Annotated in this window: 412 protein-coding genes, 3 tRNA genes, 3 pseudogenes and 2 riboswitches (2 of these 420 cut by a window edge); of the genes and pseudogenes, 206 read left to right on the forward strand and 212 right to left on the reverse strand. The window is 54.7% G+C overall.

The annotated features are described in order from the left end of the window. Both glpK and D888_RS0101890 read left to right on the forward strand, forming a co-directional pair. Positions 1-247 carry the 3' portion of a glycerol kinase GlpK gene (gene glpK, locus D888_RS0101885; protein WP_020674827.1) on the forward strand. Its footprint begins 1,247 nt before the window's first position, so 247 of the gene's 1,494 nt are visible here — the last part of the coding sequence; its start codon lies off the left edge, out of view; its stop codon occupies positions 245-247. 14 nt (positions 248-261) lie between these two features. Next, positions 262-1,053, forward strand: coding sequence for an SDR family NAD(P)-dependent oxidoreductase (locus D888_RS0101890; RefSeq protein ID WP_020674828.1), 792 nt, complete (start codon positions 262-264; stop codon positions 1,051-1,053). 61 nt (positions 1,054-1,114) lie between these two features. On the opposite strand, the gene D888_RS22800 is transcribed toward D888_RS0101890, so the two are convergent. From D888_RS22800 to proV, 9 genes are all read right to left on the reverse strand, one after another. Continuing rightward, entirely contained in the window at positions 1,115-2,134 is a 1,020-nt protein-coding gene (locus tag D888_RS22800; RefSeq protein WP_020674829.1) for an SIS domain-containing protein, read from the reverse strand. Positions 2,135-2,136: 2 nt separating this feature from the next. Further along, positions 2,137-2,973, reverse strand: coding sequence for a PIG-L deacetylase family protein (locus D888_RS0101900; protein ID WP_020674830.1), 837 nt, complete (start codon positions 2,971-2,973; stop codon positions 2,137-2,139). Next, on the reverse strand, positions 2,970-4,244 hold the full coding sequence (locus D888_RS0101905; protein ID WP_020674831.1) for a family 4 glycosyl hydrolase: 1,275 nt from the start codon (positions 4,242-4,244) through the stop codon (positions 2,970-2,972). The genes D888_RS0101900 and D888_RS0101905 overlap by 4 nt, the downstream gene beginning before the upstream one ends. Next, positions 4,232-5,122, reverse strand: a complete 891-nt coding sequence (locus tag D888_RS0101910) for a carbohydrate kinase family protein (RefSeq protein WP_020674832.1) — start codon at positions 5,120-5,122, stop codon at positions 4,232-4,234. Before D888_RS0101910 ends, D888_RS0101905 begins: the two co-directional genes overlap by 13 nt. Further along, positions 5,122-7,359: a glucosylglycerol-phosphate synthase gene (ggpS, locus tag D888_RS0101915; RefSeq protein ID WP_425402578.1), complete on the reverse strand. Its 2,238-nt coding sequence runs from the start codon at positions 7,357-7,359 to the stop codon at positions 5,122-5,124. Before ggpS ends, D888_RS0101910 begins: the two co-directional genes overlap by 1 nt. 299 nt (positions 7,360-7,658) lie before the next feature. After that, positions 7,659-8,738, reverse strand: coding sequence for a KamA family radical SAM protein (locus tag D888_RS0101920; RefSeq protein ID WP_020674834.1), 1,080 nt, complete (start codon positions 8,736-8,738; stop codon positions 7,659-7,661). Between the two features lie 75 nt (positions 8,739-8,813). Beyond that, on the reverse strand, positions 8,814-9,818 hold the full coding sequence (gene proX, locus D888_RS0101925) for a glycine betaine/L-proline ABC transporter substrate-binding protein ProX (protein WP_342666813.1): 1,005 nt from the start codon (positions 9,816-9,818) through the stop codon (positions 8,814-8,816). 55 nt (positions 9,819-9,873) lie between these two features. Next, positions 9,874-10,713, reverse strand: coding sequence for an ABC transporter permease (locus D888_RS0101930; protein WP_020674836.1), 840 nt, complete (start codon positions 10,711-10,713; stop codon positions 9,874-9,876). 23 nt (positions 10,714-10,736) lie between these two features. Then, the gene (proV, locus tag D888_RS0101935) at positions 10,737-11,963 is read right to left on the reverse strand and encodes a glycine betaine/L-proline ABC transporter ATP-binding protein ProV (RefSeq protein WP_020674837.1); all 1,227 of its coding nucleotides are present in this window, start codon (positions 11,961-11,963) and stop codon (positions 10,737-10,739) included. A gap of 550 nt (positions 11,964-12,513) precedes the next feature. Here proV and D888_RS0101940 point away from each other — a divergent pair. The 3 genes from D888_RS0101940 (at position 12,514) to D888_RS0101950 (ending at position 13,842) form a co-directional block, all read left to right on the forward strand. Then, positions 12,514-12,825, forward strand: a complete 312-nt coding sequence (locus tag D888_RS0101940; RefSeq protein WP_020674838.1) for a hypothetical protein — start codon at positions 12,514-12,516, stop codon at positions 12,823-12,825. A gap of 79 nt (positions 12,826-12,904) precedes the next feature. After that, positions 12,905-13,597: a spermidine synthase gene (locus D888_RS0101945; protein ID WP_020674839.1), complete on the forward strand. Its 693-nt coding sequence runs from the start codon at positions 12,905-12,907 to the stop codon at positions 13,595-13,597. Between the two features lie 35 nt (positions 13,598-13,632). After that, a complete protein-coding gene (locus D888_RS0101950; protein WP_020674840.1) occupies positions 13,633-13,842 on the forward strand; it encodes an RNA-binding S4 domain-containing protein in 210 nt (69 codons plus the stop codon). Positions 13,843-14,055: 213 nt separating this feature from the next. On the opposite strand, the gene D888_RS0101955 is transcribed toward D888_RS0101950, so the two are convergent. Next, positions 14,056-14,132, reverse strand: a tRNA-Met gene (locus D888_RS0101955). Positions 14,133-14,312: 180 nt separating this feature from the next. Between D888_RS0101955 and mnmH the strand changes: the two genes are divergently transcribed. Then, positions 14,313-15,350 (forward strand): tRNA 2-selenouridine(34) synthase MnmH, encoded by a 1,038-nt coding sequence (mnmH, locus tag D888_RS0101960; RefSeq protein WP_245555033.1) that lies wholly within the window; start codon positions 14,313-14,315, stop codon positions 15,348-15,350. Between the two features lie 41 nt (positions 15,351-15,391). Continuing rightward, positions 15,392-16,696 (forward strand): hypothetical protein, encoded by a 1,305-nt coding sequence (locus D888_RS0101965; RefSeq protein ID WP_020674842.1) that lies wholly within the window; start codon positions 15,392-15,394, stop codon positions 16,694-16,696. Positions 16,697-16,784: 88 nt separating this feature from the next. On the opposite strand, the gene D888_RS20430 is transcribed toward D888_RS0101965, so the two are convergent. Next, positions 16,785-17,615 carry a carboxypeptidase-like regulatory domain-containing protein gene (locus D888_RS20430; protein WP_020674843.1) on the reverse strand — a complete coding sequence of 277 codons (831 nt, stop codon included), beginning with the start codon at positions 17,613-17,615 and terminating at the stop codon, positions 16,785-16,787. A gap of 204 nt (positions 17,616-17,819) precedes the next feature. On the opposite strand from D888_RS20430, the gene D888_RS0101975 reads away from it, so the two are divergent. After that, positions 17,820-19,319, forward strand: a complete 1,500-nt coding sequence (locus tag D888_RS0101975) for a leucyl aminopeptidase (protein WP_020674844.1) — start codon at positions 17,820-17,822, stop codon at positions 19,317-19,319. A gap of 207 nt (positions 19,320-19,526) precedes the next feature. Here D888_RS0101975 and ilvN read toward each other — a convergent pair whose 3' ends face one another. Both ilvN and ilvB (D888_RS0101985) read right to left on the reverse strand, forming a co-directional pair. Beyond that, positions 19,527-19,997: an acetolactate synthase small subunit gene (gene ilvN / locus D888_RS0101980; RefSeq protein WP_020674845.1), complete on the reverse strand. Its 471-nt coding sequence runs from the start codon at positions 19,995-19,997 to the stop codon at positions 19,527-19,529. Then, the gene (gene ilvB, locus D888_RS0101985) at positions 19,994-21,745 is read right to left on the reverse strand and encodes a biosynthetic-type acetolactate synthase large subunit (protein ID WP_020674846.1); all 1,752 of its coding nucleotides are present in this window, start codon (positions 21,743-21,745) and stop codon (positions 19,994-19,996) included. Before ilvB (D888_RS0101985) ends, ilvN begins: the two co-directional genes overlap by 4 nt. 268 nt (positions 21,746-22,013) lie before the next feature. On the opposite strand from ilvB (D888_RS0101985), the gene serA reads away from it, so the two are divergent. From serA to D888_RS0102010, 5 genes are all read left to right on the forward strand, one after another. Further along, positions 22,014-23,624: a phosphoglycerate dehydrogenase gene (gene serA / locus D888_RS0101990; RefSeq protein WP_020674847.1), complete on the forward strand. Its 1,611-nt coding sequence runs from the start codon at positions 22,014-22,016 to the stop codon at positions 23,622-23,624. 45 nt (positions 23,625-23,669) lie between these two features. After that, positions 23,670-24,950 (forward strand): ATP phosphoribosyltransferase regulatory subunit, encoded by a 1,281-nt coding sequence (hisZ, locus tag D888_RS0101995; protein ID WP_020674848.1) that lies wholly within the window; start codon positions 23,670-23,672, stop codon positions 24,948-24,950. Positions 24,951-25,011: 61 nt separating this feature from the next. Beyond that, the gene (locus D888_RS0102000; RefSeq protein ID WP_020674849.1) at positions 25,012-26,304 is read left to right on the forward strand and encodes an adenylosuccinate synthase; all 1,293 of its coding nucleotides are present in this window, start codon (positions 25,012-25,014) and stop codon (positions 26,302-26,304) included. Positions 26,305-26,412: 108 nt separating this feature from the next. After that, positions 26,413-26,488 (forward strand) — tRNA-Lys (locus D888_RS0102005). Positions 26,489-26,543: 55 nt separating this feature from the next. After that, positions 26,544-26,621, forward strand: a tRNA-Glu gene (locus tag D888_RS0102010). 485 nt (positions 26,622-27,106) lie between these two features. Here the strand turns inward: D888_RS0102010 and D888_RS0102020 are convergent. The 7 genes from D888_RS0102020 to D888_RS20435 form a co-directional block, all read right to left on the reverse strand. Beyond that, positions 27,107-27,466: a hypothetical protein gene (locus D888_RS0102020; protein WP_020674851.1), complete on the reverse strand. Its 360-nt coding sequence runs from the start codon at positions 27,464-27,466 to the stop codon at positions 27,107-27,109. 389 nt (positions 27,467-27,855) lie between these two features. Next, the gene (locus D888_RS0102025; protein WP_020674852.1) at positions 27,856-28,221 is read right to left on the reverse strand and encodes a DUF488 domain-containing protein; all 366 of its coding nucleotides are present in this window, start codon (positions 28,219-28,221) and stop codon (positions 27,856-27,858) included. 16 nt (positions 28,222-28,237) lie between these two features. After that, the gene (locus D888_RS0102030; protein WP_020674853.1) at positions 28,238-28,735 is read right to left on the reverse strand and encodes a ferritin-like domain-containing protein; all 498 of its coding nucleotides are present in this window, start codon (positions 28,733-28,735) and stop codon (positions 28,238-28,240) included. An 83-nt stretch (positions 28,736-28,818) separates the two neighbouring features. After that, positions 28,819-29,076, reverse strand: coding sequence for a hypothetical protein (locus tag D888_RS0102035; RefSeq protein WP_020674854.1), 258 nt, complete (start codon positions 29,074-29,076; stop codon positions 28,819-28,821). 162 nt (positions 29,077-29,238) lie between these two features. Next, positions 29,239-29,433 (reverse strand): ferredoxin, encoded by a 195-nt coding sequence (locus D888_RS0102040; RefSeq protein WP_020674855.1) that lies wholly within the window; start codon positions 29,431-29,433, stop codon positions 29,239-29,241. A 42-nt stretch (positions 29,434-29,475) separates the two neighbouring features. Further along, a complete protein-coding gene (gene ric / locus D888_RS0102045; RefSeq protein ID WP_020674856.1) occupies positions 29,476-30,198 on the reverse strand; it encodes an iron-sulfur cluster repair di-iron protein in 723 nt (240 codons plus the stop codon). A gap of 69 nt (positions 30,199-30,267) precedes the next feature. After that, positions 30,268-30,861, reverse strand: a complete 594-nt coding sequence (locus tag D888_RS20435; RefSeq protein WP_245554991.1) for a TetR/AcrR family transcriptional regulator — start codon at positions 30,859-30,861, stop codon at positions 30,268-30,270. Positions 30,862-31,079: 218 nt separating this feature from the next. Here D888_RS20435 and D888_RS0102055 point away from each other — a divergent pair, with 218 nt between their 5' ends. Next, positions 31,080-31,556, forward strand: coding sequence for a ferritin family protein (locus D888_RS0102055; RefSeq protein WP_020674858.1), 477 nt, complete (start codon positions 31,080-31,082; stop codon positions 31,554-31,556). 110 nt (positions 31,557-31,666) lie between these two features. After that, complete coding sequence (locus tag D888_RS0102060) at positions 31,667-31,951, forward strand: GNAT family N-acetyltransferase (RefSeq protein WP_020674859.1); 285 nt, start codon at positions 31,667-31,669, stop codon at positions 31,949-31,951. 275 nt (positions 31,952-32,226) lie between these two features. Here D888_RS0102060 and D888_RS0102070 read toward each other — a convergent pair whose 3' ends face one another. Further along, entirely contained in the window at positions 32,227-32,865 is a 639-nt protein-coding gene (locus D888_RS0102070) for a YbhB/YbcL family Raf kinase inhibitor-like protein (RefSeq protein WP_020674860.1), read from the reverse strand. 873 nt (positions 32,866-33,738) lie between these two features. Here D888_RS0102070 and D888_RS0102075 point away from each other — a divergent pair. Further along, positions 33,739-34,944 (forward strand): Fic family protein, encoded by a 1,206-nt coding sequence (locus tag D888_RS0102075; protein WP_020674861.1) that lies wholly within the window; start codon positions 33,739-33,741, stop codon positions 34,942-34,944. A 118-nt stretch (positions 34,945-35,062) separates the two neighbouring features. Here D888_RS0102075 and D888_RS0102080 read toward each other — a convergent pair whose 3' ends face one another. Then, positions 35,063-35,686, reverse strand: a complete 624-nt coding sequence (locus D888_RS0102080; protein WP_020674862.1) for a glutathione S-transferase family protein — start codon at positions 35,684-35,686, stop codon at positions 35,063-35,065. 315 nt (positions 35,687-36,001) lie between these two features. Here D888_RS0102080 and D888_RS0102085 point away from each other — a divergent pair, with 315 nt between their 5' ends. Beyond that, entirely contained in the window at positions 36,002-37,162 is a 1,161-nt protein-coding gene (locus D888_RS0102085; RefSeq protein ID WP_020674863.1) for a 4Fe-4S binding protein, read from the forward strand. Positions 37,163-37,317: 155 nt separating this feature from the next. Here the strand turns inward: D888_RS0102085 and D888_RS0102090 are convergent, their stop codons facing one another. The 3 genes from D888_RS0102090 to D888_RS0102100 form a co-directional block, all read right to left on the reverse strand. After that, positions 37,318-37,704 (reverse strand): chaperone modulator CbpM, encoded by a 387-nt coding sequence (locus D888_RS0102090; RefSeq protein ID WP_020674864.1) that lies wholly within the window; start codon positions 37,702-37,704, stop codon positions 37,318-37,320. Between the two features lie 55 nt (positions 37,705-37,759). Continuing rightward, complete coding sequence (locus D888_RS0102095; protein WP_020674865.1) at positions 37,760-38,719, reverse strand: DnaJ C-terminal domain-containing protein; 960 nt, start codon at positions 38,717-38,719, stop codon at positions 37,760-37,762. Between the two features lie 78 nt (positions 38,720-38,797). Beyond that, positions 38,798-39,298 carry a nucleotide exchange factor GrpE gene (locus D888_RS0102100; RefSeq protein WP_020674866.1) on the reverse strand — a complete coding sequence of 167 codons (501 nt, stop codon included), beginning with the start codon at positions 39,296-39,298 and terminating at the stop codon, positions 38,798-38,800. Positions 39,299-39,684: 386 nt separating this feature from the next. On the opposite strand from D888_RS0102100, the gene D888_RS0102105 reads away from it, so the two are divergent. Both D888_RS0102105 and D888_RS0102110 read left to right on the forward strand, forming a co-directional pair. Then, complete coding sequence (locus D888_RS0102105; RefSeq protein ID WP_020674867.1) at positions 39,685-41,325, forward strand: ankyrin repeat domain-containing protein; 1,641 nt, start codon at positions 39,685-39,687, stop codon at positions 41,323-41,325. 16 nt (positions 41,326-41,341) lie between these two features. Continuing rightward, a complete protein-coding gene (locus D888_RS0102110; RefSeq protein WP_156826923.1) occupies positions 41,342-43,342 on the forward strand; it encodes a hypothetical protein in 2,001 nt (666 codons plus the stop codon). A 46-nt stretch (positions 43,343-43,388) separates the two neighbouring features. Here the strand turns inward: D888_RS0102110 and D888_RS24715 are convergent, their stop codons facing one another. Then, a complete protein-coding gene (locus tag D888_RS24715) occupies positions 43,389-43,511 on the reverse strand; it encodes a hypothetical protein (protein ID WP_020674869.1) in 123 nt (40 codons plus the stop codon). A 401-nt stretch (positions 43,512-43,912) separates the two neighbouring features. Between D888_RS24715 and D888_RS0102120 the strand changes: the two genes are divergently transcribed. After that, positions 43,913-44,545, forward strand: a complete 633-nt coding sequence (locus D888_RS0102120) for a hypothetical protein (protein WP_156826924.1) — start codon at positions 43,913-43,915, stop codon at positions 44,543-44,545. Between the two features lie 81 nt (positions 44,546-44,626). Beyond that, positions 44,627-44,944, forward strand: coding sequence for a hypothetical protein (locus D888_RS20440; protein WP_033423220.1), 318 nt, complete (start codon positions 44,627-44,629; stop codon positions 44,942-44,944). Between the two features lie 28 nt (positions 44,945-44,972). On the opposite strand, the gene D888_RS0102130 is transcribed toward D888_RS20440, so the two are convergent. From D888_RS0102130 to D888_RS0102160, 7 genes are all read right to left on the reverse strand, one after another. Beyond that, positions 44,973-45,692 carry an ABC transporter ATP-binding protein gene (locus tag D888_RS0102130; RefSeq protein ID WP_020674872.1) on the reverse strand — a complete coding sequence of 240 codons (720 nt, stop codon included), beginning with the start codon at positions 45,690-45,692 and terminating at the stop codon, positions 44,973-44,975. Beyond that, positions 45,689-46,627 (reverse strand): ATP-binding cassette domain-containing protein, encoded by a 939-nt coding sequence (locus tag D888_RS0102135; protein ID WP_020674873.1) that lies wholly within the window; start codon positions 46,625-46,627, stop codon positions 45,689-45,691. The genes D888_RS0102130 and D888_RS0102135 overlap by 4 nt, the downstream gene beginning before the upstream one ends. Continuing rightward, positions 46,624-47,901, reverse strand: a complete 1,278-nt coding sequence (gene livM, locus D888_RS0102140) for a high-affinity branched-chain amino acid ABC transporter permease LivM (RefSeq protein ID WP_020674874.1) — start codon at positions 47,899-47,901, stop codon at positions 46,624-46,626. Before livM ends, D888_RS0102135 begins: the two co-directional genes overlap by 4 nt. A 3-nt stretch (positions 47,902-47,904) precedes the next feature. Then, positions 47,905-48,822, reverse strand: a complete 918-nt coding sequence (locus D888_RS0102145) for an ABC transporter permease subunit (protein ID WP_020674875.1) — start codon at positions 48,820-48,822, stop codon at positions 47,905-47,907. 189 nt (positions 48,823-49,011) lie between these two features. Next, entirely contained in the window at positions 49,012-50,136 is a 1,125-nt protein-coding gene (locus D888_RS0102150) for an ABC transporter substrate-binding protein (RefSeq protein WP_026362176.1), read from the reverse strand. Positions 50,137-50,660: 524 nt separating this feature from the next. Continuing rightward, a complete protein-coding gene (locus tag D888_RS0102155; RefSeq protein ID WP_211215653.1) occupies positions 50,661-51,209 on the reverse strand; it encodes a cupin domain-containing protein in 549 nt (182 codons plus the stop codon). A 210-nt stretch (positions 51,210-51,419) separates the two neighbouring features. After that, complete coding sequence (locus D888_RS0102160; RefSeq protein WP_020674878.1) at positions 51,420-52,070, reverse strand: TetR family transcriptional regulator C-terminal domain-containing protein; 651 nt, start codon at positions 52,068-52,070, stop codon at positions 51,420-51,422. A gap of 540 nt (positions 52,071-52,610) precedes the next feature. Between D888_RS0102160 and D888_RS0102165 the strand changes: the two genes are divergently transcribed. The 8 genes from D888_RS0102165 to D888_RS0102200 all read left to right on the forward strand — a co-directional run bounded on the left by D888_RS0102165 (position 52,611) and on the right by D888_RS0102200 (position 63,887). After that, entirely contained in the window at positions 52,611-54,098 is a 1,488-nt protein-coding gene (locus D888_RS0102165) for an NCS1 family nucleobase:cation symporter-1 (protein WP_020674879.1), read from the forward strand. A 107-nt stretch (positions 54,099-54,205) separates the two neighbouring features. Beyond that, the gene (locus D888_RS0102170; protein WP_020674880.1) at positions 54,206-54,973 is read left to right on the forward strand and encodes a DUF5020 family protein; all 768 of its coding nucleotides are present in this window, start codon (positions 54,206-54,208) and stop codon (positions 54,971-54,973) included. 197 nt (positions 54,974-55,170) lie between these two features. After that, positions 55,171-56,508 carry an FAD-dependent oxidoreductase gene (locus tag D888_RS20445; protein WP_020674881.1) on the forward strand — a complete coding sequence of 446 codons (1,338 nt, stop codon included), beginning with the start codon at positions 55,171-55,173 and terminating at the stop codon, positions 56,506-56,508. Positions 56,509-56,510: 2 nt separating this feature from the next. Next, on the forward strand, positions 56,511-57,797 hold the full coding sequence (preA, locus tag D888_RS20450; protein WP_020674882.1) for an NAD-dependent dihydropyrimidine dehydrogenase subunit PreA: 1,287 nt from the start codon (positions 56,511-56,513) through the stop codon (positions 57,795-57,797). A gap of 18 nt (positions 57,798-57,815) precedes the next feature. Then, positions 57,816-59,204 (forward strand): dihydropyrimidinase, encoded by a 1,389-nt coding sequence (gene hydA / locus D888_RS0102185; protein WP_020674883.1) that lies wholly within the window; start codon positions 57,816-57,818, stop codon positions 59,202-59,204. A 315-nt stretch (positions 59,205-59,519) separates the two neighbouring features. Further along, on the forward strand, positions 59,520-61,034 hold the full coding sequence (locus tag D888_RS0102190; protein WP_020674884.1) for a CoA-acylating methylmalonate-semialdehyde dehydrogenase: 1,515 nt from the start codon (positions 59,520-59,522) through the stop codon (positions 61,032-61,034). Positions 61,035-61,263: 229 nt separating this feature from the next. Continuing rightward, on the forward strand, positions 61,264-62,499 hold the full coding sequence (locus tag D888_RS0102195; protein ID WP_020674885.1) for a Zn-dependent hydrolase: 1,236 nt from the start codon (positions 61,264-61,266) through the stop codon (positions 62,497-62,499). 38 nt (positions 62,500-62,537) lie between these two features. Next, positions 62,538-63,887, forward strand: a complete 1,350-nt coding sequence (locus D888_RS0102200) for an aminotransferase class III-fold pyridoxal phosphate-dependent enzyme (RefSeq protein ID WP_020674886.1) — start codon at positions 62,538-62,540, stop codon at positions 63,885-63,887. A gap of 170 nt (positions 63,888-64,057) precedes the next feature. Here D888_RS0102200 and D888_RS0102205 read toward each other — a convergent pair whose 3' ends face one another. Both D888_RS0102205 and D888_RS20455 read right to left on the reverse strand, forming a co-directional pair. Continuing rightward, positions 64,058-66,721: a M16 family metallopeptidase gene (locus tag D888_RS0102205; RefSeq protein WP_020674887.1), complete on the reverse strand. Its 2,664-nt coding sequence runs from the start codon at positions 66,719-66,721 to the stop codon at positions 64,058-64,060. An 88-nt stretch (positions 66,722-66,809) separates the two neighbouring features. Then, positions 66,810-68,195, reverse strand: a complete 1,386-nt coding sequence (locus tag D888_RS20455; RefSeq protein ID WP_020674888.1) for a peptidoglycan DD-metalloendopeptidase family protein — start codon at positions 68,193-68,195, stop codon at positions 66,810-66,812. 674 nt (positions 68,196-68,869) lie between these two features. Here D888_RS20455 and pdhA point away from each other — a divergent pair. The 3 genes from pdhA (at position 68,870) to D888_RS0102230 (ending at position 72,205) form a co-directional block, all read left to right on the forward strand. Next, positions 68,870-69,940: a pyruvate dehydrogenase (acetyl-transferring) E1 component subunit alpha gene (gene pdhA, locus D888_RS0102220; protein ID WP_020674890.1), complete on the forward strand. Its 1,071-nt coding sequence runs from the start codon at positions 68,870-68,872 to the stop codon at positions 69,938-69,940. Beyond that, a complete protein-coding gene (locus tag D888_RS0102225) occupies positions 69,927-70,892 on the forward strand; it encodes an alpha-ketoacid dehydrogenase subunit beta (RefSeq protein ID WP_020674891.1) in 966 nt (321 codons plus the stop codon). The genes pdhA and D888_RS0102225 overlap by 14 nt, the downstream gene beginning before the upstream one ends. Positions 70,893-70,996: 104 nt before the next feature. After that, positions 70,997-72,205, forward strand: coding sequence for a dihydrolipoamide acetyltransferase family protein (locus D888_RS0102230; RefSeq protein ID WP_020674892.1), 1,209 nt, complete (start codon positions 70,997-70,999; stop codon positions 72,203-72,205). Positions 72,206-72,220: 15 nt separating this feature from the next. On the opposite strand, the gene D888_RS0102235 is transcribed toward D888_RS0102230, so the two are convergent. The 16 genes from D888_RS0102235 to hyfB all read right to left on the reverse strand — a co-directional run bounded on the left by D888_RS0102235 (position 72,221) and on the right by hyfB (position 91,948). Then, positions 72,221-73,327, reverse strand: coding sequence for a Glu/Leu/Phe/Val family dehydrogenase (locus D888_RS0102235; RefSeq protein WP_020674893.1), 1,107 nt, complete (start codon positions 73,325-73,327; stop codon positions 72,221-72,223). A gap of 51 nt (positions 73,328-73,378) precedes the next feature. After that, positions 73,379-74,218 (reverse strand): methylated-DNA--[protein]-cysteine S-methyltransferase, encoded by an 840-nt coding sequence (locus D888_RS0102240; protein WP_020674894.1) that lies wholly within the window; start codon positions 74,216-74,218, stop codon positions 73,379-73,381. Positions 74,219-74,472: 254 nt separating this feature from the next. Next, a complete protein-coding gene (locus D888_RS0102245; RefSeq protein WP_020674895.1) occupies positions 74,473-75,225 on the reverse strand; it encodes an NADH-quinone oxidoreductase subunit B family protein in 753 nt (250 codons plus the stop codon). A gap of 11 nt (positions 75,226-75,236) precedes the next feature. Next, complete coding sequence (locus D888_RS0102250) at positions 75,237-76,757, reverse strand: hydrogenase large subunit (protein ID WP_020674896.1); 1,521 nt, start codon at positions 76,755-76,757, stop codon at positions 75,237-75,239. After that, positions 76,754-78,178 (reverse strand): proton-conducting transporter transmembrane domain-containing protein, encoded by a 1,425-nt coding sequence (locus tag D888_RS0102255; protein ID WP_020674897.1) that lies wholly within the window; start codon positions 78,176-78,178, stop codon positions 76,754-76,756. The genes D888_RS0102250 and D888_RS0102255 overlap by 4 nt, the downstream gene beginning before the upstream one ends. Positions 78,179-78,182: 4 nt before the next feature. Continuing rightward, a complete protein-coding gene (locus D888_RS0102260) occupies positions 78,183-78,821 on the reverse strand; it encodes a hypothetical protein (protein ID WP_020674898.1) in 639 nt (212 codons plus the stop codon). Positions 78,822-78,873: 52 nt separating this feature from the next. Beyond that, on the reverse strand, positions 78,874-79,788 hold the full coding sequence (locus D888_RS0102265) for a respiratory chain complex I subunit 1 family protein (protein WP_020674899.1): 915 nt from the start codon (positions 79,786-79,788) through the stop codon (positions 78,874-78,876). A gap of 13 nt (positions 79,789-79,801) precedes the next feature. Then, positions 79,802-81,769 carry a proton-conducting transporter transmembrane domain-containing protein gene (locus tag D888_RS0102270; RefSeq protein ID WP_020674900.1) on the reverse strand — a complete coding sequence of 656 codons (1,968 nt, stop codon included), beginning with the start codon at positions 81,767-81,769 and terminating at the stop codon, positions 79,802-79,804. Between the two features lies 1 nt (position 81,770). After that, on the reverse strand, positions 81,771-83,762 hold the full coding sequence (locus tag D888_RS0102275; RefSeq protein WP_020674901.1) for a proton-conducting transporter transmembrane domain-containing protein: 1,992 nt from the start codon (positions 83,760-83,762) through the stop codon (positions 81,771-81,773). A gap of 156 nt (positions 83,763-83,918) precedes the next feature. After that, the gene (locus D888_RS0102280; RefSeq protein WP_020674902.1) at positions 83,919-84,599 is read right to left on the reverse strand and encodes a PTS sugar transporter subunit IIA; all 681 of its coding nucleotides are present in this window, start codon (positions 84,597-84,599) and stop codon (positions 83,919-83,921) included. Between the two features lie 129 nt (positions 84,600-84,728). Further along, a complete protein-coding gene (locus D888_RS0102285) occupies positions 84,729-85,238 on the reverse strand; it encodes an NADH-quinone oxidoreductase subunit B family protein (protein ID WP_020674903.1) in 510 nt (169 codons plus the stop codon). Between the two features lie 15 nt (positions 85,239-85,253). After that, positions 85,254-86,858 (reverse strand): hydrogenase large subunit, encoded by a 1,605-nt coding sequence (locus D888_RS0102290; protein WP_020674904.1) that lies wholly within the window; start codon positions 86,856-86,858, stop codon positions 85,254-85,256. After that, positions 86,855-88,321 carry a hydrogenase 4 subunit F gene (locus D888_RS0102295; RefSeq protein ID WP_020674905.1) on the reverse strand — a complete coding sequence of 489 codons (1,467 nt, stop codon included), beginning with the start codon at positions 88,319-88,321 and terminating at the stop codon, positions 86,855-86,857. The genes D888_RS0102290 and D888_RS0102295 overlap by 4 nt, the downstream gene beginning before the upstream one ends. Further along, entirely contained in the window at positions 88,318-88,995 is a 678-nt protein-coding gene (locus D888_RS0102300) for a hypothetical protein (RefSeq protein ID WP_020674906.1), read from the reverse strand. Before D888_RS0102300 ends, D888_RS0102295 begins: the two co-directional genes overlap by 4 nt. Positions 88,996-89,000: 5 nt before the next feature. Then, positions 89,001-89,945 (reverse strand): respiratory chain complex I subunit 1 family protein, encoded by a 945-nt coding sequence (locus tag D888_RS0102305; RefSeq protein ID WP_020674907.1) that lies wholly within the window; start codon positions 89,943-89,945, stop codon positions 89,001-89,003. Then, complete coding sequence (gene hyfB, locus D888_RS0102310; RefSeq protein WP_020674908.1) at positions 89,942-91,948, reverse strand: hydrogenase 4 subunit B; 2,007 nt, start codon at positions 91,946-91,948, stop codon at positions 89,942-89,944. The genes D888_RS0102305 and hyfB overlap by 4 nt, the downstream gene beginning before the upstream one ends. A 175-nt stretch (positions 91,949-92,123) precedes the next feature. Here hyfB and rnhA point away from each other — a divergent pair, with 175 nt between their 5' ends. Next, positions 92,124-92,597, forward strand: a complete 474-nt coding sequence (gene rnhA / locus D888_RS20460) for a ribonuclease HI (protein ID WP_020674909.1) — start codon at positions 92,124-92,126, stop codon at positions 92,595-92,597. 77 nt (positions 92,598-92,674) lie between these two features. Here the strand turns inward: rnhA and D888_RS0102320 are convergent, their stop codons facing one another. Next, positions 92,675-93,064, reverse strand: a complete 390-nt coding sequence (locus D888_RS0102320; RefSeq protein ID WP_020674910.1) for a DUF6982 domain-containing protein — start codon at positions 93,062-93,064, stop codon at positions 92,675-92,677. Between the two features lie 317 nt (positions 93,065-93,381). On the opposite strand from D888_RS0102320, the gene D888_RS0102325 reads away from it, so the two are divergent. The 24 genes from D888_RS0102325 (at position 93,382) to D888_RS0102440 (ending at position 118,347) form a co-directional block, all read left to right on the forward strand. Then, complete coding sequence (locus D888_RS0102325; protein WP_020674911.1) at positions 93,382-93,834, forward strand: NADH-quinone oxidoreductase subunit A; 453 nt, start codon at positions 93,382-93,384, stop codon at positions 93,832-93,834. After that, positions 93,831-96,212: an NADH-quinone oxidoreductase subunit B/C/D gene (locus D888_RS0102330; protein WP_020674912.1), complete on the forward strand. Its 2,382-nt coding sequence runs from the start codon at positions 93,831-93,833 to the stop codon at positions 96,210-96,212. Before D888_RS0102325 ends, D888_RS0102330 begins: the two co-directional genes overlap by 4 nt. Positions 96,213-96,269: 57 nt before the next feature. After that, the gene (gene nuoE, locus D888_RS0102335) at positions 96,270-96,758 is read left to right on the forward strand and encodes an NADH-quinone oxidoreductase subunit NuoE (RefSeq protein WP_020674913.1); all 489 of its coding nucleotides are present in this window, start codon (positions 96,270-96,272) and stop codon (positions 96,756-96,758) included. Next, a complete protein-coding gene (nuoF, locus tag D888_RS0102340; RefSeq protein ID WP_020674914.1) occupies positions 96,755-98,026 on the forward strand; it encodes an NADH-quinone oxidoreductase subunit NuoF in 1,272 nt (423 codons plus the stop codon). The genes nuoE and nuoF overlap by 4 nt, the downstream gene beginning before the upstream one ends. A 62-nt stretch (positions 98,027-98,088) precedes the next feature. Then, positions 98,089-100,455 (forward strand): NADH-quinone oxidoreductase subunit NuoG, encoded by a 2,367-nt coding sequence (gene nuoG / locus D888_RS20465; protein WP_020674915.1) that lies wholly within the window; start codon positions 98,089-98,091, stop codon positions 100,453-100,455. Then, complete coding sequence (gene nuoH, locus D888_RS0102350; RefSeq protein ID WP_020674916.1) at positions 100,448-101,443, forward strand: NADH-quinone oxidoreductase subunit NuoH; 996 nt, start codon at positions 100,448-100,450, stop codon at positions 101,441-101,443. The genes nuoG and nuoH overlap by 8 nt, the downstream gene beginning before the upstream one ends. A 151-nt stretch (positions 101,444-101,594) precedes the next feature. Continuing rightward, positions 101,595-102,125, forward strand: a complete 531-nt coding sequence (nuoI, locus tag D888_RS0102355; protein WP_020674917.1) for an NADH-quinone oxidoreductase subunit NuoI — start codon at positions 101,595-101,597, stop codon at positions 102,123-102,125. An 86-nt stretch (positions 102,126-102,211) separates the two neighbouring features. Next, positions 102,212-102,733, forward strand: coding sequence for an NADH-quinone oxidoreductase subunit J family protein (locus D888_RS0102360; protein WP_020674918.1), 522 nt, complete (start codon positions 102,212-102,214; stop codon positions 102,731-102,733). Further along, positions 102,730-103,035 (forward strand): NADH-quinone oxidoreductase subunit NuoK, encoded by a 306-nt coding sequence (nuoK, locus tag D888_RS0102365; RefSeq protein ID WP_020674919.1) that lies wholly within the window; start codon positions 102,730-102,732, stop codon positions 103,033-103,035. The genes D888_RS0102360 and nuoK overlap by 4 nt, the downstream gene beginning before the upstream one ends. Next, a complete protein-coding gene (gene nuoL / locus D888_RS0102370; protein WP_020674920.1) occupies positions 103,035-104,891 on the forward strand; it encodes an NADH-quinone oxidoreductase subunit L in 1,857 nt (618 codons plus the stop codon). The genes nuoK and nuoL overlap by 1 nt, the downstream gene beginning before the upstream one ends. A 99-nt stretch (positions 104,892-104,990) precedes the next feature. Next, positions 104,991-106,499 carry a complex I subunit 4 family protein gene (locus tag D888_RS0102375; protein WP_020674921.1) on the forward strand — a complete coding sequence of 503 codons (1,509 nt, stop codon included), beginning with the start codon at positions 104,991-104,993 and terminating at the stop codon, positions 106,497-106,499. Then, positions 106,496-107,911, forward strand: a complete 1,416-nt coding sequence (locus D888_RS0102380; RefSeq protein ID WP_020674922.1) for an NADH-quinone oxidoreductase subunit N — start codon at positions 106,496-106,498, stop codon at positions 107,909-107,911. Before D888_RS0102375 ends, D888_RS0102380 begins: the two co-directional genes overlap by 4 nt. Beyond that, positions 107,908-109,377, forward strand: coding sequence for a sensor histidine kinase (locus tag D888_RS0102385; protein ID WP_020674923.1), 1,470 nt, complete (start codon positions 107,908-107,910; stop codon positions 109,375-109,377). The genes D888_RS0102380 and D888_RS0102385 overlap by 4 nt, the downstream gene beginning before the upstream one ends. A gap of 16 nt (positions 109,378-109,393) precedes the next feature. Next, positions 109,394-110,029 carry a glutathione S-transferase family protein gene (locus D888_RS0102390; RefSeq protein WP_020674924.1) on the forward strand — a complete coding sequence of 212 codons (636 nt, stop codon included), beginning with the start codon at positions 109,394-109,396 and terminating at the stop codon, positions 110,027-110,029. Next, positions 110,026-110,430 (forward strand): CoA-binding protein, encoded by a 405-nt coding sequence (locus D888_RS0102395; RefSeq protein ID WP_020674925.1) that lies wholly within the window; start codon positions 110,026-110,028, stop codon positions 110,428-110,430. The genes D888_RS0102390 and D888_RS0102395 overlap by 4 nt, the downstream gene beginning before the upstream one ends. A 234-nt stretch (positions 110,431-110,664) precedes the next feature. Then, on the forward strand, positions 110,665-110,808 hold the full coding sequence (locus D888_RS23875) for a hypothetical protein (RefSeq protein WP_156826925.1): 144 nt from the start codon (positions 110,665-110,667) through the stop codon (positions 110,806-110,808). Between the two features lie 24 nt (positions 110,809-110,832). Further along, on the forward strand, positions 110,833-111,924 hold the full coding sequence (locus D888_RS0102405; protein ID WP_020674927.1) for an AAA family ATPase: 1,092 nt from the start codon (positions 110,833-110,835) through the stop codon (positions 111,922-111,924). A gap of 68 nt (positions 111,925-111,992) precedes the next feature. After that, positions 111,993-113,249 carry a tetratricopeptide repeat protein gene (locus D888_RS0102410; protein ID WP_020674928.1) on the forward strand — a complete coding sequence of 419 codons (1,257 nt, stop codon included), beginning with the start codon at positions 111,993-111,995 and terminating at the stop codon, positions 113,247-113,249. Between the two features lie 269 nt (positions 113,250-113,518). After that, positions 113,519-114,640 carry an ATP-binding protein gene (locus D888_RS20470; protein WP_020674929.1) on the forward strand — a complete coding sequence of 374 codons (1,122 nt, stop codon included), beginning with the start codon at positions 113,519-113,521 and terminating at the stop codon, positions 114,638-114,640. Between the two features lie 12 nt (positions 114,641-114,652). Next, positions 114,653-115,762 (forward strand): response regulator, encoded by a 1,110-nt coding sequence (locus D888_RS22805; RefSeq protein ID WP_020674930.1) that lies wholly within the window; start codon positions 114,653-114,655, stop codon positions 115,760-115,762. A 55-nt stretch (positions 115,763-115,817) separates the two neighbouring features. Then, a complete protein-coding gene (locus tag D888_RS0102425; RefSeq protein ID WP_020674931.1) occupies positions 115,818-116,441 on the forward strand; it encodes a DUF8082 domain-containing protein in 624 nt (207 codons plus the stop codon). Positions 116,442-116,452: 11 nt separating this feature from the next. Then, entirely contained in the window at positions 116,453-116,812 is a 360-nt protein-coding gene (locus D888_RS0102430) for a roadblock/LC7 domain-containing protein (protein WP_020674932.1), read from the forward strand. 21 nt (positions 116,813-116,833) lie between these two features. Further along, positions 116,834-117,415, forward strand: a complete 582-nt coding sequence (locus D888_RS0102435; RefSeq protein ID WP_020674933.1) for a hypothetical protein — start codon at positions 116,834-116,836, stop codon at positions 117,413-117,415. Between the two features lie 38 nt (positions 117,416-117,453). Further along, complete coding sequence (locus D888_RS0102440; RefSeq protein ID WP_020674934.1) at positions 117,454-118,347, forward strand: HAMP domain-containing protein; 894 nt, start codon at positions 117,454-117,456, stop codon at positions 118,345-118,347. A 101-nt stretch (positions 118,348-118,448) separates the two neighbouring features. Here the strand turns inward: D888_RS0102440 and nikR are convergent, their stop codons facing one another. Further along, on the reverse strand, positions 118,449-118,868 hold the full coding sequence (nikR, locus tag D888_RS0102445) for a nickel-responsive transcriptional regulator NikR (protein WP_020674935.1): 420 nt from the start codon (positions 118,866-118,868) through the stop codon (positions 118,449-118,451). 331 nt (positions 118,869-119,199) lie between these two features. Between nikR and D888_RS0102450 the strand changes: the two genes are divergently transcribed. From D888_RS0102450 to D888_RS0102460, 3 genes and pseudogenes are all read left to right on the forward strand, one after another. After that, positions 119,200-121,188 carry a ribonucleoside triphosphate reductase gene (locus D888_RS0102450; protein WP_020674936.1) on the forward strand — a complete coding sequence of 663 codons (1,989 nt, stop codon included), beginning with the start codon at positions 119,200-119,202 and terminating at the stop codon, positions 121,186-121,188. 99 nt (positions 121,189-121,287) lie between these two features. Beyond that, a pseudogene (gene nrdD / locus D888_RS23880) lies at positions 121,288-121,422 on the forward strand (anaerobic ribonucleoside-triphosphate reductase); the annotation flags it as partial. Between the two features lie 5 nt (positions 121,423-121,427). Continuing rightward, on the forward strand, positions 121,428-122,120 hold the full coding sequence (locus D888_RS0102460) for an anaerobic ribonucleoside-triphosphate reductase activating protein (RefSeq protein ID WP_020674938.1): 693 nt from the start codon (positions 121,428-121,430) through the stop codon (positions 122,118-122,120). 330 nt (positions 122,121-122,450) lie between these two features. Here the strand turns inward: D888_RS0102460 and D888_RS0102465 are convergent, their stop codons facing one another. Then, positions 122,451-122,714, reverse strand: coding sequence for a hypothetical protein (locus D888_RS0102465; protein ID WP_020674939.1), 264 nt, complete (start codon positions 122,712-122,714; stop codon positions 122,451-122,453). A gap of 154 nt (positions 122,715-122,868) precedes the next feature. Continuing rightward, entirely contained in the window at positions 122,869-123,201 is a 333-nt protein-coding gene (locus D888_RS0102470; protein WP_020674940.1) for a hypothetical protein, read from the reverse strand. 190 nt (positions 123,202-123,391) lie between these two features. Here D888_RS0102470 and murI point away from each other — a divergent pair, with 190 nt between their 5' ends. The 10 genes from murI (at position 123,392) to D888_RS0102520 (ending at position 148,045) form a co-directional block, all read left to right on the forward strand. Continuing rightward, positions 123,392-124,186: a glutamate racemase gene (murI, locus tag D888_RS0102475; RefSeq protein WP_020674941.1), complete on the forward strand. Its 795-nt coding sequence runs from the start codon at positions 123,392-123,394 to the stop codon at positions 124,184-124,186. Positions 124,187-124,193: 7 nt separating this feature from the next. Further along, positions 124,194-124,811, forward strand: coding sequence for a GerMN domain-containing protein (locus D888_RS0102480; RefSeq protein WP_020674942.1), 618 nt, complete (start codon positions 124,194-124,196; stop codon positions 124,809-124,811). An 89-nt stretch (positions 124,812-124,900) separates the two neighbouring features. After that, entirely contained in the window at positions 124,901-125,446 is a 546-nt protein-coding gene (locus tag D888_RS22810) for a RomY N-terminal domain-containing regulatory protein (protein WP_156826926.1), read from the forward strand. Beyond that, a complete protein-coding gene (locus tag D888_RS20485; RefSeq protein ID WP_020674944.1) occupies positions 125,433-126,038 on the forward strand; it encodes a type II secretion system protein in 606 nt (201 codons plus the stop codon). The genes D888_RS22810 and D888_RS20485 overlap by 14 nt, the downstream gene beginning before the upstream one ends. A gap of 66 nt (positions 126,039-126,104) precedes the next feature. Next, positions 126,105-127,583: a sensor histidine kinase gene (locus tag D888_RS0102495; protein WP_020674945.1), complete on the forward strand. Its 1,479-nt coding sequence runs from the start codon at positions 126,105-126,107 to the stop codon at positions 127,581-127,583. 48 nt (positions 127,584-127,631) lie between these two features. Next, positions 127,632-129,002: a sigma-54-dependent transcriptional regulator gene (locus tag D888_RS0102500; protein ID WP_020674946.1), complete on the forward strand. Its 1,371-nt coding sequence runs from the start codon at positions 127,632-127,634 to the stop codon at positions 129,000-129,002. Between the two features lie 213 nt (positions 129,003-129,215). After that, positions 129,216-132,179 (forward strand): FG-GAP-like repeat-containing protein, encoded by a 2,964-nt coding sequence (locus D888_RS0102505; protein WP_020674947.1) that lies wholly within the window; start codon positions 129,216-129,218, stop codon positions 132,177-132,179. 58 nt (positions 132,180-132,237) lie between these two features. After that, positions 132,238-132,957, forward strand: a complete 720-nt coding sequence (locus D888_RS0102510; protein WP_169513261.1) for a cytochrome c3 family protein — start codon at positions 132,238-132,240, stop codon at positions 132,955-132,957. A 61-nt stretch (positions 132,958-133,018) separates the two neighbouring features. After that, the gene (locus D888_RS0102515; RefSeq protein WP_020674949.1) at positions 133,019-141,139 is read left to right on the forward strand and encodes a CxxxxCH/CxxCH domain c-type cytochrome; all 8,121 of its coding nucleotides are present in this window, start codon (positions 133,019-133,021) and stop codon (positions 141,137-141,139) included. Between the two features lie 246 nt (positions 141,140-141,385). Further along, a complete protein-coding gene (locus tag D888_RS0102520) occupies positions 141,386-148,045 on the forward strand; it encodes a CxxxxCH/CxxCH domain c-type cytochrome (RefSeq protein ID WP_020674950.1) in 6,660 nt (2,219 codons plus the stop codon). Between the two features lie 784 nt (positions 148,046-148,829). On the opposite strand, the gene D888_RS0102525 is transcribed toward D888_RS0102520, so the two are convergent. Next, complete coding sequence (locus tag D888_RS0102525; RefSeq protein ID WP_020674951.1) at positions 148,830-150,251, reverse strand: tetratricopeptide repeat protein; 1,422 nt, start codon at positions 150,249-150,251, stop codon at positions 148,830-148,832. Positions 150,252-150,692: 441 nt separating this feature from the next. Further along, positions 150,693-152,027: a tetratricopeptide repeat protein gene (locus D888_RS0102530; protein WP_020674952.1), complete on the reverse strand. Its 1,335-nt coding sequence runs from the start codon at positions 152,025-152,027 to the stop codon at positions 150,693-150,695. A gap of 186 nt (positions 152,028-152,213) precedes the next feature. On the opposite strand from D888_RS0102530, the gene D888_RS0102535 reads away from it, so the two are divergent. Continuing rightward, positions 152,214-153,248 carry a carboxypeptidase-like regulatory domain-containing protein gene (locus D888_RS0102535; RefSeq protein WP_020674953.1) on the forward strand — a complete coding sequence of 345 codons (1,035 nt, stop codon included), beginning with the start codon at positions 152,214-152,216 and terminating at the stop codon, positions 153,246-153,248. A 108-nt stretch (positions 153,249-153,356) separates the two neighbouring features. Here D888_RS0102535 and D888_RS0102545 read toward each other — a convergent pair whose 3' ends face one another. Next, positions 153,357-154,136 carry a hypothetical protein gene (locus D888_RS0102545; RefSeq protein WP_020674954.1) on the reverse strand — a complete coding sequence of 260 codons (780 nt, stop codon included), beginning with the start codon at positions 154,134-154,136 and terminating at the stop codon, positions 153,357-153,359. A gap of 279 nt (positions 154,137-154,415) precedes the next feature. Here D888_RS0102545 and D888_RS0102550 point away from each other — a divergent pair, with 279 nt between their 5' ends. Further along, positions 154,416-155,615 (forward strand): cytochrome c biogenesis ResB family protein, encoded by a 1,200-nt coding sequence (locus D888_RS0102550; RefSeq protein WP_020674955.1) that lies wholly within the window; start codon positions 154,416-154,418, stop codon positions 155,613-155,615. A gap of 88 nt (positions 155,616-155,703) precedes the next feature. Here D888_RS0102550 and D888_RS0102555 read toward each other — a convergent pair whose 3' ends face one another. From D888_RS0102555 to D888_RS0102590, 8 genes are all read right to left on the reverse strand, one after another. Beyond that, entirely contained in the window at positions 155,704-156,831 is a 1,128-nt protein-coding gene (locus D888_RS0102555; RefSeq protein WP_020674956.1) for a DUF362 domain-containing protein, read from the reverse strand. Between the two features lie 187 nt (positions 156,832-157,018). After that, entirely contained in the window at positions 157,019-158,176 is a 1,158-nt protein-coding gene (locus tag D888_RS22815) for a diguanylate cyclase domain-containing protein (RefSeq protein ID WP_020674957.1), read from the reverse strand. A 211-nt stretch (positions 158,177-158,387) separates the two neighbouring features. Then, positions 158,388-159,503 carry a mechanosensitive ion channel family protein gene (locus D888_RS0102565; protein WP_020674958.1) on the reverse strand — a complete coding sequence of 372 codons (1,116 nt, stop codon included), beginning with the start codon at positions 159,501-159,503 and terminating at the stop codon, positions 158,388-158,390. Positions 159,504-159,608: 105 nt separating this feature from the next. Further along, positions 159,609-160,103, reverse strand: a complete 495-nt coding sequence (locus tag D888_RS20495) for a thermonuclease family protein (protein WP_020674959.1) — start codon at positions 160,101-160,103, stop codon at positions 159,609-159,611. Continuing rightward, a complete protein-coding gene (locus D888_RS0102575; RefSeq protein WP_020674960.1) occupies positions 160,103-160,525 on the reverse strand; it encodes a hypothetical protein in 423 nt (140 codons plus the stop codon). The genes D888_RS20495 and D888_RS0102575 overlap by 1 nt, the downstream gene beginning before the upstream one ends. Before the next feature lie 102 nt (positions 160,526-160,627). Next, positions 160,628-161,446: an ATP-dependent sacrificial sulfur transferase LarE gene (gene larE, locus D888_RS0102580; protein WP_020674961.1), complete on the reverse strand. Its 819-nt coding sequence runs from the start codon at positions 161,444-161,446 to the stop codon at positions 160,628-160,630. 13 nt (positions 161,447-161,459) lie between these two features. After that, entirely contained in the window at positions 161,460-161,948 is a 489-nt protein-coding gene (locus D888_RS0102585; protein WP_020674962.1) for an RrF2 family transcriptional regulator, read from the reverse strand. 151 nt (positions 161,949-162,099) lie between these two features. Then, positions 162,100-162,840, reverse strand: coding sequence for a DUF1847 domain-containing protein (locus D888_RS0102590; RefSeq protein ID WP_020674963.1), 741 nt, complete (start codon positions 162,838-162,840; stop codon positions 162,100-162,102). Positions 162,841-163,046: 206 nt separating this feature from the next. Here D888_RS0102590 and D888_RS0102595 point away from each other — a divergent pair, with 206 nt between their 5' ends. Further along, complete coding sequence (locus D888_RS0102595; protein WP_020674964.1) at positions 163,047-163,445, forward strand: acyl-CoA thioesterase; 399 nt, start codon at positions 163,047-163,049, stop codon at positions 163,443-163,445. A gap of 88 nt (positions 163,446-163,533) precedes the next feature. On the opposite strand, the pseudogene D888_RS22820 reads toward D888_RS0102595, so the two are convergent. The 3 genes and pseudogenes from D888_RS22820 to D888_RS0102605 all read right to left on the reverse strand — a co-directional run. Further along, positions 163,534-163,923, reverse strand: a pseudogene (locus D888_RS22820) (redoxin domain-containing protein); the annotation flags it as partial. A gap of 12 nt (positions 163,924-163,935) precedes the next feature. Then, entirely contained in the window at positions 163,936-164,184 is a 249-nt protein-coding gene (locus D888_RS22825) for a thioredoxin domain-containing protein (RefSeq protein ID WP_020674966.1), read from the reverse strand. A 52-nt stretch (positions 164,185-164,236) separates the two neighbouring features. Next, positions 164,237-164,605, reverse strand: a complete 369-nt coding sequence (locus tag D888_RS0102605) for a response regulator (protein ID WP_020674967.1) — start codon at positions 164,603-164,605, stop codon at positions 164,237-164,239. 108 nt (positions 164,606-164,713) lie between these two features. Between D888_RS0102605 and D888_RS20505 the strand changes: the two genes are divergently transcribed. Next, positions 164,714-165,544, forward strand: coding sequence for a CvfB family protein (locus D888_RS20505; protein WP_020674968.1), 831 nt, complete (start codon positions 164,714-164,716; stop codon positions 165,542-165,544). A gap of 44 nt (positions 165,545-165,588) precedes the next feature. On the opposite strand, the gene pgi is transcribed toward D888_RS20505, so the two are convergent. Continuing rightward, positions 165,589-167,232, reverse strand: coding sequence for a glucose-6-phosphate isomerase (pgi, locus tag D888_RS0102615; RefSeq protein WP_020674969.1), 1,644 nt, complete (start codon positions 167,230-167,232; stop codon positions 165,589-165,591). A gap of 181 nt (positions 167,233-167,413) precedes the next feature. On the opposite strand from pgi, the gene D888_RS0102620 reads away from it, so the two are divergent. From D888_RS0102620 to D888_RS0102635, 4 genes are read left to right on the forward strand one after another with little or no spacing between them, the layout of a single operon-like run. Next, positions 167,414-168,064 (forward strand): lysophospholipid acyltransferase family protein, encoded by a 651-nt coding sequence (locus D888_RS0102620; RefSeq protein ID WP_020674970.1) that lies wholly within the window; start codon positions 167,414-167,416, stop codon positions 168,062-168,064. Then, the gene (locus tag D888_RS0102625) at positions 168,061-169,272 is read left to right on the forward strand and encodes an MFS transporter (protein WP_020674971.1); all 1,212 of its coding nucleotides are present in this window, start codon (positions 168,061-168,063) and stop codon (positions 169,270-169,272) included. The genes D888_RS0102620 and D888_RS0102625 overlap by 4 nt, the downstream gene beginning before the upstream one ends. A gap of 34 nt (positions 169,273-169,306) precedes the next feature. Beyond that, positions 169,307-170,149, forward strand: a complete 843-nt coding sequence (locus D888_RS0102630) for a nitroreductase family protein (RefSeq protein WP_020674972.1) — start codon at positions 169,307-169,309, stop codon at positions 170,147-170,149. After that, positions 170,146-170,778, forward strand: a complete 633-nt coding sequence (locus D888_RS0102635) for a LysE family translocator (RefSeq protein WP_020674973.1) — start codon at positions 170,146-170,148, stop codon at positions 170,776-170,778. Before D888_RS0102630 ends, D888_RS0102635 begins: the two co-directional genes overlap by 4 nt. Positions 170,779-170,898: 120 nt before the next feature. Here D888_RS0102635 and D888_RS0102640 read toward each other — a convergent pair whose 3' ends face one another. The 3 genes from D888_RS0102640 to D888_RS0102650 all read right to left on the reverse strand — a co-directional run bounded on the left by D888_RS0102640 (position 170,899) and on the right by D888_RS0102650 (position 172,817). After that, complete coding sequence (locus tag D888_RS0102640; RefSeq protein WP_020674974.1) at positions 170,899-171,075, reverse strand: hypothetical protein; 177 nt, start codon at positions 171,073-171,075, stop codon at positions 170,899-170,901. Positions 171,076-171,156: 81 nt separating this feature from the next. Continuing rightward, the gene (gene pdxH / locus D888_RS0102645; RefSeq protein WP_020674975.1) at positions 171,157-171,777 is read right to left on the reverse strand and encodes a pyridoxamine 5'-phosphate oxidase; all 621 of its coding nucleotides are present in this window, start codon (positions 171,775-171,777) and stop codon (positions 171,157-171,159) included. A 143-nt stretch (positions 171,778-171,920) separates the two neighbouring features. Continuing rightward, positions 171,921-172,817, reverse strand: coding sequence for a LysR family transcriptional regulator ArgP (locus D888_RS0102650; protein ID WP_020674976.1), 897 nt, complete (start codon positions 172,815-172,817; stop codon positions 171,921-171,923). 110 nt (positions 172,818-172,927) lie between these two features. On the opposite strand from D888_RS0102650, the gene D888_RS0102655 reads away from it, so the two are divergent. Then, a complete protein-coding gene (locus D888_RS0102655; protein WP_020674977.1) occupies positions 172,928-173,545 on the forward strand; it encodes a LysE/ArgO family amino acid transporter in 618 nt (205 codons plus the stop codon). Positions 173,546-173,628: 83 nt separating this feature from the next. On the opposite strand, the gene D888_RS0102660 is transcribed toward D888_RS0102655, so the two are convergent. The 13 genes from D888_RS0102660 to D888_RS0102725 form a co-directional block, all read right to left on the reverse strand. Further along, entirely contained in the window at positions 173,629-174,219 is a 591-nt protein-coding gene (locus tag D888_RS0102660; RefSeq protein WP_020674978.1) for a PASTA domain-containing protein, read from the reverse strand. 72 nt (positions 174,220-174,291) lie between these two features. Continuing rightward, the gene (locus tag D888_RS0102665) at positions 174,292-175,524 is read right to left on the reverse strand and encodes a hypothetical protein (protein WP_020674979.1); all 1,233 of its coding nucleotides are present in this window, start codon (positions 175,522-175,524) and stop codon (positions 174,292-174,294) included. Continuing rightward, positions 175,514-176,242, reverse strand: a complete 729-nt coding sequence (locus tag D888_RS0102670) for a CsgG/HfaB family protein (protein ID WP_020674980.1) — start codon at positions 176,240-176,242, stop codon at positions 175,514-175,516. Before D888_RS0102670 ends, D888_RS0102665 begins: the two co-directional genes overlap by 11 nt. Positions 176,243-176,328: 86 nt before the next feature. Continuing rightward, complete coding sequence (locus tag D888_RS22830) at positions 176,329-178,635, reverse strand: VWA domain-containing protein (RefSeq protein WP_020674981.1); 2,307 nt, start codon at positions 178,633-178,635, stop codon at positions 176,329-176,331. Positions 178,636-178,679: 44 nt separating this feature from the next. After that, a complete protein-coding gene (locus tag D888_RS0102680) occupies positions 178,680-180,515 on the reverse strand; it encodes a hypothetical protein (protein ID WP_156826928.1) in 1,836 nt (611 codons plus the stop codon). A gap of 166 nt (positions 180,516-180,681) precedes the next feature. Next, positions 180,682-181,041 (reverse strand): DUF3592 domain-containing protein, encoded by a 360-nt coding sequence (locus tag D888_RS0102685; RefSeq protein ID WP_026362180.1) that lies wholly within the window; start codon positions 181,039-181,041, stop codon positions 180,682-180,684. 98 nt (positions 181,042-181,139) lie between these two features. Beyond that, positions 181,140-181,826 (reverse strand): hypothetical protein, encoded by a 687-nt coding sequence (locus tag D888_RS22835; RefSeq protein ID WP_020674984.1) that lies wholly within the window; start codon positions 181,824-181,826, stop codon positions 181,140-181,142. 89 nt (positions 181,827-181,915) lie between these two features. Next, positions 181,916-183,031 (reverse strand): hypothetical protein, encoded by a 1,116-nt coding sequence (locus D888_RS0102695; RefSeq protein WP_020674985.1) that lies wholly within the window; start codon positions 183,029-183,031, stop codon positions 181,916-181,918. A 95-nt stretch (positions 183,032-183,126) separates the two neighbouring features. After that, positions 183,127-185,241, reverse strand: coding sequence for a DUF8200 family protein (locus D888_RS20520; protein ID WP_020674986.1), 2,115 nt, complete (start codon positions 185,239-185,241; stop codon positions 183,127-183,129). A gap of 827 nt (positions 185,242-186,068) precedes the next feature. Further along, positions 186,069-187,163 (reverse strand): DUF8200 family protein, encoded by a 1,095-nt coding sequence (locus D888_RS0102710; protein ID WP_020674988.1) that lies wholly within the window; start codon positions 187,161-187,163, stop codon positions 186,069-186,071. 63 nt (positions 187,164-187,226) lie between these two features. Continuing rightward, complete coding sequence (locus D888_RS0102715; protein WP_020674989.1) at positions 187,227-189,479, reverse strand: IPT/TIG domain-containing protein; 2,253 nt, start codon at positions 189,477-189,479, stop codon at positions 187,227-187,229. A gap of 29 nt (positions 189,480-189,508) precedes the next feature. Next, complete coding sequence (locus D888_RS0102720; protein ID WP_020674990.1) at positions 189,509-190,306, reverse strand: hypothetical protein; 798 nt, start codon at positions 190,304-190,306, stop codon at positions 189,509-189,511. 43 nt (positions 190,307-190,349) lie between these two features. After that, positions 190,350-190,964: a hypothetical protein gene (locus tag D888_RS0102725; RefSeq protein WP_020674991.1), complete on the reverse strand. Its 615-nt coding sequence runs from the start codon at positions 190,962-190,964 to the stop codon at positions 190,350-190,352. A 420-nt stretch (positions 190,965-191,384) separates the two neighbouring features. On the opposite strand from D888_RS0102725, the gene D888_RS23885 reads away from it, so the two are divergent. Next, positions 191,385-191,549 carry a helix-turn-helix domain-containing protein gene (locus D888_RS23885; RefSeq protein WP_020674992.1) on the forward strand — a complete coding sequence of 55 codons (165 nt, stop codon included), beginning with the start codon at positions 191,385-191,387 and terminating at the stop codon, positions 191,547-191,549. Positions 191,550-191,588: 39 nt separating this feature from the next. Continuing rightward, positions 191,589-193,346 carry an ATP-binding response regulator gene (locus tag D888_RS20525; RefSeq protein ID WP_020674993.1) on the forward strand — a complete coding sequence of 586 codons (1,758 nt, stop codon included), beginning with the start codon at positions 191,589-191,591 and terminating at the stop codon, positions 193,344-193,346. Here the strand turns inward: D888_RS20525 and D888_RS0102740 are convergent. The 4 genes from D888_RS0102740 to D888_RS0102755 form a co-directional block, all read right to left on the reverse strand. After that, positions 193,334-193,984 carry a response regulator gene (locus tag D888_RS0102740; RefSeq protein ID WP_020674994.1) on the reverse strand — a complete coding sequence of 217 codons (651 nt, stop codon included), beginning with the start codon at positions 193,982-193,984 and terminating at the stop codon, positions 193,334-193,336. The two genes, D888_RS20525 and D888_RS0102740, sit on opposite strands and share 13 nt — an antisense overlap. 522 nt (positions 193,985-194,506) lie before the next feature. Continuing rightward, entirely contained in the window at positions 194,507-194,638 is a 132-nt protein-coding gene (locus tag D888_RS24720) for a hypothetical protein (protein ID WP_281169640.1), read from the reverse strand. 227 nt (positions 194,639-194,865) lie between these two features. Further along, on the reverse strand, positions 194,866-195,642 hold the full coding sequence (locus D888_RS0102750) for a DUF2182 domain-containing protein (protein ID WP_020674996.1): 777 nt from the start codon (positions 195,640-195,642) through the stop codon (positions 194,866-194,868). Next, positions 195,639-196,235 carry a DUF1326 domain-containing protein gene (locus D888_RS0102755; RefSeq protein ID WP_211215654.1) on the reverse strand — a complete coding sequence of 199 codons (597 nt, stop codon included), beginning with the start codon at positions 196,233-196,235 and terminating at the stop codon, positions 195,639-195,641. The genes D888_RS0102750 and D888_RS0102755 overlap by 4 nt, the downstream gene beginning before the upstream one ends. A 67-nt stretch (positions 196,236-196,302) precedes the next feature. After that, positions 196,303-196,390, reverse strand: a riboswitch (cyclic di-GMP riboswitch). Between the two features lie 454 nt (positions 196,391-196,844). On the opposite strand from D888_RS0102755, the gene D888_RS20530 reads away from it, so the two are divergent. After that, positions 196,845-197,273 (forward strand): response regulator, encoded by a 429-nt coding sequence (locus tag D888_RS20530; RefSeq protein ID WP_020674998.1) that lies wholly within the window; start codon positions 196,845-196,847, stop codon positions 197,271-197,273. A 194-nt stretch (positions 197,274-197,467) separates the two neighbouring features. On the opposite strand, the gene D888_RS0102765 is transcribed toward D888_RS20530, so the two are convergent. Beyond that, positions 197,468-198,454: an NAD(P)H-quinone oxidoreductase gene (locus D888_RS0102765; protein WP_020674999.1), complete on the reverse strand. Its 987-nt coding sequence runs from the start codon at positions 198,452-198,454 to the stop codon at positions 197,468-197,470. A gap of 148 nt (positions 198,455-198,602) precedes the next feature. On the opposite strand from D888_RS0102765, the gene D888_RS24525 reads away from it, so the two are divergent. The 18 genes from D888_RS24525 (at position 198,603) to D888_RS20535 (ending at position 217,508) form a co-directional block, all read left to right on the forward strand. Further along, positions 198,603-199,211: a rubredoxin-like domain-containing protein gene (locus D888_RS24525; RefSeq protein WP_020675000.1), complete on the forward strand. Its 609-nt coding sequence runs from the start codon at positions 198,603-198,605 to the stop codon at positions 199,209-199,211. Between the two features lie 4 nt (positions 199,212-199,215). Beyond that, positions 199,216-199,884, forward strand: a complete 669-nt coding sequence (locus tag D888_RS0102775) for a nitrite/sulfite reductase domain-containing protein (protein ID WP_020675001.1) — start codon at positions 199,216-199,218, stop codon at positions 199,882-199,884. A gap of 327 nt (positions 199,885-200,211) precedes the next feature. After that, the gene (locus tag D888_RS0102780) at positions 200,212-202,131 is read left to right on the forward strand and encodes a sensor histidine kinase (protein ID WP_020675002.1); all 1,920 of its coding nucleotides are present in this window, start codon (positions 200,212-200,214) and stop codon (positions 202,129-202,131) included. Positions 202,132-202,145: 14 nt separating this feature from the next. Next, on the forward strand, positions 202,146-202,787 hold the full coding sequence (locus D888_RS0102785; RefSeq protein ID WP_020675003.1) for a response regulator: 642 nt from the start codon (positions 202,146-202,148) through the stop codon (positions 202,785-202,787). Between the two features lie 159 nt (positions 202,788-202,946). Then, positions 202,947-203,474 carry a hypothetical protein gene (locus D888_RS0102790; RefSeq protein ID WP_020675004.1) on the forward strand — a complete coding sequence of 176 codons (528 nt, stop codon included), beginning with the start codon at positions 202,947-202,949 and terminating at the stop codon, positions 203,472-203,474. Between the two features lie 394 nt (positions 203,475-203,868). Further along, complete coding sequence (locus D888_RS0102800; protein WP_020675006.1) at positions 203,869-204,276, forward strand: hypothetical protein; 408 nt, start codon at positions 203,869-203,871, stop codon at positions 204,274-204,276. A 479-nt stretch (positions 204,277-204,755) separates the two neighbouring features. Then, positions 204,756-205,649 (forward strand): hypothetical protein, encoded by an 894-nt coding sequence (locus tag D888_RS0102805; protein ID WP_020675007.1) that lies wholly within the window; start codon positions 204,756-204,758, stop codon positions 205,647-205,649. 19 nt (positions 205,650-205,668) lie between these two features. Then, positions 205,669-206,148: a hypothetical protein gene (locus tag D888_RS0102810; protein ID WP_020675008.1), complete on the forward strand. Its 480-nt coding sequence runs from the start codon at positions 205,669-205,671 to the stop codon at positions 206,146-206,148. Positions 206,149-206,218: 70 nt separating this feature from the next. Continuing rightward, positions 206,219-206,623 carry a hypothetical protein gene (locus D888_RS0102815; RefSeq protein ID WP_020675009.1) on the forward strand — a complete coding sequence of 135 codons (405 nt, stop codon included), beginning with the start codon at positions 206,219-206,221 and terminating at the stop codon, positions 206,621-206,623. A gap of 31 nt (positions 206,624-206,654) precedes the next feature. Beyond that, a complete protein-coding gene (locus D888_RS0102820) occupies positions 206,655-207,515 on the forward strand; it encodes a hypothetical protein (protein WP_156826930.1) in 861 nt (286 codons plus the stop codon). A gap of 47 nt (positions 207,516-207,562) precedes the next feature. After that, on the forward strand, positions 207,563-208,795 hold the full coding sequence (locus D888_RS0102825) for a hypothetical protein (RefSeq protein ID WP_156826931.1): 1,233 nt from the start codon (positions 207,563-207,565) through the stop codon (positions 208,793-208,795). A gap of 442 nt (positions 208,796-209,237) precedes the next feature. Continuing rightward, positions 209,238-209,753: a hypothetical protein gene (locus D888_RS0102830; RefSeq protein ID WP_020675012.1), complete on the forward strand. Its 516-nt coding sequence runs from the start codon at positions 209,238-209,240 to the stop codon at positions 209,751-209,753. Between the two features lie 216 nt (positions 209,754-209,969). Beyond that, on the forward strand, positions 209,970-210,890 hold the full coding sequence (locus D888_RS0102835; RefSeq protein ID WP_156826932.1) for an OmpA family protein: 921 nt from the start codon (positions 209,970-209,972) through the stop codon (positions 210,888-210,890). Positions 210,891-211,233: 343 nt separating this feature from the next. After that, on the forward strand, positions 211,234-213,627 hold the full coding sequence (locus D888_RS0102840; RefSeq protein ID WP_020675014.1) for an Ig-like domain-containing domain: 2,394 nt from the start codon (positions 211,234-211,236) through the stop codon (positions 213,625-213,627). Positions 213,628-214,288: 661 nt separating this feature from the next. Continuing rightward, the gene (locus tag D888_RS0102855) at positions 214,289-214,513 is read left to right on the forward strand and encodes a hypothetical protein (RefSeq protein WP_020675017.1); all 225 of its coding nucleotides are present in this window, start codon (positions 214,289-214,291) and stop codon (positions 214,511-214,513) included. A 342-nt stretch (positions 214,514-214,855) separates the two neighbouring features. After that, a complete protein-coding gene (locus tag D888_RS0102865; protein ID WP_020675019.1) occupies positions 214,856-215,509 on the forward strand; it encodes a DUF47 domain-containing protein in 654 nt (217 codons plus the stop codon). Positions 215,510-215,518: 9 nt separating this feature from the next. Beyond that, positions 215,519-216,565 carry an inorganic phosphate transporter gene (locus D888_RS0102870; RefSeq protein WP_020675020.1) on the forward strand — a complete coding sequence of 349 codons (1,047 nt, stop codon included), beginning with the start codon at positions 215,519-215,521 and terminating at the stop codon, positions 216,563-216,565. A gap of 85 nt (positions 216,566-216,650) precedes the next feature. Further along, positions 216,651-217,508 (forward strand): GGDEF domain-containing protein, encoded by an 858-nt coding sequence (locus D888_RS20535; RefSeq protein WP_020675021.1) that lies wholly within the window; start codon positions 216,651-216,653, stop codon positions 217,506-217,508. Positions 217,509-217,668: 160 nt separating this feature from the next. Here D888_RS20535 and hutH read toward each other — a convergent pair whose 3' ends face one another. From hutH to hutI, 4 genes are all read right to left on the reverse strand, one after another. Then, complete coding sequence (gene hutH, locus D888_RS0102880; protein ID WP_020675022.1) at positions 217,669-219,198, reverse strand: histidine ammonia-lyase; 1,530 nt, start codon at positions 219,196-219,198, stop codon at positions 217,669-217,671. Between the two features lie 160 nt (positions 219,199-219,358). Further along, positions 219,359-221,029 (reverse strand): urocanate hydratase, encoded by a 1,671-nt coding sequence (gene hutU / locus D888_RS0102885; RefSeq protein WP_020675023.1) that lies wholly within the window; start codon positions 221,027-221,029, stop codon positions 219,359-219,361. A gap of 16 nt (positions 221,030-221,045) precedes the next feature. Beyond that, positions 221,046-221,999 (reverse strand): formimidoylglutamase, encoded by a 954-nt coding sequence (gene hutG / locus D888_RS0102890; RefSeq protein WP_020675024.1) that lies wholly within the window; start codon positions 221,997-221,999, stop codon positions 221,046-221,048. Further along, the gene (gene hutI, locus D888_RS0102895; protein WP_020675025.1) at positions 221,992-223,230 is read right to left on the reverse strand and encodes an imidazolonepropionase; all 1,239 of its coding nucleotides are present in this window, start codon (positions 223,228-223,230) and stop codon (positions 221,992-221,994) included. The genes hutG and hutI overlap by 8 nt, the downstream gene beginning before the upstream one ends. Positions 223,231-223,490: 260 nt before the next feature. Between hutI and hutC the strand changes: the two genes are divergently transcribed. The 20 genes from hutC to D888_RS0103000 all read left to right on the forward strand — a co-directional run bounded on the left by hutC (position 223,491) and on the right by D888_RS0103000 (position 251,898). After that, on the forward strand, positions 223,491-224,219 hold the full coding sequence (hutC, locus tag D888_RS0102900) for a histidine utilization transcriptional repressor HutC (protein WP_020675026.1): 729 nt from the start codon (positions 223,491-223,493) through the stop codon (positions 224,217-224,219). Between the two features lie 69 nt (positions 224,220-224,288). Beyond that, positions 224,289-225,182 (forward strand): DMT family transporter, encoded by an 894-nt coding sequence (locus tag D888_RS0102905; protein WP_020675027.1) that lies wholly within the window; start codon positions 224,289-224,291, stop codon positions 225,180-225,182. Between the two features lie 110 nt (positions 225,183-225,292). Then, the gene (locus tag D888_RS0102910) at positions 225,293-228,001 is read left to right on the forward strand and encodes a cation-translocating P-type ATPase (RefSeq protein WP_020675028.1); all 2,709 of its coding nucleotides are present in this window, start codon (positions 225,293-225,295) and stop codon (positions 227,999-228,001) included. Positions 228,002-228,214: 213 nt separating this feature from the next. Next, positions 228,215-228,712 (forward strand): ferritin family protein, encoded by a 498-nt coding sequence (locus tag D888_RS0102915; protein WP_020675029.1) that lies wholly within the window; start codon positions 228,215-228,217, stop codon positions 228,710-228,712. Between the two features lie 254 nt (positions 228,713-228,966). After that, positions 228,967-230,208 (forward strand): ComEC/Rec2 family competence protein, encoded by a 1,242-nt coding sequence (locus D888_RS0102925; protein ID WP_156826933.1) that lies wholly within the window; start codon positions 228,967-228,969, stop codon positions 230,206-230,208. A gap of 263 nt (positions 230,209-230,471) precedes the next feature. Then, entirely contained in the window at positions 230,472-231,269 is a 798-nt protein-coding gene (locus D888_RS0102930) for a DUF748 domain-containing protein (protein ID WP_020675032.1), read from the forward strand. Positions 231,270-231,456: 187 nt separating this feature from the next. Then, the gene (locus D888_RS22840; protein ID WP_020675033.1) at positions 231,457-233,598 is read left to right on the forward strand and encodes a cache domain-containing protein; all 2,142 of its coding nucleotides are present in this window, start codon (positions 231,457-231,459) and stop codon (positions 233,596-233,598) included. Then, on the forward strand, positions 233,591-235,006 hold the full coding sequence (locus D888_RS0102940) for a sigma-54-dependent transcriptional regulator (protein ID WP_020675034.1): 1,416 nt from the start codon (positions 233,591-233,593) through the stop codon (positions 235,004-235,006). Before D888_RS22840 ends, D888_RS0102940 begins: the two co-directional genes overlap by 8 nt. 511 nt (positions 235,007-235,517) lie before the next feature. Next, a complete protein-coding gene (locus D888_RS0102945) occupies positions 235,518-236,756 on the forward strand; it encodes an ABC transporter substrate-binding protein (RefSeq protein ID WP_020675035.1) in 1,239 nt (412 codons plus the stop codon). A 121-nt stretch (positions 236,757-236,877) separates the two neighbouring features. Beyond that, complete coding sequence (locus tag D888_RS0102950) at positions 236,878-237,765, forward strand: branched-chain amino acid ABC transporter permease (RefSeq protein ID WP_020675036.1); 888 nt, start codon at positions 236,878-236,880, stop codon at positions 237,763-237,765. A gap of 98 nt (positions 237,766-237,863) precedes the next feature. Continuing rightward, positions 237,864-238,865, forward strand: coding sequence for a branched-chain amino acid ABC transporter permease (locus D888_RS0102955; protein WP_020675037.1), 1,002 nt, complete (start codon positions 237,864-237,866; stop codon positions 238,863-238,865). Positions 238,866-238,893: 28 nt separating this feature from the next. After that, complete coding sequence (locus tag D888_RS0102960) at positions 238,894-239,625, forward strand: ABC transporter ATP-binding protein (RefSeq protein WP_020675038.1); 732 nt, start codon at positions 238,894-238,896, stop codon at positions 239,623-239,625. Further along, a complete protein-coding gene (locus D888_RS0102965) occupies positions 239,606-240,316 on the forward strand; it encodes an ABC transporter ATP-binding protein (protein ID WP_020675039.1) in 711 nt (236 codons plus the stop codon). Before D888_RS0102960 ends, D888_RS0102965 begins: the two co-directional genes overlap by 20 nt. Positions 240,317-240,554: 238 nt before the next feature. Next, positions 240,555-242,294, forward strand: a complete 1,740-nt coding sequence (locus tag D888_RS0102970) for a sigma 54-interacting transcriptional regulator (protein ID WP_245554993.1) — start codon at positions 240,555-240,557, stop codon at positions 242,292-242,294. A 323-nt stretch (positions 242,295-242,617) separates the two neighbouring features. Then, positions 242,618-243,895, forward strand: coding sequence for a 4-aminobutyrate--2-oxoglutarate transaminase (gene gabT / locus D888_RS0102975; RefSeq protein WP_020675041.1), 1,278 nt, complete (start codon positions 242,618-242,620; stop codon positions 243,893-243,895). A gap of 110 nt (positions 243,896-244,005) precedes the next feature. Beyond that, on the forward strand, positions 244,006-246,999 hold the full coding sequence (locus tag D888_RS0102980; protein ID WP_020675042.1) for an NAD-glutamate dehydrogenase domain-containing protein: 2,994 nt from the start codon (positions 244,006-244,008) through the stop codon (positions 246,997-246,999). Between the two features lie 24 nt (positions 247,000-247,023). Then, positions 247,024-247,248 carry a MoaD/ThiS family protein gene (locus D888_RS0102985; RefSeq protein ID WP_020675043.1) on the forward strand — a complete coding sequence of 75 codons (225 nt, stop codon included), beginning with the start codon at positions 247,024-247,026 and terminating at the stop codon, positions 247,246-247,248. 43 nt (positions 247,249-247,291) lie between these two features. Beyond that, positions 247,292-249,142, forward strand: a complete 1,851-nt coding sequence (locus D888_RS0102990) for an aldehyde ferredoxin oxidoreductase C-terminal domain-containing protein (protein WP_020675044.1) — start codon at positions 247,292-247,294, stop codon at positions 249,140-249,142. A 561-nt stretch (positions 249,143-249,703) separates the two neighbouring features. Next, positions 249,704-250,315 (forward strand): outer membrane beta-barrel protein, encoded by a 612-nt coding sequence (locus D888_RS0102995; protein ID WP_020675045.1) that lies wholly within the window; start codon positions 249,704-249,706, stop codon positions 250,313-250,315. A 374-nt stretch (positions 250,316-250,689) separates the two neighbouring features. Next, on the forward strand, positions 250,690-251,898 hold the full coding sequence (locus D888_RS0103000; protein ID WP_020675046.1) for a zinc-binding metallopeptidase family protein: 1,209 nt from the start codon (positions 250,690-250,692) through the stop codon (positions 251,896-251,898). 401 nt (positions 251,899-252,299) lie between these two features. On the opposite strand, the gene D888_RS0103005 is transcribed toward D888_RS0103000, so the two are convergent. Beyond that, on the reverse strand, positions 252,300-252,563 hold the full coding sequence (locus D888_RS0103005) for a Txe/YoeB family addiction module toxin (RefSeq protein WP_020675047.1): 264 nt from the start codon (positions 252,561-252,563) through the stop codon (positions 252,300-252,302). After that, entirely contained in the window at positions 252,560-252,802 is a 243-nt protein-coding gene (locus D888_RS0103010; RefSeq protein WP_020675048.1) for a type II toxin-antitoxin system Phd/YefM family antitoxin, read from the reverse strand. Before D888_RS0103010 ends, D888_RS0103005 begins: the two co-directional genes overlap by 4 nt. A 209-nt stretch (positions 252,803-253,011) precedes the next feature. Here D888_RS0103010 and D888_RS0103015 point away from each other — a divergent pair, with 209 nt between their 5' ends. The 4 genes from D888_RS0103015 (at position 253,012) to D888_RS0103030 (ending at position 255,531) form a co-directional block, all read left to right on the forward strand. After that, a complete protein-coding gene (locus tag D888_RS0103015) occupies positions 253,012-253,581 on the forward strand; it encodes a recombinase family protein (RefSeq protein WP_020675049.1) in 570 nt (189 codons plus the stop codon). 197 nt (positions 253,582-253,778) lie between these two features. After that, positions 253,779-254,012 carry a type II toxin-antitoxin system ParD family antitoxin gene (locus D888_RS0103020; RefSeq protein WP_020675050.1) on the forward strand — a complete coding sequence of 78 codons (234 nt, stop codon included), beginning with the start codon at positions 253,779-253,781 and terminating at the stop codon, positions 254,010-254,012. Continuing rightward, positions 254,009-254,299, forward strand: a complete 291-nt coding sequence (locus D888_RS0103025) for a type II toxin-antitoxin system RelE/ParE family toxin (protein WP_020675051.1) — start codon at positions 254,009-254,011, stop codon at positions 254,297-254,299. Before D888_RS0103020 ends, D888_RS0103025 begins: the two co-directional genes overlap by 4 nt. A gap of 353 nt (positions 254,300-254,652) precedes the next feature. After that, entirely contained in the window at positions 254,653-255,531 is an 879-nt protein-coding gene (locus D888_RS0103030) for a homocysteine S-methyltransferase family protein (protein ID WP_020675052.1), read from the forward strand. 381 nt (positions 255,532-255,912) lie between these two features. Here the strand turns inward: D888_RS0103030 and D888_RS0103035 are convergent, their stop codons facing one another. The 3 genes from D888_RS0103035 to D888_RS20545 form a co-directional block, all read right to left on the reverse strand. After that, the gene (locus D888_RS0103035) at positions 255,913-256,497 is read right to left on the reverse strand and encodes a nitroreductase family protein (protein ID WP_020675053.1); all 585 of its coding nucleotides are present in this window, start codon (positions 256,495-256,497) and stop codon (positions 255,913-255,915) included. A gap of 418 nt (positions 256,498-256,915) precedes the next feature. Continuing rightward, positions 256,916-257,599: a DNA-3-methyladenine glycosylase I gene (locus tag D888_RS0103040; RefSeq protein WP_020675054.1), complete on the reverse strand. Its 684-nt coding sequence runs from the start codon at positions 257,597-257,599 to the stop codon at positions 256,916-256,918. A gap of 345 nt (positions 257,600-257,944) precedes the next feature. Then, positions 257,945-258,919 carry a mechanosensitive ion channel family protein gene (locus tag D888_RS20545; protein WP_020675055.1) on the reverse strand — a complete coding sequence of 325 codons (975 nt, stop codon included), beginning with the start codon at positions 258,917-258,919 and terminating at the stop codon, positions 257,945-257,947. A 690-nt stretch (positions 258,920-259,609) separates the two neighbouring features. Here D888_RS20545 and D888_RS22845 point away from each other — a divergent pair. The 12 genes and pseudogenes from D888_RS22845 (at position 259,610) to D888_RS0103105 (ending at position 274,279) form a co-directional block, all read left to right on the forward strand. Beyond that, complete coding sequence (locus D888_RS22845; RefSeq protein ID WP_020675057.1) at positions 259,610-262,900, forward strand: PAS domain S-box protein; 3,291 nt, start codon at positions 259,610-259,612, stop codon at positions 262,898-262,900. A 553-nt stretch (positions 262,901-263,453) separates the two neighbouring features. Continuing rightward, positions 263,454-263,618: pseudogene (locus D888_RS23540) on the forward strand (IS1595 family transposase); the annotation flags it as partial. Between the two features lie 22 nt (positions 263,619-263,640). Beyond that, complete coding sequence (locus tag D888_RS0103060; protein WP_020675058.1) at positions 263,641-265,233, forward strand: aldehyde dehydrogenase (NADP(+)); 1,593 nt, start codon at positions 263,641-263,643, stop codon at positions 265,231-265,233. Between the two features lie 442 nt (positions 265,234-265,675). Then, on the forward strand, positions 265,676-266,452 hold the full coding sequence (locus D888_RS22850) for an IclR family transcriptional regulator (protein WP_020675059.1): 777 nt from the start codon (positions 265,676-265,678) through the stop codon (positions 266,450-266,452). A 238-nt stretch (positions 266,453-266,690) separates the two neighbouring features. Then, entirely contained in the window at positions 266,691-268,034 is a 1,344-nt protein-coding gene (locus tag D888_RS0103070; RefSeq protein ID WP_020675060.1) for an aminotransferase family protein, read from the forward strand. Positions 268,035-268,146: 112 nt separating this feature from the next. After that, entirely contained in the window at positions 268,147-268,914 is a 768-nt protein-coding gene (locus tag D888_RS0103075; protein WP_020675061.1) for an ABC transporter substrate-binding protein, read from the forward strand. 70 nt (positions 268,915-268,984) lie between these two features. Further along, complete coding sequence (locus D888_RS0103080) at positions 268,985-270,148, forward strand: thiolase family protein (protein ID WP_020675062.1); 1,164 nt, start codon at positions 268,985-268,987, stop codon at positions 270,146-270,148. A gap of 46 nt (positions 270,149-270,194) precedes the next feature. Beyond that, the gene (locus D888_RS0103085; protein WP_020675063.1) at positions 270,195-270,851 is read left to right on the forward strand and encodes an amino acid ABC transporter permease; all 657 of its coding nucleotides are present in this window, start codon (positions 270,195-270,197) and stop codon (positions 270,849-270,851) included. A gap of 38 nt (positions 270,852-270,889) precedes the next feature. Continuing rightward, positions 270,890-271,636, forward strand: a complete 747-nt coding sequence (locus tag D888_RS0103090) for an amino acid ABC transporter ATP-binding protein (RefSeq protein WP_026362185.1) — start codon at positions 270,890-270,892, stop codon at positions 271,634-271,636. After that, positions 271,633-272,337 carry a CoA transferase subunit A gene (locus D888_RS0103095; RefSeq protein WP_020675065.1) on the forward strand — a complete coding sequence of 235 codons (705 nt, stop codon included), beginning with the start codon at positions 271,633-271,635 and terminating at the stop codon, positions 272,335-272,337. Before D888_RS0103090 ends, D888_RS0103095 begins: the two co-directional genes overlap by 4 nt. Next, a complete protein-coding gene (locus D888_RS0103100; protein ID WP_020675066.1) occupies positions 272,318-272,977 on the forward strand; it encodes a 3-oxoacid CoA-transferase subunit B in 660 nt (219 codons plus the stop codon). The genes D888_RS0103095 and D888_RS0103100 overlap by 20 nt, the downstream gene beginning before the upstream one ends. Positions 272,978-272,992: 15 nt before the next feature. Beyond that, positions 272,993-274,279: an ArgE/DapE family deacylase gene (locus D888_RS0103105; protein WP_020675067.1), complete on the forward strand. Its 1,287-nt coding sequence runs from the start codon at positions 272,993-272,995 to the stop codon at positions 274,277-274,279. Between the two features lie 46 nt (positions 274,280-274,325). On the opposite strand, the gene D888_RS20560 is transcribed toward D888_RS0103105, so the two are convergent. The 6 genes from D888_RS20560 to D888_RS0103135 all read right to left on the reverse strand — a co-directional run bounded on the left by D888_RS20560 (position 274,326) and on the right by D888_RS0103135 (position 281,183). Beyond that, on the reverse strand, positions 274,326-275,954 hold the full coding sequence (locus tag D888_RS20560; protein WP_020675068.1) for an amidohydrolase family protein: 1,629 nt from the start codon (positions 275,952-275,954) through the stop codon (positions 274,326-274,328). Further along, the gene (locus tag D888_RS0103115; RefSeq protein ID WP_020675069.1) at positions 275,951-276,988 is read right to left on the reverse strand and encodes a proline racemase family protein; all 1,038 of its coding nucleotides are present in this window, start codon (positions 276,986-276,988) and stop codon (positions 275,951-275,953) included. Before D888_RS0103115 ends, D888_RS20560 begins: the two co-directional genes overlap by 4 nt. Positions 276,989-277,105: 117 nt before the next feature. Continuing rightward, the gene (locus D888_RS0103120; RefSeq protein ID WP_020675070.1) at positions 277,106-278,206 is read right to left on the reverse strand and encodes an ABC transporter ATP-binding protein; all 1,101 of its coding nucleotides are present in this window, start codon (positions 278,204-278,206) and stop codon (positions 277,106-277,108) included. Between the two features lie 116 nt (positions 278,207-278,322). Next, entirely contained in the window at positions 278,323-279,486 is a 1,164-nt protein-coding gene (locus D888_RS0103125) for an extracellular solute-binding protein (RefSeq protein ID WP_020675071.1), read from the reverse strand. Between the two features lie 29 nt (positions 279,487-279,515). Further along, the gene (locus D888_RS0103130; RefSeq protein ID WP_020675072.1) at positions 279,516-280,313 is read right to left on the reverse strand and encodes an ABC transporter permease; all 798 of its coding nucleotides are present in this window, start codon (positions 280,311-280,313) and stop codon (positions 279,516-279,518) included. A 3-nt stretch (positions 280,314-280,316) separates the two neighbouring features. Then, positions 280,317-281,183, reverse strand: a complete 867-nt coding sequence (locus D888_RS0103135; protein ID WP_020675073.1) for an ABC transporter permease — start codon at positions 281,181-281,183, stop codon at positions 280,317-280,319. A gap of 540 nt (positions 281,184-281,723) precedes the next feature. Here D888_RS0103135 and D888_RS0103140 point away from each other — a divergent pair. The 6 genes from D888_RS0103140 to D888_RS0103165 all read left to right on the forward strand — a co-directional run bounded on the left by D888_RS0103140 (position 281,724) and on the right by D888_RS0103165 (position 290,122). After that, the gene (locus tag D888_RS0103140) at positions 281,724-282,368 is read left to right on the forward strand and encodes an FMN-binding negative transcriptional regulator (protein ID WP_020675074.1); all 645 of its coding nucleotides are present in this window, start codon (positions 281,724-281,726) and stop codon (positions 282,366-282,368) included. Positions 282,369-282,636: 268 nt separating this feature from the next. Then, a complete protein-coding gene (locus D888_RS0103145; RefSeq protein WP_020675075.1) occupies positions 282,637-285,483 on the forward strand; it encodes a type I restriction endonuclease subunit R in 2,847 nt (948 codons plus the stop codon). Next, complete coding sequence (locus D888_RS22855) at positions 285,480-287,261, forward strand: restriction endonuclease subunit S (protein ID WP_020675076.1); 1,782 nt, start codon at positions 285,480-285,482, stop codon at positions 287,259-287,261. The genes D888_RS0103145 and D888_RS22855 overlap by 4 nt, the downstream gene beginning before the upstream one ends. After that, positions 287,258-287,956 (forward strand): DUF3800 domain-containing protein, encoded by a 699-nt coding sequence (locus D888_RS0103155; protein WP_020675077.1) that lies wholly within the window; start codon positions 287,258-287,260, stop codon positions 287,954-287,956. The genes D888_RS22855 and D888_RS0103155 overlap by 4 nt, the downstream gene beginning before the upstream one ends. Before the next feature lies 1 nt (position 287,957). Next, on the forward strand, positions 287,958-288,488 hold the full coding sequence (locus D888_RS0103160; protein WP_020675078.1) for a hypothetical protein: 531 nt from the start codon (positions 287,958-287,960) through the stop codon (positions 288,486-288,488). Between the two features lie 143 nt (positions 288,489-288,631). Then, positions 288,632-290,122, forward strand: a complete 1,491-nt coding sequence (locus tag D888_RS0103165; protein WP_020675079.1) for a class I SAM-dependent DNA methyltransferase — start codon at positions 288,632-288,634, stop codon at positions 290,120-290,122. Positions 290,123-290,262: 140 nt separating this feature from the next. On the opposite strand, the gene D888_RS0103170 is transcribed toward D888_RS0103165, so the two are convergent. Then, positions 290,263-290,976, reverse strand: a complete 714-nt coding sequence (locus D888_RS0103170; RefSeq protein WP_020675080.1) for a response regulator transcription factor — start codon at positions 290,974-290,976, stop codon at positions 290,263-290,265. Next, entirely contained in the window at positions 290,973-291,932 is a 960-nt protein-coding gene (locus tag D888_RS0103175) for a sensor histidine kinase (RefSeq protein WP_020675081.1), read from the reverse strand. The genes D888_RS0103170 and D888_RS0103175 overlap by 4 nt, the downstream gene beginning before the upstream one ends. 119 nt (positions 291,933-292,051) lie before the next feature. Between D888_RS0103175 and D888_RS0103180 the strand changes: the two genes are divergently transcribed. The 4 genes from D888_RS0103180 to hemH all read left to right on the forward strand — a co-directional run bounded on the left by D888_RS0103180 (position 292,052) and on the right by hemH (position 296,628). Continuing rightward, positions 292,052-293,131, forward strand: a complete 1,080-nt coding sequence (locus tag D888_RS0103180; protein ID WP_020675082.1) for an NAD(P)H-dependent flavin oxidoreductase — start codon at positions 292,052-292,054, stop codon at positions 293,129-293,131. Between the two features lie 223 nt (positions 293,132-293,354). After that, positions 293,355-294,464: a radical SAM/SPASM domain-containing protein gene (locus D888_RS0103185; RefSeq protein ID WP_033423367.1), complete on the forward strand. Its 1,110-nt coding sequence runs from the start codon at positions 293,355-293,357 to the stop codon at positions 294,462-294,464. 65 nt (positions 294,465-294,529) lie between these two features. Then, positions 294,530-295,567, forward strand: a complete 1,038-nt coding sequence (gene hemE / locus D888_RS0103190; protein ID WP_020675084.1) for a uroporphyrinogen decarboxylase — start codon at positions 294,530-294,532, stop codon at positions 295,565-295,567. A gap of 89 nt (positions 295,568-295,656) precedes the next feature. Then, the gene (gene hemH / locus D888_RS0103195; RefSeq protein WP_020675085.1) at positions 295,657-296,628 is read left to right on the forward strand and encodes a ferrochelatase; all 972 of its coding nucleotides are present in this window, start codon (positions 295,657-295,659) and stop codon (positions 296,626-296,628) included. A gap of 265 nt (positions 296,629-296,893) precedes the next feature. Here hemH and ccsB read toward each other — a convergent pair whose 3' ends face one another. The 4 genes from ccsB to D888_RS0103220 all read right to left on the reverse strand — a co-directional run bounded on the left by ccsB (position 296,894) and on the right by D888_RS0103220 (position 300,666). Further along, positions 296,894-297,754 carry a c-type cytochrome biogenesis protein CcsB gene (gene ccsB / locus D888_RS0103205; protein WP_020675087.1) on the reverse strand — a complete coding sequence of 287 codons (861 nt, stop codon included), beginning with the start codon at positions 297,752-297,754 and terminating at the stop codon, positions 296,894-296,896. A gap of 20 nt (positions 297,755-297,774) precedes the next feature. Next, positions 297,775-299,145 carry a cytochrome c biogenesis protein ResB gene (gene resB, locus D888_RS0103210; protein WP_020675088.1) on the reverse strand — a complete coding sequence of 457 codons (1,371 nt, stop codon included), beginning with the start codon at positions 299,143-299,145 and terminating at the stop codon, positions 297,775-297,777. 101 nt (positions 299,146-299,246) lie between these two features. After that, positions 299,247-299,672 (reverse strand): hypothetical protein, encoded by a 426-nt coding sequence (locus D888_RS0103215; protein ID WP_020675089.1) that lies wholly within the window; start codon positions 299,670-299,672, stop codon positions 299,247-299,249. Positions 299,673-299,790: 118 nt separating this feature from the next. Further along, positions 299,791-300,666, reverse strand: coding sequence for a DnaJ C-terminal domain-containing protein (locus D888_RS0103220; protein WP_020675090.1), 876 nt, complete (start codon positions 300,664-300,666; stop codon positions 299,791-299,793). A gap of 230 nt (positions 300,667-300,896) precedes the next feature. Here D888_RS0103220 and hemG point away from each other — a divergent pair, with 230 nt between their 5' ends. Continuing rightward, positions 300,897-302,309 carry a protoporphyrinogen oxidase gene (hemG, locus tag D888_RS0103225; RefSeq protein WP_020675091.1) on the forward strand — a complete coding sequence of 471 codons (1,413 nt, stop codon included), beginning with the start codon at positions 300,897-300,899 and terminating at the stop codon, positions 302,307-302,309. 43 nt (positions 302,310-302,352) lie between these two features. On the opposite strand, the gene D888_RS0103230 is transcribed toward hemG, so the two are convergent. Both D888_RS0103230 and D888_RS0103235 read right to left on the reverse strand, forming a co-directional pair. After that, on the reverse strand, positions 302,353-302,811 hold the full coding sequence (locus D888_RS0103230) for a ferritin family protein (protein WP_020675092.1): 459 nt from the start codon (positions 302,809-302,811) through the stop codon (positions 302,353-302,355). Then, positions 302,798-303,058: a hypothetical protein gene (locus tag D888_RS0103235; RefSeq protein WP_156826935.1), complete on the reverse strand. Its 261-nt coding sequence runs from the start codon at positions 303,056-303,058 to the stop codon at positions 302,798-302,800. The genes D888_RS0103230 and D888_RS0103235 overlap by 14 nt, the downstream gene beginning before the upstream one ends. A gap of 211 nt (positions 303,059-303,269) precedes the next feature. Between D888_RS0103235 and D888_RS0103240 the strand changes: the two genes are divergently transcribed. The 5 genes from D888_RS0103240 (at position 303,270) to D888_RS0103265 (ending at position 306,025) form a co-directional block, all read left to right on the forward strand. Beyond that, on the forward strand, positions 303,270-303,566 hold the full coding sequence (locus D888_RS0103240; protein ID WP_020675094.1) for a DUF2288 family protein: 297 nt from the start codon (positions 303,270-303,272) through the stop codon (positions 303,564-303,566). Further along, on the forward strand, positions 303,559-304,233 hold the full coding sequence (locus D888_RS0103245) for a uracil-DNA glycosylase (protein WP_020675095.1): 675 nt from the start codon (positions 303,559-303,561) through the stop codon (positions 304,231-304,233). The genes D888_RS0103240 and D888_RS0103245 overlap by 8 nt, the downstream gene beginning before the upstream one ends. After that, positions 304,230-304,859 (forward strand): LysE family transporter, encoded by a 630-nt coding sequence (locus D888_RS0103250; protein WP_020675096.1) that lies wholly within the window; start codon positions 304,230-304,232, stop codon positions 304,857-304,859. Before D888_RS0103245 ends, D888_RS0103250 begins: the two co-directional genes overlap by 4 nt. A gap of 103 nt (positions 304,860-304,962) precedes the next feature. Continuing rightward, complete coding sequence (locus D888_RS0103255; RefSeq protein ID WP_020675097.1) at positions 304,963-305,292, forward strand: DUF6172 family protein; 330 nt, start codon at positions 304,963-304,965, stop codon at positions 305,290-305,292. A gap of 115 nt (positions 305,293-305,407) precedes the next feature. After that, a riboswitch (cyclic di-GMP riboswitch) is annotated at positions 305,408-305,496 on the forward strand. Positions 305,497-305,626: 130 nt separating this feature from the next. Continuing rightward, positions 305,627-306,025, forward strand: a complete 399-nt coding sequence (locus D888_RS0103265; RefSeq protein WP_020675099.1) for a response regulator — start codon at positions 305,627-305,629, stop codon at positions 306,023-306,025. Between the two features lie 42 nt (positions 306,026-306,067). Here D888_RS0103265 and D888_RS0103270 read toward each other — a convergent pair whose 3' ends face one another. Genes D888_RS0103270 through D888_RS0103280 form a run of 3 tightly spaced genes read right to left on the reverse strand, consistent with a single transcriptional unit; the run spans position 306,068 to position 307,444 of the window. Beyond that, the gene (locus tag D888_RS0103270; protein WP_020675100.1) at positions 306,068-306,373 is read right to left on the reverse strand and encodes a (2Fe-2S) ferredoxin domain-containing protein; all 306 of its coding nucleotides are present in this window, start codon (positions 306,371-306,373) and stop codon (positions 306,068-306,070) included. A gap of 24 nt (positions 306,374-306,397) precedes the next feature. After that, positions 306,398-306,898, reverse strand: a complete 501-nt coding sequence (def, locus tag D888_RS0103275) for a peptide deformylase (RefSeq protein ID WP_020675101.1) — start codon at positions 306,896-306,898, stop codon at positions 306,398-306,400. A gap of 6 nt (positions 306,899-306,904) precedes the next feature. Beyond that, the gene (locus D888_RS0103280) at positions 306,905-307,444 is read right to left on the reverse strand and encodes a glycine cleavage system transcriptional repressor (protein ID WP_020675102.1); all 540 of its coding nucleotides are present in this window, start codon (positions 307,442-307,444) and stop codon (positions 306,905-306,907) included. 180 nt (positions 307,445-307,624) lie between these two features. Between D888_RS0103280 and D888_RS0103285 the strand changes: the two genes are divergently transcribed. Both D888_RS0103285 and D888_RS24725 read left to right on the forward strand, forming a co-directional pair. Further along, positions 307,625-308,437, forward strand: a complete 813-nt coding sequence (locus D888_RS0103285) for a DUF547 domain-containing protein (RefSeq protein WP_020675103.1) — start codon at positions 307,625-307,627, stop codon at positions 308,435-308,437. Between the two features lie 74 nt (positions 308,438-308,511). Beyond that, positions 308,512-308,730 (forward strand): Rdx family protein, encoded by a 219-nt coding sequence (locus D888_RS24725; protein ID WP_342666792.1) that lies wholly within the window; start codon positions 308,512-308,514, stop codon positions 308,728-308,730. Between the two features lie 7 nt (positions 308,731-308,737). Here the strand turns inward: D888_RS24725 and D888_RS22860 are convergent, their stop codons facing one another. The 6 genes from D888_RS22860 to D888_RS0103315 are packed head-to-tail and all read right to left on the reverse strand — an operon-like array spanning position 308,738 to position 314,193. Next, the gene (locus tag D888_RS22860; protein WP_020675104.1) at positions 308,738-309,643 is read right to left on the reverse strand and encodes a protoheme IX farnesyltransferase; all 906 of its coding nucleotides are present in this window, start codon (positions 309,641-309,643) and stop codon (positions 308,738-308,740) included. A 13-nt stretch (positions 309,644-309,656) separates the two neighbouring features. Then, positions 309,657-310,877, reverse strand: coding sequence for a cytochrome c oxidase subunit II (gene coxB / locus D888_RS0103295; RefSeq protein WP_020675105.1), 1,221 nt, complete (start codon positions 310,875-310,877; stop codon positions 309,657-309,659). Between the two features lie 8 nt (positions 310,878-310,885). Further along, positions 310,886-311,170 carry a cytochrome C oxidase subunit IV family protein gene (locus D888_RS0103300; protein ID WP_020675106.1) on the reverse strand — a complete coding sequence of 95 codons (285 nt, stop codon included), beginning with the start codon at positions 311,168-311,170 and terminating at the stop codon, positions 310,886-310,888. An 8-nt stretch (positions 311,171-311,178) separates the two neighbouring features. After that, positions 311,179-311,778: a cytochrome c oxidase subunit 3 family protein gene (locus D888_RS0103305; RefSeq protein WP_020675107.1), complete on the reverse strand. Its 600-nt coding sequence runs from the start codon at positions 311,776-311,778 to the stop codon at positions 311,179-311,181. Further along, the gene (locus D888_RS0103310) at positions 311,768-313,393 is read right to left on the reverse strand and encodes a cytochrome c oxidase subunit I (protein ID WP_020675108.1); all 1,626 of its coding nucleotides are present in this window, start codon (positions 313,391-313,393) and stop codon (positions 311,768-311,770) included. The genes D888_RS0103305 and D888_RS0103310 overlap by 11 nt, the downstream gene beginning before the upstream one ends. Then, positions 313,390-314,193, reverse strand: a complete 804-nt coding sequence (locus tag D888_RS0103315) for an SCO family protein (protein WP_020675109.1) — start codon at positions 314,191-314,193, stop codon at positions 313,390-313,392. Before D888_RS0103315 ends, D888_RS0103310 begins: the two co-directional genes overlap by 4 nt. A 173-nt stretch (positions 314,194-314,366) precedes the next feature. On the opposite strand from D888_RS0103315, the gene D888_RS0103320 reads away from it, so the two are divergent. From D888_RS0103320 to D888_RS0103345, 6 genes are all read left to right on the forward strand, one after another. Next, positions 314,367-314,561, forward strand: a complete 195-nt coding sequence (locus D888_RS0103320) for a SlyX family protein (RefSeq protein ID WP_083928764.1) — start codon at positions 314,367-314,369, stop codon at positions 314,559-314,561. Continuing rightward, entirely contained in the window at positions 314,554-315,060 is a 507-nt protein-coding gene (locus D888_RS0103325) for a rhodanese-like domain-containing protein (RefSeq protein WP_020675111.1), read from the forward strand. Before D888_RS0103320 ends, D888_RS0103325 begins: the two co-directional genes overlap by 8 nt. Continuing rightward, entirely contained in the window at positions 315,057-315,497 is a 441-nt protein-coding gene (locus D888_RS0103330) for a MauE/DoxX family redox-associated membrane protein (protein ID WP_020675112.1), read from the forward strand. Before D888_RS0103325 ends, D888_RS0103330 begins: the two co-directional genes overlap by 4 nt. Then, positions 315,490-316,542 (forward strand): KamA family radical SAM protein, encoded by a 1,053-nt coding sequence (locus tag D888_RS0103335; protein WP_020675113.1) that lies wholly within the window; start codon positions 315,490-315,492, stop codon positions 316,540-316,542. Before D888_RS0103330 ends, D888_RS0103335 begins: the two co-directional genes overlap by 8 nt. A 75-nt stretch (positions 316,543-316,617) precedes the next feature. Next, on the forward strand, positions 316,618-317,637 hold the full coding sequence (locus tag D888_RS0103340) for a 4Fe-4S binding protein (RefSeq protein ID WP_020675114.1): 1,020 nt from the start codon (positions 316,618-316,620) through the stop codon (positions 317,635-317,637). 36 nt (positions 317,638-317,673) lie between these two features. Continuing rightward, positions 317,674-318,381, forward strand: a complete 708-nt coding sequence (locus D888_RS0103345; RefSeq protein ID WP_020675115.1) for a glutamine amidotransferase — start codon at positions 317,674-317,676, stop codon at positions 318,379-318,381. Here the strand turns inward: D888_RS0103345 and D888_RS0103350 are convergent. Continuing rightward, positions 318,363-319,394, reverse strand: a complete 1,032-nt coding sequence (locus D888_RS0103350) for a radical SAM/SPASM domain-containing protein (protein WP_020675116.1) — start codon at positions 319,392-319,394, stop codon at positions 318,363-318,365. The genes D888_RS0103345 and D888_RS0103350 overlap by 19 nt on opposite strands. Positions 319,395-319,828: 434 nt before the next feature. On the opposite strand from D888_RS0103350, the gene ilvB (D888_RS0103355) reads away from it, so the two are divergent. Continuing rightward, on the forward strand, positions 319,829-321,499 hold the full coding sequence (gene ilvB / locus D888_RS0103355; RefSeq protein ID WP_026362191.1) for a biosynthetic-type acetolactate synthase large subunit: 1,671 nt from the start codon (positions 319,829-319,831) through the stop codon (positions 321,497-321,499). Positions 321,500-321,578: 79 nt separating this feature from the next. Here ilvB (D888_RS0103355) and D888_RS20585 read toward each other — a convergent pair whose 3' ends face one another. The 4 genes from D888_RS20585 to D888_RS0103375 all read right to left on the reverse strand — a co-directional run bounded on the left by D888_RS20585 (position 321,579) and on the right by D888_RS0103375 (position 323,513). Then, positions 321,579-322,217 carry an NUDIX hydrolase gene (locus D888_RS20585; protein WP_169513262.1) on the reverse strand — a complete coding sequence of 213 codons (639 nt, stop codon included), beginning with the start codon at positions 322,215-322,217 and terminating at the stop codon, positions 321,579-321,581. Beyond that, positions 322,180-322,740, reverse strand: coding sequence for an elongation factor P (locus D888_RS0103365; protein WP_020675119.1), 561 nt, complete (start codon positions 322,738-322,740; stop codon positions 322,180-322,182). Before D888_RS0103365 ends, D888_RS20585 begins: the two co-directional genes overlap by 38 nt. 125 nt (positions 322,741-322,865) lie before the next feature. Continuing rightward, positions 322,866-323,279 carry a PaaI family thioesterase gene (locus tag D888_RS0103370; RefSeq protein ID WP_020675120.1) on the reverse strand — a complete coding sequence of 138 codons (414 nt, stop codon included), beginning with the start codon at positions 323,277-323,279 and terminating at the stop codon, positions 322,866-322,868. Positions 323,280-323,321: 42 nt separating this feature from the next. Beyond that, on the reverse strand, positions 323,322-323,513 hold the full coding sequence (locus D888_RS0103375) for a hypothetical protein (protein WP_020675121.1): 192 nt from the start codon (positions 323,511-323,513) through the stop codon (positions 323,322-323,324). A 389-nt stretch (positions 323,514-323,902) separates the two neighbouring features. On the opposite strand from D888_RS0103375, the gene D888_RS24730 reads away from it, so the two are divergent. After that, positions 323,903-324,028: a hypothetical protein gene (locus D888_RS24730; protein ID WP_281169641.1), complete on the forward strand. Its 126-nt coding sequence runs from the start codon at positions 323,903-323,905 to the stop codon at positions 324,026-324,028. 203 nt (positions 324,029-324,231) lie between these two features. On the opposite strand, the gene D888_RS0103385 is transcribed toward D888_RS24730, so the two are convergent. The 3 genes from D888_RS0103385 to D888_RS0103395 all read right to left on the reverse strand — a co-directional run bounded on the left by D888_RS0103385 (position 324,232) and on the right by D888_RS0103395 (position 327,420). Continuing rightward, positions 324,232-324,795: a LemA family protein gene (locus tag D888_RS0103385; protein ID WP_020675123.1), complete on the reverse strand. Its 564-nt coding sequence runs from the start codon at positions 324,793-324,795 to the stop codon at positions 324,232-324,234. 61 nt (positions 324,796-324,856) lie between these two features. Further along, entirely contained in the window at positions 324,857-326,824 is a 1,968-nt protein-coding gene (locus D888_RS0103390) for a GIDE domain-containing protein (RefSeq protein ID WP_083928766.1), read from the reverse strand. Positions 326,825-326,955: 131 nt separating this feature from the next. Continuing rightward, positions 326,956-327,420 (reverse strand): ferritin-like domain-containing protein, encoded by a 465-nt coding sequence (locus tag D888_RS0103395; RefSeq protein ID WP_020675125.1) that lies wholly within the window; start codon positions 327,418-327,420, stop codon positions 326,956-326,958. A gap of 665 nt (positions 327,421-328,085) precedes the next feature. Here D888_RS0103395 and D888_RS0103400 point away from each other — a divergent pair. Further along, the gene (locus D888_RS0103400) at positions 328,086-329,864 is read left to right on the forward strand and encodes a chloride channel protein (protein WP_020675126.1); all 1,779 of its coding nucleotides are present in this window, start codon (positions 328,086-328,088) and stop codon (positions 329,862-329,864) included. A 160-nt stretch (positions 329,865-330,024) separates the two neighbouring features. On the opposite strand, the gene D888_RS0103405 is transcribed toward D888_RS0103400, so the two are convergent. The 5 genes from D888_RS0103405 to D888_RS0103425 form a co-directional block, all read right to left on the reverse strand. Next, entirely contained in the window at positions 330,025-330,576 is a 552-nt protein-coding gene (locus D888_RS0103405; protein WP_020675127.1) for a DNA-3-methyladenine glycosylase I, read from the reverse strand. Between the two features lie 394 nt (positions 330,577-330,970). Further along, positions 330,971-333,241, reverse strand: a complete 2,271-nt coding sequence (locus tag D888_RS0103410) for a GspE/PulE family protein (RefSeq protein ID WP_020675128.1) — start codon at positions 333,239-333,241, stop codon at positions 330,971-330,973. 278 nt (positions 333,242-333,519) lie between these two features. Next, entirely contained in the window at positions 333,520-334,008 is a 489-nt protein-coding gene (locus D888_RS0103415) for an LEA/WHy family protein (RefSeq protein WP_020675129.1), read from the reverse strand. Positions 334,009-334,074: 66 nt separating this feature from the next. After that, positions 334,075-334,773: a polysaccharide deacetylase family protein gene (locus D888_RS0103420; protein ID WP_020675130.1), complete on the reverse strand. Its 699-nt coding sequence runs from the start codon at positions 334,771-334,773 to the stop codon at positions 334,075-334,077. Next, positions 334,770-335,279: a YehS family protein gene (locus D888_RS0103425; protein WP_020675131.1), complete on the reverse strand. Its 510-nt coding sequence runs from the start codon at positions 335,277-335,279 to the stop codon at positions 334,770-334,772. The genes D888_RS0103420 and D888_RS0103425 overlap by 4 nt, the downstream gene beginning before the upstream one ends. Before the next feature lie 349 nt (positions 335,280-335,628). Here D888_RS0103425 and D888_RS20590 point away from each other — a divergent pair, with 349 nt between their 5' ends. Next, positions 335,629-336,411, forward strand: a complete 783-nt coding sequence (locus D888_RS20590) for a L,D-transpeptidase family protein (protein ID WP_169513263.1) — start codon at positions 335,629-335,631, stop codon at positions 336,409-336,411. Between the two features lie 45 nt (positions 336,412-336,456). Here D888_RS20590 and D888_RS22865 read toward each other — a convergent pair whose 3' ends face one another. After that, positions 336,457-336,786, reverse strand: a complete 330-nt coding sequence (locus D888_RS22865; RefSeq protein WP_020675133.1) for a hypothetical protein — start codon at positions 336,784-336,786, stop codon at positions 336,457-336,459. A gap of 221 nt (positions 336,787-337,007) precedes the next feature. Between D888_RS22865 and D888_RS0103445 the strand changes: the two genes are divergently transcribed. Beyond that, complete coding sequence (locus D888_RS0103445) at positions 337,008-337,481, forward strand: hypothetical protein (protein ID WP_020675134.1); 474 nt, start codon at positions 337,008-337,010, stop codon at positions 337,479-337,481. Between the two features lie 136 nt (positions 337,482-337,617). On the opposite strand, the gene D888_RS0103450 is transcribed toward D888_RS0103445, so the two are convergent. The 3 genes from D888_RS0103450 to D888_RS0103460 all read right to left on the reverse strand — a co-directional run bounded on the left by D888_RS0103450 (position 337,618) and on the right by D888_RS0103460 (position 340,022). After that, positions 337,618-338,400 (reverse strand): amidohydrolase family protein, encoded by a 783-nt coding sequence (locus D888_RS0103450; RefSeq protein WP_020675135.1) that lies wholly within the window; start codon positions 338,398-338,400, stop codon positions 337,618-337,620. A gap of 71 nt (positions 338,401-338,471) precedes the next feature. Further along, entirely contained in the window at positions 338,472-339,119 is a 648-nt protein-coding gene (locus D888_RS0103455) for an alanyl-tRNA editing protein (protein ID WP_020675136.1), read from the reverse strand. 42 nt (positions 339,120-339,161) lie between these two features. After that, positions 339,162-340,022 carry a DMT family transporter gene (locus D888_RS0103460; protein WP_020675137.1) on the reverse strand — a complete coding sequence of 287 codons (861 nt, stop codon included), beginning with the start codon at positions 340,020-340,022 and terminating at the stop codon, positions 339,162-339,164. 206 nt (positions 340,023-340,228) lie between these two features. On the opposite strand from D888_RS0103460, the gene D888_RS0103465 reads away from it, so the two are divergent. Then, positions 340,229-340,687, forward strand: a complete 459-nt coding sequence (locus tag D888_RS0103465; RefSeq protein WP_020675138.1) for a Mur ligase domain-containing protein — start codon at positions 340,229-340,231, stop codon at positions 340,685-340,687. A gap of 590 nt (positions 340,688-341,277) precedes the next feature. Here D888_RS0103465 and D888_RS0103470 read toward each other — a convergent pair. From D888_RS0103470 to D888_RS0103540, 15 genes are all read right to left on the reverse strand, one after another. Continuing rightward, a complete protein-coding gene (locus D888_RS0103470; RefSeq protein WP_020675139.1) occupies positions 341,278-342,039 on the reverse strand; it encodes a porin family protein in 762 nt (253 codons plus the stop codon). Between the two features lie 62 nt (positions 342,040-342,101). Continuing rightward, positions 342,102-342,632 (reverse strand): phosphoribosyltransferase family protein, encoded by a 531-nt coding sequence (locus tag D888_RS0103475; RefSeq protein WP_020675140.1) that lies wholly within the window; start codon positions 342,630-342,632, stop codon positions 342,102-342,104. Beyond that, positions 342,629-343,549, reverse strand: a complete 921-nt coding sequence (locus tag D888_RS0103480) for an ABC transporter permease (protein WP_020675141.1) — start codon at positions 343,547-343,549, stop codon at positions 342,629-342,631. The genes D888_RS0103475 and D888_RS0103480 overlap by 4 nt, the downstream gene beginning before the upstream one ends. Continuing rightward, positions 343,542-344,615 carry an ABC transporter permease gene (locus tag D888_RS0103485; RefSeq protein ID WP_020675142.1) on the reverse strand — a complete coding sequence of 358 codons (1,074 nt, stop codon included), beginning with the start codon at positions 344,613-344,615 and terminating at the stop codon, positions 343,542-343,544. The genes D888_RS0103480 and D888_RS0103485 overlap by 8 nt, the downstream gene beginning before the upstream one ends. Continuing rightward, positions 344,612-346,120 (reverse strand): ABC transporter ATP-binding protein, encoded by a 1,509-nt coding sequence (locus D888_RS0103490; protein ID WP_020675143.1) that lies wholly within the window; start codon positions 346,118-346,120, stop codon positions 344,612-344,614. Before D888_RS0103490 ends, D888_RS0103485 begins: the two co-directional genes overlap by 4 nt. Positions 346,121-346,253: 133 nt before the next feature. Beyond that, positions 346,254-347,390 (reverse strand): BMP family ABC transporter substrate-binding protein, encoded by a 1,137-nt coding sequence (locus D888_RS0103495; RefSeq protein WP_020675144.1) that lies wholly within the window; start codon positions 347,388-347,390, stop codon positions 346,254-346,256. Positions 347,391-347,472: 82 nt separating this feature from the next. Continuing rightward, positions 347,473-348,777, reverse strand: coding sequence for a M23 family metallopeptidase (locus D888_RS0103500; protein ID WP_020675145.1), 1,305 nt, complete (start codon positions 348,775-348,777; stop codon positions 347,473-347,475). Between the two features lie 143 nt (positions 348,778-348,920). After that, positions 348,921-350,330: a dihydrolipoyl dehydrogenase gene (gene lpdA, locus D888_RS0103505; RefSeq protein WP_020675146.1), complete on the reverse strand. Its 1,410-nt coding sequence runs from the start codon at positions 350,328-350,330 to the stop codon at positions 348,921-348,923. A 104-nt stretch (positions 350,331-350,434) separates the two neighbouring features. After that, positions 350,435-351,688, reverse strand: coding sequence for a 2-oxoglutarate dehydrogenase complex dihydrolipoyllysine-residue succinyltransferase (odhB, locus tag D888_RS0103510; protein WP_020675147.1), 1,254 nt, complete (start codon positions 351,686-351,688; stop codon positions 350,435-350,437). 16 nt (positions 351,689-351,704) lie between these two features. Continuing rightward, positions 351,705-354,380 (reverse strand): 2-oxoglutarate dehydrogenase E1 component, encoded by a 2,676-nt coding sequence (locus D888_RS0103515; RefSeq protein WP_020675148.1) that lies wholly within the window; start codon positions 354,378-354,380, stop codon positions 351,705-351,707. 393 nt (positions 354,381-354,773) lie between these two features. Beyond that, positions 354,774-355,661: a lipoyl synthase gene (gene lipA / locus D888_RS0103520; RefSeq protein WP_020675149.1), complete on the reverse strand. Its 888-nt coding sequence runs from the start codon at positions 355,659-355,661 to the stop codon at positions 354,774-354,776. Continuing rightward, on the reverse strand, positions 355,633-356,316 hold the full coding sequence (lipB, locus tag D888_RS20600; protein ID WP_020675150.1) for a lipoyl(octanoyl) transferase LipB: 684 nt from the start codon (positions 356,314-356,316) through the stop codon (positions 355,633-355,635). The genes lipA and lipB overlap by 29 nt, the downstream gene beginning before the upstream one ends. Then, positions 356,317-356,475 (reverse strand): rubredoxin, encoded by a 159-nt coding sequence (rd, locus tag D888_RS0103530; protein ID WP_020675151.1) that lies wholly within the window; start codon positions 356,473-356,475, stop codon positions 356,317-356,319. 80 nt (positions 356,476-356,555) lie between these two features. Further along, on the reverse strand, positions 356,556-357,227 hold the full coding sequence (gene elbB, locus D888_RS0103535) for an isoprenoid biosynthesis glyoxalase ElbB (protein ID WP_020675152.1): 672 nt from the start codon (positions 357,225-357,227) through the stop codon (positions 356,556-356,558). 136 nt (positions 357,228-357,363) lie between these two features. After that, the gene (locus tag D888_RS0103540) at positions 357,364-357,957 is read right to left on the reverse strand and encodes a helix-turn-helix domain-containing protein (RefSeq protein ID WP_020675153.1); all 594 of its coding nucleotides are present in this window, start codon (positions 357,955-357,957) and stop codon (positions 357,364-357,366) included. Here D888_RS0103540 and D888_RS0103545 point away from each other — a divergent pair. From D888_RS0103545 to D888_RS0103570, 6 genes are all read left to right on the forward strand, one after another. Continuing rightward, positions 357,956-358,222, forward strand: coding sequence for a hypothetical protein (locus tag D888_RS0103545; protein WP_020675154.1), 267 nt, complete (start codon positions 357,956-357,958; stop codon positions 358,220-358,222). The two genes, D888_RS0103540 and D888_RS0103545, sit on opposite strands and share 2 nt — an antisense overlap. A gap of 41 nt (positions 358,223-358,263) precedes the next feature. Then, entirely contained in the window at positions 358,264-358,980 is a 717-nt protein-coding gene (locus D888_RS0103550) for an HAD family hydrolase (RefSeq protein WP_020675155.1), read from the forward strand. Positions 358,981-359,135: 155 nt separating this feature from the next. Beyond that, positions 359,136-359,405, forward strand: a complete 270-nt coding sequence (locus D888_RS0103555) for a hypothetical protein (protein ID WP_020675156.1) — start codon at positions 359,136-359,138, stop codon at positions 359,403-359,405. Next, positions 359,406-360,383 carry an RluA family pseudouridine synthase gene (locus tag D888_RS0103560; RefSeq protein WP_020675157.1) on the forward strand — a complete coding sequence of 326 codons (978 nt, stop codon included), beginning with the start codon at positions 359,406-359,408 and terminating at the stop codon, positions 360,381-360,383. It begins immediately after the preceding gene. A gap of 14 nt (positions 360,384-360,397) precedes the next feature. After that, entirely contained in the window at positions 360,398-361,195 is a 798-nt protein-coding gene (gene pgeF / locus D888_RS0103565) for a peptidoglycan editing factor PgeF (RefSeq protein ID WP_020675158.1), read from the forward strand. 447 nt (positions 361,196-361,642) lie between these two features. Beyond that, positions 361,643-361,936, forward strand: coding sequence for an HNH endonuclease (locus D888_RS0103570; protein ID WP_020675159.1), 294 nt, complete (start codon positions 361,643-361,645; stop codon positions 361,934-361,936). 165 nt (positions 361,937-362,101) lie between these two features. Here the strand turns inward: D888_RS0103570 and glgA are convergent, their stop codons facing one another. The 5 genes from glgA to D888_RS0103595 all read right to left on the reverse strand — a co-directional run bounded on the left by glgA (position 362,102) and on the right by D888_RS0103595 (position 372,845). Further along, a complete protein-coding gene (gene glgA, locus D888_RS22870) occupies positions 362,102-366,676 on the reverse strand; it encodes a glycogen synthase GlgA (protein ID WP_020675160.1) in 4,575 nt (1,524 codons plus the stop codon). Positions 366,677-366,686: 10 nt separating this feature from the next. Further along, complete coding sequence (locus tag D888_RS0103580; protein ID WP_020675161.1) at positions 366,687-367,727, reverse strand: galactose-1-phosphate uridylyltransferase; 1,041 nt, start codon at positions 367,725-367,727, stop codon at positions 366,687-366,689. A 78-nt stretch (positions 367,728-367,805) separates the two neighbouring features. After that, positions 367,806-369,923, reverse strand: coding sequence for a glycoside hydrolase family 57 protein (locus D888_RS0103585; RefSeq protein ID WP_020675162.1), 2,118 nt, complete (start codon positions 369,921-369,923; stop codon positions 367,806-367,808). Then, positions 369,920-372,430, reverse strand: coding sequence for a mannose-1-phosphate guanyltransferase (locus D888_RS0103590; RefSeq protein ID WP_020675163.1), 2,511 nt, complete (start codon positions 372,428-372,430; stop codon positions 369,920-369,922). The genes D888_RS0103585 and D888_RS0103590 overlap by 4 nt, the downstream gene beginning before the upstream one ends. A 55-nt stretch (positions 372,431-372,485) precedes the next feature. Beyond that, entirely contained in the window at positions 372,486-372,845 is a 360-nt protein-coding gene (locus D888_RS0103595) for a response regulator (protein WP_020675164.1), read from the reverse strand. A gap of 172 nt (positions 372,846-373,017) precedes the next feature. Here D888_RS0103595 and mnmL point away from each other — a divergent pair, with 172 nt between their 5' ends. Continuing rightward, complete coding sequence (gene mnmL, locus D888_RS0103600; protein WP_020675165.1) at positions 373,018-373,938, forward strand: tRNA modification radical SAM protein MnmL/YtqA; 921 nt, start codon at positions 373,018-373,020, stop codon at positions 373,936-373,938. A 4-nt stretch (positions 373,939-373,942) separates the two neighbouring features. Here mnmL and D888_RS0103605 read toward each other — a convergent pair whose 3' ends face one another. The 11 genes from D888_RS0103605 to D888_RS0103655 form a co-directional block, all read right to left on the reverse strand. Continuing rightward, entirely contained in the window at positions 373,943-374,287 is a 345-nt protein-coding gene (locus tag D888_RS0103605; RefSeq protein ID WP_020675166.1) for a cupin domain-containing protein, read from the reverse strand. A gap of 557 nt (positions 374,288-374,844) precedes the next feature. Further along, positions 374,845-375,804 (reverse strand): radical SAM protein, encoded by a 960-nt coding sequence (locus D888_RS0103610; RefSeq protein ID WP_020675167.1) that lies wholly within the window; start codon positions 375,802-375,804, stop codon positions 374,845-374,847. Then, positions 375,788-376,450: a ferredoxin--NADP reductase gene (locus D888_RS0103615; RefSeq protein WP_020675168.1), complete on the reverse strand. Its 663-nt coding sequence runs from the start codon at positions 376,448-376,450 to the stop codon at positions 375,788-375,790. The genes D888_RS0103610 and D888_RS0103615 overlap by 17 nt, the downstream gene beginning before the upstream one ends. A 53-nt stretch (positions 376,451-376,503) precedes the next feature. Continuing rightward, positions 376,504-377,745, reverse strand: coding sequence for a bifunctional alpha/beta hydrolase/OsmC family protein (locus tag D888_RS0103620; RefSeq protein ID WP_020675169.1), 1,242 nt, complete (start codon positions 377,743-377,745; stop codon positions 376,504-376,506). Positions 377,746-377,833: 88 nt separating this feature from the next. Continuing rightward, on the reverse strand, positions 377,834-378,088 hold the full coding sequence (grxC, locus tag D888_RS0103625; protein WP_020675170.1) for a glutaredoxin 3: 255 nt from the start codon (positions 378,086-378,088) through the stop codon (positions 377,834-377,836). A 30-nt stretch (positions 378,089-378,118) separates the two neighbouring features. After that, positions 378,119-378,967, reverse strand: coding sequence for a metallophosphoesterase family protein (locus D888_RS0103630; protein ID WP_020675171.1), 849 nt, complete (start codon positions 378,965-378,967; stop codon positions 378,119-378,121). Continuing rightward, positions 378,964-380,343, reverse strand: a complete 1,380-nt coding sequence (locus tag D888_RS0103635; RefSeq protein WP_020675172.1) for a sodium:solute symporter family transporter — start codon at positions 380,341-380,343, stop codon at positions 378,964-378,966. Before D888_RS0103635 ends, D888_RS0103630 begins: the two co-directional genes overlap by 4 nt. 28 nt (positions 380,344-380,371) lie before the next feature. Then, positions 380,372-381,193: a DUF547 domain-containing protein gene (locus D888_RS0103640; protein WP_020675173.1), complete on the reverse strand. Its 822-nt coding sequence runs from the start codon at positions 381,191-381,193 to the stop codon at positions 380,372-380,374. A 5-nt stretch (positions 381,194-381,198) separates the two neighbouring features. Then, entirely contained in the window at positions 381,199-383,340 is a 2,142-nt protein-coding gene (locus D888_RS0103645; RefSeq protein ID WP_020675174.1) for an FAD-dependent oxidoreductase, read from the reverse strand. Between the two features lie 106 nt (positions 383,341-383,446). Continuing rightward, complete coding sequence (locus D888_RS0103650; protein WP_020675175.1) at positions 383,447-383,650, reverse strand: 2-hydroxymuconate tautomerase family protein; 204 nt, start codon at positions 383,648-383,650, stop codon at positions 383,447-383,449. A 336-nt stretch (positions 383,651-383,986) separates the two neighbouring features. Next, on the reverse strand, positions 383,987-384,661 hold the full coding sequence (locus tag D888_RS0103655) for a spermidine synthase (RefSeq protein ID WP_020675176.1): 675 nt from the start codon (positions 384,659-384,661) through the stop codon (positions 383,987-383,989). Positions 384,662-384,840: 179 nt separating this feature from the next. On the opposite strand from D888_RS0103655, the gene D888_RS0103660 reads away from it, so the two are divergent. Both D888_RS0103660 and D888_RS0103665 read left to right on the forward strand, forming a co-directional pair. Then, positions 384,841-386,883, forward strand: a complete 2,043-nt coding sequence (locus D888_RS0103660) for an ATP-dependent helicase (RefSeq protein WP_026362194.1) — start codon at positions 384,841-384,843, stop codon at positions 386,881-386,883. Positions 386,884-386,921: 38 nt separating this feature from the next. Next, positions 386,922-387,305: an OsmC family protein gene (locus D888_RS0103665; RefSeq protein WP_020675178.1), complete on the forward strand. Its 384-nt coding sequence runs from the start codon at positions 386,922-386,924 to the stop codon at positions 387,303-387,305. Between the two features lie 111 nt (positions 387,306-387,416). On the opposite strand, the gene D888_RS23900 is transcribed toward D888_RS0103665, so the two are convergent. From D888_RS23900 to D888_RS23905, 4 genes are all read right to left on the reverse strand, one after another. Beyond that, positions 387,417-387,566, reverse strand: a complete 150-nt coding sequence (locus tag D888_RS23900) for a hypothetical protein (RefSeq protein WP_020675179.1) — start codon at positions 387,564-387,566, stop codon at positions 387,417-387,419. Between the two features lie 23 nt (positions 387,567-387,589). Further along, positions 387,590-388,489, reverse strand: coding sequence for an NAD(+) diphosphatase (nudC, locus tag D888_RS0103675; protein WP_020675180.1), 900 nt, complete (start codon positions 388,487-388,489; stop codon positions 387,590-387,592). Then, the gene (locus D888_RS0103680) at positions 388,486-389,016 is read right to left on the reverse strand and encodes an NUDIX hydrolase (RefSeq protein ID WP_020675181.1); all 531 of its coding nucleotides are present in this window, start codon (positions 389,014-389,016) and stop codon (positions 388,486-388,488) included. Before D888_RS0103680 ends, nudC begins: the two co-directional genes overlap by 4 nt. 108 nt (positions 389,017-389,124) lie before the next feature. Further along, positions 389,125-389,382, reverse strand: coding sequence for a hypothetical protein (locus D888_RS23905; protein WP_156826937.1), 258 nt, complete (start codon positions 389,380-389,382; stop codon positions 389,125-389,127). Between the two features lie 139 nt (positions 389,383-389,521). On the opposite strand from D888_RS23905, the gene D888_RS0103695 reads away from it, so the two are divergent. Next, complete coding sequence (locus D888_RS0103695) at positions 389,522-389,923, forward strand: response regulator (protein ID WP_020675184.1); 402 nt, start codon at positions 389,522-389,524, stop codon at positions 389,921-389,923. Between the two features lie 341 nt (positions 389,924-390,264). On the opposite strand, the gene D888_RS20610 is transcribed toward D888_RS0103695, so the two are convergent. Beyond that, complete coding sequence (locus D888_RS20610) at positions 390,265-390,579, reverse strand: cytochrome b5 domain-containing protein (RefSeq protein ID WP_020675185.1); 315 nt, start codon at positions 390,577-390,579, stop codon at positions 390,265-390,267. A 133-nt stretch (positions 390,580-390,712) separates the two neighbouring features. On the opposite strand from D888_RS20610, the gene proC reads away from it, so the two are divergent. From proC to D888_RS0103755, 12 genes are all read left to right on the forward strand, one after another. Then, positions 390,713-391,525 carry a pyrroline-5-carboxylate reductase gene (proC, locus tag D888_RS0103705; protein WP_020675186.1) on the forward strand — a complete coding sequence of 271 codons (813 nt, stop codon included), beginning with the start codon at positions 390,713-390,715 and terminating at the stop codon, positions 391,523-391,525. 147 nt (positions 391,526-391,672) lie between these two features. Continuing rightward, positions 391,673-393,076, forward strand: a complete 1,404-nt coding sequence (locus tag D888_RS0103710; RefSeq protein ID WP_020675187.1) for a sigma-54 interaction domain-containing protein — start codon at positions 391,673-391,675, stop codon at positions 393,074-393,076. A 294-nt stretch (positions 393,077-393,370) separates the two neighbouring features. Beyond that, a complete protein-coding gene (pruA, locus tag D888_RS0103715) occupies positions 393,371-395,014 on the forward strand; it encodes an L-glutamate gamma-semialdehyde dehydrogenase (protein ID WP_020675188.1) in 1,644 nt (547 codons plus the stop codon). 3 nt (positions 395,015-395,017) lie between these two features. Further along, positions 395,018-395,926 (forward strand): proline dehydrogenase family protein, encoded by a 909-nt coding sequence (locus tag D888_RS0103720; protein ID WP_020675189.1) that lies wholly within the window; start codon positions 395,018-395,020, stop codon positions 395,924-395,926. Between the two features lie 126 nt (positions 395,927-396,052). Continuing rightward, positions 396,053-397,183, forward strand: a complete 1,131-nt coding sequence (locus tag D888_RS0103725) for a branched-chain amino acid ABC transporter substrate-binding protein (RefSeq protein WP_020675190.1) — start codon at positions 396,053-396,055, stop codon at positions 397,181-397,183. Between the two features lie 177 nt (positions 397,184-397,360). Next, entirely contained in the window at positions 397,361-398,257 is an 897-nt protein-coding gene (locus tag D888_RS0103730; protein ID WP_020675191.1) for a branched-chain amino acid ABC transporter permease, read from the forward strand. After that, positions 398,257-399,213 carry a branched-chain amino acid ABC transporter permease gene (locus tag D888_RS0103735; RefSeq protein ID WP_020675192.1) on the forward strand — a complete coding sequence of 319 codons (957 nt, stop codon included), beginning with the start codon at positions 398,257-398,259 and terminating at the stop codon, positions 399,211-399,213. Before D888_RS0103730 ends, D888_RS0103735 begins: the two co-directional genes overlap by 1 nt. After that, positions 399,203-399,985 carry an ABC transporter ATP-binding protein gene (locus D888_RS0103740; protein WP_020675193.1) on the forward strand — a complete coding sequence of 261 codons (783 nt, stop codon included), beginning with the start codon at positions 399,203-399,205 and terminating at the stop codon, positions 399,983-399,985. Before D888_RS0103735 ends, D888_RS0103740 begins: the two co-directional genes overlap by 11 nt. Beyond that, on the forward strand, positions 399,975-400,697 hold the full coding sequence (locus tag D888_RS0103745; protein WP_020675194.1) for an ATP-binding cassette domain-containing protein: 723 nt from the start codon (positions 399,975-399,977) through the stop codon (positions 400,695-400,697). The genes D888_RS0103740 and D888_RS0103745 overlap by 11 nt, the downstream gene beginning before the upstream one ends. Before the next feature lie 15 nt (positions 400,698-400,712). Then, the gene (locus tag D888_RS0103750) at positions 400,713-401,522 is read left to right on the forward strand and encodes a universal stress protein (protein WP_020675195.1); all 810 of its coding nucleotides are present in this window, start codon (positions 400,713-400,715) and stop codon (positions 401,520-401,522) included. Positions 401,523-401,550: 28 nt separating this feature from the next. Further along, positions 401,551-401,691 carry a hypothetical protein gene (locus D888_RS23910; protein ID WP_156826938.1) on the forward strand — a complete coding sequence of 47 codons (141 nt, stop codon included), beginning with the start codon at positions 401,551-401,553 and terminating at the stop codon, positions 401,689-401,691. A gap of 26 nt (positions 401,692-401,717) precedes the next feature. Further along, on the forward strand, positions 401,718-402,059 hold the full coding sequence (locus D888_RS0103755) for an MGMT family protein (RefSeq protein WP_026362197.1): 342 nt from the start codon (positions 401,718-401,720) through the stop codon (positions 402,057-402,059). On the opposite strand, the gene D888_RS0103760 is transcribed toward D888_RS0103755, so the two are convergent. Beyond that, a complete protein-coding gene (locus D888_RS0103760; RefSeq protein ID WP_020675197.1) occupies positions 402,027-403,229 on the reverse strand; it encodes an MFS transporter in 1,203 nt (400 codons plus the stop codon). The genes D888_RS0103755 and D888_RS0103760 overlap by 33 nt on opposite strands. Positions 403,230-403,582: 353 nt before the next feature. Between D888_RS0103760 and D888_RS0103765 the strand changes: the two genes are divergently transcribed. Next, positions 403,583-404,341, forward strand: coding sequence for a hypothetical protein (locus D888_RS0103765; RefSeq protein WP_020675198.1), 759 nt, complete (start codon positions 403,583-403,585; stop codon positions 404,339-404,341). Between the two features lie 90 nt (positions 404,342-404,431). Here D888_RS0103765 and D888_RS23915 read toward each other — a convergent pair whose 3' ends face one another. Beyond that, positions 404,432-404,608: a hypothetical protein gene (locus D888_RS23915; protein WP_156826939.1), complete on the reverse strand. Its 177-nt coding sequence runs from the start codon at positions 404,606-404,608 to the stop codon at positions 404,432-404,434. Between the two features lie 202 nt (positions 404,609-404,810). On the opposite strand from D888_RS23915, the gene D888_RS0103770 reads away from it, so the two are divergent. After that, on the forward strand, positions 404,811-404,996 hold the full coding sequence (locus D888_RS0103770) for a hypothetical protein (protein WP_020675199.1): 186 nt from the start codon (positions 404,811-404,813) through the stop codon (positions 404,994-404,996). A 153-nt stretch (positions 404,997-405,149) separates the two neighbouring features. On the opposite strand, the gene D888_RS0103775 is transcribed toward D888_RS0103770, so the two are convergent. The 3 genes from D888_RS0103775 to D888_RS0103785 all read right to left on the reverse strand — a co-directional run bounded on the left by D888_RS0103775 (position 405,150) and on the right by D888_RS0103785 (position 409,050). After that, entirely contained in the window at positions 405,150-405,830 is a 681-nt protein-coding gene (locus D888_RS0103775; RefSeq protein WP_020675200.1) for a haloacid dehalogenase type II, read from the reverse strand. 83 nt (positions 405,831-405,913) lie between these two features. Continuing rightward, the gene (locus tag D888_RS0103780; RefSeq protein ID WP_020675201.1) at positions 405,914-407,230 is read right to left on the reverse strand and encodes an FAD-dependent oxidoreductase; all 1,317 of its coding nucleotides are present in this window, start codon (positions 407,228-407,230) and stop codon (positions 405,914-405,916) included. 248 nt (positions 407,231-407,478) lie between these two features. After that, positions 407,479-409,050 carry an acyl-CoA dehydrogenase family protein gene (locus tag D888_RS0103785; protein ID WP_020675202.1) on the reverse strand — a complete coding sequence of 524 codons (1,572 nt, stop codon included), beginning with the start codon at positions 409,048-409,050 and terminating at the stop codon, positions 407,479-407,481. A 246-nt stretch (positions 409,051-409,296) separates the two neighbouring features. On the opposite strand from D888_RS0103785, the gene D888_RS0103790 reads away from it, so the two are divergent. Both D888_RS0103790 and D888_RS0103795 read left to right on the forward strand, forming a co-directional pair. After that, entirely contained in the window at positions 409,297-409,809 is a 513-nt protein-coding gene (locus D888_RS0103790) for a glycine/sarcosine/betaine reductase selenoprotein B family protein (protein ID WP_033423381.1), read from the forward strand. An 18-nt stretch (positions 409,810-409,827) separates the two neighbouring features. Beyond that, on the forward strand, positions 409,828-410,121 hold the full coding sequence (locus D888_RS0103795; RefSeq protein ID WP_020675204.1) for a hypothetical protein: 294 nt from the start codon (positions 409,828-409,830) through the stop codon (positions 410,119-410,121). A 32-nt stretch (positions 410,122-410,153) separates the two neighbouring features. On the opposite strand, the gene D888_RS0103800 is transcribed toward D888_RS0103795, so the two are convergent. Both D888_RS0103800 and D888_RS0103805 read right to left on the reverse strand, forming a co-directional pair. Beyond that, positions 410,154-410,834 (reverse strand): IS1595 family transposase, encoded by a 681-nt coding sequence (locus tag D888_RS0103800; protein ID WP_026362199.1) that lies wholly within the window; start codon positions 410,832-410,834, stop codon positions 410,154-410,156. A 139-nt stretch (positions 410,835-410,973) separates the two neighbouring features. Continuing rightward, entirely contained in the window at positions 410,974-412,044 is a 1,071-nt protein-coding gene (locus D888_RS0103805) for a GTP pyrophosphokinase (RefSeq protein ID WP_020675206.1), read from the reverse strand. Positions 412,045-412,253: 209 nt separating this feature from the next. Here D888_RS0103805 and D888_RS0103810 point away from each other — a divergent pair, with 209 nt between their 5' ends. After that, a complete protein-coding gene (locus D888_RS0103810; RefSeq protein ID WP_020675207.1) occupies positions 412,254-413,417 on the forward strand; it encodes a radical SAM protein in 1,164 nt (387 codons plus the stop codon). A gap of 28 nt (positions 413,418-413,445) precedes the next feature. Here D888_RS0103810 and gorA read toward each other — a convergent pair whose 3' ends face one another. After that, a complete protein-coding gene (gene gorA / locus D888_RS0103815) occupies positions 413,446-414,804 on the reverse strand; it encodes a glutathione-disulfide reductase (protein WP_020675208.1) in 1,359 nt (452 codons plus the stop codon). 602 nt (positions 414,805-415,406) lie between these two features. Here gorA and hypD point away from each other — a divergent pair. From hypD to D888_RS0103840, 5 genes are read left to right on the forward strand one after another with little or no spacing between them, the layout of a single operon-like run. Then, positions 415,407-417,767 (forward strand): trans-4-hydroxy-L-proline dehydratase, encoded by a 2,361-nt coding sequence (gene hypD, locus D888_RS0103820; protein ID WP_026362200.1) that lies wholly within the window; start codon positions 415,407-415,409, stop codon positions 417,765-417,767. A 2-nt stretch (positions 417,768-417,769) separates the two neighbouring features. Continuing rightward, positions 417,770-418,678 (forward strand): glycyl-radical enzyme activating protein, encoded by a 909-nt coding sequence (locus D888_RS0103825; RefSeq protein WP_020675210.1) that lies wholly within the window; start codon positions 417,770-417,772, stop codon positions 418,676-418,678. Then, positions 418,678-419,994, forward strand: a complete 1,317-nt coding sequence (locus tag D888_RS0103830) for a hypothetical protein (RefSeq protein ID WP_020675211.1) — start codon at positions 418,678-418,680, stop codon at positions 419,992-419,994. The genes D888_RS0103825 and D888_RS0103830 overlap by 1 nt, the downstream gene beginning before the upstream one ends. Then, positions 419,994-420,905, forward strand: coding sequence for a DMT family transporter (locus tag D888_RS0103835; protein WP_020675212.1), 912 nt, complete (start codon positions 419,994-419,996; stop codon positions 420,903-420,905). Before D888_RS0103830 ends, D888_RS0103835 begins: the two co-directional genes overlap by 1 nt. After that, entirely contained in the window at positions 420,902-421,792 is an 891-nt protein-coding gene (locus tag D888_RS0103840; protein ID WP_020675213.1) for a DMT family transporter, read from the forward strand. Before D888_RS0103835 ends, D888_RS0103840 begins: the two co-directional genes overlap by 4 nt. 107 nt (positions 421,793-421,899) lie before the next feature. Here D888_RS0103840 and D888_RS0103845 read toward each other — a convergent pair whose 3' ends face one another. From D888_RS0103845 to D888_RS0103910, 14 genes are all read right to left on the reverse strand, one after another. After that, positions 421,900-422,217: a c-type cytochrome gene (locus tag D888_RS0103845; protein WP_020675214.1), complete on the reverse strand. Its 318-nt coding sequence runs from the start codon at positions 422,215-422,217 to the stop codon at positions 421,900-421,902. Positions 422,218-422,280: 63 nt separating this feature from the next. Continuing rightward, positions 422,281-423,159, reverse strand: coding sequence for a c-type heme family protein (locus tag D888_RS0103850; protein WP_156826940.1), 879 nt, complete (start codon positions 423,157-423,159; stop codon positions 422,281-422,283). Positions 423,160-423,188: 29 nt separating this feature from the next. Further along, a complete protein-coding gene (locus tag D888_RS0103855) occupies positions 423,189-423,761 on the reverse strand; it encodes a DUF8082 domain-containing protein (protein WP_020675216.1) in 573 nt (190 codons plus the stop codon). Further along, positions 423,761-424,129, reverse strand: a complete 369-nt coding sequence (locus D888_RS0103860; RefSeq protein ID WP_026362201.1) for a response regulator — start codon at positions 424,127-424,129, stop codon at positions 423,761-423,763. Before D888_RS0103860 ends, D888_RS0103855 begins: the two co-directional genes overlap by 1 nt. 799 nt (positions 424,130-424,928) lie before the next feature. After that, positions 424,929-426,233, reverse strand: a complete 1,305-nt coding sequence (locus tag D888_RS0103865; RefSeq protein WP_020675218.1) for an MATE family efflux transporter — start codon at positions 426,231-426,233, stop codon at positions 424,929-424,931. After that, a complete protein-coding gene (locus tag D888_RS0103870) occupies positions 426,230-426,862 on the reverse strand; it encodes an HAD family hydrolase (RefSeq protein ID WP_020675219.1) in 633 nt (210 codons plus the stop codon). The genes D888_RS0103865 and D888_RS0103870 overlap by 4 nt, the downstream gene beginning before the upstream one ends. Positions 426,863-426,866: 4 nt before the next feature. Further along, positions 426,867-427,556: a YggS family pyridoxal phosphate-dependent enzyme gene (locus D888_RS0103875; protein ID WP_020675220.1), complete on the reverse strand. Its 690-nt coding sequence runs from the start codon at positions 427,554-427,556 to the stop codon at positions 426,867-426,869. A 15-nt stretch (positions 427,557-427,571) separates the two neighbouring features. Beyond that, positions 427,572-428,174, reverse strand: coding sequence for a Maf family protein (locus D888_RS0103880; protein WP_020675221.1), 603 nt, complete (start codon positions 428,172-428,174; stop codon positions 427,572-427,574). After that, positions 428,174-429,514 (reverse strand): methylenetetrahydrofolate--tRNA-(uracil(54)-C(5))-methyltransferase (FADH(2)-oxidizing) TrmFO, encoded by a 1,341-nt coding sequence (gene trmFO, locus D888_RS0103885; protein ID WP_020675222.1) that lies wholly within the window; start codon positions 429,512-429,514, stop codon positions 428,174-428,176. The genes D888_RS0103880 and trmFO overlap by 1 nt, the downstream gene beginning before the upstream one ends. 86 nt (positions 429,515-429,600) lie before the next feature. Continuing rightward, positions 429,601-432,027, reverse strand: coding sequence for a type I DNA topoisomerase (gene topA / locus D888_RS0103890; RefSeq protein WP_020675223.1), 2,427 nt, complete (start codon positions 432,025-432,027; stop codon positions 429,601-429,603). A gap of 78 nt (positions 432,028-432,105) precedes the next feature. Then, complete coding sequence (locus tag D888_RS0103895) at positions 432,106-432,591, reverse strand: DUF494 family protein (protein WP_020675224.1); 486 nt, start codon at positions 432,589-432,591, stop codon at positions 432,106-432,108. Between the two features lie 71 nt (positions 432,592-432,662). Next, complete coding sequence (dprA, locus tag D888_RS0103900; protein WP_020675225.1) at positions 432,663-433,751, reverse strand: DNA-processing protein DprA; 1,089 nt, start codon at positions 433,749-433,751, stop codon at positions 432,663-432,665. A 95-nt stretch (positions 433,752-433,846) separates the two neighbouring features. Next, the gene (locus tag D888_RS0103905) at positions 433,847-434,908 is read right to left on the reverse strand and encodes a LysM peptidoglycan-binding domain-containing protein (protein ID WP_020675226.1); all 1,062 of its coding nucleotides are present in this window, start codon (positions 434,906-434,908) and stop codon (positions 433,847-433,849) included. A 34-nt stretch (positions 434,909-434,942) separates the two neighbouring features. Next, entirely contained in the window at positions 434,943-435,617 is a 675-nt protein-coding gene (locus tag D888_RS0103910; protein WP_020675227.1) for a tetratricopeptide repeat protein, read from the reverse strand. 147 nt (positions 435,618-435,764) lie between these two features. Between D888_RS0103910 and D888_RS0103915 the strand changes: the two genes are divergently transcribed. Both D888_RS0103915 and D888_RS0103920 read left to right on the forward strand, forming a co-directional pair. Continuing rightward, positions 435,765-436,985, forward strand: coding sequence for a peptidase U32 family protein (locus tag D888_RS0103915; RefSeq protein ID WP_020675228.1), 1,221 nt, complete (start codon positions 435,765-435,767; stop codon positions 436,983-436,985). 429 nt (positions 436,986-437,414) lie between these two features. Then, on the forward strand, positions 437,415-437,597 hold the full coding sequence (locus D888_RS0103920) for a hypothetical protein (RefSeq protein ID WP_020675229.1): 183 nt from the start codon (positions 437,415-437,417) through the stop codon (positions 437,595-437,597). Here the strand turns inward: D888_RS0103920 and trpS are convergent. Continuing rightward, positions 437,591-438,556 carry a tryptophan--tRNA ligase gene (gene trpS / locus D888_RS0103925; protein WP_020675230.1) on the reverse strand — a complete coding sequence of 322 codons (966 nt, stop codon included), beginning with the start codon at positions 438,554-438,556 and terminating at the stop codon, positions 437,591-437,593. The genes D888_RS0103920 and trpS overlap by 7 nt on opposite strands. Positions 438,557-438,755: 199 nt before the next feature. On the opposite strand from trpS, the gene D888_RS0103930 reads away from it, so the two are divergent. The 3 genes from D888_RS0103930 to D888_RS0103940 all read left to right on the forward strand — a co-directional run bounded on the left by D888_RS0103930 (position 438,756) and on the right by D888_RS0103940 (position 441,463). Then, positions 438,756-439,694, forward strand: coding sequence for an ABC transporter substrate-binding protein (locus tag D888_RS0103930; protein WP_020675231.1), 939 nt, complete (start codon positions 438,756-438,758; stop codon positions 439,692-439,694). A 90-nt stretch (positions 439,695-439,784) separates the two neighbouring features. After that, positions 439,785-440,672, forward strand: a complete 888-nt coding sequence (locus tag D888_RS0103935; RefSeq protein ID WP_020675232.1) for an ABC transporter permease — start codon at positions 439,785-439,787, stop codon at positions 440,670-440,672. Then, positions 440,669-441,463 carry an ABC transporter ATP-binding protein gene (locus D888_RS0103940; protein ID WP_020675233.1) on the forward strand — a complete coding sequence of 265 codons (795 nt, stop codon included), beginning with the start codon at positions 440,669-440,671 and terminating at the stop codon, positions 441,461-441,463. Before D888_RS0103935 ends, D888_RS0103940 begins: the two co-directional genes overlap by 4 nt. A 44-nt stretch (positions 441,464-441,507) precedes the next feature. On the opposite strand, the gene D888_RS0103945 is transcribed toward D888_RS0103940, so the two are convergent. The 3 genes from D888_RS0103945 to lon all read right to left on the reverse strand — a co-directional run bounded on the left by D888_RS0103945 (position 441,508) and on the right by lon (position 446,501). Then, complete coding sequence (locus D888_RS0103945; protein ID WP_020675234.1) at positions 441,508-443,589, reverse strand: monovalent cation:proton antiporter family protein; 2,082 nt, start codon at positions 443,587-443,589, stop codon at positions 441,508-441,510. Positions 443,590-443,793: 204 nt separating this feature from the next. Then, the gene (locus D888_RS0103950; RefSeq protein ID WP_020675235.1) at positions 443,794-444,024 is read right to left on the reverse strand and encodes a hypothetical protein; all 231 of its coding nucleotides are present in this window, start codon (positions 444,022-444,024) and stop codon (positions 443,794-443,796) included. Further along, entirely contained in the window at positions 444,021-446,501 is a 2,481-nt protein-coding gene (lon, locus tag D888_RS0103955; RefSeq protein ID WP_020675236.1) for an endopeptidase La, read from the reverse strand. The genes D888_RS0103950 and lon overlap by 4 nt, the downstream gene beginning before the upstream one ends. A gap of 536 nt (positions 446,502-447,037) precedes the next feature. Between lon and D888_RS0103960 the strand changes: the two genes are divergently transcribed. The 3 genes from D888_RS0103960 to D888_RS0103970 are packed head-to-tail and all read left to right on the forward strand — an operon-like array spanning position 447,038 to position 453,139. Further along, positions 447,038-448,327 (forward strand): RNA-binding protein, encoded by a 1,290-nt coding sequence (locus D888_RS0103960; protein WP_020675237.1) that lies wholly within the window; start codon positions 447,038-447,040, stop codon positions 448,325-448,327. Further along, positions 448,328-448,825 carry a hypothetical protein gene (locus D888_RS0103965; RefSeq protein ID WP_020675238.1) on the forward strand — a complete coding sequence of 166 codons (498 nt, stop codon included), beginning with the start codon at positions 448,328-448,330 and terminating at the stop codon, positions 448,823-448,825. It begins immediately after the preceding gene. A gap of 24 nt (positions 448,826-448,849) precedes the next feature. Then, positions 448,850-453,139 (forward strand): hypothetical protein, encoded by a 4,290-nt coding sequence (locus D888_RS0103970; protein WP_020675239.1) that lies wholly within the window; start codon positions 448,850-448,852, stop codon positions 453,137-453,139. Between the two features lie 253 nt (positions 453,140-453,392). On the opposite strand, the gene gspN is transcribed toward D888_RS0103970, so the two are convergent. From gspN to gspE, 10 genes are all read right to left on the reverse strand, one after another. Next, positions 453,393-454,256, reverse strand: coding sequence for a type II secretion system protein GspN (gspN, locus tag D888_RS0103975; protein WP_020675240.1), 864 nt, complete (start codon positions 454,254-454,256; stop codon positions 453,393-453,395). Next, the gene (locus tag D888_RS0103980) at positions 454,256-454,780 is read right to left on the reverse strand and encodes a hypothetical protein (RefSeq protein WP_020675241.1); all 525 of its coding nucleotides are present in this window, start codon (positions 454,778-454,780) and stop codon (positions 454,256-454,258) included. The genes gspN and D888_RS0103980 overlap by 1 nt, the downstream gene beginning before the upstream one ends. After that, a complete protein-coding gene (gspL, locus tag D888_RS0103985) occupies positions 454,781-456,139 on the reverse strand; it encodes a type II secretion system protein GspL (RefSeq protein ID WP_020675242.1) in 1,359 nt (452 codons plus the stop codon). Positions 456,140-456,144: 5 nt separating this feature from the next. Further along, the gene (gspK, locus tag D888_RS22875; RefSeq protein WP_020675243.1) at positions 456,145-457,068 is read right to left on the reverse strand and encodes a type II secretion system minor pseudopilin GspK; all 924 of its coding nucleotides are present in this window, start codon (positions 457,066-457,068) and stop codon (positions 456,145-456,147) included. A gap of 9 nt (positions 457,069-457,077) precedes the next feature. After that, the gene (locus D888_RS0103995) at positions 457,078-457,656 is read right to left on the reverse strand and encodes a prepilin-type N-terminal cleavage/methylation domain-containing protein (RefSeq protein ID WP_020675244.1); all 579 of its coding nucleotides are present in this window, start codon (positions 457,654-457,656) and stop codon (positions 457,078-457,080) included. A 5-nt stretch (positions 457,657-457,661) separates the two neighbouring features. After that, positions 457,662-458,036, reverse strand: a complete 375-nt coding sequence (locus D888_RS0104000; protein WP_020675245.1) for a type IV pilus modification PilV family protein — start codon at positions 458,034-458,036, stop codon at positions 457,662-457,664. After that, positions 458,033-458,554, reverse strand: coding sequence for a pilus assembly FimT family protein (locus tag D888_RS22880; protein WP_169513264.1), 522 nt, complete (start codon positions 458,552-458,554; stop codon positions 458,033-458,035). Before D888_RS22880 ends, D888_RS0104000 begins: the two co-directional genes overlap by 4 nt. Beyond that, a complete protein-coding gene (gene gspG, locus D888_RS0104010; RefSeq protein WP_020675247.1) occupies positions 458,523-458,972 on the reverse strand; it encodes a type II secretion system major pseudopilin GspG in 450 nt (149 codons plus the stop codon). The genes D888_RS22880 and gspG overlap by 32 nt, the downstream gene beginning before the upstream one ends. Positions 458,973-459,150: 178 nt before the next feature. Then, on the reverse strand, positions 459,151-460,365 hold the full coding sequence (gene gspF, locus D888_RS0104015; RefSeq protein WP_020675248.1) for a type II secretion system inner membrane protein GspF: 1,215 nt from the start codon (positions 460,363-460,365) through the stop codon (positions 459,151-459,153). Between the two features lie 72 nt (positions 460,366-460,437). Beyond that, a protein-coding gene (gene gspE / locus D888_RS0104020; protein WP_020675249.1) for a type II secretion system ATPase GspE crosses the window boundary here: on the reverse strand, positions 460,438-461,373 show its 3' portion. It continues 759 nt past the right edge of the window; 936 of the gene's 1,695 nt are visible here — the last part of the coding sequence; the start codon falls outside the window, past its right edge; its stop codon occupies positions 460,438-460,440.

The raw sequence follows: 461,373 nt of genomic DNA on the forward strand, positions 1-461,373 counted from the left end.
GTTTCTGCAGTTTTTGGCGAATATTCTCGATATTTCGGTCGAACGACCGCGCGTCATCGAAACAACCGCACTGGGCGCGGCTTATCTGGCGGGAGTACAGTTCGGTCTGTTCACGTCGTTGGCCGATATCAAAAAGCATTGGCAAGGTGACGCTCTGTTCACGCCGCGGCTTGCCCCCTCGGCGCGGAAAGAGCTGTTGCGCGGCTGGGAGAAGGCGATATCAAGGGTTTTGGAGGCGGAGAATTGAGCCCTGGAGGGAGTATGTCTGAACAAAATTTCGATCTGTTCCGTGCCGAACTCTCCGGCAAGGTGGTGTTGGTGACCGGCGGCGGCAGCGGCATCGGCGCGGCGATCGCCGAAGCCTTCTGGCGGCAGGGAGCCAGGGTCGCAATTCATTATCATCACAGCGATAAACAGGATATCTCAGCGCTGGCTCAAAGGATTTGTGCTGCTGGCGGCGAGGCCTTGAGCCTGCAGGCTGATTTTGGTTCAAGTCCTGAAGTTACGGCCACCGTAGCCAAGGCCATAGCGCATTTCGGGCGTCTCGATATCCTGGTCAATAACGCCGGCAGTATGATCGCCAGACGCACCCTGGAAGAGGTGGATGATGATTTTATCGAGCAGGTTTTTGCCCTCAATGCCCGTTCGGTCGTTACGGCCTGCCGCGCTGCGCTCCCCATTTTTACCCTGCAGGGGGCAGGTTGCATTATCAACGTCAGTTCCATCTCGGCGCGCACCGGCGGCAGCCCGGGGTCTTCAATCTACAGCGCCTCCAAGGCCTTTGTCAGCACCTTGACCCGCTCCCTGGCTCGCGAACTGGCGGAGCGGAACATCCGGGTCAACGCGATCTCGCCAGGCACCATCGACACCGCCTTTCACGAACTGTTTTCTAACCGTGAAAAACTCGAAAAAACGCGGGTCGGCATCCCCTTGCAGCGCCTTGGCGAGCCAAATGACTGCGCAGGGACTGCTCTCTATCTGGCCTGCCCGAGTCTGAGCGGTTATGTGACGGGTCAGGTTATCGAGATCAACGGTGGCCAATTAATGGCTTGAACAGGGTCCAATATTCAGGAACTCCATAACGAAAATGCGCGGCTTTGTGCCGCGCGAAATATCAATGCGTTTCCGTGACCTTGCGCAGTGCAGGATGTTCATCGGGGTTGATGCCGTAGTGTTCAGCCAGGGCGACGCAGGTGAGCTGTGAGATATAGGCTAAAAGTGGAGTGCGCGCCCAGCGTACCTCAGGAAACGGCATTTGCAGGTGCGCCGCTGGTGTCTGCTCACAGCCTAAACAGAGAGAAGGCACCGAACGCGCCAACAAGGCGGTGGTCACTGCCTCCTGGCTGTCCATTGGTTCATCGGCCGCTGTGAAAAGCACCACCCGGTCTTGCGGGCTGGCTACCGCAATCGGGCCGTGCAGGTATTCGGCGGTTGAATAAGCGAAAGCTGGAATGCCGACGGACTCCTGCAGCTTCAGCGCGGCATCCAGTGCCCCGGCAACCGAAGGGCCGCGTGCCAGCCAGGTGACAGTGCGGGCACCGGTTAGAAATTCGGCAAGTTTGGTGGGTACACCAGCGGCATCGATGCTCAACATGCAATCCGCCAGCTGTGCTGCCGCCACCTCAATCTCATATCCAGCCAGTGCCGCGGCGATGAAGAATTGGGCGATAACACTCTTGGTCGCAGGTACGGCGAGCTCAGGACCGCAGCCCAGGCGCAGCACATGTTGCGCAGATTTCAGCACATAGGCATCGGCCGCGTCAGCTTCTGAAATGGCGACCACCAGCGCACCCCGTTTCTTCAGCCATTCGGCGCTCGCAGCGACATCAGTTGATCTCCCCGAATAGGAAAACGCGTAGACCACGGCATCACTCCAGTCGGCATCTGGCAGAGGCTGTGTCGTAAGCCAGGGTCGAAACTCAACCGGTTGATGTCCGGTTTGCAGGGTAAACAGGTAGGCGGCAAAGGTGCAGACGTTCCCTGAACTGCCACGCCCGATCAGCACCACCCGTGGCCGATCTGCGACCAATTGGCGAATCCTGGTGGCTTCGCGCTGCCAGCGTGCGGCTTCTGCACGCAGCATTTGCGGTGCCGTGCGCGCTTCTTGAGCCATATAACTCGTTGATGTCAACATGGTCATTTCTCCTTCGAGGGGGTGGTTTCAAGCGCCTTGGCCCGCCAGTAAAACTCGCTCGGCACATTGTTATGTTGATGACCAAGGATACGGGCACGCATGCCCACGTCATCGCCAAATAAAGCGGGTATCTGACTGGGATAGTGACGGAGCACTGCCAGCTTTTCTTCGACATCAACCGGTACGGCGTAGTGCCCGGCGGGGGACCGTTGCAGACGGGCGAGTGCCTGCAGAGGGCTATCCTGGTCGCCGCGGCCGATACGCGTATCGGCCACGTAGGGGAAATCTTCGTAAAACAGCAGTATGGCCCCAGCCGCAGCCAGGCGAACCGCCACTTGCGCGCAGATCTGATGATCAACATGATGCCCGATACCCAGAGGGCTCAAGAGCAGAATTTTGCCCAGATTAAGACACAGGCGGCGCAGCACCAGATAGAGCTCCTCGCTGTGCGCCAGGTCTTCGATGCGTGGCGATATCCAGCGTTCGCGAGCACTGAGATAAATCAGTTTGCCGGTCAATGGGCTGCGACGATAAATGCCGTCGGCAAAGCCGAGATGGACGAAGTCGGTGTCAACCGAGTGCATGGCTGCGATATCTTCGCGCCGCCGGGTCTGAGAACTGACGTAACCCCGGCGGTGTGAAATCTTGCTGTTGCCCTTGCTGGTCAGAACGCGTGGGGTGGCACAACTGACACTGACCACCAGGGTTGAGACCCGATCGCGCAGGGCGTGGAGTAAGCCACCGCAGCTCAACGCGGCGTCGTCCAGGTGGGGGGATAAAATCACCACCCGCTCAAATTCACTCCAGTCAAAGCGTTCAAGTAAGGGGAGTGTCTTCATAGGGCGCTCGGCAGCAAATCCCCATAGACTTCTCGGGCACGGGCCAGCATGCTCCGGGCAATCGCCTCCTCGCCGACCAGCGGATTAGCGGCCAGCGCGGCGACCAGTGCCTGCGGGTTGCCGTTTGCCGCGGCTTGCGCGGTGAGTCGCTGGTAGCGTTCAAGCTGTGTGGCGAGGCCCGTAAAAGGGACAGGCAGATCAGGTGCCGCCAGCCGCTCGATCCCGTCGCTTGAGACCCTTACGCGCGTCTCGATGACCGTATCGGCGGCAAAAGCGAGCGTCGCCCCCTGGTTGGGCAGGTTCAGCACCAGCTCGTGGGGGGTAGGTGACGCCAGGGCCCGAATCACATTGACGGCTAAATCCCCGAATCCCGCCGAACCGCGATAGGTGCGCAGGTGCGGCGTTGCGCTTTTCCCTTCGCTCTTAAAGTGGGCATAGTACCTGTCCAGCGACGCCGCTACCACATCGCTGCGCGGTCCGACGCGCTCTGCCTGGGAGACAAAGGCTGCGGGGAACAGATAATAGGGCAGATAAGAGTTTGGCCAGTACCCGGGATTCTCCTCGGCTAAATGCCGGGAGAATTCAAAGCGCAGTTTGTGCTCTTCATCGAACTCCGGCGGTGCCACCAGCGGTGCCGACATTTCCCCTAACGGGGCACCATCAAGCAGGATATCGCTGTACCAGGTGGCGTGGTTGAGACCGTTACAGCGAAAATGATAAGGGGCCTGAGCGCCGAGCGCCTGGACGATGGCCTGCAGGTCTTCATCCGATTGATCGCAGAGACCGATCACTTTCACGCCACCCTGATCGACCAGGGCCTGGGTCACAATGTTACTCGGGTTGGTGTAGTTGAGGATGAGCGCCTGTGGCGCCAGGGCTTTCACCTTGGTCGCGACGCGTAAGGCTTCCGGTACTGAGCGCAGGGCAAAGAAGAAACCACCCGGGCCAACAGTCTCCTGGCCGGGAATGTCAAACTCCAGCGGCAGGGTTTCATCAATGCGGCGGGCCTTAAGGCCCCCTGGGCGGGTTGAGTTAAGAATCAGGTCCGCCCCTTCAATGGCCGCTTCGAGGGAGTCGGCAACCTCGACGTTAAAGACCCCGGCGTTGCGGGCCATGGCGCTGGTGAGTCGTGCGACAATCGCCAGCCGGTCGACATCGGTATCGTACAGCCGCACGGTTTTCAACGGCAATTCAGCTGCGTGCAGAATTAACGCCTGCAGCAGCCCCGGGGTGTAGGCGCTACCGCCCCCCAATATACTTAAGGTTTGCATAAAGTCCCTTCGCTTAAGTCAGCCATAATGCTGGGATCCGTGATCAGACCACCAGTTTGCTTTAGAATTCGTGCCGCCGCATCGGTACCGAGCTCTACCGCTGCCTTGGGTGTGGCACCGCGCAGCAGACCTGCAATCACACCGCCACAGAAGGCGTCGCCGGCTCCGGTTGGATCAAGGACCAGGGTTTTCACTGCCCGGTTTTGTATCGCCGTTCCCTCAAGTCCGCCGCAAACACCGTTGGCCGCGAGGGTGACCAGCACCGAATCTGCTGCACCGGCCAAACGCTGTGGTGCCGTGGCGACATCGCTACAGGCCCTCAGCGCTTCTTTCTCGTTGAGAACCAGCAGATCCCAGGCGGGGCTGTTGCGCCTGGCAAGCTGGTCCAGTCGGCCTGGGCTCCAACTGCCACTGACTGAAATTCGTGCCCCATCCCGCCGTGCTTGCGCCAGAGGCTCTTCAAGTCGATCAGCCTCTTCCAGGCCCGGCACGTGTATCCAGCGACTTTTGGGGAGCTGCTTAACCTTGGTCAGAACCTCAAACTCGCTCGTGCTCACGAAAGAGCGGTCACTTGAATTGGAGAAGACCAGCGAAATGGCCGGGTTATCGCTCGCCGCGAGTGGTTCGAGCCTGATCCCCAGACGTTTTGCCAGCAGCACCACCGCTTGATCAACGATGCCCTGTCCCAGCGGGACGCACAGGCAGACCTGCAATCCGAGGGCAGCAGCGACCGTCGCACTGTTGAGCGCTCCACCCAAGGCCAGTTGTATGCCGTCAACGAACAGCTCTTCCCCTGCGGGTGGGCGTTGGTGAGGTGGGACAAAGACCTCAAAATAGGCCATCCCGACAACGACAAGATCAGTTTCGCGTTCGGTCATCAGACGCTCCGCACGGCTTGCATAAATTTTTCACCCCAGTTCACCACGTCGTTTTCGGTGACGATGGCGGCCATCCGTTGGCAACGATAGGTCATCTCATCCGCACCCATAGTGAGTGCTTGATGGAGGGTTTTCGACATAGAGTCGGCATCGTAGGGATTGGTCAGCAGCGCCCCATGCAGTTCGACTGCTGCGCCGGCAAATTCTGAAAGAACCAGAACCCCAGGAGTTTCGGTGACGCTTTTTGTGGCGACATATTCCTTGGCCACCAGATTAAGCCCGTCTCGCAGTGGCGTGATCCAGGCAACATCGCAGGCCGCGTAGTGCGCAATGACCTCTGCGTAAGGGAGGGAGCGATAGAAATAGTGCACGGGTGTCCACTCAATGGTTGCGAAACGGCCATTGATGCGGCCAACGATCCGATCGACCTCAATTCGCAGGCTTTCATAAATCTCCATGCCGGGGGCTGCAGGCGTGATGATATTGAGCAGGGTAACGCTACCGCGCAGTTCCGGGTGATCCTCGAGCAGATGTTCGAAGGCTTGCAGTTTTTCGAGGGACCCCTTGACGTAGTCCAGCCGTTCGATCGAAACGATCCCCTTGACGCCGCCTAGCAACGCCTTGATGCTGGTGATCTTCTTCTGCACGGCGGGCTTCTTGACGATTTCTGCGATGACCCCGACATCAATCCCTACAGGATGGGCTCCCAGTGCCACGCGACGACCGGAAACCTCGATGGCCGAGGTCATTGAATCGACGCCCAGGGCGCATCCGTAGGTCACAAACGCCGGCGCGCAGGAGATTGTTTCGAGGACCTCAAGCGGTGAGTAGGAACGCACCGCATCGACGAAGTTTTCGACATAGCGAGGGATATGAAAGCCGACATAATCACACTGTAGCAGGCTGCCAATGATCTCGCGTCGCCAGGGGAGAATGTTGAATACGTCGCTGGAGGGGAAGGCGGTGTGGTGGAAAAAAGCGATACGCAGGTCCGGCCGCAGTGGCCGCAAAAACGCCGGGACCATCCACAAATTATAATCATGAATCCAGATAATCGCCCCTTCGGCGGCTTCTTGTGCCGCCTGCTCGGCGAAGATGCGGTTCACGTCAAGGTAGCGTTCCCAGTGGGCCTGATTAAATTTTGCAATGCTCGGAAAGGTGAAAATAATCGGCCAGAACGCCTCCTTCGAAAATTTCTTGTAAAAGAGATCGACATCCTCTTCTGTCAGCGCAATCCGGGCGACTTGCAGGTTCGGGTAGCGCTTGCTGTCAACCGCGACATGCTGAATGAAACCTTTGGGGGCGCGACTGGCCTGCAGCGACCAGGCCACCCACGAGCCGTGGCGCGCACCGGCAAAAAAACCGAGCAGCGTCGGAATGATGCCATTGGGACTTTTTGGCCGTTTCTGTAGAACCACCCCATCTTTAACCACCTCGTCAAATGGCGGCCGGTGATAGACCATGACCAGTTCGGCTTCGCCGCGCTCATCCATCAGGCGTTGAGCCTTGCGCGTACTTTCAATCTGGGTTCCATGGTGTGCCAGCCCGGCCAGGATTCCACCGCAACCTTGCTCCGTGGCAATATAGACGCGCGGCATTTTGCGCACCCGCTCAATCAACGCGGGTTCGGCGCCACCGACGACCACTCCGCGAAAGCCGCTGGTGTACATGGAGAGGTCGTTTAAGGTGTCACCGGCGACAACGACTGAATCCAGGTCAAAGCCTTCGCTCTCGGCAAGCTGTTGCAGTGTGGCGCCTTTATTGACGCCCCGCGGCAGGACGTCGAGATAGCGGTTTGCGGAAAAGAGCAGGTCGCAATCAAGGTCCTCAACCGCCGCGCGTAATTCGTCGCTGATCCCGCCCTCATTAACGAAAAACGAGCAGCGTCGCTCCTGGGGCACCGTTTGTCGATGCAACAGCGGAAACTTGGCGAGCTGCTGCAGGACATATTGCGAACCGGGCCAGCGGGCGGCGATGTCATGGTGGAGCGGATCGACCGGGCTCAGGTCGCCATGCATAACCGTCGCGCCGACATCAGCAATAATGTAGTCGGGCTGCGGCAGCGTCGAATCGCTGAGCAGCGGGATGATCGACTCTAAGCCGCGGCCGGAGACATAAATCAATTTCGCTCCCGCCAAACCACCACTGAACAGGTCGCGGATCCGTCGTCGCGTTTCTTGGGTTCCTGCGAGCAAGGTACCGTCAAGGTCAGTTGCCAACACCAGTTTATTGGTCATGATGAGCGGTTGCGGTTTATTGATTAAGTGCAAATTGCTTCTCCTTCTGATGGAATAGTGCGGTGAGATTCCACCGCACCCGGCATGAAGCAGGGCGCCCAGCTTGCGGGTCGTTATTCGTACATCCTGATCTGGTCTTATGATCTCGACCAGGACAACCCTTGTGTGGGCCTCCGTCGTTGCCTGAAATTTTCTGGCTAAGCTAGGTGGTTGCTGGTGTGTTTGAAAAAGACCTCGATATGCCCGGGGCGCTTGCTCCGCCTCTATCCTCAGTTAAGTTTTGGGGAAGCCCCTCCTTTTTAACTCTCCAAAATATTCGGAATTCGGGTGGTTTCCCCCTTATGGTTCGTCAGCGTGTATTCCTTGTCGTTTTTATCCGTAATCGAATAGTTCGGCATCAGCGGAATTTTGCCGATATTGGTCGCCAGCACGTACATCGGCTGGGCCAGACCGGTGGTGTGACCGCGCAGGGCGTCACGGATCAGTTCGGCTCCTTTTTCGACCGGGGTGCGAAAATGATCGATCCCCGGAGCCGCTTCGCAGTAGAACAGGTAATAGGGACGGATCCGGGTGCGCAATAGTTTCTGATGCAGCTCTTTGAAGGTCGGCACGTCATCGTTTATCCCCTTTAGCAGCACCGCCTGATTTCCGACGTTGATGCCGCAACTCATCAGGTCAAACACGGCTTTTTCAGTCTCAGCGGTAATTTCCTTGGGGTGGTTGCATTGGGTATTGATCCAGACCGGCACCTTATGAAATCCGCCGATCGCTTTTTTCAGGCCCTCGGTAATCCGTTGCGGCAGAACGATCGGCAGGCGTGAGCCGATGCGGATCATCTGAATATGGGGGATGGTGCGCAGGCTGCTGATCAGGTATCCCAATTTATCATCTGGCAGCAGCAGGGGATCGCCTCCGGTGATCAGCACGTCGCGGATCTCCTCGTGTTCGCGAATCCAGGCCAGGCCTTCTTCAACATCAAAGCGCAGCTGTAGATCCTGATCGACGACCAGCTCTTTACGGAAACAGTGACGGCAGTAGATGCCGCATTCCTGGATGACGGTAAAGGCGATACGGTCGGTGTACTGCCGTGCGATGCTGTCGGGGCGAACCTCGGTGGTATCACGGTTCTCCTTGAACATCAGGTAATCATCCATGCCGAATTCATTGACCTTTTCCTGCATCGAAGGAATCACCTGCATGCGTATCGGGCAGTTTGGATCGTCCCTGTCCATCAATGAGGCAAAATAAGGGGTGGTCCCCCATTTGGTGTTTAAAGACCGGATCGCCTCCTTTTCACCGTCAGAGACATTGATATAGGTTTCGAGTTTTTCCAGGGTGTTGACCTGATTCTGAATCTGGTGAACCCATGGTTCTTGCATTGAAACTTTCCTTTCAAAAAAAAACCGGCCGGAGGATTTTGTCCTTCGGCCGGTTTGGTTTTATCAGCGTTTTACTTAAGCGGCGTTACGCGCTGCTGCCAGCCATGCATCCCAGGTACTCTGATTCTTTTTGATCCACTCTTTTACGTGGCGCTCGATATCTTTCTGCGACTTTTCGCCGTTCTGCATCTTGGTGTTTTGCTCGTTAATGTCACCCAATGGCAGGGTAAAGACCTTAAAAAATTCTTTCGCCGCAGGGTTCTTGGCTAAAAAATTCTTGTTGGCGACTATCCGGATGTCGGCGACCACAAACCCGAGTTTGATTGGATCGCTGACCGCGCCATCGACACCACTGACGGTCAGGCGATCGACCATCGGTTTTTGCGCTTCAGTCGGGTTGATCTCGGGCACGTTGATCCACATGACATCTTTGCCGGGCTTGAATTTGAAGACGGTCCAGTTTGGTGCCCAGGTATAGAAGAATGCCGGTTTGCCAGCATTGTACCGCGCCAGAGCATCGGCCATGCTTGCCGAGTAGGCGGCTTTGATCAGGTTGATGTCATCCTCAAGGCCATAGACCTTCATGTGGTGGGCGATCGTCCCTTCACAACCCCAACCGGCGGGGCAGGCGGTTAGATCGGCTTTGCCGTCGCCGTTGGCATCAAAGGCCGCCTTGACTTCGGGGCGTTTGAAATCTGCGAGTGATTTGATATTGAATTTATCAACTTCCTTTTTCGAAACTAGGTAGCCTTGGAGCCCGCCGGCTTTAACGACATAACCTACCTTTTCGGCCTTTTCATAGAAGTTCTTCGGTAACTGACCATTGTGGACCGGGAACCAGCCGTTGGTCCAGTAGTCGAGGTCGCCCAGTGCGAGAGATTGGTAAAAAAGCGGATTGGTTAAGTCTTTGGGTTTTTCAACCTTGTAGCCAAGCTCCTTCAGGCCTTCACGTACCAGGGCTTCCTGAAAGTAGCCGGTGTTCCAGGTCGCTCTGGCCGGTTGGACCTTGACCCCCTTGCCGGGCAGTTGGTTTACCGCAAACGCGGGGATTGTAAATGACAGAAGTAACAGGACGAGCATAATTCGTTTCATGTTTTTTCCTTTTTTAGAGTGAGGTGTGAATTGAACTTATAAGTTATCTCTTACCTATACCCTGGGTGATCCGATCCAGGACCATCGCTAGCAGCACAATCGCCAGGCCGCCGATGGTGGCCAGGCCGATCTCCAGGGTGTTCAAACCTTGAACCACCGGATTTCCCAGACCTCCAGCGCCGATCAATGCGGCGATAACGACCATCGACAGGGCCATCATGATCGTCTGGTTGAGCCCGGCCATGACCGAGGGCATGGCGAGCGGGAACTGGACTTTGCGCAAGACCTGCCAGGGGGTGGCGCCAAAGGCGATCGCAGCTTCGACCAGTTCGGGGTGAACCTGGCGAATACCGAGGCTGGTCAGGCGGATGATCGGCGGCAGGGCAAACACAATGGTCGCCAGGATTCCTGAGACGGTGCCGATACTGAACAACATCACCACTGGTACCAGATAGACGAAGGGCGGGGTGGTCTGCATGACATCGAGACAGGGGCGCAGATACATCTCAAAACGGTCACTTCGACCCGCCATGATGCCGAGGGGAATCCCGACCACCGCACAGAAAACCACGGCGCAGATTACCATCGCCAGCGTGGTCATGGTGTAGTCCCAAAGCCCGAGATAACCGATCAACACGAAGGTCAAGATGGTAAAAACGGTCACTCGCTTGCCGGCATAACGCCAGGCGAGAGCAGCAAAAATCAGGATAAATACAAACGGCGGGACACTGGCGAACAGCCATTGCAGCCCTTCGAGACTTAGCTCGACCGGCGCCTTGATAATTTGAAAATATTCGCGGTAATTAAGTACAAGCCAATCGACGGCGGACTGCACCCATTCATCAAGCGGAATCAGTTGAGTGGTAAAATCAAATATATGCATTGAATTATCTCTTAAGTTTTAGGTTATTCTGCGGTTTCGGTTTCAGCCTGTTCGGTACGGTGCAGGGTGCGCAGAAACAGGTTCTTGGAGACGGCGCCCTGATATTTGCCAGTTTCATCTAAGACCGGTAACGGCCAGGGGTGGTTGGCAACTTCGGGCAGAATATCTTGCATCGAATCACTGATCCGAGCAGGGGTCACATCGGGCAGGTAAGCGCTGGCAAGAATTTGAGGATATTCCGGCCGATCGAGCAATTCCCTCAGGGAGTCCGTCGAGACGATCCCTTGAAATTGATGATTGCTATCGAGAACATAGCCGTAATCACGGTCATTTTTGATCAGGCGCTGCAAGGCGGGGCGGATTCCCTTACCGTCGGTGACGATAATTGTGACTTGGGAGTCGCTGGCGATGTCTCCGGCAGAAAGGATGTTGGTCTGATCAACGCCACGGAAGAAGGCGCGCACATAGTCATCGGCCGGATTTTGCAGAATCTCTTCCGGGGTGCCGACCTGAACTACGCGGCCCCCCTCCATAATGGCGATTCGGTCGCCGATGCGCATCGCCTCATCGAGGTCATGCGAGATAAAGACAATGGTGCGTTTGGATTTGGCCTGCAACTTCAGCAATTCATCCTGCATCTCGGTGCGGATCAGAGGATCGAGAGCCGAGAAGGCCTCGTCCATCAGCAGGATATCGGGATCAACCGCCAGTCCACGTGCCAGGCCAACCCGCTGCTGCATGCCGCCGGAGAGTTCGTTCGGCATACTTGCCGCCCAGGCTTCAAGGCCGACCTGTTCCAGCGCCTGTAAGGCGCGTGCCTCGCGGGTCGTTTTGTCGATACCGTCCATTTCCAAACCGAAAGCAGCGTTCTGCAACACGGTCATATGTGGCATCAGGGCAAAGGATTGAAACACCATGCTCATCTTCTTGCGGCGCATTTTGATCAACTGGTTATTGTCCATGCTGATGATATTTTCATCATCAATCAAAACCTCCCCGGTTGTCGGTTCAATAAGGCGGTTGAGCATGCGCACCATGGTTGACTTGCCCGACCCTGAGAGCCCCATGATGACAAAGATCTCGCCGGTATAGATTTCGAAACTGGCATCCTGCACGCCGACGGTGGTTTCGGTTTTTTTAAAAATAGCGTCTTTGTCCAGTCCTTGTTTGAGCAAGCTCATGGCTTTTTTTGGATGTGGGCCAAAAATTTTATAGAGATTTTTTACTGAAATTTTTACGCTGGGACTCAATTAATTCTCCTTGTAAAACAGGTGGTTGCCGATGGGATTTCGACCCGTATTAAGCGGCGTTACGCACATGTGGAAGTTTCCCGACCTCAACCGAATAGTGAGTGGGGTTAGACTGGATGTGGTCTGCGTTCGGTTGCAGGTTGGTTTAGGTCGGACTATTTTGTTTTTAAGAGGGCAGAGCGACCCGCGACCCGTTTCTGCAGGAACTGCGAGAATCGAGCGCTACTCTGAAAGAAATGGAGATCTGCGAAGCGTTACACGGGGTAACTTTCTTGACGATCTCCTTGCGGGAAAAGGCTGATACACCCTGGCAGGATGCCGCCTTATTCTCAGATCATGATACAACTGTTTGACGGGAAGGTCAACTTACTTGATGTTTAGTCCCTTTTGCGCGAGTTCGAATTGACAGTAAGTCCGATCTGCCCTATATAGAAGCCGATTAGATTCACTATGAACTTTTGAGAGGGAGGGACGTGTAAAACGTAGCGGGCGTAACCCGGGCGGTAGTTGTTTGTCTTCCACTGCCCATATGGCCGAAAGGATTTTGAAGATGGCCAAAAAAAGTATGATTATCACGGGCGAGTCCCTGGCCCGTCAGGGCTATTGCCGTATCAGCAAGCGTAAAAATATCGTTGCCCGAATCGATGTTGAAAACTGGGTCGAGCTTCTTGCGGCACATTTCGGAAAAACCCTCCACCAGATGTTCACCGAAATTCTGGCGAATCCCGGTTACTACGAAGATCTTTTCCGCCGTGAGTGGAGCAAGGATCAGCTGGATGTCAGTTTGACCACGGCGCGTACCGTCCCTTCGAGTTTTGGCTGTGCTGTCGGTTACGAAGAGAAGGACACCCCTTCCGCATAGGGTGTGATTCGCGCATATCACTATTAAAAGTCTGGAGTCCCTGTCTCTTCTCCCGTTGTCCTTTCCGATTGGAATCCTCATGGCTTTGCCCTGGAAGACCCTGGATCGTTTTGTCATTGAAGCAGAAGGGGTTCTTGAATTGCGCCAACGCGGCATCGGGGATTATCTGATTTCCATCGGTAATCAGGTGCTGATGAACAGTAAGGCCCAGCGTTCCGAAATCGCCCTCGGGGTTCTGGGTTGCAAGGAGTTGAAGGGCATGGCCGAACCGCGCGTGCTGGTCGGCGGTCTGGGAATGGGGATTACCTTGCGGGCCGTGCTGAATGAATTGCCGACGGGGGCTCAGGTTGTCGTCGCCGAACTGAATCCGCAGATCTGCGCCTGGTGTCTCGGTCCTCTGGCGGAATTGACCGATGATGCGGCCCGTGATCCACGCGTAACACTCGAAGTCGGTGATGTCTCAGCATTGATTCAGCGCGCGGTGCCCGGCAGTTTTGATGCGGTTATCCTCGACCTTTACCGCGGTCCCGGCCCGCAGACCGATGCGCTTAAGGATCCGATTTACGGCAGTCGGGCCATAGGCCGGACGCTTAGGGCGCTCAAGCACGGTGGCACCTTTGCCGTCTGGGGGGAGAATCCTGATCTCGGTTTCGAAAGGCGTCTTAGCGCCGCGGGCTTCAGCGTGCGTTGTGAAAGACCGGGGAAAGGTGGTTATCGCCATGCCGTCTGGGTTGCGCAGAAGAGGAATCATTCCGTCGGTGATCGCCATTAGGGTGCCGGCGCTGGTCACATATAAGAAAGAGGCTCATGGATAACTTTGATTTAAACGGGCGTGAGTTCGTGGAACTGTGTAATCTGCTTAAACTGGTCGGCTGGTGTCATAGCGGTGGGACTGCCAAGCTTGTCATTGCCGAGGGAACGGTGTCTGTTGATGGCCAGGTAGAGCTGCGTAAACGTTGTAAAATACGTTCGGGGCAGGTCGTCACATATGCCGGGCAGCAGATCTTGATCGACTAGCACAGGACCAACTGGCCTGAATATGATTCAGTTCGGTACTAGCCGAAACCAGTGGGCAACTTCAGTGTAATCCCGGGGTGCGCCGTCACTTAAGTTCATATATTTGGCTATAATTTGTACTGGACTTCGGCCTTGCCGTGATTGAATTCAGGTGGAAGACTGAGGTAGAAATTAAAAAGGGAACCCGAAAACTCGGATTCCCTTTGATTTTTTTGGTTGCGGGAGAAGGATTTGAACCTCCGACCTTCGGGTTATGAGCCCGACGAGCTACCAGACTGCTCCATCCCGCGACAACGTCAGGGAACCTACCCGATTGACTGGCAGAGGTCAACACCTAATTGGCGCCTGGGGGGATTTTCTGTCGAATGCGCGCTTCATCCTTGTCGCCATGGCAGGGTTGGTGATACAAAACGGCTCCTGAAGTAAGCAGTAAATGACCAACTTTAAAAGGATCTAAGCCTTTGCAATCCGTGATTGATCTCGAAAAAGCATTGAAGCTTCGGCAACGCGGTGCGCTGTTTGTCGACGTGCGTTCGCCGGCCGAGTTTGCCGAGGCGACCATTCCCGGGGCGATCAATGTGCCGATTTTTGACAACGAGGAGAGGGCCGAGATCGGTACGCTCTACAAGCAGACGGGGCGTAAGGATGCGCGGCGTCGCGGCATCGAAATTGTCTCGCCCAAGATTCCGCAGATTATGCAGCAGATAGAAACGGCGCGCGATCCGAATGCACCGCCGGTAGTCGTCTTCTGCTGGCGGGGAGGACAACGCTCGCTGGCGATTACGACCTTTCTCAGTCTGGCGGGGATACCAGCTCACCAGTTGGCAGGGGGGCATAAGGTCTTTCGGCGGCGGGTTATCGATTATTTTGAACAGACCGATTTCGGCCGGGTTCTGGTGGTTCGCGGCCTGACCGGGGTGGGGAAGACCCTGCTCCTCAAGCGCCTCGAAGCAGCAGCATATCCGGTGATCGATCTGGAAGGTCTGGCCAATCATCGTGGCAGCGCCTTTGGCGGCCTGGGACTGGGTGACCAGCCGGGGCAGGTCATGTTTGAAGCGCGGCTCTGGGAACGTCTGCAACAATGCCAAGGCGCCGGGTATCTGCTGACCGAAGGGGAGAGCCGGCACATTGGTCGACTGGTGGTGCCGCCCCGTTTTCACCTGGCGATGCAGCAGGAGGTCAGTCTGTGGGTCGATGCGTCCCTCGATTATCGGGTGCGAGTGATTCTCGAGGATTATCCTGCCCTGGATGATCTGACTGCGGCTTTCGAACCTCCGCTGAGGGCCTTAAAGGAACGGCTCGGAAAGCAGGCGGTTGAGGATCTGCTCGGGTTGCTTGCACAGAAAAAATGGGAGGAGCTGACCCGCCGCCTGATGGTCGACTACTACGACCCGCTCTACCTGCATACCTGTCCGCCAGCACGGGTGGAGATTCGGGTTGAGACCCTTGACGCCGGTGTCGAGGATCTTAAGCAGGCCATCCTGAGCGTTTTGGCCTCCAAGGCTTAGCTTCTCTTGCGATAGAAACCGCTGCAGGTTATTCTGCAGGGATGAAAGTCGACCCCGCTCAAAGAACCATCTCTCCCTTGTTTGTCAGCGATTTTACGGTCGATGTGAACGCGCCCTTTGAGCGGCATCTGAATCGACTCGAGGTTGAAGTCGGCGGCGAAGATTATCGGGACCTCAAGCGGGTCGAACTGGTCGAACTGCCGGATTCAGCCTTTACCTCAATGGTCGAGCTGACCGAGCGTCTGCTGAACACCACCCAGAACACTTATAACCGGCAGCTGCTGATCGCGCTTCGGGCACGCGTTTACCTCGACAAGCTGCGCTACCATGTTTATTACCGACTGCCGCAGCGGACCATCCGTTTTGTGCCGAGTTGGCGCGAGCGCGTGCTGACGCGGGTCTTCGGCAGCCTCCCGCTTTACAGTAGCGACTGGATCGCCTGCCCGGCCCTGCTCGAAGGTTTCAGCAGCCGCTACCTGGCCGACGGCGCCGGGGGGAGCCTGTTGCTGCAGTCCGACAAGCCTGATCCCGAACTGCCGCTTTTGACCGTCAGTCATGGCCCTTACGATCCGCATACTCTGGAAGTGGCGCTCTATTTTTTGCGCGAAGGACGCGCGCGCGGGGCAATCATCAATCTCGGTTTCTCCGGGCGCGAACCGCTTGCCGATCAGAACCTGCAAAAGCTCAAGGCCTGGGGGGTGCCGCTCAATCCCAGTAATATCGATGTCATCTACCCTTATGTTGACGCCGATGGCCGCCCGAACTGCTATAAGCAGGAAGAAGGGCTTTGCGCTTTTATCAGCCATTTTACAGCGCCAACCCCGGTCTTGATTGTCGATGTCCACGGCTATGTCGGGACCAGCCCTGAGGATCGTCGGGTGATTGTCGGGCTCGGAGGCCTGCCGCCTTATCCTGATCCGCATAAAATGGGTCTGCTGGAGCTTGATGGCGAACGGGTTCAGCTAACTCCCGACGGACGGCTCGGACAGGGGTTGCAGATGATTCGTGAACTCTCACCCGAGATTGTGGTGCAGTTCTGTGCCGGGAGTCATCGGGGCTTCCATCTGGAGTTGCAGGATGATCTGAGTTTGCGCGGTCGTTTTTTCGATCCGCGACAGGAGGTTGAGAGTCTGCTCCGGGGGGAAGAACGCAACTACCTGAAGGCAGAGAATGTCCGTTGGCTGCCGAGTGCCGGAGCCAATGCGTTGCAGCGGATTCAGGCGTGCAATCTCCAGCGTTGCGCCGGTTGCATGCACGTCGAAATTCCGACCCTGATCCGCCAGCGTATGGCTTTGCGCATGAAGGAGTTGGCGATCACAGATTCGCTGACAAGTTCAGGGCTCTAAGATCGGTGAGGAGTGAGGAGTGAGGAGTGAGGAGTGGCACCAAAATTTCTCGGGATCTTTCTCCTCACTCCTCACTCCCCACTGGTTTTCAGAGCGGTCGCTGATTGTTCATCTCTTTGTAGGTGCCGGTGAAGGGGGCGAGGCGGATCTTGATCCCTTCGACAAAACTATTATCTTTAATCTTTAGCTCGAGAGCCGATTCTCCACCATACTTACCGTAAGGTTCGCCTTTGTGTGGCATATCCCAGGCTTTAATGCGTGCTGCCAGAAAGTAGCTGCCACCCTTTGGCAGGTAAAGGGTGAACTCACCTTTCTGGTTGGAGAGGGTCGAGGCGTAATCAGGCAGACGTTGCAGATTGTTGTCGACGTAGGCGATGGCAAAGCCGCCAGGGAGAGGATTCCCCTGCTCGTCGAGAAGTACTCCGCGGATGCCTGTATCGGTCTTGGTGTCTGACAGGTTTTTTTTGAAAAACATCGGAGCTCTCATCTGGAGCATCTCCAGGTCCACCTGAGTCAGTTTGCCGCTGGCGACTTGTGCCAGAATCCGTTGATGGTCCGAATAGTAGTCCCCCGTAGTAATCGGGCCGTTGGCCAGGCCGCTCAGGCGTTTGCGGGCGACGACATAGTAATTGCCTGGTGGCAGCTCCATGAGGTAACGTCCTGCCGCATCGGTCGGGGCGGAGAGAAACTGAGAGGGACCGAGCAGGTTTGAAATGGTATTGGGGTAGATGTTGACGTAGGCGCCGGCCATAGGAGAGGTGTCTGCTTTGAGCCGGACCTGACCGCTGATCCCGGTTTGACCCTGTCCATCGATCATCCGGGAGATGACCTGGTCTCCTCCGGGTGTGGTGGAGATGGTCGTCGTACAGGCGGGAAGCAAGGTTAGACAAGTCAGGCAGCAGCAGAGTGCAAGGCGCATAGGTAAATCTCCCGGAGCAAAGCAAAGAGCAGGACAGCAAGAATGAAGTGAAGCCAATTGTAGCCGGGACGGAGCATTTGTCAAAGCCAGGTCAGGGCAATGCCCCCCGGGCGTGTTAAGCTTCAGGGCAAGTGTTTTTGATTGTGGCTTTTCCGGGAGTTTTGGTGCCCGGGTCATCATTTTAACCGTATCAAGGGGGTCCTTGTGACTAAAATTTCGATTAAGGCAGGCCATCCACTGAAGCAGAAGACGGCATGTCTGGTGCTTCCTGTCTATGAAGGTAAATTGAAAAAACCGCTCTTCTCTGAGCTTGACGCGTCTCTTTATGGGCGCCTGCAAAAAATTTTCCGCAGCCGGGAATTTAGTGGGAAAGCTGGCGAGGTGCTGCTGCTCCATGCTGTGGAAGGGCTGGCTTGTGAGCGCTTTCTGCTGGTTGGGCTGGGTCCAAAGAAAACCGCCAATGGCACCGCTCTGCGTAACTTTGGCAGTCTGGTGACGACCTATCTGGCCGAGCGGAGTATCGGCCGTTGCCTGATTGACACCAGCGGTTTTCAACTGGCCAGGGGCAGCGAGATGTCGGGGTTGAGCGCGCTCAGCGAAGGGGTGTTGCTGGCGGGATACAGCTTCGATGATTATCGTGAAAAAGTGGCCGACGCCATTTCCCCTCTGCAGGGCGTGACGCTGTTGATCGGGACGTCACGGGACAAAATTGCCGCTGAAACCGCGGTGAGTGATGCGCTGGTGGTGTGTCGCGGAATCTGTTGCGCCCGTGATCTGGTGAATCAGCCGGGGAACACGAAGTCACCGCTGTTTCTCGCCGAAGCGGCACAGAAAATTGCCCGGGAGCAGGGGCTGAAGTGCACCCTGCTGGATAAGGTTGAACTCGAAAAACAGGGGTTCGGTGCTCTGCTCGGTGTTGCCCAGGGGAGTTTGCGGGACCCCTATTTGATTGTCCTTGAATATCATGGCGGGACCAAGGATGAGCGGCCGGTCGCGCTGGTCGGCAAGGGGGTGGTGTTCGACGCCGGGGGGATTTCGCTGAAGCCGTCCGACAAGATGGATGAGATGAAGATGGATATGGCCGGTGGCGCGGCGGTGCTCGGGGCGATCCAGGCCGTAGCTGAACTGAAGCTGCCGGTCAACCTGGTGGCGGTCGTCCCGGCGGTGGAAAATTTACCTTCTGGCTCCGCCTATCGTCCCGGCGATATTCTGAGATCTCTGTCGGGTAAAACCATTGAAGTCATGAACACTGATGCCGAGGGCCGCCTGATTCTGGCTGACGCCCTGACCTGGGTGGGAAAATTCAATCCGCGGGTGGTGATCGATCTGGCGACCCTGACCGGAGCCTGTATCGTTGCGCTGGGGCATCATGCCAGCGCGGTGCTCGGCAATCACGAGGGCCTGATCCGTGAATTGATCAAGGCCGGCGAGCGCTGCGGGGATCGACTCTGGCAACTGCCGCTCTGGGATGAGTACAATGCGCAGATTAAGGGCGACTTCGGTGATATCAAGAATACCGGCGGACGGCCCGCAGGCACGATTACCGCCGCGGCTTTTCTTAAGCAGTTCGCCGAAAAATACACTTGGGCACACCTCGATATTGCCGGGACCGCCTGGAGTGACAAAGGCAGTCCGGGTGAGCCCAAAGGCGGCACCGGGGTCGGGGTGCGGGTGTTGGTCGAGTATCTGCGCGGGCAGTGCTGAGGCGGATGAAAAGCACCCACCTGCGGCGTTCCCCTTGCCTTTATCGCTGCGACCTCGCTTGCGCTACGCCTCGCTCTGCAGGCTGCGGGCGCCTTGCATCTGGGCATTTTTGACCCGCCTCTAATTTACCACCGACCAGAACGTGATCAGGCCCGGACTTCTTCAAGTCCGGGCCTGATCACGTTTATATGCTAAAACTTTTTCGGTTTACTTCTCCAGTGCCGCGACCCCGGTGCGTGAAATCTCGACGATATGTTCTTCACCGAGTTGGGTGACGAAGGCGTCGATACGACGGGTTGCCCCGGCAATCTGGATAATATAGGTGTCATGATTCTTGTGGTCGAGAATCTCGAAGTTGTACTCCGCTTTAAGCGCGTCTAAGGCTTCGGCATCGATTTCGAGTTTAATGATCGCCGCTTCGCGCCAGTAGCTGTGGTCGGTGTCAAGTTCCTTGGCCGAAATCACTTCGGTGAATTTTTCGAGCTGATGGATCACCTGGCTGACCTTGGCTTCATCATCTTCGCGCAGGGTAATCGTCATGCGACTGATCCCCGGTTTGCGCGATTTGCACACCGTCAGGGTGTCGACGTTGTACATTTTTTTGCGGATCAGCATCGAGACCTTCTGCAGTACGCCGGGGCGGTCGAGCAGGTAGGCGAGAATCGCGCGTCTTTTCATTTTTTGCCCCCTTTCTTCTGCAGCTCAGGTCGCTTGACGATCATGTCGTCAAAGCCACCACCGGCCGGAATCATCGGCAGAATCACTTCAGATGGATCACAGACGAATTCGATGATGATCGCGCCCTTAAGGTCGATCGCTTCCTGTAACGCGGGGACAATCTGATCGAGGGTTTCGACCTTACGGTAAGGGATACCGTAAGCGGCTGCGATCAGGCCGTAGTCCGGGCTCAGCATCGGCGTGCCGGCGTAGCGCCCGTCAAAGAAGAGCGTTTGCCACTGGCGGACCATGCCGAGATAGCCGTTGTTGAAAATTAGAATCTTAATGTCAATTTTGTGCTCCATGACGGTGCCGAGTTCCTGCATGTTCATCTGGAACCCGCCGTCGCCGCTGATCGACCAGACCCGCTCATCGGGCCGCACCAGCTTGACCCCGATTGCCATCGGCAGGGAGGCGCCCATGGTCCCGGCACCACCCGACGCAAACCAGCTGTTGGGGGTTTGATAGTTGTAGAAGCGTGCCGACATCATCTGATGCTGGCCGACGTCGGGGACCAAAATATCGCGCCCGGCCGTCAGGTCTGAAAGCTGACTGACGATGGTCTTCATAAGCAGTTTGCCATCGCTCCCCACGCCGGTAGCAATCTCTTCGCGCAGATCTTCGGCCATCACCTGCCGGAACTCGTCGATGCGGGCATGCCAGCGACGGCGCGGCTTGGCAGTCAGCATCGGGTCGTCGACCAGCACGTGCAGGGTGCGGTAGACATCGGCGTTGATGGCGACGCTGGTTTTGACGTTTTTATCGATTTCGGATGGATCAATTTCGACGTGGATGACATCGGCATTTTGCGCATATTCATTCAGCTTGCCGGTGACCCGATCATCAAAACGCATGCCGAAGGAGATCAGCAGGTCGGCTTCTTTGATGGCGCGGTTGGCTTCGACGGTGCCATGCATCCCCATCATGCCGAGGCTTAAGGGGTGATCGGCCGGCATCGCAGAGATGCCATGAAAGGTGAAGGCGACCGGAATTTTGGTTTTTTCGGCAAAGGCCTGCAAGAGCTTGCCCGCGTTGCTGCCGATGACGCCGTGGCCACAGAAGATGACCGGACGCTCGCTACGATTGATCAGTTCAATCGCCCTTTTCATCGGTTCCCGCGCCGGAGTCGGATGATAGAAGAAGCCGGGGAGGTTGGGCCGATAATTTTCAAACGAAAACTTGTAGTCCTTGCCGACCTTCTGGTTTTGAATGTCTTTGGGGATGTCCAGTAATACCGGTCCAGGCCGACCGGTGGTTGCAACGTAGAAGGCTTCGTGGACGGTCTGCTCGATCTCATCGGCGACCAGCGGCATATAGGTCTGCTTGCAGATCGGCATCATCACTCCGATCACATCACTCTCCTGAAAGGCATCGGTAGCGATCACTCCGGTGGCGACCTGACCGCTGATTGCGATCAGCGGGATCGAATCCATGTGGGCATCGGCTATACCGGTGGTCAGATTCATCGCCCCAGGTCCGGAGGTCGCCATGCAGACTCCGACCTGTGGATTGTTGGTCGAGAGCGAGGCGCGTGAGACCCCCTGCGCCATAAATGTGGCCCCCTGTTCATGTCGCGACATGACAAACTTGAAAGTGCCCAGTTTATCCATGCTGTCGAATATCGGCATGATTGCTCCGCCGGTATAACCAAAAATGTGACGCACCCCCCGTTGTTGAAGGGCCCGCAACAGCAGTTCCTTGCCAGTCATCTCAGCCTCTTTGTTCTTTCGCAAATGGATTGATAAGGTATCGGAATTTCTCCGAATAGAATGCTTACTTTATCGCTCTTAATTCATTAGAACAATGGTTTCGTGTGAAAAATATGAAAAAAGTGGAAATCAGACGCCCTTGCGGCATTTCGGCAGGCTTTCCGAGGTTTTCTGTGCGTCGGCTCAACTTGACATCATTCAACGCTGTTGTTAGATTGCGAGCTTCGGTCAAATGGCCGTTTTTCCAGTTTTGGCGGGAGTTTACGCAGTGAAAATTCTGGTTGCAGATCGACTGTCTCAGGCCGGGCTTGATATCTTCAGCGCGGCGGAAGGGGTGACTCTTGACTATCAGCCGGAGTTGAGCGAGCAGGCTTTGCTCTGTGCGGTGGCGGATGCCGATGCCCTGGTGGTTCGTAGCGGAACCCATTTGACAGCTGAAGTCTTTGAAAAAGCCAAATGTCTACGGGTGGTTGGACGGGCGGGTATTGGCGCCGAGAATGTCGACCTGGACGCGGCCAACCGGCGTGGCGTCGTGGTGATGAACACCCCCTTCGGCAGCAGCATTACCAGTGCTGAACATACCATCGCCATGCTGATGGCGCTGGCGCGACATATCCCGCAGGCCTGTGCCGCCCTGCGTGCCGGAAAATGGCAGAAGGACAGCCATCTGGGTGTCGAACTGTCGGGGAAAATGTTCGGGGTGATCGGCGCTGGCAAGATTGGTCGGTTGGTCATTGAACGGGCGCTGGGGCTCAAAATGCAGGTCCTGGTCTGTGACCCCTATCTGACAACCGAAGCGATTCAGCAGTTGGGTGGAGAGCAGGTCGAACTGCTTGATCTGTTGCGGCGCGCCGATTTTATCTCACTGCACGTTCCTCTCAATCAGGAGACTCGCGGGTTTTTAAATGCCGAACTGCTGGCGCAGACCAAGCCCGGCTGCCGGATTATCAACTGCGCTCAAGGTGGCCTGATTGATGAGGAAGCCCTGGTCGCGGCCCTGAAGAGCGGGCAGATCGTCGGCGCGGCGCTCGACGTTTTTGCCAAGGAACCGCCGTCGGCGGATCACCCCCTCCTGCAGTTTGACCAGGTTATCGCGACACCTCATCTGCGTGCCGCCAGCGCCGATGCCCAGATCAATATCGCTGTCCAGATTGCCAGACAGATTCTCGATTTTTTGCAGCGCGACCTGATCACCAATGCCTTGAATGTTCCCTCGGTGAATGCCAGTCTGTTAAAAAAAATGCGGCCCAGTTTTGAGCTGGCCGAACGGATGGGACTGTTTATGGCCCAGTATCGCAGTGGTCATTTTAAACAGGTTTCGCTTGAATATACCGGCACCATGACCACGCATCCGTTGGAACTGCTGACGGCTACCTTTTTGAAAGGACTGCTGCGCCCGGTTTTGGGAGAACAGGTCAACGATGTCAATGCTTCGCTTCTGGCCCGGGAAAATGGGATCCGGGTCAGCGAAACGCGGGTCTATTCTGCAGCGGAATTTGCCAGTTCGATCCAAGTTCGTATTGACAGTGACCAGGAGAGCCACAGTCTCAGCGGTGCGCTGTTCGGCGAGAAGGATTATCGCCTGGTCCGGATCGATGACTACATGGTCGAGGCGATCCCAGAGGGTCATCTGCTGGTAGTGCATAATGAAGATCGCCCCGGCGTCATTGCGCAGGTCAGTGGTATTCTGGCTTCTGCCGGGGTGAATATCTCCATGTTTAATCTTTCCCGGCGGCGGATCGAGGGGACTGCGGTCGCTTTGATCGGCGTCGATACGCCGGTAAGCCCTGACGTTTTACACCAGATTGATGAGGCCGAAGGCGTTCTGTTCGTGCGCCCGATTCACCTTCCGCTGGCGACCGATTGGGATAGCCTTTAACGCTCGACTTTTTACCGCGGTTGCGGTTGATGCTAATGGAAAATTATGACAAATATTGACGCGATGCCTGAATCCGCTCTGCCAAAGGGGGTGCGTGATTTCTTGCCGCTGAAGGCAGCCAAGGTCGAATATCTGCAGCAGCAGTTACGCCAGGTTATGGCTGACTGGGGATTTCACCCGGTCATCCCGCCACAGCTCGAGTTTTTTGATCTGCTCGAAAAGGGCCTGGGAAATGATCTGCAGGCCCGGGCGTTCCGGTTTGATGACCGCCAGAGTGGTCGCCTTCTGGCTTTTCCGCCTGACATTACACCGCAGATTGCACGTATCGCCGCTACCCGGATGCGTGACCTGCCGCTCCCGTTGCGCCTGTGTTATTCCGGGAAGGTGTTGCGTCATACCGAACAGCAGGCGGGGAAGGATCGTGAAATTTTCCAGGCCGGTGTCGAACTGATCGGTCTTGCTCAGGCCGAAGCCGACGCTGAAATGATCGCCATGGCGATCGAGTGCCTGCAGCGCAGCGGCGCAAGCGATTTCACTCTGGATATCGGGCAGGTTGAATTTTTCCGCGGGGTGATGGACGGGCTGGCGCTGCCGGGTGATCTGGCGCGGCGTGTCACCGGAGCCATCGGTCGTAAAGACAGTACGGAGCTGAAGGCCCTGCTCGACGAAGGGGACATTGATGAATCTGCCCGTGAGGAGGTGCTGGCCTTGACCCGCCTCTTCGGAGGGCGCGAGGTGCTGGCGCGCGCCGCCAAGCTGGTCAAAAATCCACGCTCGCAACAAGCCCTGAATACTCTGGAAGAGGTGCTGGCGCTCCTCGATCAGTACGGCCTCGCCGAATATGTCACCTTTGACCTTGGGGAGTTGCGTGGGCTCGATTATCATACCGGTATTACCTTTCAGGGTTTCCTGCAGGGGTATGGTCAGGCTGTCTGCAGTGGCGGGCGATACGATGGATTGATGGCCAATTACGGCAGTCCGGCTCCGGCGACTGGCTTCACCTTCGATCTGCTCAACCTGCTCTTTGCCCTCGACCCGATCCTCGACGCTCAGGTCGCCCCCCACACCGATCTGCTGGTCTACGCCCGGGATGGCGCCATGGCGCAGGCGCAGAAATTGACCTATCAGCTGCGGGCCGCTGGATTCAGCGCCGCGCGCGATATGATTGAACGCTCGCGAGATGAAGCGCTTGCCTATGCGCAGCTGATGAACTATCGTCAGCTGCTGGTCCTGACTGCGGCGGGGGGGCTCTCGCTGGTTGACCCGGTCACCCGGCGGGAAGAGGCACTGACTCTCGAAGAACTACTGAAACGGAAAACGCTGTAATTCCATATAACGGACCGTTGTCGCCTGAGCGACGCGGACTCAAGGAGCGAAAGAGAACACTATGGCCAACGTAGTCATTATCGGTGCCCAGTGGGGCGACGAAGGCAAGGGGAAAGTTGTCGATATTTACACCGCAGAGGCCGATGGGGTTGTGCGGTTTCAGGGGGGAAACAACGCCGGCCACACGCTGGTTGTCGGGAATGAAAAGACCGTCCTGCACCTGATCCCTTCCGGGATTCTGCATAAGGGCAAGCGCTGTGTCATCGGTAACGGTGTGGTGCTTGATCCCAAGGTTTTTCTGGTAGAGATCGAAGGGCTCAAGGCCAAAGGCTATCTGCAGGATGACAGTCAGCTGATGGTCGATGGGGCTGTTCATCTGATTATGCCGTATCATGTTGCTATCGATAAGGCACGAGAAGGTCGCAGCACTGACCGCAAAATCGGTACCACCGGTCGCGGGATTGGACCAACTTACGAAGACAAGGTCGGACGCCGTGGGATCCGCTTCGCCGATCTGCTCAAGCCAGAAGCCTTCCGCAAGCGCCTAAAGGAAGTGTTGCCCGAGAAGAATTTCTACCTGGAAAAATATCTCGGCCAACCCCCTCTGAATGAAGACGAAATTTTCAACGAATATCAGGGTTACGCCGAGAAGCTGCGCTGCTATCTTGGCAACGCCTCGGTCGAACTTGACGCAGCCATTCGCGCAGGGAAAAACCTGCTGTTCGAAGGCGCTCAGGGGAGCATGCTCGACATCGATCATGGCACCTATCCCTATGTGACTTCATCATCGACTGTTTCAGCCGGAGCCTGTACCGGCAGCGGCGTCGGCCCGACCCGGATCGATCAGGTCATCGGCATTACCAAGGCCTATGTCACCCGCGTTGGTGAGGGGCCATTCCCGACCGAACTGCTCGATGAAATGGGTGAGCAGCTAAGGACGACCGGTGCCGAGTTTGGCGCGACCACCGGCCGGCCGCGGCGCTGTGGCTGGCTCGACATTGTCGCCCTGCGCGAAGCGGTGCGGGTTAATGGCCTGACCGGCCTGGCTCTGACCAAACTGGATGTCTTGAATGACCTTGAGACGATCAGGGTGTGTACCGCCTATCGTTACGGCGACCAGCTTTTGACAAATTTCCCGAGTGACCTCGATGTGCTGCAGCAATGTACTCCGGTGCTTGAAGATGTGCCCGGCTGGCAGACCACGATTAATGAGGTCACCAGTTTTGAAGAACTTCCGCAGCAGGCGATTGATTACGTCAAACGGATCGAGGCATGGAGCGGAGTCCCTGTGGTGCTGGTTTCAGTCGGTCCTCGTCGTGACGAAACAATGCTCAGGAGTAATCCTTTCGCTTGATTTTTAGTTCGAAGATATGCATGATGTCGGAGTTCGCGGGGGTCATAAAATAAGTTCAAAAAAAGGTTGACGGACCCCAAATCATCGCGTATAAAGATGCTCCGTTACGAGCCGGTAGCTCAGTTGGTAGAGCATCTGACTTTTAATCAGATGGTCGTGGGTTCGATCCCCCCCCGGCTCACCATTTTAATAGCGTCAAATTGCGAGTACAATTCTCGCAGGGTGCTTAGTAGTTTTAAGTCCCTATCGTCTAGCCTGGCCCAGGACATCGCCCTTTCACGGCGACGACAGGGGTTCGAATCCCCTTGGGGACGCCATTAACGAACGAAGCCTCTCTGTTCACGCAGGGGGGCTTTTTTCGTTGTGTTTTGGAAGTTAGGTTGGCTCTAGGTTGGGCGCGGGTTGCCTTGGATTGACGCCAGATTGAAAGAAATAGACCCAAATCCATGTTTTGAACTGTCACTGGTGAGCTCTGAAGGGGACCCAGATTACCGTCCCTCGGGCTTGTTGTAAAATAAAATTCCGCTACCTTTTCAGGTAACGGTCAGTGGCAAAATTTATTATTTTTGTGTACAGGCAAGATCGCTTCAAAATTCTCCCTCAACGGTAAAACCTCAAAGTTCAAGGTGTCCTGGAAGTTGCTCCACCCTATATCGGGTGATACTTGCACTTGCGAAGCGCATATTCCTATTGACCCTGTATCCCAATACAGAGTGTTCAATAAATAGCGCAATACGAGAAGAGCCCATGATCTGATAATCATGGGCTCTTCCTGTGTTACTGATGGTGCAAACCGGGAATTTCAAAAAAGTTTACTCCCGATTTTTGCATTGACCGCTGGAGAGACAAATGTGGCCTCCCCACTTTCTCCCCTGGGATATTGCACGCCAAGGATGAGGATTTCAGAAAAAACCGGCCCCATTTGCTTCGGTGGGAAATTGAGCACCCCGAGCACCAGCCGCCCCCTAACCTCTTCAATGGGGTGGTTGGTGAACTGTCCGAAACATATACGCTTCCCGTACTTGCCAAAATCCACATCCATCCGATAGGTCGGCTTCGGCGTACGATGCTCGAATTCGACCTCGATGACTCGCCCGACCCGAATATCCAGAGTGGCGAGAGATTCTTCATATGTCACATCCGGCTTAAGTTCCGTTGCCATGTTTCAATCCTTTCTGGCCTTCGCCGCGACCGGGTTGGTACACGAGCAGGGAACAACGCAGGCGCATTTAACAAAAGGCAGGGGTCAAATCTCAACTTCCAACAAATCCAGTTCGCGCTCGATCTCTCTCAGGATATCCCTCAACCCTTCGTCGACCTTCAAACGTACGGCGACCCTTTTGCTTGCGCAGACACTCCGGTATCACTGATTCCGGTTCCCCCTCCTATTGGCGGTCAGTTCACTATTTCTCTCGATTTGTTGATTTTTGAGATCTGGCCCTTTATGCGAATAGATCGTCGAACTCCACATTTGTAAGGGCATGAACATGAGAAGGATCACGTTTGAGTTACTACACCTCATGGCACGTGCTATCAACGGGTCAATAGTCCCTATTTGTTTCGATCCTTATCCATCTTCTCCAGAAATTCCTTAAGCACTATGGCGTGGTTATGCCGCGCATCTCTGGCCGCATAAATTAGAGTCAATCTGGAGTGCTCTGCTCGAGAGAGCAGGTTGGTCGCCTCTTCGCCGCGGCCATTCAGTTCGTCAAGGTAGAAATGCCTGAATGCTTCCCATTTGTCCGGTTCGTGAGCGAACCACGTGCGCAGAGTGCTGCTGGGGGCAAGAGCTTTTTCCCAACCGTCAAGTCTCAGTTTCTCCTTGCTGATTCCCCGCGGCCAAAGGCGGTCGACCAGAATTCGCAACCCATCATTGTCTTCAGGCGGGTCGTAGGCTCTCTTCAGACAAATCAGCATTGGACATGCCGTTTTTTCATTCGCGGACGTAGGTGTCCATGTCGGTTTCATGAACCATCCTCATAAGACGTGCATACTCCGACTCGATCAATTCGAAATGTTGATGGGTTGAGTCAGCGTTTTTGATAAAAACCTCACGCACGGCCACATCTGAAATCTTTTCGGCCAGATTGCGTAATGCCGTCTCTAATTTAAGTTCCTTGTCCATGGCAAGTTCCATCGCTTTCCGTTCGTTGAGGCCTTCCATCAGAGCCTTTTCCAGATCAGTTAGCCAGTCGCTGTCCGGCGCGGATTCGAGTTTCATGTACTCTGCAAACTCGGGGAGATCGTCTCTCTGGTAGATGTCATAAAACGTTTTGGCGTGCTCGACTTCTTCAGCTGCCAATAATTCAAAGGTTCTGCATGCATCCAGGTTTTTCATGTGCTTTGCGCACAGCAGGTAAAAATCACGGGCGTACTTTTCTGTTTGAATAGAACGTTTGATCGCCTCTTGCACATCGACATTTTCGAACATAATAATTTCCTCTCCGCGTCCAAATTTTTAGCTTCAATTTCGACAACAAAGGACCAAGGTCTTAGACGCAATTACTGGTCAATTCAGCATTCTGTGCGGTTGAAGCACTGACCGGAGTCAGCCATATAGTCGCACTGATCCTTGGGGGACGCCTCCACCTCAAAGAGTTCGTAAATGCCCTTTGGTACTTTCCCAATAACGGCCATAATCTCTTCGCTGGTACATCCATCTTCGAAAATGAACAGGTTGTCAGTACTATCGTGGATGCCGAAGCGTTGGCCAAATTCAGCCGACCATTTGTCTTGCCAGCGGATCTTGTCCTTGATAAGAAGTCCCAACATAATCATGGCTCCTTTCAATAATTTATAGGTGAGGTTCCAGGCAGCTAACTCCGGGGTCAGACGGAGATCTTATTAGCAATCTACCAAAAAAGATCTATTCAAGCCTTCCGCATAGTTGGAGTCTGCGAGCTGGATCAAGGAACCTGCCCAAGAATCAGGGGCTCATTCCTTCCAGTGAATACATGAAACCGGGCAGGCATCGATCGCGTTGTTCTCGATCTCCTCCTCAGGAGCTCCATTCGGATCGTAGCATTCGGCCTTACCGTTTTCGGCAAACCGGAACACATCTGGAATATTGTCAATGCAGACACCGCAACTAATGCATTCATCCTGATCGACCCACGCTTGTTTAGCCATGTCATTTTCTCCTTTTTTATATGGTCGTGGCCTCGCCACCGGTTACAGTTGTTCTGCCTTCGAGAAGAGGATGTTGTTTTCGAGGTGGACATGTTTATGCAAATCATCCTCAAACTCCTTGAGTTTGCGGTAGGTGACGACAAAGGTGTTGCAGACATCCGCCGGGATCGCATAATCCCTGGCGAGATGCCGAATTCTGTGAATAGCATCGCCGATTTGCTCGTGTTCGCGGTGCAGTTTAGCCAGCTCTGACTTGATCAGGATGCTGTCCTTGGTGTCGGGATTGCTACCACTCCTGACAGCCGCTTCGGCGCGCTTGATGGCCGGGAAGAAGACCTCCTCTTCCTCCACCAGGTGTGCTGCCATATCGGCAGCAATTTTCTCGAAGATCTCTGCGATTTTAATGACCTCGGGATGATGGGCGCCATGCACCTCGGCGATCTTGTGTGCATAGGCGGCAATCTGCTCATCGTTCTCCTTGAGATAGACGTGGTGGGTATTAACGATGTAGTCGATAAGAAACGGCAGGGGCCAGGCTGTGTAGTTCTCATTTCGTTGAAGCGGTTCCTTCCTGGCTGCTTCAATTTCCTGCAGGACCTTGTCAGGGTCGAGGGCCTTCTCTTGGCAGGTGCTGGCGAGAGTCGCCTGGCCGCCGCAGCAGAAGTCGATCCCATATTTCTCGAAGATCTCTGCGGTCCGGTAATCTTCTGCGACGAACGCACCGATTGTTTTGCTGGCTTCTATAGTTTTATTGGCTTCTGTCATGGGAACGAACCTCCCGGTGTTTTTGGGTTAATGATCTCGCTTAATCATCGAACCTCCAAAAGCAGGGTCTCAGCTAGACCTGACGTTCTCAAGCATGCGCTCAATAAGAGCCCACACGTCTTCAGAGGGTTTATGACTGTTTGATGTACACGCAACCTGCGTGCGGGTATGGGACAGCGAAAGAATGGCACCAATCACAATGGACGTAGCGGCTTCAACATCGACCACGGAATCAAGGGAACCCCGCTGCTCCGCCTCCCGGATGCATTCGTGAATGAACTTACGCGACCTGATCTTGATTTTTGACAACCGCTTGGCAGCTTCAATACCAGCGGCTTGTTCCAAATGGTCAGAGAGCAGCAACCGAGAGATGCCTGGATGAGCCAGTATGGTTCGGGTCCGCTGGAGAAAAAAGTCCCGCAGGCGTTTAATCGGGTCTTCAACGCCGGAGGGGAAGTCGCTGGAGAGAATCTCTTCTATTCTCTCTATGGCATCTTCAACAATGGCCTCCATACTTTCAAAGTGCCTGAAAATGCCTCCCGAGGTCATTCCGACTGCGGTAGCGATATTCTTGGCGGTAAAAGCCCGCGCCCCTTCGAACGCAATGATATTGATCGCCACATCAATGATTTCGCGCTTGCGAACCTCAGTAGGCTTTCGCACTTGCTTCCTCTTTTCTTGAAGGTGATTATTCATACCACCAATTATAAGTAAGTAAGCATTTACTTGCAAGCCATTTATTGTTATTCTTTTGAGGCTCCAGTTGAGGTCTATTTTTCGGATTGATGCCGTGCTTTAAATTAATTGTTGGGTTGGAAGTGGTAGTGACTGCGAAGTTTTTTTTTGTTGGGAGTGCCAGCTAATCTGCTTGGAGGCTAAATATGACATATCAAGCTAATGCCTGTTTTACTTTTGATGCAGCCTGTGATTCTGCAATCGAGTTGGAGACCCAGATTTACCAAGGTTTCTTGGCAGCAATTAGAATTGTAAAAAACACGGCGGCCAAAGAAATTCTTCAGGATGCTGCAACCGTCAGGCTCGGCATTAAACAGAAACTCGAGCTGGCGGCAATCAAAGGAGGGCTTGAAGCACAGGTGGCCAAAGGTCCTGTACCAACGATGAACCTCATTATCCGTTGCTGTGACCTTCACCATTTAACTGCTGAGACGGACAATCGAAAAGCCCTGGCTTACGCAATTCAGTTATCAATAGACGCACTCAAATTTTATCGAGGAATGTCTGAAAAATGTAGTGGTGCGCCAATGGCTGAACTCTTTACAGCTCTTGCTGACGACCAAACTCAATATTTACAGCAGCTTGAAGATACTTACGAGGAGCACTTTTTGCCGGAGGGATAAACTGGAAAAATAAATCCATATACACTGCACTTATAACAATTGGATAAAATCATGACTAAGTAAATCATGATCCCACAAGGCAACGCGAATACCTGAATTTTGGAGGCAAAATGGATATCAAGATTGAAAATAATAAATCTGCAAAGCGCTTCGAAGCAATAGCGGCGGGGTATCGGGTTTTTATCGATTATGAATTAAATAATCAAACAATGACTTTGATCCATACCAAAGTTCCGTCAGAGCTTGAAGGGCAAGGTCTTGGAGGCAAAATTGTTAAAGCTGCTCTGGAATATGCAAAGAATCATGGTCTCCAGGTCATTCCTCAATGCCCCTTTGTGCTCAGTTATATAGAGCGTCATCAGGAGTATAAGACTCTCATCGAAAATGAGCATTAAAACTGATACTGAAATTCGTCTTTCGATCGCCATTCCACGCTTTATTGTCGCCAAAGGTAAGGCTGCAATTTAGTAATTTGTATTCGATTTATTGCGCAGCATAAGAAACGCCCACGATTTGCCAACCGTGGGCGTTCGGTGCTCTATAAATAGTGACAAATAAGAATGACCACCAGCGCGCGGGTTACCAAGTCGCTGTGCAATACCCTTGGCCATGGTTTCATTCGGTTTGTTGCCTTAGGCGTGCATGAGGATCCGTGACCATCTCAACGTCATCAGCCTTTGATATCAGGGTTCATTGAATAAGTCCCCATGTACGATGCACTCGCCAGAATGTGCCCCTTCATTGCCTCCAGAGCGTCTTGACCGGTGAATTCGCCCTGAAGTTTCAACGTTTCGACATCAAGGGCAAAGACCTCGAAGTTGTAGTGATGCACGATACTATCATTCCACGGCGGACAGGGACCGTCGTAACCGCCGTAGGTGCCTCCCATCTCGAGGTCCCCCGCGAACCATCCTGTGTAGTCATTCTTGCCGGTCACGCCGTGTAGGGTTCGACCTACGGGTTTGCCTCGTGGGGTGATGCCCCGACAGGCAGCACCCTCCTCAAGACCGGACACTTCGGCAGGAATATCCACCAGGACCCAATGAAAGAAGTTAACGCGCGGCAAATCGGAGGGAACCATCTTGCCTTGTTGATTTACGTCCTCCCCTGACGACGGGACGTCCGGGTCGTGACATATGATTGCAAAGGATCGCGTGCCCGCGGGCGCATGAGACCACCGAATGCCAGGGCTTATGTTGTCACTTGGAGCAAATGGGCTGTCGGTCCCCGGACGACCAAAAGCGAATTGGGCCGGTATCGCAGCACCATGAGCCCAAGAGTCAATGTGGACAGTAAATTGTGTTTTCATTGTCAGCGCTCCTCTGTTGTTGGTTTGGGTTAAATGTTAAGCAACAATCCTACAGGATTGAGCAACGAATCCCTGACTAACAAGAAACAGTTCAAGCATACAACACTATAACATTCATGCTATCACAACTTAGACGCCGGTTATTCAGCCCTGCGTCAAGGGCTGACCGTTTTCTGTGGTTCTTTTTGAGGGGCGATGGCCACTAAAGCAATAAAGTGTTAATCAGCATGCAAGTTTGACCCATTTGGAGATAAAATAGGCGCCGAAGACTGACCCACCTTGTTTTTTACTTCTGCCTGTTTGACAGGGAGTTAATAGGCATTTGTCCAACGGACCCAGTATGCCGATGGTGGGTCAAATAGGAATGCCGATTGACATATATTAACCTCGGAACAGCGGAGGGGGCTGTTCCGAGGTTAATATATGGGTGGACTTTGGTCCCCCCACCATGACTTGATCTGATATCCCGGTTGGCACGTCAAAGTGAAAGACTCGATAGGCTACTTTGGAAATGGGGGGATGACAGCTCTTATTTATCAGGGTCAATAGCCGATAGGAATATGCGCTTCGCAAGTGCAAGTATCACCCGATATAGGGTGGAGCAACTTCCAGGACACCTTGAACTGATCAGAGATTTGATGCCTGCCTTGTCGGAATCAGGCCGGTAAAACTTACGATATTCGAGACACCGAAATGGAAAAACCCCGACATACGCCCAAGCCGTTTATTCAAGGGTTAAAGCAAAAAACCAACTCGCGTTACAAACCGGACATAAAAGCGGACAGTTTGCGGGACACATTTCTGCTTATATTAACACTAACCATATGATATTGTTTCATATTAATAATTGAAGTAAGGGCAAAGAAAGCGGACATGATGAGTAGTGAGAACATAAGGGATGACGGCGAGAACATAGGCTTGTTTGAGCCATTGATGGTGAGTGAAGCTTCTTCGAAGCGCTCGGAGCTTAATGATCTGGTGCTCGACTTGGCAACGGCCTCCGCCCGTTTCGCCAGCAGTTTGCCTGCATCCATCGCCGACGCTTTGGCCGATCTGATCCGCTCAATGAATTGCTACTACAGCAACTTGATCGAAGGGCATAACACACACCCGATCGATATCGAACGGGCGCTGAATGATGACTATAGCGCCGATCGGGAAAAGCGTGATCTGCAACTCGAAGCCAAGGCGCATATCGCTGTTCAAAAATGGATCGACGAGGATGGTTTGGACGAAGGCCCGACGTCGCCGGAAATGATCATGGAAATCCACCGGCGCTTTTGTGAGTTGCTGCCGCCTGACCTGCTCTTTGTCGAAGTGCCCTCGACCGGAGAAAAGATATCTGTGGCGCCAGGCGAATTCAGGACAAGAGATGTTGAGGTTGGACACCATTTAGCGATCAGTCCGGGCTCGGTTCCGCGTTTTCTTGACCGGATGCATAGTGTCTACCGGCATACTGGCCGGATTGAGACCATTCTTGCCGCAGGGTGTGCGCACCACCGGTTACTCTGGGTTCACCCGTTTCTGGATGGGAATGGTCGTGTTGCCCGATTGATGTCCTATTCGATGCTGAAAAACGCGCTAGACACAAAAGGGCTTTGGTCAGTCGCGCGCGGTCTTGCGCGAAACGAAGCGGAATACAAACGCCACCTTGCTGCTTGTGATCAGCCTCGGCATGGTGATCGCGACGGGCGTGGCACATTGAGTGAAGCGGCGCTTGCTGACTTCACAACCTTCTTTCTGAAAATCTGCACTGATCAGATCAAATTTATGGAGGGCTTGATGAGACCTGACCGGTTGCGCTACCGCATCCTGATCTGGGCTGAAGAAGAAATACGCGCCGGAACGCTACCACCCAAATCCGATACGGTCTTGCGCGCGGTACTCATGCAAGGCTCGATCAAACGCGTGGATGTCGTTTCACTTCTCGGTGTCACAGAAAGAAGCGCGCGCCGAGTAACATCGGCGCTGCTCGAAATCGGCGCGCTTCAGTCCGAAAGCACGCGCGCACCGCTTCAACTCGCTTTTCCTGCGAAATTCGCAGGGCGGTGGATGCCGGGGCTCTTTCCGGATCAGTAAAGCGCGTCTCTAAAATTACGACTCTCGAGACACCCGCCGACCGTAACAGGGTGCTGAAAAACTCACCACCCTGCCAGGCCCAACATTATGTCGGCAGCGGAGCCGTCATTTTAGACGTCTATACAGGTTTTTTGAACTCCAGCTTTTCTTTTTCATAGGCCGCTTTAAATTCAGGCAGGGCTGCTACGTCGGCGATAAAACGTTTGACGTTTTTCCCCATCTCAATTTTTGTATCAGTAAAACCAGCATTCCAGCTTGAATATACGGCGGCCATATAATCGGCATGAGTCGGCTGGTCACCCAGAATAAACTTTCTGGATTCAAGCCGCTTGTCCAAAATCGCCCACAAGCTGGAAACGGAGTCTGCAAGCTGCTGCAGTGTTTCTGCCCTGACCTCATCACTGAGTTTGGCTTTGTAGGCAATTGCAAACATTCTGCCGTAGGCAGGGTGGAGGGTCGAATAATCAAAATTCAACCACTGATAAAACTCAGATCTAGCCTCAATGTCTACTGGCCGCATTGTATTGTTGTGTTTTTCAAGCAGATAGAGCGCTATAGCGGCGCCCTCAGTGAGGGTCCTTCCCTTTTCCGTCTTTAAAGCAGGGACCTGATTGGTCGGGACCATTTTCTGATAATCAGCGGTATCATTTCGATTGATAAGCTGGTAGGGAACTCCGAGCTTTTCAAGCAAGACAACAATTCCGGTAGAACAGCTTCCTGGGAGGGTGTAAAGCGTGTACATAAATATTTGTCCTTTCAGAAAAGATTTATCAGAGCTACGGCATCTTTCATCTTACCCCTGATTGCAATCTAAAAGGCAGTCCTGGAAGGGTTTTGATGTAAATCGACACGAGGCAGGCAGTGCAGTGGTTGAATAAAACCGGACACCAATTGAGGTGGAGTGACGACATCACAAAGGTTTGGTTTCAAGGCCGGTGGGTATACCTGGGTTGTGTATAATCTTTGCGCGCGTCATGTCATCAGATAAAGCTGGCCGGGAATAGTTGGCCACTTCAAGCCAGGCTTAAATAAGGTATGGGGAGATTATGAGATTTTTATGAAACTTTTCGGGTTAGTTTTTTCGGTAATGACATTTGTCATAGTCGCCTCGATTATTTCGGTGAATATGTGGGGGGAGAAAGAGGAAATTCCCGTTGCAGCTATTCAACTTGAAATGACATCAGCCATGACCGTCGCAGAGTTTGGTGAAACCAATACCCTCTCAAGGCAGCTCTTAAAAAAAGTTTTTACTCTGGAGTCTCCCGATCAAATGCAAAATCTGATCACCAGCTTCGGGATGTCCCCGGAGCAGATATCAAAAAAAGTAAACAAATTCCATACCCTGGAATCTGAAGACGCTACGAAGAACTGGATTAAAATACCGCTGAAATTTACCCTATGGTTTCTGTTTATGACGCTTTGCTTTTTTCTTTTGCGAAAGAAGAAGCTCAACAAGAAATCAAGAATGATTTTATATGGTCTAGGTTTTACGATTTTCGGAGTTATTTTAGGCGCAGATCCCAGCCCGATGGGTACTGTCAAAGACGCTATCGTTCTTTATTCCTCAAAAGGGGTGATTTTCAAGCCGAGGTTGATTGCTTTCGCAATTTTCACTGCGACGGTAGTTTTTGCGAATAAATTTATCTGTTCCTGGGGCTGTCAGCTTGGAACGCTTCAGGATTTTATCTTCAGACTGAACCGAAATCGTAAAGATTCTGGAAGGGGTCGTTTACCGCAGTTCAAAATCCCTTTCATCGTCAGCAACAGCATCCGCATCCTGTTTTTTATTGCGCTTATCTGGATTGCTGTTGTATGGGCCTACGATATCACCCACGAAATTGATCCTTTTAAAATTTTCAAACCGATGAAAGTCAGTGTTCCCGGATGGCTCTTTATTACGATTACGTTGATTTTCAGCCTGTTTGTTTACCGGCCCTGGTGCCATCTCTTCTGTCCCTTTGGACTCACCAGCTGGTTATTTGAAAAACTCAGTTTCTTCAGAATCAAAGTTGATTATGAGAAATGCATTTCCTGCTTCGCCTGTGAAAGTTCGTGCCCAAGCCCGGTCATGGGTACTATTCTTAGGGGAGATAAAAGCGTAATTCCGGATTGCTTTTCCTGTGGCAACTGTATTGATTCCTGCCCAACTGATGCTGTCTCATTCGCCTTCGGTAGAAATGGAAAACCTCCGGTAGGGAAGCTGAGAGGACCAGATTGATGCTGCACATTTGAATCCGGCGCAAATCTAAATAAGCTCTCAAAAAAGGGGGCAGATTTATTTTCCAGCCCTGGTCAATAAGAACGGCAAACCCCATTCTGGAGGTTGGCCGTTTCGGTGCCTGAGCATGGTTAAACAAAAGGACAACCAACAGTCTATTTTTCTCCCGCCACCTGTGCTATCCGTCGGCGAAGATCCAGAACCTCAGTTTGATATTCCTGCTCTTTCTGGTGGAGTTGCTGCTTCATTTCTTCAAGCTGACGTTCCATCGTCTTGACTCGCTCCCGGTAGCGCATGACGAAATCTATGGCCTCAAGGTCAAGCCCCATATCTTTGTGCAAGTAGCGAATGAGTTTAAGTTTGCTGACATCCGCGGCGCTCAAACCCTTTGCGCCATGCAACATCTTGCGCGCTGTGATCAGCTCTTCCTGCTCACAGCGGAGAATAAAATCCTCTGAAACCCGTGTCATGTGGGCGACAATCCGATATTCGTAATGAGCCTCAGGATCATGACAGAAAAGTGCAATCGGATATTTCTTCATAGGGTTCTCCTCGCCAGCTGCGCTGGTCTTACTTAACTGGACACGAACGCTTCGTTTAACGCAGAGACTTCCACTGCTCAAGCAGTTCCTTTTCTTTCGCGGACAGCTTTTGTGGCAGAATGGTTTCTACGGTGACATACAGATCTCCACGTTGGTCAGGATGCTTGATTTTTGGCATCCCTAACCCGCGCAACCGGAAAACCCGCCCATTGCTGGTTTCCGGCGGGATAGGCAGGTTCACCGAGCGATCGATGCCGGGAACCGAGAGCTTGCCACCCAACAACATGGTGAACAGATCTGCCGGAACCGTGATCTTGAGATCATCGTTGTCGCGCAGAAACCGTTTGTCAGGCAAAACTTCGATGGTCAGATAAAGATCCCCGGACTCCCCTCCTCCAGCACCAGCAGCTCCCTGTCCCTTGAGCCTTACCCGGGAGCCGGTTTGGACCCCGCGAGGGACCTTGACGTCAATTTTGCGACCGTTTTCCCATTCCAAAATCCGCTTGGCTCCGTGGTAGGCCTCACTGAGGCTTACCTGAAGTGAATGTTCGAGGTCCCCTCCGTGTCTCGGTCGCGCCTGCTGATAAAACTGCTGGCCGCCCCTATCTTCACGGCTTTGCTGCCGGGCTCCACCGCCGAAAAGATTCGTGAAGAAATCAGAAAATCCGCCTTCAGAGCCGAACAGCTCTTCAAACTCCTCGGGATTGACCGTTCGGTAGCCGTAGTTCTGCTTGCCGGCGGCATTCTCTCCCCAGTTGAAGTCTTCGGGTCTTCCACCGCTTTGCTGATACTGCTGCCACTGGGAACCCAGGCGGTCGTATTCTTTGCGTTTTGCAGGATCGGAAAGAACTTCGTTGGCCTCGTTGATGTCCTGAAATTTGTTGGCTGAAGCACCGTCTGAGGGGTTGACGTCAGGATGATACTTTCGTGCAAGCTTGCGGTAGGCCTTTTTGATTTCCTTAGCGTCTGCCTTACGATCTATCCCCAGAATATTGTAGTAATCCTTGAACTCCATACTCTCTCCATTCGGACGTACCCAGGCAGGTCTACCAGGTTCAACAGTTGCTCGTTGCACCAGATCTCGATTTACGCATCAACGCGCTGCGATCAGCACCTTCGCCGGACGTAACAACTTGCCACCGAGCAGATACCCCTTTTGTTCGACCCTCACGATGGTGTTGGCGGCGACACTGGGATACCGAACCACACCTATGCTTTCGTGCAAACCGGGGTCGAACGGTTGGCCCAAGGCTTCCAGCTCTTCGACTTCGTATTTGGCTAAAATTTTCCCCAGCAGGCTCCGGTTCATTTCAATCCCCTGCAGGATATTTCTGCTATCCTCTGCGTGCGAAATATGGCGCAAAGCCAGGTCAAGGCCATCAGCTACCTGTAAAATGTCTCTCAGCAGCGTTTCCTTTTGAGTTTCAACCTCCTGGGCGGAAGTGCGTGCCAGACGTTTTTTGGTGTTCTCCAGATCGGCAAGCAGGCGCAGATATCTCTCTCTCCAGACAGCCCCCTCATCCGGTGACTGTTGATCGGTTTCTGTACCCCTATCTGCGGACGTATCGGAATTTATTTGCATCTCATCGGCCATCTTCACACCTCTTTTGGTTTTACCTGAGCTGGCAGCACTAGGCGGGGAAAAGGAGTGCTTCATTGCATCGTCACCAGCATTCTCTTAAGTATACTCTCTTCCTGCTTTGGCACCTGCTTGCTGCGCTTAATACCAAACTGTGTTGCACGGAAAACATGGTAATTGCGGGCAGGTAGCTGGGCACCGATTCGAAATCAATTTTATAACAGTCTTTCCAGGGATCAATGTGTTCATATTTCCGGGGGCCAAATATTTTTTTATTTTGACTTGCCTTACGATTAGAATGAAAATAATCAAATCTTTTGACTGGAGCCGAACGACTTACCAATCTTATTGGTGTTGCCTCTAATTGACACCGGCACTTTTTCTTTTAAAGAGGAGCTTTTATGTTCACAGAAAATGCGTCAGGTTCAGTTTTGCGCTCCATGTCTTCGATGATATTTCTTTTTTTGCTCCTGACTGGCTGTGCAGGCCAACAGCAGGCGATGACAAACGCTGTGTTTAAGGGGGACCTGAGTGAGGTTGGCAGCCTTCTGCGCTCCGGCTCAGCCGCTGTTAATGCGCCAGTCGTGCTGGACAAGGTTCAGCCCGCCTGTCCCGGTCAGCCAATCCTGACTCCTCTGCAGGCCGCAGCGTGCACCGGGCAGGAGGGCATCGTGAAAATGCTTCTGGCTAACCGGGCCACCATCGACCTTGCTGCCGGTTCCGGGCAAACACCCCTGGTGCTAGCCATGGCTAACGGGCAGAGTACTGTGGTGCGTATGCTGGTTCAGGCTGGGGCCAACCTGGAAAGCGCCGATGCCGCAGGCAACACTGTCCTCATGCTCGCCGCGGCACAGGGGGACAAACCCCTCGTCGAATTTCTGTTAAAGAACGGCGCTTCTCCAAAAGCCAAAAATAAAGCAGGAGAAACGGTCCTGCTGAAAGCTTCCGACCCGGACATCGCAAAAATGTTTGTTGACCTCGGCGCGGATCCGCTAGCCATCAATGCCATGGGGGAGTCGGGTCTGCATCTGACTGCAAAGACTTGGAATGCCCATATGGCCCGGTTCTTTCTGGATCATGGCGTGGACGTAAACCTTCGAAACCGAGAGGGGTTATCTGCCCTTGATCTGGCATATGCCAACAAAGCAAGAAAGATTATTGCGGTTATTGAGCAGTGGGTTGCCCAATCTCTTGACAAGGAGCTGGAATCAGGAGACCAGGCAGCCCAGCAGGGAAGGTTTTCGGAGGCACTGCCACTTTATCTCGCAGCAGTACCCAGAGCCACAGCGGTGGGCGGCTCGATCAAGCAGGACCTGCTCGTGAAGATCGTTCGCTGCGCGGCAGCCATGTCTCCGCCGCCGGCCCTGCCTGAGAAAGCCCGTGAACATCTGGTCCGTGGTTCCTACATGCTCAAGAAGGGGCAGGACATTGGCCTGGTGGAGAAGGAGATGGCGGCCGCCCTGCGCATCGCCCCCTGGTGGGTTGAAGGTTATTTCAATCTGGGCCAGTTGCAGGCGGAACAGAAGAAGTTCGACCAGGCAGACGAGAACCTGAGGATATTTATTGCCGCCGCACCATCGGACCCCAGGGCTCAGACAGCAAAAAATCGGATTATTGAAATCGGGGTAGACAGGGAAAATGAAGCGAAAATAGGGAGCATGCAAGGTCGCTGGGTCGACGAAAAAGGGAGAGAGTTTGCTGTTTCCATAGATGGCGATAAAATGCGGATCAATGCCAGTGGTCTTGTCTTTACCCTCGTCCTCAAAAACGACATCATTTCGGGTTCTGTTGCAGGAGCCTCCTACGCCGGGGACCACCGTTGCACCTTCCCCGCACAAATTCATCCGGTGAGTGGCAAAGTGACACCGGATGCGCGCAGTATCACTCTCGAATATATCTGGTCTATCTACAAATCCAATTATCATTGTGTAAACATGATGGGGCTCCCCTCCAACTGCTGTCTGCTCTGTGATGAGGTCTGTGATTCGGTGACCGTAGGTTCTTCGAATCCAGTGACCCTGCAACTTAGACCCGCTTTTTGATAATGGCGGCGCGAGCATGAGACAACTAACAAAATTGAAGCAGACAGACCGAAAGTCAGTGTGGGCGTTCCGTCCTCTGACTTTTGGTCTGGTCGTCTTGAGTGAACTAATTTTTCCGGCAAAGGGGCACGCAGGAGTGGTTCCCGAGGCTTCTGCCCCCATGTGCATTCCTGCCCCTGGGATGCCCTGTCCCGGCGACAGCCAGGCAGTCCCGTCCAGTGGTGTGCGCAAGTCAGGCACCGCGTCGATCGAGTCAATGACGCTGAAGGAATTGCAGAACAGTATTGACCGGATGACCACCATCAACCCTGCCGCCATCCTGAAAGTACGAGACAAGCAGGTGGAGGGCGCTCAGGCGCTCCAGGAGTCTCTGCAGCGCGAGCAGCAGTCCGAAGAAAAACGTCGGGCACAGGCCGCACAGGAAGCAGAAGCCGCCCGGCTGGACGCGATTCGGGATCTCAACAAGACCCTGCAGGGAATGCCAGGGGGCGGAGGGACCGAATCGCTGGAGGTCTGGGGGGGCGCTCCCGATACCATGGCTCTCCCTTCCGGGGGGACAGCATTTTTTGGCCTTGGAGGAAGTCAAGGCGCCGCCGCTGCGCAGGACCCTTTCAATGACCCGATGGTGGTCGACCTGCGTCACCTGAAACATGCCTCTTACCTGGTGCAGGCGGTCGAGACATCAACCACGGCGGACGTGCCGGCACTGCTGGACAAAGCCCTGGCAAGCGTGACCGGAGACATCCCCAACCTTCCTGCCGGAGCGGTCGCCCCGGTTCTCGATGAGAAGGGACGTCAAAGGTTTCAAAAGGCCTATAACGATTACGCCAAAACTCACGAGGCATTGGCAAAAAGCGAGACGGCCTTAAAGCAAGCCAGAGAGTGGAAGAAGACGGGGGGACCGGAAGCAGAGGCCGCCTGGGAAAAGGCCCGGTCCGCTTTTGATAAGGCACAGAATTTGGCTTACGCGGCGAGAGAAGAAGCCGTCCGCGTCCTTAGGGCCTTGGGCACAGGCAAGGATCCGGAAACTTTCCATCCACCGATTCCCTCCATTCCTGCCGTCCATGAAGAGACCTGGATGGAGATGCAGAAACGGATGATGCAAGAGCGGGTGACAAGCGATGCCCTGACGCAGCGGACCCAAAAAGAACTCCTCGCCGTTGTTCCTCCGCTTAAGGGGGCCTTCGAGAAAATGCACGAAGTGGTCATCCTCGGTTTCGGTACAGATGCAAAAGACGCCGCAAACATGATGAAGGATGGCGTCAGTTGTTTCAGTAATGGAAAGACCTACAAAAGCATGAACGATGCTGCGGATCGAGCGAAAGCGGAAGGGAAGGAGGGTGTCGGTGGGGCTGTAGTCGTGTCCTTCGGCACCGATAAGGACGATGTGAAAGGGCTGGATTACTATGCAACTGAGTCGGGCCGGGTATTCGGGGATCATCTTTTAGATGGCGAGATATCCCTGAAAACGCCTCAGGCAAGAGAAGCCCTGGCGCAGGTTACCGGCAAGGAGGTTGACCGACTTGTCGCCCACAGCAACGGTGCGACCATCGCCGAGGCGTTGATTCGAAATGACATGATCCATGTGAATGAATTGAACATCGTCGGCGGCGACATGTCCCTGGCCAAGAAAGGTGCCTATCAGGAGCTCGTGGATTCAGGGAAAGTCAAACGAGTTGTCGTGTGGGCCAACCTGAACGACCCCGTTGTCTGGGGCACAAGCGAGGCCCCAACAGAACTGCTGTCGAGCGGCAAGGCCGTTGTTGAATCCCTGGGGAGAAAAGTCATCGGTGCGCCGAGCACCGGTGTCGATTACCACCTGATGTGGGGTGCTGACTACCGGATTCTGGCCGCGCCTAAAGGTATTTACGAAACAGCAAAACGGGACGCCGAAATGCTGATATCGCACCACTACGTCGAGTCGTCATATTTTCCTGGCATTGCGAATTATTATGGGACTAATTACACACTTCCCAAAAGGGTGGTCGACGGCAAAGATCCGCGTGATTCTAAATAACTCGAGGCGGAATACAGGGAAGGATTTTCATCAACAGCAGCATAAATCAGGGAACGTTTTCGATAAAATGACAACCCTTGCTCTCCTCCCCTCCTTCCACGTCAAACCCGTATCGATAGCCCCGGTCAGCTTCAGCACGGCACTGTTCGCGGCCTTGCGTGACAGTCATGTCCACTTTTGCTCCTGCCCACAGATTGTTGAGGCCAGGGCCGTCATCTGTTATTTTGCTATGCGTCGTCTGCGGTTCCCCGCGTCCGCCATTGGCGCTCAGCCAGGCGCTACCGCTTCAGGCGTCAGCAAAGCAACGCGGCGAGGTGAAAAACTGTATTGCGAAGATGAAGTTTTTCAGTCATTTATAGGATAATCGTTTTGGCAGGACCGTCCTCATAGGGGCGTATATATTGCCTCTCTCCCGGAGCCCTCAAGAAAAGCGCATTTTTCGATGCCATCAATTCTCGGGGCTTTAGTAGCCTTGTTCCCAAAGCAGTCACGAGATTTTGGGGACATGACCGAGATTCAATTTGTCAGCCCCGCAGAAAGTCGGGAATATTCATGTTGTCGGATAAATTTATGAAAGATTTTGAACCTGGGCTGGCCCCCTATCTCAGCATCCGTGTTTCGCTGAAATTTGCAGTTATTCTCATCCTTTTCGTCGTTTTCTATGTTTCCTTGCCGCCCAAAGAAGCCTTAGCTCAAGACGCAGTAACCCCTGTTGAAGCGGGTGAGTCGATACCTCCTGTTCAAGTGACAAAGGACTCCGGCGATTCAGCAACTTCTTCGGTTCTGAAATTCGTCTATGGCAAATCAGTTAGGGATGGCATCCTTATCTTGCCCTATGGCATTCACACCCAAACAAAATCCAAAAGCATAGCCCATAACAATTGTTTCGGACTGGTCTATAATTCTTTCTCAGTCGGAACATTTATCAACTCATTTCATGAAAGAACCTGGTATCTGGTGGCGATACGCAATCTCATTGCGTACCATGGCTTCGGACTCGATTACTTTGCGGGAGTCCTCTATGGATATAAAGGGAAACTGGCAACAGTCAGTGGAGTTCCATTTCGTAATAGTTTTCTGTTCAAACACAACTTCAATCCAATTCTTTCACTTGATACCTGGTACGAGCTTACGGACCATATTCAACTACAGGTAACTTACACACCATTGGTGGTGTTGGGTGGCATTAAATATAATTTTTAATTCTGAATTACCCCAATAACCGAGGCACTTTCTGCCGCTAAAGATGTTGTTCTTCTAATTCAGCTAGCAGAAGGCCCTGTAGTGAAAGTCTTGAAAAACTCGAACACGGTCACCAGCAAGATGGCCAGGGGGAAACCCGCAAGGAACTCTGAAGGATTTGTTAAAATCGAATTGGCTGGATGTCCGGAAGATGTTTGTTGTTTTGCAGGAGTCGACGTGTGTATCGACAACCCGATTTATCGGATTATCGATACGGCTGAACGGTTTAAAGCGGCTGTTATTATTATGGGTAAGCACAGCCAGGCAGAGTTCGAGCGCCTTTTTTTGGCAGTGTGGCGGAGAAGGTGCCGCATAAAAGCAGGACGCCCGGTGTTTCTTGTCCCGCTTTCGATTGATTAAGGTCAACTTGTTTAGAGGTTAATAGATCTTAGTGGCCACCAAGGTATGCCTTACGCACCTCGGGGTCGGCAAGGAGTTCTTCCCCCGTACCGGAAAGCCGAATCTCGCCGTTGACCATGACGTAGCCGCGATCGGCAAGTTTGAGGGCATGATTGGCATTCTGCTCTACCAGGAAAATCGTTGTGCCTCGTGATGCGATCTCTGCCAGGTTGTCGAATATCTGCTTGACGATGATTGGTGCCAAGCCCAGGCTCGGTTCATCCAGCAGCAGCAGTCGCGGACGGCCCATGAGCGCCCGGCCGATCGCCAGCATCTGCTGTTCGCCGCCGGACAGGGTTCCGGCCCGCTGATTGCGGCGTTCCTTGAGGATGGGGAACTTCGCATAATTTTCTGCCAGGTCGGTATGTGCATGTTCCATCCCGATGGGTATCGTCCCCATTAGTAGATTTTCTTCCACCGTCATTCCTGAAAAGATGCGTCGCCCTTCCGGGACCTGGCCGATACCCAGACTGGCGATCTGATGAGTCGGTACATTGGTGATATCCTGCCCCAGGTATCTGATCTGCCCGTTCGCTGGGCGGGGCTCACCAAAAATGGACATCAGCAGGGTCGATTTTCCCGCCCCGTTGGCGCCGATCAGGGTTACGATTTCACCCTCATCTACCTGCAGGGAGACTTTGCGCAACGCCTGAATCGCTCCGTAATAGGAGTCGATCTCGACGAGCTCCAGCAGAGGTTGTTCACTCATGTGGTTCTTGCCTCCTGAGCTTGGCCGCCGTCAGAAGAACCTGCGGCGGTTTGAGCGGTGGCCGAGTAGTCTTCTCCCAGATAGGCGGCAAGGACTGCGGGGTTGTTTTCGATATCATGAGGTGTCCCCTCAGCGATGATCACGCCGTGATCGAGAACGACGATCTGTTCAGAGACATCCATGACCATCCCCATGTCATGCTCGATGAGCAAAACTGTGACCTGATGCTGATCTCTGAGGACCCTGATCAGGTTGGTCAGCTCCTCGGTTTCTTTTGGGTTGAGACCTGCGGCAGGTTCGTCCAGGCAGACCAGTTGTGGTCCGGTGGCCATGGAACGGGCAATTTCCAGGCGCCGTTGGTGACCATAGGGTAGTTCACCGGCGAGACGATTGACATCCTTTTCGAGGCCTACGACTTTTAACCAGGCGTGGGCACGATCGATGGCCTCCCGTTCAGAGCGGCGAAAAGCGGGGGTCTGCAGTACACCGGAGATCGGGTTGCGAATGATCTGCGCGTGTTGGGCGACGAGCAGGTTTTCGATCGCCGTCATCTCGCGGAACAGACGGATGTTTTGAAAGGTCCGGGCTACGCCTGCCTGGGCGACCCGGTGTGAGCCGCCGAACATCTTGTAATAGAGACGGCTGGCCAGGCGGGGAGGGTTCAGAAAATCTCCGGACTGGAGCTTTTCTCCCAAAACCTGAACCAGATTGATGTCCTTATCTTCGCTGCGGTAGTGGATGCTGCCGCCGGTTGCGCGGTAAAAGCCGGTGATGCAATTGAAAACGGTGGTTTTCCCGGCGCCGTTCGGGCCGATCATTGCGGAAATCGACCCGCGCTGGATATCGAAGTTGACGTCGCTTAAGGCCAGGATGCCGCCGAATCGCATCGTCAGCCCGCGTACGCTCAGAAGCGGTGTCCCTGTCGGTGAACTCATAAGGACGCCTCCTTTATATCATAGGCTTTACGCTTGATGCGGATCAGACCACGGGGTTTCCAGAGCATCATCAAAACCATGGCAAGGCCAAACAGCAGCACCCTGTATTCAGCGAAATCCCTGAGTACTTCGGGCAGGATCGTCAGTACCAGGGCAGCGATGATGACACCGACCGTCGATCCGAGTCCGCCGAGGACCACGATGGCCAAAATCAGTGCGGATTCAAAGAAGGTGAAGGAACTGGGATTGATGAAGCCCTGATAGGTGGCGAAGAACACCCCGGCGATCCCGCCGACCATCGCTCCCATCATGAAGGCGGACAGCTTGACGGTGACATGGTTGATGCCCAGGGAGCGGCAGGCGATTTCATCCTCGCGCAGCGCCTCCCATGCTCTGCCCATCGGCATCTGTTTGAGTCGAGTCACAAACAGAATCATCAGGCAGACGACGATAAACAGCATCAGATAGATGAAGATGTATTTGTAGGTCGGACTATAGGCCATGTGAAAATATTCATGAAACGGCACGCCACCCTGGGTAGCATGACGCGTAAACTCCAAGCCGAACAGGGTGGGTGGGGGGGCAGAGGCGCCGTTGGGGCCCCCGGTAATATCCAGCAGATTGTTGAGTATCAGGCGGATAATTTCGCCGAAACCGAGGGTAACGATCGCCAGGTAGTCGCCATGCATGCGCAATACCGGAAATCCGAGCAAGGCACCGAAGAGTGCCGCGCAGAGGCCGGCGAACGGCAGCATCGTCCAGAAGCCCAGATGAAAATACTGAGCGCCCATCGCCAGACTGTAAGCTCCGACCGCGTAAAAAGCGACATAGCCCAGGTCGAGCATGCCCGCCAGGCCGACGACGATGTTCAGACCCAGACCGAGCAGGACATAGATCATGGCCAGGATGACCACGGTCAGCCAGTATTTTCCCAGGATGAAGGGAAGCACCAGTCCAACCAGAATCAGAACCGGGATCACCAGGTATTGGAACTTCCCTTTTTTCAGGCTGGAGACAGTGACCCCGGCCTCCCGTTTGCCGATCAGTTTCCCTAAATAATGCCGGCCTTTTGTGGTTTGCATAAGGTATGAGGTCAGGGCCCGTCCAACGGCGACAATTATTGCCATTATCAGCGGGCGGATCAACTCGTTTCGAACCTCGTATCCGTCAAGGATCAGTCCCGAGATGGGGCCAAAGAGGATCAGGGCGAGAAGCCCGGACCAGAAACCGTCGACCACGGCTTTGCGCACGGAGGCTTTTTGCGGCATTGTCATGGATCAGACCTTTTCAATCTCAGGTTTGCCGAGCAGACCACTGGGGCGAAAAATCAGGACAAGCACAAGGAGGGCGAAAGCAAAAACGTCCTTATAGTCGGCACTGACAAACCCGGCGAACAGACCTTCCGACATCCCGAGAACCAGGCCTCCCAGCATGGCGCCCGGCAGCGAGCCGATCCCGCCCAGAACTGCGGCAGTAAAGGCTTTGATGCCGGTTATAAAACCGATGTAAAAATCGAAGGAGCCGTAATTGAGCGTGACCAGTACTCCGGCCAGTGCCGCCATCGAGGAGCCGATGACGAATACGGTGGAAATGATGCGGTTGGTATTAATGCCCAACATCGCCGCCATCTTGCGATCCTGCTGGGTCGCCCGGCACTGGCGGCCGAGAGAGGTTTTCTGGATGATGTAGGTCAGGATCCCCATTCCCACAAATGATGCGACCACGATCATGATCTGAATGTTGGTGATCTGGACGAAGTTATTCTTTCCCCCCCAGCGGACCACACCCTCCACCAAAAGCGGAACCCCCTGATTCCTCGCACCCTGAGAGACCTGAACATAGTTCTCCAGCACCAGCGACATGCCGATCGCCGAAATCAGCGGGGCCAGGCGGGTCGATCCGCGCAGGGGGCGATAGGCGAGTCTCTCAATTACCCAGCCGTAGGCCCCGGTGATCGCCATGGCCAACAGCAGGGTCAGGATTATGGCGAAGGGCAGAGAGGTGACACCGAAGGAGAAAATGACTGCCAGGATGATCGCGGTGAGATAGGCCGAGATCATGTAAATGTCACCATGGGCAAAGTTGATCATGCCGATGATGCCGTACACCATGGTGTAGCCGATGGCGATGAGTCCGTAGATCGATCCAAGAGTCAGGCCGTTCAGAAGTTGCTGGCCAACGATGTACATATCCATTCAAAATCCTTCTGTTGGGGTATCAGAATGATGAAGCCGGTCTGCCTCTTTTGCGTCAGCGCATCGGTGACAAACCGGCTTCTGGTTTACTAATTCGTTGAACGAACTCATGCACTACCAAAACTTCCAAGCCTGCACCCAATTAAAGGTACCCCCGCCGGGGACATGGCCCGGACGGGGAGATCCCGATCAGAGTTGACGAAATTTGCCTTTGGCGTCCCACTGGTACATGACAAAGTCGGAAACTTTGAGGTCCCCTTTGCTGTCCCAGCTCTTTTCCCCAAGGACAGTATTAACGCTGTGGCTGTGCAGCCAGTCAGCCATCTTGTCGAGATCGGTGCTGTTGGTGGCTTTCATTGCAGCGGTCAGAGCCTGGATCGTCGCATAGGAGTAAAGGGTATAACCCTCAGGCTCATAGCCGCTGGCCCGGAACTTGGCGATAACATCGCGACCGGTTGTCAGAGTCAGAGGATCCTGACCAAAGGTCATGTAGACGCCGTCAACATATTTCGGGTCGCCTGCAGCAGTGACAAAATCGGAGGTGTTGATCGCATCGCCCGAGATGAATGCCGCGGTGATGCCCTGCTCGCGCAACTGACGGACTAGTGGCCCGGCTTCGGTATGGAGACCGCCGAAGAAGACGGCATCTGCTTTAACCGATTTGACCTTGGTTACCAGAGAGTTAAAATCCTTTTCCCCACGGGTCAGTCCTTCATAAAGGACCTCTTTGGCGCCCAGCTGCTTCATTCTGTCGATCATGGCGTCTGCCAGCCCCTGACCGTAGGAATCTTTATCGTGGATGACCGCCACCCGCTTGGCCTTGAGGTTATTGATAATAAAGTTGGCGGCCACGGCGCCCTGTTGGTCATCACGGCCACACATGCGGAAAACGCCCTTCATGCCTCGTTCGGTTACCTTCGGGTTGGTCGATCCTGGAGTCATGACCAGGACGTTGGCATCGGCGTAGATTGTCGATGCGGGGATTGTCGAGGATGAGCAGTAATGGCCGTCAACCGCCTGTACCTTGTCCACATCCATAAGGCGGTTGGCGACCGATACGGCCTGCTTGGGCTCACAGGCATCGTCAGCTTTGATCACTTCGACCATTTTACCGTTGACGCCCCCTGCGGCGTTGATGTCCTTTGAAGCCTGTTCGGCTCCTCTCCAGAACTGTTCCCCGAAAGCTGCGTAGCCGCCGGTATATGGCCCGGCTACGCCGATCTTGATGGTATCTGCAGCGCCAGCCGAGCCAACCATGGCCAGGCCACCAATCACTACTGCTAACAACAGGGACTTCGAAAATGAACGATTCATCATCTGCTTCTCCTTTGGTTGTTTAAAGCCATTAATGCCCCGGGGTGAAAACCGAGTTCGCTAATTTGATGAAAATTCGACTCGGCGTATTTAAGAATGTGTATTTGGAATGATTACGCCCTATGATGATACCCTGGCAATTACGGATTATCACTGGGGTAAATGAATTGCCCCCTATGCAGCAGACAGTTGGACCAGGATAACTAAGTATCTGGTGGTAAAAAGATATTCTCCAAGCTTGGAGAACCTGGCTATTCGACCCAGGAGGACCAAGCCGTTGGTACGTGTCGATCGTGCCCTGTTTGGTATGTTCATTAGCGCAAAGTAAATTCAAGCTAGCAATGTTGAAAAAAATATACAACAGAAAAATAGAACAGGGTTTGTTGGGCGGCGTAACAAGGCCGTTTAAGTTTTACTGCGGAATCAAATCCAATTTAGCAGACCGGCAAAATAAATATTATCAGGCATTTGCGCGCGTATCGAATGATTTTGATCGCGACGTGTCAGATGCTTTTGCTGCGCGCTTAGAAGGAAGGGGGGGAGCAGGCGCTTATTATTTCGCAAACCTCTGCGCCGAGATTGCGAAAGCGGTGAGGGAGACGGCTGTCAAAATAGTAAGCGTCGCCCTCGGCAAGAATGTCAATTTGCCCTCCGACAGTCAGTTCGATCTGACCCTTAATGACAACGCCTCCCTCTTCAGCCTCATGACGCAACATCTCCTCGCCGGTATCCGCTCCCACCTCAATCCGCTCATGGATAATCTGCATTAATCTCTCCTTGAGACTGGAGCCGACCTGGAGGTAGGAGAGATTTTTGTCGCCGATTTCGGTCAGTTCGCTGGCGCGGTAGATGATTTTCTCCTGGGTTGGCGCGCCGAAGGAGAAAAAATCGGTCAGGGACATGGGAAATCCGTCGAGAATTTTTTTGAGAGTGGCAATTGAGGGACTGCTGCTGTTTTGCTCGATCATGGAAATGATGCCATTGGTGACGTCGGCACGTTTTGCCAGGGCGCGTTGGGAAAACCCGTACATTTCGCGAATAGTGCGCAAGCGCTCGCCAATATTGATATCCACCTGCCAAATCTCACTTTCAAGTTTTAATAAATAAGTGCAAAAATTAAATTGTGCGCTCAAGCCAACTGGCAATATATCAGGCAGCCTGAGGTATGTATAGGATCGGTGTCTATAAAATTTGACAGCGCCGCAGCCGAACAGGGATATTTTCTACCTGATAATGGCGTCTTCTCCTTTTGAACGTAATAAATAGCATAGACAGACAGTTTCTTAACATTTCAAACCAGTCCCCTTAAGGATCACCTGAGTGATGAACTTGGCTGCGTCTTCAAAGTCGGGGAGAGTCAGTTTCTTTTTCCCCAGGATGAGTTCTATCTGGGCCGAGAAATCCGCATAGGTTTGAGTGGTCGACCAGATCATGAAAAAGAGGTGCTGCGGATCAATCTGGTCCATCTTCCCGGCGGTGATCCAGCTTTCTACCAACCTGACATCTTCTTCGAAGCGCGAGAGCAATTTCGCCCTGATCTCGGCTGAGAGATGAGAGGCGCCGTTAATGATTTCGGTTGCAAAGACCTTTGAACCGTTTGGTCGGGTTCGTGAGAGTTCAATTTTTTTTCGAATATAGCTTTCAAGCTTTGACGCCGGGTCTTGCCCGGGTTGATCAAGAAGCGCCATGCTGTCAAGCCAGAGGCCGAGAATATCTTCCAGCACTTTTTGGTACAGCAACTGCTTTGAGGCAAAATAATAAAGCATGTTCTGCTTAGACAGACCAGCCCGTTTGGCGATGGTGTCGATTGTCGCACCGTTGAAGCCGAACTGAGCAAAGACCTCCTCCGCGGCCTTCAATATCCGAGCTTCATGTTTTTTGCGACTGAGTGAGGAACGCTTTTTCTGCGGGCTCTTCGCCTGGTTGTTTTCCATCCAATATTCCCGTCGAACCTGGTGACCGGTTGCTATGCCAGTGTTTAAAAAATAATCAAACCTCAAGCAGCCACATGAGCGGCAATCAGTTGCGCTATGACACCTAGAAGCGGCGACTCAATCTGCCCGAAACAGCCTGCAAGAGGAAGGATTGTGCCATTGCCTAATTATTGACCATTTAATTGACTTTTGTGTAAAAAATTAAACAAATCCCGAAAATTGCTTGACAACACCGGGACCGTACCATATTTTTACCGCATGGTCAAAAAAACAGCGTTTGGTATTGCGTTGTAGATAATGGGAACCAAGGCAATTATCGTTTTATTCTCCTTAACTTTATAGTAGTTAGACATGAAAACATTTTTATATTTTGATTGTTTAATTCAACTTTCTTCCGGCTAGTGGGGCAGGAGGAAAGGGGCACTCACAGGGCCGGATCTTTGGGCCTTTCTGCTTGGCATTTCCTTTGCTATAGCTGAAATTTCCCTGTCCCTGGGAAATAACAAAAGCCCTTGTAAATAAAATTCAGAGGAGGAAGAAATGTCGGATCAGAGGTTGAAGCAAGCCGTGTCACATATCCAGCAATCTGGAGAGTTTGTTGAACTGGAGGCAGGTCAGGATGTCATCGATAGTCCTATGTACAATGAGGACATTGCGCCCACAAAGATCAGTCAGAGAACCTGGTCAACCTGGAACGTCGCAGCCCTGTGGGTGGGCATGGCGATCTGCGTCCCCACATATACACTGGGCGGCGTGTTAACCTCTTATTTCGGTCTGGATGTGACCGAGGCCCTGATTACAATTCTCGTCGCGAATATAATCGTGCTCATTCCCTTGACTCTCAATGCCTTCCCCGGAACAAAATTCGGTATTCCTTTCCCGGTTCTGGTTCGCTCATCTTTTGGCATTTACGGCTCCAACCTCCCGGCGATGGTGCGGGCTCTGATTGCCTGCGGCTGGTTCGGCATCCAGACCATGTTTGGTGGCATGGCTGTCCATCTGCTGCTCTCTGAATTTTCGAGCAGCTGGGCCAGCCTCGGAGGAACCGGAGAAGTTTTCGGGTTCTTTATTTTCTGGTCGCTGAATGTTCTCGTTGCGATTAGAGGATCCGAATCGATCAAATGGCTTGAGACTCTGGCGGCACCTTTGCTGCTGGCTGTCGGCATCGGCTTGATTTTCTGGGCATCTCCACAAATCGATTTCGGGCAACTGCTCTCGGCTCCTCCCAGTCGTCCTGAAGGCGCTTCCGTCTGGAAGTATTTCTTCGGGGGGCTCACCGCCATGGTCGGTTTCTGGGCGACCCTGTCGCTGAATATCCCTGATTTCAGTCGTTTTGTCCGTTCCCAGAAAGATCAGGTCATCGGCCAGGTCATCGGTTTGCCGGTAACCATGTTTCTCTTTGCGACTCTGGGCGTAGTTCTGACTGCGGCATCCACAACGCTGGTTGGCGAGACGATCTCCGATCCGATCTCTCTGATCGGAAAAATCCACAGCCCTTTCTGGGTTATTCTGTCCATGATAATGATCATCATCGCGACCATCTCGACCAATATTGCGGCAAACGTCGTTTCACCAACCAATGATTTTCAAAATGCCTTTCCCAAGTACATCAATATGAAGCGTGGCACCCTGCTGACCGGCCTGGTTGGTATTCTGCTGATGGGTTGGGAACTGCTGCGGAAGCTGCAGTGGGTCCACTCTGACGTCAGCGTCGAGAGCATGTACTCCAACTGGCTGCTCGGCTACTCAAGTCTCCTCGGGCCCATTGCCGGAATTATGATCGTCGATTACTTCATCACCCGAAAGCAGAAGCTGAATCTGATCGACATTTACAAGACCGGTGGAGAGTACCCCAATTTTAATAGCGCCGGCCTGCTCGCGTTCTTTATTCCGGTCGGATTGACCATCTTTGCTTTGTCCACTGGCAATCTGATGTGGTTCTACGATTACGGCTGGTTCACCGGCTCCGCGCTCGGCGGCATCCTTTATTGGCAGCTGACCAAGCGGGGGGTGGGACTTAATCGGTAATAAACGCAGGGTCGGAATCGACCGATCTGCGGTGTAATATGAATCCGCCGGGCATCACATTATTGCCCTTTTAATTCTTGTCAATTAAACCAAGGAGTGAGTGCGTCATGAATTACACATTTTTTCACAAAAGCCTGAGCCTGTTTACAACCGTACTTATGCTAACGACCCTTCTAATGGTATGTGGGACCACCAGCGCCTTTGCCGGGTCTGCCCAGTGGCAAACGAGCAACGTCGAGTTACTTCTGGGTAGCGGTTATAAGCTTGGGGACGACACGCGGACGACCCTGACTTTCGAGCATGCTAACGGCTGGAAGTATGGTGACAATTTCTTCTTTCTCGATGTCGTCAACCCGATGCGCGACGGGGTCCATAGTACCAACGACCTGTATGCCGAGTTCTCTCCCCGCCTGAGTCTGAGCAAGATCTCCGGCAAAAAAATTGCTTTCGGTTTTGTTAAAGATGTCCTGCTGGCAAGTACCCTGGAGATGGGGGAATATTCTCACAACTACCTTTACGGTGTTGGCTTCAGCCTCGATCTCCCAAAATTCGCCTACGCTGATATCAACATTTATGTACGCAACAACCCGAACCAGGACGGTCAAACTTATCAGATCACCCCGGTCTGGGCGCTGCCGTTTACTGTTGGTTCGGCAAAAATGCTGTTTGAGGGCTTTGCCGATATCGCCGGTTCGGAAGGAAACACCAAATTCAACATCGACTGTCAGCCGCGCCTGCTGCTCGATGTTGGCAACTTCTGGCAGGCTCCAGACAGCCTCTGGGTTGGCGTAGAGTATATGTATTGGCACAACAAGTTTGGCGTTGACGGGGCCAATGAGTCCCTTCCCCAGGCCATGGTGAAGTGGGTCTTCTAGTCTAGATAAGAACAGGGGTCAGGCCCTTGGTGGCCTGGCCCCTGTTCTTATTTCAGCGCGATAGTCCCTGACCAAACGATCCTGCCCGCCCCACTAAAGAATATCAGACAGTCTCCAGCCGGGTTCGGAAGGTCTGTTATTTCGTCCTTGACACAATTATTGAAACATATGCCAGACCGACACGAGGAGGTTCGACCGTGTACAACCCTGAAAAATTTCAACAGATGCCCGGGGGGATGTCACTTGATCAGGCCGTCGCCGAAGCGGAACGCTGTCTCCTGTGCCATGATGCGCCCTGCTCCAGGGCCTGCCCTGCGGATACCGACCCGGGCACCTTCATCCGCAAGCTGCGTTTGAAAAATGTGACCGGCGCGATCCGGACCATCAAGGAGAACAACATCCTCGGCGGGGCTTGCGGTGTGCTCTGTCCTGCAGGCCGGCTCTGCGAAAAGGAGTGCTGTGCGACCGGAATCAGCAGGCCTGTCGAGATTGCCAGAATCCAGCGATTTCTGGTGGAGCATTCCTGGGTGCGGAACCTCAAGGTTCTTGAAACCGCCGAGTCGAACGGGAAAAAGGTTGCCATCGTCGGTTCGGGGCCGGCAGGCCTGAGTTGTGCGGCCGAGTTGGCCAAGCGCGGCTGCGCGGTCACGGTCTTCGAGGCTCGCCCGGAGGCTGGCGGCGTTATCCGCTACGGAGTCCCGGCGTACCGTTACGATGTTAACTTTCTTGAACATGAACTGCAGGAAATTAAAGAGTTGGGGGTCGAATTTTGCTGTAACACCCCGATTCGTAATCCGGGCCAGGCGGAAGAGCTCCTGGCCAAAGGGTACGCCGCGGTCTTTATCGCCACCGGGCTCTGGGCGGCCACAAGCTTGAACCCTGAGAAGCAGGGTGTCGATGGACTGTTTACCTCGGTTGAGTTTTTAGCCGCCTTGCGCGCCGAATCGCTCGAGAAGATGCGAGCAAGGATCGCGGGAACCGTAGTCGCCGTCATCGGAGGTGGTTCCGTCGCCATTGACTGCGCTGAATCCGCCTTGAAACTCGGCGCCACAGACGTCTATCTGGTCTATCGCCGCTCCTTTGCGCAGATGCCTGCCGAAGAGGGCGAGAGACTTGAAACCCTCGCGTCCGGAGTGCACTTTCTGCTCCTGAACCAGCCCCTTGGTTTTGTGGTCAACCAACAGAATAAAGTCGAGGGACTGCGGTTGATTCGCACCCAATTGGCCGAAGCCCAGGGCTCAGATCGGAGAAGCCCGCAGGAGATTGCCGGTTCCGAGTGGGTGTTAAATGCCGATATAGTCATCGAGGCGATCGGGAACCAGGCAGAGGCCGATTCTCCAGCCTGGTATCCTCACGTCAAGGTGGATGCTCGGCGACTGATTCAGGCCGATGCCAAGACCAGAAAAACCTCAGTCCCTGGAATTTTCGCCGGAGGCGACATTGTTCGTGGTCCAGCGTTGGTGGTGGAAGCGGTTCAGGACGGCAAACTCGCCGCCATGGCGATTACCGATTATCTGTCGCAGAAGGAGATGTGATCATGGCCCGAAAAAAAATTGATCTGGCCGTGGATTTTTGCGGCGTCAAATTTGAAAACCCCTTTCTGCTCTCCTCTTCACCGGTTTCCAATAGCGCGGAGATGGTCGCCAAGGCTTTTGAGGCGGGCTGGAGCGGGGTCGCTTTCAAGACTCTCAATTCTGATCGCGTACCTATTGTGCACCCCTCGCCGCGCATGAACCCGTACAACTACGGCAGCAAGCGACTGGTCGGTCTGCAGAACGTGGAGCAGATTTCCGATCGTCCGTTGAAGGATAATCTGCTTGATTTTCTCTACCTGAAAAAAAACTATCCAAGCAAGGTCATCATCTCAAGCATCATGGGATTCTCGAACGAGGAGTGGGCCTATCTGGCCAAAGCATCGGAGGATAACGGCGCCGATATGCTGGAACTCAACTTCTCCTGCCCGCATATGACCGTCGAAGGGTCCGGCCACAAGGTCGGACAGGCTAACCACCTGATTGAAAAATTTACCGCAACGGTCAAAAGGGCGGTGTCGATCCCGGTTCTGGCCAAAATGACCCCGAATATCACCGACATGACCGAACCTGCGCTGTTTGCCAAACAGGGCGGAGCCGACGCGATTGCCGCCATCAATACGGTCCGGGGCATTTCCCAGATCGGGCTAGATGACTGGACCGCGCGGCCGAATGTGGCCGGCATCGGCGCGATCAGCGGAACCTCAGGGCCAACAGTCAAGCCGATCGGGTTACGTTTCATCGCCGACCTGGCCAAGTGCGAAAAACTCGGGCTGCCTCTCTCGGGGCAAGGGGGGATAGAAACCTGGATCGACGCCCTTGAATATATTCTCCTTGGCTCCACTACCGTCCAGGTCACCACCGGTATCATTCACTACGGCTATCGCATCGTCGAAGACCTGATTGAAGGCCTTTCCGATTATATGCTCGAACGCAATATCTTAAGGGTCGCTGATTTGGTTGGCAAAGCCCTGCCCACTCTGCAGGAGACGGACAAGTTTAACCTCGAGAGTCAGGGGATCGCCAGTTACGACCTCGATCGTTGCGTCGGCTGCGGCCAATGTCTGATTGTCTGCAACGACTCGGCAGGCCAGGCGCTCGAATGGGATGCCCAGACAAGGCGCCCCAAACTGATTGAGGACAAATGTCTGAGTTGTATGGTCTGCAGTTTTGTCTGCCCGGTCTCCGGACTCATTACCTATAAAAAACAGCCTTCCGGCTGGCAACGGCGAGAGACTGCCGTCATGGGCGAGGGTCTCGGGTCCGAGCTCAAGCTTGAAGCGTTCAAATAGAACTTGAAGGAGGCAAAGATGAGCTTATTGATCAAGGGAGGTCTGGTTGTCACCGCAACCGGAAGTTATGTCGCGGATGTTCTGGCCGAAAACGGCAAGATCGTCGCTATCGGGGTCGATCTCGGGAACACGGCTGATGAGGTCGTCGACGCCAGGGGGAAGTATGTCCTGCCCGGAGCGATCGATCCCCACACCCATTTGTGCATGCCCTTTATGGGAACCTATGCTCAGGATGACTATAAATCGGGAACGATCGCCGCGGCTTGCGGCGGGGTGACCACGGTGATTGATTTCCAGATCCAGCAGAAGGGGGAATCAATCCGTCAGGGGCTTAATCGCAAGATGGCCCTCGCCGAGGGCATGGTCGCGGTTGATTATTCATTGCACCCGGCAATCACCGACCCGCGTCCCGAGGTTATTGACGAGGTTAAGCAAGCGATCCTTGAGTACGGTACCCCCAGTTTCAAGATCTTCATGGTCTACGATTTCCGGGTTGACGACGCCACCATGATCAAACTGCTGGAGCGGACCCGGAAACATGGAGGACTGGTTCAGGTGCACGCCGAAAATCCGCATATCATCCAGCATATGAACGAAAAACTTGAGCATGAAGGGAAACTGGCCCCCTACTATCATGCCGTCAGCCGCCCGAATATTGCCGAGGAGGAAGCGGTGGAACGCGCCGCACGCCTGGCAGAATTTACCGGTTCGCGGCTCTATATTGTGCATCTCTCTTCGCGAGAAGGGTTGGCCAAGGTCAAGGAGTTTCGCAGTCGCGGGATCGATATCTATGCCGAAACCTGCCCGCAGTATCTGCTGCTCGACGAGGAGTGCTACAAGGAGGCAGATTTCGGCGGGGCCAAGTATGTCATGTCGCCACCGCTGCGGACCAGGGAGAGCAACGCGGCCTTGTGGGGCGGGTTGAAAGCCGGAGATGTCCAGGTTATGGCGACCGATCACTGTCCGTTTGACTTCAACGGCAAGAAAGATATGTTCGGCAAGGATGACTACAAAAAAATCCCTAACGGCGCGCCCGGGATCGAAACCCTGCTGCCGCTGCTCCACTCGGAAGGGGTCGTCACGGGTAAGATAAGTCTTGAGAAGATGGTCGATGTGCTCGCAACCAGCACCGCCCGGATTTTCGGTCTGAAAGATAAGGGTGCCATTGAGGTCGGCAAGGATGCCGATATAGTGGTGTTCGACCCGGCGCGTAAATTCACCATCGCCCAGGATAAGTTGCATATGAATGTCGACTACAATCCCTACGAAAACAGGGATGTAACCGGTATGCCGGAGGTCGTTTTTTCACGGGGACAAAGAGTCGCCGAATGGCAGAACGACCGGGTTGAATTTGTCGGTGTGCCAGGCCATGGCCGGTTTGTGAAGAGAGTTCCGCTTCGCGATTGAGCGGTTACACGCAGTTTTATCCGTAGCTACAGGAAAGCGAGATCATTTAATTTATTAAACATCAATTTTTTTTGCTCGAGGCGGACGCTAATCGCTATGGCAAGCGCATTAACCTGACTGCATCGCAACAACTGAGGCATTTAGGCTATGGGGCTTTTGCTAGAGGATGGTCGAGATAAAGACATTGTGTTTAATAAAATGATCACTTTTAGCTTGTCTAATTTTATAACCATGTTAGTGTCTAGTTCAGATGGTCGTTCAGACTTCTATTGCGACAGCATCGACCATAACAGATAACAACAGGAGGAAGAGCAGATGACCAAGGCAGCAGAACTTAAAACGATCGATCACTATATAAACGGCAAGGTCGTTGCCGGTGTCAGCGGCCGCTACGCTGACGTTTATAATCCGGCGACCGGCAAGGTCACCGGGAGAGTTGCGCTGGCGAATGCTTCAGAGGTTGCAGCAGCCATTGCCAATGCCGAAGCTGCTTATCCGGCCTGGCGGAATACCCCGCCGGCCAAGCGCGCGCAGGTGATGTATCGTCTGAAAACGTTGATGGAACAAAATTCCGACAAGATCTGTGCGCTGCTGACTGCCGAGCACGGCAAGGTGCTGAACGATGCGGCCGGCGAACTACAGCGTGGCATCGAAAATGTCGAATATGCCTGCGGTGCGCCCGAGCTGCTCAAGGGGGAGCACAGCAAAAATGTGGGGCCGTCCATTGATTCCTGGAGTGAGTTTCAGCCTCTCGGGGTTGTCGCCGGAATTACCCCGTTCAATTTTCCGGCCATGGTTCCCCTGTGGATGTGGCCGATGGCCATTGTCTGCGGCAATACCTTTGTGTTGAAGCCCTCCGAGCGCGATCCTTCCTGCATGATGTATCTGGCCGAGCTGGCACTCGAGGCCGGGTTGCCCCCCGGAGTCCTCAACGTGGTCAACGGTGACAAAGAGGCAGTTGATGTACTGCTGAGCGATGAGCGCATCATGGCGGTGAGTTTTGTCGGTTCGACGCCGATTGCCGAATATATCTACAAGACCGGCACCTCCAACGGCAAGCGCGTTCAAGCCCTGGGCGGGGCGAAGAATCACGCCATTGTCATGCCTGATGCCGATCTCGATAACGCCGTCAGCGCTTTGATGGGCGCGGCCTACGGTTCCTGCGGTGAGCGCTGTATGGCGATTCCGGTGGTTGTCGCGGTCGGCAATGAAGTCGGTGACGCCCTGGTCAAAAAATTAAAGGCGGAGCTGGCGGTCATGAAGGTTGGTCCCGGCACCGACGTCAGCAATGATATGGGCCCGCTGATCACCAAAGAACATTTTAAAAAGGTCAAGGGGTATGTTGACCTGGGCGTAACAGAAGGTGCCGAACTGGTGGTTGATGGCCGTGGTCTGGTGGTTGCCGGTCATGAAGAGGGCTATTTCCTCGGCGGCTGTCTGTTCGACAAGGTCACTCCGGGTATGAAGATTTACCGCGATGAGATCTTCGGTCCGGTGCTCTGTGTGGTGCGGGCCGAGAGCCTGCAACAGGCGATGGATTTGATCGACGCCCACGAGTATGGCAACGGGACCTGTCTCTTTACCCGCGATGGCGAGGCCGCCCGTTACTTCACCGACAATATCAAGGTCGGTATGGTCGGCATTAATGTCCCCTTGCCGGTGCCGGTCTCCTATCACAGTTTTGGTGGCTGGAAACGCTCTCTCTTTGGCGATCTTCACGCTTATGGGCCGGATGCGGTGCGCTTCTATACCAAACGTAAAACCATCACCCAGCGTTGGCCTTCCGGGGTACGTGAGACTGCGGTCTTTACCTTCCCGATCAACAGCTGAGGACCAACAGGATCCGGTCGCCGGGAGGTGGCCGGATTTTTATCAGGGTCAGGAACCGTCATGGCGTGAGTTGCCAAATGATGGCTGGGCCGGGCCGGCTAACCCCTCTCGGTTTGGTCCGGCCCGGAATTCCTTTTGGAATAAGCTTTGTCTTGCCGGGGTACTGGAAAAAATTGAACCCTGGTGACAACTCCAAGACAGGCACATTGGACAGAGGAGCAGATAACGGATGAAGAATCTCAGCATAAACGAAGACCGTCTCTGGCAGTCGTTGATGGAGATGGCCCAGCATGGCGCGACCCCCAAAGGCGGCGTCTGTCGCTTAACCCTCACTGAAGAAGACCGACAGGCCCGCGACCTCTTCGTGCGCTGGTGCACCGAAGCCGGCTGCACGGTAACAGTCGACCGCATGGGCAACATTTTTGCCCGCCGGGCAGGTCGGGACAATAACCTTCCCCCGGTCATGACCGGCAGCCATATCGATTCTCAGCCGACTGGAGGAAAATTCGACGGCATTTACGGCGTTCTGGCCGGGTTGGAGGTTATTCGCACCCTCAATGAACAGCATATCCAGACCGAAGCACCGATCGAAGCCGTGGCCTGGACCAATGAAGAGGGTTCGCGTTTTGCTCCCTGCATGATCGGTTCCGGCGTGTTCGCAGGCCTCTTCAGCCTGGAAGAGGGCTACGCCTGCAAGGATGCCGCAGGCAAAACTCTGGGCGAAGAGTTGGCTCGCATCGGCTATGCTGGCGAGCGGAAGGAGACCGGCTTCTCCGTCGGCAGTTATTTCGAAGCGCACATCGAACAAGGCCCCATCCTCGAAGACGAGCAGAAAACCATCGGCGTTCTTACCGGTGCCCTGGGCCAGAGATGGTTCGATATCACCCTGACCGGCCGCGAATCCCACGCCGGACCGACTCCGATGCATCTACGCAAGGATGCCCTGCTGGGGGCAGCGCGCATCGTAACCGAAGTTAACCGCATCGGCCTCGACCATTTGCCCAATGCCTGCGCCACCGTCGGGTCCATGCGGGTCTATCCCAACTCGCGCAACGTCATACCCGGCAGTGTCTACATGTCGGTTGATTTTCGGCATTTTGAGGTCAAAAAACTCGCAGAGATGGAGCAGGAGCTGAGAAGAGTTCTGGAGGAGATGCAACAGGAGGGCGTTCTGGAAATCGAGATCACTCCGACCGCAGAGTTTCCGACCATCTACTTTGCTCAGGAGTGTATTGATGCGGTGCGTCAGAGTGCTGAGGAGCTCGGGTATTCTCACCGTGATATTATCAGTGGCGCCGGTCACGATGCCATGTACATTGCCAGTATGGCACCGACCGGAATGATTTTTGTCCCCTGCGAAAACGGCATCAGCCATAACGAGATCGAGAATGCCAAGCCCTCGGACCTCGCTGCCGGCTGTAATGTTCTGCTCAAGACAATTCTCAAGCGCGCCGGGACCTGTTAGTTGACCTAAAAATCTTTCCTATTGAAGGAGATAAGTTGATGGAAAAAACAGCCAATGAAGCGATGACCGCCGATCAGATGGTTGAGCTCTGTAAAAAATATACGTTCTGGTCCTGGTCGGCCCAGGACGCAGTCAGCCCGATTCCGATGGTGCGTGCCGAAGGGGTTTACTTCTGGGACGCCAACGGCAAGCGCTACACCGATATGAATTCGCAGCTGATGTGCAGCAATATCGGCCATGGCGACCAGCGGGTGATCGATGCTATCAAGGGGCAGGCTCAGGAATTGGCCTATGCCGGACCGGGCGTGGCGACGCGGATTCGCGCCGAAATCGGACCGCTGCTCGCCAGACATACCCCCGGCGACCTGAACAAGTTTTTCTTTACTGTCGGCGGTGCCGAAGCCAACGAAAACGCCATCAAAATGGCCCGTCAGTTTACCGGGCGGAATAAAATTGTTGCTCGTTACCGCTCCTACCACGGTGCCAGCGCCGGGGCCATTGCTCTGACCGGTGATCCGCGCCGCTGGCCCACTGAGCCGGGGATGCCCGGGGTGATCCGCGCTTTCGATCCCTACGAGTACCGCTGTAGCTTTGGACGTGACAACTGTAGCGACTGTGGCTTGCTCTGCCTAAAGAATATGGAAGAGATCATGATGTACGAGGGCCCGCAGACAATCGCGGCGGTCTTTATCGAATCGGTCACCGGAACCAACGGCCTGATCGTGCCTCCCGATGGCTACATGCAGGGTCTGCGGGCGCTGTGCGACAAGTACGGCATCCTGCTGATCTGTGACGAGGTCATGGCCGGCCTCGGGCGCACCGGAGAATGGTTTGCCGTCGATAACTGGGGCGTGGTGCCAGATATTATCACCATGGCCAAGGGCCTCACTTCGGCCTATATGCCGCTGGGATGCGTGGCGATGAGTGAGCGCATTGCCGAATATTTCGGCAAGAATGTCTTCTATGGCGGTCTGACTTACAGCGGTCACCCCATGAGTCTGGCTGCTGCCGTCGCGACCCTGCGTGTGCTGGAGGAAGACGACCTGATCGGCAATTCCAAGCGCATGGGCAAGGTTATGGCCGAACTTCATCAGGGACTGAAGGCCCGACACCCCTCGGTCGGCGACGTCCGTTCGATCGGTCTGTTCGGAATTATCGAGCTGGTAAAAAATCGTACGACCCGCGAACCTATGGCGCCTTTTAATGGCACCAGCCCCGAGATGACTCAGCTGGGGGCCTATCTCAAGGAGCACGGCCTGGCAACCTTCATCCACTGGAACAACCTGTTCACCAATCCGCCGCTGTGTATCACCGAAGAGCAGCTGCGTGAAAGCTTCGACATTATCGATCGCGGCCTGGAGATCACCGACAAGGCGGTTGTCGGCTGAACCCTGGTGGTGCTGTGAAAATGTTGTGCTAAGCGTTCTGCGGGGCAGGCCGGATCTTTTTGATCTGTCTGCCCCGCTTTTTTGTTAGATATCAGGTAGTCCCCTCATCTTTGCTCGCTCCGAGCCTGTTCCCTAAAATTACCTTGCGCCAGGTTGATAACCAGCGGCAACTACTTGTCTGGCGCTCCGAGCACCACCTGAACCAGGGCTTCGGGACGTAACCAGTGTGCAAAGGCCTGTTTGACCTGAGCGGCGGTGGTCTTGCGGTATTGTCTGGCGGCGCGCAACGGTTCGTTCAGGGGGAGTCCTTCTGTCGCCAGGCTCAGCAGATCCCCCCCAATTTGATCAAGTCCGGCGCGGGAAAGAATTAACTGACTTAGCAGCAGGGTCTTGGCCTGCCGCAGTTCATTATCGCTCACGGGGGTGGTCTGCATCTGCTTGAGATCGCGCACCACCAGCGCGCGCGCCTTGTCGACGTTCTGCGGGTCGCAGGCGTAAAAGATGCCGAAGTTCGAGCGGGTTTTGCCGAAGTGGAACATCGCATCCACGCTGTAGACCAGACCTGCCTCTTCACGCAGGTCGTGGTAAAGACGGGTGGCGTAGAAGGCTCCGGCGAGGACGTGGGCACCAACCTCCAGGGCATAATGGTCTGCATCGGTGCGAGTCAGTCCCAGGGTCTGGGCGAGGGTGACCTGGTCCTGGACCCGACTGCGATCGACTACGCGGTGAACCGAGGGTTTATTGTCCGGGACCGCCGGCAAGTCGATCACTGGTTTCGGGCCTTTAGCGCCCCAGGAACCAAAGGCTTTGCCGATAATCTCCCCGGCTTTTGTCGGGTCGATATCGCCGACGATGACGATGGTCGTCATATCGGGGCGAAACACCTGCCGGTAGTAGGCTTTGACCGCAGCCAGATTCAACGCCTTGATGGTCGCGGGAGTCGCCTGTCTCAGTGCCGGGTCATCCGCGGGATAAAGGCCCTCGTGCAACGCGCGGTGTGAGAGGTAGCCCGGACTCTGCAGTTCGCCGGCGCGGGAACGGGCGCTCTGATCGCGCACTACCTGAAAAGCCTTCTCGGGCAGCGCGGGGTGCAGCAGGTTGTCGGCGAGCAGGGCGACCCCCTGCTCGAAATGCTCCGACAGGGTCTGTAAGGAGAAGGCCGTGCCGGCACTGGCCTCGGCGGATATATCATCAAGGGCCTTCTGATAGGACATGCGGTCGAGGTGGGTGCTGCCGTAGGCAAAGAGCTCGTCGAGAAGACCGGCCACCCCCTCCTGCCCCTTGGGAGCCTGCAGGTCCGGGTTGTTGCGGACTTCACCGTAAAGGCTGACTGTGTGGCTGATGTCGCTTGGCAGCACGATGAGACGCAGACCGTTAGGTAACAGACTCTCCGTGACCTTCAACTGCGCCGGTAAGGTTGCACTCGAAAGGCCGGCATCCTTGGCCCAGGCGGGGAGCTTAACCTTAAGCGTGCGGCTGGGAGTGAAAGATTCCCCGCCGCCGTAACCTCTGGCTGCCACGGGTTGATCGGAAGGGCGCGGTGTGAGCACGGCCGTCAAGGACGTTTCATTGCGCAGCACCGAGCGGGCGACCCGGGCGACATCGGCGGCGGTGACACGCCGGATCGCTTCGAGGTCGTCACTCGGGGATTGGCGACCCTCTATAGCCAGGGCCTGGGACCAGCTGTCGGCGAGGCCGGGAATTGAATTTTTTTCAAACTCTGCTGCGGCGAGTTCTTTGCGTTTGGCTGCTTCGATCAGGTCCGCAGGGAGGCCATTTTTGAGGTAATCGCCGATAATCCCTTGCATTTTGTCGAGCAGCGCTTCCCCGTCGGCACCGCGGGCGAAGGCCGCCATTGCGTAGGCGGTACAGGCGTCAGGCAGGGGTTCAGCGCTGAAACCAGCGTACAGCGCCTGCCCGGCGGGAACCAGGGCGTAGAGGTTGCCGCGGCGGCTGTCAAGCACATCGGCCAGCACCTGACCAGCGGCAAAATCCGGACTGTTGTAGCCGGGCAGGCGGTAGGCGACCACTGCCATGCCGTAGGGGCGGTCCGTTTCGAGGCGGATGGCGGCGGGCTTGAGAGGCTGGAGCTTCACCTGGGTGCGTAGCGGCAAAGGGCGCGCAGGGATGGCCCCGAACAGCTCCTTGACCATAGCCAGAGTTTTATGCGGATCAATCTTGCCGACGATGACCAGGATGGCATTATTGGGCCCATACCAGTCGCGGTGGAACTTGTGGAGCATGGCTCCGCTGGTCTTGTCGAAAGAGGACCGAGAGCCCAGCGCGTCGTGGGCGTAAGGGGTGCCGGAGTACAACTTGCCCAGCAGCTGGGTGTAGAAAAGGTACTCAGGATTTGAAAGGTCTTGCGCGACTTCCTGCTCGATGGCACCGCGTTCCTTGTCCCAGAGGCTGTCGCTGTCGAGCACATCCCGCATGCGCAGGGATTCCAGGTGCAGGGCGACCCCCAGATCACCAGCCGGAACGGTGAAGAAGTACTGAGTCACTGTCTGTTGCGTGTTGGCGTTGAATTCTCCACCCATGCTCGCAATGAGGCTGGCCAACTGGTCGGCAGAAAGCCCGGGACTGCCGCGAAACATCATGTGCTCCTGGGCATGGGCCATGCCGGGATAGCCCTGCGGGGCTTCGTTGGAGCCGACCAGATAGTTGATCTGGGTGGTCACGACCGGAGCAAGATCATTATGGATGATCATCACCCGCAGCCCATTAGCGAGGGTCTCGCGCAGTATCTCCTGGTTCGGTTGGGCGAAACTGGCGGGGGGAAGCAACAGCGCTGTCAGCAAGGTCGCCAGAATAGTAACTAAGGTGGTTTTCATACAAAACTCCCTGGGCTTCAGCAGAGAAATCATCTCCTCTGGTTGGACGGGTGGGGCTTCATGTCAAAAGAGGGCACTTCACGACATATTATAATGAGCGGACAGCCGGGAGAACCCCCTTCTCGACACCTGCCAGCTGTGTCCGGCCCTGAGAAGCGTTCTCCAGTAGTGCCAGGAGGGGGCGCATAAGCTTCTCGAAGCGGCCTTTTTCCCGGGGTTTGAGGCGGGCCACCGCCGGGAGATTGACTTTCAGCGGATCGCGGGGCTTGCCGTTTACCCGGATTTCGAAGTGCAGATGGGGCCCGGTGGCATCGCCTGATTGTCCTACGTAGCCGATAACCTGCCCCTGTTTGACGTGGCTCCCTACGTGAAGGTTACTGGCGAAGTGACGCAGATGGGCATAGCGGGTCGAATAGGCGCCGAAATGTTTCATTTTGACCAGATTTCCGTACCCTCCGTCCTGTCCCATAAAGGTAATGGAACCGGCCCCTGCGGCCACAACCGGTGTGTTGATATCTGCGGCCAGATCAACGCCCAGGTGCGGGCGCCACACCTGGACTACGGGGTCGAAGCGGTTTTTGGAGAAGGGAGAGCTGACCCGGGTAAAACGGACCGGGGTGCGCAGTAAAGTCGGTTGCAGGGACGCACTCTGGTCATCGTAATAACTGCTGGTTCCATCGGCAGCGGTGAAGCGAAAGGCGCGCAGCGTGCGGTCATGCAACACCAGCTCGGCGGCCACAATGGGGCCGGGCGGCAACTCCTGGTTTCCTGCCTGGCGCTTGTCGTAAACCACGGTAAAACGCGAGCCGCGGCGGATCTCTCGGCGGTAATCGACCCGCCAGTGAAAGATGTCCACGAACTCGGCCACCTGGGAACTGTTGAGTCCCGCCTGGTGTAACGCCAGGTTGAGGGTTTGGTTGATCACCTCAGAAACCGCTGTCCTCTGCAGGACAGGCTGCACCTCTTCCACCCTGGCTCGCAAGCCCCCCGGACCGGAGACAATCTGTAGTGTACGCAGCGCATCGGCGGAGTAAATCAGTTCAGCCAAGCCTCCGTCCGCGTCGACACGCAGTCGTATTTGATCCCCCGGATGAAGCACGCGCAGCATCTCCACCGCGTCACCCAGACCCAATACCCGGCTGCATTCCTCCTTGTTTATCCCGGCGCGACTGAAGAGGGCCGAGAGGCTGTCGCCGGGATGGACCCCGAAGCTTTGCCAGGGGTCGGAATCCTGCGTGGAATTGCCGTTCTGGTAGCTGTTCGGGGGAGAAACCGGCTCAAGATTCGTAAGAGTTGAATCCGGGGCCGCAATTGCTGAAAGTTCATAAAATTGACGAAGGATCCCGAATGTCATGGCCAGACCGAATATCAGGCCCAGGGCTATCAGCGAAAAACGCCAGCGGGGACTGCGCCCTTTTCTGGTCTTCGCGGTCTTTACTTCGTCGCCCAGATGTCGGCCAAAAAAATTAAACATCAAATTTACTCCCGAAATGCATAGTTTCAACCTGACGCCGCAAGGTCAGAGAAGACGTCCATTTTTTTCTCATGTTGGTGTAGAAAAACCCCAGGAACACAGAGGGCGCACAGACCTTACTCCGATATCTGGCTAACTCCGGGAGCGCATGAGATACGCAAAAAGAGTATTTTCACCGGGATAAAGGACCTGCCGATCTGTGTCTTATCAGCGGGAAAGGTTAAAAGAAGGAGGGGCGCGACTGAGCAGGAGAGCTGTGGAATTGATAACCGGAAGGGGCAGAGCCAGAAGCGCATACCTCATCATGAGAGTCTGTTGCACCAGAACGGGCAAGCTGGGTGTTGTTGGCAGGTTATCCGATTGCAGGTGAGCGAGGGCGCAAACAACGCATTCAGGATGGTCAACCTGGTCGAGATGGTGGTGAAAGCTGCAGAGAATTACGCCAAGCAGGAGAACCGGCACCAGGCTCAGCGCAAAAAAGGTATTCAGCCGCCAAATTCTGCTTTGGGGGTGAACGTGGGTAGCTGTCAGCGCATCATTCATGGTCTGCAAGTAGAGCTTATTCTCGAAGCAAAGTCAATGTCCCGGACAGGGGTTGGACGGTGGTGGCCGGACCTGGTGAGTGGTCGGTCGATGCGCGTTGACAGCGCGCCGCTCTCGGTTAAAATTCAACTATGCCAAGAGAAACGCTTGCCAATTTTTCCATCGAGCGTCTTGAGATTCTTGATCCGCGAGGCGAGGTCGATGCCAACCTGCTGCCGGACCTTACAGATCCACAGTTTCTACGTTTGTATGAGCTTTTGCTGCTGACCCGCCTGGCCGATGAAAGGGCGTTGAATTTGCAGCGCGAAGGGCGACTCGGAACCTTTCCTTCGTCACTCGGGCAGGAGGCGGCGCAGGTCGGCAGTGCCTTCGCACTTGCCCCTCAGGATTGGGTCTTCCCCTCCTTCCGCGAGCTCGGCGTCTTCCTCTGTCTCGAATCTTCCCTGCCCAACTATTATCGTTACTGGATGGGTGATGAACGCGGTCAGCTTTGCCCGCCGGAGTTGAACCTCTTCCCGATTAATATCGCCGTCGGCACTCACCTGCTGCACGCGGCCGGGGTCGCCATGGGCGCCCGTTATCGTCAGGAACCGCTGGTCGCGGTCCCCTATCTGGGTGATGGCGGCACCTCCAAGGGGGATTTTTACGAAGCCCTGAATTTTGCCGGGGTCTACCGGCTGCCGCTGGTCGCCATTTGTCAGAATAATCAGTGGGCGATTTCGGTGTCTCGCCGGGGCCAGACCGCAACTGAGACCCTGGCGCAGAAGGCATTGGCCTGCGGGATCAAGGGGATTCAGGTCGACGGCAATGATGTGCTGGCGGTCTATCAGGCGACTATCGAGGCGCTGAAGCGTGCCAGAAGCGGCGGCGGTGCAACCTTTATTGAGTGTGAAACCTACCGCATGTCCGATCACACCACCGCCGATGATGCCCGCCGCTACCGGGACTCCGCTGAACTTGAGAGTTGGCGTGAGAAGGACCCGCTCTTACGCATGCGGCGCTTTCTTGAGCATCGTGGGTTGTGGATTGAGGCCGATCAACAGGCCCAGGAGCAGGCGCTGCTGCAGCGCATCGATCAGGCGGTCGAAGCAGCCGAGGCCGTTTCTCCACCGACTGTCGAGGAGATGTTCCGCTATACCTGCCACCAACTCAGTTCGCGTCAGGAGGAACAGCTGAAGGAGTGTCGCGATGGCCGTGCTTAATTTGGTTCAGGCGATTAACCAGGGTTTGCAACAGGCTTTAATCGAGGATGATCGGGTGCTGGTTTTTGGCGAGGATGTCGCTGTCAACGGCGGGGTGTTCCGTGCGACCGAAGGGCTTTTCGAGCAGTTTGGTGACAAACGCGTCTTTGATACCCCGCTGGCCGAGTCGGGGATTGTCGGTCTGGCGGTCGGTCTGGCGGCCTACGGATTGCGGCCGGTGGCCGAGATCCAGTTTCTCGGGTTCGCCTATGCGGCCATCGACCAGATCTTTACCCATGCCGCTCGCATTCGTGCCCGTTCGCGCGGGCGTTACAGCTGTCCTTTGGTGATCCGCACCCCCTATGGCGGCGGGATCAAGGCTCCGGAGCTGCACGAGGAGAGCAGCGAGGCCTTCTTCTGCCACATGCCGGGGATCAAGGTCGTGGTCCCCTCCACCCCGAGTAATGCCAAGGGGCTGTTGCGCGCAGCTATTCTGGACCCCGATCCGGTGATTTATCTCGAGCCAACCCGTCTGTATCGTCTGCTCAAGGAAGAGGTCGCCGAAGAGGCCTATATCACTCCTCTCGGGCAGGCCCGGATTGCTCAGGCCGGGGATCAGGTGACGCTCCTGGCCTGGGGGAGCATACTCGAACGTTCGCTGAGGGCCGTCAGGGACTATCCGGTCGAAGTGATCGATCTGCAGACCCTGAGCCCCTTCGATCGGGCGACGATTCTCGCCTCGGTGGCCAAGACCGGCCGCGTGTTGATTGTGCATGAGGCGGCCAAGACCGGTGGCTTTGGCGCCGAACTCGCGGCCACCATCGCCGAGGAGGGGATCATGTCGCTCAAGGCCCCGATCCTCCGCGTGACCGGCTATGATGTGGTCATGCCGCTGCCTCTGCTGGAAGATTACAATCTCCCTTCGGAACAGCGCATCATTGACGCTGTTGAAGAGTTGCTGCGGTATTCTTAACCCTGTGAGGTGTGAGGCGTGAGGCACGAATCCCCAAACGATGGTCATTTGTTATTTCTCCTCACCCCTGACTCCTCTCTCCTCACCGATAAAAGGTATTAACGATGGTCTTCGAATTCAGATTACCAGATTTGGGGGAGGGGATCGCCGAAGCGGAGATCCGTGGCTGGCTGGTTGCAGAAGGGGCTCAGATCGAAGAACATCAGCCGGTGGTCGAGGTCGAGACCGACAAAGCGCTGGTTGAATTACCCTCCCCGCGCGCCGGGCAGGTCGTCCGTTGTCATCAGCCAAAGGGTGCCATCGTCAAGGTGGGTGAGGTCCTGTTGACCCTTGAAGAACCAGTCTCCAGTGCAGAACGGCCACCTTCCTACGGGATTGTCGGCCAACTGCCCGAGGCGGAAGATGAGAGACCGATGACGAGGGCGCCGAGCAAGGCAGCGACAACTGCAAGCTTTCTCGCCATGCCCGCGGTGCGAAAGTTGGCCCGAGACCTTGAGGTTGATTTAAAGGGGCTGAGCGGCACTGGCCCTGAGGGTTCGATCACGGCGGCTGATGTTCGCGCCGCGCAGGGTGGGCCTGCGGCCTTTGCCGTGCGCACAAGCGCAGACGAGCAGGGGGAACGCCAGGCGCAGACGGGACTGCGGCGCACGATTGCCCGCCGCCTGTTGCAATCCCAGCAGACCATGGCGTTTGTGACCAATATGGATGAGTTTGATGTCAGTCGGTTGTGGGAATTGAAACAGCGGGAACGGCCGCATCTGTTTGCACAGGATCTGCACCTGACCTTTTTGCCCTTCTTCATGAAGGCGGTTCAGCACGCCCTGCTCGAATTCCCGCGCTTTAACGCGCGACTCGATGAAGCGCGGGATGAACTGGTGCTCTTGCCCGACTGTCATCTGGGGATTGCGGTCGATACCGCCGAGGGGTTGCTGGTGCCGGTGGTGCGCGATGTCGGGCGTAAAAGCATCGTCAAGCTGGCGGCCGAGTTGCAAGGCTTGTCCGAACGTGCCCACCAGCGCAGTATTGCCCTGCACGATCTGCAGGGGAGCACCTTCACCTTGACCAACTTTGGTGCCTATGGCGGCTACTTCGCCACGCCGATCATCAACCCACCCAACGTCGCGATCCTTGGCTGCGGACGGATCTCACAGCGCCCCTGGGTTGTTGAGGGCGCGCTGGCGGCGCGCTACGTGCTGCCCCTGTCCCTGACCTTCGATCACCGTATAACTGACGGCGCCGAAGCCTGCCGCTTTTTGAGCCGCATCGGTCAATATCTGGAAGATCCTGCTTTGTTGTTTATCGAGAGTGTCTAAAAAAGAAGAGGTGAGCTATTTCCACGGATAACTCAGATTGCGCACCGTCATGGCCGCCTTGACCCTTTCAAGGGCCAGTTGTTCTGCGGCAGCCCGGGGGAGAATATCCTCCTTTTGGGCCTTGCGTAGAATCTGTTCGGTATTCTTCTGGATTTTACGGGTGATGGCGACAAAGGCCTCTTCGGCACTCTTCTGGCGGTACTCCATCGCCGCCATGATCAGACCACCGGCATTGGCAATGAAGTCGGGAACGATCCTCACCCCCTTGCGGGTCAGGGTGTCTTCGGCTTCACGGGTGATGGGGATGTTGGCTCCTTCGAGAATCAGACGCGCCTTGACCTGATGCATGTTGCTGGCGTTGATGACGTCAGGGGTGGCTGCCGGGATCAGGATATCGCAGTCGCTGGCAAATACCGCGTCCCTGACCAGATATTCCCCTTGGCCCGCATCGCGGATTTCTTCGTTGGTGAGTTTGTGTGCGATCAGCTTGTCGATTTCGAGCCCCTGCGGATCGGTCAGGGTTCCGCTCGTATCACTGACGGCGACAATGATCGCACCCTTCTCGACCAGAAACCTTGCCGCTGCGCGTCCGACGCTACCGAAACCCTGAATCGCCACGCGGGCATTTTGTAAGGGCGTTTTGAGGTGTTGACAGGCAATCTCGGCACACTCGGCAAGACCGTAGCCGGTCGCCCCCAGTTTGTCGAGCGGCAGACCGCCGATCTCCTCGGGCAGGCCGAGCACCCGGCCGATCTCCTCTTTGATCCAGACCATCATCCTTTCGTCGGAACCCATGTCGGGCGCCGGGACGTAATCCTCGACCCCCTGCATCATTCGCGCAAAAGCGCGCACCAGCTGTTCGATATTCTGCTGCTTGGGGTCAGCGATGATCCCGGCCTTGCCACCACCATGGTCGAGTCCGGCGATGGCGCTCTTCATGGTCATGGTGCGGGCCAGTCGGGCCACTTCCTGCAGGCTGACGCTGGGAGAGATGCGCACCCCGCCGATGGCGATCCCGAGGGCGATATTGTCGACCACCACCATGGCGCGCAACCCTGTTTGCGGGTCGTAGAGCTGCACCAGTCTGGCCGGGCCAAGGTCGTCAAATTCGATGGTATTCATACTTAAAAAGTTTAGCAGAAAAGAGCTGTTTGTAAAGGCCCTGCGGTCATCTCAGGGCTGGTCGGCCCGGGCGAACTCCTGCCCCAAAATAGCCAGTTTGCGCTCTTCGCCCCAGCGATAACCGCCAACCAGTCCGTCACTGCGCAACACCCGATGGCAGGGGATCAGCCAGGCGATCGGGTTAGCGCCGATGGCGCTGCCGACGGCCCGTGAGCTGTTGGGTGCGCCCATGCCACGGGCCAATTTGCCATAGCTGGTAATCTGCCCCGGCGGAATGCGCAAAAGGGCCTGCCAGACCTGAAGCTGAAAATTGGTCCCTTTTAAAAGCAGGGGCAAGGGTTTCTGATCTGACCGCTTAAGCAGCCGGAAAACCTCATCCAGGGTGGCTCTGGTGAGAAGTTTGTCCGGGGTCAGTTGGGCGTTGGGCCAATCTTGTCGCAGGCGCAGGAATGCCGCTTCTTGATCATGGTCAACAAAGCTGAGGGCGCAGATGCCGCGGGTGGTAACCCCGATCAGGCATGCACCGAAGGGGGAGGAGTGAACACCCCAGCGGATCTCAACCCCCTGACCGCCAGTTTTGAACTCACCGGGGGTGACGGCATCCACCACGACAAACAGGTCATGCAGGCGACCGCTACCGCTTAAGCCAACCTCCCAGCTGGTTTCAAGCAGGGAGGCCGAGAGCTTGAGCTGAGTTTTAGCGTACTGGCTGGTCAGGTATTGCAGAAAACGCTTGGGACTGACGCCCGCCCAGCGCTGGAAAAGACGTTGGAAATGGAAAGGGCTGAGATCAAGGTGAGCGGCAACCTCATCGAGCTCCGGCTGGTCAAACTGTCTGTCACGCATAAAACGGATGGCTTGTGCAACGCGCTGGTAGTCATCTTGGCTCATGGCTTGTCCCTTTGTTATTTTTCTTTCGAAATTAACACTGCAGGCAGGCTGCGCCAACCCGATACTTGCGCTACTGAATTCCCTCCCAAAGACCACCGCCTTGCGGATCTTGTCGCCTGATTTGAAGCGATCGTTACGTCAACTGTTGGTTAAAACAGAACGCTCATCTTTCTGAAGAGGTGCGTTGATGACGCCTGATAAAACTAACAACGGCCTGCTGTTTTAAATTCAGCAGGCCGTTGTCGGCGGCAGGTTCAACGTTTGCCGAGCAGTCTCAATAAACCATCCAGATAAGTATAGGGGTGGGGCGGACAGCCAGGGATATAGAGATCGACCGGCAGCAGATCACCGATTCCGTTGTTTACTTCTTTGAGTCCCTGAAAAGGTCCGCCAGCGATGGCACAGGCGCCGGCAGCGATCACTAATTTAGGTTCGGGGATGGCGGCGTAGGTATCGAGCAGGGCGCTCTGCATGTTTTTGGTCAACGGGCCGGTCACCATCATACCATCGGCATGGCGTGGTGAAGCGACGAACTGAATACCGAAGCGGCCCAGATCATAGCCGATGGTCCCCAGCACGTTGATATCAGCCTCGCAGGCGCCGCAACCACCGGCCGACACCTGGCGCAATTTGAGTGAGCGGCCGAAGAGTTTGAGCATCCGTTTGTTCAATTGTTCGGCCAGGCGAAAGCCCTTGTCGGTAAACAGCAGGTCATCTCGCTGGTTCACACTCAGCCGGTAATCACGCGAAAAACACATGGCTCCCTGTTCAACCGCCGGGCAATCGGCGCAGAAAAGGCAGCGCCCCAGGTCGACCTGGATTTCCCCGGGATCTTGCTTTAACGCCTCGAAGGGGCAACTCTTGCAAGCCGCGTCGATTTGGGCGGTGCTCAAATTGGCGGTTATCTTGGGTAACCCCCGAAAACGTTCCGGCATGATCGGTTCCTCTTTCGGAAATTTACCGGTCCGGTGCCCCTGGCGCAGTCTTTCACGAATAATACCCAACATAGAAAAACTCCTTAAAGGTCAAACCCGCAGTAAGAGAGGTTAAAGCTCTTGTTGCATAGCGGAAAATCCGAAATCTGTTCGCCGCGCAGGACCATTGCCAGGCCGTTCCAGTTATGAAATGAAGGGTCGACAATCTTGTAGCGCGCCAGTTTGCCCTGCTCATCCGTGAGCCCGACATGCACGATTTCACCGCGCCAGCCTTCACAGATAGAGACAGCCAGTGAATTTGGTGTCAGGGGCCCGAGGGGGGCACGGGTCTCACTGGCGACCAGCTTGTGGAGGGACTCACGGATCAGGTCATGCGAGGCGTAGATCTCGCGGCGGCGGACGTTGGCGCGGGCAAAAACATCGCCATCGGTTTCAATCACCGGGGTGTCGAATCGGACGCGGCCGCTGCCAAAGGGATGGTGCAGGCGGGCATCACGGATCAAGCCACAGGCGCGGGCGGCGACGCCGACCATGCCCAGCTCTTCGGCCGTGTCGGTCGACAGCTTGCCGACACCTTCGAACCGTGCCAGCACCGATGGAGCGTCGAAGCAGAGTTCGATGGCGCCGCGGGTTTCAGGTTCGAGGATATCCAGCCGCTTGAGGATTTTGTCGCGCAGCGCATCATCCAGCCCAAAGCCGACACCGCCCGGTCGTACCAGCCCGCGACCGAAACGACTGCCGCAAAGGTCGGCTGTGAGGTTGAGATAATCACCGCGCAGTCGGCCGCAGAAGGAGGCGGTCGGCAGGAAACCGGTGTCGCCCGCCAGGGCCCCGATATCACCGACATGATTGGCCAGGCGTTCCAGCTCCAGCGCAATGGAACGTATGCCATAGGCGCGCGGGGGGGCTTCAACTCCGGCCAGACTCTCAAGCACCTGCGCGTAGGCCTTGGTGTGACCGATACTGGTATCGCCTGCCGCGGCTTCGATCTGATAAATGCTGGAGGGGTAGGGGCCGCCAACCAGCTGTTGCTCCAGCCCGCGGTGCTGGAACCCGAGGGAAATCTCGAGGCTCAGCACCTCTTCGCCGTGGCATTGAAAGCGGAAATGCCCTGGTTCAATCACCCCGGCATGCACCGGTCCGACCGCGACTTCGTGAACCTCTTCCCCCTCAACCCGATAAAATTCCATATCACCGGGGATCGGGTGTTTTTGCGGATCCCGGCCCCAGATGTCGGCAGCCTCGACCCAGCTGTTGTGAAAGCGCACCGGTTTGAGCCAGGGGTGCCCAGCGGGGCGGATGCCGAACTGCTCGGCAATCTCACGTTCGAACAGGTGGAGCTGCGGGCAGTCCGGGGTGAAAGACGGGTAGCTGCTGCCGACGCGCGTGTGGAGCAGCGCCAGCTTTCCCTGCCAGTCGTGGGAGAGGATGGCAAAGAGATCAAGCCCTTCGCTGGTCGGCTGGCCGAAAAAGCTGGAGACTCGCGCGCCAGCGGCGATCTCTTCGAGCAATGACTCACGAAATTGGCCAAAGTCGAGACGCGGCAGCTCGCTCAAAGGGACCGATGCGCCATGCCGAAAGCGGATAATTTTAGCCCGGTTCATGGGTGCACCTCCAGTAGGTCGGCCGCCTGTTGCAGCGCGTGTTGCAAGGGGGCGGGGATGTAAACCCCGATCAGCAGAATCAACAGGATCAAGATCAGCGGTGCAATGTAGAGCATAAAACTATCCTTAAACTCCGGGGTTTTGTGCTCCGGTTCACCCTGAGTTGCCGCCAGTACGGTGGTCCCCATGCCGATAAACACGGTCGCCAGGAAGATCAGCATCACCAGACCGATGATCATGTGGCCGCTGCTGAAGACCCCGCGCAGGATGGTAAATTCACTCATAAAGGGCCCGAAGGGTGGCGACCCGGTAATGGCGAGAAATCCGGCCAGAAAAATTGGTCCGGAAATCGGCAAGGCTTTAAGCGCGCCACGCACTTCAGAGAGGCGTTTACTGGCGAAGGCCCGTTGGATATTGCCCGCTGCCAGAAACAGACCCCCTTTGGTCAGGGCATTGTTGATCAGATGCAGCATGGCGCCGAAGGTGGCGATACCGCCAATGCCGACACCGATGGCTAACAGACCCATATGTTCCACCGAAGAGTAGGCCAGCATCCGCTTGATATCAGGCTGGCGAATCATGAAGATCGAGGCCACCAGCAGCGAGAGCAGGCCCATCCCGAGCAACGCCTGACGGGCCATATCCCCTTCACCGGCGGCGGTCATCAGTTGAACACCACGCAGAATCGCAAGAAAAGCGACGCTGGTCAGACCACCGGCGAGCAGGGCGCCGACCAGGCCCGGAGCTTCGCCGTAGGCATCAGGCTTCCAGCTGTGCAGGGGTGCAAGTCCCATCTTGGTGCCAAACCCGACCAGCAGAAAGACGAACCCGGCGTGCAGCCAGGGCTTGCTGAGGGTGGTGGCGACCGTAAGCAGGGTGTCGAATTGCAGACTGACCGGCGCACCGCCACCCAAGGCGGCATAGGCGATGAACAAGATGCCGAGCATCGCCAGGGCGATCCCGACTGAGCAGATCAATAGATATTTCCAGGTTGCTTCAATCGAAAGCCGACTACGATTGTAATAGATCAACGGCGCACTGGAGATGGTCGTCGCTTCAACCGCCAGCCACATGACGCCCATGTGCCGTGCGACGACCGCCAGGGTCATGGCGCTGAGGAAGACCAGCAAGCAGGGGACCATGACTTTGTTCCCGCGATCACGGCGCAGATTCAGATACCCCACCGCGTACACGCCACAGGCGAAGAACAGCAGACTGGTCACCAGCAGCACCAGCCTCGACAGGGCGTCCAGTCCGATCCAACTGCTTTCGAGCGGGAAACGGCCGAGGCAGAGGAGCACCGACAGCAGCAGATGCAGGCCGCTGCTGAGTGGCAGCAGCCAGGAACGGGCCTGGTACCAGGGGATCGCCAGGCTGATAGCCGCTGCAATAAGAGGAAAGATAATCAGAACTACGAGCATCGTATTATTCCTTCAGGGCGGAGAGACGTTCCGTATCGAGCGAGGAAAATTCACGGTTGATCTGGTTGAGCACAATTCCCATGACGAAGACGCCGACGAGTAAGTCGAGCAACACCCCGCCTTCGACCATCAGGGGCAGGGCTTCACTTAGCAGGACACCGATAATAAAAATCCCGTTCTCGAGCATCAAATAGCCCAGCACCTGGGTGATGGCTTTGCGCCGTGTGATCAAAAGCAAAAAACCGGCAAACATGGTGGCCAGAGCGACCGGGACGTAGAGCCCGTCGTGGTGTTCAGCGACCAACGGCAGAAAATCTGCAAACAAAAAAGCGCCAGCCGTGGTCAGGGCGCCCAGGATCAAGGTTGGGACAAAGCCGATGATCGGTTCGACCTCGCGGCGGATACGGACTTCGCGGACGGCGCGCAGCAGCAGCCAGGGGATGAGAATTCCTTTGAAACAAAAAGCTCCGGCCGACAGCAGGATGGAGTGAAAACTGAGCCCGTGGGTTAAAAGCGGCAGCAGGGCCAATAATGCGCCCTGCAGCGCGACGATCCGGATACAGGCGACGAGTCGAGAGCTGCCGAGGGTAAAGAAATTAATCAGAATCACCGTCAGCAACAGGAGGTTTGTGAATTCCATCATCGGTTCTTCTCCGCCAGTATAGATATTCTGATGTTAGCGTTTTGAGAGCGTTTCATCGCAGCACCAACACCAGGGCGAAGATCGATAACAGCGAGGTTCCGATCAACATCTGCGGGATACGCGGTAAACGCAGGCGCGCCATGAACGATTCGACTACCCCGATCAGTACTGCAATCCCGGCCAGTCCGGCGAGAAAAATCAGGGCGTCAAGCGCCCACCAACCGGTTTGCCAGGGGAGTGCCAGGCGCACCAACAGGGCCCCTAAAACCATCATTTTGAGCGAGGCGCCGTAAAGAATCATGCCGAGGGCCGGGCCACTGTGATCGAGCACCATCACCTCATGAACCATGGTGAGTTCCAGGTGGGTGTTGGGATCATCGAACGGAATGCGTGAATTCTCGACCAGCATAACCACAAAGAGGCACACCAGAATCAACCCAAGTGAGGCGCCAGCCGGACTGCGCCAGGCTGCCAGCAGATGGGAGCCGAACAGGGTGTTGAGCGAAAGGCCATCGGAGATCCGGGCCAGGACCAGCAGCGCAAAAAGCACCGTCGGTTCAGCCAGACAGGAGAAAGTCACTTCACGCACCGCCCCCATCCCTTCGAAACTCGAACCGGTATCGAGCGCTGCGCTGGCGGTAAAGAAGCGTGCGAGGCCGAACAGGTAAACGAACAAAATCAGATCACCTTCAAAGCTGACCGGGGCCTGCAGCGCCCCAAAAGGTATCAGCAGCGAAGCCAGGAGCGGAACCACCAGGCCGACCACCGGACCGGTCAGGAAAACCCAGGTGGTAGTGCGACTGAAAACAAATCCCTTACGCCATAGTCGGGCGAGATCGTAGTAAAGCTGCAGCACCGGGGCACCGATACGGCCACCGAATATGGCTTTGGTCTTGGTGATAATCCCTGGCAACAGCGGGGCGAAGAGGAGCAAAAGAACGAGATGCAGAACCAGCTTGCCGATCACGATGGTTCTCCTTTCACAGCACGAATAAGGCGAGGAGCGCGATAACGGTCAGGGCGACATAAAGCAGGTAAGAGGCTATGCGTCCGTTTTGAATCAGGGCCCTTAGTTTGCGACAGAACCAGGCAATGCCTTGGCCCCCCGGGAAAAGAATACGGTCCAGAACTGCGTCGGGGGTGTGACTTTCAAAGCCGGACGCCGCAGCAAACAGGCCGGTGACCTTGCCGCCGTGACGTTCGCTCAAAAGGCCGAAATTAAACAGCTGCACGAGCATGTCAGCAAAAGAGCTGGCCGTATATTGCATGCGTGCCGTGGGAAATTGATAGCCGCAACCCCAGGTGCCGACATTGTGTGGCGCTGTGCGGCTGCGGCGCTTGAGCCAGAGGGCCAGGGCGCCGAGCAGAGCCACCAAAAGCCAGCCGATGAGACCGATGCGGCCGAGGGGCGCCAGGTTGCTCCCCAGAACTGTGCTCTCGGCGCTTCCGCTCCATTCGACAACGGCGGCGCGCAGCAGTGGAACCAGGGTGGTCGGGAGCAGCCCGATCCAGGCACAGGCGACCAACAGCAGTGCCATGGGTGCGAGCATACTGCCTGGGGCTTCATGCGCCTGGGCTGCGGCTGTGCTGCGTGGTTCACCGAGAAAGGTGATGCCGAACACCTTGACAAAGCAAGCGAGCGCTAATGCGCCGATTAGCGCCAAGGCCGGGGCTGCCAGGACAGCCATGCCCAGGGCCGAGGCGGGGTGCCTCAAGGGTTGGAAGGAGCCGAGATAGATCAGCCATTCACTGATAAATCCGTTGAATGGGGGGAGTCCACAGATCGCTACGGCCGCACCCAGAAATAAGGTCCCGGTCCAGGGTTGTGACTTGAGCAGTCCGCCATAACTGTCGATATCGCGGCTGCCGACCGCATGGATCACCGAGCCGGCACTCAAAAACAGCAGGGACTTAAACAGCCCGTGGTTGGCGACGTGGAGCAGACAACCGGCCAGACCAAGGGCCACCAGTGCCGGGACATGGTAGCTGCGACCGAGCAGGGCCAGCCCCAGACCGAGGGAAATAATGCCGATATTTTCGACGCTGTGGTAGGCGAGCAGTCGCTTGATGTCATGCTGAGCCAACGCCAGGGCAACACCCATGATCCCCGAAATGATCCCGAGCAGCAGCATGGTCCAGCCCCACCAGGGCGGAATCTCGACAAAGAAGGAGGTAAGCCGCACCAAACCATAGATACCGGTTTTGATCATGACACCGGAGAGGATCGCCGAAGCATGGCTCGGTGCAGCGGCGTGGGCACCGGGCAGCCAGATGTGCAGCGGCATTATCCCGGCCTTCATGCCGAACCCGAACAAACCGAGCAGAAACATCAGACCAGCGCTTGCGGCGGTCAGGGTTCCGGCGGCGGGGAACATCAGGGATCCTGATGCTTGATCGAGCAGGGCGAAGAGGGCGAAGAGGGCCAGAGTGCCACTGTGGGTGGCGATCAGATAGATAAATCCGGCGCGGCGGACATCCTCTTTGTGATCTTCGGTGGTGATCAGAAAATAGCCGGCCAGAGCCATCACTTCCCAGCCCATCAGAAACAGCACGCCGTTGCGGGACGACAGGAGCAGAATCATCGATCCGCTGAGCAGGCCATAAAAGAGCCGCAGTTTACGGCCGTTTGCCGGATTTTTACTCTGGGGCCAGTAGCTCAGACCATAAACGGCGCCGGTTGCGACAACCAGAAAGAGCGGCAGCAGAAAGGTGGCAGTGATTGCGTCGAGTCGCAGAGCCAAGGCCCCGCCTGGAATGGTCCAAGGCAGCTCCAGGCGCATTTCGTGGCCCGAGACCAGGAGCAGGCCGACGGCAATCACGCCACTGACACAGCCGACCAGGCTCATCAGGCAGGCCAGCCGTTCCCCGCCGGTCCCCTGTCGAGAACAGAAGAGTCCGGGCACACCGGCCAACGAAGTTAGTAAGATCGCCCCTATAAGCCAGATCAAATCATCCTCCTCCCTGTCCGCCGGCCCATAGACTCCAGGCCATAAGCACTGCGCTCGCGATGAAAATATAAACCAGGTAGATCGACAACTTCCCTTGTTGCAGCCAGCGTAGTCTCTGACAACGGTCGGCAAGGGCAACGAAAAGAGGGTTTAGTATGCGGATCAAGACGGGATCTGGGGAGGTCTGCGACAGGTGGCCTTCCTCCGGGAAAACCCCGCTGACATTCTTGACGTGTAGCTCAGGGCGCATGATTTTAGGAAGCAGGTGCCAGGCCGCAAGTTCGGAAAATCCTTCGCCGGTATACGCCATGCGCGGCGTGGGGAAGCGGAAAGCGCAGGCCCAGGTGGCCGCCTGTGCCTGTGGGCGCAAGTTTCTCAGTAAAACAAGAACTCCGGTGAAAACTCCCAGTCCGAGCAACAGCAGCAGTCCCCAGTGTCCCAGCGGAGCAACCGCCAGGGCGAGCTCAGGCCCGACCGTCACACCTGATACTTGTGCTAACGCTGGCGTCAGTAAGCGCAAGGCTCCCTGAGGATAGAGGCCGATCGTCAAACAGCCCGCAAGTAATGCCGCCATGGCGAGCAGCATCCGTGGCGCCGCCTCATGGGCATGGGCCGCCGCCGCGGTGCGCGGTTCCCCGAGCAGACAAATGCCGATCAGGCGCGAAAATGTCACCAGAGCCAGCGCACCCACCAGACCGAGCAGGCCGAAGAGCAAAAGTGGCATGAGAGCAGCAAAGCCCCCCAATGCGGAGCCCGCTTTGGCCAAACCAATATAAATCAGCCATTCACTGACCAGGCCGTTGAGGGGTGGCAAGGCTCCGATGGCCAAACTGCCCCCGATCCACAAAAGTCCGGCCAGTGGCATGCGCTTGAGCAGGCCACCCATCATGTTCATGTCACGCGTGCCGGTGGCGTGCAGCAGGGTGCCGGCGCCGAGGAACATGACCCCTTTGAAAAGCGCATGATTCCACAGGTGGAGCATGCCTCCGGCATAAGCAAAGAGCGCCAGAGTCGGATGTCCCTCGGCGGCGGCGACCAGACCAAAGCCCAAACCAAGGAACATGATGCCGATGTTTTCGACGGTTGAATAGGCCAGACAACGTTTGATGTCGCGCTGCTGCGCGGCCAGTGAAATCCCGTAGAGGGCACCGCCTGCTCCGAGCAGAGCCATCAGCCAGCCCCACCAGATCGGAGCGGGGGGGAGAAAACTGATAACCCGCAGAATGCCGTAGATACCGGTTTTGATTAATACCCCGGACATCAGGGCCGAAACATGGCTGGGGGCTGCCGGATGAGCATTAGGCAACCAGATATGAATCGGAAAGAGTCCGGCCTTGACGCCGAAACCGAACAGCGCCAGCAGATAGAGCAGCGAGGCCATGCCGAGGGGGAGTTGCGCCAAGGGTCCGAAGTCGCTGAAGTCAAGGCTGGGACAATAGCTGCCTGCCAGAATAAACATGGCGACCAGCAGCATCATGCCGAGGTGGGCGGCCAGCAGGTAGAGCCAGGCGGCCTTGCGCACCTCTTCCAGATGATGGTCCCAGGCAACCAGAAAGAAGGAGGAGATGGTCATGGCCTCCCAGGCGGCCAGAAAGAGCAGCGCATTGGCGGCGGTGGTCACCAGCAACATGGCGATGGCCATGATGTTGAAAAAGAACCAGTGCGGCGCCAGTGGCCGCTGCTGACCCTCGTGGGCCAGATAGGGCCCGGCATAGAGGGCACAACAGAGGGTAATGATAGAGATCGGCAGGACGAAAAAGGCCGCTAACGGATCGAGTCGCAGGGTGAAGGCGCCCCCGGGAACCGACCAGAGAGCGGAGTAGCTGAGCGCCTGCCCGCTGAGCAGAACCTGAAGTGCAATATAGCCTGAGATAAGGGTTGCGCTAACCGCCGAGAGGGTCCCGATCAGGGTCGCCAGCGATGATTTTCGCGCGGCGATGGAGAGCAAACTACCGACAAGTAAAATGAGTAAAGCCGTTATAAACAGGGTCATGTCTTCTGCTCAACCTCAATAAAGAGATGGCGGTACAAAAACTCACCAACTGCTGTGTTGCCGTAATTTGTCGCGCGGCTGCGACGTAAATGAGGCTGTCTTATTGCTCGATAAATAGTGCACCTCGCCTTTAAAGAGGACGGTTCTCCATCCATTTCAGTTCGTCTTGATGAAACTTTCAGCCTGGGTCAAGGCGGCAAAGATTTTTTCGCGGCTCCCTTCCTGCAGGAGAGTGTCGCGAAAGTCCGAATTGTGCAGCACAAAACTCAGGCGCGAGAGCAGGTGCAGGTGTGAGCGCAGATTCGGTGCGATAATCATAAAGAGGATCGAGACCGGTTGGCCATCGAGGGCGTGAAAATCGACCGGTTCTTCCAAAAAACAGAGTGTCACTGTCGGACGCAGGACATTCAACAGACCAGGACTGCGCGGGTGGGGTATGGCAATGCCGGAACCGGTGGCGGTTGGCGCGAGTTGTTCGCGGGTAATCAGCATCTGGGTCAGGTGACCCAGGTCGATATCTTCCGGCACCCGCAGGTGGCCCACCGCATCGGTCAAAACCTCTTCGCGGGTTTTACCTTCAACGCGGTAAAATACCCCGCCGGTTTCAAGAGCATCTGTCAGTGAGGGGAGCGGCTGGTCGTCGGCTTCGGGCTCTTCATAGGCGTCCCCCGCTACGCCTCTACGGCGTGCCGTTGCCCACTCCAATAGTTCCGCCCGGTTGAAGCGGTAGCTTTCGTGGACCTTATAGGCGGGAACGATATCCTGCTTGATCCAGCGATAGATGGTCTTTTCCGAAACCGATAGCAGCCGCGCTGCATCTTTGACATTAAGGTTCATTGTTCACCTTCTGCTATCATGTGGCCCCCTTATTGGACAATTTAGGACATTACGCTGGAAAAAATAAGCTTGTCAAGCGGGAAGTCCGGTTTTTGCGGGTTGAGAATAGTTTTTTAACGGACTGAATTTTCAACGTTCTTGCAAGAGTTCGAGGATTCCTTGTAAGAGTTGGAGCGGGGTGGGGGGGCAGCCCGGGATGACGGCATCGACCGGGAGGACGTTTTCAAGCGCCCCGCAGCTGGCGTAGGAAACGCCGAATTCTCCGCCGTTGGCTGCACATTCGCCCATGCCGACCACCAGTTTGGGTGCAGGAGTCGCTTCATAGGTGCGCAGGAGTGCGGCCTGCATATGACGCGAAACGGGACCGGTGATCAGCAGCAGATCTGCGTGGCGCGGTGAGGCGACAAAGTGGATGCCGAAGCGTTCGATATCGTAGAAACCGTTATTAACCGCATGCATCTCCAGTTCACAGCCGTTACAGCTGCCGGCATCAACCATGCGGATCGCTAGCGAACCCGCAAACTTGCGCGCAATCTCCTGTTGACAGGCGCTCCCCAGCTTTGCGACCCGCTGGTCTTCGGTTGGCAGGGGTTCGGTCAGCTGGCCGGTTTTGCGGATTTTATTGAAGATGCGGAACATAACTCAAAATTCCCTCTATAGATCGTGCCCTGAGTATGACCCATTGACCGATTTATTGCAGACCGGAAAGTCGGGCACGATGACATCGTCCATCATCTCTTCCAGCGCCAGCCAGTTGATGGCGCTGGGATCGCGGGGGGCGTAGCGCAGCACTGTTCCGTCGGCACCGAGTCTGACATAGGCCAGGGTTTCGCCGCGCCAGCCTTCGATCAGTCCCAGGCCCTGCGCCTCGCGGCCGGGAAGGGAGCAAACGGTCGCAAGCTCCCCGGCGGGAAGCTTGCGCAGTAGCTCTTCGATCAATCCTAGTGACACCAGAATTTCGTCACCACGGACCCGCACGCGGCGGGCGACGTCGCCTTCAATGTAGGCTGGAACTTCGACCTTTAAGCGGTCGTAGGGTGGATAGGGGGCGTCGCGGCGCAGATCATACTGATGGTTACTGGCGCGGCCGACGTAGCCGAGGGCGCCGAGTCTTGCGGCTTTTGCAGGGGAGAGCAGCCCGGTGTCGCGCAGACGATCCTGCAAGGAGGGATATTCGAGCAGCAGTGGCATCAGCTCTACAATTTCGATGCGCAAGGTGCCGCAGGACATGAGCTGCAGTTGAACCTGTTCGGTGTTTAAATCGCCGGCGACTCCGCCCGGCCGCAGATAATCCATCATCAGCCGGTGACCGAAGACATGGGCGTTGTCGCGCTGCCATAATTCCCGCAGGCGCGTCATCTGCACCTGGGCGAAGGCGAAGCCGACATCGTTGCAGACGGCGCCAATATCCCCCAGATGGTTGGCGATCCGTTCGCGTTCGCAGGCGATTGCTCTCAGCGCCAGAGCCCGCGCTGAGGGGGCGACCCCCAGCGCCTGTTCGACAGCCTGACAGGCCGCCCAGCTGTGGACGACTGTGCTATCGCCCGAGACCCGTCCCGCCAGGCGGATCAGCCCCGCCAGGTCACGGCCGACGGCGATCTTTTCTATTCCCTTATGCACATAACCCAGATGCTCTTCGAGACGCAGGATCCTCTCACCGACCGCCTGAAAACGGAAATGGCCCGGTTCGATGATGCCAGCGTGAACGGGACCGACCGGGATTTCGTAGACTCCGGAGCCTTCGGTGGCAGCGAAGGGGTAATCACAATCGGGCGGTGTTCGTTCGGTGGGGCGTCCGGCGCGCGGGAAATCGACGCGCAAGGGAAAGTCGCCTTCGCTCCAGGCTTGATGTCGCAGCCAGCGCCGGGGATCGGGATGCGCCAGCAACTGCACGCCCAGCATGTCCTGCAGAACCCGCTCCTGTCGTGAAGCGCCTGCAAAAAAAGGCGTTTGAGCCGGGAGCTGGGGATCCTCTTCGCTCACCTGGGTCTGCAGCAGCAGCTGGCCATCACCGCCCACAAAGAGACTGAAAATCAGGATATTTGGCGGGCAATGTTCACCCCAGCAGGTTGAAAATCGCAGTTTTTCATCCCGCGCCAGTTCGGCGGCCTTCCCCCAGTCACAGCTGGAAATCTGCAAACTGAGACAGCCGGGGTGCAGGGCTTGAGACTCGGTGCTGGCGACTCCGATGGCGCGCAGTGCCGCGGCAAATTCACGGGTTGTCCCGCTGGGGATCTGGGGCGGCTGGCGTTTACTCATAATACCCCCCGGCCGACCACCATGATTGTCGCCTGATTCAGCCAGTCGACGAGCACCCCGGGGATCGAGATGCCGAGTAATAAGACCAGCAGCAGGTGGAGAATGACGGGCCACATATTGGCCGGCACCGCGACCTGACCGGCCGGTGGCTCACCGAAAACCATTGGTTGAATGTGGCGAAACAGCCCGGTGAAGGCGATAACCAGGCCACTGAGCAGCGGGATGACCAGCCAGGGCCAGCTCTTGATGGTGGCGGTAAAGAGCAAAAACTCGCTGGTAAAAACGCCGAAGGGCGGAAACCCGGCGATCGCGACGGTTGCGATCAGCAAGCACCAGCCCACCACCGGCTGGGTCTTGATCAGGCCACGGATCCCGGCGATGCTCTGGGTTCCGGCCACATGGGCGGCATGACCGACGGTGACAAAGATAGAGGATTTGGTCAGGGAATGCACAATCATGTGCAGCAGCGCGCCGAAGGTCGCGAGCGGGCCGCCAATGCCAAAGGCAAAGGTCATCAGCCCCATATGTTCAATCGATGAATAGGCGAACATCCGTTTGACGTCGCGCTGGTGGTGCAGCAACAGACTGGCGACGCTAAAGGAGAGCAGTCCGAACCCCATCATCATCTGCCCGGCCAGATGGTTTCCCAGGGCCGGGTCGACAATCATCTTGAAACGCACCACCGCGTAGAGCGCGATATTGAGCAGCAGCCCGGAGAGGATCGCCGACATCGGGGTCGGCCCTTCGGAGTGGGCGTCGGGCAGCCAGTTGTGCAGCGGGACCAGTCCGACCTTGGTGCCGTAACCGACCAGTAAAAAGGCGAAGGCGATGGTCAGCACCGCCGGTTCCAGCTGGCCGGCATGTTCATGGAGCACACTCCAGAGCAGGGTATCATCGCTGCCGGGCAGAATCCGTTCGGCGGCAAAGTAGATCAGCACCGTACCGAATAACGCCTGCGCGATGCCGACGCCGCAGAGGATAAAATATTTCCAGCCTGCCTCGATCGATTCGGGGGTGCGATAGAGGGAGACCAGCAGCACCGTGGCCAGGGTCGCGCCCTCGATGGAGACCCAGAGGATGCCGAGGTTGTTGGTCGAAAGGGCCAGCAGCATGGTGAACAGAAAACCCTGATACATGGCGTGGTAAAGACGCATGCGGCCATCATCGACCCGGCCGATCTTGACCTCGTGCGCCATGTAGGGGCCCGAGAAGATCGAGGTCGTCAGGCCGACAAAGGCATTGAGCAGGATCAGATAGACGTTGAAGGCATCGATATAGAACAGCTTGCCGGGGCTGAGCATCGGACCCTGTTCAAATATATTGAACGCCAGTTGCAGGGCGGCGATAAAGGTGGCCATACACAACAGGGTATTGATCCACCCGGCCCGCGGCCAATGGCCGACCAGCGCCAGCAGCAGGGTCCCGATCAGTGGCAACAGCAGGCAGAGATAGAGCGCATTCATTTATCCACCTCTGTTAGGCGGTTCAGGTGATCAACGTTGAGCGAACCGATGCCGGAACGGATCTGAAAAAAGAAGATGCCGAAGAGGATCGCGGCGACCAGCACATCGAACGCCACCCCCAACTCCACCACCATCGGCATGCCGTAGGTTGAAACGACGGCGGCAAAAAAGAGTCCGTTCTCCATCGACATGAAGCCGATCACCTGGGCGACCGCTTTACGCCGGGTGATGATCATCAGCATGCCGATGAGGATGATCGCCAACGAAATGGCAATGGTGTTGCGCGTCGAGAGCAGTGACAGCTCGCGAATGGGGAGTACCACATAGTAGCTGAACAGGGTCAGGGCCCCTGCGCCGATCATAATCAGCGAGGCGCCACCGACCGTCTCAACCTCGCGCCGGATATCGAGGCGTACGACCAAACGTCGCAATTGCCAGGGGATGAAGAACACCTTGAGCGCGAGGGTCAGTCCGGCCGAAATGAACAGGTGATGACGTCCCGAACTTGTCGCCATCAGGACTGTGGCGGCAAACAGCAGCGCGCCCTGCCAGGCAAAGGTGTGAATCAGGCTGACCATGCGCGTCTGTGCTAACAGCAGAAACGAGGTGAACAGAATCAGCGCCGCCAGGGTCAGGATCAGTTGCTCGCTCAGACTTAAGGCTTCGATTCCCATACGCGTCAGCGGACCTCCAGGATGATGTGGCTCAACATGCCGAGCAGCGAGAGGATGAAGGCCAGCCCAAGGAGTTGTGGCACGCGGAACAGGCGCATTTTGGCCAACCCGGTTTCGGCTATGGCCAGGGCCAGACCGAGGAGCAGGAGTTTGACCGTCAGTATGAGCGTGGCGAAGAGGAGAGCGGCCGGGGCAAAGGTGAGCGCGACGCCCCAGGGGAGGAACAGATTTACCAGCAGCACGGCGTAGAGCATCAGCTTGAGCATGGCGCCCCATTCCATCAGCGCCAGATGCCGACCGCAGTACTCAAGGATCATCGCCTCGTGAATCATGGTCAATTCCAGATGGGTGGCCGGGTTATCGACCGGGATGCGTCCGGTCTCGGCCAGCGCCACCAGCACCAGCCCCATGGCGGCGAAGATGAAGGAGGGGTAGAGGTGAAACGGGCGCTGCAGCAGGGTGCTGATCATGCTCGAAAGATTGGTGCTCGACACACTCATCGCCAGAGTGAAAACCGCCAGCAGCATGGCGGGTTCGGCCAGGGATGAAATTGTCACTTCGCGCGAGGATCCCATCCCCCCGAACGCGGTGCCGATGTCCATCCCGGCCAGGGAGAGGAAGAAACGGCCGAGAGCAAAAAGTCCCACCAGAACAATCACATCGGCCAACGCCGAGGTTGGCAGGCCGACCGCTAGCAGCGGCACCACCGAACAGGCAACCGCCGTGACACTGAAAACAATGTAGGGGGCAATGCGGAAAATCGGCGAGGCATTCCGGGCGAGAACGATCTCTTTGCCGAAGAGTTTATTTAGGTCGCGGTACGGCTGCCAGGGTGGCGCGCCGCGGCGGTTTTGCAATTTACACTTGACCCATTTGACCCAACCGCTGAACAGCGGTGCGGCGGCGATGAAGACCCCGGTCTGGACGATTGCCAGCAACCAGCCGTTCATACCAGCACCCAGAGGATAAAGATCAGGGTGAAGAAGGAGTACGCCAGATAGACGCGGATATTCCCCCCCTGGATCATGGCCGTGCGTTTGGCGGCGCTCAGTACCAGGCTGCCGAGGGGAAGATAGATTTTCTGCCAGGCCCAATCGCCGATCTGCAACAGATAGCGTTGCGGGTGCTTGCTCGTTGCCGCTACAAGCTGTTCTTTGATCGGCCAGACGGGTCCGAAAATGCGCCGGATCGGCATGCTAAAGGCGGTTGCGGTGTATTGGGTGCGTGCGTTCAGGGTGCCGAAGCCACAGTCCCAGGCGGCGCCACGCCGCATCGGCAGGCGCCGCCGCTGGGGGTGAAACCATAACCAGGCCAGCAGCCAGGCTAACAGGAGACCCAGCAGGACCATGGGCGCACCATAAGAGGCGGTTTCAGGCGCGACCGGGGTCAGCCACAGCCAGCCGTGGGCGCTTGCTTCGGGGAGCCCTTCACCGAGCAGACTCTGGGAAATGGAGGTCAGCGCGCCGATGGTCCAGGTCGGCAGAACGCCAAACAGCAGGCAGCAGGCGGCCAGAATTATCTGGGCAAATTGCATTCCGAACGTGACTTCGTGGGCCTGCTCGGCAACAGGGTTACGCGGCAAGCCGAGGAAGACCACGCCGAAAACCTTGACAAAACAGGCCGCCGCCAATGCACCGGTTAAGGCGAGAGCAGCCGCAGCCACCGGGATCAGGGAACCGAGCACTCCGCTTTCGAGCACTGAACCCTGCAGGGCGGCCTGAAAGGTCAACCATTCCGAGACAAAGCCGTTGAAGGGGGGCAGGGCCGAAATACTGATGCAGCCGATCAGAAAGCAGCTGGCGGTGACCGGCATGCGGCGAATCAAGCCGCCCATCTGCTCCATATCATGCTGACGGCTCTGCTGCAGAATGGCACCGGCACCGAGGAACAGCAGGCTTTTGAAGAGGGCATGGTTCAGACAATGATAGAGTGCCGCGACCAGGCCCAGCGCGGCCAGGGCCGGATGACCGGTGCCAGCGAAGATCATCGAGAGCCCGAGCCCGATATAGATGATCCCGATGTTTTCAACGCTGTGATAAGCCAGCAGACGTTTGAGGTCGTGTTGCATCAGCGCATAAAGTACCCCTAACAGCGCTGATGCGGCACCGATTATCAGGGCCAGTACCCCCCAGGTCCAGTGAATCTCACCCAAAAGATCATAGGTGAAACGGATAAAACCGTAGATCGCCACCTTGAGCATCACCCCGGACATCAGCGCCGAGATATGTGAGGGCGCCACCGGATGCGCCTGAGGCAACCAGACATGTAAAGGGACGATCCCCGCTTTCATGCCGAAACCGACAAAGGCCAGCAAGAAGGCGATGGTCTGCCAACCACTTGAGAGCTGTGCCGCAGCCATGGCCGTGAAACTGAAATCGGTGCCGAATCCGGCCAGGACCCCGTAACCGAGCAGGATACACAGGCCACCGACCTGAGCCATCAACAGATAGAGAAAGGCGGCACTGCGATTTTCGACTTTGTGATGCTGGTAGGAGACCAGAAAATAACTGGAAACAGACATCAACTCCCAGCTGAACATGAAGGAGAAGGCGTCTGCCGTCAGCAATAACAAGAACATACTGGTGACAAACAGGCCACTAAAGATCGTCAGCGGCGCGAGAGGTTGTTCGGCGCTTTCGAATTCACGGGAATAGCCGGGTCCGTAGCAGGCAATAACGGCAGTGACCAGACCAACAATCACCAGGAAAAAACCGGCGAGTGGGTCGAGCTGGATTTGCGCATGCAGCCAGGGCAGCCCGACGGGAAGGGTTTCATGCAGGGGATGGGGGTGAAGGAGTGCCATCCCTCCTGCCACGAGTGCGCTTAATCCGGCCAGGCCAAGCAGAGTGAATGCCAGCAGCTTTGACAACCGCGGCCAGTGTGCCAAAAGAGGAGGGATAAATGCCGAGAGCAGCGCAAAGGTGACAGCAATCTTGGCGATAAACAGTGGCACGTCTGGACCCCCTAAATTTCAGCGATCACAACGAAAGAAGAGTGTTCCGTTGCGCCGGCAGGGTATTCTAGAACGCTATTTGAGGACTGTCAAATGTCCAGAGGCCGGGGAGTTTGCTCGCTGCCGAAGGTCTATGCTATCTTCCCGCTCAAAAAATGAAAGGGACAGACGCCGCATGGTAAAAATTTTTTCAGATGGTGCCTGCAGCGGCAACCCCGGCCCGGGGGGTTGGGGGACGTTGCTCTGCTACAATGGGCATTGCAAAGAACTCTCCGGTTTCGAGTCCGAAACGACTAATAACCGGATGGAGATGACCGGTGCGATCGAGGGGCTCAAGGCTCTCAAGCGCGCCTGCAAGGTGCGGGTGACGACCGATTCACAGTACCTGAAAAAGGGGATGACCGAATGGCTCGAGGGCTGGGTCAAGAACGGCTGGAAAAATTCTCAGCGCAAACCGGTGGCGAATCGTGATCTTTGGGAACAACTTCTTGAATTGCAAAAAATTCATGACATCGAATGGTGCTGGGTCAAGGGGCATGACGGGCATTCTGAAAACGAGCGCTGCGACGAATTGGCACGGGCAGCAATAGAGCATAATTTTAAAAGCGGGAACCCCACTGACCAGAAAACAGAAAAGCCCCACCTCTAAGAGGCAGATCCCTTCTGTCTATCCAACCATTTATATATCGCCTCGTGGGGTTTGTCTGGTCTCTCCAAGGCAACTGACTAGACAAATTTTATCGAGGTAGTGGATCCGGTCACGACAAAAATACGTATATTGTTGCTACTCGGGTCGCAGGGAGAAACAAAGAAGCCCGGGCGGTCTGGGCTGTATCCCTGAGTATAGCCGTACTGGACTTCACCGTCTTCGAATTGAACCCTCAGTTTCCTGCCGAAACCGGCCCGTTCGAGTTTGATATCTTCTTTATCGGCGTTACTGTTGCCCTCAAAAGTCTCAACAAAATAAACAGCTTTGAGAGTCTGCATGTTGATCTGTTTTGTTTCGTTCGAGCCCAGGGGTTGAAGATGGAAATGCGGTTTGTTGGGGAAAAAATCTCCTGTTTCGCCTTTGTCAATGTTTCCGTTTGAGTAGTGAACCACAACTTTATTCTTCATTTCAGTCAGGCCTCCTCTGCGATATCTCCCGCGAACGAGATTCTTATTTAGCCTAAGCCTTTGATCGATCAGAAGTACTGGATGAAAATATAACTTACCTGGTCGTTTTAATCAAAAAAAACAAAAGCAGACCGTGGTTTTGATTAATGAATACTCCATATTGATTAATTCTGGCTGCAGAGGCATCTCATTTCAAGGCACAGGATTTTTTTCCTCATACCGGCTACCCGGCGCAGTTTTTGGTGTGTTATGCTTGGCGTCGATTCGCTTAGTTGATTCTACTTGATTCGTTTATATGATCTCATCCCGGAGGGTTCATGGCGGCATCTGCTGTGGCAACGACCACCGAATCTCTGCATTCCGCGCTGCGGCCTTCGACTGAAGCGCTGGTCTCTTTGGGGCTTTATGCGCTGATTGCAGTGGCGTTGATCGGTATTCTTCTGCTGATTACGCGCTTTTTGGGTCATCGCACCGGCGGCGTCGTCAAAGGACAGCCTTATGAGTCCGCCGTGCTGCCGACGGGGGATTCTCGCCTGCGTGAGCCGGTTCCCTTCTATCTGGTCGCCATCTTCTTTATTGTCTTTGATGTTGAGGCGATCTTTGTCGTCTCCTGGGCGGTCACCTGGGATCGTCTCGGCTGGGCCGGTTTTGCTCAAATCACCTTTTTTATAGTTATTCTGTTTCTCGGCCTGCTCTATCTGTGGAAGAAGGGTGGTCTCGACTGGGGCTCCCGGTTTGTTCACGGCCGAGTCCGGGGAGGACACCAGTGAACGAAGAGTTGCCACCCAATGTTGCGCTGGCCAAACTGGATGATCTGATCAACTGGGGCCGCAAGAACAGCCTCTGGCCGATGTTCTTCGGGCTCTCCTGCTGTTTCGTCGAGATGATGACCAGCATGACTCCGCGCTTTGATCTGTCGCGCTTCGGCGCCGAAGTCCTGCGCGGCACACCGCGTGAAGCCGACCTGATGATTATCTCGGGCACCCCCTTTAAAAAGATGGGGGAAGCGATTTTGCGCCTCTATGAGCAGATGCCCAACCCCAAGTGGGTCATTGCCATGGGGAGCTGCGCCAATTCGGGCGGCATGTACGATGTTTATTCGGTGATCCAGGGGGTCAACCAGATTCTGCCGGTTGATGTTTATATCCCCGGTTGCCCCCCGCGCCCCGAGGCCTTTATTCAGGGGCTCATCACCCTGCAGGAGAAGATTGCCGCCGAAGAGCATCCGGCGCGCAAGGTTCTGGGCCTGTCTGGCGGCAGTGAAGGGACTAGCGCTCCGGTGTTGATCGACGGCGCCACCAAGAGCCGTGACCCGCGTGGTCCCGGGTATGGCCCGGCCGCGCTGCGCGGCAGTGCGCAGCAGCATCCCCATTTTGTAGGTAATCGCGATAATATGACCTGGCGGCCACCCCAACCCAAGGTCTTTTCCAACGACGATTTTGAAGAGCTTTACCATGAGATTCGTCAGCGCTTTAATGGCGAAGTGCACTACGAAGAAGAGGCGGCCGACATGCCGACCCTGCGCACCACGCCGGAACTGCTGCCGGCCTTGTTGCGCTATCTGAAAAACGAAGCCAAACCCGCCTACCGCCGCCTCGAGGATATTACCGCCATTGATGAACGTGCCCGACTCAAACGTCCGGGGCATGATTTCACCCTCATTTACCATCTGCTCAGTTTTGAGCGTCGCGGTTACCTGCGGGTGCGGGTGCCGCTGAAGAATACGCCACCCCAGGGAGTGTCGGTGGTCGATATCTGGCCGAACGCCAACTGGTACGAGCGTGAGGTCTATGACATGTTCGGCATCGACTTTCGCGGCCACCCTGATCTGCGCCGCATCCTGATGCCTGCCAGTTGGGAAGGGCACCCGTTGCGCAAGGATCACCCTTCGCGCGCGACCGAGATGGCGCCGTTTACCGTAGAAACGGCGCTCGGCATGCTGCCGGTCGACGGGGATCTGCTGGTGCCGCTCAAGGGGGCCGATGATGGTTCAATGGTACTGAATCTCGGTCCGCATCATCCTGGTACTCATGGCGTTCTGCGGCTGGTCCTGCGCCTGCACGGCGAAGAGATTTCGGATGTCGATGTCGATCTCGGTTATCATCACCGTGGGGCTGAAAAGATCGGCGAGCGTCAACACTGGGCCCAGTTTATCCCCTACACCGATCGTATCGACTATCTCTCCGGGGTGCAGAACAACCTCGCCTACCTGAACAGCCTCGAAACCCTGCTCGGGGTGCGGGTGCCGGAACGCGCCGAAGTCATTCGGGTGATGCTGTGCGAGCTGTTCCGGCTGGCGAATCATCTGGTCTGGCTGGGAACCTTCGCTCATGATGTCGGGGCGATGACCCCGGTCTTTTACTGTTTTGAATCGCGCGAAAAGATCTTCGATATTATCGAACTGGTGACCGGTGGGCGCATGCACCCCTCTTTTTTCCGTATCGGCGGCCTGCCCAAGGATCTACCTGACGGCTGGAAGCAGCGGGTCGACATTTTCACCAGCAGCTTTGAAGCGCGGATCAATGAGCTGGATAAGCTGCTCAGCGATGGTCCGATCTTCCGTGCCCGCACCGAAGGGATCGGCGCAATCAGTCTTGAGCAGGCGCTTGACTGGGGGATCAGCGGACCCAACCTGCGTGCCACCGGCTTTGAGTGGGACCTGCGGCGTGCCATGCCCTACAGCGGCTATGAGCGTTTCGATTTTGAGGTGGTGACCGAGACCGCTGGCGACAGTTACGCGCGCTACCGGGTGCGGATGGGAGAGATGCGCCAGTCGTTAAGTATTATTAAACAGGCGGCCAGCGGTATGCCGGTCGGGCGCTGGATGACCGACGATTATCGTTACGGTTATCCGCAGCGCGAGGACGGCCTCAAGGATATCGAGAGCCTCATCCATCATTTTGTTAATGTCAGCAGCGGGCCACGCGCGCCGCAGGGCGAGGTTTACCGAGCCACTGAGTCGAGCAAGGGAGAGTGCGGCTATTATCTGGTGAGTGACGGCGGGAGCAGCGCCTATCGTTGCCGCATCCGCACTCCGAGTTTCCCGCATATGCAACTTGTCCCCGAGATGAGCCGTGGCTGGCTGGTGGCGGATCTGATTACCATCCTGGGGAGTATCGATTTTGTGCTGGCCGATCTGGATCGATAGTTGGCAGAAAGACTCTTATCCTCCGCCCTGAACGATTTAGGTATATAAATTGAGACTATGAAAATACTTCTCCCCAAAAAACAGATCGAGGCCTTTCGGACCAAGGCCGAGAAGACCGAACATCGGCGTGAGCTGGTGGTCGATTTCATGCGTGAGATTCAGGATCATTACGGCTGGGTTCCGGATGAGGGGGTGGAGCTCGTGGCCGAGACCCTGGGGGTTACGACCATCGATGTCGAAGAGGTCGCAACCTTTTATGACAAGATCTACCGTCAGCCCGTCGGGCGTTATCCGATCCACATCTGTGATTCGATCTGTTGCTGGACGCGGGGTGGAGAGCAGATTGCCGCCCATCTGCAGGAGCTGCTCGGGATTGAGTTGGGAGGGACAACCGAAGATGGTCTCTTTACCCTGCTGCCGACCTGCTGCCTGGGCGGGTGCGGACGGGCGCCATCAATCATGATCGGGCGTAAGTTTCATGGCAATCTGACAGTTGAGGCGATTGATCAGCTGATTGATCAATTGCGCAAAGAGGTGGCCCGATGAGCGCAACTCCACAACTGCTGTTCAAAAACAGGGTCCCGGGAAAAACTGTTTCTTACAAGGATTATTGCAAGACCGGGGGCTATACGGCGCTTGAAAAGGCGCTGAAGGGGATGTCGCCTGCCGAGATCGTAACCCTGGTCAAGGCCTCGGGCTTGCGCGGGCGTGGCGGCGCGGGATTCTCGACTGGCCTGAAATGGTCGTTCTTTCCGGCCGATAAGCCGGCGCCCAAGTACCTGGTCTGCAACTGCGACGAGATGGAGCCGGGGACCTATAAGGATGGCGAACTCCTGGCCGCTGACCCGCATCAGCTGATCGAAGGGATGATCCTTTCAGCTTATGCGCTCAACGCAGATACCGGTTACATTTTCATCCGCTACGCCTATGATCAACAGCTGAAGAATCTTCAGCAGGCGGTTGCCGAAGCAACGGCGGCTGGCTATCTGGGTAAAAACATCTGTGGCAGCGGCTTCGATTTCGAACTGCACCTGCACGGCAGCGCCGGGCGCTATATCCTCGGTGAGGAGACCGCACTCCTGAACGGTCTTGAAGGGCAGCGTCCCAATCCACGCCTCAAGCCGCCGTTCCCGGCCCAGAGCGGACTGTTCGGCCGTCCGACCACAGTGAACAATGTCGAGACCCTGGCCAATATCCCGCACATTGTGAATGGCGGCGCCGAGTGGTTCAAGGGGCTGGCGCGTAATCATGAAGGGGCGGGGACCAAGCTCTTCGGCCTCTCCGGGCACCTGAATGTGACCGAATGCTTCGAGTTGCCGGTCGGCATCCCGTTGGGCGAATTGATCGAAGCCTATGGTGGCGGGGTCTGGCGCAACCGCAAGTTCAAGGCCTGTCTGCCGGGAGGAGCCTCGACCCCCTATCTGACAGGGGAACATCTGGATATTGCCCTCGATTTCGATCCACTGGCTGCTGTCGGGAGTCGCTTCGGGACCGCCGGGGTGACGGTGTTCGACGATCAGACCTGCATGCTGCGTGTGACCCTGAACCTGCTGCGCTTTTTCGCCCGGGAAAGTTGCGGCTGGTGTACCCCCTGTCGCGACGGCCTGCCGCTGGTCTGCTGGTTGCTGGAGAAGATCGAAAACGGCGAGGGGACCCTGGATGATTTGCAGATGTTGCGGGACCAGCAGCAACATATCAGCGGTCGGAGTTTCTGCGCTCTGGCCGATGGCGCGATGGGGCCGCTGGACGGTCTGCTGCGTCTGTTTGAGCAGGAAGTTATTGATCATATTGACAAGGGGCGCTGCCCTTTTTAGCTGAGGAGTGAGGTGTGAGGCGTGAGGCGCAGTCCTCAAGAGTCCGCCATTTAAGACAGCTTATGCCGACATTGACTATCGACAATCAGACCGTCACCGTTTCTCAGGGCGCCACTGTGCTTGATGCCGCCATCGCGCTCGGGATTATGGTGCCGCACTTTTGTTACCATCAGGTGCTTGGTGCGGTGGGGGCCTGCCGGCAGTGTGCCGTGACCATCGTTGCGGGGACTCAGAAGGGGCTGAAGATGTCCTGTCTGATACCAGCCGAGGACGGTATGGTGGTGCTGACTGGAGATGTCGAGTCGAGCGCCTATCGTGCCCAGGTCAGCGAATGGCTGATGACGAATCATCCCCATGACTGTCCGGTGTGTGATGAGGGCGGGGAGTGCCAGTTGCAGGAGATGACCATCGGCGCCGGACATGGGATCCGTCGTTATCGCGGCAACAAACGCACCTATCAAAACCAGCAGCTCGGACCGTTCATTGAGCAGGAGATGAATCGCTGCATCCAGTGTTACCGTTGCGCAAGGACCTACAAGGATTACTGCGGCGGGACAGATTTCGGCGTCATGGGTAGCCAGCAACGGATCTTTTTCGGGCGCTTCAAGGATGGCGAGCTCGAAAGTGATTTTTCTGGCAATCTGGTCGATTTCTGCCCGACCGGCGTCTTTACCGATAAGACCAATCGCTTCAAGACACGCTACTGGGATTTACAGCAGGCGGCATCGATCTGCCCCCACTGCAGTCTCGGCTGCTCAACCCTTGTGGGTGGTCGCTACCAGGAAGTGCAGAGGGTCCGTGCTGGCGACAACCGCTTGACCAACGACAGCTTTATCTGCGACCGGGCCCGGTTTGGCAGCGATTGGGTGAATCATCCCGAGCGTCCGCGCGAGGCGCGGATTGCTGGTGAGCGGGTTGACATGTCGCAGGCGCTTGCGCAGCTTGAAGAACGTTTGCTCGCCCTGAAGACTGAGCATGGTGGCCAAAGCCTGCGGCTGCTCGGATCTCCCCGCGCCTCTTTCGAAGCGAACCTGCTGCTCAAGAAACTGGCGGAACGTCTCGGTGCGCCGGCCCCCTATTATGATGCTCATCCACGTCGCGCTTTTGCCGCGCGGGTTGCGGCCAGGATACCGAGCGGTCAGCTCGCATCCTTGCAGCAGGTTCGCGCCGCCGATCTGGTGGTAGTGGTCGGTGTTGATCCCCTGGCCGAAGCGCCGGTGCTGGCGTTGGCCCTGCGCCAGGTAGTGCGTTCCGGCGGGCGGGTTGTGGTGTTCGATCCGCGGCCGGTTGAACTCCCCTGTGAATTTGAGCACTACGCGGTGACCCAGGAAAAGATTTTGCGGGCCTTGTCCGCTCCTGAGGAGCACGAAAAGCTCGAATCCCTGCGCCAGCAGATGGAAGCGGCCCAGCGACCGCTGCTGGTCGGTGGTGGTGATCTGCTGGGTGGCGAAGGATTTAAGCTGCTGCGGCGTTTCAGCGAAAGTTGTTGCGACACCCACGATTGCCTGATCTTCCCGGTGCTGCATGGTGCCAACAGCTTCGGCGGCGGTCTGCTCTCGAGTGGCGAACCGCAACGCGATCTGCTTGAAGACCTTGAAAACGGCAAGGTGCGGGGTTTGATCTGTCTTGAAAATGATCCGGCGATTGAACACTGTGAACCGGGCCGCATGCAGTTGGCCCTCGCGCGGCTTGAGCTGCTGGCGGTCTTCGACCACCTGCCGACCCACACTGTGGCTGCCGCCAGCCATTTTCTGCCGACCCGTACCCTTTATGAATGCGGCGGGACCTTCATCAACAATGAAGGTCGGATGCAGGCTTACGCCCCGCTGCTTGACCCGGGCCTGCCCCTTGAAGTGACCGGCGCCGGAAGCCATCCGCCGCGTCAATTTGAAAAGACCACTCCCGGCGGCGCCCCGGCTTCGGCGGTGCATCTGCTGCAGTTGCTGCTCAAGGACCGGCAGGATCTGTTCGGTCTGCGGCGTCAGATCGTTGCGGAGTGTTCCTGTTTGCGTGATCTGGAACGTTTGAGCCCGGGCGATAGCGGCCGCCGCATTGCCGATTGCGGTGAGCGGGTGGAGGAGAGTCGTCTCGAAATCTGGGAGCAACAGGGGGATCTGCGCCTGTTGCCGATTTCGGCGCGTTATGGCAGTGATCAACAGTCCCGCCTTAGCCAGCCGCTGGCCCCTCGCCTTCAGCAGCCCTGCTTGTGGATGCACCCGGAAGAGGCTGCCGTGCGCGGATTTGTCGAGGGGCAGCAGCTGCGCCTGCGTACCGCACTGGGACATTTCCATTTGCCGTTGCAACTCAAACCGACCATGGCGCGCAACCGCGTATTGATCCCCTGCCTGCCGGGGACGCCGCTTGAGGTCTTTACCCCGGGCGGACTATCGCTCCCCTGTCAGCTCTATGCGGAGGCCGAAGATGCCTGAGTGGCTGCTGATATCCCTGTTGATCCTGGCCAAGCTGGGGCTGATCTTCTTTGTCCTGTTGACCCTGGCGGCCTATCTGGTGCTGGCCGAGCGCAAGATCCTTGGTCGCATGCAGTTGCGCCCTGGTCCTAACCGGGTCGGCCCCTTCGGGACCATGCAGCCTCTGGCCGATGTCATCAAACTTTTGACCAAAGAAGATTTTATTCCGGATCAGGCCGATAAGTGGCTGTTTATGCTCGCACCAGGTCTGGCGGCGGTGACTGCGCTCTTAACTTTTGCCGTGGTCCCCTTCGGTCCGCCCTTGACCCTCTTCGGGCATGAGGTGCCGCTGGTGGTCTGCGATCTGAATATCGGCGTGCTCTTTTTTCTTGGACTCTCTTCGCTGGCGGTCTATGGCATGACCCTCGGCGGCTGGGCGTCGAACTCAAAATACGCCCTGCTCGGTGCGATTCGTGGATTGTCTCAGTTGATCAGCTACGAATTGTCGATGGGACTTGCCCTGGTGCCGGTGGTGATGCTGGCGCGCTCCTTCTCGCTGACCGATATCGTCATGGCCCAGGCCGATGTGCCCTTCGCTTTGGTGAATCCGCTGGCCTTTTTGATCTTCCTGATCAGTATCGTGGCCGAAAGCAAGCGGATCCCCTTCGATCTGCCCGAGGCCGAAAATGAGCTGGTGGCAGGTTTTCACACCGAGTATTCAGGGATGCGCTTCGGACTCTTTTTTGTCGGCGAGTATATCAATTTGATCATTCTCGGTTCGATGCTGACGATCTTCTTTTTAGGTGGCTGGATGGGGCCGTTTCTGCCGGGGGTGGTCTGGTTCAGCATTAAGGTGCTGCTGGTCTGTTTCTTCTTCATCTGGGTGCGCGGCACCCTGCCACGCCTGCGTTATGATCAGTTGATGCACTTCGGCTGGAAGATCCTGCTTCCCCTGTCGCTGCTCAACGTCATTCTGACCGGGGCCTTTTTACTCTGGAGGCAGGGATGATGGCGTCGCAAAAACTCACCAACTGCTGTGTTACTGTAATTGATCTCGCTGCTTCGCCGGACCCGAGTCCGCCTCATTGCTCGACAATCACGCGCCTTGCATTTGGTGCTTTTTACTTACCCATCGGTTCTGCCCTTTTTAGGAGGCTGGGATGAGTATCTGGCGCGACATCAAGGGGACAATCGAGCCCTTCTGGGTCACCCTGCGCAATATGTTCCGTCCGGTGGTGACCATAGAGTACCCGGAGGTGAGGGCCGAAATTTCTCCGCGCTATCGAGGGCGGCTGATTCTGACCCGTGACCCCGATGGTCAGGAACGTTGTGTCGCCTGCTATCTGTGCAGCGCCGCCTGCCCGGTTGATTGCATCTCAATGCAGGCCACCGAAGGTGAAAATGGCCGGCGTTACGCCGCCTGGTTCCGTATCAATTTCAGCCGCTGTATCTTCTGCGGACTCTGCACAGAAGCCTGTCCGACTCTGGCGATTCAGGTCACCGGTGATTTTGAACTGGCCAATCGCAACCCGCTGGAGACGGTGTGGGAAAAAGAAGAGTTGCTGGTTGACCATTGCGGTCAGGAACCGGGCTATAACTTCTATCATCATGCCGGGATCGGGGTAGCGGCTGCGCGCGGCTGTAACCCCGGCGAAGATAAACCGGTGAATGTTAAAGATCTATTGCCGTAAGTTGTGAGGCGAAAGGAGTGAGGGATGAAAAGCAGTGCCTCCTCACCCCTTACTTCTCACTCCTCTCGCTTTCAGAAGGTTAATAAATGGCTACCTGGCTTTTCTACATCCTTGGAGCGATCGCGGTTGCGGCGACGACGCTGGCGATCACCCGGCGCAATCCGGTCCATTCGGTCATTTATCTGGTCAACAGCTTCTTTGCGCTGGCGCTGCTCTTTTATCTGCTGGGTGCGCCCCTGGTTGCCGCCTGGGAAGTGATCATCTACGCCGGCGCGATTATGGTGCTCTTTTTGTTTATCATCATGATGCTGGAGCTCTCCCCAGGAGAACGAGCCGATCGCCAGGGTCCGGGACCGCTGCAATGGTTGCCGGTGCTGCTGCTCGGCGTTGCGCTGATCAGTTGCACCCTGCTGTTGTTTAAGCTTGACCCGGCCGCCGCGACGAACATCCCGACCTGGTACGCCTCGCCGCGGGATTTCGGTTATGCCCTGTTTCACGAATATGCTCTGGCGGTAGAAATTGTCTCTTTTCAATTGCTGTTCGCGGCCGTGGGTGCGTTTTATGTCGGGCGTGCCGGCGGACGTAAAGAGATCGGAGCTGCCCAATGATTGTACCCTTTCAACATCTTCTGGTGCTGGCCAGTATCCTCTTTTTCCTGGGGCTGATGTCTGTGCTGGTGCGGCGGAATCTGATCATGATCCTGATTGGCGTGGAGATCATGCTCAACGCGGCGGGGCTGGTGCTGGTCGGCGGCAGCGCGCTCTGGCATCAGCTGGATGGGCAGGTGCTGGTGATCTTCCTGATGGCATTGACTTCGGCCGAGGTTTCCATTTCGCTGGCGATGGTGGTTTATCTCAATCGCCGCAAACAGACCGTGGATGTGCGTGCTTTTGATGAATTGAGGGGCTGATGGATTCTCGACTGCTGTTTCTCCTGATTCTGTTGCCGCTGGCGGGTGGTGTCATCAACGCCTGTTTTGGGTGTCGTCTGCCGCGTCCGCTGGTGGCGCTGCTGGCGATTGGTGCAATTGTCGGCAGTTTTGGTGTCGCTCTGGTCTGTTTGCCGTTAGCGGCGGAGGGCACCAGGGTCACCCTCTTCACCTGGCTGGCGGGTGCCGGGCTCAAGGCCGATATCGGCCTGCTGTTTGATCCCCTCGCGGCGACCATGGTCCTTATGGTCACCGGGGTCGCGAGCCTGATTCATGTCTATGCTGCCGGCTATATGGAGCATGAGGACGACCAGGCGCGATTCTTCGCCCTGCTCAATCTGTTTGTCTGTGCCATGCTCTGCATTATCCTGGCGGATAATCTGTTGTTGCTCTTCCTCGGTTGGGAAGGGGTCGGTGTCTGCAGCTATGGTCTGATCGGCTTCTGGTACGCCAAGAGTGAGAATGCTCTGGCCGGGCGCAAGGCTTTCATCGTTACGCGGATCGGCGACCTTTTTTTTACCGTGGCGCTGCTCTGGCTGTTCTCCCTGCTCGGAACGGTTAATATCGCGGAAATCAACCTGCGTGCGACCGAACTTAATCCAGCGCTGCTCACTCCGTTGGTGCTGCTGCTCTTGGGCGGCGCCTGTGGCAAGAGCGCTCAGCTGCCGCTGATGACCTGGCTGCCTGACGCCATGGCTGGCCCGACCCCGGTTTCGGCTCTGATCCACGCAGCGACCATGGTCACGGCCGGGGTGTATCTGCTCTGCCGGCTCTTTCCGCTGGTCTCATTGTCACCGGTCGGGATGGCGGTAATCGCCAGCGTCGGGGCGCTGACCGCCCTTTACGCCGCCAGCTGTGCCGTCGCTCAGCGTGAAATCAAACGGGTCCTCGCCTATTCGACCATGAGTCAGATCGGCTATATGTTTCTTGCCGTCGGGGTCGGCAGTGTCGCCGCAGCCATCGATCACCTCCTGGTTCATGCCTTCTTCAAGGCGCTGCTCTTCATGGGCGCCGGGGCGCTGATTCATCTGGCCGGCGGGGAGAACGACATCTTCAAGATGGGCGGTCTGAAGCGGAAGAACCCGCTGCTCTTCTGGTTGTTTTTGGTCGGAATTTTATGTCTGGCCGGTGCGCCCTTAACCGGGGGATTTTTCTCCAAGGATGCCATCCTGCTCGCCGCCTTTTCCCATGGCAACGGTTTTTCCGCCTGCCTCTGGGGGATAGGGGTCTTCACCGCCGGTCTGACCTCCTTTTACAGCTTCCGGCTGCTCTATCTGGTGTTCTTCGGGGAGTATCGCGGTGAGAAGGCTGGACATAAACTCTCGCCACTCCTGGTCTGGACCCTGCCGCCCCTCGCACTGTTCGGCCTGTTCGGCGGGTTGTTGAATCTGCCGCATTTTTATGGCGGCCATGAGATGCTCAGTCACTGGTTGGGCAGCGCTGCCACGGCAGAGGTACCGCCTGCAACCGAGGTCGGGTTGCTGGTCCTGATGGGCCTGTTCTTTGTCGCCGGCTGGGTGCCCGCCCATTTGTTCTATCGCAACTTCAAGGGGGAGGCTGATACCCCCTGGCGGCGCTTTCTGCTGCAGGGATGGCGTTTTGATGCGCTCTACGAACTTATAATTCTACGCCCCTACCGTTTTACCGCACGCTTCTGTTTTATCGCCGGGGATAAGGGGTTGATTGATGGCGTGGTCGAGGGGCTCGGCCGCACCATGTTGCATTGGGGTGGTTATTTTCGTCAGCTGGCAACCGGGCAGGTTTCTTTTTATCTGCAAGGATTTGCCTGGGGCCTGCTGCTGATGCTTGGTTGGCTGCTGTTGCAAGCAGCAGTTTGAAAACAGTGAGGCGTGTGGCGGGAGGAGTGAGATGAAAAATATCTTCCTGCGCTTAACGCCTCTTGCCTCACTCCTCACGGGGTTGAATGGACGTACCGCATGGATTTAGCTGCGCTGACAGAATTACCCATATTAACCCTGATCCTCTGGCTGCCGTTGCTGGGCACCCTGCTATGCCTCCTGATGCGGCATTCGCCCGTAACCTGTCGCTGGTTAGCCCTGTTCATCACCTGCAGTGTGCTGCTCCTCACTGTCTGGCTGTTTATCGACCTGCCGATCAGCTCAGGCTGGCTGCTCCAGGAGGATCATGCCTGGATCCCGCAGTTCGGCATCCGTTACAGCCTGGCGCTGGATGGCATCTCCTTGTTGCTGATCTGCCTGACCGCCCTGTTGCAGGTCGCGGCGGTTTTGATCAGCTGGAAGCAGAAGGAACATCCGGCGCTCTTCTATGCCCTGGTGCTGGTGCTTGAGACCGGCATTATCGGGGTTTTTCTGGCGACTGATCTGATCCTGTTCTACGTCTTTTGGGAGTTGATGCTGATCCCGATGCTCTTCCTGATCGGCATCTGGGGCCATGAGAACCGGGTTTATGCGGCGCTCAAATTCTTCTTTTTCACCCTCGCTGGCAGCCTCTGCCTGCTGGTCGCGATCATCAGTCTCTATCTGATCCACGGCGGTCAGACCGGGGTCTACAGTTTCGCTGCCGATGCCCTGCGTCAAACCCAGCTCTCTTCGGGAACCGAGATGCTGCTCTACCTTGGATTTTTGCTGGCGTTTGTGGTCAAGGTGCCACTCTTCCCATTTCATACCTGGTTGCCTGATGCGCATACCGAAGCCCCGGCGGCCGGTTCGGTGGATCTCGCCGGTCTGCTGCTTAAGACCGGCATCTACGGCCTGATTCGTTTTGCTTTTCCATTTTTTCCCCATGCCGCCCGGCAAAGTCTCCCCCTTCTGGCGGGGCTGGCGCTGATCGGGATCTTTTACGCCGCCTGGATCGCCTACGCGCAGAGCGACATCAAGCGCGTGATCGCCTATTCATCGGTGGCGCATATGGGCTTTGTTATTCTGGGTCTGGCCGCCTGGAACCAGCTTGCCTGGGACGGCGCCCTGCTCCTGATGGTCAATCACGGGGTGACAACGGGGGGACTCTTTCTGTTGATTGCGATGATTCAGGATCGCACCGGTTCGCGTGATCTGCGCGTGTTGGGGGGGCTGTGGAAGACCCTGCCTTTTCTCGGCGCATTCTTTTTGCTCTTCTGTCTGGCGTCACTCGGTCTGCCTGGACTCTCGAACTTCGCCGGGGAAATACTGGTGCTGCTCGGGACCTTTGGGCGTTGGCCGCTTATGGCGGCACTGGCCGCAGCCGGGGTGATCTTCTCGGCCGCGTACATGTTGCGTGTGGTGCAGGGGACCTTGTGGGGACCGCTGGGGCAATTGTGTAAAGTCGGGGACAAGGACTGCTTGCATGCAGATCTCGATCGTCGCGAGTGGCTGCTGCTGATCCCCCTCGGGTTGCTGGTGATCTGGCTCGGGATCTATCCAACCCCGGTGCTGGAGCGGATGAGCGGTCCGATCAGTTTGCTCCTTAAGAGCGGAGGCTTGCCATGAATGGCCTCGAACTACAAGGACTGCTCCCGCAAATCCTGTTGGCACTCGGCGCAACCGCGGTGCTAATGTTCGGAGCCTGGTACCCTTCACACCGCTGGATTTTGGTCGGGGTGGGAATCTCAGTCGCGGCCGCGCTCTGTGCGGCGTTGATCACACCGGCTGTCCCCGAGGTTGCCCATCTGTACAGCACCGGCAGTTATGCCCGGTTCTTCGTTGTGGTCTGGGCGATCCTGGGGGCGCTGACCCTGCTGCTGTCGCTGCGCTACACCGAAATCCATGATCTCCCGGGGAGCGAGTATACTTCGCTGGTCCTCTTTGCGATCTGCGGTATGGGCCTGTTATCCTCGGCATCCTCCTTGCTCGGTCTATTTCTCGGGCTCGAAGCCTTTACCCTGGTGCTCTACATTCTAATCGCCTTCAAGCGCGAAGATCCACGCGGCGCCGAGGCCGGGCTGAAATATCTGGTGATGGGAGCCGTCGCGACCGCGTTTATGGCCTTTGGCATTGCGCTGATCTATGCTGCCAGCGGCAGTTTTCACCTGCCCGAAGTCTTTGCCGGCTTGCAACAACAGGCCGGTGGCATGCGCGCCCTCGGGCTTGTTGGCTGGGCGATGATGTTGGTCGCCATCGGCTTCAAGGTCTCGCTGGCCCCTTTTCACCTCTGGACGCCCGATGTCTACCAGGGGGCTCCAGCTCCTGTCACCGGCCTGCTCGCGACCGGCTCCAAGGGCGCGGTCTTCGCTGCGTTGATCCCGCTATTTGCCGCTTTGGGGCCGCTTAAGGCTGATTTGAATCTGATCCTCTGGGTGCTGGCGGCGCTGTCGATGCTGGCCGGGACCCTGGCCGCTTTACCGCAGCGCAATTTGAAGCGGATGCTCGCCTATTCTTCGGTCGTGCATATGGGGTATCTGATGATTGGACTGCTGGTCGGGGATGCCGCGGCCCAGCGCGCGCTGGTTTTTTATATCATCGCCTATACCATCGCGACCCTCGGTGCCTTCGGGGTGCTGACCTCCTTCTCGCGTGTCGATGATGAACCGCAGGATTATGCGGACTTCCGCGGGCTGGGGTATCTCCATCCCAGGCGCAGCAGCGTGCTCGCCGCCTGTCTGCTGTCCCTGGCCGGTATCCCGCCGCTGGTCGGTTTTTTTGCCAAGTTCGGTATCATCACCGCGGCCTTACGCGGCGGCTACCCCGGCCTCGCTGTCATCGCCATCATTGCTGCCCTCGTCTCGCTCTATTACTATCTGGCCCCGATTATCGTGCTCTTCATGCAGGAACGCGATGCCTCTGAGCTTCGTCGTGGTTGTCGCCAGGAGTATATCGTTCTGGCGCTCTGTTTTGCCGGTCTTTTGCTGCTCGGGGTTTACCCCGCACCCTTGCTTGAGCTGCTGGGCATGATTTTGCCATGACCAATGACATAATCCTTGAAGCGCTCAATGCACTGCTGATTGCCGGAATTATCCTCTATCAGCTTAAATGTTTACGTAAATCCGGCCTCAAAGGGACCCCGGGAACCCGGCTGATTCTGGCCGGGTTCGGGCTGATGCTTTTAGGTGCCTGTCTTGATATTACCGATGAATTCCCGCAGCTCAATCATTTTGTCGTGATCGGTGATACCCCTGTTGAGGCATTTTTCGAAAAGTTTTTCGGTTATATGCTCGGTTCCCTGCTGCTGCTGGTTGGATTTTCGCGGATGCTGCCGGTTTTTGAACAGTTGGGCGAAAAACAGCGGCTGATCGAAACTATAATTGAGACGATCCCCGCTCCTACTTTTTGCAAGGATGAGAAGGGTCGCTATCTCCATTGCAACAACGCTTTTGAGGAGTTCATCGGGGTTTCACGTGAACGGATCATCGGTCAGACGGTTTACGCGGTGGCGGCCCCTGATCTGGCTGAAATCTATCATCAGGCGGATCAGGGGCTGATTGCTGAGCTCGGGAAGCAAACCTATGAAACCCAGGTCGAGAGTTCGGATGGCGGCCGCAGGGAGGTGTTGTTTCATAAGGCGGTGTTTCACAAAGAGGATGGTTCCGCCGGCGGTCTTGTCGGGGTGATGCTCGATATCTCCGATCGTAAAAAGGTCGAAGAGGGTTTACGTCATATTGATCAGATGAAGAGCGAGTTTATCAGTACCGCGGCGCATGAACTGAGGACGCCACTCACCTCAATCAGGGGCTATACCGAACTGCTGCTGTCTGCGGATGGGACCAGGCAGTTCAGCCTTGCTCAGAAGACCGACTTTTTGCAGGAAATTTTTCAGGCGAGTGAATTACTGGGCAAACTGGTGGATGAACTGTTGGATGTGGGGCGGATTGAGCGAGGTCTGCCCCTGCCTTTAGAGATCAAGCCTCAGCGGCCCGAGGCCTTATTCCAAAAAATTGTAGATGGGTTCCGTTTGAAGCATGAGCAACAGCACCCGCTGCTGCTGGTTTCACAACTGCCAGCTGATTGTGAGGTAGCTTTTGATCAATACCGTATGCGGCAGCTTGTTGATAATCTGCTGAGTAACGCGGTGAAATATTCGCCCGAAGGGGGGACGATCAAGCTCGTTATCAGTCTGGTCGATCACTGCTTTCAGCTTGAAATTATCGATCAGGGCATCGGCATGAAGCCTGACCAGTTGGCACAAATTTTTGATAAATTTTACCGTGCCGGCGAGGAGCGCAGCAGGATAAGCGGTATGGGGATTGGAATGAGTATAGTCAAGAATATTGTCGAGAGTCATCGAGGGACGATCGAAGTTGAGAGCCGGTTGGGTGAGGGAACCTGCATTCGTGTCAAGATTCCGTTACAGATCGCCCGGGAGAAAAATGCTTCGGGGCTTTCTTCTGAGCAAGCGGTCTTAACCGCAACCCCGCCTATAGGCGCGGACTGAATTGGGAGGTCAGACCATGATAACGCTTTACGGTATGCCGCACACCCGGTCGTTCAGGGTCCTCTGGGCTCTGGAAGAGATCGGTGCTGAGTACGAATATCAACTGGTCAATCTGGGCAAAGGCGATGCGAAAACCCCTGAATTTCTGGCACTGAACCCCAGCGGAAAACTTCCGGTGTTGAAGGTCGATGACCTGGTCCTGACCGAATCCGCGGCAATCTGCTCCTACCTCGCTGATGCTCATCCCGACAAACAACTGATTCCCTCTGTAGGAACCGCCGACCGTGCGCTCTATAATCAGTGGTGCTTTTTTGTGCTGTCCGAGCTCGAGCAACCCTTATGGACGATGGGGAAACATAAGTTTGCCCTGCCGAAGGAGTATCGCGTGAGGGAGGTCCAGAAGACCGCCGGATTTGAATTTATGCGCGCGATTCGCGTTCTTGAAAAGGGGATTCTGGGACGTAACTTCATGGTCGGGGAGTATTTTACGATGGCCGACCTGCTGGTGGTTCATACCCTGAATTGGGCGCAGAGCCTTAAAATTGATCATGGCAGCAAATTGCTGGATCAGTACCTTGATCGCGTCAGGCAGAGACCGGCCTGGTCGCGAGCCCTGGCGATCGACAACGCAAGAAAGTCCGAAATGGCATGACGATGGACGAGCAGATTGAGCTGTTTTTAAGTAGTGAAGCGTTCGGCGTGGTCGGGGCGTCGAGTCGTCGGCATAAATACGGCAATAAGGTCTTGCGCTGCTACCAGCAGAACGGCCGGCGGGTCATTCCCGTCAATCCGGTTGAAAAAGAGATCGAAGGGGTCGCCGTTGTTGCCTCAGTCTCCGAGCTCCCCGCCGGGGTTCAGAGTCTGTCCTTGATTACTCCGCCCCAGGTGACTGAAAAGGTGGTTGCGCAGGCGGCTGCGAAAGGGATTAAAAATATCTGGATGCAGCCGGGCGCAGAAAGTCCTGCTTCCATCGCGTTTTGCCGGAAGCAGGGAATGAACCTGATTGCGGACGGGAGTTGCGTTTTGGTCGTGATGGGCTATCACGAGCATTGAAGTAACGACGTTAAAGCCTTAAAACGGCGTTTTTAGCAGGGCACAAGGTTTTGTTAACTCCAGCGGATAGTCGATGCCTGGGAGGGGGGGAGCGATGTGGAACCTGGGCTCTTCTCGTTTCCGCATGCCCTGGCTGGGGCTGCTTTGCTTGATCAACGACACTTTCCGGAGCAGCTGATTTTTGTTGCTCATCATCATCACAAATTTGAGGACTTGGCTGGAGGGGAGCCTGAGATGTATACTCCCTGCTCAATCATCAATCTGGCGGATGGTTTTTGTCACTATTTCAGTGCTGGCTATCCGCTTCCTGATAAAGAGATCGATCTGCCGCTTTCACGAGACGCATATATGCGCGAACGCAGTCTATTCCTCTCCTGAAGGGGCCGCCTGCCTGGAGCCCAAATGTCCAAAAAAATCTTCATCGCTGCGACCGGACAGGATTGTGGCAAAACCACCACCAGCCTCTCGTTGATTCATCTTGCCCGGAAAAAATATAAACGTGTCGGATTTATCAAGCCGTTCGGTCCTAAGCTGATCAGCTATAAAGGGCGTAAAATCGACATGGATGCCGCATTGATTTCGCATATCTACAGGTTGGATGACGATCTTGAATTCATGTCGCCGGTTGTGGTTGAAAGTCGGACAACGCGGCAGTTTCTAGACGGTGAAATAACTCATGATCAGCTGGTAATCCCCCTGGATATTGCCATTGCCGAGCTCGAGAGAAAGTGTGATTTTCTTATTATTGAAGGTGCCGGGCACGCCGGAGTCGGGGCGGTGGTGGGCCTGAGTAACGCTCTGGTTGCTGCGCGCTATCAGGCTCCGGTGCTTCTGGTAACTGGTGGCGGGGTAGGTCACGTTATTGATTCGGTTCACCTGAATCTGGCCCTGTTTCGGGAAGCCGGTGCCGAAGTCAGGGTGCTGGTTCCGAACAAATTGATCCCGGCCAAGCGCCCGGCGACCCTGAGTTATATCGAAAAGGCTTTTGCCAATTATCCTTTCAAGGTGGTTGGAGGGTTTAACTACTCACCGGTTCTGGCCAATCCGACCCTGCGTCACATCGCCAACCTGCTTGGCCTGCAGCTACACGCGACAGCTGAGCAGTCCTGGAGTATTGCTCACCACCTGCAGATGGGGGCTGCAGCCACCCAGCGAGTGGTCGATCTGTTGCAACCGTCAACTTTGCTGGTCGTCACCAGCAGTCGTGATGAATTGTTGGTCATGCTCGCCTCGCTCTACCATCTGCCGGAATTCAAGTCGAAAATCGCGGGTCTGGTTATTCCTGGACTATCACCGGTGGCCGACATCGTTCAACGTATTCTCAATGATGCCGGTATCCCCTATATGCGAACAACTGCTACGACTGCGGATGTCTTTTCCCGGATCCGCGAGGATGTCTCCAAGATTGGTCCGGACGACCACGAGAAGATCGCCCTGATTCAGCAACTTGCGGAGACAGAACTCTGCTTTGAGACGATCGACGCGCTGATTTAGGATCATCCATTTCATTTCATCATCAGGCGACTCAAACTTTTATACGTCGTCCAGGAAAGAGGTTTTTCATGGGGTTGTTCGGAACAATCTTTGGCGCCAAACCCAGCCTTGAAAAAATTCAACGCGCCCTCGCTCAGAAAAATTATGCCGAAGCCTTGCACCAGGCGGAAGATCTGCTGGCGAAAACGGGAGAGACGCCCGAATTGCTTGCCGGGATGACCGCCGCCGCTGATGGTCTCGCGCGCCTGAATCTCGATGAAGGACTGCGGTCACAGGAGGCCGGAGAGCGAATTTTAGCCACTGAGCACTTGAAATTAGCCTTGTCGCAGGCGCGTTCCCTGTCTCTTGTCGCAGAGATTGAGCGAGCCCTTAGCGCCGAACCTCAGGTAAATGCTGCGCCGGTGCGGGCCCCAGTGCCCCCCCCAACAAGTTCCCCGTCTGGATGTGACGGATGTGCCCCCGAAGTACAGTCTGTTGAGGTCGCTACGGAAGACTTGCTTGATCTGCAGTCCCAGATTGAACTGCTCGTAGCATCTTATCCTCCGGAGATGCAGCAGCGCTATCTGGGGGCCTCAAGTACTTTTTTACAGGCCTTTTTATCCATTCATAACGGAGACGAACAGCAGGCCCTCGCCTTTCTCGGCGAAGTTCCCGTCGCCGAGCGGGATGACCTTTATCTGTTTGAGTCGGGTTGTCTCAGGGCCCGCCTCGGTGAGACGGCGCAAGGGGTTGAACTGCTTCGTCAGGCGCTTGTCCTTGCCCCGGGGAGCCTGCTGGTGATCGATGCCCTGTTCCAGTTGTTGACGGAGCAGGGGGATCTGCCAGCGGCTCAGACCCTCTTGCAGGAACAACTTGAACTCGGGGCTGATTCCGCCTTCTGTCAGGCAAAAATTTGTGAAATCCACGCGGCTAATGGCGATCAGGGCGCGGCCCTGATCGCGGCGCAATCGGCCTTGGCTGAGGGCTATGCAGAGCAGGGGTTCCTGGTGCTGGCGGCGAATCTCTACGAAGGGGCCGGAGAGGTCGAGCTCGCAGAGAAATTACTTTCGTGTCTGCCCGGGGGAGGGTGTAGCGGCGGGATGAACTTAGCTCTTGCCGAATTATTGCTGCGTCAGAAGCGGGAGTTGGGAAAAGTCCTCGACGCCTTTAACGATGCTTGTCGACAGGAGCCGCAGAATCCTCGTTGGCAGTTGCGCGTGGCCCAGACCTACCTGGCCCGAAAATGGCGCAAGCAGGGAGTCGAGTTACTTCATCGCGTGGTGGGTGATCCTCGGCTGGATGATCATCTGCGCCTTGAAGCTGAACAGCTTCTGGCTGAGCTTTAAGAAGTAAAACGATATTTGGATATGACGCCTCATCTGGTTTATACAGATGAGGCGTTTTTTTTTCTTTGAAAAGCGTGTCTCCTAATTTGATATTTTACTTGAAAGCCGGTATTTCTTTGAGCCAAATTGTCTCATTGTGTGCTGTGGTTTTTCAGCCATATTCAGGGGTAGTCCTTGGGGTTGTGGATAAGACACTATCTCGAAATCTTTACTTGTAGATTATAATTTCATTCAATATAATACCGTTCTACCAACGAATGGATGGCTTTTTGACATTGATAAATTTGGATAAAAAGTTTTATGCCGGGGGGGAGCGCGTGCATCAGGATGCGGAGTTACCCTCTTCGGAAGTGATGAGTCAGACTGGAGAAATGCACCCGTCCGATTGGGATTGGAAGTACGGGCAGATCCTGGAAAATATTGATGTCGGAGTCCTGGTCCTCGATCTCGAAGAGCGCCGTGTCGATTTTCATAACTCGGGTTTCAGTGCGGTTTTTCAGGATCCGCGAATCTGTGATGATTTTGAGCGTCTTAAAGGTCTCCTGCTGGTCGACTTGAAAATGCCGGCCTCAGGACCAGCTTCAATTCTGTTGCCGTACCGGGATCGAACGCTGGGGTGTTCTGTCTATGAACTCGGGCCTCGTTACCGATGTATCTTTGTCCGTGATATCAGCGAAAAGATGCGTCTTGAATCGATCGCTCAGGCGGTCAATACCATGGACAATATCGGGTTTATTTTTTCAGGGATTCGTCATGAAATTGGTAATCCGCTTAATTCACTCAAGATGGCGTTGAGTGTGTTGCGTAACAATCTCGATACCTTCGACCGCCAGATGGTGGTTGAATATATCGATCGCGGCCTGGCAGACATCGGGCGCGTTGAGTTTCTGTTGAAGTCGATGAAAAGCTTCGCCATGTTTGAGCGGGTCGAATTGAAGGATGTCGATCTGGGAGATTTTTTGAAGCGTTTCGTCGCGCTGATCGGTCGCGAGTTCAATGAGCGCGGGATCTCTCTGGTGTTTGACAATCCCGAGGGCCTGGTCAAGGTCCGTATCGATAGCCGCGCGCTTCATCAGGCGTTACTCAATCTGCTGGCGAATGCAGCAGATGCTCTTGACGGCGTTACTGAGCCAGAAATTCATGTGTTTGCTGAGGAGAGGGATCAGTTGGTCCGGCTGGTGGTCGCCGATAACGGGAGGGGGATTTCAGAGGCACAGCGCCGCCACCTTTTTAAACCCTTCAATACCAGCAAACCGCATGGCAACGGTTTGGGACTGGTTATTACGCGCAAGCTGCTCGCCCAGATGAACGCAGATATCACAGTTGAAAGCAGTCCGGGAAATGGCACCCTTGCTATTGTCAGTTTGCCGATAAGCCACAGTCAGGCATAAGGATATATTTCTATGACGGAAGAGGCCGGCACGGAGACCGTGCTGATAGTTGATGATGAGAAGTCCTTCCTCCTTTCGCTCAAGGACGGACTCAGGGTTCACGAGTCCAAGTTCCGGGTACTGACCGCTGAAAGTGGTAAAGAGGCCATCTCCTTGTTGCGCGCACTACCGGTTGATCTGCTGATCACCGATCTCAAAATGCCTGAAGTTGATGGGTTTGAACTGTTGGCCTGGACGACGCGCGAGAAGCCGGATTTGCCGGTGATTGTGATGACCGCCTTTGGCACTTCCGAGATCGAATCACAATTGGCAGAGATCGATTCTCTCCAATATCTGGAAAAACCCCTGGCGTTAGGTGACCTTGAGAGTGCAATTTTTACGGCCCTGAAGGCCAAGGCGCGCAGCTATATCCGGGGGATCAGCCTGGCGACATTCCTCCAGTTGATGCATTTGGAAAAGAAGAGCTGCACCCTGAAAATTTCGCATATGGGAAAAGTTGGATATCTCTATTTCAGGGCAGGGATCCTGCTTGATGCGGAAACCGGAGAGCTGAAAGGTACTGCCGCCGCTTATGAGATTATGGTGTGGAATGATGCCGAGATTGAAATGGATTCACACTGTCGACGTCAGGATCAGGTTATTACGATCAGCCTTGAACATTTGTTGATCGATGCCTTTCGGCGTAAGGATGAAATGGCCCTGCCGCCTGAAATTCTCCCTACAAAGTCAATGCCTGAAGAGACTTCAGAAACATTTTCAGGGCGGGGTGAAGATGCTGAATCCTCCCCTGAAGCAGTGGCCAGGCTGAAGCTGGTGGAGGTGTTGACCCACCATGCAGGGGTCAAGGAATTCGCGCTCTTTGATCCGACCGGGTTTCTCGAAAATCGGAACGAGGGGGAGTGTCAGTTGGAAGAATTCGATCCTGCCCTTTTCCTGATGGGGGTTGAACGTCTGGACGAAACCCTGCATTTCGGCTCCTTCAGCCATATGATCATGAACACTGGCAGTCGCTGTCATTGTCTGTTGTTCAAGATTCAGCAACATCGGGTCGTTGCGCGGCTAGTCAAGGGGCAACGACCTGCTGAAGTCATGAAGCAGGTCAAACAGGCTCTCAACGCCTGATCAGGGGGCAGGACGTTCTGCCCTATTTAATTATCTAGCCAGTGGAGGAGAAAAAATGAAGCAGGCCATTGATGAGTTAAAAGCCATCCCCGGAGTGGTTGGTGCCTGCCTGTTCGGCGCCCAGGAGGGTCTGCTGCAGAGCAATCTGCCTGGAATTTTTAAACCCGAAAAACTTTCTGCAGTTGGCAAGCAGTTAACCAAGTTGTTGGTGGCAGGACGCATGAGCTTCAGCGACCTGAATGATCTGTCCCTCCATTATGATGAATCGGCGGTGATTGCACGCGAGCTGCGCAAAGGGCTGACGATTTTTGTGATCTGTGATCCTTCGTTTAACCACAACCTGTTGACGATGTCTCTCAACCTGTTGCAGGAGGAGATGAATGAACAGGGCGGTGGCGGAACACTGTTGGAGGCCACGGTGCCGGCAGATGACGCTGGCGGCGCAGCCCAGGTCGGGCCAGATCTGGACCCCTTGTTGGATGAAATCAAAGGCTTGCTGTCCAAAGTTCTCGGACCTATGGCAAGTATTATTTTCGATGAAATCCTTCAGGAATGGTCCCTTAAAGGGGCGACCGTTGATCGGCTGGGGGCCTTGATGGAGATGCTGCATCAGGAAATTGGCGACCCGGAAAAGATTGTCGCATTTAAGGCGTTAACTGCGCCGCTGTTCAAAAGTTAGGGGGTGCACCGATGGCAACAGCTAAAGACTTTGTGATGCGGATCAGTTCGATTTCAGGGGTCTCGGGATGTGTGTTGGTTCGCGAAGATGGCGAGGTTCTTGGCAGTAGTCTCGAGGATCCAGATCTCTATGCCTCTCTGATGATACCTGGGCGGAATCTGGCGCGCGATATTATGGGTAACGTGGGATTCAGTCATTGTCGTTATCTTGGTTTTAATCGGGAAGGGAAAGAGCATTTTTACCTGTTTCTGATTGATAAGTTTTTACTGGGGCTGGTTCAGGCTCCGGATTGTCATGTTCCCGACATGTTGCAGGCCGTGACGCGTCTCGTTGGTCGGGTCACCACAGGTGGGTCATCTGTAAAAGCCTAATTTTTGGCAAGGAGAAAACCAATGCGTCTGTCCGTTCTGCTGTTCCTGATCTGTTTGATGCTCCCCGTATCGGTTCAGGCGGCCACGCTCGATGCTTTTGACCAGAAGGTGAAAGTGTGGGCTGATTCCTGTCGTGATGAGATAGTTAGTCAGTTTGATCTGTTGCTGACCTCCGGCAAGCTATCGTTGCCGCAACTCTTTGATACTTTTTATATCCCGATACCCGATACTTCACCGCAAAAATTTCACACCCAGTATGATCAGTTGACTGATGGTGTGCTGCGTCCGATCATTGATAAGTATCTTGCCATGGATGCGCGGATCGTCTTTGTTGTGCCGGTCGATGTGAACGGATATCTGCCGACCCATAACAGCCGTTATTCTCGACCCCTGACCGGCGTAGGCGATACCGACACCAAGTGGAATCGCACTAAGCGGATATTCAGTGATCGGACCGGGCTGGCGGCGGCGCATAACGTAGAACCCTTTTTACTGCAACGCTACAGTCGGGATACCGGCGAGGTGATGAGTGATCTTTCTGTGCCGGTGATAGTGCAAAATCGGCACTGGGGCGCAGTTCGAATCGGATATAGGCAGAAGTAGTTTTCCATTTTTTATTTACGACAAGTCAGGAGGAACATGTGTTTAAGAAAGTAGGAATAAAAGTTGCCGTGATGGTCAATCTTGTGCTGCTGGTCGTTATGGCGGCGGGCACCTGGTACATTGTCGACCAGCAGGGGAAGAGTCTTGAAAGCCAACTGCTCGAACGGGGGCGGATTGAAGCATTGGTTGGTGCCAAATTGATCGGCAAAGTCATGGACGAAGCGATTGATAATGGAGTTTTCTCGGTCAAGGCGGCGTTTGATCAGGATTATGTACCGATTCCAGGATTTGAGCCTGCGAAGTATCACACCCAATACGATGCTTATCTGGATAAAGCGATCCTGGCGATGGAAGATGAGTTTTTGCAGGATGATTCAGTGGTTTTTGCAGTGGCCGTTGATGTAAATGGCTATTTGCCGACCCACAATACGCGCTATCAGAAGGCGATCACCGGTGACAAGCAGAAGGACCTGGTTGGCAACCGAACCAAGCGAATGTTCAACGATCCGGTTGGAATCAAGGCGGCTCGGAATCTGGAGCCTGTGCTGCAGCAGGTCTATAATCGCGATACAGGCGAGACCATGTGGGACATCTCGGCCCCGATTCGGGTCAAGGGGAAACACTGGGGCGGGTTTCGTATCGGATTTTCACTGGAAAAAACCCAGCAGGCCAAATCTGATCTGACTTTGACCCTGGGAGCGATCATGCTGGGGATTCTCCTGCTTTCTACGGTTTTGGTCTTTATTATCGTGAATGGAGCCCTGGCTCCTCTGACCCGTTTAACCCGTATTGCCGGTGACCTGGCTGATGGCCGGGTCGGTGAAAAGATTGAAAAATTGAGCCAGGACGAGATTGGGCAGCTCGCTGATGTGCTGGAGAGACTGCGCGTCAGTCTGAAAGCGGCGATGGAGCGTTTAACCCGCGTCAAATAGAAATGTTAAATACAGTTCGTCTGAAATAAAAACGAGCGGTCCTGCCATCAGCGGGGCCGCTCGTTTTTGATTAGATGCCTGCTCCTGTTTTTGTACCAGCCTTAGCCTAGATCCTGTCCCGTTGTGGTCGCGACAAGTTTGCCATGCTTGACCCCTTTGGTACCGATCAATTCATCGGCGATTCGTTTGACCTGATTTGCCTGGCCTTTGATGGCAACCACTTCAAGGCAGTGGTGGGCATCGAGGTGGATGTGCAGGGTTGAGAGAATCTCCCGGTGATGAGAGTGCTGGTGTTCCGTCAGTTTGTCAGCCAGATCGCGCGTATGATGATCGTAAACCAGGGTCACTGTGGCCACGGTTTCACGGGTCATGTCACCCCATTCCTGTTCGACCAGAGTACCGCGAATCAGATCACGAATTGCTTCGGAACGATTGCTGTACCCCTTGCTGTCTATCAGTTGGTCGAACTGCTCAAGCAGACGGGCATCGATCGAAATACCAAAGCGGGTGAGGTCGGCCATGTCGGCTCCTGTAAAAAGGTTGATTCTTGTTTCCTGTCCAATCTGTTTAACACAGCGGTGGGCGCGCGACAAGAATCTTTGTCTTTCCTTAAACTTAGGACCTCTCTTCACAGTTTACTCACAGGGAATCAACAATATATAGTAGGTGTCTTCCGAAAAAATCTCTAGATATTGTGTTTTACTTCTTTTATTTGAAATCTAAATCATGGTAGGTTTTTACCTGTTTCACGCTGGGAGGGGCTTTTTGTCTGGACTCTTCCCTTCCCTTGCTGCGTGCCCATTCTATTCACTAACCTGATCTCGAGATACTGTCACCTCTGGAGGGAGGACCATGATCGATTTTATCCGCAAACGCGACGGTCGGCTGGTTTCGTTCGAAGAAGTAAAAATCTCCCACGCCATCGTGAAAGCCGTTGAAGCGGTTGGCGGTGCCGATTTTGGCAAGGCGGCCGATATCGGGCGTCAGGTGTGCGGCATTCTGGGCGTGCTCTATAAGGATGGCCGGGTTCCGACCGTTGAAAACGTGCAGGATCTGGTTGAAAAAATCCTGATCGAAAATGGTCATGCCCAGACCGCCAAGGCTTATATCATTTACCGGAAGCAGCGTGAAGGACTGCGCGAAACGCGTGAGTTCATGAAGGAGTCGATCGAGGCAATCGACTCCTATCTGGTGCAGGAAGACTGGCGGGTGAATGAGAACGCGAACATGGGCTATTCGCTTCAGGGCCTCAATAATCATATCGCCTCCAACATCACCAGCAATTACTGGCTGAACAAGATCTATCCGCCGGATGTTGCTAAAGCGCATCGTGAAGGGGACTACCACATCCATGATCTGGGGATGCTCTCGGTCTATTGCTGTGGCTGGGATCTGAAAGACCTGCTGCTCAAAGGGTTCACCGGCGCGTATGGCAAGGTCCAGAGTGGCCCGGCGCGTCATTTCCGCACTGCGCTGGGGCAGGCGGTCAACTTCTTTTATACCTTGCAGGGCGAAGCCGCCGGGGCGCAGGCCTTCGCCAATTTTGATACCCTTCTCGCGCCCTTTATTGCTTTCGACAAGCTCGGTTTTGCCGAAGTCAAACAGTGCCTGCAGGAATTTGTGTTTAATATGAACGTGCCGACACGTGTCGGTTTTCAGACCCCCTTCACCAATATCACCATGGATATGGTGGTGCCGAAGAATATGGCCGGTGAAGCGGTTGTCCTGGGGGGGGAACTGCAAGATCGTACCTACGGTGAATTTCAGGAGGAGATGGATCTTCTGAATCGCGCCTTCTGCGAGGTGATGATGGCGGGGGATGCCTCTGGCCGTATCTTCTCCTTCCCGATTCCGACCTACAACATCACCGTCGGATTTAACTGGGACGACCCGCGATTCGAACCGATCTGGGAGATGACCGCCCGCTATGGTATCCCTTATTTCAGCAATTTTATTAACTCTGATATGGATCCCGAGGACGCGCGTTCGATGTGTTGCCGACTGCGGCTCGATAATCGTGAACTGCGGCGGCGTGGCGGCGGTTTGTTCGGTTCGAATCCGCTGACTGGATCCATCGGCGTCGTCACGATTAATCTGCCGCGTGCCGCTTACCTGACCGATAGCATGAGCGATTTTTTCGCCCGGATCGGGCGCCTGATGAAGCTGGCGTATGAATCTTTGGAGCTGAAACGCAAACAGCTCGAGCGGTTTACCGAAGAAGGCCTCTATCCCTACAGCAAGTTTTATTTAGGGGGGATTCGCGAGCGGACCGGCCGCTACTGGGATAATCACTTTTCGACCATCGGCCTGATCGGCATGAACGAAGCCTGTCTCAACCTGATCGGCGTCGGTATCGATAGCGCAGAAGGTGAGGCCCTGGCTAAGTCCACTCTTGAATTCATGCGCAAGCAGCTTGAGGCGTTTCAGGAGGAGACCGGGCATCTTTATAACCTGGAGGCGACTCCTGCCGAAGGGACCAGCTATCGCCTGGCCAGTGTTGATCGCAAACGTTTCCCTGACATTATCACCGCGGGGACCGAAGAACCATATTATACCAATTCGACTCAGTTGCCGGTCGGCTCAACCGACGATATTTTTTCTGCGTTGCAGCATCAGGATAGTCTGCAGACGCTGTATACCGGCGGTACGGTTTTTCACGGTTTTCTTGGGGAGCGCATCGAAGATTGGCGCGGCGCGCGACTGCTGGTGCGGCGTATTGCCGAAAATTTCCATCTGCCATATTTCACCCTGAGTCCAACCTTTACGATCTGCCCGGTGCATGGCTATATCGCCGGGGAACATTTCGCTTGCCCCCATCATCAGGATGGTCAGGCGGCCTGAGAATCCCTGAGATGTAACAGCTCATAAAATCAAGAGATTTATTCTCTTTCGACTCACACCTCAACCCTCAGCAATAGGGAGATACCCAGAATGTCAACCAAGTGCAGTTCAAAGACAGAAGTCTATTCGCGGGTCTGCGGTTTTTTTCGTCCGGTTCAGCAATGGAACCGCGGTAAAAAAGAAGAATTTCGCGAGCGCTCCGAATATGTTATCGCCAAGGAGCAGAAGGACTGAACGACTTGCAGATTAAAGGGTTTCAGGGGACCAGTCTGCTCGATTTTCCCGGAAGGATCTCTGCTCTGGTCTACACCGGAGGGTGCAACCTGCGGTGTGCTTTCTGCCATAACCCCGGCCTGGTCCTTGACCCTGACCAGTATCCTGATTTTCCTCTACCAGAACTGTATTCCGAGTTACAGAAGCGAAAGGTCTTTATCGATGGCGTCGTCGTATCGGGGGGCGAGCCGACCCTTGAGCGGGGGTTAAAAACGCTTTTGACCCGGATTAAGGAGTTGGGGTTGCAGGTTAAACTGGATACCAACGGTTTGCAGCCGAAAGTTCTGGCGGACCTGCTTGAGTGCGGCTTGCTTGATTATCTGGCAATCGATCTCAAAACCGCGCCGCGACGTTATTCCGAACTTCATTCTGCACCTGTAGATGTTGGAGCGCTGCTGGAGAGTTGTCAGTTGGCAATGACTTCAGCTCCCGAGTACGAGTTTCGCACGACCTGTGTCCCGGGTTTGGTGACTGACAGGGAAATTGTCGAGATGGGGGAAGTGATTCGGGGTGGCAGAAGCTGGGTGCTGCAGCAGTATGTCCCTCGTGCCCAGTTGCTGGGGAGGGCACCCGCGGAGGCTTATCCGATGGAGGTGTTCGAACATTTTCAAAAACTGGCGGCATCCTGTGTTGTTCAGGTCGTCGGGCGGGGGTGGTGATGGTGCGCGGCAAGGGCCCGGTGTTTAAAACAACAACCAGAGCAGAACACTGAAGCAGAGTGTGCCGACGACAGTCCCCGCCATGAGATACAGCAGGCCGTTGAGCGCGTTGGGATTTTTGTGCCGGGATGATGGTTGCATATTCAATCGGCCCTTTTTGGTGGAGCGGAAGTGGTCCCGTTGAGAGCCTGCAAAAGGGATACCGTCATTATTTGATGACGCCATCAAGCTGCAGAAATGCCATAAATACAGGTTGTTAAGGTTTTTAACCTGAGAAGTGGTTCGGCCATCACTCGCGAGGAGTGATGGCCGAAATCGTCATTTGGCGGATCAGGAATCGAGTTTGTGGCAAAATGTGCAGCGGAACTTGGGAGGGTGCTCTGCTGGAAATGGCATCTGGGTTGGGTTGTGACAATCCTGGCAGAATTTTTCAGCGGCTTTTTTGCCGGCCGGCCCATCCTTTTTGATCATGTCATAAAATTTCTGATGGGTATCGTCTTTGGGGATATGTTTCGTTGTCTCCGGGGGGGCCATCCACAGGATTGCCACGATAATCAGTCCACCGAGCAATACCAGAATGTCGCGTTTTTTCATGAAATCTCCTTGGGTCGTTGGGGCTGGTTGAAGTGGCTATTCTGCCCCAGGCGTTCCGTGGTGGTCAATCCGTCGGATGAATCTAATTATGTTTTTTCGGGTCAGATTTTACCTGAGTTAAGAGAGAAACCCTTAGCTGTGGGCAGGCTACTGATTATTCGGAGCGTATAAAGAGCAGGTAGATGAACAGGACGACCGAAGCGCCACCTCCTCCAACAAGAACCCAGACACCATCCCCTGAAAGTCCAGCGGTGCCGGTCCCCTGGGCCACGGCATAAGAGAGCGCGTAGATAAACCCGCCAATACCGATGATCAGGCCAGAAATGGCTTTCCAGCCGAGAAAATAAGTAATCGCGATGGCCAGCGCAAAGCCCGCCAGAACATACTGGTTCTGACCCAGATCGCCGATATTCCAGGCCGCCAGTTGTTGCATGATCCGGTCAGTGCGAAAGTTGGTCATCAGGTCAAGAAATTCCTGCCAGTTCATTTTCCCTCCCGCGCCGCAGTGTTATTGTCGCCAATGTTCGCCACTATGAACGCAATTCCGCCAGATTAACAGGTTTTTTCTTCAAGTTAAAGATGGAAGGGGGAGGAGCTAAATCTTGACTTCAAACACCGGCTTATCTACGATATTTCACTTATGCCATTTTGGGAGTCGGGCGAAAGATGAAATTCATATGAAGCAACAAGCCATCGGAGTGTTCGATTCCGGAGTCGGTGGACTGACTGTTTGTCGCGAGTTGGTTCGGCGCCTGCCTCAAGAAAGCTTCCTCTATCTTGGGGATACCGCGCGAGTTCCCTATGGGACCAAGAGCCCCGCGATGGTGACACAGTATGCTTTTGAAGCTGCAGAGTTTTTGTGTCGTCAGGGGATCAAGTTGCTGGTGGTGGCTTGCAATACCGCTTCGGCGGTGGCTTTGCCGCGGTTGCGTGAAGTTTTAAAGGTTCCGGTTGTCGGGGTGATTGAGCCGGGAGCACGTGCTGCCGTCGCCGGTGGAGGTCGGCGCGTCGGAGTGCTCGGCACTGAAGGAACCATCAATAGCCGTTCCTATGAACAGGCCCTGCATAAACTCGCGCCACAAATAGCCGTTTTTTCAGTAGCCTGCCCACTCTTTGTCCCATTGGCTGAGGAGGGTTGGGGAGACCATCTGGTCACCCGTCAGGTTGCAGAGGAATACCTTGCGCCACTCCTGGCGAAAAATATCGACACCCTGGTGCTAGGGTGCACGCATTACCCCCTGCTTGAGGCGGCTATCCGCGCCGCGGTTGGTCCGGATGTTTTGCTTGTGGACTCCGCGGCCTCAACGGCTCTTGAGGTCGCCGAACTGCTTCATAACGGGAGTATAGCTGCCGATCCGGGTTGCGGCGATCAACGTTTTTATGTAACTGATGTGCCTACCAGGTTCAAGCGGATCGGGAGTGGTTTTCTTGGGGCAGAGCTTCAATCTGTCGAACAGGTTCATATCGGTTGACAGGAATATGGTGAAATTTTCCCTGAATAAACAGCTCATTTTGATCGGCGCTCTTATCCTTGTACTGGTCCTCCTTTTGTTTGGGGTCTGGTCTGCGCGGGACAAGCAACCGGACGCGAAAGTTGTGCTTCCTCAACTCGAACCGCGTGATATTGTGCTTTATTTTGCTGATCCGACGGGGGTTGCACTCGTCTCTAAAGAACGCCAGATCCCCGGGTGTAACGATGAACGGCAATGTATCGCCCGCACCATTGAAGCCTTAACCAGAGGCTCCAAAGAATTGCCGGCGATTCTGCCACAAGGCACGCATGTAATTGGAGTAGAGATTGAAGGAGATCTGGCGCGCGTTAATTTTAGTCGTGACCTGGTCAACAAGCACCCCGGTGGGACCCTCTCAGAACTGTTGACGGTTTATGGGTTGGCAAATACCCTGACGGTCAATTTCCCCTCTTTGGAACGGTTGCAAATCCTGGTTGAGGGGCAGATTCAGGCGACATTGAAGGGACATGTCGACATCTCACGACCGATCAAGGCCGAATTTCGCTACAGCTATATCCCTGATACGCAGGAGAGTTATCCTGCTTCTGAAGGGGATAATTCGGCAGAGGCAGCAACGAAAAACTGAGGATCGATTACGTTTGGAGCGCGATGATTTATTGCGCCATATGACGGAATATGGTACTTGAGTTTTTTAAGAATTTTATGGGGACTGATATGATTGTTGGGTTCAATCACAATATTCTGTACCGAGGGGTGGGCTTTCATGTCCAGACCGAAGACGGTGGCCTCAAGAGCCCGAATCTGGTGACCCTGCTTTATCACGGTGGCACTATTATTACCTCCCAAAAGACCTCATACGCTGATATTCTCAGCGTTGATAACTTGAATCATGTGATCGAGGAGTTGGCCAAAGAACAGCACAAGGGAATGTTGCGCCGCTTGACCAAGGGAGAGTTCGATTCGCGTATTTGCGAATTTGACATTCGACTTGAGGGTGTTCAGACAGTTGAAAAAACTGAAACCTTGATCAAGGAGATCCTGACTCCCGCCCCGCTCGCCCCGTCCGTTTTGTCCGCTCCTCCGGAAACGGACGCTTCTGGACCTGAACCTTCTGAACCCGACCATGTGCCACAGCCTCTGGCTATCGAGCCCGCATTTGAACCGCTGAGTGCAGAAGATCGAAATGTTTTACCGAACCTCTCCGAGGCGCTTGACGACCTGATATTCTCCTATTTGACGGGGGGCGATGAAGCAAGATAGTCAGCCTTTTTCCGTTCATTCACTTCGCTATATCCTGCGAGGTGAAAGGGGGGTTTCGCTGGTCCTGGTTCTGGTCCTGATGGCGATTCTGGGGTTGTCGGCCGGAATCGCGGGGTCAACCTGGAGCAGTCTGACTCGCCGTGCGCGTGAAGCCGACCTTCTCTGGAAGGGTGGGCAGATCAGGACGGCGCTTGGTTCTTACTATGCCTCAACGCATGCTGAGGGTACGCCCAACATCTTCCCTTCAAAACTGGAATACCTGTTGAAAGATCCACGTTTTCTCGAAACAAAAAGGCATCTGCGCCAACTGTATCCCGATCCGATGACCGGTAAAGATTGGGTGTTGATTAAAGATGAGGGGGGGAGAATCAAGGGTGTGCGCTCCTCTCTGGCTGAAGAACCTTTCAAACAGGGCAATTTTTCCGAAGAGAATAAGAGCTTTGAAGGGCGTGGGCTGTACAGCGAATGGGAGTTTGTTTACATCCCCGAGCTCAAAACACCCACAACGACTCAGCCACCAGTTAAAAGCGAAGGGCAGTCATCGCCTGAATCTAACAAGCAGCAGGGCAACCCCGACCCACCTCAGAGTTGATTTCCCCGTTCTTGAGCTATAATGGTCCATTTTTCTGATCCGCTGTTGGCCGGGAGGGCCACCTGAATGTTTAAAAGTCTGATCAGTCGCATTATTCTCTTCAACGTTCTGTTGCTCGCCCTCGGGGTCGGGATCTTTACCCTGTTTCATCTCTATCGTGAACAGGGGCACCTGATCGGCGCGACCCGTAATCATGCCAACATGTTGCTCGGCACGATTGAGAAGTCTATCTTTAACTCAATGCGCCTGGGAAACACCTCCGAAGTTCAGGCAATTCTCGAAACTGTTGGACATGGGCACGGAATAACCGGGGTGCGTATTTTTAATTCTGAGGGGATTGTCCTTAAATCTGCAGATCCTGAAGAGATTGGTGCCCGTGTCAACAGCCAGGATCTCGAGTTGTTTAATAAAAATCTTACGGAAGGGTTTTTTCAGTTGCAGGGTGGCGCGCGCGTACTGGCCATGGTGCGCCCGATTGTCTCGGATGAACGTTGTTTCCGTTGCCATGGCGACGGGCGGCGGGTCATTGGCGTGCTCAATATGGATTTCTCCTTGTCCGAGATGAATCTTCAGTTGCGAGAAACCAGCCAGTTGTTTGTTGTTTCGACCCTGATCATCCTCGCTTTTCTGGCCGCCGGAGTTTCGGTCGTGATGAACAGATTCCTGCGCCGCCCTCTGGAGAAAATCACCCAGTGCATGGCGCAGGTTGAAGATGGCGATCTCACGGTACGCATGCAGTCCGTACAGGACGATGAAATCGGACAGCTGATGGATGGTTTTAATGCGATGGTCGGTAACCTTTCCCGTGCGCAGAATGAACTCGAAACCTATCATTATCAGCAGATGGAACGTGTTGATCGGCTTGCTTCGGTCGGAGAGATGGCCGCAGGTCTGGCTCACGAAATTAAGAACCCGCTGGCCGGGATCAGTGGCGCGATCAGCGTTTTGTCCGAAGATTATCCGGAAGGGGATCAGCGTCGTGAAATTATGCTGCAGATCCAGTCCCAGATCGGACGACTCGACAAAACGGTTAATGATCTACTCTATTTCGGTAAGCCCGGGAGTCCCGAGTTTTTATTTACCAATATCAACGACCTGATAAAGCAGACGTTCCTGTTCGTCGCGCAGCATCCGGAATCAAAAAATATCAACCGGGTTGAGGAGTTGACGCGGGATCTGCCTGCAGTCTGGATTGATCGGAAGCAGATTCAGCAGGTCATCCTCAATATTGCCCTGAATGCCGTACAGGCCATGACCGAAGGCGGCGTGCTGACAGTGGTGACAGACCAGCTGAGCCAGGAACGAAAAAACTGGGTCAGGATCCGCATCGCTGACACCGGGCCTGGTATCACACCTGAGGTCCGGGCTAAGATTTTTACTCCGTTTTTCACCACAAAGACCCAGGGCACCGGACTTGGCCTGCCAATTTGCCGGCAATTGATGGAGCAGAATGGCGGGAGTCTGGGGGTTGAAAGTGAGCTCAGCAAGGGTGCGGAGTTTACTTTGCTTTTGCCGGTGCTGGATGCTCGGCCCAGGTCGATATAGCCTTAAACGTACACATGTTCGCTGGTTGCTATGAGGAGTGCGCCCTTTATGAAAAATAAAATTCTGGTTGTCGATGACGAGCATCTCATCCGTTGGTCCCTTGAACAGAGTCTTAAAAAGCAGGGCTATGAGGTCAGTACTGCGGGTTCAGGGGAAGAGGCTCTGCGGTTAGTGCAGGAAGAGACCCCTGATCTGGTCCTGCTCGATATCCAGCTGCCGGGAATGAACGGGATGGAGGTCCTCGAAAAGATCAAGGAGCTCGAAGAAGACGTGATTGTTATCATGGTCACAGCTCTCGGGGTGCTCGAAACAGCGGTTAAGGCGATGCGGCTTGGTGCCTATGATTATATCAATAAGCCGTTTAACCTTGATGAGTTAGCTATTGTAATCAAGAAGGCTCTGGAGACCCATGAGCTCCGTCTGGAGGTCGCACAGTTGCGTGCCGTGCAGCCGAAGCGCTTCAGTATCTCCAGTATTATCGGCGCCAGTTCCGATCTGCAGCATGTATTGTCGATGGTGCGGAAAATTGCCTTGAGTGATGCCGGCACTGTCCTGATTCAGGGCGAAAGTGGCACCGGCAAGGAGTTGATCGCCAAGGCAATTCACTACGAAGGAGCTCGCGCCGATAAGCCGTTCATGGCGATCAACTGTGCCGCGGTCCCGGAAACGTTGCTGGAAAGCGAGCTGATGGGGCACGAAAAAGGCGCTTTTACCGATGCCAAGAGTCAGAAAAAAGGTCTTTTTGAGATGGCTCATGGTGGCACGGTTTTTCTGGATGAGATTGGCGACATGCCGATGGCGATTCAGGCCAAATTGCTGCGTGTTCTCGAAGATCGTACATTTCGGCGGGTCGGCGGCGTGCGAGACATTCATGTCGACATCCGGATTGTCTCGGCAACCAACTGTAACCTGCTCGAAGCGATCGAAGCGAAGGATTTTCGGAGTGATCTTTACTATCGCCTGCAGGTCATTCCGATCTTTCTGCCGCCCTTGCGCGAGCGGCGCGATGATATCCTGCTTCTTGCGCGTCACTTTATCTCAGGGTTTAATCGTGAATTCGGCAAAGATGTGAAGCGGATCTCACCTGAAGCAGAGGCCGTGCTCATTAAGTACGACTGGCCGGGGAATATCCGCGAATTACGCAATGTTATCGAGCGTGCGGTTATCCTTGAAAATGATGAAACGATGGAACTCTCGCACCTCCCCCGTGAGGTGGTCTCAAGAAGTCTCCCTGCCGGTGATGGTGGACCGCTTATCTTTAATCTCCCAACTGAGGGCATAGACATCGAAGATGTTGAGCGTGAATTGATAAAACAGGCGCTGGAGTCCTCCGATGGTAATCAGTCGAAAGCTGCGAAAAAATTGAATCTCGGTATCGATGCTTTTCGTTACCGAATGAAAAAATTTAAGTTTTTGTAAGTCTTTATAGCGATTATTGACTACTGCATACAAAGGCGCAAAAAAGCCGATGTTTTTTTGAAAACACCGGCTTTTTTGCGCCTTTGAGCTGTCTCTCAGGGTCGTCAATTTTGGCTGGTACCATCTTTGCACATAGCAGACGCCATATTGAATACATATGAGTGCCAAAGGCCAGTAAAGGCCCGCGACTCTTTATTTTCAGGAGGCATCACTATGACCCGGTCCCGTATCAATATCTGCCTGCTTGCGGTGATATCACTGTTGTTTGGAGTGATTTGGCAAGGAGCTGCTTATGCGGCAGCACCGACTTTGACAAATCTTGGGCAGATTGATCATACATTTCGTGAGGCCGCCGCTTTGGCTCTCGACGGAGCAGGCAACCTCTACGTGAGCGACATGCGGGTGCGGGCTGTTTACAAGTTTGATAAGTACGGCAAGCTGGCTGCAACCTTTCCGGTGCCGAATATTAAAGGGGAAGGGCTGGCGGTTGACGCGGGCGGGCATATTCTGGTCTCCGCCTCGTCCACGGCAACGGCAGCGGCCTACGGTGATTTTGCTGATAAGGTTTTGATTCTTGATTCGGATGGCGTACAGATCGGTGTTTTGGGTCAGGGGACTGGCGAGTTCAAGATGGCCGGTGATATCGATTTCGATGCTAACGGAAATATTTACGTAGCCGATCGTGGCGCCGGAATTATCAAGGTTTATCCTCCGACCTTCGGTGCTGGAGTGCAATTTGGCGCTCTCCATTTTGATGGCAGTATTGATCTGGCCGTTGATGCGCTAAACAACGAGATATATATCGCAAATTATAATTACGATGTGACGACAGGAGCGGGTCCTGCTCTCTATGCTTATGACGCTGGCGCAGTACAACTGAGAAGTATTCCCGCCGATACCGGATTCGGTGGCGACAGCTTGAGCCGTTTTGGAGCCATTGAGTTTGATAGCGCCGGGCGTTTTTATGTTTCCGATTTTACCCTGCACAGCATCCGGGTTCTCGATCGTCCGGCGACTCAGGTTTTAAAATACACCGATAATATTCATCAGACAGGGGCCATGGCTTTTGATGCCATTACCAATCGCCTGTTTGCCCTTGATTACAGCAGCAGGATCAACATCATCGGGATCGATGGTGGTTCCACTCCGCTTAAAGTCAATGCCCCGCCCAGCGTTCCGGTTTCGATTACGGTCGGAGAAGTCTCAAGTGCCACTCCCACCTTACGGTTCAACAACGCAATTGATGCTGACGGTGACCTGCTGAATTATGAGGTCAGGGTCGTTGATGCGGCAGGCGTTGTCGCTGCTGATTTTAATGTTGCTGAGGGTGCCGGGCAAACCAGCGCTCCAGTTAGTGTGGCTCTGGTTGAGAATGCGAGCTACACCTGGCAGGTTCAAGCGAGCGATGGTCAGGCGACCTCCGGGTGGTCTGCACCCATGTCGATCTATGTCAATGCTGTTCAGGAAGCTCCCACCGCGCCCGTTTTGACGACCTTCATTTCCGGGAATGTCGCCGGTAGCGATGCCGTGCTGACCTGGGATGCGTCTGTTGATGCTGATCCGTTCGCGACTATCTCCTACCGGGTTGAGGTCTCTGACGGGCTGAATCTGGTAGCCAGTGCTGATACGACCGCTACCAGCATCGCGGTTGCCACTTTTTCTGCCACCTTGAACCCCGATGTGACATACACCTGGAAAGTCCTGGCGGTCGACAATACGGCGCTAACGACGGCTTCTGCCAGTACGGGAAGTTTTGTTTATCAACCATCAGCGCTGCGGATTACCTCAACTGTTGATGGCGCGAAGGTCTACCTTGGTGGCCATCATGGCTACGCCGGGCGGTCTTTGGGTACAGCTCCGGTTGACGTTCGCGGCTTGCCCCAGGGTAATTATGCGGTTGTCGTTGAGGCTGCCGGCTTTGAGCCTTTTGTGCAGTCGGTTTTCCTCGCCAAAGATGCATCCCTAAACGTTCTTGCAGATTTAAGAAGTGCCAATCTGCCTGATGGTTTCGCTCAACATGATCTGAATGTTGGTGGTGTGCCCTTTCACGGAGCAGGCGTTGCCCCCATTGTTGCAGATATTGATCATGATGGAGTTTTAGATCTTCTGGTGGCTGACGGCGGCCATCTTAAATTTTATGGTGGAACGCTGGTTCAGAATCCGCAGGCAAATGACACGATTGAAGATTTAAGCCTTCCAGCCGCCGATCCTTCTGCTCCAGCAGCCTATCGCGTTGTTTTTAATCGCCCGGTACAGCAGCTTGCGTTACCGCTGATTGATGGTGCCGCGCCCTGCCTGGTCGATTGGAATAATGACGATAATTACGATCTATTGGTTGGCGCCTCTGATGGCTCGGTTAATTTGTTCCTTGGCCAGGGTGGTTTGACCTTTGCTGCTGAAGGGCAATGGTTGGTGACCACAACCTCGAGGGCTATTCCCGCCGTCGCCGATTTTGACGGCGATGGTGACAAGGACCTGATTGTCGGTTCAGGGAATGACCTTTTGCTCTTCGAAAATGTGGGCACCGATGCCGCACCGAGCCTTAATACCCAAAAAGTTTTAGCCACATTGACCGCTCCAGTCGTTCCCCTGTTTGTTGATTGGAATGCAGATGGATTACGTGAGCTCATGCTGCTGAGCCAGGGCGAAATGTTCTCCGCCGAGCTACAGAACGGTCTGGTGACGGCGCTCAAGTCTACGGGACTGAGTGTTGCTGGTGCCGAGAGCGTTTTTGCGCTGAACTTTGCCGATCGCAATTATAACGATCTGGTCTTCGGTACCTCAGCAGGTGCACTTGTCGTCGCCAACGGACAACAGGGGGCAACCGCTCCTGCCTTTATGTCCGCTCTTTTGGTTAAGCTGGCTGAAATCGAGCAGCTTGTTCTTTCCCAGGCTCCTGCCCAGGGCGTTCGGGTTGAGGCCTTAAGGCGTCTCGTATCGGCGGCCGATTATGGCATGGCTCTGCCCAAATCAATTAAACTTGTCAGCTCTTTAAAGTATGGAACACCCGCATGGGTTTCTGCTGTTGAGTTTATCGGAATGCTTGATCCCGCAGCCGCGCAAGCCGTTTCTGCCACCGCCGCTTTAAAGGCAGTTGCTGATGACGCGCGTCTCCATCAGAACTCCGACGAGAAATCAGACGACAAGTCTGATAACAAGTCTGACCATGAAGACTGAAATAACTATGTATGATTTTTGCGCGATAAAGGAAGAGTCGATGGAAAAGGTTCAGAGAATGATGAAGCAAATTCTTTTCATAGCGGTAGGCCTGGTTCTTTCAGCGGGCCCTGCGTTTGCGGGGATCGCCAATACGCCGCACAATTTGTCGACTTCTCAGCCGGACCCTACGCTTAAATTCGCTTATTCTGCGACCAATGAAGATGAAATCTGTGTCTTCTGCCACACGCCGCATGGCGGGACGCTTGATGCCCCGTTATGGAACCGCAACATGCCAGCCGCCGGCGGGTATACGCAGTATACCAGCGCGGCCTTGACCAAAGCCGGCATCGCGACCGTTCGTAACGTCAACCCTGAATCTCTGGTCTGCCTTTCCTGCCACGACGGAAGTTTGACCGTAGGTGACATCATTAACCCCTCAGGTGCCGCTCCGGACAATACCAATGCGGTGTTAAATAAAATCGTTCCCGGGTTTGGTGGAAATCCTGGTCCGCGTATCGGGGGCTCACGCTCAAATACGACGGACACCATCGACCTCAGTGACGATCACCCAATTTCATTTAGCTATACCGCTGTTGATTCGGCCAATCCCGGGACATTGAATCCGGTTGCAGGGGTCGAGGCCTTGGGGTTAACGCTGTATGGTGCGGGCAAAAATGTCGAATGTTCGACTTGTCATGACCCTCATGTCGATTATTTGGCTAACCCTGCATTGAAACCATTTCTTGCCATGTCCAATGCAAGCAGCGCCATGTGTTTAGCCTGCCATATTAAATGATCGTTTAATTTTTAATATTTAAGATCTTGCCCGTTTGGTTTGATTTCTTGGGAGTGAGCTGATGAAACTGAAGAATATGGTAACGCTACTGGTCCTTGCAGTGTTGATGGTTGCCCCGAAAATTGCCGTCGCACGATATGTCCACGATATAAAGTGTGACTATTGCCATAAACCCAGCGCGGTACTTAATGATGTGGCAACCAACGTGTGTCTGGATTGTCACGCTACCGGGAAAGGGCTCGACCCCTACAACCTCGTACGGACCGCCCCGGGGACCATTTCAGTCGGAACGGCTGTCTTTGCGGTCGGTGATGCCAGTAATGCCATGGGGCATGGCGCCGGTCCTGTGGACCAGACCTCCCACAACTGGGGGGCGTCAGATACAAACGCGGCGGCCGGTGCATCAGCCCCAGCGAACCCCTTGTTTTATGGCCGTTCCAATTATGCCGGGGCAAACGTTTCCTGTGCCCGCTGCCATGATCCGCACGGTTCCAAGGATGACGTCGGAGTCGCAAATCCGTTATTGCTGAAACTGGGTGCCAACAGTCAGGACGCAATGTGTCTTGATTGTCACCGGACCTGGAATAAAGACAGCGCTACCAACCCCAACGCCTGGTTGACCCACCCATTGGAGGCAAATTATGCCTCCTATGTTGATAACGTTAAATTCAAGCCTTTTACCCCTGACGGTGGCATGACCCTCAACGCTACTGGGGGCATGTCCTGCACCACCTGTCACGGCACCCATTATACCGATTCTGACGCGTCAACACCTGACGGCCCGGGCCTTGCCCTCAATCCAAACGGGTTCAGTAACGGGCGCATGCTCAAGGGGAACGGGAGCCTCAGCACCAACAAAAGCAGCCTCTGTCAAAGTTGTCACCTGTACAAGAGTCACGGGCCCACCGCCAAGGTTGGATGCCTCGATTGCCACAGCGGTCACTCCTATGATCCCGCCAATCCCAGTCTGCCCAACTATTTCGTTCTGCGTTCCTCCATCAATAACGTCGATCTGCCGGCTGGCAGCCCCGCCGGGGTAGGCACCGGTAATGTGACCGGTTTAAATTATAAGACCGCGACTGCCGACTGGTTCAACGCCGGCGGGACCGGTTATTGTCAGAACTGTCACACTATCCCCGTCGACGGTTCCGGTAATCATAACGGCCTGGCGTCCGGCGGTGCAGCTCAATGCTCTACCTGCCATGGTCACGCTAACACCAATGGAAGTTTTGGCGGATCCTGTAACACCTGCCACGGTTACGCTCCCAGCACAAACACCCCCGGCGGACCTACCGGTTATGCAGTTAACGGCGCCAACAACTACTCCCTCGCCGGTGCTGCTGTCTTCAAGGATGAGAGCAAAACCCCGCACGCCGCCCACGCAAGTGCTGGTGGGTACGGTTTCAGTTGTGACAAGTGTCACCCGGCCGGGTCTGCAACCGCCAGCCATGCCGGTCACAATTCCGGCAGCTTTCAAGAAGTCGATTTTGGGACCACCGCCGGTCTCGCCCGGACCAAAGGCATGGTGCCTGTCTATAACCCGGCCGGAACTGTTGGTACCGACAAGGGGACCTGCTCGGCCGTTTATTGTCACAGTAACGGTGGTGCCCGTGCCCTGGCGCCGAAGGCAGCAAATCCAGGTGCCTGGCAGAATGGAAGTACGACCTACGCCATTGCTCCGACCGCGTGTAACGCTTGTCATGGTAACGATGCAACCACGATGGGTGCTGCCGATAAGGCCAACTCACCCACCCACCTCAAGCACCTAGCCAAGGGCTACTCCTGCTCCGTGTGTCACAAGGCGACCGCCGACAGCGCGACGGCTCTTGCTGCCGGCGCAATCGGTGGCACGCACGTCAACGGCACCGCTGACGTAGTTTTTGACGGTACCAGCTTTACCCAGCTTAATACTGTGCCTGGTGTCTACGGCACTGACGGCACCTGTCAGAATCTCTACTGCCACTCCGCCGGCCCAAGTGCCACGGTCGGTGTTATCCCTGATTGGGATCTTTCAGCCACCGGCGCTTGCGGGACCTGTCACCAGGTCAACGCGACCGGCGATACCGGCGCTGCCCTTTCGGGGGCCCATAATACCCACGTGTTCAGCGCAAACGGGCCGAAGCTGGCCTGTACCACTTGCCATACCAATAACGGCAGCGGAGCTGATCATGTTAACGGCTTTGTAAGCACCGTCGCTAACCTGCAGACGGTTGTCTGCGATACCTGTCACGGTGCCACTGCTGCAGGAACCGGCGTGGATGCTGAGCCGGTATGGATCACCCCGGCCAGTGTCACTTGCCGTACCTGTCACCAGGGGACCCTGGCCAATTTCGCTATAATTGGTGGGCCGGTTGCACCCTCCAAGGATTCGTTTGACACCACAGGTCATGGTAAGGCTGGTCTGACCGGCGCGCCTGACTGTACCGGTTGTCACGACACCACCTTGGGCAAGCACTTTGATGGCATCTCCGGCGATCCACAGTTGACAGGAGGCGCGGTTGCAAACACCGCTTTTTGCCAGACCTGTCACACGAGTTCTGTCCACTATGCCAATACCAGGACTGCGGGTGGGACATCCAATGATGGTGTGGATTGCGCTACCTGTCATAATCCGCATGGTGACGGGATGGGAACCAACAGCGATGCCATGATTCTCGGCACCATTGCTGGCCACACGGTGAATAATTTCACCGATAAAACCGCCCGCGCCAGCTATTGGCAGGCTGATAACACCGGCGTCTGCCAGGTTTGTCATGACCCGAGTGAGGTCATTCACTTCAACCGGACGACCAACGAAAATGGAACGCACTTCGCCACCAGTGGCGTCTGCACCACCTGTCACAAGCATACGGATACGCCGATCTTCAAGCCCAATGCCAACAGTTGTGGCGCCTGTCATGACGCCCTGATGGCGACTGCGCCGCACTCTAAGCACGTCAACAAGCTTGGCGGCATCATCGAGACCGATCGTTCCGATTGCGTGTCCTGTCACGGTGCAGCGGTGAACAGCTACACCAACAGCGGTGGAGATATCAACCACCAGAACGGCGTCGTCAACTTCGCTACCGGGATAGCCGATGCCGGCAGCGGCTTGAACGTTTCCTGCTCTGCTGCGTGTCACAGCACCGTTACTGGTAAGGCCGCTCTCTGGTCAGATGCTTCTCTGGCCTGTACCGCCTGTCACGGCAACCCGCCGGCCGACGGTGGTGGAGACAGCCTGGCCCACAGCCGTCATATTGCCGCCGGACTGACCTGTGCTACCTGCCACGTTACAACGCCGGTCGATACCAGCCATATCACCAATACTGCCGGCGCTACCGATCTCGCGGTCCTGCAGAACATGGCCCAGGCTCTTCCCGCTGAGGCTAACGTCGTTGTTTCTACCTGGGACAACGTCAACAACACCTGCGCCAATGCGGCCTGTCACAACCCATCCGCTGATACCCATCTGGCCGATTGGGATACCAGCATCTCCAGCTGTACCCTTTGCCATGGTGACAATGCGGTTTCGCCTGCCACAACCGGAATGGTAAGTGGCAGCCACCGTCAGCATCTGGATAATGCCACCACGTTCGGTAACAACCGGACTTGTACAGATTGTCATGCGGATCCCGCCGGGAATACTGCGCATCGCAACGGAACTCTTGAGGTTCTGCCTGGGCTGACTTACAACGGCGAAGTTGCAATTCCGAGTGTGGGTGTCGGCAACTGCTCGACTTCGCAATGCCATTCCAGCAATAATAAAGGGACCTCACCCTTCTTTACTTACGCGCCTTCACCGACCTGGGGAGATAACACCGCGGCAGACAAATGTATTCTTTGTCATGCCAAGCCTCCGGTCAATGGTGATCACCAGGCTCACTGGGATGCAACCCGGCAGGCTAACGGAATGACTTGCCAGAGCTGCCATAACGGCACTGCAACCCCTGGCTTTACCATCGTTACCGGTGGCGGTAGCCACCTCAATGCCATCCCTAATGTCTCCGGATTTAACGATGTTAGCCCCGGCGGCAGCTACAACGGAACCGCCGTGACCATGACCTACACCATGGGCACGACCGGCCCTTCAAACTGCACGGCAAGTTGTCACAGTGATAAGGTTTCGCCTCGTGACTGGGCAGTTGCAAGCTCTTGTGATGCCTGTCACTCGAACCTTACAGCTGACCCGACCCATGCCAAGCACATAGATATCGCCGCAGGTATTCAGGCCGATCGCAGTGAATGTGTGCTTTGCCATGGCGCCCAGGTTAATAGTTATGCCTTGACCGGCGGCGGTGATGTGAAGCACGGCAATGGCACCGTTGATTTTGCTGCCGGCATCGCCGACGGTGGAGTCTCACCCAACCAAACCTGTACCGCCGCCTGCCATGGCTCGTCCGCTGCGGACGGGTTCTGGGGTGATACGGCGCTGAACTGTACCGCTTGCCATAACAATGGAACCAATGACAATAACATCGCCAATGCCGCACCGTTGACCGGTTCCCATCTCAAGCACGTCACGACTCAGGGTATGCAGTGCGCCGATTGTCATGGGACGCTTCCGGTTGATACCTCGCATATCAGTGGTTTGAACGCGACTGGAGCCATTTCGGCGACCGATGGTGCCAAGCTGACGGACAAGGCGACACCGATCGCCGATAACGCTACCGTCAATGACAGCCCCTTCGATAACGTTGGCAACACCTTTGACGATGTCAACAACACCTGCTCCAATACCTACTGCCACGATCCTTCCAACGCGGGCAAACTGGTGACCTGGGGCGTCGATACCGCATCCTGTACCCTCTGCCACGGTGATGGTCAGGGCGCAACCCAGATGGCGACCGGCACCCACGCCAACCATCTGAACGCCACGGCGACCTTTGGTCTTACCATCACCTGTACCAAGTGCCATCCGGACAATACCGGGAATAATGGACACTTTATCAAGACCACTGGTCCAACTACGGTTAAACAGGCGGTTCAGTTCGGCGGAACCGTTATCACCGGTGCCCAGACGAGCCCGGTTGTTAACGGCCTTTATTCCGGCGAGGTCGCGCTTCCCAATACCGCTTACGGAAGTTGCGGAACTACGGCCTGCCATAATAACGGTCAGGGCGGGGCCCCGAACAACAGCACTTACACCTGGGGTACCACCAATATCCAGAACTGTCTGCTTTGCCACAACAATATGCCGACCACAGGCGGCCATGCGACCCACCTTGATGGCAACATCAAGTACGGTCCATTTGCGAAGACTGGTGGCAGCACGAACTGTGGTCTCTGCCACGCTGCTAATGCCAACAACACCAGCATGGCTGGTCAGCCAACCCATATCAACGGCACCATCTCCTTTACAGGTGCTAAAGAAGTGACCAGCGGAGCAATCAGTGGTAACACCACCGTCACTGCCTGTGACCTCTGTCACGGTGGTGCGGCTGCGGTTAATCTCGCGGTAACCGGCGCCAAGGCGGTCTGGTCAGCGGGTGGTCCGGTCGCCTGTGAAAGCTGTCATGGTGATTATGCCCAGGCCAATGTTTCCGGTGCGCTCGCGCCGGTACGCGCCGGGGCAGCTTATGACACTAATGGCCATGGCAAGCCCGGTGTGGCCAAGGCCTGCGTTGATTGCCACAACCATGCCGGTGATCACATCGGTTACACGACCAAACGCTTGAACCTGATCAGTGGCAAGGACTTTAACCTGGTCCCGAACGACTTCTGTAATGCCTGCCATACCACGCTGACAAACTCGGCGGTGCATAATGCCAATGGCGCCTCCGGGACCAGTAACGATGCGTTGCTCTGCGTCACCTGTCATGACCAGCATGGTCAGAATGGTGGACAGGATGCCATGATCGCCTCGACGATTCAGACCCACACGGTCAGCGGCTTCACCTCACGCAGCGCCAGGGCCAGTTATGCCAACGCCGGCAATACCGGAGTCTGTCAGGTTTGCCATGATCCCAATGACCCGACGGCAACGGATGGCCTGATCAAGCACTTTAACCGCACTTCGGGCGCTGCCGAACTGGCAACTCACAACGCCGGCACCAACTGCACCGTCTGCCACAGCCACACCAGCAGCCCGATTTTCAAACCGAGCGGTTGCAACGGCTGTCATGGTGGCGGTACCGTCGGCAGCTTCGCCAGCAACTACTGGCCGGATGGCAACGATGGCGCCGCCGGTCCGAATGATGCCGGTCGCCACCTTACTCATATGAATAACCTCGCCCAGCGGGTCTACGGCATGACCGCCGTTCAGCTGCTTAGCCAGCCGACCGCCGATGCCGCCCAGAAAGCACTGTGCGAGTACTGCCATGCCGCGCTCACCAATGATAGCGACCATGGTAACAACGCCAACCTGCCAGCCGAGGTCTTTGTCGATAAAGACGGGATCCGTCACGCCAAGAGTCTGTGGGGTGCGGCAGACCCTGATGCAACATATACCGCCGGTAGCTGCTCGAATGTCGATTGTCACAACAGCAAGGTCACCGGTACCGGGACTTTCGGCTGGAAAGACGCTGGCACAACTACCTGTACCATGTGCCATACCCCAGGTGCCGCCGGTGCGAACCCGACCACCGGGTTGCATACCGTTACTCAAGCTGGTGTTACGGTCCACGACGCAACCCTCGGAGCCGGCTGTACTGAATGCCATAATGCGCTGCCAGCAATTGGCAACACCGCTGCATCTACCCACATCAACGGCAGCTTCTCGGTTGACTCTGCCGTCAACACTGCTGCCGAGCGTGGCATTAGCGTCGCTGGCAATATCACCTCTTTCACCGAAGCAGCCGTCGGTACCAGCGACTCCTGCGCCTCCAACTGTCACAGTGACGCAGGCAACTGGCAGCGTCTCTGGAGCACCGCCGCTGATTCTACCGCTACGGCCCTGGGCTCGGCCCGTTGTGATGTCTGTCACGGGCAGTTGAATAACTGGCGCGGCGGCATGAGCGTCAACCACAATCTCCCTAAAATAAATGACGGGACCCACACCGATTGTACCCAGTGTCACGTCGCGCCGAATGCGCCGTACAGTTTCGCTACCATGCATGAAAACGGTACGGTTGAAATCAACAACAACTCCGCGATGAGCTACAACACCACCGCCGGCACCTGTTCCGTGGTCGCTTGTCACGGGTCAGTAACCCCGACCCGTGGTCCGGGCGCTTCGACCATCTTCACCGAGAACCTGCTGAATGGCCCGGGTGCCAGCTGTAACTCCTGCCACCTGGCAACCGGTGGTAGTAACAACACCAATACGGTTGGGGGATATACCTTTAAAAACCGCATCGGTGCTCACGCCAAGCACGTGCTGTCGGCTGCGACGGCTTACGGCAGCACGGCGACCTCTACCAGCGCCGGCAGCTATAACTATGGTTGCGGTGTTTGTCACCCAACCAACGAAGGTGCCAATCACCAGGACGGGATCGTCGAACTGCTGCTCGATCCGACCTCCGCTCCTGGGACTATCAAAGCGCTGAATGGCGCAGCTGCCGCCTACAATGGCAGCACATGTACCGCGGTCTATTGCCACGGTGATGGCGTCACGCCCGGCACCAGTCCGAACTTCCTGACCGGTGCCTTCACCAACCCCAACGGTGATTACTGTCAGAACTGTCACGGCAACCAGCCGACCACCAGCAGTCATGCCAAGCACGTTGTCGGTATCCACTACGATGATATCTATACCGGAACCTCAGGGCTGCTGGTTGATGGTGCCGCCAGCAACGCGGGTCACGGCGATGTAACGACCGCGATCTCTATCACTTGCGCACTTTGCCATAACGCCACAGTTAACAACTGGTACAATGGCAACAACACCGCCTGCGTCAGCTGCCACGGGACCTTAGGGGCTGCCTCCAATAAAACGGTGCTCGCTTCTACCGACCTTGACAAGACCCTGCACGTTAACGGGGTCAAGGACGTGGTCTTCGCTCCGGTCGATCCGATCCGCTCCAAGGCCCAGATCCGCGAACTGACTCCGGGTGAGCCCGAGTTGAACAATAACTGGCAGCGTCTCAACGGTTACAAGGTGGGTGCCACTTCGCACGATGAGACCAAGGTCGCTGCGCCGCTCACCGCGGCCAACTGGAATGGCACCACCAAAAACTGTACCGTCGCCTGTCACAACGGCAACGTTGCAACCTGGGGCACGACAAATGTCAGCTGTAACGCTTGTCACACCCAGCTTCCCAAGTAAGGAGCGAGTTTAATGCGCAACTCGAAACCACCTGGGAAGAACACCGATAACGCTCACTGCAGGGGCAATGCCCCTGCAGTGAGCGGCTACTTCCCGCTAAGGAGAGTCACCATGGGCATGATGAAACGACTACGGGAAGTATTTATGATCCAACCTAATCGACAAGAGATTGAACATACTGTGAATATATTGAACCAAAATGAAGTGAGGACGGCTATGAAGGTTGAAATCCGGAGGAATTCAGGGATGTTCAGATTTGCACACCTGGCCTTGGTGGCCGTTTTTACGCTGATGTTTGGGGTCGCTGGTTTTGCAGGCAATGCTGAGGCTGCGACGGCCACTTATTATACCTCCGGCGATAGCGGTACTAGCGTCGCAACCGGGGTGACGACCAATTACACGGGCGGTTGTTCGGGTGGGCAAAATGGGCCGGTCCGCACCCTGATGGCGAAGACAACCAACTACTGCGGGAATTACCAGTATTCCAGTGGTAACGTTGGGTCTACTCTGCTTGAGGCGTATAGTGATACGGCATATGCAGCTGCCACTCAGGTTACTGGCGGGACCTATACGATTTACCAATATGGTGGCGGCAGTGGTCCCTGGACCGGGGGTTATCAACTTTTCTACATCACCAGCAATGGGACAAAGACCAATTTTTCTGGAGCTCAGGTTACGCAAAGTTTAGATGGTCAGGTGAGCATTAATCTGTCTGGTCAGTCCGCGGTTGTTCCTGCCGGTGCTAAGCTTGGCATCCGGGTTGTTGCTACCGCAGATAATGGCAGCGCGAATGGACCACTACTTGTCTGGGATCAATTTAACGGCAATCAGGGAACATTGACGGTTAATGAAACAGCGGCCTGCTCGGCCACCGCTCCATCCGATCTCGCCGCCAATGCGGTCAGCGGTGGCCAGGTTGATCTGACCTGGACCTACGACGGCACCAACAACGATTACTACACCGTGTTCCGCGACGGCGTGCAGATCGCGACCAACATCATCAGCGGCAGCTACAGCGACACCACGGTCTCGACCAGCACGACCTATAACTACACCGTGCGTGGTTACAGTGTGGCTTCCGCCTGCGAAAGTGGAAATTCGAATACGGCTAACGTCACGACCCCGGCCTGTACCGAAGCAACGCCTTCCATCGTCTGGACTTCCCAGAACACCGCCTCTGGTGATTTCAGCGGCGCGCCTTTCGTTACTCTGAGCAATGTCCAAAGTGCAAGCCTGCAGTACAAAGTGACCGAAACCACCGGTGGCGGCCCCGGAACGGTTTCGATTCTCGATGCCTGGCCGAATGCACCGCAGGTTTCGACGACGACCTCGACGCCGGCGACAACAAACTTTACGCCGTCAGGTACGAGTGCCGACAACCGAGTGGTGGTCATCTCGGTGGCGGCCTACACCGGTGGCACCAACACCACGACCATCAGTGTCGACTACGGCAACGGCTCCACCTGGACGCCGGCGCGGCTGATCGGCTACTCGGCGAACAACCAGCGGCGGCAGAATTGGCTGTTCTACCTGAACGAGGCTGATATCGCCGCATCTTCGGGGAATAGGATTCGTGTTTCCAATAATGTAGCCGGCAACGGATATGCGGCCTGGATCGCCACCTACGCCGGAGTCCAACAAAATTCGTCGGGGACTGGTGCTGGCTTCACGATCAACGATTTCTACGGCGAGTACCCCAACCAGGTTTCCAGTACGACCTTTACCAATTCCCTGGCGGTCGAAGCGGGGGGCTACGCCCAGTACTTTGACATGAAGAGTGTCAACGCCGAGACCACTGACAACGAAAACTATTCGAGTAATACCGTCCAGAACATCGGTGGCGCCTATGCCGACACCCACTGGAAGGCTTTTGCCACGGCGGGGACCACCCAGCCGACCTTGTCGTGGGGTGGTTCTAATGCCTACATGGGCTACGCAGGATTCACCCTGAATCCGGCGTCCAGCGGCCCGGTGGAGACCACGGTGATCAACTGGACCGCCGACCCTATCCCCGGCATGGCGAATCTGACCGATGGTAACACCTACAACCTCTATGCCCAAGGTCTGAGCGGCACCTGCGGCGTTTCTGTCTACGGCGACAGCGTATCTCAGCTTGTTGCGGACGGTACCCCGACAACTTTTGGTTGGACCTCCTGCGTTGAAACCCTTACCCTGACAGCGCCCAGCATCACCGGCCCAATCACCGGACCGGTGGTCGTGACCGCGGGTGGCACTGCCACCGGCAAGCAGGTCAGCTGGAGTGAAAACGGAGGCAGCACCTGGAGTGCCTGGGCTGCCAGCGGGGCGACCTATACGCCTACAAGCTGTACCATTGGCAACGTTATCTTCAGGGCTCAGGCCAGTGGCACCTGCGCAGTCATGACCGCCCAGTCTGCCGCCGTCGCGTTTGATACCTCGGATGCTGATCTCGCGACCCTGACCACCACCAACCCGATCACCGCCAATTCGACGGTCGTCATTCAGACCGCTGTCGGTGTAGAAACTGTTCCGGCCGGGATGACCGGCATGGCTGTTACTATTGCCGGCGCTGGAACCTGCAACGTCACCGGTGCGGCGATGAGCTGGAATGCTGGCTCCTCCCGCTGGGAATATAACTGGAACACCAGCGCCTGCGGCACAGTCACTGCGGTCACCGGCGTCAGCATCGCCGTCTCCGGGACTGACCCCGATTGCGGTAACGCGGTATCGGCACCTCTGGTCAGCGGTGTCACTATTGATAACACCTGCGTTGATGCTACTCCGTCAACTATCACTGTCCCGGCCAGCCAGTCTGTTTCCGGGGCCAGTGTCAATCTGGCATCGCTGTTCTCCAGCACCGGCAACGTCGGCAGTTTCACTTTCACCATCAACGGCTCGCCGGTGACCAGCCCCTGGAACAGCAGCGCCTTCGGCACCACTGGTCCCCAGGCGGTAACTCTGGGCGTGACCGGTACCGATCCCGACTGCGGTGGCAGCGTCGTTGGTCCGAGCACCAACAGCATCACCGTTAATAACGCCACCCCGACCGTCATCAGTTCGGCGACCGCCTCGAGTGGTGACGCTAAAATCACCGTCGCCGTCGCCTACAGCGGTGATACGAACACCAACAATAACGTTCAGGTCGAATATGGCGCTTGCGCCGGGACCTGCGATGGGACCACCTTTGGGACCAACCTGGGATTGCTCGGCCACCAGATCAGCCCCTACCTGCAGAACATCAGCGGGCTGACAAATATGCAGAAATACCAGGTGCGCGTCACCATCAGCGATGCAGACGGAGTATCACCCCAGACCGTTTATACTTTCATCGACGTGATCCCGTCTAACCCGATGCTGCATAACGCGGCCTCTACCGGCTCTACCAAGTGGGGCGGCAACTGGGGTCTGCCAGGCGGCAAGTACGGCGAGTTCACCTGTCAGACCTGTCATACCGACACCACGACCAACATCAAACGGATTAAGACCAGCATCTCTTTCCCTGACAGCAGCCTGATGCCCAACGGCCTGCCCTCCAGCCCGGTCACCCTTACCGACACCCGGGATCTCACCAGCGATTACGCTGCCGCTGCCGGTAACCATGCCACCAGTAACGGCGTCTGTGAGGTCTGTCATAGCCTGGATGAAACCAAGGTAAACGGGGTCCAGCATCACGCCTATAATATGAGCACTGCGACCGCGACCAACCAGAACCACTTTTTGCAGAAAGATTGCATGACCTGTCATAATCACAAGTCCGGCTTTTTGCCGACCGCTTGTGACGCCTGCCACGGCAACCCGCCGATAGCCAACAATACCGATGGCAGCACCAATACCGGTTTGGTTCACACCTCTGTAACCGGCAGTACCACCCCCGGTGCGCACAACCTGCACGCTGTAACCAAGGGCTTCACCTGTGACACCTGTCACAATGGTTATGTCATGCCTAACGGCGGTGACATCAACATCAGCTTCAACGCTTTCGGCACCACTACTGGAACCTACACCGGCCAGGATGGTGTCAGTTATAACGGGACCGTCGTCGCGGCCGGCAATGGCACCAAGACCTGCTCCGCCGTTTACTGTCATGGCGGCACCATCGGCGGCGGTACTCCCCCGATCTGGGACGGCACTGTTGCTTGTGGCGATTGCCATGGCGCCAGCAGCACCACTCCGCCGATCGGCGGCAGCCATGCGACCCACGCCGGGACCCTGGCATTGGCATGTACTCAGTGTCATGGTGCCACCGCCGGTGCAGCCGGTCATATGAACGGCAATGTTTCCTGGGATGTCAGCGCTTTGCCGACCCAGGTTGCTGGAACCGTCACTTACAAGACCACCGCTACCGGCAGCACCGGGGCCATTGCTCCCAGCGCCACCTACGGCAGCTGCGCCAACGTCAAGTGCCATTTCGGCAACACCCCGACCTGGGGCGGCGCTCTGCCCAACGGCTGCGCCAGCTGTCATAACAATGGCCTCGGCGAACCTTGGCCGGCCACCGGGGCACACAACGCCCACTTCACTGCCCTCGGCGTCTCATTGGCCACCCAGGTGACCAACGGTCCCGTTGTACAGGCCAAGTGCGACTATTGCCACAGTGGCAATATCCACTCCAACGGCACAGTTGAAGTCAACGTCTCCGCCACCTATCAGGACAAGTCCGGCGGTGCCAGGACATATGCCGGCAGCCAGTGCAGCAATATCAGCTGTCACGGCGGCCAGATCACCCCGGCCTGGACCGGGACCATCGATGCAAATACCCAGTGTACCCAATGCCACAAGGCAGAGAACGTTGGGACCGAATACAACAGCGCAACCACCGGTATGCACGGCATTACCGGGGTTGTCAGCGGTGAGAACCACGGCAGCGCGCTCGCCTGCACCGCCTGTCATAACGGCCAACCGGCCAACCATTTCAGCGATGCCGGTTTAGCGACCAGTGCCATGAACCGTCCGGCGGGAACCGACTTTGTCGCCGGGGTGACTCTGGGGGCCAATTCGGATCTGGATACCTGCGCCATGGCCTGTCACAAGGAAGGGGCGACGGCTCCGCGTAGCGGCAGTGCTCCCTGGGCACGATTGAATAACAAAACCTTCGCCTCCGGCGGCGGCGCAGCGGGTGACGAGTGCAAGACCTGTCACGGCACCTGGGGTAACTGGCGCGGCAACATGCTGGTCGATCATACCAAAGACTGGGATACCGACGGCACCGCCGAAGTCCAAGCCAACCACGCCGAATGTGAGACCTGTCACGGCTTCGCGCCGACCAAGACCAACGCAGCCTACAATGCGACCTGGGGCACCGGAAATCATGGCGACGGCATAATCACCATGAACGGTCCGACGCCGAATACCGGCGCCGGCTACAACCAGGCTAACTGGGGCTGCGACAACGCTTGCCACGGTAACGCCAGCACCCTGCACAACCTGTCTGATTCGAAATGGAACGTCGGTTTCGGCGACTTCGGCGCGGGCAGTTGCGACAGCTGTCACTCCGCCGGCGGCAGCGGTCCGACCGTGGTCTATCCCACAGGGAATTCCGGCTGGGCCGGAGAAACCTACGGGGCCCACCTTAAGGCGACGACCGGTGATGTGCTCTCTAATACCACCGACTGGGCGACCCAGTGTCAGAAGTGCCACGGCTTCCACAGTGGCAAGCTGGTTTCCCCGAACATCATCGCCAACAATGCCACCGTTGGCATCAACTACACCGTGCATGGTGGTATCAATCTCGGCGGTACTGCGACCACCGCAACCACCGAAGCGGAAACCTGCTGGGGCTGTCATGACAGCCAGACCCCAAAGATTTCCGAATGGCAGACTAACACCGACACCAACGGAGCCGAGCCTAACTATGATTTCGGTGGGTTGTGGACCACTGCTGCTGCCACCACGGCACGATCCAACTGGGTCGGCGCTTACTGGAAATCAGCCACCGCGATCTTTGGTTACAAGACAGGCCTGATTCAGTCGACCCATGCGGCCTCCACCAATACAGGCGCCGCCTCCGGACTCGACACTGTGGCCTCCATCCGCTGCAGCTACTGCCATGACGTCCATAACACCTACGGACCCAACGGCAAACCGTACCTGCGTGGCACCTGGATGGGTTCACCCTATCCGGAAGATGGCGCCCCGCAAAGTACTTCCACTTATACCAGTAGTACCAGCTACCGGTTCGGCGCAGTGCCGAGGGGGAACAGTGGCACCCCGCCGCGGGCCACTGGCGGTTATTTCATCGATCAGAACCGGACGGCTACATCGACCGCCACAAGTCATCTGAACGCCACCACCTGGTCACTCACCAACAACGCCGGGCTCTGCACCATGTGCCACGGCACTGATGTGAATAATCTTAACCAGTACGGCACCGCAGCGACTGACTGGGTCGGAACCGGCGGCAACGGGCATAGCAACGCGGTAATCGGTGGGACGGGGACACACGCCTCCAATATCTTTGATTTGCGCGGCGGTGTTCGCGGTAACAATGCCAACCCGGCAATGGCTTGGCAGGGTGCTTCTGACCCGGGTGACAGCGGTAGCTACGGCTTTCGTAATGGTCAGTCGAATTCGGACAACTGGGCGCCGTTACTTAACGGAGCTCCTGGGCAAATCAGACGTTACAGTAACTACAGTTGGGGGGCGTCGGTGAGTGCGACGACGATTGACAACCAGTATCACCAGTTCCCTTGTTCCAAGTGTCACAACCCGCATGCCTCGCGGCTGCCGCGCTTGATGATCACCAACTGTCTGGACACCAAGCACAATACCTGGGATGACGCCGGTGGGGTCAGGACAACCGGTAACTATGGCAGTAATAACAGCAACCGGCACAAGTCTAATCTGACCTCTGCTCAGAACTGTCACCGGTTGGGTGACCCAGCAGAAAGCGGCACTGGCGCCGGCTGGAACAAGGTGACACCTTGGTAACCGGGTGTTGAGCCTACGCTGAAGCGTTAGCGCAAAGCGTGAATGTTCAGTGGCGATTGCGTACTGAACCGCTGAGGTCAAATAGAACAAAGTAGGTCAAAGGGGCCGGATCGAATGATCCGGCCCCTTTTCGTTATGCGCAGGTACTCTTCAGTCGTGGTGGTTGAAGGGTGACTTGGCGGTTATAATCCTCTGCCGACCCTGATGGCGGTTGCGATTATAGCGGCATGGGAGTCCATCGCCGGGTCGAATATGAAGTGAGCTGCTGGCTAAATTCTGGCAGGACGAACAGAACTCACAAAAGTGCCAGTCTCCTCGGGCGAGGATAAAGATATTCTGAGCCAAATAGCCATTCAAGAGGATAGGTCGTTGATCTGACCTGTGTATGGCAGGAACACCTTATGAACCCGACGAGATTTGTCGGTCCTCCTTATGTCGGAAAGGTTTAACGTTGCGTTGATGGTTGACTGAAGTCAGCACTTGGTAGCAGGGCTACCTGGCACAGCTAAGGGTCAAAGGCGAAGCGTTGAACAGGAGCCGAAGTTTCGATAACCACAGGTGTTGCTGTAGATCGGACTGGAATGTCCGGCGTTAGGGTAAAGGGTAGCGTAATTCCCTGCCCTGGAGCGGAAATAAGTCTAATGGCTGTACCTGAGGCTTATCAACGGCACCTCCAAGGGAACGGTTCTACATGGTGTATCCAATACCGATAATCACCCGCAGGACCTTCGAAATGCAGGCTATGTGGCGGTAACAGTGATGCCTGTTATAAGGTCTGCGGTGTCTATTTATCGGGTAAAAGGGTGTCGTCGACCATCTGCTTCGGCACTTTAACCTCAGGCGCTGGCACATGTTTGGCTGAGAGAATTTTTTGGTTTTTCTGTGCTTCATCGCTTAGAGACTGAAAAAATGCGGGCATGTCGGGATAATAGATGGGCGACCAGACGAGCTTTTTCAGACGAGCGAGGATTTGAATGGTCTCTTCCGGTTTGCCGTAGGTGGACAGAATTTCAGCTCTTTTTATGTCGATGAATGGATTTTCAGGAAAGAGAGCCGCCGCTTTGTCCAGCATCTGCAGGGCGGCATCCGGACGTTTAGCCTTTAGCGCGACCTGCACCAGATCAAGGTAAGCCTGGCCGTATGCAGGATCAAGCGCCGCAGCAGCGGCCAGAGATTTCAAAGATTGGTTGCCTTGTTTAAGTTCGCGCTCACTCTGGAAGAGGGCATACTTGATCGAAGGATCATCTGGCGCTTCGGTCTGCATTTTTAGGTATTTTGCCTGAATCTCTTCGTTTTTGAAAAAATTCGCCAGATAAAGGGCTTCGGCCCGCTGTTTCCAGTCAGTGGGGATGGGCTTGGCAAGTCGCTCTGGAACTGCGAACAGCTGTTGAAGGTCAGGTGCCAGAAATCTGGTATCGAGTGGCATGCCTCCGACCAGATTGGAACTTGAGATGGTCAGGGCCAGGGTTGGCCAGCCGGGCCCTTGAAGTTTTGAGAGAATCTGAAAAATAAGCGGATAAAGGGGCGTGCCAATTTCATGGCGATAGAGTGGCGCGAAAAAGCTGAGGTCGATGTGCAGCAGGATCGGGCCACTTAATTTCGGCAATTGGCCAAGAGTAATTGTTCGAAAGGGGTGCCCATACAGCGTTCCGACAATGGCATCAGCCGTCTGCTTCAAGGTTTCAGTTTCTTTGGCGGTCATGATTCTCTGGTCGACCAGCTGTTTTTTAAAGGTGGCGAAATCGATCTTTTCCTGTGTGCCTTGAATGGGGAGTACCCAGATGACTTCTGACACCAGATCTGCCTGCAAGGCTGCTGTGACGGCTATTTGGGGGAAGAATAAGGGGTTGGCGTGTGGTCGCGAGGCTTTTTCTCTAATTTCCAGGGCAGATCCATGTAGCACCAATGTATTGGTCTGATCCTTTAGCTCAGGCGGTAATTTGGTCAGGAACGGGTTGTTGCTTAAGACCACCAGGGTTGGTCTGGAGTCTCGATACTTGCGCCAGGTCGGGATTGCTTCCGACGGGGTTTCAACCAGCACAGCATTGAGCGGATCTTTCAACAGAATGACAGGTTTGTGCGGGACATCAGGCAGAGACTGTGCTTGAATTGGTGGGACCTGGGTAACCTCGGGTAGCTTGTCCTTCTGTTGTTCACAGCCAAACAGCAGCAGGGCACAAAGGGGTAACAGTAAATATCTGAGCATCAATGAACTCCTGGTTAAGATTTCAGCTGCGCATTATAGGCGGGTTCGTCCCGGGGGTAAAGGTGTAGCCGGATCTGATCGGAGTCTGGGGCTAAAATTATTGCGGCTGAGGAGAACCTGCCAGTGGGGCGTAGCCAGGATAACTCTGGTTTGTATTTTGCAAGAACATCACTGTTGTCAGGATTTTTTGGCAAGGAGTAGAAATCTGCCGCCAAAAGAAGTAAAGTTTCAGCCAGTATTCCGTTTTATAGCCGATTGATAACGGTAGCCCCAATAACCGCAAAACAGGAGGAAGTTATGAAAAAGTACATGAAGCCTAAAGTCGTGGGTAGCAGCAACGTTCACCCCTGCTAAGGCAAAAAAGAACAGCAGCAAACGAAAAAGAAGGTCGGGTTTTCCCGACCTTCTTTTTCGTTCAGCATGAAACGTCAGGCGTTACTCTTACTTAGCCGAACTGTTTGTCGCTGATTCTGTCAGGCTGGCCGCTTTTTGCCGCAGATGGTTGGCCATCTCAGGATAATACACTGCTGACCAGGTGCGTTTCGCCAGGTCCGTGTAGATCTTCATGGCTTCGGCCGGACGTTTTAATTTCAGCAACAACTCGGCTTTCTGTAAGGGGATCAGGGGGTCTTGCGGAATGGCGGCCATCGCTTTGTCGAGCAAGGTCAGGGTTTGTTTGTCCCACTTATTTTTAAGTCCGGTTTCCGCCAGCGCCAGATATTCTTCAGCGTACCCTGGGTCCAGCTTGACGACTTTGTCGAGCTGGGCAAAAGCGGCCTGGTTCTTCCCGGATTGAATCAACAACTGATAAAGATCATACTGAACCGTTGGATCCTCGGGGGCGCTGTCGGCATTCTTTTGAATCAGCTCTTTGGCATTCTTCTCCTGAAAAAAATTCTGACTGAACATTGCATTTTTGCGGTTTATCCAGCTTTCGGGCATTTTGCCATCAAGCAGTGCTGGCTGTTTCAGCAGTCGGGCCAGATCTGAGATGAGAAACCGGGTGGCGAGGGCATAGTTACCACCCTCGTTGGAGTAGGAGAGGGTCACCGCCAGACACTGCCATTCGGAATCGCGCAAGAGCTGAACGGTCTCTTGCAGCAGGTCGTAGACAGGCGTGCTGATCTCGTTTTTGAACAGGCCCCGGAAATAACCGAGATCTACATGCAGGATGACCGGATGTTTAATCGCCGGTAGTGCCGCGAGGGGATGCATAATCCGCAAGGGGGTATGCCTGACCTCCCCGACAAGAATTCCTTCATCGACCAGATGAAGTTTTTCAGCTTCAGCAGAGGTTAAAAATCCGGCCTTGGACATCAGTTTACGAAAATTCTCCGCCTTGAAATCTGCCAGCTTCCCCTGGGCGGGGAAATACCAGACGACCTCAGAGAACAGGTGCTGGTCCAGGGCCGCGGTCAGGGTTTGACTGGGGAGCAGAAGGGGTTCGGCTCGTTGCAGGCTGTCGTGCAGCCTGAACTCAGCGGCACTCCCCTGGTTGATGAGTTTGGCGACACTTTGATGGAGTTCTGGCGGAATGGGTTCTAAAAAAGGGTGTTCGGAAAAGAGCACCAGCGCCGGTTTCTCCTGTTGATATGAACGCCAGATCTGCGGTGCCTGAGAGGGGAGCTCAAGGCGCACAGGGTCTATGCTCTGCCGCATCACCTGAGATGTCGGATGCGATCCGAGGGGCGCAACATGTCCCGGGCTGTTAGTGGCCGCCTGGGATGGACTGCCAGCGAGCAGGGCTGCCAGCAACATAAGAACCACAATCGGCATGATTATCGCTTTCGTCAGGGGAAAGGCCTTGAAGCTGCCCGCGAGATGTAGCGCGGCTTCATTCTAAACCAGTAAGCATTTCAGGTGCTATGGGAATCATTGAAATATGAGCAGGCTCCATGGTTCTCACCGGAATGGCTGTGCTAGAATCGGCACTCTTTTATCTTAACTGAACAGGGATACCTCATGCTAAAAAAATTTGGATTTTGCTGTTTGGGGATTTTGTTGTCGGCAAGCCTGGCCCAGGCGGGGCTGATTCCAGTCGCGGGAAAGGTAGCGGTTTCTGGGGAAGGCATTGCCGGGGTAGTTGTCTCTGCCTGGCCATTGGCGACGGTCAGTTTTGGTGATACTCCACCCTTCCAGTCGGCGCCATCCGATAAGGCCGGCATGTTTCAGCTGGAACTGCCATCGGGGGAGTACTATTTTCTGGCGCAGAATGATCAGTATTTCGGGTTTTATGGACGGAATCCGGTCAATGTGGCCGGCAAAGGCGTTGACGATCTGCGGATTGCGCTCCCCCTGCGCAATCCCCCCAGGGCCGAAAAACCAGCGGATTCCCTGCCGGGGGTCGTGGTCAAAACCACCACCGAAGGAAAGCCTGTTGCGGGGGTGGTGCTGATGGTTTATCCCGATTTGAATAGCCAGTTGAAGGGGATGGGCTTCGGCATGAGTCTGCCGAGTGATGCTGACGGGGTGACTGAGCTTTCTCTGGGGAGCGGAACCTATTATATCGTAGCGCGTAAGCGGCAGAGTGGCGGGATGACCGGCCCATTGAGTGCCGGCGATTATTTTGGTTACTATGCCGGGAATCCGGTGACGATCAAGGATACGCAGGTTTTGAGTCTCGGTATCGACCTGGTTGAGGTGCCACAGAAGGTTAAGCAGCAGGCAGATCACCTGTTCGGCACAACGAGCATCCGCGGGCGCGTTCAAAATGCCGTGGGTACACCGGTCGCCGGGGTGAGGGTGCTGCTCTATCCCGACGCGACCATGTTGAATCGACCGCTCTATGTGTCGCAGCCCTCGACATCCAAGGGCGAATATGTGTTGAGCTTCCCCAAGGGCGGGACGTACTTTCTGGCCGCGCGCAACAAACTGGGCGGCGCACCGGCGCCGGGTGAGCTCTATGGCCGTTACACCGGAAGTCAGGACAGCTCCATCCGGATCAGGAATGGGCAGGCGCTGGAGGGGATCAATCTGCTGGTTGAGGAGATGTGGTAAGCGCCCATACTTTAAGCAGGGTCAGGTATCGCGAACATTATCCTGAACATGCGGCCCCTTTTTTGCTGGTGGACGGCGGCCTGGTCGCCAGGCATTTTGCTCACCCCTTTAGTGCGCGGCCTCTTTGATACTGATGTCATCAATCGTGACCGTATTCCGGTCGGGTTTGCCCTCACGGAAGAAAATCAAGTGGATCATGGCGGTCTTGGGGCCGGTGGTGAAGCTGAAGGTCTGGAGCTGTTTTTCGACCTTGCCCTTGAGGCGGACACCTACCTGGGCGCCGACCTGTGACTCTTTAATCAGTGATTCGGGATACTGTTCCCCAACCCACAGAAATTTGTTGAATTCAAGGATGCCGATCCCGGCAGTTGCCCCGGCGGTCAGGTCGCAGCTGAAGGTGGTGCGGATTTCATAGCGGGTGGTCGGTTGAACGGCGATCGGGGAGAAAAAACCGACGGAGTCAATTCCTTTGATCCCTCTAAACCCGAACGAAATATTGCCGTCGGTCGCTCCTTTAGCTTTGGTTGGCCCGGATGTCCTGAGCAGGTGCTCGATAAAGGTTCGCCAGTATTGCATCCCCTCGGTGTCATTGTCTTCAGGACGATAGGCACCGGTTCGGGGAAAGAGAGAGAGCTGTGGGGCGCCCTGGAAATTTTCAAAGAGGGGTGGTCGCGGCGGGTCCTGCTGCTTGCTGTCGGTGTTTTTAACCTCTGGCGTGAGCTTTGTGGTTTCCTGCGTCGTTGCCCGGGTGGGTGGTTCGTCCGTTTTGGCCGGCACTGCTTGCGCTGCGGGGGGAGAAATGGTTTTCGTCGCCGGGAGATCGTCATTGTTTTGTGATTGGCAGGCGACAAGACTCAGCAGAAAAAGCAGGGCGACGAGGGGTTTCATGGTCGTTCTCCATTGGGGAATGGTCTTTGCGAGGTGCGTTGTTCGGTTCGGCATTGTAGGGTTTTTCCGCCAGTCATACCAGTAAAAATACGGTTCGCGGGTCCTTAAGAGGGTGACCAGCGGCTATTCTTCTGCTAGATTTACGCGTTTAATTTCGGTTTGGATCCCAGGCTTAACCGTTCGACGGTGTTGGCGGATTCAGGAATACAGGGACTAAAGATTTCGTTTACCGGCGGTGAATACGTCGGAACAAGCGAAAAATAAATAAGGCGGTTTATTGTGATTTTTTGGCGTTTTTTCAGCTCTGTCAAATTGACGATTTCCCTGCTTTTGGGGATGGCGGTGGTGGCGATCCCGGCGACGGTGATAAAGCCCGAGATGGGGCGCTATGAAGTTTTTTATCAGACCGCCTGGTTTCGTTCCCTCCTGTTTTTACTGGCCCTGAATCTGCTGGTCTGTACCATCCGCACCATCAATCGTAATCTGCGTGACCGCCCACGTTTTTATGCGCAGCTGGCGCAATTACCCGAATCGGCGCTTCGGTTGCAGACATCATCAATCGATCCGCTTCTGGTCGCTTTGACCTCCCTCGGTTTTCGGGGTGAACAGATCGGCAACCGGATCTGGGGCCGGCGTGGTCGTGCCGGACGCTGGGGCTCAACCCTGGTTCATTGCAGCCTGCTGGCGATCATGTTCGGTGCCATTCTTGGGCAGAGGGGGTTTGTCGGAACGATTAACACCTATCTTCATGACGAGAACCGTAGCTACTTTGACTGGAATCTTCAGAAGGAGAAGCCCCTCGGTTTTACTTTGCGCGTCGATCGTTTCGCCCTCGAGTATTATCCCATAACTCTCCGTTTTGACCTGGTTGACGCGGACAAAGGGACGAAGCTCGGCACCTTTACCCTGCTTGAAGGTGAGTCGATTGATCTGGCCGATAGAAAGCTGCGGGTCCAGGCCAGGCATTTCAATCCCGATGAAAAAATTCTGACCCTGGGGATTTTTCGGAACGGCAATTTTGTCGGGGATTATCTGGTGTTTCCAGGTGATGAACGATTTGGTGATTTGAAAAACCCCGGGGTTGAAGCCAGAAATGTGCAGTTTCGCGATCCGATTCTGAAACAGATGGAGAGCGATATGACCATCCTTGAAAAGGGCAAGGTGGTCAAGCAGGGAACAATCCGTGTCAATGAGCCCCTGACCTGGCGAGGGGTTTCAATTTATCAGACCGCTTACTCACGTGATAAATCGGGGAACTGGGCCACCGGGTTTCAGCTGTCGAAAGATCCGGGTGAGATGATTGTCTGGATTGCATCGGTATTACTGCTTCTGGGTTTGGCTGCGGCGTTCATCATTCCGTATCGCGCTGTAGGTATTCGCCGTTATGAGGATGACTTTTATCTGCTGCCGCTGCATGGCTTTCGCGGCGAACTGGGGCAGGAACAGCTGGCCGAAATTGCGCGTCGGCTCGATGCGTAGAGCCCTATCAGAAGCAAAGCACAACCCCCGGGGCCGCCACCCTGGGGGAGTTTCAGGGAGGATTTTCTCACCTCTCACCCCTCACCTTTCACCAGCTCTTCCCCTTCGGTTCCAACCTCTTCAGCTCGTACTGGCGCGTCCCCAGGCCGATCTTTTCACCATGTTCCAGGGTGACTTCCCAGTCGATATGCGGGTGAACACCGCGGAATTTATCGCCGCCCGGTTCGTGCCCGGTTGCGAGGGCCGTTTGGCTTAAGCCCTGGGCCTGGTTGACGAGATCAGCACAGGCCTGGTCAAGTGCGACCGGGTCAGTTGAGGCGAGAATGCCGATGTCGGGGACGATGGCTGCATCCGAATGGCCATAGCAGTCGCAGGAGGGGCTGACCTGGGTGATAAAATTGACGAAGAGGGCTTTTCCCGCTTTACCCTGCAGGGCGCCCATGGCGTATTCGGCCATTTTGCGCATGACCTTGCTGGATTCCTCGTTCCACTGAATGTGAATCGCCTTGCTCGGGCAGAGGCTGATGCAGCGGCCACAACCGGTGCAGCGCTCCACGTCGATCAGCGCGGCGTCGCTTTTGATTTCAATCGCGCCATGGGCGCAACCCGGCAGGCAGGCACCACACTGGGTGCAACCCTTCACGTTGACCACCGGCGCGACCGTTGAATGCTGCTCCAGTTTCCCTTCACGGCTCGAACATCCCATGGCCAGGTTTTTGATCGTACCGCCGAAGCCGGTCAGCTCATGGCATTTGAAATGGCTGACGGCGATCAGGTTGTCGGCTTCCAGTATTTCAACCCCGATGTCGGCGCTGGTCAAGAGTTCACCGGCAATCGCGACCCGGCGTGAAGAATGACCGCGCAAGCCGTCACAGATAATCAGCGGTGCACCGACCACCGCATAGGCGAAGCCGTTTTCAATCCCGCAACTGAGGGCAGAGACTGCCTCTTTGCGCTCACCCGGATAGAGGGTGCAGCTGTCAGTCAAAAAGGGTTTGCCACCCAGCGTACGCACCGCTTCAACAATTTTCCGGATAAAAACCGGGCGGATGTAGGCATGTCCGCCTTTCTCACCGAAATGGATCTTGATGGCGCTGAGGTCGTCGTTGCCGATGATCCTGGGGAGACCGGCGTGCTGAAGAAGTCGTTCAAGTTTAGTGAACATGTTCTCTCGATTTCCAGCACGAAAATCGGCCATCCATACAGTTTCTGACATCAGGTTTCTCCCATTTGTTGAAGTTGACCCTGACAGAATAGGCAGGCTTGCACTCTATGTCGAGGGTCTTTTTTTTGCGGAGTGGGATGGCAGGAGATCGGGCTGGTAAGTGAAAAGCATTTTGCTTGCGGTGATGCACACAAAAGGCATTCGGGCCTGATCAAAGTTTATGGGGATAGCGGGAGAGTTAATTTCTGTCCAGCGATTCGGGGCGCAGCATGCTGCAGAAGTTGTCCTGCGGGTTCTCAAATTGAATTCCCAGGCGATAGGTACAGGCCTCCGAGTTGTGGCCGACGTAGCGGATCTGGCCGATTGTTTCAAGGTTTCGTGGCCAGAAGGGGTGGCGGAAAAAAAGTTCAACGCGGGTGCCGATGGCGGGTGAACAGTCACATTTGAGGGAGAGCCCGGTATGACTGATATCGGATGAAAGGGCCGGGGTGAAGCGGTCCTGTCCGGCAAGTTTAAATTCAACAATGTTGTTGAACTGGTGACGATTGGCAACACGTGCCTCCTCGAGGCGCGGCAAAATGGCGTTACGGGTTCCTTTGGCTTCATAAAGATAACGATCTGCAGCTTCGATCAATTCTCCAACGTTGGTGCCATGTTGCGGATAGTTGGCCACGCCACCACTGATGGTGAGGTTGCAGGTGTCGAGACGGTCCTGGCCGGAGAAGGATTCGCGCGCGATGCTTTCACGGATCGTCTCCGCCAGTTGCAGGGCGTTTTCCAGATTGCAATCAGGGAGCAGAATCGCAAATTCTTCCCCGCCGTAACGCGTCGGTAGATCGAGTTCGCCCGTATGCTGACGAAGAATCTTGCCGATCTGGCGTAAGACCTGGTCTCCCTGCAGATGGCCGCAGCGATCATTGAACTGTTTAAAATGATCAAGGTCAAAGAACAGGATACTGAAAGTTTGTCCCGCCTGCTGGTTGGCGAGGTCTATGGACTGTTGCAGCTGCTGCTTGAAATAGCTCTGGTTGTAAAGCTGGGTCAAACCATCAGTTACCGCCGCGAGCCGGATGGCTTCGAGATCACGCGATTCGATGATGAGCGGGTTGGTCAGTTCGGTGGTTTTTTGGCGCAGGTAGTTGAGCAGTGTGGCTCGGAATGATTGGTTTGGGCCGCTTGTTTGATTGATGGATGCGGTCGCTTCGCGCCAATAGTGCCCGGCTTGTTTGATGGTGAAGTTTTTGCCGAACAGATAAGAGAGGGCTGCGCTGTAGACACGATCGCCGTGTTTCTTGGCGAGAGACTCAATCGCTTTGTAGATTCTGTCATCGTCTTCATTGAAGTCATAGAAAAGGTGCTGAATACCAGTTTGCATGGCAAAATTGTTCATCTGCATTTGACCTCTAGAATTCTGTCAGCAGTGACTTGTAACGCTGCTGAGGCTTGAAATAGCCGACAAAGAACGCCGTATGACGTTATTTGGGTGTTGGAGCATTGAATTGCCTGCGGCTCTCATTAGAATTAGTGGCAGATGCAAATTTATTGCCATAAACTACGTAATAATAGGCACTTAGGGTTCTTTAAATAACGAAGTCTTATGAAGCTTTTCAAGAGGCTGGTGCCGCAGTCGATGCTTTTTGGGAACGCAGATAAAGCGTGCGGCTGGGGAAAGCAATTTCCAGCCCCATCGTTTCGAGAATATCCATGATCTGCAGACAAATATCCTGGCGCGCGGCAAGGTATTCGCCCCAGACCGTGGTGCGCGTGAAACAATAGACCAGGATATCGAGACTTGAGGAACCGAAATCGGTGAAGTTGACCAGCGAAAAATCCTGATCAACTGCGGCATGTTGGCGCAGAAGGCCGCGAATGTTTTCGACTGCAGCGCGCATTTGATCCGGGGTGGTGGCATAGCTGACACCGATTGACAGCTTGATGCGGCGTTTCGGCATGCGGCTGAAGTTATCGATGGCCAGATTGGTCAGAATGCTGTTGGGGATGGTGACCAGCGTTTTGGCAAAGGTGCGGATCCGGGTCGAACGGAAACCGATCTCTTCAACTGTCCCTTCGACATCTCCGGCCTTGACCCAGTCGCCGATCTGAAAGGGGCGATCGAGAATGATCATCAGTGAGCCGAAGATATTGGAGATGCTGTCCTTGGCGGCCAGGGCGACGGCCAGGCCGCCAATCCCCAGGGAGGCCAGTACCCCGGAAATGGGGTATCCGAGGGTCTGGGCCAACATCAGACACATCATGACGACAATAAAGCAGCGTAAGCCTTTGCGAATGAAGGGGAGCAGGTGGTCATCCAGGGTCGACTCGGTCTTTTTGGTTAAATGCCCGAGCCACATATCCAGCAGGCCGATCAGGTTGAAGAGAAACCAGCCGATATTGATAATAAACAGCAGGCGGAGCAACTCATAGGCCCCCGCCGCCAGGTTGACTGGTTCTGTAGGCAAGGCAAGCACTGAGGTCGTCAGCCAGAGCCCACCGATCAAAACCAGAAAGCTGGTCGGTTGTTTGAGCTGTTCCACCAGCATGTCGTCCATCTCACCTGCCGTCCGGCGTGTAATGGAAACCAGAAATCGCGCCAGCAGTTGAGAGAAGAGGTTGCGCAACAGCAGGGCAAAAAAGAGCACGCTGCCGGCCAGCAGCATGCGCCCGAAGCTGATGCCGGCGAAACTCTGGTCCAGTAAATGGCTGAATTTGGTCAATGACTCCACGTTTTAGTCCCTTAACGATTTAAGTTCATTTTGAATTTTAAAAAAGAAAGGTTGTGGTTTGGTCTGAACTCGATATTTTTCGCCTCACGCCTCACGCCTCACGCCTCACTTCGAATTTTGCCACAATCCCAGGTGCCGGTCACGGGCGGATTGTTCGGCGCGCAGAAAATCGGCTTTACGTACAAAGTCGAAACGGCGGTAGACTGCGGCCAACCCCTTGTTAAGTAAAACCTGATTGAGCAGGCGACCATCCGGCAGAAAAACGTAAGCCAGGGTGCGGCCATAGGTATCGGTTCTCTGGTGGTCAAACTCAAGTTTGACCCTGCGGTTTCGGACTTCATGCATGTTGAATTCAAAGGCTTTATGGCCGATCTGACGCAGCGTCTCTCGCTTCAGCCGTCCCTGACGCAAATAGTAATCATCCCGTGGGGAGTCAGTTTTTTCGGGGGTGTCAATGCCGATGAGTCGAATTTTACCGATCCCTTCGACCTTGATGGTGTCGCCGTCATAGATCCAACTGACGTTCCCCCGGTAGGTTTCGGCAAGAGCACTTGTACTGCAGAGGAGGCAGAACAGCAGCAGGCTGAGCCAGCGGGTCATCAACGACCCCAGAAAATACGGGTGAAGACCCCGGTAGAAAATCCCCAGACCAGATTGGTCACGATCACTACCGCTGGTGTCAGCATTCCGAGCTCAAGCCCGGCCTGGCCTTTGCCAAGGTGAGAGGGGAACACGATAAAGAGCATGTAGAGGGTTGGCAGCAGGCTGAAGTAAAGACCTTTTCTGACCCAGTGCCGCCGGGCCCGGGACAGGCTGACGCTGAAAAAATAGGGGATAGCCCAGAGCCCACCCCAGACAAGCCGCGGATAAAGCCAGCGCGCGGTCAACTCCGGCGCCATCTGGACATTGAGTAACGAGAGGATCCCCCAGTTTCCGATCATCCAGAGGAAGAGACTGCACATCAGGCCGCCGAGCAGGCCACTGACAAAGCAGACGGCGAGCAGGGTGCTGTTTTTCTGCATGGGACCTCCGGTCAGGGGGGAAGCAAGTGAGGCGTAAAGAGTAAGGAGTGAGGGGTAGGTTCAAGTTCCTGGTTGATCTATTTCCTCACCCTTGATCCCTACTCATGAATTCTTTGGCAGAGTGGCGTTCATGCTGCCGGTGCGATAGCCTTGAAGGTCAAGGGTGACGAAGGTGAAGCCTGCCTGTTTGAAGCAATCAACCAGCCGTTCGCGCAGTTCAACGTCGAGCATCCGGCCGAGTTCCTCGGGGGCGACTTCGACCCGCGCGATTTCATTATGATAGCGGACCCGGTAGTTTTTAAATTTATTTTCGCGCAGAAAAGTTTCGCACTGATCGATTTGACGCAGTCGCTCAACGGTAATTTTTGTCCCGTAGGGGAAGCGTGACGAGAGACAGGCAAACGCCTGCTTATCCCAGGTCTTAAGGCCAAGCTGGCGACTCAACTCACGAATATCCGCTTTGGTGAGTTTGGCCTCAAGCAAAGGTGAGCGCACCTGCAATTCCTCGACGGCATCGCGGCCGGGTCGATAGTCACCGAGATCATCGAGGTTGGAGCCATCCAGTACGGTTGTGAACCCGCGCGCTTTGGCCTGCTCGAGGCAAAGACTGAAGAGCTCGAATTTGCAGTGATAGCAACGCCGTGGTGGATTGTCGGCAAACCCGGGAATCTCGAGTTCGTTGCTCTCGATCACAATCTGCTCGACCCCGATTTCGCGTGCGAGTTCACAAGCCTGCTGATATTCGAATTCGGGATAGGTTGGTGAGGTTGCCGTAAGCGCCACCAGATTTTCGGGGCCCAGGGTGTCGCAGGCGACCTTGAGCAGAAAGGTCGAGTCGACCCCACCGGAGAAGGCAATTACAACCTGGTGCATTTCACGCAGAATAGCCTGCAGGTGGAGCATCTTTTTTTGAAGTGACATTAAACGTCCGTGTTCAGATGAAGTACATAAAGCGGTGATCGAGTTCTTTTTCGAGTCCCATCTCTTTAGCCTGATCGCACAGCGACTTCAGGGACAGGGTCTCAAAGTAGTCGCCAAGAATTTTACTGGCATTGCTCCAGATATCCTGAGTGACACAGCGATTGTCGAACTGACAGGCCCCCTCACACTCTTCTTCGTTCCCTGACGTTTTGCGTAACCCTTTGACGCAATTGACCAGTTGCAATTCCCCTTCGGCGGCCAGCACGATATCCTTGACCGTGATCTCCTCCGCCGGACGAGCCAGACTGTAGCCGCCCTGAGGACCGCGCCGGCTGTTCAGGAGTCCGGCTTTTTTCAGATCCTGAAAGATTTGTTCGAGGTAGCGCGGTGAGATGTTCTGGCGCCGTGAGATGTCTTTGATTTGTGCCGGCAGGGTGCCGGTATGATAGGCCATGTCGAACATGGCGCGGACGCCGTAGCGGCTTTTGGTCGAGAGCTTCATTATTTTACCTCCATGAATATCCTTGTCCCAAAACTATAGAGAAAGCCGATCAGTAGTGTCAAGAATATTCCCCGGGCAAATACGGGATAAAGCCAGCCCGTATGGCGATAGATTGTTACTGCGCAGCACCGGGGTATAGGGTTATCATTTTTCAGTCCGTCTGCGGGAGCGCTTCGGGATTGATGACCTGCTGCTTTTGCAGGCGTTTGTAATAAAAATTTTGCCCATAAAGAACTGCTGCCGGATTATGTCCGGTCACGCGGTCCTTGGCGACCAGGGTTGACACCGGAGCTTTTGAATACTTTGCAAAGAGCATGTCGTGCCCGACACAGAGCCCGACGATCAGGTTCATATCCGTTTGTTGCTCATTCAGAACCTGAGCCTGCGCAATCGGGTTGCAGGCCGGTTCGAAGGTGCCGGGGCGGACCTTTTCATTTTCATTGAGCCCCAGTTTCAGTTTGTCGAGGCTGCCGGCTTTGCAGCAGACCGAGATTGGCTCTAACCCCTGGGCTGTCAGAATGTCGGCCAGTCGTGAACTTTCATCCAGCAGCCCGATACAGGTCGCAATGCCGATTTTGTGGTAGCCCATCAGTTTGGCCAGGGCGATCGTATCTTCCACCCGCGTCCAGCGGGCATTAACCGCGTCACTCCCTGGAACCGGTTGATAACACAGTCCTTCGACCTGCGCCGCCACGCGCGCCAGCTTTGCATCTTCACTCTCAGCGGAATACAAGGGCAAGGTCGCGTCGACAATGTCTGAATACAGAGTTGTCGGACAGTGCGCCGGTTGGCCAGGACCTTCCCCTGGTTCGCTCCAGCAATTGGTCTCACCCTGTTTTTGCCACAAAGGGTTACATTTTGTGCAGGCAGTCGCCGGTATTTTGTTCGACATTACTGGGCTCTCCATTCTCTGTTTGCGGTCTGGTTACTCGGCCAGATTAGCAGTGAAAAAATGGCCTGTCCACCACCATTCTTTATAATTCATATATGGATATATGTCATCGGGAGCAGTTTGGTCAAGATGCCGGGAGGCTTGACGCTTGCGCGTATTTCTGGTGAAGTCTGCAATATTCGAGAATTCCTGACCGGAGATTCCACATGAATAAAGTGCCGCATCGTCAATTGTTCGAAGTTCGCGACTATGAATGCGATCTGCAGGGGGTGGTGAATAATGCCGTCTATCAACATTATCTTGAGCATAGCCGCCACGAGTTTCTGAAAACTCTCGGGCTCGATTTCGCTGAACTCGCCAGGCGGCGGATCAATCTGGTGGTGGTACGGGCCGAACTTGACTATCGCCGCCCTCTGGTAAGTGGTGACAGTTTCGTGGTCTTGACCCAAATGGAGCGGATCTCAAAACTGCGGTTCGCCTTTCGCCAGCAGATAGTTCGGGAAGGTGATGGCGTTGTCATGCTGGATGGTCTGATCATCGGGACCGCAATTAATGAGCGGAACCGGCCTTTTCTGCCGTCGGAGCTTGAATTGTCGCTCGGCTAGCGCTCTCCTGATGTGCGTTCAATGAAAAAGGCAACGTCCTCCGGTTGAGGAGGCGTTGCCTTTTTCATTGATCCTGGCTGACTGTGGCTTAAGCACTCAGCTTTTTAAGGATCTCCAGCGTGTCTTCGGGTTCGGGCCGTCTGGTGTGATCCGGGTGGAGTGCCGCATCGACTACGGTCCCGTCGCGATCAATGATAAATCGGCCTGGCAGCGGCAACTCCCAGTGACTGTTACCGTTAAAGCGCTCCAGATCAATGCCTAATCCCAGATAGACATCTTTCATCGCAGCGGGTAGCTTGAAAACCATGCGGAATTGCTTGGCCAGAAGGTTGTCGGGATCAAGGAGCAAGGGGAAGGTTAACCCGAGCTTGGTGGTGAGGTTTCCGGCATATTTCTGCTGCATGGGGGAGATAGCGGCCAGGGTCGTACCGGTTTTTTTGATTTCGGGCAGAATCTTTTGCAGAGCTTCCAGCTCCGCGTTGCAGTACGGTCACCAGATGCCGCGATACCAGCTGAGGAGGAGCGGCCCTTTTTTTAATGCCTCACGGCTTGAAAATTCATTTTTGCTGGCGTCGCGCAGGACGAAGTCGGTCAGCTTCTCCCCGGCCCCCAGGGCTTGTTGGTGCAGGCCCGAGTCTTCAAGTTGCTGGCGGGATTCCTTCATGATTTTGAGAATTGCCGGATCCATTTTGGCTGCAGATGACTGGCTCATGGATGACAGCAGGGCGTTCAAACTCATTTTGACCTCCTGTGATGGGGGATACAAAGTTTATCGCTCAAGTATAGCAATGTTAAAGGTAATTGCGTACCATCTGTACCAGATTTCCGGGTGTAAATGGTTTGGTGACTATGCCGTCGGCGCCCGCCTCAGCGGCGAGAAGTTGCAGCTCAGCGTGAGATTTTGAGGACATAAGCAGGATCGGGATATCCCGGCTGCGGCTTTTACTCTTGAGGGTTTTGATCTTGTGATCGCCGTTCATCAACGGCATCATGTAGTCGATGATAATCAGATCCGGCGGGTTGCTGCCATAGATGATATGATTCGAGAAAATCGGGCTGTCCACGGTCGAGACCTGGTAGCCTGCGGCGCTTAAAAAGTCATTGGCCATGGCGAGGATCAGATGATCATCATCAATGACGACGATATGCTTTGGTCTCAAGGGGCCCCTCCTTGTTAAAATGACTGACTCGCTTGAAAGTACTTGCAGCCGGGTTTCAATTCAAGCAGAATCATCGACTTTGTTGCGAAGAGACGGGATTGAACATCGATGAAACCGAAAAAATTGCCCCTGGGTAAAATTATCACTGTGACCGTTGAGCGCGTCGAAGATAAGGGCGCATGGTTGAAGAGTCCCGACGAGCGGTTTTTGCTCCCGAAGCGTGAAATCCATCAGGCCCTTGTGGTTGGCGAGGCGCTGTCGGTTTTTATCTATCGTGATGAAGAAGGGGATATTCAGACAACCCTGAAGCTGCCCCTGGCCGAAGTTGGTGATTTTGCCTCATTGCGGGTAAAAAAAATCCTGCCTGAAGGGGTGATGTTCGATCTGGGGCGCGGGTTTGAACTGCCGGTCGCGATCGATGAAATTCCGTTTCGGGCGCGTGAGAATGAACGGACTCTGGTGCGGGTCGAGCTGGATGATGATGGGATGCTGTGTGGCTCATGCCGCATCACCGATTTTCTGGAGACGCCTCAAGAGTTGAAGGTTGGACAACAGGTTGAACTCATGGTCTGGCGCACAACGGATCTCGGGGTTAAGATGATTATCGACGGCCGTTTTGAAGGCCTGCTCTACGTCGACGATAGACTCAAGTACCAGGCAGGTCAGCGCCTGGTCGGTTTTGTGGCGCGGCTGCGTGAGGATGGCAAGATTGACCTGAGCCTGAACCCGGGTGGACGCGTCGGGATTGATATCGGGCGTGACAAGATTCTGCAGGCGCTGGAAGTGAGCGGCTTTCTTCCCTTGAACGACGACAGCGCGCCCGAAGATATTCAGCGGCTGCTCGGCTTGAGTAAAAAACAGTTCAAACGCGCGCTCGGTGGGCTGTACAAGGAGAAGAAGGTGGAATTGCTGCAGACGGGCATTCGCTTGACTAAATAAGCTCAAAAAAAAGTCGCCGGACGGACTCCGGCGACTTTGTGCTGTTATCCGCGCAATTCACGAATCCGCGCAATTAATCCGGAGGTCGAACAGTCATGCTGACCGACTGCGCCATCCCCCGTCAGCTCCGGTAAAATCTTTTTGGCGAGCTGCTTCCCCAACTCCACTCCCCACTGATCAAACGGGTTGGTCCCCCAGATGTTCGCCTGTACAAAGATTTTGTGTTCATAGAGCGCAATCAGCATGCCGAGGGTTTTGGGATCGAGCCGGGGGTATAAAAAGGTGTTGCTCGGCCGATTACCGGGGAAAACCTTGTGCGGCAAAAGCGCTTCGATCTCGGTTGCGGACAGACCATCAGCCGTCATTTCGGCTCGCGCTTCTGCGGCGGTCTTGCCCATCATCAGGGCTTCACTCTGCGCCAGCACATTGGAGAGCAGGATCGCCTGATGCTCGCCCAGCGGGTTCTGACTGTTGGCTGCGACCAGAAAGTCGCAGGGGATCAGGCGTGTCCCCTGATGAATCAGCTGGTAAAAGGCGTGCTGACCGTTGGTGCCCGGTTCCCCCCAGATGATCGGGCCGGTCGCATAATCGACCGCTCTGCCTTCCAGGGTCACCCTCTTGCCGTTGCTCTCCATGTCGGCCTGCTGCAGGTAGGCCGGGAAGCGATGCAGGTACTGATCGTAAGGGAGAATCGCCTGAGTCTCGGCGCCGAGGAAGTTGTTGTTCCACAGCCCGATCAGGCCCATCATCACCGGGATATTCTCCCCCCAGGCGGCGCTGCGAAAGTGTTCATCGACCAGGTGTGCGCCCGCGAGCAGCTCCTCAAAGTTTTTCATGCCGATCGTCAGCACGATCGACAGGCCGATTGCACTCCACAAGGAGTACCGTCCGCCGACCCAATCCCAGAATTCAAACATATTGGCGGGGTCGATGCCGAACGCGATCACCTTGGCGCGGTTGGTCGAAAGCGCGACAAAGTGCCGCGCGATATGCTGCTCATCCTGGGCCCGGGCCAGAAACCAGTCGCGCGCCGAATGGGCGTTAGTCAGGGTCTCCTGGGTGGTGAAGGTTTTCGAGGCGATGAGAAAGAGGCTGGTCTCGGGATTGAGTGTTTTAAGGATTTCGCATAGCTGACTGGCGTCAACATTCGAGACGAAATGGCTGCGTAGCTCGTTACTGGCATAGGGCTTGAGCGCCTCGGTCACCATCAACGGCCCCAGGTCCGACCCGCCGATGCCGATATTGACGACATCGGTGATCGGGCGCCCCGTGTACCCGCGCCAGCTACCGTTTCGAACCCGATCCGAGAAATCCGCCATCTGGCGCAGAACCGTCCTGATTTGAGGCATGACATCCTGCCCATCAACATAAACCGGCTTATCGCCGCGATTACGCAGGGCAGTATGCAGTGCCGCGCGCCCTTCGGTGAGATTGATCCGCTCCCCCGAAAACAGGGCATCAATGTTTCGGCGCAGTCCTGTCTGGTCTGCCAATTGGGTCAGGCGTTCAATTGTCTCAGCGGTGACGAAATTTTTAGAAAAGTCGAAAAGCAGATCGTTCAGCTGCAATGAAAACTGTTCAAAACGGTGCGGGTCAGCAGCAAACAGTTCGCGCATTGAGGTCGAAGCGAGTTGCCGTTGTTGCTTGTCGAGGGCCTGCCAGGCCGGAAGATGCGTCAGGTTAGGCATGGATTCTCCTGTCAATAGAAAGCCGAAGGTTAACAGATTATCGCGCGAGGGATGGATTATTTACAATAAAGCGCAAAATTCTCGAACTTTCATAATCCCGGTCCCAACAAGTATATTCCTCTGGGAGGATTTGTTCGGTTATACTGCCCGAAGTTTTTGGATAATCGAAAGGGCCTAGTTAGTGAATATATCACTCATCCGTCGTCTATGGGCACTGCTCGCGGCCTATGTCTTTGGTTTTTATGCCTCCCTGCTGAATCGATTTTCGGCCAGTGGCGTTGAAAACATTCCGTCACATGGCGGGGTGCTGATCGCTTCAAATCACATCTCCGGCTTTGAAACCATTTGCCTCCCCTGGATATTGTTGCGCGCCTTCCCCTTGCAGATGATCTGGGCCCCGGCCAAGGAAGAGTTGTTCCGCAATCCGTTCCTGAGTGCTCTGTTCCGCAGCTGGGGGGCGTTTCCCGTGCGCCGGGGACGTGATCTTAAAGCGGGAAAACAGCTGGGGCAGTTGCTCGAAACCGAAAAAGTGATGCTCTTTCCCGAGGGGACCCGGCATAAGGATGGCAACCTCGGCAAGGGGAATCGTGGCGTCGGTAAGCTGATTTACGATAATCGGCCGGTGGTGATTCCGACGGCGCTGACCGGCTTGAATCATTGGAAGTTTGTCGCGTTGGGGCAGAAAGCACATGTCAGCTTCGGCGCGCCGCTGGATTTTACCGATCTTTTTGCCCTTGACGACTGCAAGGAGACACATATCGCGATTGTCGAACGCCTGATGGCGGCAATAGCCGTCCAACTCGCGGCCAACATGGGCGCTGAGTCCCTATGAAGCTCGTGGCGAAAATCCCCTTTCATTACGGCTGGATGATTGTCCTGTCTGGAGCCCTGACCCTGTTTGCCTGTCTCGGCCTGGCGCGCTTCGCCTTTGGGCTGCTGCTACCCGCGATGCATCAGGCGCTGAGCCTTGGATATGATCAGATGGGTCTGATCAGCACTGGTAACTTTGTCGGCTACCTGATTTCGGTGGCATTGTCGCCGCTGCTGATCCGCCGTTTTGGGCCGCGGGCGGTGATCTGTGCCGGTCTGCTGCTGGTCTTTTTCAGTATGCTGTTGATCAGTCGCAGCCAAACCCTCGGTGCATTGACCCTCTTTTATGGACTGGTGGGGGCGGGGAGCGGGTTTGCCAACATTCCGACCATGGTGCTGGTTTCGCACTGGTTTCGGCGCAATAAGCGCGGCCTGGCGGCCGGGCTGATCATCGCCGGCAATGGCATGGCGATTATTGTCGCCGGGTTGGCAGTTCCGGCGATCAATGCCGCCTACGGCTGGCGCAGCAGCTGGCTGGGTTTGGCCCTGGTGAGTCTCCTCGCTGCGGCGGTGGCCCTGCTGGTGGTGCGCAACGATCCGGCTGAGCTCGGGCTCGAACCCTATGGCCAGTTTGAAGCGGTCAGGACCGGTGATTTTCAGGCCCATGCCGGGACCAAAATTTTGCTGCAACTCGGGATTATCTATCTGATTTTCGGCCTGACTTACATGGTCTATGGCACCTTTATCGTTACGACCATGGTTGATGAGTTCGGATTCAGCGAGGCGGCTGCCGGCCGACTCTGGTCATGGGTCGGGTTCTTCGGGCTGTTCTCGGGGGTGGTGTTCGGTACGGTGTCAGATCGCATCGGGCGTCGTAACGGCATGGTGTTGGTTTATGGCATGTTCACCTGCGCTTATCTGCTGGCCGGTTTTGGCGGCCACCTCGGCGCCTGGGCGCTCTGGCTGTCGGTGATCTGTTACGGCTCGGTGCTGTTTGCGGTGCCGACCATCATGGCTGCAGCAGTGACCGAATATCTCGGGCTGGAACGTGCTGCCAGCGGCTTCAGCGCCCTGACGCTGTTTTTTGCCGCGGGCCAGATTATCGGGCCGGGCAGCGCCGGGCTGCTCGCCGAAATCAGCAAGACCTTCGTGCCGAGTTATCTGGTCAGTGCCGGTTTGACGGCGCTGGCGATTCTGCTGACGCTGAAATTAAAAAATCCACAAGCTTAGAGCGCAGAACCTGGATCTGCCGAAAGGTATAGGCATGCTCGATTTCAAGATTGATCGCGAAAAGTGCATCAGTTGCGGTGGCTGCGCTGCTGACTGCCCGGCGCTGATTATTGATATGCAGAATGGCTATCCGCTGATTCATCCGAGTAAAGAGAGGCTCTGTTACCGCTGTCAGCATTGTCTGGCGATCTGCCCCACCGCAGCCCTTTCGATTCTGGGGCGTGACCCCCGACAGAGCACCCTGCTGGCCGGGAATCTGCCCCGGCCGGAACAGCTGGCAACCCTGATCCGCGGGCGGCGGGCGGTGCGTCGTTATCTCGATGAAAACCTCGATCCAGGCTTGATTCACGATCTGTTACAGACCGCTGGCCACGCGCCGACGGGGCACAATGCGCGCCGGGTCACCTTTTCTGTGGTCGAAGATCGTGAAGTCATGGCGCAGTTGCGTGAGGTGGCCTATCGAGGAATTAAAGAGGCCGTTGACAAAGAGCAGTTACCTGCCCGCCTCTCTTTCTTCCGTGGATTTGTCCAGACCTGGGAACAGAGCGGCATCGACGTGGTCTTTCGCGGCGCTCCGCATCTGCTGATAACCAGCGCACCCAAACGCCTGGGCTCACCCGAAGCGGACTGTCTGATCGCGCTGAGCAGTTTTGAGCTGCTGGCTCAGTGTCAGGGGATCGGCACTTTGTGGAATGCTCTGGCGACATGGACCATCGAAAAGGTCGTCCCCCAATTGCGGACCCGGCTCGGCATCCCGGACGATCATATGATCGGCTACTGCATGTCTTTTGGTCTGCCCGCGATCAACTACCATCGCACTGTGCAACATGATCCGCCATCGATTACCCGGATTACACGTCTGAAGGAAGAAAAATGATCGATTCATCACTCTGGACCTTTATTTTTTTTGCCGGGATTCTTACCCTGACCCCCGGCGCCGACACCCTGCTGGTGATTCGTAATGTTTTAGGTGGCGATGTGCGCACCGGGATCCTGACAACTGCCGGTATCTGTAGTGGGTTGTTCTTTCACGCCCTGCTCTCGGCGTTGGGGGTGTCACTCATTCTGATGGCTTCTGCGACCTTGTACAGCATGCTTAAAATTGCCGGCGCTCTTTATCTTGGCTGGCTCGGGGTTCAATCCTTGCGCAGTGCGGTGAAAGCGGAGCCCGAACTGCAGGTTTCGGCCGGACACGCCCGCCCGCGTTCGATGCGGCGCAGCTATGTCGAAGGGGTGATGAGTAATGTATTAAACCCCAAAACCGCGGTCTTCTACCTCGCCTTTCTACCGCAGTTTATTCATCCCACCGACCCGGTGCTGCTCAAGTCGCTGTTTCTGGCGGGCATCCATTTCACCATGGCGTTTTTATGGCTGAGTCTGGTTGCTCTGTTGCTCGACCGTTATCGGTCGGTGCTGCTCTCATCGGCGCTGCATCGCTGGCTCGAAGGGGTGTGCGGGGTGTTGCTGCTGGGATTAGGGGTGCGGTTGATGCTGGCGAAGAGATAGCCGCAGGCGTCAAACTTAACCCTACCTCGAAGTAATCTACGAAAAAGCTCCGGTCCGTTCAATCGGCCTGGAGCTTTTTCAGTTCAAGAGATGCCGGCCCTGAGGTAAGAAGTGCCTTGCCTACGCAGGTATCCAGTAACAACGCTTTGGCGACACAATTTTCTCCTCTTTTTTCAATTGCGTCATGGCCTTATCAACATCTTTGCGCTCAAGGCCGCCGAGTTCAACGATTTTTCCGGCGTTGAGCGGTTGGCCTTCGGCCCGCATAATTGCTAAAACTTTCTCCGCAATATCCATGGTGATTCTCCTTTTTGGCACAAGGTATTTATTTTTAGTGGTTGGTCTTCATACCGCCCGGACGAATGTCCTGGAAGCATGTCATGGCGCTAAACGCTCTATCGCCCAGTCGCCAGCACTGTCACGCCGATATCGCAGTCTGTCATGCAGCCGGTTCTCCCCTTCCTGCCAAAATTCCAGCAGTTCGGGAACAACCCGATAGCCGCCCCAATGCGGGGGACGCGGCACCTCCTGCTCCTCGAACATTTTGCTCACCTCGGCAAACTGTTTGACCAGGGCTGCTCGGTTTTGAATGGTCTGGCTTTGCGCAGAGGCGTGGGCTTCGATCTGATGGCCCCTGGGCCGATTGGAAAAGTACAGGTCCGATTCGTCTGCTTCCACCTGTTCGACCCACCCTTCAACTCTTACCTGGCGAGATAATGGCTGCCACCAGAACATCAGAGCCGCCTTCGGATTCTCACCCAGGTCTTCAGCTTTCCGGCTCTCATAATTCGTAAAAAAGACAAAACCACGTTCATCGAGCCCTCTGAGCAGGACGATGCGAGCCGCTGGCTTTCCCTGCTCGCTCGATGTCGCGAGGGTCATCGCATTCGCCTGCGGGATCTCAGCCTGCTCGGCTTCCTGATACCATTCGATGAACTGTTTGAGCGGATCGAGATCCATGCTGCCACGCCGCAGCGGGATTTTTTGAGCAATATTCATAAGACAGGCAGCCTTTCTTGAAATACTGACGACATTTGACCGTTTTGCACATAGACATTCAGGGAAATGTTAGCACAAGAGCAGAATATTCACTGGCCCGTAAAGTTATCAGATTTTCTGTTCTGCCTGGCGGGCCGCTCCGATTAAAAGTCTTCCTGGACCAGAACGTCCTTTGCCACCTCGCGCAGACACTCGCCCAGTTCATTCAGGAGTTCTGATGACAGATTCCAGCAGTGCCAGTAGAGGCGGACGTTCTCCTGCTGGGGGATCACCTCGACCAACTCTCCCTTGTCCAGCCAGGCTTTGCTCTGCAGATCGGGGATGGCGCCATAAGCGAGACCTCGGTAGATGGCATCGGCGAAGGCTTCGGGGGAGGGGACATAGTGAGCATGCAATGGAGGTAGTTTGGGGCCCAGCACCTTGCTGAGCAGGCGGAACTGCAGGGCATCATGGCGGCCGAAGATAGCAGCCGGGGCCTGACTAACCGCCGCTGCGGTCAATCCTTGCGGGAACCAGCGCGCGATATACGCCGGTCGCGCCAGCAGGCGGTAGACCATAGTGCCGAGATAGATGCAGCGGCAGCCCTGCAATGGGGTCGAAGTTGCGCTGATACAGCCGACGACCTCGCCTTTTTTGAGCATCTGCAGGGTCACATCCTGATCGTCGACGCGCAGGTTGAACAGGACTCCGCGACGGGCGAGGAATGCTTCACCCGCCTGCCAGAACCAGGTCGCCAGGCTGTCGGCATTGAGCCCCAGGCTCAGGCTGAGCGGACTGGCGTCTGTTTCATTAAGTAAAGCGGCCGGTAGTGCGTTTTCGAGCAACCGCACCTGATGATAATGCCTGAGCAGTTGACGACCGGCTTCGGTCGGTTCGGGCGGTTGCGAACGAATCAGCAGAATCTGGCCGAGGCGATCTTCCAACTGACGCACCCGCTGGGAAACGGCCGACTGGGTCAGGTGCAGCACCTGGCCCGCGCGCTCGAAGCCCCCCTCATCAATCACAGTGGCCAGGGATGTCAGCAGACGATAATCGATCATGCTGAGATATTAGCATTGCTAATGTCATTGTAAAACAATTAATTTTACAAATGGATGCCGGCTGGTTAGTCTCTGTCTCAGGGAACAACTGTTGTGCGGAGAAGACGTAAATGCTGAGTATCTACTTACAAGGATTTTTACTGACGGCGGGACTGATTATCGCTATCGGCGCCCAGAATGCCTTTGTGCTGTCGAATGCGGTGCGCGGCAATCGGCCGCTCTTGATCGCGGGACTCTGTATCGGCGGGGATCTGCTGCTGATCGGGCTCGGACTGGCCGGGGTCGGCACCCTGGTCGCGTCCCATCCGGAACTGATGCGCTTTGCCGCTTTTGGCGGGGCGATGTTCCTGGGCGTTTACGGGATGCTGGCCCTGCGCTCGGCTCTGCGCGGAACGGTCGGTTTGCAGATTGACGATGCGCTGCCGCCGACGCGCAATGCCCTGATCCTCGCGACTCTGGCCGTGACCTTTCTCAACCCCCACGCCTATCTCGACACGGTGGTGCTGATCGGTGGCATCGGTGGTCAGTTTCCTGTCGACCAGCGTTTGATCTTCGGTGCCGGTGCGGTCACCGCGTCCTTTATCTGGTTCCTTACGCTGGGTTTTGGTGGGCCATATCTGGCACCGCTTTTTAGGCGTCGCAGCGCCTGGCGCCTGCTCGACGGGCTGGTCTGCCTGATGATGTGGGGGATTGCGCTGACCCTGGTGAAACCTTATCTGCCGGGTTGATGACTGCTGAGTCAAGTGGCAAAAAAAGTTCGCAGACAAGCCGTTTTTACATTCGCGCGCTGAGTGTCAAGATGGTTGTCGTCTCAATAACCCGACGAACCATCAGCCCCGGGAGCGGGGACACCTCCTTCGCCTTCGGTTGCGCCAGGTTCTGTCGGGGGCCAGCTTCCCCCTGAGGAATCACTCGGCCAGCTGCCATCGTAAGTTGGCTCAGTGCCCGTCGTACCGCTACCCGAGTAAGACTCACCCCCGCCCCAACTATCCGCGGGTGGCTCAGTTCCGGCTCCGGTCCCTATGAACGGGGTGGAGTACCCACCATCATAGCCATCATTTTTTTTATACACGGTGACAGTCACGGTTGAGCCGATCATTGCAATGCCACCACTTAAAGGGGCCTGGCTGATGACCATGCCTTCTTTCCCCGCGTACTTCGGTAGATCCTCTGTTATGCGCTTAATTTTTACGGCAAGACCGGATTGCTGCAATAGATTCAAGGCGTTCTGTTCATAGGTTCCGACAACGCCCGGAACGCGCAGCATATCTTTTGCGGATCCGTTATATCGTTCCTGCATCGCACCCCGGTCCAATGTTCCGCTAAAAGCATTGCCGGCCACGAGCAGCATCAGCACACTGACAGCAAAGACCCTGACGCACAAAGTTGGATATGTCTTCATATATAATCCCTTAAAGTGAACGTTTGCATGCGCTTGATTGACAATCGCACGGACGGGCCCGGAAATCCAACCCTATTCCTGTACTATTTGAACCTGTCTTATCTGGACGTTTCGTTCAGGGAACCCGCCACCGGACAAGCGGATACCTTTCAAACGGCAGCTTTGCGGCAGCCAATCTGACAGGCCGGTTTCATAGCGATACCATGCCTTCAGTGGGACCTGAACCACCATTGATCTCAAAGACGCAGGAGTTGTCGGACGAATAACCGAAAAAGCGCGCGAAAATTGACGCGGTGTTTCGTTCGGATTCTTTCCTGTCGGTTGGCAAATCAAGTCAAGCCGCAAGGGAAAGTCCCCTAGACCTTGAAATTTATCCTGTTGGGTTTGGCGGTTGACCCGTAGTTCGAGGGTCAGATGAGCCTGAGCAGACACTCCCTGCGCCGCAATATTTTGTTCTATCCCCGCTCGCTGATCAAGATCCTTAGCCCAGAGACGCAGCCCTTGTTCGCCGACAGAAACACCAAGCTCCTTTTGGTCCTGTGCAGCGGATATAATATTCCAGGAACGTAAGCCATCATGAAAGTGACCGTTATGGATCATGCCAATGTCAAAGGGAGGGACCCGGTTATCGTCTCGGCTCCAGCCAGGTTCGGGTTGCGCCATCTGGACGACACGAACGCTATTATCCCGCTCTTGTAACATCAAATTAAGGGGACCACGAGCATAGGTGACACCACGCCCTGTCGAGCGCATCGGGTCAATGGGCGGGTGAGCCCAAAAAGCCCTGACCGGAAACCGGCGATATTCGGCTTTGAGCGGTTTTTTGAGTTCGACCACCAGATAGAGCAGGTTCCCCTGACTCTTGGCTGAAACACCAATATGCCACTGATACTCGATATAGTCCTGATTGCTCATCAGAATTGGCCCGCTTGATAAATGTTGCATCTTGGCGTTGGTATCGTTTGGCCAGCGATCAAACAGCATCACGTCCATTTCGGGCAGGCCAAGATTTGGCATGCGTAGCCCGAAGGTATAGGATTCACCGGGTTCGGCATCGACCAGATAAATAATGTGGCGTCCGCCCTTTATGGAAAAGCCTCCACGAGCTAACGGACTGCTGTTGCCAAAGTCGATCTGACCAAAGTACAGCTGTCCGTCGGCAGGAAGTGCCACCACCGGCGAAGCTGATGTCCCACCGATCTGAGCCGAGAACGCCGGGACCAGGGTGCTCGCAAGACAAAGCGCGACCAGCCCCAGAAAACGCGCCCCATGGATTGAGAGCCTGCGCAAAAGATCAGCTTCCATACCGGGACGCCAATTGGTAGACCGCCTCTTCAATGCAGGCGCGAAGGGCTTTATCAACCCCTTCTTTTTTGTCATGCGAGACACTCGCATTGGCACTGCCCAGTTTGCCGTTGGTCATCGAATTTAAAAAACCGCCTAACCCCGAGACAGAGTACCCGCCCTCGTTGATTTTCTTTCGCACATTGACCGCATCAATGACAGCTCCTGTCGCAGCATCGAGCACCCGCACGTCCAGCCCGATTTCGCCCTTTTCGCCGCTGGATTCAACTCCCAGGCCTTTAACCGTGCCCGCGATTCCGGTGCGGCTTTCAGTCGGGTTCGCTTCGGTGACGACTCCGACAAAGATGTAGTCAGCCCCCGTCAACTTTTTGTTGCCAGAATTTCCGGTCGTCATCCCTTGCTGATTCAGTTGCTTTTCGCGATAGACGCTCTCTTCGAGGCGTTGACGCTCCATGACCAGAAACGTGTGCGATTTGACCAGCGCTGTTGTAAACATGTCGGTTGAAGACTGGGCCGAAATTTCAGGCACCTCGCTTTTAAATTCATAAATCGTGACCGTTTTTTTTGGTCCTTGATGCTGAGGCAGATTCGCCAGCTTTCGTGATGTCGCTGAATTGTCAGCGACAGGGGCGCTCTCCATCATGCAAGCCGAAAAACTCAGAGAAACAAGCATCAACACCCCGGCACATATTATCCTGCGCAATACAGTTTTAAACATAGATTACTCCTTCTCTTTTTAGAAATATCAAAAGGTTAATTCACAATAATGCCCAATAAAGGAGACCCCACTCTCCCTAAAATCCTTCATTTCGTCCCGGACACACAGCAGCTATTTGGAACGGCATGCGGCGCGCTTGTTTTCAGCCAACAATTGGGTTGTGGCCCTTGTAGCGTATTCGGTTTGACATACGTCCATGCCTTGCAGAGTGCATCATCCTGGCACGCCTTTTGGCACAGGGCAGCATCATCTGATGCAGGGATAATATGCTTGAAATCACCCCCACCGGGACGATCCGTATTCTGCTCCAGGCCGTTGGCATCGGCAGCGATTGGCTTAACCTCAAAAGACAATACTTCATCGACAACGCTGTCCGACTTCAACTCAATATTTTTGATCACTTTTTGAACCATTCCCTCAATGCCGACAGGGATAACATAGAGATCATAATGACCCGCGTCGAGTTTTACGTTCATTGGCGTGGCATCACCAACATAAGGCATCGTTGCAAAAATATCCTTCGGACTCCCTGCTTTTCTTATATTGACTTCTGCTGTTGCTGCTTTGCCGCCAACCAGCACTGTCACCCGCATCGTACCGGATTCAAAGACAACCGTTTTCTCCACAGTCATCCCTCCGGATAAGACATCATTCTCCTCGCTATAGGGCGTGATTGATGAATTGGGGATCTGCACAATCAATCTGTATTTCCCCGGTAGCAGCTTCACATCATAAGGTGTCTTGACGCCATTCATGGTGAATGTCGAATAGGTGGAGGTGTCGAAAACTGTTTTGTTCGTGGCGACATTTTTAACCCTGATTTGAACCACGGCTTGTTTGCCGTTTTCAGTCGCCGTTATATGTAGGGTGGACTGATCGAAATCCAGTGTCTTCTCCACCGTCTTACCCGATTCGATTTTTATATTATCCAGCTTGATCGGATCAACACCTTGCAACCCGGCAGGTAGGGTCTCGAGATGGTAAACTCCGGGCTTGAGGTGCCAAATATGTGCCGGTTTTACGCCTGTATCATTTGTGAGTTCGGTCAAGCCGATCTCGCCATTCCCAACAAGCTTCACCCAGGCATTTACCGGCTTACCGTTGGCGCGCAGGGTCAGCTTCAGCATGCCCGGTCCCTTGGACTTCACCGCCTTGCGCGTGGATTTCAATAACTCCTTAGCATTGCTCGCCTGAAAATACTCGCCGTCCCCCGCCTTGGCCATACATTGTAACTGCGCGCTTTCTTCCTTACTCAAGCCGAAGCCGACAGTGTGGAGAATGAACTTAAGACCGTCTTTCTTCGCCGCAGCAACCGCCTTGCATGGATCGGCGTTACAGCTTTCAATACCATCACTCACTAGAATAATTGTTGAAGCCTGTTTTTCGGATTGCAACATCTTGAATGCCTGAGTCACCGATTTCGTAAGCGGTGTTTTTCCCAACGCATTCAAACCTTTTACCGCATCCAACACGGCTTGTTGGTGATTAGCACCGAGCTTCACCAATGTTTCCACATCATTACAATCGCCCTTGCGTCGATGCCCATAGGCAATCAGACCGATGCGGCTATTGCTTGGCAATTCTGGCACCAGCTTGGCCATCACTTCTTTGGCGATAGTGATTTTGGGCGTGCCTTTTATCTGCCCCCACATACTGCCGGAAGCATCAAGGATAAAAAGAGTATTGTTTGATTCGGAAGTTTTTTTGACTGGTGTTTTCTTTATAACGCCCATCTCCATTGGAGTCCAACTGCCATCCGGTCCTCGGTCGAGGATCTTGCATTGCCCGCTATTCAACGCATGCTGCCATGGATTCTCTATGGTTTTGCCATCGACTGTGGTCAGGGTTTTCGTCACCATTTTGCCTTCGACCAATTCTGAACTGCTTTTGGTTTTAATACTGTCGGCGGTAGCCACCAACCGATCGAAATCAGCAATATCCTGACGTGTTTCTTCATCAAGGGCGCAGTCCTGACGGCTTTTCGCTGTCATTGAGGTCGTTGTCTGGCATAAGCCTTGAGCATCAGGGCCTTTAATTTCAAAAGTAACGACCATCTTGGCTTTCTTCTCAGCGCGCTGCGCAGGAGTCATCTCTTGCAACTTTTTTTCAACTTCTGCCTGATAAGCCTCAGCCTTCTGCTTTTGTGCATCAGTCATTTTGCTCATTTCCGCTTCCGTTGGAGCGTTGATTGCGAAAAAGGGATGCGGCCTTTGGCAACGGAAAGGCGTACAAACTGCCAGGTGGTCGCCATAAGCCGTACCGCAGGTATCCGGCACCTGCATCTCGGCCAACAGCGGACGTTGTTCAGCAGGGGCGGCCCACAGAGGCAGCGGTGTCAACAGCAACACCAAAAACAGAGCCAGTACACATTGTTTCAAACCTGCGGATGTCATGCTTTTCCCCTTTGTCACAGCGTTAAACTGACCGTTACTGACGCTTATTCTGTGCTCTCAAAACGCACCGTTTTCGAAGTGCTGCTGTCAGGTGGAATCTCCACATTGTGCAGAATGATCGGCTCGACCCCCTTCGCTGGAACCGGGACAAAAGTTTGCCCCGAGCGCCCATGAAAAACGTCGATCCCCGGCTGGAAACTGACCTCTAAAGGTTGCACCCACAGGTCATAGGTTCCGGGCATAATTTTTATACCATTGTTTAATAGATTGTAGGTCGCACCGACCAGGTTGAAAGAATCATCCGTTCCGGCACGGCGGCCCTTGATGCGCGCTTTGACGGGAAAACCATTGCGCAGCACCGTCAAGGTCAGCTTTGAGGGGGTCGGCGATTTGAACTCCAGCGTTTTTGTCAGAGTTTCACCATCTTTGATGCTCAGCAACAGGTTGCTTCGCTCAAAGGTCGGATACGGGAAAATATCGCTATTGGTAGCACGTCCCCAAATGTGTAAGAGATAGTCCCCTTTAAGCAGTGTGATCTTCACCGGTAGCTGGTGTTCGCCATAAGAGGTTAAGCCGCGTGGATAAATTTTATAGTTGGGCTGATCCGGAAGAGTAATCTGAACATGCGCTCTGACTGGGGGGTCCATAAACAGTGCGTTAAGATCCAATGTCCCCCAGTGTTCCGGGGTGAAGGTTGCCTGCACATCCAGTGTGCGATTCGCGGCAATATCAATAGGCTCAAGCAGCTGTTGACGCTCGGGGCCATAGACCGGCCCATCATTTAGGACGATCAGGTTGGCTCGGTACTGGCCGGGGGCCAGGCTGACAACCAACGGTGGCGACGACGCGGCGGTGGTGAAGATTGTTGACTGACTGTTCCCCGAGCGGAAGATTTGCATCATCACTTTCTGCTCAGTTGCAAGACCATTGACGCCGACCTTCAATTGACCGGCCTGTGTTAAAATGACCTGTTGCGTCGTAACTTTCCCGGGTTGAATCTCTACGATCTCCTGTTGTTCTCCCCCTGCATATTTCTTTGGGTTCAGCCTGAGCTGATAGCGTCCGGCAGGGAGAGGAACATCAACCGTCGAGGTGCTGAATTTGTGGAGCCCATTTTTGGGAAACCCGGTTGAGTTCGACCGACCTCTGGAGTTATCGGCGGCCATCAATGAGTAAAACACCGGATTCTCAGGGGTGGGGCCGACCAGATGCAGAGTCCCTTCACCCTGCACCACTGGCGGCGGCGGTGTCGATGATAGCGGCGGCTCAAAGGTCAAGGTTTGACGAAGAGATTGCCCCTTTTTGAGCGTGACTGTCGCAGTCGGTTCACGAAAGCCCCGATAATCCCCTCTGGGGGACGCGAAAACAAAGTAGCGCCCGGCGGGGAGCGGCAGCAGTAAGGGAGATGATTCGTAATGGGCCTGACGTGCCGGATTCGCCAGCGTATCAGCGACATGGTCCTTGTCATCAAGCGGTTTCACACCGACGATCGCCTCGAGCTTCTTGCCCTTATCTGGTCCTTCCAGGGTCAGATAGAGTTTGCTGTCGGTGGGCAGGAGTTTGCGTCCTGGAAACTTGATTTCATCCATCCCGGGAATACAGGAACTCTGTTCATACGACCGCCCCTTACGAAGCGGATCTGCATCCAGCGCACTCACTCCGGCTTTGCGCCGCGCGGCATATTCATCGACACATATCTGCGGGCACTGACGAGCCTCCCGCCAACAGATGTCCAGGTTAGCGGCATAGGTCGCTGCTGTCGTCTTGTGCGCCTTGAAACAGAGCTGCAGCTCCTTGAAACATCTGTCGTACTCTGCCTGCGGGCCTTGTGGAGAGGATACTGCCAGTAATGGACTGGCAAGGCCCAAAACCAACATCATCACACCTACAATTATTTTTATTTGTCTTTGCAACAAGTGTGGACTCTCTGTCCCTAGCGGGACCCGGGCAGAACGGTCAAAGTCATGGGACCATGGGCTACCAGTTTGCCATTGGAGATAATATTAACCTCATGACGACCGGCATCATTTAAGAATCCCTTCCAAATTAATTTTTCTTTGCACTGCGCACAAGTTCTACCAAGTATTCCATCGCCGAAATTTTCGGGTTATTGGGGAGGTAAACGATATCGACTTCTGAACCTATAGGGGTTTCCTGATAACAATCGTAGGATACATAAATGGTATGCGAAATAGCCTCACCTGATTCTGTTTTGAACACATAACTAATTCTATATCTAGTTACGCCTCTAGAATTAGAACGCAAAATTTGTTGTCGATCACTGACAGTTGCCTTGGATTTTTTACCATTTTTGGACAGTTGAAGTAATTCTTTCCCCCGTTTCCTTGAATAAAGAAACAGCAACACCGGGATGATAAAAATAATAAGAAACCAAAACATACTCATAACCCTCTTTTGGTGTGATACAAAATCTTTGCTTGCATCATAAAAGGCCTGTCATTGAACGATGCGAAGCTGTACGCGCGACAGCTGAAAAACGGTATTTATTTGCCCAAACTTTTCAAAAGAGCTCCCATGCCACCAAGTTGCTGAGGTTTTGAAGGCAGCTCGAATACGGAATTTTGGATATGATCTTTATTCATCGACTGCAGGCGCATAACGTCATCCATTCTCAGCAGGGCCATACTTTTTATGGATGCATCTTGTTGAAACCGATTCGTCGGATCTTCTGCCATCATTCCAAACGAAGATTTACTGATCTCCACAACACCTAAAACCGCCGCCTGTAAATCTTTATCCTGGCCCAGCACGACTTCATGCTGCTTTCCGTGGTCAACAAAGCGATAGACCTTGCCCTTGATGCCCGCAATGGTTTCAGTTTTCCCGGTGTCCTCATATTTGATCGGAGCCTGCTCGCCGGGGTTGCTTTTGCCTCCCTTGCCCATGGCAGCCATCATTCCGGCCAACTGACCCATATCCTGAACAGTTTTGCCGGTAATGGAATAGACCTTGTCATCCAATTTCAGCATACTCATCTCGTGCTTGGCGTTAGCGCTTGCCATATCGACACGAACATGCTGCTTGTCCTTGTAGTGGATGGTCTGCGTGCTGTTGCCTTTAGGCGAGGTCATTTTATAGATTGCCGTCACATCCGCTGACGCAACCTGTGCTCCGCTCATCATGATCGCTGTAGCGACCAGACATAAATAAACACCTTGTTTCATGATCATGCCCTTTCTCATCGTCCGTTGTATCAAGGAAAATTTTTCCGCTGAGTTCGCCAGATCCTCACAATCTGGCCTGATAGCTTATCCTGAGCTCATTGAAACCCACAGCTGACTGTGGCGGGACCAAACGGAGTTGTTTCAAATTTCCCTTCTTTCGTCAGGCTGTTATTGTGCATGAATGCCACATCCTCATCCGCAGTTCGAATCGTTGCGCTTATTTTTGCAGTGCTCGCCATGACCTCCCCGCCACGGCCGCAGGCATATGGCCCGCCAGCCATTTTTACACCATGGCCAGCACGCTCAATGCTGTGCGGGATTGGGGCAAAATGAACCGGAAAAGAGCGTGTCTGCCCTGCGGGAACTGCCGGTATTGTCAACTCCTGTGACATGGAACACAGCGGCCAGGATGCGCATGTCCCGACGCGATTATACTGTGCACCACGACTGCTCCTGGCACTGGTTATGGCCTCTTTGGCACTCATTAAGTTAACGGCCATGGTCATGGGTCGACTATTTTGTGAGCCGTTATTTTTTACTTTTATGGTCGCAGCCAGAGATACGGGGTGGATTGTCCCTTCGTCCAGAGAGCCACCACCATGCCAGGTTTCCGTCAAACGCACAGCATCAATACTGGCAACCTCAAGGTCTATCTTGGGGTCAATCGGGATACGGAAACCATTCGACGGGCCAACCGCGTTGTCGGTCATATTGGCGTCAGTGAACGGGGCGCCATTGACTTTACGTATGGCAAATGCGGGTGCCCACCACATGGAGTTGCTGCGCTGGTCGAAGTGAATATTGTGGTCGCTGCTCCGACTTGAGCTCGGCAAGGTCAGGGTAATAACGGCGGGTAGTTTCTGCCCTGGATTCAGGGTGAGAACGCCAGTGCTGGCGGTTGTCGGGTTGCGACCGACCATGTAGTGGACCCGGACGCTTTCAGTGGTCTGTCCCTGGTTTTCGACCTCAAGCAATGCCATGACCCGTTCGCCGAGACTGCGGTCGATTTGTCCGGAAGGTTTGACGTTGAACTGCTTAAAAGTCAGCTTCAATTGTGCGCGTGTTTGACTGAGTGGACGGACTGTAGGCTTTGAAAGCTTAAACTGTGCCTTATGCGGCACCAAAGACGGGAAGCCACCGGCAAATGCGGCACTCCCACCGCAAAACAAAAATACCAGCAACCAACTCAAAATTAATCTCATTTTTTTCATAATTTTAACCCTCTCGATAGAATATATGAGTCATGCAATCAATTGCGACAGGTGATAGATTCACCCCTCTACATTTAAGCACAGGCCCAAAAAGATCATTTAGGATCAGGATCAAACCCCGGATTAAAGGGCTCAAAACCGATTACTGCGCCATAAGTAATATTTACCGATCCAGCACTCCCTCCATTGAACCGGTTCCCAACACCACGACATTGACCATCTGTGCCCGGAGACTCTGAGCGACCACAATTCCGGCCATTACTGCCGCCACGAGTCGCTCCCGGAGTCGGTGTCGTCGCTCCTGGCTCACTCTGTTGACCACAGTAACTGGAGAGTGTAATCGACGAACCATAGGTTCCACCCAATGTCGTTGAACTCGATGTTCCGGCAGGATTCGGCTGGCTGGCCGGATTTTCACACAGCTGGTGGACATATGAAGTGTCTTTGGTGTTGGCGTCCCACATGGCCTGTGAGCGGGCACGAGCCTGGCACATATTGTAGAGAGCCGTATCGGGGTCGGTTTGCTGGTCGGGGCCGGGGTCTGATGCCCCGCCACCAGCGTTGCCAGCCGCGTTAGACTGTTCACTGTCATGTTCTCTATGCCAGGCACCACAAAAACGCGAGCTGGAACCAGCAGAACAAGCACGATCAACCACGGCGGGGTCTGGATGTGTATTGTCTCCCGGATCCTGTGCATCCTCGAAATGTTTCAAATCTCTGTCTGCCTCATTCACAAAACGAGGGGCACCTGCATTAATAGAGTCACCAACTGCATTGGTGACTGTTGCCGCCGTGCCGAACCCAGGTATTTTACCGGCAACTGTTACAGCAGCGGCGCCAGGGTTGTCATCTGCATGTACAACCGTGTTGGCATCGTCAACAAGGGATGCTCCGGGGATAATCGCAATCAAAAGAGACGAAAGTAATTTATGCCCGGCACGCGACCAGCTGAATTCTCGATCAGAGGGATCCCCCATAGCCATGCCAGGATTCCCTGGGACACTCCGATGCTGGCTTAACGCTCCCTTGCACATCGCATCCATCGTCCGGCCACCAGGGTTGCCACTGAGTCCACCGCCACGAGAAGACCCCCCTGCAGAGCCTCCACCACCCTGGCTGCCTGATGATCGCCCACATACCATCTGAAGCGCCGTTTTATCGGTGCCCGAAATCATGCCTCCGGCAAAACCACCGCCTGCAGAACTGGCGCCGGGGGCACATAGCGGATTTGCCCCCCCGTTCATAAAGCGTTCCCAGGCAACTTGGCCGGCCGGAGAAAAGAGTATCGAATGCTCCCCATCAGATACCTGTAGTTCATAAAGATCCGCGACTTCGTCACCATTCAGGTCAAGGCCAATACGCACGGAACCATCTTTGGTGAAGGTTATATTTCCTGCGAGTTGACCTGCACTGTTCAAGATTTGCTTCGATAGGCTTTTGTCTGGATTTTCGATAACCCACATAACTTGTTTGCGGGCGCGGGATCCCGAACCTGTCTTACTTTGGGTGTGAATTACTTTTTTCCTGCCGCTGTTGCTGAGATCCGGGAGTAAAATTTGACCACGCCAGGATCTGCGTTCCATGCGCCCGGAATTTCCCGAAAAAGCATTTGTCAGTACCTGATATTCAAGCTGCTTGCCGGTCGCAAGTTGTGTTTTCGTCACCTTATCGACCGGGAGCCGATTGAAAAAGGCCCGGGATTTATTGCGGACGTCTTTAACCTTCACAACAGGCGTTGTCTGGACTTCTCTGCGAAGCCCAGCACTCTTTTGAGGGTTAGCACTCAGCGTCCTTAGTTGATTGCATTGCTTGATGTCTTTTGCGTTGAGATAATGCCCAGAGCGCCCGAAGGACTTGATGGGGCCAACCAATGTTGCCAGATTCTGACATGCGCGGACACTGGGTTGCGGCCAGGGGCCGCTGGTTGTGCAGCCTGTCCCACGACAGTCCCAGAAGATTTTTGCCGCATTAACTTTGCCCTGTTTACTCGCATTCTGCACGGTGTTCGCAGTGTAGCGATATATCGGGGGCGTTGTCTTTTTCACCGATAAAGTCCCGACGTTCTTTTGCTGCATCAAAACCGGGTTAGCGATGTTTGCCGCCTCGACGGTTCCCATAAGAAATGTCAGAACAGTTGCAACGAGAAAAAATCCGAGCGGAAACAATGTCCAGGTAGTAATTCCCTTTTTGTCCCCTATCAAAGGCACCATTTGCATTCCTCTGTCAGTCCTAGCGTACAATTTCACCAAAAGTTATAAATCTCCCCAGAACTTCCACCCTGCGTGCTTTACTTCGTCGGTATACACCATCAGGGATATCACTTGGATCTTCCGTCTCTAGCGGCTTCTTACCAAAATCCATTCCAAAGCCGCGACCGTCACTGGTGATCCAATCACCGCCCGATGAATGTCCCGGCCTCAAGTGTCCAACTCCCGTCCACACCATCATTATACGGTTGGCCCACTTTGGCAAACCTGTGAAGGCCAGAGTTGGAATCGTGTCCATTTACCCTCAAATGACATTGCCACGTGGCCATTGGAAAAGTACGGCCCTCAGCCGATCTTAGTGGATGAATTTGTACCTCTACGGTACGGTCGACCTCACCGCTTAACGGTGTGAAACCATCCGTGTACCCATCCCCACGAATAACTATTGAACCGTGGGGTCGGTCATAAGCCGCGCATGTCACCCGATAGCGAGTGTTAAGGAGATGATGCAATTTCACGGGAACGCGAATGATCGCCAATAAACCGGAGGTGTGGGTACGATCATATTCCGCCTTCTCTGCCTTTGCCGCTTCGGCTGCCGCAAGGCCCTCCAGCCCAATCCCAACAGGGCCAAGAACGGCGTGCGCCGGCATGGAGAAACAGAGCATCGTCAGAGATAATAGTGCAAATCTCCTCGTGTAGTGCATCGTCGACTTCGGCTCAACCCGAGCAATGGTTTTATAGACTATCTTCACGACACTTTCCTTCCTGTGATTTCATATTTCATTCTGCAGCACCTCAGCATCTTCAGTATTTTCTTGCCACGCATTTTATCTTCCGGTCATTTCAAGAACCTGAGTGGAGATCACTGTGCGCGATCTAACTGCGTTCGAGCCTGTTTCTAGTCCGGTCATCTCCAACACCTGCATGGATAACACTGTCCTGGAACCGCTTGATGGTGTCACCGCCCTCGCTCCGCCCGTGGCCATTTCCACGTCCGGCCCGGTCATCTCAAGCGGCTGCATGGTTGTCACCATTCTCAATCTGCTCGCGGTCCTGTCCTCGTCCAACCCGGTCATCTCAAGCGGCTGCGGGGAGATCACCATCCGTGACACGCGACCGACTGCTCGTTCAGTTGCCAAGCCACGACCGACCTGATTTTTGTGATTACTTTCGGTTGGTCTGGCCGGAACCCCAAAGGAAAGAGGAGCCTTCGGTGCCCAAGCGCTTTTATTGCTGTAAAGGTTTGTGTTTTGTTGTTTTGGACCAGAAACTTTTCCATCTTTCAGTTTGGGAAAGGCGGCATACGTCCCGGCATTTGATATTATTTTTCTATTGGTTAAATCATTCTCAACTCGCGGAACTATTTGCTGGGAGGATGATCTGTCTTTTCCTGTTCGTGATTTTGGGACGACTCCGATTTTTTTACTAAGGGCTGAGGTCTGAGGGGTAGCCACACGATCTGATAGCTTTTCTTTCACCCGGATGGGTTTTTTACGCATAGATATGTTCGCATTGCAGCGGTTAATATCTTTTTTGTTCAGGCTGACACCGCGTCCGCCATAAGAGTGAATCGCGCCTACTGAACGAGCCAGCGCGTTGCACGCTTCCACCGTGGGTCTAGCCCATGAGGCGCTTGTCGTGCAGCGCGCATCACTGCAGATCCATAGAGTCCCAAATACGTTGACTTTGCCCTGCTGGTGGGAGCGATGTGACGTAACCGCAACATAATCATGCACGAGTGGGCGGACCTGATTCCCTGATAAATTTCCAATATTTTGATTCTGATACAACGCCGGGTTAAGCGTCTTTGCCGCAGCAGCCATGCCCCCAGGCAGTATTGGTGAAAGAACAAACAGGAGCAGTCCCGGAGGTAACAACTTCCAGACTGTTTTTTTTATTGTTCTTTGTATTAAGATCACCATTCGCTATTAATCCATCTATTTGCCCTTGAGGGCGATCTCAAAAGCGCCAACAAAACTCGACCTTTAACGGCGGGGATCCCAACGAATCTTCGCATATCCTTTTCCCTCGTCGTAAACCTTAAGCCGGATACCCACATCGTCACCGTCCCCATCGTTGGTGTTATTCAGCCAGTTCAGGCTAAGAGCACCATCCCGCTGTTGCAACAGGACATTTCCGCCCCATCCGAAAGGTAATCCACCGCGTCCAGGAGGTGAAATATGAACATTGGACATAACGTCACCACAACTGAGACCGACCACGGGGATACGGCGATTGGTGACACGTGATTTTCCATCGACAATATTTTGGGTTCGGTTATTTGCGCAGCGATGATTTATGCTTTCGGGGATCCTGTCGGGAATGCTGATGAGGTTGCCTGCCGCATCAGTTTTCACATGCCAGACGGAGACGCCGTCATGGGGGATACTCGCGTCATAGCCGTAGGCCAAATCGGGGTGACCTCCAGAGGCTCGGATGAATTGCTTCGAGCGATATTCAACAATAAAATATTCCTGAGTATCACGGTGGGGGAAGAGAGGGGAGCGTCTATGCGGGTCGTAAAGAATAATCGGTCCCCCATTATAGGATTCACCATATTGGTCAGAGGGTGCTCTCAACATGGCGGACCCGGGCTCAGAAAGATTAAAAATTCGTGGTTTAATCCAGCCAAGCCTGCTCCTGTGCCAGGGATCCAGGTTGAAGGTTTTATCAAGCACTGCATCGGCAGTCCCCCCCATGAGAGATAAACTCAAACTTACCCCCCCGGTACTCCCATAGATATCGATTGTCCCTAACTGATGGCTTAGCTCATGGGCAACAGTAATCATGTTGGCGCGATGGTCGGCCATAGACACCCCGGAACAAACGGAAATCCTTGGACGTGAGGCCCTCGGCGATGGGACGTCTACACACCCTGGATCCCCCGAGGTTATGCCGCTAAATGCACCGTAATTATCGACCACAAGAATACCCAGCTCGGACTCAGTCACGACCCCGTCAGAATTCTGATCATATTGGCTGAAATCAAAACCCTGTGCTGCAGCAATCTTCTTAACTGAGGACCAGCGTTTATCCAAGGTGCTTTGAGGCGTTGAATCGAGGACAGGGCCAATAATTGTGGCTTTACGCCAGGTAAAACCATGGCCTCCCCGCGACGTATAGGGAGAATAGGCCGAATTGACCGCAAAATATTGAGCAACATTTGGAAAATTCGGACCAAAGATCATTCGGTCGTAATAAGCTATGTTATGGTCAATTCTTGCGGTCGTTCCCTTGCCAGGGGGGGCCTGCAATAACATAACAAGGAGCGGCCTCTCCCCGCGGGCATGAGAATGATCCCCGGAATTGACCATGGTGCCAAACTTAAAGTCTGCAGGAGTAGCAGCTGATTTATGTTGGCGGCTGGGGCAGGTTCGGACTCCAAAGTGCGCCATGACGGCTGACGAAGGTTGATTCGTCGCGTGTAGGGTTAGCGGGAGCGGCAGGTCAGGGTCGAGCCCTGTCGGTGCTTTGATAATTAACTGCCGGTCGGTCCAAGATTGGATCTCGCCTGGCCGGGTTCCGAAGAGTGCCGTATAGCGGGGGGAGCGACTGCCGAAATTGTGGCCGTCAATAACAACACCGCGTCCTGGTCTGACACAAGCTCTAACACGGGTAATCTGCATCGTTGATCGTCCATATGCGGCGATAGCCGCACTGATTTCAGCCCCGGTGATAATTTTCTGATTGTTTTGAGGGTTGCAATCGGGGCCGGACATATTAATGGTAACGGTATATTCAGGGATAAAATCAGCACTGCTGCTGAGATGGGGGATTCGAAAATAAAATGAGCGACTTTGGCCCGGAGCCAGTTCGCCACTAAAGGATCTGTCCCGGGTCCCAGGAATCGAGTGCCCGGATTCCCTGAGTTTTGCCCAGATCGGTCTGGAGTTCAGGAGATATACACCCTGACCGGCGTTAACGACTTCTCCTTCAACTGAGACCTCATAAAACCCGGGGCGTTCTCCCGCCGTAGAAACATGCCCTACACGGATATTCGTTAAGGCCGGATCCGGAGTGGAGCACTGCCTGAGGATTTTTCCGGGGGACTTCAGGTTGATGCCCGGGGTTTTTTCGTTCGGTAGTTGCAGAATTAGTTTATTCGTTTTCAGCGTCGGGAATTTAGGTGTTTTGTATGTTTCAATCGCAAGGGTTGACCGTGCAGAGAGACCGACAACGAAGAGAACCAGCAAACAAATTTTAACTCTTCTACCATGTTTAAAGCTTTTGAATTTCATCGGGCTCGCTTCTCGTGAATTACTTTGGTTCAGCGCAAATTGCGGATAACTTCGTCATTCGACTTGTTGGTCTCCCTTATTGTATCTGCCCCCATTTTTACCGCCTCACTCCTTGCAGCCACATCTTGTTGGAGATGTTCCATTTTATGATCTTTCCCTGAGTTTGTGCGTTCCGCCTTGTCTTTTATCTTCCTGGAAAATCCTTGCACAGAATCAACCGACAGCGAGACATCGCCCTTGAGCTGAGTCAGGAGCGCACGACGCACGATATTAGCGGAAATAGAAACCGTGGTTCCTGCTCGCTCGCCGCATTGGCTATGGTCGTTTTGCATGTTCAAGACATTGAGTGAAAAGGAGGGGAGAGGGTTTGCGCTCGCAAGGATTGGCTCAGACTGCACCTGAACATGAAGGTCGCCTAGAAGGTCGAGGCGCTGATTTGGTTGTACCCGTTGCCTGAACAGTTTCAGGGCGACACGTTTCACGGCGCCGCGCTGCGTCTTTTGAGTCACATTCACCCCGACAACGGCAACGCCAGCTAATCCACGGTTTTGAATAGAGCCATTCAGGAGATAACGGAAAGCCTGTTCCCCAGTACTGGCTCTTTGCGGAACAACACGCACAATGTGTAGTTCTCGGGCCACAAGTTTGGGGCAGCCCTGGACTGCGGGGCCCTTTACCAGAGAAGACACGCCCGTTGGCCTGGCCTGGTGAGACAGCCCTTTCACCGTCGCCGCCGGCAGGTTAATCGCTACAACCCTTCCTGCGTCCGTCAATAAAAGAGACAGGCTCAGCAGGACCAGCATCCCACCGAAACTTAATGCCTTCATTGTGCCCTCCGGTTGAAATAAATTTACCTGGCTTTGAAGCGATTCACTTTACGTTGAAATCTGAAGCAGGGATCTCACCCTCGGTGACGCTGACCAGCACAAAAGACTGGTCGAAACGCAGCAAAGCCGGGTCTTTAATGGTATCCTCAGTGTCCAGATGTTGCAGGAATTCTCCCGATTTCGAATCTCCGGCCATGCCATTGATAACCGCGCCCATTCCCTTACCAACGTCCGCCAGCTGTTTGTTCTGCCCAATGACAGCCTCATGGCTCTTGCCGTTTTCGGTGACTTGAAAAACCTCACCGGTAATACCGGCGATCGTCTCTTTGCGCCCGGTTGCCTTGATCATGATCTGGGGGTTCGAGGATGCAACCCCTGCTTTGCCCATCATCCCTTTAAGCGCGGCATAGGCTGCCGTCATATCAATAACCTGTTTTCCATTGACCAAATACATCTTTTCGCCATTCTTAACCGTAGCCGGTCCCATTTTGCCATAAGACCAATACTCCGAACGGACATGATCTGCGTCATGGAATTTCACAATTTGGAAGTCTGCGGCCTTTGCAATCTTGTATTTTGCTGTGACATCGGCAAAAACCGTTTGGGCAGCGATAATCATCAGTAACGAAAGCATTGAAACAATGAAAACTGAGCGCATTTTTTCCTCCAAATGTAATTTTCGCGAGCATAAACTATTGTTAAGTACATTAATACTATCGAAATAGTCATAATTAAGTGTTAAATTGAAACACTTTAGTTTAACCGCAAATTAGTTATTTACGAAAGCATTTTTCATGTGGAAGTGTCCCCCTTTGAATTCATCAGTCTTAGAATCACTTAGTATTGCGCTAATTTGGGAGAAACACCATTATCCTTAGGTATGAGGCGATTGATACTTTTGTATCGGTTCCGGATTTTTCCTGAAGGCTGTATTTGTAATTCAGTAGAATAAACTTCATCTCACTTATTTTTTACTTCGGCGGATTCAATTCTGAGGTGCAACTTTTGTAGATGAGTTTAAGTGGCGAGCTGCGGTAACGTCGAAGGTACTTAAAACGACCAAGAGAAAGGAGCACAGATGAAGACCTACACACAGCTCGCCAGCGATCAAAGATACCTGATTCTCGGGTTGATGAAAGCGGGTTGGAAACAAGGACTGAGCGCAGAGGAGATCGGTGTGGACAAGCCCACGATCTCGCGTGAGTTGAAGCATATATCTTTCTTCAATGATATTTGGGCTTAAATAGTTTTTTAGCGATTACATTTCCGGATAAATTCTGTGATGAAAAAAAAGAGAACCAACGAACAACGTGCAAAGAGTAATGAGGTCGAATCAGAATTGATTCTGGCCACCTATGGCACCCCATTACTGTCGCCTATGTTAAACATTATGGTGGCGATTGTTACTATCACCCTGTTTATTGGCAAGGTTGCCATGTTCAACCTGGTGTTATGGGTTTCTCTGGTATCTGTTACCTCCCTTATAAGGATAGGCACTCTGCTAACGTTTCGCCGCCAGCAGCCGTCGTTACCGCTTGATAGAAAATGGGGACACCGTATAGTTGTTGTTATGGGGTTGAATGCTGCGGCTTGGGGAGGGGCATCCTATCTCCTCTTTGTGCCTAATTCATTCGAGATGCAAATGAATCTTGCCGCATTTGTTGCGGTAACAGCTGTATTTGTCACGATGACGGTATCTTATATGCCTGCTGTCAAGGCGTACGTTGCGCTATCAATGCCGCCAATTGTCATTATGTTACTGTTTCAGGGCACCAGAGAGCACTATGCGACCGCAGCCGTTGTGATAACGCTGATTATTTTAACGCCGCTGGTCGCCTCCAAGCGCGCCCGATCAATGAAGGAACTTATCGGTCTGCGTATGGCACTGGCTCGGGAAAAAGAGTCGGCAGAGCAAGCCAATCTGGCCAAATCGAAATTTTTGGCCGCCGCCAGCCATGATTTGCGTCAACCGTTGCACGCGCTAGCCATGTTCACCGGGACATTGGCCATGCGCGCCCGGAAGAAAGAAGACAAGGAAATAGCACAGCATATTGGTGACGCTGTCTCTGCGTTGGGAATGCTGTTGAATGCCTTGTTGGATATCTCAAAGTTGGATGCTGGTGCAGTGGTGCCCAAGCTGAAAGATTTTCGCCTGGCTGGACTGCTTGGCCGGTTACAAGATGAATATGTACAGCAGGCCAATTTAAAAGGTCTTTCATTGTCAATTGCGAATTGCGATACCGCTGTGCACAGTGACCCGGCTTTGCTTGAAACGATTATCCGCAACCTGCTAAGCAATGCTTTACGCTATACCAATTACGGCTCGATAACTCTACGTTGCCAACATAAAGGGCGTGATATCGTGATTGATGTTGCAGATACCGGTATCGGTATTGCGGTGGAGCATCGAAGAGAAATCTTTCGAGAATTTCATCAATTACACAACCCGGAACGCGACCGCTCCCAAGGTCTTGGGCTTGGGTTGGCTATCGTTGATCGTCTTGCGCGACTCTTGGACTACAGGCTGGATTTACAATCTGAACCCGGGAAAGGCTCAGTGTTTACGATAACCTTACCGCAAGCAGTAGGCGCGATATCCGCTAGTGCTTTCAAGGAAGATATTGATACCGAGCAGAATAGTGACGAAGCGCTGTCCATGTGTATTGTTGTGGTGGATGATGAGCAGACAATTCTTCTGGCGACCAAAAAGCTGCTGGAACACTGGGGGCATGAGGTGATTGCTGCCGACTCTGCCGATAAGGCTGTGAAACTGATTGATCATGCCAGTCGAGCCCCTGATGCAGTGATTGCTGATTTACAGTTGCGAGATAACAAAACCGGTTTGCAGGCGATTGAAGCCATACAAAGTCGGGTGGGTAAACACATCCCGGCGATTATCATGACCGGCGACATAACACCGGAACGCATGAAAGAGATGAGTGATAATGGCCATTATGTATGGCACAAGCCAGTCTCTCCAGCCAGAATTCGCGCCTTCATCCGCCAAGTTCAGCGTCAGCTGTCAAATCACTTATCCTGATAGCCGAGTTTTTTTGCCGCCAATACCGCCTGAGTGCGGCTAACCACATCAAGAGTCTTCAGTATCGCACCAACATGAGTTTTGACCGTGACCTCAGACAGATTCAAAGCCTTGGCGATATCCTTGTTGGAGGCTCCCTGCATCATTAATCGCAACACCTCGCATTGGCGTGATGTCAGCTTTGAAAAAGAAAGGTTTGCCTGACCTCTCCCGCCAGCTTGTTTGCATGTAATGCTCGGCGTTACATAGATGCCACCTGCGAGCACCAGTTGAATTGCCCTGAGTATTACCTCGTTGGATTCACTTTTAAGGATGTAACCCACCGCGCCAGCATCCAGTGTCCTTTGCATGTCAAAAATATCATCGGAAGCAGTAACAACAATAATAGGCGCAGCACAGGGGTTATTGGCTAATATCTCCAGAACCTTGAAGCCATCAAGGCCTGGCATATTCAGATCAAACAGAACAAGGTCAATATCGGGATGGGCACCCATCATGTCGAGGGTTTGCCGGCAGTCATTGGACTCAACAACGGTGATATCACTCCACAGCTGTTGCAGCAATTGCTTGAGACCGTTGCGTAACAGCGAGTGATCATCTGCAATCAAAACTTTCCGGATATTATACGTAGTGCTCAAAACATAGCCCCTGTTGAACATCTGCACATTATTCGTGTCTACTTGTAGCGATTTTATTGGTCATCATCTTGGCTCAACTGCCAAATATCAGCCACTCATACCTGCCCCTGAATACATTGAGTTGAATGCTGCCGCCAAGGTTGATAGTCCCTGGTTCGGTATATTTTTATTCGGAGCAATTTTGGGATTAGCAACTTCTTGGTCAGTATAGATGTGACCAAACGCCAAGCGGTTCATATCTGCGCCCGTCAATCATCCGGCCAAGACCAACCAATACGGAGAATAGGGTAGTCCCCTTTGTCCTTCTCATAGTTTGTGTTAGAAACTACCATCCACATCCGCCTTGAACGGCGCTCCTGATTTAGCTATCGTAGCAAGGTGCGACCCGTAACATTTCCCTGCCAACCACAAGATGAGCGCATTTTCCCCTCCAAATGAAATTTTCGCGGGCATAAACCTTGGTAAGTACATTAATACTATCGAGATAGTCATAATTAGCTACGGAGTCAGTATAATAACTCATTAGTAATTCATGAAACTATTATTTTTTAGGGCCAACTTTGGCAGGTCGAGGCCGCTGTCCATGCCGTCAAGTTCGATTAATTGAACGGCAAAGAAGAGGTTATCGGCCTTCATTGAACGTATGGTTCGCATGCCGATATCTCGATACAAAAAAATCTCTTTCTATGTGCGGGCACTCTACACCTATGGGCTTAAAGCACACCCACCGACAGAAAATTCGTTTCTATTAATTGTTGAAAAGCTTGTCTTTCGCCTGTTAGTGAATAAACAGGTTCAGGTACATTTATAAAAATAAAAACTTTGGTGATTTCATCTGGTGCTGAGCTGCAGCCTTGTTGGTTATGCCCGTGCGGGGATCATCAGTGTGCCAAAAGCTGCCAAAGCCCCCAGCTGACCAGTAGCGCTCCTGCACTGCCACTCACCCAGCGCTGAAAAAGGACCAGTTTTTCGACCAGCACAAAGATGCCGATCAATGCCACCCAGAGCAGGTTCATTACCCCGGTGACGAACAACAACCCCATTAGCGCCCAGCAGCAACCCAGGCAGAACAGGCCATGACGAAGCCCCATGCTCAGGGCCCCCAAACGGCCATCGCGCCATTCGTTCAGCAAAAAGTTCAGGGGCGAGCGACAGTGCTGCAGGCAGCGCTGTTTCAGATCAGTCCACTGGAAGAGACCGGCGGCAATAAGGATGACGCCGCCAAGCATCGGGCTGGTACTTTTGAGCAGGGTTGGTGAGAGCAGGGCGGTTGTATGCAGCCCCCACTGGGCAGCAGTGGCAACCAGACTGAAGGCCGTCCAGACCGCCAGGTAGCCGAGGACGAACAGGCTGGTTGGGACGTAAGGCTGTCCTTGGCCGAACTGTTTGCGGTAGGTCTGGGAGAAGATCATGATCATTGGCGCGGCCGAGGGGATCATCATGCCGACCATCATCACCGCCCACATGATGAAGCAGAACAGCAAATCGGTCCCGCTCCAGCTCATCATCTGTGGCTCGGTCATGGCCATGCCGGCCGGCATCTGGCCCATCATTCTGGCCAGGTAGAACAGATAAAGCCAGGCCAGCAGGCAGAGCCCGGCCAGCCCTCCGAGAACAATCGCCTGATCGCGGCTATATGTCGAACCGACAGAGTTCATCCGTTATAAGCGAAGGGAGAGTAGTAGCCGTTCTTCTGGGTAATCTCCCAATGAAAGCTGTGGTCGGTGTAGTTCATGCGTTTGGATTTTGCGACCACCAGCGGGTATCCAGGGGCAATGGCGAGGGGATGGCCGGAGATGGTCGCTTCTCCTTCCGCCTGGCCGCCGATCGCTTCGATTTCGGCCGCGGCAATCCCCGGAATGCTCAGGCTGCGGTTTTTACCGCTAGCCTGATAAACTATCTCGACACTTTTGACCCCGAAGAATTCGCCGATATGTGTGGCCAGTCGCGACGGGTGCCCGCCGGCCTGGCCGGAAAATATTTTGCTCAGCGCTTCCTGCTGTCCGGAATCCCCTTTACTGTCAATGTAGAGAGCGGCCTGCCAGGGGACTTCGGCCATGTGGCCGGGAGAGTGGACGGCCAGGACGGCGTTGAGGTCGCGAAGGTTGATCTCATCGAAATGCCCGTTGGTAATGTGCCAGCCGACCAGCGCGGTGCAATCACCGCTGGGTGGAGCACTCAGGAATACGCAGGGACAGCCCGTGTCACAGTTGCAAGTTTCGAAGTAGGTACCATCAATTTTCCAATTCATGCCCATTTGTGGATCTCCTTTCATTCGCTTACAAAAAAAACCGAGCTCTCCGTTGGATTTATCATCCTTCGGTAGCTCGGCCATCTTGTGAGGTGTGAGAGGGAAGATCCGCCGCTTTCCGTCCCTGCTTTTCAACAGGTTTGGCTTTTTCGTGGATCACAGACCTGACTATAACACCAATTGTTTACCAGTCAAGTAATCTATCGCTTCCGGCGCAATGCTCTGGAGGTATTTTCCGGTAACGGCTCATACCTCTCTGCAATATGAGTAACTCACCGTCTGGTTAGCTTTGAGTTTTTATTTGTCGCCACAATTGAAATATAACCCCCTGTTCAGGGCTTCAGTGACAGGTTTTTATTCAGCTCAACTCACTAGCGGGAGAGTTAACTGAGCTTGACTTGCAAATTGAGAATTTCGCGCTTAAATGAAGTTCGAACTCAATTGCAGGAATTATCCAAGGGCGGGAGATGCTCCGTTTTGTCTCGTGTGCGTTCGCCGTTGTTAAAAAAGCTTTTATCAGGATCAAAACCTATTTTTAACTCCTGATGGCGAATTTCTCGCGCCATTTAAGTTATGCATTTGCGTTTCATTTAACCTAAGGCACGAATCATGACTCCAAGAATAATTGTATTCGAAGATGATGAAGCGAGCCGTCGGCTCATGACCATTTTGCTGGAACAAAGAGGCTATGAGGTCATAAGCGCGGCCGATCCAACGATTTGCCCTCTCTACTCAGATCGTGAAAAACCTTGCCCTCATGTAGATGCCTGCGGCGATATCTTATTGACTGACAATCGGATGCCCAATATGACAGGCTTAGAATTTGTTGAAACTCAGAGCCAAAGAGGGTGCAAGGGAATTATTCAAAATAAAGCCGTAATTTCTGGTACCTGGAGTTCGAAGGAATGTGAACAGGCTGAGAAGCTGGGGTGCAAAATGTTTTACAAGCCCGTCTGTATCTCAGAGATATTTGAATGGATAGAAGAGCAGATAACAAAAATCCCCCTCAACCGAAAACTGGCGCCACTGTATAGGTAACCGGTTTCGAGGGTTAAACCAAGAGTTACCCATCCTTTTCAGACCTCAGTGTTGCGGATTGAAGGGTAGGCCAAAAGAAATTCCCTCCAGAAAGTATCTATGGGGGCGGTAGTGCCTGAACCTTGTTAATATTCTCATCAAGGCCGCAGGCGATGATCGCCTGCGGCCCTTTGGTCATACTGGTGCGGCGGAGTTCAGCCGATCTTCAGCACAATCTTGCCGAAGTGTTTGTCCTCTTCCATCATGCGGTGTGCATCCTGAATCTGCTCGATGTCGAAGACCTGTTCGATGATCGGTACGATCGAACGGTCGGCGAACTTGGGCAGGGCGCGACGGGTGAACTCGGCGACGATCTCGCCCTTTTCGGGAACCGGGCGGCTGCGCAGCACGCTGCCGATGATCTGCTGGCGTTTGACCATCATCAACGCCAGGTTGAGTTCGGCCTTGATGCCGCTGATGATGCCGATGATGACCAGCTTGCCGGTATAGCCCAGGCTCGCCATGTTGGGCGCGAGGTACTTGGCGCCGACATGGTCGAGGATGACATCCACCCCTTTTTTATGGGTGAATTCCTTAACCGCTTCGCTGAAGTCGGGGGTGGTGGTGAAGTCGAGGACCAGATCGGCGCCCAGCTCTTTAACCCGCTCCATCTTGCTCGGATGCGCTGTCACGATCAGTTTAGCGTTGGGGGTCAGCGCCTTGGCCAATTGAATCGCGGCGGTGTTGACGCCGCCGCCGCCGCCGTGGAGGATCGCCGTCTGGCCATCTTTAAGACCGCCGATCATGAAGACATTCAGGAAAGCGGTGATATAACTCTCATTGACACAGGCGGCCTCCTCAAAGCTCATACTGGCGGGGATCGGCATCAGGTGGCAGGCGTAGGCCACGGCATACTCGGCATAGCCACCGCCACCGACCAGCGACATGACGCGATCACCGACCTTCCAGCCGCTCACTCCGCTGCCGAGTTCTTCGATGATGCCCGCGACTTCGAGGCCGAGAATCACTGAATCACCCGGAGGTGGCGGGTATTTACCTTCACGCTGGACCAGATCGGGGCGGTTGATGCTGGTCGCGGCGACCTTGATCAAAACTTCATCAGCTTTGGGCTGTGGCCGTTCGGCCGCGTCGACTTTCAATACGTCGACGCCACCGAATTCATCTATCAGGACTGCTTTCATCTCTCTCTCCTTGCAGGACAATGTCGGAACTGGCAGACTGTTAACCAGTTAAAAATGTTCGAATAACAAACAGTGTCTCGATTATAGGGATTCCCCCATGGGAGTCAAATCGAAACACCAGCTAAAATACATCCTAGGGGAGGACTTCATGCAGAAACGCTGGCGTTGTACGGTTTGTGGTTATGTTCATCAGGGGGATGAACCGCCGGATATCTGTCCGGTCTGCGGCGTTGGGTCGGAGAAGTTTGAGCTGTTGGTCGAACAGAGTGATGACAAATCCGCTCCTTCGGGGATCAAAGGTCTGCTGCGGGAGATGATCGATACCTTCATGCCCCACGCCGTGGCCGCCCATTTCCCCAATGCCCTGGTGCCGACCCTGGGACTTTTTCTCATGCTCTGTCTGCTGGTCGGGTTGAAAACCCTGGATCACGGGATCTATCTGCTGCTGGCGATGATCGCTGTCAGTGTGCCCGCCACGGTGGCGACCGGTATTTATAGCTGGCGGCATCATTACAATGGCGCCAGGAGTCAAATCTTTCACCGCAAGTTGATCCTCGGCGGTTGTCTGATCCTGATCTGTCTGGAGATGCTGTTCATGCGCTATACCAACCCGGAGCTTCTCATTGCCCCCGGCGGAGCAACCTGGTTCTTCCTCGCCCTGGCAGCGGCGGCTCTCTTGTGTGTCACGATGCTCGGTCATTACGGTGGGATGCTGGTTTTTGGGCGGATCGAAAAGACCCCTGGGAAATTCGATTAAACTTATGAAACGCGATATTGAGGAAAAGGGAGCTATCATTCAACGTGATCGCAGGACCTATGCGATCGTGCCGCACTTGCCCGCCGGGTTGGCCACGCCCGAACAGTTGGAGCTGATTGCTGCCGTGGCGCGCCGTTTCGGGGCACGCCTCAAGTTGAGCAGCGCCCAGCGGGTCTTGATCGTCGGTCTGGCCGAAGAGGATCTTGATGCGGCCTGGGCCGATTTGGGCGGGATGAACCGCGCGCGACCGTTCGGTCCCTGTGTGCGTTCGGTAAAAATCTGCCCCGGCACCGACTTCTGCAAGCGTGGGCAGCAGGATTCTGTCGCGCTCGGGTTGAAGCTCGATGCACGCTATCAGGCCAAAGAATTGCCCTGGAAACTGAAGATGGCGGTTTCGGGTTGCATGAACGACTGCGCCGAAGCCTGCATCAGGGATATCGCCCTGCTCGGCACGCCCAAAGGCTGGCATCTGCAGGTCGGAGGCAATGGCGGTTCGGCCCCACGCCTGAGTCGTCGCCTGCTGGAACATATCCCGACTGAAGAAGAGGCTCTGACCGCAGTCATCCGGCTGGTCGACTGGTTTATCGCTCAAAACCGCAAATGCCGGATTGGTAAGCTGATCGACGAGGTCGGGTTGGACGAGGTTCGCCGGGTTGTGCTGGACGAGGGGTAGCATGTGTATGGGACAATGCTTTGAGCAACCTTGAAGTTGACATTCCCCGGTAATGGTATCTATGTATCTTCCTTGGAGTTGACAGTGTTCAATATCAGAGGAGCGCCTGGCGGGATTCTTTTTGCGGCTCTATTCCTGTGTCTGTTGAGCCTGTTCAGCTCAGTTTACCTCGCAACGCATCTACGGCCGTGGCTTGGACTCACCCTGCAAGCCGAGGATGATTTGCCTGGAGCCCTGATTACAAACGTCTACCCGAACAGCCCTTCCACCTTGATCTTATCTGCAAACGACAGGATATCTGCGATTCGATCAGTTTCAGGAGAGCCATTGGCAATTCGCGGATCTGACCTGGTGGAAGATCCCGATGTCTTTCCGACCTTCGATTCTTTCCATCGCTTCCTGACGAGACAGGCTGTGTTTGCCAGTATTTTGCTTGAACCAGTGACGATCTTTGCGCTGGAGGATGGTCGGGAGGTGCGCCTGCAACCGGCCGCTTCCCGCCCCATTGGTTCGCTGCCGGCTAGGTTCTGGTTTCTGAATGCTATCGGGATTATCTCCTGTCTCCTTGGCGCGGGGATTATCTCCGTGCGGTTAGATGTGCGGGCCGCTCAGGTGTACGCCATTGCCGGGGTCGGCCTGATGGTCAGCACCATGGCGGTCGCTGTCATCTCCTCACGCGAACTCGCTCTGGATCCGGGGTTGCTGTTCAACCTGCGCACCGTTTATCACCTGGGAAACGATGTCTATGCCCTCTTCGCGATCTTTCTGCTTGCTCTCTACCCCACACCGCTGAAATCGTTTTTTCTTCCTGGGCTGGCCAGCCTGCTGGTCTTGCTGTTTCTGGGGAATGAATTCTTCGAATGGACCGATCTTCCGGGGAATACCACCCTGATTCAAGCGCCGATCTATATGGCGATTGCCCTGATTATCGGGTTTCGGCAATGGCAAAATTCCAGAGGAAGCGCCATCGATCAGGCCGCGTTCAAGTGGTTTCTACTGGCTTTTTTGATTCCGACCGGTCTGGGCTGCTTTCTCTACTTCGTGCTGCTGCTGATAACCGGGCATGCAGTGTTTTCAGTCAGTGTCGGGTTGGGGTGTTTTTTGTTCATGCACGTCAGCCTCGCGCTGGGCATCCTCAAGTACCGCCTGTTTGACATCGATCGCTGGTGGTTCAATATCTGGCTGTGGTTTTTTGCCGGGGTTTCGGTGCTGATTGTTGATGGCCTGTTGGCTTTTTCCATGCATCTCAGCACCGGCTCGGCTCTTCCCCTCTCTCTGCTGTTTGTCGGATGGGGCTATTTCCCAGTGCGTCAGTGGGTTCTGGGGCGGATTTATCGAAAACACCGCAAGAGATTCGAGCAGTATTTGCCGATTCTGGTCGCCGGTATCGTGGATCAGGAGAAACATGGCGATGTCTTGTGGGAATTCGTGCTGACAGAAATTTTTGAGCCGCTCTCGCAGAAATTTTCGCCGGGAAACATAGCTTCACCGAAAATTCTGCAATACGGACAGATCCTTCAGGTTCCCAATATCAGCGGCGAGGGGACTATTGAAATAATGTTCCCCAAAAAAGGTCAGCGCCTATTTTCCGCTATGGATGTTCGTTTGGTGGATGAGCTGCACAAGATATCGAGTCAGACCGAAAGCCGGCTGGCCGCACATACGCGCGGCGCTCAGGAAGAGCGTGAACGGATTCTGCGCGATCTGCATGATGATATCGGCGGGCGGCTCCTCTCCCTGGCACAGACATCGAGCAGCCAGCGCACATCTCAGCTTGCCCGTGAAGCCCTGCGCGCACTGCGCGACATCGTCTACAGCCTTGATCCGCAGGCGAGTATTGCGCTGGAGGAGGCTCTAGCCAACTGGCGCCAAAAACTGCATGAGCGTTGTGAGTCAGCCAGCGTCATTTTTGATTGGCAGGTTCGTCCCTTCGATTTCGAGTACCAGCTGAGTCCGCGTCAATTGACAAACCTGTCGCGGGTCCTCTCGGAAGCTGTGACCAACGCTTTCAGTCATGCTGATCTGGATCAGCTCTGGGTCGCATGGCACCTTGAGGGTCAGCAACTCAGGGCGAGTATCCGTAACAATGGGGTTGGGCACGAGTCTGAAGAGGTTCGTTTCGGTAAAGGGTTGAATAATATGCGGAGGAGAATTGCCGATCTGGGCGGGACCCTCGATCACTTCTGTCGCCCCGAAGATAATTCCTTTGAGGTCCGGCTGTCGTTGCCGCTTTCCCCCGAACCCTGAAAGGTGAAACCGCCATGAAATCGGTACTTATCGTAGAAGACCATGACGATACGCGGGCCTGGTGGCTGGAGCATATATCCGAGGCATTTCCCGAGGCGCAAGCGCTGGGCGCGGTGACCCTCAAAGAGGCCCGCAAACACCTGAAGAGCAACTCTTATTGTTTGGCGCTGGTGGACATCAACTTACCTGATGGGTCGGGGATCGACCTGGTCAGGGAGATCGCAGTCTCTCATCCGAGGACTTATACGGTCATCACGACCATCTTCGATGATGATACCCATATCTTTTCGGCCCTGCAGGCCGGTGCCAAAGGGTACCTGATCAAAGAGCAGCTGCTGTGCGAGCAGGTTGATCAACTCAAAGCGGTGCTACAGGGACAGCCCCCACTATCTCCGGGTATCGCCCGCCGTATTCTCGCCTATTTTTCCCGTTTGGGACAAAAGGCCGAAGAAACGGAAGCGCTGACGACACGTGAAAATGAGGTCCTTCAGCTCATCGCCAAGGGGTTTTCGCGCCCTGAGGTCGCCAGACTGCTCGGCTTGACCACCAACACGGTGGCCGGATATACCAAAATCATCTATCAGAAATTGAATGTTTCAAGCCGGGCCGAAGCGGTTTATGAAGGCTTGAGGCTCGGACTGATCGATCCTTTCTAGATTTTTTCTTTTTAGCCTCCTTTTTTCTTATCCCCCCCAATCGGGGGTGTTCCCACCTTGTAGTCACGGTTAATTTCAGATCAGACAATGCATGGAATTTCGCAAGAAATTTCTCTGACAAAGTGTCGGGGAATGCCTTTTGCCTCGTGAGGAGGATTTATGAAACGCGTATTTTTGGTTCTAATCGTTTTGTTGTTTGGTTTGTGTACCGTCTCAATAGCTGACTCGATTTGCCAGTTCTTGCCCATTACGGACCTGGGTAAACAGTCGATGACGGCTCAGGGGAAAACCACAGCTGATATGCAGAGCAATTTACCATCAGCAGAAGAGATCGCGATTCCAGTTTATCCTGATGCCTTTTGTGGCGCGACCGGCGAGTCAAATGGCGAGCTCAGCACGCTGACTATCGTTTCTAAAGACAGTCCCGAAAAAGTAGTGGCCTGGTACCAGGAAAAACTGGCCAATGGATGGCAATACACACCTGAACTCGCGGTTAAAGAGGCCGGTCAGGTGGGACTCTTTGTCAACACGGATAAAAAAAACATTTCCCCAATGGATTCTCTGAAATATAGGCAGTTAATTGTTTCGAAAGTTGAAAAGCCCGGGGATACGGGGTTTGTGGAGATGATGTTTGATGTGAAAGGGGTCAAATCGATGATTGTCATGTCCCTGAAGCCGATGCTGTAACAAGGAGCGGAGAGGGGATATGCGGTGTCGTCTGAATTTCTACAAAATTCTTGGGCTGATTGTTCTGGTCTGTTCTGGGTCAGGTCTTGAGGTCGTCGAAGCCTGTCAAAAACGCCCGCTACCAGCTGTCGAGCAAGCATTCTACGAGAAGGTTACGACCATTTTGGAAGAGGTTCTTCCTTCACCAAAATGCTTTATATCGGGAAATGGCGAATTGAAGATTTCATCAAGAACTTGAACCTGTTCCGGCCCGATGTCGCTTACGCAAAGATCGGTGCGATACGTCTTGAGTTAACAGGCAAGCGTCCTCAGGTTGAGATCCCTCTCTCCGACACAGCCAATATAGTCTCTCTGGAATTGGCTACGAAGTAGTGGTCGAAAGGACAGGGCGTCAATGAAACGACTAAATATCTTCTTCTTAACGATTATTGCTGGGCTGGTTCTTCTTGGGGGCGTGGCACAGGCCGCGAACCAACAATGGCAAGGTAATGCATCTCAGCGTAAAGGGGCTGCACCCGTCGCAACAGACAAAAACATTCCGCAACGCTTCGATCTTCAATGTCCAACCGCTTATGCCGGAATCAAAGGCGAGCTGTTGCCAACCTATTGGGAACCGATCGACAAGGCACAGACTGTTGAACTTATAAAATCCCAGGTACTTAATCAATATTTTTACTGTGTTTACCGCATTCCGAGCTCGGGTCGTGACATTCATTCGAGCATCAGAAAACTGCTCCCCGAAGGCTATAACTGTCTCTCAGATGGTGCTGGACGGTTTGAGTGTCGCGCAAAAGGGCGTTGAGCTCTTGGTAGAAGGGCGAAAGTCGATATTAAGAATCAGTACGAGTTGCAGGCAATATCTATCGGAGATGAGCTAAGTCCCTTGTCAATTTACAATCGGCCTAGGTAGCCAATAAGAGGAAGTTTTGAAAAAAGACTGTTAGTAGGGGAAAAAGGACTGCCCGGAAACCCCTATGGTGGGAAGGCTCAATAATTAAAGCCCGATTAAACATCAATACCCCTAGGAGTCTGTCCGAGAATAGGGGCCGAAGCGAAAAACCAGAAGTTTGAGAACAGATTTTAGCTCGTTTGCAGGCTTATAGCCGTAGCTATGGGGCAAAAAGGAACTGAAATATGGGCCAAACTGCTGGTTTTGCAGCCGGGTTTCTATCCTCGGACAAGCTCCTAGGGTTTAGTCCAGATTATCGTTTTCGCAATGAACGGACATGCTTACCTGTCTGTTCTGAGTTCCAGGGTATTTTATGACTCAAAGGAGTTGTGATGCTTCTCAAAAGATTAGATCGGTATGCTCGTTACATTGATAAGCTCAGGATATTCGGTTTGGCAACTTTCCTAGTCTGCGGCATTTCTACTTTTTCAGCATACGCCGATCCCATCAGCGATGCTGAGGATGTACCTGCAACCGCTGCCGAGATGCAATACATCAATCATGTAATGGATCAGGTCAAGCAGTCGGTGCCTCCCCTCGAAGGGTGGAACCGGAAGCTGAGAGTCACTGTTTCGGGAAACTCGATGCGGGAAGGTGAACCGGTGCTGATCTTCGAACGCGCGCGTAACTTTCCCCTGAAGCTCATTCTGGATTTCAGGTTCAGCAAGATCACCGATGTGCAAAAGAAGAGAGCTGTCGCGAAGAGAGATACTGCGGTTCTTGAGCAGGAGATGATGGCCGCGATTCAGAGGCAGGATCTGGAGACGGTGGCCGAAGTGCAACAAAAGCTTATGGCGCTGGCCCATGGGCAAATGGCGGAGCAGACTCAGCTGATGGCCCAGGCGATGAACCAACCGTCGGGTGCGAGTGCGCAGGGCACTGCAAAGAAAACCGCTAAATTTTATGTTCAGGTTTTGATTAACGGCGCTGGGGAGAAAATCGGGAAGGCCTACGACATGCCCTCGCCGCCAGGGGTTGTTCACGCATTTCGTATCGACAAGAAAAATAGTGGTCCGCTGGGCTACAAATATTACCTCGGTGGTTGGGCCGTCAGTGAGCTTAACAAAAAGAACTGGCGAATCGTTTTCCCCAAGGAGATCCAGACACCAGACAACCACCTGCGTTCACTTGTCGTTTTTGCGCACGTGGACGGGGACAGAGAAAGCGTGGAGAAGTATGTGACGAGTTCCCTTAATCTGAAGGGTCTCGAGAGCGTGCTGGACTGAATTTATATAGGAGGCGTGCATGAAGAAGATCATTATTTTTGCCCTGTTTTTGATGGTGTTCGTCGCTTGTGGGATGGCCTGGGCGGGCCCCTTCGCGCCGATGGCAAAACTCGATGATAAATTCAAGTCGATGGTGCAGCCGAAGGATCGGGAGGTTCCTGATGCAGCCGAAGTGGTCATGCCAGCCTATCCGAATAGTCAGTTCTGTACGATCGATCCCGACAGTTCCGGTCCCGAAGGCTGGAGAGAGGTTCAGCTTCTTTCCACAGATCCCTATGCAAAGGTGTCCGCCTGGTACCGTGAAAAAATGTCTGATTGGCACTGCCTGGAAGAGACCAGGGGGATGAGTTTCAGTTGTTCGGATGAAAATCCGGATGTGCCCGGTCAATATAATCCAGAGACTTCCAATGTGGTTGAGGTGGTTAAGATAAATGTTCCCATTCCCTGCGTTCTGCCGGGTATGCAGACCGGGATTTTTGTCCGGTTTCAGCCGGATTGAGCACTCAGGAGAAAAAGCACTTTCAGCTTAGGGCGTTTATTCTCAGTAATCATAGAAATGGGGTGTCGTTATGCAGAAAATAATGTTTTTCGCAACGATGTTCTTAACCGTAGTGATAGTGGCCGCAGCACCAGCAACTATTTGTGCGGCGGACATGGCAGCGAGTCAGCAAAAGTTACTTGAGGATACAGGTATCCCGGTCTATCCGGAAGCCAGCTTTACTACTGGCGATGACAGCGTCGCTAGCATGCTTTGGTTCAAAAGTAAGGATTCTCCAGAGAAAATCATGGACTGGTACGAGGAAAAACTCTCAGGGTGGTCCGTGCTCCTGGCCAACGGGACCAAGGTTCTCTATTTGGGGCCGAAGGGTAAAGAGGCCAAAGACCTTTTAACTTTGCCCCATATCTGGGCAAGGACCACGGATGAGACCCCGGGCTCCAAGGATTCAGAGATCACCATTCGGATACCCAAATAGGGGTTGCGCGAAGAACCTACAGGGGGAACCTATGAGGATATGGACGTCTCATCGTCTAGTGAGAGCATGCAATCTCATCATCCTGGCATGCGTCGGCATCGGCCTGATGGCGATGACGGCCCATGCCGCCAGCGTGAAACGCTTCAAAGAGCCCAAAGCCTGGCAGTGTACTTTCAAGGCGTCGATGGACCAGCAACTCGAAAGGAAAACCGGTCCGGAGGGCATGGCCAGCAACTCTCAGCGGCAATTTTTCCAGGCCCTGGGCGCCTCTGGCACCAAGGTGCAGAACCCGGGTGGAGAGACAGACTCTTACCGCCAGTCGATGAAACAGACGGTCGAAGGGAAAGCACGCCTCGACTACATCTATGACGGCGGGCCCGACGGTTTCCAGATCGCCGGCTGGGGCAATGGCGGTGCCCAGGTCCACATTGAATCCTCTTTTGAAGGTACAGAACAAAACCAATTGATCACCCGGGATAAATCAGCCAGCTACGATGGTTTTGCGAAGTTCGAGGGTGAAGAGTATGAGCCGGCCTTTCAGATCTGGCTTTATCCCGAGGGGGAAGCCTACGCCCTGGAATACAGGCTTTCAGCCGTCAAAGCGCGGCAGGTCGAACACTGCCGGATGAAGGAAGAGATTGAGGCCGACCGCATAAAGCTGGAAGCAGCCACCGACAAGGATATGCCCCTGGGAGGATTTTTGGGTGGAATGATGAAATTCACCTGCGCAACGGAGAAAATTTCCGAGGTCGACCTCGAAGGTGGTGCCTTAAGTGCTCTGTTGGAGAATATCCCCCTACCGGCTTCGGGACTGAAGCTGGCCGGAGAAGGGAAAAGTTCATTTATCGATTCCGGCGAGGTGAAGGTGCAGTGGGATTGTCGGCCGGAGTAAGCCCGGAGGAAGTAATGCGGAGATATACGTTGAAAGAGAGGTATCCCATGAAAATAGTTAAAATAAAAACCGGCATATTCATTTTTATCACAGCGGGCTTTCTCCTCATTGGAACATGGGTGTCAGCAGGCAACCTTCCTGTGTGGGGTGGTACAAAAACCACGACCCAACCCATTCAGCCAACAGCTCCCAGCCAGACAAATACTCCAGCGCAGCGCTCCCTCCAGATCCAGCCCAGGCAGACCACTGTTGCTCCTGCGGCAGGCGCAAGGTCTACATCTTCGCGGCCCGGAACAACAAGCACGCCTCAGCCGGCGACACCTGCTAAAAAGGCCCGGTTCCGGGTCACGCTGACAGGTTTTCATGTCTTTGCCATCGAAGGTGTGCTGCCAAGAGGAGGATTAACCTATTATGCCGGGGCGAAGGTGATGGTGTATTCCCCGTGGGGAGCCATCCTACGGCATTCTTTTAATAAATCGTTAGTCGTTGGGAACAATAAGAAAGTCCCTGGTGCGATCAGGGGCGGTAGCGCGACCAAGAATGGGGGATTCCGCAGCGGCGATGTGTACCCGGGCAGCCCGCCCTACGCCGCACCGGGAGCGTATCCGGACAGGATACCCCTGGTTGTCTGGGAGGGAGAACTGGTGGAGGGCGGCAATGTGGTTGTTATCGAGCCCACCCTCTGGGAAAAACGGGGCAGTGAAAGTATTTTCAGACTCTGGCACGAGCAGTTTCCCAATAAGCTTAATTATCTCATTCCGTGCCCCCCCAATGGGCTGGATCAATCTACAACCCAATTCCCGATTCCCGCCTGGACTCAGCAGAATCAGGCCCCCATTCACAGCCTGCTGGCTTCGGCGAATGAGTTCCGACAAAGCAGGGCCTGCGTAAACATTACGTCCGAGTCGACCTTTAGAGTCGTTGGGCGCGGTTCGCCGGATATTCCCATTGACATCCATCCTCATGGAATGTTGCTCACTTACAGCAAGGCTTATGAGATGGCCGCTGAAAAGGGGACCGGGCCTGTTTCGCCAGTTCGATATGATCGCTCTTTCCCTAAAAGTCTTTTCAGGGGCAACGCCCGTGGAGCAACTACATTTCCGGTGGGCGGTGTGCAGCCCTTCTGGTTTGGTCGCACCTCAGGTGGAGACATTGTGTATATAAACATGAAACAGGCGGCATATGTTGCCAGTTCACTAACCTTCGGGGCGGCACGCCCCATTCAACCTGATATAACAGCCATCGAGCTGTATCTAAAGGTAACGAAGATTAATCCGTAGGGTTGGGGGTCAATATACCTATGGCCAGATTTTCTTTTCTGGAGGATTCAACGTGTAAGTGAATTATTTCTGGTTTCCATCAACCTTTTGATTCTTGGAAAGTGAGGGGCAACATGGCAGATGTTTTTGATTATAAGATCCATGGCATCGTCATGTGGATGGTTGAGGGCTTGTACCCGACACAGCCATTGGTCTGCACTTGGGGGTTCAGCTGATTCCGTTGTGATTCTTTTGTTTTTCGGTTGAATGCGAGGAGGAAGCGTGTATGAGCAGAGTTATTTTAAAAACTGTTTCTGTCCTGACGTTAATTTTGGGGATGGGTATTTTTAACCAATTTGCCTCAGCCGTTACTTAGCCGAATTGGGAGAAACGTCTGACAAACAACCTCAGATCAAACCAGAGAAAAAAAGCTTTTGTCTTTCGTATCGTTAAGGAGGTAACTATGAAAAAACGAGCAACCTGGCTGATGTCATTGGTTGTTTTATTGGTCCTTATGCCTTCTGGCGCTGATGCAGGATGCACGGTTGAACTCAGGGCAAGGTGGACAGGAATCCCTCCTGGATCCCGGGGGGTGATTGTGCTCAAAGGCTTTAAACAAAAAGCTCAGGTAAGAACCAAGGGCGGCACCTGGTCGCCCTTGCTTGGGGCTGGGCGACCGGCTCAGCGACAGGTAACTTTCTACCCTAATGGGAGTTTTAAGGATTCACATGTTTGGGGGAATAGTGGTGGCTGGAGCGTTATAAATTCTGGATCAGGAATTTGGAGGTTCACGAAAAATTTGCGCATGGGCTGTAAGCATGAACGCCAGTATCGGTTCTTGGCGGAAACATACGGCCATACGGGCGGTGCACTAGGTGGGTGGATGATTAACTTTCCAGGGCAGAGCAAATTTGCTCCCAAAAATACGACAGTGATTGATTTCGGGGATCTGGGTCGGTTCAGCTGGACCTATAAATAGTCTTCAGCGGGATCGGCACAAAGTATTGGTAAAGGAAGTCATCATGGCTGCCGGCGACCCTTGGCGGACCTGGCAAGGTATATTTGCAAAGCCTGCCCTCGCGCCTTGCTCACCGGATTGTCGCGTCATCAGGCGGAAGCAGTGACAAAGGCGAAGAAAGAGGGAGTGGTCTTGTCGGCCGATTTTTGGGTGGTGACTGAAAAAGGGGGAGATAACATGTCTGATCGAAAGGCTTCGACTTCAGTATTAGCTTTGATCTTGGCTATGGTTTTATCGGTTTTGCTTGTGACCTTTTCGGTCGCCGCAGAGGGCGAGGATCACCCGTTGATGAAGCGCTATCCGGGTTCGGAAATCAGTAAGTCATTTATAAAGGACTTCGATGAAGTTGTGATGCCTACGGGCAAGTCGGAGCGTAAGGGGTTTGCCGATAGCATTACCGTCAAAGGGAAGGTCACCGGGATCGTTTATCAGAATCCCAAAAAGAGATCGACGCTTGAAATCTACCAGAACTACGAGCAGGCCATGAAGGCAGCCGGGTTTGAGTTCCTGTTTACCTGCGCCGACAAAGAGTGCGGTAAGCCCGGCCCGGAAGATCCACTGCTTAATTATCGCTGGGCCTGTTTTGAACAGCGTCATGCGACGGCAAAGCTTGCGCGCCCCGAAGGGGATATTTTCGTAAACCTGCATGTGTGCAAAGGCACCGACAAAACCTTTCTGGGGATTGTCGAGTCAAAACCGATGGAAGAAGGATTGGTCAAAATTGACGCCGATGCCCTGGCCAATGAGATTGAGCGGACCGGTCACGCATCTATTTACGGTATCTATTTCGATACCGATAAAGCGGATGTCAAACCGGAATCGGAGCAGGCATTGGGAGAGATCGCCCGGCTTCTCAAGGAGAGGCCGGATCTTAAGTTGTTTGTAGTTGGTCACACCGACAGTGTTGGGAGCCTCGATTACAACAAGGACCTGTCGATTCGCCGGGCGCGCGCGGTGGTTGATGTTTTGGCCGGGACATACGGCATTTCAAAAAATCGACTGCGGGGAGAAGGGGTTGGGCCCCTGGCGCCGGTTATGGCAAACAACAGCGATGGAGGGCGGGCGAAAAACAGGCGGGTGGAGTTGGTGAAGCAGTAATCGTCGAAGGAGACGACAAGGATGAAAACTACAATTCAAAAAAGGACCGTTTGTTCGGACCGTAAACATAGGCACAGTCAAAGCTTTTGTTCACTGTCCGGAGAGAGGGCCGAATCAACCTCCCTGCCTCATGGGCTCTGCCCCTTTGCTGATGTCCAGAAGATGCAATTGCCAGATGGCACTTTCTGCGCTCCAAACCGAATACTAATTACTTGGGGCTTAGGCTGCTCAGAGAAAATCAGCTCTTTGCTTCCTAAACTTCTACATCTTAAAGGAAGAGTTAGTAGGCTGTGGTCGGCAGTGAAGTGGGTGGCCGCCTGAACATTTCACAAAGGAGGAAAATATGAAGAGGACCAGCTTCCTGTGGCTATTGGTGCTGTTACTGGGCACGACTCTGGGGGGGTGCGGTAGCGACTCTCCTTCTCCAGACCTGACGCCTCCGACTCTCGCTCAGAACCAACCCTCTAATCCCGCTGACGGTGCCACGAACGTTCCCTTAAACACTGTCATCACCCTTAGTTTTAACGAAACGATCGACTCGGCCTCGGTAACCGCCGGTACTTTTACACTAAGCTCCAATGGGACAAACGTTCCAGGTGCGGTCAGCGTAAGTGGCCCCACCGTTACGTTTCAGTCCGTCGCTGATTTGGGTCCCGACACGACCTACGTGGTGACTCTGGCTCCTGGTGTGACCGATATGGCGGGGAACGCCATGACCACAGGATACTCCTGGAACTTTATGACCTCTGCTGCTCCTGATCTTACTGCGCCGTCGGTCAGTCCGCCGCCTGCACCGGCAGATGGCGCCGTCGACGTTCCGATTAATACTTCCATCACGCTCACTTTCTCCGAACCGATTGCCTCCACCTCGGTGACCTCGAGTACCTTTGTCCTGAGTGCCGGTGGAACAGCGGTCCCCGGGACCCTCGCGGTGCAGGATGGGACCATCACCTTCCAGCCTCAGGCGGCCCTCGGCTACGACACCCTCTACACCGTGACCGCCCAGGCCGGGATCACCGATCTGGCTGATAACCCGCTCGGTGCGGCATACAGTTGGAGCTTCACCACCGCTGCCGCACCGGATACCACACCGCCGACGGTCAGTACTGTGACGCCACCTTCTCCTGCGGATGGGGCTGTGGACGTTCCGGTCAGCACTGCTGTTTCGATTACTTTTTCTGAGGCGATGGCCGCTGCCTCATTCACCTCCGCCGATTTTCTCTTGAGTACGGGCGTGTCTAATGTCGCTGGTGTAATCAGCGTCAGCGGCGCGACCGCCACTTTTCAGCCGTCCGCCGATCTGACCGCCGGAACCACCTACACGGCCACGGTGAAAGGGTCCGTCACCGATCTTGCCGGAAATCCTCTGGGGAGCGATCATACCTGGGGGTTCACCACCGCAGCAGCGACAATCGGCCCGGCCTTGGACGCGCCGCTCATGCTCAATACCGCGGGGGTGACGACCTATTCCTATACGTACGAGGGTGGCCTGGTGCAGATAGACGATCAGGGCAATGCGATTGCCGTCTGGATACAGGCCGACCCCTATATCCATGAACTCTGGACCAGTCGTTACCAGGCACCGACCGCCACAACGGCCGGTGCCTGGAGTTCGCCGCAGATGTTAGCCTCTCCAGCGACCGGTGAGACCATCTACGAGCCTGCTCTGGCCATGAATGGGGCCGGTGAGGCGATTCTGGTCTGGCGGGTCTATGTCAGTGCGGCGAGTCAGAGCTATCTCTATTCACGTTATTTTGATCCAGTCAGCGGCTGGGGGGCGGTTGAACCCTTGAACTCCGCTGCTGGCGGCGGCCTGATGAGGGTGGTGTTGGATGATTCAGGGAATGCTACAGTTGCCTGGGAGCGGAGCAAACCAGTGCCCGGAAGACCTTCAAGCGGACGGGTGAAGACGGTGGGTGCAAATCGATATGACCCGGCCAGCGGCTGGGGCCCTGAAGTTCTCCTGGAGGATCTCGTTTTCACCGATGCCGCTGACTTTTCCGACGTCAAGGTGCCAACCCTCGCCCTCGACTCTGCCGGTCATGTGACAGCAGTCTGGAAAATGTACGATACGACGAATTACAATGTTCACGCCGCGCGGTTCAACGGAGTGAGTTGGAGTTCGGTAGCGACGCTCCATACGACCTCCAATTACATTGTGCCCTTTATGGCAGCCGGTGCTGACGGTAGCGGCAACGTCACCGTCGCCTGGCGGCAAAACGGAACTGGATCAAACACCCTCGGGGTTGCCCAATTTGACGCCACAGGGAGCAGTTGGGGCACCCCGCTGCAGTTGGCTGATGCTGCAGGGTTGACGGCGAGCGACCTGGCGGTTGATGCCAGCGGCACTGCCATGGTCATTTGGCGCCAGGAGCCGGCCACCAACCAGGAAATCATGAGTCGTCTCTATACCCCTGGTAGCGGTTGGGCCTCAGCAGTCTCCGTAACCGGTGCTGATCTGCAGACCGCGCCGAGTAGCGAAAGCGTAACCCGCATCGCGGCCTCGGGCAGTGGAAACTTCTTTGCAGGCTGGAATGCCGGCGGGTCGGTCAGCCCGTCGGCGACATTCGCCAACCTGTACGATCCTCTTACCGGTTGGGGAACCCTGACGGTTATACATGACCAGAACGGCAGCGCCGCTGGCCTGCCGAAACTCTCAGCAAACCCGAGCGGCGAAGCGGTAATGACCTGGGGGCAGAGTAGCGATAAAGGAACTTGGGGCAGTCTCTACCATTAAAACGAATGTTGTACTGAAAAAAGCCAGGGCTACCAATCTATAGGTAGCCCTGGCCTCCACTTTTTTCTGCGGCGGGAGTCCGATCAGGGACAACCTGCGTGGTCATAAATTGAACTTTTTTGCCTCAGCCGGGCGCATAGAAAATACAATCTTTCAAGCCCAGAACTGAGCCGACTTTCTGCTTGCGCGGCCCCCAGCCGGAAGTATACTGAACTTCCAGCACACATCGTCCTTAACCTGTAAGCAGCCCCAATCATTAAACGGTGGATTGGCGATGATGTAGTCAGCCTTGAGTCCCCATGTGGCAGACCTAATCGATTACAAAAACTACCGTGACGACATGTAGATCGTCGAAATTAAGCTTGATCCTGGTGAAGGTGTGCATCGAGGTGGGGCTATGATGTGCATGGCAGATTGCATCGAAATGGAGACTAATGCCAGCGACGGTTTCGTGGGCCTACTGCTTGGTGACGATTAAAAATGGAGGTGAGTATGCAGGCAAAAACAGCTTCCATCATGTAGGTTTGAGGGAGCTGGTTGTGATTGTTTTGTTGGTTTTGACTACTTCTTTGCCTAAGAAGGCAAGGATCACCCGCTGATAAAACGCTACCCGGGTTCGGAGATCAGTAAGTCATTTCAGAAAGATTTCGATGAAGTCGTGATGCCGACCGGCAAATCCGGACGCAAAGGTTTCGCGGACAGCATATCCATCAAGGGCAAGGTGACCGGCTTTGCCTATCAGAATCCCAAGAAGCGTTCGACCCTCGAAATATATGCGAACAATGAGCAGGCATTGAAAGGCGTCTGTCCGCTTTTATCGGTTATGGCCAACTCGAGCGTTGGAGATCGCGCCAAAAAACTTTATGTGGAATTGATGAAACAATAAAAGTTTTTTTATCTGCAAACTACACCGATTCAGGTAGATTAAGTCTAAGGGATAAATTCTTGTTTTGGTTTTATAACCTGAATCTATGCAAAGGTATGTTGCTCGCGCCTCTGCGTAACGTAGATTCTAAGAGCGACAGCGCAAGAAACTCTGGGAGCAGTCGCGCCATTGGTTGACTGGTTTATCGCTCAAAACCGTAAATGTCGGATTGGTAAACTGATCGACGAGGTCGGGCTGGACGAGATCCGCCGGGTTATGCTGGGTGCAAATGTGCGCTGAAGTAATTTGTGATTGGCTTCCCCGATGAAACCTGCTGGATGAACTATAGAGGAGCGTGCGCACATGGCTTTAATCGGAATCTTCAAAAACAGTATCGGGATCGAAAAAGAGATCGACTCTTTTCTTGATCTGGCCAGTGAGTCAGGGCTGATTTATCTGCAGGGGATGAATGCCTATCTGGCCGGGAATATCGAAGGTTTCTGCGAGCATCTGGCGCAGAATGTCAATACGGAAAAACAGGCTGATGTCCTGCGTCGCTCGATTGAAGATCTGCTCTACCGGAAAACCCTGATTCCCGAATCACGTGGTGATGTTCTAAAGCTGATTGAACGGATGGATGCCCTGCTCGGGCAGTTCAAGGGGGTGATGTTCCGCATTGAGATCGAACGGCCGCGGATCGCCCCTGAGTTTCACGAAGATTTGAGAGCCATAAATGATTGTGCTGTACAGTGCGTTGAGGCCATGACCCTGTCATTGCGGGCCTATTTCAAGGATATCTCCCAGGTCGCCGATCACATGCATAAGGTTATTTTTTGGGAAACCGAATCGGATAAGGCTTCGACCCGGTTGCAGAAGGCGATCTTCGGTCATGAGCAGCTGGGGCTGGATGCGAAAATGCAACTGCGTGATCTGGTCAAACATATCGATAAAATTGCTGATCAGGGCGAAGACCTGGCCGACAGCCTGGCGATTTTCGTCATTAAACGTTCATTTTAGGCATCTGGAATGTTTCTGTTTTTTCTTTCAAGTGGCATGTTCCTCGGCTGGTCCTTAGGCGCCAACGATGCCGCAAATGTCTTCGGCACCGCCGTTGGCACACGCATGCTCAGGTTCCGCACGGCTGCTGCCCTTTGTTGTCTTTTTGTTATGCTGGGCGCCGTGATCAGCGGCTCTGGGGCCAGCGCGACACTGGGCAAGCTGGGCGCGGTCAATGCTATTGCCGGCGCATTTGTGGTCGCTTTCGCTGCCGCTGTCAGTGTTTATCTGATGCTCAAGGCCAGAATCCCGGTCTCAACATCACAGTCTATTGTCGGGGCCATTGTTGGCTGGAACCTCTTTTCCGGATCACAGACTGACAGCGCTACTCTGGCCACGATTGCCCTGACCTGGGTTGTCTGCCCTCTCATGGCGGGAATCGTCGCGGTTCTCTCCTATAAATTCCTGTCCTTTTTTATCCGGATATTCAAAGTCCAAATGTTTACCCTGGACAAGGTGACCCGGTTCGGTCTGGTGCTGGTTGGTGCCTTCGGCTCTTTCTCTTTGGGGGCCAACAATATCGCAAATGTCGTCGGCGTTTTCCTTCCGGTGTCTCCCTTCAAGGAGATTCTTTTGCCCGGCGGTCTGCATTTCTCTGCGGCGCAACAGCTTTTTTTCCTGGGCAGCGTGGCAATTTCTGTCGGGGTAGTTACCTATTCAAGACGGGTGATGGGAACCGTCGGCAGCGGGATTTTCAGACTCTCACCGCTCATGGCTTTTGTTGCTGTCTGGGCTCATTCGGTCGTCCTCTTCCTGTTCGCCTCGCAACAATTGCAGCAATTTTTGATCAGTAAGGGGTTACCCTCTCTGCCGCTGGTGCCTGTTTCGAGTTCTCAGGCGATCGTTGGCGCCGTCGTCGGGATGGGGCTCCTTAAGGGGGGACATAATATCCAATGGAAAACTGTTGGGGGTATTGTCCTTGGATGGGTTACCACCCCTCTGGTTGCCTGCCTGGTGAGCTTTATCTGTTTATTTGTTCTGCAAAATGTCTTTCAGCAGGTGGTTTACTTGCCCTGATCGGGTTGTCGTGAATAACAACAAATAGCGCAAAATCGACTGGCATGGAGTTTTTGTGGTTGAGTCTCACGGGAGATTATTCAGGTTGAACCAGCGGATCAGCGGATTATCACGCCCGGTTCAGTTCCTTCTGGCCATATTATTGTTGATGCTCTGCGTCCTGGCCGATTATTTCAGCGGCGCGGAGATCTCATTTTCAATCACCTGTCTTGCTCCAACCGCTTTCGCGGTCTGGTATGCCGGTGCTCTGCCGGGGGTTGTCACGGCGATCACTGCTGCGCTGCTGTGGTATGGCGTTGATTACATTTCTGGACCTGCCTACAGTCATCCGATGGTTCCGGTCTGGAATTCCCTGGTTCGGCTCGGATTTTTTTTCATCGTGACCGTCCTGTTATTGCAGATCAGAAACTTGTTGCGGCAGCTGCAGAGTCTGGCCGAGACTGATAGCCTGACGGACCTGGCGAACAGTCGAAAATTTTATGCCCGCCTTGAGCAGGAACGTGAACGCGCCCTGCGTTACCCCGGATTTTTTACGGTCGCCTACCTGGATCTGGATAACTTCAAGCAGATCAACGATTCCTGGGGCCATGATACCGGAGATCTGGTTTTACAAGCCTTTGCGCGCTGTCTCACCGAAAATCTGCGTAAAACTGACGTGGTCGCACGTTTGGGAGGGGATGAGTTTGCTCTCCTGCTGGCCGAAACAGACGAGGAGAAAGCGCGGGACACCCTGCAGAAACTGCACCTGAAGATCCTGGAGACCATGGCCGCGCAGGAATGGCCGGTCGGTTGCAGCGTCGGCGCAATCTCCTGTGCCAACGCTTCACAGTTCAGTTCAAGTGAACTGATTCATCGTGCAGATGAACTGATGTATGAGGTAAAAAGAGCTGGTAAAAACGGGGTTGCGGTGATCACAATTCCTTGTCGGTCTTCTCTGGCTTGAAACGTTGTTGTGAGCAGGTTTGAATAAATACCTTTTTGCTCTCTCTTCTCTCCCCTTTGCTCTCAATGAGCGGCGATAAACAGATCCAGTTCTGCGTGCCAGGCATCAGGTTCAAAGGTGCCGGGATGCGTTTCTTCGGCCTGCGTCTTGACAGTTCAATTCACAGACTCGGCAGGAGTCCTCTGGGGATCAGATCGTTATAGGCACCGGTCTGTACCAACTCCTTGGACTTGGCAATATCGGGTGAGAAGTAGCGGTCCTGATCATAAAAGGGGACACGGGCGCGCAGGCGGCTTTTGGCTTTTTCAAGCAGCTGCGAGGTCTTCAGCGGTCGGCGGAAATCGACTCCCTGGCAGGCTGCCAGCAGCTCCACCGCCAGAATCCCGGCGCTGTTGTCGGCCATGTCGCGCAGTCGGCGGGCGGCGAAGGTCGCCATTGAGACATGATCCTCCTGATTGGCCGAGGTCGGCAGGCTGTCGACGCAGGCCGGGTGGGCGAAGGTTTTGTTCTCGCTGGCGAGCGCCGCGGCGGTGCACTGGGCGATCATGAAGCCCGAATTGAGGCCCCCCTTCTCGACCAGAAACGGTGGCAGCTTGCTCAGGTTGCTGTCGATCAACAGGGCGATACGCCGCTCGGCCAGAGCGCCGATTTCGGCAATCGCCAGGGCCAGGTTGTCGGCCGCCATCGCCACCGGTTCGGCGTGAAAGTTGCCGCCGGAGAGGATGTCGCAATCCTCGCTGAAGACCAGCGGGTTGTCGGAGACGGCGTTCGACTCGGTGATCAGCACCCGTGCGGTGTTGCGGATCTGTTCGAGGCAGGCGCCCATCACCTGCGGTTGGCAGCGCAGCGAATAGGGGTCCTGCACCGCTTCGCAGTTGCGGTGGGAATCCTCGATCGCGCTCTTCTCCAGCAGGCTGCGGTAGGCGGCGGCGGTGTCGATGCGACTGGCATGGCCGCTGACCTCATGAATGCGGGCATCAAACGGGTTGCGGCTGCCCAAAGCCGCTTCGAGGCTGAGGCTGCCGGTAATCAGGGCCGTCGCGAACAGGTCTTCGGCGGCGAACAGGCCGCGCAGGGCAAAGGCGGTTGAGGCCTGGGTGCCGTTGAGCAGCGCCAACCCCTCTTTGGGCGCCAGGGTCACAGGTGAAAGTCCTGCGATCTCCAGGCCTTTGCGACCCGAGAGGCGCGCCCCATGATGGAAGACTTCCCCCTCACCGAGCAGCACCGTCGCCATGTGGGCCAGCGGAGCCAGATCGCCCGATGCCCCAACCGAGCCCTTTTCCGGGATGCAAGGGTAGACCTCGGCATTCACCAGACTGATCAAGGCTTCAATCACCTCACGTCGGATCCCCGAGTAGCCGCGCGCCAGACTGTTGATCTTCAAGACCAGCAGCAGTCGGACCGTCGCTTCTTCCATGAAGTTACCGGTCCCGGCGGCATGGGAGAGGACGATGGAGCGTTGCAGGGTTTCCAGCTCGTCGTTCGGGATGCGGGTGTTGGCCAGCAGACCGAAACCGGTGTTGACCCCGTAGACCACCCGGCCCTGTTCGATGATCTCGTGGACGGTGGCCGCGGCGCGGTCGATGGGGCCGGCGGCGTCAGGGTTCAGGCTGAGTTCGACCGGTTGAGCCTGGACCTTGCGCAGAGTGGCCAGATCAAGCTGACCGGGGGTTATTTGCAGTTTGAACATGTTGATTCTCCAAAGTCTTTATGTGATGAATATAAATCCACCGCTCAATTCTTCTCCCTGAGGGAGAAGGTGGCCGAAGGCCGGATGAGGGGGTGCCGATTGCGATCATTCCCGCCTCACCCTGACACTCTCCCTCAGAGAGAGGGAAATTTATTCAATGTTACTTTCCGAGCATCGGTAGATCCAGCCCCTGCTCCCGCGCACAATCACGAGCGATATCATAACCGGCATCGGCATGACGCATCACTCCGGTCGCCGGATCATTCCACAGCACCCGCTGTAGGCGCGCAGCTGCAGCGTCAGTCCCGTCGGCGACAATCACCAGTCCGGCATGCTGGCTGAAGCCTATGCCGACCCCGCCGCCGTGATGGAGGCTGACCCAGGTGGCTCCTCCGGCGGTGGAGAGCATGGCGTTCAGCAGCGGCCAGTCGGAGACTGCATCGGAGCCATCAAGCATCGCTTCGGTCTCACGATTGGGGCTGGCGACCGAGCCGGAATCGAGGTGGTCACGGCCGATAACGACTGGTGCCTTGAGTTCACCACTTTTGACCATCTGGTTGAAGGCCACTCCGAGGCGCGCGCGATCCTTGAGTCCGACCCAGCAGATGCGCGCCGGCAGCCCCTGGAACTGGATCCGCTCGCGGGCCATGTCGAGCCAGTGATGCAGGTGCGGATCATTCGGAATCAGCTCCTTGACCTTGGCGTCGGTCTTGTAAATATCCTCAGGATCGCCGGAGAGCGCCACCCAGCGGAAAGGACCGATCCCCTCGCAAAAGAGCGGCCGGACATAAGCGGGGACGAAGCCGGGGAAGTCGAAAGCGTTTTGCACGCCTTCTTCCAGGGCCATCTGGCGGATGTTGTTGCCGTAGTCGAGGGTCGCCGCGCCGCGCTGCTGCATGGTTAACATCGCCTGAACATGCAGGGCGATGGACGCCTTGGCGGCTTTGACCACTCCATGCGGATCTTTTGTGCGCTGCTCGACAGCCTGCTGCAGCGTCCAGCCTTTAGGCAGGTAGCCGTTGAGCGGATCGTGGGCGCTGGTCTGATCGGTGCAGACGTCGGGGGTGATGCCGCGCGCTACCAGCTCGGGCAGAATATCCGCACAGTTGCCGAGCAGGCCGATGGAGATCGGTCTCTTCTTTTCTCCCGCCTGCTCGATCATCTGCAGCGCCGTATCGAGATCCGTCGCCTTGCCATCGAGATAACCTGTTTTCAGGCGCATGTCGATACGGGTCTCATCGCATTCCACCGCCAGCATCGAGAACCCGGCCATGGTCGCCGCCAGCGGCTGGGCTCCACCCATCCCGCCAAGCCCACCGGTCAGCACCCAGCGGCCGCCGGGGTCAGCGCCAAAATGTTTTTTGGCGATGGCGACAAAGGTTTCGTAGGTCCCCTGGACAATCCCCTGCGAGCCGATGTAGACCCAGGACCCTGCCGTCATCTGGCCGTACATCATCAACCCCTGACGATCGAGTTCGTTGAAATGTTCCCAGGTGGCCCAGTGCGGAACCAGATTGGAGTTGGCGATCAGCACCCGCGGGGCATCAGCGTGGGTCTTGAATACGCCGACCGGCTTGCCCGATTGCACCAGCAGGGTCTCATCCGCTTCGAGACGTTTCAAGACCTCGATGATTTTGTCATAACACTCCCAGTTGCGTGCCGCGCGTCCGATCCCGCCGTAGACCACCAACTCTTCGGGTCGTTCGGCGACTTCGGGGTCGAGGTTGTTCATCAGCATGCGCAGCGGTGCTTCGGTCAGCCAGCTTTTCGCGCTGAGTTGTGTGCCGCGCGGGGCGCGGATGATGCGGCTGGGATCGCGTCGTTTAATCATTGGTTGTGCTCCTCTTTTAGTTCACTTTGCGGCAAAGCAGATGGCAGAGTCTGGCGGCCACCTTTGCAGTGCGGTTGTCTATATCGAAGTCCGGGTTGTATTCGGCAATGTCGGCCTGGCGCAGTTTTGAACCGGCCCGGGTCCGGATATGGGTCAGCAGATGTTCAAGTATTTCGAACGAGATACCGCGGCCGGCAGGGGCGCTGACCCCGGGTGCTGTGGCGGCAGGCAGCACATCCAGATCGATACTCAGATAGAGTGCTTCGCAGCCGGCGATAAATTCACTGAGTTTGGCTTCGAGCGGGGCGAGATTCCAGGGCACCAGTTCATGATCCTCGATGATGGTCGTGCCCAGCTCGGCAGCGCGCCGAAAGAGCGCGGCGCTGTTGGCCGGGCGGCTGATGCCGAGGCAGAGGTAGGAAAATGGCTCGCCGCACCCTGTCGCATCTGCAGCGAGTTGCGCAAAGGGGGTACCGGAGCTGGGCCGCGCGTCACTGCGCAGGTCGAAATGGGCATCGCAGTTGATGATGCCGATCCGCCCGGCGTCATGCGTCCCCCGCAGGTGATGGCGCAGCCCGGCGCCGCTGCCGTATGCGATTTCATGTCCGCCGCCTAAAAGCAGGGGGAAATGACCGGCGTTCAGTAGGGCGGTGACCAGGCCGGCCTGCTGCGTCTGCAACTCTTCGAGCCGATCGTCTGGCAGCACAAAGTTGCCGGCATCATAAACCGGGCTATCCAGCTGCCAGGCCTGATTGGCAAGGGCGCGGCGGATGGCGTCGGGACCTTTAGCTGCGCCGGGGCGGCCCTGGTTGCGCTGTACCCCGGCATCGGTGCAGATCCCAAGCAGCACCCGGCCTGGTGCCGCGTCCTGCGTATAGGGTTGGACCTGCTGGTGCCAGCGCAAAGCGTCGGCGCCGTCGGCACTGTCGATCCGCCCCTGCCAGAGGCTCATGTCAGCCTGCTTATACATGGCAGACCTCCCCGTTAAAGATCCGTTGTTGCGGAGCGAAGGTGCCGACTTCGGCGGTAAGCTGATCGGGATGTTCGAAATTCCAGAGCAGCATATCAGCCTGGTAGCCGGTCGCCAGCATCCCAAGTTTATCACCCAGACCGAGGGCGCGGGCAGCGTGGCGGGTGACCCCGGTCAAGGCTTCAACGGGGGAGAGTCCGAACAGCACCGCGCCCATATTCAGCATCAGACGCAGTGAGGCCAGGGGTGAGCTGCCGGGATTCAGGTCGGTCGCCAGCGCCATCGGCACCTGCTGTGCGCGCAGCAGGGCGACCGGTGGTAATTGGGTTTCGCGCAGAAAATAGAAGGCCCCCGGCAGCAGGGTGGCGACCGTCCCGGCCTGCTTGAGCGCGGTAACTCCGGCGGCGTCTAGATGCTCGAGGTGATCAACTGACCAGGCGCCATAGCGCGCGCCCAGGGCCGAGGCGCCGGAGTTGGTGAGTTGTTCGGCGTGGAGTTTGATACCGAGGCCGTGCGCCTGCGCCGCCTGCAACAGGCGTTCGGTCTGAGCCGGAGTGAAGGCGATGGTTTCGCAGAAGACATCCAGCGCTTCAGCCAGCCCTTCGGCGACCGCCTGTGGCAGCAGCTCGTCACAGATAAGGCTGACATAGTCATCCGGGCGCTCGCGATATTCGGGGGGGACGGCGTGAGCGGCGAGCAGGGTGGTGCGGATACGCACCGGCAGTTCCTTGCCAAGGGCGCGGGCGGCGCGCAGCATCTTCAACTCATCTGGGAGGTTCAGCCCGTAGCCCGATTTGATCTCGACCGTCGTTACGCCTTCGGCGCAGAGGGCGGCCAGTCTCGGTCTGGCCAGGTCGGTCAGCTGCTGCTGGCTTAAGGCGCGGGTCGCGGCGACGGTAGCGAGGATGCCGCCGCCAGCGCTGGCGATAGCGGCGTAGCTGTCGCCGGCAAGACGGCGGCTGAATTCGTTGCTGCGCTCTCCACCGTAGACCAGATGGGTGTGGCTGTCGATCAGCCCGGGGGTCAGCCAGCGGCCTTGAACATCGATCTGGCGTCCCGGCAGCCGCTCCAGCTCAGCCTGCGTCATCGGCCCCAGAGCCTGAATCCGCCCCTGACGGACGCCGACTGCCGCATCCTCGATAATCCCGTAAGGTCCGGGAATTTGAGGGTCCATGGTCGCCACGCGGGCATTGATCCAGATCTGTTCACATTGCTGCCAGTTTTCAGACATTTTTTATCCCTTTGCGATTTACTCTTTGACCAGCTGCATAATTGTATATACAATACTAGACAACAAGGCAAGGGGTGGATGATTTTTTTTTGTAACTGTTCAGCATTTGGTCGGCGGCTTGTGGTCTACAGCTGTTGCCTGCGTCCAACGTTGCCACTTAACTTCCCGCTGTCAACAGCTGCAGACCACATACATGGTGCTCAGATCGAGCTGGGTGCTGAATAAATTACGATTTTTTTTACCTGGGAGGCATGTCGAGCATGCAACTGGCCAAAGCATCGCAGCCGCGTTATCAGGCAATCAAAGAATTTATCTGCCGTCAGATCCGGGATGGTGCGTATCCGCCGGGGGCGCAGGTGCCGACAGAGCAGCAGCTGACCCGATTGTTTGAAGTCAGCCGCATGACCGTCAACCGGGCCTTGCGCGAACTGGAGAGTGAAGGGATGCTACTGCGGCGCCAGGGGGTCGGGACCTTTGTCAGCGAGATTCAGGCCGAGTCACCGCTCCTGGAGATCCGTAACATTGCCGATGAGGTACGTGCCCGCCACCATGTCTACAGCAACCTGCTGCATCGGCTGGAGGAGGTCACAGCGGATCAGGAGATCGCCGGGCGCCTCGGCCTGCAAATCGGGACGAAGGTGTTTCATTCTTTGCTGGTTCATCTGGAGAACGGCGTACCGCTCCAGCTCGAAGACCGCTACGTTAACGCGCAGATTGTGCCGGACTATCTGAACCAGGATTTTTCAGGCACTACACCGGGCCAATACCTGAGTGGAGCCTTTCCGCTGTCGGAACTGGAACATATCGTCGAGGCGATTCTGCCTGATGAGCGGATGCAGAAGCTGCTCGGGATGGGGAAGAACGAACCCTGTCTGTTGGTCAAGCGCCGCACCTGGTCAAATGAGCGCCTGGTCAGCTGTGCCCACCTGATTCATCCCGGCAGTCGTTACCGCCTGAGCTCACGCACACGAACATCCGGCACGATCTGAGTTGACCGTTGCTATCTCTGGAGTTACTCTCCCCGCAGACGCTTATCTCTCTGTTCCTAAAGGCTCTCCTTGAAAACTTACCTTAAACTCTTCGCCGTAGCTTTTTTCTGGGGCGGGACTTTCGTCGCCGGCCGGTTTTTAGCCGGGCAGGCGCAGCCAGTTTCGGCTGCCTTTTTCCGTTTTGCCATTGCTTCGGTGCTCTTGTTGCTGGTCGTTCGGTTGCGCGAAGGGGGGCTGCCGCGACTCGATCTCCGCCAGGCAGTCGCAGTATCCGCGCTCGGTCTGACCGGCATCTTCGCCTACAACCTGTTTTTCTTTAACGGCCTGACCCTGATCGGCGCCGGTCGAGCCGCGCTGATCATCGCTCTGAATCCGGTGGCGATAACGCTCTGTTCGGCGTTGGTCTATAAAGAGGTCTTGCCGCTCAGCCGAATTATCGGTATCCCGATTTCGGTCCTCGGGGCGATGGTGGTAATTACCAGGGGCCATCCTGCAATGATCTTCAGTGGTGGTGTGGGGCGGGGAGAGCTGCTGATGTCTGGCTGTGTCCTGTCGTGGACGCTCTATTCCATCATTGGTAAAACGGCGATGCGTGGCTTGTCGCCCCTGGCTGCGGTCTGCTGGTCCTCTCTGACCGGGACGCTCTTTCTGCTGGTTCCGGCGCTGATCTATGGCAGCCTCCCCGAGGCGTTGACCTTCTCCTGGTCGGTCTGGGCAAGTATCGGTTATCTCGGTCTGTTCGGTACGGTCATCGGCTTCCTCTGGTATTTTGAGGGGATCCAGAAGATCGGGCCTTCGCGTGCCGCTGTCTTCATCAATTTTGTGCCGGTCAACGGGGTCTTGCTTGGAACGCTGCTGTTGGGCGAATCGCTGAACCTCTCTCTGTTGGCTGGGGGCGGTCTGGTGGTGTGCGGCGCGTATCTGGCCAATGCGCCGAAACCGCTGTTCTGGCGTAACCACTAATTTGATTTATTCTCACTCTGTTTCACTGACCCCAAAAACAATCCTTCTGCAATTAGGTATAATCCAACGGTAAGTAAGACGGTATGCATTGACTCGACAGGCGGCTAGTCATGGTTGAGCAGAATTCCGTTTCGACTACGATTCTCTGGCACCGACTCTCCTCGCAACAGGCGCTGGAACAACTTGCGGCCGCTGCCACGGGGTTGTCCGCTGCCGAGGTCCGGCAGCGCCAAATCCGTTACGGCAGCAATCAGCTTGAAACCATCGGCGGCGAAACCGCCTGGACCATCCTGCTCGATCAATTCAAAAACATCCTGATTATCATCCTGCTGGTTGCTACGCTGATCTCGGCTTATCTCGGTCACACCATCGAAGCCGTTGCCATCATGGTGATCGTGCTGCTCGCGATTGTCCTCGGCTTTGTGCAGGAGTATCGCGCTGGCAACGCCCTGAAGGCTCTGCGCAGCATGGCCGCACCCACGGCAAGGTTGCGGCGCGCCGGGCGGGAGTGCGAGGTAGCGGCGCGGGAATTGGTCCCTGGCGACATTGTGCTGCTGCGGACCGGCGACCGGATACCGGCCGATCTGCGTCTGATCGAGGCGGTCAACCTGCAGACGAACGAATCCTCCTTAACCGGCGAATCAATACCTTCATCCAAGCAGACCGCGGCCTTGGCCGCCGCCGAACTGTCGGTCGCTGATCGCACGAATATGGTCTATGCGGGGACCCACGTGACCTACGGGCGCGGACTGGCGCTTGTCACCGCCACCGGGATGGAGACCGAGTTCGGACGGATCACCGGCCTGTTGCATGAGGTCAGGGTAGACAGGACCCCGCTGCAAAAAAATCTGGATCGCGTCGGTCGCCTGCTCGGGATTGCCGCGGTGGTGATCGTGGCGCTGGTTGTACTGTTCGGCGTGGTGCGCGGAGAACCGCTGCTGGAGATGCTGATCTTCGGTATCGCCCTGGCGGTGGCCGTAGTGCCCGAGGCCTTGCCGGCGGTGGTCACTATTTCGCTGGCGATCGGCATGCAGCGGATGGTCGGACGCAATACCCTGGTCAATCGCTTGCCGACGGTTGAAACCCTGGGGAGTACCTCGATTATCTGTTCAGATAAAACCGGCACCCTGACTAAAGATGAGATGACGGTGCGTGAGATCTGGCTGTCTGGACAAATTGTTGAGGTTGCCGGCGATGGCTATGAGCCGCTGGGGATCTTTTCGGCGGCTGGCGTTGAGATCGCACCGCAACCGTTCTGGAGCGAATTCCTCCGTGGTGCGGCACTGGCCGGAGATACCCGTCTGGTGCAGGAAGAGGGGCGCTGGGAGATCAAGGGAGATCCGACCGAAGGCGCACTGGTGGTGCTGGCGGCCAAGGGCGGAATGGACAAGCAGGCCCTGGAGCGCGACTATCCGCGTCTGGACGAAATCCCCTTCACTTCGGAAAACAAGCGGATGGCGACCCTGCACCAAACCCCGGAGGGGACAAACGTCGTCTATCTCAAAGGGGCTGCCGAAGTCATTCTGGCATGTTGCGATCGCCAGCAGACCGTAGCCGGGATATCGGCGTTCGATGCACTGCAAAAAAAAGAGATTGAGGCGGCGGTTGAGCAGATGGCGGTTCGGGCGTTGCGGGTGCTGGCGGTTGCCTGCAAACCCGGGGGCGCTTTGGCCGATGTCGATCAGGGCCTGGTTCTTCTCGGTTTGGTCGGCATGATCGACCCGCCGCGCGCCGAGGTTAAAGAGGCGATCAGGGTGTGCCGTCAGGCCGGCATCAAGCCGGTGATGATCACCGGGGATCACCCCCTGACGGCGCAGGCGATCGCGCGCGAGCTGGATCTGCTCCGGGACGGTGAGTTGGTGACCGGGGTCGAACTGGAAGGGATGTCAGACGTGGAACTCACGCAAAGGGTCAGCGGGATTGAGGTCTATGCGCGAGTCTCGCCGGAACATAAGTTGCGCGTGGTGGACGCATGGAAATCCACGGGTCGGATCGTTGCGATGACCGGTGATGGGGTCAATGATGCTCCGGCCTTGAAGCGCGCAGATATCGGCATCGCCATGGGGATTAGCGGCACCGATGTCAGCAAGCAGGCGTCCGATATGATCCTGGCCGATGATAACTTCGCCTCGATCGTTGGTGCGGTTGAGGAAGGGCGGGCGATCTTCAGCAATATCAAGAAATACTTGATGTACCTGCTCTCTGCAAATATCGGCGAGATCGGCCTGCTGGCTGGTGCGACCCTGGCGGGTTGGCCCTTGCCTTTGACGGCGGTGCAGATCCTGTATGTCAATCTGGCGACCGACGGCCTGCCGGCTCTGGCGTTAGCGGTCGATCCTGCAGAGGAAGATCTGATGCAGAGACCACCGCGCGATTCGCGGCGTGGCATCTTTACCCGGCCAGTGGTTGCCCTGATGCTGACCGGCGGGGTCTGGTCGACGTTCGTTAATTTAGCCCTTTTCCGCTGGGCGCTCGATTCAGGGCGTAGTCACGCCGAAGCCATGACCATGACCTTTGTGTCGCTGGTGTTGATCGAATTTATCAAAGCCTACTGTTTCCGCTCTGATCGGAATCCCGTTTCACATCGACCCTTTATCAACAAGTGGCTCAATCTGGCAGTTTTGTGGGAGTGTGGTTTGCTGCTGGTGATCGTTTACCTGCCTGTTTTGCAGACCCCTTTTGCAACCTTCGGTCTCAGCTTAAGCGACTGGCTGATCATCCTCTGTGCGGCGGCGACGATAATTCCGGTTCTTGAAAGCTGCAAGTGGTTGGTGAGGCGCAACCTGTTCGGTGACCTGGATTCTGCTCCGGCGGGCTGAACCTTGTCCTTTTGCTGTACTGCCTCGATGAGGGTTTATCTTGCAACGTTGGGTCAGGTTGCCGGTTCTGAAAAAAACTTACCGATATCCCACTTCCCTGAATAACTGAACCTTGTCTCTGCGTGCGTCAACCAAAACCCGCTATAATGTAATGGCAGGAACTTCTTCATCCAGGTTTGTTTTCAAGCTGTTTACATGAAAGGAGCGACGGCGATGACCCAAGAATTTAATCATCAAGAATCGATCAGACGTGCTGCAATGGCGGAAAAAGAACTGATGGAGTTTTATGAGCGTGCTGCGCAGATCACCACAGATCCCGCCGCGCGCCAGGTGTTCGAAACGCTCGCCATGGAAGAGCGAGAGCATGCCGGCCGCTTTTATGGCCTTTATTCTGGCGGAGATCAGGGTGATTTCGATAAATTCATTAACAGCCCTGCACACTCCAGGTCTGTCATGATGCACCAGCTGGAGCAGTTGATTGATGAGCAGGTTGACGAACGTGGTGCCATGGAGATTGCACTGCGTGAAGAGGAATCCCTGGCTAAAAGTCTACAGTTTACCGCAGCCAGATTGATTGATCCTGTTTCTCGTCTGGTGTTTGAACAGATGGCCAAAGAGACTCACGAGCACTACCTGATTATCGAATCTGAGTATGCACGCCTGATGAGGATGGTGCATGAAACAGACATCGATACCTACGTCAGGGAGTAGGGGGTCGCCGGCGTGGGATGGTAAACAGACTGTCTGTTTCAAGGGGCGAAATACGCAGGTTGGGGGAAGTGGCCAGTTCAAGAAAATTAAAAATAGTGCAATTTTGCACGCTGCTCTGTTTTTCATGCTCGGAGGTACGGATCGGGATGAAGCGCTGGAGGCTTTGATCCGGGCCTATGGCACAAGATTCCCCTTCTTCTCTTTTGGTCTGAAACTGATGTTGGATGGATTTCGTTGTTTTGCCAGGGAGTGCGATGCTCAATCGCGTGAGCGGCGTGCTGTACTGGAAAGCATCGCAATTCAACCTGACCCGTCTCACCCCTTCCTGTCGATCAAATTTTCTCGACGCTGGTAAAGGATGTGACGAATTCAGCAGGAATAAACAGATGCTTGACACCTTAAGTGTGACAATGCTGCCCGCAAAAGAGGGTGACTGCCTGTTGATTTCTTACGGGGAGGAGTTTAACCGCAAATACATACTGATAGACGCAGGAAGAGCATGGACTTATGAACAGGCGCTGAAGGGTTTTCTGTCAGATAATGGTGTTTCAAGGCTGGAACTGCTTGTGGTTACCCATGTAGACAGAGACCATATTGAAGGAGTCCTCAGCCTTGTAAAAGATCCAGAGCTAAAGTTGGAGGTTAAAAATATCTGGTTTAACACCTGGGAACATCTCTTTGGTCACCCAATAGTTTATCCAGGATTTGACGCCGATCTTAAAGAATTCGGGGTTAAAATGGGTGAAGAACTAAGTATCGAAATCATTGCAAAGGGTTGGCGCTGGAACCGGCATTTCGGCGGGCAGGCAGTCGAACGTTACAATGATCCCACCAGCAATATTATTCTCCTCGACGATATAATTTTGACCCTGCTGTCTCCTGACCGCGCCAAGCTCGAAACATTGATACCCACCTGGAATGCAGAGTGTCTGGCGGCAGGTTTGACCCCCGGCGTTTCCGTTGAGGATTATGCTGTGCCAGATGATGCCCTTGAAGAATCTGGGACGATTGACATTGAGACCCTGGCGGAAGAGGACTTTATAGAAGATCATTCAGCGGCAAATGGATCCAGCATCGCCTTTATCCTCCAATATAAAAATCTGAAAATTCTCCTGGCTGGCGACGCTCATTCAGGGTTATTAGTGGAAAGCTTGAAGGCTCTCGGGTTTTCTATAGAAAATCCAATCGTGCTTGATCTGTTCAAAATTCCGCATCATGCGAGCAAATTTAATTTATCAAAAGATCTGATTCAGTTAATGCGCTGTGAAAATTATTTTGTCTCGACGAACGGTAATTATTCCAAACACCCGGATAATGTCGCGTTGGCTCGCTTGATCAAGTACTCTACGACGAAACCATCAATTGTTTTTAATTATCGAACCAGCTATACAAAATTATGGGAAAATTCGAACTGGCAAAAGAAGTACGGCTACACGACCAGGTATCCTAAAAACAAGGAAAACGGTTATAACCATCTGGATTTAATTGTCGTCTAAGTGGGACTTTTCTCCTGCTTTAAATTAGGGTCTATTCTGGTTGACGCCGTGAACTGCCGGCTTTCAAAAACGGGACACAGGCGTCATGTCCCGCATGCGGATAAACAGACTGCATCTACTTGAATCAAAGGTATCTGCCCCTTGACTTTGGCTGGCTCCGGCCCCGCAGATCACCACTCTCAAGGCTGTAATTGTGGTATCTTAGAGTCCGGTCATCTTCAGTTTACAATCACATTCACGTGAAGAAAGCATGCGAGGGAAACATGAAGAAAATTGTTCTGGGCGCGGTTCTTGTCCTGCTGGTCAGCGTGGGAGTTGGAGTCTACTTTCTGCTGTCAAACCTTGATGGCATCGTAAAATCTGCGATTGAAACCTATGGCTCACAGGCAACGCAGACTGCGGTGCGAGTTGATCGTGTCAAAATCGGCCTGAAGACCGGTTCCGGAGCTATCACCGGACTGACGGTCGGTAATCCGCAAGGGTTCAAATCACCTGAGGTCTTTTTTCTGGGTGAAATATCAACTCAGATTGACCTGAAGTCGCTTTCGGGAGACCTGTTGGTCATCGACCATATCCGCGTGATTGCGCCGGAGGTTTTCTTTGAGCTGAATCAGGCCGGGAAAACCAATCTTGACCAGTTGAAGCAAAATCTTGCCTCTTCGACATCTGCGTCATCCAGCGCGTCGAAAAAGAGCGGTCCTGAACCGAAAATCCGAATCCGCGAACTCTTGTTCACCGATGGGCATATCCACGTCAAGGTGGTCCCTTTAAATAAGGACTATGATGTGGCGCTGCCGACGATCTCAATGAAAGATCTCGGTGGCCAGAACGGCGCCACTCCAACCCAGATTGCCGATCAGGTGGTGAAACTCTTGACGGATCAGGCGTTGGCCGAGGTTAAAAAACAGGGGATCGATCAGTACAAAAAACAACTTGAAGGGAAAGTTAACAAACGGATTGACGCCGAAACACAAAAAATCGAGCAGAAGATTAATGATAAGGTCGGGAAGGACGTCGGTGGCCAGATTGGTGGCGCCCTGAAAGGGTTGTTGAATAAATAGCCTGAGGTTGTCAACCGGACCGGAAGATTCTCTTCCGGTCCGGGTCAAACTTTAGAAAGTCTGCCCTGGTTTTTATGCCATATTTCCACTTTATCCGTCAGGGCCTGAGTTCGAGGCGCAGAATTAACGCACAGTCGAGAATTCAGGTGAAATTCACGACCCTTCATTGATCAGGATGTGGCCCCGGATGAATCTGAAAACAAAAACCACCTTGATCGTGATGGTGTTTTTTTCTGCGCTTATTCTGGTGGTTGTCGGGTTGACCTACCGCAGCACCAGGGCGCTGATAGATCAGACGATTATTGACAATCAACGGGCCATCGCTACGGATGCGGCCAAGGCGACAGAGGTCTGGCTGAATCAGCAGATGAAAATCCTGAATGCGACCGCAGCTTCCATCGACATGGCCGCCATCGGCAAGAATTCCATCACCCTGCGGCCCCTGAAAATGGCCATGAAAGCCGGACATTTCAGCGATGTTTATATCGGCCTGACCGGCGGGCTGCTCATCGATGGCGCCGACTGGCCCCCGCCAGCTGACTACGATCCCCGCGCCCGCCCCTGGTATAAACGGGCCATTCAGGCCGGACGAACGGCATTTACCACCCCCTACATCGATTTTGTGACCATGAAGCTGGTGATTGCGCTGGTCACCCCGCTGAGCGTTGATGGCGAACTCGTCGGGGTCATGGGGGCCGATACCGTGCTCGATACCCTGGTGGAGAACGTGGTGAATATCAAGGTCGCCGATACCGGTTATGCCTTTATCGCCGAAAAGGCCGGTACGATTCTGGTGCATCCGAACCAGGCCTACGTCATGAAAACCAGACTGCAGGATATTGAGCCCAACCTGCATTGGAAACCCGACACCTCAGCGGGCTTGTCTTCCGGAACAATGATTTACCGATCGGTGCAGGATGGGACCACGGATATTCTGGCCTATCAGCAGATCGCCAATACCGACTGGTTCCTGTGCACGACGGTGCCGCTGAAAGAAGCCTACGCCTTAACCCGAAAAACGACGGTGCTCTACGCGGCCGAGATCGTCCTGATGGTCCTCGGGGGGCTGGCTTTTGTGACCCTGATCGGCGGAGTCGGGAGCGTCCTGGTTTTGTGGGGCTTCAGAAAACGCTTCGAAACCCAGGTGTTGCAGCAACAGGCCGAGATCACCGATATCAACAAAGATCTGCAATGGAATATTCATAAGCGCAAGGAGATGGAAACCTACTATCAGACCCTGTTCAACGTGGCGAATGACGCCATCCTGCTGAGCAAGGAGCTGCTCTATGTCGAATGTAATGAGAAGGCCTCGCAGATGTTCGGTCTGCCGCGTGAGGCCCTCATCGGCAAAAGCATGCTTGAGGTCTCCCCGCCGTTTCAGCCCGATGGGCGTGACAGCGCAAACCGGGTGCAGGGGATTATTGACAATGCCAGGGAGGGCGGGCAGAAGTTTTTCGTCTGGACCTTTCAGCGCGCCGATGGTACCGAATTCCCGGCCGAGGTCGGGTTGAAGATTCTGCATCTCGACAACGAAGAGCTGACCCTGGCGAGCATCCGCGATATCTCCAAACGGGTGAACGCCGAGGAACAGCTGCGTCAGGCGCAGAAGATGGCGGCCATGGGGGAAATGCTCGGGGCGATAGCCCATCAGTGGCGACAGCCGCTCAATGCCCTCTCGACCTATGTCGCCAGCGTGCCGTCCGCGTATTTCAATAACCTGATTACCAGAGACTTTGTTGATCGGTTGGTGAGCGGCGCGGACGCGCAGATCCAGTTCATGTCAAAAACGATTGATGATTTCCGCCACTTTTTCAAACCTTCCAAGCAGAAGACTCCATTTGCGCTGGAAGAGGCGGTCGACAGTGCGCGTAAACTCATGGAACCGCGCCTCAAGCAACACGGAGTGCGCCTGCTGATCAATCGCAAGGGGCCGCAGAATCCGTTGATTGTTTACGGCTTCCAGAGTGAGTTTGTCCATGTGCTGGTCAACATCCTGGCCAATGCCATGGATTCCATCAATGAAAAGCCGTTGTCCGCCGAGAACCCGGCCGCCCGCTTGATCGAAATAGAGATCAGGGATCTCAGCTCCGCCTACCAGGTGCGGATCAAGGATGACGGTTGCGGCATCCCGGAACACCTGTTGACCAAGATCTTTAGCCCCTACTTTACGACCAAGGGGACGGCTTCGGGCACCGGGATCGGTCTTTACATGGCCAAAATGATTGTGGAGAAGGAGATGGACGGGGTGCTTTCCGCCACAAACGGCAAGGTCGGCAGTGTCTTTACCATCCGTTTACCGCATGCCCAAAGTCAGGAGAACCATGCTTAATTTCAGCAACCAAAACCCGCATATCGTGTTGGTGGATGATGAGTCTTCCGAACTTGAGGCCTATCGCTTTTTGTTGAACTCAATGGGGGTACAGCAGATCACCACAGTCCAGGACAGCCGCCAGGTGCTGGCTAAACTGGTCGATATTGTCGCGCCGATCGTGTTTCTTGATCTCAACATGCCGCATCTGTCCGGGCAGCAGGTGCTTCAGCGCATCAAAGAGCAACTGCCGCAGGTGCCGGTGATTATCTGCACCGCCAATTCGGAGATTGAGACCGCAGTCGAATGCCTGAAGCTGGGTGCTCACGATTACCTGGTCAAGCCGATCAACCTGAACACCTTCGGTTCGGCGCTGCGCACGGCGCTTGAAATCAATTCATTACGCGCCGAGGTCATGTCCCTGAAGGGGATCTCTTTCGGCAGCCAGGGTTCGCGCAACCGGGCATTTGATCAGATTGTGACCCGGAGCCCTCTGCTTGAGGAAATTTTTCAATACATTGAGGCCATCGCTCCCAGTGGTCAGCCGGTGCTCATCCTCGGCGAAACTGGCTCCGGAAAGGAGCTTTTGTCCCGGGCGATTCACGAGGTCAGCGGCCTGCCCGGAGAGTTTGTCGCGGTCGATGTCTCCGGTCTGGATGATGCCCTCTTTTCCGATACCCTGTTTGGTCATGAAAAAGGGGCCTATACCGGCGCGGGCGGGGTCCGCTCAGGTCTGCTCGAAAAGGCCAGAGGGGGGACCATCTTCCTGGATGAAATCGGTGATCTGCACGAAGTTTCGCAGATGAAACTGTTGCGTCTGCTGCAGGAGGGAATTTATTACCCCCTGGGTTCAGACCAGCCCAAGCGCTGTCAGGCGCGCATTGTGACCGCTACCAACAAGTCCCAGGTCGGGCTCTCCGGACAGGAGGGCAATTTTCGCCGTGATCTGTATTACCGCCTCAGCACCCACCTGATCAAAGTCCCCCCCTTACGGGAGCGGTGCGAGGATATCCCGCTGCTGACCGAGAGTCTGGTCGCCGAAGCCGCCGAGAGTATGCGCAAGGAAACTCCCCGGATTAACCCCGAAGTCATCCAGTTGCTCAATAACTATCTTTTCCCTGGTAACGTGCGGGAGCTTAAAACCTATCTTTACGATGCGGTGGCGCGCTGCACCTCAGGCGAGTTGACCCGCCAGTTGATCGCCGAACGCTTGAACGGAGCCGGGTCGGTCTGGAAGCCTGAGCAGACCAGCGGGAATCTTCTGGAAAACTTGTTTGGAGAATTTCCGACCCTGGAACGCCTGATTGAATACGCCATTGATCAAGCGCTGGACGCGACCGGCAAGAACCAGAGCCGGGCTGCCAAACTGCTCGGAATTTCCAAACAGGCGCTCAATAAACGGCTGAAAAATCGCCGGACAGCAAAGTAAAGGTTTGGTCAGGGTCGATAGCGGCCCTTAGGCGGTTTTTGGTTTTCTGGTTATCTGCCGGGCTCCACCCATGTCTGTGATGTGCCCACGCTCACCTTTTCCAGGGATGCATGAACCCATCCCTGGGGCTTGACGGTATCTGCTCCAGTCGACACTGCCCCGACGGATTTTCCCAGTGGTCTCCTCTGCCTTAAGCCATCCCTGTCGGGGTGGCTTTTTTGTTGTCAGACGGGTCAACCAGGGTTGACGACATCAACCCTGGTTGACCCGTCTGGTTGACCCTGCATCACTTCTGTTCGCTTCCTCCCGTGGAAAATTACATTATTTCAGTTAGTTACAAAGGTAGAATTGTAATGAGACTTTGGCATGGGCGTTGCTCATAACAATGTTCTGCATAGATCAAAACAGGGTTCCGTAAACCTGTGTATCCCGTCGTCATCACTAGCCAAGGGATGACTCATCGCACAAACTCCGCTGGTGCGGAAAATCTCATTGTGAGAAGGAGCAGAGTATGAAGATTGTTAAGACAATGCTTATCCCCGTAGTCGCTCTGACTATGATCGCCGGCTCTTTTGGTGTGGCGCAGGCCGCCACCAAGACAGTCAAAATCGGCAACATTATCCCACTTTCCGGACCTTCGGCTTCGGTCGGTATTCAGGGGAAGAATGCCCGTGAGATGGCAGTTCAGGAGATCAATGATGCCGGTGGTATAAAATCAATGGGCGGCGCCAAGCTGGAAATGCTTTATGCCGACAGCAAAAGTGATCCGACCGCAGGGGTCTCGGCCGCTGAGCAGATGATCAACTCCGACAAGGTTGCACTCTTGACCGGCTGCTGGAACTCGGCCGTCACCTACCCAACCACCCAGGTGGCGGAGCGCTACGGCGTGCCCTTCGTGGTGCCGGTTTCGGTCCGCGACACCATCACCGAACGCGGTTTTAAATACACCTTTCGGGTTGCGGCCAAAGATTCCTGGTGGACGCGCGATCAATTCGCATTTTTGAAGGATATGGCCAAAGAAACGGGTACCAAAATAAAGACGGTTGCCTTTGTTTATGAAAACGGCGACTGGGGCACCGGCTTCGCCGCGGGTTGGAAAAAGCTGGCCAAAGCGGCTGGCTACAAGGTGGTGCTGGATGAGCCCTATCCGAGTACCGCCAGCGATCTGACTCCGGTGGTGCTGAAGATCAAGCGCGCCAAGCCTGACGTCCTGTTTTTGACTTCTAACGCGTCCGACGCGATTTTGCTGACCAACACCATCGCCAACATGAAAGTGCATGTGAAGGCGATCATCGGCAGTGGCGGTGGTCATGCTGACCCGGCCTTTCTCACGGCAGTGGGTAAAAATGCTGAAGGTATCTTCGACATCGGTGAATGGGAAACCGACCTCAACAAGCCAGGCGTTGATGAAGCCAATGCCAAGTACAACAAACTTTATGGCTACAACCTGTCGGGCGAAGCGGTCGATGCCTATTCTTCGATGTACCTGATCAAGGCAGCCCTTGAAACTGCAGGCTCTACCGATCCGGTTAAACTGCGTCAAGCGCTGGCCGACACCAAGCTGTGTTCTGGCCCGGGCTCAATCTTCGCCTATAAGTGCATTGATTTCGACAAGGACGGCCAGAATAAGCAGGCAGCCCTGGTGGTGGTGCAGATCCATAATGACAACGGCACCATGAAGCGTTTTACGGTCTGGCCTAAAGAGGGTCGTCATGCCGGCTACACGCCGACCTTTCCAATGGCGCAATAAATAATCACGCCCTGTTTTCGCGGGGGATGAGTCAAACGCTCATCCCCCGGTTTTATTGCGTTCATCGCTGCTTGTTACGATGAACGGAGCGGCCCTCCTTTTCAAAGACTGGCTGGACGAAATGGAAATCTATATCGAATCATTGCTCAATGGCCTGTTGATGGGCTCGATCTACGGCCTGACCGCGGTCGGGTTGACCGTGATTTTCGGCGTTTTGAAGGTCATCAACTTTGCCCACGGTTCCATCCTGATGGTCGGGATGTTTGTGGCCTACTGGTGTGTCACCCTGACCGGCATGAACCCCTACCTGGCGATCCCGATCGTCGTGCCGCTGATGTTTTACTTCGGCTACTTTATGCAGCAGATCGTTATCGAGCCGGTGTTCAAGGCGGAAAAAGATGTTCGCGAGCCGATCACCGTCATTATTGTCACCACCGGGGTCTGGTACATCCTCGATAACCTGGCCTTGATGTTTTTCGGTGCCGAGTATCGTGTGGCCCATACCAGCGTCACCGGCAAACTATTTGAACTGCCGGGCGGGATCTATCTGTTGCAGCCCAAGGTTTACGGCTTTGTCATTACCTTCGCCTGTGCCCTTTTTCTGTTCTGGTTTCTTAAAAATACCGTCATGGGTAAAGCGATTCGGGCGACCAGCCTCGACCGCGATGCGGCCAGTCTGATGGGGGTCAATCAATATCGCATTTATCGGACCGCCTTCGGCATCGGCACCGCGGCCTGTGGTCTGGCGGGCTGTGTACTGATTCCCTTTTACTATGTCTATCCCAGCGTCGGACTCGTTTTCGATATCCGCGCGTTTATCATCGTGGTCCTCGGCGGTCTTGGCAGTATTCCGGGGGCAATCATCGGCGGCATCATCATCGGCGTGATCGAAGAGGTCGGAGCCATGTTTATGCCGTCAACCTGGACCGAGTTGGTCATTTACGGTCTGTTTCTGTTGCTGTTATTTGTCAAACCTGCCGGTCTGTTCGGTAGTAAACAGGATTTCTAAAGCACGAACTCTGTTTTCCTGCTGAAAACCGACGGGGATAAATTCCATTGCCAGGCGTCAGGATTGCCCCTGTTTTTGCTCCTTAAGGAGAAATTTTTGTGAAAGCACTCATCGATAGTCACGCTAATAAATATTTACTGGCCGCGGCGCTGCTGATCGCTCTGCTCGCACCCCAGATCATTACCAGTCCGTCGATCATGCAGATCATGATCCTGACCCTGTTTTTTGCCTATCTGACCTCCTCCTGGAACCTGGTCGGGGGATTTGCCGGGGTTCTGCCCATGGGTCACTCGGCGTTTGTCGGCATCGGGGCCTATACCTCGACCATCCTCTATCTGCATTACGGCCTCTCTCCCTGGTTCGGAATGCTGGCCGGCGGGGTGCTGGCTGCGGTGGTCGGGATCATCATCGGGATTCCCACCCTCAAGCTGCGCGGCGCCTATTTTGCCCTGGCGACCATCGCCTTCGGCGAAGGGATCCGCGTGCTGGTGGAAAACCTCGATATGATCGGCCCGTTCAAGGTCAACGGTCCACGCGGACTCTTGATTAGTCTGGCCGGAAATTCCTTCAAGGATTATCAGTTCACCAGCAAGGAGAGCTATTACTACATCATTCTGGCCCTGCTGCTGGTGGTGCTGGCCATGACCTGGGTGCTGATGCGTTCCAAAATCGGCTATTACCTGAGTGCCGGTGGTGAAGACCCGGAGGCGGCCGCCGCCTTGGGGATTAATGTGCCGCGCTACAAGGTGATGGCCATGGCGATCAGCTGCTTCTTTACCGCGCTGGCGGGGACCTTTTATGCGCAGATGTTTCTGTATTTCTACCCCAAATCGATTCTCGGTCTGGATATGTCCTTCGAGATCGCCTTTATCGCTCTGATCGGTGGTCGTGGCACGATTGTCGGGCCGCTGCTTGGCGCGTTGTTACTGCGACCGCTGAATGAATTCACCCGTATTTATCTGGGGGGAATTCTGCCGGGAATGCACCTGGTGATCTTCGGGTTGATCCTGATCCTGGTAATGATCTTCCAGCCACGCGGGATTCAGGAACCTTTGACCCGCCTTTATCGCCGGATTCTATACCGAATTCATGGCAGCTGAGCCTGCTACCAGAGGAGAATAAGCCGTTATGGCATTATTGGAAGTTAAACAGGTTACGAAACGTTTCGGCGGGCTGGTGGCGGTGAATGACGTCAGCCTGACGGTTGAGGAAGGTCAGATTATTGGCATCATCGGCCCCAACGGCGCAGGGAAGACTACGCTGTTCAACTGCATCGCCGGGGCCTTCCCTCCGAGCGACGGACAGATTAAGTTCGAAGGGCAGGAGATCGGCGGCAAAAAACCACACCAGATTTGTAAGCTCGGGCTGTCGCGCACCTTTCAGGTGGTGAAGCCGTTCGCCAGCAAAACTGTGCTGTACAATGTGACCGTCGGTGCCTTTGCCAAGACCAGTCGCCGTTCCGAAGCCGAGGCCAAGGCGCTGAAGGTGCTGGAATTTCTGCAGATGGCGGATAAAAAGGATGTGCTGGCCAAGCACCTGACCCTGCCTGAGCGCAAACGTCTGGAGCTGGCCCGCGCGCTGGCCACCGAACCGACCATGCTGCTACTGGATGAAGTGATGGCCGGGCTGCGTTTTTCGGAGATCGAAGTGATGATCGAGGTGCTGAAAAAAATTCGTGCGGCCGGGGTCACGCTGGTGATTGTTGAACATATCATGCAGGCGATCATGTCTTTATCCGACCATATTTACGTGCTGAACTTTGGGGGCCTGATCGCCCAGGGGGCGCCCGCCGAGATCGCGCAGAACCAGGAAGTGATCAAGGCCTATCTGGGAGATGATTATGTCACTGTTGAAGATTGAACGGCTGAACGCTGGCTATGGAGATATCCAGGTGCTCTTCGACCTGTCGCTGGAGGTTCGTCAGGGGGAGGTGCTGAGTATTATCGGGGCCAACGGCGTCGGTAAAACCACCCTCTTAAAAACCATCTCCGGCCTGATGAAGTCCGAATCCGGAAGCATCCGATTTAAGGATCAGGAGATCCAGAAACTTCCACCCGAAGAGATCGTCAGCCTGGGAATTGCCCAGATTCCCGAGGGGCGGCGACTCTTCACCCTGATGTCGGTGCTCGAAAACCTAGAGATGGGCGCCTATACGCCCCGGGCCAGACCGCACAAAGACGAGACCCTGCAGGAGGTTTACCGGATTTTCCCGCGCCTGCAGGAACGGGAGGCACAGCTTGCCGGGACCCTTTCCGGTGGAGAGCAGCAGATGGTGGCGATCGGGCGCGGGATTATGGCCCGGCCCGAAGTCATGATGTTCGACGAGCCCTCGCTGGGCCTGTCGCCGGTATTGCGCGAGGAGACTTTCCGCGTGGTGCGGCGGATTGCTGAAACCGGGGTGACGGTGGTGCTGGTAGAGCAGGACGTCAAGCACAGCCTCAGCATCAGTGACCGCGCTTACGTCATGGAACGCGGTCAGGTGGTGCTGGAAGGGACGGGAGCCGAGCTGCTGGTTAATCCCCATGTCAGAAAAGCCTACCTGGGAATCTGATTTTCGTTTGATCTGCAGGCTAAAATGTTTCAGCCCCGGCCGCACACTTTGCGGGCGGGGCTGAGTTTTTTGGGAACCCCGATGACGCGAGTCTCAGCCGCAGGAATGATTCTCTATTGAATTTATTGATTCAGTATTGAATCCGCCCCAGGGACTATGTTAACACTAGGGTCCGGTCAAAATGTCTTCAGGTTTCTTTGGCGAAAAGCCAAAGGCCCAGTTTCTTTCGGGGGTTCCCATGCAACCATCTGCCTACCGTGACGCCCTGCTCGATTCAACAACCGCCGGATTGATCGTCTTTGATCTGGAGGGGGACATTTGCTTCGCGAACAATCTGGCGCGGTCTTTTTTGCAACATCCGACAGATCAATCCCTGATCAGCAGTTTCCCTGAAATCTGGAATTTTACCCGGGACGCGACGGTTTATGAGACCGAGACCCTTCTTCCGCCCATGCAGCGGGAGGGCCGTGATTATTCCGCGACTGTCAAAGTAGTGAAGCAGCAGGATGAGATTGTCGGCTACGTCTGCGCCCTCTATGCCCACTCCCGTTTGGAGCGTTTGGCACGCGACACCAAAGCCTTTCAGGATCTTGCGCGGGAGGAGAGCGCGATAATCAATTTTTCCTCCGATGGCCTCTGGATCTGTGACGCCTCGGCCAAGGTTGTGCGGATCAATCCGGCTTCCGAGCGTTTGAACAACGTCAGCGCCAAAGAGGTGATCGGCAAACATATGGCCGAGCTGGTGGCCGCCGGGATGCTTGATAAATCGGTCACGTTGGAAGTCCTCAAAAACAAAAAAAGCGTCAGCCTGCTGCAGAAAAGCGGTGAGCGTTCGCTGCTGTTGACCGGTACTCCGGTCTTCGACCTGCAGGGTCAGCTCATCCGCGTGGTTGTCAGCGAGCGTGACGTTACAGAAATTGATGATCTGCAAAGGGCCCTCGAAGAGGAGGAAGCGCTTAAAAATAAATACATGGAGCAGGTCCGCTCGTTGCAGCAGGCGGAATATGGCGGGCGGGCAATTATCGCCAAAACGCCTGCGTTTATTAACCTGATCAATCAGGCGCTCAAGGTCAGCTCGGTCGATTCAACCGTGCTGATTTCCGGGGAATCCGGGGTTGGTAAGGGGCTGATCGCCGATTTGATTCACGAGAATTCCAAACGTAAAGCCAAGCCGATGATCAGGATCAACTGCGGGGCCATTCCCGAAACCCTGATTGAATCGGAGCTGTTCGGTTATGAAAAAGGCGCGTTCACCGGGGCCCAATCGAGCAAGGCCGGTCAGTTTGAGCTGGCGAATAATGGAATTCTCTTTCTGGATGAGGTCGCAGAGCTGCCGCTCTCGGCTCAAGTCAAGCTGCTGCGCTTTCTTGAGGATGGCTGCATCACGCGTCTGGGGAGTACCCAGCGCAAGAAGGTCGATGTGCGGGTGCTGGCTGCGACCCACCGCGACCTGGATGCCATGGTCAAAGCGGGGAGCTTTCGGCTTGATCTCTATTATCGATTGAAGGTTATTCCACTGCATATCCCGGCCTTGAAAGAACGTAAAGACTGCATCCTGCCGTTGTTGCGTCATCATCTCGATTTTTTCGGCAAGAAGGTCGGGGCGCAAAAACGGCTCTCGGTTGAGGCCTCGGATATCCTCTTGAACTATGAGTATCCGGGGAATGTGCGTGAGCTGATCAACCTTTGCGAGCGGCTGGTGGTCATGACCGATTCCGAGACCATTAGTTCTGCGGATCTTCCTCAGGAGATTATGAACTCTGTCGAGGGGAGTGGCTGGAAGGCGACGCGCTGGGTCAAAGAGAAGACCCTTGCTGAAACCCTGAACAAGGTCGAGGAACAGGTTTATCGCGAAGCCCTGAAACAGTACCGGAATCAATATAAGGTTGCTGCCGCCCTTGGTGTCAGTCAGGCGACGGTCGCGCGGCGTGTCCAGAAGTACGGCATTCTGCAAACCTCAGCGATTGAAGATCAATAATCCTTTCTCTTCAGCGCCAGGATTCAAAACTGAATCCTGGCGCTGAGCCGCGTTGGTAAAATCGGGCGCCACCGCTCTTCATCCTCTGGTCGAAGATCCTGCCTTCATTTTTTTTCAAAGTTTCAACTAGCTGTTATTACGGCACTATTTCAAGCTTTCTGGCGATTATTGACGACTCGACCACTCAGGGTTTTCCGCCTGGTTGTGGGTGGCATATCCCTTGCTCTAAGTCAGGGTAGGAAAACGGCAGGCGTAGCTTTGTCTCTGTCGATAGTCAGTCTGCTATCGTGATCAAAATAACCGATTCAGTTAAAGGAGCCATCATGTCCAATGCCCAGTTGTTAGCCCGACGCAACGCCGCTGTTCCGCGTGGCGTCGCCTCTGCCACCGCCGTCTTTGCCGTCAAGGCCGAAAACGCCGAGATCTGGGACGCCGAGGGGAAGCGTTATCTCGACTTCGCCGCCGGGATCGCGGTGTGCAATACCGGTCACCGTCACCCCAGGGTCATGGCCGCCGCCGCGGTGCAGAGCGAAGCCTTCGTCCACACCGCCTTTCAGGTGCTCCCTTACGAAACCTACGTCGCGCTGGCCGAGCGCTTAAATGAACTGGCCCCGATCAAGCATGCCAAGACGATTCTGATGACCACCGGCGCCGAAGCGGTGGAGAATGCGGTCAAGATTGCGCGCCACTACACCAAACGCCCGGCGGTTATCTCTTTTGTTGGCGGTTTTCATGGCCGCTCGCTGTTGACCATGGGGATGACCGGTAAGGTCGTGCCTTATAAGACCGGTTTCGGCCCCTTTCCGGCCTCGCTCTATCATATTCCGTTTCCACTCGAGCATCATGGCGTCAGCGTGCAGGACAGCCTGGACGCCCTCGAGCGCCTCTTCAAGGCCGATGTCGAGCCGAGCCAGGTCGCTGCGATTATCCTTGAGCCGGTGCAGGGGGAGGGCGGGTTCTACATCGCGCCCAAAGAATTTATGCAGGCGCTGCGTGTGCTGTGCGACAAGCACGGTATTCTGCTGATCTGCGACGAAGTTCAAACCGGTTTCGCCCGCACCGGCAAGCTGTTCGCGACCGAGTATTTCGATATCGAGCCTGACCTGATGACCATCGCCAAGTCGCTGGCCGGCGGTTATCCGTTGTCGGGGGTGATCGGCAAGGCCGAAATTATGGATTCCCCGGATCCCGGCGGTCTCGGCGGCACCTATGGCGGCAGCCCGCTCGGTTGCGCCGCGGCGCATGCGGTGCTCGATGTGATCGAAGAGGAACAACTCTGTGCGCGCAGTCTGTGCATCGGCAAGCGCATGGTCGAGCGGATTCAGCAGATGAAAGAACACCCGCAGAGCGCCGCGATCGGCGATATCCGAGGGCTGGGCGCGATGGTCGCATTTGAACTGGTGACCGAGCGTGGTGGTCACAACCCAGATCCCGAAAAGGTGAAGCAGCTGACCGCCAAGGCACTCCAAAACGGGTTGGTCCTGCTGTCGTGCGGAATTTACGCGAATACCATCCGGCTCTTGGCGCCGCTGACCACGCCCGACGCACAAATCGAGGAAGGTCTGGATATCCTCGCCAAGTCGTTGCGTGAGATTAATTGAACGGCAGCGATAAGGTCTGAGATTTATCCGTCATTGCTCCGGCCGCAAGTCTGCGGTCGGAGCAGATTACAATGCGCGTCATAACGGGGTGACAGGGCAGGAGTTTACCAATGGATTGCGACATGTTGTATGCGGTTCAAGAGCGGATCAGTCTGAATACGGTTCGCTGCGGGAGCAATCTGGAGTGGCTGAAGGCCCAGATGCATCCCTATTTTTTTATCACCAACTCTGATCAGTTAGCGGCGCTGGCCAACCTTGCGAGCGGCCTGCACAATCTTGAAGAGAATCGCCGTCTGACCCTGCTCGATAAACAGGGGCTGCTGATGCTGGCCCAGGTCGCCGGCCCGGGTTCGTTGTACAAGGCTCTGCGCAGCTGCCCCGAACAGGATATCTCCTACCTGCAGATCAACTCCTCCTATGCCCCGATTCCCGGCACCGCTACCAAGCTGGAGGTGTTGCGCTTCGCGTCTGACGTTAAAAGCGATCAGGCGATTGCCGAGGCACCCGCGCCGACAATCCCCGCGGCGATTATGGATGCCGTCCTCGAGGCGTTTGCCCAAACCTACGCCGACTTTGATGCCAGCCAGTGCGCAAGGTTGCTGCAGCTGCTGTGGTTGAATAACGAGACCTATGTCAAAATCTCCCCGGCGGATCGGGTCGCGCGGTTGCTCTGGCTTTACCAGCAGACCCTCAAGCATGAGGGGGTTTATCTGGCGGTCGAAGCAGCGGATGGCCTGGATGGTGCCATGGAATACCGGATTCTGTTCGGGGTCGGTAATCCGCCGCAGAAGGGTTTTCTGCCCCAGACCCTCGAAGTGTTCAAACGCCTCGGACTGAAGATTAAGCGCGCCTACGGGTTAAAGTTGAGTAACGGGGTACACCCCTATTTTCTGGCGACCTTTTATGCCAGCGCTGCAACCGCTGAGCCGCTCAAGCCGGGGTGTGAGCTGTTTGCCAGGTTGCAGGAGGAGCTGTATCACACCCAGATCCTGCCCGACAGCAGCCTGACTTACCGCCGCCTGGTGCTGCCGGGGCTTACCAGCGGCGCCGATGCCTCCTTGATTCGTGCCTTTATTGGCTTTTGTCACACCAACCTGGCGCATAATCATCCTGACAGCTTTGATCTCGAAGGGGTAATGCGCGCCTTTCACAACCATCCCGAGCTTTCGTTGCAACTGGTCAAGCTGTTCCGTACCCGCTTCGATCCCGCATCAACAGCTGAAGATCGTGATCAGCGGTATCAGCAGGTTCTGGATGAGACCATCAACGCGATCGAAACTTTTACCAGCGGGCGTCGTTTCCTCGATCACTATCGGCGCACCATCTTCCGCTGTTGTTTGTCGTTGATCCGGCACACCCTGAAAACCAATTTTTTCGTGCCGGAGAAACATGCCCTGGCCTTACGCATCGATCCGGCCTATTTGCAAGAGATCGGCGCCGAATTTACCGCCGATCTGCCCGCTGAGCGCCCCTTTCGCATCACCTATTTTTCCGGGCGTTACGGCTCCGGCTACCATATCGGCTTCTCCGATATCGCTCGCGGCGGCTGGCGCACCCTGATCACTCAGGGGCGCGACGATTACGTGACCGCGGCCAACACCCTGTTCCGCGAAAATTACGTGCTCGCCCACACCCAGCATCTCAAAAACAAAGATATTTATGAGGGCGGCTCAAAGCTGGTTGCGGTGCTGGACGCCGGCGGCGAGGACGATGCCGAACGGATCAGGCAGCGGCTCTACAAACTGCAATACGGCTTTATCAATGCCTTTCTGGATATATTCGTCACCGAAAACGGCGTCGCCAAAGATCCGCGTGTTGTCGATTATTATCGGGATGACGAACCGATTGAGCTTGGACCCGATGAAAACATGCACGACAGCATGATTGAGCTGATCGCCCTCCAGACGGTTAAGCGCAACTATCTGCTCGGGGCAGGGATCATGTCGAGCAAACGGGTCGGGATTAACCACAAGGAGTTCGGCGTCACCTCTTTGGGGGTGGTGCGTTTTGCCGAAATCACCCTGCAGGAGTTGGGGATCGATCCGCAGCGCGAGCCCTTCTCGGTCAAATTCACCGGCGGGCCGAATGGCGACGTTGCCGGCAATGCCATGCGCCTGCTCCTGGAACGCGCTCCGCAGGTTCAGATCAAGTTGATCGTCGACGGTACTGCGGCACTCTTCGACCCGGAAGGAGCGGAACCTCAGGCTCTCAGTCAGATTGTGCTCAAGGATGACCTGCAGGGGTTTGATCCGACGGCCCTGCACCCTGGCGGGTTTATCCTCTATCGTCAGCAGAACCGCTGGGACGGGATGCGCAAGCTGTATAAAAAGCTGAGCTGCACCGCCGACGGGCTGCAGGAGAGCTGGATCTCGAACGATGAGTTTTATCGCGAATATGACCATCTAATTTTCGCGGTGCCGACCGATCTGTTTATCCCTGGCGGTGGGCGACCCGAAACCGTAGATGATAACAATTGGCAAGATTTTTTCGGCGCGGACGGTAAGCCCAACACGCGGGCGATTATCGAGGGTGCCAACTCCTTTATTACCCCGGCGGCGCGGATTAACCTGCAAAAAGGCGGGGTGGTGATCATGCGCGACTGCTCGGCCAACAAGTGCGGGGTGATCTCCTCCTCTTATGAAATCATCGCCAACCTGCTGCTGAGCGATGAAGAGTTCCTGACGCATAAGCCGCGCTATGTTGCCGATGTCCTGTGCATTCTGCAGCAGCGTGCGGAGGAGGAGGCGCGCCTGATTTTCCGACGTCAGCGCGAGTCTCAGGGGGAACTGCTGTATACCGAGATCTCCGATGCGATCAGCAGAGAGATCAACGGGCATTACGCCAGGCTGTTTGATTTCTTCCGTGATAATCCACACCTGTGTCAGGAGCCGCTTTATCTGCAGACCATCTATCGTCATCTGCCGGCTTTCGTTCGCGAAACGGAATTCGTGCGGCAGCGGGTTGCAGATCTGCCGGAAAAGATCAAACATGCAATTTTGGCGAGCGAAATTTCTTCCTCTATGGTCTATCTTGGTGGACAGCATTGCGACTTTCAGACCCGGATTGAAAACCATATGAAACGGCTCAGTTTACCCGCGGCTTAAAAGCGTCGCCTGGCAGGTGGTCTGATGAATGTTGACGTCAAATTGGTAGGATTTTTTCAGACGGGCCGCTTCAAACACAGGACTTGTGTCTATCCTGCGGGGGTGACGGCTCAGGAAATTTTTGACGATCTGCAGTTACCGACGCAACATTTAGGTATTATTCTGATCAATGGTCTGCATGCCAAAAGGGACAGGGTTTTAACTGAAGGCGATCAGCTGAGCCTTATGCCGCTTTTGGGTGGCGGCTGATGACAATGGTTACCAAATTTAATACAAAAGAGGTGAGTGACTTATGAAATTTAAGACGACAGAGCCCGCATCCAATCCTTCAGACGTCAGCTATAAACGCTGCACGATTGATCTGGCGAAGGGCGATATCAGTTTTGCCGATCTTGCCTGCCGTAATCTGGAGGATGTGCTGGGTGGATTTGGCCGCTCCTTTCAGGATCTGGCCCTGCGGCAGATCGATCAAGCCTATTCTGAAAAGAACCCGCTGATCGTCAATGCCGGGCTTTTGACCGGATCTTCAGCTATGACCGCCTTGCGCACTTATTTCTCCGGCTACAGTCCGATCAAGGGGTCCAAAGCCGGCCGCCCCGCGGCGATGTGGTCGACCGGCAGCGGCAAGTTCGGCGCCAAGTTCAAGTGGACGGGCCTGGATGAACTGGTCTGCGAAAACCGCTCGGCCACGCCGGTCTATATACTAATCAAAGAGACCGCCGACGGACCGCAGGTCGAACTGAAACCGGCCGAACATCTGTGCGGACTCTCGACCCACGCCAAGATCATGGCGCTGCAAAAGGATTACCCCAACGCCCACTTCGCCGCCATCGGTCAGGCCGGCGAAAACTGGCAGCACAACTATATGGGCGCGGTGGCGCTCTCGACCGAGAACCAGCTCAAGTCCGGTGAAGACAAGTGTCGCTTCGCCGGGCGCGGCGGCATGGGGAGCCTGATGGGCTACAAGAATATCCTCGCCCTGGTCGCCGAGAGCAACGATAAGCTCGGCACGCTGAGCGAGGCGGTCAAAAAGGTCAACCTCAATGTTCTGAAAGGCGGTGGTTCGGCCCGCATCCAGCCGTTAAGTCGCGGCGGCGGGGGCGGCACCTGGGCGGCTTACGATGTGCTGCAGGAGTTTCATGCCGTGCCGTACAACAACTTCCGTCCGCAGGGGAATGCTCTGCCGGAGAAGCTGTTTCGGGCCAACGTTGAACCCGATTATCACATTCAGTCGCAGGCCTGCTACCGTTGCGGGATCACCTGCCACAATAATATTTCCGAAAAGAATGCCGATGGCGGCAAGGGGGAGTTCCTCGCCAAGTTCGATTATGAACCGCTCAACCTGCTCGGTACCAACCTCGGCATTCATGACGCCGGTCAGGCTGCGCGACTCATCCAGCTGGGGGACAACTACGGCATGGATTCGATCTCCCTCGGCGTGACCATCTCCTATGTTTTGGCCTACAATGAGCGCCATCCGCAGGCTCCGATTCTGAACGGTGCGACCTTCGGCGATTATGAGAAGATCCGCGCGTTGACCATTGCCGCCGGTGAGGGTACCTGCCCCGAGATCGGCCAGGGCTCGATGCGCCTCTCTGAGTCATTGGGCGAACCCGCTTATGCCTATCATGTCAAAGGGCTTGAACTCCCCGCTTACCAGCCCGAAACCAACCCCGGCTACGCCTGGGCCATCGCTGGCGGCCATATGTCCATGGGCACCTACGGACTTTTGACACGCGAAGGGAAGTCGGACCTCGAGTCCTGGGTCAAGGGGATCACCGAAGACAAGCTGCACATCGTCGGTTTCGATATGATCGGGCTGTGCAAGTTCTTCGATATCGCCAAAGGGATCGGCACCCAGATGGTGGTCGACTGCCTGGAGAGCGAATTCGGCTTCAAGGTCAGTATCGAGGATCTGCGCGCCAGCGTACGCCGCGCCTTCCTGCGTGGTCTGGCGCTTGAACTGCGCCAGGGCTACACCAAGGCCGAGTTCTGTCTCCCCGCCGAGGTGCACGAAAACCCGAATCCACACATCAAGCTGCCGAATATCACCAGCCCGGAGTTTATTGCTGAACTGGAGAAACGGGTGTGGGAGATTTTTGAGCCTGAGTTGGAAGGGTTGTTGGCTTTTCCCGAAGTCTAACTGCTGACCCATCATTTTTATGGATACTGCGAAGGGCCCACCCTGGCAGAACAAGGGGATTACTTAATCTAGTGATGATTTGGTAAAACCTACTGTAATTTCCCTGGCCATCTGGACCTGGGAGATTACTAAGTTGATACCGGAGAAGACCCTCATGGCCCCTACTCGATACCGATGGGTGTGCTATTAATCCTGATAAATAAGAAACGCCCACTATATGGCAATAGTGGGCGTTTGGCGTTCTATTTGATGGTGACTTTTCAGAAAACAAAGGCTCAGTTCGTTTGTGAACCCGTCACGCTTGCCAATTGAAACCAAAGTCGACTCATATCTTCTCGGCAGCATACCCGTCGTATTAGACAATAATGTTGTGGGTGACGGAATCCGCAAGCGGTTTTATCCTCAATCTGCCGGGAAACTTTGCCATCACACCTGTAAAATCAGTAGCTTGGCTCCAAATTTTCTAGGAGGAATTTGTGGCACGCTAGTTGCGCTTTCATCAAAGGTTAATAAATCGCTTAAATCGGTAAAGAGGAAGTTTTCTATTAATCAGGAGGTATTATGAAAACCACAAGATTTCTGTTTTTGATTATCGCAGTTGCTCTGGTCAGTTTCTCATCCGCAGCCTTTGCGGCGTCAGACGGTGACAATTACATGGCACTCAAGGCAGGAGTATATTCCCCCAGCGAATCTCACGACCTTAATAATTTCAACAATGGGGAGACCCATCACCTAGACAGCAAAACCGGGTTTGCCGGAGAGGTTGTCATCGGTCATTACTTCTTGCCCATCCTGGCCGTGGAGTTGGGCATCGGCTATTTTGAGAGCAAGGGTTCCCCTGCGGCAGGATCAGGGGAATCGAAGCTTAAAGTCGTTCCGATAGTCGCCACAGGGAAAGTTTTTCTGCCCATCGGGGCCTTCGAGCCCTACGGTCTGTTTGGCATTGGCGCTTACATTTCCGACTTGGAGCTGAATGGCAATCTTAATGACTTCAATGGCTCGACCGAGACCACTTATGGATTGCATGCAGGTGCCGGGTTCAATATCAATTTGTCTAATAATTATTTTGTTGGTTTGGAGGGAAAATACGTTTGGGCCGAGCCTTCTTTTGGCGGGGACCATATCAACCTGGATGGGTTTGTTTCGACCGCAATAATCGGAACCAAATTCTAGAATCTGGTTTTCCAGTTCGCTCCGCCTACAAAATTAAATATCAGGGGGCCGGAGTAATCCGACAAGGACCAGAATAGACAACTATTCTGACCTGTAAGTTATGCCACACGAAACCATTAGAATGGAGAAGGGGGAATCGTTAGGTTCTCGTTGATCCTTATACATACTGAAACCCCGCCTGTATCGCAAGCGGGGTTTCAGTATGTGCAGGTCGTTAATTTTGAGGCAGGGGGACCGAAGGTGCTGCTCATGTCAATAAAAGGTGCGGTTGCTGCTGTTTAATTCTGTAATGCTATCATTGCACTATTAACTTTATGGTGATTTTTATGTTCAATTCTCTATCCATCTACTCTTTTTAGGAGTCCACTGGTTATATGAAAACATTTCAATGCACTTGCAAAGATCATCCAACTCTATTTTTTGAAAGTAACCGTTGTCTTGCTTGCGACAGGATTGTTGGGATAGATGACGAGTTTAACCAAGTGGAGCCTTACAATCTAGATAAAGAAAGTGGGCAATTTTTTAAAGCAGCACAACCAGAAATTCGTTTTCAAAAATGTGATAACAATTCTCAATTCAAAGCCTGTAATGGCATGGTTGATTTAAGCACATTTGTTCCCGATGCCGACAAAGATGAAGTGTTGTGTTTTGCTTGTCGTTTTAACGAAACTATTCCGGATCTAACTATTGTTGATCACATTCCGTTGTGGAAAAAAATGGAAAAGGCAAAACGCCGTGCTTTGTATACATTAAACGCATTACCCATACCGCTTCTTAATATCAGTCAAGATCCAGAAAATGGATTAAGTTTTGATTTTATAACCGACCGTAACGTGAAAGATCACTTTGTCAGTAAGTTAACACATCTTGAAGCTGTGTTTACTGGTCATGATTGTGGTCACATAACTATTAACTTGGCCGAAGCTGACGACGTCGCACGTTCTAGTACAAAAATGGCCATGGGCGAAAATTATCGTACCGTGCTTGGGCATTTTCGCCATGAATTGGGTCATTATTATTTTGAACGATTAATTGCAAACTCTCCGAAAAAACACGCGTTGTGCAAACAATATTTTGGTGACGATGAATTAGATTACCAAGAAGCGATGGATCAACATTACGAGAAAGGTGCGCCAGGAAATTGGCACGAAACGTTTGTTAGCGAATATGCCACCATGCATCCCTATGAAGACTGGGCAGAGACTTGGGCCCATTACATGCATATTATCGACACTTTAGAGACGGCACAAAATTTTTCTATCACCGGTTCAACTTCTGGTAATGCTGCAAATAGTGAACAAGTCAGCAAATTACATTTACCCCAAGACCAACACTATTTTTCTATTCAAACACCGATTGCAATTATTCTAGATACCTGGATTGATTTTTCCATGGTCCTCAATTCATTAAACCGCAGCATGGGTTTGGATGATGCATATCCGTTTGTGTTAACTCAATCGGTACGTACAAAGTTGTCATTTATTCATCATGCCATTCATAATAGGCTAAATCAGTTACCTGTATTGGCGGCAGAAACGGAAAATAATAAACTGAAATATGAAGCAATAACTCGTAGCCAATAACAATATTTTAGGGGCCCGCTATGCGAATTGGCGCCGGGGGGGGGGGGAGATAGTTTCCCATTCATATAAGCTGAGAGGAAAACTACATATCAGATTTTGATTTGAAGGTTTTTGAGGTCCAATACTCTGCGCAATTTTATTGCTGAACCTTCAATACGAGAACGGCCCACGATTACCTGCCCGTAGGTCATTGGCGTTTTGTGGGGGGGTAAGTCTTGTCGGCTAGAAAGTGTCTCGGATTTTGTGCCACATTGTTTTTGAGTTAAAAATCTTAGTGAGTCTAAAATTGTTACATAGCCTGACATATGAGAAAATCCCGGCTAGATGCCAGACTATTCGGGGATTTGGTTATCTAAAGGTCCCCCATTTCCTAAAAATGTGGCAGGTAAGGAATTACGCTCCTATTCGTAATGAGTCCACATTCGTAGAACCTTGATCGTTCTTATATCTTCCAGCACCTGGTAGACAAGCCGGCGCTGAATATTGATTCGGCGCGAATAGGCTCCAGCCAAGTCACCGACAAGCTTTTCATAAGGGGGTGGGGTCTGATATGGATTTTCAGCAATAATCCCGAGCAGTCTTTGAACTTTCAGTTTCATGCCTGATGCGGCTAACTTTTTAGCATCCTTTTGGGCCTGCTTGGTGTAAACAATTTTCCAGCTCACCAATCAAGCTCCTCGTCGCACTGGTCGATAGGTGCTTGCATCCCTTCTATAATCGACTCTTTCATTCCAGGAAGTGAGTGGAGATAGAGCGTCTCTTGGACAGCCCTCCAGTCATCTTCTGAGATCAAGATTGCATTACCGCGCTTGCCCGTAATCTGTATCGGCTCATGCGTATCTGATACTTCATCGAGCAGTCGATAGAGACTCTTTCTTGCTTCTGTCGCTGTGATTGTTGGCATAACTGCCTCCTCTATTTGTACGTAATAGCGTACGCCAAGAAAGTTGAATTGTCAATAGAATAAGCCCTGCATAATGATGCTTGTAATTCCTGCATTCCGATAAGGATCCAACCACCAATCCTTCTATGAAGATAAACTTTACTCCGAGACCCTGCTTCGTTACTCAGACGAGAAGGGGTCATTGCTAACCCTTTGCGGCGGAGGTCATTATGGGAATGCGAGTTGGATATGCGAGAGTCAGTAGTCTTGGCCAGAAGCTTGATGTGCAATTGGACAAGCTTTCAGATTGTGATCGGATTTATCACGAAAAGGCATCGGCCGGTTCAAAAAAGATTCGGATGGAACTTCAAAAGGTATTGGATTTCGTACGGGAGGAAGATGTCTTTGTCGTTACCAAACTAGATCGGCTAGCACGTTCCATGGTTGATCTATCTATCATCGTCCAGAGACTCGAAGAGAAGAATGTCGATCTAGTTGTCTTGGATCAAGGGATCGACACGACAACAATTTACGGTCGGCTGCAATTTAACATTTTGGCGTCTATTGGGGAGTTTGAGAGGGGATTGATTCGGGAACGCTCCCGAGAAGGAAGAGAGAAAGCAATTTCAAGAGGTGTGCAGTTTGGAGCAAAATCCAAGTTGAAAAAAGAAGAAGTTTGCCAGCTTGTCAGAGATTTTGAAGCTCCAGGGTGCAGTAAGGTTGAAATAGCCGAACACTATGGACTGAGCCGATCTTCAGTCTATAGGTTTCACAAAGAGCATTGCAACGATCTGTGCTAAATATAGCGCATTACGCGAAGAGCCCACGACATGGTAACAGTGGGCTCTTCGCGTGTTATTGATGGTAATCAATGGGATTCTGTCTTCAGATGGGAGCCTACTCTGCTCCATTGCTTCTGAACTTTGCTTGGCAAAAATTGACAATTGGCAAGGTTTGCCATAGTCTCTAGATGTGATCTTAAAAAGGAGAATACTCTATGGCAACCATGAATATTTCGTTACCAGATCAGATGAAATCTTGGGTTGAAGAATGCGTGCAGAGCGGGCGCTATGCAAACGCATCAGACTACGTGCGTGATCTGATCAGAAATGACCACCTTAAATTAGAGCAATTGCGCCAAGCTCTGATAGAGGGTGAGAGTTCTGGTCCCTCAACGGGGTTAGATATTAATGCCTTCATTGCCGATAAGAAAAAGTCACTCTCTCTATGAGCCAGGTTGTTTTATCTCCGAAGGCCAAATCAGACCTCAGTGGTATTTGGGACTACACACTTGAGGAATGGGGTGTCGAGCAGGCTGAAAAGTATGTTCGTGAACTGTGGGCAGCACTGCAATCACAATCTCGCGATCATTCTACATCCACCAATATCAGCGATGTGAGGGCAGGGTATAGAAAAATCAGATATGGCTCACACGTCATTTTTTTCAAACTTGTTGATGGTGGCATTGATGTGATCAGAATACTGCATCAGCGAATGGATTTTGAACGTCATCTATAAACGTCTTAATATGTAGTAAGTTTTGCCCGGTCTGATTCCGGCAAGTCGGTATCAAATCACTAATCAGTTCAAAGTGTCCTGGAAGTTGCTCCACCCAAAGCCAGAATATACTTACCCTTGCGATGGGCATATTCCTACATACCCTGATAAATCAGAAAACCCCAACCGGGTCGCCAAGCGGGCTTTCAATGCTCTATTTGTCGTTATTTTCGAAACTGGGGAAAATCGACCCACCTCGTGTCAATTCAAAGAAATCCCACGGCTTTATTTTCAAAAAAATCCAAGTTTTGACAAAGGTGTAGAAGCCCGCAATACTGAATCTATCTCAGTCTGGTCATGAAAGGGCATATCGCATGGATATCACACTTCTCGATGGTGGTCTGGGCCAAGAACTACTGGCACGTTCTGCAACAGCACCGACCGGACTCTGGTCAACTCAGTTCTTAATCGACCATCCCGATCTGGTGCGTGAGCTGCATGGCGATTATTTTTTGGCAGGTGCAGACATTGCCACCACCAATAGCTATGCGATTCTTCCAGATCGGCTGAGCCCTTTTGGTCTCGAACATCGCTTTGCTGAGCTCCACCGGCAGGCGTGCATTCTGGCGGTTTCGGCCAGAGACAAGCATGGTCAGGGGCTGGTCGCGGGATCAATGGGCCCGACAGGTCGGTCCTATCGCCCTGATCTTGCCCCTTCAATCGAGGAGGGCGCGGCGCTATATGCTGAAATTGCCTCCATCCAAGAGCCTTATGTCGATATATTTCTTTGTGAAACCATGTCATCTGTGGCGCAGGCCCGTGGGGCGGTGATGGGAGCAAACTCCGGCAGGAGGCCCGTTTGGCTTGCGATCAGTGTCGATGACGAGGATGGCACGAAGCTCCGATCTGGAGAGTCGATCACAGAGATATTGCCGCTGATCTCAGAATTTAATCTCGCAGCATTGCTGATTAACTGCTCGCCCCCCGAGGCTGTCAGCCAGGCGCTCCCCGTGTTGGCTGGGCAGGGCATTCCGGTGGGTGCTTATGCAAATGGATTTGTGGAAATTGCGCCCGAATACTTAAAAGAGGGCGCGACTGTAGATCTCTTGCAAGCCCGCACCAACCTGGGGCCAGAGATTTATGCTGACTTTGCCGAGGACTGGATAAAGCACGGTGCCAGGATTATCGGGGGATGTTGCGAGATTGGTCCAGCTCACATTGAGGAGTTGGCAAAACGGTTGAAACCCGGCTAAAAAAGGAAAATATCAATTCGATCCCGTCTTGGACTTTGGTCCACATTAATTCCGTGGCCCGAAACTGACTATCGACCTGCCATTCCAAGAAATTCTGGTATCAGAGACAAAGTGTTTGATAAATAGCGCAATGCGAGAAAGGCCCACGATATTGTAACCGTGGGCCTTTGGTGCTCTATGGGTGGTGACAAATAGTAATGGCCCCCCACTTTGGACGGAACATTTTCACAGCTCATGACTGCGACAAACGGGAGACCCGGTCAGCTCTCATCCTGGGTCATGATTAATCCCTCGCAGCAGACTGCGAGGCATCCACAGCCAGCAACTATTGCAAAAATACGCTGCAAGCTGCTGGGAATAAACCCATCTTTTTGATTAAACTTAACCCCGCTTGATTAAAATATCCTTCAATAATCGTTTCGGCACAAAGTGCTCCTGATTTTCATTTCGATAATATTTCACATCCCCTGCAAACGGCACTATTTGCACCTGTTCCACCGGAAATCCGAACGCCACCGCATAAATAATTTCATATTGCTCAGGAATCTCGAGCAATTTCACAAGCATGTTTTTATCCAGGTTGCCGATCATGCATGAGCCGATCCCCTCTGCTGCCGCGCATATGCACATATTCTGCATGGCCAGCCCGGCATCCACTTCTCGATAGGTCTGTTTAACTTCTGTATTGCCTAAAACGACAATGTAGGCAACAGGACGTTCTACGTTTACAGGTCCATTCCAGTCAGGTAGATAGCCGGCCCAGCGCATATGCTTATGCACTTCCGTAACCATCTCTTCTTTACTAACGGTAATGTAACTGAGTGGTTGCAGATTGGCCGCACTCTGGCTCATTCGCGCCGCATCCACCAGCGCGACCAAAAAATCCTCGGATATTTTCCGTCCAAAATCAAACCGACGGTAGGAACGGTTTTTCTCAATCAATGGTTTCAGATCTTTCATTCTCATATTTCACTCCACGTAAAAATAGTCGACTCTATCCACGATAATACGGCTGCGATTGAGTGCCCCATCTGCAAAAGAATTGGTTCAGCGTAGCTTGGTGCCGATAGCATGCTCAAGAAGGTCTTTTGTCAACAGCTTATAAAATGATCTATTTGCAGGGTGAGCAGCAAGTGGGCTTTGTTAAAAAAACTGATTTATTGAACGTTGCTCGGGGCAAGAGTAACATCTGGAGTATCGACCGGTCGAAAAATGTTTCGGAAGTTGGTTCACCCAAAATCAGGATATGTTGCCCCATGCAAAGGGCCTATTCGCACAGGCCCTGCATCCCGAGACAGAGTGTTCTATAAATAGCGCAATACGAGAAGGGCCCACGATCTGGTAATCGTGGGCCCTTCCTGTTTTACTGATGGTGGAATTCCGATCAGTCTTTCGGCGCATCGATCGACAGGGCCAAAACTCGGCTGAGTTCGCTCAGACCCATACCAGATTCCTGCTGCCACTGGTTGTAGGCCTGCTGAACCTTACGGCGGGCTGCCTTTCCAGTCGGCGGTTTGTCGATGACTCCGGCCTGAATCAGGGCATGGACCCCGTCACGCGAGAGAACAAAGCCGTCCTTACCGATAACGCGCAGAAAGTATTGGGCAGTCATGCCGCCGAGCCGTGCGCCGTGCTTGCCCAGATAATCAAGCAGGCCAATAAAATCCTGTGTCGACCAGTCGGCGATAAACCGACCGAAACTGCCGTGTTCTTTGCGGGTCTCAATAATCATCACAGCGTTGTGTGGAACGGTAAGAATTTTCTGCCGGTTTCTGACAATCCGCGTGTCTGCGCAGATCGCATCCTCGTCATCCGGTGACATGAAGGCACAGCGGCCGACATCGAAACCCCAGAAAGTTTCCTCAAAACCAGCCCATTTATGCTCGACAATCTTCCAGACGAACCCCGCCTTAAAAACCGCTTTGGTCATTTCAGCCAGGTAGCGGTTGTCGCTTATATCCGCGAGCTGTTGCGGACTTTTAATATTCCCCGTCAGCAACTGGCGCAGGACAACTTCACCTCCTTTACGTGCAGCTGCACGCTGATAGATCTGCTGAAACGCTTGCATCACTGTCTCCTGAGGGTGCGTGGCCCCGGACTAAGGTTCATGATCCTTGATAGTATTTTTGTACCATCCCGGTCGCATTGATTACAATTTCTGACGCTCTCAAACCTTATTAACACCCAGCGTACAAATCGATATGACAAGTGTTGGGTGCCTGAAATATCCAGCAATAATATTGCTGCCCACGAAGTGGTCACCGTGAGGTTTCAGAGTATTTAATGCGCTAAGAACTGGAACATACTTATCTCGCGCGAACTGACCTGATCTGGTCAGGCTTACGCAATAAGAACGCCGCCTCGGCATAGGTCGTGGCGGCGTTCTGTGTTTTTTGGGTGCAATTTTAATTAATCAGGCTCGATACGAGTCGCCAGAGTCCGGGCCGTTCGGGCGGGGCCACTTTGTCCCCTCTGCTGTATCTGTAGCTGCGGCCGGGGGTGCCGGTTGATCTGTCCCGTTCAGCGCTCCAGCGAGATCGACCTGGTAGCGATGCGGGGGTATCTTGAGCAAGCGAAGCTTTTCGGCCAGGCCGGTTCGCATTTCGCTCGCCAGCATCCAGGCATCGCCAGGCGAATCAGCCCAGGCCGCCAACCAGCAGCGTATTCCTTCCTTTTCCAGACCCATGACCCAAAAACTCGGGTCCTCATAAGGGGCAAAGTGGGGGCAACCGTTCGCAACCTGCAGCGCATTGGCTTTGACTTCAGCGAGATCTGCATCCGGAGCGACCCAGAATTCGATGTGACTCCAGCGATAGTTGTCACTGAGGGTCAAACTGAGGAACTCCTTGGAAAGCATATCGGCGTTGGGAATCACGTAACGTTGCCAGTCCCATGTCTTGATGATGGTATAGATCGGTGTAATATCCTCTATGGTTCCGTAAATATGGTCAATTTCGACCGTATCGCCGATGCGCAGGTGGCGTGAAAAGGTGATGACAATACCGGCAATCAGGTTTTCGATGAAGGGACGTGCGGCAATACCTATAACCACACCGGAAGATGCGATAAGTAGAGAAAACATGGCGGCGGGGATTTTGTCGAGAAAATGGAGACTGATAGGCAAGGCGACGAGTAGCACGACGGTCAACGTGATAATATGACGGATAATGGTAAAACGGAAACGAACACTCTTGGTGCGATTTTCCTGTGCTTTTTTCAGTGGTTTGTTCTGCGGAGAGCTGGTAGGCACTGCGTGCTGGTAGTTGTTCTCTTTGATGTCAATATGACGCTTTTTCTCAACCCTCCTGAGTAGCCAACGGAGTGAGAAAAGCAGAGCCAGTCCTGCTGTTATCAGGGCGATTATGCTGAGGTATTCACTAACTGCCATAATGGTCCCTCACAAAATCTGCAGATAAAAACACTTCCATTCTGGCCAAAAGTAGCATGACGGCATGTTCTGCCGGAAAATATTTTTGAGGTTGGTTGTATTGGAATCTGATAGACGATGAGTTAAAAGCCGATTTTCGTCTTAGAAGTCGAAAGTTTTGGCAGTAGGGACGTCTTGGATTTTGTGCCAAGGTGCTTTCAGGATCAAAAAACTGAGGGTTCTGGGAATACTGAATACCCTGCATTCAAGTACACAATATTCAAAAATAATATAAGCAGCGACCACCTTTTCGCAACTATTGAAAACAAAAAGTCGGTCAGGGATAAGTTCCAGGAAATTCAGTTAGTGCTGCAGAATGCGAGGATCTTCTTAGCTATGTCAGCATTGTTTAACGGTTATGAGCCCATAAATATTCTTGGTCCGGAGCTTAGGTTGTCTTATTTCTTCGATTGATCAGGTCTGGCAGCCGGAAATTATCTGTCCGACGATTGGCAGAAAAGTAATTTCTTATAGATTAACGCTAAAGATGCTTACGTTGGAAACATATATTATTTCTAATCTGAGATAATTTAATTTATAATGCTAAGCCTCTGATGCTATGTGCAAACATTTGTGTGTATAAATGTCCTCCGTATGCGACAAAAGGAAATGTAATTTTCTATGTTTCGTATATCCAATAAGGTGAGAAACATGTCCTGCCTCAGAATGCTTTGCCGCATTATCTTTCTACTTTTCATGCCGCTCGTTGCGATCTCGCCTGCCTCCGTTTTTGCGGCAGAGAATTTGGTCTCAACGGTGCAACTCACTGATGCAGAGCATCAATGGTTAAAGTCGCATCCTACTATCATCCTCGCTCCTGATCCTGAATTCAAGCCAATCGAATACATTGACAAGAGTGGTGAATATCAGGGCGCCGCTGCCGATATTATAAGGCTTCTTGAAAAAAAACTTGGGATTAAAATTACCATTGCCCACTTGAAAAATTGGGATGAGGCAATGACCAAGTTTAAAAATAAAGAGGTCGACTTGCTGGGGGCGATGGTAAAAACGCCAAACCGCGAGAAATTTGCAACCTTTACTGACACAATTGTTTCTGTCCCCGGAGGGATCTTTACACGTAGCAAGACAAAATCAGATCTGACTCTGAATGATCTGAAGGGAAAAAAGGTAGCTGTCGTTTCCAATTACACGGCCCATGACGTTTTAAAGGCGAAATATCCCGACATCATCCTTGATGTCGTACCGGATGTATCCACTGGTCTGGCCAAGGTATCGCTGGGAATGGTTGATGCCTATGTGGAGAACATGGCCAATGCAACCTACTATTCTCAAGAAGCTGGAATTACCAATCTTCACCTGGCCGGGAAGACAGAATTTGATTACCGTTGGGGGATAGGCATCCGCAAGGATTGGCCTGAGCTTCAGGGTATCCTCAACAAGGGACTTGCTTCCATCAGCAAAGAGGAACGGCAGCAAGCCATCAAACGCTGGATATACATCGAAGGGCAGCAATGGCGGCCATCAAAAAACTTTATCTACGGTGCAGTCGTTTCAACGTTTGGGATTCTTCTGCTGTTAGCAGGGTTTTGGAATTATGCACTACGTAAGAAGGTCCGCAACCGCACCGTCTTACTGCAACGAGAGCTTGATGAGCGACAGAGAGCAGAATCAGCCCTCCAGAACCTGACGAGTCAATTGGAAGAACGGGTTAGGGAAAAGACTTCTGAGCTCAGAGCCAGTGAAGAAAATTATCGCTATATTTCTGGTCTCACGTCGGACTTCGTTCATAAATGTGCCCGAACCGGTAGTGACCCTTTTCGCATTCAGTGGGTGGGTGGTGGAATAAAAGCCATCTCCGGATACAGTGCCGAGGAGGTTTATGAGAAAGGATGCTGGCTCCCTTTCGTACATTCTGACGACAGGAAGACAGTCATGTCTTATCTTCTTAGTCTGACACCAGGGGATAGAAAGACAATTGAATTTAGACTGATCTCAAAACAAGGAGAAACCCGTTGGATCGCAGAAACGTGCGACTGCACCAGAGGTGAAAAAGAGGGAGAGTTGCTTCTCTTTGGCGCCTCCAGGGACATTACTGACCGAAAACGCTATGAAGAAGAATTGCAGATGACCCGCACTAGTGTTGAGGCTGCTTCAGATGCGATCTTCTGGATCAAACCGGATGGCAGCATAGCAGATGTCAACCCAGCGGCCTGTCGCTCCCTCGGTTATACGAGGGAGGAATTGATTCAGATGAGCGTAGCGGATATCGATGCAAACACTGACGCAGATGTTTTGCTACAACAGTTTCCTGAACTTCGCAAGCTTGGCTCCATGAAATTTGAATCTGAACACTGCAGGAAAGATGGCAGTGTGTTCCCGGTTGAGATTGCAACCAATTATGTGCAGCTAGAAGGAGAAGAGTGTAACTGCGCTTTTGTAAGGGATATTTCTGAGCGTAAACAAGCAGAAAACAAATATCGTATGCTTTTTGAGTTATCTCCTATAGGTATGGCTATGGTTGATAATGAGACCGGTGAGTTTCTGGAGGTGAACAACGCAGTATTACGACCATCAGGTTACACAAGAGAAGAGTTTTTAAAGTTAAGCTTCTGGGAAATAACCCCACAGGAATATGAAGCACAAGAGCTGCAGCAACTGCGTGAGCTCGCTGAAACCGGGCGATTTGGGCCGAATAAAAAGGAGTATATTCGTAAAGACGGGACCAAATATCCTATTACTATCAGTGGAGTGCTTTTTACCGATACAAACGGGAGGCAAGTTGTGTGGGGCATCATAGAGGATATTACCGAAAGCGTGAAAGCTGAAGAAGAGCGCCTTTCTCTTGAGAAACAGCTTCTGTATGCCCAGAAACTGGAAAGTCTCGGTGTCCTGGCTGGCGGTATCGCCCATGACTTCAACAACATCCTCATGGCTATTATAGGTAACGCGGATTTGGCTCTGAAGCGGATTAACAAGGAGTCCCCCGCCGTCGAGAACCTGCACCGCATCGAACAGGCATCTGAACGGGCAGCCGACCTGGCCAAGCAGATGCTGGCCTACTCCGGTAAAGGAAAATTTGTTATTGAGAATATCGACTTAAATATTCTGCTGGAAGAAATGCTGCACATGCTGGAAGTCTCCATCTCCAAAAAAGTGGTGCTGCGCCTAAATCCATACACGCCACTCCCCTCGGTCGAAGCAGATTCCACCCAGATGCGGCAGATTGTCATGAATCTTGTAATAAACGCCTCTGAAGCTATCGGTGACAAAAGTGGCGTCATCGCCATCACCACTGGCTGCATGGATTGTGACCGGAGTTATCTGAAGGACGTTTGGCTCGACGAAAATATCAGCGAAGGACTCTACGTCTACCTGGAGATTGCCGACACCGGTTGCGGTATGAATAAGGAAACCTTGGCAAAGCTGTTTGATCCGTTCTTTACCACCAAATTCACCGGACGCGGATTGGGGATGGCAGCGGTACTCGGCATTGTTCGCGGGCACAAAGGTGCTATCAAGGTTTACAGCGAACCAAATCGGGGGACCACCTTCAAGATCCTGCTCCCTGCTTGCGACAGACCTGTTGAGATCTTTAACGGCGCCAGTCACTATGACGACTGGAAAGGTGAAGGCACGGTACTGCTGGTCGATGACGAAGAAACCGTGCGCGGCATCGGAGCAGAAATGCTCAAGGAGCTCGGTTTCACGGTCATCACCGCTGATGACGGTCGTGAAGGGGTAGAACAATTCAAACAAAACCCCGACATCGATTTCGTTATCCTGGACCTGACCATGCCACACATGGACGGGGAACAATGCTTCCGTGAACTGCGGCAGATCAAACCAGATATCAAGGTCATTATGTCAAGCGGCTACAATGAACAGGAAGTCACTCAGAAGTTTGTCGGCAAAGGCTTGGCAGGTTTTATTCAAAAACCGTACAAATTGTCAATACTGAGAGAGTCTATACAAAAAATTTAACATGCCGAAAAGAGATTTCACATTTTAGTTTAGAGGTCCATCTGCATCCTCAGAAAAGATTTAAAAATGCACTGTTGATCCCTCGATGACCTCCACCTGGAGCCCGAAGCCGACCCACCCTGTGGCGAGAAGTCTATGCCTTCATGTCGAACTTTGTCTGGTGTCAGAATCGTCTGATAAGTTTCTTCAGCCGATTCTGACGGCAAAATATTGATATATTGTGAAAATCTTACAGTCCCTGGTCAATAGGGACGGCCAACCCCTTTTTTGAGGTTGGCCGTTTCGGTGTCTGATTGATGGTGATTTTGAGTCAATGATTAAGTGCTTAAACGACGCTCAAACTTCCGATTCCGGACTCCAAACTATCGGTTTCTGATCTGCAGGTTCGTCAACTGCCGCACATCACACCTCTTCATCATTCTCCGGTTCATCCCGCCCGTAAGTATGCGGATCAGCCCTGTGACTGCGCTGGGGGCTCCGTCTTATTTGACAGAACTTCCACGTGGTGCGGAGCACGGAACGGTCATGTCTGTCCCGAGATCATTCCTGATTGTTCAAAAGCCATCCCAAAATACGGTTAGTTCGTTTCCGTGGCATGTCGCCAAACACCTTCAACTTGCATCTAGAAGAATGTGAGTTTAGGTTCAATCAGAGAGGTCGGGAGCTGAGCTGTTTGATCCTTAGTATGTTGCCAAATCAACCTTTAAACCAGTCATGACCCTTTTTACAGGAGTTAAACTATGACAATTGCAGGAAAACAATTAATTAATGGAGAATGGGTAGATGGTCGGGGCGGAACCTATCAGGCAATTGATCCTTCGACAGGCGCTAAGCTTGACCCTGTCCTGACGATGGCTTCGGCTGAACAGGTCACATGCGCGGTTGTTGCCGCTCAAGAGGCCAGCAGTGCGTTTCGTCATGCTTCTCTCGACAAACGGGCCAGCTTTTTGCGGGCCTGCGCCGACGAAATCATGGCCCTTGGTGATACTCTGGTACTAAGAGCCATGGCTGAAAGTGGTCTTCCCAGGGTGCGCATTGAAGGCGAAAGAGGCCGCACCTGTGGTCAACTCAACTTGTTTGCCGACACAGTTCTGGAAGGGACCTTTCTGGATGTCAGAATCGATACGGCACTACCGGACCGTCAGCCTTTCCCTCGACCAGATCTGCGTTATATGAACCAGGCCATCGGCCCGGTGGTGGTCTTCGGCGCCAGCAATTTTCCCCTCGCTTTTTCCGCCGCAGGCGGGGATACCGCGTCTGCTTTTGCTGCAGGATGCCCGGTTCTGGTAAAGGGGCATTCTTCTCATCCTGGAACCTGCGAGCTAGTTGCTCAAGCTATTGACAAAGCTGTTAAGTCATCTGGGTTGCCAGCAGGGGTCTTCTCCTTGTTGATGGGTTCTGGTCGTGAAGTCGGAGCCGCCCTGGTCGTTGCTCCAGAAGTCAAAGCTGTTGGCTTTACCGGTTCTTTTGGTGGTGGTATGGCATTAGTAGAATTGGCCGCCAAGCGCAAAGAACCGATTCCTGTTTTTGCTGAAATGGGTAGCATTAATCCTGTCGTTCTGTTGCCTGAAACTCTTGCAGCAAATGCAGAAAAAATCGCCGAAGGATTTGTCGGGTCCCTGAATATGGGCGTCGGGCAATTCTGTACCAACCCCGGGTTGGTGTTGGCGATAGAAGGTGAGGCCATGAACCGTTTTATTAACCGCGCTGCGGACTGTTTAGCTCAGCTGCCCGCCGGGGTTATGCTGAACGAAGGCATTCAACAGGCCTACGATAAAAATGTTGTCGCTATCGCCAGTCAGTACGGTGTTGAAAAAAAAGCGATTGGTAAGGATCGGGGGGATAACCCTGGCTTCTGTGGGCAACCGACTTTGCTTACAGTCTCCGCGGCAGATTTTATTGCTAATCCCGAGTTGACAGAAGAAATGTTTGGTCCTGCCGCTCTGGTTGTCAAATGCCGGGACCTAGGAGAGATGGAGTCTGCCGTTAAAGGTCTACGGGGGCAGTTGACAGCTACGATTCATGCTGCCGAGGGCGAAATGTCCGGTTACAGTGAATTGATTGATCTGCTGACACAGAGGGTCGGGCGTATTCTTGTCAACGGTTTTCCAACCGGAGTTGAGGTTTGCCACTCGATGGTCCACAGCGGACCATTCCCGGCATGCACCGATGCTCGGTTTACCTCTGTTGGCACCGCTGCAATGAATCGCTTCCTCCGCCCTGTTTGTTTGCAGAACTATCCAAAGGAACTACTTCCTGAACCGCTACAGGACAATAATCCCCTGACTATTTGGCGCTTGGTAAACGGCAAGTTAAGTAAAGAAATGTTGTGATCTCATTACGTATAGATTGAGTGTGATTCGAGATTTAATCGTACTCCCGCAGCTCGCTGAGCCCTCAAGCAAAGGGTGCAGGTTGCTGATACCCTGCTGCTTGCGCCAGATTTGGTCTTGATGGTCCATATGAACTGATTATCGGATGTTAGCAGGTGTTTATGCAGCAATGGGTCGATGGTGGTGGGGAGGATGACCGTAATCGCTGTTGTCGTTACCTGGGGCGTGACTATTGCCATTGTCAAAATGGGTCCGGTTTGTTTTGTGGGGTAGGCAGCCAACTATATCGCCCATGTTTTAAATTGCGCACAATCTGACACGCTGGGCCTGACAGGGGCCAGCCGATTTCTGGTCCCTGTGAGGTGTGTTTAAGCTTGACACCCTCGTCGGCAAAAATGCAGCATGAACCCCTTACGCAACTTTAAAAATGGAGCTCCGCGCTATGGCTGACAGGTCGCTCGATTATTTTTCCACCACCCTGGAGAAGGGGATGCGGATCCTTAACCTGTTTGATGAAGAGCATTCTCACTGGAGCCAGAAGCATATCGCCGAAGCGCTGGAGCTCAATACCACCTCGACCTATCGCTTCATCAACACCTTTGTCGAAATGGGCTATCTGGTCAAGGACGAGAAATCCAGGCAGGTCAGGCTCGGGCCGATGTCGATTGCCCTTGGGCACCGGCTGCTGCGTGCCTATGATCTGCGGCGCATCATTACCCCGCTGATTGAGGAGACCAGTCGGAAGTATAATCTGAGCATCGACGTTGCGATTTTTGTGCAGAATGCCATGGTGATGGTGTGCCGCTGCGAGTTGCCGAATACCCTGACCTTTCACCAGCCGGTCAGCGCTCAGGAGCTTTACTGCACCGCGATTGGTAAGGTGTTTCTGGCCCATCTGCCGGCGCCGGACTTCGAGCAGGCCCTCGAGCGGCAATCCTTTCTGGTCCGCACCCAGAATACCATCAGCGACCGCTCGCAGCTCCTTGCTCATCTGGCCGAGGTGCGGGTCAACGGCTACGCGGTGAATAATGAAGAATACATTCGCGGGTTGCTCTCGATCGGGGCGCCGATCTTCAATCCGGCAACGGGTCGGGTTGTGGGCGGGATCTCCTTTGACTCCACCACGGTGGAGACTTCGCTGCCGTGCCTGGTCGACAGTTATATCCATATTCTGACAACACTGGCCGCACGTGTCACTGCGATGATGCCAGCTTCCTGAGACGGCCCCTCTTTTTTTTGCAATTCCCCACAGTTAAACAAACGTCTTTCTAAGTCTAACTATGAAAAAGCGCCTGAAAATCAGGCGCTTTTTATTTTTTATGGTCGGATGTTTTTTATTCTTGACTGGAATAGAACACCGGTGTATCTGTAATTATCGTTTATCGTAACTTGATTACGATAAACGTAATCTAAATAGGTCAGGTTCCGTAGCGCTATGAGAAGAGAAAGAGAAACCGATGCAACCAGCCTCCGATGGATATCTTTTCTACCAGAATCGTAAAACCCTGCCGATCATCGATCGTGCGGAGGGGATTTACATGTGGGACACCAAGGGCAAGCAATATCTGGACGGCTGCTCCGGGGCGGTCGTCGCTAACCTCGGCTATGGCAACAAGCGGATTGAGCAGGCGATCAACCGTCAGGCGCAGAAAACCTTCTTCGCCTATCGCACCCAATTCGAGAGCGAACCTGCGCTTCAGCTGGCGGCAAAGTTGGTCGAAGTCTCTGCGCCACACCTCAACAAGGTTTTTTACGTGTCAGGGGGGTCGGAGGCAATGGAGGCAGCGATCAAGCTTTGCCGACAGTATTTCTACGCTAAAGGTGAAGGCTCGCGCCATCTGTTCATCAGTCGAACTCCCTCATATCACGGCTCGACTCTGGGTGTGTTGGGACTCACGGCCTACTCGCCGCTGGAGAATCCCTTTCGGCCGATCACCAAGGCGCACCCCAAGATTCCGGCGCCTTACTGTTACCGCTGTCGTTACGGGCTCAGCCGTCCGAGTTGTGGCCTGGCCTGTGCCTGGGAGCTGGAACGCGTGATTCAGGAGCAGGGTCCGGAGAATGTCGCCGCCTTTGTCGCTGAACCGATCGGCGGAGCCAGCACTGGCGCCCTGGTGCCACCGGAAGAATATTTCGGCATCATTCAGCAGATCTGCAAAAAATACGGGGTGATGTTGATCCTCGATGAAGTGATGACTGGTTTCGGCCGCACCGGGAAATTATTTGCCTATGAACATTGGGGGGTCGAGGCCGATATCGTCGGACTCTCCAAGGGGATGGGCGCGGGCTATTATCCCCTCGGTGCGATCATGGCGCGCCACGAAATTACCGATCTCGTTCTTGACAGCGGCGGCTTTCAGCATGGGCATACCTATGCCGGCAATCCGATGGGCTGCGCCATCGGCCTGGAGGCCTTGCAGATCATTGAGGACGAGCAACTGGTTGAACGCTCGGCGCAGATGGGGGCCAAGCTCAAGGCTGGCCTCGAACGTCTGGCTGCGGTCCATGCCATCATCGGCGAGGTTCGTGGACGCGGACTGCTGCTGGCACTCGAACTGGTGCAGGATCGCGAGACCCGCAGGCCGTTTCCGCCAGCCACAGAAGCACACAACCTGTTGACCGACGAAGCCTCGGAGGAGGGGCTGGTGATCTATCCGCGCCGCCCGATCAATGGTCTGAGGGGCGATCATGTCCTGATCGCGCCACCGCTGATCATTACGGCGGAAGAGGTCGATGAGCTTCTTCAACGGCTGGATCGGGCCCTTGGTCGCGCCACGCGCCGTCTGCTGACTTCAAATTGAATCTGTCTTAAGGACAATGCTCAGCTAACCGTTAAGTTTGCAGGTACCCGCCGGGTACTAACTGGATGGTAACCAATTCATAAAGCCGTCCCACTTAAAAGGAGGATCCACCATGCGTAATGTTCAGATCATCATGGCCGTCATGTCTATCTTACTCATCTTTGCTTTGACGGCATCTGCGGACGACTTGAGCCAGGTCAAGAAGAATGGTTCGCTCAGTATGGCAATGAGCGGTCAGTATCCCCCCTTCAACTTCGTCAATGACAAGAATCAGCTAACCGGTTTTGATGTCGAGATCTGCAGCGAGATTGCGAAACGGATCGGGGTCGCGGCCAAGCCTCTCAGCACCGCATGGGATGGGATCATTGCCGGCCTTCTGGCCAAAAAATACGAACTGATCTGCGGCAGCATGGGGATTACAGACGAACGGTTGAAGGCGATCGATTTCTCTGACCCCTACTATCGCTCGGGCGCCCAGCTGTTCGTCAAGCAAGGGTCTGCGATCCAATCCGCTAAAGACATGGAAGGCAAGAAGATCGGCATCACCCTTGGTACGACCTATGAAAAGTGGGTTCGTGACAATATCAAAGGGGCCGATATCCGTTCCTACAAGGGGGTCCCTGACATGATCCTCGAAACCAGTAACGGTCGAATCGACGGCTTTGTTACCGATAAGATCGTCGGCGCGCTGGCCAGCAAGGATAAGGGCGCCCCTATACAGTTGGCGGGCAAACTGCTTTATGAAGAGAAGATGGGCATTGCCCTGCGTCAGGGGAACCCCGAATTAAAAGCGGCTATCAACAAGGCGCTGGGCGACATGAAGGCGGATGGCACCTATGCCGCGATCTCGACCAAGTGGCTGGGTATCGACGTACGCTGATAAGGTTGGCTTCACCACTCCCGCCGCCAATTTGGCGGGAGTGGTTTTCATAACAGAATAGAGAGAGTCTATGCAAAAAGCTGTCATTGTCGCCTGCGGGCGAACCCCCTCAGGTAGAGCTTACAAGGGCGCGCTGGCCAAAATTCGCCCCGACGATCTCGCCGCTGTTGCGATTCAGGGGGTCTTGGCCAGAACTGGCCAACTGGATCCCGCAGAGATTGAAGACGTTATCCTCGGTTGCGCGACTCCCGAGGCAGAGCAGGGAACTAATGTCGCGCGCATCGCTTTGCTGCGTGCCGGGTTGCCCGACACTGTCCCGGGGATGACGGTGAACCGCTTCTGCTCCTCGGGGCTGCAGACCATCGCCATCGCCGCGCAGTCGATCATGACTGGTATGGCGCAGGTTATTCTGGCCGGTGGCACTGAATCGATGTCAATGGTCCCCGTCGTGGGGCACAATCCACGCCCTAATCCGTCACTTATGCTGAGCCGTCCAGAGACCTATATGGCCATGGGGTTGACCGCCGAAAAGGTCGCCGCGCAGTTTGGCGTGACGCGTCTGGAACAGGATAATTTTGCTTTACAGAGTCACTTGAAAGCCCTGGCCGCCAGCGAAAACGGGCGATTCGACTCAGAGCTGATCGCGGTGCCCCTGCCGGCTGAAACGAACAGCCCCGCGCGGTTGTTCACCCGCGATGAAGGGCCCCGCGCCGGGACGACCCTTGAAGCTCTGTCCGGTCTGCAACCGGTGTTCAAGACGGGTGGCAGCGTTACGGCGGGCAACTGTTCACCGATGAGCGACGGCGCGGCCATGGCGTTGATCATGAGTGAGGGCAGGGCGCAGCAACTGGGGCTTAGCCCCCTGGCACGTTTTGTTTCCTATGCAGTGACCGGCACTGATCCGGCCCTGATGGGGATCGGACCGGTGACGGCTGTGCCCAAGGCGCTGCGGCTCGCAGGCCTGGAAGCGGCGCAGATCGACCTCTGGGAGGTCAATGAGGCGTTCGCCTCCCAGGCCGTCTACGTGGCCCGGGCGCTGGGTATCCCGGCGGAGCGTTTGAATGTCAACGGCGGGGCTATTGCCCTGGGACATCCGATGGGGGCCACCGGGGCCAAACTAACCGCCACATTGCTTGCCGAAATGGTGCGTCGCGGGGCACGCTACGGGATCGTCACCATGTGCATCGGCGGCGGCATGGGCGCAGCGGCGGTTTTCGAAAACCTGCGTCGTTAACAACACACTACTCTCAAGCGGGTCCGTCCCGCGCCAAGGGGTTCTTATGCTCGACTGGCAGATCATCATACATTATTTTCCATTCATGCTCGAAGGCGCCTGGCTGACCCTGCAGATCTCGGTGATCTCCGTCCTCCTCGGCCTGGTCTTCGGCCTGGCTGCGGCGCTCTGCAAACTGTCGCACAACAAGTTTCTGTCAGGGTTTGCGTCCTTCTACATCTGGCTGATCCGCTCCACCCCCCTGCTGGTGCAGCTGTTTATTATTTATTTCGGCTTACCCCAGCTGGGGATCGATCTCGGCCCGATGCTCTCAGGTATTCTGGGACTCTCTCTGAATGCCGGAGCCTACAATGCGGAAACTATCCGTGGTGGGATCATCTCGGTGCATGCGGGGCAACTCGAGGCGGCCCGCTCTCTGGGGATGAGTTTCGGCCTGGCGATGCGGCGTATCATCCTGCCGCAGGCGCTGCGGATCATCATTCCGCCCCTGGGGAATAACTTCATCATCCTCATCAAGGACACCTCGCTGGTGTCAACCATCACCGTCATCGAACTCACCATGACCGCCCAACGCCTGATCGGCTCGACCTACAAGCCCTTCGAGATGTACCTGATGGCGGCGGTGCTCTATGCTGTATTGACGTCCTCGGCGGCGCTGTTGTTGAAAACCTTTGAGAAGCGGTTTGCTTTGGAGCGTAGATAATGGAGACCTTGGCAATGAAACTGGACGAACAGAGCTGTATGGTGGAGATCAGGGATCTACATAAATATTTTGGCCCGCTGGAAGTGCTGAAAGGGGTCGATATCGAGGTGAAGAACGGCGAGGTGCTGGTCATCATCGGCCCGAGCGGCTCCGGCAAGAGCACCCTGTTGCGCTGCGTCAACAATCTCGAAGAGCCGACCTCCGGCGAGATCTATGTCGACAACATCCTGGTTAATGATCGAGGCTTGAAGCACAAGGCCTTCCAGGCGCACCTTAACCGGACTCGCTGCAAGATGGGGATGGTCTTTCAGCAGTTCAACCTTTTCCCGCACATGACGGTGCTCGAGAATGTGATCGAGGCCCCGATCCATGTGCTGAATAAAGATCGGGCGGCTGCTATCGTCAAGGCCGAGGAGTTGTTGGAGATGGTCGGCCTGGCCAGCAAACGCGATAACTATCCGGCCACTCTCTCCGGCGGTCAGCAGCAGCGGGTCGCCATCGCCCGGGCCCTGGCCATGGAGCCCAGCGTAATGCTGTTTGACGAAGTGACCTCGTCCCTCGACCCGGAGCTGGTCGGAGAGGTCCTGCGCGTCATGGAGCAGCTGGCGCGCGACGGTATGACGATGCTGGTAGTCACCCACGAGATGGGCTTTGCCGAGAAGGTCGCCGACCGGGTGGTCTTCATGGCCGACGGCTACGTGGTCGAAGACGCTCCGCCGCACGAGATGTTTACCAACCCGCAGCACGAGCGGACCCGGCAGTTTCTGGCCGAGGTGCTTAAATGATCAGCAAGCTCTGTGACCTCACCACCGCCCTGGCCCATGTGCGCAGTGGCCAGACCCTCATGGTCGGCGGCTTCGGCGCACCCGGTACGCCGTTCACGCTGATCGATGCCCTTATGGCGCAGGGCGCCAACGAGCTGGTGCTGATCAAGAATGAAGCCAACGAAGGGGGGATGGGGATCTCGCTGCTTATCGAAGCGCAGCGGGTCAGGCGCATCATCATCTCCCACCTTGGCCTGAATTCGGTGGTCATCGGCATGAAGAACAGGCAGGAGGTGGAGGTCGAATTCTACCCCCAGGGGATTCTGGCCGAGAAGATTCGCGCCGGAGGAGCGGGGTTGATTGCGATCCTGACCGACATCGGTATCAATACCATCCTGCGTGAAAACAAGCAGGTCGTCATGGTCGCCGGCCGCGAAGCGCTGCTCGAACCGGCCTTGCGGGCCGATGTTGCCCTTCTGCACGCCGCCGTGGCGGATCGAGCGGGGAACCTGGTGTATGAAAAGAGCGCGCGCAACTTCAGTCCGCTGATGGCGATGGCCGCCGATCGGGTCATTGTCGAGGCGGAACGGATTGTCGAGATCGGCGAGATTCCAGCGGATCAGATCCACACGCCAGCGGCCTTCGTCGATCATGTCGTTGAACTGGGTACACTCACCTCAGCTTACGGGGTACTGGAACACCATGTCCATCATGAATTATAAAGAGAAAATTGCGCGTCGCGCCGCCCGCGAGATCGGTCGTGGCAACCTGATCAATCTCGGGATCGGCATCCCGACCCTGATCAGCAGCTTTCTGTCTGCTGATGACGGAGTCTGTATTCACTCGGAGAATGGTATTCTTGGTATGGGGCAAGCGGTGACCTTGGCCCAGGCCGATCGTAACCTGATTGATGCCGGCGGGGTGTATGTCGCGGTTGAGCCCGGCGCGGCCTATTTCGATAGTGCCGTCTCTTTTGCTCTGGTGCGCAGCGGCCGGCTTGATATCACTTTTCTGGGGGCGTTGGAAGTCTCGGAGCAGGGCGATCTGGCCAACTGGATCATCCCCGGCAAACTGACCCCCGGGATCGGCGGTGCCATGGAGTTGGCGCAGAAGGCCAAACGGGTCATCGTCACCATGACTCACACCGACCGCAACAGCACGCCCAAGATCGTGCAGAACTGTTCGCTGCCGTTGACCGCGCCGGCCTGTGTCAGCCTCATCATCACCGAACTCGCGGTTATCGCGGTCGAGTCCGGGTGGCTGGTGCTGCGCGAACTGGCCGAGGGGGTCTCCGCTGCCGAGGTGGTCGCGAAGACCGCAGCCCCGCTGCAGGTCCCAGATACTGATTTGCCCCGCTTCTAGACGAAAGGTTCCCCCATGCCCATGACCGCGCAAGAACAACGGATTGTCAGTGTCGCCGAAGAGTTGAGCGAGCAGATGCTCGATTTTGCCTGCCGGCTGCTCGCCCAGCCGAGCACGCTCGGCAATGAAATCGGCGCGCTTGAAGTCGTTGAGCAGGAATTCCGCCAACTTGGTCTGAGCCCCGAACGGGTCGCCATCGACAGTCCGGCAGCGGTCAATCACCCCGGGCATGCTTCCACCCCCTGGGAAGCTGCGGGGCGCTATAACCTGGTGGCAACGCGTCAACCGGTCTCTACCGCGACGGGAGTGGTCGGCCGCAGCGCCCTGTTCAACGGCCATCTCGACGTGGTCAGCCCCGAACCGCTCGCCCTCTGGAATCGCGACCCATTTTCACCGCTGGTGCAGGACGGCTGGCTCTATGGGCGCGGCGCCGGCGATATGAAGGGCGGTGTCGCCGCCATGACCTACGCCGTGCAGGCTATCAACGCTGCCGGGTTCGCCTTGTGCGGCCCGGTGACCCTGGAAACTGTGATTGAGGAAGAATGTTCGGGCAACGGTGCGCTGGCCTGTCGCGCCGCCGGCCATGACGCTGACGCGGTCTTGATCCCGGAACCTTTCGGTCCGACCATCCTCACCGCGCAACTGGGGGTGCTCTGGTTCAAGGTCGAGGTTGCCGGCGCGCCCAGTCATGTGCTGAACACCAGCGCCGGCGCCAATGCGATTGAAAAATGCTGGCCGCTGATCACCGCGCTCCGTGGATTGGAAAAGGAATTAAACGAACAGGATGTGCCCTCTGCCTATCGGGGTATCGCTCACCCGATCAACCTGAATATCGGCATGGTACGCGGCGGCGATTGGCCCTCTACAGTGCCCGCTGCCGCAGAATTTCATGCGCGGCTCGCTTTCTTCCCCGGCGTCGAGTATGAATCTGTCTGCAGGCGCATCGCTGCTGTCATCGAAGCCGCCGCAAAAAGTGACGCCTGGCTCGCGGCCAACCCGCCGAGCGTCTCCTTTTATGGTTTCCGCTCGCAGGGGCACGCGCTGAGTCGCGATCTGCCCGCCCTGCAGACTCTGAACGGTTGCCATCACAGCCTGCAAGGCAGCGAGGCTGCCAGCTATATCGCCTGCTGTACCACCGATCTGCGCGCCTTCGTTCATTACGGGCAGGGGCAGGCGACCTGTTACGGGCCGGTCGCCGAAGCAATCCATGCCGCTAATGAGCGGGTGCTGGTCTCTAGCCTGGTCGATACCACCAAGACCTATGCGTTGTTTCTGGCGCGCTGGTGCGGGCTGAGCGAATGATGTGCGTCCAAACGGCGCGCGAAAACCGGTTCCTGGATATCACGGGCTAAAACTGACGGAAGACGATGCGTCCGTCAAACAGTGTCATGTCGATATGTACCCCGAGCAACCGAGCGGGAGGGGCAGCTAAAATGTCCTCACTGAGGACAGCGATGTCCGCCTTTTTCCCCACCGCCAGCACCCCTAACTCAGTGGCATTATGGACTGCGGCCGGTGTGGCGGTGTAGGCCTGCAACGCCTCGGCCACTGTTATGCGGTTCTCCGGGTGCCAGCCTCCTTCGGGCTTGCCATCGGCGCGTTGCCGGGTCACTGCAGCATGTATCCCCAGCAGCGGATTGGGATCGCACACCGGGCAGTCGGAACTGAACATCAGCGGCGCGCCCGCATCCAACAGGGAACGGATCGCATAGGCCCAGCGCCCCTTTTCGGCCATCGTCTTGTCGATGAGTTTGATATCCAAGGGCAGATTGGCCGGTGTCATGTTGAGGGCAAGATTCAACTTGCGCAGCCGGGCAACGTCCTCCGGTCTGATGACCTGCACATGTTCAATGCGGTGAGCAATGGCCGGCGCTGGCGCGCCGGATCTGGCCCGTGCTGCTTCGAGTGCGGCAAAGATTTCGATCACTTCGCGGTTGGCCCGATCGCCGATCGCATGGACCATCACCGATAACCCGGCTGCGTCCGCCTTGCTGATATCCCTGGCCAGCGCCGCCATATCCATTAACGGCATGCCGTGTTCTGCGTCCAGATAGGGATCGATCATCCAGGCGGTCCGGGCGCCCATCCCGCCATCGGCGAAATATTTGACATGGCCGACCCGCAGGTGATCGTTCCCGAAACCAGTGCGTAGACCGAGAGCTATGGCCTCGTCCAAGCGATGACCCGGCAAGCTGACCCATGAGCGCAGCCCAAGACGACCCTGGTGGTCCAGTTCCTGAAAGACCCGGAACGCGTCGGCACCATCCTCATCCGCCATTAAGCGAATATCGTGAATGCCGGTGATGCCCAGACGGTGAAGGGCTTTGATCGCATCCTCGAAAGCTTCCATAACCTGATCTGCCGCTGGCGGTGCGACCGCCTGACGCGCCAGATTGATCGCCAGTTCCCGCAGGATTCCGGTGGGCTCGCCTCTGGCGTCGCGCTCGATTCTGCCGTCAGGCGGATCCGGCGTGCCCGCGTCGATTCCGGCCAGGGTCAAGGCGGCCGAGTTGGCCACTGCCAGATGCAGGTCGCAGCGCCATAGCAACACCGGGTGATCCGGCACCGCACGGTCCAGGATCTCCCGGGACGGCATCCGCGATTCAGGCCAATCGGCTTCGTTCCAACCCTGGCCCATGATCCACTGCCCCGGCGGTTGCGCCTCGGCGGCTGCCTGGACCCGGGTGACCATCTCTTCAATACAGCTGACGTCGTCCAGCTTTACGCCCTTCCGCTTGAGAGCCCATTCGTAAAGATGAAAATGTGTATCGATGAAACCCGGTATCGCCAGCCGGCCGTCGAGATCGATTTTTTCGGTATTCGGGCCGGCGAGTTCAAGTATCTCAACACTGCTGCCGACGGCAAGAATGCATCCCTGACCCACGGCCAGGGCCTCCGCGCACGGTTGTCCCGCTATCAGGGTCGCGACCTTGCCGTTGAAGAGGATGATTTCGGGAAAGGTTTCAGCGCTTATCACAATAAAAATCCTTTGGGGAAGGGATCATGGGCATCAACCACGAATTGATGGTACCCGGTGATCTGGGCGTTGCCGCGGAATTGACCGACAATCCCGTCGAATTTGCCGATTCTGGTGGTTCTGACGATCTGCCCTTCGAAGACCGTCCCCAGCGGGCTGGCATTATAATAGCTCTGGCCGGGTGTGAGCTTTCCCCGGTGGTGGAGCAGGGTCAGCTTGGCCGTGGTGCCGGTGCCACAGGGGGAACGATCCATATGGGATTCACCGTAGATCACGCAGCCCTTGCCGGTGCCAGCCTGCTTGTCTTCAGCATAAAATTCGGTCACATCAACCGTGCTCACCTCCGGCCGCTCCGGGTGTGAGACCTTGAAGGCCCGATTGGCCGCTTCAATGATGGCCATCCCCAGAGGGATCAGGCGGGCGCTGTTCTCCGCGTTCAGCTCGATGCCGATGGCCTGCGCCGAGACCATCGCAAAAAAACCGCCGACACAGACCAGATCGACAGGCACCTTGCCGAAGTCAGGAATCTCAAGCTCCTGATTGCTGGCGAAGACGAAGGAGGGGACCATGTCGATGGCGACGGATTCTACCCGACCATCACGCATCCGGGCATGGGCGTCCAGCGGTCCGGACGGGGTGTCGACAGTGATGACGCTGTCCCCCTCAGCGGCGGTCAGGACACCGGTTTCAATTAATGTGGCCACTGCGCCGATGGTCGCGTGGCCGCACAGATAAGGGTAGCGCCGGGCGTCCATGTAAAAAAGTCCGAAACTGCCGTTCTCGCTGACCGGTTCAGTTACCACTGCCGCCATAATGGCCCGATGTCCCCTGGGTTCATGGGTCAGCAACCGACGAATATGGTCAAAACGAATTTCAAAATAGTCCCGTTTTTCCTTCATGCTGCTACCCGGCAGGGGGCCGACCCCGCCGACCAGCAGCCGGGTGACTTCCCCCTGGGTATGCGAATCGATGGTGACAATCCTGTCTGGATAGCGAGCCAGAAACTTGCTTTCAACCCGCTCTAGTCCGAGCATATTTTTTCTCCTTTATTTGCCCTGGTAACTTGTAGCTCCGAAAAAAAAGACCTGAAAGCAGATATTGCTCTTTCAGGTCTTAAATTGGAATAGCTTCCTGCCGAAGCGGTCGTCGCTTCATTCCGCGGAGATGAGGTGGCAGTGGTGTGGCGAAACTTGCAAGCTGACGACATCTCCGATGTTGTGGACCTGTTTCTTCATCATACAGATAACATGAATTTCTCGTTCGGCACTCAGTTCGATGAAGTAGCTCATTTCTCCGCCCATGTAACTGCGGTCTGTGATGCGCCCCTTGAAACAGTTCACCTTTGTCTCCGGTTTAGATTCGTTCTGGGGGAAAACATCGAGCCGCTGCGCACGGATAATCATCTCCACCGCGTCGCCCATGGAATAGCCCCCTTTGTTCTCAGCCAGAAGCACATCACCGGTTTCTATCCTGACGCTGACATTGTCGTCAGCGACAGCCACGACCTCACCGCGGATAAAATTGGAGTGTCCGAGAAAATCGGCGACAAAGTGGTTGGCGGGCTCATTGTACACTCCTTCAGGGTCGCCCTCCTGTTGTTTGCGCCCTTTGTTCAGGACCAGAATCTTGTCCGACATGCTCAGTGCTTCCCGCTGGTCATGAGTGACAAAAATTGTGGTAATGCCGAGTATCTGCTGGAGGTTGCTCACCTCGCGCCGCATCTCTTCGCGCAAATTCTCATCCAGGGCCGAAAGCGGTTCGTCCATCAGCAGCACGTCCGGTTCGATCACGATCGCCCTGGCCATGGCGATCCGTTGTTGCTGGCCACCGGACAACTGGCTCGGCATGCGTTTCTCCACGTCGGGCAGACGCACCATCGCCAGGGCCCGCATCACCTTCTCACGGATCTCATCCTTTGCCACATCCCGATACTTCAGGCCGAAGGCCACATTGTCATAAATGGTTTTATGCGGGAACAGGGCGTAATTCTGAAAGATCATGCCCAGATTCCGCTTGTGGGTTGGCGTGTCGTTAATCCGTTTGCCCCGAATCAGAATATCCCCCGCGCTGGGGTGTTCCAGGCCCGCCACCATGCGCAGCAAGGTGGTTTTTCCGCATCCGGAAGGGCCCAGCAAGGTCACCAGACTGCCCTCTTCGATGTCAAAATCCAATTGCTCAACGGCGGTGACCTTGCCGAAGCGTTTTGAAATACCTTTAAACTGGACGATGGGCTGCTTCTTGCGGGTTGTCAATTTACCCTGCCTTCCTGTACTGATATGACGATGGTCGGGGTCGGTCAGCTCCCGAAAAAAGAGATGCCGACACCGGCGGTTACATGATCGATAATAACATCATGGCAGTGAAGGTTTCAGCTGCCCGCTTTGATTCGATCCCAGGTCTCTGTCCATTCCAACTGATTGGCGTTCCAGTAGGTCGGATCGGCAAACAGGTAACCATCAAGTTTGCCAGTGGGATCAAAGGCCGGCATCTTCTTGATCTTGTCGGTCAATGCAACTTTGGTCGGATCGAGGCTGGGCGGATAATTCTGCCCTTCGGAGACGGCGATGGCGGCTTTGGTATCCAGCATGAAGTTGAGCAGCTGCTGGGCGACCGCCAGATCGGTGCCTTTGAGCACGAAGAGATATTCCATCCAGGAGTAGGTCCCCTTGGGTGAGAGGTAGCCGATGGGATGTCCTTCCTGCTGCAGTGCCGCGACCCGTCCGGACCAGGCGACCGTGGCGTAGATCTCTTCGTTGGCCAGCAGACTCATCAGCTCGGCACCCGAACTCCAGTATTTTTTCATCAGGTCGCGCTGCTCACGCAACGCCGCCCACACCGCTTTAAGGTCGGTGATATTGTTGGGACTCTGGCCGGTATGCAGCGCCGCGTACCACATGTTGGTACGGAAGTCGCCGCCCCAGCTGCCCAGTTTTCCCTTCAAACTCTTGTCCCATAGCAGCGAAGCACCAAGTTTTTCGGCCTTTTCTTTGCTGATCTGTTTGGTGTTGTAGGCGATGCCGGTCTGTCCCAGGTCGTAAGGAACCGCCGAAAGTGTGCCCTTGGTGATCTCCCGCAGCGGTTTGATCATGGCTTCCATGACGTTCTTGAGGTTGGGAATTTTCGACTCATCCAGTACCGAGGCAAAGCCCAATTCGGTATAGCGGGCGTAATCAAAAACCGCGCTGAGATGGGCGATATTGAACTCCCCGCCCGGCGGGTAGGAAGCCTTGACCCGTGTCAGGTAGGCATTCATATCACCAAATTCACCGTCGATGACCTCAATGCCGGTTTTTTCGGTAAAGGGTTTGAAGGCGTACTTGCGGAATGCTTCTGACGTTGATCCGCCCCAGCTATCGACACGAATCGATTTGGCGGCCCAGGCGTTCTTGACCGCACCACCGAAGGGAGAACCTACCAATCCCATGGTGGCGCCGGCCAGGCCGAGGTACTTGACAAAGTGCCGTCGGCTCAGTTTGCCATTCTTGTACGCATCATAAACCCGATCCAGTTTTTCCTTCGTGACCATGGACATTGGTTCTCCTTTCGGCTGGTGTTGACTAACTATTCTCTTAGCTTCGAAAGCTTGCGGGACAGATAGCCCGCCAGCAGGGGTGTCGCAACGGTCAGTACAATCATTACGGCACCTAAGGCATTGATTTCAGGACTGATAGAGTTCCGCAACATGCTGAAAATCTTCACCGGAACTGTCTGGTTCTGGGCTGTGGCCCAGAAGAGCGTCGCCGTGATGTCATCAAAAGAGATGGTGAAGGAAAACAGGGCGCCCGCCAGGACAGCTGGCAGTAACAGCGGAAAAGTAATCTCCTTAAAGGTCTGAAAGGCATTGGCACCCAGACTTTTGGCGGCGTCTTCGTAATCTTTACGAATGCCACCCAGACGGGCCTGTACGATCAACAGGACGTAGGGCAAAGTCAACACCACGTGGCCAATCAGCAGCAGAAAGAAGCTTTTGGGCATTTGCAGGAAGCGCAAAAAGAGCAGCAGCGCAACGCCCAGGACCACTTCCGGGATCATTATCGGTGCCAGCAGCAGGGTGTTGAGGGTGTTTTTGCCGGGGAACTCGCAACGGATGAACGCCAGAGAGGCGAGGATGCCGATGGTGGTGGAAAGCAGCGCAGTCAGTGCACCCAGAATGAGGGAGTTTTTAAACGCATCAATAATCGCTGAGTCTTGCGCCAGCTTGATGAACCAGCGCAGGCTGACGCCCTCCATCGGAAAGATGCCGAATTGCTTGGGGTTGAACGCCAGCACGATGACCACGACAATGGGAGTGAACAGAAATATATAGACGAGAAATGTGTAGATTTTTATTAATGTCCATCCGGGTGAAAAGTTTTTCATGGTTTATTTGCCCTGCAAGCTTTTGAAGATCTGATTGACCCCAAAGTAGCGATTGTAAGTCCAGACGATGGCAAACAGCAGCAGGAGCAGGATGACGCTGATCGCTGAACCAAATGGCCAGTCCAGCGTGCCTATGACCCGTTTATAAATGAGATTGGCGATCATGTCGTTGCCTGGGCCACCGAGGATCATCGGTGGCAGGTAGGTTCCCGCCGTTAACACAAATACCAGCAGGCTTCCGGCGCTGACCCCGGGGAGGCTCAAGGGCAGGGTCACCTCGCGAAACGCCTGCCATTCAGTGCACCCCATACTGCGTGCCGCTTCGAGCAGATTTTTGTCGATCCCTTCCAGACTGACGTAAATATTCAGTACCATGAATGGCAGCAGATACATGAGCAGGCCCATCAGCACGCTGAACTCATTGTAGAGCATGGCAATGGGAGCATCGATCACCCCGATTTTCAGCAAAAAATGGTTAATCAGTCCCGAATCACCCATGATGTTGATCCAGCTCATGGTGCGGATGATGAAACTGACCCAGAAGGGCAGCATGATGAGCAGCAGGAAGACCTGCTTGAAGCGGCTTGTGCTGCGGTAGAAAAAATAGGCGGGGATATAACCCATGACAACACAGAGAACGACGGATTCAAGGGCGATCCGGATCGTGCGCAGAAGGATTCTCGGGTAGAATAAGTCTTCGAAAAATTTGGCGTAGTTGCCGAACTGGAAGGCCGGGATGTCAGCTCCGCTGGGAGCACGCAGCCAGAAACTGTAGACGATGATAAAACAGACCGGGATGACCAGAAATAAAAAAACGGCAGTCACGGAGGGTGCCAGCAGCGCCCAGGGTTTCCACTTGCCACTTTTCACGGGCGATCCCCTTTGTATATTGTCATTTGCATATCCTGGGTCGTATGAGCCACTGGGTTAAAAGGCTCGACTTGGTTTGTTATTCTATTCTTCGGTCATTGTCCTCGTGCGATTTGTGGTTTGCAATATAGTTAAAATAACGCGGTTATATTTTTCAACCCTATGGAGTATCATCGGGTCTGTCAAGGACTCCCTGACACGGTCTTGATCTGGATGAGTGGTCACCCTGTTGCCTCATTGTCACATATGAGAGGCAACTGTCTGTTGCATAGTGGTTTTCTTGGTCCTGGCAGTAACAGTTTTATAGAACCCTATCCTTAAACCCTAAATTGGGCTGAAATTAAAGCATACCATCTGTGGCACGGATTGCCCGGATTTCGACAGAAATTTCAGAAATGCCGGCACCAGATAGGCAGAAAGGGTGATCCAAACGGTGGTTTTATTCTGGATTTTGTTTCACAACCTAAATGGCAACCTTGCCACTCTCTTTGCCCGGGACAGGCTTTGTTGTAACTTCGCTTGCCGTGAATGAGGTGAATTATGTACGTCCCCGAACTGTTTGCAGAACCTGATACCGAAGTCATGCATGAGGTGATACGTGCTCGGCCCATGGCCACGCTGGTGACCTTGAACGCCGCCGGACTTGAGGCCAATCACATCCCCCTGGTGTTGCAGGCACAACCTGATTCATTGGGAGTTCTTCAGGGGCATGTCGCACGCTCGAACCCCCTCTGGCATGAGCATCCGCAAAACACCGAGGTGCTGGTAATTTTTCAGGGCCCTGAAAGTTACGTTACCCCTTCCTGGTATGCGTCCAAGGCCGAACATGGCAAAGTCGTTCCAACCTGGAATTACGTGAGTGTTCATGCCAGAGGAAAGTTACGTGTTTTCGAAGACGTAGGGCAGATACGGTCTCAACTCGAAGCCCTGACCGCCCAGAGTGAAGCCGCTTTCGCCCATCAATGGCGGGTGTCGGATGCACCGCAGGACTTTGTTGAAAAGTTGATCGAGTCGATCGTTGGCATAGAGATTGTGATTACTGAGCTCAAGGGAAAATGGAAGGTCAGTCAAAACCGCCCGCCAGAGGACCGAGCGTCCGTGATCGCAGGCTTGTCGGAGATGGGGAAAGAAGAGATGGCGGACCTCGTGCGTACGCGTGGTGGCAAACCGAATCAGCAGACCTGAGCTACAGGTTTTGCACAGGGAACTCTGCTGCTCTTCCACGGCAGAGTTCCCTTCGTCGGGCGGCATTTTACATCGACGGATAAATGCCCTATATTGCCTGCATTATTTGAGTTAATGCGAGGGTGATATGGGTTGCTGTGGTGGGGCAGTTGGGTGAGTTGATGACCGTTTGTGTCGGTACGTGCCGGGCAGACGGTTTTTTGTTGTCTTGAAGGTTGTGTTTTTGACCCTTCAGGTTTGGATGTTGTTTTTGTGAGGGAGTAATTAAGTGACGCCAGCACCTGAAGCTGAAGCACGTCAAAAGATTGATGCCCTCCTGGTGGCTGCCGGTTGGCTGGTTCAGGACGCCGCCGCCGCGCATATCCACGCCGGTCGTGGCATCGCGATCCGCGAGTTTTCATTGCCCGGGCATGGTTTCGCTGACTATCTGCTTTATGTTGATGGCAAGGCCGCTGGAGTCATTGAAGCGAAGAAGGTTGGTTCCACCCTGACCGGTGTCGAAGTCCAATCCACCAAATACACCCAGGGTCTCCCTGCCGGGCTGCCACGCTGGCACAATCCTCTGCCGTTCTGTTACGAATCGACCGGTGTCGAAACCCGCTTCACCAATGGCCTCGATCCAGAGCCGCGTTCTCGCAATGTTTTTGCCTTTCACCGTCCGGAGATGCTGGCTGATCTTCTCGATATAGCCGGGACAACCGGTCTTCCGTCTGATTTGGGCGGAGCTTCTATTGCCGCAGAATTCCAGCCGCAAACGTTTCTCGCTCGCCTTCAGCATATGCCTGAGCTGGTCACCGAGGGCTTGTGGCCGGCACAGATCAAGGCGATTCAGAATCTCGAATTTTCCTTGAAAGAAAATCGCCCACGTGCCCTGATCCAGATGGCGACCGGCAGCGGCAAGACTTTCACCTCAATAAACTTCATCTATCGGCTGATCAAATTTGCTGGTGCACGACGCGTACTCTTCCTGGTCGATCGCGGCAATCTCGGACGCCAGACCCTCAAGGAATTTCAGCAGTTCGTCTCGCCCTACAACAACTTCAAGTTCAGCGAGGAGTACATCGTCCAGCACATGACCAGTAACGTGCTCGATACCACTGCACGGGTCACCATCTGCACCATTCAGCGCCTGTTCTCGATGCTCAAAGGACGCGAGCTTCCGGAGGAGCTGGACGAGGAATCGATGAGTGAACTCGGCTCGCTATTCAAGGAGCCGGAGCCGATTGAGTACAACCCCGACTTTCCTATCGGCAGCTTCGATATCATCGTCACCGATGAATGCCACCGCTCGATCTACAACCTCTGGCGGCAGGTTCTCGAATACTTCGATGCCTACCTGATCGGCCTGACCGCGACCCCAAGTAAACAGACCTTCGGCTTCTTCAACAAAAATCTGGTCATGGAGTACGGTCACCCCCACGCGGTCGCCGACGGGGTCAATGTTAATTACGATGTCTACCGGATCAAGACCTCCATCACTGAGCAGGGGAGCGCAGTCGAAGCCGGCTACTACGTTGACAAGCGCGACCGCGAGACCCGCGAGGTGCGTTGGGAACAACTTGATGATGATGTCAGCTACGAGGCGAAACAGCTCGATCGCGACGTGGTCTCCGTCGATCAGATCCGCACCGTCATCCAGACTTTCCGTGACAAGCTCTTCACCGAGATTTTCCCCAACCGGACCGAGGTGCCCAAGACCCTGATCTTCGCCAAGGATGATTCTCACGCCGAGGATATCGTCAAGATCGTGCGCGAGGAGTTCGGCAAGGGGAATGACTTTGCCCAAAAGATCACCTACCGCACCACCGGGGCCAAACCCGAAGATCTGATTTCAGCCTTCCGCAACAGCTACTTTCCGCGCATCGTCGTCACCGTCGACATGATCGCTACCGGCACCGACATCAAGGCCTGTGAGTGTGTGTTTTTCATGCGCAGCGTTAAGTCGCGCGCTTACTTTGAGCAGATGAAGGGGCGCGGGGTGCGGATCATCAACGACAACGACCTGCAGGCGGTTACCCCCGATGCGGTGACCAAGGATCATTTCGTTATCGTCGATGCGGTCGGGGTCTGCGAGATGGATCAGACCGATTCGTTGCCGATGGAGCGCAAGAAGAATGTCGGCTTTGAGAAGCTATTACAGGCGGTCGCCTTCGGTAATGCCGAACCAGATGTGATATCTTCTGTCGCCGCTCGTTTGGCGCGAATGGAGAAGAAACTGACCACCGACGAGCAGGCCGAGGTGGCGAATCTGCTCGATGGTAAAACCCTCAAGGAATTGACCGGCGATCTGGTCGAGGCGCTCGATCCGGATAATCATCTGGTGCGTGCGCAAAAACTGTTCAGCGTCACCGAGCCGGACACCAAACAGATGCGCCAGGCGGCAGCACAGGTTATCGGCGAGGCGGTCAAGCCGCTCTGTAATCCCGAACTGCGCGAGCTGTTGCTGGCGATCAAGAAGAAGAACGAACAGATTATCGACACGGTCAGCACCGACACCCTGATCTTCTCCGGTTTCACCGAGGAGAAGGCCAGGGGCGTGGTCGAATCCTTCGAGCAGTTTATCGCCGACAACAAGGACGAGATCACCGCCTTGCAGGTGCTCTATAGCAAGCCGTATAAGCAGCGGTTGCGGTTTGAGGATGTGCGCGAGCTGGCCGAAAAGCTGGTTGCACAGGTCGAACAGTTGCAGATCTATCAAACCCACCCGCAGGGGTGGGAGAAGCGGGTGCCCGATGAGCTGTGGGCGGCTTATCAGAAGTTACAGGCAGGCAAGGTGCGCGGTGCGTCGGCCAATCATATCTTGACCGATCTGGTGTCGCTGGTGCGCTTTGCCATGCATCAGGATAATGAGCTGGTGCCGTTCCCGGAGAAGGTGCAGGTCAATTTCCGCACCTGGGTTGAGCAGCAGCAGACGAGTGGCAAGAGCTTCACCAGTGAGCAGCGCAAGTGGCTGGAGATGATTCGTGATCACATCGCCGCCAACCTTCAGATCGAGACGGATGATTTCGATTATGCGCCGTTTGCGCAGGCTGGTGGGATTGGGAAGGTGTGGCAGTTGTTTGGGGATGGTTTGAATGTAATTCTTGATGAATTGAATGAGGCGTTGGCGGCGTGAGTAGTTTTAATATTAAAGATTTACCTGAAGGTTGGACCTCCGCAAGGATTGATAAAGTCTGCGATGTAAACCCTCGGCTGAATAAGACCGAAATATCCGATGACCTTTTGGTTTCCTTTGTGCCAATGCCGGCCGTAGGTGCGGGAGATGGCTCTATAGATGTTTCTCAGGAACGTCCGGCTTCTGAAGTTAAAAAAGGATTTACCGCTTTTATGCAGGGGGATGTTCTCTTTGCCAAGATAACACCTTGTATGGAAAACGGGAAAATGGCTGTTGTCCCCAAGGTTTTAAATGGATATGGATTCGGATCAACAGAGTTTCATGTTTTGCGGCCTAAAGAAGGTGTGGAAGCTCGGTACGTTTATTATTATGTGTCTAGCCAAAACTTTCGAGGTGTTGCAGAACATTACATGACGGGTGCCGTTGGGCAAAAGCGTGTCTCTACGACTTACCTGAAAGAACAAGCGATCCCCCTTGCGCCTCTAGAGCAACAAAAACGCATCGTCGCGGAGATCGAAAAGCAATTCTCCCGCCTCGACGAAGCCGTCGCCAATCTCAAGCGCGTCAAGGCCAACCTCAAGCGCTACAAAGCCGCCGTCCTGAAAGCCGCCGTCGAAGGCAAGCTCACCGAAGAATGGCGCAAGCAGCATCCCGATGTTGAACCTGCCGCCAAGCTGTTGGAGCGGATTCTTGAAGAGCGTCGTGCGAATTGGCAGGGGAGGGGGAAGTACAAGGAGCCTGCTGCGCCGGATACGACAGACTTAAATATGTTGCCAAGTGAATGGTCTTGGGTGTCATGGGAAGCTGTATTGGCTCATGAGGATGGTGCTTTTAAGCGTGGCCCGTTCGGTAGCGCATTGAAAAAATCTATCTTTGTCGAATCCGGCTACAAAGTCTATGAACAGTATTGTCCAATAAACGATGACCCTTCTTTTGTTCGTTATTACATCACTGAGCAAAAATATCGTGAGATGGAAGGTTTTTCAGTTAAGGCGAAAGACTTTCTTGTCAGTTGCTCAGGAGTTACGCTGGGGCGAATAACGCAAATTCCGATTGAATTTGAAGAGGGGGTTATTAACCAGGCTCTTTTGCGCGTTCGGGTCAATAGGCAGGCTATTATAGATGAGTATTTCTTAGAACTATTTCGTTCCCCTTACTTTCAGGCAAAAATCTTTGATAATTCTCAGGGAGCCGCAATACCAAACGTAAAAGGAGTTAAGGAATTGAAGGCGATACCAATACCATTGCCTCCCTTAGCTGAACAACGTGCCTTGGTTCTGAAAATTGAAGAAATTAAAACTGTAATAGAAGCAGTTGATAAGCAACTTGAAATGAATCTGAAACGTGGTGAGCGTCTACGCCAATCGATCCTCAAACAAGCCTTCTCCGGCCAACTCGTCTCCCAGAACCCCAACGACGAACCGACCAGTGTGCTGCTGAAGCGGATACGAGCAACAAAACCCGCGCAAACCAAAGAACCGGCAGCACGCCAACATAAGCACAGAACCCCTGCTCCCAAGGCAGTTGCACCCTCGCCCGAGCCGATGCCGCTGGTCGCCGAAGTCACCGCCACCTACGGCGACGCCATAGCCGCCCGCATCCTTGCCGTCATGCAACCCGACCGCGAGTACGCCCGCGCCGATCTGGTCGATCCGCTCGGCTTGACCACTGGACAGTGGAATAGTGCCATTCAGGAGTTGAAGCGGCGCAAGAAGGTGCGGCAGGTAGGGGAGAGGCGCGGAGCGCGGTATTTGTTGAGTGGGAGGGCGCTGCCATGAGTGAAAAGTTGTGCCATATCAATATTTATTGCGATGAAAGCCGGCACACCTCGAATGGTGAAGATCCCTACATGGTGATCGGCGCCATTGCCTGTCCGCGTGAGCAAAAAGCCGAAATCTATCATGCCATCAACCTGCTCCGTAAAAAGCACGACACTTGGAAGGAGTTTGGCTGGAAAACCTTGTCGCCCAGCCGTAAGGATTTTTACTGGGAACTCCTTGAACTCTTTCGTATCCGGAAAGATTTGAGTTTTCGCTGTCTGGTGGTTGATCGAAATATTCTCGATCATGAGCAATACAGCGAGGGTGATGCCGAGTTGGGCTTTTACAAACTCTATTATCAGATGTTGGTTCACTGGTTACAGCCGGAGTGCGCCTATCACCTTTACCTCGATTGGCAGCAGAATCGTGAGCAGGGGCGGTTCAAGGACCTGGGGCACGTTCTTGGCAAAAAGCTCTCCGGTCGGGCCAAGATTGAATGTCTTGAACCAGTTGGCTCAAAAGAACAACCGTTGGTGCAGTTGTGTGATCTGTTTATCGGTGCCGTGGGGTATGCGTGGAATGATCGGGCGGGGAGTGAAACCAAGGTCGAGTTTTGTAACGCTCTGGCGGCAGGTGTCGGGTTGTCTTCGTTGAAGGTGGGTACTTACAAAAACGCCCCCAAGTTTAACGTCTTTCATTTCACGGGGCGCTGAGATGTCTGAGCATCTCTGGCCGTTGCTGAGACTAAAATCTGAATCAGATGCCGGTCTCAAGGAAGAATATTACAAAAAATATCTTGAAACTTATGTGCGAAATTCTGATGGAGAGGCAATCCAAATTTACGACTGGAATCAAAATAGGATTTTTTTCAATTCGCATTTTAATTCATTTGAGCATGCTTTTACTGAGAACAAAAATTATCGGTACAGCTATGGTGTGCATTCAAAAGAATTGTGTAAAAATCGTGCGAGACGAATGCTTTGGATAAAGGAGGTTCTCAAGGGAGAGATTGGCACCATTGAGCGCCGTCAAGAATTTCGCAAAGACAATCGTGGAAGAATGAAGAAAAGACGGACCCTGGTTGTCTTGGAAGAGCGGTATGTGGTGGTTTTGGAGGAAAGAGACGGACGGGATGGGTATGATTTCGTCTCTGCAATCCCGGCGGATGAGCCCTACCTCAGCAGAATGCGCAAAACTAGTACTCTGCTAGAAACAAAAAAAAGCCCCAGTCTTAACGGCGACTGAGGCGCTGCCACGGTCCTGAGCCTTGAGCAAAGGGCCAACAGCCTTGCGGCTTGGATAGATACTACCCAACGTTGCCTCCCCGTGCAACAAGTTTTTTGTATGCAGTATTGCATAACGCAACTCATCTAATGAAGGTTGATTGAATGACCCCAGCAGCAATTGTTTCCAAACTTTGGAATTACTGTAACGTCCTGCGTGACGACGGCATGAGCTATGGCGACTATGTCGAACAGCTTACCTATTTGCTCTTTCTCAAAATGGCCGACGAGCGGACTAAACCACCATACAATCAATCGGGTAATGTCCCGGCCGCTTACTCTTGGCCGACGCTGCTCAAGAAGGACGGCGACGAGCTGTTCGACCACTACCGTCATACCCTGGAAAACCTCGGCAACGAGAAGGGCCTGCTCGGACTGATCTTCAACAAGTCACAGAACAAGTTCCAGGACCCGGCCAAACTGCGTCGCCTGATCGTCGATCTGCTCGATAAGGAAAACTGGTCGGTGATGAGCGCCGATGTGAAGGGGGACGCCTACGAGGGGCTGCTGGAGAAGAACGCCCAGGACACCAAGAGCGGGGCTGGACAGTATTTCACCCCGCGTCCGCTGATCCAGGCGATCGTTGACGTCATCGCCCCCAAGCCGGGTGAGACCATCAGCGACCCGGCCTGCGGCACCGGCGGCTTTCTGCTCGCCGCTCACGACAGCATTGTTTCCAAGCATCCCCACATGACCAAGACTGAACTCAAAGGGCTCAAGCAGGGAACCTTCAAGGGGTGGGAGCTGGTGCAGGCGACCGCACGGCTCTGCGCCATGAACCTGATGCTGCACGGCATCGGCAGTGATGACAGCGATCTGCCGCTGCTGGTCTCCGATTCCCTCGCCGCCGATCCGGGTGATCGTTTCGATATTATTCTAACCAACCCCCCCTTTGGCAAGAAGAGCAGCACTACCATCGTCGGGGAAGACGGCAAGGTCGGCAAAGAGAAGGAGACCGTCGAGCGGGACGACTTCTGGGCGACCACCTCGAACAAACAGCTCAACTTTATCCAGCACGTCAAGACCTTGCTTAAGCAGCATGGCCGCGCCGCCGTGGTCGTGCCGGATAACGTGCTGTTCGAAGGCGGGGCGGGGGAGACTATCCGCCGCAAGCTGTTGCACGAATGTAACGTCCACACCATCCTGCGCTTGCCAACCGGTCTCTTCTACGCCCAGGGTGTCAAGGCGAACGTGATCTTCTTCGACCGCAAACCGGCCAGCGAAACGCCCTGGACCAAAAAGCTCTGGATCTATGATCTACGCACCAATATGCACTTCACCCTTAAGACGCACCCACTCCAGCGAAGCGACCTCGACGAGTTCGTCGAGGTCTACAGCGCCAAGACCCGCAAGGAGAGCTGGAGTGAAACAACTCCGGATGGCCGCTGGCGCTGCTACGACTACGCTGATCTGATCGCGCGCGACAAGGCCAGCCTCGATATCTTTTGGCTCAAGGATGACTCGCTGGAGGATTCGGATAATCTGCCCGAGCCCGGCATTCTTGCCGCCGAAATCGTGCAGGATCTGGAAGCAGCACTGGAGCAGTTTCGGTTGATAGCTGAGGATTTGGGTGAAGATGTTGAACCTGATGTCTAGGAGACTGGCAGACTATGCGGGTTTTAGCCAGGGGCTCAGGAGGTTATTGGCCACATTTGGTTGGTGATAATGGCAGAATCTGATTTTGTTTGTATCCCGGTCTGTCGGGGCCTCTCGTCCAGATTCTTGTGGGGCGGTTGTTAGTTTCCCTCAAAATCCCCGCCTCGCACAAAGCGATAACCACGGCCACGCACGGTTTGGAAGTGAAGAGGTTTTGCGGGGTTGAGTTCGAAATATTTGCGTAGCCGGACAATAAAGTTATCCAGGGTGCGGGTTTCGGTATTGGGCTTCATCCCCCACACTGACTGCAGCAGTTCCCCTCGACTGAGGATTCTCCCCTCGCGACTGAAAAACAGGGTCAACATCTTCACCTCAAGTTCTGTCAGTTCAAGTTCGCCGTTGTGGGTGAGCGCGCGACGCTCGGTCAGGTCGACGCGGTTGGCGCCGAAGGTATACGTTTGCGAGGCGGTGCGAATCCCCTGGCTGCGACGCAGCAGACCTTTCACCCGTAGTAAGAATTCTTTGAGACTGAATGGCTTGGTCAGATAGTCATCGGCTCCTTCACTGAGTCCAGCGACCCTGTCGTCCTCATCTCCCCGCGCGGTCAACATCAGGATTGGCAAATCTGAGCCACTGGCGCGCAGTTGCCGGCAGAGTTTAAGACCGTCCATTCCCGGCAGCATGATATCAAGCACCAGGAGAGAGAAGTTGTGCAGCGGAAGTTCTTTGAGCGCCTCTTCGGCCGACTGGCAGTGGATGACGCGGTAGCTCTCGGCCTCCAGATTAAAAATGATACCGTCGGCAATATTCGGCTCATCTTCTACGAGCAAAATTTCAACCATGGCACTGTTCATCGCGGGTCCTTAGCTTTTTTGGAGGCGAGGGGCAGGCGCAGGTAAAAAGTGGACCCTTTACCCGGGCCTGCACTTTTGACCCAGACCTTGCCATGGTGGCGGCGAATGATAGAGCGCACGATAAACAGGCCGAGACCGCTGCCGCGGATGGTTTTCCCGGTGATACGCACGCGGTAAAACATGCGAAAGATCTTTCTATACAAACGCGGGTCGATACCGCGACCCTGGTCGGTAATGCTCAACAGCGCAAAATCCCCATCAGTCTTTAACTCAATTCGGATTCGTGGTGGTCCCTCGGCATAAAGGATGGCGTTTTCAACCAGGTTGCGCAAGACCGTCTCTAGTGCTTCCTCATCAAAACGCAGGTAGAGTTGCGGTTCGATGCTCCAGTCGAGAGTTCCGTTTTTTGGGAAAGAGTTCTTTCTCTGCTGCAACCAATTTTCGACAGCCGCTGAGAAATCGCCTTCCTCCAAATTGAAATTACTGCTGCGATGTTCGAGTTTGCTCGCAGTCAGCAAATTATTGATCAGGCCGTGGAGGCGCTCGGTATCGCCCTGCATCAGGCGAACAAACTTTTGCAACTGCTGCGGTTCGGGTTGGCGCATCTCGATGGTTTCGAGGTGCAACTGGAGTGAGGCGAGGGGCGATTTCAGTTCATGACTGACCTGAGCGATAAAGTTGTGCTGGGCACGATAGAGGGCCGCCTGACGTTGCCAGTAGAGAAAGATAACGTAGACCCCGACTAATATCGCGACCAGCAGAATGATCCCTTCAGTCAGAATCAGCCAATCGGTTTTAAGCGGTAACAGTTCGGTCTGGTATTTTTCGGCCAGTTCTTTCAACTGCTGGTGGCGACCGAGAAACCAGTAGATCCAGCCAATCAGCAATAGAATCCATAAAAGTTGGATGCCAATGAAGGTGATCAGTGGATGGAAGATGCGGCGGATTAATTTCATGCTCTTTTGTAACAGGGAACAAGCCGCTGGACAAGGGCGGTTTTACACAACTATTACAGTTCGTTAGCCGGTTGCTCTGTTAAGGTGTGCGCTGATAAAATAATGCACAAGGAGCAGGTATGACCGAGAAGTTGAAAATCGGACGATATATTGCGCGATTCCCGGTGATTCAGGGTGGTATGGGAGTGCGGGTTTCTGCCCATCGACTCGCGGGCCACGTTGCCAAAGCTGGCGGTGTCGGGCTGGTTGCTGCTGCCGGTCTGGCCTTGAATAGCGGTTTGTTCAATGGCAAAAACTTCTTTGTTGCCGATCGTGAAGCTGTCAAGATCGAATTGACCAAGGCCCGAGAAATTGCTCCGGATGGAATTATCGGGGTAAACTGCATGGTCGCGGTCAGCAATTATGACGATGTGGTTGTGGCGGCCTGTGAAGCGGGCGCTCAGTTAATAGTCAGTGGAGCGGGCCTGCCTTTGGGGCTGCCCGGTTTGACGGTCGATTATCCCGATGTCGCGCTGGTGCCAATTGTTTCGTCGATCAAGGCCGCCGAGTTGATCGCACGTAAGTGGCACCGGGGGTTCAATCGCCTGCCCGATGCGATCGTGGTTGAAGACCCCGAGACTGCTGGTGGTCATCTGGGGGAAAAGCCGGAAAATATCGGTGTCGGTAAATACGATCAGTACGCTACGGTCCGCGGGGTTAAAGACTATTTTCGCGAGACCTGGAATCTCGATATCCCGGTGATCGCTGCTGGCGGCGTCTGGGATCGCGCCGATCTGGAGTACGCTTTGGCTCAGGGTGCCGACGGCGTGCAGATGGCCAGCCGTTTTGTGTGTACCGAAGAGTGTGATGCAGGGGATGCTTTCAAGCAGGCCTATCTGGACGCCCAGCAGGAAGATATTGATCTGATGATGAGTCCGGCAGGTTTGCCGGCGCGGGCGCTGGTACGTAATATTGATGCTGTGCGCCAGCATGATCTGGATATAAACCTGCGTTGTCCGCTGAACTGTTTGAAAAAATGTTCCTACAAGGAAAAGCAGGAACGCTTCTGTATCGTGACAGCCCTTGATCGCGCTCAGAAGAATGACGTTGAGACCGGCCTGATCTTCTGTGGCACCAATGCCTGGAAATCGGACCATATCGGCACGGTGGCCGAGATCTTTGAAGAGCTTTTTCCCCTCTCCGCGCGAGACCACATCTGAGTTATCAGGTTGATATGACTCATCCGGGCCGGCCATGATGTTGACCATCAGGGCTGGCCTTTTGTGTTTAATGGCCGGAGATGTCAGGGGGCGAAGCTGGTACAAACCTTCGTTCCTGCTTGAGTTGCGCTCTCCGATTAGTGTATCCTAGACGGATTGTTCTCGACGCCTCACCTGACATTAAATGAGGGGTCACGGAGGGGCCACCAGCATGGGAGAGAGTATGAGTTCAGCAGAAGAAAAGTTCATCCCCAAATGGATCGCCTGGGAATCAACCCAGCGCTGCAACCTTAATTGCGTGCACTGTCGGTGCTCGTCAGACATGAGCGCGGCCGCCGGCGATTTTAATACCGCTGAAGCCTTTAAGTTAATTGATGATATCTGTGAAGTTTCAACTCCGGTAATGGTGCTCTCGGGCGGCGAACCGCTGATGCGGGCTGATATCTTCGAGATCGCCGAGTACGGGACCAGCAAAGGGTTGCGCATGTGCATGGCGACCAACGGCACGCTGATCACCGATGAAATCTGCCAGAAAATGCTCAAGGCGGATATCAAGATGGTCTCATTGTCGCTGGATGGTTCGACGGCCGCAATCCATGACGATTTCCGCAGCAGCCCGGGCGCTTTCGAAGGGACCCTGCGCGGGGCCGAAACCCTCAAACGCAATGGCATCAAGTTTCTGGTTAATTCATCCTTCACCAAGCGCAATCAGACCGATATCGGGAATACTTTTCAGTTGGCCAAGAGCATCGGTGCCACCGCCTGGTATATGTTCATGATCGTCCCGACCGGTCGCGGTGAAGATATTATGAGCGAACTGATATCGGCCGATGATTACGAAGACATTCTGGCCTGGCACTATGAGCAGGAGAAAAACGAGGATGATATCCTCATGCGCCCGACCTGTGCTCCACATTATTACCGGGTGGTACCACAGATGGCCAAGGCCGAAGGGGTCGATTTTAAACGGCGCAGCCTGACTTTTTCGACCGGCGGAGGCAAGGGCTGCATCGCCGCTCAGACCATCTGCCTGATCGACTGTTTCGGTAATCTGAAGCCCTGTTCCTATTTCCATTCATCGGTCGGCAACGTAAAGCAGATCCCCTTCAAGGATCTCTGGTTTAACAGCAAAACCTTCAATGACCTGCGCGATTTCAAGAGCTACAAGGGGAAGTGTGGCGAGTGCGAGTTCATCAATATCTGCGGCGGTTGCCGCGCCCGGGCCGATGCGGTCCACGGCGATTACATGGCTGAAGAACCCTTCTGTAACTACATCCCCGGGCGGACTGCCAAACGTCTGGCCGCCGAAGCGGAAGAAAACGCGGCAAAGTAATCTGAACTTGAGTGGGGACAAAATTCAATTCTGTTCCCTTAGCGATATATGGAGGCAACATACTAATGTCCAAGCAATACGATTTCATTAAAGCCTGCTGGTGCCAGCCTGTTGACCGTGTCCCTGTCTGGCTGATGCGCCAGGCGGGCCGTTATCTGCAGTGTTATAAGGATGTCCGCGCCCAGGGTGGCGGCACCTTTCTCGATCTGTGTAAGGACCCGGCGCGCGCTGCCGAGGTGACTATTCAGCCGATCGATATTCTTGATGTTGATGCGGCGATCATGTTTTCAGACATTCTCACCCCGATTGAACCGATGGGGATGGCCCTTGATTTCGTGCCCGGTCCGGTCTTCGAAAAGCCGATCCGCACTGCAGCTGACGTCGAGGCCTTGATCCTGCCTGACGATATGGCTTTAGCCGTGCCCTATGTGCCGGCAATCATCAAGCGTTTGCGCATTGCCTTTGAAGGCCGCGTGCCGCTGATCGGCTTTGGCGGTGCCCCGTTTACCCTGGCCTGCTACATGGTCGAAGGGAAGGGCTCCAAAGATTTTGCCGAGCTGAAGAAGATGATGTATTCCGACTTCCCGCTCTATGACGCACTGATGCAGAAGATCACCGAGATGGATCGGCGCTATCTGAATATGCAGATCGATGCGGGCGCGCAGACCATCCAGATTTTCGACACCTGGGGCGGACTGCTGGCACCGCATGATTTCGAGCGCTATATCCTGCCCTACGCCAAGCAACTGATCAATGGCCTCAAGCGTGACGGCATTCCGGTGATCTACTTTGTCAAGGGCGGCGGCGGAATGCTCGAACTGGTCAAGGAAGCCGGCGCCGATGTTATCGGTCTCGACTGGCACGTCAATCTGGGCAAGGCGCGTGACATTCTGGGCGACAAAATTGCGGTGCAGGGGAATCTTGATCCGACCGTGCTCTATGCACCTAAACCTTACATCGAGCAGGAAGTGCAGCGGATTCTCAATGAGAACGCCGATCGTCCCGGATTTATCTTCAACCTGGGACACGGTATCCTGCCGACCGTTCCGCCTGAGAATGCGATACACATGGTCGAGTGTGTACACCGTTTAAGCCAAAAATAGCGTGAGACGCGAGGTGTGAGGAGTCAGGCGTAACAGCTTTCAATTCCTCACACCTCACCCTTCACCCCTCACACCTCACGGTTTCCACAATGTCTTTAGAGCAACCGACTGCTTTAATCCTGCTCAACATGGGCGGCCCCGATTCTCTCGAGACGATCGAGCCTTTTCTGTATAACCTGTTTTCCGACCGGGAACTGATCCAACTCCCCATGGGTGCGCTGCTGCAGAAGCCCTTCGCTAAGCTGATCTCCCATTTTCGTAGCAAGAAGGTCCGAGAAAGCTATAAGTATATCGGCGGCCGTTCGCCGTTACTCGCCTGGACACGGAAGCAGGCGGTTGGGATTGCCGAACGGCTTGGCGGTCACATTCAACCGTTTGTATTGATGCGCTACTGGCAGCCAAGGGCCGCCGAGGTCATGACGCAGCTGAAAAAAGCCGGAATCCGGCAGGCGATTGTGCTCTCGATGTATCCGCACTATACCGGGGCCACGACCGGCAGCAGCATTAATGATTTTGAGCAGCATGCCGAAAAGCTCTACCCCGAACTCAGCTATCAGGTGATTGATCAGTGGTACGATTGGCCGGGGTATGTAACGGCGCTGGCATCTCGGGTGGAAGAGGGTCTGGATAATTTTCACGAGTTGATGCGCGATGATGTGCGCATCCTTTTTTCGGCTCACGCCCTGCCGCAAAAATTTATCGACCGTGGCGATCCTTATCAGCAGCAGGTTGAAACGACTGCGAGGCTCGTTATGGAGCGCGTCGGTAACTATCGCTGGAGCATCGCTTACCAGAGTCGCAGTGGGCCGGTGAAGTGGATGACCCCCGGAACGGACCTTGAGCTAATCCGACTCGGCGCCGAAGATGTGAAGTCACTCCTGATGGTGCCGATCTCCTTTGTTTCAGATCATATCGAAACCCTTGAAGAGATTGATCTTCAGTATCGTATGCTGGCAGAACAGCATGGGATTGCGCACTTTTTCAGAGCGCCGTCGCTGAACGATCACCCTGACTTTCTGGAGGGGATGGCAGGGTTGGTGCGAGAGCGATGTCAGATATAAGGAAGTGTCGCATTTGTGCGGAAGAGTTTTCTTCAGACCAGAACCTTGATTTACCCGAACAGCAGGTCGGTCTCCATCTGGCCAAACAGGAATATGCTGACCTCGGCGAGCTTTGTGCGAGGTGCCTTGCCAGTCGAGGACGCTTGGCGATGATGTATAAAACCGAGTGCTTTGACTAGGGCGCTCGACATTTTGGGACAAGTAAAAAGAAAGGCCCGGCTGAAATTCAGTTGGGCCTTTCTTTTTAGTATTTTGAAAAAGCGGCTTACATGCCTCCGCCACCATAGGAGTGCAGTCCCGAGAGAACCAGGTTGACGCCGAGATAGCAGAAAATGGTTGCCGCAAAACCGATTACTGATAACCAGGCCGCACGACGACCGACCCAGCCGCGGGTGAAGCGGGCATGCAGGAAGGCGGCGTAGATGAACCAGACAATCAGGCTCCAGGTCTCTTTCGGGTCCCAACTCCAGTAGGTGCCCCAGGCGTAATTAGCCCAGGCGGCGCCGGTGATGATGCCGAGGGTCAACAGCGGAAAGCCGATCATGATGGCGCGATAGTTGATGTCATCGAGGACACGGATGCTCGGGAAGATCCCGAGAATGCCGCCGATCGGGCCATCACCCTTCTCCTCTTTGCCGACCTTGATCAGATACATGATTGACACCCCGCAGGCGACGGCAAAGGCTGCATAGCCGAGGAAGCAGGTGAGAACGTGATAGGTCAGCCAGTTGCTTTGCAGCGCCGGGACCAGCGGTTCAATCGAGGTGTTGAGGGTCAATTGCGCCCAGGTCATCCCGAGAAATGCAAAGGGGAGGACAAAGGCTCCGATCGAGGGCTGCTTATACTTGAAATCGATGAGCAGGTAAATTACCAGGATGGTCCATGCAAAAAAGACCACCGATTCATACAGATTTGACAAAGGGGCATGACCGACACCACCGGGCATCTGATAAGACTCATACCAGCGCATGCCAATGGCCAGGGTATGCACTGCCACGCCGGCCACGCAAAACAGGTGGGCGAGAAAGGCGACCTTGGAATTCCGGGTCGCAAGGTAGGTAATAAAAAGAACCATGGCGATGAAATAGCCAAGGGTCACAAAGTTAAAAAGTTGTCCACTTTCCATGAAGATCTCTCCTTGCCTGATCAGGCTTTATTCGTGACCGTGTTCTCGATCTGTTTTTTAAGTTCTTCAAACGTCAGGGAAAATGCCGCCTGATTCCGATGGGCATTGGCTGCCATTTGCACCCTGGTTTTGCCCTGTTCGTGCGAGAGCCGAATCCAGACACGCCGGTGTGAAAAGAAGAAGGCACTCATCGAGCCGAACACCATCAAGAAACAACCAAACCAGACAATCCACACCCCTGGATCTTTTGCGACCTGTAGCCCGGTGTACTGTGGCTGGTGGTAAGACTTGAGGGCAAAGCTGAAGTCACCGCCACGACGTGCATCAAACTGCGGGAATTTCTGCAGGATGATAAACGGCGTGCGATGTTTCCCCTCGGGGGTATCGACATGCAGCTTAGCGGCCGCACCATAGCTCTCATAGCTTGCCGTGAAATCGTCGACGGAGAAGAAGAAACCGTTCGGCAGCGGGACGCGTTGCCCCTGTGCCGGGTTCACTGTCAGTTTATCACCACTTTTATTATCAGTGACTTCGATTTCAAAGGTGCCGGTTCCAGCCGGGCCATAGCTCGACTGATAGAAAGTGATCCCTTTGTAGGAGAGGGGTTCGTTGACAATAATTTTTGCCTTATCGTAAATAACCTTACCGTTGTCGACGATGGTCAAAAGACTGCGGAATTCTTTGGGGCGCATGGTTCCCGGGTAGTATTCGACTTCAAATTTATCACAGCGCACGCTGTAGCCGAGTTGAATCGGCTGGTTGCCGTTACGTGGCCAGACCTGAGTGATTGAAGTCCCTTCAACGATGTTGACGTAGGCTTTGTAGCCCCAGACTGTACCGATAATCGCTCCCAGCATGATGATCAGAATCGACAGGTGGGTCATGTAGGCGCCGAAGCGTGAATAAATCCCTTTTTGGGCAAACAGATTCAGGTGCCCGTCAACTTCAGTCAGGGTTGGTCTGGTAAAGGCGGATTTCAGGGTGTCAGTGAGGCGCTGAGCCAATTCATCAGCGGGCTCTTTGGTGATGAATTCAGCCTTGTTGGCCGAATTTTTATAGGTACCGTCTCCCGCAACCAGCATCGGCTGGCTGACGAATTTCCATACACGCGGAAAATTCTTGATCGAGCAACAGATCAAGTTGACGCAGAAGAGCCCCAGCAGCCCGACGAACCACCAGGAATGGTACATGTCAGTGAGGTGCATTTTTTGGAAGAGCTCGTAGTTGGAGCGACCGTACTCTTTGATGTACTCTTCGGCCGCGCCGTCCTGCTGGATGACGGTCCCGATAATCGAGGTGACTGCAAGCATCAGCAGAGTAAAGATTGTCAGTTTAAGGGAACAGAAAAAATCCCATAAGCGGTCAGGTGAAGATGTTTTCTTGACGTTCAAGGCGTGAATATCTCCAATAAGCAGATTACCCGGCTAATGTTGACAAATCGTGTCATATTAGCCGGAGTGGGGTGTTGCGTCAACTGGGAGGAGGAGATAAATCACATCAGCAGAATGGTGCTGCGCCGTTGTTTGTCCGTTTGAGAAAGGGGTTGAAGGGGGGGGGTGTGCAGATTTGCAGCATAAAATACCGCATATTGCTGAGGGATCGGATCTGCACTGTGGTATTCGGGTTCTTCGCGATGGGAACCAAGCAGGGCCAGGGCGTTTCCGCCGTTGAGACTGATCAGGGTTGGCTCATTTTGGGTCTGACTGGAAGGATGGTTGTGGTGGCAAAGGGTCGAGGCCGGTCCAGGGATTAAAACTTCGTAGGGCAGCGGATGACAATCGGCCACTTGAGGGGTACAAGAGGAACTAACGCCGGTCCGCGCACAGCAGTTGAGTGCGCATTGCAGGCTTCCGCTGCTGAGGATGACAAACAGCAGTACGGTCAGGAAGAGCATATGTCGGAGCGGAGTCTCACTCATGTTAATTTGAAGCTTCTCCTCGTCAACAGCGCCAGAGCATAAGGACACAGGACGATACTATTTGCAAGCAGAATGCCGGTCATGCGGCGACTGTGCGTTAAAAGCCGAAAAAGGGTATTTAGAGACCGCTCTTGGCAAGATCTTTTATCAATTTAAGCTGGACTTCATCAAGTTGGGCCGGGACCTCAACATTAATCCAGGCGTAAAGGTCGCCGGCTGGTCTTCCGGCGGCTGCGGGTACGCCAAATCCCCGAAGCCGGATTTTCCCCCCGGGTTGAAATCCTGCGGGGACCTTGATCCGCTTCTCCCCTTGCAGGGTCGGGACCTCAGTACTGCAGCCGAGGCAGAGCTGGCTAAAGGGGAGCTTGATCTCGACCAGCAGGTTGTTCTCTTCGCGTTTGAAGATCGGATCGGGATCGATTTTGATCTGAAGGAAGAGATCCCCGGCTTGCCCGCCCGCCGGTGCCTGGCCTCCCTTTCCCGAAATTCGCAGTTTGGCGCCTTCTTCAATCCCCGCCGGAATCCGAACCTTGATTTGCTCGATCTGCCCCTCGTTGCGGTAGTCGACGCGGCGTTCACCGCCTTCGAGGGCCAGGCGCAGCGGGATGCTGACCTCCATCGAATAATCCTGCCCTTTGACTGGCGGGCGGTGGCCGCGAGCGCGTCCTCGTCCACCACCAAACAGTTGGCTGAACAGGTCTTCACTCCCACCGCCGCCGAACAGGTCACCGAGATCGACATTGCGGAAGATATCTTCCTGGCTGAAGCGTTGGTGGAATCCCGTTTCGCCGAAGCGATCGTACTGCTGGCGTTTCTCTTTGTCGGATAGGACCGCGTAGGCCTCGGCGACCTCCTTGAAGCGGTCCTCGGCCTTTTTGTCGCCGGGGTTGCGATCCGGGTGGTGGGTTTGAGCGAGTTTGCGGTATGCTTTCTTGATCGTTGCCTGGTCTGCATCTCTGGCAACGCCGAGGGTCTGATAATAGTCTTTGGCCATGGTTTGGTGCGGCCCTTCCGTTTGGACTGTTGCTGTGGGTTGCCTGTTTGGCAGTCGTTTTAATGAATAACGAGCGAAACTATAGGAACCGGTGCTGATCAGGTCAAGCGCTTTTGTCACTCAGGTCGCGGCGCTTGACGGATATTGGCAATATCGTTAGTATTTGCCGAAAAATTTGGAATAATTTAATTTCAGGTTGTAACACAGACTTGATTATATTTGGAGATTTTATGACCAAAATTGTCGTTCTGGGTGCCGGTATTTCAGGATTATCAACGGCCTATGCCCTTGAAAATTTCGCGCGCCGCGAAGAGTTGGACATCGAAATTCTGGTGCTGGAAAAACTCGACAGAAGTGGCGGGAAGATCATGAGCGTCAAGTCCGAGGGCTTTCTCTGTGAATGGGGTCCGAACGGTTTTCTTGACAACAAGCCGATGACCCTTGATCTCTGTCGCGCTCTCGGGGTCGACTCCGTTTTGTTGCGGTCCAGCGATAACGCGCGTAAGCGCTTTATCTATGCGGCAGAAACCCTGCATCGCCTGCCTGAGGATGCGATTTCATTCTTTAAATCAAAATTGATCAGCTGGCCGGGTAAATTACGCCTCGGCTGCGAAATGCTGATTCCCGCCAAACGGGGAACCGTCGATGAAACCCTGGCTGCATTCGCGCGCCGCCGACTGGGTGCTGAAGCCCTTGATCGCTTGATTGGACCGATGGTCTCGGGAATCTTTGCCGGTGATCCCGAAACTATGAGTTTGCGCAGCTGTTTTCCGCGTATATACCAGCTTGAACAGGAATACGGGGGCCTGATAAAAGCGATGGCCAAGCTCGGCAAAAAGTCGCGTGCCGAACGTAAGGCCGGCAAACAGGTGGCGAGTGCCGCCGGTCCGGGAGGGGTGCTCACTTCCTTCACCGGCGGAATCCAGGAGTTGACCGACTCACTGATTGAAAAACTGCAGGCCAAGGTGCTTACCGATAGCGGGGTGGCGCGGATCGAAAAGAAGCAGGGGGGATTTCTGCTGCATCTTGAAGATCAGTCCCGGATCGAAGCTGAAATGGTAATCAGCTCTGTTCCGGCCCATGCGCTCTCAGGCATGCTGGCAGAGTTGGATTCAGAGTCGGCAAGCCTGCTGAATCAGATCCCCTATGCTTCTATGAATGTGGTTTGTTTCGGGTATCAGCAGGACAGGATTTCCCGCGACCTCGAAGGGTTCGGATACCTGATTGCCAAAGGGGAGAAGCGCAACACGCTGGGAACCTTGTGGGACTCGAGTATTTTCCCTAACCGTGCCCCCGAGGGGCATGTGCTGCTGCGCTCGATGCTGGGAGGCGCAACCAATCCGCAGGCGATTAATTTTAGTGAGGATGAGGTCAGACAGAAGACCATGGCTGATCTGAAAAAGATCATGGGGATTGAGGCTGCGCCTGACTTTGTCCGGATCTTCCGCCATCGACAGGCGATTCCTCAATATATACCTGGACACGGTGCGCGCCTCGCGGCATTGGATAGCCGGATGGATAACTTTAAAGGACTTTTCCTGACTGGTAATGCTTTTTCCGGGGTCGGGATTAACGACTGTGTTAATGCCTCTAATCAAATTGCTGAAAAAGTGATCACAGCACTCAAGCAGCAGCGGTTATGATGAGGCTGCGTGCCGCTTTTTTGCTGCCTCCTTGGCGGGCCTCTTAGCCTTTGTTATAGAGACGAGCATAGTCCGAGGCAATCATTTCGTAATGGTTCTGGGTCGATTCGGCATTTTTTTCAACCACGGCCCGTGCACCAATGTCGTTGAGTTCAAGGGCCATTTTACGCAGATTTCCTTCGACCTCTTTTTCCAGTTTCATCGCCAGTTGTAAGGCCTGGCATTCGTCGAGCCGGGCGATCAGACCGACGTCGAGGGACTGGGCGATTGTGGTATTCGTTTGTGCCTGCAGAACCATGTCATCAAACGTCGGGAGGTCATCCTCGGGATAGATTGCATAAAAACTGCGGGCGTGCTCCCGTTCTTCATCCGCTAACTGGTTGAAGTGAAAAATGGCCCCTTCATCCTGCATCGCCTCGGTTGCCTTCTGGTAATAAACCATCGCATCCAGTTCGACCTGAATCATTTTACGGATCGCGGTTTTCAGTTCAGTTACTCTCATTCTCCAGCTCCTCAGTTTCAACTGTGTTCCCAACGGCAAGTTGGGACATGATCTGCAGTGGCGAATTGTCCTGGAAGCTTAACCTACCTCCAGAACTATTATCAATCAAAGTGATAGGTCCGGTGTGCGAAATGCGAATCCCTTCGGTCGTCGTGCCGCGGGTGATGATTGCCTCTTCATCCAGACTCCAGAGGATATTGATTTTTAGTTGGTACCGGTGTGTGCCTCCGCCCTGAAGCTGTCCCATTCGGCGTCTATCCGGACCTTCTCCGTTCAAGGGTTTTTTTTGCTCTGGCTCAGCAGGCGGTGTCATCGGTGCGCCCTGGTGGAGGCAAAGAGGAATTCTGCTCTTGAGCTAAGAGTACACAAAGACTCAACCATCTGCTTCACTATTGACGATCTGTCCCGCTGCTGGGTATTCTTCGATACCGCCCGTCAGTCCTTGTAAGGAGAAATAAATGTCTGAAGACAGGGAACGTTTTGAAAAAGATTTAGCCGAAATCGATTGGCGCTCGCTCCGCATTCATGCCCGGCGTGATGCCCTGATTCTGGTTGATCTTCAACTTGACCTGATTGAAGTCGCGATCAAGGTAACCGCCGATGCGGCCGAACAGGTCGGCAGCTGGATTGAAAAAGGGCTTCTGTGTAAGCCGACAGCCGAGCAGATGTCCTGCTGGGAGACTGTACTCGACAAGCCTTTCCATATGCTCATCGCCGCTCCATATATTCTGTTTCAAGAAGTTCATCGTGCCTGAGGCATTTGTAGCCACACTTGCCGCTTATCGCCGGTGCGCAGTTTTTAATCCCTGGGGGGAGCGCGATCCACAAAACGACCGAGATCTGGACGGGCCGTTGGTGCGCCGCCGGCAACTTCTGGCCTATCTTCAGGAGCGGATCGGCGCCGCGCGGATTTTGCTGGTGGCCGAAGCGATCGGCTATCAGGGAGGGCATTTCAGCGGTATTCCGATGACCAGCGAACGACTTCTCCTCGGCGGCTTGCAACATAAAGACATTTTCCCCGCAGATGTTTTCCGTCGCGCTCCGCAGCGCACCAGTTCCCCCAAAATCAAACCCGAGGGGTTTACCGAGCCGACGGCGACCATCGTCTGGGGCCTGCTTAAAAGCCTCGGCATAGACCCGCGCTCGGTTGTCCTGTGGAATGCGTTCCCCTGGCACCCCTACCAGCTCCAAAAGGGGCTGCTGAGCAACCGCACCCCAAGCGATGAAGAATTGGTCGACGGGCACGGGGTTTTGCGACTGCTGCTCAGTTTGGGAGGGTTTAAGACGCTGGTGGCCGTTGGGCGAAAATCGGCAATCCAGCTTGCCGGATTGGGACTTGATGCGGCTGAAGTCCGGCATCCGGCCAATGGCGGTGCCGGGAAATTTCGCGAACAGATGAGCGGCATATTGAGGGGACTATGAACTGGTGGGCTGAATTTTTGACGATTGCGCTGGTCCATCTGCTGGCGGTAGCGAGTCCGGGTCCTGATTTTGCGATGGTTATGCGTCAGAGTATTGTTTGTGGGCGACGACCGGCGATCTATACCAGTATCGGAATCGGTACCGGCATCCTCGTGCATGTCTCCTATTGCCTGCTCGGGCTCGGTTTGCTGATCTCCCGCTCACTGCTGCTTTTTAACCTGGTCAAGTTGGTGGGGGCTGCTTATTTACTTTACATCGGTTGGCATTCATTGCGGGCCCAACCGACACCTCAGGAAACAAAGATCGCGGTTGCCGCGCAGGTGATTCCATCTGCCTCCCAGGCATTGCGAATCGGATTTTTGACCAATCTGCTCAACCCCAAGGCGACTCTTTTTTTTCTGTCACTCTTTTCTCTGGTGATCTCCCCGCAGACCCCGCTCTGGGTGCAGCTTGGCTATGGTGTATATATGGCGCTGGCCACCGGACTCTGGTTTAGCGCCTTGTCGGTTTTTCTGACTCGGCCAGCGGTGCGTGGTTTTTTTCGTCGCTTCGGTCACTGGGCTGAACGGCTGATGGGAGGAGTGTTGATCGCCCTCGGCATCAAGCTCGCTTTGACCCAGAGGTGACAGCACCCCAGGGGATGAAACGATTTGGAAAACTTTGCATTAGTGATATCATGTCGCCAGCTGAACTTTCTTTATCCATCCTCATCACGCATTTGGAATCACTATGAAAAAAACGTTTAAAATGTCCCACCCGAAGATTAAAGTCCCAAGGCTTGTCGAAGCCATCAAATATGAAGTGAAAAAATATATTAAACGCGAGCGCGGCAAGACTTTACCCGCCAATGTCGATTTCTGGGATTTTGACTGTCGGTTCGGCGATGATGAGGCGACGAGCGAGGTGATTCATCTCTCAGAGATTAATAAGTGTATTTCTCAGGCTGAAGCCAGAGAGCTGGAATCCTTCTATCTCGAAATCCTGGCCAAACCAGGCATTCGCAGCAAAAAGCCTAAAGAACGAGTGTCGATGGATTCTGACGATTCGGCCATCGGGTAGGCGAAGGAAAGACAGCAAAATACACGGTTTTGCGACCTAATATTAGAGTGATTGACAGGCATTGTTAAATATATTTTAATATCGCAGTCGTAAGGATAAGTTTTTTATAGACCCAGACCGACAATGGCAAAATCAGAGAAATCTGGTGACGCAAAGCCACGGGTCCTCTTTGTGTTGATACAAAAGGATAGCCGGGCCACCGAAGGATGGTGCCCTCTCTTCGGGCTGTTTTTGAAGCGCCATCTCTTTTTCCAAAAGTGATGGCGCTTTTTATTTGTCTGGGCCGGGTAGTTGTCTTGAGCCGTTGGTACGGCAAGAAAAGGAGATTTAGCTTATGTCCCAACGTATCGCTCTGGTTCTGGAAGATAACCAGGAATGTCGCACGCTGCTAACAGAACTGTTGGCGGAAAAACAACTGCAGGTGAAGGCTTTTTCCGGCCCGGATTCTTATCTGGTGACCCGACTTGACAAGGAATGTCAACTCAGCTGTCCCTTTGACGGGTTCACGATGACCGATAACGACCTGCCGGGGATGAGTGGTCTCGAATTTTTAGAAAAGCTTGAAGCCGGAGGGTGTAAGCTTCCTGTTGACCGCAAGGCGATCATTTCGGGAAACTGGTCCGCAGAAGAACGCATGCGTGTGCGTCTGTTGGGTTGCCGTGTCTTCAGCAAGCCGCACAAGATTGCCGAGATTTATCAGTGGGGTGATAAGGGCCCGGCGGAGAAGGTTTGAGCCAAAAACCAAGGGCATCGCGCGTTTTTTAGCGGGAAAATTTTACTGCTCCGGCTGCGTCGACAGGGCTTCGACCTCTTTGACAATCGTGTCGATATCCTCGAGTTTTACGGCGGAATACCAGATCCCTTGGGGGTAGATCATCAGGTTTGGCCCCTCGTTACACAAACCCATACATAAACTTTGGGAAACACGGATGCTGTCGGGTGGCAGGTCCATCTTTTGAAAACGGTCTTTAAGGATCTGTCGGATCTCGGCCCCTCGGCCGTCGGCGCAGGATTTGCGTGCGCCTTGACGATCATTGACACAGACGAAGATATGACAGCGGAACGGGGACTTTTTAACCATCGTAATTCTCCGGCATCTAGCTGCTTACTTGCGGCGAAACAGGTCGGTCTTGAGGCTTGAGACCCGGTCGAGGAAGAGGTAACCATCGAGATGGTCAATTTCATGCTGAATGGCGATCGCTTCGAAGCCAGCCGTTCTGATCACCTGTAGTTGCCGATCCTGATCTTGAAATTTAACCACAATCCGCTCCGCCCGCAGGACATTGCCGGTGTAGTCAGGCACCGACATACATCCTTCCCGGACGGTTGTTTGCCCCTCGTGCTCGATAATCACCGGGTTGACCATGCACAGCAGCCCGTGATTCTCCTGTTTCTTCCCCAGTTTACTCTTGGAGACATCAACCACCACGGCACGCCTGGTGTCGCCTATCTGGGGAGCGGCAACGCCGACGGAATGCCCGGCATCGACCATGGTGTCAACCAGATCCTGCAGCAGAGCGGTGACGCTTGCGTCCCACTTTTCGATGGCGGAACAGACCTCTTTGAGTATCGGGTTGGGATAAAGAAGGACCTCTTTAACAGCCATCGTTCGTTAAAGCTCCACCGGGGTGATCGAACGCACCGAAATATCGACCTTCAGTTCCCGTTTGAGATCGGTCATCCAGCTTTCGACTTCTTCGATCTCGACACCCTGATTAAGCACCGCTTCGATCATCATGACATAGACCGGGGTGCCTTTTTCACCAATTAATTTGGTGTTCAAATCGGTGATGTTGATTTTTCGGTCGCCCAGTTCGCGGGCAACCCGGTAGACGATTCCCGGCTTGTCGGCACCATAGACGGAAATCATACAGATCTCACCCTGCAGATCGGGATGTTCTTCGCCGCCAGGTTTTAACGTGCGCAGGTAGACCGACAAATTCTTCTTCTCGAGTGGGGCGAATGCCTGGGACAGGGCCATCTGATCCTGAAGCTCCGGGTGTGAAATAATCAGGATCATCGAAAATTGCCCGCCGAGGATGGAGCAACTGCTGTCGGCAATGTTGCAGCCGAGCTGGTAAAGGATACTTGTGACCTCGGAAACGATGCCGGGGCGGTCACGGCCTATAATGGTCAGGGCGAAATGGTTCATACTGCTCCTCCTGGGCGGTGTCAGACTGACGGTAAAGTCGCATGCAAAAGCAGGGAGAGCCCGGCCGTCTCAAGGGTCGACTACGTCATGTGGATTGTCGATCTCTGCTATACTTTGTAGCATGTTCGCTGGGGGGTTGGTCAATATATTCAGAGGTATTAGCTTCATGGAAGGGAGACGATGATTGGCGATCAATTACTTTTAAATGATGGTGAAGTCCCGCTTTCGTATAATCGGATCGATGTCGCGGCTGAGTTACAGCTTCGGATCGATCGTCTTAAGAGAGATTTTTACAGCAACGAGAGCGGTCGAGTCGACTACCAAGCCCTGCGTGATTCGCAAGGGTTTAAAGATTATTGCGTTTGTTGCCGGCAGTTGCAGGAATATGATCTGCTGAATTTGAAAACCGTACCCGAAAGGACCGCATTCTGGATCAATCTTTACAACAGTCTTATTGTGCATGGAATCATCGCTCTCGACATCCGGCAGACGGTTAAGGATGTTTATGATTTCTTTGGCCGGATCTACTACCGGATAGGTATCGCCGATTACTCGGCAGACGATATTGAACATGGTATCCTGCGCGGCAACCGGCGTCCGCCATACGGTCTGTTTCACCCCTTTGACGAGGGCGATATTCGTCTGGATTATCGGGTTGAGGAGGTTGATCCGCGGATTCATTTCGCTCTGGTCTGCGGCAGCTCTTCCTGTCCTCCTATCAACTATTATGCCGCTGATAAGCTTGAGGATCAGTTGGAGATGGCTGCCGATAATTTTATAAACGGCGCCGAAGTCGAGATTCTTCCGGAGCAGAATTTACTGAGGCTTTCACCCATTTTCAGATGGTATAAATCTGACTTTGGCGGGCAAAAGGGGGTTCTTGAGGCCCTTGCCCGCTACCGCAAAAAGCCGGAAGATCGTATCTTTCTGCAGGAGTTTGGCAGTAAAGCCCATATTGAATGGAAAGAGTATGACTGGACGTTGAACAGTTGAATCCGTGCGGGGGACGACAGCAACAACGTTGGTCATATTATGTTACGGAATCTTTTGGTGTGAAAGGAGTCTCCATGGACGTCAGTATCGCCTACTGTACCCAGTGAAATTATCTTCCCAAGGCCACCAGTCTGGCGGCCAAACTCAAACAGCGGTTTTCAGCACAGGTAAACCTGGTCCCCTCGTCTGGTGGTGCCTTTGAAATCGTAGTAAATGGTCGAAAAATTTACTCTAAGCTTGAGACCGGGGACTTTCCCGATGAGGAGCATCTGATTCAGTCGCTAGGCGGCTGAACTGTAATTAACCCAGGTTGTCGAAAAAAAGCGTCATGAGCAAAAGAGCCATCGACAGATTGACCAGATGAAAAAGATGTCCACTGCTGGCGTGTTTTGCGCCACGGAGCAGCTCTTTGGAGCTGGCCAGCAACAAGGCTGCGAGTAGCGCAAGATAGATGTCGGCAAGCAGTGTGTTGCTGATCATACCGAAGAGGATAAAGAGGAAGTAGCAGAGGAAAAGAGCTGCCATCCAGCAGGCGTTGATGCCGAACAGGCGTTCTTCGCTGATCTGGCGAAAGGGGGTGGGTAGGCCAGAATCAAGTTGATCCTGACGATAGCGCCAGGCCAGGAGCCAAAAATGTGGAACCTGCCAGATCAACAGGGTGCCGGCTAAGATGACGGCCGCCGGATCGAGGATTGACCCTCCCGCAGCACTATAGCCGATCAACGGTGGCAACGCCCCACAGATGGCACCGGGAAAGACCGCCCAGGCGGTCTTTTTTTTGAGTGGAGTGTAGACGCCGTTGTACCACAAGATGGCAAGCAGGCCGAGCAGCAGTGGCGTTTGGCCACCGTTCATTAACAACATCAGGCCACAACCGATCACCCCGCCCGAGATCAACAAGGCGTGACCCGGCGTGAGTTCCCCGCTGGGCAGCGGTCTTGAGCGGGTGCGGCCCATCCGGCCGTCAATATTAATTTCCTGCAGCTGGTTGAGGGCCGAACAGCCGGCCGCCAATAGCCAGATCGCCAGAGTCGTCAGAACGGCAGGCGGTGCAAAGCCGTGTGCCGCAAAGAGATAGCCACTCAGGGTCGAGAGCGCAACCAGACTGGCGAGGCGCACCCGGAACAGCCGGGTGAGAATGCTCAGGGTTTCACTAACCATCCCTCCGATTTCAGTGCCGACCATCTGGCTGAAAATCTGTTTCAACGGACCTCTTTTCCTATTTCTTCAGGAGTTCCTGCACAATTGCCTCGACCTCGGCATCGCTCAACTGGTCGAAGGTCGGCATGATCGCCGGGTAATCGTCGACGACTTCGTAATTCGGCTGGCGCAGGGCGCGCCGCAGGTAATCGGCATCGACCTTGAGTTTAATCTCTTTCCCCTCGCGTTTGACCTCGGTCGTCCGCGTGCCCAACCCCTTGAAGCTCGGCCCGGCCAGTCGGCTGCCATCGGTTGAATGGCAGCCGAGGCAGCCGTTCTCCTCGATCAGTTTCTGACCATCAAGCTTCTGTGGCTTGGAGGCCGGTTGGGTGTTTTGGTTTAGCAGGTAATCGACGATTGCCTGCTGATCGGCTTCGTTGAGCTGATCCTTTTCGAAAGCCGGCATGATCGGTTGGAACCCCTCAACTACGTCGGCCTTCGGTTCGCGGATCGAGCGGCGTAAATAATCCGCATCGACTGTTAATTTCCGCTCCTGCCCCTGGGTCTTCACTTCGATCTGCTTGCCGTTCAACTGGAACAGGCTGGGTCCGACCCCGGCGCTGCCGTCCAGGCTGTGGCAACCGGTACAACCGTGCTCCTTCAGCAGCGTCAAGCCACGTGGTTCGGTATTCTCGACCGCCGGCTGCGCCCATTTAGCGTAATCCGCCTTGTTCAGAGCCTCGACAGTGGTGACCATCTTGGAATGGCTGACCCCGCAATACTCGGCGCAGAAGACGTCGTAGCTGCCCGGTTCGGTGGCCTTGAACCAGACGTAGGACTCCATGCCGGGAACCACGTCACGCTTGATGCGGAAGGCGGGGACAAAGAAACTGTGCAGCACATCGACCGAGGTCAGATTGACCTTGACCGGTTGGCCGACCGGGACATACAACTTGGCCGACTTCCGGCCGTTGGGATATTCGAATTGCCAGGACCACTGACGAGCCGTGCATTTGATCTCCAGCGCCCCATCCGGGACGTTGCGCAGGCCCAGGTAGCTGACCCAGCCGTACCAGAACATGGTCATGACAATCAGCGTCGGGAGCAGAGTCCAGACCACTTCCAGCCAGAGGTTACCGTGAACATCGGAGGTCGGCTGCGGATTTTTTGAACGCCGATAGCGAATGACAAAATAGATCATGGTGAGGGTGATTCCCACCAACATCAGCGCCGAGATTCCGAAAATGTAGATCAGTACGTTATCGACCCCGATGGCAGTCGGATTGTTCAACGAATTCACGAGGACTCCTAACGGTAGAGCACATCAAAGAAAGTAACACCGATGAAGATTGCCACAATGACCAACAGCACCAGCAGGCCGATTTTAAACAGCCGCATCTCATGGCGCAGATGCATGAAGAAGAAGATCACCAAGCTCGATTTGAGTGAGGCAATACCCAGCGCGGCCCAGATGTTCCAGGGGCCCAGATGGATCCGCGAGACGATAACCGTGGTGACGGTTAATATCAGCAGGCAAATCCAGACCTGGATGAAGGTGCGAAAAGGAACCGGTTCGTGTTTTTGCTCAGACATGCGCAGCCTCACAGAATCAGATAGTAGAGCGGAAACAGAAAAATCCAGATCAAATCGACCAGGTGCCAGTAGAGGGCAGTATTCTCGAGCAGTGTATAGCGCTCGCTGGTCACTTTGCCCTTGGCGGTCATGATCGCGACCACAGTGATCAGGGTCCCGCCGATCACTACGTGCAGGCCGTGCAGCCCGAGGGTGAAAAAGTAGAGATTAAAAAATGCCGCAACCCCTGGGGCCTGCTCGGCGAGATGGTGGGATCCGGGATAGATACCGTGGCCGATCTCGGCCGACCATTCGAAATATTTGTTGATCAGAAAGACGATTCCCAGGAAAACCGTAGTCCCGCACAGGATCAGGGTCAGCTTGGTGCGCCCCCGTTGAAGGGCGGTAACCGCCATGGCGATGGACAGGCTGCTGGTCAGCAACACCAGGGTATTAACGGTCCCAAAGTAGATATTCAGGCGGTGACTGGCGTTGCTGAAGTCGTTTGGAAATTTGGCCAGGGCCATGGCGTAAAGCAGAAACAGGCCGCTGAACAGGATGACTTCCGTGTAGAGGAACAGCCACATGCCGAAGCGGGCGCCGGTATCATCGCGATGCTCAATACTCATCGGCAACCACTCCTTTAAAATCGTAGGGTCCGTGGGTTACAACCGGATCTTCTTCGCCGAAATTTTCGATCGGCGGCGGGGAGGGGATCTGCCATTCGAGTGTTGCCCCCCCCCAGGGATTTGGGCCGACCGGAGTGCCGCTGCGGATCCCCTTCCAGAGATTGACGAACATTACCAGCAGACCAAGCGCCATAACCCATGAACCGACCGTCGAGACCTGGTTCAGAGTGGTGAACTGCGGCAGATAATCATAGTAACGCCGCGGCATGCCCATCACCCCGAGAACCTGCATCGGCATGTAGGTGAAATTAAAGCCGACGAACATCAGTGCCCAGGCGATCACCGCGCGTTTATGATTGTACATACGACCGAAAAACTTCGGCAGCCAGTAGTGCAGGGCGGCGAAAAAGGCGAAGCCTGTGCCGCCGAACATGACGTAATGGAAATGCCCGACGACGAACATGGTGTCAGTCAGGTGGATGTCGCTGGCGGCAGCGCCCAGCACCAGTCCACCGAGGCCGCCGATGGAGAAGAGGAAGATAAAGGAGAGCGCGTAAAGCATCGGCGGGGCCAACTGGATTGAACCCTTGTACAGGGTCGAGACCCAGTTGAAAACTTTGATTGCGCTGGGGATGGCGACGATGAAGGTTAAAAAGGAGAAGATCAAGATCGCCATGTCACTCATGCCGCTGGCGAACATGTGGTGTCCCCAGACCAGTGAGCCGGCAAATGCGATCGCCAGGCTGGAGAGCGCCATCGCCCAGTAGCCGAACAACGGTTTACGGGCGAAAACCGGGATGACTTCGGAGATGACCCCCATCCCCGGCAGGATCATGATGTAGACCGCCGGGTGTGAATAGATCCAGAACATGTGCTGGTAGAGGATCGGATCGCCGCCGCGCGCCGCATCGAACAGCCCGGCGCCGAAGACTCTTTCGAATACGATCAGCAGCAGGGTGATACCGATCATCGGGGTCGCCAGAACCTGAACCCAGGCGGTGGCGTAGAGTGTCCAGACGAACAGCGGCAGCCGGCCCCAGGTCATACCCTTGGCGCGCAACCGGTGGATGGTGGTAAGAAAATTGAGTCCGGTCAGGATCGATGAGAAGCCGAGCATGAAGGCGGCCATCACCGCCAGGTCGATGTTAGTCGTGGTCTGAGTGCTGAACGGCACATAGAAAGTCCAGCCGGTATCGGGCGCCCCGGTGCCGGTGAAGATCGAGAGGATCGCGAGAACCGCGCCGATGATATAGCAGTACCAGGAGATCAGGTTGACCTTGGGAAAGCTGACATCGCGCGCACCAATCATAATCGGCATCAACAGATTGCCGAAGGAGGCCGGGATGCTCGGAATGATGAAGAGGAAGATCATGATCACCCCGTGCACCGTGAAGGTGGCGTTGTAAGTCTGGGCGCTCATGACGGTCGGTCCCGGGGCGATCAGTTCCAGGCGGAGTGCCAGCCCCAGGCAGGCACCGACGATGAACATGGTGGTGACGCAGCACAGGTACATGATGCCGATCCGTTTATGATCGGTCGACAGCAGCCAGCCGAGAATGCCGCGACGCTGGCCTTGTTGCCAGAACCCGCTGTAACTGGAGTTTGTTTCGCTCATTTTTTCTTCTTTCTTCCACTAAGAATCAGGTACAGCAGGAATGAACCGAGGACCAGCAGGATCGAGGTCGCGCTGATCCGCAGCAGATTGAAGACATATTTATGTCCCTGTGGATCGTAACTGAAACAAAACTGCAGCGCTTTGCGGATCGGGACCCCGATCCGGTCCTCGCGCGCTTCAACCAGCGCCATGGTCAGGTCGAGGGCGGAAAAATTTTGACCCGGCAGATAGCGGACGATTTTGCCCCCTTTGTTGACGACAAAGGCGACCACCGGATGCAGGAAATCATCCCCCTGTTTGGTAAAATAATAACCGGCCGCATCAGTGACCTGGTGAATGTTGACCTGATCGCCGGTTAGAAAATGCCAGGCGTCCGGGGGGTAAGATCCCTGCAGAGCGTTGAAAAAGGTTTTTTTGCTATGGGCCGACTGGACGCTGGTCTCGTCGGGATCGATGCTGAAGGTGATAACGTTGTAGTCCTTGCCGGCTTGCAGCTTGAGCTGCGGCAGGACCTGGGCAAGTCCACCGAGCAGGAAATTACAGACGTTGCGGCACTGGTAATAGACCGGTACCATCAGGGTTGGCCGATTGATCAACTCTGCAAGCTGTAGTTGACGACCGCTTGAATCGGTGAACGATGCGCTGAGCGGTATAGATTCGCCGAGCCGTTCATCCAGTCTGTCGAGCGACGGCGTAGCGCCAAGTTGATGCTTGATCGAGGGTTCGCTATCGTGAGCGGTGGCCGCTTGCAGGGGGACAAGGAAGCAGACTATGATCAAAAAAAGCTGACGGTAAGTCAATGGAATCCCTCTAGAAATTATAAATTATGAGAAATGCGGATATTTTACTTTATTGGTCGTTAATTGCAAGTATTTATGGATTTGATGCGGATATTTAAAAGCGTAACATAAAAATTTCTAGGCAAGTGTTCCTGACGGGCATTAAGATGCGTTTCGCAATAACATAAGGAGTCATGATGGAAGATATTATTCAACGTTTGACCGCCCTGGAGATGCGCTTCTCTTTTCAGGAGGAGACGCTCGAGGAACTGAACCAGGTTGTGACCAGGTGCAATCTGCAGATTCAGCAACTGAGCCGTGAGAACAGCTCGTTGCGCGAGATGATGCGCTCGCTGGCGCCGGACATGCCGGAATCGCCAGATGAATAGTCCGATGATTCCGTCACGTCGTGTCTTGCTTGAAGCAGTGGTGCTCGTTCTGGTCGCTGTTGCGGTCGGCTTGAGTCTTAACCCCAGGTTGGTCATGAACGCCTTCATGGGGCGAAATGTCGTCAGCAAAAAACCGCCGATCGCCGCTTCGGTCCAGAAATTTCCCCAACCGGTTGATTACGAAGAGCTTGATTCCCTGATAGCCGCAGGGGATCAACTGGTCGATGCGCGAGACCACCACCTCTACGCTACGGCACATCTGCCCGGCGCCATCTCGCTGCCTCTCGGGGAAGTCGGTCAATCCCTGAAAAAGTTCAAGGCGCAGATTCCGCTTGAGACCCCCCTGATTCTGTATTGCAACGGTTTTGGGTGCCCCGACTCCTTCGATCTGGGGGTGCGGTTGATCGCCGCTGGCTATCTGCATGTTCAGGTTTACGAAGGCGGATTCCCTGAATGGCGTGATCGTGGCCGTCCGTTAGAAGCAGGAGAGGGGCGATGAAACTCTGGCTCTACCATCTGTGCCGCCTGCTGTTAGCAGGGGTTTTTATCTATGCAGGATTTTTGAAGGGGCTTGACCCGGTCGCTTTTGCCGGGCAGGTCGCCGCCTATAAGATTCTCCCTTATGCATTCAACTATTTCGTCGCCGCAACCCTCCCCTTTGTTGAAGTTTTGTGCGGCATCTTATTGCTGCTGAATCAGCGCGTCCGGCCTGCACTTCTGGTGCTGTTCGGACTCAATGGGGTTTTTATGCTGGCGCTCTCCAGCCTGCTGGCGCGTGGTCTCGAAATCGATTGCGGTTGTTTTCACCCCGGCGGAGAAGCGGGAGCGGGGACCAGCCCGCTGATGGCTCTGGTGCGGGATGCCGGTTTGATGCTCGTGATACTGACCACCTGGGTTTTGCGCCAGCGACAGGCTCAGGAATCGCCTGATGAATGAACCCTGGCAGCAGCAACTGCGGGACCTGTTGACTGATGTCAATGAACTGAGCGAACGGTTTAACCTGGACCCGCAGACGCTGGGCCCGGTCGTCGAACGCTACCCTTTGCGGATCAGCCCTGCGGTGCTTGATCTCATCGAAGCCCCCGGTGATCCGATCTGGCGCCAGTTTATCCCTGACCCGCGTGAACTTGAAGAGACCGGGCTGGTCGACCCGCTCGGCGAGGAGAACCTCTCGCCGGTGCCGAGTGTCGTGCATCGCTACCCCGACCGCGCTCTCTTTCTGGTCAGCAGCAGTTGCGCCAGCTATTGCCGCTTCTGCACGCGTAAGCGTCGCGTCGGTTGCGTCGGCAGCGCCCCCAGCTTTCGCGAGCTGCGTGACGGGATCGACTACATCGCCGCACATCCGCAGATCCGCGATGTGCTCTTTTCCGGCGGCGACCCGCTGCTGTTGCCCGACGCAGTGCTCGGCGATCTGCTCAACCGCGTACATCAAATCCCGCATGTCGAAATCATCCGTATCGGCAGTCGCGTACCCCTGACCCTGCCCACGCGGATTACCCCGCAGCTCTGTCAACTGCTAAAGAAATTTTCCCCCCTGTTCTTGAACACCCATTTCAATCACCCGCGGGAACTGACCCCTGAGGCGGGCGCTGCCTGCCACCTGCTGGCTGATCATGGAATTGTCCTCGGGAATCAGACGGTTCTGCTCAAAGGGGTGAACGATGATCCGGCGCTGATCCAGGAGCTGTTCTTCAGGCTCCTGAAGATGCGGGTGCGCCCTTACTACCTGCATCAGATGGACCTGGTGCGTGGCGGCGAACATTTTCGCACGCCGCTTGACTGCGGACTGGATATTATGGCGGGCTTGCGTGGCCCGGTTTCGGGACTCGCATCACCACATTTTGTCGTTGATCTCCCCGGGGGCAAGGGGAAGGTGCCGCTGTTGCCAGGCGCCATCCTCCGACGCGGGCGCGCAACGCAGATTCGTTCGGCGGCCGGAGAATTGATCGACTATCCCGACGCCGGGTCCGAAAACATCTAGATCCCGGACTGGTTTCGCGTCTTTTTTTGACCCAGGTCATGTCGCGTGGGCCGAGGATAAGACAGACTTCGACTTATGAAAAATTTTGCGTCTATCCAAGCTCTGCTGGGCCGGAGTCCCTTGCTCCGCCTGCGTCTGCTGGTGCAATGGGGCATGCTCTGCTGGTGCCTGGTGCTGGGAGTTCAACTTGGCCTGTTCGTCCGTCATTTTGATACGGGCGGGCGTGCCGCCTACTATCCACGGTTTCCCGGGGTCGAGGCTTTTCTGCCGATCGGCGCGCTGGTCAGCCTGAAAAACTGGCTGTTGAACGGACAGGTCGATACGATCCATCCGGCGGCGCTGGTGCTGTTTGTGACTTTTGTTGCGCTGGCGCTCATCACCCGCAAGTCCTTCTGCTCCTGGTTGTGTCCGGTTGGGACCATCGAAGAACTGATGTGGAAACTGGGGCAACGGCTTTTCGGCCGTCTCTGGCAACCCTGGCGCTGGTTGGACCGGCTGCTGCAAAGTCTGAAGTATCTGCTGCTTATTATATTCGTCAAGCTGATCCTGATCGACATGCCCGCGCTGGCGGTCAAGAATTTTCTGGCCGCACCTTACTGGGCGATGGCCGATGTTAAAATGTTGCACTTCTTCGCCGGTCTGGCTGGCATTCCGCTCATCACAATTTTATTGCTGTTAATCCTGTCGTTGTTTTTCCGTAACCCCTGGTGTCGTTATCTCTGTCCCTATGGTGCGTTGCTCGGCATTTTCTCCGTTTTCAGCCCCAGCCGTATCCGCCGCGACCCGCAGGTCTGTATCGATTGTGGTACATGCAGCCGGGTCTGCCCGGCGCGCTTGCCGGTCGCTGAAAGAATCCAAATTCTCTCTCCGGAGTGCACCGGTTGTCTGACCTGTGTCGCCAACTGTCCGCAAGCGGGGGCTCTGAATATGGCGTTATTAAAGCACCCCCTTCCGCAATGGGTATTCCCACTCATGGTCTTGCTGGTCTTCACTGGCGGCGTGGCGGGCGGGATGCTCAGCGGTCATTGGCAGACATCGCTCTCCTATGCAGATTACCAACGCCTGATTCCGTTCAGTCAATTTTTGGGGCACTGATTGCTTCGCTGAGAGCTTGCCGGTTATGATGCCGATATGAAACCAATTCTGATTTTAAAAACAGGCAGTACCTCTCCCGCGATGGCTCATGAATTTGGCGATTTCGAAGACTGGATTATCGCCGCGAGTGGTGCCGCGCCGGGGCTTTTTACGGTGGCAGATGGCATTATTGAGCCGCTCCCCGCGCTGTCCAAGCTTTCTGGCCTGATTATTACCGGTTCGCATCTGATGGTTTCTGATGGCGGGCCGCAGGTTGAGCTCTGGTCAGGACTGGTGCGGAATGCGGTCGCAGCCCGCTTGCCGGTCTTCGGTCTCTGCTATGGCCATCAACTGCTGAATTATGCGCTTGGCGGAGTGGTGGCCGATCATCCCGGCGGTCTGGAGTTGGGTCAGGTTGAGATAGAGATGGAAGCCGCGGCCCAGGATGATCCGCTCTTCAGCGTTCTTCCGACCAGGTTCTCGGCCTACGCGACCCATCTGCAATCGATTCGAAAACTGGCCCCCGGGGCCTTTGTCTACGGATATAACGCCTTTGAATCTCATCACGCGGTCCGTTTTGCCCCGGCCGCCTGGGGGGTGCAGTTTCATCCGGAATTTAAGCAGGCGATCATGCATGCCTATATCCGCCAGCAGCGCAAGCGCCTTGAGAGCGATGCGCAGATGGAGTCACTCGTCAACCAGGTCGAAGCCTTGCCGCAGGCGGGTCTGCTCATCCAGCGCTTTTGTCAGCTTCTCAGCAGCTGAGTCAGATTGCCCAGGTCGACCCCAGGTTCGGCTTTAATCGCCCTGAGAATGGCTAACAGTTCAGCATGTTGCGGGTGGTCTGCCGCGGCCACATCTCTCAACTTGTACGCCTGTCTTGAAAACGTCCCCCAATTGATCAGTCGGCTCAGGTAGAGTTCGGCGCCAATCCCCAGTGCGATCTGGTGCAGGTCGTTAATCTCCCGGAAATTATTCTGCTGGACCACCATGCTCAGTCGGAGCGGTGCCCCCAGGCTGGCAACGAACTCCAGGTTTCGGCAGAGGCGCGCGAAGTCGCCGCCCCGATTCAGTGCATAGGTGGCGGCACGACCGGCGTCGACCGAGATTTCGACCGATTTCAACAGGGGTTGCAGAGAAGGGAGCCGGGCCCAGTGGTTTTCATCAAACAGCAGCCCGTTGCTGTGCAGGCGCAGTTCTTTGAGCTGCGGCGCGTCGTGGGGGGTGATCTGCGTCAGCAGTTTGAAATAGACCGGGCTGGCAAAAGGGTCGCCGTAACCGCTCAGGGTCAATTGCTCTGCGGTCGGCAACAGCTGCTGCCTGATCCGTTCAGCCAGCTGCTCGGCCTGGGCAAGGTTGGTACCGTTCGAAATTTGCGGGTGGGGGCGACAGCTCGGGCAGGCGAGGTTGCAGCTGTAATCGAAACAGAGATTGAGGCGCCGCGGGAGATAGGGGAGGCTGACTTGTCCCTGGGAAATGGCTTTTTCTGCCTGCGAAGATGCTGCTTCGACAGCCTTTGAGGCAGGGTCAAGCAGGCGAGGACATCTCTTCTGGCTGCAGTTGTGGTAGCTGCGGTTCAAAATCGATTTACGGATTTCGAGGGCTTGTGGACTGTTCCAGATTTCATCAATGGGTTGGGCGAGTAGATTGCCGATGGTGCGTTTCAGCCAGGAGGGGCAGCACAGAAACACCCCGCCATCCGGATGGATTTCTGCCCATTCGAAAGGGCGGGGGCAGAGGGCTGCAGCTACCGTTGATTGAGTCGGGTGTTTCGACATGGTCTTCATCTATGCAAATAAGCAGGAGGAGAGACTGCATTCTATGGCTTTAAGTTATGGTCGACAAGTGCTGCGGAATTTTCGTTGCCAACCTGGGAATGAAGACTACTTTTGCGTAAATTCTTGACAGCAATTCGCGGCTTGGTTATCTTCTGATCTTCAAAGGAGCAAAACAATGTTTCGTCATTTGTTGCCCATAGATCTACTGCTGGTCGTAGTCGTCGTAAACTGACGACGCGCGGCTGCCTTGGTCTGTTTGCAACAAGCAACAATCGAAGGAGAGCGCGGGAGAAATAACCCGGTGTCCCTTCGCTAAAGCGCTAATGAAGGCCACGGGGCACAACCTGTGGCCATTTTTGTTTGTCCCTGCAAAAGAGATCGGGCGATTCAAGGCTGCGGGGACCATGTTTTTCATCACCAAAGAGGAGAGGCTTATGAAAAGCGGAGCACAGATTTTACTGGATTGTCTGAAACAGGAGGGGGTCGATACCATCTTCGGTTACCCCGGTGGCCGCTCGCTGCTGGTTCACGACGCGCTGATGGACGACAAGGAGATTCGCCATATCCTGGTGCGGCACGAGCAGGGGGCGGCACATGCCGCCGATGGCTATGCGCGAACCACCGGCAAGGTGGGGGTTTGTCTGACGACTTCGGGACCGGGGGCGACCAATCTTGTCACGGGGATAGCAACGGCTTACATGGATTCGGTGCCGATGGTGGCGCTGACCTGTCAGGTGCCGACCGCCGAGATCGGCAACGATGCCTTTCAGGAGGCTGACATGGCAGGTATCACGCGGCCGATCACCAAGCACAACTACGTGGTCACTGATGTCAAGGATCTGGCGCGGGTCATCCATGAGGCCTTTTACATCGCCCGCACCCGTCGCCCCGGTCCGGTCCTCATCGATTTGCCGAGTGACGTGCTTGGCGCAAAAATCAAACCTCTGACATACACCCCGGCAAAACGGCGTGGCTATCAGGAGATGCCGACCCTGAATCATAACCAGCTCAAGCGTGCGGCCGATCTGATCAACAAGGCCAAGCGGCCTTTAATCTACGCCGGCGGCGGGATCACTCTGTCCAACTCTTCTGACAAGCTGCGTGCGGTGGCCCAAAAAGGGCAGATTCCGGTGACCCATACCCTGATGGGGATCGGCATCATGGATCCGAAGTCGCCATTGTCGGTCGGGATGCTCGGCATGTACGGCGCCTGGTACGCGAACCAGGCGGTGGGTGAATGCGATTGTCTGATCGCCATCGGCGTGCGCTTTGACGACCGGGTGACCGGCAAGGTCGCCAGTTTTGCACCCAAGGCCAAGGTGATCCACTTTGATATCGACCCTTCGAGTATCCGCAAGGTGGTGCAGGGCGGGGTGCCGGTCGTCTGTGACGCGGCCGAAGCGCTGGAGCAACTGATCGACCTGATCGAGGAGAAGGATCATTCTGAGTGGCTGGCGCAAATTGACGGCTATAAAGAAAAATTTCCCCTGCCGCGTCCCGAGCGAGATCATCTGGCACCCCATGAGGTGATGGAAGCGATCGCCGCTGTCGCCGGTGACACGCCGGTGGTGGCCTCCGATGTCGGTCTGTCGCAGATGTGGACTGCCAACTATCTGCCGTTTGCCGGCCCGCGCCAGTACATCACCAGCGGTGGTCTCGGCACCATGGGCTTCGCCTTGCCGGCAGCCCTGGGTGCGGCGCTGGGCAATCCCGACCGCCCGATCTTTGCCATCAACGGCGACGGTGCCTTCCAGATGAACTGCCAGGAACTGGCGACCTGCGCCCAGTATCAGATTCCGGTCAAGTGCATCATCCTGAATAATGGCAAACTTGGGATGGTGCGTCAGTTTCAGCGGGTGCTGATGAAAAACCGCTATGCCTCGACCTGTCTCGGTCATCGTGTTGATTTCTGCATGGTCTCGGAAGGGTTCGGGGTCAAGGCGCTGCGCGTCGAGGATAAATCAGATCTGCTTGCGGTCCTGCAGCAGGCGATGGCGATCCCCGGTCCGGTGGTGGTTGAGGTGCCGATTCATCCTGATACCTATGCATTCCCGATGGTGCTGCCGGGGAGTGATGCAACACAGATGGTCTTTGACGCGGATTGAAAATAATTTAAAAGTCATCAATTAAAATGGCCGTTACTCACTTAAACTCCGAGTGGCGGCCGTTTTTATGTCCGAGGTTTTACAGGAGTCGCTCAATTCCGAGGCTGACAAAAAACTTCTGCAACAGCCGATAGCTGATTCCCCATAAAATGCGCGCGCAATAACCATCCAGATTGAGTGTCGGGTGAGTGCGATCCTTGCCGCGGTACTCGAAACGACGGGGTTGGTTACGTTCCGGGTCGAGCAGCACGCTCAGTGGCACGCTGAAGGTTTTGACGACTTCGTGGTTCAGGCGTAACGGCGGGAGTTCGGGCAGCTGATAGAGGTGCGCACTGATACTGACCGGCAGGTAGGCGCCGCTGATCGAGCCGAGAGCTCCGAGGTAGGTCTCCGGCGGAAGAGACAGGCCGATCTCTTCGCGTGTTTCGCGTTCGGCTGCGGCGCGACTGTCCCGGTCATGTTCTTCGATCCCTCCGCCCGGAAAAGCGACATCTCCCGACCAGGGGTCGTTCTGATATTCTGCGCGACGGATAAAAAGTAGTTCCTGCGCCAGAGGGGACCCGAGGAGGATCATCGCGACAGCCGCGCGACGACCCTCCTGCGGTTCGGTTTCGGTGGAGTTCTGCCTCAATCGTTCGCGGATGCGCTTGAGACAGAAGAGCTCTGTCGGCACACCAGTCTCAGGCACGGGAGACGAAGCGGCACTCTCGGGTATCAACCTTAATCCGTTCGCCGCTCTCCAGATAGCCAGGGACCTGAATGCTGATGCCGGTCTCGAGGATCGCTTCTTTGGTCTGGGCCTGAGCCGTGGCATTTTTGATCGCCGGGGCGGTCTCAGTGACCAGAAGCTCAACCACCATCGGAGTTTCGAGGCTGACCACCTGCTCGTTGTAGACCCCCAGGGTCACCTCGGAGCCATCGAGCAGATAGCCTTTGACGGCGTCATACACCTCGCCCCCTACCTCAAACTGCTCGTAGCTTTCCATATCCATGAACACCCCTTTTTCGCCGTCAGCGTAGAGGTATTGCCCCTTACAACGTGCAAAGTCGGCTTCGTCGATGCGATCTCCGGACCGGAAGGTTTCATTTAGAAACTGGCCAGTCAAAAGGTTGCGCAGTTTGGCTTTGATCAGGGTGTTGCCGCCTCGTGCAGTCGGTGATTGCGAACTGACTTCGAGGACGGTATAGGGGGCATTATTCAATTTAACGACGAGTCCTCTTTTTAGATCTGATGCGTTCATACGTCTTTGACTCCTGTGAAGAAATAGGCTCTTGTCGGTCTTCTGACATATTTATCTGGCGGCTGTCAAGACGCGACAGTTCTCTGGAGGGGGTGAGCCGGGTCATGCACTCAATTGGCAGTGGTTTAAAGGGATTCAGAAGGGATGATCGATTCGGTCTTGCGATAGGCGGTCCCTTGAAAGAGGGCGATCAGGTTGTCCTCCTGGTCGGTGATCCGCACTTGATAACTGGAGAGTTTACGATTGATCGAGATCTCCTCCGCTGCGGCGTAAAGAGTGCCCTGGGTCGCTGCACGCAGAAAGCTGGTGCTGGTGTTGATTCCCATCGCCAGGTTGCCGTGAGAGTTCGAGGCGACGGCGAAAGCGAAATCGGCCAAGGTCAAGATCGCTCCCCCATGAACGGTTTTGGCGCCGTTTAAGTGGCAGGGTGCGATTTGAAGACTGGCCCAGGCTTTTCCAGGTTCAACCCTGAGTAACTCAATCCCCGTATGCCGTGCGAAATGATCCTGCTCACTGAAGAATCTTTTGATCTTTTCCATGTTGCGGCTCCGGTTTCGGGTTAAGCCAGGTCGTTAGCTTCTTCAACCCCAGAAGTTATCCCCGGTCGATTTTTTGAGCGGCAAGGGGTTGTGAAGATGTTCGGCACGGTTTGCCTTGCGGCGGCATTTGCCACAGACAAACTGGGGGCTGGTACTGCGTTGATCCGCTTCCTGCATTAACCCGGCGGCATGAAGTTCACACATCTTTGGTGGTTCGGTTTTCTTGTCGTTCATAACGGCTCCTTAAAAAACAGCAAAAACAGGATCGAACGAGGTTTGTTTTGGAGTTAGTGCAGATCCACAGTGGAAAAACAGCGACAATTTTCCCTAGTGGGAATTTTACGTCGCCATCTTACCAAAGAAAAGTGAATTACTGCTAGTCAGGTGTTTAACTATAGGAATTTATTCCTATTTGTAGAGCTTATGGCTTAATTCACAAAGGTAGGATGTTTATCCTCAAGCGGAAAAAATTCTCATTCGCGTTGCATCGCCATTGAATTCTCACACTCTGCAGATGTAACGATATTCTACAAAAAAAGCCCTTGACCCACCAGTTTTCTGGCCTTAAATTCGCGCAGGTTTGTATCTGTCATCAGTCCTTTAATTTTAAAACGGAACCTTGAATGCTTGGATTTATTTTACGGCACTTCAGCTTTAATTTCACCGACAAAGTCAGCTGTCGACTCCACTTCGGGGCGCGCCGTCTGCGTCGCATGCGCTGGCACTCGAGCCAGCTGTTTCACCGTTAACTCCGCCAGAACATCATTCCAAGCAGAAGCCATAAAATTGAATTTTTCGGCCAGGCTTTGCGCTATTCCTAATGGAGCGGTCTACCGACTTTACGGCAGATCCCGCTCTTGCCTCGTTGTCAGGCGTTGCAGATGCTACTGCGACTGGCGCTGGCGGTAGTCCCCCTTCCATATCGACCTCTTCTGCTTGCTTGGGTTCAATACTATGAAAAATTAACCTCGACATCCTGCCGGTGCGCCGGGTTGATCTGCCATAAGGGGCGCGAGGTAAAATTAAACAGGCGCGCAACCATGACATCGGGGAACTGATCAAGTCGGGTGTTATAGATGGTTACGGCCGAGTTTACCAGCTCGCGACGGTCGGCGATCTGATCTTCGAGTTCGGTGATGCGATTCGCCAGTTGACGGAACCCCTTGTCGGCCTTCAGGTTGGGATAGCGTTCCACCACCATGAAAAGAGATTTAAGGGTGTCGCTGAGAGCGTTCTGGGCCGCCAGTTTCTGGCTCTCAGTGTCGGCACTGTTGACTGCGGTCCGGGCCTTGATGACTGCCTCGAGGGTCGTCCGCTCATGCTGCATATAGCCTTCGCAGACCTTGATCAGTTTCGGCAGTTCATCGAAGCGCTGCTTGAGCATGACATCGATATTGCTCCAATCGCGATCGATGCTGTTTTTCATCGACACAAAACCGTTGTAAAGCACAATGACATAGATCACAACCAGCGCAAAAAGCAGAGCCAGCACCCCAAGTACAATCCATCCGATCATAATAATCTCCTTGTTCAGCTATGATGAGCATTCGTTGAGTTTAACAGCAGCCGCGGCGTTTTTATAAAGTTTTCAGCAAAAGCCAGAGGCTGACGGCACCGAATAGTGCCCCCAGCATAAAGAACAAAGTCATTGACAGTGTATATCGGCTGGTCAATTTGGCTTCGGATGCCGTTTCGGCTATGACGAAAGGGATCCCGCGGTGACAGGGTTTGCCGATCACCACCTGATCTTCCTGGCGCTTGCGTTCCTGGCTGGCGTTTAAGTCTTCACTCAGCAGTTGTTCGTCGACCTCATCACGGGCCGCCTGCCATTCTTCGGCATCAAGCTGGCCATCCCCGTTGGTATCATATCGGGCTAACTTCTGCGCGTCCTGCTTGATGCGTCGCAAGGCCTCGGCGCGCCGTTGCTGGCGTGGGGGGAGACTGCTTTTCTTGACCTGGGCCTCACCCAAAACGTAGATCTGTGCGCCGTCGTAGATCATCTCCTCGACCCACTTTTCATCAGCACTATCAGAACCACCAAAGGTCGAGCCTGCGTGATTCAAACTCTCTTCCCGGTGCCCGGCCCTAACTGTAGCGGCAGCCGGATCGACGCTCACCCTGCCCGTGTTATCTTCGAGCCAGAATGGGACGTGGCCGCTACTGGTAATGCTGCTGACAACCCAGTCGTTCTTCTGGTTCTTTCGGTAGCGGATCAGGCGGTAGTAGATGCAGGGGATGTCGGTTCGGGGTGAAAACAGGGCATATTGCCGTCGTGCGGTGCCCTGCACCTCAACCAGGCCCATGGCAATCGAACGAATCTTACTGGTCGGGGTGTTCTGCATCAGGCGCTTCAGCGTTAATAAACGAAACCCGCTGATAAGACAGCCCGCCGCGATTAAGGCGGTCAAACTCCCCGAAGTGAAGGCTTTAGCGATCAGTGGCCCTAGCCAGCGCGGGGCCTCGCCAAATTTGGCCAGCAGGGCCAATGCTCCTATCAGCAGAAAACCGGCGATTGCGCGGGGGGTGGTCCAGACGTTGTGCTGTTGCGCGTCGGGAGGTGTCAGCAGTAGCGGAGGCGGGGCAGCAGGGGGCGTTCCATCGGTTGATCTTTTGGGCGTGAACTCCCTGCTCAGTTCGGTCATGACCTCCTGCCGGCCCGCCAGGTTGGCCGCCGCGCCCGGTGCGAGTGTACTGAGCAGTGCGGATGTGGCAGTGAGCGTCTCCGCCGCTTCCGTTTCTGCCTGCGCGGGCCCGTGCTGTGCATCGATATCCGCCTGCAACCAGGCGTAACGGGTCAAACAGCGTAGGTTTTTCTTCAACCCCTCAAGGTCAGTCCCCTTCACCGGGTTCAGCCGTGCGTGGGGGAGTGGCGAGAGGCCGAAGCGCATATCGATGCGCGACTGGCCGGCGTATTCCTGGGTTAATGCGATCAGTTGTAACAGATTTTGAGTGGCACTCAAGGTAGCGCGTTCTCCGAGCCCCTGATGATCAAACTTCCCGGGGAAGGCGCGCACCCCTGCGGTTGGACGGCCATTCTTGTCCAGCAGGTAGATATCGAGAACCGGTCGCCCCTGCAGGATGGCGCGCTGCAGCTTTTCAAGCGGCAGGCCGCTGTTGGCAGCGCCGCCGCGATAGCGATGATCGGAGAGGATCTGACCGAGGCTGCGTTCGATCAGGGCTCCCGAGAGTTCGGCCAAAAGGATCAGGACCCGACCTCCCCGGGGCAGAATCAGCTGTTTCTCGCGTCCGAAGAATGTCAGCGTCTGCGCTTGAGTCTCGAGTCTCGAAAGGAGAAAGGGGGAAAAGCTGATCGGGCTGGGGGTGACAACATGACTCAGAATGCTGTGTTGAAGGAGGCTGTGTTTGATCGCAAAAAGCTTTTCGGCTGGTCCTGTGCTTAGGAGTGCCTGGCCGGGGCCGAGTAATAACTGTCGGCAGTTATAGCTGTCGAGGCCGAAAACTGTGCCCAGATCCTTGAGCAAATCCGGCAGACCGGGCATTGCTCGACTTTGCTGTTCGACAATGAGTAGTGTCTCTGCGGGCATGAGTCCCGGACCTGTATGATGAGAAAGAAGAATGTTCAAATTTAACGGGATATGCAAAATCTGACAAGAAAAAAGGCCGCATCCTTTATTTGAGGTTGCGGCCCAGGAGTCTGCAGGTTAAAAGCGAAAAATCAACCGCCCATCCCGAGCATCGCCCGGTAATCTGCTTCGACCATTTCGAGGTGATGATGGGTCGAGGCAGCATTGGTCAGATAAACCTGTTTGATCTTCGGGTCATCAATGGTCGCCGCGGTCGCCAACAGGCTTTTGGCCAGCAGATCTTCCTGCTCGATCGCCAGCTCCAGAGCCAGCCGCTCATCAAACTCATTAAGCATCGCCTTTTGCAGGGCGAGATACCAGGATGAACCCGTATCTGGCGCATCCGCCATCATAACCTCGAACGCGGGGAAATCATCCCCATTGTAGGCGTTGTAGAAAGAGCGGGCGTGCTGACGTTCCTCACGGGCAAGGATTTCAAAGGTGGCTTTAGCTTTTTCATCAAAAATTTTAGCGGCGCCCATGGTGTAGAAATCCATCGCGTCCTTTTCGGTCTGGATCGCTTTACGCAGAGCGTCTTTTAAGGTTTTGTCGTCCATTCTCGGCTCCTTCTATGATCAAAATCGAACACCGCCAGAGGGCTAGGCGGCGGGGAAATACAGTTAATCAGTCAGCTAAACTGTCTACTGTATACAATTTAACACAGCGAGACCTGGTGATCCAGCCTTCTTTTTGGGCAGGAGGGCATCGCGAACTAGCGCTCTGTGGGGACGCGAAAATCGAGTTGCGTCTCGCTGTATATGCCGCTAATGGCTATCAGATTCAGGTGAATCGTCTATTCGATTCAAGGTTTCGTAGCGTAAACGACTGAAATAATCCTGATGAGAAAAATCGATAATCTTGCAATAACAGTGAAAAGGCGAGAGCTCTTTTATTCCTGGTCGTAATAGGTCCGCACCTGGATATCATCGGTACCCCCGAAAGAAATAATGTTCCGGGGTGGTTTCAATGACCAAACGCAAAAACCTTACCGGATATTTTCGACTTGAAAGCGATCTTTCTGCAACTTATGCAATTTGTTTCGGGCGAAGAAAGTGCCTTTGTAGCAAATCCTGATGACGCGGAAGATGGAGGCCAATCAAGTTCATTCCGGAGATTGCCAACTTAAAAAAATACCCTAAACTTAAACCATGAAAAGCAGCTCTGCCCTGCATTTTCTGGTGTTTCGCCACCGCCAACAACAATTTTGCAGGAGGACATAAAGGTGATCCATATTGCGTTCCACGCGGGCAAGCGCTGGCTGGTTGAGAGGGCGGAACTGCAGTTGACTCTACTTGCGGGGGTGGTCGGAATTGCAGCTGGGGGCGCCGCGGTGGTATTTCGGGGCCTGATCAGTCTCTTCCACAACCTGTTCTTCTCCGGGACATTTTCCTGGTCCTATGATGCCACTCAACATACGGCTGCGAGCCCATGGGGTGCCGGAATAATTCTCATTCCGGTGGCAGGCGCGGTGCTGGTTGTTTTTCTGGTTAAAAATTTCGCGCCAGAGGCCAAAGGGCATGGCGTACCCGAGGTCATGGATGCTGTTTATTACAAAAAGAGTATCATCCGACCCAGCGTGGCCCTGATCAAATCATTAGCTTCGGCACTCTCTATTGGTTCGGGGGGCTCCATCGGTCGGGAAGGCCCAATCATCCAGATTGGGGCTGCGCTCGGCTCGGCTACCGGTCAACTCCTGCGGCTGCCCTACTGGCAGCGCTACACCCTGATCTCTGCGGGAGCCGCAAGCGGCATCGCAGCGACCTTCAATACCCCGATTGGCGGACTACTGTTTGCCATCGAACTGATCTTGCCCGAGATCAGCGCCCGCACCCTCATTCCTGTTTCTATCGCTACAGGCGCCGGAACCTTTTTCGGTAGACTCTTTTTCGGCGACACACCTGCCTTTATAATCCCCTCACTGGTTCTGCCTGTGGCCCACAAAACCAGTCTCGCGGAATTTACCGCCTATGCATTCCTGGGTGTTCTCCTCGGTCTGGTCGCGACTCTCTACATTCGCTCGATTTACCGCTTTGAAGACTTTTTTGACAGCCTGCCGGGCACTTACTATACGCGGCACATGAGCGGCATGCTGTGTGTGGGTCTGATGATGTATCTCTGCCTGCGCTTCAGCGGGCACTACTACATTGAAGGCGTTGGATATGCAACAGTACAAGACATGTTGTCGGCAACCCTACAACAACCCTATTTTTTATTATTCCTGCTCTTCGCTAAATTGCTGGCGACCTCCCTCACCCTTGGTTCTGGCGCTTCGGGAGGCGTTTTTTCACCTTCCCTGTTTATGGGGGCGGCTCTCGGCACCGGGTACGGGCTCCTTCTGAATGACTGGTTTCCTGCCCTGAATCTCAATGTGCAAGGTCTTGCAGTCGTCGGAATGGCAGGACTGGTGGGGGGCGCCACCGGGGCCGTCATGACGGCGGTCGTGATGATTTTCGAAATGACGCGGGATTACAACGTCATCATTCCCCTTATGATCTGCGTTTCCATTGCCTATGGTGTGCGTCGGATTTTGCTCAGCGAAAGCATCTACACGATGAAACTTAGCCGCCGCGGCCATCGTATTCCCCAAGTACTGCAAACCTCCTGGTGCATTTCCGCACGGGCCAGTGATGTCGCAATGTCCCCACTCCTTATCGCTAATCCTCATGAGGACTGGACTGCGCTACGCAAGTGGCAACAGCCAGCCGACGGACAACCATATATCGTCGTACTTGAGGGACAGAAAATTGTGAAGGTGCTTGATCCGCAACCACCAGGTCAGGGAGAACCAAACGAGGAGCGTGAAACCACTTTTATGCTGGCGACGGCTGATGACCTATTGCTGGATCTTCTCGCCGAGCTTGAGGAGACGGGATCTGATGTGGCTGTAGTCGTCAGGCCGGACGGGGAATTGGATAGTCCTGGAAATATTCTCGGGATTTTAGCGTTTAGCACAATCATCAAGGAATTTAACGGGGCAAACAGCTCATTTGATACACTCTAAACCCATCGACAATAGAACTCTGGAAATAGTTGCCTTGTGTTTCGTCGGGAGGGGCAATGTGGGTTGCGGCGAAATCCACTTGGGCCAAGGCATCTGAAGTAGATACCGGCCCGAAGAATATTCTTAAAGATGATAGTAGATATGTCTTTTTAACTGATCTTCAAATGTCATCTGCAGGTGCCTGCGCCCAGGGTGGATCTAAGCGGAGGATCTTGTCATAGACAGGACAACTCTGCTGATGAGCGCCAGGTAGGTAGCCGGTGCTCATCAAAAATTCACCGGTAATTTCGCCGCCAGTGAAGCAAAATGTCCATTTGAAGAGCTTAACCCATTCTGGCTTGGGAAGAGGATGATGGAACTCTAGCCAGGAGCCGAAACTGCCGAACTCATGACGGATCTTAACCAGTCTGCGAGCATTTTCGATGGCGGCATCAATCTTGAGGCGGTTACGGATAATCCCGGCATCGGCCAGCAGTCGCTGCCGTTCTGTTTCTCCGTAGCCGGCGATCCGGTTGATGTCGAAACCCTCAAATGCGCTGCGAAAGTTATCCTTCTTCTTTAGAATCGTCAGCCATGACAGTCCTGCCTGATTAATTTCGAGCACAAGTCGTTCAAACAAGAGATGATCGGCGCCCAGCGGGAAACCATATTCATTCTCATGGTAAGGTCCGTGCCACTGATGGCCCGGTGCCATTTCGCAATAACTGCTCATGAGGTCTCCTTTTTTTCAATTTGGGAGGAGTTAGTTGATTATAAACCATGCTGTTGATGCCCATGGACTTTTTCAATAAATAACTGTCTATCTCCTTTCATAGGGGGATTTGTGATATAGTTGATTCAACCCAAACGCAAAGGAGGAAGACGATATGCCAGTCTCTGAGCCACCGGACCAGATGGGATTAAGAGCGTTAAAAATCAACGATCAATGACCCGGCGGAAGCATGCCGGTTGAGGTTCCCTCTGGGAACACTGCATATTTAGATGCCCAAAAAGAAAGCCTCCGTTGCAATGACGGGGGCTTTCGCGCTTTTGAATTTATTATTGTATTTACTCCATCGCGGAAATTTGGTCAGGAGAGAGTCGTCATTGCTCTGTTTCTTTCCGGCCTACATGCACACGCGTAAAATTTGCTGTAAGTCCGTGTGACCGGAAAGAATCTTGCTGACGCCATCCATCATCAGGGTTCGCATCCCGTTTTCTACGGCAATTTTTTGCAGGTCCTCCATGTTCTTTCCTGCCTTGATCGTGTGACGCACAATTTCAGTCGCAGGGAGCAACTCATGAATAGGAACCCGACCTCTGTAGCCGGCCTGGCCACACAGGTCACAGCCGATTTTTCGGTACATGGTGATTTTTTCACGCCTGTTGGGCATCTTATGCTGTTGGTAAAGGGTTTCTCCGTAGGTATGCTTCAGTTGCTCGAATTCCTCGGGAGATGGTTGATAAGCTTCTCGACAGTTGTGACATAAGCTCCGCGCAAGCCTTTGAGCCAGGATGCCGATAAGTGCATTTGCAAAGTTAAAGGGGTCCATTCCCATCTCAATCAAGCGCACCGCGGTCTCGACAGCACTGTTGGTGTGCAGGGTGCTTAAAACCAAATGCCCGGTCAGAGAGGCATCAATGGCCGTTTTGGCGGTTTCAGTGTCGCGCATCTCGCCAACCATAATGACGTCGGGGTCAGAGCGTAAAAAGGAGCGCAAAGCCTGCTCAAAGGTAAAGCCGATTTTAGGGTGGATCTGAACCTGGCGCAGACCCGGTTGAGTAATTTCGATCGGATCCTCAGCAGTCCAGATTTTTCTGTCCGGGGTATTGATGTGCCCGAGCGCCGAGTGGAGGGTGGTTGTCTTCCCTGATCCGGTTGGTCCGACACAAAGGATGATGCCGTACGGCTTGGAGAGCATCTCAATAAACATTTCACGGTTTTTATCAGTGAACCCCAGTTCGGTAATTTTAAGTGGTTCGGAAGATGACAGGATTCTGAGGACCGCATCTTCCTGTCCGCCGGCAGTCGGAGTCGTTTCCACGCGGAACTCTATCTTGCGGCGATCCGAGCGCATGGCAATTTTCCCGCTTTGAGGTTTTCGCCGCTCGGCAATGTCCAGTTTGGCCATAATTTTAATCCGGGAGATCATTGCCTTTTTATAGGTGGCTGAAACCTGGTGCGCGATATTGCAGGCCCCGTCAATCCGGTATCTGATTTGAAGGGGATGGTTCGCCGGACCTGGTTCAAAATGGATGTCGGAGGCCCCTTTACTGAAGGCATCGAGAAGAATTCGATTGACCAGAGATATGATCTGCGAATCAGTTTCGCTGGCGGCGGAATCGACAAACTCGTCAGTCTCCTCAACAATGCCGACCAGTTCTTCGGAAAGATCGCCAATAATCTCGGCAATGTGCTCTTCATTGCTGCCATAATATTTATCTATCGCCGCGCGTATTTGAGAGGCAGGCGCTGCGACGAAATCGATCGCTTTATTGGTGAAAAAGCGCAGGTTATCACCAATAGTCGGGTCTGTCGGATCAGAGGTCGCGATCGTCAATCGGCCATGTTTCAGCTTCAAAGGCATGATTTTGAACTGCACGGCCAGATTCCGTGTCACAACCGCCAGAGATTCAAGGTCAGGATCAACGTTATTGAGGTCGGTAACCGGGATACGAAACTTTGTTGACAACGCTTTCAGGAGTTGCTCTTCAGTAACCAATCCTTTTTCCAGCAGCAGTTCGCCTACGCGTTTCTTTCTGTCCGATTTTTGGTCTTCAAGGGCTTTTTGGACCTGTTCATTGGTGACCAGTTTGGCTTGAACCAGCAGATCGCCGATCCGAATTTTTTGTTCTTGTGCGGTGGCTGAGGACATTTTCGCCAGTTGTTCGATTTCTCCCTGGTTGAGGGCCGAATTCTCTGCGATTATTTCGCCGACCTTTTTACTGCGCAGTTGATCCTGCTCGTTGAGGACCTCTTCAACCCGACTGCTCTCAAGCCAGCCGTTCTCTTCTAATATGTCTGTCAGAGGCCTTTTTTCAAGTCTTTGGCGGATACCATTCAAGGTAAAGAAAATGCTGCGATATGAAGCCTTCGGATCGACAGGGAAAGCATAAAACCCATTGGTGTATTGCTGATTGTCAGGAACCCTGATGTCAAAGGTTTCCCCGGTGGTGGTTTCTATCTGTTCCGCAAGCTCGTCCTGTTGATTAGGAAGTCGCCAATTTTTCTTGTCGAGAACCATGACGTAGCAGAGTTCATCCAGAGGGATGGAAATTCCTTCCTGGTTGCGGTTTAATTCAACGTGGATTCTGTCGTCTTGCGGACGAAAGGGACTTAGAAGGTTAACTTCTTCCTGGCGGCCCGATAAGAATTTCACAATCAACGGTTGTTTCATGGGGTTCCCGTAATAACTCTGGAAAATATAGTTTTACCTCCGTGGCCGCTGGGTGATCTCAGCTACGCAGCGGCCGCAGTATAGATACGCGATATCTTAACAGATTCGGACGCTCACTTCTTGAGCAAGTCTATCAAAAACTTGCAAGGCGCTCTTCAATTTGACTGATGTGCAAGGAAAAGCGGCAAAATATGTGATGACGGAGGTTCTGCTGCGCGCTTCTTTTCCTGCGGGTGCATATATCTATAGGGCAGGTGGCGTGTTCGTCTTCCAGGCCGCTAATTAGTGGGGGCCTGGCGTGCCGCGGGTTGCTGTAAGGGGATCTCGCCTTTCTCCCGGATGTGCATACTCGGGAGGAGCTGTCCGAGATCGAGTTTAGCTTCAAACTCATAGTGGAGGCGGTCCCGAGGCTCGGACATCAATGTGCTCAACAGACGCAGTCCGTTCAACAGATCTGTTGTCGCCTGCAGCAGAATGTCTCCTTCCCCGTAACCTTGAATAGTCGGGAGGTCATTTGTGACTCCGGTCAACAATTTATGACCCTCAATACTTATCTGATAAACAACCCCTTTCAGGGGGAGGGGGATGAGATTCGGGTTGATCACGTGCAGCCCGATTTCAAAGCGTGGCGCCATGCTTTGAGAGGGCAGCAGGCGGAAGGAAGTCAGACTGACCTGTGGTGATTCAAGGCCTGGTGTCAGTGCTGCGCAACCCGTTGCCAAGAACAGGAGGATCAGATAGATCGCCGAACGAATTGATTGACGCATGGGGGTTCCGCCTTTTACTGTTTGAGGACAGGGATCATTTCATTAAACCGCGACAGACTGGCCGGGTCAATTGAGCAGGGTCGTTACACTCACCAGTTTGAACCCTCGACTGCGCAGGGTGCGAATGATTTCGGGCAGGGCCTTGGCGGTTTGCCAGCCACGTCCGTTGGCGTGCATGACGACGATTGACCCGTTGCGAGCCGCTTTGGTCACAGTTTTAACAAGCTGCGCGGCCGAAAAATTGCGGTCAGGATCGCCACTCACCACGTCCCACTGGATGGTCCGTACCCCGGTGGTGGAGATCGCTTGCAGCACGCGCGCATCAAAGTAACCGAATGGCAGGCGAAACAGCTGAGGTGATGGTCCGAAATGTTGCTGCAGCAAAGATTCGGTCCGTTCAATCTCGGTGCGGATAGCGGCATCGTCCAGTTTGCGCAGGTCAGGATGATCCCATGAGTGGTTGCCCAGAACGAACAGTGGGTTCTTCAGTTCGGCCGCCTCCTGTGAGTGGGTTCTCAACCAATCTCCTCCGACGAAAAAGGTGGCTGGTGTTGCGGTCTGCTGCAGCACCTTGATCACGCCGCGGTCAAATCCCGAGGGGTGTTTCGGGGTCTGGCAGAGATCAAAGGTCAAGGCAATGCGCGGGCGGTTGCGCGGGCCGTGAGTAATCAGCAGCGCAGAAGAATCCGCCTTGACCGGCGCAGAAAAACCCAGCAGGAGGCAGCACAACAAAGGTGCAAATATTTTTAATAACGTGTTTATCATGATGGCACCGGTCTCTTGTTGCTGTCCTGTGGCTCGTTCTCCCCAGAATGACCCCGATATTTAAGCTGCAAGCCCTTCAGGAAGTTGCGTAAAATCTGATCCTGGCATTCACGGTAGTGTTGATGTCCGGGGCGCCTGAAGAAGGCACTTAATTCGTGTTTACTGATGTGAAAGTTGGCCAGATCCATCACAGCTGAGACATCCTCGGCCTTCAGATTTAAGGCGATTTTCAATTTCATAAAAATAATATTGTTAGTTAAACGCGTCTCTGGCTCCGCTTGAGGGCCCTCTTTTTTACCCCGTTTGGCGTTGATCAACCCGTTGAGAAACAACGCCAGATCGCGGTCATGACATTTGTCATAGGCAGGATCTTCTTCCTTTTTAAGCCAGTCACTGACCTGTTCGCGAGTGACTTGACACCCTGCCTGACCAAACAGGGCGATCATCTGTGAATCATCAAAGTCGAAGACATAACGGAGGCGGCGCAAAATATCATTATTGGTCATGGGTTTGTCCTCGGGCACGCGTACTTATAGAAAAATCCGGGAGAAAACACCCCGGTGAGGGTTTCCATCTGAGTTTAGCTCTTTTGTGCCGGAAAATACCTTACTAAAATGTTTCATACTAGGAGACCAGGTGAAGATGCTTTGCAGAGGGTGAATCCCTCTTGCGGCAACTTGGCTGATAGCTTATCGTCCCTGTTGGTCGTTTTTTTCGCGCATTTTTCTGATAGAGATAACCTGAGTACGGTAGTTTTCAAGTGAGGCCATGAAAAAATATTTTTTACTTACTCTGCTGCTTCTTCTCCTGACAGTTCCCCCCGTTCAGGCCTGGTACCCTCGTCTGAAGAAGGAGATGATAGTTACGCGAGAGACGACCGTTGTTGGTCATGATCGTGATTATATTACGGATTCCAGTGATACGCTAATTGAGCTGGCCAGGCGTGCGGGGATCGGGTTTGAAAATTTGGTGAGGGCTAACCCAGGAGTCGATCCCTGGAATCCGCGCGCCGGGACTCGTCTGGTGTTGCCGAGCGCCGTTTTATTGCCGAGCGGGGCGCAAATCGGCATTATTATTAATCTTGCCGAATTGAGACTTTATTTTTTCTGGGATGAGGCTGGGGTAAAAAAAGTCCGGATTTACCCGGTGGGGATCGGCCGGGAAGGATGGGCGTCTCCACTGGGGAATTTTGAGGTGAAGACGATCATCGATAACCCGGAGTGGTCGCCTCCCGCCTCATTGCGGCAGGAAAAGCCTGAGCTGCCGGGGATTGTGCCGCCGGGGCCGGATAACCCATTAGGCAGCTACTGGATCGGGTTGTCTGCAGCGGGGGTGGGCATTCACGGTACAAATCAACCCCTCGGGGTTGGACGTCGCGTCAGTCATGGGTGTATCCGACTCTATCCTGAGGATATCGCTGATTTGGTGGGACGGGTCCGTCCCGGAACCCCGGTCCGAATTGTCGATCAGCCGGTGAAACAGATCGTCCATGCCGGAATTCTTTATCTGGAGGTCCATCTGAGCACTGAAAATCCTGCCGGGTTTGATTTTTATTCGGGTAACTGGAACCGGGAGGTGATTGCTCAGACCCTGAAGCTGGCTCAAGGTCTGCCGGTGAAAATTCTGCCATTAAGGTGATTTGTCTGGTTTTATAAAAAAAGCCCCGTTTCCGGGGCTTTTAAATTACTTTTTGAGAGTCATCTCAAAGGCTTTTTTGGCATCTGCTGCGCTCTGGCTTGCTCTGGCAGCGGCGGCTTCAGCCGAACCTGCAGCTACATCCGCCCGCTTTGCAGCTTCTTCAGCCCGCACTGCAGCCGCTTCCGCCCGCTGAGCTGAAGTTGCCGACATCGTTGCCGAGCTGGCAGCGGCTGTCGCCGACTGACTCGCACTGACGCTGGCATCCTTGGCCTGATTGAGCAGGTCGCGGTCCGCTTGCGAAAGTTGAGCTGCGCAGCCGGTCATCAGAAAGCCGGTTGCTAATACAGCGACCAGAAAGTAGGTTGCTTTTTTCATTGTTAAGTCTCCTTGGTGGTGAGGGTTAAATATTATATACATTGAAGCTTATATGTAACGATTGTCAATTAAAACGGTAGCCGTCAGATGGGAAAAAGGAAATTTTGTTGGTTTACTTTTTCGACTCACGCGCCATCGTCTCGTCTTGTTCTCCTTTTTCGACGATGGCATAGTGCCGTATGTCCTAGAAAATGTTCATTTAATAAGAAAGGTACCTCTGGATGATTCCCTTATCTGTCAGTGAAGCCTGGAACGAACTCCCCGAAAATAAACGGACTGCCGTTTGCCGCCAATGTGCCAAAAAACAACCAACGATTTTCGCGCGCTGGATCGACGCAGCCGGATTGAAAAGTTTTCGCCATGATTCTGTGGTGAACCGTAAAGTCGGAGCAGGTTTGCGCCTCGATGCAGTCCTCTTCAAGGCCGAAGAAGGTCAATTGGCAGCTGATGTGCTGGTGGCTTATTTTACTGAACTCGCGCCGGAAATTAATAATCAGTATCTCGCCTTGATTGAGGAGGCCGGGAATGAAGAGCCTGAAACGAAGCTCGAAATTTATGCGCAACTTGCGCGTCGGCACAAAGATTCTCCCTTCATCAGGCTCTATCTGGTCACTGCCCTCTGGGTTGAAGAGTTCCATGAAGAGGATATTAAACTTGTCGACCAACGTGCAGCCGAGTTGTCCGAGTCCGCCTGAGGCCTGAGATACGGAAGCGGCGCGGTCTCTTTGTCCGTCTTCCTCCGTCGTCTGCAAGCCCGCTCGGGTTTACAGGCGACAGAGTAATAATTGGGGCAACTTAGCCCTGACTCTGTGCCGAGTGTTCTGATACCCGTCAGGCGTTTTGCTTAAGGCTTCGTGGGCGATACAAATTGATGGCATTCTGATAAAAGACCCTGCTCGCAAGCTCTTCACCCAGCGCATCAATTACTCTGAAAAAGTCAGCGTCCGAATAAGGCTCCGGTGCCCTTGTTGAGGGGAGATCCGTCCCGAATATGAGCGCTTGCGGATTCGTCGCTGTAATGGCTCTCAGGACTTCTCCAACTTCGAAATCAACCCGGCCAAAGCCGGTAGCTTTTACATACACTCCCTTTTCAACCAGAGCCAGGAGGGCGGGCAGGCCTGCCGCCGTCAGCCCAAGGTGGTCGATACTGACTGCCGGGAGTTTGACCAGGAACTGGTGCAGATCAGGCAGATCTTTCGCGTCGACATATAGTTCCGTATGCCAGCCCACCGTTTCGTGAACACGCATGGCGAAGCGTTCCAGGTTTTCGACCCGCTCTGAACCACCCCGTTTTAAATTAAACCGAACCGCTCTGACTCCCGCTTCATTCAGGTCCACCAATTCACCGTCCGAAACTGTTGCCGGAAGTTGCGCGACTCCTGCAAACCCGGGCCCGAGTTCCTTGAGCGCCGCCAGCAGGTAGGTCTGGTCAAAAGCCTGAAATGAACCGCATACGATGGCGCCTCCCCCTATGTCATAGTGCCTGGTCCGAGTTTTGTAATCATTGATTGAAAAATTGTCAGGTATGAATCCCTGATTCGAAATCAGCGGGAAGCGTTGGTCGATAATGTGAAAATGGCTGTCAAACAGCTTGAACTGGTGCAAATTTTTCATTTGACCCTTGCCGTGCGTTCTAGGGGAGGTTGGAATTATCCGTTGAGCCAGTACAGGGCGGGACGATCGCGTCAGCTTAACGAGCAGAGATAAATTTCGATCCGCTCTTTGCCCTGGCCGATGTTATTGCGTCTCAGCTTGATCGGGCCCACCTCGGCCGTTCGTTTAATGTGGGTTCCGCCACAGGCCACCCGGGCAAAGCCGTCAATCTCCCAGTAGCGCCGTTCGCGCGGCTCGTCAGCGAAGGCGCTGGTGATCCCCAGATCGGCTGCGATGATGTTGTTGACCTCTGCGGTCAGGGCCGGCAACATGGGTGAAAGGTTTTCTGGCCACGCGAAATCGATGCGCGCTTTTTCCGGCCCGATGTGTGCGCCCAGCTTGTTTACGCCTGTCAGCACCTTATAGCAAAGCTCCAGGACCAGTTCCGCCGCAAAATGCAGGCGCATGAGTTGATATCGCCTGTTCCAGTCGATCTTTATTTCTACCGGTTGACCTGGCACGAGACCGTGATTTTCAGGCAGGGTGTAGACAATCTCCATGTCATCCTTGCGTGTAGAACACACCGGGTAGCCACTGATGGTTCCCTGGTCACTTTCCTGCCCCCCGGCGAAGGCATAGAAGATTGTTGAGTATAGGGTAACCTCCGTACCGTTGACCCGGGAAACCCTGGTGTCATGGGTCGTCAGGTAGGGATTCTCCCAGAACATCTTCTTTGTCATTGCAACTCTCTATAGATAGGCATCGGCCATTTTTTGATAGTATTAATTGGATATTTGAGCGTCATTGTTATGCCTCTCCCGAATTACGAGGGTAATGCCTCCGAGAATCGCGATAGAGGTCAATGCCAGGCGCAAGGTTATGGGCTCGGAGAGGAGGGCACTGCCTCCCAGGGCAGCAATGACCGGAACGCTGAGTTGTACCGTCGAGGCACTCGTCGCTTTCATCTCGGGTACGACAGTGTACCAGATGGCGTAGCCCAGTCCGGATGCCAGGGCACCCGATAAGATCGCGTACCAAACCCCGGCGCTGTCCAGGGAGCTGGCATGAAATGTCAATCCGCTCCATGCCACCGCAAGAGGAACCGTCCGCAAAAAATTCCCCGCGGTTACTCGCGTCGGATCCCCCGTTCCTTTACCGCGTATGGAATAGATGCCCCACGCCATGCCGGCACCCAACATCAGGCCGGAAGCCGCCAGTGGTGGTGCGGTAATCCCGGGCAGCAGGAGACCGACAATCCCGACGATGGCAAGGACGAGTCCAGCGATTTGCAGTTTAATAAGACGCTCTCCCATGAACAATCCATAGCCAATCATCGTTGCCTGTACTGCGCCAAAGAGCAGCAAGGCGCCGGTTGCCGTGGGGAGGCTCATATAAGCAAAAGAGAATCCGGCAGCGTAGGCAAACAGCGCACATGACGACATCCAGTTACCGCGACCACTCTGGGCGCTATGTTTTACGCGCGTCACCAGCCACAGGATTATCGCGCCGGAGATGAGCCGGCTTGTCGTAAAACTCGCGGCGTCGATGCTCGTGTGTTTCAGAGCGGTCCGGCAGAGTAGTGAATTCCCCGCAAACGCAATCATGGCAAGCGCTGTCAGGGCAATAAGGCGTTTTTGTGACATGTCTCTCCTTGCCGGAAGCATCCGGCTAAATCAGGTTCAATCATAACCAGTAACGTCAATGGAGAAAAGGAAGATTCCCTTTCCCTCGTGAAAACTTCTCTCCGGGCATCGCTGATTTTGCTATCCATTCAAGCTGTTTAGGTGTAATCAGCGTAAAGTGAACACTCTGTCTGCCGGGTCACCGTGACCCGCCCCTGCAGGATCTTATGGATAGCGCACAAGAAACCCCGTCTCCTCGATCAATTGCCGCGCTGATCGGCGCCTTGCAGCCCCTGAAGGTCATTGGATCTTCCTGCCTGACGGTGCAGGGCATTCAGCATGATTCCCGGGTGGTACAGCCGGGCGAGGTCTTTGTCGCCATCTCGGGTTTGCACACCGATGGCGCCAGACATATCGATCAGGCGCTTGCCCGGGGGGCCGTCGCGGTCATCAGCGATCAGCCGCTCAGCCTGAGTGTCCCCTGTCTTCAAGTGGACCAGCCGCGCCTGGCCCTGGTTCAGGCGGCCGCCTGGTTCAACAACTACCCGAGCCGGAAATTGAAACTGGCCGGGGTAACCGGGACCAATGGCAAGACCACGACCTGCTACCTGATTAAAGCCATTCTCGACCGGGCCAGGGCGATAGCGGCGGTGCTGTGGATGGCACCCCCGGTGATGTCGTCCTGATCGCTGGCAAGGGGCATGAAAAGGTGCAGATCTTCAAAGACCGGAGCGTGCCCTATTCTGATGAAAGTGCCGATCGAGAGATTCTCCGTCCCTTGAAGAATCGGCGAGTCGCTGGTTGAATTGGAGGTGCGGAGTGGGGAGCATGTTGATCAAAAATGATTTAAGTTTTTGGAAAAAGGAAGATTCATATTGAAATACAAAATTCCACCATTAATTTAGAAGTAGTTAAATTAACACTCTATTTTCCCTCAATATTACTATCTAGTAACTGAGGAAGGTACCCTACATCAGTCGTAACGCAAATACAGCGCTGGCTCCGTTTGTTTAACCCCTCCACCAAGTGGTGCACTTGCGGCTAGAATCTGTCGATTTTAATTGGGTGGAAGCAGATTCTGTATTTTTAAAAAGGGCAAGATTGCTTACGTGATCCGGCCCTTTGTTTTGGTATGTCATCGCCCCCTCCCGCTGGTAAGTTCAGCGAATTTAATCAATTAAAAAGCGATTCGTTAATTGGAAAGCAGTATACCAATTGACGAATCGCTTCAGGGTCGTTCTGGTCGGTTGATAATTCCAGTGGTAACTACTTTGTCTTAAAAGCGGATCAGCGCCCCGATAAAGGGACCGCTGAAATCGACGTCGACGAACAGATCTGTCTGATCAATTTTAAGGGCAAAAGTCCGGTAGCCTGCATAAATACCGACCAGAGGCAGTGGTGAAAATTCAACCTGGGCCTCGGCGTCGAGGAAATTATTTTTGTCGTATTCCATATACCCGGCACGGGCAACGATCGCCAGATAGTCGGACAAGCCGACACGGGCCCGCGCTCCGATCGTTGGAATCGCAACGGTTGCACTGTCATGCTCATTGAATATCGTGGTTTCATCGACAAAATCGATTTTGGCGTCCACAACCTTGACCGCGACTTCAGGCCCTAATTGAAAGCGCACCGGGGTGTCATCGAAATTAATCAGGTTGTAGGTGTACCCGATGTCGTAGAGATCCAGCTTGATCTTCGACCGCACGGTATCTGCGGCTGAAAACGTTTGGCCATTGTAGCTACCGCTGACAGACATTTGGCCGGTGCCGGAAAACTCTATGGGTAGATAACCAAGGGAGAGGCGCGAGTTTCCGAGCTGAAATGCAACTTCTGCGGTTACACCCTTGCTGTCGCCGAGGTTGTTGTCCTTTTCAATATCAATCCGGGTCCCGACATTGTTTTTATTACCGGCAATAGTCCCGCTTGGTGTCAGGCTTTGATATCCGAGTTTCAATGAAACCATTTCATCGGCGAATGATGGTATGGCGATAAAAACCAGCAGCATACAGAGTAAAATTGAACGGATCTGGGTCATGGTCTGTCTCCTTAGTTAAAGTTTTAGTCTTACATTCTAACATCGATTTGAAAATCTGCGTGTTAGTTGGTTCGCAGATCAGCCAGCGTCAGAATGGATTCAATGTCGCGTCTTGCGGATTTGTTGATGATGACGGCGGTGCCGATGAGTATGGCATTGGCCTGGGTAAGAATGTCTTCGATGGCCAGGAGGGTGGCGCCCTTGGCGAAGAAGTCGTCGATAAACAAAATTCGTTCACCAGCGCTTAAGACGTCTTTTGATACGTGGAGGCGGGTGGTTTCTTGTTTGGTGAAGCTGAAACTGTCGGCAAAGTAGCAGTCAACCATGGTCAGGGGCTGCTTTTTTTTGGCGAAGACGTAGGGGACGCCGAGCATACCGGCGACCGGCTGGGCGAGGATGATGCCGCTGGTTTCGGCGGTAATGACCTTGTCGATCTTTTGACCGATAAAGCGGGTCGCGATATCCGCGGCGAGCAGGTCGATCAGTTGTGGGTCGACCATGTGGTTCAAAAACTGATCGACCTTGATGATTTCACCCGTGACCTGGCCGTCGCGCCTGATCCGTTGAAGCAGTGTCTGTGCGGCAGGATTCATTTGCGGTCCTCGCGATCATAGGGCAGGCCGAGGTTGCCGGGCTGCTGGCTGGCGCCTTTTTGCAGGCGGCGGGTTGAAATGACCAGCACGACGATGGTGAACACATAGGGAAGCATCTGCAGAATATGGGCGCTGACGGTGGTGCCCATCGCCTGAAAGCGCAGCTGCATGGCAGTGATACCGCCGAACAGGTAGGCGCCGAACAGGGCGCGGACACTCGACCAGCTGGCAAAAATAACCAGTGCGACGGCGATCCAGCCACGGCCGGCCGACATATTTTCGATCCACATCGGGGTGTAGGCCAAGCTAAGATAGGCACCGCCGATGCCGACCACGCCGCTGCCGACGGCGACCGCCAGAAAACGGTAGAGGTTGACCGGAATTCCGCAGGCGTCGGCCGCTGCCGGGTTTTCACCGATAGTGCGCAGTTCCAGGCCCCAGCGGCTGTGGTAGAAAAAGAACCAGATCAGAAGCACCAAGAAAAAGCTGAGATAGATCAGCCAGTCCTGATTAAAAAAGGCCTTGCCGACCAGCGGCAGCTGCGAAAACAGCGGTACGGCATGGCGTTCAAAGCCGTCGATGGTCTGGCCGACGACGCCGCGGCCGAAGAGGGCGGTGACTCCGACGCCGAACATGGTCAGGGCGAGGCCGCTGACAATCTGGTTGCCGCGCAGCTGGACGCAGATCAGGGCGTGGATGCTGCCGGCGGCGAAGGAGGCGCAAAAGGCGGCGATCACCCCTAACAGCAGGCTACCGCTGGCGAGAGTCGCGGCGAAGCCGCTTAAAGCGCCGATTAGCATCAATCCTTCGATTCCCAGGTTAATGATCCCGGCGCGTTCGTTGATGATGGCACCTAAGGTGGCAAACAGAATTGGGGTGCCGGCACGTACCGTGGCATCAAGCAGGATCTCAAGCATGGGTCTCCTCCTTGACGCGGCGCAGGCGGAAATTGATAAAAAAGTCACTGGCCAGCAGGAAGAACAGGATCAGTCCCTGAAAGGCATAGGCAAAGGCTACGGGCAGTTGCCATGAGAGTTGCAGGCTGTCGCCCCCGACCAGCAGTACCCCGAGGAGAAATGAGACGATGACGACCCCGAGTGCAGAACGTCGCGCCAGCCAGGCGATGATGATGGCCGTGTAGCCGTATCCGGGGGAGAGGCCATGTTGCAGCCGGTGTTGGAGGCCGGCGACTTCGCTGAATCCGGCAATGCCGGCGATGGCGCCGCTAAGGGTCAAAACCAGAAAAATAGCCAGCCCGGTGTTCATTCCGGCGTAACGCGCCGCGGCCGGGTTGCTGCCGATCGCTTTAACCTGGAAGCCCCAGATCGTGCGTTCCATCAGCAGGTAGATCGCCAGGGCACAGAAGAGGGCGAGGAAAAATCCGCTGTGCAGACGGGTGCCGAAGTATTCGCTGAAGCGTGCGGCTTCGCCGAACTGTGCGGTGAGGGGGAAGTTGAAGCCGTCGGGATTTTTCCAGGGCCCGAAGATCAGGTAATCGGCGAGCAGAATAGCGATGTAGTTCATCAGCAGGGTGACAATGACTTCATTGACCTGCCAGCGGGCGCGTAAGAGTCCGGCGACCGAGGCCCAGAGCCCTCCAGCGATAACGGCGGCGACAAACATCGCCGGGAGCATCCATGATGAATCCAGTCCCGAAAAGAGCGCAACCCATGTAGCGCCGCAGGCGCCCATGTAGAGTTGACCCTCGGCGCCGATATTCCAGATCTGCATGCGGAAGGCCACCGAGACCGCCAGACCGGTGATGATCAGGGGCGTGGTCTTGACCAGGGTCTCAGAGAGGCCATAGACCGAACCCAGAGCTTCGTGCAGGATCTCAATATAGGCCGCCGCCGGGTCGACCCCGGCAAAGAGGAGGAGAAACCCGGCGACAAACAGGGCGACCAGGATCGAAGTGATGATCGCCATACTCCGGAAGAGGGCAGTCCCCTGTTCACGTTTTTCGATGCGCAGGTGCAGACTCATGCTGGCACCTCGCCGCTCATCATCAGGCCGATCTGTTCGCGGCTGGCGTTGGCCGGGTCGACATAGCCGATCAGGCGCCCGCGGAAGATCACCGCCAGGCGATCACAGATTTTATAGAGTTCGTCGAGATCTTCCGAAATCAGAATGGTGCTCATGCCGTTACTCGCTCCATCGGCGATCACCTTGTGGACGTATTCCGCTGAGCCGATATCGAGCCCGCGGGTCGGGTAGAGGGCGACCAGCACCGCTGGTTGTTCGGAGAGTTCACGTGCGATGATAACCTTTTGAATGTTGCCTCCAGAGAGCAGCCGTACCGGGCTGCCCAGTGGGCCGGCCTTGATCGCAAACTGGTCGATCTTCTCTGCGGCGTTCTGACGGATGGCGCTGCGGCTCTGAAACACCCCGTGACGAAAGCGTCGGGCACGAAAATTTTTAAGGATCAGGTTTTCGTCAAGGCTCAGGTCAGGCACGATTCCGATTGCCTTGCGGTCTTCGGGGATGTGGGCGATGCCGGCAATATAGCTGCTGCGCGCACAGCTGCGGGTGATATCCTGGCCCGCGGCGAGAATCCGGCCGCTGTCGACCCGGGTCAGACCGGTCAGCGCTTCGGCGAGGGCCTTCTGGCCGTTGCCGGCGATCCCGGCGATGCCGAGAATCTCCCCTTTTTTGAGCAGCAGGTCGAAGTTGTCGAGATCGGCCAGGCCACGGTCATTGCGCACCGAAAGTTTGTCGATCTCCAGCACAATCTCGTCGCTGAAGGGGAGTGATTTTTGCCATTCGGGGATGCTGTCGCTGCCGATCATCAGCGCGGCCAGTTTGTTTTGATCAAAATTGCCTTTTTCAAGGGTGGTCACACTGCGCCCTTTTTTAAGGATGGTCACGCGATCGGAAATCTCCATCACCTCACGCATCTTGTGTGAAATGAAGATGACGCTCTTCCCCTGCGTTTTAAGGTGCTGCAGGACGCTGAACAGCTTGTCCGCTTCCTGGGGAGTGAGGACGGCGGTCGGTTCATCCAGAATCAGCAAACGACAATCGCGCATCAGGAGTTTGATCAGTTCGATCCACTGCTGGGCGCCGATCGAAAGTTTCCACACCGGGGTGTCCAGATTGAGATCCAGACCAAATTCTTCGATGGTCTGTTGGATTTTGATGCGTAACTGACGGCGCGGGAAGAGGAACGGTACCCCTTGCAGGGCGACCAGAATGTTTTCGAGTACGCTGTGAGCCGGAACCAGCATGAAGTGCTGGTGGACCATGCCGATGCCGAGGGCCAGTGAGTCGCGGGGTGAGGTAAAGCGGATCGGTCGGCCATTGAACTCCAGGCTGCCGCGGTCAGGCGCATAAAACCCGGTCAGCACGTTCATCAGGGTGCTCTTCCCGGCGCCATTCTCCCCTAAGAGGGTATGGATTTCCCCGGCCTTGATCTCACAGGAGACGTCATCGAGCGCGACGACCCCGGGGAAGGTCTTACGGATCTGTTTAAGCTGCAAGAGTACAGGCATGGTGTCCAGTTGTCGAAAAGAGGTGCGTGTGCAGTCAGGCTGAACTGGAAAAATGTGCCAGTGCTGCAGGTATGGATGAAAAAAAGGCACGCTCTCATTCGCGTAGAGCGTGCCTTAGGATTTGGCATTTCCCTTATTTAGGGATTGTGCCCTGAACCCCCTCGACAAACCAGTTCATGCCGAGGAGCGCGCCATCGTCCATGTGGACTCCGGCGGCAATGACTTCTTTGCCGGTCTGATCCTTGAGCGGCCCGCTAAAGGGGATGAGGGTTCCGGCAATGATCGCTTTCTGCTTTTCGGCGACCAGCGCCTTGACATCAGCCGGGACCTTGTCGCTCAGTGGCGCGAGCCGGACCAGATCTTCTTTCATCCCCCACCAGATCTTTTCGCTCTTCCAGGTGCCGTTATGGACTTCTGCGGCGGTCTTGGTGTAGACGGCGGCCCAGTTCCAGACGGGTGCGGTTAAAAAAGCATTGGGGGCAAATTTACGATTATCGCTGTTGTAACCGATGACGTAAGCGCCTCGGGCTTCGGCTGCCTGCAGGGTGGCGGGTGCGTCCTGATGCATGGCCAGCACATCGGCACCAACATCCAGCAGGCTGTCGGCTGCGTCGCGCTCGACGCCTGGATCAAACCAGGTCTGGGTCCAGACCACTTTAACCGTTGCCTTGGGGTTAACGCTGCGGACCCCAAGGGTAAACGCGTTGATACCGCGGATCACTTCCGGGATCGGGAAGGCGGCCACGTAACCGATGGTGTTGGTCCTGGTCATTTTGCCGGCAATCAGACCGGACAGATAGCGTGGTTCGTACATCCGACCGAAGTAGGTGCCGACGTTTTCCGCCGTCTTGTAGCCCGAGCAGTGCATAAAAACGACATCTTTATTCTTGGCAGCCACATCCAGGGTTGCATCCATAAAGCCGAAGCTGGTGGTGAAGATCAGGTTATGACCCTTTTTTACCAGGCCGTTGATGACCCGCGTCGCTTCGGCGCCTTCGGGCACCGACTCAAGAAAAGTGGAAGGTTCAACATATGGTGCTTTTTCCATGGCGATCCGGCCCTGATCGTGGGCCCATGTCCAGCCTGCGTCACCGACCGGGCCAACATAGATAAAGCCGGCTTTGACCAGTTTTCCGCTTGCAGGTGTTGTTGCGGGTGTTGTTGCGGGTGTTGCCGCCGGTGTTGCCGCCGGTTCAGTCGGCTTCTGATCGTTAGTACAGCCGGCCATCAAGAGGGTCAGGATCGCTAACAGGGTGAGAAGTTTTTTCATCAGGATAACCTTTCCTTTAACTTTATTTAAATAGTACGCAAATGAGAACTTTTAGAGCAGAAACCAGCAACTGTCAAGCGGTTCAGGGCTGGACAAGTTTGCTGGTAATGTTGTTTTTAACCCAGCTGGCATCCCACCATTCGAGCGGCTGTACCGCGATCCCGGAGATAAATACGCCGAAGTGCAGATGATCTCCCCCGGCCATACCGGTGGATCCGGAGCGCCCGATGGGTTGGTCGCTGTGGACCTGATCACCCACGGTCACATCCAGCTGACTCATGTGGGCGTAGAGTGTTTGCAGGCCGAGTCCATGATCGATGACCACGCACTGGCCGTAGATGCCGAGATAGTCCGCAAAGACAACCGTGCCGGAGTTGGCGGCAATGACTTTGGCGTGGGCCACCGAGGCGAGGTCAAAGCCCAGGTGGGTGGCGTGGTCAATCTTTTTTCCATGGTAGATATAATCACGTGCATCGGCAAAAGACGCCAGCGTCGAGGCCCCTGGTTGGCGGGTGAATGCGCCTTTCCAGAGGGCAACTGGTGAGGTGTTGTGTGAGAGCTCAACCAGCTTTTGGCGATTGTCGGCGCGCACATCGCGGTTGACCTTGAGAAATATCTCGAGAGGATCGCTTAAACCCGGGGCCAGGGATTCAAATTCAGGCGCTTTCTGTTGCAGAAAGCTGTCCGGCAGGTTGATCTGACGGTGGCGGAATTTCTCCTCAATCGTATGGTAGTAAATGCCAGCCTGTCGTTCGTTCCCCGCCAGGTCACGAGCCACGACCCGCGGTACAAAATCAGCCTCTTTTAAATTCCAGGGCCAGCAGCCGAGGACGATGTAATTTCCTGAAGCTTGCTTGAATCCGGGGAAAAAATGGTCACCAATCATCAGACCGGAGGTTTTAACCTCTTCATTCAGTCGATAGATGACAAGCCCTGATCCTCCGTGTCGGAAATTATGCGTACGGCTCAGAACCGAAATGATTGGTGCGCGGCTATCGTAGGTCAGGTTGAAACTGACCTTCTCACTGTTTCCTTTTCCGAGATGATAGATCGAACGGTCACCGCTGGTGACTTCAATGGTGACGGGACCTTCACCCAGTTTTTTATCGCCCAGCAGAAGATCGATCTGAGCGTTCAGGGTCTGAGGCGGAAATTCCTGGCTGAGGAGGAGCAGATGCTTATCGCCCTGAACCGCTTCGACCTTCAGACTCTTCAGACCGGTACCTTCATCGCTGAGGTTGAGTTTCAGAGGCGTCGTGTTGGAAACCGGTCCAGTGCCAGGAGTCAACTGGACCAAGGGGGCCGCGGTGTCTCGAAAATAGGTGAAGGCGGCGGCAAACAAGCCGATGACAATCAGGATCAGGAGCAGTTTCTTGAGTGATTTCAAAGCAACCTCGATTGGGGGAGAGACGTATGATGCTGTTATTTCTAAAATAAATCAGGCCGGAGATCAGGTAAGTCTCCGGCCCGGAATGAATCTGGATTCTCGCGGTTCGGGCAACTTTTGTCAAGGGCCCTGTTGCGCTTGAATCAGGCGTGAATCGCCTCTTTGGTCACGGCAAGTGCCGCCTCGCGCAAGGCTTCAGCCAGAGTCGGATGGGCGTGGCAGGTGACCGCCATATCGTGCACGCTGCCGCCGAAATTAATCACGGTGGTCGCTTCGGCGATCAGCTCGGAGGCGTGAGGGCCGATAATATGAATGCCGTGGATGCGCCCGGTTTCGGGATCAGCCAGAACCTTGATGAACCCTTCGCTATCCTCCATCGCCAGGGCCCGGCCACTGGCGGCAAAATAGAACTTGCCGGCAGCAAAAGAAATGCCGTCAGCGGTTAGGCCCGCTTCGCTACGCCCGACGCTGGCGACTTCGGGGTGGGTGTAGGTGACCGCCGGTATAGCGTTGTAATTGAGGCTGGCGTGTTGTCCGGCCATGCGCTCGACACAGACCACACCTTCATCGCTGGCCTTGTGCGCCAGCATCGGACCAGGGATCAGATCGCCGATGGCAAAGATGCCAGGGGCGCTGGTCTGATAGTTCTCATCGACCTCAAGAAACCCCTGCTTGTTGGGCTCAAGCCCTACTGCTTCGAGCCCCAGAGCTGCGGTCTGTGGTCTGCGCCCGGTTGCGACCAGAATCAGGTCGCAGTCGACAGTCTCGTCCCCCTTGGCACTGCTCAGTTTGACCTTATAGCCTTGGCCGGCCTTATCCGCGGATTCGACTTTGGTTTCAAGGCGAATCTCAAGACCTTGCTTTGTCAAGCTGCGCTGCAGCAGTTTGGCCATTTGCGGATCGGTGCCCGGCACCAGTTGCGGGAGCATCTCGACGATGGTCACTGCCGCGCCGAGGCGGCTCCAGACTGAACCCATTTCGAGCCCGATCACGCCCCCACCAACCACCAGCATCTTTTTTGGTACTTTTGGAAGTGTCAGGGCTTCGCGCGCCGAGATGATCGTTTTACCATTGAAAGGGAGGTGCGGCAGCTGAATCGCCTCACTGCCTGTGGCCAATAGCAGACGTTTGGCTTGCAGGCTCAGGGTTGCATCGCCACTGATCTCGACCTGCTGCAGGTCATCCTTTGGCGCCAGAATTTTAGCCTGACCCGTAAAACTGTCGATCTTGTGCTTCTTGAACAGACCGGCTATGCCGCCGGTCAGCTTGGTAACGATCTGATCTTTGCGTGCCATGAGCTTTTGCAGGTCGAAACTGACATTGCTGCAACTGATCCCGTGGGCATCAAGATCGTGGTTCATTTTGTAGAGCTGTTCACTTGATTCAAGCAAGGCCTTGCTCGGGATACAGCCTTCATTCAGGCAGACGCCACCCAGAGTCGTGCGCTTTTCAATCACGGCGACCTTGAATCCGAGCTGTGCGCCGCGGATCGCCGCGACATAACCGCCGGGACCCGCTCCAATTATCAGCAGATCATAAATTTTATCACTCATTCATCTCTCCTTAGGCGAGATAGGGTGAGGAGTAAAGCGTGGGGGGTGAGGAGTAAAATCTCTAAGATCTTTTGATTTTGGCCTCACACCTCACACCTCTCGCCTCACATTTCCAAAAGCATCTCTTCGGGATCTTCGAGCAGGGCTTTGATCCGTTTCAAAAAGCTGACCGCTTCGCGACCGTCGATAATGCGGTGGTCATAGGAGAGCGCTAGATTCATCATCGGCCGGATGACGATTTCGCCATTGATTACCACCGGACGATCCTGGGTGGCGTGCATCCCGAGCACTGCGCTCTGTGGCGGATTGAGGATCGGGGTTGAGAGTAATGAGCCGTAAACCCCGCCGTTGCTGATGGTGAAGGTGCCCCCCTGAATCTCTTCGAGGGCCAATTTGCCGGTGCCGGCGCGCTCACCAAAGTCGCGGATCTGCGTTTCAATTTCGGCGAAGCTCATATTGTTGGCGTCGCGCAGAATGGGCACAACCAACCCGCGTTTGCCGCCGACCGCAATGCCAATGTCGTAGAAATCCTGATAGACGATGTCGTTCCCGTCGATCCGGCCGTTAACTGCTTCGAATTCCTTGAGGGCCTCGATGCTCGCCTTGACGAAGAACGACATTAAACCGAGCTTGACCCCGTGCTTCTTGGTGAAGCTCTCTTTGTGAGTGGTGCGCAGGTCGAGCAGGCGTTTCATGTTCACTTCGTTGAAGGTGGTGAGCATGGCGGTCTGCTGGCGCGCGGCGAGCAGGTGCTCGGCGATCTTCTTGCGGATCGGACTCATCGCGACCCGCCGGCTGCGGGGGTCGTCCTTGGTTTTGGTTGCTGACTTGGTGATCGGCGCGGGAACAACCGTCGCGACCGGGCGCGGGTCTGGCGCTGTTTGAGGCAAGGGAGAAGGCCGCTCAGGCTGCGGGGTGATTTTTAGATCGTCAACCAGTAGGCGACCATCACGCCCACTACCGACGATCTGATCCGGGTCGAGCCCTTTTTCGGCGGCAATCTTGGGGACAGCAGGGTTTATGGGCCTGGCGTCGGCTGGTGGCGAACCCTTGGCCGTGGCGACCGGCGAGCTTACGACCGAGGGTTTTGCAACCTTCGCGACGACTTTTTCTTGCGGCATGGCTGCAGCGCCCTCGTTGATCCGTCCGAGGGGCGCTCCGATGGCCACGGTATCCCCCTCGGTGACGAGAATTTCAAGGGTACCAGCACTTTCAGCCAGAATTTCAATATTGATTTTGTCCGTTTCCAGTTCGACCAGCAGATCGTCGATGGCGACCTGATCGCCGTTCTTTTTCTGCCACTGACCGACGATCGCCTCGACGATCGATTCTCCAATCTCAGGTACCTTGATCTCCATAACTAAGTCCCTTTGTTCAGGCTAAAAAAGCCTGGGTTATAATCTGCTGCTGTTCTTGATTGTGGATGCGATGCGAGCCGACGGCTGAGCTGGCAGATGCCTTGCGGCCAACATAGGTGAGCGGACGGCCAAGTTGTTCCCCGAGTTCATCCCGGATATGTTGCCAGGCGCCGCCGTTGGCGATCTCTTCCTGAACCCAGCGGCATTCAAGTTTTTTGCGATATCCCTTAAGGGCCGCGTGTAATTGCACAGTGTCCAGCGGGTAGAGCTGCTCAATGCGGATAAGGGCGGTGTTGGTAATGTTCTGTTGCTGGCGGTACTGCAAAAGGTCGTAATAAATGCGTCCGCTGCAGAAGAGGAGACGTTCGACGCCTGCTTTGGCCAGATCGTCGCCGATAATATTGTTAAAGTGTCCGCTCGTAAAATCTTCGATTTGTGATACGCACGAGGGGTGGCGCAACATCCCTTTGGGGGTGAAGACGATCAGGGGTCGCCTGAAGGGTTGGTGCAGTTGTCGGCGCAACAGGTGAAAGAGTTGCGCCGGGGTGGTCGGATAGACGATCTGAATATTCTGATCGGCGCAAAGTTGCAGATAGCGTTCGATGCGCGCGCTGGAATGCTCAGGACCCTGTCCCTCGTAGCCATGGGGCAGAAACATGGTCAGGGCGCTATACCTTTCCCACTTGGTGCCACTGCTGCCGATAAACTGATCAATGATGACCTGGGCGCCATTGGCGAAGTCACCGAACTGTGCCTCCCAGATCGTCAAGCCATGTGGGTTTTCGACCGAATAACCATAGTCAAAACCGAGGACGGCAAATTCTGAGAGCGAGCTGTTGTAGACATGGAACTGACAATTGTGCTGGCGCGCAACTTCTTCAAGAGGGGTCAGGCGTCCTGCGGTCAGCATATCAACCAACGTGGCGTGTCGGTGATTAAACGTCCCGCGGCGTGAATCCTGGCCCGAGAGCCGGATGGTCTTCTCCTCAGCGAGCAGGCTGGCAAAAGCCAGAGCTTCGCCAGTGCCCCAGTCGATTTTTTCGCCCTGAGTGATCTGTTCCATTCTGCGTTGCAGTAGACTGGCAATCTTTTTATGCGGGTTGAAATTGTTCGGGATATGGGTAATGACAGCGCATAGTTCTTTGAGGGTTTCGGCTGGGACTCCGGTCTCAACCGGGTCGAAGCTGTGTTCGCGCAGGACTCCTTCCCATTTGGACTGAAATGCTTCTGGCAGCTTTTGTTCAGGGCGGATCAGGGCTGCTTCCAGTTCCTCTTCGATATCTGCTCTGATTTGATCCAGGACGCCCTGTTCAATCCCTTGATCGCGCAGCTGCTGGTAATAGATGTCAGCTGCGGGGGGGTGAAGTTTTATTTTTTCGTACATCAGGGGTTGGGTAAAGAAGGGCTCGTCACCTTCATTATGACCATAGCGACGAAAGCAGATAACCTCAATCACCACATCGCGCCCGAAGGTCTGGCGAAAGTCGAGGGCCAGGATCGCGGCTTGTAACAGTGCTTCCGGGTCGTCGCCATGGACATGAAAGATCGGTGCCATCAGCATTTTGGCGATATCTGTCGGGTAGCAGGTCGAACGTGAATCGGCCGGCAGGGTGGTGAATCCGATCTGATTGTTGATCACCACATGCAGGGTGCCGCCGGTAGTGTAGCCTTCGAGGGCCGAAAGGTTCAGGGTCTCTGCAACCACGCCCTGACCGGCAAAGGCTGAATCACCGTGAAGCAGTAGCGGCAAAACCTTTTGAATCCCTTCGGGGCCCATGGCGTCCTGCCGCGCGCGGCTCTTCCCTTCGACCACCGGATCAACAGCTTCGAGATGGCTGGGGTTTGAGGCGAGGGAAATGTGGATCTTCTTGTCATCTGAAAAAACGCGATCACCTGAGTACCCCTTGTGGTATTTGACATCTCCTTCGCCGACGACCTGATATTCAGTGTTGTCTTTGAATTCGGCAAAGATGTTCTCCAGCGGTTTGCCGAAGATGTTAGCCAGCACGTTAAGGCGACCGCGGTGCGACATGCCAATGACGATATGTTCAAGACCGCGCCGGGCACCGCGTCGGATCAGGTGTTCGAGCAGGGCGATGACCGATTCGCCCCCTTCGAGAGAGAAGCGTTTCTGGCCAAGAAATTTCTTGTGCAGAAAACGTTCAAAGCTGGTGGCCTCCTGTAACTTACGGAAGATCGCCAGCTGCACCTCCTCGGCGAGATGAGGGTTATTTCGCCGAGTTTCCATCCGGTCCTGCAACCATCGGCGTTCTTCCGGAATCGCATGCATGAATTCGACGCCGATGGAGCGGCAATAGGTCTGTTGCAGGATTTCGATAATCTGTCCCAGTTTGGCCTGAGGCATGAAAAAATCCGCCGGGGCAAAAACAGTATTAAGATCGGCGTTGGACAGACCGAAGACTTCGGGTCTCAGCTGGGGATGATCAAAGGTGCAGGGGGTGAGAGGGTCGACACAGGCAAGCAGATGGCCGATCTCCCGGTAGCGGCGGATCAGGGTCTGGACGGCCGCTGGCCGGTGGTCCGGGGGAGCTTCGCTGGCTGACTCCTGTTGACCGAGTTCGTAGCCTTCAAAAAATCCACGCCAGTCGGCAGGAACCTGGTTCGGATCTTCACGCCACAACTGGTACTGGGCGTCAAGCCACTGGGGTCCGACATTACTTGCAAAATTCATGCAGGCTCCAACTTTGTTAAGACAAAGAAATAATGTTATTCGGGGTCTAAAACATTAAAGTGCAACCGTAAAAGTATAAGCCATTAATGCGCTGACTACAATCAGATCACAGCTTCTGGATTTCAACATTAAAGCTGGCCAGCACTGTCTGGCCTGTTTTTTCTGAGGATGCTGGTAGTAGTTAAGCTGTTTGCCTTATGCAGACCTTGTGCACGGAAATCAATGCCTCGAGCGATATCCTGACTCCGGAACCAGGGAAAGTACGGTCCAGGACGGGTTGGATGAGTTAACCCACACCCTGAGCAGAGAAGACTGCGCCGCTTGCCGGTTAGCAGAGGGAAGCGTCAAGGGCTGGTGTTTCCCCGCCGCCCGCTTAGGGGCAGAATCTCACCATTAAGGGTTGGCCCCCGCAGGTTTTTCCATTGCTGACTGCCCTGCCGCGTGATATGAGGATCGTACCAACGGCCCTGCTTCGACGTGGCCGAAGCCCATCGCCCGTCCTTTTTCCGCGAGTTCCTTAAATTCATCAGGGTGGACATAGCGTTTGATTGCGGCGTGGTCCTTGCTCGGGGCCAGGTATTGACCCAGGGTAAGAATGTCGCAACCGTTCGTGCGCAGGTCTGCCATCACCTGCCATACCTCGGACATCTCTTCCCCCAATCCCAACATCAGCCCTGATTTGCTGCGGATTTCCGGCGTTTTATCTTTGACCCGAGCCAGCAATACGAGACTGCGCTGATAATCGGCCTCGGGTCGCACCAGTGGGTAGAGTCGCGGCACGGTTTCGATATTGTGTCCCAGAACGTCAGGTCTGGCGTAAAGAATGGTCTCGAGAGCCACTTCATCCCCCTGCAGATCGGGGATCAGCAGTTCGATTTGGCAATCGGTCTTGCGCCGGATGCAGCGTACCAGATCGGCAAAGATCGCGGCTCCCCCATCGGGCAGATCATCGCGTGTGACCGAGGTGATGACGGCATGGCGGAGCCCGAGTTCAGCGATAGCGCTCGCGACCTTCTCATTCTCTGCCGGGTCAGGCGGGAGCAGGGGACGTTGTTCAATGTTGCAAAAACGGCATCCGCGGCTGCAGCTTTCACCTAAGATCATGAAGGTGGCAGTACCCAGAGTCCAGCATTCCCCTTGATTGGGGCAGGCTGCGCTGCGACAGACTGTATGCAGTCCCTGTTGTCGATGGTAACGGTCAATTCGGGCATGATTCGCGCCGTTTGGGATGCGGACCTTGAGCCAGTCCGGTTTACGCTGGGGTTGAGAGTTTTCGCTCATAAGAACCTGCATATTCGAGGTTGAAGGTTGAGGCGAAGGACGTAATGACTGCAGTTTCGACCTCGGCCAGTGTGGGGGCTTGAGGTAACAGTTGGGCCAAGGAGGTCATCTGCACGCCGGTCAGGCCACAGGGGACAATATGGTTGAAGCCACCGAGGTCGATGTCGATATTCAGGGCAAAGCCGTGCCAGCTCCACCAGCGACGGACACCGAGGCCGATAGAAGCGAGTTTCTGTGCCCCGACCCATATTCCGGTGCGTCCGGCGCAGCGCCCGGCATCGACATCAAAACACTGCAGGGCGTCAATCAGGGCTTGCTCAATATTGCGTAAAAAAAGATGAAGGTCGCGGCCCCGCCTGTCAAGGTTGAACAGTGGGTACCCGACTAGCTGACCCGGACCATGATAGGTCATGTCGCCACCGCGGGCCGCGTGGCAGAGGTCGATCCCCTGTTGAGCCAATACCTCGACGGAGCTGAGCAGGTGGCTGTCGCGGGCAGCACGCCCGAGGGTGATGACCGGGTCGTGTTCGAGCAATAGCATCAGATCGGTCGCCGGACCAGGTGGAGCAAGCAATTCTTCCTGTAAAGCGAGGCCCGCACGGTATGAAATCCGTCCGGGCCTCAGAGTGTAAAATGTGTCGGATACTGCTGTCATTCAGATCTTTTCAAAGCTCGATTTGTCAACGCCGCATAGCGGGCAGACCCAGTCTTCCGGAATATCTTCAAAGCTTGTGCCCGGTTCAATGCCACTGTCCGGGTCACCTATAGCTGGGTCATAGATATAATCGCAAACTATACAGCGGTACTTATTCATTGCGTTCCTCCATTTAAGTTAAGTTCCGGCCGAGTCTAGCAAAAATGTAGATAGATGACAATAACGGTAACGAATTTTATCTAGCGCTTGTTACCGATCATTTTCAATACTTCCTCAATCATTTTTTCGATCCCCTCTGCGGCTTCACGAATGCTTCCGGCCAGCATGTAGGCTGGGGTCGAAATCAGCTTGTTGAGCGGATCAACGACAAAATTGCTGACCGGGCAGGCTATATGTTCGGTGCCCATCTTGGTCAGGGCCGCGGCTGTATCCTTATCGGAGCCGATAGTTAGCTTGTGGGCCAGTTTGTCATTTCCCAGAATGCTTGAAATAAGTGCCGGGGCGATACAGATGGCAGCCAGCGGTTTTTTAGCTGCGACTATCTCGCGGACGAGACGCGCCACTTCAGGGTGAGCCGCACAGTCACTCCCCTTGACGGCAAAGTTGCAGAGATTTTTTGCGGCACCGAAACCACCAGGAAACACCAACGCGTCAACATCTGCTACTTTAACTTCGGCAATATCGCGAATTTTGCCACGCGCAATGCGTGCGGACTCGACCAGAACGTTGCGGGTTTCGCCCTCTGCCGGTTTTCCGGTCAGGTGATTCACTACGGCGACATCAATGTTCGGGGCCATACAGACAGCTTCCGCACCAGCACGATCAAGTGCCAGAAGGGTGATAACGGCTTCATGGATTTCACTGCCGTCATATACTCCACAACCGGAAAGAATAACGCCAACTTTAATCACAAAATCCTCCCAGGTCCATTTTTGGGCTGGTAGCGTAGGGGAATGATTCGCGGCTCGACATAAAAAAGCATAAATGCCTGCGATCAACTGTCAAGTGACCGCGGGCATGATTGGATATATTCTGATCGGATCGAAGTCAGTTGCTGGTGTAGAAAACCGCTATGGCCCGGGCGATTTTGTCGCCAACCGCGGTTAGGCTGTGCGGATCACTTGAATCCCAGTATACCGAATCTCCAGCTTCAATCAGGTAGGTGTCATCAGCGTGGTGCAATTGAAGCTGCCCTTCGAGCAGGTAGAGAAATTCTTCGCCGGGATGCTGAACAGCATGGGTCTGTTCGGCCTGATGTGGGTCGAATTCAACCATGAAGGGTTCCATGTGCTTGTGCTTTTTACCGTAAGCGAGGGAATGATAGCGGTAGGGTTGCGGCGTCCCCCCCTGCTTTGGGCGTCGGTTAAGAGGACTCGTGTCACCGGCGCGTATAATCAGACATTTTTGCGTGTTGTCTTCTTCTTCAAAGAACGTGTGCAGGGGGGCCTTGAGAGCTTTTGAAATACGCAACAGGGTGGCAAGCGGAGGGATGACCTGTTCATTCTCGATTTGCGAGAGCAGCGGCTTGGACAACTCTGTTTCGGTCGAAAGGTCCTGCAATGTCATCCGTCTGGCTTGACGCAGTTCACGGATTTGAGGGCCGATTCTCAGTTCTTTAACTTCTGCTCTGAATTCATCCATGGTGAACCCTGTCGGATATCTTGGTCTGCTGATTGATCTCAATTGTCGCGGGAGAGGACTGTTGCGTCCGATGGGCCAGCTCCAAAATCCCCCCTTTAATATGCAGAGCCATCCCCTCGAGCGCACCCCCGCATTTTTAGCCTTCCGGGAGATGTACGTCAAGGAATATCCAGCAGAATTTAATATTCTTGAAAATGTAAAAATGCAGTGTTCAACCGGCGAAGCGGAACCCTGTGTCTTGGAGATGTTCCCACCCTTGTGCTAGACTCAGCCGATATTCCACCATTAATTTTTACGGACCTGGCCATGTCTTCTTCGTTTAGCGCGATTCTGTTCGACCTGGATGGCACCCTGTTGCAGGTTGACATGCCTGCTTATATTCGACGCTATGTCGCCGGGTACTATACTCATTGCAAGGATCTTGTTGAATTTGACCCCTTGCAGAGGGCAATGCGCGCCGGGATTCGTCTTTTGCTTGAGACTGAAGATGGGACCCTCAGGAATGAGGAGCGTTTGTTTACGTTTCTTGCTGGACGGTTGCAACTGTCCGAGAGCTTACTGCGTGCGCGCTTTGCCGATTTTCTGCTTTCTGGCGTCGATGCTCTGGCGGCGGTGGTTAAGCCGATCCCGATGGTTACAGCGCTTTTGGAGTCTTGCCGGCTGGCTGGAATTCCACTGGCTCTGGCAACCAATCCGGTTTTCCCGCGTACTTTGATCGAAGCTCGCTGCCGTTGGGTGGGGCTTGATGCCGACGATTTTTCACTGCTGACCTGTTTTGAGAACAGTTATTACTGTAAGCCTCAGGCCGGTTATTTTCAGGAAGTTGCAGGTCGGTTGGGGGTTGATCCGAAGACATGCCTGATGGTCGGCAATGATACCTGCCATGACCTGGCAGCGACGCGGGTCGGCATGACAACCTGGCTGCTTGAACCTTTTCTGATTGAACGTGATGGTCCCAAATGGGAACCTGATCATCGGGGCACGCATCAACAGCTTCATGATTATTTGCGCAAGCACCTGTGACGGAGAGCTGACCCAGACATCGGAGTTAAGGGCGGCTATTCTTCCCACCCCAGTGGAAATAACTTGCTGATTGGGATGGAAATTAATACACTCAATCTCAATATTTTTAGTTCCCCCCTGTCTTGAGGCAGGGTCAAATAGGGAGGCTGTTTCATATGGCACGTCTGGTAGAAAACCCCGATCTTGCATTTCGACTCGCCCGCGCGATTATTTCTGATATCGCGCTTTATAATCCTGAAAAGGTTGTTGAGGGGATCAAGAACGATAGCATTTTTACCCTGATGACCGACGAACTGGATGAAGGGCGTCAGCACTTTTTTTCACGGGTATCCCCCGATATGGAGAATCGTGAACATATGTACGAACGTGCGATTGTCGATGTCATGATCAAACAGGCGGGTAAAATTGAGAGCTCCATCTGGTAAATGGATGAAGCGCGTGTCCTAGTTTTCTCCGAAGAGCGACAGCCTGAGCGTCTCGATCTGTTCGTTGGCGGGGAGATGCCCGGTGTCAGTCGTGTCCAGATTAAGCGTCTGATCGATGAGGGGTTGATCCTGGTCGATGGCGCACCGAGTAAGGCCTCTGCCCGGTTACGTGGCGGCGAAGAGATTCGTATCACCCTGCCCGATCCCCAACCGGCAAATGCCCAGCCCGAAGCGATCCCGCTGCGGGTTCTGTATGAAGATTCAGACCTGATCGTTATTGACAAGCCGGCCGGCCTGGTGGTACACCCGGCGGCCGGACATGCCAGTGGCACGCTGGTGAATGCTCTTTTGTATCATTGCGGCGACCTGTCGGGCATCGGCGGAGAGCTGCGTCCCGGTATTGTCCATCGTCTCGACAAAGATACCTCCGGCGTCATGGTGGCGACCAAGAATGACGCCACGCACATTGCGCTGGCTGCCCAGTTTAAGGCGCATACCGTCAACCGGCGTTACCTGGCCCTATTGCACGGCCTCTTGACCCCGACAAGCGGACAGATTGATACCGAGATTGGACGTCATCCAAACCATCGCCTGAAAATGTCGAGTCAGGGGCGCCAGACCAAAACGGCTGTGACTCACTGGAAGGTTCAATCTCTGTATCAGGCGGATCGCTTGAGTCTGGTTGAGCTGCGACTAGAAACCGGACGCACGCACCAGATCCGGGTGCATTTTTCCGAGCGGAACATGCCGCTGGTTCATGATCCACTTTATGGCGGCAAGATTCGGACCGGGGCGCTGCAGGATGTCCAACTGAAAAAACTGGCGCAAACCCTGCCCGGTCAGGCTTTGCATGCCCGGTTGCTCGGGTTTGTTCATCCGCGTAGTCAAGAGTATCTGGAGTTTGCCAGTGATCTCCCGCCGGCATTTGCCGAATTGATCGATTATCTGACCCATAAATACACTGACGAGAGTCTGTAGGCAGGAGCCGCTCTATGAAAATGACCCGCGCCGATAAAATCAGCTATCTTGAACCGGATTGGGCTTCGCCGGATATGGCACTGAGCGCCGGGTTTTCGACGCGCCACGGTGGTGTCAGCCGCGCACCTTACAATTCGCTCAATCTGGGGTTCGGGACTGACGATCAGCCGGCTCATGTCGAAGGCAATCGGGCCAACTTCTGTCGGGCCTTCAATCTTCAGCCCCATCAACTGCTGACGATCAAGCAGGTCCACGGGACCAGCCTGCTCCTGATTGATGAGGAGAATCTTGACCTCTCCCATTTTTTGTCGGTGGAGGCCGATGGGATTGTCACCAACCAACGCGGTTTTATGTTGGGGGTGCTGGTCGCAGATTGTGTTCCACTGTTGTTGCATCATCCTGGGAAAGGGGTGGTGGCAGCGGTTCATGTCGGCTGGCGCGGTGCGGCGAACGGTATCATCGCTCAAGCGATTGATTCCATGAATACTCACTTTCACTGTGCCCCCGAAGAGATTCTGGCGGCCGTTGGACCGGGGATCGGAGCCCATCGATTTGAAGTGGACCGCCCGGTGCGAGAAGCGTTTCGGGGCGGTAGCGGGTTCTGGGACCTGATCTCCAAGGAGGTCAGCCTTGGGCATTGGCAGGTCGATCTTGGTTTGAGCAGTCGCTTGCAATTGGAATCTTGCGGGATATTGAGTGAGCATATTGATGTCGCTCAGGAATGCACCTGTTGTCATCAGGAGCTGTTTTTTTCGTATCGTCGCGATAAGGGTGAGACCGGACGTCAGCTCGGATTTATCCAGCTAAAATAGTCTCAAACGGCCCTTGACCATGTCTGTTCAAGGGCCGTTTTTTTGTGTTATTTTGATACAAATGTAACATTTCTTTGAGAGCGTTTTTTTTTGAAAAATTAAAAAAATGATTGAAAGGGGGTTGATTTTCAGATCTGGGTCAGAGGGCAGGGCTATAGTTGCGTCAAAAGAAACATTATGAAGCTCAGTTATCTGAGTCCCCGGAGGGGGGGGGCCCCCATCCTTGAAAAAAAGGATGGGGGCTTTTTAGCGTCTTTTTTCTGGAGAGTACCTGTTTCTGTTCGAAGGTTCGACAACGCTATTGCTGGGATTGATTAACAGACTTTCCTCCGGGTTAAGAGGGTGGCTTCAGGATTGATGGAACAACAATCGCGCAATTTGATCGGTTGTGCAATAATTCCAGAACTAGGTGAATTGGGGAAATTGCTGTCCAAAGGGTGTACATAAATGGATTTTCTGGAAGAGGTGACAGAGGAGCAGATCCGGCGCGAACGGGAGAAAGCCCGCGCTCTGCGAAAGCAGGGCTGGTGGCAGAATCGCATCGCTCAGGGGAGCTGTCACTACTGCGCAGGACAGGTACCCCCAAAAGAGTTGACTCTGGACCATATCGTCCCGCTAGCGCGAGGCGGTCGCAGTACCAGGGGGAACTGTGTCCCTGCGTGCAAGTCATGTAATAACAAGAAACGAGATCTGTTGCCGATTGAGTGGCAGGAGTATCTTGAGACCCTGCAGCGTAGCTGAGGCTAGGAGGCTGCTCGAGAATTAGAGACCGGCTGCAAACCCAGCTGTTTGGACCATATTTTAGCTCCTTTTCAGCCCATAGCTACGCTATGCGCTCTCAAATGACCCAAAATTTGTTCTCAAGCTTCTGGTTTTTCACTTCGGACTCTATTCGCGGTCAGGCTTCTAGAACAGAGTCGTGCGTTTGATCAGCGCCCGGCGATAGAGGTCCTCATAGGCGTGAGCCGATGCGGTCCAGCTGAAGTCGATCTCCATCCCTTTTTTTACCAGGGAAATCCAGCGATTGCGTTGTGGGTAGAGTGCAAGTGCGCGATCTATGGTATCTAATAATTCCTCTGGTGACACCTCGTCAAAAACGAATCCATTCCCGGTTTTACCATTTAACTTCAGGTCGGTGACAGTATCCGCAAGGCCGCCAGTGTGGCGCACGATCGGCAGGGCTCCGTAGCGCAGCGCGATCATCTGCGTCAGGCCGCAGGGCTCATAGCGGCTGGGAATCAGCAGGCAATCGGCCGCCGAGAAGATGCGATGTGAGAGTTTCTCATCAAATTCAAGTCCGATGGCAAAATTGGCGGACTTCTCTCGTTGACGCGCCTGCCAGAAGGCCATCTGCTCCTGATCTCCACTGCCGAGCAGCACGAACTGCATTTCGCGTTGCATCAGCTGTGGCCAGATCTGTTCAATAAGATCGATCCCTTTTTGCTTGTCCAGGCGGCTGACGACCGCAATCAATGGTAAATCATGGCGTTCTGCGAGGCCCAACTCTTTCTGCAAGGCGCGCTTACAGCTGCGTTTCCCGTTGAGGTTGGTGCTGTTGAAAGGTTTATTCAGTGCCGGATCGAGCGCTGGGTCCCAGTTTTTTCTATTGATGCCGTTCAGTATGCCGAAGAGGTCGCGACTACGGCTGCGCAACAGGCCGTCGAACCCATGCCCCTGCTCGGGTTGTTGGATCTCGCGGCAGTAGGTTGGTGAGACGGTATTGATCAGGTCGGCATGAACAATTCCCCCTTTGAGAAAACTGATATTGCCGAAGTATTCCAGATGCCGAGTCGTGGCAAATTCGGGGGGGAGTCTGAGTTTTTCCACCACGTCGAGCGGGAAAATTCCCTGATAACCGAGATTGTGCAGGGTTAGAACCGTAGCGGTTGATGCATAAAAGGGATCGGTCGCGTGTTCTGTCTTGAGTAACGCCGGGATGAGTGCGGTTTGCCAGTCATGCAGATGCAGAATATCGGGACGGAAATCTGCACGCAGCAGATACTCAAGCACGGCGCGGTTGAAAAAAGCAAAGCGGCTGGCATTGTCCTGAAAATCCCCTTCGGGCGTGCCATAGAGTGATTCGCGGTCGAAATATTCAGGGGTATCAATAAAATGGTAGGGGACCCCTTCCCAGATAGTTTGACGCAGATTAGCGCGGACGATTTCTCCGCCAATCTTCACTTCAAGTGCCTTACGACCCTTGGACAGAGAGAACCCGTTGCGTTGAACAGAGCGGTAGCAGGGCATGATGACCCGGACATCGTGGCCGAGCTGACGCAGGGCGCGCGGCAAAGAGCCTACAACATCAGCCAGCCCGCCGGTTTTGGCAAAGGGGGTTGCTTCTGAGGAGACAAACAGTATTTTCATTGCAAGAGGTCCTCGCCCTGTCACAGCCTGCGGCAATTGTTGCTGTGGGGACAGGGGTGTTGCGGAGAGACTTTGCAAAAAATTATCCAGCAGGTAGCCTGAACTTTCGGCCAAAATTAGAATCTGTTTAAAATTAATTAGTGAAATCTTAATTTTAGCTAAGAAGTAATCAATATTGTTCACATTGATATTATGAGAATTGAGCTTTTGCAGCATGATTAAAAAAATCAACTTCTGCAGTGGCTCGCGTCTGAACCAGACTTTATTGTCGGATTGGTGGATTCCAAGAAAGTTTTTCAGCGCGACATCGTCAAATAACAGCTTGATGACACTGGTCGGATAGTCTGATTTTGACATCAGTTGACTGATCCGAGTCAGGTCTTCAGTCGAGAGTTTAAGGCGGGGTTCAAGGCAAACTGCTGCCGTTACGTCCAAAAGCTCTATCGCTGAAAGCTTCTGCGTTGCGAGTTGTATGACCAGATCATTGGCCCATCGGGCAAAGCTCGTCTCCGGTTCAGCGGCGAGGTCAAGCCGGCCATCAAGCCAGCTAGATAATTGGTCCAGGACGGGCCACAGACCGACGAGATGGGCACGAGCGGCAAGGTCCAGGGTCGGATTGTTGCCGATCTGCTGGTAAAGGTTCCGCCAGCGACCATCTTCATCGGCACGATAGGTAAACTGGTCCAGAACAATGCGTCCATAAGGGGGGAGCTCAAAAGGTTTGTCTTCTTGCCCCAAGGGCCAGAGGTATTCCAGCGGGCCAGTGGGACTGGCGCAGGAGTAAAATCCCTGCGTCTGGTTGAGAGCGAGGGCCTCATTCAGGCTACGCTCGCCATATTTTGTCGGGCAGGTAGCAGTGATACGTCCGCTGATCCGGTGCGGGCTGTTGTTGCACAATACCAGCACTCGCTCTTTGCCTGCGGCGTTGCTGAAAGCATAAACATGCTCCTCAAGGCCAAGTTCCGAGACAAAATCATATAGTTGAAAATTCTCAGAACCGCTGAAAAGCGGGCGTTTGCGCAAAAGCGGCGACAAGAGTTGCCAATGGTCATGAAGCAGGCGCTGGTCGGGGCTTTCCTGCAACTCGGGCCGGGTATATTCCATGCCATACTTTTCGCGCAGCCCTTCGAGTTGGCCATGGGCAAAGAGCGGCAGGCCTGGCATGGTGCAGAGCAGGGTGGCGACACAGAAGTATTTGTCGCCGTTGCCGAACTGTTCGATCGCGGTCTTTTCGTCCGGGTTGCTCATGAAGTTGACAAACCGTTGCAGGATGGCCGGATCGAAGGCCAGGGTTTCACGCAGGGTCTGGCGATAGCGCGCATTATCTTCGCGCATCAGCATATTCATAAAGGCACTGTTGTAGACCCGGTGCATGCCGAGGGTGCGGACAAAGTAGCCTTCCATCAGCCAGAAGGCTTCGGCGACCAGCAGGGTGTCGGGTTGTTCGGTTTTGATCCGCTCAACGACCTCGCGCCAGAACTCCTGAGGGAAATAGCGGTTGAACTCATCATTGCTCAGTGCGTAAGCACTGCGCGAGGGCACCCCTTCGCCGCCATCGGGAAGCGGATACCAGAGGCGCTGGAAATGTTTTTTCGCCAGAGTCATTGCCGCATCAAAGCGGATGATACCGAAGCGTTTGGCGGCCTCGAGAATGACCTGAATCATGGCCTCGCGCACCTGCGGAAGCAGAAAGTTAAGCTGGGCGGTATCATTCCACGGCAGGTGGGTTCCGTCATTGCCGTGGTAGATGTAGCGCACTTCACCGCTTTGCAGGTCACGGCGACAGAAAACCACCGCCGCTTCGCTGTGATCGTAGTAGCCGTCCTCGATCTGGAGGCAGAGGCGCCCCTCGCCGCTGAGATCTGCTCCGTTGTAGCGATAGCCGGGGTAGGGGGGCTGGTCGCTCTGGATAAACCAGTCCGGGTGCTGGCGCATCCACTGGCTGTCGATCCCGGTATGATTGGTCACTACATCACAGGCCAGACGAATGCCACGCTGCAGGCAGCGTTGTCTGAGGTTTTCAAGCCCCGGGTCGCCACCCAGTTCGTCGGCAATCCGATAGTCGAAAATGGCATAGGCCGAGGCGCTGACATTATATTTGCCGTGCAGGTGTTTGATCTTTTTTGAGGCATCGGAGCGTTGCCAGATGCCGATCAGCCAGAGCCCGCTGAAGCCGAAATCGCGCAGGCGATCCAACTCTTCATCAGGGATCTGGTCCAGGCGGCTGATGTCGCGGTCGTAGCTGGTAGACAGCTGGGATAACCAGACGAAAATCGCCTTGGCCAAAAGAACGGTACGTGGCATCCAGTCACGATCGAGGGTGAAGTTGGCAACCTCCCCGGCATCGGTAAACCGGGGCGCCGGGGGCTCACCTTCGCCGACCGGTCCGCGACTGCGGAACTCATCCCGTTGCAGTTGCAGCGCGGTATCGAAATGACTCAGCAGCTCTGGGGGGAGTAATTCTCCCCACTTCTGGCGCAACGAGATCACCTGTCCTGCCAGGCTGTCAGGGGCTGTGATTAGGGGTTCCTGCAACAGGGCAAGGAGTGAACGGCCGGCAAATGCCGAAGAATCTGAAGCGACCTGCTGATCAACCTGCTGCAGCAGCTGGTCGAGGTGATGGTCGGTCCGGAGTTGCTGCAGTTCAGGGTTAAAGAGGCTGCGTCCATCACGCAAGGCCTGATTTTGGGACTGCAGACTCAGCAGGCAGAGTTCAATCAGCAGAAACTCGAGACAAGCGGGCTCCCCGGTATTCAGCGCGACAGATGTTTCAACCGCTCTGGAGGGCACTATCGGGAAGTTTTGCAACTGTTCGCGAAAGAGGGCCCGTACAGTGTCCTGCAGGTTGCTTGGGATGACCAGTTGCTGCTGAGTGAGATAGCGCCTGCCGAGCAGGTGCAGAGCGTGATTCAACACGCCCCAGAGCTGAAGCTCGGCGGCCGTCAGAGGTGCCGCCGTGGTGCGGCGGAGTTCGGCGGCGGTCTGTTGCCGGAGCAGAAAGAGTTTCGCCGGATCGAAGGACTTAAGCGCTTCCGCGAGTGTCAGCTTCTGCCAGGCCTTGCGCCCACACTGGAAGCCGAGCGGGTAGAGTTGTTCTCTGATGATTTGCGGCATAGAGTTCACGTCAACGCATCAATTCCGGGTCGGCGTTGCGTAAAAATTCGGCAGCCTCCTCCGGCGGTGTGGGATTCATATGAAAGCCGGTCCCCCATTCGAACCCCGCCATTTTAGTAAGCTTCGGAACCAGTTCAATGTACCAGTGATAGTCAAAGGGGAGGGAACTCCAGTAGCCGGGGCGCCCCTTGCGCATGTGCATCGGAGGGGAGGTATGCAGAATAAAACTGTAGGGCGGATCGCGCAACGCAGCGCGGATTCGCTTGAGGGTGTCGCTCATGGCATCACCCAATGCCAGCAGTTGTTGATCGGTCTGGGCGGTGAAGTCGTGGCTGTGCTGCAAGGGCGCGATCCGCAGTTCGAAGGGGAAGCTTGAAGCGTAGGGCGCATAAACGAGAATGTTGCCGTCATCGCGCACCACCCGGCTCTTCTCCTGACGTTCCTGACGTAACAGATCACAGATCAGGCAGCGTTCTTTGTGTTCGTAATAGTCGCGACAGATCGACAGTTCGGTGGATATCATGGGTGGGACCAGAGGGACTGCGATCAGTTGCGAATGGGAATGCGGGACATTGACGGCCGCCTCAACTCCATTATTTTTAAAGGCGAAAAGATAGCGGAGGCGTTCATCATTACGCAGATCGATCATGCGGGCGCGGAACGCCCTGAAGATCTCCGCGATCTCAGCGCCGTTGAGATCGGCCGTGTCGCGTTCGTGATCAGGCTGTTCAATAATGATCTCATGGGCTCCGATGCCGTTCATCCGGTCATAAAGGCCGTGCGCTTCACTCTCCAACTCCCCCTCAACCTGCAAGGCGGGGAACTTGTTGGGGATCACCCGTACCTGCCAGCCGGGTTGATTTGCACCGCTGCCGTTGGGACGATGAGCGTAGATTTCAGGCGGAGTTTTTTGCTCCTTTCCATAGCAGAAGGGGCAGGCTGCGACCGCCAGCTTTTCACGCGGGGCAAGAAACTCCTGGGGTCTGCGTCCTCGACCTTCGGTAATAATCGCCCAGTTTGCCTTTAATGGATCCCAGCGCAATTCAGACACTTTATTTTCCTTTCACGGCTTCGGTTTGCTCAAAATGTTCGGGCAGACTCATTCTGGGAGCTTAACCTTGACGGTGTTTCAAATGATCCAGTTCTCTTCGTCGAGCAGGGCGCCGCGGTAGATCAGCGGGGCGTCCCCTTCCCCCGGCCAGCGTCCGGCCGATCGCCCCTGCTGGACGCAACAGCAAAAGAGCCGCAGTTCATCATTAGGGGTTAGCACCAACAGCTTCAGAGGGATTTCCAGCTCCAGAATATTTCCTGCGACAGCTCGACCCTCACCCAGTTTTTCCTCCTGGCTGAAGAGTTCCAGCAGGTTTTTCTGAGGCTGCCAGCGCAGGCACAGGTTACGGCGGCCATGCAGATGAATTTCAAAATATCCCCACTCGGTGCAGAGTTGCTTAAGAAGTTTAACCTCGTCAACCCGCAGGTAGAGAGAGGTTTCATCATAGCCATAAAACAGGCGGCTCGGCCCCTGTTGAATTGCATGCATAGCCCCGGCGGCGGCCAGATCGATTTCGCCTGCGGCCAGCCATTCAAAATAGTCCCCCACCTGTCCATCGATCCGTGGAGTGAACCGCTCCGCCGGTTCACAGCTGCGGATTTGTGCGCGTGGCGGTTTGATCGGGTGCTGCAGGTTGGGCGGAGTCGGCAGACCGCTGAGATGATAGAGGCCCTCAAGGTGACTGCGGAACAGGCGATCGAAGATGTTGGCTTGAGTGGTCTGATGTTCGTCGCCAAACCACCAGAACCAGTCGCTTCCTTCAGCCCGCAAGAGTTCGCGCAACTGCTCGTTGATGGGCAGCTCTGGTGTTTTGAGGGCGCGGGCCACCTGATCCGTCAGGCAGGCATGGCGCGCGGTCGCCAGCAGCTCCCAGCCTCGATTCTCTTCCGGGTGACCGATCCAGGTGGTGAAGTCGCTGCGGATCCAGGAGCCGGCGGCCAATTTTTCGAGTGGTTGCGGCTGACTGTCGGCCACCGCCTGGCCAATGGTGCAGAGGTCAAACGCCGGATCATCGAGCAGGGCGCGGTAGAGCTGCTGCAAAAAGGGGTAGCCGTTATCCACATAACGCTCCCAGCAGTTTTCGCCATCCAGAATAATGGGTACCAGGCCCTCAGGAACAGTATTTTTAATCGCCTTCAGTTGGCGGATGATATCGGCCACCGCCTCTTTGGCCGGCCAGTCGGCATAAAGAAAGCCGATCTTGTCGGAGATCTCGCGATCGCGAAAGACCAGCGGAAGCCCTGCATAGCTGTAAACCTGGTAGAGGGCACGGCGATCAGTTAAGCCGTTCGGCAGACTCCGGGCCAGAATCCCCTCATCGCTCGCTGCCCAGAGCACCTTTTCTTCGGCCAGCAGCCGGATTGCATCCTCGCTGACCGCACCCTCGGCCGGCCAGATCCCGCGTGTACGTTCACCGAGCAGCTGGTTGCCGGTTCGCACCCCCTCACGAATCTGCAGGCGTGCGTCTTCAGGATAATGAAAATCGGCCAGGGGCAGGGAGATGCCAGGGCTTGGTTCGCTGGCGCGTCGCAGTTCGCAGAGCAGGGGGAGAATCGGATGGGCGTAGGGCGTCAGGGAAATCTCGATCAAGCCAGCGGCTTCAAGTTCGGCATGGCGATCGATGATCCGCGTGACTTCAGCGTTGCAGATATTGAAAACGTCGGCTTTCTCGGCCTCTGTAAACATGTCGCCGCGGCGTAACAATTGGCCAATCAAAGGTTCGCGTTTGCGCAGATGATAGCCGGTCCAGCTCAGCAGAAACCAGACCTGCAGATCGCGTAATTCCTGAGCGCTGAAATCAGGAGCGCTGGCAACAGGGTCGCGTCCGCGCTTCTGCCGCAGCTGGCGATACCGCGGATGGGGGAGCAGGTGCCGCTGGTCATTGACCGAAAAGAACTGTTCCAGCAAAAAAATGCGTTCCGGCAGGGCGAGCTCGGCGGCATCTTTACGCGCCAGCTCCAGCCAGCTGTCGGCATCAACTCCACGCCGATAACGGTCGAGTTGTTCCAGCAGGGTCGGCACCAGATTTATGGTGACCGGCGCCTGGCATTCGGCAACGGTTTCAAGCATCTCACCGTAATCCTTGACCGCGTGCAGCCAGGTCCAGGGGAGCAGAGTGCGACCATTGGTCGGATCACGATAGTCGGGCTGATGCATGTGCCACAGGATGGCTATTTTCAGCCGTTTTGTGCTCATATCTCCTGCAACTCCTGCTGCCAGGTTTCGACCTTGGTGCGGTATTCGTTGATCAATTTTTCTCCGCGTTCGGGTGTGCTCGCCTCGGCTCGCAGGTGGACCACCGGTCGATATGGATCGGGGAAGACCAGAACCCAGGCGTCTTTAAAATGAACCTTGACGCCGTCGATGAAGGTGGTCGGCAGGTTGGCCGAGGCCTCGTTCATCAGGCGCATGATCCCACCCTTCTGCTCCCAACTGCAGGGGAGCTCCAGGGCGAGGTAGCGGTCGAGCTTCAGGCGTTTGCGCACGCTGCTGATACTGCGTTGCTGGCTGCAGAGCAGCTCGAGCAGATGGGCGATGCTGAAGAGTCCGTCGAAGTGGGGTTGAAAGCGCGGGAAGATCAGACGGCGTTCCATATCGGCGGCCATTACGACACCTTGGGTCTGTGCGGCCAGGCCCAGAGAGCGGCCATCCCCTTTGACCCATTGGGTCGATATCCCGCGCTCAAGGGCGATGCGTGCGATGCTCTCCGGTGCGGAGATCGGCAACACTATCTGATCCGCATGTTCGTTGGTCTCAAGGGCCGCGAAAAGCGCCATGGTTTCGATCTCATTGAGCGGGAGCCCCTTATCATCAAGGTAGATCGTCCTCTCTCCCGAGGGTCCGATCAGGAATCCGGCGGTGGCATCGAGGCTGACAATGATACGACCGAGTTGATCGAGGCGGGCTTCGATCTCTTCGGGCGACGGTGGTGAGAGGGTTTCATCGATGTGAGAATTGAGTTCGATAACGTCGCAGCCGAGTTCATTCAACAGGCTGGGGAGGGTGTCGGCCGCCGGGGTGTGGTTGAGGTCAATGACGATCCGCGGCTTGCAGCTAGCTATTTTGTCTTTATTGAGGGCATGGATGAACCCGTCGCGGTAGTAGTCGGCGATGTTTGGCAGTTCTGAAATGGCCCCGGGCTCGGCGAAATGAACGCGCCGGAAATTTTCTTTAAAAAAGATCCGTTCTATCCCCTTGGCGCTGTTGGACGAAATTTCGTGACCCAGTTCATCGAAAAAGATGATTTCTGTGACCGAGGCATCGAGATCCGACTGTCGGAAATGGACACCGCCGACTTCGCCAAAGGTCGTCAGCTTGTAGCGCAACATCGGCAGCGGCAGGCGTTTGACATCTCGCACGTTGATGCCGGCCGAGAGCAGTCCGCCGACAAAGCTGCGTTTAAGCATACGGGAGGCACGAAAGGCGTCGCGCCCGGCGAGGACGAAGGCCCCTTTTGGTAGAGCCGAGCCGTAGGCGGCCCCCAATTTTGCGGCGAATTCCGGGGTCAGTTCAATATTGGTCAACCCCTTAACCAGCGCGCCTTCGAAGAGGCTTTTGCGCCAGACTTCACCCCAGATAACGTTGCAGGTGACAATGGACCCGGCCTCGATAATCTTGTTTGGCCAGACTTTGACATCGGCTTTCAACTGGGCCTTGTCGCCGATGGTTGAACTGTCGCCAATGACGGTCCCGGGTTTGAGGATGGCACCTGCTCCGACCCTGACCCGGTTGCCAAGAATTGCACCATCGAGCTTGGCCCCGGCCTTCACAAAGACGTTATCCCACAAAATACAGTCGGTCAGTTCGACTCCATCCTCGATGACGCAGTTACGTCCGATGACGGTATTTTTCAGCAGGGCCTGGCCGAGCAGTCGACTGTTGTCTCCGATCACGACGGTTCCCGAAAACTTGCATTTCCGGGGCTCGATCGCTCCTGCTTCGGTGCCGAGGAAAAGCCCCAGGTCGAGCTGCGGTGCTTCAGAGATCACGACTTTAAGCTTGTCCGCACAGAGATCACGACTGGCTTCGAGATAAGCATCGGTATTGCCGATGTCGGCCCAGTACCCCTGTAGAACACAGCCGAAAAGCGGCGCGTTCTTGGCGAGCATCGACGGAAAGACATCCTTTGACCAGTCACGGTTTTCACCCTCGGGGATCAGGTCGAGAACCTCGGGCTCAAGGATGTAGATTCCGGTGTTGATGGTGTCGGAGAAGACCTCACCCCAGTCGGGTTTTTCGAGAAATTTGGTGATGCGCCCTTCGGGGTCGGTAATGACTACGCCGAACTGCAAAGGGTCGGGCACCGAAGTGAGAGCAAGGGTTGCCAAGGCCTGTTTCTGCTCGTGGAAAGCGAGTGCTTTCCCCAAATCGAAGTTCGTCAACAGGTCGCCGCTGATGATCATAAAACGTTCGTCAAGATGCTTGGCCGCCGACTTGACCGCGCCGGCGGTGCCGAAGTCATCGAGGGGAGTGACATAGGTGATGTTGACGCCGAATTCACTGCCGTCACCAAAAAAGTGGCGGATGGTTTCAGGCTGGTGATAGAGGAGCATCACCAGTTCGGTGATGCCGTGGCGTTTGAGCAGGTCGACGATATGCAGCATGATCGGGCGGTTGAAAATCGGTACCATCGGTTTTGGTTGATTGATGGTCAGGGGGTGCAGGCGGGTTCCAAAACCGCCGGCCATGATCACTGCTTTCATTCTGTCTCCTTGAGGTGGAACTGGATCTGATTTGAAAAATTTCCGGGCGGTTCTTTCAAGTTTGACGCTTGAGCTGACGGGCGATCTCATTTTTCAGCTCGGTGAGGTCTGAGCTCTTGATAATATAGGCGTCCGCCAGCCAGGAGGAAAAATCATCCTTGTAACAGTTGTACGCGCTGCATAGAATGACCGGTAGATCTTTCTGCTCCCGGACAATCTGCTGTAACATCTCAAGTCCGCTCTCCTGTTTAATTTGAATGTCGAGAACAGCCAGGTCGATATCCCGGTTTTTGAGCAGGGATGCTGCTTCTGCACAGGTTGCTGCTGTTACGACTTCATAGCCCTCATCCGTGAACTCATCGGAATAGAGCAGGCGCAGGCCGGGTTCGTCATCGACAAAGAGGATTTTCGCCATCGCTATTCTCCTGAGGTTACCACATAGGACAGGTCTGAGTGCCAGTGAGGAAGTATAGCAGAGCAGGGCCTGGCAGCATAGTCTGTGACACTCTAATTCCGTCTTTTCCCCCGGGTTGCTGGCATTATTTCCGCCTTGCTCCTGGGGCCGACTTCCGGGCATACTGCGCGCCATGCGACGTAAAGCCTTCAACCTTTATTCGACTCACATCAAGTCCCTGTTCGGGGGACGGGTCCATAAAATCTCAATTGATGCCGGGTTCGGTTGCCCACACCGCGAAGGCGGGCGTGCTGGCCACGGCTGCCTGTTCTGTGCGCCGAGCGGTTCGGGTTCAGTCGGGATTGAGGCACATGAACCGATTGCGGTCCAGGTTGAAAACGCCAAGGCGTTGATGCGGCGTAAATACCGGGCCAAGTGGTTTATCGCCTATTTCCAACCCTTCTCAAATACCTTTGCCCCGGTGAAAGTTCTGCGCGAGCGCTATGACCAGGCGCTGGTTGTTGATGATGTGGTTGGCCTGGCGATCGGGACTCGCCCCGATTGTCTGGCCGAAGATGTCGTTGATCTTCTGGCTGAATATGACCGGCGTACCTACTTCTGGCTTGAGCTCGGGCTGCAGAGCATCCATGATAAATCGTTGAATTATTTAGATCGGGGGCACGATTATCGCTGTTTTCTTGACAGCTATCAGCGCGCCAAAGAGCGTGGTCTCAAGGTTTGCGTGCATCTGATTCTGGGGCTGCCGGGTGAGAGCCGTGACGAGATTCTGGCGACCGCCGACGAAATGGCACGGCTCAAGGTCGATGGGGTCAAACTGCACCTGTTGCATGTGCTCGACGGAACGCCGTTGGGTGAACTCTACAAGCAGGGGCAGGTACCGATGCTGGAGATGCAGGACTATGTCGAACTGGCGGTCGATTTTATTGAACGTCTGCCGCCTGACACCCTGATCCAGCGTCTGACCGGCGACGGCCCGCGCAGCATTCTGCTGGCCCCGCGCTGGTCGATCAACAAGTGGGAAGTGCTGAACGCTATTGATGCCGAGCTCGAACGGCGCGACACCAGGCAGGGGGCCAGATGTCGCGCCCTTTAGGACGCTATTCGTAAGCCGAGGGCACCATGCACATAAACGCCAGAGGTCGCGGCCCGGTGTTGCGGTACTGGTGCAATTCATGGGGTTTGATCAGAATAAAATCTCCCGCTTTGATGGCGCGCGGCGTCTCCCCTTCGAGGGCAACCCCTTCCCCTTCCAGGACGTAATTAAGATGCTCTGATTCGTGGCTATGATGCGGGGTGTGGCCGCCCGGTTCCAGGGTGAAAACCCGGATCGAAAAGTTTGGTGCCCCATCAACCATGCCGATCGGCAGCTGCCGACTGGCACCATTTGCTCCAGCCATGGTCACTGCGGTTTTAGCGCATTCTTCCAGACGCGTAATCTTCATTTCACTCTCCCATTTTAGACGTCATTTGAGCGGACAGGTTTAGCCTGCTCTGAAAAACAGGTGCAGACAGGCTCATCTTAACTCAGTTTGACATGAGGCTGAAATAGTTTGTGTTTTTAGGGACAGCTGTGGGTGCTCGGCCGATCGGGAATGAGCGGCCGGATTAAACCCCGGGGCAGTTTTTCAGGAACGGGCGGAAGCGATGGCCGGGACCTGGCTCGGTGAGACCGCTTCGGTCGGACCTCCCCAGGAGAGCAGTAGCAATGAAGCCCATACGAGACTTATAAGAAGAAGTAGCAATTTAAACATGGCGCGCAATCTAGCACCAGATTTTCAGCAAAGCAACAGAAGAAAATCAGATGTTCCAGATTTTTATTTTAGCCACTTTTGACGGATCTAAACCTGCGGAGGAATCGATTTTTGCACCTCCTGACTTCAGGGGCATCGGCCTTCGAATCCTTCATCGGGGCCCGGAATGCCTCGGGATCGACTGTCTTTCGAACCAGAGGCCCCTAAAAAGCCCTGGAGACTGTGCGCAGAAGATTCTTCGACGATTTTCAGGCGCTGCATGCTGAATCCTGGCCATCTTCTTCGCTTTCGCTGCAATGGCTTTCCGAGCAACTGGCCCCGTAGGCGAAACAGGAATAGCAGCGGTGGTGCTTGAGCATGACACGCTCCGCTAATGCCTCTTTCAGCGTTTTGCCGAGGTTGTAACCGCTATCGTCATCGACCAGGGTACAGGCATAGACGCCGCAGATGCCGTCCTGCTTGACGATCATTTTGCTGTAGTTGCACATGAACCCGTCGCGTTGAGAGGCGGAGAGGTAGGTCGTCATGCAGCCTTCTGTAATCTCCGGGACATGAGGCATCGAGCCTGGTTTGTGGAGTTCCGGGAATTTGATGATGGTGATATCCGCCGGCACGCCAGCCTTGCGAAAATGAAGAGCGTAGGCCTTGTCGACCGCCAGGCTGTCTTCCCCCGCCAGCATCAGGCGCGCGATTGAGACGCCGAAGCCCTCACGATACAACCGACCCAAGGTATCCAGCGCTTTTTTGAAGTTCCCCTTGCCGCGTGACTCGTCATGCTGCTGTGGATCGGGATGATCGAGGCTGATGCGGAAATTCAGGGCGTGCGGTTTGGCGCTGAACGGGATCACCTTGGCGAACTGGTTCATTAACGGCTCGGTCGCATTGGTCAGCACCAGGCAGGGCTTGAAGTTCAATGCGTAGTCGAGAATCCCAATGAAGTGCGGGTTGACGAAGGGCTCACCACCGGTGAAGGAGAACTTCTCGACCCCCAGCTCGACCGCTTCATCAATGAACTTTTTGGCATCATCCAGAGTCATAAATTGAAGTCTGTCATCACCCGGTTTCGAACCTTCGAGACAGAAGGGGCAGCGCAGATTGCATGAGGTGCCGGTGTGAAACCAGAGCTCGTGCAGCAGTTGCGGCTGAATATAGCCGCGTTTTTCACCCTTGCTGCTGAGCAGCCAGGCGTTATTATATTTCATCGGCATAAAAGAAAACCTCTCTGTGAATCTGGGTGTAGTCAATGTTGTGGCGTTCCAGCCAGCCGCTGACCTCATCGATCATGGCATCGAGACCACACAGATAATAGTGGATCTGTGGTCCAAGGGGCAACTGCTCCAGCAGGCCGGTGATGCGTCCATGAAAATCACTGTCGGTCGCTTGACGCGAGACCGCCAGCTGAAAATCTGGAAGCGCCTGCAATTCGTCCAGCGCAAATGCTTCAGCAGCAAAGCTGACCCCATAAAGGCAACAGAGCGGCGATCGCTCTGGCGTGCTGCGCAGATAACTCAAAAAGGGCGCAATCCCGGTGCCGGTCGCAATGAAGACGCTCTGTTCGTTTGCCGCCGAGCGCCCGGGCTGGAACCAGCCGAAGGGCTCACTCGCCTGCACCCGGTCTCCCGCCTGGCGCGCTGCCAGCCAATTGCTGACCAACCCCTGCGGCACCCGGCGGATCAGAAAACGCAGCAGCTTCTCCCCGGTCCCGGAGGCGATGCTGTAGGGGCGTGATTCGGTGTCGTCTTTGAACAGGGCCACACAGTTTCCCGGTGCAAATGAAATATCCCCGCGTTCGAGCTGCAACTCAATGAGTTGGTCGGTATGGGCGATGACCCTGTGGACGATCAAGCTCTGCATAAAAGCCTCTCTGCTGTCACTTGCAGCTGTTTGTCAACGCACTTACGAAATGGTCATTTCACTTCGAGAGCGTCCTCGATCCGGAGACTGGTTTTGATGCGGACCTCTCCAAGCAATGTTTTATGCACCGGGCATTTCTCGGCGATTTCGAGCAGGCGCTGCCGCTGGTCCAGAGTCAGATCGCCAGACAACTCCAACTCCCGCTCGAAATAATCGATTTTTTGTCCTGGATCTTCACAATTCACGCAATCCTGAGCATGGATCTTCGCATGGTGCAGACGGACCACGACTTCGTCCAAAGGCCATTTCTTGCGGCGCGCATACATTTGTACCGTCATCCCGGTACAGGCACCAAGGGCTGCCTGCAGGTAGTCATAGGGGGATGGGCCCTGGTTGGTGCCGCCAAAAGCTACAGGCTCGTCGGCAACCAGGGCATGGCCATTGGCGAACATGTCGCTGCGAAACCCTCCGGTCGGGGTGCGTACGGTTACACGGTTATCAATCCTTTCCAGTAAGGGTGAAATCTCATCGCGGACCTCCAGATAACGACGCGCCCAGGTTGCGATCATATCCGCCGCGTAGCCTGAGTCCTCTTTACGACTCAGCAGGTGATCGGCCGGTTCAAGGGAAATAAAACTCTTCGGATGTTTTGCGGCCTGGTAGATTGCGGCCGCATTTTCAATGCCGACCACTTCATCGCGCGGGGAATGCATGACCAGGAGCGCGGCCCTAAGCTGACCGATTATCTCACCCGGTTTCTGGTTTTGCAGATCGTCGACAAAGGCTTTACGGATCGTAAAAGGTCGGCCTGCAATCACCACCTGAGATTCGCCAGAGGCCTCGATCTCAGGCTGTGCTGATTCAAAGAGCTGCAGCGCATGTCGGGGCTCAAATGGTGCGCCAAGGGTCACAACCGCGCGTACCGATTCAAGTTGATTTGCCGCATGCAGGACCGCGGCGCCACCCAAAGAATGGCCGATGAGAATCGCCGGGGCCTGGTAAGCATCACTTAAAAAGCGCCCCGCCGCAAGAATGTCGGCAACATTGTGCGAGAAGCTGGTCGCGGCAAAATCCCCACCACTGTCGCCCAGTCCGGTGAAGTCGAAGCGCAAAACCGCGATCTGCCTGCGGCTGAGCGCCCGACAGATGTTAACCGCGGCGGTGTTGCTTTTGGTACAGGTAAAGCAATGTGCGAAGATTGCGAAGGCCTGTGGCTGTTCGTCTTCCGGCAGCTCCAGCACCGCCGCCAGGACGATGCCGTTGCCATTCTCAAAACTGACTTTTCTAGATTTCATAACCGCCTCTGCTCATTGGTGGTTGCCGACCACGCGATCAGGTTTTTAGTCCTGGCATTTACAGGATTGCTGATGCTCGCGCGCGACGTCAAAGACCAAGCGCTTCTTCGAGTTTTCCGGCCGCATCGAGCGCGAACAGATCATCGCAGCCGCCAATCAAACGATCATCGATAAATATTTCCGGGACGGTTGTGCGGCCGGAGCGCTGGCGCATCTCCGCTTCTTTTGCCGGGTCAGCCGTCAGGTCATATTCGCTGAATTGCGCATTTTTTGACTGGAGCAGTCCTTTGGCGCGGTGACAATAGGGGCAATAATTTTTGGTGTAGATTTCAATTTTTTTCATGGGTCTTCCTTTTGTTATCAATTTCAGGGGCTAACACAACATATCTTCCCGCACAATAGGGTCTCCGCGCCGCGCCCGCTCATCGGCAGGCAGAACATCCATGCTCGGCCAGAGGCCGGTCGTCAGCGCTTCGGCATAGCCGGACTGCAACCCGGCATTACACATAGTGTGTCTGGATTGATCGGCAGCATAACTTAAACGCCGCCAGCTGCAGCGGATGTTATCCGACTCAGGAGAGAGCAACAGATACCAGCCATCCGCGCTGCCATCGTTGGCGGGCATGCCGATCACACCCGAGTTGAGCCAGGCCCGGTTGTCAATTTTCTCTCCCCAGGGGATGCCGCTGTGCCCACCGATCAGAACATCACTGCCGGCCAGAACCAACTCTTTGCGCTTCACCGCTTCCGGTGTAGAGGGGAAGATAAAACGGTTGATCTGCCGCACGCCGCCATGCACGACCCTGACACGCTTACCGGCCAGTTCGAAGCTTAAGGACTTCGGTAGATTCTGCATCCAGTGTCGCTCGTCGGCAGAGACCCTTTGGGTCGCATACTGATACCATTCCACCGACAACAAGGAGCAGGTCGTCCCTTCGTCAAAGCCGCAACCGCAGTCGGGGGCGTCGGCACCCAGCGACTCTTCGCAGTTCCCCTGCACCACCGCAATCCCCCAGTCGCGGATCAGCTGCAGGGTCTCCTGCGGCTCAGCACAGTAGGCGATCACATCGCCAGTGCAGATGACCCGGGCGGGCGGAATTGCCAGCTCTTTGGCTCGCTGCCGCATTGCCAGGGTGGCGGCGAAGTTGCTGTAGGGACCACCGAACACCAGCACCGGCCCGTTCAATGGCCCCAGATTCAACGCGCTTCCCGGGTTGCTCATACCGCCTCTTTCTCAACCGGGCGCGCGCTGGTTTTACCCCCGAACCAGAACCCGAAGCAGCCGAGGCCAAGGACGGCGACGGTCAGGTAGAGCAGCTTGGTGTACTTGTGGGCATCGCCGAGCAGATGGCTGTAGCCGCTCGATTCAGTGAAGTAGAGTGCCGCGGCTGCAATCGCCAGCACAAAGCTGAACAGATAACTCCAGAGCGGGATATTCGTGCGTTTGCCCCAGAGGGAGAAGAAGATCACCGGCGCCAGGTAGAGCGAGGCGGTGCCGCTGACCGCCACCGCGCTGAACAGATCCTTGTTCCCCCAGAAGACCAGCAGCAGACCCAGCAGCATGAACGCCGCCATCACCGCGCGGCCGTTGCGCAGACTCATCTTCATGATCCCCATATCGACCGCCAGCAGTTTGGCGGAGCTCGACAGGGCGCTGTCGAGGGTCGACATCGCCGAAATCACCAGCGCGGCGTTAAAGAGCAGCATCGGGATCGTCCCCAACAGCTGCATCAGGGTCGCATTCATGCTCGCCCCCTTCACCGCATGTGCGCCGGCCAGCACGCCGAGGCAGCCGAAGGCGACAATGCAGATGATGCTGATCCAGGCTGCATGCTGAAAGCTCTTACGCGTCGTTTTCCGGTCAGCGAGAAAGCCGCGATCCATCATCACCGGGTCGTGCATCGGGTAGCTCCAGATCTGCAGCAGCGCTACCAGCATCAGCACCGGACCTGGCTGATCGAAGACAAATGGCTTGGAGGCCAGGTCACCGAGGGTGATGTTGTGGTTGAAGACGACCAGCGCGATCAGCAGCACCAGTGTGCCGAGGAAGATCACCATCTGAAAGACATCAGTGCGCAGCGAGGCGCGCAGACCACCGAGCATCGAATAGAAGAGGGTGATGGCTGAAAAGACCAGAATCGTCCAGGTGTAGACCGTGCTGCCGGCGACCCCGAAGAGGATGCCGATGACCAGCACATTGGCGAAGACCTCACTGACCAGACGGATCGCGATGACGAAGTTGTAGCAAGCGGTTCCCCAGCGCCCGAAGCGTTCGCGCAGAAAATCCTGCACGCTGTTAAAGCCCTGCTCAAAGCGCAGGCTGTCGACGATTTTGCCGCCGGTCAGAAAGGAGAAGTAGTAGAAGGCATAGGCCAGCGTGCCCCAGATCCCGTAATAGAAGCCGAGGATGGCCGCGTTCATCAGCGAGCGCGCAAAAATCCAGGTGGTCACCTGCGAAAATGTCAGGGTCAACAAGCCCGGTTTTTGCCCGCTGGCGTTGACACCCAGGTAAAAAGCGCCTTCGCTTTCGGCCCGGGGGGAAAGGAGGACCGAAGCCAGAGCAATAACGCCGGCGAAGGCGGGAAGAACGTAGTCCATACAAATCTCCACAGAGTAGAAGAAAAGGTTACAAACCGTTTAAATGCCAGTCGTAGGAGTAAGCGACTGACCCCTTAAAAGCCTTCAGGCGCCCGGCCAGTTCCGGGTCGGCAAGACCCTCCAGATAGTTCAATAAGCGGGTTTCGTTGCCGCCGAAATCGACCTGATACCAGTCGTAGATGCTCGACAGAACCAGCGTATCTCCTTCGAACTTCACTCCACGTGAACTGTTGACGTATGCGCTCGCCGCCTGATTGAGAAGCCGCTCAGTATTTTCCGCCGTAAAGGGTTCGGACTGCAGATTCGGACAGCTGTAGCTGGCGCAGTTGACCGCGTAATGGATGCGGTTGTCCCGCCAGATCGGACGTAAAATGCGGTGTTCGATGTCGTTCAGTGACAGGTCGAGTCTCTCGATTTTGATCAGTTTCAGATCCCAGGGGCCCGGGCTGAACCAGCCGGATTTGATCTCGCGGATACTCGATACCGGGTAGTTGTTCAGGATCGTCTCGACCGTCAGCGCGTTGTAGAGATTGATCCAGTACGCCTTCTGCTCCGTGCGCTTCAACTGTGACACGGTTACCGTCGAAAGCCTGGTCAGATAGTCGGCGAGTGCCTGATGATCCGCTGCGGTGACACTGCCGTAGCGCACCAGATTGGGCGTTCCATCCTTGGACACGACCAGATATTTATGCAAAAAAGTACCCCAGGCGGCATGGTCGATGTGGATCGTACTCTCAGGTGTGTTGGCCTGCCAGTGTGGCCAGAGTTCCGCCTGTGGAGCCGCGTGCACCGCACCGGCGGATAGCAGCAGGGCGCAGACGGCGACAAGAATATTTTTATTGAAAGACATAGGGTTCAGCCTCTTTGCCAGCGGTGAAATTTCTCGACCCAGGCGAGCAACTTCACCGGAATATGGGCGCGCTTCCACTCCCCGGCTGTGGCCTTGTTGCCTTCGGCCAGGGTCGGGTAGGGGTGGATGGTGCCGAGAATCTTGTTCAGGCCGATGCCGTGCTTCATCGCCAGGATAAATTCGGCGAGCAGATCTCCGGCATGCGGGCCGACGATGGTGGCGCCGAGAATCTTGTCATTGCCGCGCGGCGTAATCACCTTGATCCAGCCATCGTCTTCCCCTTCAGCGATCGCCCGATCGAGTTCTTCCAGTTGATAAACTGTCACCTCAAAATCGAGTTTCTGTTCGGTTGCCTCTGTTGTGTTCATTCCGACGCGTGCCACCTCGGGGTCGGTGAAGGTGCACCAGGGGATGACACGATAATCAACGCGAAAGGTTTTAAACGGGCTGAACAGGGCATTGACCACCGCGTACCAGGCCTGATGCGCTGCGGTATGGGTGAACTGATAAGGACCTGCCACATCACCGGCGCACAGGATGTTGGGGAAGTTGGTGCGCAGAAACGGGTCGGTCTCAATTGTGCCACGTGGACTGATCTGTACCCCCAGTTCTTCGAGTCCGAACCCCTTGATATTGGCCTTACGGCCGACGGCGATCAGGATCGCATCGAACGGAATTTCGACCTGCTCGCCCCGATGTTCACAAATCAGCAGCTTCTCGTTATCTTTCACCACGACCTGCTTGGCCGCATGCCCGGTCAGCACCCTGACCCCCTCGGCCTCAAAGCGCGCGCGGATAAACGCGGACACATCCGGGTCTTCGCGCCCCATAATCTTGGACGCCATCTCGACCTGGGTGACTTCGGCGCCAAAGCGGGCAAAGGCCTGGGTCATCTCACAGCCGATCGGCCCGCCACCCAGTACCACCAGACGTTTCGGCAGCGTTCGCAGCTGCCAGAGGTTATCCGAGGTCAGGTACTCGACCTGGTCTAACCCCGGAATCGGCGGCACGAAGGGCGCGGCGCCGGTGGCGACAATAATGTTACGCGTGCTCAGGGTGCGGCCGTTGACCTCGACCCTGTACGGCGAGGTGATCCGTGCTGCGCCGCTGATACATTCGACCCCGAGCCCGGTAAAGCGTTCGACCGAATCGTGAGGCTCGACCTTGGTGACGACCTTCTGTACGCGCTCCATTACCTCGGCAAAGTCGAAGTCGGTGTTCGTCGTTTTAAACCCGAACTCTGTGGCGCGCCGCCCGTAAGCAAGCATCTTGGCGCTGCGGATCAACGCCTTGCTCGGCACACATCCGGTGTTGAGGCAGTCGCCGCCCATCTTGTGCTTCTCGATCAGGGCGACCTTCGATTTGACCGCCGCCGCGATGTAGGCTGAGACCAGGCCCGCGCTGCCGGCGCCGATTACCACCAGGTTGTAGTCAAAATGTTTCGGCCTGGAAAACCGCGCCAGAGCCTTGCGCTGCTTGAGCAGGTCGAGTCCTTTTTTCGCGATCAGCGGGAAGAGACCGAGCAGCACGAAGGAGAGAAGCAGACCGGGAGAGAGGATCCCCGCCAACGAGTTGATCTGACCGAGCTGGGTGCCGGCGTTGACGTAGACTGCGGTCCCGGCGAGCATGCCGATCTGGCTGACCCAATAGAAGGTGCGCGCCGGCATCGGGGTTAAGCCGAGCACCAGATTGATGACGAAAAAGGGGAAGAGCGGCACCAGCCGCAGCGAAAAGAGATAGAAGGCCCCTTCGCGGGCGACCCCTGCGTTGACCGCCTGGAGCCGTTCGCCAAAGCGGGCCTGGACCCAGTCACGCAACAGAAAACGGCTGACCAGAAAGGCCAGAGTCGCACCCAGCGAACTGGAGAAAGAGACCACCACCAGCGCCGGCCAGAAGCCGAACAGGGCGCCACCGGCCAGAGTCATGACCGCCGCCCCGGGGAGCGACAGGGCGGTCACGACGACGTAGAGGATGAAATAAGCGGCAAGGGACATCAGTCGATGCGTTGCATAGTAGACGCTGAAGGACTCCTGCCGCGCCTTGAGTTCGGTTAATGTCAGATAGCGTTGCAGATCGAAGGCAAAAAATAACCCGATCAATGCGACAATCCCGAAGAGAATAAGACCTTTTTGCGTACGACCTGACATGCCGTCCTCCGAAGCTTTGTGGGGAGATTTGCCCCCGCATAAAAAATTCACAAAATCTTTACTTGACCTGTCCGGTAACCAACCAATCCCGGTTGATTCTCGGGGGCTATTTTCCCCCTTGCCGTCTGGATGTCACCGTCTCGCCACCAATCCCCCAGTTGTCGGTATCCACTTCATCGATAACGACCACGAGTGATGCCGGGTTTTTACCCAGAACCTGTACCAGTAAATCTGTCGCGCCTCTGATCAGCTGCGCTTTCTGCTCTGCCGTTGCTCCATCGCGGGTAATTTTAATGTTGACGTATGGCATAAGTGATCTCCTGGGTAAGAATTCTGTCAAATCAGGGTTGATGACCCTGTGAACCTCTGAAGTCTCTGTCGGGGCTGCAGCATGAGCAGCATCCTTTGACGGGGATTTGATTACGGTTCATTTAAGTCTATTCCAAATGGTATGCCAATTTAAAATATCTATAAAAACATTAGGTTAGTTGTTCGAAAGAAAGTATAGACGAAGAGATTGTAGAATAGTCAACGGTTGCTTTGGAATATGCGACAAAATTGGTGATATATTAATATTTGAAAACTTGATCACCTTATGTCGAATTTAACAGGCGGGGAGGCAGGCTCTGAGCCGCCATGGCGAGGATTATTTTCGTGTGCCTAGCCAGATGGTATGGCGGCTACCCTTGCCTTTACCGCGGGCGCGGGTCTGTTCTTCTCTGACCTTGAACCCGGCTTTGTGCAGTCGGTTGGTAAAGGCTGTGCTTGGGCCTGCAGACCAGACCGCCAGTACGCCGCCAGACTTGAGGGCCTGGTAGCTGCTCTTGAGACCGGCGTCTGAATAGAGCCAGTCATTCTCTTTCTGGGTCAGACCGTCCGGGCCGTTGTCAACATCAAGCAGGATGGCGTCAAACATCCGGGGCGAGGTCTTGATGAGAGCCGCCACATCCGTTTCGCGAATCTGAGTTCGGGGATCCTGCAACGGCTGTCCGGCCAGGTGGCCCAGGAACTCTCTGTTCCAGCGCACCACGGCTGGCAGCAGTTCGGCGATCACCACCTGCGCATTGCTCCCGAGTTGGAGCAAGGCGGCCGCAGCAGTGAACCCCATCCCCAAGCCCCCAATTAAAACCCTGGGGGCTTCCAGGCGATTCAGGGTCGCGCAGCCCCATTCGGCGAGCTTCTCTTCAGAACCGTGCGCCCGGCTGTTCATCAGTTCACAGTTGTCGATGCGGATAGAAAATTCGTCATCGCGCTGAAAGAGCCGCAGTTGTCCGCCATCATTGGGAATATCAGTACTGTCGAGTTGTTTCCAGGGGATCATAGCGCTGCCTTCATAGACCTGCGGAGATTAGCCAAGCACTTATATTCTCTGGAGAAATACATGTCAAGCCGGCTTAACGCGCCTGTTGCTCCACAGGAGGGCCAAGGGTTGTTACCAGAGGTACGACCATGCTATTTTCTGCCGACCATTCACCCTCTCTTTTTTTGAGCGCATCAACCATGTTTGATCTGAACACACTCAACCCGCAACAACGTCAAGCCGTTGAACATGATCTTGGCCCCTTGCTCCTGCTGGCCGGGGCCGGTTCCGGTAAAACACGGGTCATCACCTGCCGCATCGGTTACCTGCTGGAGCAGCGTCAGGTGGAAGCGGGGCAGATACTTGCGCTCACCTTCACCAACAAGGCCGCGCGTGAGATGCGTGAACGGGTTGAGCAGATGGTCGGGCACAAGGCCAGCAAGGGGATGGTGATCAGCACTTTTCACTCTCTTTGTGTGCGGATATTGAAAGCTCATATTGAGAAGCTCGGCTACAAGAAGAATTTTTCGATCTATGCCGCCAGCGATCAGCTGCGCCTGGTGCGGGACCTGCTGCGCGAACTGGTGGCCGATGCCAGTTCGAAAGACGCCGAACGGGTGCTGTGGCAGATCTCCGACGCCAAGAACCGGCTGGTGTCCGCAAAGGGCTTTAAGGCCAACATTAATCATCCTGACAGCTGCCTGACCGCCGAGATCTATCCGCGCTATCAGAAGGCGCTCAAGGCCTTCAACGCGGTCGATTTTGATGATCTGCTGCTGCTGGTGGTGCAGCTGTTTAACGAACAGCCCCAAGTTTTGGCAGACTACCAGCAACGTTACCTCTACCAGATGGTTGACGAATATCAGGATACCAACCCGGTGCAGTATCAACTGCTACATCAGCTGTCGCGCGCCCACGGCAATCTCTGCGTGGTCGGTGACGATGATCAGTCGATCTACGGCTTTCGCGGCGCCGATGTGGCGACCATTCTCAATTTTGAAAAAGACTTCCCCGGGACCAGGGTGATCAAACTGGAGCAGAACTACCGCTCGACCGGCCATATCCTGGCGGCGGCTAACGCGGTGATCGGGCACAACAAAAAGCGTCGCGAAAAGGCGCTCTGGACCTCTGACGGCGCGGGGGAGAAGGTCGAATATCTGCTGTGCGAGGACGATGAGGACGAAGCACGGCAGGTGATGGAGCGGATCCACGCCGAACGCTTTAAACGCAAACTTGAATACCGCGACTTTGCCATTCTGTACCGCACCAACAGCCAGTCGCGTTCCTTCGAAGAGCAGCTGCGTTACGAGGACATCCCCTATGTGCTGATCGGTGGTCAGCAGTTTTTTGACCGCAAGGAGGTCAAGGATCTGGTCGCATACCTGAAGGTGTTGATCAATCCCTTTGATGAAGTGAATCTGCTGCGAATCCTCAACTATCCCAAGCGCGGTATCGGTGGCACCAGCGCCGATACCCTGATCAGGCTTTCGGCCGAGAGTGAACGCCCACTGTGGGAACTTCTGCAGCACGCGATCGAGATCGAAGGCCTCTCAAGCAAGGTGACGAGCGCCATCGACAGCTTTGTCGAACTGCTTAAGCGCTACCGCAAGAGTTTTGGACATCCCGCGTCAATGGTCGAAACTCTGCGCGAGATGATCAGCGAGTTGAAGCTCGAGGCGGAACTTTATCGGCAGGAGACCGATCCGCAAAAGGCCCGGCGCCGGGTCGAAAATCAGGCTGAGGTGCTGAACGCCATGGGCTCGTATCTGGAACGCGAGAGCGAACCTTCCCTGGCCGGATTTATCGAACGGGTGTCGCTGCTGGATGATGAACGCGCCGGGCGAAATGACAAAGAGAAGAAGCTCGCGCAGGATGCCGTCACCCTGATGAGCCTGCATGCGAGCAAGGGACTGGAGTTTCCGGTGGTCTTCCTGGTCGGAATGGAGGAGGAGACCCTGCCGCATAAGAAATCGATCTACGAAACCTTCGATATCGATGAAGAACGGCGGCTCTGTTATGTCGGAATCACCCGTGCGCGGCGCCAGCTGGTGTTGATCGGTGCACGGCGACGACGACGTTACGGTAGTCTGACACAGCGTGATCCGAGCCGGTTTTTGACCGAGATCCCGGAAGCGGTGCTGTTACGCTTAAGCAGTGAGGTTCCGCGCGAAAGCAGTGAGGTTGAAAAGGAGCAGATGGCCAGCAGTTTTTTTGCCGGGATCAGCAATCTGTTCGGAGATTGATTGAAGCGTGAGGCTAATAAACTATAGAGGAGTTTGAGATGAAGATTAGTTTTCCTGGTGGGGTGGCAGTAAATGCAGAGTTTGATGGTTTTACGGTCAAGAGTGATCAGCCGGTCAGGGCCGGCGGCCAGGGCGCCGCGCCTTCGCCGTTTGATCTGTTTCTGGCGTCGCTGGGTACCTGTGCCGGTTTTTTTGCCCTGCGATTTTGCCAGCAGCGCGAACTGTCGACCGAAGGGCTGGAGCTGACGTTGGATGTTGAACGCAATCCCGAGACCCATCTCCCTTCGAAGGTGCGGATCGCCATCGAGCTACCGACCGGCTTCCCCGACAAATATCGGGATGCCATCATTCGGGCGACAGATCAGTGCGCTGTTAAACGCAGCATCGCTGATCCGCCAGAGTTTGAAGTCCTGACGGTGTAGGCAGATCGGTGAGTTGTCTCTGGCGTTCCTGGGGTTTGTAAGGTTTTCAGGGCCAGAGACTAAACTCATCAGTCCCTGATGTCAGGCATTATTCGACCGCAGCTGCCTGGTTTATCGCGCCAGTTGCATGCCGATGGCGAGCAACTGGCGCAAAAGATACAGGCCACCAGCAACTGTTTGCGAAAGATACTGCTGAAACGACGCATTCTTCAGTGCACCCCCCGGCTCTGCTTTGTGTGAAGATTGTTGCTTTTGTTTCATCGGCAAATACTCTGGGACTGAAGTTAACCCTTTTGCCTGAGTGGGTCGATTTGTGAATCATTGATCGTTTTATCTATCAGCCAGCGCGCGATACTGCGACTGGGAGGTAGCTGAGGTAGATTGTCGATCGTGAACCAGCCTCCCTCGGAAAGCTCATCGGCCTGCAGTTGAATTTCGCCGGCGTGATAATCCGCCGTAAACCCGGCCATGATCTGGCTGGGAAAGGGCCAGCTCTGACTCCCCTGATAGCAGATGTTGGTGACCTCGATCCCGGTCTCTTCCATGAGCTCGCGCACCACCGTCTGTTCGAGGTTCTCCCCGAATTCGACGAAGCCGGCGACCAGGCCATAGCGCCCTGTCGGCCATTCGGGTTTGCGCACCAGGAGGAGTTGATCACCACGGCGTACCAGCACGATCACGCAGGGGTGGATGCGGGGATAGTGGAAGGCACCGCAGAGGGTACACTTTTTCCCCCATTCCCCGGTAATGCGTTCCATCTTGCCCGCACAGTTATCACAGTAGCGACTGGTTTTTTCCCAGTGTAAAATCGCATTACCCAACCCTGCCAGAGACAATAACGAAAGCGGCAATCCGGGTTCCGGAGCGAGGATATTCACCGCCTGCAGGCGAGGGGTGATCTCTTGGTCGCGACTGACGGAGAGCGCCCGGCAGGGTTGCCCCTGCCAGAGGCCGATATAGGTGGCCTGCAGGGGATTGGCCAGTTCCGACGGCAGAGGTCCGTGCAGCAGGGTGGGCGGCGTGGACTCTGGCATCACCAGCCGGGTCCCTTGCAACAACAGCCAGAAACCCGGGCCACCGGGGTCCGCCGCCGGGGGGGCCAGTTTAAACTCATCCTCCAGCGCGCTGCGGTTGAAGGGGAGCAGTTCGCAGCTGCTATAGCTCTTCGGTAGTGAGTAGCTCATGCGCCCTCCGTCAGACGTTGACGGTACGCCTGCAGGGCAATCAGGGTTTTGGCATCACTGATCTGACCGCTATCGACCAGAGCAAAAGCTTCTGCCGCGGTCAAAGGGAGCAGTTCGATGAACTCGTGCTCTTCGCGGGCCGTCGGGGTGGGAGTTAACTCCGTCGCGAGATAGATATGAATGATCTCTTGGCAGAATCCGACCGTACTGTAGATTTTACTCAACAGCTCAACCCTACCGGCCTTGCGGCCGACCTCTTCCTGTAATTCCCTGACTATACAGGTTGCGGGATCCTCACCAGGTTCAAGGCGGCCCGCCGGAATTTCCAAAATAGTGCCGCGCGCCGCGGGGCGGAACTGGCGAATCAGCAGCAGACGTCCATCCGGATCAATCGGCAACGCCGCCGCACCGCCTGGATGATGAATTATTTCGAAACGGGCCTCCCGACCATTCGGCAGTCGATGGGTTTCGCGAGCCAGATCAAGAATGCGACCGTTGAAAATTATCTCTTCGCTGAGCAGGGACATGTGAACTCCTTGGTTGAATAAACAGCAGGCAGTTTACAGGGTTCGCCGAGGGGAGCGCAAGAGAAGGGAGAGGATGAGTTAAGTAGAAAAAACCGCAATGAGATTTCGTTAAAACCTGCTATTCTTTTTCTCAGAAATATTTCCGGGGTAAAGATGGTTGACGATTTCAACATATTTTATCAGGAGGATAACTCCAACAATGCCGAACTGGTGTGCTATGTATTTGCTTCCAGTGGTGTCTCCTGCCCGATTGAACAATTCACGAAGTGCAAGGCTGCGGAAAAAGAGGTTGTCGAGCTGCATAAATAATTGCTGCAGACGCAGAGGGTGGACGCGATCGGCACCCCGGCGGGCGGGATCGCTCATTTATTGCTGGTAAAAACGCGACTGCTCGATGACAGCTTTGAGTAAGAGGATATAATTAAGGTGATGTAAACCGACGACCGGTAGTTGTTTCTCTGTCTGGTTCCCCTGTCACAAAGAGGATTATATCGAGGAGAAAAATATGGATATTCTGTCAGAGGGCGGCGGAGAAAATATCATGTATGTCGATGATGAAGAGGGGTTGGCGATTCTGGGGCAAGAATTCCTTGAGGATATGGGCTATGCGGTCACGCCGGTCTTCAGCAGTCGCGAAGCCCTCAGGCTCTTCAGCGCTGATCCGCAAAAATATGACATGGTAGTAACCGATCAGACCATGCCCGAAATGAGCGGGGTTGAAATGGCGATCGCCATGAAACAGATTTCACCCGAAACACCGGTTGTGCTCTGTTCTGGTTCGAGGATGTCCCTCGATTCCCCCGGGGTGAGCGAAAGTTCGATCTGTGAAGTGTTGTTGAAACCCGAAGTTTTTGACCGGCTGCCCCAATTGCTGAGCCGGCTCTTCATGCATAAGAGTGACAGGTGAAATGCCGGCTACAGAGGAAAAAAGACATGCGATTCTGGTTATCGATGATTCGCGGTCTTGTTGCAATGGATTTTTGAGGCGGGGGATTTTATCTGCGCAGCGGCGGCGATGAGCGAGACACTGACCCTGGCTTCGCTATGGTGCTGTCCGGGCCTTTAATCAGTCGACATCGTGATCACTCCTCTGTAAGAGGAGCCATTCTAACAGCGCCTCGTTTGACCTCGGACTGGCAAACACTCTCCCCTGAACCTGCTAACCCTCGTTGCGTAAGAATTCAGAGTTACTCTCCGGTTTCAACCCCTTCGGCAATAATTTTAAAATTCATCGACTGCCCCAGATGGCTAGCGCAGAAAGAACCAGGCGAGGGCGATAGCTGTCGCAACTGCTCCCGCGAGCAAAAGCTTTGAATTTCTGGATGTCGGTTGTGGCCTCTGTGTTTCAAGCTGACCGACGCTGGGGAAGCGTTCGATCAGGGCGCCGATGTGTGGTGCGGACTTAAGCGCTTCGGTGAGGTCACATCCCGCCTGATGCGTGTTGGCATGCAGCCCGTCCTGCCACATAGGGCTCGCACTGACATCATAAACAGTGCCCCCCACGGCTACGTAGGCGGGTTGGCCGTTTTTACCTGTGTATTGGGCAAGCTGTTCTGTCGTCATTGCGTTGGTACTCCTTTTTGTGTGTTGTTGCGCCCGTCTCGCTGCGGCGATGAGTGTATTTATTCACGTCATTATGTTAAAGAAGATACTTCGCTTGGTAGTTTATCAATTTTCATTTAAAGGGACCATGGCTATGACAAATATTGATAAAATCGGTTTTATCGGCGGCGGCAATATGGCCGAGGCGATAATTAAAGGGCTGATTGAGGCGGCTTGCCCTGCTAGTAAAATTCTGGTCGCAGAACCGAGCGATTTGCGGCGCGGACATCTGGCCGACGCCTACAAGGTTAATGTGACCAGCGACAACCTTGACGTCATGCGCCAGTGTGATCTGGTGGTGCTGGCGATTAAACCGCAGATCGCCGACGAAGTGATCAGCGGCATTGCCAGTGTCTATCGTAAAGAGACGCTGCTGGTGACGATTCTGGCGGGGATTTCCTGCGCCTACCTCGAAGGCCATTTCGATACCGCCGCCCGGGTTGTGCGTGTGATGCCGAATACCCCGGCGCTGGTTGGTGAGGCTGCAACCGCCATCTGTCAGGGACACAATACCAGCCATGATGATCTGATGCTGGTTCAGCATCTGTTTGAAACCGTCGGTCAGGTGCAACAGATCGATGAGCGGCAGATGGACGCGGTGACGGGTCTGTCGGGTTCAGGCCCGGCCTATGTGTATACGATTATCGAAGCCCTGGCCGACGGCGGGGTACGCGAAGGGTTACGGCGCGATATCGCCCATGCGCTGGCGGTGCAGACCGTGGTTGGCGCGGCGCTGATGGTGCGCGAGACTGGCGAGCACCCTGCCATCCTGCGGGATCGGGTCTGTTCTCCTGGAGGGACCGCGATCACTGGTGTCAGCACCCTGGAGAAGAATGGCCTGCGCACCACGCTGATGGAGGCGGTCAGTGCCGCCTCAAAACGGTCACGCGAGTTGGGCGGATCTTAAGCAGGTGCCCTTTGAAAACCTTAAAGACCGCTGTGAGCCGTATGGCTCCAGCGGTTTTTTTTGTTTAGATTCGTTGAAAATGCTGTGCTTATTTATAAGCCTCTATGCAATAATGCATTAAAATGTAGATTTGCATAAGGAGCTGCTGTGAGCCTGGAAATGACAACAGATCGGACCATCGAAGAACTCAACCGTGAATTGAACGCGATTATCAACTCCTCTTCCGATGGGCTGTTTGTCTGCCGCGCCGATGGCACGGTTATCCGTATTAATCCAGCCTCCGAACGGATGCACCATGTCAGGGCCGAGGAGATGCTCGGCAAGAACATCTTCACCCTGGTTGAAGAAGGTTTTGTCGATCGCAGTGCCGCCCTTGAGGCGATCCGCAGTCGCAAGCAGGTGAGCGTGCTGCAGAATCATCGCGGGCGTAAATTGATGTCGACCGGAACGCCGGTATTTGATGAGGCCGGCGCATTGGTGCTGGTTGTGGTGACGGTGCGTGATGTGACCGAGATCGATCAACTGCAGCGCAGTATTGAAGAGGAAGAGGCGCGGAGCAGTCAGTTCCGCGAACAGATGCTTGCGGCGCAGCAGTTTGAATTGGAAGAACGTCAGATTATTGCACGCAGCCCGGTCATGGTTCAGGTTTTGAAACAGGCTGTACGTGCCGGGGGGGCCGATTCAACCGTTTTGATTCTGGGTGAATCGGGGGTCGGCAAGGGGGTGGTGGCTGATTTGATACATAGTCATTCGAAACGGGCGCAGGGACCGATGATTCGCATCAATTGTGGGGCCATCCCGGAAACCCTGATCGAATCGGAGCTATTCGGTTACGAGAAGGGGGCCTTTACCGGGGCACAAACCGCCAAGCCGGGTTACTTTGAACTCGCCGACGGCGGGACCCTCTTTCTGGACGAGATTGCCGAACTTCCGCTGGGCTCACAAGTCAAATTATTGCGCTTTTTAGAAGACGGTCGCATTACCCGCCTGGGGGCAACTACGGCGTCGGCCATCAATGTCCGGGTGCTGGCCGCAACCCATCGCGATCTTGAAAAGATGGTGGCGAGCGAGCGGTTTCGTCTCGATCTCTATTATCGACTCAATGTGATTCCACTGACGGTGCCACCGCTGCGCGAGCGTCATGACTGCCTGCTGCCATTGTTGCGTCATTATATTGGGTATTTTGGGCGGCGCGGTGACCTGACACGCCGACTTGGCAGGGCTGCTGTTGATTCGTTGCTCGCCTATGACTACCCGGGGAACGTGCGAGAACTGATGAACCTGTGCGAACGCCTGGTGGTGATGTCGGAGACCGAAGTTATCGGCGAGACCGATCTGCCGCGCATGATCAGGCCAACCCAGTCGACTGCAGCCGCAAATGACCCGCTATGGCAGAACGGGCAGACCCTGGCCGAGATTCTGGCCTCGGTCGAGCGACGGGTTCTGACCGAAATGAGTGCCTGTTGCGCCAACCAGACTGAAGTTGCCGCCCGCCTTGGCATCAATCAATCAACCGTAGCCCGCAAATTGAAAAAACATCATTCTCATTGAAGCAGGGGAGTAATTATGCAAATCTGCATAGCCAATCCTCTGCGTCACTTCGTCTGTCCCTTCTTGAGTCCTGGATTTCGCGTCCTTCGAAATTATGGTTTTTCAGAAAAGTTCTTGATTTTGCTGATATAATGACAGGATGGCAGGTTCGTCTGTCTCCGGTTTTGTTCAGCAAAACAAGGTTTGGCATCCTCTTTGCTTTTTCATAGATTGGAAAGCCGGTGCTATACGGCCTTAATTCCCTTAAAAGTCTGTTTTTTTGTGGCAGACGTCCCCCAGACCAAGAGGAAAACTATGAATCTTTTAAACAATGCTGTGTTTAAAGTCCCCGTTCCAACCAATGAGCCGATCTACTCCTATGCTCCGGGGACACTCGAGCGCGCTCGACTGAAAGCGGCACTCGCCGAAATCGCTTCAAAAAAAATTGAGATCCCGCTAATTCTCGGCGGCAAAGAAGTTCGCACCGGCAAACTGGGTCAGGTGGTGATGCCGCATGATCATAAACATGTGCTGGCAGAATACCATATGGCAGGCGAAGCCGAGATCAAACTGGCGATCGACCTAGCGATGAAGGCCAAGCCAGCCTGGGAAGCGCTACGCTGGGAAGAGCGCGCGGCAATTTTTCTGAAAGCGGCCGAACTTCTTTCAGGAAAGTATCGCTATCAGATGAATGCTATCAGCATGCTTTCGACCAGCAAGAGTGCCTATCAGGCCGAAATTGATGCGGCCTGCGAACTGATCGACTTTCTGCGTTTTAACATCGGTTATGCTGAGCAGATTTACGCCGAGCAACCGCCCATATCGCCTAAAGGGATTTGGAATTCACTGCAGCAGCGCCCGCTTGAAGGCTTCGTTCTCGCCGTTGCGCCTTTCAACTTCACCGCCATTGCCGGTAATCTGGCGACCGCACCGGCAATTATGGGTAACACCGTGCTGCTCAAGCCGGCATCCAGTTGCGTCTACACACCCTACCTGTTTATGCAGATTCTGAAAGAGGCGGGTCTGCCGGACGGCGTCATCAATTTCATTCCAGGCTCGGGTTCGCAGATCGGTGGGATCTGCCTGCCTCACCGCGATCTGGGTGGTGTTCATTTTACGGGCTCGACCAAAGTATTTCACGGGATGTGGAAAACTATCGGTGAAAATATTGCGGGGTACAAGTCTTACCCACGCATCGTTGGTGAGACCGGCGGCAAGGATTTTATCGTCGCCCATCAGAGCGCCAATGTGCATAAACTGGCGACCGGGATTATTCGTGGTGCCTTCGAATTTCAGGGGCAAAAGTGTTCGGCCGCTTCCCGGTCTTATGTGCCGGAATCACTCTGGCCGGCTTTGCGCAAAGTCCTCGAGCAGGATATCGCCAAGATCAAGATGGGACCGACGACCGATTTCAGAAACTTCTTTAATGCGGTGATCGATCAGGCGTCCTTCGACAGCATCCGCAAGTTCATCGATTACGCCGCCGATTCGGCGGATGCTGAGGTGATCATCGGTGGGGGCTGTGATGACAGTGTCGGCTTCTTTATTGAACCGACCGTTATTCTGGCCAAAGATCCCCATTTCCGCACTATGGAAGAGGAGATCTTCGGGCCGGTGATGACCATCTACGTCTATCCGGATGACGAGTATGAACAGACTCTCGAACTCTGCGATCAGACCTCACCCTACGCGCTGACCGGGGCCGTCTTTGCTGCAGACCGCAGTGCCGTCAGTCTGGCGCTCTCCAAACTCGAAAATGCCGCCGGTAACTTCTATATCAATGACAAGCCGACCGGCGCGGTTGTCGGTCAGCAGCCTTTCGGCGGCGCGCGTGCTTCAGGCACTAACGACAAGGCCGGGGCGCGGCTCAATCTGTTGCGCTGGGTCTCGCCACGAACCATTAAAGAGACCTTTGATGCACCTGAAAACTTCGAATATCCCTTCATGGATGAGGAATAGGCGATGTCGATCTTCAACTTCCTGGTTTCAAAAACCATCATGCACGTACCGGGACCGATCGTCGGGTTCTTCGCCAAGGGCTATATCGCCGGAGAGAAGTTGGAAGATGCGGTTCGTGTGGCTCGTGATCTGAACGGGCGCCGGATGCTGGCGACGATCGATATACTTGGTGAGTTTATTAAAACCAAAAAGGAGGCGGACTTTTTCAAGGAACAGTGTCTCGAGATCCTCGAAACAATTTCCCGCGAAAAGATCGATGCCAACCTGTCGCTCAAGCCGACTCAGATGGGGTTGCTGCTCGATGAGGACTTTGCCGCTGCCAATATCCGTGAAATCGTGGCCAAGGCGGCAGAGCTGAACAGTTTCGTGCGCATCGATATGGAAGATATTGCCTGCACAGATGCCACGATCAAGCTGTACCGCACACTGCGCGAAGAGTTCCCCGGTCATGTCGGGCTGGTGCTTCAGGCTTATCTGCGGCGCACCGGTGCGGATATCGAGAGCTTGAGTGATGCGCCTATGCACTTTCGGTTATGCAAGGGGATCTACAATGAACCCCGCACTGCGGCCTGGAAGAACCCGCTCACCATCAATCGCAGTTACGTCAAGGCCTTGGAGCGGATGTTCAAGCACAAGGCTTATGTCGGTATTGCGACACATGATGAAAAGCTGGTCTTCGAGGCCCTTGAGCTGATTGATCAGTATGGGCTCAAGCCGGAAGAATATGAATTTCAGATGCTGCTCGGGGTCGATGAGGAGCTGCGCCAGATTATCGTCGATGCCGGTCACCGTTTGCGGGTTTATGTTCCCTACGGTGCGTCCTGGATGCCCTACTCACGGCGACGGCTGCGGGAGAATCCTTCGATTGCTAAACATGCTCTGAGGCAGATGCTCGGAATGAAACGTTTTTAGATGCTATACTGAGAAGATAAAGCCGAGGGCAACCAGAATATGTTTTGATTGACCCTCGGTTTTTTGCACGCTAATCTTCGCACCAAAACAACGTTTGTTATCACCAAACAATCAAGGAGAGTCGAAATGAAAAGATGCACTCGTACCATCCTCGCCGCAACTGTTGCGGTACTGTTGGCCGTTCCGGCCTTTGCCGCTGAGACGCTGAAGGTTGGCGTCCAGGCTCCGATTACCGGCAGTTATGCCAACGAAGGACAAGGGATTGAGAACGGCGTCCGCCTGCTCGCCGAGCAGATCAACGCCAAAGGCGGCGTCATGGGCCGGCAGATTGAAGTGATCACCTGTGACGACCAAGGGACTGCTATGGCCGCGGCGATCTGCGCCAAGGATCTTGTCAATAAAGGCGTTTCGATGGTCATTGGCTCCTATACCTCGACCTGTGCCCAAGCCGCTCAGAAGACCTATTTTGATGCAAAGGTGTTGCAGACCTCCGATGGCACTGCCGACGGTCTGACCGAGCACGGTTACTGGACCTTCCTGCGCAACTCCTTCCCGAACAGCGCTGAAGCGGAATTTGCCGCTAACTACATGGTTAATGTTAAGAAGTACAAGCGTATCGTCGTACTGTCCGACTTCTCGACCTATGCTGATGGCCTGGCCAATGCCACGGAAGCCGCAATCAAAAAGCTCGGCGGTAACGTGGTTTCGCGCGACAAGATCAAGGCCGACTCGCAGAACTTTACTCCGGTTCTGACCAACATGAAGTCGAAAAATCCTGACGCGATCTTCTTCGCCGGTTACTACTCCGATGGTGGCCAGTTGCGCGCCCAGCAGCTGGCGCTCGGCATTAAGGCCGACTTCATCGGTGGCGACGCCAACGACAATCCGGACTTCGTCAAATTGGCCGGTTCCGCAGCCGAGGGAGCCTTCATCCTCAACGTCCCGTCACCTGACGTGCTCCCCTACGCCGTCGCCAAGACCTTCATTGCCGACTACCAGAAGAAATATGGCATAATGCCCGCTTCGATCTGGGGTCTGATGAATATCGACGGCATGCGTGCCATCATCCACGGCATGGAGCAGACCAAGAGTTTCGACACCAAGAAGGTCTCCGACTACCTGCATAATCTGAGCGAGCCGCTACCGGGGATCACCGGTCCGATCGCCTTTGCTAAAGATGGCAACCGTAAGGGCGGCGCCTATGTCGTCAAGAAAATTCAGGCTGATGGCACATATTCTAACGAATATGTTCAATAAATAAGGTCTGATAAGTACGCGGGGCGGGGGAGATCGTTGTTCTTCCGCCCCTTTTTTTAGCTTTAAACTGTATGTGTGCAGGCGAAAAACCTGCCTCTCAGACGCGAGCAGAGGATAAAGTAGTCCTCCCTTGGCTTTTGACGGGCAGTTTGTTCACCAACCTCCGGAGTCAGCCTTATGGATACCTTCCTGCAACAGTTGGCCAACGGTTTGACCATCGGCAGCATGTACGCCCTGGTCGCCCTCGGCTACACCATGGTCTACGGCGTCATGCGCCTTATCAACTTCGCCCATGGGGATATGGTGGCGGCCTCGGCCTTCGTCGGTCTGACCATCTATACCCAGGTCCTGGGGCAGGCGGTCTCCCTGGGTGCGGTGATCGCGATCTTCCTGCTCTCTGCGGTTGTCATGGCGGCGGTCGGCGTGATCCTCGAACGCATCGCCTATCGTCCCCTGCGGGAGGCGCCGCGCCTTTCAGCGGTGGTCTCTGCGCTCGGCGCCTCGCTGGTGATCCAGAACGGCATCATGCTGATCTGGGGGCCACAGATGCGGATCTTCCCGGAACTGGTTCCTCAGGTTTACTGGGACTTTGGCGGGGTGGTTATCAGTCTGATTCAGGTGATCATTCTGGTGCTGTCGCTGGTGTTGATGGTGGCGCTTTACCTGTTTGTTGAAAAGACCCGCATGGGTGCGGCGATCCGCGCCAGTTCGATTGATCAGGATGCCGCGCGCCTGATGGGGATCAACGTCAACAGCGTCATCGCCCTGATCTTCATCATCGGCTCCTCGCTCGGCGCGGTCGGCGGACTGTTTATTGGGCTTTACTATCGAGGCATCACCTTCAACATGGGTTGGCAGTACGGTTTATACGCTTTCGTGGCCGCGATTATCGGCGGAATCGGCAATATACCCGGCGCGATGCTGGGTGGCATGTTGCTCGGGTTGTTCAACGCTTTTATCTCGGGCTATGTCTCCAGCACCTGGTCTGACGCCTTCACCTTTATTCTGCTGATCATCATCCTGATTGTCCGTCCCACCGGGATTCTCGGTGAGCGGGTTGCGGAGAAAGTCTGATGAAGAAACTACAAGGATTCGGCTATCCGATCTTCTTTGCCGTCCTGGCTGTATTGCCGTATGTTCTCGATTCGCGCTGGCAAGCGGTGGCGATCACCTTTTTGATCTTTACCGTGGTGGCCTTGTCACAGGATATTATTCTCGGCAAGTGCGGCATGTTTAATATGGGCCAGGCGCTGTTCTTCGGCATAGGAGCCTATACCACGGCGATTCTTAACACTCATTACGGCTGGCCGCTCCTGGCGACCATTCCGCTGGCGATTCTGATCCCAGCGATTTTCGGCGTGATTCTCGCGGGTCCCATCGTGCACCTTCGCGGCGATTATCTGCTGGTAACGACCATCGGTTTCAATATCGTTTTTGTGCAGGTGGTGCAGAACAATCTCGGCGGCATCACCGGAGGCCCCAATGGTATCTTCGGGATTGATTCGATGAAACTGTTTGGTGTCGGATTGGTGAGTCAGGAATCGGTGTATTATCTCGCCTTTGCCGTGTTGCTGTTAACCCTGTGGATCATGCGCAACCTGGAGAAAAGCAAGGTTGGTCGAGCGATGCATTATCTGCGCGAGGACCAGTTGGCGGCAGAGAGTATCGGGATCAATACGCGGATTTACAAAATTTTCGCTTTCGCCCTGGGCGCCGGTATCGCCGGTCTGGCAGGGACGGTGTTTGCCGTGCAGTATTCGGCGGTCAGTCCCGAAGCCTTTGATTTTATGCAATCGGTGCTCTTTTTCAGTATTGTCATCGTTGGGGGTTCATCGGTTCCCGGGGTGCTGATCGGAGTATTCGTTATGTTTGTGCTGCCGGAGGTGTTTCGTGAGTTTGCCACCTGGCGTTTCTTTATCTTCGGTTTCGCCATGATTGTGTCGATGATCCTGCGTCCGCGTGGTATCTGGCCGGCGACCTTCGGCAAGATCCCCAAGTTCCTGATCAAGGGAGGAAGCCATGGCGCGTAATGAACTGATACTCACCGAGGTCACCAAGCGCTTTGGAGGGCTGACCGCGGTTGATGCCCTGAACCTTAAGGTGGAAGCAGGCCAGATCTACGGTGTCATTGGACCCAACGGTGCGGGGAAGACCACGGTCTTCAACTGTATCACCGGGATCTACAAGTCGGAAGAGGGCTCGGTCAACTGGCGCGGTGAAGAGATCCGTGGCCTGACCCCTTATCAGATTGTCGACCGCGGCATCGTGCGAACCTTCCAGACCATCCGCCTCTTCGGGCAGATGTCGGTCGCTGAAAATATCATGAGCGGGCGTCATATCAAGAGCAGTCAGAAGCTGTGGCACGGCATCTTTCACACGCCGGGTTCAAGAAAAGACGAGTTAGCGAACTGGCACAAAGTCGAAGAGCAGCTCGATTTTTTCAGTCTCGGCGAGTTTGCGGCGACACCGGTCGGCAGCCTGGCCTACGGCATCCAGCGCCGGGTCGAGATGGCGCGGGCGATGGCGGTTGAACCAACGTTGTTGATCCTGGATGAACCGGCAGCGGGCCTCAATGACAATGAAACACTGGGATTGCTCGAGACCATCTTCAAGATCCGCGACAAGGGGGTGACGGTGTTGCTGATCGAACATGATATGGATCTGGTCATGAAGGTTACCGACTATCTGACGGTGATCAACTTTGGTAAGAAGATCGCCGAAGGGACGCCCGCAGAAATCCAGAAGAACCCGGCGGTCATCGAGGCCTACCTGGGGAGTGAGGACGAAGATGATGACGAATAACGATGTGCTGTTTGAGATCAAGGATCTCGAGGTTTCTTACGGCAGTATCGCCGCGATCAAGGGGATCTCACTACAGGTCCAGAAAGGTGAGATCGTCACCATCCTTGGCGCTAACGGTGCCGGTAAAACCACGACCATGCGCACCATAAGTCAGCTGCTCAAGGCCAAGGCGGGTTCGATCCGCTTCAAGGAGCATGAACTGACCGAGCTGCCGGCGCACAAAATTGTCAAACTGGGGATCAGTCATTCGCCGGAGGGGCGTCGGGTGTTTGGCATCCTGACCGTCGAGGAGAACCTGATGCTTGGAGCTTACTCGCAAAGCAAGATGGATAGGGAAGTGCTCGGCTGGGTCTATCAGCTCTTTCCGCGCCTTAAAGAGCGGCGCAAACAGTTGGCAGGCACCCTGTCGGGCGGCGAGCAGCAGATGCTTGCCATCGGACGCGCGTTGATGAGCAAACCGGAGATGCTGCTGCTCGATGAGCCCTCACTCGGGATCGCGCCGATTCTGGTCAAGGCGATCTTCAAGCAGATCAAGGAGATCGCCAAGAGCGGCGTCACCGTGCTGCTGGTCGAGCAGAACGCCAAGGCGGCCCTCAAATTGGCCGATCGCGGCTATGTGCTCGATGTCGGCAAAATCGCCCTCTCCGGCACCTCGGCAGAGCTGCTGGCGTCGGAGAAGATCCAGGAAGCCTATCTGGGGAAGAAGCACTAAACAAAGGGGTAGCAGATGAATCTCAAGGATATACTGGTTCATATCGACAATCGGCAAACCTGTGCTTCTCGGCTGGCGGTAGCGGTTCAACTGGCTACCCAGCAAAAGGCGCGCCTGACTGGTCTCTACGTGATTCCGCAACCCTACACGGCCCCGCATCTGGGAGATCCTCAACAACTCGCCGCTGAGGCGAGAGTTAACTTTATTCACGCGGTTACCTCTGCCGGCCTGGATTCGGGTTGGATCTGTGTCGAAAGCGTGAAGAGCGGCCTGCCTCTGCCGCACGCTCTGAACCTCTATGCCCATTATCATGATCTGCTGGTTGTCAGTCAGACCGATGCTGACGCCCCGGATCGTGTGATCCCTGCCAGTCTGCCCGAGAGAGCCGTGCTCGGTTCCGGGCGCCCGGTGTTGATTGTGCCCTATACTGGTGAATTTAAAACCCTGGGCAAGCGGGTCATGCTCGCCTGGCGCGGTGGCCCCGAATCAAGCCGCGCCCTGCATGATGCCCTCCCGCTGTTGCGCGAGGCCGATTCGGTGCGGGTCATCAGCATTCAGGGGCGTGGCGGTGATGAGACCTACACCGCTCATGATGCCGATATCTGCGATCATCTGCTGCGCTATCAGTTGCCGATCTCCAGTGAAAAGCTGAACGCCGGGAATCTGAGTGTCGGCGATCTGCTGCTCAGCCGCTGTGCCGATGACGGCAGTGATCTTCTGGTGATGGGAGCCTTTTCTCAGACGAGACATGGGCATCAGACCCTCGGCGAAGTCGGGAGTCACCTGCTCAAGTGTATGACCCTGCCGGTGCTGATGTCCTACTAAAGTGGTTTGAGCCGGGCGGGAGTCACGCATGCAGCAGATTGACTGGTCACATTTTAACGCCGTGGAATTGCGGGCTGGGACTATTGTCGAGGTTGAGGTTTTTCCCGGGGCGCGGGTGCCAGCACATAAAATCAGGCCATCGTCCTGGCCGTACCGGAGCGTCCCGTGACCACCGGCGCGAAGCTCGGCTGACCGATGATCGCTTGCCGTCCTCTCTATCCCAGTATCTATGCGTTAGTAATGGAGATCCCGCCAGGGTTTGTGACAACCTATGGCAGGATTGGCCAGATTGTTGGTTGCACTGCACGTACTGTTGGTTTTGCGATGGCCGCACTGCCGCGCGAAACCGGTCTGCCCTGGCAGCGGGTGATCAATGCCCAGGGGCGGGTCAGCCCACGGGTCGATGGTGAAGGGAATATTTTGCAGCGTGATCTGCTTGAAGCCGAAGGGATCGTCTTCGATCGCAATCAGCGAATCGATCTGACCAACTATCTCTGGGAGTTTTCAGACCGTTTGGTTTCGCGTCATCAGGTTTAACCTCAGCCCGGCCAGCAGCGCCGCTATCAACAACAGTCCAATCAGCAGAACCACCCCGGTCCATCCCCAGGCGCTGTAAAAGAATCCGCCGCCGGTTCCCGAAATACTCGAGCCCATATAATAGGAAAAAAGGTAAAGGGATGAGGCCTGCGCGCGCGCCTGGCCGGCGAGGACTCCGACCCAGGCCGAGGCGATCGCGTGCGCTCCGAAAAAGCCGATGGTAAAGACCACAATGCCGCAGATAACCGTGACCAACTGTGACATCAGGGTCAGGAGCAGGCCGCTGCCCATGATGGCAAGCGCGGTGAACAGCATCAGGCTGCGACCGTAGCGGTCGGTCAATTGGCCCATGATGCTGGAACCGCTGGCACCGAAAGCGTAGGCGAGGAAGATGAGTGCGACCTGGGCCTGGCTGAGATTGAATTCAGGGCCGAGGAGGCGGAAACTGACGTAGTTGTAAAGCGTGACAAACCCGCCCATACAGGTAAACGCCAGAAAAAACAGGCACTGTAACCCCGGGTTGCGCAGATGTGAAAAGAGTGATGCGCTCAGTTCCCCCAGGTGCAGAGGGCGGCGTTCGAAATTCCGCGAGGGGGGGAGCAGGCGCCAGAACAACAGGGCGAGCATCAGGCTGAGCAAGCCGATACCCGCTACCGCTACCCGCCAACTGAAGAGATCGGTCAGCCAGGCGGTCAAAATTCGTCCGCTCATACCGCCACAGGCATTTCCCGCGATGTAAAGACCCATGGCGCTGCCAATGGCGCTCGGATCAATCTCATCGTTTAAATAGGCCATCGCCACGGCCGGCACACCCGCAAGCACAACCCCCTGAAGTAGACGCAGGGCCAGAAGATTTGGCAAGTCAATATGACCGGCGCTGGATAGTGCCAGCAGAGAAGCGAGCACGACCGAGACGCCCATCAAGCGACGTCGGCCCCATGCATCGGACAGACTGCCGGAGATCGGCAAGGTTAGAGCGAGAGCGAAGGTCGCGAAAGAGAGTGTCAGGCTGGCATGTGCCGGGGAGATGCCAAACTCGAAGACCAGGTTGGGGAATAACGGCTGAAAGGCATAAAGAGTGGAGAAGGTTACAAACCCGGCAAAAAAAAGTGCCAGATTGGCGCGACGGTAGTCTTTTGTTCCGCGTAAAATAAAGTCGTTGCCGTTCATGGCCGCTCCGTTTAGATTGTTCTTCAAACCTGACAGCCGACGGGAGACAAGAGGGGCATTTTGTCTTAAAGCCCTCCTGGTTAAAGCTTCGCCGCAATGAAAACCACGGTGTTTGTAGCACAAATCTATTGAAATAAAAAACGCGGTCAGCATTTAATTAAACTGGTTCTGTCTGCACCAGTGATTTCCCCGTCAAGAGTTCACTGGTTAATAATGCTAAAGCGTTTTTGTACCCACCTGTATTTTGTGGAGAGTCGTGTTGCCAGTCCTTGCAAAAGGCAAGGCAAGGTTATGGCGCTTACATGACAACCCGACTCAGCATCTACTGATTGAACTTTGCCAGGGGAGGATCTATGCATATTGTTGCGGTCTACGGTTGGCAGGATGATGTGGACATCGTTGCCAGAATCATTGCCGATACCCTTGGCATCCTGATTTTCGAGGCGCGTCAGAAGATCGCCGGGGGCGGACCGATTGTTCTTGCCAGTTTTGCTGATCCCCATCAGGCTGAGCGGGTGTCGACTCGATTATCTGAACAGGGCATTCCCGTTGTGGTTGTCGATCCACCGGTCTTGCGCAAGGAATCTATCCCGCTTCGGGTGCGTCGCTTTGTCCTGGGGGGACAGGCGCTGGAGCTTGAATTCTTTACAGGGGTTTCATATTCCCTCGATTATGACCGGATCGATCTCCTGTTGCTTGGCACCTGCAGTTCTGGACAGATGCAAAGCACCGAGACCGTGACTGAACGCAAATTCAGCCTCGGCAAGACCATCCTTGCTGGTGGTTTGCCGATGATGAAAAAGGTGAAGCACGAAACGACCACGACCAGCGAAGAACGCGATGAGACTCTTTGGCTGTATGCAGGTGAAAAATCACCGCTGGTCTTTGATCGGGCTGCGCTGAAATATGATGGCCTTGGCGACGCGATGCAGCTGTCTAAAAATCTTAATTTTACCTATCTCAAGAATGAGTTACGCCGCCTTTGTCCGCGGGCCGTTTACGATGATCGGTTACTTAAACGGGCAGGGTTGGTACGCCTGCTCGGTCCTTCCCTACGTCCAGACGTCGACATTGATCTGGCTTTTGAAATTTTGGCTCGAAGTTTGAAATAGCGCCGGAGCCCTCGGGATCGAAATGAAGGGTTGGGCATGTTTGGCCCAAACTGTTCATTCTTCTGCCGTTGCAGTTGTTGCGTTTGTTCTTCAGCAACGGTCAAATGCAACATCCATGATGGTATGGTTTTCCTCTTGCCCCCCGCAGCACATATTCCCGCGTAAAAAACCGGTAATAACAGCTTTGTGTGCTTTCTTTAAGTATTCATCAATAACAATGTCCCGCTGAATTAATGATGGTGGAAGGTACTGGCGTTGCACATGCAACGATACATCCCCTTTCCTGGATCATCAAACTTTTCGATATCGTTTGTAAGTATATAGTTTTTATACATTATTTAATTTAAAATTTTACTCATGTTTTTGGCACAATCCGTGGATAGTAATAATAGCAAGAAACAGGGAAGAAAGAGGACGTTCCTGAAACGCAGGGGAAATACCAGTTCTCACTACCGAAGAGGAGGATGTCATGAGGAACTTACTAACATCAAACAGTGGTCACATTCTGGTTAAAGAAAACATCGCTGACCATGTCGAGTCGAATCTGCTAGCCAATGCATGGCTCGTTATTCTGGCCGGCTGCCTCCTCGTTACCTTCTTTTGCACGGTAGTGCTAATTGCCTGGCCGATCGTTGCTCACATGATCGCTGGCTGAGATTGTACGTATATAATTTTTAATGTATGACATCGCAATGTCTCGACCGACAGGCCGGGGCGTTGCGGTTCCTGTCTGTAGATTTTATCAACTCTCCTTGTGTTTTATAATCCCGTCAGAATAAAGTTTAGTGTTGTGCTGAAGGTCTCCTGATCAGCGTATCGTTGTGTGTTGAAGCGAGGTCGACAGCTGGGTCAGATTCTCGAGAGTCAGGGTTGGTTCGAACTCCCATGGATCGAAAATGGCTGTCGGATTGCGTTTGATCCAGGCACTGCGCAGCCCTGCCGAGAGGGCCCCGATGACATCGAAGGGGTTGCCGGAGATCAGCCAGGCTTCGGCCCCTGTGCAACTGGCACGGCGCAGAAAATTTGCGTAGACGCCTGGATTTGGTTTGAAACTGCTGATCTCGCTGGTGCTGATCACATCAATAAAAAAATCACGGATACCGGCCTGTTCGAGCAGGTGCTGGACATCATCAGTGCGGCCGTTGGAAAAGGCGTAGAGTCTGAATCCGGCCAGCTGGCAGGCCTTGAGTCCTGAGAGTACGTCAGCAAAGGCCGGGAGGCTGCGGTAGCTGGCGAGCAGTTCGTCGCGTTCACTTCTTGAGAGTGATAACTGCATTGTTGAACAGACGTAATCGAGAGCCTGTCGAGTGCAAACAGCAAAATCCTGATAATTCTGCATCAGCCCGCGTCGAAACGAATATTCAAGCTGCTTGCTGCGCCACATCTCGCTGGCGGCGTAGGCTTGTCCCCCGATTTTCTGCTGCAAAGCAGTAATGACTCCCGCAGTATCTATCAGGGTGCCGTAAACATCAAAAGCCAAGGTTATCATTTTGCTCTCCTTTTTGGGTTCACAACAGTTTCCGTCGAGACGTTTTTGGACCTTTGACCCTACAAGGCAAAACAGACACATGTTCAGATATCTCTCGAGCGCAAGAAGCTGTCGAGAGCCTCGGCGACCCGTCGCCCTTCACGCATGGCGAGAATCACGGTTTTTGGCTCGTGGACCACGTCGCCGGCGGCAAATACCCCGGCCCGGGTCGTCATGCCGTAAAATGGTGCGTTTTCGGTGATGACGTAGCCGCGTTCGTTGGTCTTGATGCCGGTGGTGGTCGAAACGATTCGGGCAAAGGGTTTCTGTCCGACCGCAATGATCAGCTTGTCGCAGGCGATCCGCTCCTCGCTGCCTGGCAGTGGCCGGATGATGCTTTCGCGGCCGCAGAGCTGACGGGTGAATTTTTGCAGGGTGACCCCGGTCAGTTTGTCTTCGCCGTGGATCTGCGTGACGCTGGTCTCGAAGGTGAAGCTGACCCCTTCGTGCAGGGCCTCGTCGTACTCCTTGTCGCTGGCGCGGCGCTCCTTCTCCGGGACAATATCCACCGCCCTGACGCTGGCCGCACCCAGGCGCAGCGCGGTACGGGCGGCATCGACCGCGACGTTGCCGGCTCCGACCACCAGCACCCGATCGCCCGGCAGCACCGGGTAGGGACGATTGGCGAGGCTGCCGTCCTGGATCAGGCTGACGGTGCCGAGAAAATAGATCGCCTGCATGGCGCCGGGGAGGGATTCGCCGTCAACCTCGAGCTTGCGCGACAGGCCGGTGCCGGTGCCGATGAAGATCGCCCGGTAGTCCATGGCGAAGAGTTGATCGATGGTCAGATCCTCACCGATCACTACGCCGGTTTCCAAGCGCACGCCGAGGTTGCGCACCACCTCAATCTGTTTTTCGACCACCTCGTTGGGCAGGCGGTATTCGGGGATGCCGTAACGCAACACGCCACCTGCCTTGGCCTGGGCCTCGAAGATTGTGACCCGGTAGTTTTGCTTGGCAAGGATCGCCGCCACCGATAGCCCGGCCGGACCGGAACCAATGATCGCGATCTTGTCACGCATCTGGTTAAGGGTCAGTTCCATCTCCTTTTCGGCAAGAAAGCGTTCGAGCTTGCTGATCTGGATTCCCTCTCCCTTGCGGTTCAGGACACAGGCACCCTCGCACTGGTCGTTATGCGGGCAGACCCGGGCACAGATGATCGCCAGGTTGCTGTTGGCGTTGATTATTGCGATGGCAGCTTGATAGTCCCTCGCTTCGATGGCGGTGATGATCTCGGGGATGCGATTTTCAATCGGGCAACCGCCGACGCATAGCGGCTTTTTGCACTTCAGGCAGCGCGCCGCTTCGGCGAGGGCTTCTTCTTCGGTAAAGCCCTTTTCCAGTTCGTCAAAATTGAGCATCTTTTAAACAACTCCACATGAGAAATAACGATTGGCGCAACATACACCAAACCGTCGTCGGCAGGCAAAGCCTTGGCAGTCCGCAAGCGGTGCGTTTGATTGATGGAAAATGCCGTATCCTGATGCTCAGTTTCCCCCGCTAGGGCTGTTCCAAAGCCCTTACTCACAATGATAAAAGGGGTGTTATCTGGTGGTCTCTGGTCCAGCGTTCGCTCGTTTTATTTCTGTGCGCCGTCAGCCGATGTCGTTTATGTTGATGGGGTTCGGTTCGATGTGGGGTGGCAAAAATCCCGCCAGCCGGGATGGCTATCCTCCAGGTCGATGACTTCGCTTCGGTTCGCAAAGGAGTAGCTTGTCAAACCGCGTGATATCTCCTGTTGCAGGTTGGTCAGGCAACTGGCGATCAGCCGCGTGTCAAAACCCCTGTCGCCGAGGTTGATAACCATATTCATCACCAGGATGCGACTGACCAAAAGTCCCAGTTCAACCAGCTTACGTTGAGACATGGCGGGATCCAATTCGAAGTCGAGGTCCTTTTTGAGCCGCGGACTGGAGCGCTCGGTTAAATCCAAGCCACTTAGATACCCAAACAGATTCTTCTCCTTCGCCATTTTCATCTGCTTGAGAAGCGACTCGCTGATTTGGGCGTAGAGGATATCGTTGGAACCCTCAAAAATTTGGAAAGGACGGCTGTCGACCAGGGCGCGGCCGGCAAAATGATCGAGCTTGTAACCTTTGGCCCCCACCAGTTGCAACAACGACTGGGCCGCCTCCTGCATCAGATCTGTCACACAGGTCTTAATGGCGTTGGCCTCCAGCCCTTGTCCAGCCAGATTATTTTCGAGCCCCGCGCGTTCGCTTGAACTGACGCACATCGCCGCACAAATTGTGACCGCAGATTGAATCTTTGCCAGGCGCGCCTGGACCTGATCATAGCCGAGCAGGTTTCTGTCCCCCACCTTCCGTTGCCGGCAATGCGCCGTCGCCTCATCGAGGATGCGCGTCAGGAATCCCATCGCCATTCCAGGGAACTGCATACGGCTGCGATGTAACAAATCGAGCATCATCTTTATCCCAGTCGTCTGCGCGACGAGTCGGTGGGATTCAGGGATCAGGACATCGATCTGGTTGCGGCCATAGGGGATCATATACAGTCCGAGATTTTTGAATTTTTCTTCGACCACAATTCGCTGGCCGGCGGCGTTGGCATCACAGATGAAAAAATCGATGTCTCTCCCCAGGCCTTTATCTGGACTGCTGTGACGAGCCGTGAGCAGCCAGTAGTCAGCCCAACCGGTTAACCCTGCCCAATGTTTGGTCCCCGTGATGTGACAATTTTCCCCCTGCTTGGTCCAGCATGTCTGCATATGCAGCGCGTCGCTGCCGTAGTCGGGTTCGGTGATCATCAAACCACCCATTTTTTGCTTCTGCATAAAATCTTTGAAGACCGCTCTTTGGGTGGAGACTTGACCATACTTGGTTAACGGCTGGATAAAGAGGGCCCAGTTGATGCCAAAGATTAGGGAGAGCGAGAGAGATTCATAAGAGGCGGCTTCGAGAAGTGCAATCCCCTCATCCAGCTTGCCACCACGGCCACCATGCTCGACGGGAATAAAGGCTGAGAGCGGGACTGTGGCCATAATCTCGCGTAATACATAGGGTGGCAGGCCACGCGTACTACTGAGTTGCTCCATATCTTCACGCATCCGGAATACATTTTTTAAACTGTCTTTGAACGTCCCCAGAAAATCTGAAAATGGTGCGCGGCTGCCAGCCGGCTCCGGCGTGGAGAGAACTTCAGGTTGATCTATCGGTTTCATCAGACATGCTCCCTGGACAGAGGTGAAGGGTGATGGTCGTCATTAGATTGTAGCCTTGTTCCCTCCGGCTGCAACAGTGGGTTGGGTCGAGAGTATGTCACCTATGCCTTGAAATGGCAGGGGCAAGGGTCGAATCAGCCGATAGTCGGAGCCTGCAGATTATTAATGCAAAAGGGCAGTTGGAAAGTCAGATTCGTGCTAGTATCAATCTTACAGTGAAGCCAAAAAGAGGTCAGGATGAGTTTGATGGCGCGTTTGAAAAATCGGTTTCTGGCTCGACTGACCACCCGTTTCCCTGCGCTGGCGCAGCGCTTTATTGCTGCCTACCAACCACAGGAGACTGAGGGGGCGATCCCCTGGGTTCAACCGGCAGTTTCTTTAAGGCAGGCAAAGTTGGCGTTGGTGACAACGTCCGGAATTCATCACCGCAATCAGTTACCGTTTGATATGGGCGATGTCGATGGCGACCCGAGCTATCGGGTTCTTAACGGGGAGGAGTTATTTTATGACTTCCAGATCACACACGACTATTACGATCATACGGACGCTGAAAAAGACCCGAACATTATTTTCCCCCTCGATCGCCTGCGCGAACTCGTCAGTGAAGGGGTGCTCGGCCGTCTTGCACAGACCCATTATGCCTTCATGGGACATATCGACGGTCGACATATCGCTACGCTACTCGACAAGACCGCGCGTGAAGTCGCTGAAAGGCTCAAGGCGGACGAGGTCGATCTGGTATTATTGACTCCGGCTTGAGGGATCTGTAATCAATCCGTGGGATTGATCCAGAGAGCAATTGAACGGGTCGGAATCGCGACCATCGGCATTTCGATCGTCAGGGACTACTCGGAGAAGGTCAAACCGCCGCGCACCGTTTTTTTACGCTGGCCCTTTGGTCATCCGTTGGGGGAACCGGGGAATGTCCCACAACAGCGTGCCGTCGTGCTCGAGTCCTTGCGTGCGCTCTACCAGATCAAAGTACCGGGAACGATACTGGATCTGCCGTTTCGCTGGCGGCGTGAAACCTACGCTGATTACCAGTCGCCAATCGAAGTGGATCTTCAATAAGTTGCAGAGTCCTTAAATATTTAGGGTCATGACTAGTTTAGAGGTTGATTCCGCAAAATACGAAGGATCAAACGACTCAGATCCCGACCTCTATGATTGAACCTAAACTCACATTCTTTGAGATGCAAGTTGAAGGTGTTTGATGACATGCCACGGAAACGAACGAGTCGTGTTTTTGCATGGCCCCAAAACCTTTCAATACCGTTGATGTGGTTACGACCTTTGGCAAACTCATCCTTGCCGTGGTCAACACGAAGGTGTTTACCATAACCAACATCGACCAAACCATTATAGCCGCGCCAGCCGTCAGAGTAGATGATACTTTCAAGCTCTACTTTGCCGCGAATAACCGCTTGTAGCGTGGCTTTGGAACAATCTGGGACGATCTCGGTGTAGACATGACCGTTCCGTTGAAAGATACCAAAGACGATCGTTTTTCCATAGGCGCCACGGCCTCTTTTGCCCTTAACGCGACGTGCACCAAAGAACGATTCGTCAACTTCGACTTCTCCTGAATAAGGAGACTGAGCGTTGCAATATTCAGCCAGGCGCTGCCTGATTTTTGTTAGATAACGATTGACTGTGTTGCGATTCAATCCAGCCAATTTCGCGATCTGGGAAGCTTCCAGACCTGCCGCAAATAGGCGAACAAGTTGCTGAAATTTACGCTCAGAAATGTGCGCCCTTTTTGCGTACTTATTTTTCATAGTCATGACAGTAGCTTAGCATGCCTCAGGTGCACCTAAACTAGTCATGACCCAATATTTAAGCAACACAAAAGAGCCTCTTTTCTGAATTCAGCTGAAAAGAGGCTCTTGTATGTGGACGCTGAAAAAGGGCTTGAGTTGTCTCCTAGTCCTGGACCGCGGCGCGATCGAGCCAGATTTCAAAGCGTTCGCGTGAGACCCGCGACAGGATGCGGTGGAAGGTTTTAAAATCATACAGGTAGAGACAGTGACGGATCAGGGTGTATGGGCTGAAACTGTTCTCCGCATCTTCGGACAAAAATTCCGTCCGGTAGTCTCTGACCGTCTTCATATTCTGGACTAAACTGCGATGCAGATCGGCCTTGGGGAAGTCAGGGGCCAGTTTTAAAATGTCCTGCACAAAGCCGTCGACCTTGAAATCCTCGAATTCGAAATCGCGGAAGAAGTGTCGCGCGATGCGCAAAAAGTTAAAGGCATTGATTCGTTTATCATTGGTGACCTCTTCCGTTGCAGTCTCCTCTTCGCTCGGTAGGTCGCCGATTGGCGCTACGGTCGCTTGCTGCATCAGTTCGGTGGTCGCGTTGCGGATCTCCTTGAATTCGCGGTCGGCTAACTCGAACAGGGCCGACAGCACGTTGATTCTGCGGCGCAGGTCGTTGGGGATCGATTTTTTGTATTTGATTTTATGGTCCAGCACACTCCAGGCATCCTGAATCAGGGAACGGATCTGCACCTCAAACGTCAGCTTGGCGTAGGGCAGATATTTGGGCAGGACCGCCAGCTCATCGCTCAGGGCCAGATCCATGTGCAGCCCCTTGTACCCGAAGGAGTCTTCGGTGCTCTCGACGGCGGTGATCTTGTCAGTGACGTCGATAATCTTAAAGTGGCGCTGCAATGCCTGGGAAACCATCTCAATCTGATCCTCGTACAGACAGACAATGCGGATGCCGATCAAGTCGGAGATATAGTCCTTGATCTGGTAGGGTTGCTCATCAGATTCGAGTTTGCTCTGGTATTTGCGATGGAATTTTTTGATGCATTCATCTTTCTCCTTGACCCGCCCTTCAATCTTGGTCACTTCACCGATGTCCGATTGTTTGAACAGCGAGGCGATAATACTGACGGTGGCGTTCTTCGCCATCTCGAAGAGCGTCCGGTGCTTGTCGTAATACTCACGGAATTTACGTCGTTCCAGCTCGAAATTAAGAGAAGCCACGGGCAGGTCCTTACATTGTAGAGTGAAAATCAACACGTAAAGTATAACATCCCTTCCAATCGAGATGCCGTGTAAATTATATAATGAGTGTTCTTGACACGAGGTTTTTCCGGCCTCAGCCCGGGAACAGGGCGCCGGTGCAGAGACAGGGGATTTCGGATCGGGTACAGTAAGCACGATGACTAAAACTCTATTGAGGAAAATAACCAGTGAATGAGATACAAACCGACCCCGGCTACCAGGGCTTCGAGCAGGGCCCTATTCGACCACCGAGCGAATCCGAGAGCCTGTTGCTGCGGCTGACGCGTAATTGTTCCTGGAATCGCTGCAACTTCTGTTCTGTCTACAAGCGGGCCCAGTTCTCGCTTCGACCGCAGGAACACGTCCTGGCGGATATAGATGCCGTCCATCTGCAACTGCAAAGAGTGCGGCAGCTTTCTGATGGCTCTGGCGAGCCCGATTATCGCGAAATTTCCAAGCTGGCGGATGGCCTTTCTGACAGCGATCAACGGGCTCTGATGGCAGCCAGCAGCTGGTTTTCTGGCGGGATGCGCTCGATTTTCCTGCAGGACGGTAACAGTCTGGTGCTCAAACCAGAGAAACTTGTGACGATCCTCGAGCATATCCGGCTGCGCTTCCCCTCTGTCGAGCGGATCACCTCTTATGCGCGTTCGCAAACCATCGACAAGATCAGCGCGCCCGATCTGGAACGGATCGCCGCTGCGGGTCTCAACCGGATCCATATCGGCCTGGAATCCGGGGCGAATCGGGTGCTGCTTCTGATGAAAAAAGGCTGCGACCAGGCCCAGCACATCCGCGCCGGGCTGAAGGTTAAACAGGCCGGGATGGAACTTTCGGAATATGTGATGCCGGGACTCGGCGGGCGGGAACTGTCGCATGAGCACGCGCTGGAAACGGCCGAAGCCTTAAACCAGATCAATCCCGATTTTATCCGCCTGCGCAGTCTGGCGATCCCCAATCATACGGAACTGTTCAACCAGTGGCAGTCTGGAGAATTCGTCAAACTGGGGGATCGCGAGGTGGCCCAGGAGATTCTGCTGTTTATCGAAACCCTCAACGGAATCAGCAGCACCCTGAAGAGTGACCACATTCTCAACCTGTTCCAGGAGATCGAGGGGACCTTTCCACAGGACAAACCTGCCATGCTCGGCGTGATTCAACGGTTTCAAAAATTGCCTGCGGCAGAACAGGTGATCTATCAGGTTGGCCGTCGGATGGGACTGTTTGTCCGATTGGACGATCTGGAACGGCCTGATTGTCGGGCGCGTGCCGTTGACGCTTGCCAGCGGTTCAATATCACACCGGAGAATGTTGATCTGGTGATTGAAGAGCTGATGAAGAGATTTATCTGACTGACCTGATCCGTGGTGGTTTTCTCCCTTATCTCATGGTGACAAATTCTTCGGCGCCGGTGGGATGAATTGCCACGACGCTGTCAAAGTCTGCCTTGGTCGCACCCATCTTGATCGCAACCGCAAAACCCTGGATCATCTCGTCCACTCCGTAGCCGATCCCATGCAAACCGACGATTTTTTCTTCTGGACCAGCGCAGACCAGCTTCATTTTGCACGGCTGTCGATGCTGGGTCACTGCGGTGTACATCGCGGTAAAGCCTGAGGTGTAGACCCTGATCTGCCCTTCACCATACTGTGTGATGGCCTCAGGTTCGGTCAGGCCGATGGTGCCGATCGGTGGATGGCTGAAGACCACGGTCGGCACCAGGCTGTAGTCCATTTTAGCCTGCGGCATTTCTGGATTAAACAGGCGTTCGGCCAGCAGGCGTCCCGCCTTGACGGCAACCGGGGTCAGTTCAATCCCGCCAGCGACCACATCTCCGACGGCATAGATGTTAGCGGTTAGGGTATTTTGAAAAGCGTCAACCTTGATATAGCCGGATGCGGTTCTGGTCACCCCGGCGGCATCGATGTTCATCTCATCGGTCGCTGGATGGCGGCCAACGGCCCAGATGAGTTGGTCGACATGATGACGTTCACCATTTTTGAGGTGCAGGGTCAGACTGCCGTCCTTCTCTTTGCTGACCTTGTCCGGTAATGCCTGGGTGTGCAGGCAGGGCCCATTGTCGGCCATCACCTCGATCAGGGTGTCGACCAGCAGTGGCTCGAAGTTGCGCAGTGGCGCGTGCCTGCGCACAAACAGGTGGGTCTCGGTGCCCAGACTGTTGAGCATGCCTGCCAACTCGACCGCAATATACCCCGCGCCAACGACGGCGACCCGTTTGGGTTGTTCAGTCAGGGCAAAAAAGCCGTTTGAATCGATGCCGAACTCGGCTCCCGGAATGTTCGGGAGCGTCGGGCGACCGCCCACCGTGATCAGGATATGCGCAGCGGTATAGTGTTCACCGTCGACCTCAACGGTTTTTCGGTCAACAAACCGGGCGAATCCTTTGATCAGGATGACTCCGTTACTGTTCAGAGAGTTGTGGTAGCTCTGGTGGATGCGTTCGATGTAGGCGTTGCGGTTTTTAACCAGTTTTGACCAGCTGAAATTCTTAATCTCCAGATCAAAGCCGTAATCCGGCGCATATTGTTTGATTGTTTCCGCCACCTGGGCGCCATACCACATGACCTTCTTGGGGACACAACCGAGGTTGACGCAGGTTCCACCCAACAGGTGGGCCTCGATAATGGCAACCTTGGCACCACGCATTGCCGCCCGATTGGCCGAGGCGATGCCGCCACTGCCGCCGCCGATCACAATATAGTCAAAATGCCGGACCATTTTCGCTCCTTGGATAAAGTTGTCAGAAGGTGTAAGCATAGCATTGTTAAAAGAACTCTGGATTGAATGAATGGCAGATGCTTAGGTGATGGCATAAAAGCCCTGCCGGTCTGATGACTTGTCAGCTATACTGCATGTAAACTGAACTTGTCAGGAAATTTTCTGGTGTCCTCTCCGGTCTGTCCGTTTCTCTGGTGGTACGTGAGAGACGGTTATAGCAAAGTCAGGCAGTAGCGTGCCCAGGGGGTCCGCCGGGTTTCTTCAATTGAGATCCGTCTGGATCACATGCTGATATGCAAAACAGGATAAGTTATTCTATCTTGCATAAGCACATGGTTTCCCGGTCTTCAATCTTTCGCTATAGGGGTGGAAAAAGATTCGATATTTCAGTAGAAAAGGGATTCGTCCCGGCAAACGCGAGGTTGGTATTCAACTTGCTCTAGCAAAAGATCGGCTCTACAACCGCCACGGCCTTTGCCGATTGTTCATGACAAAAGGGGATTCCGATGAAAAGTCACGACATTTCACATATTGCTCCGCAACGCAAGGCCGCCGCTGAGGGGAATTTTTACCCTGGAACCAGCAACCCCATAGGGCCGGGGATGAATCCGCGTATTCAGCGACTACGCAAACTGAGCGTCGAGACCACACCGAGCCTGTCGATTGAGCGAGCGCTGCATGAGACCGCTTTTTACCAGGAGAACTATGGGAAGTATTCGATCCCGGTGCTGCGGGCACTGAACTTCCTCGACCACTGTCGAAAGAAGACCATCTATCTTGGTGATGATGAGCTGATTGTTGGCGAACGTGGGCCACGGCCCAAGGTCGTGCCGACCTTCCCTGAGCTGACCTGTCATAGCGTCGAGGATTTTCAGGTGCTGAATACCCGCGAGCAGCAGCGCTATACGATCAGCGCCGAGGATATTGACACCTATGCGCGCGAGGTGATCCCCTACTGGCAGGGGAAGACGATCCGCGAGCGAATTTTCGGCCATGTCCCACCGGAGTGGCAGGTCGCCTACGAGGCCGGACTGTTTACCGAATTTATGGAGCAGCGCGCGCCGGGGCACACCGCGCTTGACGGACAGATCTATCAGCAGGGGATGCTCGATTGCAAGGCCCGGATCGCGGCTGAAATTGCCGGCCTCGATTATCTGACCGACCCGGCGGCGACCGATAAATTCGAAGAGCTGAAGGCCATGGATATCAGCTGCGACGCGGTGATCCTTTTTGCCGAACGTCATGCCTGTCTGGCCGAAGAGCTGGCCGAAAAAGAAAGCGATCCGCAGCGTGTTATGGAATTACAGCAGATCGCCAGGGTCTGTCGCCGGGTGCCGGCCCACGCGCCTGAGACCTTCCATGAGGCGATCCAGATGTACTGGTTCGTACATCTCGGCACCATTACCGAGCTGAATGGCTGGGATGCGATGAACCCCGGTCATTTCGACCAGCATCTGGCCCCCTTCTATGCGCGCGAAATCGCCGCCGGCAGCCTGACGCGGGAGCAGGCCAAGGAGCTGCTCTGCTGCTTCTGGATCAAGGTCAACAACCATCCGGCGCCGCCCAAGGTCGGTATTACCGCGCGGGAGAGCGGCACCTACAACGACTTCACCAATCTCAATATCGGCGGCATCACCGGCGAAGGGAAGGACGGCGTCAGCGAAGTCTCCTACCTCATGCTCGAGATCGTTGAAGAGCTGCACATTCTGCAACCGGGCAATGCGGTGCACATCAGCAGCAAGACCCCAGAGCGATTTTTGCAGGCGGCCTGTAAGGTCATCCGTCAGGGGCACGGTTATCCGTCCATCTTCAACCCCGATGTCTATACCATCGAGCTGATGCGCCAGGGCAAATCGCTGCGCGACGCTCGCGAAGGGGGCTGCAGCGGATGCATCGAGGTTGGGGCCTTTGGCAAGGAAGCTTTCGTGCTGACCGGCTATCTCAACGTTCCGAAAATTCTTGAAATCACCCTGAATAACGGGATCGATCCGCTCTCCGGCAAACGGGTCGGTATCGAGACCGGTGATCCGGGCACCTTCAAAGGCTATGCACAACTGTACGCGGCCTTTGTCCGTCAATTGAATTATGTGGTGGAGACCAAAATCCGGGTCAGCAACTACATCGACCGCATGTTCGCCAAGTACGCTCCGGCGCCGTTTTTATCGGTGGTGATTGCGGACTGCATCAGCAAGGGGCGGGACTACTATGATGCCGGTCCGCGCTACAACACCAACTATATTCAGTGCACCGGACTCGGAACGGTTACCGACAGCCTCGCGGCACTGAAGACGCACGTCTTTGAACAACAGAGTTTTTCCATGGAACGCGTCCTTTCTGCTATGGCGAAGAACTTTGAAGGTGAGGAGTTCCTGCGCCAGACCCTGGTCAACAAGACCCCTTTCTTCGGTAATGATGATGATTGTGCCGACGATATTGCCCTGCAGGTCTACGCCGATCTGCTGGCGGCCATCGACGGCAAGCCGAACGTCAAGGGGGAGAACTTTCACCTCAACATGCTCTCGACCACTTGTCATATCTACTTCGGCAAGATGATGGGCGCTACGCCCAACGGGCGCTTTGCCGGCAAGTCGATCAGCGACGGCACCTCGCCCTCCCACGGTGCCGATACCCACGGACCTTCGGCGGTGGTCCGCTCCCTGACCAAGCTCGACCATACGCTGTCGGGCGGCACCCTGCTGAATCAGCGCTTTATGCCGAGCCTGCTGAAGCGTGACGAGGATATTAAAAAACTCGCTCAACTGGTGCGCAGCTACTTCACCCTGGGTGGTCACCATATCCAGTTCAACATCGTTGACACCGCGACCCTGAAGGCCGCACAGGAAACCCCGGAAGACTATAAGGATCTATTGGTGCGTATGGCGGGCTATAGCGATTACTTCAATGATATGAATGCCGACCTGCAGCAGGAAGTGATCGAGCGCACCGAGAATGAGGCCTTTTAGCGGTGCCACAGAGTCTCCTCTTTGATATCAAGCGCTACTCGATCAACGAGGGCCCAGGCATCCGTTTGACGATTTTCTTTAAGGGCTGTCCTTTGGGTTGCCGCTGGTGTCACAACCCTGAAAGTATTTCGTCGACACCGCAGAAGATGTACACGGCCGCAAAATGTATCGGCTGCCGCGCCTGCATCGAGGTCTGTACGCAGCAGGCTTGTCGCATGACGGCAGACGGGATAGTTACGGACCTTCTGTACTGTGACGCCTGCGGTTGTTGTGCGGAGGTCTGCCCGTCACGGGCGTCTGAACTGTCCGGTCGCCGCTATACACAAGCTGAACTGATGGGGATTATCGAGAAGGAGATCCCTTTTTTTGATCAGTCGGGAGGGGGGGTGACCTTCTCCGGGGGTGAGCCGCTCGCCCATCTGCAACCCCTCCTGGGGTTGCTGCAAGGCTGTGGTGACCGCGGTCTGCATCGCTGTATTGATACTTCGGGTTTCGCCCCCTGGGAAAGTCTCGAACAGGTTACCAGGCAGGCCGAACTGTTTCTGTTTGATCTGAAATTGCTCGACGCCGCGCGTCACAAAGAGTGGACCGGGGTGGACAATCGGCTGATTCTCGAAAATCTGCAGCGTCTGGCTGCAACCGGAGCCGACATCCGGATCCGCGTTCCCCTGATCAGTGGAATCAACACCGATTCGGAAAATATTGAGGCGCTCGGAACCCTGGTCGCCGGCCTGCCCGGTGGCGCCCGGCCGCTCGATCTGCTCCCTTATCACGGCATTGCAGCGCACAAATATGCAAAATTAAACCAGAGCTATAATGAAACCGGTTTGCTAGCCCCAGAGGAGGGGGATATTGATGCCATTCGTCAACAGCTACAGAAGTTTGGTCTTCTGGTCAGTGTCGGTGGCTGATGCCTGAACCTTTGACCAACGGGAGAATATTCCGCTTCTGGCTGCCGTTGCTCGGCACCTGGATGCTGATGGCCATCGACGGGCCGCTCCTGACCGCCTTGATCGCGCGGATGGTCGACGCCAAGCTGAATCTGGCGGCCTACGGGGTCGCCTTCTCTTTTGCGCTGGTCGCCGAAGCGCCGATCATCATGCTGATGAGCGCTTCAACTTCGCTCGCCTCAAATCCTCTGGCTTATCGACGTCTGCGACGTTTTACCGCGGTGCTGACGTCGCTGATTACTCTCGGGTTCCTGGTTTTTCTGATCCCGCCGGTTTATACGCTGGTGATGGAGAGGTTGGTCGGTTTGTCACCGGCGATTGCTAACCACACCCACTGGGCGTTATTGGCGCTGCTGCCCTGGCCGGCCGCAATCGGGTGGCGTCGGTTTTATCAAGGGATTCTGATTCGCAGCGGACAAACGCCGCTGGTCGCTTTTTCGACGGTCTTCCGCCTGGCCGGCATGGCAGGTTGCGGTTTCTGGCTTTTTTCTCGCGCCGACGTGCCGGGTGCTCTCCTTGGCGGTATGGCCCTGAGTTGCGGGGTGCTGGCCGAATTTGTCGCCAGCCGCTTCCTCGCGCGACGTGCCATCGCGGGCGTTCTGGCTTCTCCACAAGCCGGTGAGGTGCTCTCATATCCAGCTCTCTGGCGCTATTACCTGCCGCTGGCGCTGACCCCTTTTATCACCCTGGGTGTGCAACCGCTGGTGATTTTTTTTCTGGGCAAGGGCCGGATGCCCCTCGAATCGCTGGCGGTGATGCCGGTGCTGGCTGCGCTGACCTTTATTTTTCGCGCCATCGGGTTGTCGTTTCAGGAGGTGGCGATCGCACTCCTTGGCCGGGATCTGCGCGGCTATCTGCCGATGCGTAATTTTGCCTGGGGTCTGGCCCTCTTCGCCAGCGGCGCCCTAATGTGTATCGCCCTGACTCCGCTGGCACCACTCTGGCTGCACCAGGTTTCGGGGCTTAATCCCGAGCTGGTCAGGTTTTCCCGCCTGCCGCTGATCCTGATGGCGCTGCTGCCAGCCGGTTCGGTGCTCAGTTCATTTCAGCGTGGGGTCCTGATGGAGGGGCGGGTCACGCGCCCGATCTCGACCGCGACCATCGTGGAAGCAACGGTAATTTTTGGTATTTTGACTCTGCTCTTGCTCTATAGCAGTTGGTCGGGAGCACTTTGTGCTGCCATGGCTTATGTTGTTGGCCGCCTGATGGCGATCCTCTGGATGGTTTACCCCTGTCGTCTGGTGCTGGCGCGCGAAGCGGTTGGCAGGAGTTGCTAGTGATTCAAAAAACACAGATTAAAAATAATACCGGGACAGTTTACATCCTGGGTGCGGCCTTGCTCTGGGGAACTACGGGCACCGCACAATCCTTCGCCCCGGTCGGCTTCGATACGACGGTGATCGGTTTTTTGCGGCTTGCCATCGGAGGACTGGCCTTGATAGCGTTGGCGGCCTGGCGCAAGGAACTCGGCAAATTTGGCGACTGGCAATTTTGGCCAACGGTGTTGGCGGCTCTTTTTATGGCCAGTTATCAGGTCTGTTTTTTTAGCGCGGTCAGCAAGACCGGCGTCGCCGTGGGAACCATAGTCGGAATCGGCAGCGCCCCCATTGCCGGGGGACTGCTCGGGTTTCTCTTTCGAGGTGAGCGTCCCGGCAAGCGTTGGCAGGTATCGACCCTGCTGGCGTTGGTCGGTTGCAGTCTGTTGAGTCTGGGAGGCTCTTCCTTAAAGGTTGATCCCCTCGGGATTCTCCTGGCGTTCGGCGCCGGTTTCTCTTATGCCGGATATGCCCTGATGATCAAGGGACTGCTCGAAAAGCAGGCTCCCACAGCGGTCATGGCGGTGGTGGTGTGTTTGGGTGCATTGTTGCTTTCTCCGCTATTGATCGGCAGGGATCTTCACTGGCTGGTCCAGACTCGCTCTATTCTTGTCGTGCTGCATCTGGGGTTGGCAACCATGGCGCTCTCTTACTGGCTGTTCGCGCGCGGTCTGCAACGGGCGACGGTCGCTGCAACGGTAACCCTGTCCCTGGCCGAACCGATGACCGCCGCGACCCTCGGCATCTTGCTGCTTGGTGAGCAATTAACGCCGCAAGCCTTCGGCGGGATTGCGCTGATCTTCGCCGGGTTGATGCTGCTGGTCCTTCCGCTTAATCTGTTGATGCGCCGGGCAGTCAGGAGCAGCAGATGACGCGTCAAGGTAAAGCCTACGTCTATGGGCTGACCACGGTGCTCATCTGGTCGACCATCGCCTCGGCCTTCAAGATCTCGCTGCGCTACCTCGAACCAATCCAGCTGCTGCTCTACGCCGGTTCGGTATCGACATTGCTGCTGGCAGTCATTCTGCTGGTGCAGGGGAAGTTTCGGCTGATCTTTCACTGCACTCGTCAACAGTATGCCATGTCGTTGCTGCTCGGGATTCTTAATCCGTTTCTTTATTACCTCATTCTGCTGCAGGCCTACTCGCTCCTCCCCGCCCAGCAGGCCCAACCCTTGAACTATACCTGGGCGATCACCCTCGCGCTTTTGTCAGTACCGCTTCTGGGGCAGAAACTGCGGCTGGTGGAATTGGGCGCCCTGCTGCTCAGTTACGCCGGAGTCGTGGTGATCGCCACCGAAGGCCACCCCTTCAGCCTGAATTTCAGCGATGGTACCGGTGTCGTTCTGGCCCTGTCGAGCACAGTTATCTGGGCGCTCTACTGGATCTATAACACCCGGGATACACGTGATCCGGTGGTGGCATTGCTGGTCAACTTTCTGTGCAGTTTCCCTTTTGTGCTTGGTTACTGTCTGATTTTTTCTGAACTGGTCTGGCCGCCTCTGCCGGGGCTGCTCGGCGCAGTCTATATCGGATTTTTTGAAATGGGGGCCTGTTATGTCATGTGGCTCTTGGCCTTGCGTTATGCAGAAAACGCTGCCCGTATCAGCAGCTTGATCTTTCTTGCGCCCTTTTTGTCCCTCTTTTTTATCCATTTTCTGGTCGGTGAAGAGATTCTGCCTTCGACCTTTGTCGGGTTGGTGCTGATTGTCGCGGGGTTGTTATGGCAAAGAGTGTTGGGCTCGAAGATTGCGGATTGAACGTTGGCGGTTTTTGGTATAATTCAATAAAAAAAGGTACGGTCTCCCGGGAGACCGTACCTTTTTTTTCTATGTGCCGTCAGCGTGGCAGAATTGGCGGGTAGGTGCTAACCACAGGTTTCCGGCTGATCGGAATCGAGCGCAAAATCCAGGAAAAATTTCAACAAATCTTTCTGTTGCTTCTCACTCATCCCCTTCCAGATTTCGGGTTTGTCCTGATGTCGGTTGTCGTTGAAATAGGTGCGCCACTGGGCCTGGGTCTTCATCAGCGGAGAGAGCTTGCCCCCTTCACCATTTTTAGTATGGCAGCTTTTGCACGTTTTTTTGTAAACGCGCTTGCCCGAGCGCGAACTAGCAGCCACCACTGGTGCTGCCAGTGCCGCAACCACGAACAGAACCATAAATAATTGCAGTAACCTCTTCATTCAACAGCCTCCTATGAATGATACTTGTTTCACCCCCCCACCATAGGGGAATATTTCTCGGATTTATTTCCTGAGGATATCCATCGCCTTGGCCAGCGAAACCTTCATTCGATTGAAGGCGTCCGCCAACAGTTTGATTTCGTCATTCCCTTTCACGTCAAACTCGCGATCCATTTTACCGCGGCTGATCGCTTCGGCGACTTCGACGATTCTTTCGATCGGTTTGACGACGGTGCTGATCACGACACGGTCGATAATCAAAATAGCGAGCAGAAAGAGAAGACTGATGCCGCCCCCAAACAGGGCCAATTTTTTATAGGTCATCGCGTCAGCTGCTGCCATCGAGACATAAACAAAGCGACCACCAACGACATCTCCAACTTCATAGCCATAGCCTGAATCACGCCCGTACTCTTTAACCATCTCAGGATTGGCTGTTTCAGGTGTGTCGTGACACCAGATACAGCTTTTTCGTGCTTCAATGGGAACGGCAGTTGCGTAAAAGCGTTTACCGCCCTTGGTGATTGAGCCTTCCCATTTGTCGAAGTCACCTGTGTTAAAGCTGGAAATAATTGAATTTTCAAAAGAATCGGAGAGATTGTCTTTATTTAGAGGATTGGGTGACGCGACTTTGAAAACATACTCTGGATATTTTTCCTGAATAATTTTAGCAGTTTCACCCATCATGACGATGCCAACCGTGGCCGCGGGGAAGTAGGCATCGGGGAGTTGATCCATAATCTCGGGTCGGACATCGCTCGCCATAAATTCCTGGTTGGCGGACATGACGGTGGTGAAGAGCTCGGTTTTTTCTTTCGCTTCGCGGAGTGAATCACGATCGAGAAGAAAGTATCCGCCGGCGATGGCGCCGACCATCGTAATAATGTAAACCACGGATAAAATGACAAATAAACGTTTACGGATACTCATGTTTCTAAGCATACAGATCCCTCCCAGGGTGATTCAAAAGACTACTGAGTGGCAGCGTCAATAAAAGCGGCCCGATCCGAGTCAGCGATCTCGGCGGTCAAGGCAGCAATGAAGCGGGTGTAAGTGGCAGAACTCATAGGGGTGTTAGAGGTATAAGCAAGGTTGATGTAGATTTTTTCGATGAGAATTGTACCGAATGGACCGACCAGATCAATAAAGCGGGTGTTCATCGCACTGATCTGATCGACATCGATCATTTTTTCATCAACGACCAGTTCGTCAGCGACTGCCACAGTGGTTTCAGCCGAAACGGCGAGTGAAATATCATTTTCTGCCAGCGGGGCACCGCCCGCCATTTCAAACAGTTTTTGGTTGAGTGGAGCATCAAGTCGCTTGCGCGCCGGCAAACCCTTGAGGAAGTTGCTCCATTCAGCGATTTTTCCAGTAATGGCATTCAGGGTTTCCGCCGGTCCTTTTGTCCCCAGTGCCAGATAGACCGCCTGACCATCTTCAATCGAAATTTTACACAGATGATCCTCACCGACGAACTTGATGACAAGTTGGCCCTGTTGATTATCGCTAAGGTAAGTTTTTAATACCTCACCAAGATCCATCAATTTGCTCCCATGTGTTGCCTTATAGCCAGTAGCAGATCGACAGGGTTATAAGGTTTAGTGATGTATTCTTCTGCCCCTTGCTTCATCCCCCAGAACTTGTCACTGTTTTCAGACTTGGAGGTCAGCAGGATTATCGGTGTGTCTTTGAAGGCAGGGTCTTTCTTGAGGGTGCGACAGACCTGAAATCCGTTTTTGCCAGGCATAATGACGTCAAGAATGATCAGGTCGAATTTACCGGCCTTAGCGGCAGCTTCGGCCTCAAGACCATCACGGGTGATGGTCAATTCATGGTTGGTCTCTTTCAAAATTTCATTTAAGAATGCCAACTCTGTATCACTGTCTTCTGCTATCAGTATTTTTCCCATTTTGAGCCCTTCTTTCATCTGGTCGGCGTGGGGTACCCGGCTTCGCTACCGCCTGTTGGCCGACATTAAGTTACTTATATAGTAAAAACTACTCTTTTTTGCCGGGAAATATTGGGGAATATAGCACCCTTTCCTAAGTTTTTACAAATTTTAACTTGATCATGACAACTCACCTGAAACAGCTGAGATTCCTCTTTAATCAGGTGCCAATCTCTGGCCGTCAGTTCATTAATTTAACCTGCCCAGAAACACCCGGTGCCCTGGATAGGTGGTAAATCAGGCATGCTTAGACCGGAGAGTATTTTACCGGTCGGGACAGGCTTGAAATTAGAATTGGCCAGAAAAAATGCGTTTTACCCGTGTCATTTAACGTATGGAATCCCAAGCGTTTTCGGTTATGACAGATCAAAAACGATTCAGACATTGAAGACCTCTACAGAGACAGAAGGACAAAAACCCAATGGAATCAGGGGATATCTAAGCTTGTACTTCTTGATGTTACTCTCGGTATGCAACCTTTTTCGACTCCTGCAAGACAACAGGCTCGTTGATGCGCAAATTGGGCCAATCTTTTGAAGGGAACAGGAAAAAATGCTGAAATAGTTTGAGGTTTGGAACAGATCAAGGATTGTTTTTATTGGCTGCAAAATTATTGAGGGCTTCGTAGAGTGCAATCTGTTCGGCGATACTCAATTTTTTATGGCAAGCGCTCCTCAGACAGAGCTGACAGCGCTGGTCGGAACACCATTGGCACGAGCTGCAGTCGGGGCAGAGATGCTTTTGATGGTTACTCATCGTTCTATTCTAATGGCGGCAGAGGCTTGAGATCAACTTGACGCTGACGCTGAACGCTCAGGTAGACGGCTTCAATGGCTTCTGCGGCGAGCAACAGCGAAATGCCGATGGTAATTCCAGACACCGGGGGCTGAAAGCGCAGGATCGGCCACCAGATCAGTAGTAAAAAACTGCATTTGAACAGGGTAGAGTAGCCGAGAAGATCAGTCTTGTCCGCGCCGGCAAACCAGCCACGCAGCAGGTTCGTGACCGCGTACAGCAAGGGGAAGAGGGCGCAGGCTGCAAGGGGCAGACGCAGATAGTTGAGCAAACCTGGTTTAACCCCGAGGGCTTGACCAAGAATGAGTTGGGCTGCGGGGCCCGCGACGAGGGCTACCAGCAGTCCCAGCCCGAGTGCAACCATGGCGGCAAAGCGCTGCAACTGGTGGTTGTCTGCTGTTGTTTTCACCAGACTCAGATAGGCCTGTTGCAGATTCCGCATCGGGCCTGCAAGCAGAAACAGAAAGCCGCGGATTACGCCGAAAGCAGCGAGCGCCATGGGCGCATCCGGCAGCCGCCCGAGGATCGAGTTGATCAGCAGCGGAATGGTCTGCTGCAGGCACGAAGAGTAGGCGAGGGGAAAGGCGTAACGCAGGACTTCGCGAGAAGTTTTTTCACCCTGGGGGTTGACGGTCAGGGGCAGATGGACTCGCCAGGCAAAGTAGGCCATCAGCAGGGTTTCGGTGACAACACAGCTGACCAGGGCAAAGGCGCCGAGCTGGGCGCCGGCAAACCAGCGCTGTCCCAGGGCCAGATAGCCGAGTAACGCCGCAACCCGAATGCCGGTCGCGAGAGAGATCAGTGAGGTTCGGCGTGCCTGGATGACCAACCCCTGAAAAAACCCGCGCAGACCGGTGAATATGGGGAGTAACGCCAGGAGTTGCAAGGCCGCGCGCGCGGCCTGGGCAATGGCGGGGGGCACACCGAGCAGGTTGATCAGGAGCAGATCTCCTAATCGGGTATAGGCGATCAAGGCGAGCATTATCGAGACGTAGACTGCAACCAGAGCGACGAAGATCAGCACACCGCGCAACGATTGACGCCCCCTCACCATTGTGATGGTGACTGTGTGGTTCTGGTAGGATGGCGAGGCGATAAACAGGTGAACGACCATTGCTACCGACATGCCGGCGAGAGCAGTGATGTAATCCGTATAACGGGCGAGAGTCGCGTTGATAATGGTGTGCGACAGGCTCATCAGCTGCACATTAAGCAGCAGCGGGAAAAAGAACAGGGAAATTTCGCGCAGACGCAGGGGCGGACGGTTCATCTACTGACCAGTAGGCGCCCAAGCTCCGCGACGGAGGATACGCAATAGTCGGGGGTGTCACCACCTTGATTACCGTAGCCCCAGGTGCAGAAGCAGGCAGGGATGCCAGCGGCTTTTGCCGCGCGCAGATCGGTGTGGTGATCCCCGATCATCAGGCTGTTTTTCGGGCTGGTGTGTAATTGACGCAGAGTTTCAAGCAAGGGTGCGGGGTCAGGTTTTTTGGTCGAGCAGCTGTCACCACCGAGGACGAGCTGAAAATAGCGCGCGAGACCGAGGGCGTCGATCAGGTCGATGGCCATCTGATGCGGTTTATTGGTTACTACCGCCATTAGGCAGGAACCAAGATTTTCGAGCATCTCCGGGATGCCCGGGTAGGGGGTGCTCAGCTCACAGAGGTGTTGATGATAGTGACTGAGAAACCGTTCGAGTTTCTCGGGGTCATAGGCTCCCTCCGGGAGCGCACGTCGCACCAGGGCGGTGGCACCATCGCCGATATAGGAGCGGACCCGGGATACGGCAAGGGGTGGCAGACCGAGGTCAGCCCGCAGCAGGTTGATCGCGGTTGTCAGGTCAGGGAGCGAATCGACCAGGGTACCGTCCAGATCGAAGAGCAGACAGGTTTGGGCCATCTGCCTAATCCCTAGCGCCGAAGATAGCGGTGCCGACCCTGACCAGGGTGGCTCCTTCTTCAATGGCCACGCTAAAGTCATGACTCATCCCCATAGACAATTCCTGCATCTGCAGGTTCGGCAGATTCTCCGCCGCGAGGCTCTCGCCGAGTTGACGCAGGCGACGGAAATAAGGGCGCACTTCTTCGGGATCATCATAGTAGGGTGGAAGGGTCATCAGGCCGCGTACCTGCAGATGAGGGAGCGCACAGATTTTGCGTGCAAGATCGAGCGCCTCGGTTTCATCAGCGCCACTTTTACTCGTTTCACGGCCGAGATTAAACTGCAGCAGAATCTGGGCCGTCGCATCGATCTTGCCCCACTGGGAGCTGATCTCTCTCGCCAGGGAATAGCGATCGACAGAATGGATAAGGGCGGTTTTACCGCGTAGATATTTGACCTTGTTCCCCTGCAGCCCGCCGATAAAATGCCACTCCAGCGGTAGCTGCAGTGCCTCAACCTTTTGCGTGAACTCCTGGACGTAGCTTTCGCCGAAGATCTGCTGGCCAGCAGCATAGGCTTCACTTATGACCTGTCCAGGTTTCTTCTTGCTGACCGCAACCAGGCGCACAGTCTTTGGATCCCGTCCACACTTCTGGCAGGCGATTTTGATCTGCTCGCGGATGCGGGACAGGTTGGCAGCGATTTCACTCATGGCGAAAACCTTGACTCAGACGGGTTGCGATAAACAGGGAACCGGGGCACCAAGGGCTTCGAGCCCCTGCACCACTTCACACAGCGGGAGTCCGACGACGTTGCTGTAGCTCCCCTCGATACGGCTGACCATGAAGGCGCCCAAACCCTGAATGGCGTAGGCCCCGGCCTTGTCGACCGGCTCCTTGGTGTCAATGTAGCCGCTGATTTCGGCAGCTGTCAATGAGCGGAAGGTGACGCGGGTGGTGACCGCCCCGGCGCGATTTTCACCAGTGCAGCGGTCCAGAATCGCATAACCGGAGAGGACCTGGTGGGTGCGACCTGACAGTGCACGCAACATGCGCGCGGCGTCCTCTTCATCACGCGGCTTGCCGAGGATCTCAGCGTCGAGCAGCACGATGGTGTCGCTGCCGATGATCCAGCGGCCATCGATGTCGTCACGGGTTGAGACCTCGCGGGCTTTTTCGAGGCTGAGACGGATCACGTGTTCTTCCGGGGTTTCACCCGGCATTTCCCGTTCTTCGGCCAGGCTGGGGATAATTTCAAAGCTGAAACCGACCTGACGCAGAAGTTCATTACGGCGGGGTGAGGCCGAGGCGAGGATGATGGTGTTTTCCATTAGTGTTGCTCCGGATGATTTGACGGATTTGAGATACCCTGAACCTCTGCCCACCAGGCGGGGAGGGCTTCAAGCGCGCGCGCGGCCATCGCCAGGCGCCGGTCGGCGCGTTTGATCTTAGGTCCTTCAAAGGGGGGGAAGAGTCCGTAATTGACATTCGAGGGTTGAAAATTATTGGGGTCTGCCGTTTGCAGATGGTTCAACAGGGCGCCGAGCGCCGTAACTGCCGGAGGTGGCGAAAGGCTGCGACCCAACTGCTCGGCCGCGACAAAAATTCCGGCCAACAGTCCGCAGGCGGCCGATTCGACATAGCCTTCGACGCCGCTGATCTGCCCGGCCAGGGTGATATGCGGGGCCTTGCGCAACTGCAGGCGCGGATTCAGTTCCCTGGGGGCATTGACAAAGGTGTTGCGGTGCATGCTGCCCAGGCGCTCAAACCGCGCATTCGAAAGCCCTGGAATGCTGCGGAAGATCCGTTGCTGTTCGGGGTAGGTCATTCTGGTCTGAAATCCGACCAGATTGTAGCTGCTGGCGTGACGGTTATCCTGGCGCAGTTGAATCACAGCATAGGGAATATAGCCGGTGCGCGGATCGGGCAGCCCGACCGGTTTCATCGGTCCGAAGGCAAGAGTCTGTCGGCCGCGGGCCGCGATCTCTTCAATCGGCATGCAACCTTCAAAATGGATCAGCTTTTCAAATTCGCGGCCGGCGACCTTGTCGGCTGCCAGCAACTCGCTGACAAACTGTTCATATTCCTCACGGCTTAAGGGACAGTTGATGTAGTCGTCCCCTCCTTTGTCGTAGCGGGACGCACGCCAAGCGACGCTGAGATCGATGGAATCCGCTTCAATAATTGGCGCAATAGCGTCATAGAAATAGAGATGTTCGGCGCCGATCAGCTGCACCAGCTGCTGAGAGAGGGCCTCCGAGGTGAGTGGCCCTGAGGCGAGAATTGTCGGCCCGTCGACCGGCAGGCTGGTGACTTCCTCACGGAGCAGTTCAATTCGCGGGTTGGCGGCAATCTTTGCGCTGATGTAGCGCGAAAACTCCTCACGATCAACCGCCAGCGCTCCACCCGCCGGGACTTCGGTGGCATCAGCCGCTTCGATGAAGAGTGAGCCGATGCGGCGCAGCTCGTCTTTCAAACAGCCGACGGCGTTGTTCATCCCGGCCCCGCGCAGGCTGTTGGAACAGACCAGCTCAGCCAGCTGCTCGGATTGATGGGCGGGCGAAAACTTGAGGGGCTTCATTTCGTAGAGTCTGACGTCCAGCCCGAAATTCGCCAGAGTCCAGGCCGCTTCACAGCCAGCCAGTCCGGCGCCGATGATCCTGATGGGCATGTTGGGTCCTTGTGCAATGAATCAAAACAGGAAACCGGTCGAACCTGCAGGGCTCGACCGGTCGTTATGCCATATATTACCAGAATTCAGGCGTCTTTAGGGGTCGCCTTTTTTGCCGGACTCTTTTTGGTGGTGGCTTTTTTCGCGACCGTCTTCTTCGTCGCGGTCGTTTTGGCAGTGGTCTTTTTCGCGGCCGTTTTTTTGGTCACGGTCTTAGCCGCGACCGGTTTCTTATCCGGTGCGATTAATTCCTTTTCCCAGCCACAACCCTCTTGCGGGCAGCGCTGTACGGTTCCCCAGCGCTTGGTGGTTTTGATCTCGGTCAGGGGCCAGGCGCATTTGGGGCAGGCTTCGGCCTTCGGTGGATTCCACAGCGCATACTTGCATTTGGGGTAGCGGTTGCAGGAGTAGAAGATTTTGCCAAAGCGGCTCTTCTTCTCCATCATCTCCCCCTCTTTACACTGCGGGCAGCTGATGTCGAGGGCCTTCGGTTTTTCCAGCGGCTGAATGTTCTTGCATTCAGGGTAGGCGCTGCAGCCGAGGAACTTGCCGAAGCGCCCCTGTTTGATCTGCATCTGCGCGCCACACTTCTCGCACTTCTCTTCAGAGAAGACCGGTTCTTCGGCGCTTTGGCCATCACTGGCGAGGGGTTCGGTGTGACGGCAGTCGGGGAAACCGCTACAGGCCATAAAGCGCCCGGCGCGACCCAGTTTGATGACCAACGGCTTGCCGCAGTTCGGCTCAGGGCAGAGTTGGTCGGTCTTTTCGGTGGTGACGTCGGCCTTGCTGACCTCTTTATCCTTGACCTGAAGCAGGGCAATAAAGGGTTCCCAGAACTGCTTGACCGCCGGAATCCACTGTTTTTCGCCGCGTGAGATCGCATCCAGCTCCTCTTCGAGCCCGGCGGTAAATTCATAGTCAACATATTGGCTGAAATGATCGGTCAGCAGCTTGGAGACGACCTTGCCGACATCTTCAGGGAAGAAGATACGTTTCTCAAGGCGGACATACTTGCGCGTTACCAGGGTGTTCATAATGCTGGCGTAGGTGGATGGGCGCCCGATGCCGTACTCTTCAAGCATCTTGACCAGGCTCGCTTCTGTAAAGCGTGGTGGAGGCTGGGTAAAATGCTGTTCGGGGAGCAGTTGCTGCAAGTTGAGGTTTTCCCCTTCTTCGAGGGCCGGCAGCAGACCTTCCTTGTTCTCGTCGTCCTCGTTGTCAGTCCCCTCAATATACAACGCCATGAACCCGGCAAATCGGATGATCTGGCCGCTGGCACGGAAGCTATAGTCAGGGCCGGCGGCGATATCGACCGTGGTGGCGTCAAAGATGGCCTGGGCCATCTGGGAGGCGACGGTGCGCTTCCAGATCAGTTGATAGAGGCGCAGCTGGTCAGAGGTGAGGTAAGCCTTGAGCGATTCCGGTGTCCGCGCGACAGAGGTCGGACGGATCGCTTCGTGGGCCTCCTGGGCATTTTTACTCTTGTTCTTGAATATCCGCGGCTCATCGAGCGCGAACTCCTTGCCGTAGAGCTTGCAGATCACCTCATGCGCTTCACCAGTGGCAAGGGTTGAGAGCGCGACCGAGTCGGTTCGCATATAGGTGATCAGACCGTGAGTGCCGTCATCGACTGCGATCCCCTCGTAGAGCTTCTGCGCGGTCGTCATGGTCTTGCGCGCCGAGAACCCGAGCTTGCGGCTGGCTTCCTGCTGCAGTGTGCTGGTGGTAAACGGCGGGGCCGGATTCCGCTTGCGTTGCTTTTTTTCGAGCTTGGCAACCCGCCAGGCGGCGCCATGCAGATCGCTCAGAACCGATTGGGCGGATTTCTCTTCGGGAAGCGCGAACTTGTCGAGTTTTTTCCCCTCTTTACTCTGCAGATGAGCGCGGAAGGGCTCTTGGCCGCTATTGGTCAGGTCGGCTTCGATGCTCCAGTATTCGCGGGGCTCAAAAGCCTCGATTTCGGACTCGCGCTCACAGACCATGCGCAGGGCGACAGATTGCACGCGCCCGGCTGACAGGCCGTAGTGGATCTTCTTCCACAGAAAAGGGGAGAGGTTAAAGCCGACCAGATAGTCGAGGATCGAACGTGCCTGCTGGGCATCGACCATGTCGCGGGCGATAGCTCGCGGAGCAGCCATGGCGGCATCGATGGCGGACTTGGTGATCTCATGGAAAGTGACCCGGCTGACTTTGGGGTTGTCTCCCTTTTCATCAATCCCCAAAGCTTCCAGAAGGTGCCAGGCGATCGCCTCCCCTTCACGGTCAAGGTCGGTTGCGAGGATCAGTTCGGTGCTGTGCGCAACCTCTTTCTTGAGAAGATCGATGTGCTTCTGGCTTTCGGGAAGAACATGATATTTGGGCATGAAGTCATGATCGACATCGACCGACCCCTGCTTACTCGGGAGGGCGCGTACGTGACCGTAGGACGCAAGAACTTTGTACCCTTTGCCGAGAAATTTTTCGATGGTTTTCGCCTTGGCCGGCGATTCGACGATGACCAGTGATTGGGCCATGAAACTTTCCTCTCGCCAGGGATGTATGATCCCCGGGAACGTAAAAAGGCTACGCAGTATGCAGCCTGAAGCGCTCTGTTAATGGTAGATGCGGGTCCAGTCTTCGGACATCATGCAATCGATCTCCCGCTGCCACTGATTACTGTTTCTTGTCAGTAAGGCGAGGGCGGTCAGGATTTTTATCTCCTGCAGACTGACCGGTTCTTCGGCCGCGATCATGATGCGGTCAAGGAGTTCTTCTTCAATTTCATCATTAATCAGGCCGATACTGCGCAGCCGGACCAGAAAGCCCCGGGCATCGGTCTCGATCAGACGACATTCTTCAGGAGTAAAAATGCGTGAGGTTTTTGAGGAGGAGCTGATGTCGATTTCACGCTGCAGCTTTGGTTGGGGCAGATCGAGTGCGGTAGATTCCATCCATGAAAAAGCATCATTGATCTCCTGGGCATCAAACCCCTCGGACATCAACTCGGCGACCAGTTCCTGTTCGCTGATCTGGGCCCCTTTGGCACCCATGACATATTTGGCGATGAGATTAACGATTGCTAGAACGCGCTCTCGCAAGAGACCTCCATCGATAGTTGATTATATGCACTGAAGGGAAGTCATGGCAGATTTTAGGTCATGTAACTGGCCTATCGGCTGCGGATATAACGCCCGCCAGGCAGGGTCTGAACTCCTCCCCGGAGCTCTAGGTCGAGTAAAATAGCGGAAACCTCCATGGGAGTCAAGCCACTGGCGCGGCCGAGCTCATCAGCATGTTGCGGCTCAAAATCGAGGGTTTGATAGAGCTTGAGCGTCTTCCCTTCAAGCTGTGCCATGAAGCGTTCTTCTTCTTTGCGTACTTTATTGGTAGGAAGGTCTGGCCAGAGTGACTGCAAAATATCTTCTGCTCCGGTGACGAGTTGCGCTCCTTCTTTGATGAGACGATTGGGGCCGAAGCTGGTCACATTCTTGACCCCGCCGGGAACGGCGAAGAGTTCGCGTCCCTGCTCCAGCGCAAAGTCTCCGGTGATCAGCGAACCGCTGCCAGCGGCGGCTTCGACGACGAGGACCCCGCGCGATAAGCCACTGATAATCCGGTTGCGACCCGGGAAGTGCCCGGCCAGAGGCTGTATTCCAGGCGGAAACTCGGAAACAACAGCGTTGCGTTCTAATATCATCTGGAAGAGTTTCAAGTTTTCCGGAGGGTAGACGCAATCAATGCCGCAGCCGAGGACGGCAATTGTATTCCCTTCTGCCTGTAAGGCTCCATGGTGTGCGGCGGTATCGATCCCGCGGGCGAGCCCGCTGATGATGGTGACGCCGCGCTGGGCCAGATCTGCTGAAATCTCTCTGGTCAGCTGCAGACCGGCGGCGGTAGCACGCCGCGAACCGACAATCGCAAAACCCTCGCCGACGGGGAGCGTTCCGCGCAGATAGAGGAGCGCCGGCGGATCATGAATATGGCGCAGATACGCGGGATAGTTTTCATCCCAGAAAGAGATTAACCTGACGGAGAGTTGTTTGAGGGTTGCGAGCCCTTTGAGCAGGGCGGGGTCATCTTGAGATAGAATCGAATTGGCCAGCCGTGGCGGGAGATGCGCCATGCGTACCAGTTCCTCAGGTGGAGCGGTCAGCGCCATGCGAAAGCTGCCAAAGTTTTTCTGCAACTTGAAAAGAGCGGTCCGCCCGATCCCCGGTGACATATGCAGTCGAAACAGGCTGAGTTTTTCCTGATCCATCTCCCCCTCCGTCTATGTGATTTTCAGCAATGGAAAAGGGATGGGGTTTTTAGCCCATCCCTCTTTTTGTTTGTTTTTGTCAAATATGCGGTTAACTACTCGCTGGCGGCCATCACGTGGTCACCGATATGCATTTCGGAGGTGCTTTTGAACAGCAGTGCGGCGGAACTCAAGTCGCGGGTTTTGATCACCAGTGCCGCCCCAAGAAGTGCGTCCGGGAGCTGCAACTCTTTGTGCTCTTTACCGGCCAACGCGGTTGGTTTGCGCGGCCGAGACACGTAGAGAATATTCCCGACCTGAAGGCCGGTCTTTGAGCCGAGGTCGACATAGATGATGTCATCCTGGGCCAGGGTCTGTTTGCTCTGTTGTCCCGATACGATAACCCCGTGCAGGTCGCCGTTCGCCTTTTTAAGTTCTATATCGTGGACAGGCTCAACATATTCAAAGAGTTCCGCCCCGCGTTCAATTTCACGATAGACATCGCCGATCTTGCCAACGACTGTGTTGCCGTTGATGGCGGTCACCTGAACAAATCCGAGATCGTACATCATGGTCCCGAATGGCTTTTTTGTGACGGGGTGTTTAATTTCAGGGCCGCGACTGAACAGGCTGTATGTGTCGCCGATGACAACCTGAGCCGGGTTCTCCATGTTGAGAAAGACCATGTCATTCCGGGTCAGCAATACGCGGCCATCAACCGAATCGACCAGGGTGCCGAGTGCTTTTTCATCGGTCAGGATAAATCCTTCTCCACTGGTGGTGGCTTTTAGGAATTTAACGGGTTTGTCAGGTTCTGGAGTGACGACGGATGTTTCAGCGACAGGTTCCGGTGTCTCGACAACTGGCTTCGGCGGCTCGATCGCTGGTTCCGACTTGGGTTTTTGTGCGCCTGAATATTCAGGGATCAGTTCAATCCGACCGTTATAAAGGCGAATTTTCTGTCCTGGATAAATCAGATGCGGATTGGTGATGTCGGGATTTGCTGCCCAGAGAGTAGGCCAGTAATAGGGGTCTTTGATGAAACGTTCAGAGATACCCCACAGAGTATCCCCTTTCTTGATCGTGTAGGTGCGGGACTCTGCGGCCAGGGCAGCAATCGACGGCAGACCGATAAGCAGGAACAGCAGTAAAAGCAAGACACGGATCTGTTTATTCATGGTCTCCTCATTTTGCCAAGAGAAAGTATTTCCATCAGCGCGTATCTGTACTGCGCATCAGGCGTTTCAGCTCAGGACTTTCAGGGTAGTTTGTACTCAGCATCTGCAGCATGGCCGCGGCTTTATCTTGGTCGTTGATCTCATGATAATAGCTGACCAGACGGGCCATTGCCGCCGGAGCCTTCTGCTGTTCCGTTGGAGTGTCGATTATTTTAAGGAGCAGGGTTTCCCCATCTTTGGTTTTATGTTGGGCCAGCAATGCCTCCGCCAGCCAGTAGTTGGCATTTGCCAGATATTCATGATCGGGGAAGCGCTGAATAAAGGTTCTGAATCCACTTTCAGCCTCTGCCATCTGCCCGGTTGCAATTGCCGCGAAGGCTTCCATGTAGAGTTCGGCCGCTTCAGAGATCGGGGCCGGCTCTGTCGTAGCAATCACTTTTGGTGCCTGTAATTGTGTCGGTTCCTTGACCTGTGAGGACGGAACTGGTGTTTGCAGGGCTGGTGTAGCTGCCTGCGGCTGCAGGCTCGTTAATTGTTGAGTCAACTGCGCAAGCTGCTGGGCCTGTTGCTGCTGAACCTTGATGAGTTCGTCAATCCGCTGTTGTAACCCGTTTGAGGCTTGCGGAGTGGCGCATCCGCCCGTCTGCATCAGAAGTGCGAACAGAACCAGCATGATTGGCGAACGCAAGATTTGAAATGGTCTCTGCATATTAATCCGATAGGTTTTTATTAATTCGTAAAAATTATAGGGTTATTAAGAGGTTGTCAAGTTATTCGCGTTGCAGAAGATACACCTTCTGGTCCCGACTGTGTTATTCTCGGCCCCCAAACAAACGGGATAAAAGGAACTGACGTTATGCGTGTTATTGAAAAACATCTTGAATTGCTGGTGCCGGCCGGCGATCTGGAAAAATTGAAAGTTGCTGTTCGTTTTGGTGCTGATGCCGTTTATCTGGCTGTGGATAATTTTGGTTTGCGTTCGCGCGCTGGGAATTTCAGCCTGGAAGATTTGCACGAAGCGAAACGATTGACCGCCGCAGCTGGAGTCAAAATTTATCTGACGCTGAATGCCAGTTTGCGCGCAGAAGAGTTTACCGTCCTTGAGCAGCTGCTCGAAGAGCTGATACCGCTCGATCTGGACGCCTATATCATTGCGGATGCCGGGGTTCTGGCGACGGTGCGGCAAGTGGACCCTCAGCGGGAGATTCATCTGTCGACCCAGGCCAACACCTGTAATCCGGCCGCCGGGAAATTCTGGCGCCAGGCCGGTGCAGGCCGGATTAATCTGGCGCGTGAGTTGACACTCGAGGATATTGCCGCCTTTCGCAGCGTGCCGGAACTGGAACTTGAGGCCTTTGTGCATGGCGCTATGTGTGTCGCCCATTCCGGGCGCTGCCTGATCTCAACCGCCCTGACCGGGCGCAGCGCCAACCGGGGTGATTGTGCCCAGCCCTGTCGCTGGAATTACCAGCTGACTGAAGAGATGCGCCCCGGGCAAGTGATGAGCGTCCAACAGGATGAGCGCGGCACCTATCTGTTTAACAGTCGTGACCTTTGTCTGGTCGAACATCTGGCGGCGTTGGCCGCTGCCGGAGTCAGCAGCTTTAAGGTTGAAGGGCGGATGAAAGGGATTTACTACGTTGCGGTCGTGACCGATGTGTATCGTCAAGCGCTGAATCGTCTGGCGGCCGGTGACTCTCAGGTCGATCCGAATTGGCGATTAGAGTTAGAGAGCGTCAGTCATCGTCCCTATGATACGGGTTTTTTATTCGGGACCGAAGATGCGAAAATTCATGCCGGTGATACCCATTATCAACGGAGTCATGATTTCGTCGGTCTGATCCGCCAGAATGAAGCGGGACTGTTTGTCGAAGGACGCAACCGTTTTCTTCCCGGGGAAGAGCTGGAACTGATCGGGCCGCAGATGAAACGCGCTCTGATTCGGGTAGCGGGCTTGCGTGATCTCAAAGGGGATGAGCTGCCGGTTGCCCAACCTAACTCTCAGGTCTGGCTTGACAGTTTGCCCGGTTGGGCTGAAGCCGGAGATATGCTGCGGCGCAAACTTGTGCAGAAATAAACAGGTCGGGAATACGCAGAAAAAAAAGGCGCCCCAGCCAGGAGGGAAGCTGGGAGCGCCGAATGTTGTTGTTGCCTGATTGGAAGATTACCAGAACGGTCATGGTTTGGCAAGCTTATTTCTGATCTTTTTTGTCAGTTTTTTTAAGATACTGAAATAAATCAGCTAATTTTGTTTTTATTTAATTGACGACTGGAGTTTATCGTTCGTCCTGGGCTGAAAGCGGCCACGAACGCCGGAGGCTATGATAAATGTGCGAAGGAGAGGGGCGGCAAATCTCAACCGTTAACCGCTCTCGGCGCATATGCTGATATCGCGGGCCACACCCTGATTGTAGGGGGCGATTTAAAGGCTGCTGAGTTGCAGGCTGATACGGTATCTGTGTGTTGTGCCTGACATTGTTTCTGACAAAGGTTAAGGAGTTCTTGGATGCTGTACAAAGTTGTCGAAACCAGTGAAGTGACCGATCACAGTCTTGAGGTCCTGGTGAATCAGTGGACCGCCGAGGGCTGGCATTTTGATTCTCTGCAATTTGCCATGCGCGAAGGGAATCGCCGCCCGGGGATGGTTTTTATTTTCTTCACCCGGGACGACGATAGGTCTGATCAATAAATCAACCCACCTTTTTTACGCACTTTGCGCATGGTCTTAAGTGCCACACGCCGCGCTTTTTCTGCGCCCAGCGCCAGGGTTTCACGCAATTCCTCTGGCTTGGCCAGCAACTCTTCCCGTTTTGCACTGAAGGGCGCGAAGAAGTCGCGAATGACCTCGAACAGTTCCTGCTTCACATCCCCGTAGCGCAGGCCCGGGGTCAGATAGCGCTGTTTCAGATTTTCACGACCGGCAACATCGAGAAACAGACTGTAGATCTGGAAAATATTGCAGGTCTCCGGATTTTTCGCCTCTTCGACCGGGGTCGCATCTGTGACGATCCGCATCACCTGCTTGCGCAGCGCCTTGTCCTCCTGAAACAGATCGATGGTGTTACCGTAGCTCTTGCTCATCTTGCGCCCGTCGAGACCCGGCACCGTTGCGACATCGTCATCAATATCCGGTTCGGGGACGGTGAATATTTCGCCATATTCGTTGTTGTACTTGATCGCGATATCGCGTGCGACCTCCAGGTGCTGCTTCTGGTCCTTGCCGACCGGCACCTTGTCGCTCTGAAACATCAGAATATCTGCCGCCATTAAAACCGGATAGGCGAAGAGGCCATGATTCGGTTTGATCCCCTGCGCGACCTTGTCCTTATAGCTGTGACAGCGCTCCAGCAGGCCCATCGGGGTAAAATTCGAGAGCATCCAGGTTAATTCCTGGACCTCGGGCAGATCGGACTGAACCCAGAAGACACTCTTCTCCGGGTCGAGTCCCAGCGCCAGAAAGCTGGCCGCCGCCTCCAGCGTCCCCTTGGCCAGCGCCTTGCCATCAATCAGCGAGGTCTGGGCATGGTAGTTGGCAATGAAGCAGAAAAGTTCTTCCTGCTCCTGATAGGCGATCATTTTCTGCATCATGCCGAAATAATTGCCGAGATGCAGGGCGCCCGAAGGCTGAATGCCTGAGAGTATGCGCATGTTCTAAGACTCCAGAAGAGGGAGGAAAAGGATCAATTCGCAGCGAATCTAGCAGAAGCGGCGAAGAAGCGTCAACCGGCTTGAATGCGTGATTTCCGGAGAAGTTCTCCCTGATGTAACAGTTTCTTGACCTTTGCACTTCCTGACAGCTAAATTGGCGATCCAAAGAATGCACTGACCTATTTAAAAGGAGCATGGGATGAAAAGATTATTGATGATTTGTGGATTGTTACTGTGTGCGGTGAGTGCCAATGCCGAGCAATACAAGGTTTCGTTTAATCAGATTGTCGAGCATCCGGCGCTCGATGCCCTGCGGCAGGGGGTGAAGGATGAACTCAAGGCGCAGGGATTATCCGTCAGCTACCAGGATCACATCGCCCAGGGGAATATCGCGACGGCTAACCTGATTGCCAAGCAGATTCTGGGAGAGAATCCTGATGTGGCGGTGGGGATCGCGACTCCGACGGCCCAGGCCTGTGCCCAGGCGATCCATAATATCCCGGTGGTTTTTGCCGCGGTGACCGATCCGGTCGGTGCTGGTCTGGTTAAATCGTTGGAAAAACCGGGCGGGATGATTACCGGCACCAGCGACATGAGCCCGATTGATCGTCAGCTTGAACTGATTTTGAAATTTCTGCCGAAGTTAAAAACCCTTGGCGTTATCTATAATTCGGGTGAAGCCAATTCGGTGACCCTGGTCAAGGTTCTGAAAGCCGAAGCGAAGAAGCGCGGCATTGCCGTCGAGGAAGCCACCGTCAGTAACTCGGCCGGGGTGTTTCAGGCGGCCAGGAGTCTGGTCGGTCGCTGTGAGGCGATCTATATTCCGACCGACAACACCGTGGTTTCAGCCTTTGAGTCGATCACTCAGGTTGGTTATCAGGCGAAACTTCCGGTCTTTGCCGCAGACACCGATTCGGTAGGGCGTGGCGCGGTTGCTGCCCTGGCGGTTGATTACTACAAAATGGGTCGTCAGACCGGTGAAATGGTCGCCCGGATCCTTAAGGGGGCCAAGCCTGGTGATCTGCCGGTTGAAACCCTGCGCGAGTTTCAGATGTACCTCAACCCCGGGTCGGCTGAAAAAATGGGGCTCAAGGTGTCCCCCGAGTTATTGAAAAAAGCGGATAAGATCATCAAATAAATTTCACAGCACGCAAGGCATAGGGACCCGGGTTGAAGGATAAGGGGTTTTTCATGCTTTGCGTGTTGCTGTGATTCACGCAGGTTTTGTATGACATATTATGCGTTCATGGGGGCGCTGGAGCAGGGGTTCGCCTACGGTTTTCTGGTGCTCGGCGTCTACCTGACCTTTCGGGTTCTTGATTTTCCGGATCTGACCGTCGATGGCAGTCTGCCGTTGGGGGCGGCGGTTTCGGCGGTGGCGATCACCGCCGGGGTCGATCCCTATCTGTCGTTGTTGCTGGCCATGGCGGCCGGGTTTGTCGCCGGTGCGGTGACCGGTATTCTTAATACCCGTTTCGGTATTCTGCATCTGCTCGCCTCGATTCTGACCATGATCGCCCTCTACTCCATCAACCTGCGCGTCATGGGTCGTCCGAATATGACCCTGCTCGGCAAGCCGACGATCCTCGACCCCTTGACCAATGCCGGTTTCGGAATGTTCAACGCCGCACCTTTGCTCTTCGGACTGTTCAGTTTTGTTGGACTGCTGGCTCTGCTCTGGTTATTGCGTACTGCCTTCGGGCTGGCGATGCAGGCGACCGGCGCCAATCCGCAGATGATCACCAGTCAGGGGGTGGCGACCAGTCGCGTGATTATTCTCACCGTCGGCCTGTCGAACGGTTTTGCCGCCCTGAGTGGGGCGTTGCTCTGTCAGAGTCAGGGCGCCGCCGATGTCAATATGGGGGTCGGAACCATCGTCGCTGGCCTCGCTTCGGTAATTGTCGGCGAAACCCTTTTCGGCGGGCGTTCAATCGGTCGCGCGCTGTTGGCGGCCCTTCTCGGCTCGGTAGTGTATCGGCTGGCGATCGCTCTGGCCCTGAGTCTCAAACTGGGTCAGTTCTCCTTTACTCCGAGCGATCTCAATCTGCTGACCGCCCTGCTGGTGGTCGGTGCGCTGACCCTGCCCAATCTGCGACGAAAGGTCATGAAGCGATGATTGATATCAGCGATCTGGTCAAAACCTTTCATCATGGCAGCATCAACGAAGTCTTGGCTCTGGCCGGGATCAACCTTCAGGTTGAAAAGGGTGATTTTATTACCGTCATTGGTTCCAACGGGGCGGGGAAAAGCACGCTGCTCAACTGTCTGGCCGGCAGTTACACTATCGACAGCGGGCATATCAGGATCGCTGACCAGGATTTAAGCAGCTGGCCCGAACATCGCAGGGCGGCCCTGATCAGTCGGGTCTTCCAGGACCCACTGCTCGGAACCTGCGCGCCCCTGTCGATTGAACAGAATCTGGCCCTGGCCAATCGGCGCGGCAAGCGACATGGTTTGGGAACAGGGGTAAGGCGTGTCGACCGTGAACTTTTTCGCCAGCAGCTGCAGCAGCTGGGATTGGGATTAGAGGAGCGTCTGCGCGATCCTGTCGGCCTGCTCTCGGGCGGGCAGCGGCAGGCGCTGACCCTGTTGATGGCAACCCTGATTCGTCCGCAGGTGCTGTTGCTCGATGAGCATACCGCCGCCCTTGATCCGAAGACTGCTCAGCAGGTGTTGGCCCTGACCGTCAAGCTGATTTCAGAACAACAGCTGACAGCACTGATGGTGACGCATAACATGCGCCAGGCGCTGCAGTTGGGAAATCGTCTGATCATGTTGCACGCCGGTCGGGTGATTCTGGATGTAGCCGGGGCTGAGAAGTCGGCACTCGATGTCGATGATCTGTTGAAGAAGTTTTACAGCGTACGCGGGGAGGAGTTTGTCTCTGACCGGATGTTGCTGGTCTGAAGGTTAACAGGTGGTTATCTGGTTATGATGCAGGGTTGGCAATGTCAGCCCTGTTTCTTTTTGGGCGGTGTTTGTCTTTCGAGCTGCTGCCGCGCGGAGTCGATAGCGATCTGGGTTCCGGTGAGGGCGAGTACGTCGCCCGCTAGAAGAATTTCGTGAGCAGTCGGAGCGATGATGGGACCTTCCGCACGCGTAATCGCAAGGACCGAGGCCCCGGTCAAGGCTCGTAAATTGAGCTCGGCAAGGGTTTTCCCCACCGCCGGAGAAGATGTGGTCAGAGGGACGGCCGAAAAGGTGCCAAGTCCGGGGAGCAGTTTTTCGATTTGCGCGAGGTCCTCCTGCGGCGAAGCACCTTCCCGTGAGCGGGATTGCCTGGCGAGTGCTGCGACGACGACTTCGCTGCCCGCGCGGACATGCCCCTGCAGGTTGGTGGCACTACGCCAGAACGCGATGCCGAGAATGATGATCATGGCCAGCAGAAGGAGTCCGCCCTGGCCGATAAACAGAAAAGGGCGGGTTAAAACGACAATCGGTGCCCCGATGAGGAGCAGGATGGCAATCTCAAAGGTGATTACCAGCATGCGACGTGGAGCCTCGGCAAGGTCAAGTCCGTTCGGACCGCTGGCGGGAAGTACGAGTTCGGCAAGCGTGACCCCTAGCCGGCGCCCCAGGCGCAGGACTCCCAGGAAAAATGGGGCGGCGAGCGCAATCATGGAGGCAATCAGTAGAAGCCCGGAAAATATAAACGATAGACCGGTGCGACCCTGGATGATTTCAATTAGACCTGTCCTGTAATTGGTCCCTCCGGCCAGGATTCCTGCAAAGATAGCGGCATCAAGGAGCAGCATCAAAAAGAGTCTGCGAATCTTTGCGACCGTGCCACGGGAGCGGGGCGCCTTGCGTAATCCTTCGATCCAGCTGCCGTAAAGCACGCTGAATGTTTGCAGTGGTCGTGGCAGAACGTGATCGATCCAGTTTGCAACCGGGTCCGAGGCACGGATCAGCCAGGGGGTTGTCAGGGTCGTCAGCGCAGAGACCATGATCGCAACCGGGGAGAGGAAGTCGCGCGTGGCATTCAGCGTCATGCCGAGCCCGGCGATGATGAAGGAGAATTCCCCGATCTGGGCCAGGCTCATCCCTGATTTGATCGAGGTCTGCAGGCGGGTTCCGGTGAGAAATGTTCCGACGGATACCCCGAAGAGTTTGCCGCTGATCACGACGAGGGTCAGGATCAGGATCGCACGCCAGTGGGCGATCACCAGCGCCGGGTCGATGAGCATTCCGATCGAAACGAAAAAGACTGCGGCGAAGATGTCGCGCACCGGTTCGACAAGTTTTTCGACCTGTTTTTCTTCCCCCGATTCGGCGATGAGCGATCCGGCGATGAAGGCGCCGAGAGCAACAGAGTAGCCAAAAGCATTAGCCAGCAGGGCCAGCGCGAAGCAGAGCCCGACACTGGAGATGATGATGGTTTCGGGTCGCTTGAGGCCGATGATCAGGCGCATCGCACGAGGTACGAGGAGCAAGCCGATGGACATCAGCGCGAGCAGAAAAGCCGCGAGTTTGCCGAGGGTAATTGCCAGCGGGCCCGGCGCGAGACCGCTGCCGGTGGCGATAGCGGTGAGGGCCGCGAGGAGCAGGATGGCGATCAGGTCTTCGACAATCAGGACTCCGAAGACGATCTCGCGCAGTTTTCCGGAAACGCTCTGCTCCTGAAAGGCCTTCGCCACAATCGTCGTGCTGGAGATGGCAAGCACCGCACCGGTGAAAATGCTTTCGATGGCGGTCCAGCCAAAGAGTTGGGCTACGGTGTACCCGAGCCACATCATCAGGCTGGTCTCGAACAGCGCGGTCAAGGCGGCGGGTGGCCCGACGGAGCCCAGTTTACGCAGGCTGAACTCAAGCCCGAGCGAGAACATGACCAGAATGACCCCGACCTCGGAGAGGGTCTGGACGATACCTAGATCTGCAACCAGTGGGAAGGGGACATGTGGCCCGATGAGCAGGCCGGCAAGGATGTAGCCGAGGATGACAGGTTGTTTCAGGCGCTGAAAGAGTACGGTTGTGAAGGCAGCAACACACAAGACCACCGTGAGCGCGCTCAGAAATTGATGGGGATCATTCATCCTGACTCCCTGTGGCCAGAATTGTTGGGTGCGGGCTTTTTGGTGAAAAGGTTGAATTTAATAGCTTGTGGAATTTTTGGTTACTTCGGGTTGTAACGTCAAAGGGAACGACCCCAGGTAAAGAGCAAATCCCCGTTTGGTCCTTTCGACGCCTGCCTGACCACTCAGTTCCATAAAGGTGAAACGAGTGGTCAGGCGTGATGTTTAATTTTTCTGTTCCTGTGTGCCACCCATCATGCTGGCGAAGGCAAGCAGTTGTTGCAGGTCCATGCCGCTCTCTTTAAGGATGCCAAGCATCACCGGAAAAAGCTGCATCATGAAACCCGGTTCCTTAATCACCTCTTTTGCCAGAATCGGCAGGGTTTCGAGGATAAAGGCTTGCTTCTCCTCTTTGCTCAGTGTGAGCAGGCTGTTCTTAATTTCTTCTACGGTCATTCCATGGCCCCCTGTGGCTTTATTTTAATCGGTTTCAGGTGTTCACGTTTAATACCAAAGGCGATTTTAAACACCTCGGGATAGGTTTTGACAAAGTACACATCGAGCCCCTCACGCAGGTATTCGGGGAGATCATCATAGTCCTTGCGGTTCTCTGCAGGAAAGATCAGGGTTTTTAAGCCTGCGCGCCGCGAGGCGATGGTCTTCTCCTTAAGTCCGCCGATCGGCAGAACCCGCCCGGTGAGGCTGAGTTCTCCGGTCATGCCGAGGTTGCGGATGGTAGGCCGCTTCTGAATCATCGACAGTAGGGCAGTGGTCATGGTGATTCCGGCTGAAGGGCCGTCTTTCGGGGTGGCACCGTCCGGCACATGCAGGTGGACAAAATGCGTATCAAAGTATTCAGCATCAATCTTGTATTCGCTTAAATGCCCCATCACATAGCTGTAGGCAATCTCAGCACTTTCGACCATCACCTTGCCGAGCTGTCCGGTCTGTTTGAAGCCTTTTGTTTTACTTGCCATCGCCGTCGCTTCGATCTGCAGGGTGGCGCCCCCCATTCGCGTCCAGGCGAGTCCGGTGACGACTCCTGGCGCCGCTTCAAAGACCTCTTCTTCACTGAAAACAGGTTTGCCGAGGAATTTGACGATATCGCGCATGCCGATGGTGATTTTGTCCATGCGCCCTTCGGCGAACTCCATAGCGGCCTTGCGCATGATCCGTTTGATCCGGTTTTCGAGACCCCGCACGCCGGCCTCACGCGCATAGAGGTCAATAATATGCACCAGGGTTTTTTTGGGAATGCTGACCTGACCGCGTTTGATCCCGTGATTCTTGAGGGCCTTGGGGATCAGGTAGCGCCGTGCGATCTCAAGCTTCTCTTCGAGGATGTAACCCGAGAGGCGGATCACTTCCATCCGGTCGAGGAGCGGTGCCGGGATCGTATCCAGCTGGTTGGCGGTGGCGACAAACAGCACGTTCGATAGGTCGAAGGGGACATCCAGGTAGTGATCGCGGAAGCTGCCATTTTGCTCGGAATCGAGTACTTCGAGCAGGGCCGAAGCCGGGTCACCCTGAAAGCTGGCGCCAATTTTGTCAATCTCATCGAGCATCATCACCGGATTGGCGGTGCCGGCGCTCTTCATCGCCTGAATCGCCTTGCCCGGCATGGCGCCGATATAGGTGCGGCGATGACCCTTGATTTCGGCTTCGTCACGCATGCCGCCGACCGAAAAACGGTAAAATTTACGTTTAAGCGCAGAAGCGATCGACTGGCCGACCGAGGTCTTGCCGACCCCCGGAGGGCCGACCAGGCAGAGGATCGAACCTGAAATATCGCCCTTCATCTTGCCGACGGCGATAAATTCAAGGATCCGCTCTTTTACGTCGTCCAGCCCGTAGTGATCACGGTCGAGCACCTTGCGGGCGCGCTGCAGATCGTAGGCGTCTTTGCTGAATTTCCCCCAGGGGAGCACGGTCAGCCAGTCAAGGTAGTTGCGGCTGACATTGTATTCCGGGGATGAGGGGTCGATGAGTTGCAGTTTTTCGATCTCTTCATCGACCGCCTTCTGTGCTTCGGCGTTGAGGGTCAGCTTTTTTAGGCGTTTTTCAAACTTTTCAATCTCGGTGACTTTTCCCTCTTTTTCGAGTCCGAGCTCCTTCTTGATCGCCTTGAACTGCTCGCGCAGGAAAAATTCACGCTGCTGGGCCGAAACCTTCTCTTCAATCTGTTGACTGATGCGGGTCTGCAGGCGCGACACCTCAAGCTCTTTTTTGAGCAGCACCAGCACCTTGTCAATCCGTTCGTGCAGGTTGAAGGTTTCGAGTACCTCCTGCAGTTCAAAACCGTCGGCATTTGTCAGGTTGGCGGCAAAATCAGCAAGGCGGGCTGGGTCATCCATGCTTGAACGACCGAGGAAGAGTTTGATCTCTTCTGAATAGAGCGGGTTGATCTGAACAAGCTCCTTCAAGGTCGCAATGATCGCCATTGAATAGGCCTTGAGTTCGGCGTTAGCGACTTCGATCTCTGCGGTCGGATATTCAACCTCAGCGTAGATAATCCCTTTGCGCTCAGAAATTCGTTCGATGGTGAATCGCTCAAGGCTGTTCACCAGCACGTGCGCGCTCTCCTCTTCGGCATGAATTAATTTGAGAATTTTGGCCGCAACTCCGACCCGCTGCAGGTTATCCGTCGCATCATCCTCATCCAGCTCAAGCACCATTACCAGGCCGACGGTTTGTGATGGTGAATCCATCGCCTGTTGAATGGTCTGAACGCGTTCACGACCGTTGACCGTCAGTGGAATGATGACGCCAGGAAAAGCAGGGCGTGGCCGCAAGGGGATGATCGGCAGGGCCCCGGGCAGAGTGTCGCGCGCCAGAACCAGACCGTCATCTGGAACCGCTGTTACGTCGGTATCGGTTTCGATTTCGATTTCGTACTCGATCGATTCATCGTGATCTTCAAAATTATCGTGCATTAGAAATCAGCTCCGTTTTCTGTTCCCTGTCTGCGGGAGTGGCCAGAGTTATAGATAGTAACATGGCCAATTGTCGGCGAAGTTAATCGATTGACCCGGGACTGTCAACCGCCCATCGTTTTGGGTGACAATGTGGCAGGGCCCGGGAGGGGGAGGCCTGTCTCCTGAAGTACAAAAACAGGGGCCGGATTGCCGCTTGAATCCACGAATCTGGAGTAATACACATTTTTCAATGTATATGGTGTGGGGTTATGTTGATCAGTGTACCACCTTTTTTATGGGGTTTTTATTAAGGCATTTAATGTGCCTTGACTGGGGAAACAGGATTAATTATTAAAAATACAGTAGAAATTACTGAAGTTTAAGGGTATGTTTATAACAATGTTTTGGGGGAGTCCTGTTGTTGCCTTTCCCTGCTGATCTCCCCATTTAATTCTTAATAAATTACATCTGGGTTGAGCCCTGCTTGTTTGCGAAAGGGCCCCTGCTTTCAGTCTCCCACTCGCCTTTTACGTGGGTCTTCAGGAGGTTTGCGCATGAGACATGCCGCTCTGCTTGCTGGGCAAAGATTATTTTGCGTGTTGCTGTTCCTCGTTTTTCTGTTCCCCGCCACAGCATTTTCACTCAGTACTGACGTTCAGGTTGAGACGCTGTTTCGGGGCTTCGAGCGTGACATCCCCACTGAGGGGAGTTCGCAGGTTTTACCTGGCTACGGCTATCTCAAATTTAACGTCAAGGACATCTCTTCCAGCCTCAGTCTTCATGGCTATGGGTGGGGGCGCTACGATATGGCTGACAGTCGTTACTACGCCAGTCAATCCAAAGGAGAGCTGCTATATGGTTATGTTGAATACCGCAAGCCGTTCAGTTCTTTGCGGGCCCGCCTGGGGAGACAACATGTTTTTGAAGGGGTAGCCAACGAAACGCTGGATGGCTTATGGGCGGCCGGCGCTCTGACGCCTGCGTTTTCGGTCTCAGGCTATGCCGGGTTTCCGGTTGGGTTGTCTTCCACCAACGGCCGGAGTGGCGATGTCCTTGTCGGCGGCCGTGTCGCTTACCACCGGCCAGATGCCTTTGATCTTGGTGTTTCGAGCAAATTCTCAAATAATGACGGCAATGCCGCCGATCGCATGCTGGGAGTCGATCTGACCTGGTATTTGCCTAAGGATATGACTCTTTACGGATTTTCGAAATTCAATACGGATGCATCAAGCTTTGCCGAACACTCCTGGGAGCTGCAGATTCCAATCGACAGCTTCACCTTCAAACCGTACCTGCAGTACTACAATTATGACAGCTATTTCGGTACCGGCGACAAGGCGGCTCTGCCTTTTCTCAATCTTGCTAAAAGTGGCGAGAAGCTAGGGATTCTTGGACTGGACGGCACCTGGCTTAAATCCGAAAACTGGAATCTCGGGGGGAAGGTTAAATACTATACCTATGACAAGAATGACAGCTCTCAGTACATTTCGGCTGTGGTTAACTTTGTTGGTGAAGAACATACTCAGACCGGTGGCGAACTCGGTTACATGAAAGGTGAGGCAGCCAAAAATAATTATCTGCTCCTGCGAATTTATACCTACCAGGATCAACTCCCCGCTAAATTCAAGGTCGATTTTATCTCGGCCGACCTGGTCTATGCCCTTTATGATCAAAAAATTTACTCCAAAGACAGTTCCCTGTTTCTCTCTCTCGGTGTGGGCAAACATTTTTTCGATAAGGCACTCGATGTCAAATTATCTGGCGACTATAGCGTAGATCCTCTTTATTCTTCGGATGTTAAAGGGATGCTCTCTGCGACTTACTATTTCGGCAGGGGGTTTTAAATGAAAACGTTGACCTGTGGAGCCAAACTGATGCGTAACAATCTGCGAGTGCTGATAATTTTTGGGTTTATTCTGTTGTTGGCGGCTTGTGCCCTGGACAAAAGCGGCTACGTGCCACCAGATAAGCATCCGGTTGATGCCGATCTTCCGCCGAAGCCCCCGATTTGTACCGATTGTCATGAGCGCCACAATGAAAATTTCAACTGGGCTCAGTTTAATCATACAATTTATTGGGGCCAGGATCACCGCCTGCCCGCATCACGTCAGAATCGGGTCTGCAGTATGTGTCACACCAGGAATTTCTGCAGCGATTGTCATGCGACCCGCGTCGAATTGAAGCCGAGCGACAAGAATCCGACCGAAACGTATCGGCGGATGCAGCACCGGGGTGACTATTTGTCGCGACACCGCATTGATGGCCGTGTCGATCCCTCTTCCTGCTTCCGCTGCCACGGCAACCCCAAAACTGCCGAAAACTGTGTTCGTTGTCACGGCTAAGCGTTGCCAGGGAGACTGATAGCTATGAAAAACCTGCAAATGTTCTTATTAATTCTGTTGTTGGCGGTTGTAGCTGGCTGTTCCAGCAGTAACTCTGATGCCCCACTGATCGGCGGGAATGCACCGCCGTCTCCCCACCCGACTAATTGGGTTGCGCTTCATGGGGCCCAGGCGAAAGTGGATCTGCGTGGTTGTCAGGGCTGTCATGGCTTTGATTTTAAGGGTGCGGGCGACGCGGTGAGCTGTTTCGAATGCCATGCCTCGGGCCCTCCCTTTACCGGGGCACACCCGGCTTCCTGGAATGGCGATCCGCTAAATGCACACCAGGCAAATTTCTCCGCGACCGTTTCTCCCACGGAGAGGATCGGTTGGAAAACCTGCGCAACCGCGGGGTGTCATGGCGTGAATCTCGAAGGGAGTTCGGGTCCGACCTGCCAGAATACCAGCTGTCACACGACCGGCACCGCCGGCTGGCCGCCGGCACCTCATGGTGCCTATGCCGCGGGCAGTGTTCACGGACCCGCGGCCAAGGACGCAGGTGCGACCGGGCTGAATATGGGCAACTACTGTCTGCTCTGTCATGGCACACCGGACAATAATTTCAACGGTGGTTTCGTTATCGACAAATATGGTGTCGGCAACTGCTCCGCCTGCCACACTGCGGCCATGGCTCATCCAACCACCTGGGTTAAAGCCGATACGGTCACGCCCGGTGTAGTCCACAGTTCTCCGGCGGTCACTGACATCACGCGTACGACCGGTTGTGCCCTGTGCCATAACACCACCTCAAATGTCGGCGCCAGCCCGGTTCCTGCGGCGCCGAGCTGTTACACTCCGGGTCATAACGGCCTGGTCTGCCATGCGACAGGGCCGACGGGGGTACCTCATGCCGTGCCCTTTACCGACCCCAATTTGCACGGTCCGGCGGCCAAGGCCGATCTGACCAACTGTCAGCAGTGCCACAGCGACAATCCGACCGGAGGTGCTGGTAGTAACCCGCGTTTCAATCTGGCGACCGGATCGATGCCCAATGGCTGTGAAACCTGTCATGCGCAGAACGCCGCTCACCCGGCCGATGCCGACCGCTGGACTTTCAATTTAGTCGACACCGGTGCGGGTCGCCGGACACACTTCGCGGCGGGCAACGTCAGTACCGCCTGCGCGCTCTGCCACAATGTGAACGACACTGACACCGGCAGCGGCACGGCGCCGGCTTGCATCACCTGCCATACCTCGACGACGACTTTCACCCTTGACTGCACCGCATGTCACGGTAAACCACCAGCTGGCGGCACAGATCTGACGGGTGGTACCGGGGTGAATCACCTCTCGGTAGCTGCGGTTTCTCTCCATGAAGAGTGCTCCGTTTGCCATGGTGCCAGTGACGACCAGCCAGGAAAACTGGTCGCCAAGCTGGGCTCGAGTGATTACAAGATGTTTAACGCCAGTGACCCGGCACTGAACGAAGGTGGCGATCACCTGGACGGTAATCTTGAGATGAATGTCCTCGGCGCCGGTTATGACAGCGCGAACGGTGGATGTACTCTCGCCTGCCATGGTAATGACAGCACGCATCAGCTGACCAGTTCAGGGCTGACCATTGAGCCCGGAGACTATGGGTCGGGTTCCTGTGACGCCTGTCATGGCTATCCGCCGACCACTGACGGCAGTGCGAACGACAAGCATCCAAGCGGAGTGACGCCGGTCGACCACAGCGGCGCCAATATTCTTGCCCAGCATCTTGAGTGTAACGTCTGCCACGGCAAGAGCCAGACCAACGGCCTGACCGACAACACCGCTACTGGTGGCGATGCCTATCTGGCCAGCTATCACCAGGATGGCAAGATCGAGATGAACGGGATCTCGCTGCCGAACAACAATGAAAGCGCCGAATATGATGAGACAACCCATGGCTGCGCCAAGGCTTGTCACGCGAACGACTCGGCTCATCAACTTACGGACAGTGGCCTGCCGGTGCAGACCCATGAGTATGGTTCAGGAGCCTGCAACAGCTGCCATGGCTATCCGCCGACATCGAGTGCCGATGCGGCAAACAATAAACATGTCGGCATAACCCCGGTCAATCATGACAAGTTCTCGACCAGCGGAGTGACGGCAAACCATAACGAATGTAATATCTGTCATGGCTACAGCTTGGCCAACGGTGCGACGGACAACACTCCCAACGGCGGTGACCAGTATCTCGGCAGTTACCATCGCGACGGCAACATCGAGATGAACGGCATCTCCCTGCCCAATAATAACCAGAGTGCCGAGTACAACGAAACGACCTTCGGTTGCGCCAAGGCCTGTCATGCCGATAATTCTTTGCACGAGTTGTCAGACAGCGGGTTGCCGGTACAGACTCACGAATATGGCGGGGGCGGCTCCTGCGACAGTTGTCATGGCTATCCGCCGAATTCGACCAACAACAAGCATGCCCCTGGCGTTACGCCGGTCAATCATGATGCAGCCGGGATCGTCGCCAATCACGATCAGTGCTCGTTCTGCCACGGGGTCAAAGATGATGGCAGTTCGGTGCAGCAGCCAATGGCGACCAGTGTCCTCGGCGGTTCTTACCTTTATGTGACCGCGACGGATCATATCGACGGCAAGGTCACGATGAACGGCAACAACAACACTGACCCCACCGATGATGCCGCTTATAACGCCAGCAACGGCGGCTGCGACAACAGCGCCTGCCACGCCAACGACACCAGCCACCGCGTGGGAACTGGCAACAGCGGGACTCTGCAATTGCGTGACTTAGGCCCTGGAAAATGTACCTCGTGCCACTACAGCGGCAATACCGTCGGCGCACCGGCGGTCACCAGCGGTAGCACCCACGTTGCCACAACCTCCGGCGGAGCCTTCGGCAATTGTACCGACTGCCACAGTGGACATGTCGGGAGCGGCGGAGTAACCATCGAGTTGCCACCAAGCAGCTGGATAACTGTGGCGGGTGAATCCCATGTCACCGGAAATATGCAGACGATTCTGGGGATTGATTACACCACCCACGGTGGGATCAATCTTGGAGGGCCGGGTACGGTTGCCAGTATCAACGGCAAGGGGACTGAAGCCGAGATCTGCTGGGGTTGCCACGATGCCAACGGCATCGGTGAATTGGCCAGCGGCGGCGGCGCAACCTACAAGTTCGGTGTCCTGGCAACAGCCAAGACCGCGGGCAGTCACGTCTCTGATTGGACGAACACCAGTGCCTGGCGGCAGGATGCCTACGACAGTCGCCTGACCCGTCCGATCGCCTCGGTACACTCGGTCAATATGAATGGTATCACCGGGCATTCCTCATCGGTCGCCAATAATGTGGACGGCAGTGGCCGGGTCAACCGCGGGACCTTGAACGCCTCACTGCCAGGCAATGCTGCCGGGGCCGGCAACACCAGCCAGGTGGTTCTTGAAAACAAGCAGGACATCCGCTGCAGTTATTGTCACGATGTCCACAGTCTGAACAAGGCGCTTGGTGACGGCGGTACTGCTGCTCCTTACCTGCGTGGCACATGGCTGAGCGATCCTTACAACGCCGATGTGCCGCCGACCAAGAACGAAACATTCAGCGGCAACACTCACTACTACAACAGCGCCCAGAGCGGCGGTATGCCACGACCGAAATCGACCAGTGCGACGGGCGGCGGTTATTTCATCGACCAGAACAGTGGCAACCCGACCAGCGGCAAGACTCTGGCTGGCACCGCCGGGTTGTGCACTCTGTGTCACGGCACCAATGTCGATGGCATGGACTATTATACCGGCAGCTCGCTGTGGTACGGCAGCAACGGCCATAGCAACGCCGTGCTTGGCGGCTCGGGACTTAACAGGGTCAACCTGTTCGATGGTCGTCGCGGCGGCAACTACTACATGGCGATGCAGGGTAGCAAGAGCTTGGGCGCTCAGATTGACAGCAACTCTCCCGCCTGGGGCAGGGGTGGTGGCATGTACCAAACTTACGCTACCCGTAATTCTGGCTGGTACGGCGGAACTGTTGACACGAAAACGCGTGGCGGCGATTACAGCAACTGGTACAGTGCGAGCGGTATCGGCGGCCACACCGGCACCGTCGGTGCGCGAGCCCATGAGTTCAGTTGTTCGAAGTGCCACAGCCCGCATGCCACCGGCCTGCCGGCGCTGCTGATCACCAACTGTCTTGATACCGAGCTGGGAGGTTGGACTAACCCTAATCGCAGCGCGGTGACCTACGCGACTGCCCAGTCCAACAACTGCCACCGCAAAACAACGAGCAACGCCCTGGATATTCAGAACAACGGCTGGAATACCCTGGCCCCGAAACAGTAGTCGTCAACAACCAAAGGAGAGCCTCTATGAAAAAGTACAGCAAACCCAGAGTTGTCGGCAGCAGCAACGTTCATCCCTGCTGATCTGAAACCCACCAAGAGATAGGAAAAGCCCGCCAATCGGCGGGCTTTTCCTATTGAAGCATCAGAGCTAAAAGATTGCTGACTATCAGTTGGTTCTACTCATAACGATGATGTGCTCGTGTGCACATCCTTCCCCAAATGGAGTGAACTGGGTAACCAGAAAAGATTGTTTAGTTGATGCGCAGATTCGTCAGTGCACCGCGCAGGCTGAGTTGATAACTGCCATCAGGCTGGGGTTTTTTCATCAGCTTAAGCAGGTCTTTTAACGCCGGATCAAGGCCGGGTTTGGGGGTGAAGACCAGCTTGAGGTTCAGGCTGGTGTTTGCCGGAACCCGACCCAGACGCAGGCTGCCGCTCCCTTTTATTTCGAAGGCCGGACTGTTTGAGGCGAGGCTGACAATCTGGACAATCGGGCCTTTGGCTTCGGCGCGACAGGTCAGTTGCCCGATGGGCAGCAGATCACCTTCGCTGCCCAGATTTTTCATGCCCTTGACGGTTAAATTGTTCAGTTCAAGTTGCAGCTGGCTCTGATTTTTGCCGGCAAATGGGAGCTGACCTTCAAATTCACCAGAGGTGAGGACACCGGTGAGGGTGAGAGGCAGTCGAGGGGCGAGTGATTCATCGAGGTGAAGTCCCGCGAACGTGGTTTGCAGATTGCCGTCGCGATAGGCTGTGCCGCTGATCTCCCCCTGATAGGCATTCAAGCTGAAACTAACTCCCTGGTTCTTCCCGAATAGGCTTAACAAGAGGGGTTGCAGCTCGATATTCTTGAGTTCTATGGGAGGGTGCGGGATCGGTGTTAAATCAATGCTCAGACGTTTTGCTCCCACGCCCAGCGGGAAGAAGAGTTCTGGCTGCCCAATCGAAAGGTGAACTTTTTGATCATTAGCCAGTTGCTCCAACTGCCGGGCAAAGGGATCAAGCGGTAAAAACAGAATCAGTGCCAGTATGAGGCAGATGAAAAAACTGGCGATACAGAGGGTTGCCGGGTGGCACACCAGGGTGACAAGGCGGCTGGACTTTGCAGTCGGCATCAACGCTTCTCCTTGAATTGGCTCAGAATGATCGAGGTGTCGAGCTGTTCCGGGTTATCGAAGCGGGTCCGTATCCTCAGTTGAGAGACATTGAGCTTTTGACCAGTGTTGTCAAACTGGTAGAGAAGTTCGACCAGTTGATGCAGTTTCATTTTTTCCAGTTTAATTTCGACCCCTTCTTCAATGAGATCGTCCCGGGCTTTATCGGGTTGGGGGCGCACGTAAATTAACAGACTCCGGGCACCAACCTGTTCAGTGGCATTCTCCACGGTGGAGATCAGGTTGGTGTTCGTGCTGTTTGACTTCTGCGGGCGCATTTTGTGGAGTTGATTCTCAAGCTGGCGGTATTCCTGCAGAGTCTTGCCGAGTTCGGTCAGTTCGTTGCGGGCTGACGCAATTTTACGGTCCAACTGGGCGAGATGCTGCTGGTGGCTGTTATACAACCATCCCGAGCCGAGCAGGAGCAGCGCAAGGCAGACTGCAATAAGGGGCTTGAGGTGTTTTTCCTGATCGAAGCCAGCCATCTATTTCCCCTTCGATTGTTGCAACAGAATTTGAATTTGGAAATCGACCCGACTCCCGTCGATCGCCTGCTTGCTGTCCATGACCCGGACCTCTTTAAACAATGGTTCCTTTTGGAGGTCGCTGAGCAGTCGACTGACCGCATCGAAACTGGTGGTGCTGCCCGAAAGTCGCAGTCCTTCATCGTTTTGCACGTATTCGCGGATATCGACCGAAATGGCCTGATCCATATGCTGGGAAACAGCCAGCAGCAGTTTCAGGGCGCTTCCGGTATCAGAGCCATATTGCGCCACTTTTTTTTGCAGCTCTTTCAATTTTGACTGCATTTGCAAAGCCGGTGCAATCCGGACCTTATCCTCTGGAAATTGTTTCAGGTAGAAGGTTTTCATTTGTTGCTGAAGACCTTCAAGCTCGGAGGTCCGCTGTTGTCCCTGCAGGTACGCGCTGCCCGCGAAGATTATCAGGGTTGTCAGCAGGAGACCGACGGCGATTGAGGCTCGACGCTTGATGACCTGCCAGTCATTTTTAAGTTTGTAGGGTCCCGAGCGCAGATTTATCTGTTGCGGGCTTGAGTGAACAGCACTCATGGCCAGGGCGGCCAGGGTGATCAAATCATTCGGAACAGGTTTTCCTTCAGCGTCGAACCGGATGGGATCCAATTCGAACCCCGCAGCTTTCAGCGCAATCGCCAGGGGGCTCTCTGTCGCAACTCCGGCCGTCCGCAATCGCATCAGCGGCGAACCACAGCGTGCCAGAAGCTGGGCCTGCTGGATAATTTCGTCCTCGGCCTCGAGCAGGGTCTGGGGCAGAAAACGCAGATCGGTCAGGTCTCCGGCTTCGACGCGTGCCAGGCAAATACCGTCCGCTTCGATTGTGAGGAGCAGACTGTTGACGGGCCAGTCAAGCCCGGGCAAATAGCAGAGAGGGGTGATTCCCAGGTAGCCGACCGGTTCACGGTTGTCATCAAATTGAGCAAGGCAGCTTTCGATCGTCTCCTTGGAAACCGCAACCGTCAGAACCTTGCCGGTCTCTTGAATCTGATGAAAGACGACCCGTTGTCCCGGGTTCTCAGGCAGACGGGAGTTTATTTCGGGGAGTACGGCCGCGGCGATCTTACGCGCTTCCTTAAAGGGAAACTCCAGCCAGCGGATCAGTGAGCCTTGGCCCGGCAGGGTCAAGGCGAGTCGATCGGTCATCTGCAGAGGTTCGAAGACTTCGGCCAGCTGATCTGCCAGGGGGCGTTGCGGATCGCGCTCGAAAAAACCTGCTTTTAACAGGCGGGATTCGGTGTGATCTCCCGTGGCGACAACAAATCCCCACTTTTCAGGGGAGGCTTTCACAGCAATATATCTACGTCGCATCTCGGTCAGTTCACCTTTTGCCAGAGAAGTTGATCTTTGTTTTTAGCGACAATCGCCTGCATTCTGCGGGCACCGTCATTCATCTGTCCGTGGCTGTTGATCAGGTAATAGTTGCTTGTGACCGACAGATCGAGGTTACGGTTTAAAGCGGTATAAATATTGATTCCGATCTGATCCCGCAGGTCGTTGAGGGTTTTGAACGGACCTTTGGCACGGAGATCGAGCAGTTTATCGATGTCACTGCTGCTGGTTCCAGCATCCCAACTCCGCAACAGTTCGGCACTAGCCGTATTGACATTAAGCTTGCCGGTGCCATAGCTAGTGACGAAAGGCTTCAACCGCGCGACGCTTTCCTGGTCAAATCCCCGAATCAGATAAAGTTCGTCGAGGCTCTTCAGTGGCGCGTTAGATGCCGAGTAGGGTGGATCCTGGCTCAGATAGTATGAATCTTCGGCGCCGCCTGGATTGGCCACCTGATCCTTATCGATCCAGTCACTCAGGGCATCGGCCAGGGCCTCGGGATTAACCAGGGCCAACTCCTGACAGAGTCTGATAAACCGGTCCCGAAAAACCAGATTTTGGTTCCCCTGACTATCGACCAGCAGGTTGAGGGGAAGGAGGCCATCCAGATCATCTATCTGAACGCTGATGGCTCCTTCGGCCAGGGGATAACTCTGCACCCCGACGGACCAGAACTCACTCGGATCATTTCTGGCGTCATAGCTGTTTCGGTCGATCTGAAGAATCATGCGTCCTGCCGTGATTCCGCCACGCGCCAAGTATTCAGCTCGTGCAGTATCGCGGAAGGTTTCGGTCAAGCGCAAATCGATCAGGGTCGAAAAGGCAAAATCACTGAGCAGGGCGCTGAGCAGGGCCACAACAACCAGGACCAGCAGCAACACCATGCCGCGTTCATCGCCGACTTTCACCGCGTCCTCCTATTTTTTCGGCAGATCGAAGATTCCCACCAACGGCGGCATATCTTTGATCCCCAGCAATAAAAATTCAGCGCGTACCAGTTTTGGTTGTCCATCGTTTAGACTATTCCACTCTTCACGCCAATTCTGGCCGTCAAAAAACTGGAAAGTCAGTTGTTCAATCCCCTGGGCCAGATTCTCTTCTTTGGCAGTCCCTTGGGTGTAGAGACTTTTATCGGCGCGCCAGAGCGTCAGACTGCCGTCATCCTCTGGACCCAGACGGTAGCTGATCTGACGAATTCCCGGCTTTCGTTTGTTGCTTGAGTTGGTTAGCAGTTCAATATATGGCTCGCCAAGGCTGTTTTTCCCGCCGCTTAAGGCCGGGATGGTGCCCTGATTTTCCAGGCTCAATCCGAGAAGTTCACGATCGAGGCGTTCGATCAAAACCCGGCCCAGGTGCATCGCTTCCCCCTGTTTTTCAACACGCTCCTTGGCATTGCTGGTGGTTGAAAAGACCCCGTAGATACTGGTCATCAGGATGCTCGCCAAGGCGATCGCGACCAGAATTTCCAGGAGAGTAAAGCCTGTATTCTCTTTCATAGCGATCACTCTTTGATAAAGGAGGTCAGGGTCACCTGATCGTTCTCCTCCTCCTTGCCCCATAGAACGCTTAAATCAACCTGCACGATGCCGATGATCGGCGTCGGGGTGTTGATGCGTCGCCAACTGAAGCCCTGGTTTGGTTCGGCGAAAATCCCCTTGGTCTGGTCGGACCCGAGATTGAGTCCATGTTCAATCTCGGCCATTTTCTGTTTGGCCAGCAATGTAGCGCGCGTCATCTGTTGCAAGCGGCTATTGACCAGAACACTGCGCTGGGCAAGGCCCAGCATCACCACCAGCGCAATGCCGACAATGGCGAGGGCGATCATGACTTCGAGCAGGGTAAATCCCTGATTTTTCAGAGGCAGTCGGGACGTCATCGGAACGACCGGAAGCCGTCGAAAATCTGGGTTCGTCCGGTGAGCGGGACCAGCCTCAGGGTCAGTTTTTTATCATTTTTATCTTGCAGGTAGATAATCGTCTCTTCAAGCCAGCCTCCGGGGAGCAGGGTCGTGGTGACCTCACCATCACTCCGCTCGCCTTTTCCGGGCTGGTAAATATTGACGAAACGGACCCCCTCACCCAATTTGTGCTCATCACCCACCCCAAGCAGAGGCACCCATTCGCCCAGAGCGTTGATTTTTTCGGCATGATAGGCCGCCTTGTCAAAATTAAAGATCAGGCGATGCTCCTGGCCGGTCATGGCCGCTTCGTTGTAGAGATACTTCACCGTGCCAGCCAGGCGGCTGGCGGAAGAGTTTAGCCGGTTGGGATCAAAGCCGCTGATCAGAGGCATAATGAGCCCGGCCATCATCCCCAGCAACAGAATGACCAGCATCAACTCAATCAGGGTGAATCCCGAGCGGTTATTCAATCTCCCAGCTGTTGATGTCGGCATTGTCACCTTCACCGCCCGATGAGCCATCGGGTCCGTAAGAGATTATATCGTAGTCGTCATGAATACCGGGAGAGATGTAGATATATGGATTTCCCCAGGGGTCCATCGGGATTTTCTTCATGTAACCCTTATCGCGATAATGGGTCGGAATTCGCCCGGTGGTCGGTTTTTCAACCAAAGCCTTCAATTCCTGTTCGGTGCTGGGGAAAAAGCTGTTATCCAGTTTAAAGCTGGCCAGTGCTTGTTCGAAGCCGCGAATCTGGACTGCCGCCTTGGTGCGGCGGGCTTTCTCAGGTTCTCCCAGCAGCCGGGGGATGACGATCCCGGCCAGAATGCCAAGAATAACCACGACAACCAGGATTTCGATCAGGGTGAAACCCCGCTGGTTATTTAACGCTAAATTTTTTCGTTCCAACATTCAGTTGACTCCTTATTTCTTTTAAATTGTGACCTGCCCTACTCAGCAGAGGGCCTGTGGGCAGCCGCTTTTGACTGCATCCAACGTAGCCACTTAACTTCCCGCAATCAACAGCGGCTGAACACAGGTTGCCAAATGGCAATCACCCATCATTTTACGCCTCACACCTCACGGCTCTCTACCCCAGGCTCTGGCTGGCCTGGAAAATCGGCAACAGGATCGCCAGCACGATAAATCCGACGGCTCCACCCATAAAGAGGATCATGATCGGTTCGAGCAGAGCCAACAAGCGGTTGATCGACATCTCTATCTGTTGATCGCAGGTGTCTGCCACCCGGCGCAGCATCTGTTCAAGCTCTCCGCTGCGTTCACCGACGGCGATCATCTGTATCAGCATGGCCGGGAAAAGCTTCTCTTTCTGTAAGGGCTCAGCCAGCGAGGTTCCTTCCCTGACCTGACTGGCGGCCCGATCAATTGCCTGCTGCAACACTATATTATCCAGCAGTTTGCCGGTTATATCCAGCGCTCGAAGCAGGGACTGTCCGCCCTGTAGCAGGGTCGACAGTGTCCGGCTGAAACGACTGGTGGCAATCAGCAGATTGAGGCGGCCGATCAGGGGGAGTTTGAGTCGCCATTGGGCGAGGATCAGTCGTCCTTTGTCGCTCGACGCCCAGCGCCTGACGAGAAACAGGATAACGAATAGCAGGCCGAAAATCAGCCAGCTGTAGTCGTGCAGCAGGTTACTCGCGGCAATCAGCATCCGGGTCGGCAGGGGGAGGACCTGATCGAGATCGATCAGCATTCGGGTGACCTTGGGCAGGATAAACCCGACCAGGAACAGCAATACGCCGGTGCCGACGACTGCCATCAGCACCGGATAAGCCAGCGCTGCCGTGATCCGATTGCGTAGACGGGCTTGTTCTTCCAGCAGGTCGGCAAGATTGGCCAGCGCCTGATCAAGGGTACCGCTATTTTCGCCGACTTCGACCATGCTGATGTAAATGTTCGGGAAAAGCTTCCCCTCGGCGGCCAGCGACAGGTGGAGGGGTTCCCCTTCGACCACCGCTTCATGGACTCGGTTGAAGATTGCCGCCAGATGTTGTTTCTCGATCTGGCTCGCTACCGTATTGATCGCTTCGTCGAGGCTCAGCCCGGCGCTGAGCAGGGTTGCCAGTTGGCGCGTGGCTATAGACAGTTCTTCAAGCGGCACCTGCGGAGTGCGCCAGCGAGAAAGCAGGTTCCCACCCGACTTACTCCCGGCCGCGGCGATCTCGGTGACAAAGATGTTCTGCTGGCGCAGTTTTGCGATGACAGCGCGTTGTCCGCTCCCGTCACAGCTTCCCTTGATCTTGCGCCCGCTGCTATCTAATCCGGTGTAATCAAAAAGCGCCATCAGTCATATGCCTGCAAGGTGTAAGGCGTTAAGTATTCGAAATGACAAATCCTTATCTGGTATCGGGACATTTCAGTTATCGATCTGGGTGACCCTGAGGATCTCTTCCAGGGAGGTCTCTCCGGTTAGTGCTTTTTGCAAGCCATCCTGACGCAGGCTGCGCATGCCAGCTCTTTGGGCTGCTTGACGGATTCTGCTGGCATCAGCCCCCGACATCAGCATTTCGCGAATTTCATCGGTCAAAAGCAGCAGTTCGTAGATCCCGGTCCGACCACGATAACCGATCTGTTGACAACTGTCACAGCCCACACTGCGAAAAAATTTAACCTCGTCCTCGCTGGGCAGCATACCGGCGAAGTGGCGGATCATCTCCTCGCTCGGCGAGTAGCTGCTGCGGCAATCAGGGCAGAGCTTGCGCACCAGGCGCTGTGCCAGAATCCCGGTGACTGCAGAGGAGACCAGAAAAGGTTCGATCTTCATGTCGAGAAGACGGGTGAGGGCGCCGGCCGCATCGTTGGTATGCAGGGTCGAAAAGACCATGTGGCCGGTCAGCGCCGATTGAACTGCAATTTCGGCGGTTTCGCTGTCACGAATCTCGCCAACCATGATGATATCAGGGTCCTGGCGCAAAATCGAACGCAGGCCGGCGGCAAAGGTCAGCTCGATCTTGGAATTGACCTGAATCTGGCCGACGCCGTTCAGCTGATATTCGATCGGATCTTCAACCGTGATGATATTTTTGGAGCGATCGTTCAGACGGCTGAGGGCGGCGTAAAGGGTGGTGGTTTTGCCCGAGCCGGTTGGTCCGGTGACGAGGAAGATCCCGTGCGGCTGATGGATCAGGCGGTCGATCTGTTGTTGCAACTGTTCGTCGAGCCCGATGGCGGAGAGTTCGATAACGCTCGAACTCTTTTCGAGCAGGCGCAAAACCAGGCGTTCGCCGAAGGCGGTGGGCAGGGAGGAGACGCGAATGTCGACGTCGCGGCCGGCAATGCGTACGCGAAAACG

This window comes from Geopsychrobacter electrodiphilus DSM 16401, assembly GCF_000384395.1.
Taxonomy (GTDB): Bacteria; Desulfobacterota; Desulfuromonadia; order Desulfuromonadales; family Geopsychrobacteraceae; genus Geopsychrobacter; species Geopsychrobacter electrodiphilus.

Coding starts and splice junctions, on each gene's coding strand:
- D888_RS0101890 (WP_020674828.1), top strand. CDS start 262: ATGTCTGAACAAAATTTCGATCTGTTCCGTGCCGAACTCTCCGGCAAG.
- D888_RS22800 (WP_020674829.1), bottom strand. CDS start 2,134: ATGTTGACATCAACGAGTTATATGGCTCAAGAAGCGCGCACGGCACCG.
- D888_RS0101900 (WP_020674830.1), bottom strand. CDS start 2,973: ATGAAGACACTCCCCTTACTTGAACGCTTTGACTGGAGTGAATTTGAG.
- D888_RS0101905 (WP_020674831.1), bottom strand. CDS start 4,244: ATGCAAACCTTAAGTATATTGGGGGGCGGTAGCGCCTACACCCCGGGG.
- D888_RS0101910 (WP_020674832.1), bottom strand. CDS start 5,122: ATGACCGAACGCGAAACTGATCTTGTCGTTGTCGGGATGGCCTATTTT.
- ggpS (WP_425402578.1), bottom strand. CDS start 7,359: ATGACCAATAAACTGGTGTTGGCAACTGACCTTGACGGTACCTTGCTC.
- D888_RS0101920 (WP_020674834.1), bottom strand. CDS start 8,738: ATGCAAGAACCATGGGTTCACCAGATTCAGAATCAGGTCAACACCCTG.
- proX (WP_342666813.1), bottom strand. CDS start 9,818: ATGCTCGTCCTGTTACTTCTGTCATTTACAATCCCCGCGTTTGCGGTA.
- D888_RS0101930 (WP_020674836.1), bottom strand. CDS start 10,713: ATGCATATATTTGATTTTACCACTCAACTGATTCCGCTTGATGAATGG.
- D888_RS0101940 (WP_020674838.1), top strand. CDS start 12,514: ATGGCCAAAAAAAGTATGATTATCACGGGCGAGTCCCTGGCCCGTCAG.
- D888_RS0101945 (WP_020674839.1), top strand. CDS start 12,905: ATGGCTTTGCCCTGGAAGACCCTGGATCGTTTTGTCATTGAAGCAGAA.
- D888_RS0101950 (WP_020674840.1), top strand. CDS start 13,633: ATGGATAACTTTGATTTAAACGGGCGTGAGTTCGTGGAACTGTGTAAT.
- D888_RS0101965 (WP_020674842.1), top strand. CDS start 15,392: ATGAAAGTCGACCCCGCTCAAAGAACCATCTCTCCCTTGTTTGTCAGC.
- D888_RS20430 (WP_020674843.1), bottom strand. CDS start 17,615: ATGCGCCTTGCACTCTGCTGCTGCCTGACTTGTCTAACCTTGCTTCCC.
- ilvN (WP_020674845.1), bottom strand. CDS start 19,997: ATGAAAAGACGCGCGATTCTCGCCTACCTGCTCGACCGCCCCGGCGTA.
- ilvB (WP_020674846.1), bottom strand. CDS start 21,745: ATGACTGGCAAGGAACTGCTGTTGCGGGCCCTTCAACAACGGGGGGTG.
- hisZ (WP_020674848.1), top strand. CDS start 23,670: ATGACAAATATTGACGCGATGCCTGAATCCGCTCTGCCAAAGGGGGTG.
- D888_RS0102000 (WP_020674849.1), top strand. CDS start 25,012: ATGGCCAACGTAGTCATTATCGGTGCCCAGTGGGGCGACGAAGGCAAG.
- D888_RS0102020 (WP_020674851.1), bottom strand. CDS start 27,466: ATGGCAACGGAACTTAAGCCGGATGTGACATATGAAGAATCTCTCGCC.
- D888_RS0102025 (WP_020674852.1), bottom strand. CDS start 28,221: ATGCTGATTTGTCTGAAGAGAGCCTACGACCCGCCTGAAGACAATGAT.
- D888_RS0102030 (WP_020674853.1), bottom strand. CDS start 28,735: ATGTTCGAAAATGTCGATGTGCAAGAGGCGATCAAACGTTCTATTCAA.
- D888_RS0102035 (WP_020674854.1), bottom strand. CDS start 29,076: ATGTTGGGACTTCTTATCAAGGACAAGATCCGCTGGCAAGACAAATGG.
- D888_RS0102040 (WP_020674855.1), bottom strand. CDS start 29,433: ATGGCTAAACAAGCGTGGGTCGATCAGGATGAATGCATTAGTTGCGGT.
- ric (WP_020674856.1), bottom strand. CDS start 30,198: ATGACAGAAGCCAATAAAACTATAGAAGCCAGCAAAACAATCGGTGCG.
- D888_RS0102055 (WP_020674858.1), top strand. CDS start 31,080: ATGACATATCAAGCTAATGCCTGTTTTACTTTTGATGCAGCCTGTGAT.
- D888_RS0102060 (WP_020674859.1), top strand. CDS start 31,667: ATGGATATCAAGATTGAAAATAATAAATCTGCAAAGCGCTTCGAAGCA.
- D888_RS0102070 (WP_020674860.1), bottom strand. CDS start 32,865: ATGAAAACACAATTTACTGTCCACATTGACTCTTGGGCTCATGGTGCT.
- D888_RS0102075 (WP_020674861.1), top strand. CDS start 33,739: ATGATGAGTAGTGAGAACATAAGGGATGACGGCGAGAACATAGGCTTG.
- D888_RS0102080 (WP_020674862.1), bottom strand. CDS start 35,686: ATGTACACGCTTTACACCCTCCCAGGAAGCTGTTCTACCGGAATTGTT.
- D888_RS0102085 (WP_020674863.1), top strand. CDS start 36,002: ATGAAACTTTTCGGGTTAGTTTTTTCGGTAATGACATTTGTCATAGTC.
- D888_RS0102090 (WP_020674864.1), bottom strand. CDS start 37,704: ATGAAGAAATATCCGATTGCACTTTTCTGTCATGATCCTGAGGCTCAT.
- D888_RS0102095 (WP_020674865.1), bottom strand. CDS start 38,719: ATGGAGTTCAAGGATTACTACAATATTCTGGGGATAGATCGTAAGGCA.
- D888_RS0102100 (WP_020674866.1), bottom strand. CDS start 39,298: ATGGCCGATGAGATGCAAATAAATTCCGATACGTCCGCAGATAGGGGT.
- D888_RS0102105 (WP_020674867.1), top strand. CDS start 39,685: ATGTTCACAGAAAATGCGTCAGGTTCAGTTTTGCGCTCCATGTCTTCG.
- D888_RS0102110 (WP_156826923.1), top strand. CDS start 41,342: ATGAGACAACTAACAAAATTGAAGCAGACAGACCGAAAGTCAGTGTGG.
- D888_RS24715 (WP_020674869.1), bottom strand. CDS start 43,511: ATGACTGTCACGCAAGGCCGCGAACAGTGCCGTGCTGAAGCTGACCGG.
- D888_RS0102120 (WP_156826924.1), top strand. CDS start 43,913: ATGAAAGATTTTGAACCTGGGCTGGCCCCCTATCTCAGCATCCGTGTT.
- D888_RS0102130 (WP_020674872.1), bottom strand. CDS start 45,692: ATGAGTGAACAACCTCTGCTGGAGCTCGTCGAGATCGACTCCTATTAC.
- D888_RS0102135 (WP_020674873.1), bottom strand. CDS start 46,627: ATGAGTTCACCGACAGGGACACCGCTTCTGAGCGTACGCGGGCTGACG.
- livM (WP_020674874.1), bottom strand. CDS start 47,901: ATGACAATGCCGCAAAAAGCCTCCGTGCGCAAAGCCGTGGTCGACGGT.
- D888_RS0102145 (WP_020674875.1), bottom strand. CDS start 48,822: ATGGATATGTACATCGTTGGCCAGCAACTTCTGAACGGCCTGACTCTT.
- D888_RS0102150 (WP_026362176.1), bottom strand. CDS start 50,136: ATGAATCGTTCATTTTCGAAGTCCCTGTTGTTAGCAGTAGTGATTGGT.
- D888_RS0102160 (WP_020674878.1), bottom strand. CDS start 52,070: ATGGAAAACAACCAGGCGAAGAGCCCGCAGAAAAAGCGTTCCTCACTC.
- D888_RS0102165 (WP_020674879.1), top strand. CDS start 52,611: ATGTCGGATCAGAGGTTGAAGCAAGCCGTGTCACATATCCAGCAATCT.
- D888_RS0102170 (WP_020674880.1), top strand. CDS start 54,206: ATGAATTACACATTTTTTCACAAAAGCCTGAGCCTGTTTACAACCGTA.
- preA (WP_020674882.1), top strand. CDS start 56,511: ATGGCCCGAAAAAAAATTGATCTGGCCGTGGATTTTTGCGGCGTCAAA.
- hydA (WP_020674883.1), top strand. CDS start 57,816: ATGAGCTTATTGATCAAGGGAGGTCTGGTTGTCACCGCAACCGGAAGT.
- D888_RS0102190 (WP_020674884.1), top strand. CDS start 59,520: ATGACCAAGGCAGCAGAACTTAAAACGATCGATCACTATATAAACGGC.
- D888_RS0102195 (WP_020674885.1), top strand. CDS start 61,264: ATGAAGAATCTCAGCATAAACGAAGACCGTCTCTGGCAGTCGTTGATG.
- D888_RS0102200 (WP_020674886.1), top strand. CDS start 62,538: ATGGAAAAAACAGCCAATGAAGCGATGACCGCCGATCAGATGGTTGAG.
- D888_RS0102205 (WP_020674887.1), bottom strand. CDS start 66,721: ATGAAAACCACCTTAGTTACTATTCTGGCGACCTTGCTGACAGCGCTG.
- D888_RS20455 (WP_020674888.1), bottom strand. CDS start 68,195: ATGTTTAATTTTTTTGGCCGACATCTGGGCGACGAAGTAAAGACCGCG.
- pdhA (WP_020674890.1), top strand. CDS start 68,870: ATGCCAAGAGAAACGCTTGCCAATTTTTCCATCGAGCGTCTTGAGATT.
- D888_RS0102225 (WP_020674891.1), top strand. CDS start 69,927: ATGGCCGTGCTTAATTTGGTTCAGGCGATTAACCAGGGTTTGCAACAG.
- D888_RS0102230 (WP_020674892.1), top strand. CDS start 70,997: ATGGTCTTCGAATTCAGATTACCAGATTTGGGGGAGGGGATCGCCGAA.
- D888_RS0102235 (WP_020674893.1), bottom strand. CDS start 73,327: ATGAATACCATCGAATTTGACGACCTTGGCCCGGCCAGACTGGTGCAG.
- D888_RS0102240 (WP_020674894.1), bottom strand. CDS start 74,218: ATGAGCCAAGATGACTACCAGCGCGTTGCACAAGCCATCCGTTTTATG.
- D888_RS0102245 (WP_020674895.1), bottom strand. CDS start 75,225: ATGTTGGGTATTATTCGTGAAAGACTGCGCCAGGGGCACCGGACCGGT.
- D888_RS0102250 (WP_020674896.1), bottom strand. CDS start 76,757: ATGAACCGGGCTAAAATTATCCGCTTTCGGCATGGCGCATCGGTCCCT.
- D888_RS0102255 (WP_020674897.1), bottom strand. CDS start 78,178: ATGCTCGTAGTTCTGATTATCTTTCCTCTTATTGCAGCGGCTATCAGC.
- D888_RS0102260 (WP_020674898.1), bottom strand. CDS start 78,821: ATGATGGAATTCACAAACCTCCTGTTGCTGACGGTGATTCTGATTAAT.
- D888_RS0102275 (WP_020674901.1), bottom strand. CDS start 83,762: ATGACCCTGTTTATAACGGCTTTACTCATTTTACTTGTCGGTAGTTTG.
- D888_RS0102280 (WP_020674902.1), bottom strand. CDS start 84,599: ATGAACCTTAATGTCAAAGATGCAGCGCGGCTGCTATCGGTTTCGGAA.
- D888_RS0102285 (WP_020674903.1), bottom strand. CDS start 85,238: ATGTTCCGCATCTTCAATAAAATCCGCAAAACCGGCCAGCTGACCGAA.
- D888_RS0102290 (WP_020674904.1), bottom strand. CDS start 86,858: ATGAGTAAACGCCAGCCGCCCCAGATCCCCAGCGGGACAACCCGTGAA.
- D888_RS0102295 (WP_020674905.1), bottom strand. CDS start 88,321: ATGAATGCGCTCTATCTCTGCCTGCTGTTGCCACTGATCGGGACCCTG.
- D888_RS0102300 (WP_020674906.1), bottom strand. CDS start 88,995: ATGGGAATCGAAGCCTTAAGTCTGAGCGAGCAACTGATCCTGACCCTG.
- D888_RS0102305 (WP_020674907.1), bottom strand. CDS start 89,945: ATGAACGGCTGGTTGCTGGCAATCGTCCAGACCGGGGTCTTCATCGCC.
- rnhA (WP_020674909.1), top strand. CDS start 92,124: ATGGTAAAAATTTTTTCAGATGGTGCCTGCAGCGGCAACCCCGGCCCG.
- D888_RS0102320 (WP_020674910.1), bottom strand. CDS start 93,064: ATGAAGAATAAAGTTGTGGTTCACTACTCAAACGGAAACATTGACAAA.
- D888_RS0102325 (WP_020674911.1), top strand. CDS start 93,382: ATGGCGGCATCTGCTGTGGCAACGACCACCGAATCTCTGCATTCCGCG.
- nuoE (WP_020674913.1), top strand. CDS start 96,270: ATGAAAATACTTCTCCCCAAAAAACAGATCGAGGCCTTTCGGACCAAG.
- nuoF (WP_020674914.1), top strand. CDS start 96,755: ATGAGCGCAACTCCACAACTGCTGTTCAAAAACAGGGTCCCGGGAAAA.
- nuoG (WP_020674915.1), top strand. CDS start 98,089: ATGCCGACATTGACTATCGACAATCAGACCGTCACCGTTTCTCAGGGC.
- nuoH (WP_020674916.1), top strand. CDS start 100,448: ATGCCTGAGTGGCTGCTGATATCCCTGTTGATCCTGGCCAAGCTGGGG.
- nuoI (WP_020674917.1), top strand. CDS start 101,595: ATGAGTATCTGGCGCGACATCAAGGGGACAATCGAGCCCTTCTGGGTC.
- D888_RS0102360 (WP_020674918.1), top strand. CDS start 102,212: ATGGCTACCTGGCTTTTCTACATCCTTGGAGCGATCGCGGTTGCGGCG.
- nuoK (WP_020674919.1), top strand. CDS start 102,730: ATGATTGTACCCTTTCAACATCTTCTGGTGCTGGCCAGTATCCTCTTT.
- nuoL (WP_020674920.1), top strand. CDS start 103,035: ATGGATTCTCGACTGCTGTTTCTCCTGATTCTGTTGCCGCTGGCGGGT.
- D888_RS0102375 (WP_020674921.1), top strand. CDS start 104,991: ATGGATTTAGCTGCGCTGACAGAATTACCCATATTAACCCTGATCCTC.
- D888_RS0102380 (WP_020674922.1), top strand. CDS start 106,496: ATGAATGGCCTCGAACTACAAGGACTGCTCCCGCAAATCCTGTTGGCA.
- D888_RS0102385 (WP_020674923.1), top strand. CDS start 107,908: ATGACCAATGACATAATCCTTGAAGCGCTCAATGCACTGCTGATTGCC.
- D888_RS0102390 (WP_020674924.1), top strand. CDS start 109,394: ATGATAACGCTTTACGGTATGCCGCACACCCGGTCGTTCAGGGTCCTC.
- D888_RS0102395 (WP_020674925.1), top strand. CDS start 110,026: ATGACGATGGACGAGCAGATTGAGCTGTTTTTAAGTAGTGAAGCGTTC.
- D888_RS23875 (WP_156826925.1), top strand. CDS start 110,665: ATGTATACTCCCTGCTCAATCATCAATCTGGCGGATGGTTTTTGTCAC.
- D888_RS0102405 (WP_020674927.1), top strand. CDS start 110,833: ATGTCCAAAAAAATCTTCATCGCTGCGACCGGACAGGATTGTGGCAAA.
- D888_RS0102410 (WP_020674928.1), top strand. CDS start 111,993: ATGGGGTTGTTCGGAACAATCTTTGGCGCCAAACCCAGCCTTGAAAAA.
- D888_RS22805 (WP_020674930.1), top strand. CDS start 114,653: ATGACGGAAGAGGCCGGCACGGAGACCGTGCTGATAGTTGATGATGAG.
- D888_RS0102425 (WP_020674931.1), top strand. CDS start 115,818: ATGAAGCAGGCCATTGATGAGTTAAAAGCCATCCCCGGAGTGGTTGGT.
- D888_RS0102430 (WP_020674932.1), top strand. CDS start 116,453: ATGGCAACAGCTAAAGACTTTGTGATGCGGATCAGTTCGATTTCAGGG.
- D888_RS0102435 (WP_020674933.1), top strand. CDS start 116,834: ATGCGTCTGTCCGTTCTGCTGTTCCTGATCTGTTTGATGCTCCCCGTA.
- nikR (WP_020674935.1), bottom strand. CDS start 118,868: ATGGCCGACCTCACCCGCTTTGGTATTTCGATCGATGCCCGTCTGCTT.
- D888_RS0102450 (WP_020674936.1), top strand. CDS start 119,200: ATGATCGATTTTATCCGCAAACGCGACGGTCGGCTGGTTTCGTTCGAA.
- D888_RS0102465 (WP_020674939.1), bottom strand. CDS start 122,714: ATGAAAAAACGCGACATTCTGGTATTGCTCGGTGGACTGATTATCGTG.
- D888_RS0102470 (WP_020674940.1), bottom strand. CDS start 123,201: ATGAACTGGCAGGAATTTCTTGACCTGATGACCAACTTTCGCACTGAC.
- murI (WP_020674941.1), top strand. CDS start 123,392: ATGAAGCAACAAGCCATCGGAGTGTTCGATTCCGGAGTCGGTGGACTG.
- D888_RS0102480 (WP_020674942.1), top strand. CDS start 124,194: ATGGTGAAATTTTCCCTGAATAAACAGCTCATTTTGATCGGCGCTCTT.
- D888_RS22810 (WP_156826926.1), top strand. CDS start 124,901: ATGATTGTTGGGTTCAATCACAATATTCTGTACCGAGGGGTGGGCTTT.
- D888_RS20485 (WP_020674944.1), top strand. CDS start 125,433: ATGAAGCAAGATAGTCAGCCTTTTTCCGTTCATTCACTTCGCTATATC.
- D888_RS0102495 (WP_020674945.1), top strand. CDS start 126,105: ATGTTTAAAAGTCTGATCAGTCGCATTATTCTCTTCAACGTTCTGTTG.
- D888_RS0102500 (WP_020674946.1), top strand. CDS start 127,632: ATGAAAAATAAAATTCTGGTTGTCGATGACGAGCATCTCATCCGTTGG.
- D888_RS0102505 (WP_020674947.1), top strand. CDS start 129,216: ATGACCCGGTCCCGTATCAATATCTGCCTGCTTGCGGTGATATCACTG.
- D888_RS0102510 (WP_169513261.1), top strand. CDS start 132,238: ATGATGAAGCAAATTCTTTTCATAGCGGTAGGCCTGGTTCTTTCAGCG.
- D888_RS0102515 (WP_020674949.1), top strand. CDS start 133,019: ATGAAACTGAAGAATATGGTAACGCTACTGGTCCTTGCAGTGTTGATG.
- D888_RS0102520 (WP_020674950.1), top strand. CDS start 141,386: ATGTTCAGATTTGCACACCTGGCCTTGGTGGCCGTTTTTACGCTGATG.
- D888_RS0102525 (WP_020674951.1), bottom strand. CDS start 150,251: ATGCTCAGATATTTACTGTTACCCCTTTGTGCCCTGCTGCTGTTTGGC.
- D888_RS0102530 (WP_020674952.1), bottom strand. CDS start 152,027: ATGCCGATTGTGGTTCTTATGTTGCTGGCAGCCCTGCTCGCTGGCAGT.
- D888_RS0102535 (WP_020674953.1), top strand. CDS start 152,214: ATGCTAAAAAAATTTGGATTTTGCTGTTTGGGGATTTTGTTGTCGGCA.
- D888_RS0102545 (WP_020674954.1), bottom strand. CDS start 154,136: ATGAAACCCCTCGTCGCCCTGCTTTTTCTGCTGAGTCTTGTCGCCTGC.
- D888_RS0102555 (WP_020674956.1), bottom strand. CDS start 156,831: ATGTCAGAAACTGTATGGATGGCCGATTTTCGTGCTGGAAATCGAGAG.
- D888_RS22815 (WP_020674957.1), bottom strand. CDS start 158,176: ATGCAGATGAACAATTTTGCCATGCAAACTGGTATTCAGCACCTTTTC.
- D888_RS20495 (WP_020674959.1), bottom strand. CDS start 160,103: ATGACCCGCTGGCTCAGCCTGCTGCTGTTCTGCCTCCTCTGCAGTACA.
- D888_RS0102575 (WP_020674960.1), bottom strand. CDS start 160,525: ATGCAGAAAAACAGCACCCTGCTCGCCGTCTGCTTTGTCAGTGGCCTG.
- larE (WP_020674961.1), bottom strand. CDS start 161,446: ATGTCACTTCAAAAAAAGATGCTCCACCTGCAGGCTATTCTGCGTGAA.
- D888_RS0102585 (WP_020674962.1), bottom strand. CDS start 161,948: ATGAAGCTCTCGACCAAAAGCCGCTACGGCGTCCGCGCCATGTTCGAC.
- D888_RS0102590 (WP_020674963.1), bottom strand. CDS start 162,840: ATGTCGAACAAAATACCGGCGACTGCCTGCACAAAATGTAACCCTTTG.
- D888_RS0102595 (WP_020674964.1), top strand. CDS start 163,047: ATGAATAAAGTGCCGCATCGTCAATTGTTCGAAGTTCGCGACTATGAA.
- D888_RS22825 (WP_020674966.1), bottom strand. CDS start 164,184: ATGAGTTTGAACGCCCTGCTGTCATCCATGAGCCAGTCATCTGCAGCC.
- D888_RS20505 (WP_020674968.1), top strand. CDS start 164,714: ATGAAACCGAAAAAATTGCCCCTGGGTAAAATTATCACTGTGACCGTT.
- pgi (WP_020674969.1), bottom strand. CDS start 167,232: ATGCCTAACCTGACGCATCTTCCGGCCTGGCAGGCCCTCGACAAGCAA.
- D888_RS0102625 (WP_020674971.1), top strand. CDS start 168,061: ATGAAGCTCGTGGCGAAAATCCCCTTTCATTACGGCTGGATGATTGTC.
- D888_RS0102630 (WP_020674972.1), top strand. CDS start 169,307: ATGCTCGATTTCAAGATTGATCGCGAAAAGTGCATCAGTTGCGGTGGC.
- D888_RS0102635 (WP_020674973.1), top strand. CDS start 170,146: ATGATCGATTCATCACTCTGGACCTTTATTTTTTTTGCCGGGATTCTT.
- D888_RS0102640 (WP_020674974.1), bottom strand. CDS start 171,075: ATGGATATTGCGGAGAAAGTTTTAGCAATTATGCGGGCCGAAGGCCAA.
- pdxH (WP_020674975.1), bottom strand. CDS start 171,777: ATGAATATTGCTCAAAAAATCCCGCTGCGGCGTGGCAGCATGGATCTC.
- D888_RS0102650 (WP_020674976.1), bottom strand. CDS start 172,817: ATGATCGATTATCGTCTGCTGACATCCCTGGCCACTGTGATTGATGAG.
- D888_RS0102655 (WP_020674977.1), top strand. CDS start 172,928: ATGCTGAGTATCTACTTACAAGGATTTTTACTGACGGCGGGACTGATT.
- D888_RS0102660 (WP_020674978.1), bottom strand. CDS start 174,219: ATGAAGACATATCCAACTTTGTGCGTCAGGGTCTTTGCTGTCAGTGTG.
- D888_RS0102665 (WP_020674979.1), bottom strand. CDS start 175,524: ATGGAAGCTGATCTTTTGCGCAGGCTCTCAATCCATGGGGCGCGTTTT.
- D888_RS0102670 (WP_020674980.1), bottom strand. CDS start 176,242: ATGTTTAAAACTGTATTGCGCAGGATAATATGTGCCGGGGTGTTGATG.
- D888_RS22830 (WP_020674981.1), bottom strand. CDS start 178,635: ATGACATCCGCAGGTTTGAAACAATGTGTACTGGCTCTGTTTTTGGTG.
- D888_RS0102680 (WP_156826928.1), bottom strand. CDS start 180,515: ATGATGTTGGTTTTGGGCCTTGCCAGTCCATTACTGGCAGTATCCTCT.
- D888_RS0102685 (WP_026362180.1), bottom strand. CDS start 181,041: ATGAGTATGTTTTGGTTTCTTATTATTTTTATCATCCCGGTGTTGCTG.
- D888_RS22835 (WP_020674984.1), bottom strand. CDS start 181,826: ATGATCATGAAACAAGGTGTTTATTTATGTCTGGTCGCTACAGCGATC.
- D888_RS0102695 (WP_020674985.1), bottom strand. CDS start 183,031: ATGAAAAAAATGAGATTAATTTTGAGTTGGTTGCTGGTATTTTTGTTT.
- D888_RS20520 (WP_020674986.1), bottom strand. CDS start 185,241: ATGGTGCCTTTGATAGGGGACAAAAAGGGAATTACTACCTGGACATTG.
- D888_RS0102710 (WP_020674988.1), bottom strand. CDS start 187,163: ATGGTGATCTTAATACAAAGAACAATAAAAAAAACAGTCTGGAAGTTG.
- D888_RS0102715 (WP_020674989.1), bottom strand. CDS start 189,479: ATGAAATTCAAAAGCTTTAAACATGGTAGAAGAGTTAAAATTTGTTTG.
- D888_RS0102720 (WP_020674990.1), bottom strand. CDS start 190,306: ATGAAGGCATTAAGTTTCGGTGGGATGCTGGTCCTGCTGAGCCTGTCT.
- D888_RS0102725 (WP_020674991.1), bottom strand. CDS start 190,964: ATGCGCTCAGTTTTCATTGTTTCAATGCTTTCGTTACTGATGATTATC.
- D888_RS23885 (WP_020674992.1), top strand. CDS start 191,385: ATGAAGACCTACACACAGCTCGCCAGCGATCAAAGATACCTGATTCTC.
- D888_RS20525 (WP_020674993.1), top strand. CDS start 191,589: ATGAAAAAAAAGAGAACCAACGAACAACGTGCAAAGAGTAATGAGGTC.
- D888_RS24720 (WP_281169640.1), bottom strand. CDS start 194,638: ATGCGAACCATACGTTCAATGAAGGCCGATAACCTCTTCTTTGCCGTT.
- D888_RS0102750 (WP_020674996.1), bottom strand. CDS start 195,642: ATGAACTCTGTCGGTTCGACATATAGCCGCGATCAGGCGATTGTTCTC.
- D888_RS0102755 (WP_211215654.1), bottom strand. CDS start 196,235: ATGAATTGGAAAATTGATGGTACCTACTTCGAAACTTGCAACTGTGAC.
- D888_RS20530 (WP_020674998.1), top strand. CDS start 196,845: ATGACTCCAAGAATAATTGTATTCGAAGATGATGAAGCGAGCCGTCGG.
- D888_RS0102765 (WP_020674999.1), bottom strand. CDS start 198,454: ATGAAAGCAGTCCTGATAGATGAATTCGGTGGCGTCGACGTATTGAAA.
- D888_RS24525 (WP_020675000.1), top strand. CDS start 198,603: ATGCAGAAACGCTGGCGTTGTACGGTTTGTGGTTATGTTCATCAGGGG.
- D888_RS0102775 (WP_020675001.1), top strand. CDS start 199,216: ATGAAACGCGATATTGAGGAAAAGGGAGCTATCATTCAACGTGATCGC.
- D888_RS0102785 (WP_020675003.1), top strand. CDS start 202,146: ATGAAATCGGTACTTATCGTAGAAGACCATGACGATACGCGGGCCTGG.
- D888_RS0102790 (WP_020675004.1), top strand. CDS start 202,947: ATGAAACGCGTATTTTTGGTTCTAATCGTTTTGTTGTTTGGTTTGTGT.
- D888_RS0102800 (WP_020675006.1), top strand. CDS start 203,869: ATGAAACGACTAAATATCTTCTTCTTAACGATTATTGCTGGGCTGGTT.
- D888_RS0102805 (WP_020675007.1), top strand. CDS start 204,756: ATGCTTCTCAAAAGATTAGATCGGTATGCTCGTTACATTGATAAGCTC.
- D888_RS0102810 (WP_020675008.1), top strand. CDS start 205,669: ATGAAGAAGATCATTATTTTTGCCCTGTTTTTGATGGTGTTCGTCGCT.
- D888_RS0102815 (WP_020675009.1), top strand. CDS start 206,219: ATGCAGAAAATAATGTTTTTCGCAACGATGTTCTTAACCGTAGTGATA.
- D888_RS0102820 (WP_156826930.1), top strand. CDS start 206,655: ATGAGGATATGGACGTCTCATCGTCTAGTGAGAGCATGCAATCTCATC.
- D888_RS0102825 (WP_156826931.1), top strand. CDS start 207,563: ATGAAAATAGTTAAAATAAAAACCGGCATATTCATTTTTATCACAGCG.
- D888_RS0102830 (WP_020675012.1), top strand. CDS start 209,238: ATGAAAAAACGAGCAACCTGGCTGATGTCATTGGTTGTTTTATTGGTC.
- D888_RS0102835 (WP_156826932.1), top strand. CDS start 209,970: ATGTCTGATCGAAAGGCTTCGACTTCAGTATTAGCTTTGATCTTGGCT.
- D888_RS0102840 (WP_020675014.1), top strand. CDS start 211,234: ATGAAGAGGACCAGCTTCCTGTGGCTATTGGTGCTGTTACTGGGCACG.
- D888_RS0102855 (WP_020675017.1), top strand. CDS start 214,289: ATGCCGACCGGCAAATCCGGACGCAAAGGTTTCGCGGACAGCATATCC.
- D888_RS0102865 (WP_020675019.1), top strand. CDS start 214,856: ATGGCTTTAATCGGAATCTTCAAAAACAGTATCGGGATCGAAAAAGAG.
- D888_RS0102870 (WP_020675020.1), top strand. CDS start 215,519: ATGTTTCTGTTTTTTCTTTCAAGTGGCATGTTCCTCGGCTGGTCCTTA.
- hutH (WP_020675022.1), bottom strand. CDS start 219,198: ATGTTCAAACTGCAAATAACCCCCGGTCAGCTTGATCTGGCCACTCTG.
- hutU (WP_020675023.1), bottom strand. CDS start 221,029: ATGATTAAACGACGCGATCCCAGCCGCATCATCCGCGCCCCGCGCGGC.
- hutG (WP_020675024.1), bottom strand. CDS start 221,999: ATGTATAAGCAGGCTGACATGAGCCTCTGGCAGGGGCGGATCGACAGT.
- hutI (WP_020675025.1), bottom strand. CDS start 223,230: ATGTCTGAAAACTGGCAGCAATGTGAACAGATCTGGATCAATGCCCGC.
- hutC (WP_020675026.1), top strand. CDS start 223,491: ATGCAACTGGCCAAAGCATCGCAGCCGCGTTATCAGGCAATCAAAGAA.
- D888_RS0102910 (WP_020675028.1), top strand. CDS start 225,293: ATGGTTGAGCAGAATTCCGTTTCGACTACGATTCTCTGGCACCGACTC.
- D888_RS0102915 (WP_020675029.1), top strand. CDS start 228,215: ATGACCCAAGAATTTAATCATCAAGAATCGATCAGACGTGCTGCAATG.
- D888_RS0102925 (WP_156826933.1), top strand. CDS start 228,967: ATGCTCAATCGCGTGAGCGGCGTGCTGTACTGGAAAGCATCGCAATTC.
- D888_RS0102930 (WP_020675032.1), top strand. CDS start 230,472: ATGAAGAAAATTGTTCTGGGCGCGGTTCTTGTCCTGCTGGTCAGCGTG.
- D888_RS22840 (WP_020675033.1), top strand. CDS start 231,457: ATGAATCTGAAAACAAAAACCACCTTGATCGTGATGGTGTTTTTTTCT.
- D888_RS0102940 (WP_020675034.1), top strand. CDS start 233,591: ATGCTTAATTTCAGCAACCAAAACCCGCATATCGTGTTGGTGGATGAT.
- D888_RS0102945 (WP_020675035.1), top strand. CDS start 235,518: ATGAAGATTGTTAAGACAATGCTTATCCCCGTAGTCGCTCTGACTATG.
- D888_RS0102950 (WP_020675036.1), top strand. CDS start 236,878: ATGGAAATCTATATCGAATCATTGCTCAATGGCCTGTTGATGGGCTCG.
- D888_RS0102960 (WP_020675038.1), top strand. CDS start 238,894: ATGGCATTATTGGAAGTTAAACAGGTTACGAAACGTTTCGGCGGGCTG.
- D888_RS0102965 (WP_020675039.1), top strand. CDS start 239,606: ATGTCACTGTTGAAGATTGAACGGCTGAACGCTGGCTATGGAGATATC.
- D888_RS0102970 (WP_245554993.1), top strand. CDS start 240,555: ATGCAACCATCTGCCTACCGTGACGCCCTGCTCGATTCAACAACCGCC.
- gabT (WP_020675041.1), top strand. CDS start 242,618: ATGTCCAATGCCCAGTTGTTAGCCCGACGCAACGCCGCTGTTCCGCGT.
- D888_RS0102980 (WP_020675042.1), top strand. CDS start 244,006: ATGGATTGCGACATGTTGTATGCGGTTCAAGAGCGGATCAGTCTGAAT.
- D888_RS0102985 (WP_020675043.1), top strand. CDS start 247,024: ATGAATGTTGACGTCAAATTGGTAGGATTTTTTCAGACGGGCCGCTTC.
- D888_RS0102990 (WP_020675044.1), top strand. CDS start 247,292: ATGAAATTTAAGACGACAGAGCCCGCATCCAATCCTTCAGACGTCAGC.
- D888_RS0102995 (WP_020675045.1), top strand. CDS start 249,704: ATGAAAACCACAAGATTTCTGTTTTTGATTATCGCAGTTGCTCTGGTC.
- D888_RS0103000 (WP_020675046.1), top strand. CDS start 250,690: ATGAAAACATTTCAATGCACTTGCAAAGATCATCCAACTCTATTTTTT.
- D888_RS0103010 (WP_020675048.1), bottom strand. CDS start 252,802: ATGCCAACAATCACAGCGACAGAAGCAAGAAAGAGTCTCTATCGACTG.
- D888_RS0103015 (WP_020675049.1), top strand. CDS start 253,012: ATGGGAATGCGAGTTGGATATGCGAGAGTCAGTAGTCTTGGCCAGAAG.
- D888_RS0103020 (WP_020675050.1), top strand. CDS start 253,779: ATGGCAACCATGAATATTTCGTTACCAGATCAGATGAAATCTTGGGTT.
- D888_RS0103025 (WP_020675051.1), top strand. CDS start 254,009: ATGAGCCAGGTTGTTTTATCTCCGAAGGCCAAATCAGACCTCAGTGGT.
- D888_RS0103030 (WP_020675052.1), top strand. CDS start 254,653: ATGGATATCACACTTCTCGATGGTGGTCTGGGCCAAGAACTACTGGCA.
- D888_RS0103035 (WP_020675053.1), bottom strand. CDS start 256,497: ATGAGAATGAAAGATCTGAAACCATTGATTGAGAAAAACCGTTCCTAC.
- D888_RS0103040 (WP_020675054.1), bottom strand. CDS start 257,599: ATGCAAGCGTTTCAGCAGATCTATCAGCGTGCAGCTGCACGTAAAGGA.
- D888_RS20545 (WP_020675055.1), bottom strand. CDS start 258,919: ATGGCAGTTAGTGAATACCTCAGCATAATCGCCCTGATAACAGCAGGA.
- D888_RS22845 (WP_020675057.1), top strand. CDS start 259,610: ATGTCCTGCCTCAGAATGCTTTGCCGCATTATCTTTCTACTTTTCATG.
- D888_RS0103060 (WP_020675058.1), top strand. CDS start 263,641: ATGACAATTGCAGGAAAACAATTAATTAATGGAGAATGGGTAGATGGT.
- D888_RS22850 (WP_020675059.1), top strand. CDS start 265,676: ATGGCTGACAGGTCGCTCGATTATTTTTCCACCACCCTGGAGAAGGGG.
- D888_RS0103070 (WP_020675060.1), top strand. CDS start 266,691: ATGCAACCAGCCTCCGATGGATATCTTTTCTACCAGAATCGTAAAACC.
- D888_RS0103075 (WP_020675061.1), top strand. CDS start 268,147: ATGCGTAATGTTCAGATCATCATGGCCGTCATGTCTATCTTACTCATC.
- D888_RS0103080 (WP_020675062.1), top strand. CDS start 268,985: ATGCAAAAAGCTGTCATTGTCGCCTGCGGGCGAACCCCCTCAGGTAGA.
- D888_RS0103085 (WP_020675063.1), top strand. CDS start 270,195: ATGCTCGACTGGCAGATCATCATACATTATTTTCCATTCATGCTCGAA.
- D888_RS0103090 (WP_026362185.1), top strand. CDS start 270,890: ATGGTGGAGATCAGGGATCTACATAAATATTTTGGCCCGCTGGAAGTG.
- D888_RS0103095 (WP_020675065.1), top strand. CDS start 271,633: ATGATCAGCAAGCTCTGTGACCTCACCACCGCCCTGGCCCATGTGCGC.
- D888_RS0103100 (WP_020675066.1), top strand. CDS start 272,318: ATGTCCATCATGAATTATAAAGAGAAAATTGCGCGTCGCGCCGCCCGC.
- D888_RS0103105 (WP_020675067.1), top strand. CDS start 272,993: ATGCCCATGACCGCGCAAGAACAACGGATTGTCAGTGTCGCCGAAGAG.
- D888_RS0103115 (WP_020675069.1), bottom strand. CDS start 276,988: ATGCTCGGACTAGAGCGGGTTGAAAGCAAGTTTCTGGCTCGCTATCCA.
- D888_RS0103125 (WP_020675071.1), bottom strand. CDS start 279,486: ATGTCCATGGTCACGAAGGAAAAACTGGATCGGGTTTATGATGCGTAC.
- D888_RS0103130 (WP_020675072.1), bottom strand. CDS start 280,313: ATGAAAAACTTTTCACCCGGATGGACATTAATAAAAATCTACACATTT.
- D888_RS0103140 (WP_020675074.1), top strand. CDS start 281,724: ATGTACGTCCCCGAACTGTTTGCAGAACCTGATACCGAAGTCATGCAT.
- D888_RS0103155 (WP_020675077.1), top strand. CDS start 287,258: ATGAGTGAAAAGTTGTGCCATATCAATATTTATTGCGATGAAAGCCGG.
- D888_RS0103160 (WP_020675078.1), top strand. CDS start 287,958: ATGTCTGAGCATCTCTGGCCGTTGCTGAGACTAAAATCTGAATCAGAT.
- D888_RS0103165 (WP_020675079.1), top strand. CDS start 288,632: ATGACCCCAGCAGCAATTGTTTCCAAACTTTGGAATTACTGTAACGTC.
- D888_RS0103170 (WP_020675080.1), bottom strand. CDS start 290,976: ATGAACAGTGCCATGGTTGAAATTTTGCTCGTAGAAGATGAGCCGAAT.
- D888_RS0103175 (WP_020675081.1), bottom strand. CDS start 291,932: ATGAAATTAATCCGCCGCATCTTCCATCCACTGATCACCTTCATTGGC.
- D888_RS0103180 (WP_020675082.1), top strand. CDS start 292,052: ATGACCGAGAAGTTGAAAATCGGACGATATATTGCGCGATTCCCGGTG.
- D888_RS0103185 (WP_033423367.1), top strand. CDS start 293,355: ATGAGTTCAGCAGAAGAAAAGTTCATCCCCAAATGGATCGCCTGGGAA.
- hemE (WP_020675084.1), top strand. CDS start 294,530: ATGTCCAAGCAATACGATTTCATTAAAGCCTGCTGGTGCCAGCCTGTT.
- hemH (WP_020675085.1), top strand. CDS start 295,657: ATGTCTTTAGAGCAACCGACTGCTTTAATCCTGCTCAACATGGGCGGC.
- ccsB (WP_020675087.1), bottom strand. CDS start 297,754: ATGGAAAGTGGACAACTTTTTAACTTTGTGACCCTTGGCTATTTCATC.
- D888_RS0103215 (WP_020675089.1), bottom strand. CDS start 299,672: ATGAGTGAGACTCCGCTCCGACATATGCTCTTCCTGACCGTACTGCTG.
- D888_RS0103220 (WP_020675090.1), bottom strand. CDS start 300,666: ATGGCCAAAGACTATTATCAGACCCTCGGCGTTGCCAGAGATGCAGAC.
- hemG (WP_020675091.1), top strand. CDS start 300,897: ATGACCAAAATTGTCGTTCTGGGTGCCGGTATTTCAGGATTATCAACG.
- D888_RS0103230 (WP_020675092.1), bottom strand. CDS start 302,811: ATGAGAGTAACTGAACTGAAAACCGCGATCCGTAAAATGATTCAGGTC.
- D888_RS0103235 (WP_156826935.1), bottom strand. CDS start 303,058: ATGGGACAGCTTCAGGGCGGAGGCACACACCGGTACCAACTAAAAATC.
- D888_RS0103240 (WP_020675094.1), top strand. CDS start 303,270: ATGTCTGAAGACAGGGAACGTTTTGAAAAAGATTTAGCCGAAATCGAT.
- D888_RS0103250 (WP_020675096.1), top strand. CDS start 304,230: ATGAACTGGTGGGCTGAATTTTTGACGATTGCGCTGGTCCATCTGCTG.
- D888_RS0103255 (WP_020675097.1), top strand. CDS start 304,963: ATGAAAAAAACGTTTAAAATGTCCCACCCGAAGATTAAAGTCCCAAGG.
- D888_RS0103265 (WP_020675099.1), top strand. CDS start 305,627: ATGTCCCAACGTATCGCTCTGGTTCTGGAAGATAACCAGGAATGTCGC.
- D888_RS0103270 (WP_020675100.1), bottom strand. CDS start 306,373: ATGGTTAAAAAGTCCCCGTTCCGCTGTCATATCTTCGTCTGTGTCAAT.
- def (WP_020675101.1), bottom strand. CDS start 306,898: ATGGCTGTTAAAGAGGTCCTTCTTTATCCCAACCCGATACTCAAAGAG.
- D888_RS0103280 (WP_020675102.1), bottom strand. CDS start 307,444: ATGAACCATTTCGCCCTGACCATTATAGGCCGTGACCGCCCCGGCATC.
- D888_RS0103285 (WP_020675103.1), top strand. CDS start 307,625: ATGATTGGCGATCAATTACTTTTAAATGATGGTGAAGTCCCGCTTTCG.
- D888_RS0103300 (WP_020675106.1), bottom strand. CDS start 311,170: ATGTCTGAGCAAAAACACGAACCGGTTCCTTTTCGCACCTTCATCCAG.
- D888_RS0103305 (WP_020675107.1), bottom strand. CDS start 311,778: ATGAGTATTGAGCATCGCGATGATACCGGCGCCCGCTTCGGCATGTGG.
- D888_RS0103310 (WP_020675108.1), bottom strand. CDS start 313,393: ATGAGCGAAACAAACTCCAGTTACAGCGGGTTCTGGCAACAAGGCCAG.
- D888_RS0103320 (WP_083928764.1), top strand. CDS start 314,367: ATGATGGAAGATATTATTCAACGTTTGACCGCCCTGGAGATGCGCTTC.
- D888_RS0103325 (WP_020675111.1), top strand. CDS start 314,554: ATGAATAGTCCGATGATTCCGTCACGTCGTGTCTTGCTTGAAGCAGTG.
- D888_RS0103330 (WP_020675112.1), top strand. CDS start 315,057: ATGAAACTCTGGCTCTACCATCTGTGCCGCCTGCTGTTAGCAGGGGTT.
- D888_RS0103335 (WP_020675113.1), top strand. CDS start 315,490: ATGAATGAACCCTGGCAGCAGCAACTGCGGGACCTGTTGACTGATGTC.
- D888_RS0103340 (WP_020675114.1), top strand. CDS start 316,618: ATGAAAAATTTTGCGTCTATCCAAGCTCTGCTGGGCCGGAGTCCCTTG.
- D888_RS0103345 (WP_020675115.1), top strand. CDS start 317,674: ATGAAACCAATTCTGATTTTAAAAACAGGCAGTACCTCTCCCGCGATG.
- D888_RS0103350 (WP_020675116.1), bottom strand. CDS start 319,394: ATGTCGAAACACCCGACTCAATCAACGGTAGCTGCAGCCCTCTGCCCC.
- ilvB (WP_026362191.1), top strand. CDS start 319,829: ATGAAAAGCGGAGCACAGATTTTACTGGATTGTCTGAAACAGGAGGGG.
- D888_RS0103365 (WP_020675119.1), bottom strand. CDS start 322,740: ATGAACGCATCAGATCTAAAAAGAGGACTCGTCGTTAAATTGAATAAT.
- D888_RS0103370 (WP_020675120.1), bottom strand. CDS start 323,279: ATGGAAAAGATCAAAAGATTCTTCAGTGAGCAGGATCATTTCGCACGG.
- D888_RS0103375 (WP_020675121.1), bottom strand. CDS start 323,513: ATGAACGACAAGAAAACCGAACCACCAAAGATGTGTGAACTTCATGCC.
- D888_RS24730 (WP_281169641.1), top strand. CDS start 323,903: ATGCTTGGATTTATTTTACGGCACTTCAGCTTTAATTTCACCGACAAA.
- D888_RS0103385 (WP_020675123.1), bottom strand. CDS start 324,795: ATGATCGGATGGATTGTACTTGGGGTGCTGGCTCTGCTTTTTGCGCTG.
- D888_RS0103390 (WP_083928766.1), bottom strand. CDS start 326,824: ATGCCCGCAGAGACACTACTCATTGTCGAACAGCAAAGTCGAGCAATG.
- D888_RS0103395 (WP_020675125.1), bottom strand. CDS start 327,420: ATGGACGACAAAACCTTAAAAGACGCTCTGCGTAAAGCGATCCAGACC.
- D888_RS0103405 (WP_020675127.1), bottom strand. CDS start 330,576: ATGAGCAGTTATTGCGAAATGGCACCGGGCCATCAGTGGCACGGACCT.
- D888_RS0103410 (WP_020675128.1), bottom strand. CDS start 333,241: ATGAAACAACCGTTGATTGTGAAATTCTTATCGGGCCGCCAGGAAGAA.
- D888_RS0103415 (WP_020675129.1), bottom strand. CDS start 334,008: ATGCGTCAATCAATTCGTTCGGCGATCTATCTGATCCTCCTGTTCTTG.
- D888_RS0103420 (WP_020675130.1), bottom strand. CDS start 334,773: ATGATAAACACGTTATTAAAAATATTTGCACCTTTGTTGTGCTGCCTC.
- D888_RS0103425 (WP_020675131.1), bottom strand. CDS start 335,279: ATGACCAATAATGATATTTTGCGCCGCCTCCGTTATGTCTTCGACTTT.
- D888_RS20590 (WP_169513263.1), top strand. CDS start 335,629: ATGATAGTTACGCGAGAGACGACCGTTGTTGGTCATGATCGTGATTAT.
- D888_RS22865 (WP_020675133.1), bottom strand. CDS start 336,786: ATGAAAAAAGCAACCTACTTTCTGGTCGCTGTATTAGCAACCGGCTTT.
- D888_RS0103445 (WP_020675134.1), top strand. CDS start 337,008: ATGATTCCCTTATCTGTCAGTGAAGCCTGGAACGAACTCCCCGAAAAT.
- D888_RS0103450 (WP_020675135.1), bottom strand. CDS start 338,400: ATGAAAAATTTGCACCAGTTCAAGCTGTTTGACAGCCATTTTCACATT.
- D888_RS0103455 (WP_020675136.1), bottom strand. CDS start 339,119: ATGACAAAGAAGATGTTCTGGGAGAATCCCTACCTGACGACCCATGAC.
- D888_RS0103460 (WP_020675137.1), bottom strand. CDS start 340,022: ATGTCACAAAAACGCCTTATTGCCCTGACAGCGCTTGCCATGATTGCG.
- D888_RS0103465 (WP_020675138.1), top strand. CDS start 340,229: ATGGATAGCGCACAAGAAACCCCGTCTCCTCGATCAATTGCCGCGCTG.
- D888_RS0103470 (WP_020675139.1), bottom strand. CDS start 342,039: ATGACCCAGATCCGTTCAATTTTACTCTGTATGCTGCTGGTTTTTATC.
- D888_RS0103475 (WP_020675140.1), bottom strand. CDS start 342,632: ATGAATCCTGCCGCACAGACACTGCTTCAACGGATCAGGCGCGACGGC.
- D888_RS0103480 (WP_020675141.1), bottom strand. CDS start 343,549: ATGCTTGAGATCCTGCTTGATGCCACGGTACGTGCCGGCACCCCAATT.
- D888_RS0103485 (WP_020675142.1), bottom strand. CDS start 344,615: ATGAGTCTGCACCTGCGCATCGAAAAACGTGAACAGGGGACTGCCCTC.
- D888_RS0103490 (WP_020675143.1), bottom strand. CDS start 346,120: ATGCCTGTACTCTTGCAGCTTAAACAGATCCGTAAGACCTTCCCCGGG.
- D888_RS0103495 (WP_020675144.1), bottom strand. CDS start 347,390: ATGAAAAAACTTCTCACCCTGTTAGCGATCCTGACCCTCTTGATGGCC.
- lpdA (WP_020675146.1), bottom strand. CDS start 350,330: ATGAGTGATAAAATTTATGATCTGCTGATAATTGGAGCGGGTCCCGGC.
- odhB (WP_020675147.1), bottom strand. CDS start 351,688: ATGGAGATCAAGGTACCTGAGATTGGAGAATCGATCGTCGAGGCGATC.
- D888_RS0103515 (WP_020675148.1), bottom strand. CDS start 354,380: ATGAATTTTGCAAGTAATGTCGGACCCCAGTGGCTTGACGCCCAGTAC.
- lipA (WP_020675149.1), bottom strand. CDS start 355,661: ATGAGCGAAAACTCTCAACCCCAGCGTAAACCGGACTGGCTCAAGGTC.
- lipB (WP_020675150.1), bottom strand. CDS start 356,316: ATGACAGCAGTATCCGACACATTTTACACTCTGAGGCCCGGACGGATT.
- rd (WP_020675151.1), bottom strand. CDS start 356,475: ATGAATAAGTACCGCTGTATAGTTTGCGATTATATCTATGACCCAGCT.
- D888_RS0103545 (WP_020675154.1), top strand. CDS start 357,956: ATGGTGAACCCTGTCGGATATCTTGGTCTGCTGATTGATCTCAATTGT.
- D888_RS0103540 (WP_020675153.1), bottom strand. CDS start 357,957: ATGGATGAATTCAGAGCAGAAGTTAAAGAACTGAGAATCGGCCCTCAA.
- D888_RS0103550 (WP_020675155.1), top strand. CDS start 358,264: ATGTCTTCTTCGTTTAGCGCGATTCTGTTCGACCTGGATGGCACCCTG.
- D888_RS0103555 (WP_020675156.1), top strand. CDS start 359,136: ATGGCACGTCTGGTAGAAAACCCCGATCTTGCATTTCGACTCGCCCGC.
- D888_RS0103560 (WP_020675157.1), top strand. CDS start 359,406: ATGGATGAAGCGCGTGTCCTAGTTTTCTCCGAAGAGCGACAGCCTGAG.
- pgeF (WP_020675158.1), top strand. CDS start 360,398: ATGAAAATGACCCGCGCCGATAAAATCAGCTATCTTGAACCGGATTGG.
- D888_RS0103570 (WP_020675159.1), top strand. CDS start 361,643: ATGGATTTTCTGGAAGAGGTGACAGAGGAGCAGATCCGGCGCGAACGG.
- glgA (WP_020675160.1), bottom strand. CDS start 366,676: ATGCCGCAAATCATCAGAGAACAACTCTACCCGCTCGGCTTCCAGTGT.
- D888_RS0103585 (WP_020675162.1), bottom strand. CDS start 369,923: ATGAGCACAAAACGGCTGAAAATAGCCATCCTGTGGCACATGCATCAG.
- D888_RS0103590 (WP_020675163.1), bottom strand. CDS start 372,430: ATGAAAGCAGTGATCATGGCCGGCGGTTTTGGAACCCGCCTGCACCCC.
- D888_RS0103595 (WP_020675164.1), bottom strand. CDS start 372,845: ATGGCGAAAATCCTCTTTGTCGATGACGAACCCGGCCTGCGCCTGCTC.
- mnmL (WP_020675165.1), top strand. CDS start 373,018: ATGCGACGTAAAGCCTTCAACCTTTATTCGACTCACATCAAGTCCCTG.
- D888_RS0103605 (WP_020675166.1), bottom strand. CDS start 374,287: ATGAAGATTACGCGTCTGGAAGAATGCGCTAAAACCGCAGTGACCATG.
- D888_RS0103610 (WP_020675167.1), bottom strand. CDS start 375,804: ATGCCGATGAAATATAATAACGCCTGGCTGCTCAGCAGCAAGGGTGAA.
- D888_RS0103615 (WP_020675168.1), bottom strand. CDS start 376,450: ATGCAGAGCTTGATCGTCCACAGGGTCATCGCCCATACCGACCAACTC.
- D888_RS0103620 (WP_020675169.1), bottom strand. CDS start 377,745: ATGAAATCTAGAAAAGTCAGTTTTGAGAATGGCAACGGCATCGTCCTG.
- grxC (WP_020675170.1), bottom strand. CDS start 378,088: ATGAAAAAAATTGAAATCTACACCAAAAATTATTGCCCCTATTGTCAC.
- D888_RS0103630 (WP_020675171.1), bottom strand. CDS start 378,967: ATGAGCAACCCGGGAAGCGCGTTGAATCTGGGGCCATTGAACGGGCCG.
- D888_RS0103635 (WP_020675172.1), bottom strand. CDS start 380,343: ATGGACTACGTTCTTCCCGCCTTCGCCGGCGTTATTGCTCTGGCTTCG.
- D888_RS0103640 (WP_020675173.1), bottom strand. CDS start 381,193: ATGTCTTTCAATAAAAATATTCTTGTCGCCGTCTGCGCCCTGCTGCTA.
- D888_RS0103645 (WP_020675174.1), bottom strand. CDS start 383,340: ATGTCAGGTCGTACGCAAAAAGGTCTTATTCTCTTCGGGATTGTCGCA.
- D888_RS0103650 (WP_020675175.1), bottom strand. CDS start 383,650: ATGCCATACGTCAACATTAAAATTACCCGCGATGGAGCAACGGCAGAG.
- D888_RS0103655 (WP_020675176.1), bottom strand. CDS start 384,661: ATGATCCCCTGGAAACAACTCGACAGTACTGATATTCCCAATGATGGC.
- D888_RS0103660 (WP_026362194.1), top strand. CDS start 384,841: ATGTTTGATCTGAACACACTCAACCCGCAACAACGTCAAGCCGTTGAA.
- D888_RS0103665 (WP_020675178.1), top strand. CDS start 386,922: ATGAAGATTAGTTTTCCTGGTGGGGTGGCAGTAAATGCAGAGTTTGAT.
- D888_RS23900 (WP_020675179.1), bottom strand. CDS start 387,566: ATGAAACAAAAGCAACAATCTTCACACAAAGCAGAGCCGGGGGGTGCA.
- nudC (WP_020675180.1), bottom strand. CDS start 388,489: ATGAGCTACTCACTACCGAAGAGCTATAGCAGCTGCGAACTGCTCCCC.
- D888_RS0103680 (WP_020675181.1), bottom strand. CDS start 389,016: ATGTCCCTGCTCAGCGAAGAGATAATTTTCAACGGTCGCATTCTTGAT.
- D888_RS23905 (WP_156826937.1), bottom strand. CDS start 389,382: ATGAGCGATCCCGCCCGCCGGGGTGCCGATCGCGTCCACCCTCTGCGT.
- D888_RS0103695 (WP_020675184.1), top strand. CDS start 389,522: ATGGATATTCTGTCAGAGGGCGGCGGAGAAAATATCATGTATGTCGAT.
- D888_RS20610 (WP_020675185.1), bottom strand. CDS start 390,579: ATGACGACAGAACAGCTTGCCCAATACACAGGTAAAAACGGCCAACCC.
- proC (WP_020675186.1), top strand. CDS start 390,713: ATGACAAATATTGATAAAATCGGTTTTATCGGCGGCGGCAATATGGCC.
- pruA (WP_020675188.1), top strand. CDS start 393,371: ATGAATCTTTTAAACAATGCTGTGTTTAAAGTCCCCGTTCCAACCAAT.
- D888_RS0103720 (WP_020675189.1), top strand. CDS start 395,018: ATGTCGATCTTCAACTTCCTGGTTTCAAAAACCATCATGCACGTACCG.
- D888_RS0103725 (WP_020675190.1), top strand. CDS start 396,053: ATGAAAAGATGCACTCGTACCATCCTCGCCGCAACTGTTGCGGTACTG.
- D888_RS0103730 (WP_020675191.1), top strand. CDS start 397,361: ATGGATACCTTCCTGCAACAGTTGGCCAACGGTTTGACCATCGGCAGC.
- D888_RS0103735 (WP_020675192.1), top strand. CDS start 398,257: ATGAAGAAACTACAAGGATTCGGCTATCCGATCTTCTTTGCCGTCCTG.
- D888_RS0103740 (WP_020675193.1), top strand. CDS start 399,203: ATGGCGCGTAATGAACTGATACTCACCGAGGTCACCAAGCGCTTTGGA.
- D888_RS0103745 (WP_020675194.1), top strand. CDS start 399,975: ATGACGAATAACGATGTGCTGTTTGAGATCAAGGATCTCGAGGTTTCT.
- D888_RS0103750 (WP_020675195.1), top strand. CDS start 400,713: ATGAATCTCAAGGATATACTGGTTCATATCGACAATCGGCAAACCTGT.
- D888_RS23910 (WP_156826938.1), top strand. CDS start 401,551: ATGCAGCAGATTGACTGGTCACATTTTAACGCCGTGGAATTGCGGGCT.
- D888_RS0103755 (WP_026362197.1), top strand. CDS start 401,718: ATGATCGCTTGCCGTCCTCTCTATCCCAGTATCTATGCGTTAGTAATG.
- D888_RS0103760 (WP_020675197.1), bottom strand. CDS start 403,229: ATGAACGGCAACGACTTTATTTTACGCGGAACAAAAGACTACCGTCGC.
- D888_RS0103765 (WP_020675198.1), top strand. CDS start 403,583: ATGCATATTGTTGCGGTCTACGGTTGGCAGGATGATGTGGACATCGTT.
- D888_RS0103770 (WP_020675199.1), top strand. CDS start 404,811: ATGAGGAACTTACTAACATCAAACAGTGGTCACATTCTGGTTAAAGAA.
- D888_RS0103775 (WP_020675200.1), bottom strand. CDS start 405,830: ATGATAACCTTGGCTTTTGATGTTTACGGCACCCTGATAGATACTGCG.
- D888_RS0103780 (WP_020675201.1), bottom strand. CDS start 407,230: ATGCTCAATTTTGACGAACTGGAAAAGGGCTTTACCGAAGAAGAAGCC.
- D888_RS0103785 (WP_020675202.1), bottom strand. CDS start 409,050: ATGAAACCGATAGATCAACCTGAAGTTCTCTCCACGCCGGAGCCGGCT.
- D888_RS0103790 (WP_033423381.1), top strand. CDS start 409,297: ATGGCGCGTTTGAAAAATCGGTTTCTGGCTCGACTGACCACCCGTTTC.
- D888_RS0103800 (WP_026362199.1), bottom strand. CDS start 410,834: ATGACTATGAAAAATAAGTACGCAAAAAGGGCGCACATTTCTGAGCGT.
- gorA (WP_020675208.1), bottom strand. CDS start 414,804: ATGGTCCGGCATTTTGACTATATTGTGATCGGCGGCGGCAGTGGCGGC.
- hypD (WP_026362200.1), top strand. CDS start 415,407: ATGAATCCGCGTATTCAGCGACTACGCAAACTGAGCGTCGAGACCACA.
- D888_RS0103830 (WP_020675211.1), top strand. CDS start 418,678: ATGCCTGAACCTTTGACCAACGGGAGAATATTCCGCTTCTGGCTGCCG.
- D888_RS0103840 (WP_020675213.1), top strand. CDS start 420,902: ATGACGCGTCAAGGTAAAGCCTACGTCTATGGGCTGACCACGGTGCTC.
- D888_RS0103845 (WP_020675214.1), bottom strand. CDS start 422,217: ATGAAGAGGTTACTGCAATTATTTATGGTTCTGTTCGTGGTTGCGGCA.
- D888_RS0103850 (WP_156826940.1), bottom strand. CDS start 423,159: ATGCTTAGAAACATGAGTATCCGTAAACGTTTATTTGTCATTTTATCC.
- D888_RS0103855 (WP_020675216.1), bottom strand. CDS start 423,761: ATGGATCTTGGTGAGGTATTAAAAACTTACCTTAGCGATAATCAACAG.
- D888_RS0103860 (WP_026362201.1), bottom strand. CDS start 424,129: ATGGGAAAAATACTGATAGCAGAAGACAGTGATACAGAGTTGGCATTC.
- D888_RS0103865 (WP_020675218.1), bottom strand. CDS start 426,233: ATGAACCGTCCGCCCCTGCGTCTGCGCGAAATTTCCCTGTTCTTTTTC.
- D888_RS0103870 (WP_020675219.1), bottom strand. CDS start 426,862: ATGGCCCAAACCTGTCTGCTCTTCGATCTGGACGGTACCCTGGTCGAT.
- D888_RS0103875 (WP_020675220.1), bottom strand. CDS start 427,556: ATGAGTGAAATCGCTGCCAACCTGTCCCGCATCCGCGAGCAGATCAAA.
- D888_RS0103880 (WP_020675221.1), bottom strand. CDS start 428,174: ATGGAAAACACCATCATCCTCGCCTCGGCCTCACCCCGCCGTAATGAA.
- trmFO (WP_020675222.1), bottom strand. CDS start 429,514: ATGCCCATCAGGATCATCGGCGCCGGACTGGCTGGCTGTGAAGCGGCC.
- topA (WP_020675223.1), bottom strand. CDS start 432,027: ATGGCCCAATCACTGGTCATCGTCGAATCGCCGGCCAAGGCGAAAACC.
- dprA (WP_020675225.1), bottom strand. CDS start 433,751: ATGGATCAGGAAAAACTCAGCCTGTTTCGACTGCATATGTCACCGGGG.
- D888_RS0103905 (WP_020675226.1), bottom strand. CDS start 434,908: ATGAATAAACAGATCCGTGTCTTGCTTTTACTGCTGTTCCTGCTTATC.
- D888_RS0103910 (WP_020675227.1), bottom strand. CDS start 435,617: ATGCAGAGACCATTTCAAATCTTGCGTTCGCCAATCATGCTGGTTCTG.
- D888_RS0103915 (WP_020675228.1), top strand. CDS start 435,765: ATGCGTGTTATTGAAAAACATCTTGAATTGCTGGTGCCGGCCGGCGAT.
- D888_RS0103920 (WP_020675229.1), top strand. CDS start 437,415: ATGCTGTACAAAGTTGTCGAAACCAGTGAAGTGACCGATCACAGTCTT.
- trpS (WP_020675230.1), bottom strand. CDS start 438,556: ATGCGCATACTCTCAGGCATTCAGCCTTCGGGCGCCCTGCATCTCGGC.
- D888_RS0103930 (WP_020675231.1), top strand. CDS start 438,756: ATGAAAAGATTATTGATGATTTGTGGATTGTTACTGTGTGCGGTGAGT.
- D888_RS0103935 (WP_020675232.1), top strand. CDS start 439,785: ATGACATATTATGCGTTCATGGGGGCGCTGGAGCAGGGGTTCGCCTAC.
- D888_RS0103940 (WP_020675233.1), top strand. CDS start 440,669: ATGATTGATATCAGCGATCTGGTCAAAACCTTTCATCATGGCAGCATC.
- D888_RS0103945 (WP_020675234.1), bottom strand. CDS start 443,589: ATGAATGATCCCCATCAATTTCTGAGCGCGCTCACGGTGGTCTTGTGT.
- D888_RS0103950 (WP_020675235.1), bottom strand. CDS start 444,024: ATGACCGTAGAAGAAATTAAGAACAGCCTGCTCACACTGAGCAAAGAG.
- lon (WP_020675236.1), bottom strand. CDS start 446,501: ATGCACGATAATTTTGAAGATCACGATGAATCGATCGAGTACGAAATC.
- D888_RS0103960 (WP_020675237.1), top strand. CDS start 447,038: ATGAGACATGCCGCTCTGCTTGCTGGGCAAAGATTATTTTGCGTGTTG.
- D888_RS0103965 (WP_020675238.1), top strand. CDS start 448,328: ATGAAAACGTTGACCTGTGGAGCCAAACTGATGCGTAACAATCTGCGA.
- D888_RS0103970 (WP_020675239.1), top strand. CDS start 448,850: ATGAAAAACCTGCAAATGTTCTTATTAATTCTGTTGTTGGCGGTTGTA.
- gspN (WP_020675240.1), bottom strand. CDS start 454,256: ATGCCGACTGCAAAGTCCAGCCGCCTTGTCACCCTGGTGTGCCACCCG.
- D888_RS0103980 (WP_020675241.1), bottom strand. CDS start 454,780: ATGGCTGGCTTCGATCAGGAAAAACACCTCAAGCCCCTTATTGCAGTC.
- gspL (WP_020675242.1), bottom strand. CDS start 456,139: ATGCGACGTAGATATATTGCTGTGAAAGCCTCCCCTGAAAAGTGGGGA.
- D888_RS0103995 (WP_020675244.1), bottom strand. CDS start 457,656: ATGAAAGAGAATACAGGCTTTACTCTCCTGGAAATTCTGGTCGCGATC.
- D888_RS0104000 (WP_020675245.1), bottom strand. CDS start 458,036: ATGACGTCCCGACTGCCTCTGAAAAATCAGGGATTTACCCTGCTCGAA.
- D888_RS22880 (WP_169513264.1), bottom strand. CDS start 458,554: ATGCCGACATCAACAGCTGGGAGATTGAATAACCGCTCGGGATTCACC.
- gspG (WP_020675247.1), bottom strand. CDS start 458,972: ATGTTGGAACGAAAAAATTTAGCGTTAAATAACCAGCGGGGTTTCACC.
- gspF (WP_020675248.1), bottom strand. CDS start 460,365: ATGGCGCTTTTTGATTACACCGGATTAGATAGCAGCGGGCGCAAGATC.